This window comes from Streptomyces sp. NPDC042371 (assembly GCF_056437465.1).
In genome coordinates, this window is the sequence record NZ_JBWKAP010000006.1 from 114,631 (window position 1) to 573,607 (window position 458,977).

The 458,977-nt window shown below is 71.0% G+C and carries 395 protein-coding genes and 15 pseudogenes (1 of these 410 cut by a window edge); 226 read left to right on the forward strand and 184 right to left on the reverse strand.

The window, feature by feature from the left end:
• Both AC068B_RS19570 and AC068B_RS19575 read left to right on the forward strand, forming a co-directional pair.
• Window positions 1–329 carry the 3' end of an SDR family NAD(P)-dependent oxidoreductase gene (locus AC068B_RS19570; RefSeq protein WP_478672847.1) on the forward strand. It extends 466 nt beyond the left edge of the window, so 329 of the gene's 795 nt are visible here — the last part of the coding sequence; its start codon lies beyond the left edge, outside the window; the stop codon is at window positions 327–329.
• Between the two features lie 142 nt (window positions 330–471).
• Entirely contained in the window at window positions 472–1,479 is a 1,008-nt protein-coding gene (locus AC068B_RS19575; protein ID WP_478672848.1) for an alpha/beta fold hydrolase, read from the forward strand.
• Window positions 1,480–1,488: 9 nt separating this feature from the next.
• Here the strand turns inward: AC068B_RS19575 and AC068B_RS19580 are convergent, their stop codons facing one another.
• A complete protein-coding gene (locus AC068B_RS19580; RefSeq protein ID WP_468561606.1) occupies window positions 1,489–2,283 on the reverse strand; it encodes a helix-turn-helix domain-containing protein in 795 nt (264 codons plus the stop codon).
• Window positions 2,284–2,583: 300 nt separating this feature from the next.
• Here AC068B_RS19580 and AC068B_RS19585 point away from each other — a divergent pair.
• The 12 genes and pseudogenes from AC068B_RS19585 to AC068B_RS19640 form a co-directional block, all read left to right on the forward strand.
• Window positions 2,584–3,558, forward strand: a pseudogene (locus AC068B_RS19585) (dihydroxyacetone kinase subunit DhaK); the annotation flags it as partial.
• A 48-nt stretch (window positions 3,559–3,606) separates the two neighbouring features.
• Window positions 3,607–4,299: a DAK2 domain-containing protein gene (locus AC068B_RS19590; protein WP_478673277.1), complete on the forward strand. Its 693-nt coding sequence runs from the start codon at window positions 3,607–3,609 to the stop codon at window positions 4,297–4,299.
• Window positions 4,300–4,350: 51 nt separating this feature from the next.
• Window positions 4,351–5,241 (forward strand): GNAT family N-acetyltransferase, encoded by an 891-nt coding sequence (locus tag AC068B_RS19595; protein WP_478672850.1) that lies wholly within the window; start codon window positions 4,351–4,353, stop codon window positions 5,239–5,241.
• A 69-nt stretch (window positions 5,242–5,310) separates the two neighbouring features.
• Window positions 5,311–5,886 carry a TetR/AcrR family transcriptional regulator gene (locus AC068B_RS19600; RefSeq protein WP_478672851.1) on the forward strand — a complete coding sequence of 192 codons (576 nt, stop codon included), beginning with the start codon at window positions 5,311–5,313 and terminating at the stop codon, window positions 5,884–5,886.
• Window positions 5,887–5,939: 53 nt separating this feature from the next.
• A complete protein-coding gene (locus AC068B_RS19605) occupies window positions 5,940–7,133 on the forward strand; it encodes a GDSL-type esterase/lipase family protein (protein ID WP_478672853.1) in 1,194 nt (397 codons plus the stop codon).
• 110 nt (window positions 7,134–7,243) lie between these two features.
• Window positions 7,244–8,380 (forward strand): LLM class flavin-dependent oxidoreductase, encoded by a 1,137-nt coding sequence (locus AC068B_RS19610; protein WP_478672854.1) that lies wholly within the window; start codon window positions 7,244–7,246, stop codon window positions 8,378–8,380.
• Entirely contained in the window at window positions 8,380–9,423 is a 1,044-nt protein-coding gene (locus tag AC068B_RS19615; protein WP_478672856.1) for an alpha/beta hydrolase, read from the forward strand. Before AC068B_RS19610 ends, AC068B_RS19615 begins: the two co-directional genes overlap by 1 nt.
• An 81-nt stretch (window positions 9,424–9,504) precedes the next feature.
• Window positions 9,505–10,908 (forward strand): DUF6421 family protein, encoded by a 1,404-nt coding sequence (locus AC068B_RS19620; RefSeq protein ID WP_478672857.1) that lies wholly within the window; start codon window positions 9,505–9,507, stop codon window positions 10,906–10,908.
• Between the two features lie 26 nt (window positions 10,909–10,934).
• Window positions 10,935–11,675 carry an SDR family NAD(P)-dependent oxidoreductase gene (locus AC068B_RS19625; protein ID WP_478672858.1) on the forward strand — a complete coding sequence of 247 codons (741 nt, stop codon included), beginning with the start codon at window positions 10,935–10,937 and terminating at the stop codon, window positions 11,673–11,675.
• A gap of 35 nt (window positions 11,676–11,710) precedes the next feature.
• On the forward strand, window positions 11,711–12,781 hold the full coding sequence (locus tag AC068B_RS19630) for a threonine aldolase family protein (RefSeq protein ID WP_478673278.1): 1,071 nt from the start codon (window positions 11,711–11,713) through the stop codon (window positions 12,779–12,781).
• Between the two features lie 76 nt (window positions 12,782–12,857).
• A complete protein-coding gene (locus tag AC068B_RS19635) occupies window positions 12,858–13,454 on the forward strand; it encodes a transglutaminase-like domain-containing protein (protein ID WP_478672860.1) in 597 nt (198 codons plus the stop codon).
• Between the two features lie 13 nt (window positions 13,455–13,467).
• Window positions 13,468–14,145: a B3/B4 domain-containing protein gene (locus tag AC068B_RS19640; RefSeq protein ID WP_478672861.1), complete on the forward strand. Its 678-nt coding sequence runs from the start codon at window positions 13,468–13,470 to the stop codon at window positions 14,143–14,145.
• A gap of 12 nt (window positions 14,146–14,157) precedes the next feature.
• Here the strand turns inward: AC068B_RS19640 and AC068B_RS19645 are convergent, their stop codons facing one another.
• A complete protein-coding gene (locus tag AC068B_RS19645) occupies window positions 14,158–14,886 on the reverse strand; it encodes a lysophospholipid acyltransferase family protein (protein ID WP_478672862.1) in 729 nt (242 codons plus the stop codon).
• Window positions 14,887–15,109: 223 nt separating this feature from the next.
• Between AC068B_RS19645 and AC068B_RS19650 the strand changes: the two genes are divergently transcribed.
• The 4 genes from AC068B_RS19650 to AC068B_RS19665 all read left to right on the forward strand — a co-directional run bounded on the left by AC068B_RS19650 (window position 15,110) and on the right by AC068B_RS19665 (window position 18,228).
• The gene (locus tag AC068B_RS19650; RefSeq protein ID WP_478672863.1) at window positions 15,110–15,436 is read left to right on the forward strand and encodes a thioredoxin family protein; all 327 of its coding nucleotides are present in this window, start codon (window positions 15,110–15,112) and stop codon (window positions 15,434–15,436) included.
• Window positions 15,437–15,680: 244 nt separating this feature from the next.
• Complete coding sequence (locus AC068B_RS19655) at window positions 15,681–16,190, forward strand: flavin reductase family protein (RefSeq protein WP_478672865.1); 510 nt, start codon at window positions 15,681–15,683, stop codon at window positions 16,188–16,190.
• Between the two features lie 232 nt (window positions 16,191–16,422).
• Complete coding sequence (locus AC068B_RS19660) at window positions 16,423–17,208, forward strand: electron transfer flavoprotein subunit beta/FixA family protein (RefSeq protein ID WP_356253978.1); 786 nt, start codon at window positions 16,423–16,425, stop codon at window positions 17,206–17,208.
• A 57-nt stretch (window positions 17,209–17,265) separates the two neighbouring features.
• A complete protein-coding gene (locus AC068B_RS19665) occupies window positions 17,266–18,228 on the forward strand; it encodes an electron transfer flavoprotein subunit alpha/FixB family protein (protein WP_478672866.1) in 963 nt (320 codons plus the stop codon).
• Between the two features lie 57 nt (window positions 18,229–18,285).
• On the opposite strand, the gene AC068B_RS19670 is transcribed toward AC068B_RS19665, so the two are convergent.
• Complete coding sequence (locus tag AC068B_RS19670) at window positions 18,286–19,185, reverse strand: endonuclease/exonuclease/phosphatase family protein (RefSeq protein ID WP_478672867.1); 900 nt, start codon at window positions 19,183–19,185, stop codon at window positions 18,286–18,288.
• A gap of 243 nt (window positions 19,186–19,428) precedes the next feature.
• On the opposite strand from AC068B_RS19670, the gene AC068B_RS19675 reads away from it, so the two are divergent.
• The 3 genes from AC068B_RS19675 (at window position 19,429) to AC068B_RS19685 (ending at window position 23,121) form a co-directional block, all read left to right on the forward strand.
• The gene (locus AC068B_RS19675; RefSeq protein ID WP_478672869.1) at window positions 19,429–20,721 is read left to right on the forward strand and encodes a DUF6986 family protein; all 1,293 of its coding nucleotides are present in this window, start codon (window positions 19,429–19,431) and stop codon (window positions 20,719–20,721) included.
• 197 nt (window positions 20,722–20,918) lie between these two features.
• Window positions 20,919–22,610, forward strand: a complete 1,692-nt coding sequence (locus AC068B_RS19680; RefSeq protein ID WP_478673279.1) for a serine/threonine-protein kinase — start codon at window positions 20,919–20,921, stop codon at window positions 22,608–22,610.
• A 25-nt stretch (window positions 22,611–22,635) separates the two neighbouring features.
• The gene (locus AC068B_RS19685) at window positions 22,636–23,121 is read left to right on the forward strand and encodes a hypothetical protein (protein ID WP_478672870.1); all 486 of its coding nucleotides are present in this window, start codon (window positions 22,636–22,638) and stop codon (window positions 23,119–23,121) included.
• A 12-nt stretch (window positions 23,122–23,133) separates the two neighbouring features.
• Here AC068B_RS19685 and AC068B_RS19690 read toward each other — a convergent pair whose 3' ends face one another.
• Window positions 23,134–24,201, reverse strand: a complete 1,068-nt coding sequence (locus AC068B_RS19690; RefSeq protein ID WP_356254309.1) for a LacI family DNA-binding transcriptional regulator — start codon at window positions 24,199–24,201, stop codon at window positions 23,134–23,136.
• Between the two features lie 116 nt (window positions 24,202–24,317).
• Between AC068B_RS19690 and AC068B_RS19695 the strand changes: the two genes are divergently transcribed.
• A complete protein-coding gene (locus AC068B_RS19695; RefSeq protein WP_478672871.1) occupies window positions 24,318–25,304 on the forward strand; it encodes an ROK family protein in 987 nt (328 codons plus the stop codon).
• Window positions 25,305–25,359: 55 nt separating this feature from the next.
• Here the strand turns inward: AC068B_RS19695 and AC068B_RS19700 are convergent, their stop codons facing one another.
• The 3 genes from AC068B_RS19700 to AC068B_RS19710 all read right to left on the reverse strand — a co-directional run bounded on the left by AC068B_RS19700 (window position 25,360) and on the right by AC068B_RS19710 (window position 29,561).
• The gene (locus tag AC068B_RS19700; protein WP_478672873.1) at window positions 25,360–27,402 is read right to left on the reverse strand and encodes an NPCBM/NEW2 domain-containing protein; all 2,043 of its coding nucleotides are present in this window, start codon (window positions 27,400–27,402) and stop codon (window positions 25,360–25,362) included.
• Window positions 27,403–27,630: 228 nt separating this feature from the next.
• The gene (locus AC068B_RS19705; RefSeq protein WP_478672874.1) at window positions 27,631–28,383 is read right to left on the reverse strand and encodes a response regulator transcription factor; all 753 of its coding nucleotides are present in this window, start codon (window positions 28,381–28,383) and stop codon (window positions 27,631–27,633) included.
• A complete protein-coding gene (locus AC068B_RS19710; protein WP_478672875.1) occupies window positions 28,380–29,561 on the reverse strand; it encodes a sensor histidine kinase in 1,182 nt (393 codons plus the stop codon). Before AC068B_RS19710 ends, AC068B_RS19705 begins: the two co-directional genes overlap by 4 nt.
• Before the next feature lie 455 nt (window positions 29,562–30,016).
• Here AC068B_RS19710 and AC068B_RS19715 point away from each other — a divergent pair, with 455 nt between their 5' ends.
• The 4 genes from AC068B_RS19715 (at window position 30,017) to AC068B_RS19730 (ending at window position 34,630) form a co-directional block, all read left to right on the forward strand.
• On the forward strand, window positions 30,017–30,304 hold the full coding sequence (locus AC068B_RS19715; RefSeq protein ID WP_478672876.1) for a DUF4190 domain-containing protein: 288 nt from the start codon (window positions 30,017–30,019) through the stop codon (window positions 30,302–30,304).
• A 79-nt stretch (window positions 30,305–30,383) separates the two neighbouring features.
• Window positions 30,384–31,982 carry an alpha/beta hydrolase gene (locus tag AC068B_RS19720; protein WP_478672877.1) on the forward strand — a complete coding sequence of 533 codons (1,599 nt, stop codon included), beginning with the start codon at window positions 30,384–30,386 and terminating at the stop codon, window positions 31,980–31,982.
• 63 nt (window positions 31,983–32,045) lie between these two features.
• A complete protein-coding gene (locus AC068B_RS19725) occupies window positions 32,046–32,543 on the forward strand; it encodes a hypothetical protein (RefSeq protein ID WP_478672879.1) in 498 nt (165 codons plus the stop codon).
• 191 nt (window positions 32,544–32,734) lie between these two features.
• Window positions 32,735–34,630: a DUF6461 domain-containing protein gene (locus AC068B_RS19730; RefSeq protein WP_478672880.1), complete on the forward strand. Its 1,896-nt coding sequence runs from the start codon at window positions 32,735–32,737 to the stop codon at window positions 34,628–34,630.
• 372 nt (window positions 34,631–35,002) lie between these two features.
• Here the strand turns inward: AC068B_RS19730 and AC068B_RS19735 are convergent, their stop codons facing one another.
• Window positions 35,003–36,466, reverse strand: a complete 1,464-nt coding sequence (locus tag AC068B_RS19735; RefSeq protein ID WP_478672881.1) for an MFS transporter — start codon at window positions 36,464–36,466, stop codon at window positions 35,003–35,005.
• 65 nt (window positions 36,467–36,531) lie between these two features.
• Between AC068B_RS19735 and AC068B_RS19740 the strand changes: the two genes are divergently transcribed.
• The gene (locus AC068B_RS19740; protein ID WP_478672882.1) at window positions 36,532–37,263 is read left to right on the forward strand and encodes a TetR/AcrR family transcriptional regulator; all 732 of its coding nucleotides are present in this window, start codon (window positions 36,532–36,534) and stop codon (window positions 37,261–37,263) included.
• Here the strand turns inward: AC068B_RS19740 and AC068B_RS19745 are convergent.
• Window positions 37,217–37,615 carry an STAS domain-containing protein gene (locus tag AC068B_RS19745; RefSeq protein ID WP_478672883.1) on the reverse strand — a complete coding sequence of 133 codons (399 nt, stop codon included), beginning with the start codon at window positions 37,613–37,615 and terminating at the stop codon, window positions 37,217–37,219. The genes AC068B_RS19740 and AC068B_RS19745 overlap by 47 nt on opposite strands.
• Window positions 37,616–37,964: 349 nt before the next feature.
• Between AC068B_RS19745 and AC068B_RS19750 the strand changes: the two genes are divergently transcribed.
• On the forward strand, window positions 37,965–39,005 hold the full coding sequence (locus AC068B_RS19750) for an NUDIX hydrolase (RefSeq protein ID WP_478672885.1): 1,041 nt from the start codon (window positions 37,965–37,967) through the stop codon (window positions 39,003–39,005).
• A gap of 97 nt (window positions 39,006–39,102) precedes the next feature.
• Here the strand turns inward: AC068B_RS19750 and AC068B_RS19755 are convergent, their stop codons facing one another.
• Entirely contained in the window at window positions 39,103–40,458 is a 1,356-nt protein-coding gene (locus tag AC068B_RS19755; protein WP_478672886.1) for a M20/M25/M40 family metallo-hydrolase, read from the reverse strand.
• A gap of 135 nt (window positions 40,459–40,593) precedes the next feature.
• Between AC068B_RS19755 and AC068B_RS19760 the strand changes: the two genes are divergently transcribed.
• The gene (locus AC068B_RS19760; protein WP_478672887.1) at window positions 40,594–41,799 is read left to right on the forward strand and encodes a geranylgeranyl reductase family protein; all 1,206 of its coding nucleotides are present in this window, start codon (window positions 40,594–40,596) and stop codon (window positions 41,797–41,799) included.
• Window positions 41,800–41,820: 21 nt separating this feature from the next.
• On the opposite strand, the gene AC068B_RS19765 is transcribed toward AC068B_RS19760, so the two are convergent.
• A complete protein-coding gene (locus tag AC068B_RS19765) occupies window positions 41,821–42,291 on the reverse strand; it encodes a nitroreductase family deazaflavin-dependent oxidoreductase (protein WP_478672889.1) in 471 nt (156 codons plus the stop codon).
• Window positions 42,292–42,459: 168 nt separating this feature from the next.
• On the opposite strand from AC068B_RS19765, the gene AC068B_RS19770 reads away from it, so the two are divergent.
• From AC068B_RS19770 to AC068B_RS19790, 5 genes are all read left to right on the forward strand, one after another.
• Window positions 42,460–43,167, forward strand: a complete 708-nt coding sequence (locus AC068B_RS19770) for a TetR/AcrR family transcriptional regulator (RefSeq protein WP_478672890.1) — start codon at window positions 42,460–42,462, stop codon at window positions 43,165–43,167.
• 466 nt (window positions 43,168–43,633) lie between these two features.
• Window positions 43,634–44,914, forward strand: coding sequence for a sensor histidine kinase (locus AC068B_RS19775; RefSeq protein WP_478672891.1), 1,281 nt, complete (start codon window positions 43,634–43,636; stop codon window positions 44,912–44,914).
• Complete coding sequence (locus tag AC068B_RS19780) at window positions 44,911–45,576, forward strand: response regulator transcription factor (protein WP_356253901.1); 666 nt, start codon at window positions 44,911–44,913, stop codon at window positions 45,574–45,576. Before AC068B_RS19775 ends, AC068B_RS19780 begins: the two co-directional genes overlap by 4 nt.
• Before the next feature lie 289 nt (window positions 45,577–45,865).
• The gene (locus tag AC068B_RS19785) at window positions 45,866–47,119 is read left to right on the forward strand and encodes a hypothetical protein (RefSeq protein WP_478672893.1); all 1,254 of its coding nucleotides are present in this window, start codon (window positions 45,866–45,868) and stop codon (window positions 47,117–47,119) included.
• 101 nt (window positions 47,120–47,220) lie between these two features.
• A complete protein-coding gene (locus tag AC068B_RS19790; protein WP_356253892.1) occupies window positions 47,221–47,622 on the forward strand; it encodes a MarR family winged helix-turn-helix transcriptional regulator in 402 nt (133 codons plus the stop codon).
• Window positions 47,623–47,625: 3 nt separating this feature from the next.
• Here AC068B_RS19790 and AC068B_RS19795 read toward each other — a convergent pair whose 3' ends face one another.
• Window positions 47,626–48,366, reverse strand: a complete 741-nt coding sequence (locus AC068B_RS19795; protein ID WP_478672894.1) for a maleylpyruvate isomerase family mycothiol-dependent enzyme — start codon at window positions 48,364–48,366, stop codon at window positions 47,626–47,628.
• 171 nt (window positions 48,367–48,537) lie between these two features.
• Between AC068B_RS19795 and AC068B_RS19800 the strand changes: the two genes are divergently transcribed.
• Together AC068B_RS19800 and AC068B_RS19805 are read left to right on the forward strand one after the other, a co-directional pair.
• Window positions 48,538–49,374, forward strand: coding sequence for an LLM class flavin-dependent oxidoreductase (locus AC068B_RS19800; protein ID WP_478672896.1), 837 nt, complete (start codon window positions 48,538–48,540; stop codon window positions 49,372–49,374).
• Between the two features lie 158 nt (window positions 49,375–49,532).
• On the forward strand, window positions 49,533–50,024 hold the full coding sequence (locus AC068B_RS19805) for a nucleoside deaminase (RefSeq protein WP_478673280.1): 492 nt from the start codon (window positions 49,533–49,535) through the stop codon (window positions 50,022–50,024).
• Here the strand turns inward: AC068B_RS19805 and AC068B_RS19810 are convergent.
• The 8 genes and pseudogenes from AC068B_RS19810 to AC068B_RS19845 all read right to left on the reverse strand — a co-directional run bounded on the left by AC068B_RS19810 (window position 50,014) and on the right by AC068B_RS19845 (window position 63,514).
• The gene (locus tag AC068B_RS19810; RefSeq protein ID WP_356253883.1) at window positions 50,014–50,466 is read right to left on the reverse strand and encodes a cupin domain-containing protein; all 453 of its coding nucleotides are present in this window, start codon (window positions 50,464–50,466) and stop codon (window positions 50,014–50,016) included. The genes AC068B_RS19805 and AC068B_RS19810 overlap by 11 nt on opposite strands.
• A gap of 56 nt (window positions 50,467–50,522) precedes the next feature.
• The gene (locus tag AC068B_RS19815; RefSeq protein ID WP_478672897.1) at window positions 50,523–51,710 is read right to left on the reverse strand and encodes an MFS transporter; all 1,188 of its coding nucleotides are present in this window, start codon (window positions 51,708–51,710) and stop codon (window positions 50,523–50,525) included.
• An 86-nt stretch (window positions 51,711–51,796) separates the two neighbouring features.
• Complete coding sequence (locus AC068B_RS19820) at window positions 51,797–54,361, reverse strand: ATP-grasp domain-containing protein (protein WP_478672899.1); 2,565 nt, start codon at window positions 54,359–54,361, stop codon at window positions 51,797–51,799.
• Entirely contained in the window at window positions 54,358–55,629 is a 1,272-nt protein-coding gene (locus AC068B_RS19825) for a pyridoxal-phosphate dependent enzyme (RefSeq protein ID WP_478673281.1), read from the reverse strand. The genes AC068B_RS19820 and AC068B_RS19825 overlap by 4 nt, the downstream gene beginning before the upstream one ends.
• Window positions 55,630–55,635: 6 nt before the next feature.
• A pseudogene (locus tag AC068B_RS19830) lies at window positions 55,636–56,706 on the reverse strand (ATP-grasp domain-containing protein); the annotation flags it as partial.
• 17 nt (window positions 56,707–56,723) lie between these two features.
• Window positions 56,724–57,332, reverse strand: a complete 609-nt coding sequence (epsC, locus tag AC068B_RS19835) for a serine O-acetyltransferase EpsC (protein ID WP_478672900.1) — start codon at window positions 57,330–57,332, stop codon at window positions 56,724–56,726.
• A gap of 13 nt (window positions 57,333–57,345) precedes the next feature.
• The gene (locus AC068B_RS19840) at window positions 57,346–61,440 is read right to left on the reverse strand and encodes an amino acid adenylation domain-containing protein (RefSeq protein WP_478672901.1); all 4,095 of its coding nucleotides are present in this window, start codon (window positions 61,438–61,440) and stop codon (window positions 57,346–57,348) included.
• Window positions 61,441–62,296: 856 nt separating this feature from the next.
• A complete protein-coding gene (locus AC068B_RS19845; RefSeq protein WP_478672902.1) occupies window positions 62,297–63,514 on the reverse strand; it encodes an MFS transporter in 1,218 nt (405 codons plus the stop codon).
• A 247-nt stretch (window positions 63,515–63,761) separates the two neighbouring features.
• Between AC068B_RS19845 and AC068B_RS19850 the strand changes: the two genes are divergently transcribed.
• The gene (locus AC068B_RS19850) at window positions 63,762–64,994 is read left to right on the forward strand and encodes an ROK family protein (RefSeq protein WP_478672903.1); all 1,233 of its coding nucleotides are present in this window, start codon (window positions 63,762–63,764) and stop codon (window positions 64,992–64,994) included.
• A 175-nt stretch (window positions 64,995–65,169) separates the two neighbouring features.
• On the opposite strand, the gene AC068B_RS19855 is transcribed toward AC068B_RS19850, so the two are convergent.
• Entirely contained in the window at window positions 65,170–65,418 is a 249-nt protein-coding gene (locus tag AC068B_RS19855; RefSeq protein ID WP_478672905.1) for a GNAT family N-acetyltransferase, read from the reverse strand.
• Window positions 65,419–65,509: 91 nt separating this feature from the next.
• On the opposite strand from AC068B_RS19855, the gene AC068B_RS19860 reads away from it, so the two are divergent.
• Window positions 65,510–65,989, forward strand: a complete 480-nt coding sequence (locus AC068B_RS19860) for a hypothetical protein (RefSeq protein WP_478672906.1) — start codon at window positions 65,510–65,512, stop codon at window positions 65,987–65,989.
• A gap of 71 nt (window positions 65,990–66,060) precedes the next feature.
• On the opposite strand, the gene AC068B_RS19865 is transcribed toward AC068B_RS19860, so the two are convergent.
• From AC068B_RS19865 to AC068B_RS19890, 6 genes are all read right to left on the reverse strand, one after another.
• The gene (locus AC068B_RS19865) at window positions 66,061–67,269 is read right to left on the reverse strand and encodes an MFS transporter (protein WP_478672907.1); all 1,209 of its coding nucleotides are present in this window, start codon (window positions 67,267–67,269) and stop codon (window positions 66,061–66,063) included.
• A gap of 122 nt (window positions 67,270–67,391) precedes the next feature.
• On the reverse strand, window positions 67,392–67,994 hold the full coding sequence (locus AC068B_RS19870; protein WP_478672908.1) for a TetR/AcrR family transcriptional regulator: 603 nt from the start codon (window positions 67,992–67,994) through the stop codon (window positions 67,392–67,394).
• Window positions 67,995–68,021: 27 nt separating this feature from the next.
• Window positions 68,022–68,954 (reverse strand): phosphotriesterase family protein, encoded by a 933-nt coding sequence (locus AC068B_RS19875; protein ID WP_478672909.1) that lies wholly within the window; start codon window positions 68,952–68,954, stop codon window positions 68,022–68,024.
• Window positions 68,955–68,971: 17 nt separating this feature from the next.
• Entirely contained in the window at window positions 68,972–69,556 is a 585-nt protein-coding gene (locus AC068B_RS19880) for a DUF4865 family protein (protein WP_478672911.1), read from the reverse strand.
• 23 nt (window positions 69,557–69,579) lie between these two features.
• Entirely contained in the window at window positions 69,580–69,975 is a 396-nt protein-coding gene (locus AC068B_RS19885) for a (R)-mandelonitrile lyase (protein ID WP_478672912.1), read from the reverse strand.
• Between the two features lie 11 nt (window positions 69,976–69,986).
• Window positions 69,987–70,586: a TetR/AcrR family transcriptional regulator gene (locus AC068B_RS19890; protein WP_478672913.1), complete on the reverse strand. Its 600-nt coding sequence runs from the start codon at window positions 70,584–70,586 to the stop codon at window positions 69,987–69,989.
• A gap of 184 nt (window positions 70,587–70,770) precedes the next feature.
• Between AC068B_RS19890 and AC068B_RS19895 the strand changes: the two genes are divergently transcribed.
• From AC068B_RS19895 to AC068B_RS19905, 3 genes are read left to right on the forward strand one after another with little or no spacing between them, the layout of a single operon-like run.
• Window positions 70,771–71,082, forward strand: a complete 312-nt coding sequence (locus AC068B_RS19895) for an SHOCT domain-containing protein (RefSeq protein ID WP_468561497.1) — start codon at window positions 70,771–70,773, stop codon at window positions 71,080–71,082.
• Window positions 71,079–71,951 (forward strand): ABC transporter ATP-binding protein, encoded by an 873-nt coding sequence (locus AC068B_RS19900; RefSeq protein ID WP_478672915.1) that lies wholly within the window; start codon window positions 71,079–71,081, stop codon window positions 71,949–71,951. The genes AC068B_RS19895 and AC068B_RS19900 overlap by 4 nt, the downstream gene beginning before the upstream one ends.
• 23 nt (window positions 71,952–71,974) lie before the next feature.
• Window positions 71,975–74,536: an ABC transporter permease gene (locus AC068B_RS19905; RefSeq protein WP_478673282.1), complete on the forward strand. Its 2,562-nt coding sequence runs from the start codon at window positions 71,975–71,977 to the stop codon at window positions 74,534–74,536.
• 92 nt (window positions 74,537–74,628) lie between these two features.
• On the opposite strand, the gene AC068B_RS19910 is transcribed toward AC068B_RS19905, so the two are convergent.
• Together AC068B_RS19910 and AC068B_RS19915 are read right to left on the reverse strand one after the other, a co-directional pair.
• Entirely contained in the window at window positions 74,629–75,102 is a 474-nt protein-coding gene (locus tag AC068B_RS19910; protein WP_478672916.1) for an ATP-binding protein, read from the reverse strand.
• 194 nt (window positions 75,103–75,296) lie between these two features.
• Entirely contained in the window at window positions 75,297–75,629 is a 333-nt protein-coding gene (locus tag AC068B_RS19915; protein WP_478672917.1) for a hypothetical protein, read from the reverse strand.
• 333 nt (window positions 75,630–75,962) lie between these two features.
• Between AC068B_RS19915 and cds1 the strand changes: the two genes are divergently transcribed.
• Window positions 75,963–77,060: an L-cysteine desulfhydrase Cds1 gene (gene cds1, locus AC068B_RS19920; protein WP_478673283.1), complete on the forward strand. Its 1,098-nt coding sequence runs from the start codon at window positions 75,963–75,965 to the stop codon at window positions 77,058–77,060.
• Between the two features lie 42 nt (window positions 77,061–77,102).
• On the opposite strand, the gene AC068B_RS19925 is transcribed toward cds1, so the two are convergent.
• On the reverse strand, window positions 77,103–77,588 hold the full coding sequence (locus AC068B_RS19925) for an SRPBCC family protein (protein ID WP_478672918.1): 486 nt from the start codon (window positions 77,586–77,588) through the stop codon (window positions 77,103–77,105).
• A 64-nt stretch (window positions 77,589–77,652) separates the two neighbouring features.
• Window positions 77,653–78,549: a DeoR/GlpR family DNA-binding transcription regulator gene (locus AC068B_RS19930; protein WP_356253829.1), complete on the reverse strand. Its 897-nt coding sequence runs from the start codon at window positions 78,547–78,549 to the stop codon at window positions 77,653–77,655.
• Between the two features lie 217 nt (window positions 78,550–78,766).
• On the opposite strand from AC068B_RS19930, the gene AC068B_RS19935 reads away from it, so the two are divergent.
• Window positions 78,767–81,136, forward strand: a complete 2,370-nt coding sequence (locus AC068B_RS19935) for a hypothetical protein (protein ID WP_478672920.1) — start codon at window positions 78,767–78,769, stop codon at window positions 81,134–81,136.
• Here AC068B_RS19935 and AC068B_RS19940 read toward each other — a convergent pair.
• The 4 genes from AC068B_RS19940 to AC068B_RS19955 all read right to left on the reverse strand — a co-directional run bounded on the left by AC068B_RS19940 (window position 81,096) and on the right by AC068B_RS19955 (window position 85,739).
• Complete coding sequence (locus tag AC068B_RS19940) at window positions 81,096–83,510, reverse strand: right-handed parallel beta-helix repeat-containing protein (protein ID WP_478672921.1); 2,415 nt, start codon at window positions 83,508–83,510, stop codon at window positions 81,096–81,098. The genes AC068B_RS19935 and AC068B_RS19940 overlap by 41 nt on opposite strands.
• 157 nt (window positions 83,511–83,667) lie before the next feature.
• Window positions 83,668–84,273: an Rv1733c family protein gene (locus AC068B_RS19945; protein ID WP_478672922.1), complete on the reverse strand. Its 606-nt coding sequence runs from the start codon at window positions 84,271–84,273 to the stop codon at window positions 83,668–83,670.
• 169 nt (window positions 84,274–84,442) lie between these two features.
• A complete protein-coding gene (locus AC068B_RS19950; RefSeq protein WP_478672924.1) occupies window positions 84,443–85,267 on the reverse strand; it encodes an MOSC domain-containing protein in 825 nt (274 codons plus the stop codon).
• Between the two features lie 46 nt (window positions 85,268–85,313).
• Complete coding sequence (locus AC068B_RS19955) at window positions 85,314–85,739, reverse strand: DUF6643 family protein (protein ID WP_356253817.1); 426 nt, start codon at window positions 85,737–85,739, stop codon at window positions 85,314–85,316.
• Window positions 85,740–86,009: 270 nt separating this feature from the next.
• Between AC068B_RS19955 and AC068B_RS19960 the strand changes: the two genes are divergently transcribed.
• The gene (locus AC068B_RS19960) at window positions 86,010–87,341 is read left to right on the forward strand and encodes a TerD family protein (protein ID WP_478672925.1); all 1,332 of its coding nucleotides are present in this window, start codon (window positions 86,010–86,012) and stop codon (window positions 87,339–87,341) included.
• Between the two features lie 4 nt (window positions 87,342–87,345).
• Here the strand turns inward: AC068B_RS19960 and AC068B_RS19965 are convergent, their stop codons facing one another.
• Window positions 87,346–88,536 (reverse strand): glycosyltransferase, encoded by a 1,191-nt coding sequence (locus AC068B_RS19965; protein WP_478672926.1) that lies wholly within the window; start codon window positions 88,534–88,536, stop codon window positions 87,346–87,348.
• A 58-nt stretch (window positions 88,537–88,594) separates the two neighbouring features.
• Here AC068B_RS19965 and AC068B_RS19970 point away from each other — a divergent pair, with 58 nt between their 5' ends.
• Window positions 88,595–89,377, forward strand: coding sequence for a glutamate racemase (locus AC068B_RS19970; protein ID WP_478672928.1), 783 nt, complete (start codon window positions 88,595–88,597; stop codon window positions 89,375–89,377).
• 61 nt (window positions 89,378–89,438) lie between these two features.
• The gene (locus AC068B_RS19975; protein WP_356253587.1) at window positions 89,439–89,987 is read left to right on the forward strand and encodes a hypothetical protein; all 549 of its coding nucleotides are present in this window, start codon (window positions 89,439–89,441) and stop codon (window positions 89,985–89,987) included.
• On the opposite strand, the gene AC068B_RS19980 is transcribed toward AC068B_RS19975, so the two are convergent.
• Complete coding sequence (locus AC068B_RS19980) at window positions 89,968–91,026, reverse strand: O-antigen ligase family protein (RefSeq protein WP_478672929.1); 1,059 nt, start codon at window positions 91,024–91,026, stop codon at window positions 89,968–89,970. The two genes, AC068B_RS19975 and AC068B_RS19980, sit on opposite strands and share 20 nt — an antisense overlap.
• A 252-nt stretch (window positions 91,027–91,278) precedes the next feature.
• Between AC068B_RS19980 and lnt the strand changes: the two genes are divergently transcribed.
• The 5 genes from lnt (at window position 91,279) to AC068B_RS20005 (ending at window position 97,988) form a co-directional block, all read left to right on the forward strand.
• On the forward strand, window positions 91,279–92,892 hold the full coding sequence (gene lnt, locus AC068B_RS19985; RefSeq protein ID WP_478672930.1) for an apolipoprotein N-acyltransferase: 1,614 nt from the start codon (window positions 91,279–91,281) through the stop codon (window positions 92,890–92,892).
• A gap of 116 nt (window positions 92,893–93,008) precedes the next feature.
• Window positions 93,009–93,491 (forward strand): NUDIX hydrolase, encoded by a 483-nt coding sequence (locus AC068B_RS19990; protein WP_478672932.1) that lies wholly within the window; start codon window positions 93,009–93,011, stop codon window positions 93,489–93,491.
• Window positions 93,492–93,553: 62 nt separating this feature from the next.
• The gene (locus AC068B_RS19995) at window positions 93,554–94,741 is read left to right on the forward strand and encodes a methyltransferase (protein WP_478672933.1); all 1,188 of its coding nucleotides are present in this window, start codon (window positions 93,554–93,556) and stop codon (window positions 94,739–94,741) included.
• 236 nt (window positions 94,742–94,977) lie between these two features.
• Window positions 94,978–97,341, forward strand: coding sequence for a phosphoketolase family protein (locus AC068B_RS20000; protein ID WP_478672934.1), 2,364 nt, complete (start codon window positions 94,978–94,980; stop codon window positions 97,339–97,341).
• Window positions 97,329–97,988 (forward strand): alpha-ketoglutarate-dependent dioxygenase AlkB family protein, encoded by a 660-nt coding sequence (locus AC068B_RS20005; protein ID WP_478672935.1) that lies wholly within the window; start codon window positions 97,329–97,331, stop codon window positions 97,986–97,988. Before AC068B_RS20000 ends, AC068B_RS20005 begins: the two co-directional genes overlap by 13 nt.
• 17 nt (window positions 97,989–98,005) lie before the next feature.
• Here AC068B_RS20005 and AC068B_RS20010 read toward each other — a convergent pair whose 3' ends face one another.
• Window positions 98,006–98,728, reverse strand: coding sequence for a 2OG-Fe(II) oxygenase (locus AC068B_RS20010; protein ID WP_478672936.1), 723 nt, complete (start codon window positions 98,726–98,728; stop codon window positions 98,006–98,008).
• Window positions 98,725–99,222: a methylated-DNA--[protein]-cysteine S-methyltransferase gene (locus tag AC068B_RS20015; protein ID WP_478672938.1), complete on the reverse strand. Its 498-nt coding sequence runs from the start codon at window positions 99,220–99,222 to the stop codon at window positions 98,725–98,727. Before AC068B_RS20015 ends, AC068B_RS20010 begins: the two co-directional genes overlap by 4 nt.
• A 200-nt stretch (window positions 99,223–99,422) precedes the next feature.
• Here AC068B_RS20015 and AC068B_RS20020 point away from each other — a divergent pair, with 200 nt between their 5' ends.
• Window positions 99,423–101,444 (forward strand): oxidoreductase, encoded by a 2,022-nt coding sequence (locus AC068B_RS20020; RefSeq protein ID WP_478672939.1) that lies wholly within the window; start codon window positions 99,423–99,425, stop codon window positions 101,442–101,444.
• 41 nt (window positions 101,445–101,485) lie between these two features.
• Complete coding sequence (locus tag AC068B_RS20025; protein WP_356253560.1) at window positions 101,486–102,019, forward strand: PadR family transcriptional regulator; 534 nt, start codon at window positions 101,486–101,488, stop codon at window positions 102,017–102,019.
• Between the two features lie 185 nt (window positions 102,020–102,204).
• Here the strand turns inward: AC068B_RS20025 and AC068B_RS20030 are convergent, their stop codons facing one another.
• The 4 genes from AC068B_RS20030 to AC068B_RS20045 form a co-directional block, all read right to left on the reverse strand.
• A complete protein-coding gene (locus AC068B_RS20030) occupies window positions 102,205–103,344 on the reverse strand; it encodes a Gfo/Idh/MocA family protein (protein WP_478672940.1) in 1,140 nt (379 codons plus the stop codon).
• Complete coding sequence (locus AC068B_RS20035; RefSeq protein ID WP_478672942.1) at window positions 103,341–104,126, reverse strand: sugar phosphate isomerase/epimerase family protein; 786 nt, start codon at window positions 104,124–104,126, stop codon at window positions 103,341–103,343. The genes AC068B_RS20030 and AC068B_RS20035 overlap by 4 nt, the downstream gene beginning before the upstream one ends.
• Before the next feature lie 141 nt (window positions 104,127–104,267).
• Window positions 104,268–104,774, reverse strand: a complete 507-nt coding sequence (locus AC068B_RS20040) for a hypothetical protein (RefSeq protein ID WP_478672943.1) — start codon at window positions 104,772–104,774, stop codon at window positions 104,268–104,270.
• 203 nt (window positions 104,775–104,977) lie between these two features.
• The gene (locus AC068B_RS20045; protein ID WP_356253546.1) at window positions 104,978–105,409 is read right to left on the reverse strand and encodes a nuclear transport factor 2 family protein; all 432 of its coding nucleotides are present in this window, start codon (window positions 105,407–105,409) and stop codon (window positions 104,978–104,980) included.
• 93 nt (window positions 105,410–105,502) lie between these two features.
• Here AC068B_RS20045 and AC068B_RS20050 point away from each other — a divergent pair, with 93 nt between their 5' ends.
• A complete protein-coding gene (locus AC068B_RS20050) occupies window positions 105,503–106,075 on the forward strand; it encodes a PadR family transcriptional regulator (RefSeq protein ID WP_478672944.1) in 573 nt (190 codons plus the stop codon).
• Between the two features lie 28 nt (window positions 106,076–106,103).
• On the opposite strand, the gene AC068B_RS20055 is transcribed toward AC068B_RS20050, so the two are convergent.
• Window positions 106,104–107,045 (reverse strand): fibronectin type III domain-containing protein, encoded by a 942-nt coding sequence (locus AC068B_RS20055; RefSeq protein ID WP_478673284.1) that lies wholly within the window; start codon window positions 107,043–107,045, stop codon window positions 106,104–106,106.
• Between the two features lie 238 nt (window positions 107,046–107,283).
• Here AC068B_RS20055 and AC068B_RS20060 point away from each other — a divergent pair, with 238 nt between their 5' ends.
• A complete protein-coding gene (locus tag AC068B_RS20060; protein WP_478672945.1) occupies window positions 107,284–108,036 on the forward strand; it encodes a glycoside hydrolase family 75 protein in 753 nt (250 codons plus the stop codon).
• A gap of 35 nt (window positions 108,037–108,071) precedes the next feature.
• On the opposite strand, the gene AC068B_RS20065 is transcribed toward AC068B_RS20060, so the two are convergent.
• From AC068B_RS20065 to dhaK, 3 genes are read right to left on the reverse strand one after another with little or no spacing between them, the layout of a single operon-like run.
• Complete coding sequence (locus AC068B_RS20065; protein WP_478672947.1) at window positions 108,072–108,482, reverse strand: PTS-dependent dihydroxyacetone kinase phosphotransferase subunit DhaM; 411 nt, start codon at window positions 108,480–108,482, stop codon at window positions 108,072–108,074.
• Window positions 108,475–109,113 carry a dihydroxyacetone kinase subunit DhaL gene (dhaL, locus tag AC068B_RS20070; RefSeq protein WP_478672948.1) on the reverse strand — a complete coding sequence of 213 codons (639 nt, stop codon included), beginning with the start codon at window positions 109,111–109,113 and terminating at the stop codon, window positions 108,475–108,477. The genes AC068B_RS20065 and dhaL overlap by 8 nt, the downstream gene beginning before the upstream one ends.
• 4 nt (window positions 109,114–109,117) lie before the next feature.
• Complete coding sequence (dhaK, locus tag AC068B_RS20075; protein ID WP_478672949.1) at window positions 109,118–110,110, reverse strand: dihydroxyacetone kinase subunit DhaK; 993 nt, start codon at window positions 110,108–110,110, stop codon at window positions 109,118–109,120.
• Window positions 110,111–110,974: 864 nt separating this feature from the next.
• Between dhaK and AC068B_RS20080 the strand changes: the two genes are divergently transcribed.
• Window positions 110,975–111,100 (forward strand): hypothetical protein, encoded by a 126-nt coding sequence (locus tag AC068B_RS20080; protein WP_478672950.1) that lies wholly within the window; start codon window positions 110,975–110,977, stop codon window positions 111,098–111,100.
• On the opposite strand, the gene AC068B_RS20085 is transcribed toward AC068B_RS20080, so the two are convergent.
• The gene (locus AC068B_RS20085; protein ID WP_478672951.1) at window positions 111,097–111,360 is read right to left on the reverse strand and encodes a hypothetical protein; all 264 of its coding nucleotides are present in this window, start codon (window positions 111,358–111,360) and stop codon (window positions 111,097–111,099) included. The two genes, AC068B_RS20080 and AC068B_RS20085, sit on opposite strands and share 4 nt — an antisense overlap.
• 101 nt (window positions 111,361–111,461) lie before the next feature.
• On the opposite strand from AC068B_RS20085, the gene htpG reads away from it, so the two are divergent.
• Window positions 111,462–113,291 (forward strand): molecular chaperone HtpG, encoded by a 1,830-nt coding sequence (gene htpG / locus AC068B_RS20090; RefSeq protein ID WP_478672952.1) that lies wholly within the window; start codon window positions 111,462–111,464, stop codon window positions 113,289–113,291.
• Window positions 113,292–113,437: 146 nt separating this feature from the next.
• Here the strand turns inward: htpG and gdhA are convergent, their stop codons facing one another.
• On the reverse strand, window positions 113,438–114,805 hold the full coding sequence (gene gdhA / locus AC068B_RS20095; RefSeq protein ID WP_478672953.1) for an NADP-specific glutamate dehydrogenase: 1,368 nt from the start codon (window positions 114,803–114,805) through the stop codon (window positions 113,438–113,440).
• A 172-nt stretch (window positions 114,806–114,977) separates the two neighbouring features.
• Complete coding sequence (locus AC068B_RS20100) at window positions 114,978–115,874, reverse strand: dihydrodipicolinate synthase family protein (RefSeq protein WP_478672954.1); 897 nt, start codon at window positions 115,872–115,874, stop codon at window positions 114,978–114,980.
• A gap of 71 nt (window positions 115,875–115,945) precedes the next feature.
• On the opposite strand from AC068B_RS20100, the gene AC068B_RS20105 reads away from it, so the two are divergent.
• The 3 genes from AC068B_RS20105 to AC068B_RS20115 are packed head-to-tail and all read left to right on the forward strand — an operon-like array spanning window position 115,946 to window position 117,151.
• Window positions 115,946–116,179 (forward strand): LysR family transcriptional regulator, encoded by a 234-nt coding sequence (locus tag AC068B_RS20105; protein WP_478672956.1) that lies wholly within the window; start codon window positions 115,946–115,948, stop codon window positions 116,177–116,179.
• A gap of 33 nt (window positions 116,180–116,212) precedes the next feature.
• Window positions 116,213–116,899 (forward strand): LysR substrate-binding domain-containing protein, encoded by a 687-nt coding sequence (locus AC068B_RS20110; RefSeq protein ID WP_478673285.1) that lies wholly within the window; start codon window positions 116,213–116,215, stop codon window positions 116,897–116,899.
• A 21-nt stretch (window positions 116,900–116,920) separates the two neighbouring features.
• Window positions 116,921–117,151 carry a DUF6003 family protein gene (locus AC068B_RS20115; protein ID WP_478673286.1) on the forward strand — a complete coding sequence of 77 codons (231 nt, stop codon included), beginning with the start codon at window positions 116,921–116,923 and terminating at the stop codon, window positions 117,149–117,151.
• A 468-nt stretch (window positions 117,152–117,619) separates the two neighbouring features.
• On the opposite strand, the gene AC068B_RS20120 is transcribed toward AC068B_RS20115, so the two are convergent.
• Both AC068B_RS20120 and AC068B_RS20125 read right to left on the reverse strand, forming a co-directional pair.
• A complete protein-coding gene (locus tag AC068B_RS20120) occupies window positions 117,620–117,853 on the reverse strand; it encodes a hypothetical protein (RefSeq protein WP_478672957.1) in 234 nt (77 codons plus the stop codon).
• Window positions 117,854–117,985: 132 nt separating this feature from the next.
• The gene (locus tag AC068B_RS20125) at window positions 117,986–118,705 is read right to left on the reverse strand and encodes a nitroreductase (protein WP_478672958.1); all 720 of its coding nucleotides are present in this window, start codon (window positions 118,703–118,705) and stop codon (window positions 117,986–117,988) included.
• A 102-nt stretch (window positions 118,706–118,807) separates the two neighbouring features.
• On the opposite strand from AC068B_RS20125, the gene AC068B_RS20130 reads away from it, so the two are divergent.
• From AC068B_RS20130 to AC068B_RS20150, 5 genes are all read left to right on the forward strand, one after another.
• Window positions 118,808–119,401, forward strand: coding sequence for a TetR/AcrR family transcriptional regulator (locus AC068B_RS20130; protein ID WP_478672959.1), 594 nt, complete (start codon window positions 118,808–118,810; stop codon window positions 119,399–119,401).
• 160 nt (window positions 119,402–119,561) lie between these two features.
• Window positions 119,562–120,002 carry a hypothetical protein gene (locus AC068B_RS20135; protein ID WP_478672961.1) on the forward strand — a complete coding sequence of 147 codons (441 nt, stop codon included), beginning with the start codon at window positions 119,562–119,564 and terminating at the stop codon, window positions 120,000–120,002.
• Between the two features lie 104 nt (window positions 120,003–120,106).
• The gene (locus tag AC068B_RS20140; protein WP_478672962.1) at window positions 120,107–120,460 is read left to right on the forward strand and encodes a hypothetical protein; all 354 of its coding nucleotides are present in this window, start codon (window positions 120,107–120,109) and stop codon (window positions 120,458–120,460) included.
• Window positions 120,461–120,522: 62 nt separating this feature from the next.
• Window positions 120,523–121,689, forward strand: coding sequence for a PLP-dependent cysteine synthase family protein (locus AC068B_RS20145; protein WP_478672963.1), 1,167 nt, complete (start codon window positions 120,523–120,525; stop codon window positions 121,687–121,689).
• Window positions 121,686–122,987 carry an MDR family MFS transporter gene (locus AC068B_RS20150; protein ID WP_478672964.1) on the forward strand — a complete coding sequence of 434 codons (1,302 nt, stop codon included), beginning with the start codon at window positions 121,686–121,688 and terminating at the stop codon, window positions 122,985–122,987. Before AC068B_RS20145 ends, AC068B_RS20150 begins: the two co-directional genes overlap by 4 nt.
• A gap of 63 nt (window positions 122,988–123,050) precedes the next feature.
• On the opposite strand, the gene AC068B_RS20155 is transcribed toward AC068B_RS20150, so the two are convergent.
• From AC068B_RS20155 to AC068B_RS20165, 3 genes are all read right to left on the reverse strand, one after another.
• On the reverse strand, window positions 123,051–123,731 hold the full coding sequence (locus tag AC068B_RS20155; protein ID WP_478672965.1) for a DUF3105 domain-containing protein: 681 nt from the start codon (window positions 123,729–123,731) through the stop codon (window positions 123,051–123,053).
• A gap of 114 nt (window positions 123,732–123,845) precedes the next feature.
• Entirely contained in the window at window positions 123,846–124,250 is a 405-nt protein-coding gene (locus AC068B_RS20160) for a hypothetical protein (protein ID WP_478672967.1), read from the reverse strand.
• A gap of 106 nt (window positions 124,251–124,356) precedes the next feature.
• Window positions 124,357–125,232 carry a class I SAM-dependent methyltransferase gene (locus tag AC068B_RS20165; RefSeq protein ID WP_478672968.1) on the reverse strand — a complete coding sequence of 292 codons (876 nt, stop codon included), beginning with the start codon at window positions 125,230–125,232 and terminating at the stop codon, window positions 124,357–124,359.
• 136 nt (window positions 125,233–125,368) lie between these two features.
• Here AC068B_RS20165 and AC068B_RS20170 point away from each other — a divergent pair, with 136 nt between their 5' ends.
• Window positions 125,369–125,956, forward strand: a complete 588-nt coding sequence (locus AC068B_RS20170; protein WP_478672970.1) for a TetR/AcrR family transcriptional regulator — start codon at window positions 125,369–125,371, stop codon at window positions 125,954–125,956.
• 28 nt (window positions 125,957–125,984) lie between these two features.
• On the opposite strand, the gene AC068B_RS20175 is transcribed toward AC068B_RS20170, so the two are convergent.
• The 3 genes from AC068B_RS20175 to AC068B_RS20185 form a co-directional block, all read right to left on the reverse strand.
• Entirely contained in the window at window positions 125,985–127,181 is a 1,197-nt protein-coding gene (locus AC068B_RS20175) for an NAD(P)-binding domain-containing protein (RefSeq protein WP_478672971.1), read from the reverse strand.
• Window positions 127,182–127,335: 154 nt separating this feature from the next.
• The gene (locus AC068B_RS20180; RefSeq protein WP_478672972.1) at window positions 127,336–127,947 is read right to left on the reverse strand and encodes a hypothetical protein; all 612 of its coding nucleotides are present in this window, start codon (window positions 127,945–127,947) and stop codon (window positions 127,336–127,338) included.
• Window positions 127,948–128,096: 149 nt separating this feature from the next.
• Complete coding sequence (locus AC068B_RS20185) at window positions 128,097–129,569, reverse strand: peptidoglycan D,D-transpeptidase FtsI family protein (protein ID WP_478672973.1); 1,473 nt, start codon at window positions 129,567–129,569, stop codon at window positions 128,097–128,099.
• Between the two features lie 85 nt (window positions 129,570–129,654).
• Between AC068B_RS20185 and AC068B_RS20190 the strand changes: the two genes are divergently transcribed.
• From AC068B_RS20190 to AC068B_RS20210, 5 genes are all read left to right on the forward strand, one after another.
• Complete coding sequence (locus tag AC068B_RS20190) at window positions 129,655–130,623, forward strand: LysR family transcriptional regulator (protein WP_478672974.1); 969 nt, start codon at window positions 129,655–129,657, stop codon at window positions 130,621–130,623.
• A complete protein-coding gene (locus AC068B_RS20195; RefSeq protein WP_478672975.1) occupies window positions 130,620–131,516 on the forward strand; it encodes a serine hydrolase in 897 nt (298 codons plus the stop codon). The genes AC068B_RS20190 and AC068B_RS20195 overlap by 4 nt, the downstream gene beginning before the upstream one ends.
• A gap of 115 nt (window positions 131,517–131,631) precedes the next feature.
• Window positions 131,632–132,321 carry an ABC transporter permease gene (locus AC068B_RS20200; RefSeq protein ID WP_356253453.1) on the forward strand — a complete coding sequence of 230 codons (690 nt, stop codon included), beginning with the start codon at window positions 131,632–131,634 and terminating at the stop codon, window positions 132,319–132,321.
• Window positions 132,318–132,998 carry an ABC transporter permease gene (locus AC068B_RS20205; protein ID WP_478672976.1) on the forward strand — a complete coding sequence of 227 codons (681 nt, stop codon included), beginning with the start codon at window positions 132,318–132,320 and terminating at the stop codon, window positions 132,996–132,998. Before AC068B_RS20200 ends, AC068B_RS20205 begins: the two co-directional genes overlap by 4 nt.
• Window positions 132,995–133,933 carry an ABC transporter substrate-binding protein gene (locus AC068B_RS20210; protein ID WP_478672978.1) on the forward strand — a complete coding sequence of 313 codons (939 nt, stop codon included), beginning with the start codon at window positions 132,995–132,997 and terminating at the stop codon, window positions 133,931–133,933. Before AC068B_RS20205 ends, AC068B_RS20210 begins: the two co-directional genes overlap by 4 nt.
• A gap of 43 nt (window positions 133,934–133,976) precedes the next feature.
• On the opposite strand, the gene AC068B_RS20215 is transcribed toward AC068B_RS20210, so the two are convergent.
• From AC068B_RS20215 to AC068B_RS20235, 5 genes and pseudogenes are all read right to left on the reverse strand, one after another.
• Entirely contained in the window at window positions 133,977–135,140 is a 1,164-nt protein-coding gene (locus AC068B_RS20215) for an ABC transporter ATP-binding protein (RefSeq protein WP_478672979.1), read from the reverse strand.
• Window positions 135,141–135,162: 22 nt separating this feature from the next.
• Window positions 135,163–135,810, reverse strand: coding sequence for a LutC/YkgG family protein (locus AC068B_RS20220; RefSeq protein ID WP_478672980.1), 648 nt, complete (start codon window positions 135,808–135,810; stop codon window positions 135,163–135,165).
• Window positions 135,807–137,303, reverse strand: coding sequence for a LutB/LldF family L-lactate oxidation iron-sulfur protein (locus tag AC068B_RS20225; protein WP_478672982.1), 1,497 nt, complete (start codon window positions 137,301–137,303; stop codon window positions 135,807–135,809). Before AC068B_RS20225 ends, AC068B_RS20220 begins: the two co-directional genes overlap by 4 nt.
• Window positions 137,300–138,061, reverse strand: coding sequence for a (Fe-S)-binding protein (locus AC068B_RS20230; RefSeq protein WP_478672983.1), 762 nt, complete (start codon window positions 138,059–138,061; stop codon window positions 137,300–137,302). The genes AC068B_RS20225 and AC068B_RS20230 overlap by 4 nt, the downstream gene beginning before the upstream one ends.
• Before the next feature lie 67 nt (window positions 138,062–138,128).
• Window positions 138,129–138,797: pseudogene (locus AC068B_RS20235) on the reverse strand (FGGY-family carbohydrate kinase); the annotation flags it as partial.
• Between the two features lies 1 nt (window position 138,798).
• On the opposite strand from AC068B_RS20235, the pseudogene AC068B_RS20240 reads away from it, so the two are divergent.
• From AC068B_RS20240 to AC068B_RS20255, 4 genes and pseudogenes are all read left to right on the forward strand, one after another.
• Window positions 138,799–138,939, forward strand: a pseudogene (locus AC068B_RS20240) (LacI family transcriptional regulator); the annotation flags it as partial.
• Between the two features lie 90 nt (window positions 138,940–139,029).
• Entirely contained in the window at window positions 139,030–140,331 is a 1,302-nt protein-coding gene (locus AC068B_RS20245) for an alpha/beta fold hydrolase (protein WP_478672984.1), read from the forward strand.
• Between the two features lie 75 nt (window positions 140,332–140,406).
• Window positions 140,407–141,168, forward strand: a complete 762-nt coding sequence (locus AC068B_RS20250) for a PIG-L deacetylase family protein (RefSeq protein WP_468561312.1) — start codon at window positions 140,407–140,409, stop codon at window positions 141,166–141,168.
• A gap of 68 nt (window positions 141,169–141,236) precedes the next feature.
• Window positions 141,237–142,070 (forward strand): enoyl-CoA hydratase/isomerase family protein, encoded by an 834-nt coding sequence (locus AC068B_RS20255; protein ID WP_478672985.1) that lies wholly within the window; start codon window positions 141,237–141,239, stop codon window positions 142,068–142,070.
• Here AC068B_RS20255 and AC068B_RS20260 read toward each other — a convergent pair.
• Window positions 141,997–143,010 (reverse strand): SDR family oxidoreductase, encoded by a 1,014-nt coding sequence (locus AC068B_RS20260; RefSeq protein WP_478672986.1) that lies wholly within the window; start codon window positions 143,008–143,010, stop codon window positions 141,997–141,999. The two genes, AC068B_RS20255 and AC068B_RS20260, sit on opposite strands and share 74 nt — an antisense overlap.
• A gap of 60 nt (window positions 143,011–143,070) precedes the next feature.
• Here AC068B_RS20260 and AC068B_RS20265 point away from each other — a divergent pair, with 60 nt between their 5' ends.
• Window positions 143,071–143,835: an NAD(P)-binding domain-containing protein gene (locus AC068B_RS20265; protein WP_478672988.1), complete on the forward strand. Its 765-nt coding sequence runs from the start codon at window positions 143,071–143,073 to the stop codon at window positions 143,833–143,835.
• 24 nt (window positions 143,836–143,859) lie between these two features.
• On the opposite strand, the gene AC068B_RS20270 is transcribed toward AC068B_RS20265, so the two are convergent.
• From AC068B_RS20270 to AC068B_RS20285, 4 genes are all read right to left on the reverse strand, one after another.
• The gene (locus tag AC068B_RS20270) at window positions 143,860–145,335 is read right to left on the reverse strand and encodes an APC family permease (protein WP_478672989.1); all 1,476 of its coding nucleotides are present in this window, start codon (window positions 145,333–145,335) and stop codon (window positions 143,860–143,862) included.
• A complete protein-coding gene (locus tag AC068B_RS20275; protein WP_478672990.1) occupies window positions 145,332–146,900 on the reverse strand; it encodes a GMC family oxidoreductase in 1,569 nt (522 codons plus the stop codon). The genes AC068B_RS20270 and AC068B_RS20275 overlap by 4 nt, the downstream gene beginning before the upstream one ends.
• A 49-nt stretch (window positions 146,901–146,949) precedes the next feature.
• Complete coding sequence (locus AC068B_RS20280) at window positions 146,950–148,416, reverse strand: aldehyde dehydrogenase family protein (RefSeq protein ID WP_478672992.1); 1,467 nt, start codon at window positions 148,414–148,416, stop codon at window positions 146,950–146,952.
• Window positions 148,417–148,602: 186 nt separating this feature from the next.
• Complete coding sequence (locus tag AC068B_RS20285) at window positions 148,603–149,196, reverse strand: MBL fold metallo-hydrolase (RefSeq protein ID WP_478672993.1); 594 nt, start codon at window positions 149,194–149,196, stop codon at window positions 148,603–148,605.
• A 103-nt stretch (window positions 149,197–149,299) separates the two neighbouring features.
• Here AC068B_RS20285 and AC068B_RS20290 point away from each other — a divergent pair, with 103 nt between their 5' ends.
• On the forward strand, window positions 149,300–150,244 hold the full coding sequence (locus AC068B_RS20290) for a GlxA family transcriptional regulator (RefSeq protein WP_478672994.1): 945 nt from the start codon (window positions 149,300–149,302) through the stop codon (window positions 150,242–150,244).
• A 37-nt stretch (window positions 150,245–150,281) separates the two neighbouring features.
• Window positions 150,282–150,806, forward strand: a complete 525-nt coding sequence (locus AC068B_RS20295; protein WP_478672995.1) for a GNAT family N-acetyltransferase — start codon at window positions 150,282–150,284, stop codon at window positions 150,804–150,806.
• On the opposite strand, the gene AC068B_RS20300 is transcribed toward AC068B_RS20295, so the two are convergent.
• On the reverse strand, window positions 150,803–151,825 hold the full coding sequence (locus tag AC068B_RS20300; RefSeq protein WP_478673287.1) for an NAD(P)/FAD-dependent oxidoreductase: 1,023 nt from the start codon (window positions 151,823–151,825) through the stop codon (window positions 150,803–150,805). The two genes, AC068B_RS20295 and AC068B_RS20300, sit on opposite strands and share 4 nt — an antisense overlap.
• Before the next feature lie 218 nt (window positions 151,826–152,043).
• Here AC068B_RS20300 and AC068B_RS20305 point away from each other — a divergent pair, with 218 nt between their 5' ends.
• The 12 genes from AC068B_RS20305 to AC068B_RS20360 all read left to right on the forward strand — a co-directional run bounded on the left by AC068B_RS20305 (window position 152,044) and on the right by AC068B_RS20360 (window position 164,314).
• A complete protein-coding gene (locus tag AC068B_RS20305; protein WP_478673288.1) occupies window positions 152,044–152,625 on the forward strand; it encodes a helix-turn-helix domain-containing protein in 582 nt (193 codons plus the stop codon).
• Between the two features lie 97 nt (window positions 152,626–152,722).
• Window positions 152,723–153,691 (forward strand): NADPH:quinone oxidoreductase family protein, encoded by a 969-nt coding sequence (locus AC068B_RS20310; RefSeq protein WP_478672996.1) that lies wholly within the window; start codon window positions 152,723–152,725, stop codon window positions 153,689–153,691.
• Window positions 153,688–154,875 (forward strand): acyl-CoA dehydrogenase family protein, encoded by a 1,188-nt coding sequence (locus AC068B_RS20315; RefSeq protein WP_478672997.1) that lies wholly within the window; start codon window positions 153,688–153,690, stop codon window positions 154,873–154,875. Before AC068B_RS20310 ends, AC068B_RS20315 begins: the two co-directional genes overlap by 4 nt.
• Window positions 154,872–155,972, forward strand: coding sequence for an acyl-CoA dehydrogenase family protein (locus AC068B_RS20320; protein ID WP_478672998.1), 1,101 nt, complete (start codon window positions 154,872–154,874; stop codon window positions 155,970–155,972). Before AC068B_RS20315 ends, AC068B_RS20320 begins: the two co-directional genes overlap by 4 nt.
• Before the next feature lie 161 nt (window positions 155,973–156,133).
• Window positions 156,134–157,723: an ABC transporter substrate-binding protein gene (locus AC068B_RS20325; protein WP_478672999.1), complete on the forward strand. Its 1,590-nt coding sequence runs from the start codon at window positions 156,134–156,136 to the stop codon at window positions 157,721–157,723.
• 59 nt (window positions 157,724–157,782) lie between these two features.
• Window positions 157,783–158,748, forward strand: a complete 966-nt coding sequence (locus AC068B_RS20330) for an ABC transporter permease (protein ID WP_356254281.1) — start codon at window positions 157,783–157,785, stop codon at window positions 158,746–158,748.
• Window positions 158,741–159,625: an ABC transporter permease gene (locus tag AC068B_RS20335; RefSeq protein WP_478673000.1), complete on the forward strand. Its 885-nt coding sequence runs from the start codon at window positions 158,741–158,743 to the stop codon at window positions 159,623–159,625. Before AC068B_RS20330 ends, AC068B_RS20335 begins: the two co-directional genes overlap by 8 nt.
• A gap of 44 nt (window positions 159,626–159,669) precedes the next feature.
• Window positions 159,670–160,599: an ABC transporter ATP-binding protein gene (locus tag AC068B_RS20340; RefSeq protein WP_478673289.1), complete on the forward strand. Its 930-nt coding sequence runs from the start codon at window positions 159,670–159,672 to the stop codon at window positions 160,597–160,599.
• Window positions 160,592–161,251 carry an ABC transporter ATP-binding protein gene (locus AC068B_RS20345; protein ID WP_478673001.1) on the forward strand — a complete coding sequence of 220 codons (660 nt, stop codon included), beginning with the start codon at window positions 160,592–160,594 and terminating at the stop codon, window positions 161,249–161,251. Before AC068B_RS20340 ends, AC068B_RS20345 begins: the two co-directional genes overlap by 8 nt.
• 212 nt (window positions 161,252–161,463) lie before the next feature.
• Entirely contained in the window at window positions 161,464–162,324 is an 861-nt protein-coding gene (locus AC068B_RS20350) for a phosphatidylinositol-specific phospholipase C/glycerophosphodiester phosphodiesterase family protein (protein ID WP_478673002.1), read from the forward strand.
• A 129-nt stretch (window positions 162,325–162,453) separates the two neighbouring features.
• Window positions 162,454–162,648, forward strand: coding sequence for a hypothetical protein (locus AC068B_RS20355; RefSeq protein ID WP_468561266.1), 195 nt, complete (start codon window positions 162,454–162,456; stop codon window positions 162,646–162,648).
• 97 nt (window positions 162,649–162,745) lie between these two features.
• Window positions 162,746–164,314 (forward strand): hypothetical protein, encoded by a 1,569-nt coding sequence (locus AC068B_RS20360; RefSeq protein WP_478673003.1) that lies wholly within the window; start codon window positions 162,746–162,748, stop codon window positions 164,312–164,314.
• A 10-nt stretch (window positions 164,315–164,324) separates the two neighbouring features.
• Here the strand turns inward: AC068B_RS20360 and AC068B_RS20365 are convergent, their stop codons facing one another.
• Together AC068B_RS20365 and AC068B_RS20370 are read right to left on the reverse strand one after the other, a co-directional pair.
• Window positions 164,325–165,533 (reverse strand): phosphodiester glycosidase family protein, encoded by a 1,209-nt coding sequence (locus tag AC068B_RS20365; protein WP_468562013.1) that lies wholly within the window; start codon window positions 165,531–165,533, stop codon window positions 164,325–164,327.
• Window positions 165,534–165,672: 139 nt separating this feature from the next.
• On the reverse strand, window positions 165,673–166,056 hold the full coding sequence (locus tag AC068B_RS20370; protein WP_478673004.1) for a DUF779 domain-containing protein: 384 nt from the start codon (window positions 166,054–166,056) through the stop codon (window positions 165,673–165,675).
• A gap of 138 nt (window positions 166,057–166,194) precedes the next feature.
• Here AC068B_RS20370 and AC068B_RS20375 point away from each other — a divergent pair, with 138 nt between their 5' ends.
• Window positions 166,195–166,893, forward strand: coding sequence for a L,D-transpeptidase (locus tag AC068B_RS20375; protein ID WP_478673005.1), 699 nt, complete (start codon window positions 166,195–166,197; stop codon window positions 166,891–166,893).
• A 33-nt stretch (window positions 166,894–166,926) separates the two neighbouring features.
• Here AC068B_RS20375 and AC068B_RS20380 read toward each other — a convergent pair whose 3' ends face one another.
• Complete coding sequence (locus tag AC068B_RS20380) at window positions 166,927–169,032, reverse strand: choice-of-anchor A family protein (RefSeq protein WP_478673006.1); 2,106 nt, start codon at window positions 169,030–169,032, stop codon at window positions 166,927–166,929.
• A gap of 454 nt (window positions 169,033–169,486) precedes the next feature.
• Between AC068B_RS20380 and AC068B_RS20385 the strand changes: the two genes are divergently transcribed.
• The 16 genes from AC068B_RS20385 to AC068B_RS20460 all read left to right on the forward strand — a co-directional run bounded on the left by AC068B_RS20385 (window position 169,487) and on the right by AC068B_RS20460 (window position 189,284).
• Window positions 169,487–170,446, forward strand: coding sequence for an ABC transporter permease (locus tag AC068B_RS20385; RefSeq protein ID WP_478673008.1), 960 nt, complete (start codon window positions 169,487–169,489; stop codon window positions 170,444–170,446).
• Window positions 170,447–170,500: 54 nt separating this feature from the next.
• Window positions 170,501–172,279: an ABC transporter substrate-binding protein gene (locus AC068B_RS20390; protein WP_478673009.1), complete on the forward strand. Its 1,779-nt coding sequence runs from the start codon at window positions 170,501–170,503 to the stop codon at window positions 172,277–172,279.
• 3 nt (window positions 172,280–172,282) lie between these two features.
• Window positions 172,283–173,275, forward strand: a complete 993-nt coding sequence (locus AC068B_RS20395) for an ABC transporter permease (protein ID WP_478673011.1) — start codon at window positions 172,283–172,285, stop codon at window positions 173,273–173,275.
• On the forward strand, window positions 173,272–174,930 hold the full coding sequence (locus tag AC068B_RS20400) for an ABC transporter ATP-binding protein (RefSeq protein ID WP_478673012.1): 1,659 nt from the start codon (window positions 173,272–173,274) through the stop codon (window positions 174,928–174,930). The genes AC068B_RS20395 and AC068B_RS20400 overlap by 4 nt, the downstream gene beginning before the upstream one ends.
• Window positions 174,931–174,996: 66 nt before the next feature.
• A complete protein-coding gene (locus AC068B_RS20405; protein WP_478673013.1) occupies window positions 174,997–175,908 on the forward strand; it encodes a glycoside hydrolase family 16 protein in 912 nt (303 codons plus the stop codon).
• A 275-nt stretch (window positions 175,909–176,183) separates the two neighbouring features.
• On the forward strand, window positions 176,184–177,662 hold the full coding sequence (locus AC068B_RS20410; protein WP_478673015.1) for an esterase: 1,479 nt from the start codon (window positions 176,184–176,186) through the stop codon (window positions 177,660–177,662).
• Window positions 177,663–178,075: 413 nt separating this feature from the next.
• A complete protein-coding gene (locus AC068B_RS20415; protein WP_478673016.1) occupies window positions 178,076–179,116 on the forward strand; it encodes a phytanoyl-CoA dioxygenase family protein in 1,041 nt (346 codons plus the stop codon).
• Window positions 179,098–180,417, forward strand: coding sequence for a DUF6271 family protein (locus AC068B_RS20420; RefSeq protein ID WP_478673017.1), 1,320 nt, complete (start codon window positions 179,098–179,100; stop codon window positions 180,415–180,417). Before AC068B_RS20415 ends, AC068B_RS20420 begins: the two co-directional genes overlap by 19 nt.
• Entirely contained in the window at window positions 180,414–181,610 is a 1,197-nt protein-coding gene (locus tag AC068B_RS20425) for a type III PLP-dependent enzyme (protein ID WP_478673019.1), read from the forward strand. The genes AC068B_RS20420 and AC068B_RS20425 overlap by 4 nt, the downstream gene beginning before the upstream one ends.
• The gene (locus AC068B_RS20430; protein ID WP_478673020.1) at window positions 181,607–182,212 is read left to right on the forward strand and encodes a GNAT family N-acetyltransferase; all 606 of its coding nucleotides are present in this window, start codon (window positions 181,607–181,609) and stop codon (window positions 182,210–182,212) included. The genes AC068B_RS20425 and AC068B_RS20430 overlap by 4 nt, the downstream gene beginning before the upstream one ends.
• Complete coding sequence (locus AC068B_RS20435; RefSeq protein ID WP_478673021.1) at window positions 182,190–183,380, forward strand: MFS transporter; 1,191 nt, start codon at window positions 182,190–182,192, stop codon at window positions 183,378–183,380. The genes AC068B_RS20430 and AC068B_RS20435 overlap by 23 nt, the downstream gene beginning before the upstream one ends.
• Window positions 183,381–183,565: 185 nt before the next feature.
• Window positions 183,566–184,480, forward strand: a complete 915-nt coding sequence (locus tag AC068B_RS20440; RefSeq protein WP_478673022.1) for an AurF N-oxygenase family protein — start codon at window positions 183,566–183,568, stop codon at window positions 184,478–184,480.
• Between the two features lie 45 nt (window positions 184,481–184,525).
• A complete protein-coding gene (locus AC068B_RS20445; protein WP_478673023.1) occupies window positions 184,526–186,187 on the forward strand; it encodes an FAD-dependent oxidoreductase in 1,662 nt (553 codons plus the stop codon).
• A gap of 376 nt (window positions 186,188–186,563) precedes the next feature.
• Window positions 186,564–187,427 carry a calcium-binding protein gene (locus AC068B_RS20450; RefSeq protein WP_478673025.1) on the forward strand — a complete coding sequence of 288 codons (864 nt, stop codon included), beginning with the start codon at window positions 186,564–186,566 and terminating at the stop codon, window positions 187,425–187,427.
• 42 nt (window positions 187,428–187,469) lie between these two features.
• A complete protein-coding gene (locus AC068B_RS20455; protein WP_478673027.1) occupies window positions 187,470–188,459 on the forward strand; it encodes an ArsR/SmtB family transcription factor in 990 nt (329 codons plus the stop codon).
• Window positions 188,460–188,567: 108 nt separating this feature from the next.
• Window positions 188,568–189,284 (forward strand): C39 family peptidase, encoded by a 717-nt coding sequence (locus tag AC068B_RS20460; protein WP_478673029.1) that lies wholly within the window; start codon window positions 188,568–188,570, stop codon window positions 189,282–189,284.
• On the opposite strand, the gene AC068B_RS20465 is transcribed toward AC068B_RS20460, so the two are convergent.
• From AC068B_RS20465 to AC068B_RS20490, 6 genes are all read right to left on the reverse strand, one after another.
• Window positions 189,272–190,648 (reverse strand): aminopeptidase P family protein, encoded by a 1,377-nt coding sequence (locus AC068B_RS20465; RefSeq protein WP_478673290.1) that lies wholly within the window; start codon window positions 190,646–190,648, stop codon window positions 189,272–189,274. The two genes, AC068B_RS20460 and AC068B_RS20465, sit on opposite strands and share 13 nt — an antisense overlap.
• Window positions 190,649–190,784: 136 nt before the next feature.
• On the reverse strand, window positions 190,785–191,318 hold the full coding sequence (locus AC068B_RS20470) for a glycine-rich domain-containing protein (RefSeq protein WP_478673031.1): 534 nt from the start codon (window positions 191,316–191,318) through the stop codon (window positions 190,785–190,787).
• Between the two features lie 42 nt (window positions 191,319–191,360).
• Window positions 191,361–192,578: a hypothetical protein gene (locus tag AC068B_RS20475; RefSeq protein WP_478673032.1), complete on the reverse strand. Its 1,218-nt coding sequence runs from the start codon at window positions 192,576–192,578 to the stop codon at window positions 191,361–191,363.
• Between the two features lie 94 nt (window positions 192,579–192,672).
• Complete coding sequence (locus AC068B_RS20480; protein ID WP_478673034.1) at window positions 192,673–192,831, reverse strand: hypothetical protein; 159 nt, start codon at window positions 192,829–192,831, stop codon at window positions 192,673–192,675.
• A gap of 125 nt (window positions 192,832–192,956) precedes the next feature.
• Entirely contained in the window at window positions 192,957–194,474 is a 1,518-nt protein-coding gene (locus AC068B_RS20485) for a SulP family inorganic anion transporter (RefSeq protein WP_478673036.1), read from the reverse strand.
• A gap of 53 nt (window positions 194,475–194,527) precedes the next feature.
• Window positions 194,528–195,169 carry a carbonic anhydrase gene (locus tag AC068B_RS20490; RefSeq protein ID WP_478673038.1) on the reverse strand — a complete coding sequence of 214 codons (642 nt, stop codon included), beginning with the start codon at window positions 195,167–195,169 and terminating at the stop codon, window positions 194,528–194,530.
• A 391-nt stretch (window positions 195,170–195,560) separates the two neighbouring features.
• Here AC068B_RS20490 and AC068B_RS20495 point away from each other — a divergent pair, with 391 nt between their 5' ends.
• The 3 genes from AC068B_RS20495 (at window position 195,561) to AC068B_RS20505 (ending at window position 197,894) form a co-directional block, all read left to right on the forward strand.
• On the forward strand, window positions 195,561–196,112 hold the full coding sequence (locus tag AC068B_RS20495) for an AAA family ATPase (RefSeq protein WP_478673039.1): 552 nt from the start codon (window positions 195,561–195,563) through the stop codon (window positions 196,110–196,112).
• 43 nt (window positions 196,113–196,155) lie between these two features.
• Window positions 196,156–197,343 carry a 4-hydroxybenzoate 3-monooxygenase gene (locus AC068B_RS20500; protein WP_478673041.1) on the forward strand — a complete coding sequence of 396 codons (1,188 nt, stop codon included), beginning with the start codon at window positions 196,156–196,158 and terminating at the stop codon, window positions 197,341–197,343.
• Between the two features lie 113 nt (window positions 197,344–197,456).
• The gene (locus AC068B_RS20505) at window positions 197,457–197,894 is read left to right on the forward strand and encodes a DUF4190 domain-containing protein (RefSeq protein WP_478673043.1); all 438 of its coding nucleotides are present in this window, start codon (window positions 197,457–197,459) and stop codon (window positions 197,892–197,894) included.
• Between the two features lie 50 nt (window positions 197,895–197,944).
• Here the strand turns inward: AC068B_RS20505 and AC068B_RS20510 are convergent, their stop codons facing one another.
• Window positions 197,945–199,720 (reverse strand): coagulation factor 5/8 type domain-containing protein, encoded by a 1,776-nt coding sequence (locus AC068B_RS20510; protein WP_478673044.1) that lies wholly within the window; start codon window positions 199,718–199,720, stop codon window positions 197,945–197,947.
• A gap of 401 nt (window positions 199,721–200,121) precedes the next feature.
• Here AC068B_RS20510 and AC068B_RS20515 point away from each other — a divergent pair, with 401 nt between their 5' ends.
• From AC068B_RS20515 to AC068B_RS20525, 3 genes are all read left to right on the forward strand, one after another.
• Entirely contained in the window at window positions 200,122–201,216 is a 1,095-nt protein-coding gene (locus tag AC068B_RS20515; RefSeq protein WP_478673046.1) for a DUF1996 domain-containing protein, read from the forward strand.
• A 98-nt stretch (window positions 201,217–201,314) separates the two neighbouring features.
• Window positions 201,315–203,075: a discoidin domain-containing protein gene (locus tag AC068B_RS20520; protein WP_478673047.1), complete on the forward strand. Its 1,761-nt coding sequence runs from the start codon at window positions 201,315–201,317 to the stop codon at window positions 203,073–203,075.
• 82 nt (window positions 203,076–203,157) lie between these two features.
• The gene (locus AC068B_RS20525) at window positions 203,158–204,243 is read left to right on the forward strand and encodes a LacI family DNA-binding transcriptional regulator (protein ID WP_478673048.1); all 1,086 of its coding nucleotides are present in this window, start codon (window positions 203,158–203,160) and stop codon (window positions 204,241–204,243) included.
• A gap of 205 nt (window positions 204,244–204,448) precedes the next feature.
• Here AC068B_RS20525 and AC068B_RS20530 read toward each other — a convergent pair whose 3' ends face one another.
• The 3 genes from AC068B_RS20530 to AC068B_RS20540 all read right to left on the reverse strand — a co-directional run bounded on the left by AC068B_RS20530 (window position 204,449) and on the right by AC068B_RS20540 (window position 206,335).
• Complete coding sequence (locus tag AC068B_RS20530) at window positions 204,449–205,453, reverse strand: YdcF family protein (protein ID WP_356253263.1); 1,005 nt, start codon at window positions 205,451–205,453, stop codon at window positions 204,449–204,451.
• Window positions 205,454–205,481: 28 nt separating this feature from the next.
• Complete coding sequence (locus AC068B_RS20535) at window positions 205,482–206,054, reverse strand: dihydrofolate reductase family protein (protein ID WP_478673050.1); 573 nt, start codon at window positions 206,052–206,054, stop codon at window positions 205,482–205,484.
• Window positions 206,055–206,185: 131 nt separating this feature from the next.
• The gene (locus AC068B_RS20540) at window positions 206,186–206,335 is read right to left on the reverse strand and encodes a hypothetical protein (RefSeq protein WP_478673052.1); all 150 of its coding nucleotides are present in this window, start codon (window positions 206,333–206,335) and stop codon (window positions 206,186–206,188) included.
• Window positions 206,336–206,457: 122 nt separating this feature from the next.
• Here AC068B_RS20540 and AC068B_RS20545 point away from each other — a divergent pair, with 122 nt between their 5' ends.
• The 10 genes from AC068B_RS20545 to AC068B_RS20590 all read left to right on the forward strand — a co-directional run bounded on the left by AC068B_RS20545 (window position 206,458) and on the right by AC068B_RS20590 (window position 224,823).
• Window positions 206,458–207,024 carry a DoxX family protein gene (locus tag AC068B_RS20545; protein ID WP_478673054.1) on the forward strand — a complete coding sequence of 189 codons (567 nt, stop codon included), beginning with the start codon at window positions 206,458–206,460 and terminating at the stop codon, window positions 207,022–207,024.
• 162 nt (window positions 207,025–207,186) lie between these two features.
• A complete protein-coding gene (locus tag AC068B_RS20550) occupies window positions 207,187–208,020 on the forward strand; it encodes a heparin lyase I family protein (protein ID WP_478673056.1) in 834 nt (277 codons plus the stop codon).
• A 394-nt stretch (window positions 208,021–208,414) separates the two neighbouring features.
• On the forward strand, window positions 208,415–208,654 hold the full coding sequence (locus AC068B_RS20555; RefSeq protein ID WP_356253250.1) for a phosphopantetheine-binding protein: 240 nt from the start codon (window positions 208,415–208,417) through the stop codon (window positions 208,652–208,654).
• The gene (locus AC068B_RS20560) at window positions 208,651–209,502 is read left to right on the forward strand and encodes a siderophore-interacting protein (protein WP_478673058.1); all 852 of its coding nucleotides are present in this window, start codon (window positions 208,651–208,653) and stop codon (window positions 209,500–209,502) included. The genes AC068B_RS20555 and AC068B_RS20560 overlap by 4 nt, the downstream gene beginning before the upstream one ends.
• Window positions 209,503–209,604: 102 nt before the next feature.
• Entirely contained in the window at window positions 209,605–210,600 is a 996-nt protein-coding gene (locus AC068B_RS20565; RefSeq protein ID WP_478673060.1) for an ABC transporter substrate-binding protein, read from the forward strand.
• Window positions 210,597–211,622: a FecCD family ABC transporter permease gene (locus AC068B_RS20570; protein WP_478673061.1), complete on the forward strand. Its 1,026-nt coding sequence runs from the start codon at window positions 210,597–210,599 to the stop codon at window positions 211,620–211,622. The genes AC068B_RS20565 and AC068B_RS20570 overlap by 4 nt, the downstream gene beginning before the upstream one ends.
• 65 nt (window positions 211,623–211,687) lie before the next feature.
• Window positions 211,688–212,629, forward strand: coding sequence for a FecCD family ABC transporter permease (locus AC068B_RS20575; protein WP_356254266.1), 942 nt, complete (start codon window positions 211,688–211,690; stop codon window positions 212,627–212,629).
• Entirely contained in the window at window positions 212,626–213,411 is a 786-nt protein-coding gene (locus tag AC068B_RS20580; RefSeq protein WP_478673062.1) for an ABC transporter ATP-binding protein, read from the forward strand. The genes AC068B_RS20575 and AC068B_RS20580 overlap by 4 nt, the downstream gene beginning before the upstream one ends.
• A 1-nt stretch (window position 213,412) precedes the next feature.
• Window positions 213,413–223,405, forward strand: a complete 9,993-nt coding sequence (locus AC068B_RS20585) for an amino acid adenylation domain-containing protein (protein WP_478673063.1) — start codon at window positions 213,413–213,415, stop codon at window positions 223,403–223,405.
• Window positions 223,402–224,823 carry an MDR family MFS transporter gene (locus AC068B_RS20590; RefSeq protein WP_478673064.1) on the forward strand — a complete coding sequence of 474 codons (1,422 nt, stop codon included), beginning with the start codon at window positions 223,402–223,404 and terminating at the stop codon, window positions 224,821–224,823. The genes AC068B_RS20585 and AC068B_RS20590 overlap by 4 nt, the downstream gene beginning before the upstream one ends.
• A gap of 13 nt (window positions 224,824–224,836) precedes the next feature.
• Here the strand turns inward: AC068B_RS20590 and AC068B_RS20595 are convergent, their stop codons facing one another.
• Both AC068B_RS20595 and AC068B_RS20600 read right to left on the reverse strand, forming a co-directional pair.
• Complete coding sequence (locus tag AC068B_RS20595) at window positions 224,837–226,360, reverse strand: catalase (protein WP_478673066.1); 1,524 nt, start codon at window positions 226,358–226,360, stop codon at window positions 224,837–224,839.
• 178 nt (window positions 226,361–226,538) lie between these two features.
• Window positions 226,539–228,122 (reverse strand): FMN-binding glutamate synthase family protein, encoded by a 1,584-nt coding sequence (locus AC068B_RS20600; protein ID WP_478673067.1) that lies wholly within the window; start codon window positions 228,120–228,122, stop codon window positions 226,539–226,541.
• 269 nt (window positions 228,123–228,391) lie between these two features.
• Here AC068B_RS20600 and AC068B_RS20605 point away from each other — a divergent pair, with 269 nt between their 5' ends.
• A complete protein-coding gene (locus tag AC068B_RS20605) occupies window positions 228,392–229,801 on the forward strand; it encodes an FAD-dependent oxidoreductase (protein WP_478673068.1) in 1,410 nt (469 codons plus the stop codon).
• Window positions 229,802–229,848: 47 nt separating this feature from the next.
• On the opposite strand, the gene AC068B_RS20610 is transcribed toward AC068B_RS20605, so the two are convergent.
• Complete coding sequence (locus AC068B_RS20610) at window positions 229,849–230,115, reverse strand: hypothetical protein (protein ID WP_478673069.1); 267 nt, start codon at window positions 230,113–230,115, stop codon at window positions 229,849–229,851.
• Window position 230,116: 1 nt separating this feature from the next.
• Here AC068B_RS20610 and AC068B_RS20615 point away from each other — a divergent pair, with 1 nt between their 5' ends.
• On the forward strand, window positions 230,117–230,470 hold the full coding sequence (locus AC068B_RS20615; RefSeq protein ID WP_478673070.1) for an ATP-binding cassette domain-containing protein: 354 nt from the start codon (window positions 230,117–230,119) through the stop codon (window positions 230,468–230,470).
• A gap of 33 nt (window positions 230,471–230,503) precedes the next feature.
• Here AC068B_RS20615 and AC068B_RS20620 read toward each other — a convergent pair whose 3' ends face one another.
• Together AC068B_RS20620 and AC068B_RS20625 are read right to left on the reverse strand one after the other, a co-directional pair.
• Window positions 230,504–231,559 (reverse strand): prevent-host-death family protein, encoded by a 1,056-nt coding sequence (locus AC068B_RS20620; RefSeq protein WP_478673071.1) that lies wholly within the window; start codon window positions 231,557–231,559, stop codon window positions 230,504–230,506.
• A gap of 145 nt (window positions 231,560–231,704) precedes the next feature.
• Complete coding sequence (locus AC068B_RS20625; protein WP_478673073.1) at window positions 231,705–231,965, reverse strand: hypothetical protein; 261 nt, start codon at window positions 231,963–231,965, stop codon at window positions 231,705–231,707.
• Window positions 231,966–232,310: 345 nt separating this feature from the next.
• Here AC068B_RS20625 and AC068B_RS20630 point away from each other — a divergent pair, with 345 nt between their 5' ends.
• Window positions 232,311–233,660 carry a helix-turn-helix domain-containing protein gene (locus AC068B_RS20630; RefSeq protein ID WP_478673075.1) on the forward strand — a complete coding sequence of 450 codons (1,350 nt, stop codon included), beginning with the start codon at window positions 232,311–232,313 and terminating at the stop codon, window positions 233,658–233,660.
• A gap of 32 nt (window positions 233,661–233,692) precedes the next feature.
• Here AC068B_RS20630 and AC068B_RS20635 read toward each other — a convergent pair.
• Together AC068B_RS20635 and AC068B_RS20640 are read right to left on the reverse strand one after the other, a co-directional pair.
• A pseudogene (locus AC068B_RS20635) lies at window positions 233,693–234,323 on the reverse strand (alpha-ketoglutarate-dependent dioxygenase AlkB).
• Between the two features lie 127 nt (window positions 234,324–234,450).
• Window positions 234,451–234,711 carry a GlsB/YeaQ/YmgE family stress response membrane protein gene (locus AC068B_RS20640; RefSeq protein WP_466140259.1) on the reverse strand — a complete coding sequence of 87 codons (261 nt, stop codon included), beginning with the start codon at window positions 234,709–234,711 and terminating at the stop codon, window positions 234,451–234,453.
• 188 nt (window positions 234,712–234,899) lie between these two features.
• On the opposite strand from AC068B_RS20640, the gene AC068B_RS20645 reads away from it, so the two are divergent.
• Together AC068B_RS20645 and AC068B_RS20650 are read left to right on the forward strand one after the other, a co-directional pair.
• Window positions 234,900–236,948: a SpoIIE family protein phosphatase gene (locus AC068B_RS20645; RefSeq protein WP_478673076.1), complete on the forward strand. Its 2,049-nt coding sequence runs from the start codon at window positions 234,900–234,902 to the stop codon at window positions 236,946–236,948.
• A gap of 125 nt (window positions 236,949–237,073) precedes the next feature.
• Window positions 237,074–237,514, forward strand: coding sequence for an OsmC family protein (locus AC068B_RS20650; RefSeq protein WP_362720184.1), 441 nt, complete (start codon window positions 237,074–237,076; stop codon window positions 237,512–237,514).
• 48 nt (window positions 237,515–237,562) lie between these two features.
• Here the strand turns inward: AC068B_RS20650 and AC068B_RS20655 are convergent, their stop codons facing one another.
• Window positions 237,563–240,580: a 3-keto-alpha-glucoside-1,2-lyase-like domain-containing protein gene (locus AC068B_RS20655; protein ID WP_478673077.1), complete on the reverse strand. Its 3,018-nt coding sequence runs from the start codon at window positions 240,578–240,580 to the stop codon at window positions 237,563–237,565.
• Between the two features lie 240 nt (window positions 240,581–240,820).
• On the opposite strand from AC068B_RS20655, the gene AC068B_RS20660 reads away from it, so the two are divergent.
• A complete protein-coding gene (locus AC068B_RS20660; RefSeq protein ID WP_478673079.1) occupies window positions 240,821–241,492 on the forward strand; it encodes a M15 family metallopeptidase in 672 nt (223 codons plus the stop codon).
• A gap of 84 nt (window positions 241,493–241,576) precedes the next feature.
• Here AC068B_RS20660 and AC068B_RS20665 read toward each other — a convergent pair whose 3' ends face one another.
• A complete protein-coding gene (locus AC068B_RS20665) occupies window positions 241,577–242,716 on the reverse strand; it encodes a PQQ-dependent sugar dehydrogenase (RefSeq protein WP_478673080.1) in 1,140 nt (379 codons plus the stop codon).
• A 178-nt stretch (window positions 242,717–242,894) separates the two neighbouring features.
• Between AC068B_RS20665 and AC068B_RS20670 the strand changes: the two genes are divergently transcribed.
• The gene (locus tag AC068B_RS20670) at window positions 242,895–244,085 is read left to right on the forward strand and encodes a serine hydrolase domain-containing protein (protein WP_478673082.1); all 1,191 of its coding nucleotides are present in this window, start codon (window positions 242,895–242,897) and stop codon (window positions 244,083–244,085) included.
• 29 nt (window positions 244,086–244,114) lie between these two features.
• On the opposite strand, the gene AC068B_RS20675 is transcribed toward AC068B_RS20670, so the two are convergent.
• Entirely contained in the window at window positions 244,115–244,897 is a 783-nt protein-coding gene (locus AC068B_RS20675) for a TetR/AcrR family transcriptional regulator (protein ID WP_478673083.1), read from the reverse strand.
• A gap of 216 nt (window positions 244,898–245,113) precedes the next feature.
• Here AC068B_RS20675 and AC068B_RS20680 point away from each other — a divergent pair, with 216 nt between their 5' ends.
• The 9 genes from AC068B_RS20680 (at window position 245,114) to AC068B_RS20720 (ending at window position 254,188) form a co-directional block, all read left to right on the forward strand.
• Window positions 245,114–247,348 (forward strand): MMPL family transporter, encoded by a 2,235-nt coding sequence (locus AC068B_RS20680; protein WP_478673085.1) that lies wholly within the window; start codon window positions 245,114–245,116, stop codon window positions 247,346–247,348.
• Window positions 247,349–247,714: 366 nt separating this feature from the next.
• Window positions 247,715–248,284, forward strand: coding sequence for a sigma-70 family RNA polymerase sigma factor (locus tag AC068B_RS20685; RefSeq protein ID WP_478673086.1), 570 nt, complete (start codon window positions 247,715–247,717; stop codon window positions 248,282–248,284).
• Window positions 248,284–248,985: a hypothetical protein gene (locus AC068B_RS20690; protein WP_478673087.1), complete on the forward strand. Its 702-nt coding sequence runs from the start codon at window positions 248,284–248,286 to the stop codon at window positions 248,983–248,985. Before AC068B_RS20685 ends, AC068B_RS20690 begins: the two co-directional genes overlap by 1 nt.
• A gap of 297 nt (window positions 248,986–249,282) precedes the next feature.
• Window positions 249,283–249,555 carry a hypothetical protein gene (locus AC068B_RS20695; protein ID WP_478673089.1) on the forward strand — a complete coding sequence of 91 codons (273 nt, stop codon included), beginning with the start codon at window positions 249,283–249,285 and terminating at the stop codon, window positions 249,553–249,555.
• Between the two features lie 167 nt (window positions 249,556–249,722).
• Complete coding sequence (locus AC068B_RS20700; protein WP_478673090.1) at window positions 249,723–250,961, forward strand: helix-turn-helix domain-containing protein; 1,239 nt, start codon at window positions 249,723–249,725, stop codon at window positions 250,959–250,961.
• A 31-nt stretch (window positions 250,962–250,992) separates the two neighbouring features.
• Window positions 250,993–251,664: a hypothetical protein gene (locus AC068B_RS20705; RefSeq protein ID WP_478673091.1), complete on the forward strand. Its 672-nt coding sequence runs from the start codon at window positions 250,993–250,995 to the stop codon at window positions 251,662–251,664.
• A gap of 165 nt (window positions 251,665–251,829) precedes the next feature.
• On the forward strand, window positions 251,830–252,918 hold the full coding sequence (locus AC068B_RS20710; RefSeq protein ID WP_478673092.1) for an FUSC family protein: 1,089 nt from the start codon (window positions 251,830–251,832) through the stop codon (window positions 252,916–252,918).
• Between the two features lie 69 nt (window positions 252,919–252,987).
• Window positions 252,988–253,887 carry a Sir2 family NAD-dependent protein deacetylase gene (locus AC068B_RS20715; RefSeq protein ID WP_478673093.1) on the forward strand — a complete coding sequence of 300 codons (900 nt, stop codon included), beginning with the start codon at window positions 252,988–252,990 and terminating at the stop codon, window positions 253,885–253,887.
• 97 nt (window positions 253,888–253,984) lie between these two features.
• Window positions 253,985–254,188, forward strand: coding sequence for a hypothetical protein (locus AC068B_RS20720; RefSeq protein ID WP_356253147.1), 204 nt, complete (start codon window positions 253,985–253,987; stop codon window positions 254,186–254,188).
• 10 nt (window positions 254,189–254,198) lie between these two features.
• On the opposite strand, the gene AC068B_RS20725 is transcribed toward AC068B_RS20720, so the two are convergent.
• The 4 genes from AC068B_RS20725 to AC068B_RS20740 form a co-directional block, all read right to left on the reverse strand.
• Entirely contained in the window at window positions 254,199–254,807 is a 609-nt protein-coding gene (locus tag AC068B_RS20725) for a class I SAM-dependent methyltransferase (RefSeq protein ID WP_478673094.1), read from the reverse strand.
• A 140-nt stretch (window positions 254,808–254,947) separates the two neighbouring features.
• A complete protein-coding gene (locus AC068B_RS20730) occupies window positions 254,948–255,331 on the reverse strand; it encodes a hypothetical protein (protein WP_478673095.1) in 384 nt (127 codons plus the stop codon).
• Window positions 255,332–255,653: 322 nt separating this feature from the next.
• The gene (locus tag AC068B_RS20735) at window positions 255,654–256,127 is read right to left on the reverse strand and encodes an MSMEG_6728 family protein (protein ID WP_478673096.1); all 474 of its coding nucleotides are present in this window, start codon (window positions 256,125–256,127) and stop codon (window positions 255,654–255,656) included.
• A gap of 72 nt (window positions 256,128–256,199) precedes the next feature.
• A complete protein-coding gene (locus tag AC068B_RS20740) occupies window positions 256,200–257,144 on the reverse strand; it encodes an aldo/keto reductase (protein WP_478673097.1) in 945 nt (314 codons plus the stop codon).
• A gap of 269 nt (window positions 257,145–257,413) precedes the next feature.
• Between AC068B_RS20740 and AC068B_RS20745 the strand changes: the two genes are divergently transcribed.
• Window positions 257,414–257,638 (forward strand): STAS domain-containing protein, encoded by a 225-nt coding sequence (locus tag AC068B_RS20745; protein ID WP_478673098.1) that lies wholly within the window; start codon window positions 257,414–257,416, stop codon window positions 257,636–257,638.
• A gap of 111 nt (window positions 257,639–257,749) precedes the next feature.
• Here the strand turns inward: AC068B_RS20745 and AC068B_RS20750 are convergent, their stop codons facing one another.
• Genes AC068B_RS20750 through AC068B_RS20760 form a run of 3 tightly spaced genes read right to left on the reverse strand, consistent with a single transcriptional unit; the run spans window position 257,750 to window position 263,122 of the window.
• The gene (locus tag AC068B_RS20750) at window positions 257,750–259,324 is read right to left on the reverse strand and encodes a class I adenylate-forming enzyme family protein (protein WP_478673099.1); all 1,575 of its coding nucleotides are present in this window, start codon (window positions 259,322–259,324) and stop codon (window positions 257,750–257,752) included.
• A complete protein-coding gene (locus AC068B_RS20755) occupies window positions 259,308–261,245 on the reverse strand; it encodes an ABC transporter ATP-binding protein (RefSeq protein WP_478673100.1) in 1,938 nt (645 codons plus the stop codon). Before AC068B_RS20755 ends, AC068B_RS20750 begins: the two co-directional genes overlap by 17 nt.
• Window positions 261,245–263,122, reverse strand: a complete 1,878-nt coding sequence (locus AC068B_RS20760; protein WP_478673101.1) for an ABC transporter ATP-binding protein — start codon at window positions 263,120–263,122, stop codon at window positions 261,245–261,247. The genes AC068B_RS20755 and AC068B_RS20760 overlap by 1 nt, the downstream gene beginning before the upstream one ends.
• 816 nt (window positions 263,123–263,938) lie before the next feature.
• Between AC068B_RS20760 and AC068B_RS20765 the strand changes: the two genes are divergently transcribed.
• The 17 genes from AC068B_RS20765 (at window position 263,939) to AC068B_RS20845 (ending at window position 282,425) form a co-directional block, all read left to right on the forward strand.
• Window positions 263,939–264,565 (forward strand): response regulator transcription factor, encoded by a 627-nt coding sequence (locus AC068B_RS20765; RefSeq protein WP_478673102.1) that lies wholly within the window; start codon window positions 263,939–263,941, stop codon window positions 264,563–264,565.
• A 465-nt stretch (window positions 264,566–265,030) separates the two neighbouring features.
• Window positions 265,031–266,551 carry a condensation domain-containing protein gene (locus tag AC068B_RS20770; RefSeq protein WP_478673103.1) on the forward strand — a complete coding sequence of 507 codons (1,521 nt, stop codon included), beginning with the start codon at window positions 265,031–265,033 and terminating at the stop codon, window positions 266,549–266,551.
• 440 nt (window positions 266,552–266,991) lie between these two features.
• Entirely contained in the window at window positions 266,992–268,416 is a 1,425-nt protein-coding gene (locus tag AC068B_RS20775) for an aldehyde dehydrogenase family protein (protein WP_478673104.1), read from the forward strand.
• Window positions 268,413–268,958: a nucleoside 2-deoxyribosyltransferase gene (locus tag AC068B_RS20780; protein ID WP_478673105.1), complete on the forward strand. Its 546-nt coding sequence runs from the start codon at window positions 268,413–268,415 to the stop codon at window positions 268,956–268,958. The genes AC068B_RS20775 and AC068B_RS20780 overlap by 4 nt, the downstream gene beginning before the upstream one ends.
• On the forward strand, window positions 268,955–269,890 hold the full coding sequence (locus AC068B_RS20785) for a beta/alpha barrel domain-containing protein (RefSeq protein ID WP_468561091.1): 936 nt from the start codon (window positions 268,955–268,957) through the stop codon (window positions 269,888–269,890). The genes AC068B_RS20780 and AC068B_RS20785 overlap by 4 nt, the downstream gene beginning before the upstream one ends.
• Window positions 269,891–269,900: 10 nt before the next feature.
• Window positions 269,901–270,683, forward strand: coding sequence for a creatininase family protein (locus AC068B_RS20790; protein ID WP_478673106.1), 783 nt, complete (start codon window positions 269,901–269,903; stop codon window positions 270,681–270,683).
• A 38-nt stretch (window positions 270,684–270,721) separates the two neighbouring features.
• A complete protein-coding gene (locus AC068B_RS20795; protein WP_478673107.1) occupies window positions 270,722–272,026 on the forward strand; it encodes a nucleotide sugar dehydrogenase in 1,305 nt (434 codons plus the stop codon).
• Window positions 272,019–273,011 (forward strand): NAD-dependent epimerase/dehydratase family protein, encoded by a 993-nt coding sequence (locus AC068B_RS20800; protein ID WP_478673108.1) that lies wholly within the window; start codon window positions 272,019–272,021, stop codon window positions 273,009–273,011. The genes AC068B_RS20795 and AC068B_RS20800 overlap by 8 nt, the downstream gene beginning before the upstream one ends.
• 5 nt (window positions 273,012–273,016) lie before the next feature.
• Window positions 273,017–274,090 (forward strand): glycosyltransferase family 4 protein, encoded by a 1,074-nt coding sequence (locus tag AC068B_RS20805; RefSeq protein ID WP_478673109.1) that lies wholly within the window; start codon window positions 273,017–273,019, stop codon window positions 274,088–274,090.
• Window positions 274,087–274,851, forward strand: a complete 765-nt coding sequence (locus tag AC068B_RS20810; RefSeq protein WP_478673110.1) for a sugar phosphate nucleotidyltransferase — start codon at window positions 274,087–274,089, stop codon at window positions 274,849–274,851. The genes AC068B_RS20805 and AC068B_RS20810 overlap by 4 nt, the downstream gene beginning before the upstream one ends.
• A complete protein-coding gene (locus AC068B_RS20815) occupies window positions 274,848–275,999 on the forward strand; it encodes a DegT/DnrJ/EryC1/StrS family aminotransferase (RefSeq protein ID WP_478673112.1) in 1,152 nt (383 codons plus the stop codon). Before AC068B_RS20810 ends, AC068B_RS20815 begins: the two co-directional genes overlap by 4 nt.
• A complete protein-coding gene (locus AC068B_RS20820; RefSeq protein WP_478673113.1) occupies window positions 275,981–277,870 on the forward strand; it encodes a beta-galactosidase trimerization domain-containing protein in 1,890 nt (629 codons plus the stop codon). Before AC068B_RS20815 ends, AC068B_RS20820 begins: the two co-directional genes overlap by 19 nt.
• Entirely contained in the window at window positions 277,867–278,802 is a 936-nt protein-coding gene (locus tag AC068B_RS20825; protein WP_478673115.1) for an amidohydrolase family protein, read from the forward strand. Before AC068B_RS20820 ends, AC068B_RS20825 begins: the two co-directional genes overlap by 4 nt.
• Window positions 278,799–279,605, forward strand: a complete 807-nt coding sequence (locus AC068B_RS20830; protein ID WP_478673116.1) for a class I SAM-dependent methyltransferase — start codon at window positions 278,799–278,801, stop codon at window positions 279,603–279,605. The genes AC068B_RS20825 and AC068B_RS20830 overlap by 4 nt, the downstream gene beginning before the upstream one ends.
• The gene (locus AC068B_RS20835) at window positions 279,578–280,930 is read left to right on the forward strand and encodes a condensation domain-containing protein (RefSeq protein ID WP_478673117.1); all 1,353 of its coding nucleotides are present in this window, start codon (window positions 279,578–279,580) and stop codon (window positions 280,928–280,930) included. The genes AC068B_RS20830 and AC068B_RS20835 overlap by 28 nt, the downstream gene beginning before the upstream one ends.
• A complete protein-coding gene (locus AC068B_RS20840; RefSeq protein ID WP_478673119.1) occupies window positions 280,927–281,973 on the forward strand; it encodes an alcohol dehydrogenase family protein in 1,047 nt (348 codons plus the stop codon). Before AC068B_RS20835 ends, AC068B_RS20840 begins: the two co-directional genes overlap by 4 nt.
• A 98-nt stretch (window positions 281,974–282,071) precedes the next feature.
• Window positions 282,072–282,425 (forward strand): acyl carrier protein, encoded by a 354-nt coding sequence (locus tag AC068B_RS20845; RefSeq protein ID WP_478673120.1) that lies wholly within the window; start codon window positions 282,072–282,074, stop codon window positions 282,423–282,425.
• Window positions 282,426–282,488: 63 nt separating this feature from the next.
• On the opposite strand, the gene AC068B_RS20850 is transcribed toward AC068B_RS20845, so the two are convergent.
• Both AC068B_RS20850 and AC068B_RS20855 read right to left on the reverse strand, forming a co-directional pair.
• Complete coding sequence (locus AC068B_RS20850; protein WP_478673121.1) at window positions 282,489–283,796, reverse strand: ATP-grasp domain-containing protein; 1,308 nt, start codon at window positions 283,794–283,796, stop codon at window positions 282,489–282,491.
• Between the two features lie 153 nt (window positions 283,797–283,949).
• Window positions 283,950–284,327, reverse strand: coding sequence for an ectoine synthase (locus AC068B_RS20855; RefSeq protein ID WP_356253070.1), 378 nt, complete (start codon window positions 284,325–284,327; stop codon window positions 283,950–283,952).
• 223 nt (window positions 284,328–284,550) lie between these two features.
• Between AC068B_RS20855 and AC068B_RS20860 the strand changes: the two genes are divergently transcribed.
• The gene (locus tag AC068B_RS20860) at window positions 284,551–285,546 is read left to right on the forward strand and encodes a fatty acid desaturase family protein (RefSeq protein ID WP_478673122.1); all 996 of its coding nucleotides are present in this window, start codon (window positions 284,551–284,553) and stop codon (window positions 285,544–285,546) included.
• On the opposite strand, the gene AC068B_RS20865 is transcribed toward AC068B_RS20860, so the two are convergent.
• Both AC068B_RS20865 and AC068B_RS20870 read right to left on the reverse strand, forming a co-directional pair.
• Window positions 285,518–286,762, reverse strand: a complete 1,245-nt coding sequence (locus tag AC068B_RS20865) for an FAD-dependent monooxygenase (RefSeq protein WP_478673123.1) — start codon at window positions 286,760–286,762, stop codon at window positions 285,518–285,520. The two genes, AC068B_RS20860 and AC068B_RS20865, sit on opposite strands and share 29 nt — an antisense overlap.
• Window positions 286,759–288,159, reverse strand: a complete 1,401-nt coding sequence (locus tag AC068B_RS20870) for an MFS transporter (protein WP_478673124.1) — start codon at window positions 288,157–288,159, stop codon at window positions 286,759–286,761. The genes AC068B_RS20865 and AC068B_RS20870 overlap by 4 nt, the downstream gene beginning before the upstream one ends.
• Window positions 288,160–288,256: 97 nt before the next feature.
• On the opposite strand from AC068B_RS20870, the gene AC068B_RS20875 reads away from it, so the two are divergent.
• Window positions 288,257–288,898 (forward strand): TetR/AcrR family transcriptional regulator, encoded by a 642-nt coding sequence (locus AC068B_RS20875; protein ID WP_478673125.1) that lies wholly within the window; start codon window positions 288,257–288,259, stop codon window positions 288,896–288,898.
• Between the two features lie 113 nt (window positions 288,899–289,011).
• Here the strand turns inward: AC068B_RS20875 and AC068B_RS20880 are convergent, their stop codons facing one another.
• Window positions 289,012–289,461, reverse strand: coding sequence for a carboxymuconolactone decarboxylase family protein (locus AC068B_RS20880; protein WP_478673127.1), 450 nt, complete (start codon window positions 289,459–289,461; stop codon window positions 289,012–289,014).
• An 82-nt stretch (window positions 289,462–289,543) separates the two neighbouring features.
• On the opposite strand from AC068B_RS20880, the gene AC068B_RS20885 reads away from it, so the two are divergent.
• Window positions 289,544–290,422 carry a sigma-70 family RNA polymerase sigma factor gene (locus AC068B_RS20885; protein ID WP_478673128.1) on the forward strand — a complete coding sequence of 293 codons (879 nt, stop codon included), beginning with the start codon at window positions 289,544–289,546 and terminating at the stop codon, window positions 290,420–290,422.
• A gap of 32 nt (window positions 290,423–290,454) precedes the next feature.
• Here the strand turns inward: AC068B_RS20885 and AC068B_RS20890 are convergent, their stop codons facing one another.
• Window positions 290,455–291,003, reverse strand: a complete 549-nt coding sequence (locus AC068B_RS20890; protein WP_478673129.1) for a sugar O-acetyltransferase — start codon at window positions 291,001–291,003, stop codon at window positions 290,455–290,457.
• 157 nt (window positions 291,004–291,160) lie between these two features.
• Here AC068B_RS20890 and AC068B_RS20895 point away from each other — a divergent pair, with 157 nt between their 5' ends.
• Window positions 291,161–292,135, forward strand: a complete 975-nt coding sequence (locus AC068B_RS20895; protein ID WP_478673131.1) for a LysR family transcriptional regulator — start codon at window positions 291,161–291,163, stop codon at window positions 292,133–292,135.
• Here AC068B_RS20895 and AC068B_RS20900 read toward each other — a convergent pair.
• From AC068B_RS20900 to AC068B_RS20915, 4 genes are read right to left on the reverse strand one after another with little or no spacing between them, the layout of a single operon-like run.
• A complete protein-coding gene (locus AC068B_RS20900) occupies window positions 292,096–293,775 on the reverse strand; it encodes an ABC transporter family substrate-binding protein (RefSeq protein ID WP_478673132.1) in 1,680 nt (559 codons plus the stop codon). The two genes, AC068B_RS20895 and AC068B_RS20900, sit on opposite strands and share 40 nt — an antisense overlap.
• A 52-nt stretch (window positions 293,776–293,827) precedes the next feature.
• Window positions 293,828–295,942 carry a dipeptide ABC transporter ATP-binding protein gene (locus AC068B_RS20905; RefSeq protein ID WP_478673133.1) on the reverse strand — a complete coding sequence of 705 codons (2,115 nt, stop codon included), beginning with the start codon at window positions 295,940–295,942 and terminating at the stop codon, window positions 293,828–293,830.
• Window positions 295,939–296,838, reverse strand: a complete 900-nt coding sequence (locus AC068B_RS20910; protein WP_478673134.1) for an ABC transporter permease — start codon at window positions 296,836–296,838, stop codon at window positions 295,939–295,941. Before AC068B_RS20910 ends, AC068B_RS20905 begins: the two co-directional genes overlap by 4 nt.
• Before the next feature lies 1 nt (window position 296,839).
• Window positions 296,840–297,808 (reverse strand): ABC transporter permease, encoded by a 969-nt coding sequence (locus tag AC068B_RS20915; protein WP_478673291.1) that lies wholly within the window; start codon window positions 297,806–297,808, stop codon window positions 296,840–296,842.
• Between the two features lie 666 nt (window positions 297,809–298,474).
• Between AC068B_RS20915 and AC068B_RS20920 the strand changes: the two genes are divergently transcribed.
• Together AC068B_RS20920 and AC068B_RS20925 are read left to right on the forward strand one after the other, a co-directional pair.
• A complete protein-coding gene (locus AC068B_RS20920; RefSeq protein WP_478673135.1) occupies window positions 298,475–300,790 on the forward strand; it encodes a glycosyl hydrolase family 18 protein in 2,316 nt (771 codons plus the stop codon).
• Between the two features lie 296 nt (window positions 300,791–301,086).
• Window positions 301,087–301,494, forward strand: coding sequence for a hypothetical protein (locus tag AC068B_RS20925; protein WP_478673137.1), 408 nt, complete (start codon window positions 301,087–301,089; stop codon window positions 301,492–301,494).
• 343 nt (window positions 301,495–301,837) lie between these two features.
• Here the strand turns inward: AC068B_RS20925 and AC068B_RS20930 are convergent, their stop codons facing one another.
• Window positions 301,838–302,419, reverse strand: coding sequence for a TetR/AcrR family transcriptional regulator (locus tag AC068B_RS20930; RefSeq protein ID WP_478673138.1), 582 nt, complete (start codon window positions 302,417–302,419; stop codon window positions 301,838–301,840).
• 293 nt (window positions 302,420–302,712) lie between these two features.
• On the opposite strand from AC068B_RS20930, the gene AC068B_RS20935 reads away from it, so the two are divergent.
• Both AC068B_RS20935 and AC068B_RS20940 read left to right on the forward strand, forming a co-directional pair.
• On the forward strand, window positions 302,713–303,861 hold the full coding sequence (locus AC068B_RS20935; protein ID WP_478673139.1) for an agmatine deiminase family protein: 1,149 nt from the start codon (window positions 302,713–302,715) through the stop codon (window positions 303,859–303,861).
• A 15-nt stretch (window positions 303,862–303,876) separates the two neighbouring features.
• Window positions 303,877–304,541: pseudogene (locus tag AC068B_RS20940) on the forward strand (DUF4436 family protein).
• On the opposite strand, the gene AC068B_RS20945 reads toward AC068B_RS20940, so the two are convergent.
• Window positions 304,527–305,636 (reverse strand): substrate-binding domain-containing protein, encoded by a 1,110-nt coding sequence (locus AC068B_RS20945; RefSeq protein ID WP_478673141.1) that lies wholly within the window; start codon window positions 305,634–305,636, stop codon window positions 304,527–304,529. The pseudogene AC068B_RS20940 and the gene AC068B_RS20945 sit on opposite strands and share 15 nt — an antisense overlap.
• Before the next feature lie 293 nt (window positions 305,637–305,929).
• Here AC068B_RS20945 and AC068B_RS20950 point away from each other — a divergent pair, with 293 nt between their 5' ends.
• The 9 genes from AC068B_RS20950 to AC068B_RS20990 all read left to right on the forward strand — a co-directional run bounded on the left by AC068B_RS20950 (window position 305,930) and on the right by AC068B_RS20990 (window position 315,723).
• Window positions 305,930–307,279, forward strand: a complete 1,350-nt coding sequence (locus AC068B_RS20950; protein ID WP_478673142.1) for an extracellular solute-binding protein — start codon at window positions 305,930–305,932, stop codon at window positions 307,277–307,279.
• Window positions 307,276–308,193, forward strand: coding sequence for a carbohydrate ABC transporter permease (locus AC068B_RS20955; RefSeq protein ID WP_478673143.1), 918 nt, complete (start codon window positions 307,276–307,278; stop codon window positions 308,191–308,193). Before AC068B_RS20950 ends, AC068B_RS20955 begins: the two co-directional genes overlap by 4 nt.
• Window positions 308,190–309,119 (forward strand): carbohydrate ABC transporter permease, encoded by a 930-nt coding sequence (locus AC068B_RS20960; RefSeq protein ID WP_478673145.1) that lies wholly within the window; start codon window positions 308,190–308,192, stop codon window positions 309,117–309,119. The genes AC068B_RS20955 and AC068B_RS20960 overlap by 4 nt, the downstream gene beginning before the upstream one ends.
• Window positions 309,120–309,172: 53 nt before the next feature.
• Entirely contained in the window at window positions 309,173–310,153 is a 981-nt protein-coding gene (locus tag AC068B_RS20965; protein ID WP_478673292.1) for a hydroxyacid dehydrogenase, read from the forward strand.
• A gap of 84 nt (window positions 310,154–310,237) precedes the next feature.
• A complete protein-coding gene (locus AC068B_RS20970) occupies window positions 310,238–312,280 on the forward strand; it encodes an outer membrane protein assembly factor BamB family protein (RefSeq protein WP_478673146.1) in 2,043 nt (680 codons plus the stop codon).
• A 51-nt stretch (window positions 312,281–312,331) separates the two neighbouring features.
• Window positions 312,332–313,267: a heparin lyase I family protein gene (locus AC068B_RS20975; protein ID WP_478673147.1), complete on the forward strand. Its 936-nt coding sequence runs from the start codon at window positions 312,332–312,334 to the stop codon at window positions 313,265–313,267.
• 94 nt (window positions 313,268–313,361) lie between these two features.
• On the forward strand, window positions 313,362–314,096 hold the full coding sequence (locus AC068B_RS20980) for a S1 family peptidase (RefSeq protein WP_478673149.1): 735 nt from the start codon (window positions 313,362–313,364) through the stop codon (window positions 314,094–314,096).
• 627 nt (window positions 314,097–314,723) lie between these two features.
• Window positions 314,724–314,945, forward strand: coding sequence for a CbtB domain-containing protein (locus tag AC068B_RS20985; RefSeq protein WP_356252961.1), 222 nt, complete (start codon window positions 314,724–314,726; stop codon window positions 314,943–314,945).
• 19 nt (window positions 314,946–314,964) lie between these two features.
• A complete protein-coding gene (locus AC068B_RS20990; RefSeq protein ID WP_478673150.1) occupies window positions 314,965–315,723 on the forward strand; it encodes a CbtA family protein in 759 nt (252 codons plus the stop codon).
• Between the two features lie 481 nt (window positions 315,724–316,204).
• Here AC068B_RS20990 and AC068B_RS20995 read toward each other — a convergent pair whose 3' ends face one another.
• Window positions 316,205–316,777, reverse strand: a complete 573-nt coding sequence (locus AC068B_RS20995; RefSeq protein ID WP_478673152.1) for a histidine phosphatase family protein — start codon at window positions 316,775–316,777, stop codon at window positions 316,205–316,207.
• A 216-nt stretch (window positions 316,778–316,993) separates the two neighbouring features.
• On the opposite strand from AC068B_RS20995, the gene AC068B_RS21000 reads away from it, so the two are divergent.
• The gene (locus AC068B_RS21000; RefSeq protein WP_478673153.1) at window positions 316,994–318,370 is read left to right on the forward strand and encodes a S41 family peptidase; all 1,377 of its coding nucleotides are present in this window, start codon (window positions 316,994–316,996) and stop codon (window positions 318,368–318,370) included.
• A gap of 81 nt (window positions 318,371–318,451) precedes the next feature.
• On the opposite strand, the gene AC068B_RS21005 is transcribed toward AC068B_RS21000, so the two are convergent.
• Entirely contained in the window at window positions 318,452–319,030 is a 579-nt protein-coding gene (locus AC068B_RS21005) for a Dps family protein (protein ID WP_478673154.1), read from the reverse strand.
• Window positions 319,031–319,297: 267 nt separating this feature from the next.
• Here AC068B_RS21005 and AC068B_RS21010 point away from each other — a divergent pair, with 267 nt between their 5' ends.
• Window positions 319,298–320,668 (forward strand): dihydrolipoyl dehydrogenase family protein, encoded by a 1,371-nt coding sequence (locus AC068B_RS21010; protein WP_478673155.1) that lies wholly within the window; start codon window positions 319,298–319,300, stop codon window positions 320,666–320,668.
• A 50-nt stretch (window positions 320,669–320,718) separates the two neighbouring features.
• Entirely contained in the window at window positions 320,719–321,846 is a 1,128-nt protein-coding gene (locus AC068B_RS21015; protein ID WP_478673156.1) for a low temperature requirement protein A, read from the forward strand.
• Window positions 321,847–321,937: 91 nt separating this feature from the next.
• Here AC068B_RS21015 and AC068B_RS21020 read toward each other — a convergent pair whose 3' ends face one another.
• Window positions 321,938–322,663: an alpha/beta fold hydrolase gene (locus tag AC068B_RS21020; protein WP_478673157.1), complete on the reverse strand. Its 726-nt coding sequence runs from the start codon at window positions 322,661–322,663 to the stop codon at window positions 321,938–321,940.
• 82 nt (window positions 322,664–322,745) lie between these two features.
• Complete coding sequence (locus AC068B_RS21025) at window positions 322,746–323,708, reverse strand: alpha/beta hydrolase (RefSeq protein WP_478673159.1); 963 nt, start codon at window positions 323,706–323,708, stop codon at window positions 322,746–322,748.
• Between the two features lie 269 nt (window positions 323,709–323,977).
• On the opposite strand from AC068B_RS21025, the pseudogene AC068B_RS21030 reads away from it, so the two are divergent.
• The 3 genes and pseudogenes from AC068B_RS21030 to AC068B_RS21040 all read left to right on the forward strand — a co-directional run.
• Window positions 323,978–324,379: pseudogene (locus AC068B_RS21030) on the forward strand (isochorismatase family protein); the annotation flags it as partial.
• Window positions 324,380–324,427: 48 nt separating this feature from the next.
• Window positions 324,428–324,949, forward strand: coding sequence for a DoxX family protein (locus tag AC068B_RS21035; protein WP_478673160.1), 522 nt, complete (start codon window positions 324,428–324,430; stop codon window positions 324,947–324,949).
• The gene (locus tag AC068B_RS21040; protein WP_478673161.1) at window positions 324,930–325,667 is read left to right on the forward strand and encodes a YoaK family protein; all 738 of its coding nucleotides are present in this window, start codon (window positions 324,930–324,932) and stop codon (window positions 325,665–325,667) included. The genes AC068B_RS21035 and AC068B_RS21040 overlap by 20 nt, the downstream gene beginning before the upstream one ends.
• Window positions 325,668–325,691: 24 nt before the next feature.
• Here AC068B_RS21040 and AC068B_RS21045 read toward each other — a convergent pair whose 3' ends face one another.
• Window positions 325,692–326,177: a carboxymuconolactone decarboxylase family protein gene (locus AC068B_RS21045; RefSeq protein WP_478673162.1), complete on the reverse strand. Its 486-nt coding sequence runs from the start codon at window positions 326,175–326,177 to the stop codon at window positions 325,692–325,694.
• Between the two features lie 123 nt (window positions 326,178–326,300).
• Here AC068B_RS21045 and AC068B_RS21050 point away from each other — a divergent pair, with 123 nt between their 5' ends.
• The 3 genes from AC068B_RS21050 to AC068B_RS21060 are packed head-to-tail and all read left to right on the forward strand — an operon-like array spanning window position 326,301 to window position 330,579.
• Window positions 326,301–327,218 (forward strand): pirin family protein, encoded by a 918-nt coding sequence (locus AC068B_RS21050; protein ID WP_478673163.1) that lies wholly within the window; start codon window positions 326,301–326,303, stop codon window positions 327,216–327,218.
• A 49-nt stretch (window positions 327,219–327,267) separates the two neighbouring features.
• The gene (locus AC068B_RS21055; protein ID WP_478673165.1) at window positions 327,268–327,609 is read left to right on the forward strand and encodes a GNAT family N-acetyltransferase; all 342 of its coding nucleotides are present in this window, start codon (window positions 327,268–327,270) and stop codon (window positions 327,607–327,609) included.
• 30 nt (window positions 327,610–327,639) lie between these two features.
• On the forward strand, window positions 327,640–330,579 hold the full coding sequence (locus tag AC068B_RS21060; protein WP_478673166.1) for a helix-turn-helix transcriptional regulator: 2,940 nt from the start codon (window positions 327,640–327,642) through the stop codon (window positions 330,577–330,579).
• A gap of 49 nt (window positions 330,580–330,628) precedes the next feature.
• Here the strand turns inward: AC068B_RS21060 and AC068B_RS21065 are convergent, their stop codons facing one another.
• The 3 genes from AC068B_RS21065 to AC068B_RS21075 all read right to left on the reverse strand — a co-directional run bounded on the left by AC068B_RS21065 (window position 330,629) and on the right by AC068B_RS21075 (window position 335,500).
• Window positions 330,629–331,546, reverse strand: coding sequence for an AraC family transcriptional regulator (locus AC068B_RS21065; protein WP_478673168.1), 918 nt, complete (start codon window positions 331,544–331,546; stop codon window positions 330,629–330,631).
• 70 nt (window positions 331,547–331,616) lie between these two features.
• Window positions 331,617–332,525 (reverse strand): zinc-binding dehydrogenase, encoded by a 909-nt coding sequence (locus AC068B_RS21070; protein ID WP_478673169.1) that lies wholly within the window; start codon window positions 332,523–332,525, stop codon window positions 331,617–331,619.
• 236 nt (window positions 332,526–332,761) lie between these two features.
• On the reverse strand, window positions 332,762–335,500 hold the full coding sequence (locus AC068B_RS21075; RefSeq protein ID WP_478673170.1) for an AAA family ATPase: 2,739 nt from the start codon (window positions 335,498–335,500) through the stop codon (window positions 332,762–332,764).
• 130 nt (window positions 335,501–335,630) lie between these two features.
• Between AC068B_RS21075 and AC068B_RS21080 the strand changes: the two genes are divergently transcribed.
• The gene (locus AC068B_RS21080) at window positions 335,631–336,527 is read left to right on the forward strand and encodes a helix-turn-helix transcriptional regulator (protein WP_478673172.1); all 897 of its coding nucleotides are present in this window, start codon (window positions 335,631–335,633) and stop codon (window positions 336,525–336,527) included.
• 8 nt (window positions 336,528–336,535) lie between these two features.
• On the opposite strand, the gene AC068B_RS21085 is transcribed toward AC068B_RS21080, so the two are convergent.
• Window positions 336,536–337,501 (reverse strand): helix-turn-helix domain-containing protein, encoded by a 966-nt coding sequence (locus AC068B_RS21085; protein ID WP_478673173.1) that lies wholly within the window; start codon window positions 337,499–337,501, stop codon window positions 336,536–336,538.
• 304 nt (window positions 337,502–337,805) lie between these two features.
• Here AC068B_RS21085 and AC068B_RS21090 point away from each other — a divergent pair, with 304 nt between their 5' ends.
• Entirely contained in the window at window positions 337,806–338,840 is a 1,035-nt protein-coding gene (locus AC068B_RS21090) for an alpha/beta hydrolase (RefSeq protein ID WP_478673175.1), read from the forward strand.
• A 24-nt stretch (window positions 338,841–338,864) separates the two neighbouring features.
• Here the strand turns inward: AC068B_RS21090 and AC068B_RS21095 are convergent, their stop codons facing one another.
• Window positions 338,865–339,779 carry an AraC-like ligand-binding domain-containing protein gene (locus tag AC068B_RS21095; RefSeq protein ID WP_478673176.1) on the reverse strand — a complete coding sequence of 305 codons (915 nt, stop codon included), beginning with the start codon at window positions 339,777–339,779 and terminating at the stop codon, window positions 338,865–338,867.
• 182 nt (window positions 339,780–339,961) lie between these two features.
• Window positions 339,962–340,345, reverse strand: a complete 384-nt coding sequence (locus tag AC068B_RS21100) for a nuclear transport factor 2 family protein (protein ID WP_478673177.1) — start codon at window positions 340,343–340,345, stop codon at window positions 339,962–339,964.
• Window positions 340,346–340,637: 292 nt separating this feature from the next.
• Here AC068B_RS21100 and AC068B_RS21105 point away from each other — a divergent pair.
• From AC068B_RS21105 to AC068B_RS21115, 3 genes and pseudogenes are all read left to right on the forward strand, one after another.
• Window positions 340,638–340,754: pseudogene (locus AC068B_RS21105) on the forward strand (IS5/IS1182 family transposase); the annotation flags it as partial.
• Window positions 340,721–340,888 carry a hypothetical protein gene (locus AC068B_RS21110; protein ID WP_478673296.1) on the forward strand — a complete coding sequence of 56 codons (168 nt, stop codon included), beginning with the start codon at window positions 340,721–340,723 and terminating at the stop codon, window positions 340,886–340,888. The pseudogene AC068B_RS21105 and the gene AC068B_RS21110, both read left to right, overlap by 34 nt.
• A 24-nt stretch (window positions 340,889–340,912) precedes the next feature.
• Entirely contained in the window at window positions 340,913–341,632 is a 720-nt protein-coding gene (locus tag AC068B_RS21115; protein ID WP_478673179.1) for a cytidylate kinase family protein, read from the forward strand.
• Between the two features lie 44 nt (window positions 341,633–341,676).
• On the opposite strand, the gene AC068B_RS21120 is transcribed toward AC068B_RS21115, so the two are convergent.
• Both AC068B_RS21120 and AC068B_RS21125 read right to left on the reverse strand, forming a co-directional pair.
• Window positions 341,677–341,835, reverse strand: coding sequence for a hypothetical protein (locus tag AC068B_RS21120; protein WP_478673180.1), 159 nt, complete (start codon window positions 341,833–341,835; stop codon window positions 341,677–341,679).
• Window positions 341,836–341,922: 87 nt separating this feature from the next.
• Window positions 341,923–343,434 carry an FG-GAP and VCBS repeat-containing protein gene (locus AC068B_RS21125; protein ID WP_478673181.1) on the reverse strand — a complete coding sequence of 504 codons (1,512 nt, stop codon included), beginning with the start codon at window positions 343,432–343,434 and terminating at the stop codon, window positions 341,923–341,925.
• A gap of 723 nt (window positions 343,435–344,157) precedes the next feature.
• On the opposite strand from AC068B_RS21125, the gene AC068B_RS21130 reads away from it, so the two are divergent.
• Complete coding sequence (locus AC068B_RS21130) at window positions 344,158–345,204, forward strand: methyltransferase (protein WP_478673182.1); 1,047 nt, start codon at window positions 344,158–344,160, stop codon at window positions 345,202–345,204.
• Here AC068B_RS21130 and AC068B_RS21135 read toward each other — a convergent pair.
• The 7 genes and pseudogenes from AC068B_RS21135 to AC068B_RS21165 all read right to left on the reverse strand — a co-directional run bounded on the left by AC068B_RS21135 (window position 345,168) and on the right by AC068B_RS21165 (window position 366,900).
• Window positions 345,168–345,377 (reverse strand): hypothetical protein, encoded by a 210-nt coding sequence (locus AC068B_RS21135; RefSeq protein WP_478673184.1) that lies wholly within the window; start codon window positions 345,375–345,377, stop codon window positions 345,168–345,170. The genes AC068B_RS21130 and AC068B_RS21135 overlap by 37 nt on opposite strands.
• A gap of 296 nt (window positions 345,378–345,673) precedes the next feature.
• Window positions 345,674–346,153: pseudogene (locus tag AC068B_RS21140) on the reverse strand (transposase family protein); the annotation flags it as partial.
• Between the two features lie 53 nt (window positions 346,154–346,206).
• Complete coding sequence (locus tag AC068B_RS21145) at window positions 346,207–346,788, reverse strand: hypothetical protein (protein ID WP_478673185.1); 582 nt, start codon at window positions 346,786–346,788, stop codon at window positions 346,207–346,209.
• Window positions 346,789–347,059: 271 nt separating this feature from the next.
• Window positions 347,060–348,877 (reverse strand): hypothetical protein, encoded by a 1,818-nt coding sequence (locus AC068B_RS21150; protein ID WP_478673186.1) that lies wholly within the window; start codon window positions 348,875–348,877, stop codon window positions 347,060–347,062.
• Window positions 348,878–348,885: 8 nt separating this feature from the next.
• Entirely contained in the window at window positions 348,886–355,125 is a 6,240-nt protein-coding gene (locus AC068B_RS21155) for a hypothetical protein (RefSeq protein ID WP_478673188.1), read from the reverse strand.
• A 14-nt stretch (window positions 355,126–355,139) separates the two neighbouring features.
• Window positions 355,140–358,154 (reverse strand): hypothetical protein, encoded by a 3,015-nt coding sequence (locus tag AC068B_RS21160; protein WP_478673189.1) that lies wholly within the window; start codon window positions 358,152–358,154, stop codon window positions 355,140–355,142.
• A gap of 112 nt (window positions 358,155–358,266) precedes the next feature.
• Entirely contained in the window at window positions 358,267–366,900 is an 8,634-nt protein-coding gene (locus AC068B_RS21165; protein ID WP_478673190.1) for a DUF6603 domain-containing protein, read from the reverse strand.
• 284 nt (window positions 366,901–367,184) lie between these two features.
• Here AC068B_RS21165 and AC068B_RS21170 point away from each other — a divergent pair, with 284 nt between their 5' ends.
• The 3 genes and pseudogenes from AC068B_RS21170 to AC068B_RS21180 all read left to right on the forward strand — a co-directional run.
• Entirely contained in the window at window positions 367,185–369,305 is a 2,121-nt protein-coding gene (locus tag AC068B_RS21170) for a hypothetical protein (protein WP_478673192.1), read from the forward strand.
• A 100-nt stretch (window positions 369,306–369,405) separates the two neighbouring features.
• Window positions 369,406–369,640: pseudogene (locus AC068B_RS21175) on the forward strand (IS5/IS1182 family transposase); the annotation flags it as partial.
• A gap of 156 nt (window positions 369,641–369,796) precedes the next feature.
• Window positions 369,797–369,946: pseudogene (locus AC068B_RS21180) on the forward strand (pirin family protein); the annotation flags it as partial.
• Here the strand turns inward: AC068B_RS21180 and AC068B_RS21185 are convergent.
• Window positions 369,892–370,053 (reverse strand): hypothetical protein, encoded by a 162-nt coding sequence (locus AC068B_RS21185; protein WP_478673297.1) that lies wholly within the window; start codon window positions 370,051–370,053, stop codon window positions 369,892–369,894. The pseudogene AC068B_RS21180 and the gene AC068B_RS21185 sit on opposite strands and share 55 nt — an antisense overlap.
• Before the next feature lie 215 nt (window positions 370,054–370,268).
• Here AC068B_RS21185 and AC068B_RS21190 point away from each other — a divergent pair, with 215 nt between their 5' ends.
• On the forward strand, window positions 370,269–370,586 hold the full coding sequence (locus AC068B_RS21190; RefSeq protein ID WP_478673298.1) for a hypothetical protein: 318 nt from the start codon (window positions 370,269–370,271) through the stop codon (window positions 370,584–370,586).
• 546 nt (window positions 370,587–371,132) lie between these two features.
• On the opposite strand, the gene AC068B_RS21195 is transcribed toward AC068B_RS21190, so the two are convergent.
• The 16 genes and pseudogenes from AC068B_RS21195 to AC068B_RS21270 all read right to left on the reverse strand — a co-directional run.
• Window positions 371,133–371,876 carry a DUF4386 domain-containing protein gene (locus tag AC068B_RS21195; protein WP_478673193.1) on the reverse strand — a complete coding sequence of 248 codons (744 nt, stop codon included), beginning with the start codon at window positions 371,874–371,876 and terminating at the stop codon, window positions 371,133–371,135.
• Complete coding sequence (locus tag AC068B_RS21200) at window positions 371,873–372,508, reverse strand: DUF4386 domain-containing protein (RefSeq protein WP_478673194.1); 636 nt, start codon at window positions 372,506–372,508, stop codon at window positions 371,873–371,875. Before AC068B_RS21200 ends, AC068B_RS21195 begins: the two co-directional genes overlap by 4 nt.
• Window positions 372,509–372,749: 241 nt before the next feature.
• Window positions 372,750–372,899, reverse strand: a complete 150-nt coding sequence (locus AC068B_RS21205; protein ID WP_478673195.1) for a hypothetical protein — start codon at window positions 372,897–372,899, stop codon at window positions 372,750–372,752.
• 70 nt (window positions 372,900–372,969) lie between these two features.
• Window positions 372,970–373,254, reverse strand: a complete 285-nt coding sequence (locus AC068B_RS21210) for a hypothetical protein (RefSeq protein ID WP_478673196.1) — start codon at window positions 373,252–373,254, stop codon at window positions 372,970–372,972.
• A gap of 122 nt (window positions 373,255–373,376) precedes the next feature.
• On the reverse strand, window positions 373,377–374,096 hold the full coding sequence (locus AC068B_RS21215; RefSeq protein ID WP_478673197.1) for a hypothetical protein: 720 nt from the start codon (window positions 374,094–374,096) through the stop codon (window positions 373,377–373,379).
• 13 nt (window positions 374,097–374,109) lie between these two features.
• On the reverse strand, window positions 374,110–374,685 hold the full coding sequence (locus AC068B_RS21220; protein ID WP_478673198.1) for a hypothetical protein: 576 nt from the start codon (window positions 374,683–374,685) through the stop codon (window positions 374,110–374,112).
• A gap of 18 nt (window positions 374,686–374,703) precedes the next feature.
• Window positions 374,704–375,666, reverse strand: a complete 963-nt coding sequence (locus AC068B_RS21225) for a transglutaminase-like domain-containing protein (protein ID WP_478673199.1) — start codon at window positions 375,664–375,666, stop codon at window positions 374,704–374,706.
• Between the two features lie 65 nt (window positions 375,667–375,731).
• On the reverse strand, window positions 375,732–376,067 hold the full coding sequence (locus tag AC068B_RS21230) for a hypothetical protein (RefSeq protein WP_478673200.1): 336 nt from the start codon (window positions 376,065–376,067) through the stop codon (window positions 375,732–375,734).
• Window positions 376,068–376,222: 155 nt separating this feature from the next.
• On the reverse strand, window positions 376,223–376,849 hold the full coding sequence (locus tag AC068B_RS21235; protein WP_478673201.1) for a LuxR C-terminal-related transcriptional regulator: 627 nt from the start codon (window positions 376,847–376,849) through the stop codon (window positions 376,223–376,225).
• A 119-nt stretch (window positions 376,850–376,968) separates the two neighbouring features.
• Window positions 376,969–377,169, reverse strand: coding sequence for a LuxR C-terminal-related transcriptional regulator (locus AC068B_RS21240; RefSeq protein WP_478673202.1), 201 nt, complete (start codon window positions 377,167–377,169; stop codon window positions 376,969–376,971).
• Between the two features lie 412 nt (window positions 377,170–377,581).
• Window positions 377,582–378,313, reverse strand: a complete 732-nt coding sequence (locus AC068B_RS21245) for a hypothetical protein (protein ID WP_478673203.1) — start codon at window positions 378,311–378,313, stop codon at window positions 377,582–377,584.
• 698 nt (window positions 378,314–379,011) lie between these two features.
• The gene (locus AC068B_RS21250; RefSeq protein WP_478673204.1) at window positions 379,012–379,563 is read right to left on the reverse strand and encodes a 3'-5' exonuclease; all 552 of its coding nucleotides are present in this window, start codon (window positions 379,561–379,563) and stop codon (window positions 379,012–379,014) included.
• 289 nt (window positions 379,564–379,852) lie between these two features.
• Window positions 379,853–381,079 (reverse strand): cytochrome P450, encoded by a 1,227-nt coding sequence (locus AC068B_RS21255; RefSeq protein WP_478673205.1) that lies wholly within the window; start codon window positions 381,077–381,079, stop codon window positions 379,853–379,855.
• Between the two features lie 63 nt (window positions 381,080–381,142).
• A complete protein-coding gene (locus tag AC068B_RS21260) occupies window positions 381,143–381,235 on the reverse strand; it encodes a hyalucidin A family RiPP precursor (protein WP_478673206.1) in 93 nt (30 codons plus the stop codon).
• Between the two features lie 5 nt (window positions 381,236–381,240).
• Window positions 381,241–382,419 carry a cytochrome P450 gene (locus tag AC068B_RS21265; protein ID WP_478673207.1) on the reverse strand — a complete coding sequence of 393 codons (1,179 nt, stop codon included), beginning with the start codon at window positions 382,417–382,419 and terminating at the stop codon, window positions 381,241–381,243.
• Window positions 382,420–382,987: 568 nt separating this feature from the next.
• A pseudogene (locus tag AC068B_RS21270) lies at window positions 382,988–383,167 on the reverse strand (helix-turn-helix domain-containing protein); the annotation flags it as partial.
• A gap of 431 nt (window positions 383,168–383,598) precedes the next feature.
• Here AC068B_RS21270 and AC068B_RS21275 point away from each other — a divergent pair.
• Together AC068B_RS21275 and AC068B_RS21280 are read left to right on the forward strand one after the other, a co-directional pair.
• Window positions 383,599–384,063: a hypothetical protein gene (locus AC068B_RS21275; protein WP_478673208.1), complete on the forward strand. Its 465-nt coding sequence runs from the start codon at window positions 383,599–383,601 to the stop codon at window positions 384,061–384,063.
• The gene (locus AC068B_RS21280) at window positions 384,060–384,671 is read left to right on the forward strand and encodes a hypothetical protein (RefSeq protein ID WP_478673209.1); all 612 of its coding nucleotides are present in this window, start codon (window positions 384,060–384,062) and stop codon (window positions 384,669–384,671) included. The genes AC068B_RS21275 and AC068B_RS21280 overlap by 4 nt, the downstream gene beginning before the upstream one ends.
• 75 nt (window positions 384,672–384,746) lie before the next feature.
• Here the strand turns inward: AC068B_RS21280 and AC068B_RS21285 are convergent, their stop codons facing one another.
• The 4 genes from AC068B_RS21285 to AC068B_RS21300 all read right to left on the reverse strand — a co-directional run bounded on the left by AC068B_RS21285 (window position 384,747) and on the right by AC068B_RS21300 (window position 387,154).
• On the reverse strand, window positions 384,747–385,718 hold the full coding sequence (locus AC068B_RS21285) for a hypothetical protein (RefSeq protein WP_478673210.1): 972 nt from the start codon (window positions 385,716–385,718) through the stop codon (window positions 384,747–384,749).
• A 70-nt stretch (window positions 385,719–385,788) separates the two neighbouring features.
• Window positions 385,789–386,106: a hypothetical protein gene (locus tag AC068B_RS21290; RefSeq protein WP_478673211.1), complete on the reverse strand. Its 318-nt coding sequence runs from the start codon at window positions 386,104–386,106 to the stop codon at window positions 385,789–385,791.
• On the reverse strand, window positions 386,103–386,558 hold the full coding sequence (locus AC068B_RS21295) for an IS5 family transposase (RefSeq protein ID WP_478673212.1): 456 nt from the start codon (window positions 386,556–386,558) through the stop codon (window positions 386,103–386,105). The genes AC068B_RS21290 and AC068B_RS21295 overlap by 4 nt, the downstream gene beginning before the upstream one ends.
• A gap of 161 nt (window positions 386,559–386,719) precedes the next feature.
• On the reverse strand, window positions 386,720–387,154 hold the full coding sequence (locus tag AC068B_RS21300) for an Rrf2 family transcriptional regulator (RefSeq protein ID WP_467193166.1): 435 nt from the start codon (window positions 387,152–387,154) through the stop codon (window positions 386,720–386,722).
• Between the two features lie 123 nt (window positions 387,155–387,277).
• Between AC068B_RS21300 and AC068B_RS21305 the strand changes: the two genes are divergently transcribed.
• Window positions 387,278–388,033 (forward strand): SDR family NAD(P)-dependent oxidoreductase, encoded by a 756-nt coding sequence (locus AC068B_RS21305; protein WP_478673213.1) that lies wholly within the window; start codon window positions 387,278–387,280, stop codon window positions 388,031–388,033.
• 219 nt (window positions 388,034–388,252) lie between these two features.
• On the opposite strand, the gene AC068B_RS21310 is transcribed toward AC068B_RS21305, so the two are convergent.
• Together AC068B_RS21310 and AC068B_RS21315 are read right to left on the reverse strand one after the other, a co-directional pair.
• Window positions 388,253–388,867 (reverse strand): TetR/AcrR family transcriptional regulator, encoded by a 615-nt coding sequence (locus tag AC068B_RS21310; RefSeq protein ID WP_478673214.1) that lies wholly within the window; start codon window positions 388,865–388,867, stop codon window positions 388,253–388,255.
• A pseudogene (locus AC068B_RS21315) lies at window positions 388,867–389,608 on the reverse strand (SDR family NAD(P)-dependent oxidoreductase). Before AC068B_RS21315 ends, AC068B_RS21310 begins: the two are co-directional and overlap by 1 nt.
• 23 nt (window positions 389,609–389,631) lie before the next feature.
• On the opposite strand from AC068B_RS21315, the pseudogene AC068B_RS21320 reads away from it, so the two are divergent.
• The 6 genes and pseudogenes from AC068B_RS21320 to AC068B_RS21345 all read left to right on the forward strand — a co-directional run bounded on the left by AC068B_RS21320 (window position 389,632) and on the right by AC068B_RS21345 (window position 395,389).
• A pseudogene (locus AC068B_RS21320) lies at window positions 389,632–390,046 on the forward strand (pyridoxamine 5'-phosphate oxidase family protein).
• 495 nt (window positions 390,047–390,541) lie between these two features.
• Entirely contained in the window at window positions 390,542–391,747 is a 1,206-nt protein-coding gene (locus tag AC068B_RS21325; RefSeq protein WP_478673215.1) for an NAD(P)/FAD-dependent oxidoreductase, read from the forward strand.
• 91 nt (window positions 391,748–391,838) lie between these two features.
• Window positions 391,839–392,735: an RNA polymerase sigma-70 factor gene (locus AC068B_RS21330; RefSeq protein ID WP_478673216.1), complete on the forward strand. Its 897-nt coding sequence runs from the start codon at window positions 391,839–391,841 to the stop codon at window positions 392,733–392,735.
• 168 nt (window positions 392,736–392,903) lie between these two features.
• Window positions 392,904–393,938 carry an NADP-dependent oxidoreductase gene (locus tag AC068B_RS21335; RefSeq protein ID WP_478673217.1) on the forward strand — a complete coding sequence of 345 codons (1,035 nt, stop codon included), beginning with the start codon at window positions 392,904–392,906 and terminating at the stop codon, window positions 393,936–393,938.
• A gap of 303 nt (window positions 393,939–394,241) precedes the next feature.
• Window positions 394,242–394,571, forward strand: coding sequence for a type II toxin-antitoxin system PemK/MazF family toxin (locus AC068B_RS21340; protein ID WP_478673218.1), 330 nt, complete (start codon window positions 394,242–394,244; stop codon window positions 394,569–394,571).
• Between the two features lie 89 nt (window positions 394,572–394,660).
• Complete coding sequence (locus AC068B_RS21345) at window positions 394,661–395,389, forward strand: SDR family oxidoreductase (RefSeq protein ID WP_478673219.1); 729 nt, start codon at window positions 394,661–394,663, stop codon at window positions 395,387–395,389.
• On the opposite strand, the gene AC068B_RS21350 is transcribed toward AC068B_RS21345, so the two are convergent.
• Together AC068B_RS21350 and AC068B_RS21355 are read right to left on the reverse strand one after the other, a co-directional pair.
• Entirely contained in the window at window positions 395,358–395,891 is a 534-nt protein-coding gene (locus AC068B_RS21350) for a hypothetical protein (protein WP_478673220.1), read from the reverse strand. The two genes, AC068B_RS21345 and AC068B_RS21350, sit on opposite strands and share 32 nt — an antisense overlap.
• A 38-nt stretch (window positions 395,892–395,929) precedes the next feature.
• Window positions 395,930–396,070 (reverse strand): hypothetical protein, encoded by a 141-nt coding sequence (locus AC068B_RS21355; protein WP_478673221.1) that lies wholly within the window; start codon window positions 396,068–396,070, stop codon window positions 395,930–395,932.
• A 310-nt stretch (window positions 396,071–396,380) separates the two neighbouring features.
• Between AC068B_RS21355 and AC068B_RS21360 the strand changes: the two genes are divergently transcribed.
• From AC068B_RS21360 to AC068B_RS21375, 4 genes are all read left to right on the forward strand, one after another.
• Window positions 396,381–396,569: a hypothetical protein gene (locus tag AC068B_RS21360; protein WP_478673222.1), complete on the forward strand. Its 189-nt coding sequence runs from the start codon at window positions 396,381–396,383 to the stop codon at window positions 396,567–396,569.
• A gap of 65 nt (window positions 396,570–396,634) precedes the next feature.
• On the forward strand, window positions 396,635–397,480 hold the full coding sequence (locus tag AC068B_RS21365) for a hypothetical protein (protein WP_478673223.1): 846 nt from the start codon (window positions 396,635–396,637) through the stop codon (window positions 397,478–397,480).
• A 30-nt stretch (window positions 397,481–397,510) separates the two neighbouring features.
• Complete coding sequence (locus AC068B_RS21370) at window positions 397,511–398,251, forward strand: bestrophin-like domain (RefSeq protein WP_478673224.1); 741 nt, start codon at window positions 397,511–397,513, stop codon at window positions 398,249–398,251.
• Window positions 398,252–398,783: 532 nt separating this feature from the next.
• Entirely contained in the window at window positions 398,784–400,724 is a 1,941-nt protein-coding gene (locus tag AC068B_RS21375) for a CASTOR/POLLUX-related putative ion channel (RefSeq protein WP_478673225.1), read from the forward strand.
• Between the two features lie 14 nt (window positions 400,725–400,738).
• Here AC068B_RS21375 and AC068B_RS21380 read toward each other — a convergent pair whose 3' ends face one another.
• The 8 genes and pseudogenes from AC068B_RS21380 to xylB all read right to left on the reverse strand — a co-directional run bounded on the left by AC068B_RS21380 (window position 400,739) and on the right by xylB (window position 410,646).
• Complete coding sequence (locus AC068B_RS21380) at window positions 400,739–402,685, reverse strand: flavin monoamine oxidase family protein (RefSeq protein WP_478673226.1); 1,947 nt, start codon at window positions 402,683–402,685, stop codon at window positions 400,739–400,741.
• Between the two features lie 476 nt (window positions 402,686–403,161).
• Window positions 403,162–403,428, reverse strand: a complete 267-nt coding sequence (locus AC068B_RS21385) for a hypothetical protein (protein WP_478673227.1) — start codon at window positions 403,426–403,428, stop codon at window positions 403,162–403,164.
• A gap of 160 nt (window positions 403,429–403,588) precedes the next feature.
• Window positions 403,589–405,112 (reverse strand): acetaldehyde dehydrogenase ExaC, encoded by a 1,524-nt coding sequence (gene exaC / locus AC068B_RS21390; RefSeq protein ID WP_478673228.1) that lies wholly within the window; start codon window positions 405,110–405,112, stop codon window positions 403,589–403,591.
• A gap of 163 nt (window positions 405,113–405,275) precedes the next feature.
• A complete protein-coding gene (locus AC068B_RS21395) occupies window positions 405,276–406,526 on the reverse strand; it encodes a winged helix-turn-helix domain-containing protein (protein WP_478673229.1) in 1,251 nt (416 codons plus the stop codon).
• Between the two features lie 76 nt (window positions 406,527–406,602).
• Window positions 406,603–407,202 (reverse strand): N-acetylmuramoyl-L-alanine amidase, encoded by a 600-nt coding sequence (locus AC068B_RS21400; protein WP_478673230.1) that lies wholly within the window; start codon window positions 407,200–407,202, stop codon window positions 406,603–406,605.
• 290 nt (window positions 407,203–407,492) lie between these two features.
• Window positions 407,493–407,699, reverse strand: a pseudogene (locus tag AC068B_RS21405) (acetamidase/formamidase family protein); the annotation flags it as partial.
• A 254-nt stretch (window positions 407,700–407,953) separates the two neighbouring features.
• The gene (locus tag AC068B_RS21410) at window positions 407,954–409,177 is read right to left on the reverse strand and encodes an ROK family protein (protein WP_478673231.1); all 1,224 of its coding nucleotides are present in this window, start codon (window positions 409,175–409,177) and stop codon (window positions 407,954–407,956) included.
• A gap of 14 nt (window positions 409,178–409,191) precedes the next feature.
• Entirely contained in the window at window positions 409,192–410,646 is a 1,455-nt protein-coding gene (gene xylB / locus AC068B_RS21415) for a xylulokinase (protein WP_478673232.1), read from the reverse strand.
• A 123-nt stretch (window positions 410,647–410,769) separates the two neighbouring features.
• Between xylB and xylA the strand changes: the two genes are divergently transcribed.
• Both xylA and AC068B_RS21425 read left to right on the forward strand, forming a co-directional pair.
• Window positions 410,770–411,936 carry a xylose isomerase gene (gene xylA / locus AC068B_RS21420; protein ID WP_478673233.1) on the forward strand — a complete coding sequence of 389 codons (1,167 nt, stop codon included), beginning with the start codon at window positions 410,770–410,772 and terminating at the stop codon, window positions 411,934–411,936.
• Between the two features lie 270 nt (window positions 411,937–412,206).
• Window positions 412,207–412,827: a hypothetical protein gene (locus tag AC068B_RS21425; RefSeq protein WP_478673234.1), complete on the forward strand. Its 621-nt coding sequence runs from the start codon at window positions 412,207–412,209 to the stop codon at window positions 412,825–412,827.
• 19 nt (window positions 412,828–412,846) lie between these two features.
• Here AC068B_RS21425 and AC068B_RS21430 read toward each other — a convergent pair whose 3' ends face one another.
• The 3 genes from AC068B_RS21430 to AC068B_RS21440 all read right to left on the reverse strand — a co-directional run bounded on the left by AC068B_RS21430 (window position 412,847) and on the right by AC068B_RS21440 (window position 418,895).
• On the reverse strand, window positions 412,847–414,196 hold the full coding sequence (locus tag AC068B_RS21430; RefSeq protein ID WP_478673235.1) for an esterase-like activity of phytase family protein: 1,350 nt from the start codon (window positions 414,194–414,196) through the stop codon (window positions 412,847–412,849).
• A 506-nt stretch (window positions 414,197–414,702) separates the two neighbouring features.
• Entirely contained in the window at window positions 414,703–416,022 is a 1,320-nt protein-coding gene (locus AC068B_RS21435) for an SWIM zinc finger family protein (RefSeq protein ID WP_478673236.1), read from the reverse strand.
• Window positions 416,019–418,895, reverse strand: coding sequence for a DEAD/DEAH box helicase (locus AC068B_RS21440; RefSeq protein ID WP_478673237.1), 2,877 nt, complete (start codon window positions 418,893–418,895; stop codon window positions 416,019–416,021). The genes AC068B_RS21435 and AC068B_RS21440 overlap by 4 nt, the downstream gene beginning before the upstream one ends.
• 247 nt (window positions 418,896–419,142) lie before the next feature.
• Between AC068B_RS21440 and AC068B_RS21445 the strand changes: the two genes are divergently transcribed.
• Window positions 419,143–420,195 carry a fatty acid desaturase family protein gene (locus AC068B_RS21445; RefSeq protein WP_478673238.1) on the forward strand — a complete coding sequence of 351 codons (1,053 nt, stop codon included), beginning with the start codon at window positions 419,143–419,145 and terminating at the stop codon, window positions 420,193–420,195.
• A gap of 166 nt (window positions 420,196–420,361) precedes the next feature.
• On the forward strand, window positions 420,362–420,544 hold the full coding sequence (locus AC068B_RS21450) for a hypothetical protein (protein WP_356252850.1): 183 nt from the start codon (window positions 420,362–420,364) through the stop codon (window positions 420,542–420,544).
• Window positions 420,545–420,606: 62 nt separating this feature from the next.
• Here AC068B_RS21450 and AC068B_RS21455 read toward each other — a convergent pair whose 3' ends face one another.
• Both AC068B_RS21455 and AC068B_RS21460 read right to left on the reverse strand, forming a co-directional pair.
• Entirely contained in the window at window positions 420,607–421,425 is an 819-nt protein-coding gene (locus AC068B_RS21455) for a hypothetical protein (protein ID WP_478673239.1), read from the reverse strand.
• A gap of 128 nt (window positions 421,426–421,553) precedes the next feature.
• A complete protein-coding gene (locus AC068B_RS21460; RefSeq protein ID WP_478673240.1) occupies window positions 421,554–421,859 on the reverse strand; it encodes a hypothetical protein in 306 nt (101 codons plus the stop codon).
• A gap of 103 nt (window positions 421,860–421,962) precedes the next feature.
• Here AC068B_RS21460 and AC068B_RS21465 point away from each other — a divergent pair, with 103 nt between their 5' ends.
• The gene (locus AC068B_RS21465; protein WP_478673241.1) at window positions 421,963–422,868 is read left to right on the forward strand and encodes an oxygenase MpaB family protein; all 906 of its coding nucleotides are present in this window, start codon (window positions 421,963–421,965) and stop codon (window positions 422,866–422,868) included.
• On the opposite strand, the gene AC068B_RS21470 is transcribed toward AC068B_RS21465, so the two are convergent.
• Window positions 422,845–423,378 carry a PadR family transcriptional regulator gene (locus tag AC068B_RS21470; RefSeq protein ID WP_478673242.1) on the reverse strand — a complete coding sequence of 178 codons (534 nt, stop codon included), beginning with the start codon at window positions 423,376–423,378 and terminating at the stop codon, window positions 422,845–422,847. The two genes, AC068B_RS21465 and AC068B_RS21470, sit on opposite strands and share 24 nt — an antisense overlap.
• Before the next feature lie 135 nt (window positions 423,379–423,513).
• Between AC068B_RS21470 and AC068B_RS21475 the strand changes: the two genes are divergently transcribed.
• Window positions 423,514–424,269 (forward strand): alpha/beta fold hydrolase, encoded by a 756-nt coding sequence (locus tag AC068B_RS21475; protein WP_478673243.1) that lies wholly within the window; start codon window positions 423,514–423,516, stop codon window positions 424,267–424,269.
• A gap of 49 nt (window positions 424,270–424,318) precedes the next feature.
• On the opposite strand, the gene AC068B_RS21480 is transcribed toward AC068B_RS21475, so the two are convergent.
• The gene (locus AC068B_RS21480; RefSeq protein ID WP_478673244.1) at window positions 424,319–424,918 is read right to left on the reverse strand and encodes a class I SAM-dependent methyltransferase; all 600 of its coding nucleotides are present in this window, start codon (window positions 424,916–424,918) and stop codon (window positions 424,319–424,321) included.
• A 152-nt stretch (window positions 424,919–425,070) separates the two neighbouring features.
• Between AC068B_RS21480 and AC068B_RS21485 the strand changes: the two genes are divergently transcribed.
• From AC068B_RS21485 to AC068B_RS21505, 5 genes are all read left to right on the forward strand, one after another.
• Window positions 425,071–425,844: an MHYT domain-containing protein gene (locus tag AC068B_RS21485; RefSeq protein WP_478673245.1), complete on the forward strand. Its 774-nt coding sequence runs from the start codon at window positions 425,071–425,073 to the stop codon at window positions 425,842–425,844.
• 61 nt (window positions 425,845–425,905) lie between these two features.
• Window positions 425,906–428,542 (forward strand): sensor histidine kinase, encoded by a 2,637-nt coding sequence (locus AC068B_RS21490; RefSeq protein WP_478673246.1) that lies wholly within the window; start codon window positions 425,906–425,908, stop codon window positions 428,540–428,542.
• Window positions 428,539–428,970, forward strand: a complete 432-nt coding sequence (locus AC068B_RS21495) for a roadblock/LC7 domain-containing protein (RefSeq protein WP_478673247.1) — start codon at window positions 428,539–428,541, stop codon at window positions 428,968–428,970. Before AC068B_RS21490 ends, AC068B_RS21495 begins: the two co-directional genes overlap by 4 nt.
• Before the next feature lie 19 nt (window positions 428,971–428,989).
• Window positions 428,990–429,403, forward strand: a complete 414-nt coding sequence (locus tag AC068B_RS21500) for a DUF742 domain-containing protein (protein WP_478673248.1) — start codon at window positions 428,990–428,992, stop codon at window positions 429,401–429,403.
• Window positions 429,384–429,989, forward strand: a complete 606-nt coding sequence (locus AC068B_RS21505; protein WP_478673249.1) for a GTP-binding protein — start codon at window positions 429,384–429,386, stop codon at window positions 429,987–429,989. Before AC068B_RS21500 ends, AC068B_RS21505 begins: the two co-directional genes overlap by 20 nt.
• Window positions 429,990–430,053: 64 nt before the next feature.
• Here AC068B_RS21505 and AC068B_RS21510 read toward each other — a convergent pair whose 3' ends face one another.
• Entirely contained in the window at window positions 430,054–430,482 is a 429-nt protein-coding gene (locus tag AC068B_RS21510) for a PPOX class F420-dependent oxidoreductase (protein ID WP_478673250.1), read from the reverse strand.
• Window positions 430,483–430,574: 92 nt separating this feature from the next.
• On the opposite strand from AC068B_RS21510, the gene AC068B_RS21515 reads away from it, so the two are divergent.
• Window positions 430,575–430,988, forward strand: coding sequence for a roadblock/LC7 domain-containing protein (locus AC068B_RS21515; RefSeq protein ID WP_356252812.1), 414 nt, complete (start codon window positions 430,575–430,577; stop codon window positions 430,986–430,988).
• 110 nt (window positions 430,989–431,098) lie between these two features.
• Window positions 431,099–432,085 (forward strand): DUF6397 family protein, encoded by a 987-nt coding sequence (locus tag AC068B_RS21520; protein ID WP_478673251.1) that lies wholly within the window; start codon window positions 431,099–431,101, stop codon window positions 432,083–432,085.
• A gap of 34 nt (window positions 432,086–432,119) precedes the next feature.
• Here AC068B_RS21520 and AC068B_RS21525 read toward each other — a convergent pair whose 3' ends face one another.
• The 4 genes from AC068B_RS21525 to AC068B_RS21540 all read right to left on the reverse strand — a co-directional run bounded on the left by AC068B_RS21525 (window position 432,120) and on the right by AC068B_RS21540 (window position 437,518).
• Entirely contained in the window at window positions 432,120–432,629 is a 510-nt protein-coding gene (locus AC068B_RS21525) for a tetratricopeptide repeat protein (RefSeq protein ID WP_478673252.1), read from the reverse strand.
• A gap of 147 nt (window positions 432,630–432,776) precedes the next feature.
• Window positions 432,777–433,967, reverse strand: a complete 1,191-nt coding sequence (locus AC068B_RS21530; protein WP_478673253.1) for a winged helix DNA-binding domain-containing protein — start codon at window positions 433,965–433,967, stop codon at window positions 432,777–432,779.
• A gap of 28 nt (window positions 433,968–433,995) precedes the next feature.
• Window positions 433,996–434,898, reverse strand: coding sequence for an acyl-CoA thioesterase (locus tag AC068B_RS21535; RefSeq protein ID WP_478673254.1), 903 nt, complete (start codon window positions 434,896–434,898; stop codon window positions 433,996–433,998).
• A 46-nt stretch (window positions 434,899–434,944) separates the two neighbouring features.
• On the reverse strand, window positions 434,945–437,518 hold the full coding sequence (locus AC068B_RS21540) for a DEAD/DEAH box helicase (protein ID WP_478673255.1): 2,574 nt from the start codon (window positions 437,516–437,518) through the stop codon (window positions 434,945–434,947).
• 61 nt (window positions 437,519–437,579) lie between these two features.
• Between AC068B_RS21540 and AC068B_RS21545 the strand changes: the two genes are divergently transcribed.
• Window positions 437,580–438,374 carry a metal-dependent hydrolase gene (locus AC068B_RS21545; RefSeq protein WP_478673256.1) on the forward strand — a complete coding sequence of 265 codons (795 nt, stop codon included), beginning with the start codon at window positions 437,580–437,582 and terminating at the stop codon, window positions 438,372–438,374.
• Window positions 438,375–438,433: 59 nt separating this feature from the next.
• Here AC068B_RS21545 and AC068B_RS21550 read toward each other — a convergent pair whose 3' ends face one another.
• From AC068B_RS21550 to AC068B_RS21565, 4 genes are all read right to left on the reverse strand, one after another.
• Complete coding sequence (locus AC068B_RS21550) at window positions 438,434–440,257, reverse strand: ABC transporter ATP-binding protein (RefSeq protein WP_478673257.1); 1,824 nt, start codon at window positions 440,255–440,257, stop codon at window positions 438,434–438,436.
• A complete protein-coding gene (locus tag AC068B_RS21555) occupies window positions 440,254–442,053 on the reverse strand; it encodes an ABC transporter transmembrane domain-containing protein (protein WP_478673258.1) in 1,800 nt (599 codons plus the stop codon). Before AC068B_RS21555 ends, AC068B_RS21550 begins: the two co-directional genes overlap by 4 nt.
• Before the next feature lie 84 nt (window positions 442,054–442,137).
• Window positions 442,138–443,919, reverse strand: a complete 1,782-nt coding sequence (locus AC068B_RS21560) for an ABC transporter ATP-binding protein (protein ID WP_478673259.1) — start codon at window positions 443,917–443,919, stop codon at window positions 442,138–442,140.
• Window positions 443,916–445,766, reverse strand: a complete 1,851-nt coding sequence (locus AC068B_RS21565; RefSeq protein ID WP_478673260.1) for an ABC transporter transmembrane domain-containing protein — start codon at window positions 445,764–445,766, stop codon at window positions 443,916–443,918. The genes AC068B_RS21560 and AC068B_RS21565 overlap by 4 nt, the downstream gene beginning before the upstream one ends.
• A 203-nt stretch (window positions 445,767–445,969) precedes the next feature.
• Here AC068B_RS21565 and AC068B_RS21570 point away from each other — a divergent pair, with 203 nt between their 5' ends.
• Entirely contained in the window at window positions 445,970–446,710 is a 741-nt protein-coding gene (locus AC068B_RS21570) for a L,D-transpeptidase family protein (protein ID WP_478673261.1), read from the forward strand.
• 67 nt (window positions 446,711–446,777) lie between these two features.
• Window positions 446,778–448,466, forward strand: a complete 1,689-nt coding sequence (locus AC068B_RS21575) for a peptide-N4-asparagine amidase (protein WP_478673262.1) — start codon at window positions 446,778–446,780, stop codon at window positions 448,464–448,466.
• Window positions 448,467–448,525: 59 nt separating this feature from the next.
• Here AC068B_RS21575 and AC068B_RS21580 read toward each other — a convergent pair whose 3' ends face one another.
• From AC068B_RS21580 to AC068B_RS21590, 3 genes are all read right to left on the reverse strand, one after another.
• Window positions 448,526–450,004, reverse strand: coding sequence for a Gfo/Idh/MocA family protein (locus AC068B_RS21580; protein WP_478673263.1), 1,479 nt, complete (start codon window positions 450,002–450,004; stop codon window positions 448,526–448,528).
• A gap of 145 nt (window positions 450,005–450,149) precedes the next feature.
• Complete coding sequence (locus AC068B_RS21585; protein ID WP_478673264.1) at window positions 450,150–453,074, reverse strand: FAD-binding and (Fe-S)-binding domain-containing protein; 2,925 nt, start codon at window positions 453,072–453,074, stop codon at window positions 450,150–450,152.
• Between the two features lie 9 nt (window positions 453,075–453,083).
• Window positions 453,084–453,527: a MarR family winged helix-turn-helix transcriptional regulator gene (locus AC068B_RS21590; protein ID WP_478673265.1), complete on the reverse strand. Its 444-nt coding sequence runs from the start codon at window positions 453,525–453,527 to the stop codon at window positions 453,084–453,086.
• 94 nt (window positions 453,528–453,621) lie between these two features.
• Between AC068B_RS21590 and AC068B_RS21595 the strand changes: the two genes are divergently transcribed.
• From AC068B_RS21595 to AC068B_RS21610, 4 genes are all read left to right on the forward strand, one after another.
• Window positions 453,622–455,430, forward strand: a complete 1,809-nt coding sequence (locus AC068B_RS21595) for an ABC transporter ATP-binding protein (RefSeq protein WP_478673266.1) — start codon at window positions 453,622–453,624, stop codon at window positions 455,428–455,430.
• A gap of 43 nt (window positions 455,431–455,473) precedes the next feature.
• Entirely contained in the window at window positions 455,474–456,286 is an 813-nt protein-coding gene (gene mltG, locus AC068B_RS21600; protein ID WP_478673267.1) for an endolytic transglycosylase MltG, read from the forward strand.
• Between the two features lie 133 nt (window positions 456,287–456,419).
• On the forward strand, window positions 456,420–457,121 hold the full coding sequence (locus tag AC068B_RS21605; RefSeq protein WP_478673268.1) for an antibiotic biosynthesis monooxygenase: 702 nt from the start codon (window positions 456,420–456,422) through the stop codon (window positions 457,119–457,121).
• Between the two features lie 231 nt (window positions 457,122–457,352).
• On the forward strand, window positions 457,353–458,618 hold the full coding sequence (locus AC068B_RS21610) for a S8 family peptidase (protein ID WP_478673293.1): 1,266 nt from the start codon (window positions 457,353–457,355) through the stop codon (window positions 458,616–458,618).
• A 32-nt stretch (window positions 458,619–458,650) separates the two neighbouring features.
• On the opposite strand, the gene AC068B_RS21615 is transcribed toward AC068B_RS21610, so the two are convergent.
• On the reverse strand, window positions 458,651–458,977 hold a 327-nt coding region (locus AC068B_RS21615), incomplete at its 5' end, for an integrase core domain-containing protein (protein WP_478673269.1).

Genomic DNA, 458,977 nt, shown 5'->3' on the forward strand with positions numbered 1-458,977 from the left:
TGTCGAAGACCGCGTTGCTCGCGGTGTCGCGGGGCTTCGCGAAGGAGGCGGCGGGGACCGGCGTCACCGTCAACTCCGTGATCGCCGGGCCGACGCACACCGGTGGCGTGGAGGACTTCGTCTACGAACTGGTCGACCGCGCGCTGCCGTGGGACGAGGCGCAGCGGAAGTTCATGACGGAGCACCGCCCCCAGTCGCTGATCCAGCGGCTCATCGAGCCGGAGGAGATCGCGCACATGGTCGTCTACCTCAGCTCCCCGCTGGCGTCCGCGACGACGGGCGGCGCGGTGCGGGTGGACGGCGGATACGTGGACTCGATCGTTCCGTAGTCGACCTCACCGGCTTTCACCGGCTGTCACCAGCAGTCCTGGTGGCGCGCATTTGCCGGAACGGCAACGAACGTCGTCCTGCCGCGGACGCGCGTCGCATGCTCGGGACCGAGTCGCCGCAGCCGGAGCCCCAGGAGGGTCCATGCCCCAGCCCCAGCCCCAGTCCCAGAGTTCGTCCCCCGGAGACCTCACCCACCGCCTGGTCCCCTCGCCCGCAGGCCGCATCCACCTCGTGGAGCAGGGCACCGGACCCCTCGTCCTGCTGGTGCACGGCTTCCCCGAGTCCTGGTACTCCTGGCGCCACCAACTGCCCGCCCTGGCCGCGGCCGGGTACCGCGCGGTCGCCGTCGACGTGCGCGGCTACGGGCGTTCGTCGCGGCCCGCGGACACCGCCGCGTACCGGATGCTCGACCTGGTCGAGGACGGCGTCGCCGTGGTGCGGGAACTCGGCGAGGAGAGCGCGGTCATCGTGGGGCACGACTGGGGCGCGAACGTCGCCGCGCACTCCGCGCTCGTCAGGCCCGACGTCTTCCGCGCGGTCGGCCTGCTGAGCGTCCCGTACACACCGCCGGGCGGTCCGCGGCCCGGTGAGGTGTTCGCCGGGATGGGCGGGGACGAGGAGTTCTACGTCTCGTACTTCCAGGAGCCAGGCCGCGCCGAGGCCGAGATCGAACCGGACGTCCGGGTCTGGCTCGCGGGCTTCTACGCCGCGCTCTCCGCCGACACGATGCCGGGCCCCGGCGCGCCGGACCCGCACTTCGTGAGCCGTGGCGGGCGGCTGCGTGACCGGTTCCCCGCGGGGCGGCTGCCCGGCTGGCTCGACGAGCGGGATCTCGACGTCTACGCCGCGGAGTTCGAGCGGACCGGACTGACCGGCGCGCTCAACCGCTACCGGAACATGGACCGCGACTGGGAGGACCTCACCCCCCGCTTCGCCGGAGCGCCGATCCGCCAGCCGTCCCTGTTCATCGGCGGCGGCCTGGACGCCTCGACCATGTGGCTGGCGGACGCGATCAAGGCGTACCCCGACACCCTGCCGGGCCTGCACGCCTCGCACGTCCTCGACGGCTGCGGCCACTGGGTCCAGCAGGAACGCCCCGCCGAGGTCAACGGACTCCTGACGGAGTGGCTCGGCACCCTGGCCGACTGACGGAGGGGCTCAGGGGAACGTGACCGTCGGGTCCACCGGCGTGAGGACCAGCCAGCGCAGCGCCGTGTCGCCGAAGCGCCCGTACGCCGAGACGTGCACGTCGAACGGGTCGGGCGCCACCAGCGGGAAGTACATGGGGAGCGCCGCGTCGTCGAGCGGCGCCCGGACGTCTGCCGTGCGGTCCCAGAGCGCGGCGACGCCCGGCTCGCGCCGCACCGTCCGCACCACGTCGTCCAGACGTTCGTTGTCCGGCCAGCGCTGCCAGGCCAGGCGCAGCCGTCCGAGCAGCGGGGCCGCCCACTTCGTGTCCCAGTCGCGCAGCTGGTACCGGGCCTCGGTGGAGAACGCCCAGGTCATGACGTTCGCGTCCGCGCGGGCCAGCCAGGGGCAGTGCCGCGCCGCCACGGCGTTGACGGCGACCACGTCCCAGGCCTGGTCGCAGATCCAGCTCACCCGGCGCTGCTGGTGCAGCAGGTCGAGCATCGCGTCGTCCGGCCGGGCGCCCTCGGTCCGGTGGCGGGGCGGCGGGTGGCCGGTGCCGCGGTGGAGGGCGGTCGACTGACGGGGGGAGAGGTCGAGGATCCGTGCGACCCCGGCGATCATCTCGCGGGCGTACTTGCGGTCCTCGCCCCGCTCCAGCGCGCGGTACCAGCGTTCGGAGACCCCGAGCAGCAGGGCCATGTCGAGCTGGGTGAGGTACTTCCGGTGGCCGCGGAAGGGGACGGGGCCCGGCAGCAGGGCGGGGTCCCGCGCCATCCGCCAGGCGCGCAGCATCCGTCCCAGGTCCTCACGTCGCGCGTCCACCAACAGTAAAGACCTCGCAAAAATGGTGCTGTCGTACGGAGAGTGCCGCGTGCCCCGCGCGGATCCCGGCCGGTCCGGGGCACGGTGTCAGCCTCGCACACGGCGCCGGTGACCGGAACGCGAGAGTGCCGGTATCCGGGCGTGCCGACCTTGGTGCGGTGCGGGCGGCCATGGTGGGCGTCTCGCCACCCGGCACGGTCGGAACTCCGGGGTTCCGGGTGCGGGACCGTTGTTCCGCGGCGCGGTCGGCCCGTCCGTCGGCCGCCGCGCGCCCCTCGCACACCTACGGAGAGTTCACCGATGAGCCACTTCCTTCCGGAGACCGATGCCGTGCTGACCGCCGCCCGTGGGCTGGCCCTGGCGCACGCCGGGATGATCGAGGTGAACAGCAGCCCGCTCTACCTGCGGGCGCGGGACGCGGACCCGGCCCGCACGGTCGCCCTGGTCTCGGGCGGCGGCTCCGGCCACGAGCCGCTGCACACCGGGCTCCTGGGCAGGGGAGGCCTGGACGCCGTCTGTCCCGGCGAGGTCTTCGCCTCCCCGCACAACCGGCAGATCTACGAGGCGAGCGCGGCGGCCGCGAAGAGCGGCGGCGTCCTGCACATCGTCAAGAACTACACCGGCGACGTGATCAACTTCCAGATCGCGGCCGAGCGCCTGCGGCACGACGGCATCCCCGTCGCCACCGTCCTGATCGACGACGACCTGGCCACGGACAGCGCGGAGAGCGCCACCGGCCGCAGGGGCACCGCCGCGACGGTCGTCGTCGAGAAGCTCCTCGGCGCCGCCGCCGACCGGGGCGCGACGCTGGAGGAGCTCGCCGAGCTGGGGCAGCGGATCGTCGGCCACTCCCGCAGCATCGCCGTCGCGGCCCGCGCCCAGACCTCGCCCACCACCCTGAAGCCCGCGTTCGAGCTGGACGAGGGCACCCTCGACTACGGCGTCGGCATCCACGGCGAGCGCGGCACCCGCACCATCGCCAGGCCCGCGACCGGCGACCTCGTCCGCCGCATGACCGACGACCTCCTGGACGCGCTGCCCGAGGGGCCCGACGAGGTGCTCGCCCTCGTCAACGGCCTCGGTGCCACCACCGAGCTGGAGCTCAACGCCATCGCCGTGCTCCTGAACGACGAGCTCACCGCCCGCGGCCTCCGTCCGGTCCTGGTCGTCCCCGGCACCTTCACGGCCGCCCTCGACATGGCCGGGTTCTCCCTCACCCTCACGCGCCTCGAGGAAGGCTGGGCCGAGCTGTGGACCGCCCCCACCCGGACCCCGCTCGTCCTGCCGCGCCCCTCCCTCACCCCCGAGAGCCCCGCGGCGCCGGTGCCGACGCCCGCGAGCACCCCGGCCGCCGCGCCGCGCGAGGGCGGCGACCGCGCCCTGCTCGACCATTACGCGCTCACCGTCACGCAGGTCCGCGACAACCTCACCAAGCTCGATCAGCTCGTCGGCGACGGCGACTTCGGCGACAACCTCGCCGGTGGTGTGCGCCGCGCGGTGAAGCTGGCCGACGAGACGGGCCTCGACGGCACGGCGGCTCTCGCCGAGGCCTTCCTCAACGACGTCGGAGGCACCAGCGGCCCCCTGTTCGGCCTCCTCTTCCAGCACCTGGCCACCGCCTCGCCCGCGGACGGCGGCGCCCCGACGGTGGCCGCGCTCGCGGAGGCCGCCGCGGCCGGACACGCCGCCATCCACCGGGTGGGCGGCGCGGTCCCCGGCGACTGCACGCTGGTCGACGCCCTCGCGCCCGCCGCCGAGTCCCTGGCCGCCGCCCGGGACACCGACGCCCCCGAGGCCCCGCTGACCGAGGCCGCGCAGGCGGCCATCCGCGGCGCCCTCGCCACCGCATCGCTGCGCCCCCGCCGCGGCCGCGCCAGCTACGTGGGGGACCACGCGCTCGGCGTGCCGGACCCCGGCGCCCTGGCCGTCGCGCTGCTCTTCATGGCGCTCGCGGACATCCACGAGCCCGCCACGGCTCCGCGCCTGCCCGCTCCCGGGCACATCACCGTCCTCTGACCGGACACTGATCGACTCGTCCCGCAGTCATTCTCTGACTAAGGTCAGAGAATGACTGCGGGACAGATCGATCAAGTACGCCGCTTCAACCGCACGGTCACCGAGCGCGTGGGCGTGCTGCACGACCACTACCTGGGCCGCGACCGGCCCATCGGCGAGGCCCGGCTCCTCTGGGAGATCGGCGAGCAGGGGCAGGACGTGCGCATGCTGCGCGAGCGCCTCGGCCTCGACTCCGGCTACGTCAGCCGTCTGCTGCGCGCCTTGGAGGGCGACGGCCTGGTGGTCGTGGAGCCGCACCTCCGGGACCGCAGGGTCCGCACGGTCCGCCTGACCGCGACCGGCCGCGCCGAACGCGACCTCCTCGACGAGCGGAGCGACGATCTCGCGGGCTCCCTCCTGGAGCCGCTGAACACCGCGCAGCGCGCCCGGCTCGTCGCCGCCATGGCCGAGGTCGACCGGCTGCTCACCGCAGGGACGGTCACCCTCGACGCCGTCGACCCCGACCATCCCGATGCCCAGGGCTGTCTGCGGTCCTACTTCACCGAACTGCAGGAGCGCTTCGACACCGGCTTCGATCCCGCGCAGAGCCTGCTGCCGGACGCGGGCGGGCTGCGGCCGCCGGACGGCCTGTTCCTGGTGGCGAGGTCGCAGGGCGAGCCCATCGGCTGCGCCGGGCTCAAGCTGCCGCCCGGTTCCGCGGCCGAGATCAAGCGCATGTGGGTCGCGCCCGCGGCGCGGGGACTCGGCCTCGGCCGCCGCTTCCTCACGGAACTGGAGGCACTGGCCGCCCGCGAGGGCCGCACCCTCCTGCGTCTGGATACCAACAGGGCGCTCGACGCGGCGATCGGCCTCTACCACTCCTGCGGCTTCCGCGAGGTGCCCGCGTTCAACGACGAGCCGTACGCGCACCACTGGTTCGAGAAGCGCATCGAGGTTCCCTAACGTCAATACCGATTTGCCTAAAGGTATTAGGCAACTGCATAATCGGTTATGCCGAGAGAGGGGAACGTCATGGTGCGCGTAGGGCTGACCACGGAACGTCTGGTCCGGGCGGGGGCGGAGCTCGCGGACGAGGTCGGCTTCGACCAAGTGACCGTCTCGGCGCTCGCCCGCCGCTTCGACGTCAAGGTGGCGAGCCTCTACTCGCACGTGAAGAACTCCCAGGACCTCAAGACGGGAATCGCCCTGCTCGCCCTTGCGGAACTCGCCGACCGGGGTGCCGACGCCCTTGCGGGGCGTGCGGGCAAGGACGCGCTGGCCGCGCTGGCGAACGTCTACCGCGACTACGCGCAGGAGCACCCCGGCCGGTACGCCGCGGCCCAACTCCGGCTCACCCCCGAAGCGGCCGCCGCCAGCGCGGGCGGCAGGCACGCGGAGATGTCGCGGGCGATCCTGCGCGGGTACGACCTGACGGAACCGGACCAGACCCACGCGGTCCGCCTCCTCGGCAGCGTCTTCCACGGCTACGTGAGCCTGGAGCTCGCGGGCGGGTTCGGTCACAGCGCGCCCGACTCGCAGGAGACGTGGACGCGCGTCATCGACGCCCTCGACACCCTGCTGCGCAACTGGCCCGAGCCGACCGCCTAGAGCTCCAGAGCTCCAGCGCCCGAATCCACACACTTGATCAACAGGTTGAGGCAATGCACACCGAAGACACCCACCACTCCTGGATCAACACGGCCATCACCGCGGAGCTCCTGCGCGGCGCCCTCGACGTGGAGCACACCGAGCGCGGCGTCCTGCCGCACCGGCTCCCCGCTCGGGCCCGCGTCCAGAACACCGACGGGCAGCTCGCCATGGCCGAGTCCCAGCCCTCCGGCGTACGCCTGGCGTTCCGTACCCGCGCCACCGCGATCGAGCTCGACACGCTGCCCACCAAGCGGTCCTACGTGGGTGCCCCGCCCCGCCCCGACGGCGTCTACGACCTGCTCGTGGACGGCCGCCCGGCCGGTGCGGCGACCGTCCAGGGCGGCAACGTCCTGACCATCGACATGAGCGCGGGGACCGCCGAGCACACCGCGGGGGAGCCCGGCACCGTGCGCTTCGACGGTCTGCCCGACGGCATGAAGGACGTCGAGATCTGGCTGCCGCACAACGAGACCACCGAGCTGCTCGCCCTGCGCGCCGACGCTCCCGTGGAGCCCGCGCGCGACCCGGGCCGCAAGGTGTGGCTGCACCACGGCAGTTCGATCAGCCACGGCTCCGACGCCGCGAGCCCCACCACCATCTGGCCCGCGCTCGCCGCCTCGCTCGGCGGTGTGGAGCTGATCAACCTGGGGCTGGCGGGCAGCGCCCTGCTCGACCCGTTCACCGCCCGAACCTTGCGGGACACCCCCGCCGACCTGATCAGCGTCAAGCTCGGCATCAATGTGGTCAATGCCGACCTGATGCGGCTGCGCGCCTTCGGCCCGGCCGTGCACGGCTTCCTCGACACCATCCGCGAGGGGCACCCCGACACGCCCCTCCTGGTCGTCTCGCCCATCCTGTGCCCCGTCCACGAGGACACCCCCGGCCCCAGCGCGCCGGACTTCAGTGAATTCTCGGAGGGGCGCATCCGGTTCAAGGCGATGGGCGACCCGGCGGAGCGGGCGATGGGAAAGCTCACCCTCAACGTCATCCGCGACGAACTGGCACGCATCGTGAAGCAGCGCTCGGCCGACGACCCGCACCTCCACTACCTCGACGGTCGCGACCTCTACGGCTCCGCGGACGCCGCCGAGCTGCCCCTTCCCGACGACCTCCACCCCGACGCCGCCACCCACCACCGCATCGGCGAACGCTTCGCCGCCAAGGCCTTCACGGCGGGAGGCCCCTTCGCGGACGGCGCGGCCTGACGGAATGCCTGTGCGGCACCCCTTGCGACTTCACGACCTGACGACTAGTCATATGGCTGTTCGTCATACGCAAGGGCCATGCCGCACGGGCACAACTCCCGGGAGGGCACGTGAAGTTCTCCGTCATATTCGAGGCTCAGCTCGCCGATCCGACCGTCGAGCGCGAGCACCAGGTGATCCACGACAGCGTCGAACAGGCCGTGCTCGCCGAGCAGATGGGGTTCGACCGCGTCTGGGCGGTCGAGCACCACTCCCTCAAGTGGTACGCGCACATGAGCGCGCCGGAAATCTTCCTCACCTGGGTCGCCGCGCGCACGAGCACCATCAGGATCGGCCACGGCGTCGTCTGCATGCCGTTCCACTTCAACCACCCGGCGAGGGTCGCCGAGCGCGCGGCCATGCTGGACCTGCTCTCCGGCGGGCGTCTCGACCTGGGCGCGGGGCGCGGCGGCACGGAGCAGGAGACGTCGCTCTGCGGGGTCGACAGGGAACGTACGACCCAAGAGGTCGAAGAGGCGCTGCGGATCATCGGGAAGGCCTGGGAGAAGGAGGAGTTCGAGCACCACGGCGAGCTCCTCGACATCGGCCCGCACCCGATCCTGCCGCGGCCGAAGCAGACCCCGCACCCGCCGCTCTTCCTCGCCTGCAGCAGGACCGAGACCCTGACACAGGCGGCCGAACTCGGCATCGGCGCCCTGGTGATGGGCTTCGCCGGGCCCGAGTCGATCGCCGCGATGCGGCAGGCGTACGACGCGGCCATCGCGGCCCGCACCGACGCGCGCTTCGTGTCGAGCGCCGTCAACGACCACTTCTCCGTGCTCTGCCCGACCATCGTGCTCGACGACCGGGAGACCGCGCGGCGCGTCGGCACCCGTGGCCAGCGGTTCTTCGCGCAGTCCATCGGGCACTGGTACGGCGGCGCGGGCATCCCCGACGAGGCGGTCGTGGAGGGCAGCGACGAGGCCGCCGCGATGCGTCAGGCCGCCGAGCAGGTCGTCGCGCGCCTGCACGAGCACAACATTCCGGTACGGCCCAACTCGACCGCCACGTTCAACGCCGACCACGCGTACGGCACCGCGGACGACGCCATCGCCTACGTAGAGCGCCTGCGCGACGCGGGGGCCGACGAGATCATGTGCCTCATCCAGATGGGCACCGTCCCGCAGGAGGCCTGCCTGGAGACGCTGCGGCAGTGGGGCGAGAAGGTCATCCCGTACTTCCGCGCCCAGGAGGCGGGCGCGAGCTAATGCGGTCCGCGCCCCGAAAGGCCGGGGAGCCCCGAGAGTCGCCGCGGCCCGTCCCCGACCGTCTCGACCCCCTCGCCCGCCCCCTCGTCGACGCCCTGGCCGACGCCTTCCCCGACCTCGGCGGCACCGTCACCGACGCCGCCGAGGCCCGCCGCATCCTCGCCGCCGCGCCCACCTCGGGGAAGGCGCCGCCCGCCGTCGGGTCCGTCGTCAACCGGAGCGTTCCGGGGCCGCCGGGCGCCCCGGAGATTCCCGTACGCATCTACCTGCCGGACCCGGAGCGGCATCTCGGCCCCCGCCCGACCGTCGTCTTCTTCCACGGCGGCGGCTACACCGTCTGCGGCCTCGACTCCCACGACGCCACGGCACGCGCCCTGGCCGCCCGCTCCGGGGCCGCCGTGGTCTCCGTCGCCTACCGGCTCGCGCCCGAGCACCGCTTCCCCGCGGCCGTCGACGACGCGTACGCGGCGCTCTGCTGGGCCGCCGCCGAGAGCGCCGCGCTCGGCGGCGACCCGGGCGCCGTCGTCACCGCGGGGGACAGCAGCGGCGGCGGTCTCGCCACCGCGGTGACGCTCCGGGCCAGGGACGCGGGCGGCCCCGCCGTCGCGCTGCAGGTGCTGCTCTACCCCGTCCTGGACGCCGCCCAGGACACCCGCTCCTACCGCGAGAACGCACAGGGGTACCTCCTGACCGCCGCACACATGCGCTGGTTCTGGCAGCAATACCTCGGCCCCGACGGCGACGGCACGCACCCCCTCGCCTCACCGCTGCGCGCCGCCGACCTCGGCGGCCTGCCGCCCACCCACCTCGTCACCGCGGGCTGCGACCCGCTGCGCGACGAGGGCCTGGCCTACGCGGAACGCCTGCGGGCGGCCGGTGTGAACGTCACCACCGCGCACTACCCGCGGATGTTCCACGGCTTCCTCGGCTTCCCCGGCCTGCTCCCCGACGCGGGGCAGGCGATGGCAGATGCGGCAGAAGCGATCGAGTCAACAGGCAGCCGCAGGAAAAACGGCGGTAGAAGTGGGGGTAGCGCAGGATAATTTCCCGAGCCCCCTCTTGTCCCGGAGAACCTAGCCCGCTTACGGTGTTCTCACGCGAGGTTCTCCCGTGGAGGATGGGACATGACGGAAATTCTTGTGCAGTCGGGTATCGAGGGTGCGGTTCCTTCCGCTGCTGGGCGGGTGGTGGACCACCCCGCGTGGCCGGTGCTCAAGGACGCCGTGGAGGACATCCGGCCCTGGCAGTCGGCGGACGGGTCCATCGACTTCGAGGCGGATGGCGCCCCGGCGAGGAGCATCGCCGAACTCGCCGTGGACCGCGTGATATCCGCGGTCGAGGAGCTCTCCCCGCTCCTCCCGCACGACACCGCGTACCACCGCGCGCTCGTCGCGGACCTGCGCCGCTGGGTCGAGGCGGGCTTCCAGGTGCCCGACTTCCTGGACTCGCTGCTCGCCTTCCAGCCCGCCGCGCACCGCGAGGACGGCCTGCAGCACCTGGTCGTCTTCCCGATGTACACGCAGAACGGCAACCCCGACCGCAACCTCGAAGCGGTCGTGCTGCGCATGGTCTGGCCCGACTGGCTGGCCGAGCTGGAGCGCACGCGCTACGACAACCCGCTGTTCTGCGGCATCACCTTCGAGGACTTCACTGCCGGGTACGACACGAACTCCGCGGTCCTCTTCCCCGAGACCATCGCCGTGCGCGAGGCCCCCGAGCGCTTCTCCTGGGGCGGCATCTTCTGCGACCGCGAGGCGGCCCGCTTCCGCCGTGTCACCGAGGCCTCCGTGGACCTCCTCGGGCTCGAACTGCCCGACGACATCCGCGCGATGATCGGCGACCAGGACCGCTGCCAGCAGGCGTTCGTCCTCTGGGACATGGTCCACGACCGCACCCACAGCCACGGCGACCTGCCGTTCGACCCCTTCATGATCAAGCAGCGCCAGCCGTTCTGGATGTACGGCCTGGAGGAGCTGCGCTGCGACCTCACCGCCTTCAAGGAGGCCGTGAAGCTGGAGGCCGAGGGCATCCCGCAGGCGCGCGACGTGCAGTACGCCGTCCTCTTCGACCGGATGTTCCGCTTCCCGGTCACCGGTGACCGCGTCAAGAACTACGACGGACTCGGCGGCCAGCTCCTCTTCGCCTACCTCCACAAGCACGACGTGCTCCGCTGGACCGACAACCAGCTCAGGATCGACTGGGAGCGCGCCCCGGAGATCACCAACCAGCTGTGCGGCGAGATCGAGGACCTCTACCGCGCGGGCATCGACCGCCCGAAGCTGGTCCACTGGTTCGCCGCGTACGACCTGGTGTCCCGCTATCTCTCGCCGCACCCCGGATCGCGCTGGGCCAAGGGCCCCGACGCCCTGGACACCTCGCTGCCGCCGCGCAAACTCGTCGACGAGGTGCTTCCCGACGAGTTTCCGCTCAGCATGTTCTATGAGGCGCTCTCCAAGAAGCTGAAGCACGTGATCGCCTCCACCAAGGGGATCACCGCTGCCTCGGGCGCCGAGAAGGCCGCCGCGTGAGCGGCCGCCAGGAGGAGGCGAGGACCATGTCCGCACTCGATGGAGCCGTCATCGCGGTGGCCGGAGCGGCCGGGCCCGCAGGACGCGCCACCCTGCTCAGGCTGGCCGAGGCCGGGGCCACCGTCGTGGCATCGGACGCCGATGCCACGCGCCTGGCCGAAGCGGTGGACGCCGCCCGGTATGCGCACGGCGGGGCCACCGTCATCGGCGACACGGTCGATCTCCTCGACCTGGACGCCACCCGGGAGTGGGCGACGCGCACCGAGAAGGAGTTCGGCCGGATCGACGGCCTGGTCCACCTCGTGGGCGGCTGGCGCGGCAGCAAGAACTTCGCCGAGACCGACCTCGCCGACTGGGACCTCCTCGAAAAGCTCCTGATCCGCACCGTGCAGCACACCTCCCTCGCCTTCGAGGGCGGCCTGCAGCGCAGCGACCGCGGGCGCTACCTGCTCATCAGCGCCGCGGGTGCCTCCAAGCCGACCGCGGGCAACGCGGCGTACTCGGCGTCGAAGGCGGCGGCCGAGGCCTGGACGCTCGCCCTCGCCGACGCCTTCCGCAAGGCGGGGGGCGACGACGGTCCGCGTGCGGCGGCTGCGATCCTGGTGGTCAAGGCGCTGGTGCACGACGCGATGCGCGCGGAGCGGCCCAACGCGAAGTTCGCGGGCTTCACGGACGTCAAGGATCTGGCCGAGGCCGTGGCCGGCGTCTGGGAGAAGTCCGCCGGGGAAGTGAACGGAAACCGCCTGTGGCTGACCGAGAAGCCGTGACCGGACGCGACACGACCGGTCGTGACCGGGAAGCAGTGAACCCGCCGAGGACCGACGCGCGCCGCCATCACGACCCGGACGTGCGCGGCTTCGCCAGCGACAACTACGCGGGCGCCCACCCCGAGGTCATGGCAGCCCTCGCGCTCGCCAACGGCGGTCACCAGATCGCGTACGGCGAGGACGACTACACGGCCAACCTCCAGCAGATGATCCGCGGACACTTCGGCCCGACCGCCGAGGCGTTCCCGGTGTTCAACGGCACGGGCGCCAACGTCGTCGCGCTCCAGGCGGTCGCCGACCGCTGGGGCGCGGTGATCTGCGCCGAGTCCGCGCACATCAACGTGGACGAGGGCGGTGCGCCCGAGCGCATGGCGGGCCTCAAGCTGCTCACCGTGCCCACGCCGGACGGCAAGCTCACCCCTGAGCTGATCGACAAGCAGGCGTTCGGCTGGGACGACGAGCACCGGGCCATGCCGCAGGTCGTCTCGATCGCGCAGAACACCGAACTGGGCACGCTCTACACGCCCGACGAGATCCGCGACATCTGCGACCACGCGCACCAGCTCGGCATGAAGGTGCACCTCGACGGCTCCCGGATATCCAACGCCGCGGCCGCGCTCGACGTCCCCATGCGGACGTTCACGAACGCCGTCGGCGTCGACATCCTGTCGCTGGGCGGCACGAAGAACGGTGCGCTGTTCGGTGAGGCCGTCGTGGTCATCAACCAGGACGCCGTCCGGCACATGAAGCACCTGCGCAAGATGTCGATGCAGCTCGCCTCCAAGATGCGCTTCGTTTCGGTGCAGTTGGAGGCCCTGCTCGCCAAGGACCTGTGGCTGCGCAACGCCCGCCACGCGAACGAGATGGCGCAGCGCCTCGCGGAGGGCGTCCGCTCGGTGCACGGCGTGGAGATCCTCTACCCCGTGCAGGCCAACGCGGTCTTCGCCCGACTGCCGCACGACGTGAGCGAGCGCCTGCAGAAGCGATACCGCTTCTACTTCTGGGACGAGGCGGCGGGCGACGTCCGCTGGATGTGCGCGTTCGACACCCGCGAAGAGGACGTCGACGGGTTCCTCGCGGCGCTCAAGGAAGAGATGGCACGCTAAGGCAACTCCGCATAGGTATGCGCTCGACCGTAAAGTCATTGACGTACGGTCGGGCGCGTTCCTATGCTCCCGTGGCATGCAGCTGACCCAGGAAAACCCCGACCTGTCTGCGTACTTGGCCGCGGACGAGGTCGTCGACCATCACCATCCGCTGGTCCGCGAGACGGCAGTCGGCCTCGCAAAAGCATCCGTCGACACGTACGCATACGCACGTGCCGCCTTCGAATTCGTGCGCGACGCCATTCCGCACTCGCAGGACACGGGCCGCATGGAGGTCACCTGGCGTGCCTCCGACGTCCTGCGCGAACGCACCGGCATCTGCACCGCCAAGTCCCACGCCCTGGCCGCCCTGCTGCGCGCCGAGGACATCCCCACGGCGTTCTGCTATCAGCGCCTGCGGGACGACAACACCAGCGGCTACTCCCTGCACGGCCTGGTCGCCGTACGGCTCGACGGCGCCTGGCACCGGCAGGACCCGCGCGGCAACATCCCGGCCGGTGTCGACGCGCAGTTCCGTCTCGGTGAGGAGCGGCTGGCCTGGCCGGTGGATGCGGAGTCCAGCGAAGTGGACTATCCGGTCCTATATGCTGAACCGAGTCCCGTGGCGCTCCGCGTGCTCAGAGAAGCCAGGGACCGGCAGCACCTCTGGCAGATCTACCCCTCGAAACTGTGAGGCACGACGGACCATGACCATCGACCTGACCGTCTCCGACGAGGTCCGCGCCCTTGCGCCCGGCTTCAGCCACGTCGTCATCGAGGCCCGCGGGCTCGTCAACGGCCCCAGCACCGACGCCACCGGGGCCCTCCTCGACGACGCGGCCCGCCGCCTCGCCGTACGCCTCGACGGCCGGGCCCCGCACGAGGACCCGCACATGGCCGCCTGGCGCGCCGCGTACACGGCCTTCGGCGCCAAGCCCTCGCGTACCCGCAACTCAGCGGAGGCGCTCGCCAAGCGCGCCCTCGCGGACGGCGGCCTGCCGCGGATCAATGCTCTCGTCGATCTCTACAACGCCATCAGCGTGGCGCACCTGATCCCGGTCGGCGGTGAGGACCTCGACCTGATCAAGGGCGGCATGCGGCTGGTGCGGGCGACCGGCGACGAGGACTTCGTGACCGCCGCCGCGGGGGAGCGGACCGTGGAGCACCCGGACGCGGGCGAGGTCGTCTGGTGCGACGACGAGGGGGTCACCTGCCGCCGCTGGAACTGGCGCCAGGGCCCGCGCACCCGCCTCACCGAGGAGTCGGTGAACGCGATCTTCCTGCTGGAAGGCATGGGGCCGGACGCGGGCCTCGAAACGGCGGGCGCGGAACTGGCCGAGCTGCTCGAAAAGTTCAGCCCCGGCGCGCACGTCGCCGTCCGCTGAAGGGCGTGGCGGTCAGCCCGCCTCGGAGGCCTTGACCTCGGCGGGGGTCGGCGCGGTGCCGCCCAGGTGCGCCGGCATCCACCAGGTGTCGTCCGGGCCCTTGGGGCGCACCGGGTAGGCACGCTGGGCGGCCTCGAGGAGCTCCTGGCAGCGCTCGCGCAGCCGCCGGGTGATCGCGCCCGCGTACTGGTCCTTCGGCGCCTCCACCGGCTCGCCCACGCGGATCGTGATCGGCATGTGGCTGCGCTTGAAGTTGCGGGGGTGTCCCTTGGTCCACAGCCGCTGCGTGCCCCACAGGGCCATCGGGATGAGCGGCACCCCGGCCTCCTGGGCCATGCGCGCGGCGCCCGACTTGAACTGCTTCAGGGTGAACGACTGCGAGATCGTCGCCTCGGGGAAGACGCCGACGATCTCCCCGGAGCGCAGCGAGTCGAGAGCGTGCGCATACGCCGTCTCGCCCTGCTTGCGGTCGACGGGGATGTGCTTCATTCCGCGCATCAGCGGCCCGGAGATCTTGTGCCGGAACACCGACTCCTTCGCCATGAACCGCACCATGCGCTTCTGGGGCAGGGCGGCGAGACCGTCGAAGATGAAGTCGAGATAGCTGATGTGATTGCTGACCAGGACCGCGCCGCCGGAGCGTGGGATGTTCTCCGAACCCTTGCAGTCGATCTTCAGGTCCCATGCCTTGAACAGGGTTTTCGCGGCACCGATGACGGGACGGTAGACAAGCTCTGCCATGGGTGGGAAGGGCCCTTCGTTTCTGCCTGGGGAGGGGGTCCCGGCGTGAAAGTTACGCAGCCGTAGGTTTTTCGGCGTTGCGCAGATCGTGCCCCATCAACGGACGGCTGACCAGCCTTGGTGCCGCGGATACGGGAGATTCTCGTCACGTCGGAATCATTCGGGGCGCGCGAACGCTGTACTTCGGAGCGCATTGGTGCAGGGCTGACGGGCGGAGGCGGAAGTGCGGGGACGGGAGGCCGGGCGGCGGCTCGGCGTGTCGGACATCGGGGAGCCGCTGGGGGAGCGGGCGACCCTCGTGCAGTTCTCCAGCGCCTTCTGTCAGCCCTGTCGAGCGACGCGCAGGGTGCTCGCGGACGTGGCAGGGATGGTCCCGGGCGTGACCCACGTGGAGATCGACGCCGAGGCGCAGCTCGAACTCGTACGGGAGCTGCGCGTCCTCAAGACCCCCACCGTCCTCGTCCTGGACGCGGGCGGGCGCGTGGTCCGGCGCGCCGTCGGGCAGCCCCGCAAGGTCGATGTGATCGCCGCGCTGGGGGAGGCCGTGTGACGGTGCGCCGCGCAGGTCACGGCGGGTCGTGCGGGCCCGCGACCGTGATCCTTCTTTCATATTCCGAAACAGGCTTGACTGCATGCGGCATCTATCGCGAGCCTGCCTGCATGCCCCGGGACCTCCTTCTGTACGAGCGCGTCCACGTGGACCTCGGCCGCCACGCCAGCGCCCGCTGTCCGCAGTGCTGAGCAACGACGCCTCCGCTCGTACCTCCGGCAATCTCCGGCAGAAGGACAACTCCATGACGACATCGCCTGCCCTCAGCACGCCCCGGCTCGCCACCCCCGACCTGCTGCGCTCGGTCTTCCGGCAGCACGCCGCGGGGGTCGCCGTGATCACCGCCGCACAGGACTCCCGCCCCGTCGGCTTCACCGCCACCTCGCTCGCCTCGGTCTCCGCCGAGCCCCCGATGCTCTCGTTCGGCATCGGCACCGGCTCCTCCTGCTGGCCCGTGGTCGCCGAGACCGAGCACGTCGGCGTCCACATACTCGGCGAGCACCAGCGGGAACTCGCCGCGACGTTCGCCCGCAGCGGAGCCGACCGGTTCGGCCCGCCCACGAGCTGGCGCGAGGGCCCCGAGGGGGTCCCCGTGCTCGACGGCGCGCTCGCCTGGCTGGTCTGCCGGATCGTGGCGCGCGTGCCCGTCGGTGACCACCGCATCGTGCTCGCGGAGGCCGTCGTCGGCGACCGCGCGGACGAGGGCCGCCCGCTCCTTTACCACCACGGGCGCTTCAACGCGTTGCGCGACTGAAAGTTCCCGTCGGACGGCAGCGCGGTCCGATTACGGAGCGTTGGGAACGTCACAGTTCAAAGCGCTTGCTCAGGGGGAATGAACTGGGTGTACTCATGAGTAATATTCCAGTCGGAGCGCGGGCCGCCCCGACCGGGATCCGCCGCTTCAGGCGCCTATGCTGCCTGCAAGAAGGCAGTAGCCATAAGCCAAGGCAGCAGCCCAGTAAAGACGATGCAGTAGGAGAGCCGGCGTGAGCTTGAGGATCGTTGTCTGTGTGAAGTACGTGCCCGACGCCACCGGCGACCGGCACTTCGCCGATGACCTGACCGTCGACCGCGACGACGTCGACGGCCTGCTGTCGGAGCTCGACGAGTACGCGGTCGAGCAGGCGCTGCAGATCGCCGACGAGGCGGACGACGCGGAGATCACCGTGCTGACCGTCGGCCCCGAGGACGCCAAGGACGCGCTGCGCAAGGCGCTCTCCATGGGCGCCGACAAGGCCGTCCACGTCGAGGACGACGACCTGCACGGCTCCGACGTGATGGGCACCTCGCTGGTGCTCGCCAAGGCCATCGAGAAGACCGGTTACGACCTGGTCATCGCCGGTATGGCCTCGACCGACGGCACCATGGGCGTGCTGCCTGCGATCCTCGCGGAGCGCCTCGGCGTCCCGCAGGTCACGCTGCTCTCCGAGGTCTCCGTCGACGGCGGCGTCGTCAAGGGCCGCCGTGACGGCGACACCGCCAGCGAGCAGCTGGAGGCGTCCCTGCCGGCCGTCGTGTCCGTGACGGACCAGTCGGGCGAGGCCCGTTACCCGTCCTTCAAGGGCATCATGGCCGCCAAGAAGAAGCCGGTGGAGTCGCTCGACCTGGACGACCTGGACATCGACGCCGAAGAGGTCGGCCTCGAGGGCTCCTGGACCAAGGTCGACTCCGCCGCCGAGCGTCCGGCCCGCACGGCCGGCACGATCGTCAAGGACGAGGGCGAGGGCGGCAAGCAGCTGGCTGAGTTCCTCGCGGGCCAGAAGTTCATCTGAGCTTCAGTCACCCCTCAACCGCCCAACTTCTTCGTAACTGCAGGAGATTGAAGTCCCATGGCTGAAGTTCTCGTCTACGTCGACCACGTGGACGGCGCCGTCCGCAAGCCCACCCTGGAGCTGCTGACCCTGGCCCGCCGCGTCGGCGAGCCCGTCGCCGTCGCCCTCGGCTCCGGCGCCGAGGCCACCGCCGCCACGCTCGCCGAGCACGGCGCCGTGAAGGTCCTCACCGCCGACGCCCCCGAGTTCGCCGACTACCTCGTCGTACCGAAGGTGGACGCGCTGCAGGCCGCGTACGAGGCCGTCTCCCCGGCCGCCGTGCTCGTCCCGTCGTCCGCCGAGGGCAAGGAGATCGCGGCCCGCCTCGCGGTCCGCATCAAGTCCGGCATCATCACGGACGCCGTCGACCTTGAGGCCGGCGACGAGGGCCCGGTGGCCACGCAGTCCGCGTTCGCCGCCTCGTACACCACCAAGTCCCGTGTCTCCAACGGCACGCCGGTCATCACGGTCAAGCCGAACTCGGCCGCCGTGGAGGCCGCCCCGGCCGCGGGCACCGTCGAGGCCCTCGCGGTCTCCTTCTCCGAGAAGGCCACCGGCACCAAGGTCGTCTCGCGCACCCCGCGCGAGTCGACGGGCCGCCCCGACCTGACCGAGGCCGCGATCGTGGTCTCCGGCGGCCGCGGCGTCAACGGCGCTGAGAACTTCTCGATCATCGAGGCCCTCGCCGACTCGCTCGGTGCCGCCGTGGGCGCCTCGCGTGCCGCGGTCGACGCCGGCTGGTACCCGCACTCCAACCAGGTGGGCCAGACCGGCAAGTCGGTCTCCCCGCAGCTGTACATCGCGTCCGGCATCTCCGGCGCGATCCAGCACCGGGCCGGCATGCAGACCTCGAAGACCATCGTGGCCATCAACAAGGACGCCGAGGCCCCGATCTTCGACCTGGTGGACTACGGAGTGGTCGGCGACCTCTTCGACGTCGTCCCGGCGCTCACCGACGAGGTCAACACCCGCAAGGGCTGAGCTCATCGACCCACGAGGCCCTCGCTCCGCGGCATGCGGTGCGAGGGCCTCGGTGCGTCACAGCGTCAGGCTCGCCTGCACCGGCAGATGGTCGCTCGGGAACTGCCCGTCCAGCGCGAACGTGTTGATCGTCGCCTCGTGGACGCGCACTCCGGGTGTCGCCAGGATCCAGTCGATGCGGTCGCCGTCGGGGGTGAGGGGCTTGTAGCCGTGGAACGTGGCGTACGCCTTGCTCCGCCGGTCCGCCGCGTCCCAGCTGTCGACGAGCCCGGCGTCCAAGAGCGTGTCGTACACCGGGTTCTTGTGCGCGGCCACGTTGAAGTCGCCCGTCACGAGCAGCGGCAGTGACCGGTCGAGGCGGGCGAGGCGCTCGACGATGAGCTGGGCGGCACGCGCGCGTGCGAACTGGGACGCGTTGTCGAGGTGCGTGTTGAGCACGTAGAGCTCGCCGCCAGTGCGCAGGTCGTGGAAGCGGACCCAGGTGACCATCCGGATGGACCCGCCGCCCCAGGTGTTGGAGCCGATCACGTCCGGGGTGTCCGAGAGCCAGTAGTGGTCGTACTCGACCGGGGCCAGCCTGCGCGTGTCGTAGAAGACGGTCATGAACTCGTCGCGGCTGCCGCCCGCGCGGCCGGTGCCGAGCCAGTCGTAGTGCGGGCCGAGGTCGGCCGCGATGTCCCGTACCTGCTGGTAGAGGCCTTCCTGGGTGCCGATGACGTGCGGCCTGGCGCGGCGCAGGAGCTCCTGGGTGACCGGGCGGCGGTCGGCCCAGGTGTTCGGCGGCGTGGTGCTCGCGTAGCGGAGGTTGAACGACATGACCTCCAGGCGGCGGCCGGGGCGCTGCACGGCGTGCGCGGGAGCGGCGGCCAGTGCGGTGCTGAGCAGGGGGAGCGCGGCGGCTGCGGTGAACACCGTCCGCAGGCCGGAACGGCGCGTGACGCGGGAGTCGGTCGGCACACGGTCTCCTTCGGTTCGGGACGCGCGGTCAGGATGGGGTGCGCGCGTACTGGTGCGGAAGCAGGATCTGAGACAGCGGCTGAAGAATGCGGGACCGGCGTGAACTCCTGTGGTCGGCGACGGGTCCAGGACGCGAGAGGGTGTTGACCAGCACGAAGGTCACGGATAACTTCGCTATACGGATTGTTGATTCCGTGAAGCGGAAATGTCGGGCGCGGCATCGAGTGTGTGGAGGATGCAGGAATGGGTCAGCAAGAGAAGGTGGCGACGAGCCTCGCCGGCGCGATCAGCGACGGCATCAGCGCTTCCCTCGCCCCGGTGGACGCGGAGCTGGAGCGCCGCTACCCCGGAGACCCAGGAACCCGCCAGCCCGTCCACACTGTGTACGTCCCCGGGGAGCAGTTCACCGCCGACTCGATCCGCACCTGGGGCGACAAGGCCCTGGAGATGCTCGACGAGCACGCCCCGGACGCAGCCTCCTTCGCCGCCGTCCTCGGCCTGAGCGACGACCTCGCAGAGGCCGTCTACACGCGCGTACGCACCAAGCTGGAGCGCGAGCCCGTCGAAGACCTGCGCATCGACTTCGAGGACGGCTACAAGGGCACCGACGAGGACCAGGACGCCGCCCGCGCGGCCCGCCTGGTGGCCGAGGCCTACAAGAACGGCACCGCCGCCCCGTACATGGGCATCCGCATGAAGTGCATGGAGGAGGCGGTCCGCGACCGCGGCATCCGCACCCTCGACATCTTCCTGTCCGGCCTCATGGAGGCGGGCGGCCTCCCCGACGGACTCGTCCTGACCCTGCCCAAGGTGACGTACCCCGAGCAGGTCACCGCGATGGTGCGCCTCCTGGAGGAGTTCGAGAAGGCACGCGGCATCGAGCGCGGCCGCATCGGCTTCGAGATCCAGATCGAGACCAGCCAGTCCATCCTCGCCACCGACGGCACCGCCGCCGTGGCCCGCATGATCCAGGCCGCCGAGGGCCGCGCCACCGGCCTGCACTACGGCACCTTCGACTACAGCGCCTGCCTCCACGTGAGCGCCGCCTACCAGGCCAGCGACCACCCGGCCGCCGACCACGCCAAGGCCGTCATGCAGGTCGCCGCCGCGGGCACCGGAGTGCGCGTCTCCGACGGCTCCACCAACGTCCTGCCCGTCGGCACCACCGAGCAGGTCCACGACGCCTGGCGGCTGCACTACGGCCTCACCCGGCGCGCCCTGGCCCGCGCCTACTACCAGGGATGGGACATGCACCCCGGCCACATCCCGACGCGCTACGCCGCCGTGTTCGCGTTCTACCGCGAGGGCTTCGAGGCGGCCGCCGCGCGTCTCGCCGCCTACGCAGGACACCACGAGGGCGGCGGCGTGGCCGACGAGCCCGCCACCGCCAAGGCGCTCGCCGGGTACCTGCTGCGCGGCCTGGACTGCGGCGCCCTCGACGCGGGCGAGGTCACCCGGCTCACCGGCCTCACGCTGGCCCGGCTGCAGGGCTTCTCGGGTCCCCGCCGCGGCGACCTCACCGTGTCAAGCAAGTAACAGAAGCGAATGACTGTCACTGCTGCCCCGTAGTCTGTACGCCACGCAAAGTGGCATCACAGAACGGGGCAGCAGTGTTTTCGGGGGATGGGACACAGCCCGGCGATCAGGACCAGCCGGGGGACCAGAGTCGGGCCGACGTCGGCAGACTTCTCGCCGGGCGCTATCGCGTCGTGGCACAGCTCGGCCGGGGCGGCATGGGCGTCGTGTGGCGCGCCGTCGACGAGGTCCTGCACCGCGAGGTCGCGGTCAAGGAACTGCGCACGTACACGGACGCGGCCGGTCCTGAACTGGCCGATCTGCGCCTGCGCATGCAGCGCGAGGCCCGGGCGGCCGCCCGCGTGCGCCACCCCGGAGTGGTCGCCGTGCACGACGTGACGGAGGTCGAAGGACGGCCCCTCATCGTCATGGAGCTCGTCGACGGCCCCTCCCTGGACGACGTGCTGCGCGACCGCGGCACCCTCGATCCGCGCGAGGCCGCCGACATCGGCGCCAAGGTCATGGAGGCCCTGGCCGCGGCCCACCGCGTCGGCGTCCTGCACCGCGACGTGAAGCCCGGCAACATCCTCCTGGAGACCGGCGGCCGCGTCGTCCTCACCGACTTCGGCATCGCCACGATGGACGACCCCGGCGACGGCTCGGCCACCCACCTCACCCGCAGCGGCGAACTCATCGGCTCGCTGGACTACCTGGCGCCCGAGCGCGCCCAGGGCCACGACCCCGGCCCCGCCTCCGACGTCTGGGCCCTCGGCGCCACGCTGTACGCCGCGGTGGAGGGCGCCTCGCCCTTCCGTCGTACGTCGACGTGGTCCACGCTCACCGCGATCGTGGTCGACCCGCTGCCCGACCCCGGACGCTCCGGGCCACTGACCCCCGTACTGCGGCAGCTGATGCACAAGGACCCGCAGGCGCGCCCCGACGCGGACGCGGCGCGGCTGCTGCTCACCGGCGTGGCAGCCGCGACGCCAGGAAACACGGGCCCGGCCGCCCAGGCGCCCTACGGAACCACGGAGCGCAGCATCCCGAGCGCGCCGCCCCCGGGCTTCGGACCACCGCCCGCCGCGGCGCCGCAGGGCCCGGCGCCCGCTCCGGTGCCGCAGCACGTGGCCCAGCACTCCCCGGCCCTCGCCCCCTTCGTGGGCCACCAGGGACCCGTCCCCCCGAGCCGGGCCGAGACCCGCGCGCAGACCCGCGCCGCGCAGCGCCCGAAGCGTGGCCGCGCCCTGCTGGCCGCCGTCGCCGTGGCCGTCGTCCTCGCGGCGACCGGAGCCACCGTGGCCGTCCTCAACGGCAAGGAGGACAAGACCAGTCAGGCGCGGGAGGAGACGGATCCAGGAGGCGCCGGGTCGAACGACGACGACGGCAGCCGCGGTCCGCTCGGCGGTGAGTCGAAGCGGCCCAAGCCGTCGGGGCAGGGCGACGAGAAGCGCCGCAAGCCGCACACGAAGCCTTCCGGCGACACCGAGGACGCCGACAAGGGGGACGACGGAGGCAAGGGCGACAAGGACTCGTCCGACCGGGACGGGGACAAGAGCAAGGACGGCGGCAAGACCCCCACCCGTCCCGACCCCACCACCAAGCCGACCGAGGGCGGCTCGGCGCCGGACCCGGTCTGTCATCCGGCGGGTGGCGGAAAGTACAACTGCCAGGTGTGGCGCAGCGCGAGCTCGTACACGGCGGGCGGCGCACAGGTGGGCACGTTGAACGCGGGCACCAACTACTTCTACTGCCAGCAGAACCTGGGCCGCCGCGAGACGTCCGGGAAGTGGACGAACGTCTGGTGGGCCAAGACGGATGACGACAGCGGCAACACCAACGTGTTCGTCAGTGACGTCTACCTGAAGGGCGGCGAGAACGACAAGCCGCTGCCCGGCCTGCCGGTCTGCTGACGCCAGAAGAGACGGAGACCAACCGATGGCCGACCCGCTCGGCACAGGCAGCACCGGATCGCTGTACGCCCGCGTCGAGACCGCCACGGAAGGCACGGCGTACCGGCTGCGCCGCACCGGGCGCGGCTTCGACATGACGGTGGACGTTCCACATCAGAGCCGAGGCGCCACAAAGGTGCACACCTACCGCGTCGAACTGCATCCGCGCGACCGGACCTTCACCATGACGGACATCGTCCGCACCCACGAACGCGGCGCGTTCGGCACATCGAGCCGCACGGTGGAGCACGGCCGCGCCAGATACCGGACCTGGGGCCGCTCCCCGGACGGCAGCGAGCGGACCAGCTTCTCCTCCGCCGACGGCCACCGGCTGATCCGGGGAGCGGCCGAGGGACTGGGCTGGCGGGAGCTCAGGCCCGGCAGCGAGAGGATCGGCCTCGTCTTCGGGGCCATCGGCGGGGTGATCGCCCTCGGCACGCTGATCGCGCTCGGCGTCGTCTTCTTGTTCTGAGGGCGCGGGTGCTCAGCCTGCGGGCGGTAGTTCACCCGATCCGCGCTTGATGAGCCGCGTCGGCAGCTCGACCCGCTCCGGGGCCTCCGACGCGCCGTCGAGCTGCCGGAACAGCCGCTCCGCCGCCGTCCTGCCGAGCTGCGCCGCGTCCTGCGCGACGACGGTCACGCCCGGCTCCAGCAGATCCGCGAGCTCGATGTCGTCGAAGCCGACCAGTGCCACGGGACGGTCGAGCGAGGCCAGGACACGGACGACGGTCACCGTCACACGGTTGTTGCCCGCGAACACCGCCGTGACCGGATCGGGGCCGCTCAGCATCGTCTCGGCCGCCGTGCGGACCCGCTCCGGATCGGTGCCGCCGAGCGACACCCACGCCTCGTCGACGGGGATGTCCGCGTCCTCCATCGCCGCGCGGTAGCCGCGCAGGCGCTCTATGGCGGTGTGGATGCGCGGCTGGTCGCCGATGAAGCCGATACGGCGGTGACCGTGGGCGATGAGATGCGCGACGCCGTCCCGCGCGCCGCCGAAGCTGTCGGAGAGCACCACGTCGGCATCGATCTTCCCGGCGGGCCGGTCGACGAAGACGGTGGCGACACCGGCGGCGATCTCCGGCTCCAGATAGCGGTGGTCGTCCCCGGCCGGAATCACCACGAGACCGTCGACACGCCGCGCGCAGAGCGCAAGCACCAACTCCTGCTCGCGGTCCGGGTCCTCGGCGCTCGACCCGTTGATGAGCAGGGCGCCGTGCGCCCGCGCGACCTCCTCCACGGCGCGGCTCAGCGGGCCGTAGAAGGGGTCGGCCAGGTCCTCGAGGACGAGGCCGATGCTGGCGGTGCGCCCCTTGCGCAGCACGCGCGCGCTGTCGTTGCGGCGGAAGCCAAGGGCCTCGATGGCCTCCTGTACGCGTCGTTCGGTGTCGGGGGTGACGCCCGGCTCACCGTTCACGACGCGCGAGACGGTCTTCAGGCCGACTCCCGCGCGCGCGGCGACGTCCTTCATGGTCGGCCGGTTGCCGTAACGGTTCTCGGGTCGTCGGGCGGCGGTCTCGGCCACGGTGCGCTGTCCTGTCCTGTCGTCCATGAGGTGGTCCATGAGCATGTGGCGTCGAGCATAGGGCCTGGACAACGTTGTCAGATGCAAGGGAGACTGACCTTCGCACTCTCCGGCCTGCCGATACACCAGGAGACCCGACACAGATGCACATGGACCTCGTCGCCGCACTCGACATCGGCGGCACCAAGATCGCCGGAGCCCTCGTGGACGGGCGCGGCCGAATCCTCCTGCGCGCGCAGCGTCCCACGCCCGCGCGCGAGGACGGCGACACGGTGATGCGGGCGGTCGAGGAGGTACTCGGCGAGCTCACCTCCAGTGACCTGTGGGGCCGTGCGACGGCCGTGGGCATCGGCAGCGCGGGCCCCGTGGACGCGTCGGCGGGCACGGTCAGCCCGGTCAACGTCCCCGGCTGGCGCGGCTATCCGCTGGTCGACCGCGTCCGCGCGGCGACCGGCGGCCTCCCCGTCGCCCTGGTCGGCGACGGCGTCGCGATGACCGCCGCCGAACACTGGCAGGGCGCGGCGCGCGGCCACGACAACGCGCTCTGCATGGTCGTGTCGACGGGTGTCGGCGGCGGCCTCGTCCTCGGCGGCAAGCTGCACCCCGGCCCCACCGGCAACGCGGGACACATCGGTCACATCAGCGTGGACCTCGACGGCGACGCCTGCCCGTGCGGTGCGCGGGGCTGTGTCGAGCGGATAGCCAGTGGCCCCAACATCGCGCGCCGCGCCCTGGAGGGCGGCTGGCTCCCGGGTCCCGACGGCGACACGTCGGCGGCCGCGGTGGCGACCGCCGCCCGCGCCGGGGACGCGGTCGCGCTCGCCTCCTTCGAACGGGCGGCCCAGGCGCTGGCCGCGGGGATCGCCGCCACGGCCACGCTCGTCGAGATCGACATCGCGGTGATCGGCGGGGGAGTGGCGAAGGCGGGCGACGTGCTCTTCACGCCCCTGCGCCGCGCCCTGCGGGACTACGCCACGCTCTCCTTCGTACGCCTACTGACCGTGGCGCCCGCGCTGATGGGCACGGACGCGGGACTCGTGGGTGCGGCGGCGGCCGCGCTCGACAGGGGGCCGAGCGCGGCCGGTGGGTCGGGTGCGGTGGTGCGGTTGGGGAGTGCGGTGGGGGGCTGATGCCGGGTCTGAGGTCATGGCCAGGGGCTGAGGCAGCCGCCAACCGCCGTCCGCCTCAGCAGCTCAGCGTGGCCTCCGCCCAGTCGCCGTGGTCGGAGTCGACGCCGTCCCCGCCGTCCGTGACGACGAGGCGTACGACCTGGGCGCCGCTCACGTCCGCGGACAGTTCCTGCGCGGGCATGGCGTTGGTGAGCACTCCGGTCGATGCGGCCTTCTTGCCGTCCGCCCAGATCTCGAAGGCGACCGTGCCCTTCACGATCGTCTCGTCGTCGACGCCGACCTGCGCGGTGACCTTCTCGCAGGCCGCTCCGGCGTAGTACTCGACGGCGCTCTCGGCATGTACGCCGAGGCCCTTCGCGTACACCTTCCCGCCGATGGTGATCGGCCTGCCGTCGCCGAGGCCGCTCTCGCCGTTGCTGGTGTTGCGCTCCACGGGGCCCCAGCCGTTGGTGGCCGACAGCCACGGCAGGTCGCCGAGCAGCGAGTTGCCCGCCGGGGGCGCCGTGACCACCTGGGCTGTGAGCGGCAGCACCTTCTCGGCGCGGGCGCCCTGCGGTGAGCGGTAGGTGGCCGTGAGCCGCACGTCGTACGATCCCGGCTTCGTGCCCGTCGGCGCGGTGACCGTCCACGACGTGGCGAGCGACTTTCCGGTCCCCAGCGAACGCGCCGTGCTCGGCGAGGTGGCCTTCACGGCCCACCCTGAAGGTGCGCCGAGCGCCACGGAGACCCGCTGGGCGGGGGTGCGGCCCAGGTTGGTGATCTCGGAGGTGACCTGGGCGGGCTTGTCGGCCTCCACGAACAGGCCGCCCTTCAGGCCGAGTTCGGCGGCGGGCGGGTGGTGGGCCCACTTGCCGTCGGCGGACACGCGCAGCAGTACGGTGCCGTGCGCCGGGACGGTGGCCGCGATCCGGCCCGCCGTGTTGTAGCTCTTGTGCTGCCACAGATCGCGCAGCGTGTACGCGTCGGCGTCGGGGAGCCCGACCGCCTTCGCCGTCGTGGACACGGACTGCGGGGTGCCGGACTCGTTGAAGAGGGCGACGGCGCGGCTGCCGTCCTTCATCTCCTTGGCGACGACCCAGCGTCCGCCCTGTGACGAGACGACCTCGCCCTGCTTGCCCAGGGGGTCCTGGTCGACGGCGATGACTTCCTTGTTGCCGAGGATCTCGAACGTCTCGGGGGTGGCCTTGCGCAGGTCGGAGCCGATGAGGAGGGGCGAGGCCATGATCGACCACATCGAGAAGTGCGTGCGGTACTCGGTGTCCGTCATGCCGCCGTTGCCGACTTCCAGCATGTCGGGGTCGTTCCACCGGCCGGGACCCGCGTGCTTCGCGAGCGGCAGGTTCCTCTTCATGATCGACAACATGGAGCCCCAGTTGTCGCTGATGTCACCGGTGGTGCGCCAGAGATGGCCGACGTCCGCGGCCCATTCCCACGGCTTGTTCTCACCCCATTCGCAGATGCTGTAGACGATGGGCCTGCCGGTGCTCTCGGAGGCGGCCTTCAGCGCGTCGCGCATGGCGATGTACCGCTGCTTGGCGTCGACACCCTGGTTGTTGCAGTTGTCGTACTTGAGATAGTCGACGCCCCACTCGGCGAACTGCTGGGCATCGCTGCGCTCATGGCCGAGCGCGCCGGGGAAGCCCGCGGAATTGCAGGTCTTGGTGCCCGCGCTCGTATAGATGCCGAGCTTGAGGCCTTTGGAGTGGACGTAGTCGGCAACGGCCTTGATCCCCTGGGGGAATCGCGCGGGGTCCGGCACCAGCTTGCCGTTCGCGTCACGCTGGGGCAGCGCCCAGCAGTCATCGAGATTGACGTACTCGTACCCGGCGTCCTTGAGCCCCTTCTCGACGAAGATGTCCGCGATCCCCTTGACCATCGCCTCGTCGAACTCGGCCCTGCAATGGGTGGAGTTCCAGTTGTTGAAGCCCATGGGCGGGGTGAGCGCGAGACCGCCGGGGAGTTCTACGGCGGGGCGGGCGGCCGGGGTGGCGGTGTCACGTGCCGCGGCGGGCGTGGCGAGCCCGGCGGCGCACAGCAGGGCGGCGGTCAGCGATCCGACCGCTCTCAGGCGGGTGGTGCGGGCTGGAAGATGACGCATCGTTACGTTCCTCCGTACTCGCGAAAGATGGGGGGGTTTGCATGTGCGTGGAACGTGCGCGCTTACGGTAGAGCTTGTTGGACTCTGTTGGAAGGGGGGGTGGTGCCGGTTCGGTCGTCCGGCGCCAGAACCCTTGAAGGCGGTGCCGCCCGGGAGCGAGATCCACCTGGCGCGTTCGGTTGTGTTCGGTTGAACCCGACAGGCCGGGTCGGCCCGCCTGATGTCGCGTCAGCCGGTCACCCCAGGCACGACCAGGCCGGTTTCGTACGCGATGACCACCGCGTGGGTCCGGTTCTGCGCGCCGAGTTTGGTCAGCACGTTCCCGACGTGTGTCTTCACCGTCTCCAGGCTCACCCTGCACGACTCCGCGATGTCCGGGTTGGACCGGCCGGTGGCCATCAGGCGCAGCACCTCCTCCTCCCGGCCCGTCAGCGCCGCCTGCGGCAGCGCCTCGGCGGATTCCAGCGGGCGGGCGGTGACCATCCGGCGCAGGGCCGCCGGGAAGAGGATCGCCTCGCCCGCCGCGACCACCCGCACCGCCTCCGCGATCTTGGGGACGGGAAGCCGCTTGAGCACGAAGCCGCTGGCCCCGGCGCTGAGTGCGGCGGTGACGTAGTCGTCGTTCTCGAAGGTGGTGATCACCACGACCTTCGGCGGTTCGGCCGGTCCGGCGAGGAGCTGCCGGGTGGCCTCGATGCCGTTGCGGCGCGGCATTCGTACGTCCATCAGGACCACGTCCGGCCGCAACTGCCGCGCCTGCTCGACCGCTTCGACGCCGTCGGCGGCCTCCCCGACGACGGCGATCCCCGGCTGCATCGCGAGCAGCATGCGCAGACCGCTGCGGGTCACCTCGTCGTCGTCCGCGATCAGGAGGGTGGTGCGACTGGCGGCGCTGTCTGCGCTGGCTGCGGGGGCAGTCGTGACGGCTGCGCTCGCGTCGGGGCCGGTCGCGACCGCTGCGCTCGCCTGTGAGCCGATCATGCGGGCAAGCGTACGGGCAGCCGGACCGTGAGCCGCCAGTGGTCCGGTCCGTCCGGACCGGCCTCGATCTCGCCGTGCAGGAGCCGCACACGCTCGACGAGGCCGGGCAGGCCGTGCCCGGACGTCGGGAAGGCACCCGGGCTCGTTCCGCTCCCGGCTCCGGTCCGGTTGACCACGTCGAGCTCCAGCGAGTCCGGCGCGGCCGCCACCTCGACCCGGATCGGGCCGCCCGCTCCGTGCCGCAGCGCGTTCGTCAGTCCTTCTTGCAGGATCCTGTACGCCGCCCGGGAGAGCGTCCCCTGCACCTGCGCCAGGTCGCCCGAAAGATCCGGCTCCACCACCGCGCCCGCGTGCCGCAGCCGGTCGAGCAGCTCGGGCAGGTCGGCCAGGGTGCGGGCCGGTGCCGTTCCCGCCTTCTCCTCGCGCAGCATGCCCAGCACATAGTCGAGGTCCTCCAGGGCGGCCCGGGTCGACTCCTCGATGCTGCGCAGGGCGGCCCGCGCCGCCACCGGGTCGGCACAGAGCACCTCGCCCGCCACCGCCGCCTGGATCGTGGCGGCCGTCAGCGTGTGCCCGATCGAGTCGTGCAACTCGTGGGCCAGCCGGTTGCGTTCGGCCAGTACGCGCTCCCGTTCGGCCAGTACACGCTCCCGCTCGGCCGCCAGCGCGAGCCGCTCGGCCGACGACGGACCGAGCAGCCTGGGCGCCAGCCACCGCAGGGCGTACGTCACCGCCGGACACAGGGCCGCCGCAAGAAGCAGACAGCAGAGCGCCGCTGCCCAGCTCTGCCAGCCGCCCTCCGCCCGCAGTGTCCAGCCGTTCACACTCACCCCGGCCTCGGCACCGGCCCAACCGCCGGGAAGGAGCAGGCCCGCGACGAACAGCAGGACGCTCAGCTGCGCCCCCGCCCACCCCAGCGCCACGTGCGAGAGGAGCCAGAGCGGGGTCCGCAGGCGGTCGGTGCCCGATGCCGTGGAGGAAGCCGCCCCGTCACCGGGCGAGCCCGCACGCCGACGCTCGTCCACGGGATCCGGCAATGGCACCCCCAGTATCCGCCGGGCGCAGGCGATCAGCACCCGCCGCGTGGGACGGGCCAGCCCGATCACACCGATCAGTACGGACCAGACCAGCAGGGTCAGGGTGAACTGCACTCCTACGGAGGCGGATGGCCACGCCACCGCCGGTAGTGCGGCGAAAGGCAGCAAGGGAAGGCTCGCCAACGCGCCGCAATAGGCGAATAGCGCACCCGAATACGTGGAGCCGCGCAGCAGCGGCCGGATTCCTCTGAACATGGCCAGGTAAGTATGACCGGACGGCCCCCCGGCGCCCTCCCCCGATCGGGGGAGGGAATTCTCCCGCCTTCCCGCGATGTGTTCGTGGTCCCCCGAAACCAGAATCGGGGTCTCACCAGTCGACGGGACGGAAGGACGGGCCGATGAACGCTCAGGTACGGACGCGGACGGCACAGAACGGAAGGGAACCGAACGGAAGGGAAACGAACGGGAGGGAAACGAACGGGAGGGAAACGAACGGGAGGGAAACGAACGGGAGGGAAACGAACGGGAGGGCACCGGGCCTTACATCACCGCCGGGTGGCCTGACCTCGCCGAGGAACAGCCTGGCCACGGCCGCCATGGCACTGGGCATCACCGGCTTGTGCACCTCGGTCGTCCTCATCGGCGGCCCGCTCGCCGTGCTCGGCCTGATCCTGGGCATCGCGGCGCTGATGACGGCCAAGCGGACCGGTGTGGGCCGGGGCAAAGCCGTTACCGCCGTGGTGACGTCGGCCCTCGCGATCGTGGTGTCCGGGCTGGTCGCTGTCCTCATGGTCTGGTACGCGAACAAGACGCAGGAGTGCTACCAGCCCGACAGTTTCCATCAGTACACGCAATGCGTCCGCGAGCACCTGAACGGAAACTGACCGGCCTTCCCTTTTCCCCCCCGCCTTCCCTCACCGGTGAATCGGCTGCCCACTCTCCTCGACAAGGACGAGCATCATCGTGCGAAGCAGAAACACCCGCAAGGCCCGGCTGTTCGCCGCCGGCCTCGCGGCGGCCGCCCTTTCGGTGCTGACGCCCGCGACGGCGTCCACGGCACCCACGGCGTTCACCGCGTCCACGGTCTTCACCGCGTCCACGGCATCCGGCGCCACAACCGCCAAGGACCCCCTGCGGAAGTACACGCAGCAGAAGCTCCATTGGAAACGCTGCGACGCCAAGAGTCCCGCCACTTTCCGGTGCGCGACGCTCAAGGTGCCACTGGACTACAGCGACCCCGGCGGCAGGACGATCGGCCTCGCGATATCCCGGCTGAAGGCGGGCAGTGCGAAGGCACGTCACGGCGTTCTGCTGCTCAATCCCGGCGGCCCCGGCGCACCGGGCCTGCGGCTGCCTGCCGACCCGCTCCTCGAGTTCCCCGCGGAAGTGAAGCGGCGGTACGACCTCGTCGGCTTCGACCCGAGGGGCGTCGGGCGGAGCTCTCCCGTCAGCTGCGGGCTGACCGCCGAGGAACAGGCCGACCATCCGTACAAGGCGGAGACGTTCGCGAAGGACGTGGACCGGGTCCGCACCTTCGCCGGGAAGTGCAGGGCCAAAGCCGGTGACATGCTGCCGCACCTCACCACCCGCAACAGCGCCCGTGACATGGACGTCATCCGCGCCGCGCTGGGCGAGCAGACGATCTCCTACCTGGGGATGTCCTACGGCACTTACCTCGGCGCCGTCTACATGCAGCTGTTCCCCCAGCGGGCCGACCGGATCGTGCTGGACAGTGCAACCGATCCGACCCGGATCTACCGGGGGATGTTCCGGGACATGGCGAAGGCGGCCGAGCAGGCTTTCACGCGCTGGACCGCATGGACCGCCCGTCGGCACACGGCCTACGGCCTCGGCGACACTCCGGCCGAGGTACGCAAGACCTACTGGGACCTGATCGCGCGGGCGAACCGCAAGCCCATCCTCTTTGAGGGACAGCTCCTCACGGGCGACGGCATCCGTGCCGACAACGGCACGTTCTTCCACGTCCAGAAGGCCGCGGAACGGATCGCCGGACTGAAGAAGGCGGCCAAGGCCAAGCACCCGGCCGCGCCTGCCACGCCCGCCCCGTCCGGCACGTCCGGCACGTCCGGCACTCCGGGCACCCCCGGTCAGGTCCAGGATCCCGACGACAACTACCTCTCCATCGCCTGGTCCTACATGTGCGCCGACACCCGCACCTGGTCGCACGACCCTGCGCAGTACCGCCGCGAGGCGATCCGCGACAAGGCCCGGTATCCGCTGTACGGCGACTTCGCGGCCGCCATCACACCCTGTGCCTTCTGGGAACGGGGCAGCGAACCGCAGACCAGGATCGACAACAAGGCCGGCGCGCTGATCACGCAGAACGAGTGGGACTCTCAGACGCCCCTCTTCGCCGGTCAGGCCATGCACCGGGCCCTGCGCGGCTCCCGGATGCTCACCGTCGCAGGCGGTGAGGGACACGGTGTCCTCTACGCGCCGGACAGCAGCCCCTGCGCGGACCGGGCCGCCACGGCCTACCTGACCACGGGCAAACTCCCCGCCAAGGACCTGACCTGCCGGGCTCCGGCCGGGCAGAAGTAGCTGACAGATCACTCTTGCGTAACTCACCCACGGCATCGGCTCGCGAAGGCGAAGATCCCGCTCATGAAGATGACCGAATCATTCGCCACAACTGCCGCCGCAGTCGCCCCTGTTGTCCTCCTCGCCGCAGCAGTGGAGGTGGCCGTCTACCAGAAGGCTGTCGAGACACAGATCAAGAGCATCGTCAGAACAGCCACTGAGAGAGCCCTGGAGAGTGGGTCCAGACGCGTCGGGCTCGAATACTTGAACAGTGCCAGTGCCGGGTTGAAGAGGACGGCACTGCAGACGATCGCCGGAACGCTCTGGGGATTCATCATGCTGGGGCAGGCTCTCGCGACCATCGGATGCCTCGCCTGGCTCGCGGACCATGAAGACCCGACTCCCTGGGCAAACCCCGAGGTCACCACGCTCATTGTGGGACTGGGAGTGCTGGCGGTCGCCTTGGTGCCCATGCTGAAGCTCACCCTGGCGCCCATCACCGCCATAAGGGCGGCCCGTGCCGAACTCCGAGCGGCCGCCGAGGAGGAGAGGGAACGAGTTGAGGTCACCGGGAGCGCATGAACCCCGTGCCGAAAAAGTCGGACCGGCGACGCATCCGTAATCGCCCCTGCCTACGAAGTACTTGATGCAGGGTCGTGCCCGGTACCCCCGACCGGGCACGACCCTGTGCCACGGTGCCGCCGCTGGCGTCGGGCGCCCAGACACCCCGACGCCAGCGGCAATTGTCAGTGGTGGCTGCCACGATGGCCCGTATGGAGATCTTCGAGTGGGGGCCGCTGCTCAGGCGGTGGAGCGAGGAGTGGCTGGACGCGCTGGCCGCGAGTGAGCCGGAGGAGTTCGAGGAGCTGGACGAGGACATCCTGCGGGATCGCTGGCTGGGGTTCGGTCCGGCCGGTCCGGCACGGATCGCGGCTCTGGAGGAGCGGTTGCGCGGGCTGGGCGTCGAGGCGCCGCTGCCGCCGTCTCTCCGCTCCTTCCTAGAGACGACGGATGGTTGGCGGTATGCGGGTGGCCCCGTCCAACTGCTGGCGGGGGCGGACGACATCGCGTCGTACGGGGATCCGTACGGCTTGCAGGAGGTGTTCGAGGAGAATCTGGGCGACAACCCGGCAGAGCATGAGGTGCTGCGGGCCGGTATGTGGGGCCGGGCGTTGCAGCTCGCGCTCGACTCGGACATGACGGACGTGCTGCTGGACCCGGGAGACGTGGGCGCCGACGGGGAGTGGGCGGTCTACGTACACCGTGGGTGGAGCGGTGACGAGCCCGAGCGGCACGAGTCGTTCCGCGCGTTCATGGAAGGCATGTACAAGGGGTTCTACCGCTCGGGCGGCGCCGACGCCGACTTCGAGAACGCGGTGACGCGCACGCTCGACGCCAATGTGGAAGATGCCAGGCTCGCGTGTCTGAGAGGCGAGGTGGACGAGGCGCTCGCCGTCTTCGACGAGGCGGACGACTTCGGCAGACCGCGGGCGCGGCTGCTGGCCACCCAACTCCGGGCACTCCTCGACGGGTACGGCTGGGTGCCGGTCGACCCGCGCATGGACGATCCGCTGTACGCGGGCGAGGTGCTGCCCTTGAAGGTCAAGGGTCACCTGCGCGAGGGGCGGACGTACGACACCTTCGTGCTTGGCCCTGTGACCGATGACTACGCGTCGGACAGGGAGCGCGCCGAAGTCGTCCTGGAGCAGATCAGACGGCGTACGTACGAGTACGCGTCGCCGGGCGCCTTCGGACGTGCCGTCAAGGAGGCCAGGGAGCTGGCGCGCTGGGGCGACACGGACGGCGCCTGGCGGGTGCTCGTGGCGGCGGTCCCGCAGTGGGAGCCGTACGGGGTGGACCACGTGGCCCCGTTCGGACTGCTCGGCGACCCGCTGCTCGGCCCGGTGATCACACCGGAGCGGGGGCGGGAACTGCTGGTCACGCCCCGGGCCGGGCACGGGCACGCGGTGTCTGTGCCCGACGTTGTGGCCGAGAGCGTGCCCGACGGGCTCGGGTGGCTCACGGACCTGGTCCTCATGGGTGGGCTCCGGGACGCGTACCGGTTCGTCCTGGTGGAGGGCATGCGTCCCGAGGAGCTGGTGGAGCGGTTCGGGACAGGACCGTTGGAGCCGGTGGCGAGCGAGGCCGAGCTCATGACTCTCCAGTACGCGTCGCACCAGGAGCGGCGTGGCGCGATGACTCGCATAGGCTCCACGGTCCGCTCAGGCGCCGGGGGCGGCTGGAGCTTCGCCTTCGACTCGCACCGCCTGCTCGGCTTCAACGCCGACCGCCTCACCCACCCCGGCACCGAACTGTCGCGCGGCACGCGCGCCCTCACGGTCTGGCGGCAGGAGGGGCTGTTCCACTTCACCTGCGCCGAGGACGGCAAGGAGCGTTACGGATTCACGGTGCACAAGGCAGAGCGACACCAGTGGGGCGACCTCCCCGCGGAGCTCTCTCCCGACCACCTGTTCCCGCACCCCACCGGACCCGCCACCGACCGCTCCGACGAGCGCCGTGCCCTGCACGCGATAGCGGCGACGTTCGGGGTGTCGCTACCGCAATTCGCCCTCACCAAGGGCAGGTTGCCGACGCTCCCGACCCGTCCGTGGACCGGGCCCGCGGGGCCGGGGGAGTGGCACGTGAAGCTCACGACCACCCTCGGCTAGCCCGTGCCGCGCCGCCCGGCAACCGTCTGACCGGTGCACCGTCAGCGGCGCCTGCCATGGGTTGTGCTGATTGTGCCGATGCGGGACCCGCCGTGAACCCGAGTGCGCCGAGCACGGTACCGGCAAGCACCGCACCAGTAATTGCCCTGCGCATGATTCCCCCGAACCGTTCGATTGCAGAACACCTCGACGGTAGAACCGCGCCTGCTGCCACCGAATCCCGCAGCGGATTGAATCCCGCCAACCGCACGGAGTTGACGCCGCCGACGCGTACAACCAGCGCGGTAGCGGCTAACGGCTAACGGCTAGCGGGTGGCTGGGCGAAGCCGAAGGCGGGACGAAGAGACCGACCCGACCTGACCGGGTCACGCGTCACTCCACCCCCGCCCTGATCCGCCGCGCCATGAAGCCACCCGCCGCCGCCAGCACCGCCGTCAGCGCGAACGTTGCCGCCAGCGCGGCCGACACCGACGAGCCGTGCGCGCTCGACAGGGCCACCGCCGCGCCGCCGAGGCCGCTGAGGACCGCGACCGCCAGGGTCTGCGCGAGCTGCATCGCGCCGCTCGCCTCGCCCTGCCGGTCGGCCGGGGCCTGTTCCATGGTGTCGGTGGTCGCGGCGTTGAAGGCGACACCCATGCCCGCCCCGCCGATCGCCCAGCCCGCCACGGCGGTCAAGGCGGGCGTCGCGTCGACCAGGACGCCCAGGGCCATCACCACGATGCCGACGAGCAGCACCGCGAACCCCGCGGTGATCGGCACGGCCCGCGACCGGCCGCTCCAGCGGCTGTCGGCCCGGCCCTGCCAGGCCGCGCCGAGTACCCACGTGATCGCGCCCGCCGACAGCCCGAGACCGGCCTCCGTCGCGCTCAGTCCGCGCAGCTCGACCAGGCCGAGCGGCAGGAACGCCTCGCTGCCGAAATAGGCGCCGCAGAGCAGGAATCGCAGCACGACACCCGTCGGCACGCCGCGTCGCGCGCTGAGCGTGCCCGCCGGAGTGACCGAGCGCAGCGCGCCGAAGGACGCGGCGCCGCCCGCCAGCACCAGCACGGCAAGCAGGACGGGTTGGCGCAGTTCGAGTCCGGCGAGGAGGATTCCGGTGCCCGCGGCGAGCAGGACGCTGCGCGCCACCGGTGTGGCCCACCACGGACCGCCGTCCGGGGCGGGCGCCCGGTCGGGTCCGCCCAGGCGGCGCAGCGGTGGCAGCGCGAGCGCGGCGGCCAGCGCCACCAGCGGCAGCAGGAGTACGAACACGCCCCGCCAGGACACGTGGTCGGAGATCAGCGCGGCGATCGTCGGGCCGACCAGCGAGGGAACGGTCCAGCCGCCCGAGACGAGGGCGAACATCCGGGCGCGCAGCCGCTGCGGGTAGGCCAGCGAGATGGCCGTGTACGCGAGGGCCATGACGGCGCCGACGCCGAGCCCTTGCAGGAAGCGCCCGGTGAGGAACAGCGGCCAGTCGGGCGCCGATCCCGCCACCGCGCAGCCGACGGCGAAGACGGCGAGGCCGAGGGTCAACGGGCGCGCGGGGCCATGCCGGTCGGCGGCGCGGCTCGCGGCAACGGTGCCGATGAGGTTGGCGAGCATCAGCGCGGACAGGCCCCAGCCGTAGGCGCCGAGGCCGCCGAGTCTCCCGGCGATCTCGGGCAGAACGGTGGCCACGCCCATCGACTCGAAGGCGACCAGGGCGACCGAGAGCACGATGCCCCAGGTCAGCGCCGCGTAGGGGGCGCGGAACACGCTCTCGCGCGGGGGATCAGCGATATCCGTGGGCGTGGTTGCGCTGGGTGCCGTGGGCTCCGTAAGCGCACGGCCGGCGGCCGACTCCTGCTCGGGCAAGACAGCCCCTCCTTATATTTCGATCCGGAACGGAACGAAATGACATGCTACCTATACTGAATCCCATGGCAACCCCCGACCCCTCGCTCTACGCAGGCGGCGCAGGCGACGCGGACCGCTCGTCCCACGCCGCCCGCCCCGCGGGACGCCCTCGCGACACCCGGCTCGACGAGGCGATCCTGACGGCGACTCAGGAGCTGCTCGAGGAGGGGGGCTATCCCGGCCTGACCATGGAGGCGGTGGCGCGGCGCGCGGGCACGACCAAGCCCGCCATCAGGCGCCGGTGGCCGTCCAGGCAGCACCTCGTCATCGCGGCCCTGGCCGACACGATGGGGACGGCGCCCACGCCGGACACGGGATGCACGCACTGCGATCTGATCGAAGGCATCGACACCCTCAGCCGCGCCTTCGGCGGCAGCCTCGGGCGGCGTACGCTCCCGGCGCTGATGGCCGAACTCGCCGACGACCCCGCGCTGGACCGCGTCTTCGCCGAGACGATCTTCCATCCCAGGAGGGCCACCACGGAGGCGGCCCTACGGCGCGGCATCGAGCGCGGCGACATCCGTCCCGACGCCGACATCGACCTGCTCCTGGACATGCTCGGCGCCACCACCTACCACCGGGTCCTCTTCGGCCACCTGCGCGTCACGGATTCGCTCGCCCACGACGTCGTGATGACCGTCATGGGCGGCGCGGCGACGCCGAGTTGGCGCGCGCACTATCAGCTCCACCACGAACCGGCGAAGCCCCTCAGGGCGTCTCGCGGTCGGGCGGATCGAGGAGCAGCGCCGCGCTGAGCGTCGCCACCGGTGACAGGGCGGCGGTGAGCGCCGTGACGCGCAGCATGCGCAGTGTCAGCGGGTGCGTGCAGACGATGCACAGACGCCCGCCCCTCGCCGTCACCCGCCGGTGGGCCCGCATCAGCAGGGAGAGTCCCGAGCAGTCGATGAACGTGATCTGACTCAGGTCGATGATCACGACCGGGTCCGGCCCCGCGGTCACGGCGTCCACCAGCGGCGCCGACCGCTGGTAGGCCACGACATCGACCTCTCCGTGCAGTTCGATCACTATCGCGTGGTCGAGTCCGTACACCCGCGGAGGCTGATCGGATTCCTCGTGCGCGTATGCCTTCAGTTCGTCTTGCCGCATCCATCCCCCCAGCGCCGGCGCCGACGGGCTCGCGAAGGAGCGTGGCGCAACGGGAGTGCCAGTAGTGAGAGGCCACCGGGGACTGGGGTGCCTACCGGGAAAACGCTAGCGGGGGCGGACGCGCCCTGGAGTGCGGGAACGATTCACGGAAGGGCAGTGCCACACGTTGGAGTGAAGATGCGTCAATCCCCTTGACGTGGAGTCTCGCGTTGTCGGGGAGGGAGTGCGGAGCGTCGCGGGGGTGCCGCGGAATCGACGCGCCGCGGGCGGTTCCGCTCCCATCAGCGCCGGGTTTCCATGGCAGGGTGTTGCGGGCAAGCCACAGGGGGCCAACAGAAGAGGGGGAACCGTGATCGTCTGGATCAACGGTGCGTTCGGCGCGGGAAAGACCAGCGCCGCACGGGAACTGATCGAGCTGATCCCGAACAGCACACTCTTCGACCCCGAGGTCATCGGCGGCGCACTGCCCTACCTCCTGCCGCCCAAGCGCCTCGACGAGGTGAGCGACTATCAGGATCTGCCGATCTGGCGCCGCCTCGTCATCGACACAGCGGCCGCACTGCACGCCGAGGTTGGAGGCGTCCTCGTGGTGCCGATGACATTGCTGCGGCAGGAGTACCGCGACGAGATCTTCGGCGGTCTCGCGGCGCGCAGAATCACCGTGCACCACGTCCTGCTCGCCCCCGATGAAACGATCCTGCGCGAGCGAATATCCGGCCGTCCCGTGCCGTCGGACCTGCCCGACGGCGACATGCGGGTGCGGCAGTGGGCCTTCGACCACATCGAGCCGTACCGCGCCGCCCGTGCCGACTGGATCGACGGCGACGCCCACCGGGTCGACACCGGCCTCCTCACGCCCTTCGAGACCGCCGAACGCATCGCCGAGGCCGTCCGCAGCGGTGCCGCGCCCGGCTGCGACATCGTGCAGACACCGGAGCCCACCGCGGAGACCCTCGCCGCCGGAGTGCTGCTCTTCGACGAGCAGGACCGGGTGCTGCTCGTCGACCCCACGTACAAGGCGGGCTGGGAGTTCCCCGGCGGTGTCGTCGAGCCCGGCGAGGCGCCCGCACGCGCGGGCGTGCGCGAAGTCGCCGAGGAGACCGGCATCGAGCTCACCGAGACGCCGCACCTGCTGGTCGCCGACTGGGAGCCGCCCAATCCGCCCGGCTACGGCGGAATGCGGTTCCTCTTCGACGGCGGGCGGCTCGACAGCGGCGCGGTCCGCATGCTGCTGCCGGGGCCCGAACTGCGCGACTGGCGCTTCGTCACCGAACAGGAAGCAGCCGACCTGCTGCCCGCCGTGCGCTACGAACGGCTGCGCTGGGCGCTGCGCGCGCGGGAACGCGGAGTCACGCTCTATCTGGAGGCCGGAGTCCCGCTCGGCGCATAGCCGTCCGCCGAGGCGCGCCGCCTCCCGTCAGAGAAGGAGCCCCGCCCGAAGGCGAGGCTCCTCAACTCCCGGCAGAGCGTGGCAGGACCGGCGGTCCTCAGCTCGCCGCGTACTTCTGCAGGAACAGCGCCTCGGCCACCGAGAGCCGCTCCAGCTCCTCGGGCGACACGCTCTCGTTGACCGCGTGGATCTGCGCCTCCGGCTCGCTCAGGCCGATCAGCAGGATCTCCGCGCGCGGGTACAGCGACGAGAGGGTGTTGCACAGGGGGATCGAGCCGCCCTGACCCGCGTACTGCATCTCCTCGCCCGGGTAGGCCTCACCCATCGCCTCGGCCATCGCCGCGTACGCCGGGCTCGTCGTGTCCGCACGGAACGGCTGTCCCTGCCCGATCTGCTCCGTCCGCACCTGCGCGCCCCACGGGGTGTGCGCCTCCAGGTGCGCCTGGAGCAGCTTCGTGGCCTCGGCCGCGTCCACGCCCGGCGGCACCCGCAGGCTGATCAGCGCCCGTGCGGCCGCCTGCACCGAAGGCGTCGCGCCGATCACCGGCGGGCAGTCGATGCCGAGGACCGTGACGGCCGGGCGCGCCCAGATGCGGTCGGCGACCGTGCCCTCGCCGATCAGCTCCACACCGTCGAGGACCTTGGCGTCCCTGCGGAAGTCGCTCTCCTCGTACTGCAGCCCGTCCCAGGCGGCGTCGCTCGTCAGACCGTCGACCGTCGTCGAACCGTCCGCGGCACGCAGCGAGTCCAGCGTGCGCACCAGCGCGGCGAGGGCATCCGGGGCCGCACCGCCGAACTGGCCGGAGTGCAGGTTGCCTTCGAGGGTGTCGACACTGACGCGTACGAGCGTCATGCCGCGCAGCGTCGACGTCACCGTCGGCAGACCGACCCGGAAGTTGCCCGCGTCACCGATGACGATCGTGTCGGCCGTCAGCAGGTCGGGGTGGTTCTCCGCATACCGCTCCAGGCCGCCGGTGCCCTGCTCCTCCGAGCCCTCCGCGATCACCTTCACGCTCACGGGGACGCCGCCGTTGGCCTTGAGGGCGCGCAGCGCGAGCAGGTGCATGATGACGCCGCCCTTGCAGTCGGCGCTGCCCCGGCCGTACCAGCGGCCGTCGCGCTCGGTCAGCTCGAACGGCGGGGTGGCCCATGCGGCCTCGTCGAGCGGCGGCTGGACGTCGTAGTGCGCGTAGAGCAGGACCGTCGGCGCGCCCTCGGGGCCCGGCAGGAAGCCGTACACCGACTGCGTGCCGTCCGGGGTGTCGAGCAGCGCCACGTCCTGGAAGCCCTCGGCGCGCAGCGCGTCGGCCACCCAGCCCGCGGCGGCCTCGCTCTCGCTCTTCGGGAACTGATCGAAGTCCGCCACCGATTTGAAGGCCACCAGTTCGGTGAGCTCCGCCTTCGCCTTCGGCATCAGTGAGGCGACGGTCTCGGCGATCGGATTCGGCGACATGGGCACGCTCCTCGTAGGTGCGACGTTGTACATGTGGGTACGTGTGATCCTCCCACAGGAGGGGCCCACGAGGCTCCGCCGTAGGATGCCTGGGGAAAGCGCGGCCAACAGCGGGATCAGGAGCGGTAGACCAACGTGAGCAGCGAGAACTCAGCGGACGACACCCGGTACGTGTGGGACGTCGTCGTGGTCGGAGCCGGCCCTGCCGGGGCCTCGGCGGCCTACGCGGCAGCGGTCGCGGGACGCAGCGTCCTCCTCTTGGAGAAAGCCGACATCCCTCGCTACAAGACGTGTGGCGGCGGCATCATCGGCCCCTCGCGGGACTCCCTGCCGCCCGGCTTCGAGCTGCCCTTCCGCGACCGGGTGCATGCGGTGACGTTCACCCTCGACGGCAAGTTCACCCGCACCCGCCGCTCCCGGCAGATGCTCTTCGGGCTGATCAACCGCGCCGAGTTCGACCAGCAGCTCGTCGAGCACGCGCAGAAGGCGGGCGCCGAGCTGCGCACCGGCGTCACCGTCGCCCGCGTCGAGCAGCACGGCGCCGAGGTGCCGGACCGGCGCACCGTCGCCGTGGTGCTGCAGGGCGGTGAGACGGTCCTGGCCCGTGCCGTGGTCGGCGCCGACGGCAGTGCCAGCCGCATAGGGGCGCACGTCGGCGTGAAGCTCGACCAGGTCGACCTCGGCCTCGAGGCCGAGATCCCGGTGCCCGAGACCGTCGCCGAGGACTGGGCGGGCCGGGTCCTCATCGACTGGGGCCCCATGCCGGGGAGTTACGGCTGGGTGTTCCCCAAGGGCGACACCCTCACCGTCGGCGTGATCTCCGCCCGTGGCGAAGGCGCCGCTACCAAGCGGTATTTGGAGGACTTCATCGCCCGGCTCGGCCTTGCCGGGTTCGAGCCCAGCGTCTCCTCGGGGCACCTCACGCGGTGCCGCAGCGACGACTCGCCGCTCTCCCGCGGCCGGGTCCTGGTCTGCGGTGACGCCGCGGGGCTCCTGGAGCCGTGGACCCGTGAGGGCATCTCCTTCGCGCTGCGCTCCGGTCGTCTCGCGGGGGAGTGGGCGGTGCGAGTCGCCGAGTCGCACGACGCGGTGGACGCCCGCCGCCAGGCCCTCAACTACGCCTTCGCCATCAAGGCGGGGCTCGGCGTGGAGATGAGCGTCGGACGCCGCATGCTCAAGGCCTTCGAGCGCCGCCCCGGCATGCTGCACACGGCGATCACGGGCTTCCGGCCCGCGTGGAACGCCTTCGCGAGGATCACGCGCGGCTCCACGACGCTGGGCGAGCTGGTGCGTACGCACCCGATGGTGGGCCGTGTTCTCCAGGCGCGGGACGACCGCTAGTTCTTACAGCTCCTACGGTTCCTACCGCTTCTTCTGCACGGTGATGCGGAAGACGGGGTGGTCGGGCGCGGCCGCAATGATCTCCTCGTCGGAGGAGCTTGCGGTCACGCCCTGGAAGTACTGGTTGACCTCCCAGCCCCACTTCTCCAGGTAACCGCGCAGCAGGGGCAGCTTCTCGGCGTCGGGCACCTCCACGGCGGTGAACTCCCGCACCTTGCGCCCCAGTCGCAGCTCACCGCCACCGGCGACACGCATGTTGCGCACCCACTGGGAGTGCCCGCGCGCCGACACGAGGTACTGGCACTGGTCTCCGTCGTACGTATACGGGTTGACGGGGATCCGCTGCATCTTGCCGCTCTTGCGGCCCCGGACGGAGAGTTCCGCGCTGCCCATCAGGCTGACTCCGTGCCGCGCCAGCCATCCGATGACGCTGTTCAGACGGACATTGAGGCGGCTGCCCTTGAGGTAGTACGACGAGGTGTTCGTGGACATGGTGCCCTCCTGGGGGTGACGCAGGTGATGGCGGTGAACCTGGCGCGGAACCAGCTTCCGAGAGCACTGCTCTCGCTTGAGAGCAGTGTGCCCGAGGTCGGTGCTCCAAAGCAAGAGCAGTGCTCTCGAATATGTGCACTGCTCCGATCGCGTGGCACACTGGCTTGCATGAGCAGCACCACCAGCGCCACCCAAGGAGCCCGGGCCCGTGCCCGCGAAGAAGTGACCGCGGCGATCAAGGACGAGGCGCGCAAGCAGCTGGCGGGCGACGGCGCCGCCAAGCTCTCCCTGCGCGCGGTCGCCCGCGAGCTCGGCATGGTCTCCTCCGCCCTCTACCGCTACTTCCCCAGCCGGGACGACCTCCTGACCGCCCTGATCATCGACGCGTACGACTCGCTCGGCGCCGCCGCCGAGGCCGCGCATGCGGAGGCGGCCGGGCAGGAGCCCGTCCGGCGGTGGACGGCGGTGTGTGAGTCGGTCCGTTCCTGGGCGCTGGAGCATCCGCACGAGTACGCGCTCATCTACGGCTCGCCCGTCCCCGGGTACAGCGCACCGGACACGACCGTCCGGGCCGCCGCGCGCGTCGGCCTGGTCCTCATCGGCATCGTGCGCGACGCACACCAGGGGCGGGGCGTCGCCTTCGGGCCGCTGCCCGGCGAACTGCGCACCGAGGGGGAACGGCTCGCGGCGGACCTCGCCCCCGATCTGCCGCCCGCGACGATCACGGCGATGGTCGCGGCGTGGGCGCAGCTCTTCGGGCTCGTGGGGTTCGAGGTGTTCGGGCAGTTCAACCGGATCGTCGAGGACCGCCCGGCGTTCTTCTCGCACGCGGTGACGCAGCTCGCGCACGGGGTGGGCCTGCTGCGGCAGAGCTGACGCCCCGGATTCTTCGCCAACGGCCCGGCGTTTTCACCTACTTGAGGCTTCCGTACCCACAACTTCTGTCATGCGGAGCACACTGCTGAAAGGCAGCGGGGGTCGCCCATAGAGTGGCCCGTGAGTCATCGAGCAGCAGCCTCCGACCTTTTCCGAGGACGTCCCGGAAGAGAGAGGAGGGGGCAATGCGCGAGCTCGATGAGTCGTCAGACTGGACGTACTGGACGTACTGGACGTACTGGAGTCTGGTGGTCATGTCGATCCAGATGACGCTGGATCTGACCGTACAGATCAGCCGTCTGAATCGAAGATCGCTTCGGTCTGACCCCTTGTTTGTCGGACAGACGAGGTTCAGTGGTGCCACTATGCCCCGCCAGGCCCCGCGGCTCCTACTCCCGTGGGAGTACGTGTGATCACCACGCCCGTCGGACGCCCGCGCAACCCGCTCCGGTCTAGCGTGACCGACATGGAAGAGCAGCGTGAAGGCAGGCCGGGTGGTCCGCCCCCGAAGTGGGGCGGACCACCGATGTGGCGGCACGGGCCGCCCTGGTGGAACTCCGGGTCCCAGGGGCCGAGGGCCCGCCGCCTGCCGTGGCTGACGACGGCCGCGCTCACCCTGTTCGTGCAGGTCGGATCGAGGTTCGCCGAGCACGGTCAAGCCGACCGGGTGGACATCGGCCTCTTCGCCCGGGTGTTGCTGTTCCTTGCCACGTCGGTTCTCCTGCTGCGCCACCGGTATCCCGTGCCCGTCCTGTACGCCACCGCAGGGCTCACGCTCGTCTACATCGGGGCCGGTTTCCCCTACGGTCCGATCTTCCTGGCCGTCGCCGTGGGCTGCTTCGCCGCGATCGTCGCGGGGCACCGGCGTGCGGTCTGGGGGGCCGTCGGCGGTCTCTGGTTGGGGCATCTGCTGATCGCGCACTGGCTCTACCGGTGGCTGCCGCCCGGCGACGACGGCGCCCGCCCCTGGAGCGAGGAGGTGGCGGCAGCCGTCTGGGTCGTCGCGATCATCGCGGTCTCCGAACTCGCCCGCGTACGCCGTGAACAGTGGGCCAAGGAGCGTGCCGAGCGCGCACAGGCCACGAAGCGGCGGGCGGACGAGGAGCGGCTGCGGATGGCGCGCGAGCTGCACGACGTCCTCGCCCACAGCATCTCCGTCATCAACGTGCAGGCGGGCATGGGCCTCGCGCTGCTCGACTCCGACCCCGAACAGGCCCGCACCGCGCTGACCACCATCAAGGCCGCAAGCAAGGAGGCGCTGGGGGAGGTGCGTCAGGTCCTTGACACCCTGCGCGCCCCCGGCGCCGCGCCGCGCGCCCCGGCGCCCGGCCTCGACCGCCTCCCCGAACTCGTCGAGCAGGCAGGGAGCGCGGGACTGACCGTCGAAGTCACCACGGAAGGCACCCTGGTGCCGCTGCCGCCGGGCGCGGACCTCGCCGCGTTCCGCATCGTCCAGGAGGCGTTGACGAACGTCGTACGTCACTCGGGTTCGCGCCGCGCACGCGTGTTGGTGCACCACGAGGCGGCGTCGCTCACCCTGCGGATCGACGACGACGGGCCCGCCACCGGCGCCGATGCGGGCGGCAGCGGCAACGGACTTGCCGGAATGCGGGAGCGTGCCGCCGCCCTCGATGGCACGATCGAGGCGGGCCCGCGCCCTGACGGCGGCTTCCGCGTGACCGCCGTACTGCCCCTGGCGGCGGACGAGGATGCCAAGGCCCGCACCGCACCTCGGGAGGACCAGTGATCCGCGTACTGCTCGCCGACGACCAGTCCCTGGTCAGAGCAGGTTTCAAGGCGCTCCTCGACGCACAGCCTGACATCGGCGTCGTCGGGGAGGCCGCCGACGGCGACGAGGCGGTGCGGATGGTGCGGGAACTGCGCCCCGACGTCGTCCTGATGGACATCCGCATGCCGCTGCTCGACGGGCTTGCCGCCACCCGCCGGATCACCGACGAGCCCTCTCTGGGCGACGTGAAGGTGGTCATGCTCACCACCTTCGAGCTCGACGAGTACGTCTTCGAGGCGATCCGCTCCGGAGCGTCGGGCTTCCTGGTGAAGGACACCGAACCGGAGGAATTGCTGCGCGCGGTAAGGGCGGTGGTCGAGGGCGACGCGCTGTTGTCGCCGGGTGTGACGCGCCGCCTCATCGCCGAGTTCGCGGCGCGTTCCAAGGAGCCCGCGGCCGCCGGTGCTCTCGACGGACTGACCGAACGGGAGCGGGAGGTGATGGCCCTGGTCGGCATCGGCCTCTCGAACGAGGAGATCGCCCGCCGTCTGGTGGTCAGTCCGCTCACGGCCAAGACGCACGTCAGCAGGACCATGGTGAAGCTGAACGCCCGGGACCGCGCTCAACTCGTCGTCCTGGCCTACGAGTCGGGCCTGGTCCGCCCCGGCTGGCTGGGCTGAGGCGGCACGCGCCGGTCCCGGTCCGGTGCCCGTCCCGGTGCCGGTCCCGATTCCGGCCCGGTGCCCGTCCCCGTTCCGGTGCCCGTTCCGGTGCCGTAGAGGATCGTCGCCAGCACCGCGAAGAAGATCACGGCCCCGGTGGTCTCGACCGTGTCCGCGTCGCGCTCGGCCTGCGTCCGTCGACCCGTCCTCCGGGCCCGCTCCAGTGGCGGGCCGAATGAAGCGTGCATAGAACGGGAGACACGTACATGTGCGGGGCGAGGATGCCCCGCTGAAATGGAGAGACGAGATGGCCGCTGAGTCATTCTCCGCCGCAGGGGAAACATCCGGAACCGGCGATCCGCTGGTGTCCACATCGGTCCACTGGGGCACCGCACAGCTCGGCGGCCCGCTCCGCGAGGACACCGCCCCGCGGCCGCAGGCAGCAGGCCACGTCACCGACGAGATGTCCCCGGCAGGGGCCGTGGCCGTCGCCGACGGCAGAACCCCGGAACCGACCGTGGCCGAGGCAGGCGATCGACCCCCGGAGCAGGCGGCGCCCGGCACCGACGACGACGCGGTGCAGGAGCTCATACGCGTCGCCGTGCTGTCGCGGCCCCTGGACGACGTGGTCGACCTGGTCACCCTCCTGGAGCAGTCGCCCGACGGCTCGCCGACCGCCGCCTCGGTACTCCGCCTGGCCGCCGTGGCCCGCTCCGTCGACGACGTCACCCGGCTGGTGGAACTCCTCGGCCCGCCCGAACACCCCGCCGACCACATGGACGAGGCCATCCGGCACGCCGCCGAGGAGCGGCCCATCCCGGATGTGACCCGCCTCGTACGCCTCCTGTCCCGTCCCCCGCACGATCCGCACAGCGGCGCCGAGGTGGTGCACGCCGCGGGCACGACCAGGTCGGTCGAGGACCTGATGCAGCTGATCGACAGCCTGCGGGAACAGCAGGACACAGTCGGCGCGGACAGCACCGGAGACAGGGGAGACGCCGACAGCAACAGAGGCACCCAAGGCACCCCAGGAACCAAGAGCGCCGACAACGCCAAGGGCAGCGACAGCGTCCGGGCAAAGACCACGGCCGCCCCGCTCGCGGCATCCGTCGCCGCCGCCCGCCCCACTTCCACCCCGGACGCCGCCGCCACCCAGGTGCGGAGCACGACCTCCCTGGTGTGGCTGCGGCGCGTGGCAGGCGTACTCCTGCTGCTCTGCGCGGCGGCTCACGCTCCGCTGAACTGGTCGGACGCGCCCGCCTTCGGTCTCCCCGCCGCGCTCGGCGTCTCCGTCGTCTGCGCCGCGGCGGGTGCGGCCCTGTGTCTGAGCGGGTCGCCGTTCGTGGCCGTGGCGAGCACCTTGGTGGCCGGTGCGCTGACCGTCAGCCACCTCGTGGACGACCGGATCGACTCGACGACGCTCGCCTACGTCCTGCGACCCGACCGGGTGACGGCACCGCTCCCGACCCTGTCCGCGGCGATCGCCACGCTCGCCTCGCTGCTGGTCGTGGCGCTCACGGTCGCCGCCCTGAGGGCCTCGGCCAACCGGGACCGCCCCTGATCCGCCCCTGACCGCCCCCGGCCGGGACGCAGGCGCATTAAATGCGCGTGCATTTAATGACGATGCAATGAAGTGGCGAATCTCTGCTAGCGTGCGGTCCCATGGCGGTGAAATCGGCCGAGCAGGGGCTCGTGGACCAATGGCGCGGCATCCTCGCGGTGCATGCGCGCACGCTGTGCGAGCTGGACCGGGAGCTGCACCCGCACGGCCTGGGCGCGAGTGACTTCGAGGTGCTCGACGTACTGGCCGAGGGATCGTCGGACGACGGTGGCTGTACGTTCCGCGTGCAGGAGATTTCCGCGCAGGTGCATCTGAGCCAGAGCGCGCTCTCCCGCCTCATCGGGAGGCTGGAGAAGGACGGCCTCGTGGAGCGCGGCATGTGCAGCGAGGACCGTCGCGGCGTGCGCGTCTCCCTCACCGACAAGGGTCGAGCACTCCACCAGGAGGTGCGGCCGCTGCAGCGGGCCGTCCTCGGGCGGATGCTCGACGCCTCCACCGGCTGACGGTCACATGACGATGGCGGACTTCTCCCGCCACAGTGCCGCCAGCGCGCGCTCCCCGGTCACCTGCGGGAACGGCAGCCGGTTCCACAGCGCCAGATAGAGCCGCGCCGCGGAACCCGACACCTCGCAGTCGGCGGGCGCCGTCGTGCCGTGCTCCGCGACCGGGGGCCCGTCCGAGAGGCGTACGGTCCACGTCCGCTCGTCCCGCGGGTCCGTGGTCCGCACCCGCAGCACGGACGGGACGGCGCTGCGCACCTGGCTCCTCTCGCGGGCGTGGAAGCCGAACAGCAGCTCCTCGATCCCGTCCACGGCGAAGGCGACGTCCATCGGGGACGGGGAGCCCCCGCGCGCTGACTCGGCGTCCACCCGGTGGACGGTCGTCTCGTTCGCCTGCCGCCGGGCCCAGAAGGCCAGGGGGGAGGGGGCGGGCAGGAAGGTCCAGCAGTCGATGTCGGGCGGCGTCACCGTGAGCGTGGCGACGAGTGCGGCGTGCCCCTCCCGGAACCACTCGACGAGGGCTTCGCCGTCCAGGTCGGGGAGTTCGCCGCCGAGCCGGTACGAGGTGCGCGGCTCGGTGAGGAACGCGGCCGCCCAGCGGTGGACCATTCCCGTGTGCCGCAGCAGGTCCCGCACCTGCCAGTCGGGGCAGGTGGGCACCTTGGCTTCGGTGCCCGCCTCGGCCGCGGCACGGGCCAGTAACTGGCCCTCCTTGTCGACCACGTGAATGTGCTCGGAAATCTCCATGCGGCAGATTGTGTCGGACGCGGCGCGCTGGAACCGGAACCTCCGGGTGATGTCGGACCAATGGCGTACGTCCCGTGGTCACCTGCAATCCCGAGAAGCAATACCGGGGAGCCGCTCAACTGCCTTGCTGTAAAGGCGCGTTGAGGGCGGCTCGTTGCTAGGGTGACGCCCATGCGGATAGGTGTGAACGTCCCCAACTTCGGGCCAGGGGCGCACCCGGATCACCTCGCCCGTTGGGCCGAAACCGTGGAGGGTCTCGGCTTTGATCTGCTGATGATGTCCGATCACGTGGCGATCACGTCGGACGTGGCCGAGCGGTATCCCGCGCCGTTCTACGAGCCCTTCACCACGCTCGCCTGGATGGCGGGAATCACGACCGGGATACAGCTGGGGACGACCGTTCTCATCACCCCCTACCGGCATCCTCTGCTGGTCGCCCGCATGGCCGCCAACCTGCATCAACTCAGCGGTGGCCGACTGATTCTGGGCGTCGGCGTCGGCTGGGCCCGAGGGGAGTTCGAGGCGCTCGGCATCCCCTTCGAGCGACGCGGCGCACTGACCGACGAACATCTGCGGACGATGCGGGCCGCGTGGCAGGACGACGCCGACTATCGCTCGGGGCAGATCCCGATCTGGATCGGCGGGAACAGTGACGCGGCCATGCGCCGGGCCGTGCGTTTCGACGCTCCATGGCACCCGCTGAGTTTCACGATGCCCTGGTTCAGGGGGGCGCTGGCGCGACTGAGGGGAACGGCCGCCCAGCTCGGCAGGCCCGTGCCGGGGCTCGCGCCACGGATCCGGCTCCGGCTCGCGGAAAAGCCGGTCGACCACCCGACGCGCCGAGCCGGAGAAGGCACTGTCGAGCAGTTCTTCGAGGACGTCGAGGAACTGCGCCTGGCCGGTGCCGACGCCGTGCTGCTCGACCCTTACCACGGTGACCCCGAAGAGACCCTGCGGCCCGAGGAGGCCTGGCAGGCGCTGGCCGTCGTGGCCGCACACCGGACGTAGCCGTACATCGGACGCAGCCCCCCATCGGACGCAGGCGCCTCTACAGGGACGGAGTCACAGTGACACCCCACGACCGCGACCTTCCCGACCGCGACCTTCCCGACCATGACCTCTCCGGAACCGACGCCACCGACGCAACCGCCGTCACCGGAACCGATCTGCCCTACCTGCGCCGCTGCGTGGCACTCGCGGCCGAGGCGCTCGACGCGGGCGACCTGCCGTTCGGGTCCGTGCTCGTCGACGCGGACGGCGAGATCAGGGCCGAGGACCGCAACCGCGAGTCCACCACCGGAGATCCGACGGCCCACCCGGAGTTCGCGCTCGCCCGGTGGGCCGCACTCCACCTGACCGCCGGGGAACGGGCCGCGGCGACCGTGTACACCTCGGGGGAGCACTGCCCGATGTGCGCGGCCGCGCACGGCTGGGTCGGCCTTGGCCGCATCGTGTACGCGAGCTCGTCCCGGCAGGCCAGAGAGTGGAAGGCCGAGTGGGGCGTGCCCCTCGCCTCGCCCTTGAGTCCGCTGGCCGTCCGGGACGTCGTGCCCGGTCTCGAGGTCGCCGGTCCGGTGCCCGAACTGGCGGATCAGATACGTGAGTTGCAGTGGCGCTTCCGTACGGGGAAGCGTGGGGGCGGCGACGTCAGACCATGAACTGGTCGTACTTCGCCATGTGCTCCCGCAGCTCCTCCATGCTGGGATTGCGCCCGTTGGCCGTCAGACGGCCCAGGCCGCGGAAGTAGTCCTCGCGGTCGTAGATCGGGTAGAACATGATCAGCAGGGTGGCGTCCTCGGTGCCCCGGTTCGTGAAGCCGTGCGGCTCCCCCTTGGGGACGTACGCGAACGCGCCCGGCTCACCGACCACCTTGCGGTCGCCGATGGTGAACTCGATCTCGCCCTTGACCACGTAGAACATCTCGGTGGACTGCTTGTGGATGTGCGGGGCCGCGCCCTTCGCCTCCGGAGCCATGTGATGCTCGAAGAAGCCGAACTCCCCGTTGGAGTCGGGCGTGGTCAGCTTCAGATACGTCCTCTTCGTGTCGCGGATGTCGACGTACTCGCCTTCACCGGCGGGGACGTACAGCGGAACGGACATTTTTCCTCCTGAGTGATGTGCGAGTTGAGGCCTGCCGGTCCGGCGGGCGGGGGCGATCACGTGGCCTCGGCCAGGGTCTGGGGCTGCTGCGGTCGGCGGTCCGCCTGGGCCTGGGCCCAGCGGCCGATGACCGGCGCGGCGAGACCACAGACGGCGAACAGCGCGGCCAGGACGACCCACCCGGTGGACCCGGCCGTGATGACCACGCCGACCACGATCGGTGCCGCGATCTGTTGGACGGCCACGCCGAGCCAGAAGACCGAGAGATAGACGCCCTCCTGACCGGGCGCCGCGAGCAGATACGAACCGCCCCAGCCGCCCGCGGACTGGAACAGCTCCCCGGCGGTCAGCGCGATCATGGCGAGGAGCAGCACGCCGACCCCGACTACGACGGGCGGCTTCGGCGCCGCGACGAGCAGCAGGCAACAGACCGCGAGGGCGACACCGGCCCGCACCAGCCCGCGTGCGGAGCCCGCGATGGTCTCGGTGCCCCGGCTGGCGCGTACCTGCAAGGCAACCGCGAGCACGGTGTTGACCGCCACCAGGGGCGAGATCACCGCGGCCGGGGCGTCGGTGTGTTCGACGATCCACAGCGGGATGCCGATGCTCAGCAGGGTCATGTGCATGGTGAGCACGGCATTGATCCCCGTGAACGACAGGAACGGCCTGTCCCGCAGCGCGTCGACCGAGAAGCGGCGCCGCAGGCTCTTCGCCGGTGTGCTGAGCACCGGCAGCCGGTGGGCCAGGGTCGCGAGCACGGCGAACGAGACGGCGTTGAGCAGCAGGATCGCGCCGTAACCGGCCCGGGTGTCGATCAGCAGTCCGACACCGCCGAGCAGGGCGCCGACGGTGAAGCCGACATTGCGCAGCGACCGCAGCACCGCGACCACCCTGACCCGGTCGTCGGTCGCCGTCACCTGCCCGACCAGGGCCTGTTCCATCGGCGCCGCCGCCTTGTCGACCAGACCGAGCAGACACACCACCGTCAGGAACTGCCACAGGTTCTGTACGAACGGGTACAGGACGAAGCACGCGCAGCGCCACAGGCTCACCCCGACCAGCACCTTCTTCGGGCCGATCCGGTCGGCGAGGATGCCGATGGGGACGGCCGTGGTCAGCGCGATCGCGGCGGACAGGGCCAGACCGAGGCTGAGCTGGCCCACGGAGAGACCGACGGACCGGGTGATGAACGGCACGGAGACGGCCAGGAAGGCGCCGGTCCCGACGGCGTCGATCATCGCCATCACGGACAGCCTGAGGCCGACCCGCCCTCCGGGTATGCTCCGGGGCCACCCCCGGACGCGCTGCCAAAGAACAGACATCTGCTTCCTCAATCCGTGGTCGTACGGGTCGTGGTGCGGCGGGGCTCCGTGGTGATGCGGATGGCGGCGTCCGCGTCGAGGACGCGTCGGCGCGTGCTGTCCGCGTCGGGGCCGGTCGCGATGACGTGTCCGGCGCGGTCCCAGGAGGACGCCCACGGCCGGACCTCCTGGCCGGGCTCGACGTCGACCTCCACGGTCCTCACCCCGGGCAGGGCCTGTGCCGCCTCCGTCCCCGCGACCTCCGTGACGGTGCCGGGCTCGGCGGCCAGGAACCGGATCGCCGAGGTCAGTCGCGCGGTACGGGGGAGGGTGACCGGACGCCCGGCCAGCAGGTCGATGAGGGCCACCCTGATCCGTGTGCCGTAGGCCAGGTCGTTCAGGTCGATCAAGTAGTCGCCGGGGCAGCGTCCCGCGCACTCCACCAGCGCGGGACCGGACGCGGTCAGGATCCACTCGGCGTGCAGGATCCCGGTGCGATAGCCGGTCGCCACGACGAGCGCCCGCATGGCCTCCTCGAACGCGCCCTGGGTGTCCGGGTCGAGCGGGGCGGGCAGCAGATGACCGAGCTCCACGGGGTAAGGACCCGGGATCACCGTCTTGGCCGTGATGTTGTGGAAGACGATCTCGCCCTGCCGCACCAGCGCCTCGACGCTGTACTCGGGCCCGCGCAGCCGTTCCTCGGCCAGGAAGCGCCACTTCAGGTGCCGGTCGGGCACCTGCTCGTACTCGGCGGCGGAGGAGGTGCGCTCCCACGCCCGCGCCGCGGTGGCCGCGTCGACCGAGTCGAGGAGCTGTACGCCGACGCTGGCCTGCCGGTTGGCCGGTTTGACCACCACGGGGCCTTCGGCGGCGAAGTCGAGGATGTCGTCGGGCCCGTGCACCTCGCGCCAGCGCGGACCGCGGACACCGCCCGCGTCGCAGACCTCGCGCAGTCGGACCTTGTCCCGCAGCGCCTGTGCGGCGGGCTCGGTCGCGCCCGGCAGCCCCAGCTTCTCGGCCAGCGCGGCCGCCGCGGGCACCGCGTACTCCAGGCCGGGGACGACCGCGGCCACCGGGCGCTCGGCCTCCAGGTCGGCCACCAGGTCGAGGGCCCCCGCCGACTGCTGGTAGTGCGCGGGAACGATCCGGTCCAGGCAGCCGAAGCGCGTCGCCGCGTCCCCCAGTTCCCGTTTGCGGATGATGTCGGGCTCTTCGAGGACCACGACGGAACCGTCGGGGACACTTCCGTCGATGGCGCGCAGGTACGCCGCGTTGTAGCCGACGAACACCACCTGTCCTTCGTCGTCCGGGACGGCCCGCGGCTCCCCGGTCCGGCCGTCCGCCCGAACCGGCGTCCCGTCGATGACCAGCTCGATGGCGGCGAGCACCTCCGCGCACCGGCTCCGGGCCTCCCCGGGCGTGGCACCGGAGACGATGACGTGCCCTTGGCGGCCCTTGGAGTCACGGACCTCCGCCACGGTGTCCCCGGTGCGCAGCCGCAAGGTCAACTCGTCGACGTACGACAGCGCTTGAACCCTCTGCAGGCCGCGGATCGCGTCGACACGGCCGGGCGGGAAGGTGAAGAACCGCACGGCCGCCGTCGCCGTCGGCTCCGGCACCTCGGCCGGTGTGCCCGCCAGACCGGTGAAGATCGCCTGCTCGATGTCGAGGCCACCGGCCAGCTCGACGAGCCGCGGGATCCGGTCGCCGCCGAGCCTGGCCTGCGACTCGACGATGCGCGGGCCGCGCGCCGTCCAGATCACCTCGGTGTGCGCGGGACCGAACCGGTACCCGCACACGGTGAGGAAGCGGACCGCCAGTTCCTCGACGGCCTGCCTGCGGTCCGGGGGCAGCGGCGCCGGATGGACGTGCCCCACCTCCACGAACAGCGGCGGAGCGCCCAGCAACTTCTCTGTGGTGCCGACGACTTGGTGCCTGCCGTCGTGGCTGAGCGTCTCCACGCTGTACTCGGGCCCGCTCAGGTACTCCTCGACCAGGAACGGGCCGTCATAGCCGTACGTGTCCACCAGCGTGGTCCAGTCCGCCAGGTCCCGCGGCTCGCGCCACAGGAACACGCCGCGGCTGCCCGCGAGCGCGACCGGCTTGACGACCGCGGGCAGGCCGATCCGCTCGACCGCGGCCGGGACTTCGTGCCGGGTCGGCGCCGACTCGTAGGCCACGGGGGAGAGTTGGTGCCTCGCGAGCAGGTCCCGCATCGCGTGTTTGTCGGCGAGGAAGCGGATCGCCGTGGCCGGATTGACCTCGGCGCGCAGCTCCTCGGCCACCTCGTGGGCGGCGACCATCGTCTCCTCCCTGCCGAGGTGGTGGACGATCGAGACACGGTGTTCCGTGGCCACTTCGCGGAGGGTGCGGCGAAGGAGATCCTCGTCCCGGAAGTCCACCGTCACGAACAGGTCCGCAAGGGCGCGCACGTCGTCGAGATAGGCGGGCGTCTCCAGCCGTGGGTCCCAGATCGCGCCGACCCAGAACCCCGCGGCCTGTGCCTTGCGCACGAACTGGCGGTAGGGCATCACCATCAGCAGCCGCGGCCGGTCGTCGTGCGCCAGGGCATGCGCGGGCAGGGGTGTCGTCATCGGGCACCGCCCCGGTCGGCCGCCGTCACCGTGGATGCCACGGGCGCCGGGGCCTTCTCGTGGGCGAGCAGGCTGAGATACCGCTCGCCGGTGTCGGGCAGCAGCGTCACGATGCGTCGGCCCCGGTACTCGGGACGGGCCGCCAGGACGCCGGACGCATGGACGACCGCGCCGCCCGACACACCGGCCAGCAGACCGGCGTGCAGTGCGAGCCGCCGGGTGGTGTCCATGGCGTCCGCGTCGGACACCGTGATCACCTCGTCGATGAGGCTCTGTTGCGTGGTCGGCGCGATGAAGCCGCCGTTGAAGCCCGGGATGCCGTGCGTGCCGGGCCTGCCGCCGGACAGCAGCGGCGAGCCCGCCGGCTCCACCGCCACGATCCGCACCGCGGGGTGGCTCTCGCGCAGATAGCGCCCCGCGCCGCTGAGCGTACCGCCGGTGCCCACTCCGCAGACGAACACGTCGATGCGCCCGCCGACGTCGCTCCAGATCTCGGGGCCGGTCGTCTCGTAGTGCGCCCGTGTGTTGTCCGGGTTGTCGTGCTGGCGGCAGAACCACGACCCGGGTGTCTGCAGGTGGAGTTCCTCGGCCTTGTCGACCGCCGCCTGATAGCCGCCGCTGTACGGGGTCCGCACCACTTCGGCACCGAGCGAGCGCAGCATGGCCACCCGTTCCCGGGTCGCGTTGTCCGGCAGCACGATGACACAGCGGTAGCCGCGGGGCGCCGCCAACGCGGCCAGCGAGATGCCGGTGTTGCCCGAGGTCGCCTCGATCACGGTGCCGGAGCCCGGGACGAGCAGTCCCTGCTTCTCGGCGCCGCGCAGCATCGTCAGGGCGGCCCGGTCCTTGCTGCTTGACCAGGGGTTGAACGACTCCAGCTTCGCCAGCACCTCGGCATCGGCGGGCGCCCCGTCCACGATCCGGTCAACGGGTAGCCTCAGTAAGGGAGTTCCGCCGACGAGGTCGGTCAGGGAGTCCGCGACCGGGCGCCGGGAGACCGGCTCGGTGCGGATGCCGATCTCCTGGACGGCGGCCTCCGCGGTGCGCGCCGCCAACTCGGCCGTCCCGGCCACCACCAGCACATGTCCGGCACGGTCCCCGTTGCGACGCAACTCCCGTACGACAGAACCCGGCTTGGGCTTGACGACGACCTCCTCCACGCCGGGCAGCGCGGCGGCCCGCTCCCGGCCGGTGACCGACACCACCCGGCCGGGCTGCGCCGTCAGATAGCGGATGGCGGCGCCGCCGACCGGATGCCTGGGCAGCACCGGGTCGGGCAGCGGCTGACCGAGGTACTGGCGGGCCACCAGCTCCAGGGACTTGATGCCAAGCGCGCGGTCGACGAGGTAGGTGATCTTTCCACCGGCGGGCCGCGGGTTGATCTCGATGAGCTTGGGTCCTGACGCGGTCAGCTTGACCTCGACGTGGGCCATGCCCAGGTCGAAGCCGACCGCGCGCAGCGCCTCCACGGCCAGCTCGCCGCAGGCGCGCACGAGCGGCTCGGGCAGGCAGGAGGGGAAGGTGTGCGCCAGCTCGACGAAGTAGCCGAGACCGACGACCGACTTGTCGGTCACCCCGAACACCTCGTACCGGTCGCCGTCGGCCAGCACCTCCACACTGACCTCGGGTCCGGTCAGATACTCCTCGACCATCAGCTCGTGGTGGCGGGCCTGGCCGCGGGTGTTCTCCGCGCGGGAGCGGATCAGGGCGACGTGCTCGGCGGCCTGCTCCGCGGTGTCCACCAGGCGCACGTCGGCGCTGCTGGTCTCGTCGGCGGGCTTCACCACACAGGGCAGACCGATCTCCGCCGCGGCCGTCGCCGCCTCCTCGGGCGTGCCCACCGTGCGGAACGCCGGTATGGGCACGCCGAGTTCGGCACAGCGGCGGCGCATCAGCGCCTTGTTGCGTGCGGTGGCGACGCCGTCGACACTGACGGTGGGGAGCCCGAGGTGGACCGCCACCTCCGCGGCCACGACCACGTCGTACTCGGCGAGGGTGAGGAACGCGTCGAAGGGGTGCTCGGCCCCGGCCGCGTGCACGTGCGGCAGAAGGTCCTCGAAGACGTTCGTCTCGCAGCGGACGATGTCGTCGACGTAGCGGTCGAAGTAGGCGGGCCCGCCCGGGACGGCGAGGTAGCGTTCCAGGTCGCGGGTGAAGAAGGTGACGCGGCAGTCGAGTTCCTTGATGATCTGCAGGCCCTCGAAGCCGGAACCGGAGAGGTTGCTCTCCAGGACTCCGACGTGAATCATCTGTGCCTCCGTTGACAGACCGGCCCGTGGCCGGGTCGTGCTTCGGTGAATGTCCGTGCCTCGGCACGTGCCGTGCCGTGGTGAATGTCCGTGCATCAGGGAGCAGCGGGCCGTTACCAGCACCCGGCGGTGGCCAGGGTGCGCAGCAGGTGGTCGGACTCGGCGCGCTCCGCGGGCGACAGCGGTACGACGACCCCGGCCACGGGAGCCGTCACCCGGGCCCGGGGCGGCACATCGCCGAGAACCAGCGATCCCGCGCCGATCAGCGCGTCGTCGCCGACGGTGACGGGGCCGAGCACGATCGCGTTGGTGCCGAGCACCACCCGGTCGCCGACGACCGGGTGCCGTCGGGCCCCCGGCTCGCGCCGCTCGTCCCGCCACCAGCCGACCGCGCCCAGCGTGACCTGGTGGAAGATCGTGACGTCGTCGCCGATCTCGACGGTCTCCCCGATGACGACGGCGGCCCCGTGGTCGATGAACACGCGGCGGCCGAGCCGCGCGCCGGGGTGGATCTCGATGCCGCCGGTCACCGAGCGCGCCAAGTAGGCGATCAGCCGGGCGAGTTGACGGTGTCCGCGGGTGTAGAGGACGTGTGCCGTCCGGTGGGCCCACAGGGCCGGGAGCGCGGGGTGCAGCAGCGCCTCCGCGCGGGTGTGGATCGACGGGTCCCGGGCCACGATCATGGCGAGGTCCTGCCGCATCCTGGTGATGGTCCTGCGCATGTGCTCAGCCGCCTCAGTAGTCCGGACTCTTGACCAGATGGCCGGGATCTTCGACGATCTCCGGTATGTAGACCCGCTCGTTCCACGCGTCCTGGGCGACAGGTTCCAGGGCGATGGACACCACGCCCTCGTCGACCGAGAAGGCGGTCCTGACCGCGCTGGTGATCGCGTCCACCAGGGCCGATATCTGCGTGTCCTCAAGGTTGTTCGGGAAGTGCTTGATGGTGACGTGGGGCATGGGGATGACCTTTCTGGGGAGCCGTGCGGTCCGCACGGCGGTGACGAGTTCGTCCACTCCGCGCGCACGCAGCAGCGCGTAGTGGTCGGCCTGCAGCCGGTTGATCCTGGGAGGCGTGCTCGACAGCGCGTGGCCCAGGTCGATGAAGGAGTCCTGGTCGCCCGCGGCCCGGAACACCGTGACCGGTGCCGTGACCCGGTGCCCGGCCATGTCCTCGGGGGCGTACTCGAACAGGAAGGTCAGCCGGACCACGCCGACGATCCTGCGCACCAGCTCGCGGTCCAGATGCTCGAACCGGGAGCAGAGGCACGCGATGAACGATTCCTCGTCGTGGGTCGATGCCAGGCATTCGGCGATCGCCGCCCGCTGGATGTTCCCGGCGAACACGGAGTAGAGGATCGAGACGAAGGCGGGGTCGGTGAAGTCGACCGTCGCCCCGGTGGGCGCGCCGTCCCCGACCTCCACGGGCGGCTTCCCGGGCGCAAGGAGCATCACCTCGTCGACGCGCTCCCCGGCCCGCTCGAGCTCGCGGGCGACCGCGAAGGCGACCCGGGCCCCGAAGGAATAACCCCACAGCGTGTACGGACCGGTCGGCTGCACCTGCCGGATGAGCTCGATGTCCTTGGCGACCATCTCGTCGAACGTCGGGTACGCGGTCTCGCCCGGGTTGATCCCGTACGCCTGGACGCCGAGGAACGGCCGCGAGAGATTGAGCCGCCCGGCCAGCAGCCGCAGGCTCATGGGGTAGCCGCCGAGGCCGGGCCAGCAGAACACCGGCCGCCCGCCGTCCGTGCCGCCGAGCCGCACCGTCCGCGACAGCGCGGCCGCGGGCGTGCGGTCGACGAGCCGGGCCAGACCGGCGACGGTCGGCGCGTCGAACAGCACCTGGAGCGGCAGGGAACTGCCCAGCTCCCGGTTGATCCGGCCGACCAGGTTGACCGCGGTCAGCGAATGGCCGCCGACGGCGAAGAAGTTGTCCCGGATCGAGACCCGGTCCTGGCGCAGCACCTCGCGCCACAGCGCGGCGACGGCCTCCTCGGTGGGCGTGCGCGGCGGGACGACCGGCGCGTCGGCGTCGTCGACGGCGGCCTTGTCCAGCTCGCGCAGGGCCTGGTGGTCGATCTTGCCGTTCGGGGTGAGCGGGAAGGAGTCGAGGACGGTGACCCGATTGGGCACCATGTAGGGCGGCAGGGTCTCGGCGAGGTTGTCCTTGACGATCTCGGCAGGCCCCCGCATGTGGACGGAGTCCTCCTTCATGCCCTCACTGAGCCGTTGCTCGGCGCTGACGCGGCCGCCGACGGCGAAGTAGGAGGCGGTGTCCGGACGGGCGGCGGGGTCCGGACGGGCGGCGGTCTCCGGTCGAGCGGCCGTCTCCGGTCCGGCCCCGAGGAGATCCGTGATGCGCCGGGCCGACCCCAGGGGGTTGCCGGTCTCCGAGCTGTAGCCGGAGGACATCAGCCCCAGGCCGACGTCGTTCAGCTGGAGGCGCTGCAGCTCCCGGCCGAGGTCGACGTAGCGCTGCCACGGCGCAGCCGCGCCGCCGATCATGCTGATCCCGAAGCTCGACCGTGCGTACACCTCCTGGTTGATGGCGATGACGTCCTGCTTGCGGACAAGACCGTCGGACACCCGCACCAGATCCCCGTCTCGGTACCGGTACTGGCCCTCGGCCAGATCGGCGACGCGGCCGGGGTGGGCCTGTACGTACAGGTCGACCGGGCCGGGCGCGACCGCCGCGGCGGCCGTCTCCACTTCGTACGTGGCCAGGTAGAAGTCCTCGTCCGGGCAGCGGAGCACGTCCTTGACGCCCGGCTCGTCCGCGCGGGCGCCGACGCGCAGCCCGTACTCGGGGAGCACGTGGTCGAACAGGCCGACCATGTGGCCCGCCTCGAACCGGAGGACTTCCTCGATGTTGTTCTGGTAGACCGGCTCGATGGCCGCCCGGTGCCCGATGAAGTGGACCCGCAGCCCGGGCCTGCCCACGGGCGCGGGGCCGATCAGGGTGAGGCGGTGGTCGACCGGGTGGTAGTAGTAGTGGCCCGCCTCCAGACCGGCGATGCCGGACAGCTCCACGTACAGCTGGGTGGCGTACAGGGAGCCGGGTGAGGCGTACCCGTACTTGGGAAGCAGCCGTTCGCCGCTGGGGAACTGGCCGAAGTAGCGCAGCAGGGAGCCCAGTTCGGCCAGGGTGAGGGTGTCCGGGGCGCGGGGCGCGGTGGTTTGCTGCGCCGGGCGGGCGAGCAGAGCAAGGATGTCGTCCCGGGTGACCTGGCCGCCTTCGTAGAACCGGTAGGTCTTGCGGGCGAACACCGTGCGCCGCTGCCGGGCCGTCGCCGTCTGTCCTGGCAGGTCGACGACGGGCAGTCCGTCGTCCTGACGGGCCCCCAGATTGCCCAACTGGGCCTTGAGTTGCAGCTTGCTCTGCTTGGACTGGTGGTGGGCGCCGTGGTTGCCCTGGTCCATCAGCGCGGCCCGGTCGGGGTCGAGTTCGACGAAGGCGACGAGGTTGGCGCCGGTCCGCGGATCGTCCCGGACCAGCACGGCGGCGGACTTCACCCAGTCGTGCTTCTCGACGGACACCTTGATCTCGTCCAGCTCGACCCGGAAGCCGCGCAGTTTGACCTGGCTGTCGGTGCGGCCGAGGAACTGCACGGTCCCGTCGTCGTTCAGCCGGGCCAGGTCTCCGGTGCGGTAGAGGCGGGTGGGGCGGGACGCGCCGGTGCCGGTGAACGCGCCGGTGACGAACCGGTCGGCGGTCAGCTCGGGATTGTTCAGGTAGCCGCGGGCCAACTGCGGCCCGGATATGTACAGCTCACCGGAGTCGCCGGGCGCGACCGGCTGCCGGGCGGTGTCGAGGATGTGGAATCCCGTGCCGCGCACCGGGCGTCCGATGGGTAAGTGGTCCGGGCCGTGCTGGACGGCCTGCCGGTCCACGCGGTGGGACGACGCGTTGATGGTGCACTCGCTGGGGCCGTACAGGTTGGTCAGTTCGCACTCCGGCAGCGCGTCGAGGAGCTCGGTCGCCAGACTCTTGGTGAGCGCCTCGCCGCCGCTGAAGACCTGGGCGAGCGAGGTGCAGTCGGACAGCCGTCCGGTGTCGGCGAGCGCCTGCAGCAGGGTCGGCACGCCCTGCAAGGTGGTCACCCCGTTCGCCTGGATCAGGTCGACGAGTCCGCCGGGGTCGGCGTAGACCCCCGGTTCGCTCATCACCACGCTCGCGCCGCAGGCCGGTGCGAGGATCTCCCACTGCGCCGCGTCGAAGCTCAGCGGTGTCTTCTGCAGCACCGTCTTCGTCCGGTCCAGGCCCTGTTCGTCGGCCAGCCAGCGCATCTGGTGGACGATGCTGTGGTGTTCGATGCCGATGCCCTTGGGGTTGCCCGTGCTCCCGGAGGTGTAGATGACGTACGCGAGGTCGTCGCCCTTTACGGGCGCGGGGGTCGGCTCGCCGGTGGCCCCGCCCCGGGCCACGGTGACGATCTTCGTTTCCGGGGGAGTCATCGCGGCCAGCCTGGAGACCAGGGACTCCTCCGTCAGGATGACCTCGGTGCGTGAGTCCGCCACCATGTAGCGCACCCGCTCGTCCGGATACTCGGGCGACAGCGGCAGATAGGCCGCCCCCGCGCGCAGGACACCCCAGACGCTCACCATGAGGTCGATGGAGGGCTGCAGGAAAATGCCGACCCGTGCATCCGCGGTGGCGCCGAGATGTCGCAGACGGTCCGCCAGTTCCCCGCTCCGCTCGCCGAGCTGCTGAAAAGTCAGTCTTTCCGCGCCGCAGGAGACGGCGGTCCGGTCGGGCTGGGCGAGTACGACCGCGCGCAGCATGTCTGGCAGGGACAATTCCTTGGGCCCCGTGGGGTTCGTCATCATTGTCTTACCTGGAATCCGTAGACTTTTTGGATGTGTCATGGCAAAGCTTTGCCGAAGCATGCGGAAATTCGGTGAAGCGGTCGTGCCGAAGTGGCAGCCGGAATCGACCTTCGGTGGTCGACCTTCACGCGAAAACAGCCGAGGTGGGCTGGAAATGGAAATGTGAATGGGAATGGCGCGACGGAATCAGTGCCTTGTGGTACTTGGATTTCGTCTCAACCGGAAAGCGCTCAGGCGCGCATGGGGTGCGTGTCATGCATGTCAGGCATAGTGGGGTACGACATGCGGACGCGCAGGCGCCTGTCATGAAGGGGAGTTTCGCGACCCAGCGCGAAGCTCTGTCAGCGCTCGGAAGGCCTCAGCAGCGTGAACCGATGCGCCGAGTCGCCTCAAGGAATTTCACGTACATGCCTTTACACTCTCCCCGTTTTGACCGGCCGGGTTGCGATCAAGCATATGGATCAGAAGAACGGTGCGGATCAAAGGAACGGTACGGATCAAAGGGTCCGACCTTGAATTCCCGATCCCGGCGGGTCATCTCTAGTTGAGCGCTCACCTTAATTCCTGGGAACGCCGCTTGTAAAACATTATTTTTGTTGCATAACTCAGGGGTTGGCCTGACTGCACGAGTTGTGAACGCTCGATCGACATCCGGTTGCGTCGTGGGGCGCCATGCGGGCGCGCGCGTGCTGGCGAAACGGACGTCCGCTTTACAGAGTCCAGGTTCCGGCAACCTCCGGCCAATTGGCCGGAAAAGGGGGTTGACGTGACGGGCGGTGGGGTTCGCTCCGGTCACTCTTCACTCAGGGCACGCAGACGCGCCGCCCGTTTCTCGCCACGTCCCCTCGCTGTTCCCTCAGTCGCGGGTCGTGTAGCCGATGACGGCGGCGAGGCCCGCAAGCACGGCCACGCTGGTGAGGGCGGTGGGCAGGGTGAACCAGTCGGCCATGAAGCCGATGGCGGGCGGGCCGAGCAGCATGCCGCCGTAGCCGAGCGTGGAGGCGGTGGCGACGCCGCCGGGCCCGGCCAGCGCGCCCGCGCGTTCGACGGCGACGGGGAAGATGTTGGCCAGTCCGAGGCCGGTGACGGCGAAGCCTAGGAGCGCGAGCCAGGCGGTGGGCGCGAGCGCGCCGAGCAGCATGCCTGCGGCCGCCGTGGCGCCGCCGGCGACGAGTATCGGGGTCTGGCCGAGCCGTTCGAGCAGGGTGGTTCCGCTGAGTCGGCCGAGGGTCATGGCGAGGGCGAAGCACGAGTAGCCCGCGGCTGCGACGCCCGGGTGGGCGGCCAGGTCCTGTTCGAGGTGGAGGGCGCCCCAGTCGGCGAGTGCTCCCTCGCCGAAGGCGGTGCAGAGCGCGATGAGGCCGAAGACGACGACCATGCGGCGGGTGCGGCCGTCGAGGCGCCGGGGGCTGCTGTCGCTGTCCGGGGCCGGGTCCAGGTTCAGTGCCGGGCGGTCGGCGGGCGCCGGGGGATCGAGGCGCAGGAGAGCGCGTCCTGCGACGGCGGTGATGAGCAGGCCGATCACGGTGAGGCCGACCAGATGGCGCGTGGGGGACAGGGAACCGGCGATCAGCCCGCCGAGCCCGGCACCGGCCATGCCGCCGAGGCTGAAGGCCGCGTGGAAGCTGGGCATGATCGGGCGGCGCAGGGCGGCCACGAGGTCGACGGCGGCGCTGTTGAAGGCGACGTTGATGCCCCCGTACGCCGCTCCGAAGATCAGCAGCACTGCGCCCAAGGCCGCCGCCGAGTGCGTCAGGGGAGGCAGCGCGACGCTCAGCGAGAGCAGCACGCCGCAGACGACGGTCACCGGATGGGTGCCGAAGCGGCGGCAGAGCCGTCCGGTCAGCGTCATCGTGATGACGGCGCCGACGGAGACGCCGAGCAGCGCGAGCCCGAGATCACTGGCCGACGCGCCGGTCTGTTCCTTGATCGCGGGGATGCGGACGACCCACCCGGCGAAGATGAAGCCGTCCAGGGCGAAGAAGACCGTCAGGACGACGCGGAGGCGGCGGAGGTCGGGGGCGGCGACGGCGGGCCGCGACGCTGCGGTCCCGATTTTGTTCAGTGGCGGCACAAAGTCAGAGTAGAGGTGCGCATGGGGCGCGGACAAGACGGTTCCGTGGCGGTGTGCGCGACGACGAGAGCCGACGGGCGCGGCGACGAGATGGCGACGTACGCGATGACGAGATGCCGACGTGTGCGGCGACGAGATGCCGACGTGTGCGACGGCGAGTGCCGGAGTGCGCGACGGTTCCGGGGAGGAACGGGCGGATGACGACTGAACAGCGGGAGCGTGTACGGATCATGGGAGACTCGCCCTCATGAACGGCAAGGCTGCCCCCCGTGCCGAGGGGGAAGTGACCACGCGTACCCGCCTGGAGCGAGGGCGGGGCGCGCTGGGCCCCGCGCTCGAACTGGTCCACACCGGGCGTGCCCCCACCCGTGCCGTGCTCACCGCGGAGCTGGGCGTCACCCGCGCCACGGCGGGCGCCGTCGCCGCCGAGCTGGAGGCGCTCGGGCTGATCCGGATCGACGCGAAGCCCAGCGCGGCCGCGGGATCACAGGGCAGGCCGTCGCACCGGCTCGCCGTCGCGGAGGCAGGACCTGTCGCGCTCGCCGCGCAGGTGCACGCCGACGGGTTCAGGGCCGCGCTGGTCGGGCTCGGCGGGAGCATCGTGGCGACCGCGCCGGGCTGCGAGACCGTCGACGCCGATCCCGCGCGGGTCCTCGGATCGGTCGTCGAAGCGGGCGCGGGCCTGCTGCGGGAGACCGGCAGGCGCTGCGTGGGCGCGGGTCTCGCCGTGCCGTCCGCGGTCGCCCAGCCGGAGGGCACCGCTCTCAATCCGCTGCACGTGGCGTGGCCCGCGGGGGCGCGGGTCAGTGAGATCTTCGCCGACTGCGTACGGGACGCGGGCATCGCCGGACCGGCCTTCGCGGGCAACGACGTCAACCTCGCGGCACTCGCCGAGCACCGCCACGGCGCGGGGCGCGGCGCCCGGGACCTGCTGTGCGTGGCGACCGGCCACCGGGGTGTCGGCGGCGCCCTCGTCCTCGACGGCCGCCTGCACACCGGGAGTTCGGGCCTCGCCCTGGAGGTGGGGCACCTCACCGTGAACTCCGAGGGGCGCCCCTGCTACTGCGGCAGCCGGGGCTGTCTGGACGTCGAGACGGACCCCCTGGCCTTCCTGACGGAGGCGGGCCGCGAGCCGGGACCCGAGGGCCTGCTCGTGCAGGCCCGCGAACTGCTCGGCGGCTCCTACGACGACCCGTCCGTACGCTCCGCGGCCGAGGCCCTGATCGACCGCCTGGGCCTCGGACTGGCGGGCCTGGTCAACATCCTCAACCCCGACCGCATCATCCTCGGCGGACTGCACCGCGCCCTCCTGGAGGCGGACCCGGAACGCCTGCGCGCGGTCGTCGCGGACCGGAGCCTGTGGGGGCGCAGCGGTGGGGTACCGATCCTGGCGTGCACGTTGGACCACAACAGCCTGGTGGGGGCGGCGGAGTTGGCTTGGCAGCCGGTGCTCGACGACCCGTTGGGGGCGCTGGGGTAGGAGGAGACGGCGAGGGCCAGTCCGCTCCGGTCCGGTCGCGCCCGGTCCGGTCCGGCCGACCGGGCGGACCGCCCCGAACCGGGCGACTCTGACTTCCACGACGGTCGGCCCGACCTGCAGCACGACGCCACACTCGGTCCGACCGTCACCTCAACTGCCTTTGCGAGGAAGGACTTCAGCCATGAGCCCGGGTGTCGAGCGGCAGCTCCAACAGTTCTTCCGGGGGCCGGAAGCCGGACCGCTGCCAGAGCGGACCGCTGCGCTCTGAGGGCCAGGCGATCAGAGTGTTGAAGTCGGCGCTGCGCGCGTGCTGTTCGAGCGCTTCGAGGAGTGCCGATCCCGCTCCCTTGCCGCGTTGTGGTGGCGTGACGTAGAAGTTCGTGACGTAACCGATCGGGCTGTTGTCGCCGTATGGGTCCGGCACCCTCTCCACCGGGCACGGATGAGCTGTTCGAGCTGGTGCGAGTTCCTGTACGCGCAGGTCAGCGACGCACGCCGGAACCGGAGGAACCCCGATGATGTCACCGCCCGTGCCGACCCCCGCCGCCGGAGAGGCCGCGTTCATGGCCGAACTGCGCCGCCTCAAGGCCTGGTCGGGGCTCAGCTACCGGGAGCTGGAGCGTGCGGCGGCCGCGGCGGGCGAGGTGCTGCCGTACTCGACGGCGGCGACCATGCTCCGCCGCGACCGCCTGCCCCGCGAGGCCGTCCTCGTCGCCTTCGTCGTCGCGTGCGGCCTGGACGCCGGAGACATCCGGCAGTGGGTGGCGGCCCGCCGGGACATCGCGGTGGGCGCACGGCCGTCCGCCGTATCCATCAGGGAGCAGCCCGAGCCGCGAAGGGACCGCCGAGGGCGGCGACGCCCGCCGCGCTTGCGCCTCGCGGTCGTCGGCGCGGCGGCGGCCGCCGTGGTCTTCGTCGGCGCGGGCACCGCGGCGCTCGGCGTGACGGGCTTGTCCGTGCAGGAGGAGCGGACGGTGGAGCAGACCACTCCCTGACGTCGGGTGACCGTCCCGGCCCCGCCCCAACCACCGTGCGGAACCCTGGGGCCATCCTGTCGACTTGGGTCTCACACCCCCTGCGGGACCTTGTCTGCGGCCTCCTCCACTGACGTGGCAGTCGGGGTCGGGGCCGGGTCCAGGAGGCGGCGCCGCACGTCAGGTACCAGGGAGGCGAGGCCGAGCACGGCCAGACCGGCGCCGATCCACAGCGGGGCCCGCAGCCCGTACGTGTCGATGGCGGGGCCGCCGACGGACGTGGCGATGATGATGCCGAGCGTGATGAAGGACGTGTGCACGGTGTTCACCAGGGAGCGGGCGTTGCCGACGCGCTGGACGCGGGTCACCAGCGCGGGGTTCATGGTGACGCCGACCAGGCCGATGCCCAGCATGAACACCACGGCGGGAACGGTCAGTTCGGCGAAGAGCGCGAACCCGACGAGGAACGTCAGGTTCAGCGCCAGACCGACGACGAGTACGGGGATGGTGCGGCGGTCCGCCAGCCTGCCGACGACGGTGTTCCCGATGACGGTGGCAGCGCCGTACGCGATGAGGAGCAGCGGGACGGTCCCGGTGGAGAAGCCCGTGAGCTCGGTGAGGATCGGGTTGAGGTAGCTGAAGGCGGAGAAGGTCGCGCCGATCACGAAGGTGCTTGTGGTGAGGGTGAGCCACAGCCGGGGCTTGCGGAAGGCGCCCAGCTCCTGTCGGAGGCTGCCGGTCTCCTCGCCCTCGCCGTCGGCGCTCGGCACGCCGACGAACGTGGCCGCCGCGGCGAGCACGGTCAGTACGGTGATCGCCCAGAACGCGGCGCGCCAGCCGAGGTGTTCACCGACGACCGTGGCGAACGGGAGCCCGAGGAGCGTGCCCAGCATCAGACCGTTGAGGGCCACCGCCACGGCACGGCCGCGGACTTCGGGCCGGGTGATGCGGGAGGCCAGGGATATGGAGACGCCGAAGAACGCCTGCGAGGCGATGCCGGTGAGGACGCGGGCGACCAGCATGGTGCGGTAGTCGGGCGCGAGGGCCGCGAGCATGTTGCCCGCGAGGAAGATGCCGAACAGCAGCATCAGGGCCGACTTCTGACGCATTTTCAGGACCGCGACGGTGAGGAAGGGGCCGCCGAGCGCCATCGCGGCGGCGAAGGCGGTGATGAGATAGCCGATCTCGGGGATCGTGGCGTCCAGCCCGTCCGCCATCTGCGGCATCAGTCCTGCGACCACGAATTCGCTGGTCACCATGGCGAAGATGCCGAGGGCCAGTACGTATACGGCGCGGGGCATGGTGGGGTGCTCCTGTCGGGCAAGTTTTGGATGGATCAGTACAAAAAAAGGGCGTGCGAGGGTGCGGAAGGTCGAAGAGGAGGGTCGGCGGCCGGGAGGTGGTCGTGTTGCGTCGCGCGCCGCTACCGGTCCGTCGCGAGCGCGTCCATCGCGGTCTCGGTGATGGCCTGCAAGGTGGCACGGTCGGCGCCGCCCTGCGCGGAGACCCGCATGCCGCCGATCACCGCGTTGACGTATCGGGCCAGCGTGTCCGCGTCGCGCCGGGACGTGATGTCGCCGTCCTGCTGTCCGGCGCGGATCGTGACGCGCAGCGCGGTGAGCCGCGTGTCGAGGTCCCGCTCCAGCATCCTGGCGGCCTCGGGGTCGCGCCCGGCGAGCTCGACCGTGGTGTTGACGGTGAGGCAGCCGATGCTGTGGCCGTTCCGGCGCTGCTCGAACTCCCCGTCGATGACCCGGTCGAACAGCGCGCGCAGGCGCTCCGTGGCCGACCGCTCCACGTCTTCGAGGATCGTGAGCTGACCGGCGTTCATGCCGTCCATGTACCGGGTCAGGGCTCGCCGGAACAGGTCGTGCTTGCTGGTGAACGTGTTGTAGATGCTGCTGCGGCCCAGGCCGGTGGCGTCGCACAGGTCCTGGGTCGAGGTGGCTTCGTAGCCGTTCGCCCAGAAGGCATGCATCGCCGCGTCCAGGGCCCGCTCCTCGTCGAAGCTTCTCGGTCGGGCCATGTCGGAACCGTACAGGTTCTGGAACGGTCAGTGCAATACGTGGCGGGGCGCTGCAGGTTCCCAGTCCACGCCGAACGCCCGCCCCGGATTCACCGTCAGGATCTGCTCCACCAGCTCCTCGCCCACGGCGAGCCCGAGTCGGGGGCGCACCCGTCGCAGCAGGTGGGGCATGCCGGGGCCGCCGTGCACCGACTGCGCTCCCGCCGTCGTCGTGTCGCCGCCCAGGAGGAGGCGGTCGCCGAAGCCCGCGTCGGCCAGGGAGCGCATCGCGTCCGGCATGCGCCAGTCCGTGGCGTGATGGGTGCGGGAGGGGCCGTCGAGGGCCAGATAGGCGCCGGATTCGGCGGCCTGGAGGTGGCCTGTGAGGTCGGGGGAGCGGTTCAGATGGCCGAGGATGACGCTCTGCGGCGGCACCTCGCACTCGCCGCAGAGCAGGTCGAGTACGTCGAGCGCGCCGGTGCCTAGCTCCAGGTGGACGGCGATGGGCGCGCCCGTCGCGTGATGCGCCTCGGCCGCCGCCGTCATCGTCCAGCGTGCGTGCGCGTCGAGGCCGTGGAAGCCGCCCGCGACTTTGATGAGTCCGGCCCGTACGCCGGACTCGCCGATGCCCTCGGTGAGTTCACGGACGAAGAGGGCCGCGAGGCCGTCCATGCGGAGTCGGTCGAGCAACTCCTGCTGGTAGTGGACCGCTTGGTGCAACCCCGTAGCGGCGACGAGACGCACACCCGTCGACCTCGAAAGCTCCGGCAGCAGTCCGGCGTGCCGCCCCATCCCGTGCGGCGTCCACTGCACGACGCTCTGTCCGCCCACCTTGCGGAACGCCTCCAGTTCCCCCGCCGCGGCAGCGGGTGAATCCAGCTCCTGGCCCGGGAGTTGAGGGCTGCTGAGGAAGAGGTGGTCGTGGGCGTCGCAGACGCCGAGGTCCGCCGGGGCGATGTCCCCGAGAACGGTCCGGACCATGCGGGTGCCGCCCCCGGTCACCACTGCCGCCCCCGCCCCAGTTTCGCCCGCTCCGGCGCCGACACGTGCAGCACCTGGAAGACGTCGCCGACGCCCTGCGGCGCCTCGCTCTCCCAGAGCGAGAAGTGCACGGCCTCCCAGGTCCGCGGATCGACCGCGGTCAGCGCGCTCACCGCGCCGTCCCGCCGCGCTAGACGCCCGGCCTCCGCGGCGAGTTCGACCGCCGTCCCAGGGAGATGCATCGGTGCCGGAATGCGCTGTCGGCGGCGGATCGCCGTCCTCGGTACGGCTCCGGACGCGGGCCCCTCCTCGTACGCAAGGGCCGTCCAGTGCTCCACCACCGGCCGCCCGAAGTCCTCGGCGAGGCCTTGGAAGCCGGGTCCCCAGAGGAAGGAGTTCATGCCCTCGGCCGTGTTCCAGAGGTAGAACGGTGCGTACTGGTTCACGGGCGAGTCGTCCTTGCCGCGCTCGCGCATCAGGTACGCCTTGAAGCCGAGGCCGGGAAGTTCGTCCATCAGGTGGCCCTTCGACTCCACCCGGTGGCGGATGATGCCCATGTCGTAGTCGGCGGGCAGGGTGATCTCGTACTGCATCGCGTGCATCGCGTACTCCTGTGGCAGCAGGCTCAGTTGGGGTAGGTGCAGGCGTCGACCAGGTCGCCCCAGTCGACCGTGGTGCCGTCCGTCGTGGCCTCGACCACGGCCAGGTGCGTCATGAACGTGCGCGGCCCCGCGCCGTGCCAGTGCGACTCGCCGGGCTCGATCCAGACCGTGTCTCCGGCCCTGATCGGCTCGACCGGACCCCCTTCGCGCTGCACGAACCCCTCGCCCTCGGTCACGTGCAGGACCTGGCCGTGCGGATGGCGGTGCCACGCCGTGTGGCCGCCGGGGGCGAAGTGGACGCTGAACATGCGCAGGCGGGACGGGGCGTCGGGCGCGGCGATCTCGTCCAGCCAGACGGTGCCGGTGAAGTGCTCGGCGGGTCCCTGGCGGCTGTCGGGCCGGTTCCGGGTGATGTGCAACGTACGCATCCTCACTGAGTGGTGGTGTCGTCCGGGGTGCGGGCGGCGGTGAGCAGGGCGAGCAGGCCGCGTACCGCCGTGTCGAACGCGGCGGGCGACCCCGACGACCGGGCCAGGACATAGCCGCCCTGCACCGTCGCGACGACCGCCGACGCGATGTCCCGGGGATCGAACGCGGCCGCGAATTCGCCCTGGACGCACCCCTCTTCGACGATCCCGGCGATCCGGTCGCGCAGCCAGTCGAGGGTCTCGGTGACGGGTGCACGCAGCTCGTCGCTGGCGATGACGTCCGGGTCCATCGTGAGCCGCCCGACCGGGCAGCCCTTCAGCACGTCGCGTTCGCGCAGCAGATAGGACTCGATGCGCGCGTACGCCGATCCTTCGCCGCTCAGGACCGCCTCGGCGGTGGCGCGCATCTCCTCGGCGGTGCGCCGGATCGCGGCGAGCGCGAGGTCGGGCTTCCCTGCGAAGTGGTGGTACATGCTGCCCTGGCCCGCGCCCGCGTGCTGCTGGATGGCCTTGGGGCTCGTGCCGACGTACCCCCGCTCCCACAGCAGCTCGCGGGTGGACTCGATCAGGCGCTCCGGAGTGCTCATGAAGGCACTGTACATACTAGTAGGTACAGAGATCCAGTAGTCGGAGCAGTAGCTGGGGCAGCAGGCGGGCGTAGCGGCGGCCGCCGTGCGTACTCCCTCGGTGGTACGCACGGTGCCGCTGGCCGTACGACGACGCGGGGGCACCCCCGGGGCGAGTTTGGAGGCAGTACAGAAACCGCTTCGGAGGAGATGAGTTCAGATGCAGACCCTGGCGCACTGGGACGGCGGGCCCGGCCCGTGGATCCTGTTCTTCCCGCTGATCTGGGCGGCCGTCGTCATCGGCGCCGTCACCCTGCTCCGCCGCACCGTGTGGCGCGGCCGCCGCGGCCCGTTCCGGGGCGCGCTCGGCGCCGCCGGACCCACCGGGCACACCGGCGTCGAAGAGAACTCGCCCATCGCGGTGCTCGGCCGTCGGTTCGCCTCCGGTGAGATCGACGAGGACGAGTACTGGCGTCGGCTGACCGTCCTCAACGAGGAGTTCGGCCGTACCTCCAAGGGCGGTGCGGCATGAGCACCGCCACCGGACGGGTCACCAGGCCCGTGGGCGTCGGCGCCGCTCGCGTCGCCGACGCCGTGAAGGTCTACGGCAGCGGGGACACCGCCGTACGGGCCCTGGACGGGGTGAGCGTCGAGTTTCCTGCCGGACGCTTCACCGCGATCATGGGCCCGTCCGGGTCCGGCAAGTCCACCCTGATGCACTGCGCGGCGGGCCTGGACACCCTCACCTCGGGCGCCGCCTTCATCGGCGACACCGAGCTGGGGAAGCTGGACGACCGGCGCCTGACCCTGCTGCGGCGCGACCGCATCGGGTTCGTCTTCCAGGCCTTCAACCTGGTCCCGACGCTGACCGTCGCCGAGAACATCACCCTGCCCATGGACCTTGCCGGGGTCCGCGGCGACCGTGCATGGGCGGACGCCCTGATCGACGTCGTCGGGCTGCGCGACCGGCTGCACCACCGGCCCGCCGAACTCTCCGGCGGCCAGCAGCAACGCGTCGCCGTGGCACGGGCGTTCGCGGGCCGACCCGACGTCGTCTTCGCCGACGAACCGACCGGCAACCTCGACTCGCGCTCCGGCGAAGAGGTGCTCAACCTGCTCGGCAGGGCGGTGCACCAGATGGGCCGCACCGTCGTCATGGTCACCCACGACCCGGTGGCCGCCGCCCACGCCGACGAGGTCGTCTTCCTCGCCGACGGGCGCCTCGTGGACCGCATGGAGTCCCCGACGGCCGACCGGGTCCTGGACCGGATGAAGGCCTTCGACACGCGACCGCCCACGACGGGATCCGCGGCGCTATCCGACGCACACTCCGCCACGCACGCCGCCGCCACGCCCCACGCGCCCGGCGCCCGGCCCGTCAGGAAGGAGACGTCATCATGAGCTCCCCGAAGCCCCTGGGCTCCCTGAACGCCTCCGTCCGCCTCAGCATGTCGTCACTGCGCGGCCACAGGCGCCGTTTCGCCGGTACGTTCCTCGCCGTCATGCTCGGCGTCGCCTTCCTGGCGGGCACCCTCGTCATGGGCGACACCCTGCGCGCCAGCTTCGACACGATGTTCGGCAACGCCACGAGCGGCACCGACGCCGTCGTCCGCAGCGCCGACACCATCACCACCCCCGACGACACCCGGGGCACCCGCAGGCCGGTCGACACCGGCCTCGTGAAGACGATCGAGAAGAACGGGCAAGTGGCCGCCGCCGCGCCCGACATCGAGGGCGCGGGCCAGCTGCTCGGCAAGAACGGCGAACCCATCGGCGGCAAGGGCCCGCCCACCCTCGCGGGCAACTGGATCGACGACACCGAGCTGAACGCGTACCAACTCGCCGAGGGACGCGCCCCGTCCCGGCCCGGCGAGGTCGTGGTCAACCGCGGCGCCGCGGAGACCGGCGACCTGAAGATCGGCGACACGACGACGCTGCGCGCCCCCGACCCCGTGCAGGTGAAGATCGTGGGCCTCGCGACCTTCGGCGGCGAGGACGGCATGGCGCAGACCACCTTCACCGGCATGACACTGGCCGACGCCGAGAAGTACCTCACCCCGAAGCCCGGCGAAGCCTCGGCCATCCGGGTGCGGGCCGGACCCGGCGTGAGCGAGCAGGGGCTCGTCGACGCGCTGACTCCCGTACTGCCCAAGGGCGTTGAGGCCATCACCGGTGAGGCGTCGGCCGCGGAGAACACCGACAACATCTCCGGCCAGTTCCTCACCGTCTTCACCAGCTTCCTGCTGGTCTTCTCCGGAGTGGCCCTGCTGGTCGCCACCTTCAGCATCCACAACACCTTCGCCATCGTCGTCGCCCAGCGCACCCGCGAGAACGCGCTCCTTCGCGCGCTCGGCGCCTCGCGCCGACAGGTCACCGTCTCGACCCTCGTCGAGGCGAGCGCCGTCGCCGTCATCGCGTCGGCCGCGGGGCTGGCGGGCGGCATCGGCGTCGCGGCAGGACTGCAGGCGCTCTTCCCGGCCATCGGATTTCCCTTCCCTGAGGGCGACTTGGTGATCAGCGTGCTCTCCATGCTGCTGCCGCTCGCCGTCGGCGTCGTGGTCTGCCTGGGCTCCGCGCTGCTGCCCGCCGTACGGGCCGGGCGCACCGCTCCGCTCGCCGCGCTGCGCGAGACGGCCGTCGACCACTCCGGCGCCTCGCGTCGTCGTGCCGTCGCCGGCACCGGCCTCGCCCTGGCCGCCGTGGGCCTCGCCCTCACCGGGGTCCTGGTCGATCCCTCCATCTGGCTGGCGGGCGCGGGGGCGGTGCTGGCCCTCGTCTCCTTCGTGGTGCTCGGGCCCGTCGCCTCCTCGCGAGCGGTACGCGTCCTCGGCGGGCCCCTCGACCGGCTGCGCGGCGTCACCGGAGGCCTCGCCCGGCGCAACGCCCTGCGCAGCCCCAGGCGGACCGCGGCCACCGCGAGCGCGCTGATGATCGGCGTCGCCGTCGTCTCCCTCTTCACCGTCTTCGGCGCCTCGCTGAAGGCCACGATGGACCAGACCGTGAACCGTTCCTTCGCCGGAGACATCGCGGTCAGCACCCCCGCCTTCGGCGCGGGCGGCAGCGGGCTGAGCCCGAAGCTGGCCCCCGCGCTCGCGAAGCAGCCCGAGGTCGAGACCGCCGTCGGCCTCGGCAAGGGCGCCGCGGAGGTCAACGGTGAGGGCCGCGTCCTGACCGTCACCGACCCGGGGCCCTTCGCGAACTCCTTCGACCTCGGCGATGTCGACGGATCGCTGGGAGCGCTCGGCGACCGCGGCATCGCGATCACCAGGTCGGAGGCGGACAAGCAGGACCTGAAGGTCGGCTCCCGGGCCGGTCTTGCCTTCGCCGACGGCAAGAAGGAGACCTTCACGGTCCGTGCCGTCTTCGGCAGGTCGGAGCTCGCCGGTGACTACGTCATCAGCCGCGAGGCCTGGGCGCCGCACCGCATGCAGGACTCCGACAGCGTCGTCTCCGTCACGTTCAAGGACGGGGTGAGCCCGGCCGAAGGCAAGGCCGCGGTCGCCGCGACGGCGAAGGGCTACGGCAATCCGGATGTGCAGACCCGCTCCGAGTACGCGGAGGCCTCCGCGAGCGGCATCGACATGATGCTCACCCTCGTCTACGCCCTGCTCGCCCTCGCGGTGCTCATCGCCCTGCTCGGCATCGCCAACACGCTGACCCTCGCGATCCACGAACGCACCCGTGAGCTGGGCCTGTTGCGCGCGGTCGGCCAGACCAGGGCCCAACTGCGCGCCATGGTCCGCTGGGAGTCGGTGCTCGTCGCCGCCTTCGGCACGGCGGGCGGGCTCGTGCTGGGCGGCTTCCTCGGCTGGGTGCTCGTCAAGGCGTCGGACAGTACGACCGAGAGCGCCTTCGCGTTCGCCGTGCCACCGGTGCAGCTGGTGGTGGTCGCCCTGGTCGGGCTGGCGGCGGGCGCCTTGGCGGGCCTGCGTCCGGCTCGGCGGGCGGCGCGCCTCGATGTGCTGCGGGCCATCGCCACCGAGTGACGCCCGGGCGCCGGGCGACGCCCTCCCCGCCCGCGTACACGAAGGGACTTGCACGCAGGGGAGCGCACCCGGAACGGACGATCACCGCCCGGTCAGCCGACAACGGCCGACCGGGCGGGAGTCTTCTCTGCCGCCCCGTATACGGGATACGAGGACATGGCCACCGTGGGGGAGGGTGCGGGGAGCGTGAACCACACGACTTTTCCCGCGTCGCCCTGCGGGCGCACGCCCCAGCTCTCGCTCACCGCCGCGACCATCGCGAGCCCCCTGCCACAGGTGGCGAAGGGCTCCGCGTCATGAAGCTGGGGGAGGCGTGGATCGTGGTCGTGGACGGAGACCGTGAGGCGGTCGAGCAGCAGCTCGATCTCCACGGTGCACATCTTGTCCGGCTCGGCATGCCGGTGGACGTTGGTAAGAAGTTCCGTCACACCGAGGGCTGCCTGGTCTATCAATGGATCGAGATGCCAGTAGCGCAACTGCGCAGATACGATTCTGCGGACCTGGCCGATCCGCGACGGCAGGGCTTGCAGCTCTACCGTGCAATGCCTGCTTGGCTGGCTGATCACGGCTGCGACTCCCCGAATTGAGGTCCGGAAGAAGGCGACGATCGGATCCAGCAGGGGCCGCGGGGTCTGCCGCCTGCTGTGCGGCCGGCGGGGCTGGTTCGCAGCGTCATCGCCGGTAAACCCAGAGTGATGTGAGACCAGAGTGACTCAGGGGGTGCGGGCATGCAACTCGCGCGTCGCGTCGAGCGGCCCTGTCAGCTACTGGGAAGGCGGTGCTCCGTGGCGCTGCGCACCGCCTCGATGAACCTGCGCACCGTCGGCGGACCGGCTTCCCCGGGGCGTGGTTCGTGCTCGCCGAGCGTGAGCCGATAGCGGGTGCCGTTCACCTCGGCGAGAGCCCGGTCGTCCGATGCGAACCACGGCTTGCCCGTGCGCACCGCCTGCACCGGGGCACTGTCGATCTCCGTGCCGTAGCTGGTCAGCAACTCCAGCCTGCCGTCGGTGATGCGGACCTCGCCGGCCCGGGTGAGGGAGCGCAAGCGCCGCCCGATCCGCACACCCGTGGCCGTGAACTCCGGCTCCGCCATGGCACTCCGCCCCCTAGTGCGTTGTGGGTGAACCGCTCCGGGATGAGACAGCTGCCCCGTGCGGTGAAGTCTGCACGTCCCAGGCGTCGAGCACCAGTACGCATGGAGACGTCGGCCAGGGGCTTTTGTGACGCCCGCGACGGCGCGCCGTCAAGCTTTCCCCAAGGCTGTGACAGCTGCTCCTTTGAGGGTCTCAAAGGTGTGTTTATGCAGGTGAGGCCGGTGTTGGGGGTGTTTAAGATCGAGGTGTACGGCCGCGTCGAAATCGCGTCCGGCACGACGCGAAGGAGCCCCGCCGTGAGCACCCCACAGCAGTTTCGAGCCGACGAGCCCATGCCGACGCTCGACGTCGACCACAGCGACGAAACGTACCGGGCATGGCTCAAAGAGGCCGTCCGCAAGGTCCAGGCCGACGCCAACCGCTCGGCCGACACACACCTGCTGCGCTTCCCGCTGCCCGAGCACTGGGGCATCGACCTGTACCTCAAGGACGAGTCGACCCACCCGACCGGCAGCCTCAAGCACCGCCTCGCCCGCTCACTGTTCCTCTACGGCCTGTGCAACGGCTGGATCAGGCCAGACCGTCCGGTCATCGAGGCGTCCAGCGGGTCCACGGCCGTCTCCGAGGCGTACTTCGCGAAGCTGATCGGGGTGCCCTTCATCGCGGTGATGCCCCGCACGACCAGCGCGGAGAAGATCCGCCTCATCGAGTTCCACGGGGGCCGGTGCCACTTCGTGGACGACTCGCGCACGATGTACGCGGAGTCCGCTGCCCTCGCCGTCCAGACGGGCGGGCACTACATGGACCAGTTCACCTACGCGGAGCGCGCCACCGACTGGCGGGGCAACAACAACATCGCCGAGTCGATCTACCAGCAGCTGCGGCTGGAGCGCTACCCCGAACCCACCTGGATCGTCGCCACGGCGGGCACCGGCGGCACCTCGGCGACCATCGCGCGCTACGTCCACTACATGCAGCACGACACCCGCCTCTGCGTCGCCGACCCGGAGAACTCCTGTTTCTTCGACGGATGGACGAAGAACGACCCGGACGCGTCGAGCGACTGCGGCTCCCGCATCGAGGGCATCGGCAGGCCCCGCATGGAGCCGAGCTTCGTGCCCGGCGCCATCGACCGCATGATGAAGGTGCCGGACGCGGCGTCCGTGGCCGCCGTACGCGCCCTGGAGCAGGCCATCGGCCGCAAGGCGGGCGGCTCGACCGGCACGGGCCTGTGGAGCGCGCTGCGGATCGTCGCCGAGATGGTGGCCGCGGGGCGCACGGGCAGCGTCGTCACGCTGCTCTGCGACCCCGGTGACCGTTATCTGGACAAGTACTACTCGGACGCGTGGCTGGCCGAACAGGGCCTGGACATCGCGCCCTACGCGCAGGCGATCGACACCCTGCTGGCCACGGGGGCGTGGCCCGAGTAACCGGCTCGGGCGCGGCTGTGCCTCCCCGGCTGGTGGAAGTGGCTACGCCTTGGCCGAGGCGAGCCGCTTGTCCAAGGTCGTGACGGCGTCCCGGAACGCCCGGCCGAGGCCCGCGCGGCCGAGCTTCAGGGCGACGCGCAGCGGGGCGGGGCCGTCCACGGCGAACGTCCACTGGACACGGGTGCCGGTGCCGCCGCTGCCCGGGGAGAGCCGCCACTCCTCGACGAGGGCACGCAGGCCGGGCGCGTTCGTCTCGTCGATGCGGTAGGCGTACCGCTCAGGGCCCTCGGCCGCCAGGACCGACTCCTGGAAGCGCGTGCCGCCCTTGAGCCGGACCTCGCGGCCCGCGCCGCCCCCGGTCGGCCGGCACAGGGTCACCGCGGTGAACCACTGGGGCCAGCCGGTCACGTCGTCGGCCAGGGCGCGGTACACCGCATCGGGAGGTGAGCCGATCTCACGGGCGAAGACCAGACGCACCGGAGCGGTCTGAACGAAGTCGAGCCCAACAGGGCTCAGTCGGCGTGCCATTGAACGCTGCCCCCCAGCGGAACGGGACGGTTGACCGGGCACCGTCACCATAGCTGGCGGTCCGTCAGATGTCTGCGCGGGCACCGGAGTCGTCGACGTCCACGGCGTCGTCGTCAGCAGCCGCCACGCCGTCGCCCTCATGGGGCGTCGCGAGCTCGCCCGTCACCACGATCCGGTTCACATGCTCGGAGATCTCCACACGCGCCTCCGCCGCAAGCCCCCCGTCCGTCACCAGCGTGTCGACCTGCGAGAGCGAGGCGAACGAACTCAGGCCCACCGTCCCCCACTTGGTGTGGTCCGCGACGACCACCACGCGCCGCGCCGACTGCACCAGGCGCCGATTGGTCTCCGCCTCGGCCAGGTTCGGCGTCGAAAGACCGGCCTCCAGCGATATGCCGTGCACACCGAGGAAGAGCACGTCGAAGTGGAGCGCCCTGATCGCCTGGTCCGCGACGGGACCGACCAGCGAGTCCGACGGGGTCCGCACGCCGCCGGTCAGCACCACCGTCGCCGCGCCCTGCCGCTGACCCGAGGTGCGCTGCGCGGAGTGGAAGACGTCCGCAACCCGCACCGAGTTCGTCACCACCGTCAGGTCCGGCACGTCCAGGAGGTGGTGTGCCAGCGCATACGTCGTCGTACCACCGGACAGGGCGATCGCCGTGCCGGGGGCCACCAGGGACGCCGCGGTCCGCGCGATGTCCTCCTTGGCCGTCAGCTCCAGGCCCGACTTGGCCTCGAACCCCGGCTCGTGCGTGCTCGCCTCCATCACCGGGACCGCGCCGCCGTGCACCTTCTCCAGCACGCCCTGGCGGGCCAGCGCGTCGAGATCGCGGCGGACCGTCATGTCGGACACCCCGAGCTTGCGGGTGAGTTCGTTGACCCGGACGCCGCCGCGGCGGCGCACCTCGTCCAGGATCAGGGCGCGGCGCTGCTCGGCCAGGAGGTTCTGATTGTCGCTCACGCCCGGTCCGGCCCTTCTGCCCCGTCATGCCCGGCGCGCCCGCCCGGCGCGCTGCCTCATCCTCGCACGGGCCACCGACAGCCGTGCCACCGACCGGGTGAGCCGCCCGCGGCTGGGAACAATCAGGAGGGGGAGATTGCGTGACGAGGGGTGCGCAGGGGGCCCCGAGTCGAGATCCTTGTCCCCTCACCAGGCGCATCTCGGGGGAAGCGGAACAGTGGAGCGTGCCAAGCAGGACGAGACGGCCCTCGAACTCCTGGTCCACGGAGTCGGGGGGACCACACCGGAAGAGATGCTGGGCGACCCGCGCACCGTGCGGGTCTCCGGCGACGACACGGCGGCGGTGTTCCGCCGCACCGAGGACGCCGACGCGGAGCGGCGCCCCGACGACTACCGCGGCAAACCGGTGCCCGAGGCGTACGTCTGGTGCAATCTGACCTCCGGCAACGGCTCCCGGGCCCTGTGGCTCCTGCTGCTGCCCTTCATGGTGGTCAACCTCGCCCACTGGATGCGGCCCACCTCCCGCCACCGCAAACGACTCGTGCGTACGTACGGCCTGCTGGTGCGGCTCGTCGGGCTCACCCTCACCGTGCTGCTCGTCGCCGCCGCCTGCGAGATCGCGCTCGACCTCACCGCCTGGCAGTGCGCGGGCACCCCCGAGTGCGCAGGCGACCGCGCCTGGCTCGGCTTCCTCGCCACCGACGGCTCCGGCAACGGCGGCTGGTGGTCCCAGCCCGGCCGCCGCCTCGCCCTCGCCGCGCTCCTGCCCGTCGCCCTGACCGGCCTCCTCTGGTACCTGTCCCACCGAACGTGGAGCGCGTACGAATCCCAGCAGCCGCTGCCCCAGCAGCCCGATCCGGAGGAGGAGACCAGCCGCACCGCACTCGGCAGGCCCGGGTTCTGGTACGGACGCAGGCTGGTGGCCCGGCTGCGCGCCGCCCACACGGCGGCGGGCCTGCTCACCGTCGCCGCGGCCGTCGGCACCTCGGCGGCGCGGTACGACCGGCGTCCCAGCGGCCCAGGACCGCTCGACTTGATCGGCTGGGCACTCGACGCGACGCTCGTGCTGGGCGGGGCAGTCGTGGTGTGGGTGGTCTGCCGCAGGGGGCGTTCGGAGAACAGGCTGGACAAGGCGCTGGACAAGACGCTGGTCCGCTGGCTGCCGCTGGGCGCGCTCGTCCTGCTCGCCCTCGTCCTGCTGTACGCGGGCTGGTCGCGCCCCGGCTGGCGCTCAGAGGGCAGGCTGCCGGGCGACGCGACGTTCGGCGGCATCGCGCTCGTCCAGGGCCTCCTGATCCTCTGCCTCGCGGTGATCGCCCACCTGCTCTACCGAACCTCTCCCGACACCCGCACCGCCATCCGCGGCTTCGGCGGTCCCGCCGTCGCCATGCTGTCCTGCGCCCTCGGCGGCGTCATGACCGGCGGCGGGGCGCAGCGCGTCTCGGACTGGCTGGACGGCACCCAGGGCTCGATCGACGGGCCCGCCCTGGTGCTCACCTGGCAGGCCTCGGTAATCCCGCCGCTCCTCGTGGTCGTCGCGGTGCTGTGCGGCTGGTTCGGCTTCCGCACGGTCCAGCGCAAGCGCAGGGAGATGGCGCGGATGGCGGTGGACTATCCCGACGAGCGCAAGGACTCCACCCGCACCCGCCGCATCGCGGGCACCCGCGCGCGTGCCGCCCTCACCGACCGCGCGCCCCTGCTCGTCGGCATCATCTCGACCGTGACACTGCTCCTCGGCGCCGCCGCGCTCACGGGCGCATGGATGTCGAACGAGGTGCCGGGGCAGGCCGCGGACGGCATGCCCGACGTCCTGGAGGGAGCGGCGCAGACCTCCCAGGCGCTCGGCTCCTGGCTGATCGGCTTCGGCTTCATACTCTTCGTCACCTGGGGCCGCCGCGCCTACAAGGACCCCTCGGCCCGCCGCACCATCGGCATCCTCTGGGACGTCGGCACCTTCTGGCCGCGCGCCGCCCACCCCTTCGCCCCGCCCTGCTACGCCGAGCGCGCGGTGCCCGACCTGACCTGGCGGATGGCCAGTTGGACGCGGGCCACCAGCGCCACCGGCGGTCGGCTCGTCCTCTCCGGACACTCCCAGGGCAGTGTCCTCGCGGCGGCCGCCGCCTGGCAGCTGCGTCCTTCGGTCCGCAGGCGCGTCGCCCTGCTCACCTACGGCTCGCCCCTGGAGCGGCTGTACGGCAGGTGGTTCCCGGCCCACTTCGGCCCGGCGGCCCTGACCTCCCTGCACCGCGAGGTCGACTGCTGGCGCAACCTGTACCGCACCACCGACCCGATCGGCGGCCCCATCCAGCTGCACGGCGACTGCGGCCCGCAGGTCGACCGCGCCGCCCTCAAGGACCCCCTCGCCTACGGCCGCACCGAGGAACACCCGCTGCCCGCACCGATCCTCGGCCACGGCGACTACCAGGCGGACCCCGCGTTCGCGGAGGAACGGGCGCGGCTCCTGGCCCGCCTCAAGCCGGACGTACCGGCGCCGAGGCCCTCGGCGTTCCCGGCAAAGGCCCCGGCGTCCGCCGCGGCGGAAGACGTCACACCGGCTCCGGCAGATCCTCCGGATACAGCAGCGTGAGGTCGTCCGTGCTCGGCTCGCCGAACTGGGCGACCCGGCCCGCGTGCCGCTCCACCATCGCCTCGAAGGTCTGACGCGCGGTACGGCCGTTGCCGAACGCGGGACCCTTGGGGAGCACCGTGAAGTACTTGAGCAGCGCCTCGGACGTGCCCGTGCCCAGGCGGTACTCGTGCTCGTCGGCCTGTTGCTCCACGATCCGCAGCAGCTCCTCGGGCGCGTAGTCGCTGAAGGTGATGGTCCGTGAGAAGCGGGACGCCACTCCGGGGTTCACGGAGAGGAACCGCTTCATCTCCGCGGTGTATCCCGCGACGATCACCACGACGGCCTCGCGATGGTCCTCCATCAGCTTCACCAGCGTGTCGATGGCCTCGCGGCCGAAGTCGCGCCCGGAGTCCTCGGGCGAGAGCGCGTACGCCTCGTCGATGAACAGCACGCCGCCGCGCGCCCGGTCGAAGGCCTCCTGGGTGCGGATCGCCGTCGAGCCGATGTGCTCGCCGACCAGGTCGACGCGGGACACCTCGACGAGGTGGCCGCTCTCCAGGACACCCAGCGAGGCGAGGATCTCTCCGTAGAGACGGGCGACCGTCGTCTTGCCGGTGCCGGGGGAGCCGGTGAAGACCAGGTGACGGCGGACGGAGGCGGCCTTGAGACCGGCCTGCTGCCTGCGGCGGCCCACCTCGATCATGTCGGTGAGGGCGCGCACCTCGCGCTTGACGCTGTCCAGGCCGACCAGGGCGTCGAGTTCACCGAGGACCTCCGTGGAGGCCCGGGAGCTCTTCTCCTCGGCGGGGGGCGCCGTCGGCTGCTGGGTCTGCTGGGCGGGCAGGGCGCCGAGCAGGCCCACGGTCTGGGTGGCCGTCTGCACGGTGGGTGCCGACTGTGCCGGTGCCCCGGGGGAGCGCAGGCCGCCGCTCTCGTCGCTCGCGCAGTCCTCGACGAGCGGGCCCTCCTCCGCGAACTCGAAGCCGCCGCGCGCGCACCGCTCGGTGCGGCACTTCTTCAGCGTCGTACGACAGCCGTCTATGACGTGGAAGCCATAGCCGCCGCTGTCGCTGACCCGGCAGCCGTGGAAGCTGCCGCGGCCGCCCGCCGACACATAGAAACCGGCCTCGGCGGGTGCCGTGACCGTGCAGCGCTCGATGGTCGGGTCCGCGCCCTTGGTGACGATCACACCCGTCTGGACGTTGTCGACCGTGCAGTTGGCGAGGGTGCCGCCGCTGCCGTGATCGCGGAACCAGGCGCCCGTCGCGGCCTCGCGGATGCGGCAGTCGTCGAGCTGCGCGGTCGCACCGTCGCTCACCGACACCGCGGTGTTGCGCACTTGGGAGAGGTCGCTGTCGACGACGTCGGTGCGCGAGCCGCGGTCCAGGACGAACAGCGCGTCCGGCACGTCGTGCACCCGGCACGACTCCAGGACGGCCGTCGCGCCGTCGCTGACCCAGACCGCCGGATAGTCGCCGGTGCTGTCGTGGATCTCGCACTGGTTGGCGTCTACGCGTGTGCCCGGGTCCCAGACCGACAGGCCGTTGCGCCCGAACCGGCTCACCGTGGACCGGGTGAGGGTGAGCACGGAGCGCGAGCGCAGATCGATCGCGTTCTCCGGGATGTCGTGGATGCGGCAGTCGGCCAAAGTGAGCACGGCGTCCGTGTCGAGCGTGATGCCGTCGGAGGTGGTGCGGTGCACGTCGCAGTCGGTCAGGTGCGCCGCGGCCCGCCCGGTGACCTGCACGCCCGAGCCCTTGACCTCGTACACCTCGCAGCCGATCGCCTCAAGACCCGTGTGCTCCCCGGTCACCGAGAGGCCCGCGCCCGAGGCGTGGTGCACCCGGCACCGCTCCAGACGGGGGTGGGCGCCCCCGCGCACCGCGACGCCGGACTGGCCCGCCGCGACGATCTCGCACTCCTCGAAGACACCGCCGCCGCCGTCGAGCACCGCGATGCCGATGCCGCCGGGGTTGTCGACGGTGCAGCGGCGCACCGTCGGACGCGCCCCGCCGCGCACTTCGAGCCCGGCCGCGGACCGGGTGACCACCCGGATGCCGATGAGCTCCGGTGCCCCCTCCTCGACGAGCAGCGCGGGCGCGGACGAGTCCTGGCCCTCGACGTGCAGGTCCTGTATGACCGCGGAGGCGCGGACGGTCAGCGGCACCCCGTCGGACGGCGCGATGCGCACCGAGCCGGGGGAGCTCTCGGGGCCGCGCAGCGTCACCGCGCGCTGGACGACGAGGTTCTCGCGGTACGTGCCGGCGGCGACGGTCAGTACGTCCCCGTCGCTCGCGGCCTCCAAGGCAGCGGCGAGCGATGCGTACTCGCCGGTGCGGCGCCGCCACCGCGACGTGCCGGTGTGCGTCACCTGGACCGTGCCCTGTGCCATGGAGTTGCTCTGCCCCCACCTTGTCGTACGCGGGACCTTGCGGCGTTGTGGTGTGTCACTGCATGTCGTGGCACTGCGCAAGGAGCCGAGGAGTTCGGCCGGTCCACCGTAGCGCGCGCGAGCAGGCGGAGTTGACCCGATCGCCGGGGTGGGTCCGTCAGGAGCCGGTGCCGGTCCGCCCCCAGTCGGGTCCGGCCTTCTCCCACGCCCGGTCAAGCCGTGCGTGACGCGCGCGCACCATGCGCCAGAGGATCAGCCTGCGGGTGCCCTCGATGAGCCCCGCGCTCGCCGTGGCGGCGCCGAATCCGGCAAGCACCGCGTGGGTCGTCGCCGTGGCGCCGTCCAGCGGGCGGCCGACGACGCGGCCGTGCTCGTCCGTCCAGAGCCTGAAGTGGTCGCCGGGGTCGGGGGATTTGAGGTCGGACAGCACCACGCCGTAGTGATCGGTGTGGTCCGGGGCCTGCCAGCGGGCCAGGACGCGGCTGTGCGCGTCGCGTGCCGATGAGGTCTCGGGGTCGGGGTCGATCGGGGACGAGCCGACCTTGCGCAGGACGGTGCCGGTGATCGCGTGGCGGTCCTCGTGCTGCTGGTGCACCGAGGCGAGGAGGGCGTCCCGCGACAGGCTCGCGGTGAACGCTCCGACGACCGGGACGCCGACGATGATCAGCAGCAGGGCGGCCAGGGCCAGCCAGGCCTCGACCAGGTCGGTGCCACGGCGCAGCGGATTGCGCCGCCACCGCCACAGGCCGACGATTGCTCGCACTGCCCTGCACCCCCTTCCGCGTCCGTCCTAACCGGAAACGGCACGGCCTACGTGCGAGTGGCGAGAAGAGAGAGCGAAATCACTCTCTGCAGCCGCCTCCCTCCGCTGCGCTTCATGCCCACGATCCCAACGTCCGTGCCCCGGCGTCGAGTTCCCATTCGGGCAGCGGTCATTCGAGGATCGTGAACGCGTCACCGACGCGGATCTTTCCGGTGGATTCAGGCACCAGATTCTGCCCGAAGACGAGTTGGTCGCCGAAGCGGCGGTGCCGGGCCAGTGTCCGCAGGGGCTCCTTGCCGCGCTCCGCGGTGTGCTGGTCGGTGGTCGTCACGACGCAGCGCCCGCACTTCTTGACGACGCGGAAGGTGGCGTCGCCGATGGCGACGCGCCGCCAGTCGTCCTCGGCCCAGGGCGGGGTGCCCGCCACGACGACATTGGGCCGGAAGCGGTTCATGGGCAGCGGGCCCTCGTCGGAGTGGTCGCCCTGGGCGATGAGGGAGTTGAGCGCGTCGAGTGAGGAGAGGGCGGTGAGCAGCAGCGGAAAGCCGTCCGCGAAGCCGACCGTCTCCCCGGCCCTGCCGTACGCCGGGTCCACGGGGCGGCGGGTCGCCGGGTCGTCGAGGTGGACGAGCCGGACGTCCGTGTCCAGGTGGGCGCTGAACCAGGCGTGCGCCGCGTCCTCGGCGGGCACCGCCTCGATCTTGTCGCGCCAGATCTCCACCGGCACGGTCCTGCCGGGCTCGGGCACGCCGACGGTGAGGGCCTCGCGGCCGGGCGCGGACACACGGATGCCGCCGCCGGGCTGTGGCTCGGCGGCGACCAACGCCATGCGCGGATGCGGTCGTTGCGACACGAACCGTCCGTCGCCGTCGACCAGCATCCATCGACGGTCACCCGCGGGCCCCCAGGGCTCGACGACGGCCTCACGCGGAGCGTGCCCCCTGGCCGCCTTGAGCGGGTGAACGTGGATGGACCTCAGTGCTGGGTACGGCATGCGGCCATCCTGCCAGCAGCCGCTGACAGCGGACGGCCGCCGACGATCAGTACCCGCGGTAGGGGCGGTTGTACGGATCCTCGTACGACGCGGGGGCCGGGCGGGGCGCCGCGGGGCGCATCGCCTCGTACCCCGTGCCGGGGGCGGGCCGCTGGGGCTGGGCTCCCGGATAGCCGCGCGGTCCCGCGGTCTGCTGCGGGATGTACGGCGCGGGCGCCTGCTGCAGCGGTGCGTGCTGCTGGGCCTGCTGGTAGCCGTACGCCTGGTTGGGATGGGAAGGGGCGGCCGGCAGCGCGGGCAGTGCGGGCGGCAGCGCGGGCAGGTGACTGCCCGTGTCGTACGCGGAGGGGACCCGGATCGGGGCGATCTGAGGAGTGCCCCGCTCTGCAACGAGGGAGTCGTAGATCGGAGTGTCCGGGAAGGACGGCGCGGAGTAGTAACCGCCGCCATAGGTGGAGCGGGGGGAGGTCATGCTCCATAAGTTAAGCCCTTGATGTGCTGGTTGGGGAGACCGATAAGAGGGTTGTTTTACGTGTCGGCTGTGACTGTGGATCCCCAATGCGAGCGAACTTGGGAAAATCGGTCGCCGAACGATGTTCGGATCGTGTAAAGGCCGAGCTCCTGAGGGGTTACCTGGGGTTGGCCGTGGGGCCCGCGCGACACGGTCGTGGGCCTCCGCATGGTCCGGGTAATAGGTTGGTCATGAACGGAAACGGCGGGCCCAGCCGGATGGCGACTTACGATGGGGGCGGACATGACAATGTCTAAAGGATCGAATGTTCCCGTACCGGCACCCGCGGTACGGATCGAATTGGGCTGGGGTTCCGGAGCCGGAGTGCCGGACGCCGACGCGTCCGCGCTGTTGCTGTCACCTTCCGGAAAGGTGCGCTCGGACGCCGACTTCGTCTTTTACAACCAGCCCGGGCACTCCTCCGGCGCGGTGCGCCACGAGGGCAAGCAGCGCTCCGGCAACGGCGTGAGCGACGTGCTGAGCGTCGACCTCGCGCGCGTGGAGCCCGGGATCGAGTCCGTGGTGCTCGCCGCGTCGGCCGACGGCGGCACTTTCGGCCAGGTCCCCGGCCTGTACATCCGCGTCCTCGACGCGGCGAGCGGCGCCGAGATCGCGCGCTACGACAGCGCGGACGCGACCGTGGAGACCGCCTTCGTCCTCGGCGAGCTCTACCGTCGGCAGGGTGCCTGGAAGTTCCGCGCCGTCGGCCAGGGGTACGGCAGCGGCCTCGAAGGGCTCGCCACGGACTACGGCATTTCGGTGGACGAGCCGCAGCAGGCCGCCCCCGCTCCGGCGGCCCCGCCCGCGCCCGTCGCCGCGCCTCCCGCTCCCGCGGCGCCTCCGGCCCCTCCCGCGGCCCCTCCCGCCCCGGTCACCCAGCCCCCGGCCGCCCCCGCGCCGCCGCCCGCCGCGGCCCCCGCGCCCGTGCGCCTGACCAAGGTCACGCTGACGAAGGACGCGCCGTCCGTCTCCCTGACGAAGCAGGGCGGCACCTCGGGCGGCATGCGCGTGAACCTCAACTGGGAGGTGCGCAAGCAGTTCAAGGGCTGGGGCGCCAAGCTCGGCAGGGCCGTCGCCATGCACGCCGACCTCGACCTCGACCTCTGCGCCCTCTACGAACTCACCGACGGCCGCAAGGGAGTCGTCCAGGCGCTCGGCAACGCCTTCGGTTCGCTGAACCAGCCGCCGTACATCCTGCTCGACGGCGACGACCGCACCGGCGCCGTCGCCACCGGTGAGAACCTCACCATCAACCTCGACCACATCAAGGACTTCCGGCGCATCGTCATCTTCGTGACCATCTACGAAGGCGCGCGCAGCTTCGCCGACCTGAATGCCACGGTCACCCTCCAGCCGCAGCACGGCGCCCCCGTCGACTTCTCCCTCGACGAGTGCACGGTCCCCTCGACCGTCTGTGCGCTGGCCCTGATCACCAACAACGGCGGCGACCTCGTCGTCCAGCGGGAGGCCCGCTATCTGGTGCCGGACCGCGGCGTGAGCCCGCAGCGCACCATGGACCACACCTACGGGTGGGGCATGAACTGGACGCCCGGCAGGAAGTAGCAGGTCAGTGCTGCTCGGGCGAGGGCTCCGGAGACGCGGTGTCGGGGCGTGCGTACGTACGCCCCTTCCACGCGGCACCACGCCCCCTGTAGTGCTGCACCGCCGAGTCCACCGTCATCAGGAGGTAGAGGAACGCGGTGCCGGGCAGCAGCAGCGCGAGCGGGAGCGGCTGGCGGTAGTAGCGGACCATCGGCAGATACGTCGCCGTCATCACCAGCCAGGCGAGGCCACCGGCGACCGCCGCTGCCCGGCTGCCCGTGGCGAGTCCCGCGAACAGCGCCACCGGAGGGGCGAGATACAGCACGGCGAGACCGGCGACCGTGCCGATGAGCAGCAGGACGTTGTGCCGCAGCTGGGCGTACGCGCTGCGCGAGACCATCCGCCACAGGTCGCCGAGGCGGGGATAAGGCCGCACGCTGTCCACGCCCTCGGCGAGCCCGAGCCAGATGTGGCCGCCCGAGCGCTTCACCGCCCGCGCGAGCGCCACGTCGTCGATCACCGCCTGCCGGATGGCATCGGGGATCCGGGCGCGCTCGGCGGCGTCCGTGCGCAGCAGCACACAGCCGCCCGCCGCGGCGGCCGTCCGCGACCCCTTCCCGGCGATCCACCGGAAGGGATAGAGCTGCGCGAAGAAGTACACGAAGGCCGGGACCACCAGACGCTCCCACAGGCTCTCCACCCGCAGTCTGGCCATCTGTGACACGAGGTCGTAGCCCCCGCTGCCCGCCGCGGCCACCAACTGGCGCAGGCTGTCCGGTTCATGGGCGATGTCCGCGTCGGTGAGCAGCAGATACTCGGGGTCCCGCGCGCGGGCCAGACCGATGCCATGACGTACCGCCCAGAGCTTGCCCGTCCAGCCCGCGGGCGGCTCGCCAGGGGAGCCGACGGTCAGCGGCAGCCCGCCGTGGCGCTCGGCCAGCGCCCGCGCCAGCTCGCCCGTGCCGTCCGAACTCCCGTCGTCGACAAGGAAGACCTCGGCCCGCCCCGGATAGTCCTGCGCGAGCAGCGAGGGCAGGCTCAGCGGCAGCACCGCCGCCTCGTCCCGCGCGGGCACGACGACACCGACCGAAGGCCAGTCGGCGGGATCCCGGCGTGGCGGCAGACGCATGTCCGTACGCCAGAAGAAGCCCTGCCCCAACAGCAGCCACAGCCACGCGGCAAGCGATCCGGTGGCGATCCACGCAACGGCGCTCATCCGCCGAAGTCTGCCCCACGGGACGGTGCCTGTGGGGCCCATCGACTATGGTGACCGGGTGAAGATCGCGCTCATGGACTCCGGCATCGGACTGCTCGCCGCGGCGGCCGCGGTGCGTCGCCTTCGGCCCGACGCCGATCTCGTCCTCTCCTCGGACCCGGACGGCATGCCCTGGGGACCGCGCACTCCGGAGGACCTCACCGAGCGCGCCGTCGCCGTCGCCGAAGCCGCCGCCGCACACCGTCCCGACGCGCTGATCGTGGCCTGCAACACCGCCTCCGTGCACGCGCTGCCCACCGTGCGGGCCCGCCTTGAGCCCGGCATCCCGGTCATCGGGACCGTTCCGGCGATCAAGCCCGCGGCCGCGGGCGGCGGACCCGTGGCCATCTGGGCCACGCCCGCCACCACCGGCAGCCCCTATCAGCGCGGGCTCATCGACGACTTCGCGAACGGGGTCGAGGTCACCGAGGTGCCCTGCCCCGGCCTCGCCGACGCCGTGCAGTACGCGGACGAGGCGGCCATCGACGAGACGATCGCAGCCGCCGCGGCCCTCACGCCGCGCGATGTAAGGGCCGTCGTCCTGGGCTGCACCCATTACGAGCTGGTTGCCGAGCGTATTCGTGCCGCCGTCCAGCAGCCCGGTCGGCCGCCGCTGGTCCTGCACGGTTCGGCCGGTGCGGTGGCGGCCCAGGCGCTGCGCAGGGCCGACGCCGCCGTGGGCGCCTCGGCCGTCACGCCAGGCCTCACCGTCCTGCTCAGCGGGCGCGAGGAGCAGCTGCCCCTGGCGGCACTCACGTACGCCGAGGGGCGCATGCTCGCGGAGACCAGCCCGGCGCTCTGACGCGGCTGTCACGCTCCGTCACGCGGTGGCTTCGCGGCGGAATCTGAGTAGTCTCGACTGCATGAAGGACCACGCCCCCGAAGAGCGGGCCGCATCCGACAGCCCGCACGAAGTCTGGACCGGACGCGCGACCAACCGCGTCCAGTGGCTGCTCGCGTGCGCCGGTGCCGCCTGCATGGCGCTCGGCATCGAGCTCGCGGTCGATTCCATGTGGACCTCGGGCGTCGCACCGCTGGCCATGTCCGTCGTGGGATGCATCGCCGTCGGACTCCTGATGCTCTTCGGGACGCTCGCCTTCGTCCATGTGGCCGTGAAGGTCGAGAAGGACTACCTGGAGGTGCGCTGCGGCCACCTGGGCCTGCCGCGCCGCCACATTCCGCTCTCGCACGTCGTCGGCGCGGACTTCGCGCCCGCCGTGACGCCCCGGCAGTGGGGCGGCTGGGGATACCGCTGGCGCCCCGAGAAGGGCACCGCCGTGGTGGTCCGGCGCGGTGAGGCGCTGGTGCTGAGCCTGGGCGACGGCCACAAGTTCACGGTGACGGTCGACAACGCCGAGTCGGCGGTGCGCGCGATCAGGGCCCGCCTGGGCCTCACCGGTACCCCGAGCTGACCGCGGCGCCTTCCTGCGGCTCGTCGGCCAGCGGCCGGGCCGTTGCGATGCCCGCGAGGATCCCCGCCCCGGTCGTCACCGTCGTCACGCTCAGCGCGTTGCCCACCGCCGCCACGGCCGTCAGTGCCGTGAGCGCCGCGCCCGCCGACAGGACGACCTGGGTCGAGCCGGGGGAGAGCCACAGCGCGTACAGGAGCCAGCAGAACACCGCGGCCAGCAGCGCCACCCCGACGAGCCCCTGCTCCGACGCCTGCTGGAGCGCGGCCGAGTGCGGCTTGTCGTCCGCCAGGAAGTCGCCGGAGTCGCCGGAGTCGCCGGTGGCCACCGGGCTGACGTCGCCGAACCTGCCGGGGCCGACCCCCATGGCGGGCTCCCGCTCCGCGAGGCCCAGCGCGTCCTGCCACAGCAGCACGCGGTGGTGGCCGACGCTGCCCTCCAGCGGTGCCGTCAGACCCTCGGGGAGCGAGTCGTCGGCCAGGGCCAGCGAAGCGCCGGTGACCAGCACCGACGCGACGGCAAGTCCGATGATGCCCAGGGCCCGGTGCCGCAGCCGGGCCGCCGCGAGCGAGCAGAGCAGCACCACGACGGATCCGGCGCAGCCGACCGGCGAGCCGAGGGCCGCCGCGGCACCGGCGATCCCCGCGGCGAGCAGCCGCAGCGCCAGACGTGCCGAAGGGACCCGGGCCGCCCAGGCCGCGCAGCAGGCCGCCCCGGCCGAGAGGATCAGCAGTGCCGCGGTCGCACCGGTGTGGCCCAGGGGAGAGGAGGGGCTGAGCGTGAGGCGCGGCGCCGCCACGGCGAGACCGAGCCCCGCGACAGCTCCCGCACCCGGCGCGGCGACCGGCAGCAGCGCCCCGCAGATCCGTCCGCCCGCATAACCCGCGGCCACGGCGAGCACCGCGAGGAGCATCCCCTCGGGGCTGCCGCCGTGCACACCCGCGGTGATCAGTGCCCAGGCGGCGCAGGCGCCGAGCAGCGCGCCGCCTGTCGCGTCGGACGCGCTCCGCCGCTCGTGCGCCGCTGCCGGACCGGCCGGCACGGCCGTACCCGTTGACCCCACCCCGTCGCCCCCCGGTATGTGACGGGTCCCCACCGGCACGGACCGCTCCACGGTGACGTGGACCGGACGGCCTCGGGGACTCGGCCACACGCTAATGGGTGACGCCCCACTTTGGGACCAGTTGTGCAGGAACGATTCGTCGAACATCCGCGCGCCGGGTTCCCCGTCGCCCGGCGGAGCCCTCCCCGCCCGAGCTGTCGGCGCCCAGGTGAGGCGCCGTACACTCCCCGAGTGACCGCCACCACCACTCCCGTGGACGAGCCCGGCCGGCTCGATCCGCAGCCCCCGCAGGCCTCCCGTGCCGTGCGCCTCCTGCGCCGATCGGTGCCCGCCGCCGTGGCGGCCCTCTCCGGAGTGCTGCTCTACGTCAGCTTCCCGCCCCGCACCCTGTGGTGGCTGGCGCTCCCGGCCTTCGGCGCCCTCGCCTGGTGTCTGCACGGCCGCACCTGGAAGGCGGGCCTCGGCCTCGGCTACCTCTTCGGCCTCGGCTTCCTGCTGCCGCTCCTCGTGTGGACCGGCGTCGAGGTCGGCCCGGGCCCGTGGCTGGCGCTCGCCGCGGTCGAGGCTGTCTTCGTCGCCCTCGTGGGCGCGGGCATCGCGGCCGTCTCCCGGCTGCCCGGATATCCGCTCTGGGCGGCGGCCCTGTGGATCGCGGGAGAGGCGGCACGCGCGCGCGTGCCGTTCAACGGATTCCCCTGGGGGAAGATCGCCTTCGGCCAGGCGGACGGCGTGTTCCTGCCGCTCGCCGCACTCGGCGGCACCCCCGTGCTCGGCTTCGCGGTCGTCCTGTGCGGCTTCGGGCTGTACGAAGTCGTGCGCCAGGTCGTCGACGTACGCGGCACCCGCGTCGTGCGCCGGGGCGCGGCGGCCGTCGCCGCGCTCAGCGTGCTCGTCCCCGTCGTCGGCGCCTTCGCGGCGCGCCCGCTCGTCAGCGACGAGGCGGAGGACGGCACGGCGACCATCGCCGCGATCCAGGGCAACGTCCCGCGCGCGGGACTCGGCTTCAACGCACAGCGCCGCGCGGTCCTCGACCACCACGTGCTCGAGACCGAGCGCCTCGCCGCCGAGGTGAAGGCGGGCAAGGCCAAGCGCCCGGACCTCGTCCTGTGGCCGGAGAACTCCTCCGACATCGACCCGTTCACCAACCCCGACGCGCGCCTCGCGATCGAGGGCGCGGTCAAGGCCATCGGCGTGCCGGTCTCCGTCGGCGGCGTCGTCGAGAACAAGGACGGCAAGCTCTACAACGAGCAGATCCTCTGGGACCCCGAGAAGGGCCCCACGCACACGTACGACAAGCGGCAGATCCAGCCGTTCGGTGAGTACATCCCGCTGCGCTCGCTGATCAGCGCGTTCAGCAGCGACGTCGACAAGGTGCGCCGGGACTTCAGCCGCGGCACCAAGCCCGGCGTCTTCACGATGGCCGGAACGAAGGTGGGCATCGCCACCTGCTACGAGGCGGCCTTCGACTGGGCGGTGCGCGACACCGTCACCCACGGCGCGCAGATCATCTCGGTGCCCAGCAACAACGCCACCTTCGACCGCAGCGAGATGACCTACCAGCAGCTCGCCATGTCCCGGATCCGCGCGGTCGAGCACAGCCGCGCCGTCGCGGTTCCCGTGACCAGCGGCGTCAGCGCCGTGATCATGCCCGACGGCAAGGTCAGGGCGAAGACGAAGTGGTACACCGCCGACTCGCTCGTCGAGGAGGTCCCGCTGCGCTCGTCGCAGACCCCCGCCACCCGGCTCGGCGTGCTGCCCGAGGGCATCCTGGTCCTGATCGCCGCGGGCGGTCTCGGCTGGGCCGTGACGTCGGCGGCGCGGGCCCGGCGGAGCGCGGAGAAGTAGCCGCGGAGAAGTAACGCAGAGAAGCAACGCGGAGAAGTAACTGCCGCTCGCGGGGCCCTGATCGGTGATCCCGGGCCCCGGACCGGGCGGTGGCGCGGCGCAGTTAGGGTCGGACCATGGCTACTCCTGATTTCATCCGCACCATTCGGGCCGACGCGGGCCGGCAGCTCCTCTGGCTCCCCGGAGTCACCGCCATCGTCTTCGACGACGAGGGAAGGGTGCTGCTCGGGCGGCGCTCCGACAACGGCAGGTGGTCGGCGATCGGCGGCATCCCGGAGCCGGGTGAGCAGCCCGCGGAGTGCGCGGTGCGCGAGGTGTACGAGGAGACGGCCGTGCACTGCGTGCCCGAGCGCGTGGTCCTGGTGCAGGCCCTCGAAAAGGTGACGTACGACAACGGCGACATCTGCCAGTACATGGACACCACCCTGCGCTGCCGTGCCGTCGGCGGCGAGGCGCGGGTCAACGACGACGAGTCGCTCGAAGTGGCGTGGTTCGACGTGGACGCGCTGCCCGAACTGCACGACTTCTCCCTGTCCCGGATCAAGCGGGCACTGGCGGACGAGCCCACCTGGTTCGAGCCCGCCCAGCCCGCACAGTGAGCCACGGAGCCCCCGCACCTACCCTGCGGGGGCTCGCCGCTCTCCGTTAGCCTGAGGGCACGATGAACCGTTTGAGCACGTCATGGGGCGCGTACGACCTCACCCGCTTCCCGGAGGATCCCCGCGACCAGCTGCGCGCCTGGTCGGCGGCCGACGCCTATCTGCTGCGGCAGTTGACGGGCGAGGAGGAGGCGGCGCCCGACGGCTTCTCCGACACGGTCGACCTCTCGGGGACGGTGGCCGTCCTCGGCGACCGATGGGGCGCACTGACCACCGCCCTCGCCGGGCACGCGCGCGTGCCGGTCCAGATCACCGACTCCTTCCTCGCCCAGCAGGCGACCCGCGCCAACCTCGCGCGGGCGGGCCACGCGCCGGACGCGGCACGGCTCCTGACGACCGGGGACGCTCCGCCCGCCCGCGTCGACGTGCTCCTCGTCCGCGTACCGAAGAGCCTCGCGCTCCTGGAGGACCAGCTCCACCGGCTCGCGCCCGCCCTGCACGAAGGCACGGTCGTCATCGGCACCGGCATGGTCACCGAGATCCACACGTCGACGCTGGACCTCTTCGAGCGGATTATCGGCCCGACCAGGACCTCGCTCGCCCGGCAGAAGGCGCGGCTCGTCTTCTGTGCCCCGGACCCGGCGCGCGCCGCCGGAGCCAACCCCTGGCCCGGCAGTTATGTGCTGCCCGCCGACTCCGGGGCGGGCGCGGGCCTCACCGTCGTCAACCACGCGGGCATCTTCTGCGCCGACCGCCTCGACATCGGCACCCGCTTCTTCCTCAAGCACCTGCCGCGCGCCCGCGGCGGCGCCCACGTCGTCGACCTGGGCTGCGGCAACGGAGTGCTCGGCACCGCCGCCTCCGTCGCCGACCCCGACGCCACGGTCACCTTCATCGACGAGTCCTTCCAGGCCGTCGCCTCCGCCGAGGCCACCTTCCGCGCCAACGCCGCGGACGACGCCAAGGCCCACTTCGTGGCCGGTGACGCCCTTGCCGCCGTACCGCCGGGGACGGTGGACGTCGTCCTGAACAACCCGCCGTTCCACAGCCACCAGGCCACGACCGACGCGACCGCCCGCCGCATGTTCACCGGCGCCCGCGCCGCGCTGCGCCCCGGCGGCGAGCTGTGGGTCATCGGCAACCGCCACCTCGGCTACCACGTGCAGCTCCGCAAGCTCTTCGGCAACGCGGAAGTGGTCGCGAGCGACCCGAAGTTCGTGCTGCTGCGGGCGGTCAAGGGCGAGCGCTGACTCCTCGCGGCAGGGGGCTGTTCCGGTCGGGGCCCGTGCGGCCCTCCCACGGACGGCCGCACGGTGGCAGTGTCATGGTCGGCCCCGGCCCGGTGGCGGCCGTCCCGTACGGCTGATGTGCTGGGACGCGGAGCCGACTGTGCCGTAGCCCCGCACGACTGACCGGCCGTTCCCGTGGAACCCGCGGGGCACCCCCGACATCAGCCGTACGCACCGAACCCCGCGAGGAGGACCTAGTGGCACCCGTGGTGAAGGACCGGCTGGCCGCACTGGACGCCCACTGGCGCGCCGCCAACTATCTGGCCGTCGGCCAGATCTACCTGATGAGCAACCCCCTGCTGGCCGAGCCCTTGCGGCCCGAGCACATCAAGCCGCGTCTGCTCGGACACTGGGGCACCTCGCCCGGCCTCAACCTGGTCCACACCCACCTCAACCGCGTCATCCAGGAGCGGGACCTGGACGCGCTGTGCGTGTGGGGTCCGGGCCACGGCGGTCCCGCCGTCCTCGCCAACTCCTGGCTGGAGGGCAGCTACACACAGACGTACCCGGACGTCACGCGGGACGCGCAGGGCATGGCACGGCTGTTCCGGCAGTTCTCGTTCCCCGGCGGCGTGCCCAGCCACGTGGCCCCCGAGACGCCCGGTTCGATCCACGAGGGCGGCGAGCTCGGCTACTCGCTCGCGCACGCCTACGGAGCCGCCCTGGACAACCCTGACCTCCTGGTCGCCTGCGTGATCGGCGACGGCGAGGCCGAGACCGGGCCGCTGGCCGCATCCTGGCACTGCAACAAGTTCCAGGACCCCGTGCACGACGGCGCGGTCCTGCCGATCCTCCACCTCAACGGCTACAAGATCGCCAACCCGACGGTGCTGGCCCGGCTGCCCGAGTACGAACTCGACGCGCTCCTCAAGGGGTACGGACACGAGCCGCTGTACGTCGCCGGTGACGAGCCCCACGAGGTGCACCAGGCGCTGGCCGCGGCGATGGACCAGGCACTCGACCGCATCGGCGCCATCCAGCAGGCCGCCCGGAGCGGCGGCGGCGCGCACGGCCGCGCCCCCTGGCCGATGATCGTGCTGCGCACGCCCAAGGGCTGGACCGGCCCGGCCACCGTGGACGGTGAGCCCGTCGAGAACACCTGGCGGGCGCACCAGGTGCCGCTGTCCGGAGTCCGCGAGAACCCGGAGCATCTGCGGCAGTTGGAGGAGTGGCTGCGTTCGTACCGCCCCGAGGAGCTCTTCGACGGGGACGGCCGCCCCACCGAGCAGGTCGTGTCCTGCGTTCCGCAGGGCGAGCGCCGACTCGGTGCCACCCCGCACGCCGACGGCGGCAGGCTCACCCGACGGCTGCCCGTCCCGCCGCTCGAGCGGTTCGCCGTCACCGTCGACAAGCCGGGCACGACGCTGCACGAGCCGACCCGGGTCACGGGCGGCCTGCTCGCGCAGGTCATGGCGGACACCGCGGAGCGCCGCGACTTCCGGGTCGTCGGCCCGGACGAGACCGAGTCCAACCGGCTCGGCGCGCTGTACGACGTCACGGGCAAGGCCTGGCAGGACCGGACCCTCGGCACGGACGAGCACCTCGCCAGCGACGGCCGCGTCATGGAGGTCCTCTCCGAGCACCTCTGCCAGGGCTGGCTGGAGGGATACACGCTCACCGGCCGCCACGGCCTGTTCTCCTGCTACGAAGCGTTCGTCCACATCGTCGACTCGATGGTCAACCAGCACATCAAGTGGCTGAAGACCTCGCGCGCGCTGCCCTGGCGGGCGCCCGTGCCTTCGTTGAACTACCTGCTCACCTCGCACGTCTGGCGGCAGGACCACAACGGCTTCTCGCACCAGGACCCGGGCTTCGTGGACCACGTCCTGAACAAGAGCCCCCATGTCGTACGCGTCTACCTCCCGCCGGACGCGAACACCCTGCTCTGCGTGACCGAGCACGTCCTGCACAGCCGCGACTACGTCAACGTCGTCGTCGCCGGCAAGCAGCCCTGCTTCGACTGGCTCTCCCTCGACGACGCCCGCGCCCACTGCGCGCGCGGGGCGGGCGTCTGGGCGTGGGCCGGGACGGAGGACGGGACGCGGGAACCGGACGTGGTCCTCGCCTGCGCCGGTGACGTGCCCACGCAGGAGGTGCTCGCCGCGGCGGCGCTGCTCCGCTCCCACCTGCCCGAGCTCACCGTGCGCGTCGTCAACGTCGTCGACATCGCCCGCCTGATGCCCAGCGGGGAGCACCCGCACGGGATGGCCGACTCCGAGTTCGACGCGCTCTTCACCCGCGACAAGCCGGTGATATTCGCGTACCACGGCTATCCGTGGCTGATCCACCGCCTCGCCTACCGCCGCACCGGCCACGCCAACCTGCACGTGCGCGGCTACACGGAGGCGGGCACGACCACCACACCCTTCGACATGGTCGTCCGCAACGACCTCGACCGGTACCGCCTCGTCATGGACGTCATCGACCGCGTCCCCGGCCTGGGCGTGCGCGCGACGGGCGTGCGTCAGGCGATGACCGACGCCCGCACCCGCCACCACGCCTGGATCCGCGAGCACGGCACGGACCTCCCCGAGGTGGCCGACTGGACGTGGCCGTACTGAACGAGCTGTTTCCGAGGAGCCGCACCGCCCTCGGCCCGGGGGCGGTGCACGTGCCGGACTGGCTGGCACCGGAGGCGCAGCTGAGGCTTCTGGCGGCCTGCCGGGAGTGGGCGGGGCCGCCCGCCGGGCTGCGGGTGGTCAGGACGCCCGGCGGCGGCTCGATGACGGCGCGGCAGGTCTGCCTGGGCTGGCACTGGTATCCGTACGGGTACGCGCGCACCGTGGTCGACGGGGACGGCGCCCCGGTGAAGCCGATGCCGCCGTGGCTCGCCGGTCTTGGCCGCCGGGCGGCCGAAGTGGCCGGTCACGACGTCGAGGACCCGTACGACATCGCCCTCGTCAACTTCTATGACGCCGACGCGCGGATGGGCATGCACCGCGACAGCGACGAGGAGTCGGACGCCGCGGTGGTGTCACTGAGCCTCGGGGACACGGGCGTCTTCCGCTTCGGCAACACGCAGACGCGCACGAAGCCCTACACGGACATCGAGCTGCGCAGCGGTGACCTGGTGGTCTTCGGCGGTGCCTCACGGCTCGCCTACCACGGGGTGCCGCGCGTGCTCCCCGGCACGGCGCCGCCGGAGCTGGGGCTGGCCGGGCGGCTGAACATCACGCTGCGCGTCAGCGGGTTCTCGGAGCGGGGCTGAGCGCGTCCGAGCCGCGTCTACGCCGCGTCGTGGAAGACGAGCCCCAGCGACCTGCGCAGCCCCGACCGCACCGTGCTCACCCCGTGCCTCACCGGCCCCGCGGACCAGCCGCGCGCGGAGCGGACCGGGCGGTCGCGCGTGGTGAAGACCAGGCCGTGGCCCTGCTTCAGGACCGTCGACGTGCCCCGGGACTGGGCCCGCGGCCGCTGTTCGACGAGCAGGAACTCGCCGCCCGTGTAGTCGCTGCCCTGCTCGTCCAGGCCGATGACGACCTGGAGCGGGAAGACCATGTCCCCGAACAGGTCGCGGTGCAGGGCGTTCCAGTCGCCCTCCTCGTAGCGCAGCAGGATCTGGGAGGACTTGGTCTGGCCCGCCGCGTGGCACCGGTCGAGCCACTCCTCCAGGGAGTCGGGCCAGGGGGCCGGGCGGCCGAGGCGGTCCGCCCAGTCGCGGGCGACGGCGAGCAGGTGCGGATAGAGCGCCGACCGCAGCTCGGCGACGGGGCCCGGAAGGTCGTGGGTGAAGTAGCGGTACTGCCCGGAGCCGAAGCGGTGCCTTGCCATGTCGACGGTGGAGCGGAACAGGGTGAGGTCGTCGTAGAGCTCGGCGATGCGGCGGCACCCGGCCGGGTCGATCAGCCGGGGCGTGAGTGCGCAGCCGTGCGCGTCGAGCTCGGTGGCGAGCGCCGCCCAGTCCGCCGAGTCGACCGCCGCGTCGGGCGTGCGTGCGGTGGTGGTCACGTCGCCTCCAGGTCGAGGAGCTGCTGCTTGCGCTCCAGGCCGCCCGCGTATCCGGTGAGGGAGTCGTCGGCGCCGATGACCCGGTGGCAGGGGCGCACGACGAGGAGCGGATTGCGTCCGATGGCGGTGCCGAGGGCGCGGACCGCGGCGCGGGAGAGGCCGAGCTGTTCGGCGAGCCGCCCGTAGGTGGTCGTGGTGCCGTAGGGGACCGAGTCCACCGCCGCCCAGACCTTGCGCTGGAATTCGGTGCCCGCCCCGGTGGCGTACTCGATGTCGAAGTGCGTCAGACCGCCGGAGAAGTACGAGCGCAGCTGCGCGGTGATCGCGTCGAAGGCCGCGTCGTCGCGCACCCAGTCCGCCAGGACGGCGGCACCGCCCTTCTGGCCGGGCACGGACAGCGAGACCAGCGCGGTGCCGCCCTTGGCGGTGGCCGACTCCTCGCCCACCAGCAGCAGCTCGCCCAGCGGGCTGTCGGTCGTCGTGTAGACGGTCATCGGACTCTCCTCGGTGGTGCCTGGTTCTCTGAGCTTGACGTGGTCGAGTCTGGCTCGCGCGCGCGAGCCGGGCTGGCGGGATTCGGACATCGCCCTGAGGCACCGGGAACGAGACTCCGCTCACGCTTTATGCAACTAGTTGCATAACGGTAGTGGCTGGTCTACAACTGTCCTGTAGACACCGCGTACGGAGGGGCCGCATGAGCCGTTACCCGAACCTGCTGAACCCGCTCGACCTGGGCTTCACCACCCTGCCCAACCGGGTCCTCATGGGCTCCATGCACGTGGGCCTGGAAGAGGCGCCGAACGGCTTCGAGCGGATGGCGGAGTTCTACGCGACCCGCGCGCGCGGCGGCGTCGGCCTCATCGTCACCGGCGGCATCGCCCCGAACGAGCTGGGCCGCCCTTGGGACGGCGGCGCCAAGCTGACCACCGAGGACGAGGCGAAGGAGCACGAGGCGATCACCGCCGCCGTGCACGCCGAGGGCGGGAAGATCGCGATGCAGATCCTCCACTTCGGGCGGTACGCCTACCACGACAAGCTGGTGGCCCCCAGCGCGCTCCAGGCGCCGATCAGCCCCTTCGTGCCCCGCGAACTCACCGACGACGAGGTCGAGCAGACCGTCGAGGACTTCGTGCGCGCCGCCGAGCTCGCCAAGTCCGCGGGCTACGACGGCGTCGAAGTCATGGGCTCCGAGGGCTACTTGATCAACGAGTTCATCGCGGCCCCCACCAACCAGCGCACCGACCGCTGGGGCGGCTCCTACGAGAACCGCATCCGCTTCCCCGTCGAGATCGTCCGCCGCACCCGCGAGCGCGTCGGCGCCGATTTCATCATCATCTACCGCCTCTCCATGCTGGACCTCGTCCCCGGCGGCTCGACGCTCGACGAGGTCGTCCAGCTCGCCAAGGAGATCGAGACGGCGGGCGCGACCATCATCAACACCGGCATCGGCTGGCACGAGGCGCGCATCCCCACCATCGCGACGTCGGTGCCCCGCGGCGCGTACAGCTTCGTGACGAAGAAGCTCATGGGCGAGGTCTCCGTGCCGCTCGTGACCGTCAACCGCATCAACACCCCCGAGATCGCCGAGCAGTTGCTGGCGGACGGCGCCGCCGACATGGTGTCGCTGGCCCGCCCGCTGCTCGCCGACCCCGACTTCGTCAACAAGGCGAAGGACGAGCGGCCCGAGGCCATCAACACCTGTATCGGCTGCAACCAGGCCTGCCTGGACCACACCTTCAACCTGCAGATCACCTCCTGCCTGGTGAACCCCCGCGCCTGCCACGAGACCGAGCTCGTGCTCGCGCCCACCCGCACCAAGAAGCGCCTCGCCGTCGTCGGCGCGGGCCCCGCCGGTCTCGCCTTCGCCGTCTCGGCGGCCGAGCGCGGCCACGACGTCACCCTCTTCGACGCCGCCGACGAGATCGGCGGCCAGCTCAACGTCGCCCGCAAGATCCCCGGCAAGGAGGAGTTCGACGAGACCCTGCGGTACTTCCGCACCCAGCTCGACCTGCGCGGCGTGGACGTCAGGCTGAACACCGTCGTCACCGCGGACGAGCTCGCAGGGGATGCCTTCGACGAGGTGGTCGTCGCCGCCGGTGTCACCCCCCGTACCCCCGAGATCCCCGGCATCGACCACCCCAGCGTCGTCGGCTACCTCGACGTGCTGCGCGACGAGGCCCCCGTGGGGGAGCGGGTCGCGATCATCGGCGCGGGCGGCATCGGCTTCGACGTCGCCGAGTTCCTCACCGACGGCGGCGAAAAGGCGAGCCTGGACCCGGCGACGTACTTCCGGCAGTGGGGCGTCGACATGGACTACCGCGAGCGCGGCGGCCTGACGAAGCCCGAGCGGCCGACGCCGCCGCGCACCGTCCACCTGCTGCAGCGCAAGACGTCCAAGGTCGGCAAGGGCCTCGGCAAGACCACGGGCTGGATCCACCGCACCGAACTGCGCCACCGCGGCGTCGCGATGGTGGCGGGCGTGAGCTACGACCTGATCGACGACGCGGGCCTGCACATCACCGTCGAGGGCGAGTCCTCCGTGATCCCGGTCGACACGGTCGTGCTCTGCTCCGGCCAGGAGCCGCGCCGCGACCTGTACGAGGAGCTCGTCGCCGCAGGCGCCCCGGTGCACCTCATCGGCGGCGCGGACGTGGCCGCCGAGCTGGACGCCAAGCGCGCCATCAAGCAGGGCACGGAGCTGGCCGCCGCGCTGTGAGGCGGCCCCGCCTCCGGCGGCGCCGTCCCTAGGATTGCCCCATGTCACTCCCGCACGCGATCCTCACCGCGCTCCTGGAGAAGCCCTCGTCGGGCCTCGAACTGACGCGCAGGTTCGACAAGTCGATCGGCTACTTCTGGTCGGCGACGCACCAGCAGATCTACCGCGAGCTGGGCAGGCTGGAGCGGGACGGCGCCATCCGGGCGCTGCCGCGGCAGGGGGCGACGCGTGGGCAGAAGAAGGAGTACGAGGTGCTTCCGGCGGGCCGCGACGAACTGGCCCGCTGGACGGCCGCGAGCCAGGACCCCAAGCCCCTGCGCGACACGCTCCTGCTGCGCCTGCGCGCCGCCGCGGTCGTGGGCACGGCGGGCGTCCAGGAGGACCTGCACCGTCATCTCGCCCTCCACCGGCGGCAGTTGGCCGAGTACGAGGAGATCGAGAAGCGGGACTTCCCGCCCGGCAAGGACGCGGTCGAGGACCGGCTCCGCCATGTCGTGCTGCGCGCGGGCATCGACCTGGAGACGTTCTGGACGCAGTGGCTCACGCGGACGATCGAGGAACTGGAGGCGCCGTGACGGATACGGCGCCCCGATTCCACCAGTGGCCGACGACGCGCCGCTAGCTGATGTTGATGTGGGTGTTGAAGCGGATGTTACTCCTTCGTCATGGCGACTCTCCCTCCCCGGTGCCGTGGGTGCGGCGCTGTGTGGGTCCGGGCGCGCGGCCCGGATGCGCAACGTCCCACCGGGCCGGGAGGCCGTCATCGGGTGGCGCGTCCTCCGCTCCCCAGGGTCGGCTCCTCGGGGTCCCAGCCCTCCGGCAGCGGCTGCGGCGGCACGATCTGGGTGCCGATCGGGAGGAACTCGGCATGCTCCGCGGAGTGCGTGATCGCGCTCATCGTCTGCAGGACGTGCAGCGCGAGCGCGCCGGACGCCCGGTGGGCCCCGCCGCCGCGCACGGCACGGGCCATGTCGACCACGCCGAGTCCACGGCCGTCGGTCCGCCCCCGCACGGGCAGTTCGCGCCAGCCGTCGGAGCCGTTCGGGAGCAGCTTCAGCGGCCCGCCGAACGTGTTCGGGTCGGGCACGGAGAGGGTGCCCTCGGTGCCGGTGATCTCGAAGCGGATGCGGGGCAGCGCCGAGTCGAAGCTGAACGTCGAGTCGGCCCGCACCCCCGAGGCGAACCGGATGAGCGACGACACGTGCGTCGGTACGTCGACGGGGAAGACCTGGCCCGCCTTGGGCCCCGACCCGACGACCCGTTCCTCGCGGGCGCGCGCCCCCGTCGCGGCCACCTGCTCCACGCTGCCGAACAGGGCGACGAGCGAGGTCAGGTAGTACGGCCCGAGGTCGAAGAGCGGGCCCGCGCCCGGCTGGTAGAAGAACGCGGGATCGGGGTGCCAGGCCTCAGGGCCGAGGCCCTGCGTCACCGTCGTCGCCGCCACCGGAGCGCCGATGTGCCCGGCCGCGACGGCCCGCAGCGCCGACTGCAAGCCCGCGCCGAGGAACGTGTCCGGCGCGTTGCCGACGAGGAGCCCCCGCTCCGACGCCTCGGCGAGCAGCTTCTCCGCCTCCGCGGGCGCGAGGGTGATGGGCTTCTCGCCGTAGACGTGCTTCCCGGCGCGCAGGGCGGCCGTCGCCACCTGCGCGTGGGCGGCGGGCACGGTGAGATTGACGACCAGCTCGACCTCGGGCAGGGCAAGCACCTCGGCCGGGCCGCCCGACACGGGTATGCCGTAGGTGCGGGCCACGGCTGCGGCCCGCACCTCGTCGAGGTCGGCGACGGCCACGACCCGGACGTCAGGGAAGCGGCTCAGCGTACGCAGGTACTGGGCGCTGATGACGCCCGCGCCGACGACGGCGACGCCGACGGGGCCCGAGCCGACGGGGGCCGAGGTCATGCCGCCTCCAGCGAGCCGAGGTACGTACGGCTGGCCGCGAGCTCGTCGAAGAGGGTGTCGGCGTCGCCCGCGCAGGAGTCGAACTCGACGATCCGCCAGGCGTCGGGCGCGGCGGCGAGGATCTCCGGCACGGGCATGGTGCCGCCGCCGACCGCCACGTTCGGGTCCTCCTTCGTGCCGGGCCCGTCCTTGAGGTGCAGGGCCCGCACACGGTCGCCGAGGCGGCGCAGGAGCTCGGGGACCTCGGCGCCGCCGACCGCCGCCCAGTAGGTGTCGATCTCCAGGAACACGGCGGGGTCGAGGAGTTCGGCGAGCACGTCGACGGCGTGCGGGAGCAGTGCTTGTCCGTTGCCTCCGTCGCCTTCGTCGTCGAAGCGGGGCTCGATCTCCCACCAGTGGTTGTGGTAGCCGATGCGTATGCCGTGCCGACGGGCCACCTCGGCAAGGGAGTTGAGACGGTCGGCGGTCCGTGCGAGGCCGTCGCGCGAGGCGAACTCCTCGGGCGGGATGCCCGCCGGGACGATCGCCAGGTCGGTGCCGAGCACCGCCACCGCGTCGAGGACGGGGTCCGGGTCGGGGCCGAGCAGTTGCACGGCGTGCGTGCCGGACACGGTGAGCCCGAGGTCGTCGACGATCCGCCGCAGCCCCTTCGGGTCGCCGAGCACGTCGTACGCCTCCACCGCGCCGTACCCGAGACCGGCGAGGCGGCGCAGCGTCCCCTCCCGGTCGGCGACGAGCTGATCGCGCACGGAGTAGAGCTGAACGCTGAGCGGTCGTGGCATGAACGCGCCCTCCCTGTCGGCTGGGAGGACGGTATGTCGGTTCGGTGGGGCGGGCAAGGGTGCCTCGGCATGCGACTGCCGCCCCTCCTCGGTGGTGACGGAGGGGCGGCAGCCGGTGGTGCCGTGCCGGTCGTGGTCCGATCAGGTACGCCCGGCAGCGCCGCGACGGCGCAGGTACCAGACGCCGCCGACCGCCGCCGCGGCCACCAGCGTCCCGCCGCCGACGAGCGTCAGCGTGCCCCGGTCCTCGGAACCGCCGCCGAGCCCGCCGCGGACGCCGCGCGCGGGCGCGGTCGTCGAGGAGGTCGTCGGCGTACTGCCGACGGTGACAGTCTGCGGCCCGACGGACGTGCCGTCCTTGCAGGAGACGAGCACGGTGTAGGAGCCGGAGCTGACGTTCTGCCAAGAAGCGCTGCCGTTGACCAGCTCCGCCTGTTGTCCTCCGGCGAAGCTGGCATTGGCGGCGCCCATCAGCGACGCCGTGCCGCCGTCGGTGCATGCGGCGGTGGTGGCCCGCACGGTGGAACCGGTGGCGGTGACGGTGAGGTCGCCGCCGCCCGCGAACGCCGAAGGAGCGGTCAGGAGAAGCGGCAGCGCGCCGGCGGCGGCGATCAGGCCGGTACGGACGCATATCTGACGGGTACGCATGAGTCTGCCCTCCGGTGACACGGGAGGCGGTACAACCCATGCGCCGCCGCAGTCGGGGAAGGGCCCGTGCTACCTGACGAAGAGCCAACGTGCCGCGAGCGGGGAGCGCATGCGGACGGCCGCCGGGCAGGTGACGGAATCCATCGTCCGGCGCAGACGCGTCGTGGCAGACGTGTCACGGGGGACGTGTCATGGGGGACGTGTCACTGCGGAGCGGGGACCAGGCCGTCCGCGACGAGTCCCTCGTACACCGCCTGACCGAGCGTCTGGACCGCGGACTGCGGGCGCACCATCACGGTGAACTCCTTGATCCGCCCCTCCTCGTCGAAGTGCAGCAGGTCGATGCCGTGGATCTCCTTGCCGTTCACGGTGGTGCGGAAGAGCAGCACGTCCGACTCGGCCTCGGTGCCGTCGGCGCTGGTCTGCGCCTCGCCCGCGTACGCACCCACGTACCGGAAGTCCTCGAACGTGCGCAGCAGCACGCCGAAGAGCCCGAGTACCATCGGGCGGCCTTCGAAGGGCGTGAACTTCACCGGGCTGTAGAAGCGGACGTCCGGAGTGAAGAGCTCTTCGAGGGCGTCGAGGTCGCGCTGCTCCACGATGGTGCGGAAGCGCGCGGCGGTGGGGTGGGTCATGTCTGCTCCAGAGCTCCATAGTCAAGAATCTGAGTAGTCACATTGATGACTATGATGAGGGTGCTGGACGACGAAAGGGAAGGGGCCCGGGAGATGGCTCTGCGGCACGCGGTGCTCGCGGCACTGCTGGACGGCGAGTACAGCGGCTACCAACTGGCCAAGGGTTTTGACATCGGCGTGGCCAACTTCTGGCACGCGCTGCCCCAGCAGCTCTACGCCGAGCTGGCCAAGCTGGAGACGGAGGGCCTGGTCGCCGGGCGGGAGGTCGTCCAGGAGGGGCGGCCCAACAAGCGGCTCTTCCACGTCACCGACGAGGGCCTCGCCGAGATGGAGCGGTTCGCCGCCCGGGCCGCGAAGCCGTCCTTCATCCGCGACGACCTGCTGGTCAAGGTGCAGGCCGTCGACGGTGTGGCCGCCGCGCCCGTCATCGAGCAGCTCACCGAGCGTGCGGCGGTCGCCGACGCGAAGATCGAGGTCCTGGAGAAGCTCCTCGTACGGCTGCGGGGCGGCGCCGACGAGGACGACTTCCTGCGCACCGGCGAGCGCGTCGGCCCCTATCTGACCTGCCTGCGCGGCCTCGCCTTCGAGCGGGAGTCCCGCGACTGGTGCCGACGCGCGGCGGCGCTCCTGGATGAGCGGGCCGCCGCCGCGCGCGGACGGTCATGACGCATCACGCGCCGACCGCGGTCCGGGGTCAGCCGGTGGTGACGGTCCGTTCGGGGGAGTAGCCGCCCCAGGTCCCGTCCGGCAGCTTGGGACGGATGCGCACCCGGTGCCGCTCCCCGTCCTTCTTGCCGATGTAGAAGCTGTGCTCTGCCTTGTCCCGCGGGGCCGTCCCGCCGAAGACGAGCGAGGTGGCGGTGCGGCCGTCCAGCTGGATCTGGTACTCCGCCACGGCGCCGCCGGTGCGCGGCGGTGTCCACGTCAGGTCGATGTAGTACGCCCCGTCGGCCCGGTGCGTGCCCGCCCGGAACCCGGTCGGCGCGGTGCCGCGCCCCGAGTCCTTGCCCGCCGCGGTGGTGACGCTGACCTCGCGGCTGGCGGGCGAGAAGTTGTCGGCGGCGTCCCGCGCCTTGACCGTGAAGGTGTAGTGGGTGCCGGGCCGCAGCCCGGTGACGAGCGTCGCGGTCTGGTTGCCGCCCACGCTGTGGATCTTCGAGCCGCCCTGGAAGATCTCGTACGAGGCCACCTTCTTGTCGTCCGACGACTTGCCCCACGCGAGCATCGCCGCCCTGCTCCCCTCGGCCTCGCCCTTCAGGTCCGCGGGCCGGGACGGGGGCTTGCGGTCGGCGGCGGCCGCGGCGGGCATCGTGACCGACAGCTTCCTGCTGTCCTCGCTGACGTTGCCCTCGGCGTCGCGGGCGCGGACGGTGAAGCTGTAGGTGGTGGTCGGCTTCAGGCCGACGACATCCACCATGGTCTCCTGCCCCGACACCTCCTTCACCTTCTTGGTGCCGCGGTACACCTCGTACGCGGTGACCTTGGTGTCGTCGGTGGCCTGGTTCCACATGACGTGGGCGGTGGTGGAGCTGCCTGCCTGCACGGTGAGGCCGCGGGGCGCCGCCGGGGGGTTGGTGTCCCCGGCGTCGTCGCCGCCCCAGGCGCAGCCGCCCAGCGCGGCCGCGGTCGCGGCCATGACGGTCAGCAGGGCCAGCGGGGCCGGATGGGCGGACGGGCGGGGGATCCGTCGCACGGTGCTGCCTTCCACTCGACGGCATTGGTACGGACCTATTTGACACAGGTGACGAGGGCACATCAAGGGGTGGGGCGTCCGCCGTACGGACCGTGATCGGCGGAAGGGGCATACGACGGTGCACAAATTGGGATATCTGGCCTTCGAGCCGTCAGTTGTCCCCAACGAAAGGTCTCTTCTCGTGCGTAACAGAACGACGGCCCTGGTCGTCGCTGCCGGAGTCGCCCTGCTCGCCCCCGCCTGGTACTCCGCCGCGGCACAGCAGTCGCTGTCGGAACCGGACGCCAAGTCGCCGCGCGGAGCGCCGGGTTCGGCGGCTGCCCCTGCCCGAGAGGGAACGGTCCGTGAGGGAACGGTGGGCGCCGCCGACCTGCTGGCCGCGACCCGGAAGTGCAAGCAGATCTCGCACGGCAAGTACCGCACCGACGACGGCGCCCGCGCGGACGTCCCCGTGTGCGCCACCCGAGGCGCGGTCTTCTGGAAGGCCGACATGGACATCGACTGCGACGGTCGGCGCAGCAAGGCGTGCAACCGTCGCACCGACCCGCTGTTCCAGCCCACCACGGCCTTCCAGCAGTCCGACGGCCGCCATCTGAACGCGGCACGCCTGCCCTACGTCGTCGTGCCCGGCGCGAGCCACCGCTGGAAGCACGCCAAGCACGGCATCACGGGCGGCACCGTCGCCGCCGTCGTCCACCGAGGCCGGGTCCAGTACGCCGTCGTCGGCGACACCGGCCCCACCGACCTCATCGGCGAGGCGTCGTACGCGACGGCCCGGGCCCTCGGCATCCGCCCCGACCCGCGCACGGGCGGCACGGGCGAAGACGTCACGTACGTCCTCTTCAAGGGCTCCAGGGCGCAGCCGATCGAGAGCCACGGGGCCGCGGTCGCCCGGGGCGACGCGCTGGCGCGGGAGTTCGTGCGGCGGAACTGACGGGGCATCGCAGGGCTCGCCCACGGGTTCCCGGCTCACACCTTCCGATACGTGTACGCCTCCGCTGCCGCCGCCTCGACCGCGGCGAGGTCGCCACCGGCCGACGAGGTCACCACCGCCGCCACCGCGCCCTCCACGAACGGGGCGTCCACCAGACGTGTGCCGTCCGGGAGTTCGTCGCCCTCGGTGATCAGGGCCTTCACGGTGAGGACCGCGCTGCCGAGATCGGTGAGAACGGCGACCCCCGCGCCGCGGTCCACCCGCGAGGCCGCCGCCGAGATCAGCTCCGCGCTGGTGCCGAGCCCGCCGTCGGCCGTGCCCCCGGCGGCGGCCACGGGCGCGGTGGCGCCGCCGCCCGCGAGCCCGGTGGCGAGCGCGGCGACCGCCTCGGCGACGGGCCCGCTGTGCGACACGAGGACGACGCCGACCAGCCGCTCGTCAGCCACGGCCGCCCTCCCGCACGTCGCCGGTGCCCTCAGCGGCCTCCGCGGCCTCAGCGAGGGCCGCGAAGAGCAGGGCCGAGGACGTGGCGCCCGGATCCTGGTGCCCGATGCTGCGCTCGCCGAGGTAGCTCGCGCGGCCCTTGCGCGCCTGCAGCGGCGTCGTCGACAGGGCGCCCTGGAGCGCGGCCTCGCGTGCCGCGCCGAAGGAGTCCTCCAACGCGTCGATGCCGGGCACGAGCGCGTCCAGCATCGTCTTGTCGCCGGGCGCGGCACCGCCGAGCGCGGCCACCGCGTCGACGCCGGTGCGCAGCGCCTCGGCGAACCGTGCCTCGTCGACCTCGGGGGCGTCACCGAGCGCCTTGCCGGTGCGGCGCAGCAGCGTGCCGTAGAGCGGCCCCGACGCGCCGCCGACCGTCGAGATCAACTGCCGTCCCGCCAGCGTGAGGACGGCGCCCGGGGTGTCCGGTGCCTCCTTCTCCAGGACGGCGGCGACGGCCGTGAAGCCGCGCTTCAGGTTGCTGCCGTGGTCGGCGTCACCGATGGGCGAGTCCAGTTCCGTGAGCCGTTCCGCCTCACGGTCGACGGCTGAGGCAGTCACCGTCAGCCAGCGGCGGAAGAAGAGTGCGTCGAGCACGGCGTCAGCACCCCCAGCGCAGCGCGGGAGTCCGCACCGGAGCGTCCCACAACCGGAGTATCTCCTCATCGATCTGACACAACGTCACCGAGGCGCCCGCCATGTCCAGGGAGGTGACGTAGTTGCCGACGAGCGTGCGCGCCACGGGGACGCCGCGCTCGACGAGCACGCGCTGGACCTCGGCGTTGAAGCCGTAGAGCTCCAACAGGGGAGTGGCTCCCATGCCGTTGACGAGCAGAAGCACAGGATTGTGCGGTTCGAGGTCTTCGAGTACGGCGTTGACGGCGAAGTCGGCGATCTCGCGGGACGTCATCATCGCCCGCCGCTCGCGCCCCGGCTCGCCGTGGATCCCCACCCCCAACTCCAGCTCGCCGGGCGGCAGATCGAAGGTGGGGCTGCCCTTGGCGGGCGTACTGCACGCACTGAGCGCGACACCGAAGCTGCGCGTGTTCGCGTTCACCTGCCGGGCCATCGCCTCGACCCGCTCCAACGGCATGCCCGCGTCGGCGGCGGCCCCCGCCAGCTTCTCCACGAAGAGCGTGGCGCCGGTGCCGCGCCGCCCCGCGGTGTAGAGGCTGTCGGTGACCGCGACGTCGTCGTTGACGAGCACCTTCGCCACCTGGATGCCCTCGTCCTCGGCGAGTTCGGCGGCCATGTCGAAGTTGAGGACGTCACCCGTGTAGTTCTTCACGATGAAGAGCACGCCCGCGCCGCTGTCCACGGCGGCCGCGGCCCGCACCATCTGGTCCGGCACGGGCGAGGTGAACACCTCTCCCGGACAGGCCGCCGACAGCATCCCCGGACCCACGAACCCACCGTGCAACGGCTCGTGCCCGGACCCGCCGCCCGAGACGAGGGCGACCTTCCCCTCGACGGGAGCGTCCCCGCGCACGATCACCCGGTTCTCGACGTCGACGGTCAGCTCGGGATGAGCGGCGGCCATCCCGCGCAGCGCGTCGGCGACCACGGTCTCCGCGACGTTGATCAGCATCCTCATGAGTGTCTCCTAGGAAGGTTGGCAGGCAGGACCTTCACGTGCGTTTTTGCTGGTCATGGCAGGTATGGCCAGTGTGCGGTCTTGGCGGTGCGTAGCGATCCGAAGCGGCTTCTGACGGTAGTGTTGTTGCCCCATTGCTGCCCCATTGCTGACCTATTGCTGACTTTGGTGACGGCATGTCAGGTGGCTCGTGTCTCGGCCGGGGCGCGGCTGGGGTACCGCTGTCGGCAGTATCGACCTCGCGGCAGCGAAGGTCACGCGTGAGGACGGGCAGAGTGAACGCGAGCCCCGAATCGAACGATCTCTTGCGGCTGGGTGCCGGTGTCTCTTTCCCTGCACCGTGTCACTCTGCGTGCGGCGTGCGGCGTGCGGCGTGCGGCGAACGTGCCGGTCATCGTCGGGTTGGAGGTGCCCGTGCACGTGAGCACGGGTCCCACATGGCACGAGCTCGGGGCTTCGGGCTTCAGCCGGTCGGCGATCTGGAACGAGTCCAGGCGCAACAAGTGGACGTCGTGGATCAGGCCGCGCCAGGGCTCGAACGAGGTGTCCACCCGGAGACCGGACAGCTCCAGGCGCGCGACGGCCAGGCCACGTGGACCAGAGGGAGCACGCTCGGCACTTCGGATGCGGAGGCGAGATCGGAACGCCGGTCGAAGCCGTCATCGACCGATGTGATGAACGCGCCCCAACAGGACGGCACTTCAAGCCCCGCCGGACAGGGCGTGAGCGATCCTTGTACTTCGACTGGATACGTGGCTCCGGGGAACAGGCGGTGCCGTTCTCGCGGTCACGGGATGTCGAGCAGGACCTTTCCGACCAGGCCCCGCTCGAGTGCGGTGTGGTCAAGTACAGAGCTGGACCATCGTGGGCTGGAAGACGGTTGTCGCCCGCGATCCCGAGACCATGGTGATCAGCGAGTTCCTCAAGTCCTGCAAGCCGCTCGTGAACGTCTCCGCGGTCGAGAACGACCTGATCGTCGTTCGCCGTTAGGTGCTGAACAGCAGGCCCAGCCACCGGGCGGCGGCTTCCTGGGCCGAGGCCCCTTCGACGAACACGGCCAGGGCGGCGCGGTGACCTTTCTCGCCTCCCCGCTCCAGCGGGAGATGGTGGATGGCGTTGCGGAGGACGTCCACCGGGACCCGGCAGGCCCCGGAAGAATTGCCGTCGGCATTATCGACCTCGCGGCAGCGAAGGTCACGCGCGAGGACTTCCGGGGTGCGCAACTCACCCCGTGCCACGTGCCCGCACACCGCCCCACCACCTCCCGGATGCACGCCCCCCCGTACCAGCCCGCGAAACCCTTGTCGGAAAATGTTGGCGTCGCACAGACCAATCGCCCAGAAGGGAAGCCATGAGTACCGAGACGCTGGAGTTCCAGGCCGAGGCGCGGCAGTTGCTGGATCTGATGGTCCATTCGATCTACTCGAACAAGGACATCTTCCTTCGCGAACTCATCTCCAACGCCTCTGACGCCCTGGACAAGCGGCGCCTGGCCGGGCTGAAGGACGACGGCCTCAAGACGGACGACCTGCACATCGATATCGAGGCCGACAATGAGGCCCGCACGCTGACCGTGCGGGACAACGGCATCGGCATGACACGCGACGAGGTCGTGGGGCTGATCGGCACCATCGCCAGGTCCGGCACGGCCGAGACGCTGCGTCGGCTCAAGGAGAACAAGGAGTCGGCGGAGCTGATCGGTCAGTTCGGCGTCGGCTTCTACTCCGTGTTCATGGTCGCCGACAAGGTCACCCTGCTCACCCGCAAGGCGGGCGAGCCGACGGGGGTGCGCTGGGAATCGGGCGGGGACGGCACGTACACGATCGAGACCGTCGAGGACGCCCCCGAGGGCACGTCGGTCCGCGTGCACCTGCGGCCCGCCGACGAGGAGGACGCCCTCTACGACTACACGGACGAAGGGAAGATCCGGGAGATCGTCAAGCGGTACTCGGACTTCATCTCGTTCCCCGTCCGGATGGGGGAGAGCACCCTCAACTCGATGAAGGCGCTCTGGGCCCGCCCGCGCTCCGAGGTGAGCGAGGAGGAGTACCGGGAGTTCTACCGGCACATCAGCCATGACTGGACGGACCCGCTCGACATCATCCAGATGCGGGCCGAGGGCACCTTCGAGTACGAGGCGCTGCTTTTCCTGCCGTCGCGGGCCCCGCACGACCTCTACCAGCGGGACGCACGCCACGGTCTCCAGCTGTACGTCAAGCGTGTGTTCATCCTGGACGACAGCCGTGAGCTCCTGCCCGACCACCTGCGCTTCGTCAAGGGCGTCGTGGACGCCGCCGACCTGTCGCTGAACATCTCCCGCGAGATCCTCCAGCAGGACCGGCACATCCAGCTCATCCGCCGCCGCCTGGCGAAGAAGATCCTGGCGTCCATCAAGGACCTGATGAACAAGGACGCCGAGAAGTACCGCACGTTCTGGCGCGAGTTCGGGCCCGCCGTCAAGGAGGGGCTCCTCGACGGATCGGAGGACCACAAGGCGATCCTCGACATCGCCTCCTTCGCCTCCACCGCCGGTGAGGAGCCCACCACTCTGGCCGACTACCTCGCCCGGAAGCCGGAGGACCAGGACAAGATCTACTTCATGACCGGCGACACCCGCGCCCAGATCGAGAACTCCCCGCACATGGAGGCGTTCCGGGCCAAGGGGTACGAGGTCCTGCTCCTCACCGACCGGGTGGACGAGATCTGGGTCGAGGCGGTCCGCGACTACGTGGGTACGGAGTTCCAGTCCATCGCCCGCGGCGCGGTGGACCTGCCCTCCGAGGAGGAGTCGTCGCCGGAGGAGGCCGACGCGTACGCGGCAGTGCTGACCTGGCTCAACGAAACGCTCGACGACGTCAAGGAGGTGCGCCTGACGACCCGGCTCACCAGCTCCCCGGCGTGCCTGGTCAGTGACACCGACGGCCTCACGCCGGCCCTGGAGAAGATGTACAAGGCGATGGGCCAGGAGCTCCCGTCGGTCAAGCGCATCCTTGAGCTGAACCCGAAGCACCCTCTGGTCAGCGCGGTCAAGTCGGCACATGACCAGCGGCCCGACGACCCGGAACTGAGCGAGACGGCCGAGCTGCTGTACGGCACCGCCCTGCTCGCCGAGGGCGGCGACCTCACCGACCCGGCACGCTTCGCCTCCCTGCTGGCCGACCGTCTCAGCAAGACGATCTGAGCGCTGGGGCTGCTGCCCGACGTTCGATGACGACGATTGCCGCGCGTACCTATATACGCGCGGCAATCGTGTGCCTGGCCCGATCCGGACGGCTCGCCCACCCATACCCGCGACCAGGCGCGACGCGGGCTGCTCGCCGCGTGGGGTCAGATGACACCCTGGGCGGACATCGCGTCCGCCACCCGCTCGAACCCGGCGATGTTCGCACCCGTCACGTAGTCCCCGGGGGCGCCATAGCGCTCGGCGGTCTCGTGGCACGTGCTGTGGATGTCGTTCATGATGCGCGTCAGCTCCTCCTCGACGCGCTCCGCCGACCACGACGTACGTGCGTGGTTCTGGGCCATCTCCAGAGCGCTGACCGCGACACCGCCCGCGTTGGCCGCCTTGCCGGGCCCGAAAGCGACCCTCGCCTGCTGGAAGAGGCGCACGGCCTCGGGGGTCGTGGGCATGTTGGCGCCCTCCGAGACGGCCTTCACACCGCCGCGGATCAGAGCGGCGGCATCATCGGCGTCCAGCTCGTTCTGCGTGGCCGACGGCAGTGCGATGTCGGCCGGTACCTCCCAGACGCGTCGGCCCGGCACGAAGCGGGCCGAGGCGCCGCGGCGTTGCGCGTAGGTGTCGACCCGGGCGCGCTCGACCTCCTTGACCTGCTTGAGGAGGTCGAGGTCGATGCCCTTCTCGTCGACCACGTAGCCGGAGGAGTCCGAACACGTCACGGCGTTGGCGCCCAGGGCGGCCAGCTTCTGGATGGTGTAGATGGCGACGTTCCCGGAGCCGGACACGACCGCCGTCCGGCCTTCGAGGGTCTCGCCGCGCTCACGCAGCATCGCCGCCGTGAAGAGGACATTGCCGTAGCCGGTCGCCTCCGGACGGATCAGGGAGCCGCCCCAGTTCCGGCCCTTGCCGGTGAGGACGCCCGCCTCCCAGCGGTTGGTGATGCGCCGGTACTGACCGAAAAGGTAGCCGATCTCCCGGCCGCCGACACCGATGTCTCCCGCGGGTACGTCCGTGTGCTCGCCGATGTGCCGGTACAGCTCCGTCATGAACGACTGGCAGAAACGCATGACTTCCGCGTCGCTGCGGCCGCGCGGGTCGAAGTCGCTGCCGCCCTTGCCACCGCCGATGCCGAGGCCCGTCAGCGCGTTCTTGAATATCTGCTCGAAGCCCAGGAACTTGATGACGCCGAGGTTCACCGACGGGTGGAAGCGCAGGCCGCCCTTGTACGGGCCGAGTGCGCTGTTGAACTCCACCCGGTAGCCGCGGTTGACCCGCACGTGACCGCGGTCGTCCTGCCACGGCACCCGGAAGACGATCTGTCGCTCCGGTTCACACAGGCGCTCGATCAGCCCGGCCTCGGCGTACTCGGGGCGAGCCGCGATGACCGGCGCCAGCGTCTCCAGCACCTCGCGGGCGGCCTGGTTGAACTCCGGCTGGGCCGGGTTGCGGTGTTCGATCTCGGTGAGCAGCTGCGAGAGCACCGGCTGCGCTGTCTTCGTATCGGGTCGCGTGGTCAAAGGAGCCCTTTCTGGCACGGCCGGGACAGTATTACGCGCATGTAAACACAGCGACCGGGCGCCGGGTCCAGAGAGTGACCACTATGCGAGACCCGGGACCCGAGACCCGAGACCCGAGACCCGGGACGCGAGACCTGAGACCCGGCCACCGGGCCGACATGCGGCCCCCGTGTCATGCGCGGCCCACGGCCAGAAGTGCCGCCCGGCGGACCGAATCGGTGGAGGCGGCCAGTAGCGGCATGCGCACGGCCGGGCTGGGGATGCGGTTCTGGGCGTACAGGACCCCCTTGGTGACCGTCGGGTTCGGTTCGGTGAAGAGAGCGGCGGACAGCCGGGCCAGCTCGGCTCCGAGGCTGCGGGCGGGGGCGGCGGAGCCTCTTCGCCACAGCGCGATCATCTCGGCGAAGTCGGCCGTCCGCAGATTGGCCGACGCGATGATTCCGCCGTGGGCGCCCGCCGCTAGGAGCGGCGAGAGGACGATGTCGTCTCCGCCGAGCAGCGCGAAACCGGGCAGGGGCGAGCCGAGCAATTCGATGGTGGTCGCGTCGATCACGCCGGTCGCATGCTTGATGCCGACGACCCCCGGCAGGCGGCCGAGCGCGGCGATCGTGTCGGCGCTCAGCGTCTGTGCGGTGCGGTACGGAATGTCGTACACGATCAGCGGGAGGCCGCCGTGCTCGGCCAGCGCGGTGAAGTGCGCCAGGGTCCCCGCTTCGCCGGGGCGGATGTAGGGCGGTGCGGGCACCAGCGCCGCGGCGACGTTCCCCTCGGCCGCCAGCTCTCGCAAGGACGTGATGGCGGCGGCCGTGTCGTTGGTGCCGACCCCGACGATGAGCGGCGCCCCGTGCGCCCGGCAGGCGGCCGAGCAGATGCGGACCACCGTCTCTCTCTCCTCGGCGGTCAACGTGGCGGTCTCGGCGGTCGTACCGAGAGCGACAAGACCGGAGGCGCCGGCCGACAGGGCCTCGTCGGCGAGTCGGGCCAGCGCGTCGGGGGCCAGGCGCAGATCGGCGGTGAACGGAGTGATCAGGGGGACGTACAGGCCTGTGAAGGTCGGTTCGGGGTTCATGTCTCCCACCCTGGCCCACCCCACTCAGTAGATCCATTTCAGATTTCCGCCGTCACGCCTAAGCTGAACTTATGCTCGATGTCCGTCGTCTTCATCTGCTCCGCGAACTGGACCGGCGGGGCACCATCGCCGCCGTGGCCGAAGCACTGACCTTCACCGCGTCCGCCGTCTCCCAGCAGCTCGGGGTGCTGGAGCGGGAGGCGGGCGTGCCCCTGTTGGAACGCAGCGGCAGACGCGTGATCCTGACGCCCGCGGGCCGCTCCCTCGTCGCGCACGCCGACGCGGTGCTGAACCGCCTCGAATAGGCGGTCGCCGAGCTGGCGGGCGCGCGGGACGGCATCGGCGGGCCACTGCGTATCGGCACGTACCCTTCCGGTGGCCACACCATCGTTCCCCACACGCTGGCCGAACTGACGAGCAGGCACCCCTTGTTGGAGCCGATGGTGCGGGAGATCGACTCCGCGCGCGTGTCCGACGGTCTGCGGGCCGGTGAGCTGGACGTGGCCCTGGTCCACGACTACGACTTCGTACCCGCGACGCCGGACACGACCGTGGACGAGGAGCCTCTGCTCGAGGAACCCATGTACTTGGTCACCCATGCCGGGAGCGAGGCCACGCGAGCCGGGAGCGGGGCCGCGAACCCCGGCCACGGGAAGACACTGGCGGCATTGCTCGGGCCCTGCGCCGAGGTTCCGTGGATCACCGCGCGCGACGGCACGACCGGTCACGCGATGGCCGTACGCGCCTGCCAGGCCGCCGGATTCCAGCCCAGGATCCGCCACCAGGTCAACGACTTCCGCACCGTGCTGGCCCTGGTCGCCGCCGGGCAGGGAGCCGGGTGCGTGCCGGAGATGGCCGCCGTGCCGAGCCCCGCGGGCGTGGTGCTCACGGAACTGCCGTTGTTCCGCCGCTCGAAGGTGGCGTTCCGTGCGGGCGGTGGCGCCCATCCTGCGATCGCCGCCTTCGTGGCCGCGGCGACGACGGCGGTCGATCGCATGGCGGGCTCATGTCGTACGGCGGGTTGATGTCGTACGGGGGGGGAAGCCCTGGAACGCACGGAACCCCCTGCGGTGCACGGCTGGTTGCAGGCCCAGGAGACCTCCGCGTCCTCGGAGCAGGTCAGGATCCTGCCCGCCGAGGCCGAGACGCTCATCCCCGAGACGACCCAGGACTGGCAGGCCCTCGTGCACCGCGCCCTGAACGCGGGGATTCCCGCACAGCGCATCGCCCGACTGACCGGCCTCGACCCACAGGAAATCGGCCGCCTGTCAGTCTGACCTGCTCCGACGCCGACAGCGCGGCAGGCATGCTGATCGGCATTCCGGCTGGGCTCGTGCTCGGTCCGATTGTTTCGACCCCGTGGCGATGGGCGGGCGGTCACGGAGAGGGCCAGGTGCGCCGTCGCGTGCGCGCGGCCGCCGTAAGCCGCCTGGTTCAGCACCATGGCGCGGCCGCTCCGTCCGCGAGGGTGGCCGGTTGCACCACGTCGTCACCGAGCGCGCCACGCTGAGGGAGACCACCACGTTCCACGGTACTGGCCATGATCGTCGCCTTCGGCCTCCCGCGGGAGTCGACGAATGCCACGCCCGCCTCGTCCACCAGCTGACTGCGCACCCCCTCCAGCAGCCCCATCCGCGCCACCGCGTCGATTCCGGCGACTAGAGATCATTAATGGCGGGGGCGCGAGGGTGCGCGGTCGCGTGCCATCCGCCTGATCAGCCCCGACGACCAGACCCGACGAAGCACTACTGGTGCGGCCGATCGCAGAGGAAGCAGCCGTCCCAGAGCGGGAGTGCACTGAGGACGCGGTGGCGCACGCACGAGGCCGTCGCGGCCCAGTCGAACTCCGCCAGGTCGAATCCGACGGCACCGCGCCCCATGACGTTCTGGTCCTGCCGGGTCAGCAGCGCCGCGAAGCGGAAGTCCCGGTCCTCGGGCGCGAGATCGGACACGGCGAGCATCAGCGCGTCGATGAACACCGCGGTGGCGCCATTGGACAGGTCCAGGTCGTGGCTGCCGCCGGAGAAGATGTTGCTAGCCGACCTATGATGCGGGCCCTACCCGCGCGTGGCACCACCTCGTGCCGACCGACAAGGTCCGCCGGGCAGGCCCTAGTCGTGGAAGGCCGTGGTCGCGTCCAGCGCGGCGCGCCCGGTCGTCACCCTGTTCACTGGCGCGCTCTCGTCGGCGTAACCGAACGAGATGCCCACGAGCAGCTTTCCTCCGGTGACGCCCAGTTCGTCCCGGACGGTGTCGGCGTAGAAGCTCAGCAGTCCCTGCGGGCAGCTGTCCACGCCGTACGCGGTCATCGCCAGGAGCAAGGTCTGCATGTACGCGCCGACGTCGGCGGCGGGCCGTGCCGCGCCGTCACCGTCGACGAAGAGGAACGCGGCGTGCGGTGCGCCGTAGAAGCGCAGGCTCTCCGCGTCGTAGGCCGCACGTGCCCCGTGGTCGTCGGGAGCGATGCCCAGCGCTCCGTACAGCTCGGCGCCGAACGCGGCCCGGCGCGCCCGGTGCACCTGCGCGTACATGTCCTCGGAGTACGGAAGGTCCACCGAGGTGTGCCGCTCGGCGTGGGCCGCCCGCAGAGCCGTCGCCAGGCGCTCGCGCGCCGCGCCGCTCACCACCTCCACCTGCCACGGCTGCGTATTGGAGTTGGACGGCGCGGCGCCCGCCAGCGAGAAGATCGCGCGCATCGTGTCCGCGGGCACGGCCTCCGGGCGGAACGCGCGGGTCGCGTGACGGCCGCGTATCAGCTTCTCGGCGGAGCCGCTCAGTTCGGTGGTGGGTCCGGTGGGCTCGGTGGGCTCGGTGGGGGTTCGGCTTGGCATGGCGCACTCCTCAGCGACGACAGAAGTAAACGGTGGCGTTTACTTGGAAGTGATCGTAGCGAGCCGACCCCTCTGAAGTAAACGCAGGCGTATACTTTCGCCATGGCCACGACGACGACCGCACCTCAGCAACGGGGACGTGGGGGCCGGGAGCGCATCCTGGCCGCCGCCGCCCAGCTGTTCGCGGCCCAGGGGATCAACGCGACCGGCATGGAACAGGTCGCGGACCAGGCGCCGGTGTCCAAGCGGACGCTCTACGCGCACTTCCGGACCAAGAACGATCTGGTCCTCGCGCACCTGGCGAACCTCGCGTCGTCCGGCGCCACCCTCGAAAGCGTGCTGACCCGCGAGGACAGCCCCCCACGGGAGCGGATCCTGCGCCTGTTCGACCAGCCCACAGTGGACGCGGCACCGGTGCGGGGGTGCCCCTTCATCGATGCCGCCGCCGAGTTTCCCGACCCGAAGAGCGCGGTCCACTCCTACGCCCGGGAACAGAAGCTGCGGATGGTTGAGCTGGTCACCGCGCTGGTGGCGGAGATGGGCTGCCGGGAACCCGCCGCCCTCGCCGAACAGCTGGTCACCCTCGCGGACGGGGCGGCCAGTCGCGCCATGGTGCTGGACGACGCGGGGTACGGGCGGTACGCGCGAGCGGCGGCGGAGGTCCTCCTCGAACGGGCCCTACCGGGCGCGGGCTGACGGGAGTGTGGCCTCTCGTAGGACCCGTCTCGCGTGCGGCGATCGAGCCCGCCCCGACGGGGTGCCCTTCGAGACTTCGAGACCCAAGACCCTCGATCTTCAGCCGTGTTGGACGTCGGAAGCCGCGAGCGCCTTGTCGCCGGGCTACGATCACGGGGTGATGACGGCCTGGTCTCCTTTCGGTACGCGCGGGAGCCGCTCGACAGCGGCTCTGTTGCGGGTCCTGGGGCTGGGCCTCTTCCTTTTCGGGCTGGTGTTCGCGCATGCGGCCAGCCCCGAGGCGACGAGTCGTCACATCGAGGCCGTTGGCGGTGTCGTGGCGGCGGATCCCGTGGTCGGCGTGGCCCATGTGGCCGAAGCGCCCGCCGTCGCCGAGGCGCCAGGGGGCCATCCGCACGATCACCCCCAGTCGCACACCGTCGAGGAGTGTGCCCTGGGGCAGCCCCCGCAGGGGCCCGACGTCGACCAGCCCTGCCTCTCGCCGCTGGGTTCGGCGTGGCTGGACGGTGTGTCCGTGGCTGCGGGCACCCAGCGCGTCGCGGGCCGCGACTTCGTCGTGCCGATAGCGCACGCGGCCGACACCACGATCCTGCGCGTCTAGACCGACCGGTTCCCCGACCGGTCTGTCCTCGTCCCGGCCGTAGGTGTCAGCGCTGCGCGTCCCGTACGCGTGCCGCCGCCGGGCAGTTGTCGCGCGGAGGATCTGTGCTGCCTCGGCTCCTTGTCCGCAATCTGTTGTACGTCCTGCTGCTCGCCGCGGTGCTCATGTGCTCCGGCGGACATCACCACGGCCAGGAAGGGCCGCACGCGCCGTCGACACTCCAGGTGGCCGACGCGCCCACTTCTCCCGATCACTGCCACGAGCTCGATTCAGGACCCGGTTCCGGGTCCGGCTCCGTCGCGCAGTCGTCCGTACGTCTCCTCGCGCCCGTGCCCACCACCGCACCGGCCGTGCATGCGGTGCGTGCCTCGGCGGCGCGACCCCTGGGCGTCGCGCGAGGCAGGGACCCGTGCGGTGGCAGGGCCGCCCTCAACTCGCTCTGCAGATGGCGCATATAGGGGCCCGTCGCGATCCCCGTACGCGTCCACCCCCCCCCGAACGAGAGCGAAGAAGCGAAGAGATGCATTCTCCGATCGCGCACGACTCCGCCCACTTCACGCATACCGCCCCTGCCGGATCCACCCGCCCCACCCTCCCAGGCCTCTCCGGCCTCGTCGGCAACACTCCCGTCCTCCACGTCTCCCACCCCCTCACCCCGCCCGGCCGCGGCTTCTGGGCCAAGCTGGAGGGCTTCAACCCCGGTGGCATCAAGGACCGCCCGGGGCTGCACATGGTCGAACGCGCCCGTGCGCGGGGCGAGTTGCGGCCCGGGCGCCGCATCGTCGAGTCGACCAGCGGCACCCTCGGCCTCGGCCTCGCGCTGGCCGGTACGGTCCACGGGCACCCGGTCACCCTGGTCACCGACCCGGGCCTGGAGCCGTCCATGACCCGGCTGCTCGCCGCCCACGGCGCGACCGTCGACATGGTGCCCGAGCCCGACCCGGCCGGAGGCTGGCAGCAGGCCCGCCGCGACCGCGTCGCCGAACTCCTCGCGGCGCACCCCGGCTCGTGGTGCCCCGACCAGTACGGCAACCCCGACAACGTCGCCGCCTACACCCCGCTGGCCCTCGAACTCGCCAGGCAGCTGGGCCACATCGACGTCCTGGTGTGCAGCGTCGGCACCGGCGGTCACTCGGCGGGCATCTCCCGCGTCCTGCGTCAGCTCTACCCCGGGCTGCGCCTCGTCGGCGTGGACACCGTCGGCTCGACCATCTTCGGCCAGCCCGCCCGGCCCAGGCTCATGCGCGGCCTGGGATCGAGCATCTACCCGCGCAACGTCGCGTACGAGAACTTCAGCGAGGTCCACTGGGTGTCACCGGCCGAATCGGTGTGGGCCTGCAGGCAGTTGGCGACCTCGCACTACGCGACAGGCGGCTGGAGCGTCGGCTCGGTCGCACTGGTGGCGGGCTGGCTCGCCCGGACGCTCCCGCGCGACACCCGCATCGTCGCCGTATTCCCCGACGGCCCGCAGCGCTATCTGGAGACCGTCTACGACGACGCGTACTGCGCCCGGCACGGACTCCTCGGCGGGTCCCCGGCCTCCGAACCCGACGTGGTCGACCGCCCCGACGAGAAGGAGGTCACCCGCTGGACCCGCTGCACCACCGTCCACGATCCCCTGGGTAACTCCGCCCCCGACTACGCCGACACCACCCATTCAGCCCGGCCCGAAGGCGAGACGCGGTGAAGACGACCCTCACGCAGTTCCGTTCCTACGACCGCAGTGTCCAACTGCTCCTGGCCAACCAGTTCACCATCAACCTCGGCTTCTACATGCTGATGCCGTACCTCGCCCAGCACCTGTCCGGCACGCTCGGCCTCGCGGGCTGGCTCGTCGGACTCGTCCTCGGCGTACGCAACTTCAGCCAGCAGGGCATGTTCCTCGTCGGCGGCACTCTCGCCGACCGGTTCGGCTACAAGCCGCTGATCGTCGCGGGGTGCGTCCTGCGCACCATCGGATTCGCCACCCTCGGGCTCGTCGACTCGGTACCGGCGCTGCTCGTCGCCTCCGCGGCCACCGGATTCGCGGGCGCGCTGTTCAACCCCGCGGTGCGGGCCTACCTCGCCGCCGACGCGGGGGAGCGCCGGGTCGAGGCCTTCGCGCTGTTCAACGTCTTCTACCAGGCGGGCATCCTGCTGGGCCCGCTCGTGGGCATGCTGCTCACCGGCGTCGACTTCCGGATCACCTGTCTCGTCTCGGCGGTGATCTTCGCGCTCCTGAGTGTCGTACAGATCCGCTCGTTGCCCGCGCGAAGGGGAGCGGACGCGCAGGGCGGCACGGACGACGGTTCCGGCGAAGGAGTGCTCGCCCAGTGGCGGAGCATCATCCGCAACCGTGCCTTCCTGCTCTTCTCGACCGCCATGATCGGCTCGTACGTCCTGACCTTCCAGGTCTATCTGGCACTGCCCCTGGAGGTGCGGCGCCTGGGCGGTGACGGCGACTTCGGCACCGTCGCCGTCGCGCTGCTCTTCGCGGTGTCCGGGCTCACGACCATCCTCGGGCAGACCCGGGTGACCGCCTGGTGCAAGGAGCGGCTGGCGCCGGGACGGGCCCTGGCCTGGGGCCTGTTGAGCATGGGGCTGGCCTTCGTGCCGCTCATCGCGGCGACGGCCCTGCCGGTGCCGGGCGGGGGAGCCGGGCGGTGGCTGCTCGCCGCCGTCCCGCCGACGCTGGCCGCGCTGCTGCTCGCGCTGGGCACGATGATCGCGTACCCCTTCGAGATGGACACCATCGTCCGGCTGGCGGGGGACCGGCTGGTCGCCACCCACTACGGCCTCTACAACACCATCTGCGGTGTCGGCATCACCCTCGGCAACCTGCTGACGGGAGTCGCCCTGGACGCGGCGCGCGAGGCCGGGATGTCGGCGCTGCCCTGGCTCGCGCTGCTCCTCCTCGGCCTCGGCTGCTCGGGGGCCCTGTACGGGCTGCACCGCGCGGGACGGCTGACTCCCGCGTCGCCGGAGGTCGAACCGGCAGCGGCCTGACCTGACGGCGTCCCCGGTCCGGTCGGCGCGCGGCACTCGGCCCGCGCGCCGACCGGGCCCGGATCACGCGGACTCGATCCCTCCGGCGCATGCGGCGCCCGGCTCCGGAGTCTGCGGGCCCTGCACGTACTTGCTGAAGAACTCCGCGACCCGCGGGTCGGCGGCGCTGTCGACGGTCAGCTGGTGTCCCCAGGCCGACAGCATGATCGGGCTCCGCTGCTGCTCGACCGGGCTCATCAGGCTGTACGAGGTCTTGGAGACCTTGTCACTCAGCTTCTTGATGTCGGCGGCGGGGGCCTTCTTGTTGTACGTGACCCAGACCGCACCGTGTTCGAGGGAGTGCACGGCGTTCTCGTTCGGTATGGCCTTCTTGTAGACCTTGGCCTCGCACGTCATCCAGGCCTGGTTGTGGTCGCCGCCGACCGGCGGCGTCATCGGGTAGTCGACCGCCTTCTCGACGTGGTCGCGGCCCAGCTTCTTGGCGTCCCACGTCTTCTCGCCCCGCACGGGCTTCTTCGCGGCCGCGGTGTTCTGCTCCTCCTTGTCGTTGGCCCGGTTGATGGCGTACGCGCCGAAACCGATGAGTGAGGCCACGATCACCGTGCTCACCGAGACGGTGATGATGCGGTTGCGCCGCTCGCGGGCCTGCTCCGCGCGCTGCATCGCCTCGACTCGGGCCTTGCGCGCGGCGGCGACCGCCTTCTTGCTCGGCTTCTTCGGATTGCCGGACTTGGCCTTGGCCATGGGTGTTCCTGTCCCCGCCGCACGGGGGCGCGGCGGTGGTGGCGGTGTCTGTGTCGGTGGACGCCGGGTGCGCGGGGCAGGCCGCATCCGCGGGCCCGCCCTGCCGGGGTCCGCCTAGGTCCGCTGCACCTGGAGCATGTGGAGGTCGGGAGAGCCGCGGGTCGAGGGCTGCTCGACCGCGGGGCCGGGCGCCGACAGCGCCTGGGGGTAGGGCACTTGGTGGTGGAAGGCCGACAGGGACGGTCCGGCCGGGCCGGGCACCGCTCGTACGCCGTGGGCGGAGGGTGCGCAACACTCCTCGTCGGGCGGGCAGTCGGAGCCTTCCACAGGTGACGCGTGGTCGTCCGAGGACAGTGTCAGGGCGACGGCCGCCGCGTGCCCGGCGCCTTCGTGGCCGCCGTCGGGCGCGATGGGGCCGAGACACATGAACAGCGTGGTGACGAGGGCGACGAGCGCAGCTGCCGACGCGGCGCGGCACAAGGCGTGCCGGGAGGCGCGGGTCCACTGCGACTGTCTCATCGCAGCGCATCGTAGCGATCGTCGGCGCCGGGGTGTTCGGGTACCCCGGCCGTATCCCGGCCGTATCCCGGTCCTGCCCTGGTCTGCCGCTCCCCGTGCCGCGGGCTCAAGCCGTCCCGGCGCTGCTCCCCGTCCCTGGACCCCGCACCGTCGCCGTCACCAAGAGCGCCGTGCTGCGCAGCCGCAGCGCGCCGTCGGCCTCGTGGGTGCGCAGGATCTCCGTCAGCCGTTCGCGTGCCCGGTCCCGGACCTCGGGGGTGACCTGGCTCGTTAGATGGCGTCCGGGACCGGAGCCGAGGAGGAACCCGGCGGCGTCGGCCGCGTCCCTGCCCCATGTCCCGTACGTCTCCACGCGCGTGGCCCCGACGTCCTCGAACCCGGCGGCCGACAGCACCTCGCAGGTCCTGTCGGCGTCCGCCAGGGAGAACATGCCCGGCCCGCCGGGCGCACCGAAGCCGCCGATGGGGAGCAGGTCGCGCAGCGCGGCGAAGGCCCGCAGCCACTCGTTGTCCTCGGGGTACGCGCCGCAGACGAACGCCGCGCGCCCGCCGGGGCGCAGCGCACGCGCGATGTTGCCGAACCCGGCCACGGGATCCGCGAAGAACAGCACGCCGTAGCGGCTGATCGCGACGTCGTACGCGCCCGGGTCGAAGGGGTGGACCTGGGCATCGCCCTGCGTGAAGTCGACGTTGTCCGGGCCTTCCCGGCGGGCGGCGCGGCGCGCCTGGGCCAGCATGGGCGCCGACAGGTCGAGGCCCAGCGCATGGCCGTTGCCCGCCCGGCGCGCGGCCAGCCTGGTCGTCTGCCCCGCGCCGCAGCCGATGTCCAGGACGCGGTCGTTCGGCCCGACCGAAGCGGCGTCCAGGAGCGGGGAGTTGAATCCGGCGTTCACGGCGTCCCAGCGGTCCTGGTTGCGGGCCCAGTGCTCTCCCTCGTAACCGTTCCACGCCTGCGCTTGTTCGGTGTTGATGACGTCCTGCACTTCGTGCCCCCTGACGCATGGCGAATGGAGCGCCCGTCACCGTTAGTATGGGCGCTCGCCCAAACAGTATGGGCGAGCGCCCATACGTGCAATGGGTCAGCCCAGATGCCTTGTTGTCGATGTCGAGGAGAAAGTCATGTCACCGCGCGGAGTCGCGATCCCCGATCTTCGTGAGCGGCTGTTCGACGCCGCCGAGCGGATCGTCGCCCGTGAGGGCGCCGCGGCCCTCACCAGCAGGGCCGTCACCAGTGAGGCGGGCTGCGCCAAGGGGGTGCTGCACACGCACTTCGGGGGCGTGGACGCATTCGTCGCCGAGCTCGTGCTCGACCGGCTCGCGCGCACCGCGGCCCACGCCAAGGGGCTCCCCGGGCGGGCGGGTCAGGACACCGTGGCGGCGAACCTGACCGGCGTCGCGCTCGGGCTCCTGGACTCCCTCGACCCCAGGGTCGTCGGCCTCGCCGTGACCAGCAACGCCACCTCCCAGCAGATCCGCGACGCGATGGCGGAGGGATCCCCCGGCTTCGGCGCGATCCAGGACGCGCTCACCGACTACCTCGACGCCGAACTGCGGCTCGGCCGGGTGCCGGACGGCACCGACACCGCCACGACGGCGCTCGCCCTGGTCGGCACCGTCCACCACCTCCTGATGACCGGGGGCTGGGCCGGTGCGCCCGACCCCCGTGCACAGACCGAGCGGCTCGTCGCCCTGCTCGTACCGAGGTGAGAGCGGACCGCACGGTGCCGCGGCGCGTTCACTCGTCGCAGCACGCGGCCACGGACTTGGTCAGCCGGGGCCCCGCGAACCGGGTGCCGCTGACCAGCCGCATGGCGGGGCCGTAGGTCGCGACCGCCGAAGGGCCGGTGAAGTACAGCCCCGGCACGCTGGAGGAGAACCCCTTGTCCAGGACGGGGAATCCGCCGATGCGTATCAGGTCCGCGCGGAGCTCGGGGGAGAGGAAGTCCAGGGCCTCGAGCTGGATGCGGTAGCCCGTGGCGGCCAGGACGTGCTCGGACTCGACGGTGTGGGTACGTCCGTCCGGCGTCGTCGTCCGCAGGGTGATCCCGCCGCCGTACGTCTCCGCCGCCGTGATCTGCTGCTGTGCGAGGACGGGCACTCTGCCCTCGAACCGTTCCTTCAGCCACCATGCCCCGCCGGGGCGCAACGCCCGCTCGGCGAGGCGGAGCCGGGCCGCCGCGGGCAGCCGCCGGAACGCGGCGGGCTGGCGGGTGAGGCCGTACATGGCCCAGGAGCGGCCCGCCGGGGTCTCGGGCCGCCAGTGCGGCCCCGAAGACGGCGGCGCGTCGAACCGGACCCGTGAACCGCGCGTCACCACCTGTACGTCGGCGCCCGCCTCATGGAGCAGAGCGGCACTCTCCAGCGCGGACTGACCGGCTCCGACGACGGTCACGGTGCGCCCGGCGAAGCTGCTCGGATCGGTCTGCTGCGAGCTGTGCGAGATCAGGCCGAGCGCCGATGGTCCGCCGGACGCCGCCGCCGCGAGGGGCTCGGGCAGATGCGCGAAGCCGGTGAGCCCGGTGGCCACGACGACGGCCCCGGCCCTGAGCACCTCGCCCGACGACAGCTTGACGCGGAAGCCGTCCGGACCCCGGTCCACCGCGGCCACCCGCTCGTCCTCGACGCGGGGCACCAGCCGGTCCCGGAACCACCTTCCGTACCGGAGGAACAGCCCGACGGGCACCTGGTCGTGGGTGTCGAGCCTGCGCTCCCCGGCGTCGCGGCAGTAGTCGTGGAGCGTGAAGCCCTCGCGCGGGGTCGCAAGCTCGGTGGCGGCGGGCGGCGTCCGCAGGAGCATCCCCGCGGGCATGCGCCGGGCCCAGCTCGCCACGGGGGCACCGAAGACGCGCACGGGGATGCCGCGCGCCCGCAGGTGTGCGGCGGCGGACAGGCCGTACGGGCCAGCGCCGATGACGACGACGGTCTTGGACATGGAGGTCCCTCCTGGCGCCGCACGCGCGCGAGGTGTCAGGGGTACGGACACGGCTCGGGGCGGCACCGAAATCAGCAGCGGAACGTGCGGAGTCGGCAGGCCGGAGCTGCTCCCGTCCGTCTCGGCCCGCGCGGTGGACGCGCTGCGGTCCGGGTCAGACGGTGAGCTGCGGGTGGGCCGGGGGACCCCGCCGTACGACCGCGTCCGCGAGGAGGAGGGGGAGCGAAGGCGCGTGGGCCGGACCCCCGGGGCGGCGCGCTGAAACCGGGCCGGGCGGTGCGAGGGGCAGCGGCGTGCGGAACGGGCGCAGCAGCCGGGTGAGGAACGCCCGGAGAAGGCGCAGCAGCCGTGCCAGGGAGCCGCCGAGCGGGTTCGGCGGCCGGGATGCGGGAGTCGGGGCGGGGCTCCGGTTGCCGCGGAGGGTGGCCCACCGGGTGGAGGCCCACTGCGTGGCGTTCCACCCGGTGCGGCCGCCGTCCTGCGGCAGGGCGAGGCGGAGTGACAGCGCGGTGTGGAACAGGACCGCGGCAGCGGCCGTCCTGGCGTCCCACGAGGGTGTCGGGCCGAGCATGGGGCCGAACACGAAGTGGTACGTGGCGACGGCGAAGAGGGTGCTCGCCAGGGAGAGGACGACGGGCCGTGACGCCTGACGCGCCGTCGCGCCCGGCCGCACCGCCGTCGTCGGCCATGCCGACGCTCCCGGGCGCGCGGCGGCCGTGTGCGGGCCGCGCGGCCGGGAGCGAAGCACCGGTCCCGAAGTCTTCATGACGCACCCATCATGGTGCGTCAGACCGCGACTGTCACCCGGGGCGGCCCGGCCACGGCCCTTCCGTGGTCGAGAACACGGCCCGCCCGAGGGGGAGTTGAGGTTCCGACGGGACTGGCGCGGACCGGACCGGACCCGTCGGCCCGCCCTCAGCGCTTCAGCACCGCCTCCATGACCGCCTTCGCGATCGGCGCCCCCAGACGGCCGCCCGCGATCTCGGAGCGGGAGATGTTCATGTCCTCGGGGTCGACGAGCACCGCGACCGCCACCGGTGAAGTGCCGTCCTGCTGCTTGGCGTACGAGACGAACCAGGCGTACGGGCGCTCGTCCCGGACGTTCGCGCCGTGCTGCGCGGTGCCCGGCTTGCCGCCCACCGTGACGCCCTCCATCCGCACCTTGTCCGCCGTGCCTTCGGTCACCGTGTGCTCCATCATGGCCTGCACCTTCTTGGCGGTGTCCACGGAGACGGCCCGGTCGAGCACCTCGGGCTCGGCCTTCTCGATCAGCGCCAGGTCGGGGCCGCGCAGCTCGTCCACCATGTACGGCTTCATCACCTTGCCGTCGTTGGCGAGCCCGGCGACGGTCATGGCCATCTGCAGGGGCGTGCTGGTCACGCTGCCCTGGCCCATGCCGGTCAGCGCGGTCTGCGGCTTGTCCAGCCGCTCGGGGTAGGCGCTCGCCGCCGAGCGCACGGGCGTGAACTGCTCCTTGTTGAAGCCGAACTTCTCCGCCGTCTCCCGCATCTTGTCCTTGCCCGTCTTCAGCGCCGCGTCGAGGAAGACGTTGTTGCACGACCACTGCATGCCGGTCTTCATCGACACCTTGTCGCACTGCGCGTCGGGCACGACGTTGCCGATCTCCGTGCTGCTGAGCGGCAGCCGGTAGGGGGCCGGGGCGCCGGACGGGGCGTCGATGTCGGTCACGGTGCCGTGCTCCAGGGCGGCGGCCGCGGTGAGGATCTTGAACGTCGAGCCGGGTGGGTAGGTCTCGCGCGTCGCCCGGTTGTTCAGCGGCTTGTCCTTGCGCTCGTCGAGCTCCTTGAACGCCTTGCTCTCCTTCCCGGAGATACCGGCGAAGACGGAGGGGTCGTACGAGGGGGTGCTCGCCATCGCGAGGATCTTGCCGGTGCGCGGATCGAGGGCGACCACCGCGCCCTTGGCGTCGAGATCCGTCAGCCCCTTGTAGGCGGCCTTCTGCGCCTTGGGGTCGATGGTGGTGACGACGTCGCCGGGGCGCGGCTTCTCCCTGGTCAGCGCGGACAGGGGGTTGCCGAGCAGCCTGCTGTCCTTGCCGCTCAGCACGTCGTTCTCGACGCCTTCGAGGAACGTCGCGCCCTGGGCCTGGGAGAAGTACCCGGTGACCGGCGCGTACATCGGTCCTTCCTTGAACGTGCGTTTGTACTTGAGGTCCGAACCCGGCGTCGCCACGGACCCGGTGATCGCCTTCCCGCCGACGACGATGTCGCCGCGCGGACTGCTGAACGTGTCGATCTGCACCCGCCGGTTCTTCGCGTGGTCGGCGAGGCTGTCGCCCCGGGCGAACTGCACCCACGTGGCCCGCACCAGCAAGGACAGCACGAGGACCCCGCAGAAGACGGCTATGTGCCGCAATGTCCTGTTCATTGCCAGAGGAGAGCAGCTCCGTGCTGCATATGTCCAAGATGGATATGGAGTGCGTAATGATGCATCTGGGATATCGTTGCTGCTCGTGGACCTGATACTGCATCTCCGGTGCTTTGTGGCTGTTGCAGAAGAGTCACATTTCGGCCGTGCCGCCGCCCGCCTCGGCACGGCCCAGCCACCGCTGTCGCAGCGCATCCAGCGGCTTGAGCGCGAGCTCGGGGTCCGGCTCTTCGAGCGCAACAGCCGCCAGGTGACGATCACCAAGGGCGGTCTGCTCCTTCTCGACGAGGCCCGCGAGCTCCTGGCCCGCTCCGAGGCCCTGATGGCCACCAGCCGCCGCATCAGGGACGGCGACGCCGGACTGCTGCGCGCCGCACTGCCGCCCGACATCGCGGGCGAGACCGTCGCCGAGATCCTGGCCGACTTCCAGCGGCGCCACGCGGACGTGGAGCTGGAGCTGCACGAACTGTCCACCTCGGAGCAGCTCGCCCGGTTTGCCTCGCACGACCTGGACGTCGGGCTCATCCACCACCCCTGCGACGTCACGGGCCTGGGCCTCGGTCCGGTCCTCCGGCGCGAGCTGGGCGTGCTGCTGCCGCGCGACGCGCCCGCCGCCGCCTTCGACGAGGTGCCGCTCGGCTCCCTCGGCGACCACGACCTGATCCTCTTCCCGCGCGCCAACGCCCCCGCCCTGCACGACGACCTGCTCACCACCTGCGCCCGCAACGGCTACACGCCCGCCAACATCCGGCACGGCCAGGGCCCCAGCTTCATCCGCGGCCTCATCCGCTCCGCCAACTCCGTGGCCTTCCGGCCGCGCGAGGCCCGCTCCGCCGAGACGGCCGGCGACGACCCGGAGATCGTCTGGCGCCCGCTCGCGGGAGCGCCCCTGGCCCTGCGCCACTCGGTGGCCTGGCCACAGGGGCACAGCGACGCCGCCGTCACCGCCTTCGCCGACGCCACCACCCATGCCATGTGGAAAACTGCCGCGGTGACCACCGACCTGCCCTCGCGCCCCGTCCATCTGCGCCCGGCAGCGGAGTACTACCTGTGAGCAACACTCTCGGCCTCCTGCGCGGAGCCTTCGCCGAAGCCGGTGTCACGGGCCGTCTGCACGCCGTCGACATCGACTCGGGGGCGGAGGTCGACGCCGGTGCCGACCAGCCGGTCGTCACCGCCAGCGTGCACAAGCTGTGCCTGCTCCTCACCCTCCACCAGCGGGCCGCGGCCGGGGAGTTGGACCTCACCGAACAGGTCGAGTGCCCGGCCGACCTGCGCACGCCCGGGCCCACCGGGCTCTCCGCGATGCTCGACCCCGTCCGGATGTCCCTGCGCGACATCGCCTTCCTCATGATGGCCGTCAGCGACAACACCGCCGCCGACCTTCTCCTGGCACGCGTCGGCCTGGACGCCGTCAACGCCACCACCGCCGCGCTCGGCCTGGACCGCACGCACGCCAGGCACACCTTCAGCGAACTCCTCGCCACGATGAAGGAGGACGCGGGCCCCGGCGGCGCGCAGGCGCTGACCGATCCCCACGTCATCGCACGGCTGCGGGCGCTCGACCCCGCCCGCAGCAACCGCAGCACCCCGCGCGACATGACCCGGCTGCTCGCCGCCGTCTGGCGTGACGAAGCCTGCGCCCCCGAGCACGGCGCCGCGCTCCGCCGCCTCCTCGGCCTGCAGGTCTGGCCGCACCGGATGGCGTCGGGCTTCCCCTTCGACGACGTCCACGTCGCGGGCAAGACCGGCAGCCTGCCCACGCTGCGCAACGAGGTGGGCGTCGTCGAATACCCCGACGGCGGGCGCTACGCCGTGGCCGTCTTCACTCGCGCCGCAGGCACCGCGGCGATCCTGCCCGCGGCCGACGCCGTGATCGGCACGGCCGCCCGCATCGCCGTCGACGCGCTGCGGGCGCAACCGGCGCGGGACGGGACGGCGCGGTAGGAGACCGGCTGACGCCGCAGCCCCCGGCCCCCGATGGGGAACATCCCGGGGGGGGCGGACCCGTACGGGTCACCAGAACGCGCCGTCCCCCCGCCTTCCCGCCTTGAATGAACGGGTGACCGCGCCCCCCGACGACTGCCTCGCGCGCAACGAATGGATCTGCGGTGAGTATCTGAGCACCCGCCGCCAGATCCTGCTCGACGCGGTCGTCCAGCACCTGCAGCTGACGTCGCTCTCCGTCGTGATCGCGCTCGTCGTCGCGGTGCCGCTCGCCGTGCTCGCCCGCCGCTGGGGATGGGCCGCGGGGCCGGTCCTCGCGCTCACCACCGTCCTGTACACCATCCCCTCGCTCGCGATGTTCTCGCTGCTGCTCCCGGTGTACGGACTCTCCGCCTCGCTCGTCGTCGCGGGCCTCGTCCTCTACTCACTCACCCTGCTCGTGCGGAACATCCTCGCCGGGCTGCGCGCCGTCCCCGAAGACACCCGGCAGGCCGCCCGCGGCATGGGTTACGGCCCCATCCGCCTCCTGCTCACGGTGGAGCTGCCGCTCGCGCTGCCCGCGGCCATGGCCGGGCTGCGCATCGCCACGGTCTCCGCCGTCTCCCTCGTCACCATCGGCGCGATCGTCGGCTTCGGCGGGCTCGGCAACCTCATCTACACCGGCATGAACACCTACTTCAAGGCGCAGGTGCTCACCGCATCCGTGCTGTGCGTCGTCATCGCCATCGCGGCGGACCTGCTGCTGCTCGGCGTACAACGCATCCTCACCCCCTGGGAACGAGCGGCGAGGGCGGTACGCCCATGAACACACTCGGCGACGCCTGGGCGTGGCTCACCGACTTGGCGCACTGGGCCGGTGACGACGGCATCTGGCACCGGCTCACCCAGCACCTCGTCCTCACCGTCGTCTGTCTGCTGCTCAGCTGCCTCATCGCCCTGCCGATCGCCCTCGTCCTCGGCCACCTCGGCAGGGGCGGCGCGCTCGCCGTGAACATCTCCAACGTCGGACGTGCCGTGCCGACCTTCGCGGTCCTCGTCCTGCTGCTCCTCACCCCGCTCGGCACCTGGGGCGAAGGGCCGACCGTCGTCGCGCTCGTGCTGTTCGCCGTCCCGCCGCTGCTCACCAACGCGTACGTGGGCATGCGCGGCGTCGACCGCAGCATCGTCCAGGCGGCGCGCGGCATGGGGATGACCGGGCGGCAGATGCTGTGGCGGGTCGAACTGCCGCTCGCGCTGCCGCTGGTGCTCAGCGGCATCCGCATCGCCGCCGTGCAGCTCGTCGCCACCGCCACCATCGCCGCGCTCGCGGGCGGCGGCGGACTCGGCCGGATCATCACCGCGGGCTTCAACCTGGCGAGCACCCCGCAGGTCGTGGCCGGTGCCGTCCTCGTCGCTGTGTTCGCGCTGCTCGTCGAGGGCGTCTTCGAGGTGGCCGAACGGTGCGCGCCCGGCTGGGCGCGGGGGCGGGGGAGTGCCGGATGAAGCGGCGCACAGGGCTCGCGGCCGCCGCCCTCGTCCTGGTGAGCGGCTGCGCGACCGGCCCCTCACTGGAGACCCAGGGCGAGGTCACCGCGCCGCCGGGCGACAGCAAGAGCCTCGTCGTCGGCTCCGCGGGCTTCACCGAGTCGGACCTGCTCGCCCAGATGTACACGCTGCTCCTGAACAAGGCGGGCTACAGCACGCGCATCCTGTCCGTCGCCAACCGCGAGCTGTACGAGCCCGCTCTGGAGTCCGGCCAGATCGACGTCGTCCCCGAGTACGCGGCGACCTTCGCGGACTGGCTCAACGCCAAGAAGAACGGCGCCGACGCGCGGCCCGTCGGCTCGCCCGACCTCGACGCGACCATGAAGGCCCTGCGCCGCCTCGCCACCCCACGCGGCCTCACCGTCCTCGACCCCGGCAAGGCCGTCGACCAGAACGCGTTCGCCGTCGCCGCCTCCTACGCCGAGCAGCACAACCTCAAGACCCTCAGCGACCTCGGCAGATCGGGCCTGAAGGTGCGGCTCGCCGCGGGCGACGAATGCGTGCAACGCCCCTACTGCGCCCCGGGGCTGAAGAAGGTGTACGGCATCGACATCACCGGAGTCGACCCCAAGGGCGTCGGCACGACCCAGGCCAAGAAGGCCGTCCAGGGCGGCCAGGACCAGATGGTGCTCACCACGTCGACGGACGCGACCCTCGACGACTTCGGCCTGGTGCTCCTCAAGGACGACAAGAAGCTGCAGAACGCCGACTACCTCGTGCCCGTGGTCAACCGCTCCCGGGCGGGCAGCAAGGGCGTCGCCGCCGCGTTGGGCCGCCTCAGCCCCGTCCTGACGACGGCGGACCTGGCGTCCCTGAACGAACAGGTGGACAGCTGGCGCCGCCTCCCGCAGGACGTGGCACGGGCCTACTTGGAGAAGAAGGGCCTGCTGTAGAGCCCCGTCAGGGCCACGGGGAACCGCCCGACCGGCGGAGCGCTCACGCGTCGGCCACCGAGTCGAACTCCACCTGGTCCCGCGCCACGCCCTGCGCATCCGCGTCCACCGAGCGGCGCAGCGCCTCGTGCAGCTTCGCCGGGGTCAGGACGCCGAGGAAACGCGCCCCGTCGAGCACCGCGACCCACCCCGCGTCGTGCTGCAGCATCACGCCGAAGGCCTGCTTGAGCGGGGCGCCGATCGGCACCCAGGACTTCATCCGGTGCGCCAGGTCGCCGACCGTGCCGCCGGAACCGGCCAGCGACAGCTCGTCGAGGCCCACCCAGCCGTGCAGATCGCCGTCCGTGTCAAGGACGACGGCCCACCGCGCCTCCTCCTCGCGCAGCCGGGCCGCGGCCTGGGCGGCGGGCTCGTCGAGCCGGGCGATCGGCGGCTCCTCCAGGTCGTCGGTCTGGATCTCGGTGACGGAGAGCCGCTTCAGTCCGCGGTCGGCGCCCACGAACTCGGCGACGTACGGCGTCTCGGGCGCCCCGAGCACCGCCCCCGGAGTGTCGAACTGCTCGATGCGCCCCTGCCCGTACACCGCGATGCGGTCACCGAGCCGGACCGCCTCCTCGATGTCGTGCGTGACCAGGAGCACCGTCTTGCGGACGGCGGCCTGCATCCGCAGGAACTCGTCCTGCAACTGCTCGCGCACCACCGGGTCCACGGCGCCGAACGGCTCGTCCATCAGGAGCACCGGCGGGTCGGCGGCCAGCGCCCTGGCCACGCCCACGCGCTGGCGCTGACCACCCGAGAGCTGCTCGGGGTAGCGCGCGCCGTACGTCTTCGGGTCGAGGCCCACCAGCTCGAGCAGCTCCGCCGCCCGCGCCCGCGCCTTGGCCTTCTTCCAGCCGATCAGGGCAGGGACGGTCGCCGTGTTGTCGAGGATCGTGCGGTGCGGGAAGAGGCCGACCTGCTGGATGACGTAGCCGATCCGGCGGCGCAGGCGCACCGGGTCGACGTCGGCGATGTTCTCCCCGTTCACGAAGATGCGACCCGACGTCGGCTCGATGAGCCGGTTCACCATCATCATCGTGGTGGTCTTGCCGCAGCCGGAGGGGCCGACGAGCGTGACCAGTTCGCCCTCGCCGACCTCGAAGGAGAGGTCGTCCACGGCCGTCGTGCCGTCCGGATAGCGCTTGGTCACCTGCTCGAACCGGATCATGCCCTCACGCTAGCCGCGCCCGTCACTCACCGCTCATCAGCACCACCTCCAGGGTGCGCGGGCCGTGCACTCCCTCGACCCGGTCCAGCTCGATGTCGCTGGTCGCGGACGGTCCCGAGATCCAGGTCAGCGGCCGCACCGGGTCGAGCCGTTCGAGGGCCAACGGCACCGAAGCGACCACCTGGTCGGGTACCCGTACGACACAGACGTGGTGGTCCGGCACCAGGGTGATGCGGCGGCGGCCCTGGTCCGGGGAGCCGTCGAGCACGATCGTGCCGGTCTCGGCGATGGCCAGGGCGCAGCCCGTGATGACGCTGTCGACCCGGTCGAGCTCGTGCGCGGTGCTCACCGCCCGGTCGTGGATCCGCACGGGGTCGGCCGCCGCCAGCCAGTGCGGCGGGAGCCCCGGCGGCACGAGAACGGTCTCGGCACCGCGCTCCGCGTACAGGCGCATCAGCAGGTCCGACACCTCGTCCTCCGTGCAGCGGTGCACGATCGCGCGGTAGTCCGCGAGGTTCTCCGCGAGCAGGTCAACGGTCTCCTCCACGGTGCGCCCGCCGTGCTCGCGTGCGTACCCGCGCTCCACCGCCGCCTCGTACGCGGGGTCGTCGGCGGGCACGTCGGCGAGCGCCCGCCGCACCCGGCCCAGGATCCGGTCCCTGCCGCTCACCGGCCGCTCCCCTCCGTCGTACCGCCGCTGTCGCCTTGTGTGCGCTGCCACCAGTCGCGGAACGACTCCGCGGGCACCTTCGGCAGATCCCTGGTCGTACTCCACGCCCTGCCGGGCCCGGGGAGCGTGCGCGGATGAAGCCGCCGGGTCCGCGACGCCAGGCGCTGGCCCGCGCGGAGCGCACCCGGACGGGCGAACGCCAGACCCGCCGCGCGCATCGCCGCCCGCTCCGCCGCATGCCCCTTCGCGGGCTTCAGCGTCACCCTGTTGCCGTCCCGCACCGCCTCGCCGCCCTGCACGACCCGCTCCCGCAGGTGCACCAGGACCTCGGGGATGTCGATGGCGACCGGGCACACCTCGTAGCAGGCCCCGCAGAGCGAGGACGCGTACGGCAGGGAGGCGTCGATCTCGCTGCCGGTGCCGCGGAGCTGGGGGCTGAGGATCGCGCCGATCGGCCCCGGATACACCGAGCCGTACGCATGCCCGCCCGCCCGCTCGTACACCGGGCAGACATTGAGACACGCCGAGCAGCGGATGCAGCGCAGGGCCTGGCGGCCCACCTCGTCGGCGAGGGTGTCGGTGCGGCCGTTGTCGAGCAGGACGAGGTGGAAGTCGCTCGGGCCGTCCTCGTCGGTCGTGCCGGTCCACATCGACGTGTACGGGTTCATGCGCTCGGCCGTCGAGGAGCGGGGGAGCGTCTGCAGGAAGACCTCCAGGTCGCGCCAGCCGGGCACGATCTTCTCGATGCCGACGACGGAGATCAGCGTCTCGGGGAGCGTGAGGCACATCCGGCCGTTGCCCTCCGACTCCACGACGACCAGCGTGCCGGTCTCGGCCACCATGAAGTTCGCCCCGGAGATGCCGACCTTGGCGCGCAGGAACTTCTCCCGCAGGTGCAGCCGCGCAGCCTCGGCGAGCTCGGCCGGAGTGTCGGTCAGCCCCTCCGGTGCCGGGCGGCCCCAACCGGCCATCTCCTTGCGGAAGATGTCACGGATCTCGCCGCGGTTGCGGTGGATGGCGGGCACCAGGATGTGCGAGGGGCGGTCCCGGCCGAGCTGCACGATGAGCTCGGCGAGGTCGGTCTCGTAGGCACGGATGCCTTCCGCCTCAAGGGCTTCGTTGAGGCCGATCTCCTGTGTGGCCATCGACTTGACCTTGACGACCTCCGACTCGCCGGTGGCCTTGACCAGCTCCGCGACGATGCGGTTCGCCTCGTCGGCGTCGGCCGCCCAGTGCACGGTGCCGCCCGCCCGCTCGACGGACTCCTCCAACTGCACGAGGTAGCGGTCGAGGTGGCGCAGTGTGTGGTCCTTGATGCGCTTGCCCGCCTCGCGCAGCCCGTCCCAGTCGGACAGCTCGGCGACGGCCCGCGCACGCTTGTCGCGGATGGTGCGGGTGGCATGCCGCAGGTTGGCCCGCAGGGTCGTGTCGCCTACCGCCTCCCGAGCCGCCGTGGGGAACGCGGGCATGCCGACGAAGGTCCCGCCGCTCATGAAAGGGGCTCCTCTTCCGTACTGGCCAGGATCTCCGCGATGTGCACGGGGCGCACTGCCGTGCGCAACCGCGTCATCGTGCCGCCGATGTGCATCAGACAGGAGTTGTCCGCCGCGCACAGCACGTCGGCCCCTGTCGACTCGGCGTGGCGCACCTTGTCGGCGCCCATCGCCGCCGAGACATCGGAGTTCTTCACGGCGAAGGTGCCGCCGAAACCGCAGCACTCCTCGGCGCCCGGCAACTCGACGAGCTCCAGCCCCTTGACCGCCCGGAGGAGCCGGGTGGGCCGGTCGGCGAGCCCCAGGGCACGCAGACCGTGGCAGGTCGGGTGGTACGTCACCTTGTGCGGGTAGTACGCGCCCACATCGGTGACACCGAGGACGTCCACCAGGAACTCCGTGAGTTCGTACGTCTTCGGGACCACCGGGGCGAGCGTGCGCGCAAGGCCGTCGCCGCGGCCCTCGGCACGGGCCCGCTCACCCATGCGCGGGTACAGCTCCCGCACCATCGCCCCGCACGACCCCGACGGCGTCACGACCGCGTCGTACGCGTCCGACCCGAATACATCGGAGAAATGCCGCGCCAGTGGCTCGGCCTGATGGCGGTAACCGGTGTTGTAGTGCGCCTGCCCGCAACAGGTCTGCGCCATCGGGAAGTCGACGTCAACTCCCAGCCTGGTCAGCAGTTTCACCACTGCCCGACCCGTCTCCGGATACAGCGTGTCGTTGACACACGTCAGGAACAGGGCGACACGCATCGCGGGTTCCTCCTACTCGGTCATCGGATGGATGCAGCGTACGCGGGCACGGACCGCGGGGGAATCATCAGCGGTCACGTCGTATGAGGCGCTCCTCGGCGGCCTGCCACCGGGCGGCGCCACCACGCGGCTCGTACCGCCTCGGCGGCTGGGCGCGGGCCACCAGCGCACGTGCCTCCGCCCGGTAGGCGAGGAGGCCGTGGGCGCGGGCCTGCACCAGGACGTTGCCGAGCGCCGAGGCCTCCGCAGGGCCCGCCAGGAGCGGCAGCCCGCAGGCGTCCGCGGTCAGTTGGCACAGCAGTGCGTTGCGGGCACCGCCGCCGACCAGGTGCACCACGTCGACCGTGCGTCCGGCAAGCCGCTGGGCGTCCTCGACGGCCCGGCGGTGCGCGAGCGCCAGGGAGTCAAGGACACAGCGCGTCGTCTCGGCGGGCGTGCTCGGCACGGGCTGCCCGGAGTCGCGGCAGGCTTCGGCTATCCGGTCCGGCATCCGGCCGGGCGCCAGGAACTCGGGCGAGCCCGCGTCCACGACGGAGCGCAGCGGTTCGGCGTCGGCGGCCGCGGCGAGCAGGTCGGCCGGGTCGGGTCGGCGCCAGGCGCGCAGACACTCCTGCAGCAGCCACAGGCCCATGATGTTGCGCAGGTACCGGACGGTGCCGTCGATGCCCAGCTCATTGGTGAAGTTGGCCCGCCTGCTCTCCTCCGTCAGGACGGGGGCGTCCAGTTCGAGTCCGGCGCCCGCCGTCACCACGGGCGCGATGGCGGCGGAGCTCCTCCTGGAGGAGACGGACGAGCGGCCCGCCGGGGCGCACGAGCACCGGCGCGTGGTGCTCGTGCCCGAACTGGTGGTGCGCCGCTCCAGCCTGCCCCCGCGTTGAGCTGCGACAGCCCCCGAAGCCCTCCGACGCGACGCGTGTGCTGGACTGGGTCCACGAAGACACCCGCCCGCCACCTCGCCAGGAGCCGCTGTGACCCTCTCGTACCGCCAGCCCGGAGTCGTCCTCGCCGACCGCCGCTTCAGCGTGCCGCTCGACCACGACGACCCGGCGGGGGAACGGATCGAGGTCTTCGCGCGAGAAGCGGTCTCGGCCTCCCGAGGGGGCGCGGACCGGCCCTGGCTGGTCTATCTGCAGGGCGGCCCGGGCTTCGGGGCGACCCGCTTCAACGGCTCCGAGTCCTGGCTCGACCGCGCCCTCCAGGACTTCCGGGTCCTCCTCGTCGACCAGCGCGGCACCGGAAGCTCCACGCCCGCCAACCGCCAGACGCTCCCGCTGCGCGGCGGACCCCGCGAACAGGCCGACTACCTCGCCCACTTCCGCGCCGACTCGATCGTCCGCGACTGCGAGGCGATCCGCCCCGAGGTGACGGGCGGCGCCCCCTGGACCGTCCTCGGCCAGAGCTTCGGCGGCTTCTGCGCCACGCACTACCTGTCGGCGGCGCCCGAGGGGCTCGCCACCGCGCTGATCACCGGCGGCCTGCCCACGCTCGACGGCCACGCCGACGACGTGTACCGCGCGGCCTACCCGCGCATGGAGCGCAAGACCGCCGCGCACTACGCCCGCTACCCGCAGGACGTCGAGCGGGCCCGCCGCATCGCCGCCCACCTCGCCGAGCACGAGCCCGTCCTGAACGGCGGCTACAAGCTGACCGTCCAGGCCTTCCAGTCCCTCGGGATACTCCTCGGCACGGGTGACGGCAGCCACCGCCTGCACTACCTCCTGGAGGACGCCTTCGTGCGGACACCGGCAGGGCCCGCGCTCTCCGACGCCTTCCAGGAGAACGTGCAGGCCGCCCTCTCCTACGCGGGCAACCCGCTCTTCGCCGTCCTGCACGAGGCGATCTACGGCCAGGGCGAGCGGCCCACCGCCTGGTCGGCCGAGCGGATGCGCACCGAGTTCCCGCGGTTCGACGCCGAGAAGACCCTGGCGGGCGACGCGCCGCTGCTGTTCACCGGGGAGGCCGTGCAGCGCTGGATGTTCGACAGCGACCCCGCGCTGCGCCCCCTGCGCGACACCGCCGACCTCCTCGCCGAGCGCACCGACTGGCCGCGCCTGTACGACACCGAGCGCCTCGCCGCGAACGAGGTGCCGGTGGCCGCGGCGGTCTACCACGACGACATGTACGTCGACACGGAGCACTCCCTGCGCACCGCCCGCGCCATCCGGGGCCTGCGCACCTGGGTCACCGACGAGTTCGAGCACGACGGGCTGCGCGTGGGCGGCCCGCGGGTGCTCGACCGGCTGCTCGCGCTGGCACGCGGCGAGGCCTGAGGGCTCCGCGGCCCGCTTCGGCAGCCCGCCGCCGGGGCCAACTCATTGTCGGACCCCGGCGATAGGCTGAGAATCATGACCGAGCAGCAGAGTTCAGCCGCCCCCGCCGACCAGCTCACGCCCATGCCCGAGGACTGGCGGCGCGCACTCGCCGTCGTCGCCCACCCGGACGACCTGGAGTACGGGTGCGCGGCGGCCATCGCGGGCTGGACGGACGGCGGCCGTGAGGTCACGTACCTCCTGGCCACCCGGGGCGAGGCGGGCATAGACACGATCGACCCCGCCACCTGCGGGCCGCTGCGCGAGCGGGAGCAGCGCGCGAGCGCGGCCGTCGTCGGCGTCGAGGCCGTGGAGTTCCTCGACCACAAGGACGGCGTCGTCGAGTACGGCACGGCGCTGCGCCGCGACATCGCCGCCGCGATCCGCAGGCACCGCCCCGAGCTGGTCATCACGCTCAACCACCGCGACACATGGGGCGGCGTCGCCTGGAACACGCCGGACCACGTGGCCGTCGGCCGTGCCACGCTGGACGCCGCGGCGGACGCGGGCAACCGCTGGATCTTCCCGGAGCTGATCGAGGAGCAGGGCCTGGAGCCCTGGAACGGCGTGCGGTGGGTCGCCGTCGCCGGTTCGTCGACGCCCACCCATGCCGCGGACGCCTCGGCGGGCCTGGAGCGCTCGGTGGCCTCGCTCCTCGAACACCGCACGTACATCGAGGCGTTGACGGACGAAGACCCCGAGAAGTACTGCCGTACGTTCCTGACGGGCAACGCGCAATCGCTGGCGTCGCGCTTCGGCGGGAAGCCCGCGGTGGCGTTCGAGGTCTTCAGTCGTTGAGCCCGCGCCCCTAGTCTGCTTGACCTGACGACCCATCAGGAATGCGGGCAGAGGGGAGCGGGGCGCGGATGATCGACACCATCGGCACGGACATCCCGGAGGGCGAGGAGCGGCTGCGCCTCGACGTCGAGGACGGTCTCGGCATCCTCACCCTCTGCCGCCCGCGCAAGCTCAACGCATGGAGCTGGGAAGCCACCCGGCAGCTGGGCCTGTTCGCCGACCGGATCCGCTTCGACGACTCCATCAGGGCGGTGCTGCTGCGCGCCGAGGGCCGGGCGTTCTGCGCGGGCATCGACATCACGGCGCCGGGCGGCGCGATCACGGGCCGCTCCGGAGCCGAGCGCACCAGCGGCTACTACGAGGGGCTGCGCTGGGCCCACGAGCGCTTCAGCGCCTTCGCACGGCTCCCGCAGCCGGTCGTCGCGGCCGTCCAGGGGTACTGCCTGGGCTTCGGCTTCGAGCTGGCGCTCATGGCGGACGTGCGGATCGCGGCGGACGACGCGGTCTTCGCGCTGCCCGAGGCGCAGCTCGGCGTCGCCGTGGACGCGGGCGGCGATCTGCGCATCGCGCGCGAGGCCGGTGCGGGCTGGGCCAAGCTGCTCGCACTCACCGGCCGCCGGATCGACGCGTCCACGGCGGAGCGCCTCCGCCTCCTCCAACAGGTGGTGCCGGTGGCGGAGTTGGGGAAGGTGTCCCGGGCCCTGGCGGCCGAGATCGCGGCGAACGGGCCGCTTGCGGTGCAGGGCATCAAGCGCGGCATCGACGCGTACGCGGACTCGGGGATGGCGACGGCGCTCGACGGCGTCGCCATGAACGCGGCGATCACGCTCACCTCGGAGGACTCCCGGGAGGGGTACGGGGCGAAGGCGGCGGGCCGGGCGGCGGTGTTCGAGGGGAAGTAGGGCGCCGGTCGGAGGCGGGCTGCTTGTCCGCGGTGGAGCGGCCGTCGAACGCCGGTCTCCCCATCTGCTCCCGCAGCGTCACCACCGGCGGGCTCACCAGCCCCCGACGCTGCCAGTTCGCGCCGTCGACGACCAGCGTGTGCCCCGTGATGAAGCGGGCGTACGGGGAGGCCAGGAACGTGGCGGCCCAGCCCAGTTCGCGGGGCAGGCCCACGCGGAGGGCGGGCTGGCGGGAGTCCTTGTCCCGGGCCGGGTCCAGGTTGCCGCGGATGTCGGCCGTCATGTCGTCGTGCGGCATCAGCCCCGGCACCAGACCGTTGACCTGGATGCCGTACGGCCCCCACTCCACCGCGAGGGTCTCCACCAGGCTCTTCACCCCCGCCTTGGCCGCCGCACTGTGCGCGAAGCCGGGGCCGCCCGTCCAGGCGTACGAGGCGCCGATGTCGATGACCGAGCCGGGGGTGCCCGCGGCCAGGTGACGGCGGCCGAACTCGCGCGTCATCAGGAACGTGCCGGTCAGCGTGATGTCCACGACCGAGCGCCAGGCGTTGGGGGACATGTCCTCGGCGGGCACGGGGAAGTTGGCAGCCGCGTTGTTCACCAGGACCCCGGGCAGTCCGTACGCCTCCTGCGCCGCGTCGAACACCTCGGCCACGCGCTCGGCGTCCCGGATGTCGCAGACCGCCGCGGTCACGCGCCCGCCCAGCGCGGCCAGTTCGTCCCGCGCCGCCCCGAGACGGTCCTCCTTGCGGCTCGCGATCACCAGGTCGGCGCCGAGCCGCGCGAACTCGGCGGCGACGGCCTTGCCGAGACCTGTGCCGCCACCCGTGACGAGGACGACCGTGCCGTCGTACGTGCCCGGTGGCAGTGCGGTGGCGCCCAGCGGGGGTGGCGCGGGCAGCCCGGGGAGTGCCCCGTCCTCCGTGTCGTGGTTCGTCATGCGCGCATGGATACTCCGTGCGGGGCAAAACCTCCATCGACACGACAGGGGCCAACAGTGGTGAACCGCATCGGGATCATAGGCGTGGGCGAGATCGGCCGGGCCATGGTGGACGGCTTGTGCGACGGCGCGCAGGAGCCACCGGAGATCCACCTCTCGCCACGAGGAGCCCGCACGGCCGCCGAGCTGTCCGAGCGCCATCCGAACGTGGGGGTGTGCGCGGACAACCAGGAGGTCGCGGACCGCTCCGAGTTGGTGATCCTCGCCGTCCGACCCCAGGACCGCGCCGAGGCCCTCGACGGGCTGCGGGTCGGCGGCGACAAGGTCGTGCTCAGCGTCATGGCCGGTGTCGGCATCGACGAGCTGCGCGACATGCTCGGCACCACCGCTCCCGTGGTGCGTGCCATCCCGCTGCCCGCCGTGCGCGAGCGCCGGTGCGTCACCGTGACGTACCCGGCCCACCCGGTGGTCGACGCCTTCTTCGACGGACTCGGCGGCTCGCTCCCCGTCGCGGACGAGGCGGCCTTCGGCGTCTTCTCCACGCTGACGGGGACGCTGAGCGCCCACTACGCGTACCTGGCGACGCTCACCGATTGGGCCGCCCGGCAGGGCATCCCCGGCGAGGCCGCGGACCGTTACGTACGCAGCCTCTTCCAGGCCGTCGGGCGGGCGCTCGGCGACGAGACGCGGTCGCCCGCACAGCTCGCGGGCGACCACGAGACACCCGGCGGGAGCAATGAACGCATCCGCACCACGTGGTTCGACGCGCCCAACGCCGCATCCCTCACCAAGGCGCTCGACGCGCTCCTGGCCGACCTCACCTAGCCGCTCGCCCGCCCGTCCACGGAGTCACGCGGTGTCCGCCTCCTCGGGCACCGCGTTCCCCGATGGCGCGTCGCCTCGTCCGTAGTGGTGCGTCGTGAACATGTACACCAGGCCCACGCCCACCACGACGCCGCCGCTGAGCAGCACGATCCAGTTGTCGTACCAGGGGGCTTCCGGCGTGCGGGGCCAGGCGATGTTGACGATGGCGAAGATCCCGTACGCGAGCGCCCCGAGGTTGACCAGCAGCCCCCAACGGCCGAGCTTGTACTCGCCGCTCGGCTTCCACCCCTTGAGGCGGGCCCGCAGCGCGGCAAGGACGACCATCTGGAACGCGGCGTAGATGCCGAGGATCGCGAAGGACACGATCTTCGTCAGGGCGTCCTCCGAGATGAGCGAGCCGACGGCGATCAGCGCGGGCAGGACCGCCGAGATGAGCAGCGCGTACGGCGGGACGGCGCGCGCCGACGAGAACTTCCGCAGCAGCCGGTGACCGATGATCATCTCGTCGCGGGCGTAGGAGTAGATCAGCCGCCCGGCCGCGGCCTGCAGACTGATCGTGCAGGACAGGAAGGAGATGAGCACGACGGCCATCACCGTCCGGGCGCCCGCCTCGCCGAGGGCGTCGAAGAGGACCCTGACCACCGGGTCGCTGTCCTTCCCCGAGATCACGTCCCGGTAGTCGACGACCGCGAGGAGCAGCGTCAGACAGGTGAACGTCGCCGCCGCCCCGCCCACGTAGATGGTGCGGCGCATCGCCTTGGGGATGACCTTGCCGGGGTGCTTGACCTCTTCGGCGACGTCCCCGCAGGCCTCGAACCCGTAGTACTGGTAGAAGCCGATGATCGCGGCGCCGAGGAAGACGGGCAGATAGGAGCCGTCACCGGACGCGCCGAAGTCGTCGAAGAGGACGCCGAGGCCGTGGAAGCGGTGCGTGGTCAGCAGGATGATGCCGACGACCAGCGCGCCGAGCAGCTCCGCGCTGAAGCCGATCAGCGCCGCCATCGAAAGTGCCTTCGTGCCCGCGTAGTTGATGAGCACGGAGATGACGATCAGCGCGATCGTGCACAGCACGGTGGTGTGCACGGTGGGGCGGAAACCGAGCAGGATCGCGATGTAGGGTCCCGCGCCGTACGCGACGCTGGTGATGGTGACGAGCAGCGCCCACATGTAGATCCAGCCGGTCATCCACGCCCAGCGCTTGCCCCACAGGCGCCGCGCCCACGGATAGACGCCGCCCGCGACCGGGTACTGCGCGACGACCTCGCCGAAGACCAGCGCGACGAGGAACTGCCCGCACCCCGCCATGACGAACGCCCAGATCATCGGGGGTCCGCCGTCGGCGAGGGCCGTGCCGAAGAGGGTGTACGTGCTCACCACGGGGGAGAGATAGGTGAACCCGAGGGCGAAGTTCGCCCACGGTCCCATCTCCTTGCGGAACTCCGACTTCTCTTCCCCGGGGACCGCGTCCGCGGTGCTGTCCGGTGTGCCGGGAGTGGTCACTGGTCTACCCCTTGCGAATCCGCGGCCCCGGGGGCTGGCCGGGCCATGATGAGATCGGCGGCGCGTTCGGCGGCGAGCAGCACCGTGACCATCGGGTTGATGGTCGGCATGGTCGGGAAGATGGACGCGTCCACGATGCGCAGCCCGTCGTGCCCGCGCAGCCGCAACTGTGGATCGACCACGGCCATCGGATCGTCCTCGGCGCCCATCCGGCAGGTCCCCGCCGGGTGGTAGACGGTGTGCGCGGCGCGGCGCCCGTACTCCGAGAGGTCCGCGTCCGACTGCACGTCAGGACCCGGGGCGACCTCGCGCAGCAGCCAGTCGCTGAGCGGGGCGGTGGCGGCCACCTCACGGGCGATGCGCAGGCCGTCGACGATGGTGCGTTCGTCGTGGCCCTCCGGATCGGTGAAGTAGCGGAAGTCCAGGGCCGGTTTGACGGACGGGTCGGCGCTGCGCAGCCACATGCGGCCGACGGAGCGCGCCCGTGGCACGTTCGGGGTCATGCAGACCCCGTGCTCGGGGACGGGATAGCCGAGGCGTTCGGTGTTGACGGTGAACGGCACTTGGTAGAAGTGGAACATCAGGTCGGGGCGCGGGCCGCCCGCCGCGTCGCGGCGCAGGAAGAGACCTGCGTCGGAGTCCATCGCCGAGTTGGGCGGCAGCGGCCCGCTGGTCTCCCACACCATCACCGACTCGGGGTGGTCGAGGAGGTTCTCCCCGATTCCCGGCAGATCCGCCTGCACCTCGATGCCGAGGTCGCGCAGCTGGTCGGCGGGCCCGATCCCGGAGAGCATCAGCAGCCGGGGCGTGTCGATGGCCCCGGCGCACAGCAGGACCTCCGCCTCGGCCTCCAGCGTCGACACCGAGCCGTCGGGGTTGCGGACCTGTACGCGGGTGAAGCGGCCCTCGTCGTCGGGCAGCAGCCGGTACGCCCAGGTCTCCAGACGGAGCGTCAGGTTGGGGCGGTCCATGACGGGATGGAGATACGCGACCGACGCGGAGGAGCGGTTGTTGGTCGCCGGGTCGTAGGCGAGGGAGAAGAATCCGGCGCCGTCGGTGAAGGGGCGGGCGTTGAAGTCCTCGACGACCGGGACGCCGAGCCGGGTGGTCGCCGCCGTGACGAAGTCCTGGGCGATGGCGTTGCGGTCGGCGGCGCCGACGGGAACGATCGTGTTCTGCAGCCGTGACCGGTACGGCAGGATCGTCTCGGGACCCCAGCCCTCGCAGCCGCTCGCCACCCACTCGTCGAGGTCCTGCGGGAACGGCAGGAAGCTGATCAGGGTGTTGTGCGAGGAGCAGCCGCCGAGCACACGGGCCCGGGAGTGCAGGATGTGGGAGTTGCCGCGCGGCTGCTCCTCGGTGGTGTAGCCGTAGTCGAACTCGGAGCCGAGCAGATTGATCCAGTTGCGGAGCTTCAGGATCCGGTCGTCGCCGACGTCGCTGGGCCCGCCCTCCACCACACAGACCCGGCACGCCGGATCCTCACTCAGCCGGGCGGCCAGTACGGACCCCGCCGTACCGCCGCCGATGATCAGGTAGTCGTAAGTCGTCGTCTCGTCGGCCATGCCGCCGCCTTCCGTCGCGCCCTGCCTCGCCCTGCCGAGCTCTGTCCGTTCAGCCCTTGAACCAGCCGGAGGGGCCCGGCCTGAGGTTCTGGTAGATGTGCTTGGCCTCCTGGTACTCGCGCAGCCCGGTCGGCCCGAGTTCCCTGCCGAAACCGGAGAGGCCGAAGCCGCCCCACTCCGCCTGCGGCACATAGGGGTGGAAGTCGTTGATCCAGACCGTGCCGTGCCGCAGCCGGGCGGCGACCCGCTGGGCGCGGCTCGCGTCGTTCGTCCAGATGCCGCCCGCCAGGCCGTAGTGCGTGTCGTTGGCCAGCTCCACGGCCTCGTCCTCGGAGCGGAAACGCTCCACCGTGACCACCGGGCCGAAGACCTCCTCCCGCACGATCCGCATGGAGCGGTCACAGTCCGCGTAGACCGTCGGCAGCAGGAAGAAGCCGCGCGACAGCTCGGGATCGTCCGGCCGGCGGCCGCCGCACACCAGGCGGGCGCCCTCCTGCCGGGCGACGTCCAGATAGCCCTCGACCTTCTCCCGGTGCTCCGCCGAGCTCAGCGGGCCGCTCTCGGTCTCCGGGTCGAGGCCGTTGCCCAGGCGGATGGCTCCGGCGCGGGCGGCGAGCCGCTCCACGAACCGGTCGTGCAGCGAGTCCTCCACGAGGAGCCGGGAACCCGCCGAGCAGACCTGCCCCGAGTGCAGGAACGATGCTTCCAGGGCGTGGTCGACGGCCGCCTCGAAGTCGCAGTCGGCGAACACCACGTTGGGGTTCTTGCCGCCGAGCTCCAGGGCGAGGTTCTTCACGCCCGGCGCGCACGCCTCCATGATCCGCCGCCCGGTGGCCAGACCGCCGGTGAAGGAGACCAGGTCCACATCGGGGTGCGAGGACATCGCCGCGCCCACGGTGCTGCCCGGGCCGAGCACCAGGTTCGCGACCCCGGCAGGAGCGCCCGCCTCGGCGATCAGCCGGATCATGTGGAGGGTGGAGAGCGGTGTGACCTCACTGGGCTTGAGCACGAAGGTGTTGCCCGCGGCGAGGGCGGGGGCGACCTTCCAGGATGCCTGGAGGAGTGGGTAGTTCCAGGGTGCGATGAGAGCGCAGACCCCGATGGGGTGGTAGGTGACGCGGCTGAGCACGTCGGGGCCGACGTCCACGACCCGGCCGCCGTCCTTGTCGGCGATCTCGGCGAAGTAGCGGAACGCGTTCGAGACGTCCTCGACGTCGATCCGCGCCTCGGCGAGCGTCTTGCCCGTGTCGAGTGATTCGACGTGGGCGATGTCCTCCTGGTCCCGCAGCAGGAACCGCGCCACCCTCAGCAGCACGTCGGCCCGCTCCCGGGTGGGCGCCGCCGACCAGTCGCCGCGGTCGAAGGCGCGCCGGGCGGCCCCCACGGCGAGGTCGACGTCCGCCGCAGAGGCGTCGTCGACCTGCTGCACGACGGACGCGTCGAACGGATTGACCACGTCCCGCCGCGCACCTTCGACGGCCCCTGTCCACTGCCCGTCGACGAACAGTTCCGGCATCGTGGGCTCCCTCGCTCCGACTTCCTGTCCGGTGCCAAAACCGCCACCGGCACGCACACCGGCACCAACATCGTCCGAGCGGCGCGCACCGGTCATGGGGACGCACCGACGGGGGGAGGGTTGGGCGCAGATGTGACCTGGTTGGGCTAGGGAGCGGCCGAGGTGCCGGGTCGGGCCGCCAGGGCTTCAGCGCGGCGTGGTCGCGTCCGGCCTGAAGGGGGCGCCGTGGCCAGGGACGATCAGGTCTGCTGCTGCTATCACCCGGAGCCGGGAGTCGCGCAGCACCGCGCGGTCGGGGGCCACCGGGTCGTCCGCGGGGCCGTTCGCGTGCCACCACAGGTCACCGGCGAAGGCGACGACGCCCGAGTCCGTGCCCGCGAGCAGGGTGATGTCCTCCGTGCTGTGGCCCGGTGTCCGGATCAGCCGCAGCGACGGGGTGAGTCCGTACCCCTCCGCGTCCCGGTTCCGCCACTGGTTGCCGCGGTACTCCACCTTGTGGTCGTGCACCGTGGCCTGCCCGAACAGGCCCACGTTCATGGTGTTGTCCGGGTGGTGGTGGCTGAGCACCACATCGGTGATGTCGTCGGGGCCGAGCCCCAACTCCGCGAGCGGCGCGAGGATGCGGTCGCGGCTCGCCACCATGCCCGGGTCGAAGACCACGTGCCGGTCACCGTCGGCGACGTAGGAGACGGTGGCGGCGACTCCGGGGCCGGTGGAGCCGACGTAACCGGTGGTCAGGATCGTGTATGCGGCGCTGCGGCCGAGCGGTGCGTTCGTCATGGCCGTAATCCTTCCGGGCGGGCGGACCACCCACGAGTGGCACGTGTGCCACTGATCGCAGGATTGCTGCCACCCGTGCCACACTGCGCGCGTGCCTCCCTTCATGACAGTCGCCGCCTACACCCCGCCCGGGGTCGGCATGCTCGCCGTCGGCATCGTCACCGAGGTCTTCGGGCCGCATGGCGATGCGGTGCCCGGCTTCGACTTCGCCCTGTGCACCGACCGGCCGGGGCCGGTCCCCACCGACGTCGGCGTGCCGCTCACCCTCACCCACGGCCTGGACCGGCTGGCCCGCGCCGACCTGGTGATCGCCCTGCCCTGGACCGACTTCCGCACGCCGCCCGCCCCCGCCGTGCTGGACGCGCTGTCGGCGGCGCACGAGCGCGGCGCCCTCGTCGCGGCCCACTGCGTGGGCGCCTTCGCGCTCGCCGCCGCCGGACTGCTCGACGGCAGGCGGGCCACCACCCACTGGCGGTTCGCCGGACTGCTCGCCGACCGCCACCCGGACGTCACCGTCGAGCCCGACGCCCTCTACATCGACGAAGGGCGCGTCATCACGGGCGCGGGCGCCGCGGCGGGCTTCGACCTCTGCCTGCACCTGCTGCGGCGGGAGCACGGCGCCGCGATGGCCAACGCCGTCGCCCGGGACGTCGTGCTGCCCTCGCACCGCGACGGCGGGCAGGCGCAGTACCTGGCCGCGCCCGTGCCCGAGGACTGTCACGACGACCGGCTGTCCGACGTGCTCGCCTGGGCCCGCGAGAACCTCCACGAGCCGCTGCCCGTCGCGGAACTGGCCCGGCGCGCCATGATGAGCAAACGCTCCTTCGCCCGCCGCTTCACCGCCGCGACCGGCACCACGCCGCACGCCTGGCTGCGGAGCCTGCGGCTGAGCGGCGCGGAGGAACTCCTGGAGACCACGGACCTGCCGGTCGAGGAGATCGCCCGCCGCGTCGGCTATGGCAGCGCCGCCGTCCTGCGCGAACAGTTCGTGCGCCGCCGCGGGGTGCCGCCGCGCTCGTACCGCCGCTCCTTCACGAACGCGCCCTGACGGGTAAGCAGTTCGGGTGCGGTGCGAGAATCCCCGGATGATCAGCGCAGAGGAACCCGCACGAACCCTTCTCCGCCCCGCCGATGCCGAACTCCGGCCCGTGATCGAGCGATTGGCCCAGCTCTACCGGCACGACATGTCGGAGTTCCTCGGTCACCTCCCGGCGGCCGACGGGACGTTCGGGTTCGGCAAGCTGCCGCTGTTCTTCGACGAGCCGGGGCGGTCGGCACTGCTGATCGAGTACGGCTCGGCGCCCGTCGGCTTCGTGCTGACCCGCCCGATGGCCGAGGGCGCGACCTCGATCTCCGCCTTCTTCGTCGTACGGGCGCTGCGCAGACGCGGTGTCGGCCGTGCTGCCGCCCTCCAGTTGCTGCGCTCCCGGCCCGGTGCCTGGGCGATCGCGTTCCAGCCCGCCAATGCGGGTGCGGCCCGGTTCTGGCGCGGCGTCGCCACGGCGGCCGTGGGTTCCGACTGGCGCGAGGAGTCGCGCCCGGTCTCCGCTTCCGTGGCCGTGGACGCGCCGGACGACCAGTGGATCCTGCTGGACACGGACAGGTTTTAGTCCGTAACGAGTTCGTGGGTGCGGGAGCCCGCTGCCACGCGTGCCGCCTCCGCCTCCGCCCGGGGTGTGAAGACCCCGGCCCGGCGCCGGGCCACCTCCGCCTCGATGTCCGCCATGACGAGCTCGGCGTTGATCGTCGAACCGGCCCGGTAGCCCGCGCTCGCCGCGTTGATCACCTGCTCCATGGGGCTCGCCGCGTTGCCCACGGCCCACACGCCCGGGACGCTGGTGCGGCCCGCCTCGTCGACCTTCGGGTACGCCCCGAAAGGGGTGTCCCTGAACTCGGCGCCGAGCCCGGTCAGAAGACCGCCGCGAGGCACCGGCTTCGCGGCGACGAACAGCACCGAGCGGGGGAAGACCCGGCCGTCGGCGAGACGTACGCCCGTCAGCCGGTCGTCCTCGACCGACAGACCCGCGACCTCACCCTCCACGACCTGGACCCCGGCGGCCGCGAGGCGCTCCCACTCCGCGTCCGGCAGGTCCCGCACGGTGTGCAGGAACAGGGTCACGTCCTTCGACCACTGGGTGACGAGCAGCGCCTGGTGACTGTTGAAGGGCTCGCCCGCGAGCACGCCGAAGGACTCGTCCCGGACCTCCCAGCCGTGGCAGTACGGGCAGTGCAGCACGTCACGGCCCCAGCGCTCGGCGAGGCCCGGCACGGCGGGCAGCTCGTCCACGAGGCCCGTCGCCATGACGATCCGGCGCGCGTGCACCTCCCCGCCGTCCGCCAGCGCGACCCCGAACTCCCCGGCAGCGTCCGGCGTCACGGCCGACACGCGGTCACGTACGACCTCCACGCCGTACCGCTCCAGCTCCCGCCGTCCCTCGGCGAGGAACTCGGCGGGCGGCATGCCGTCCCGCGACAGGTAGCCCTGCATGTGTGCGGCGGGCGCGTTGCGCGGCTCGCCCGCGTCGACGACGAGGACCCGTCGGCGTGAGCGGCCGAGCACGAGCCCCGCGCTCAGCCCCGCCGTGCCTCCGCCGACGACCACCACGTCGTACGCCGTTCCGTTGCCCATGCCGCTGCCCGTCCCGTTGCTCATTCCGTTGCCCATCACATTCCGCCTCTCGTCCGCGCTCCCGTTCATGGGGATCACCTCCACTCGCACCATGCCCCCGACGATGCGGTATCGACAAGCTCCTTTGCCGATACCGCAACAACTGGCATGATGGAGGAATGAGAGAAGAGACGGCCGGAAGAGAAGGTGGCGCAGGCGGCGGCGCGGAGCCGGAGGAGATGGATCAGGTCCTCACCGAGGTCGGGCCCCGGCTGCGCCGCATCCGCAAGGAGCGCGGCGCCACCCTGGCGGGCCTCTCCGCGGCGACCGGCATCTCGGTCAGCACCCTGTCCCGCCTGGAGTCCGGGCACCGCAAGCCCAGCCTGGAACTGCTCCTGCCGATCGCCCGCGCCCACCAGGTTCCCCTGGACGAGCTGGTCGGCGCGCCACCGGTGGGTGATCCGCGGGTCCGTGCCAAGCCCATCGTCCGGCACGGGCGCACCATGCTGCCGCTCACCCGCCAGCCCGGCGGCCTCCAGGCGTACAAGGTCGTCGAGCCCGCCCGCACGTCGCCCGCCCCCGACCCGCAGACGCACGAGGGGTACGAGTGGCTGTACGTGCTCTCCGGCAGGCTGCGCCTGATCCTCGGCGACCACGACGTGGTGCTCGGCCCGGGGGAGGCCGCGGAGTTCGACACCCGGGTTCCGCACTGGTTCGGGGCCACGAGTGAGGGCGGCGCGGAGTTCATCAGCCTCTTCGGGCCACAGGGGGAGCGCATGCATGTGCGGGCGCGGCCGACTCGCAAGGGTGACGGGGACTGACGGCTCCCGGGGCTGTTCCCGGAACGGTTCCCTTAGGGCAAGCGACCGCTTAGTATGCGGGTGAGCACGGTCTACGACAGCCCCGTGGAGGCCCCGCATGCAGGCATGGCAAGTGCACGAGAACGGCGAGCCGGGCGAGGTGATGCGCCTCGCGGAGGTGGCACGCCCCGCGCTCGACGAGGGGCAGGTGCTGCTGAAGGTCCGTGCCGCGAACATCAACTTCCCGGACGCGCTGCTCTGCCGCGGGCAGTACCAGGTGCGGCCCCCGCTGCCGTTCACGCCTGGCGTGGAGATCTGCGGCGAGACGGAGGACGGGCGGCGCGTGATCGCCAACTCCGTGCTGCCGCACGGAGGTCTCGCCGAGTACGCCGTCGCGGAGACCGCCGGGCTGCTGCCCGCGCCCGACGCGCTCGACGACGCGGAGGCCGCCGCGCTCCACATCGGCTATCAGACCGGCTGGTTCGCCCTGCACCGCCGCGCGCACCTCCAGGCGGGCGAGACGCTCCTGGTGCACGCGGCCGCCGGTGGGGTGGGCAGCGCCGCGGTGCAGCTCGGCAAGGCGGCGGGCGCCAAGGTCATCGGTGTCGTCGGCGGCGCGGACAAGGTGCGGGTCGCGCGCGAGCTCGGCTGCGACCTGGTCCTCGACCGGCGCTCGGACGACGTGATCGGTGCCGTCAAGGAGGCGACCGGCGGACGCGGTGCCGACGTGATCTACGACTCCGTGGGCGGTGACGCGTACGCCAAGTCCGCGAAGTGCGTGGCCTTCGAGGGCCGGATCATCGTCATCGGCTTCGCCAGTGGCGCCATCCCCACCCCCGCGCTCAACCACGCGCTCGTGAAGAACTACTCGATCATGGGCCTGCACTGGGGCCTCTACAAGACCAAGGACCCGCGCTCCATCCTGCGCTGCCACGAGGAGCTGACCGAGCTCGCCGCCAAGGGCGCCATCAAGCCGCTGGTGAGCGAGCGCGTGCCGATGGACGGCGCCGCTTCCGCCGTGCAGCGCGTCGCCGACGGCGTCACGACCGGCCGCGTGGTCGTCCTGCCGCACGGAGGTGCCGCATGACCGACGCCGACGAACTGCGCACCCGCACCCGCGCGTTGCTCGCCGAGCACCCGCCCGCCACGGCGGACCGCGGAGCCTTCCTCCAGGCCCGCTTCGACGCCGGTCTCGCCTGGGTGCACTACCCCGAGGGTCTCGGCGGCCTGGGCGCGCCACGCTCCCTGCAGGCCGTCGTGGACGCCGAGCTGGAGGCCGCGGGCGCGCCGGACAACGACCCGCGCCGCATCGGCATCGGCCTCGGCATGGCGGCGCCCACCGTCCTCGGCTTCGGCACCGAGGAGCAGAAGCGCCGCTTCCTGCGCCCGCTGTGGACCGGCGATGAGGTGTGGTGCCAGCTCTTCAGCGAACCGGGCGCGGGCTCCGACCTCGCGGCGCTCGGCACGCGCGCCGTCCGCGACGGGGAGAGCGGCGACTGGGTGGTGAACGGCCAGAAGGTGTGGACGTCCAGCGCCCACAACGCGCGCTGGGCCATCCTCATCGCCCGCACCGACCCGGACGCGCCCAAGCACCGGGGCATCACGTACTTCGTGTGCGACATGACCGACCCCGGCGTCGAGGTGCGTCCGCTGCGCCAGATCACCGGCGAGGCCGAGTTCAACGAGGTGTTCCTGACCGATGTGCGCATCCCCGACGCGCACCGCCTCGGCGAGGTCGGCGACGGCTGGAAGGTCGCCCAGACCACGCTCATGAACGAGCGCGTCTCCATCGGCGGCATGCGCATCCCGCGCGAGGGCGGCATGATCGGCCCGGTCGCCGCGGCCTGGCGCGACCGCCCCGATCTGCGCACCCACGACCTCCACCAGCGCCTGCTGAAGCTCTGGGTCGAGGCGGAGGTGGCCCGGCTCACCGGGGAGCGGCTGCGCCAGCAGCTCGTCGCCGGACAGCCGGGCCCCGAGGGTTCCGGGATGAAGCTCGGCTTCGCCCGCCTCAACCAGGAGATCAGCGGCCTGGAGGTGGAACTCCTCGGCGAGGAGGGCCTGTTGTACGACGACTGGACGATGCGCAGGCCCGAGCTCGTCGACTTCGTGGGCCGTGACGCGGGCTACCGCTATCTGCGCTCCAAGGGCAACAGCATCGAGGGCGGGACCAGCGAGGTCCTGCTGAACATCGTCGCCGAGCGCGTCCTCGGCCTGCCCGCCGAGCCGCGCACCGACAAGGACGTCGCCTGGAAGGACCTCGCGCGATGAGTGACCTGCTCTACTCCGAAGAGGAAGAGGCGCTGCGCTCGGCCGTGCGGGGCCTGCTCGCCGACCGGTGCGATGCCGCCACCGTCCTCGCCCGCGCCGAATCCCCCGGGGCCGACGGGCCGCACGACCGCGAACTGTGGAAGGCGCTCACCGAAGGCATGGGTCTCGCCGGGCTCCTCGTGCCCGAGGACCTGGGCGGGCAGGGCGCCACGCACCGCGAAGCGGCCGTCGTCCTGGAGGAGTTGGGCCGCTCGGTCGCGCCCGTGCCCTATCTCACCAGCGCCGTCGTCGCCACGGAGACGCTGCTGGGCTGTGGGGGAAGCGAGGCCACCGATTTGCTGGGCGCGCTCGCCGCCGGGCGCACGGTGGGGGCGCTCGCGGTGGGCCTCGCGGTTGCCCCTGGCGCTCCCTTCCAGGGCGTACGCCATGAAGCGGGCGCGCTGCACGGCGAGTTGACCGGCATCGCGGACGCGGCAGGCGCCGATGTGCTGCTCGTTCCCGCCGACGGCGGGCTGTTCGCGGTCCACACGGCGCAGGACGGCGTCACCGTCACCCCGCAGACCTCCCTCGACCTCACCCGGCCGCTCGCCACGGTGACCTTCGACGCGGCCGCGGCGCGCGAGCTCACGCGGGACGCCGACGCGGCGGTACGGCGGGGCCTGCGGGCCGGTGCCGCCCTGCTCGCGTCGGAGCAGCTCGGTGTCGCCGAGTGGTGCCTGACGGAGACCGTCCGGTACACCAAGGAGCGCCACCAGTTCAACCGGCCCGTGGGCTCCTTCCAGGCGCTCAAGCACCGGCTCGCGCAGCTGTGGCTGGAGGTCGTGAACACCCGCGCCGCGGCGCGCAACGCGGCCGACGCCCTCGCGACGGACAGCGCCGACGCGGACGTGGCAGCAGCCCTCGCCCAGGCCTACGCCGCCTCCGTCACGGTGCACGCCGCCGAGGAGGCGCTGCAGCTTCACGGCGGCATCGGTATGACCTGGGAGCACCCCGTCCACCTCTATCTGAAGCGCGCCAAGGCGGACTCGATCGCCTACGGCACGGCGGGCAGGCACCGTGAGGCGCTGGCGGCACTGGTCGACCTCCAGGCCCCCTGAGGCTCGCCGGGCCACCCTGACGCTCCCCGGACACCCCACCCCCGTATTTTCCTGCAGCCCACACCTACCAGGTGTGGGCTGCGCGTTTTACGCCACCATTACGTACGGCATAATTGCGATCTGTTCGCAATAACAGCTGATCTTCAGTAGGGGTGTGGAGCATGAGGGCCCGATCGATACGGGGCGCAGGCGCGGTGGCGATGGCGGCCGCGACAGCTGTCGCCGCCTCCGCGTGCTCGGCGCCGGGCGACGGCGACAGCGGCGCGAAGGACTCCGCGGTCGTCGGCATCGCGTACGAGCCCGAGACCCTCAGCCCGCTCCTCGGCTACGGCAAGGACGGCAACTCGAAGATCTTCGACGGGCTGCTCACGCACGACGCCGACATGAAGCTCAAGCCCGCCCTCGCGGCCGAGCTGCCCAAGGTCGCCGACGACGGCAAGACCTACACGTACAAGCTCCGCGAGGGCGTCAAGTTCAGCGACGGCAAGCCCTTCTCCGCCAAGGACGTCGTCTTCACGTACGAGACGATCCTCGACAAGAAGACCAACAACGCGTCCAAGACCGAGCTGGACGCCGTCAAGAGCGTCGAGGCGAAGGGCGAGGGCACCGTCGTCTTCCACCTCAAGTACCCCTACGCGCCGTTCGCCGAGCGCACCGTCCTGCCCATCGCGCCCGAGCACGTCGCGGGCAAGCAGGACGTGAACACCGGCACCTTCACCACCAAGCCGGTCGGCACGGGACCGTACGAGCTGGTCAAGTGGTCCAAGGGCGAGAAGCTGACCTTCAAGGCCAACCCCGGCTACTGGGGCGGCGCGCCGAAGGTCAAGAACTTCACCATGGCGATCATCAAGGACGACGACATCCGCGCGACCCGGCTCGACGCCGGTGAGCTCGACGGCGCGATCCTGCCGCCCAACCTCGCCAAGAAGTACAAGAGCGACAGCGGCAGGAACACCTACGCCGCCAAGACCTTCGACTACCGCGTCGTGACCCTGCCCACCGGCAACAAGGTCGCCGGTGACACCGACATCCGGCGCGCCCTCGACGTCGGCGTGAACCGCAAGGCCATGGTCGACTCGATCCTGTACGGCGAGGGCAAGGAGGCCTACGGGCCCGTCCCGACCGACAGCCCGTGGTTCACCAAGGGCACCGAGCGCAAGTTCGACGCCGCCAAGGCGAAGAAGATCCTCGACGACGCCGGATGGAAGCCGGGCAAGGACGGCATCCGCGAGAAGGACGGCGTCCAGGCGAAGTTCCCGCTCTGGTACCTCTCCGGCGACAAGCTCCGCCAGGACCACGCCCTCGCCTACGCCTCCGACGCCAAGAAGATCGGCGTCAAGGTGGAGGTGCAGTCCGGCACGTGGGAGGTCATCGAGCCCCGCATGCCCAAGGACGCGGTCCTCGCGGGCGGCGGCTCCCCGGCCGACCCGGACTTCGACCAGTACACGCTCCTGAAGTCCTCCCTCGCCGGTGACGGCTTCAACAACATGGCGCACTACGACAACCCCAAGGTCGACAAGGCCCTGGAGGACGCCCGCAAGAGCGGCGACCACGCCGAGCGCCAGGCCGCCTACGACACGATCCAGCGCGAGCTCGTGAAGAACCCGGGCTACACGTTCCTCACGCACATCGACCACCTCTACGTCGTCGACAAGAAGTTCGGCGACCTGAGCACCCAGGTCGAGCCGCACGACCACGGCCTGGCCTCCGGTCCCTGGTGGAACGTCGAGGACTGGCAGCCGAAGAAGTGACGTCTGCGACAACCAAGGCTCCGGGGGAGGCGACGCGCCGTCGCCTCCCCTGGGGGCCGATGGCCCGGCTCGTCGCCCGGCGGGCGCTGTTCGCCGTACCCGTGCTGCTGCTCGTCACCTTCGGGGTCTTCGCCATCGCCGCCGCGTCGCCCTTCGACCCCGTCAAGGCGTACGCGGGCACGGCCGGACTCACCGCATCCCAGGAGAACCTCGACCAGCTGCGCGCCAACCTCGGCGTCGACCGGCCGCTGACCGCCCGCTGGTGGGACTGGCTGACCTCGGCGCTCTCCGGCGACTTCGGGGACTCCAGCACGCTCAGGCAGCCCGTCGCGGACGCCATCGGCGAACGCATCGGCTGGTCCGTGCTGCTCGCCGCGACCGCGTTCGTCGTCGCCATCCTCCTCGGCACCGCCCTCGGCGTGCTCGCCGCCCGCAGGCCCGGCGGCTGGCTCGACCGTGCCGTCACGTCCCTCGCGTACACCCTCGAAGCCGCGCCGCCGTTCTGGCTCGGCCTCCTCGCCGTCTGGTTCTTCGCGCTGAAGCTCGGCGTGCTGCCCTCCGGCGGACTCACCGACACGGCCAGCTCGACCGTGACGGCCGGACAGGTCGCGAGCCACCTGGTGCTGCCCGCCGGTGTGCTCGCCGTCTCCCAGCTGCCCTGGTTCGTGCTGTACGTGCGTCAGGGGGTCGGCGACGCCCTGGGCGACGACCCCGTGCGCGGGGCACGCGCGCGTGGCCTCGCCGAGCGGACCGTGCTCCTCGGCCACGCGCTGCGCTCCGGCATGCTGCCCGTCCTGACGCTCATCGGCTCGCGCGTACCCGAACTGATCACCGGAGCGCTCCTGGTGGAGACCGTCTTCAGCTGGCCGGGCATCGCCGCGGCCACCGTGCAGGCCGCGACCTCCGTGGACTTCCCGCTGCTCGCCGCGCTGACCGCGCTCGCCACGGTCGCGGTGCTGCTCGGCAACCTCGTGGCCGACCTCCTGTACGGCCTCGCCGATCCGAGGGTGGGATTCGATGGCTGAGAAGGCCGAGATGGCTGACATCGTGTGGCGCGACCGGGGCGGCGTGCGCCGCTCCACGCGCGCGTGGCGGGTGCGCACCGCCGCGGTGCTCGTCGCCGCGGTCGTCCTCGCCGTCCTCCTCGTACCGCCCCTCGTCCACCTCGACGAGCAGGCCGTCGACCTGGCGGCGAAGCTCCAGCCGCCGTCGCTGGCCCACCCCTTCGGCACCGACGACGTCGGCCGCGACCTGCTGCTGCGCTGCGTGTACGGGCTGCGGGTCTCGCTGTTGGTGGGTGTCGTCGCGGCCGTCGTCGCCACCGTCATCGGCACGGCGGTGGGCGCCATCGCCGCCGCGTCGGGCGGCTGGGTGGACCGGCTCGTGATGCGCCTCGTGGACGTCTTCGCCGCCGTGCCGCATCTGCTGCTCGGCATCTTCATCGTCGCGATGTTCCGGCCAGGCGTCTGGCCGGTCGTCGTCTCCGTGGCGCTCACGCACTGGCTGTCCACCGCCCGCATCGTGCGCGCCGAGGTCCTCTCGCTGCGCTCACGGCCCTACGTCGACGCGGCGATCTCCGGCGGCGCCTCGCGGACGCGCGTCGCGGTGCGGCACCTGCTGCCCGGCGTCCTGCCGCAGGCCGGACTCGCCGCCGTCCTGATGGTGCCGCACGCCATCTGGCACGAGTCCGCACTGTCCTTCCTCGGCCTCGGACTCCCCTCCCACCAGGCCAGCCTCGGCACGCTCGTGCAGAGCGCGCGCGGCTCCCTCCTCGCGGGCGACTGGTGGCCCACGCTGTTCCCCGGCCTGTTCATCATCGTGCCCACCCTGGCGATCGCGGGCCTCGCGGGCGCCTGGCGGGAACGGATCAATCCCCGGCGCCGATCGGAGCTCATGCTGTGACGGTCCCCGTCCTCTCCGTCAACGGACTCTCCGTACGGTTCCGCATGCGCGGCGGCACCCACGTGTCCGCCGTCACCGACGCCACCTTCGACCTCGCGGCGGGGGAGTGCCTCGCCCTGGTCGGCGAGAGCGGCTGCGGCAAGTCCGTGCTCGCCTCCGCGCTGCTCGGGCTGCTCCCGCAGAACGCGGAGACCGCCGGATCCGCGCTGATCGGCGACGCCGAAGGCACGGGCCGCGTCGACCTCCTCACCGCCGACGAGCGCACGCTGGCCCGCACCGTACGAGGGCGCCGCGTCGGCCTCGTACCGCAGAGCCCCGCCGCCCATCTCACCCCGGTCCGCACCGTCCGCTCCCAGCTGGAGGAGACCCTGCGCGAGCTGGCGGGCGTACGGAAGCCGCAGCTCAGGGCCGCGGCTGAAGCGGCCGCCGAGCGCGCCGCGTTCCCCATGGGACACCTCGACCGCTACCCCCACGAGCTGTCCGGCGGCCTCGCCCAGCGCGCCGCCACCGCGCTCGCCCTGATCGGCGACGCGCCGCTGCTCCTCGCCGACGAGCCCACCACCGGCCTCGACCGGGACCTGGTGGACCGCACCGTCGACGAGCTGCGGAGGCACGTCGGCGACGACCGCGCGCTGCTCCTGATCACCCACGACCTCGCCGCCGCCGAGCGCATCGCCGACCGGGTCGCCGTGATGTACGCGAGCCGCGTCGTCGAACTCGCCGACGCGGCCGACTTCTTCGGCACGCCGGGACCCCGGCACCCCTATGCCCGCGGGCTCCTGAACGCCCTTCCGGAGCGCGCCTTCACTCCGGTCCCCGGCATGCCGCCCGAACTGTCCGCGCTCCCCGCGGGCTGCGCCTTCGCGGCGCGCTGCGAGCGGGCCGACCGGGCGTGCGGGACGCTGCCCGCGCTCACCGACGGCATGGCCTGCCACCACCCCCACGCGGACGTGCTGGAGGCGCCCCGTGCTTGAACTGCGCTCCATCACCGCCGGGTACGACCGCCGTGCCCCCGTCGTCAGGGACGTCGGCCTCACCCTCGCGCCCGGCGAGTCCGTGGGGCTGCTCGGCCCCAGCGGCTGCGGCAAGTCCACCCTGGCGCGGGTCGCCGCCCTCCTGCACCGGCCCGACGCGGGGCAGGTCGTCATCGACGGCGAGACCGCATGCGGCTGGCGGCACCGGGCGCCCCGCGAACTGCGCACCGCCTTCGGCGTCGTCTTCCAGCAGCCACGGCTCTCCGCGGACCCCCGCCTGACCCTCACCGCGCTGATCGCGGAACCGCTGCGGGCCGTCGGACGCGGCGCCGAAGCGGCCGCCACGGTCCCTGAGCTGGCCGCCCGGGTCGGCCTCGGCACGGACCTCCTGGGCCGCCGCCCGCACGAGGTGAGCGACGGCCAGCTGCAACGGGCCTGCCTGGCCCGCGCCCTGGTGCTCCGCCCCCGCTGGCTGATCTGCGACGAGATGACGGCGATGCTCGACGCCTCGACGACGGCGGCGCTCGTCCACGTCGTCGAGGAGTACCGGGCCGAGCGCGGCGCCGGACTCCTCGCCGTCGGCCACGACCGCGTACTCCTGGAGCGGTGGTGCGACCGGACGGTGCACTGGGACGAACTGGCGGGCCGGTGACATCCTCACCCGCTGGGAACACGAGGGCGTCCTCGACGAGGCCTTCCGCCGCAACGGCTCCCTCATCTGCAGCGGCATGCCCAACGCCATCTTCAAAGCGCCAACTCCCGGACAGGGCAGGTTTCCTGGCGCGGGCGGAGCCTCATACTCATTTCGGCTCAGCCCGTCGCAGTACCCCACCCCCTGATTCCACTCGCCCCCGGGAGGCAGACATGGCCCTCACCACCCGTCGCAGAGCCCTCACCACCTTCGGAGCCGCCGTCGCGGGCAGCGTCGCGATACCCGCCTACGCGCATGCGAGCGGCGGCGGCCACCACCCCAGGCCCCTGATCCGCGCCCACGCCCACAACGACTACGAACACCCCCGGCCCCTCTTCGACGCGCTCGACCACCGCTTCGGCAGCGTCGAGGCCGACATCTATCTCGTCGACGGGCAGCTCCTCGTCGCCCACGACCCGGTGGACCTCGACCCCACCCGCACCCTGGAGTCGCTCTACCTGGAGCCCCTGGCCGCCCGGGTGCGCGCCAACCACGGTTCCGTGTACCGGGGTTACCACCGCGTCCCCTTCCAGCTGCTCATCGACATCAAGACCGAGGGCGCGTCGACGTACGCCGAGCTGCACCGGCATCTGCGGCCCTACCGGCGCCTCTTCACGTCGTACACCTACGGGAAGGTGCGCCGCGGCGCGGTCACGGCCGTCGTGTCCGGTGACCGTGCGGCGCGTGCCCCGATGGAGGCGCAGCGGGTCCGGTACGCCTTCTACGACGGTCGCCTCGCCGATCTGGGGACCGCCGCGCCCGCCTCGCTGATCCCGCTGATCAGCGACAACTGGGCGCTGAACTTCAGCTGGCAGGGCGTGGGGCCGATACCGGCGGCGGAGCGGGAGAAGCTGCGCGGCATCGTCTCCGCGGCCCACGCGCACGGTCAGCGCGTCCGTTTCTGGGCGACGCCCGACCTGCCGGGGCCGCAGCGCGACGCGGTCTGGGGCGAACTGCTCGCCGCCGGTGTCGACCATCTCAACACCGACGACCTCGCGGGTCTCGAGGCCTTCCTCGACGCGCACCGCGGATGATCTTCGACGATCAACCCGCTCGGAAGTAGCACCCGTTCGGAGCACAGGTCAGACGCCCGGATGCCCCCTCCGTTACGCCAGACTGACGGCCGGAAGCCGCGGTTCCACGTGGCGGAGGAGGTACTTCCCATGGCCGTTTCGATCTCTGTCGTGCTGCTGCTCGTGGTCCTTGCGGTGGTCTTTCTGCGCAACGGAGCGCTGAAGGTGTCGCACGCCGTCGTCTGCGGGCTCCTCGGGTTCTATCTGGCGAGCACGAGCATGGCGCCGACCATTCACAACGGACTCACGGCCACCGCGGAGATCGTCAGTTCCATTCGGCCATGAGCCTTCGCAGGCCATTCGGTCCTGCCAGTCTTGCGAGTTCATGAACAACTGACTCTGCGTCATGGACAGTTGGGCGGGTGCGCTCTAGCTTCGGCGCATGTTTTGCAGACTGCGCCGCATCGTTCCCGCCGGTGTCGTGGCCCTGACCGTCTCCCTGGCGGTGCCCGCGTACGCCGACGAGATACCCAACGCCCCCGGGCACCGGCTCGTCGAGCAGTACGAGGGCGCGCCCGCCGAGGCCCGCCCCCTGCCCGGCACCCCGCCGCCCCAGCACCCGTACCTCGCCGCCAACGGCCGCAGCGGCATGCACGCCGACGCGGCGGGCAGCGGGACCTACCCCTGGAGCGGACCGCTCGGGAAACGGCCCGCCGCCGACAGCGAGAAGATGGCGGCGCTGGGCGGCGAGTGCGCGACCGTCACCTTCGACCGCGACGGGCGCATCGTCACCGTGTGCGGCACGTTCACCGGGTTCCTGGTCAAGCTGCTGGATCCCAGGACACTGGACACGCTCGCCGAGTACAAGCTGCCGCAGCGGCCCTCGACCGTCGAGGCCATCACGCGTCTCGACTTCTCCAAGATCTTCAAGGACACGTCGGGCGGGGCCTATTCGTACCTCGACAACGAGGACCGGCTCGTCCTCGCCGACTCACGCCAGCACATCGTGCGGCTCGCGCACGAGCGGACGGCGGGCGGCGGCTGGCGGTTCGTCGTCGACAAGGAGTGGGACCTGACGGACCACGTCCCGCACGACTGCGTGAGCTGGACCAACCTCTACCCGAGCGGCGAGTGCGACCCGGTGACGTCGGTGATGCCGGACTGGGACGGGCGCATCTGGTGGGTGACCCGGCAGGGCCGCATCGGCACCGTCGACCCCAAGTCCGGCGACATCCGCTCCGTCCGCCTCGACGGCGAGGAGATCCAGAACTCGTTCTCCGTCGCCGACGACGGCGTCTCGATCGTCTCCGACCACGCCCTGTACAGCTTCCGGGCCACCGCCGACGGCACCCCGAAGGTCCTCTGGCGCCAGACGTACGACCGCGGCACCGGCACCAAGCCCGGCTCGGTGAACCAGGGTTCCGGCACCACCCCGGATCTCTTCGGCGAGCACGACGACTATGTGGCCATCACCGACAACGCCGACGACCGCATGAACGTCCTCGTCTACCGGCGCGGCGCCGACGTGCCCGACGACGAGCGGCTCGTCTGCAAGGTCCCCGTCTTCGGCTCCGGCGCCTCCACCACCGACAACTCGCTGATCACCTGGGGCAACAGCCTCGTCGTCGAGAACAACTACGGCTACGAGAACATCACCTCGCTCACCCTCGGCCGCAGCGTCGTCGGCGGCGTCAGCCGGATCGACGTGCGCAAGGACGGCACCGGCTGCGACACGGCCTGGGAGAGCGGGGTGCGCTCCCCGTCGACCGTGCCCAAACTGTCCACCGCCAACGGCCTGTTGTACTTCTACACGAAGGAGCCCAACCGCCTCGGCATCGATGCGTGGTACCTGACCGCCGTCGACTTCCGTACCGGCGACACCCGCTGGAAGCGGCTCGCCGGTACGGGCATCGCCTACGACAACAACTGGGCGCCCGTGACGCTCGGACCCGACGGTACGGCCTATGTGGGCGCCTTCAACGGGCTCGTGGCGGTGCGCGACACGGAGTGAGGGAACCGGCTCAGGACCGGGAGAACACGCCGATGCCGTTCGGCACCGGCCGCTCGATCCCCCCGCTGGGGTTGTTGCGGACCGTCACGGCATCGGCGCCCGGGGGCCGCGCGACCAGCGTGGACGTGGCCGAGACCAGCGTGGACGAGCCGCCGCCGTCCAGGCTGAAGCCGTCCCGCGCACCCAGCTCCTGCAGCGTCCGCGCCACTTCGGCGATCGTCAGGCCCGCACGGAACTCCGGCGACCCGTCCAGCGACAGCAGGAGCAGGCGTCGCCCGTCGTCGGAGATCCCCGCGGCGGTCCGCACCGCCGACGTGACGCCGTCCAGGCCGGGCAGCGGCACACCGCGGCGGAGCACCGGATAGCCGCCGAGGGCGAAGCGGAGCGGCATGCGCGACTCGGCGGCCACCAGGCGGTGCTTGACGTACACCCAGTCACCCGCCGACAGCTTGCGCAGCTCCTGCGCGCCCGCCTCGCGTCCGACCAGGACTGTGCTGCCCGGGGCGATCGGGCCCGCGCCCGGCGTGTCGGACGAGGCCACGACGCGACCGCCGCGGACCGTCACCTCGTGGGTGTCCGTGCTGCAGGGCGCGCCGCGGCTCGTGTCGGTGCCGCAGGTCGACCGCAGCCGCGACACGGAGCCCCAGTCGCTGGTGAACGCGCCGACGGAACCCACCGGCAGCGCGTACTGGTTCAGGCCGCCCAGCGGGAGGCGGGCACCCCGCGTGCGGATCTCCCCGTCCAGGGCGAGGCTGTCCAGGCGGGCCCTGCGGTCGTACCCCACGCCGAGGACGGCCTCGGTGGTCACGCCCGGCGGCATCGCGGGCCCGAAGCGCTGCCCGTCCGGCACGGCGCCCTTGAGCACACGGCCGCTCGCGATCGCCGGTCCGACGGGCGCGCCCGTCGCCTCGACGCCGGGGTGCTGCGTCTCGGTGATGTTGAAGAAGTCACCGTTGATGCCGCCGACGGCACCGGCCCCGTCCGCGAGCGCGGAGACGGGCGAGCGCGCGGCGACCTTGCCCGGATACAGCAGGCCGACGCTCGTGCGCGGGTCGCGCAGATCCACGTCGAGCACGTGCACACGGGCCGCGCCGTGCGAGCCCTGCACATCGAAGTACCGATACTCCACGCCCGGCGCCACCGGTCCTGAGGCCCGCGCACCACCCCCGGCAGCGGCGCTGGCCGGGGCCGCTCCCGTGAGAGCCGCCCCGGCCAGCATGCCGAGCGTCGTGACGAGGGTCAGGGCCGTTCTGAACCGTCCACCGCGTTGTTTCTGGCGAGTCACAGATCCCCCAGGAGTCGACCGGTCAGCGAAGCAACTGTCGCAGCAGCCAGAGGAGTTCACCAGAGCCCGGTGGCTACGTTCCGACCAGGCGGGAACGGATGAGGAAACGCACGCCCTCCGGGGCCTCCAGCGAGAAGCCGCTGCCCCGTCCCGGCACGACGTCCACGATCAGCCGGGTGTGGCTCCACAGCTCGTACTGGCTCTTCGACATCCAGAACGCTACGGGCTCGGCCACCCCATCGACCGTCAGCGACGCGAGGTGGACGTCGGATTGGCCGGTACGGAACTCGCCGTCCGGGTAGCACATGGGGGCACTGCCGTCGCAGCAGCCGCCCGACTGGTGGAACATCAGCGGCCCGTGCGTCTCCCTCAGCTGCCGCAGGAGCAGCGCGGCGGCGGGGGTGAGCTCCACCCGGGGGACGTCGCCCCCGGCGTCCTTCGTCTCATGACGGTCCATGGCAGGACTCTGCCCCTCGGCACGTTGCAACAGGGTTGCGAGGGAGGCCCCGGTCCGCGCGACCCCCGTTCGGACCAATTGTGGGATTGTCGGGTCGTGTCGCGCCGAGTGCGGCGGCGCGCGGGTGAAGCTGGTGCGATGCGTTGGCTCCCCTCGGCGATCGCCGCACTGTCGTTGGCCGTTCCCGTGTCGCACGTGGCGGCTTCCGGACCCGCTCATGCCGCTCCGTACGCCGCCTCCCGCGCACCGGCGTGCCGCGCGGGCACCGCTCCATACCAGCGGGAACTGGAGCGTGAGCTGCGGCTGCCCGTCGACGGGCGCCAGTCCGCCGCCGACTGCGCGGCCATCCGGCGGCTCCAGGAGCGGCTCGGCATCCGCCCCGCGGACGGCAGCGCCACCCTGCGGACGTACCGCTTCCTGGTCGCGGACAAGATCCGGCGCGACCCCGCGGAACGACGGGCCTGCCCCGTGAAGCCGTACCGGGTCACCTGCGTGGACCTGACCCGGCAGATCCTGTGGGCGCAGAGCGGAGGCAGGCTGGTCTTCGACCCGGTGCCGATCCGCAGTGGCAGGGACGGTCTGGAGACCCGCCGCGGCTGGCAGCGGATCTACTGGAAGAACCGCGACCACTACTCGACGATCTACCACGTCCCCATGCCGTACGCGCAGTTCTTCAACGGCGGACAGGCCCTGCACGGCACCCGCACGGATCTCTTCTCGTCCGGCTCGGGCGGCTGCGTCAACCTGGCCGTGGACGACGCCAGGCGGCTCTACGACCTGCTGCAGAAGGGCGACCGCCTCTACCTCTGGGGAACGAAGCCGGGCACGGGCGGCTGACGCCACCCGTGCCCCGCGGAGGACCGCCGGGGATCACTTCCCCTTCTTGCCTCCGCCGCGCTGGTTGGTGAGCGTCACCGTGATGTCCTTGGCGGGCTTGTGGCCGGTGACCTTGTGGGGGCCGTTGACGTTCTTGGCGGGCAGGACGTAGCCGTCGGGAACGGCGGTCTCCTTGAGGTAGTACGAGCCGGGCGCGAGGCCCTGGAACGCGCACCGGCCGCGGCCGTCCGTGGCACAGCCACCGTCGGTGAGGGTGTCCCGGCCCGCGCCCGTCGACTGGAGGCCGGGCCTGCCGTTGCTCTCGCGCCACAGCTGGAAGACGGCACCGGACAGGGGCTTGCCCGTCTTCTTGTCCTTCTTGACGACGGTGATCGAACCCGGGGTGCCCGGGTGCCGCTGCGCGTGGTTCAGCGCCTCGACGGAGGCTCCGACCGCGACATCGGCGTCGGTGAGGACGAGGGGCCCGAAGACCGCCGGGTCGGGCAGCTCGTATCCGTTCGGGGCCTTGGTCTCGACCCAGTAGTACGTGCCGACGGCGACCGTCCTGCGGCAGGTCCCGGCGCCGTTCGTCGTGCAGGGCGAACCCTTGGCGGTGTCCGGGTCCGCGCCGCTCTGCTGCAGGCCGGGGGTGCCGTTGGTCTCGCGCCAGAGCTGGAAGACGGCGCCCGGCAGGGGCTTCCCGGTCTCCTGGTCCTTCTTGACGACGGTGACAGGCCCCTCCTTGACGGTCGGCTCGTCCTTCTTCTTGTTGGTGGCCGGGACCGACACGCCCGCATCGGCGTTGGCCGCGGTCAGCTCCAGCGGTCCGAAGACGTTCGGCGAAGGGAGTTCGTAGTCCTTCGGGGCCTTGGTCTCGCGCCAGTAGTACGTGCCGAGCGGCACGGTCTGCGCGCACTCGCCCTGCGCCTCGGTGACGCAGGGGCTGCCGATCTTCTTGTCCGGGTCGGCGCCGCCGGTCTGCAGTCCGTCGACGCCGTTGGACTCCTGCCACAGCTCGAACTCGGCGCCCGCGAGCGGCTTGCCGCCGTCCTCGTCGGTCTTGACGACCTTGACCTCGCCGGAGGTGGGCGCGGTGGCGCAGTCCGGCAGGTCACCGTCGAAGGGGTAGTTGTGGAACTCCTGGCCGCCCCCGCCCGACGCCCCGCTGGTGTGGGTGAGCGAGCCCGTGGTGAAGAAGCGGCCGTTCATGCCCGGCACGCTGACCGTGGTCATCGAGCCCTGGTTGCCGACCAGGACACTGCCCTGGAACTGCCCGGTGCCCTTGACCTCCACCGAGGTGGCGTCGGGGAAGTTCCACAGCAGGCGGCTGCGCATCTTGTTCAGCTGACTGCTGTCGTCGATGGTGCCGCTGTAGGTGTTGATGGTGCGGTTCGTGCCGAGGATGTTGACCAGGACGGTGGCGCCGTCCGGGATCCCCTCGAAGCGGATGCCCTCCTGGCCGCCGCTGCCGCCCATCAGGTCGAAGTCGACGTTGAAGACCTGCAGCATGGAGGTGTTGTCGCCGCTGAACAGAGTCTCGCCGCCCGCGTGGACGGCCCGGCCGGTGGGCGTGCGTGTGCCGCCCTCGGGGTGCGCGTAGCACTGGCTGGCTGCGGTCAGCTCGTCGCGCAGCGGGATGTAGGGCTTGGCGGCGTCGGGGTCCTGGCGCTTGGTGGCCACGATCGTGCCGGTGGCGTCCTTGGCGTACCGCACCACGCCCTCCTCGGCGATGAGCCGCTCTCCGGCGGCGACCGTGACGTTGCCTCCCGTGGTGAGCCAGTCCGACCCCACGGGAGGCGCCACCCGGGAGCCGACGCCCGCCTCGCCGACGTTGTAGATGCCGCTGACGCCGTCAGCCTTGTCCTGGTCGAAGTCGCCGAGGACGACGACCCGGCCTTCGGCCTCCGCGGCCTTCTCGCGGACGAGGAAGTCCCCGCCCACGTAGACGTTGATGCCGTTGTCGCGGTACTTGATCCCGTCGTTGTTGATGGGCGGGTATCCACCGCTCGGGCAGTTGCCCGGCACGCACGGGCCGAGGCCGCCCGGCAGGGGCTTCGCCACGGCGGCCTCGGCGGGCAGGGCCGACAGGCTGGTTCCCGCCACGACGCCGAGGAGACAGAGGTACCTCATTCCGGTCTGGATGAGGGAAGGAAAGGTCACGCGCACATCAGCTCCTCACAGGGTCAAGGGACGTGGAGGAGGCTCGCACGATTGACGTCCCGGACCATTGAACCTATCCGCGCTTCATAAGAAGAGCACTGCAAAGGATGAGTGTTGGTCCATTCGCGTGACATCGGCTCACGACCTTCGGAACGTCGTGATTTACCGTGTAACGCCTTATGAATGAAGGTATGTGGGGGAGCTCACAAGGTAACGCGAGGTCTGACAGCCTTCGGATGAACGTCCCGGTATGGCGTGAATAATTCCTGCTTCTGTTGCGGCGTCATGAACAATTCACGGCCTCCGGAAAGGCTCCTGAAACGTGCTGATCATGAACGCCGTGAAGGCCTTCCGGGCGTGTGGCAGGGCCCGTTCCAGCGGTGTTGTAATTCTCCGCAACCCGGCACGGAAACCCGGTACGGACCAACCTTTTTCACCAGGAGCACGGCAGCGCATGGCCGACGTACAGAAACAGTCACCCCCACACGGCCCGTTCGCCGTGGCCGTCGGGGCCTTCCGCAGGGACCGGCTCGGCCTCGCCTCGTTGGGCGTCGTCCTGCTGTTCGCCGTGCTCGCGCTCGCCGCCCCGCTGCTCGCCGTCCTCTACGACAAGAACCCGACCGAGCACTACGGCCAGAACGAGCCGGGACTGCTCAGCGAGGAAGGGCTGCCGGTCCTGCCGGGCGGTGGGATGTCCGGCGACTTCTGGTTCGGCGTCGAGCCAGGACTCGGCCGTGACGTCCTCACCCAGCTGCTGTACGGGATCCGCACCTCGCTGCTCGTCGCCGTCGCGTCGATCGCCCTCATCGCCGTCGTCGGCGTGGTCCTCGGGGTGACCGTCGGCTATCTGAGCGGACTCGCCGACCGCGTCTTCACCTTCGTCTGCAACGTGCTCCTCGCCTTCCCGACCCTGCTGCTCCTCCTCGCCCTCAGCCCGATCATCCAGACGCGCTTCGTCCCGCCCGGCGAGAACGAGCCCGCGTGGATGCAGTTCACCGTCCTCGTCCTCGTCTTCGCCGCCTTCGGCTGGGTGCCGCTCGCCATGATGCTGCGGACCACCGTGCGGTCCCTGCGCGAGCGGGAGTTCATCGACGCGGCACGGGCGGTGGGGGCGAGCCGACGGCACATCGTGTTCCGCGAGCTGCTGCCCAACGTGTGGGCGCCCGTCCTGGTGCACATCACCATCGCGCTGCCGGGCATCGTCACCGCCGAGGCCGCGCTCTCCTTCCTCGGCGTGGGCATCAGCGAACCCATCCCCGACTGGGGCCGGATGATCGCCCGCGGCGCCGAGGTCTTCTACGACGACCCGACGTACATGCTCTTCCCCGGCGTCACGATCCTCGTCTTCGTCGTCGCCTTCAACCTGCTCGGCGACTCGGTGCGGGACGCGCTCGATCCCCGTACGCGCCGCTGAGCGACCCGCTCTTCCTCCTCGCATCAACCCTGCACGCTCTCAAGGGAGTTCGTCATGCCCAGAATCAGCCCGCGCGGCGCCGCCGTGCCTGCCGTCGCCGCCGTCTCCGCCATGCTCGTGCTCTGCTCGTGCTCCTCGGGCGCGGGGGCGAACGGCGACGGCGCGCCGTCGGTGGCGCAGGAGCCGCGGCTCGTCGCGGGCATCGGGACCGCCGAGGACAGCGCGGGCCCGGCGCCCGCCGTCGAGGGTGCGCGGCGCGGCGGCACCCTCCGCGTCGCCAACCTCCGCGACGCCTCGCACCTCGACCCGCAGAAGATCTACGCGGGCGAGACCTACAACACCTCGCTGCTCTGGGGCCGTCAGCTCACGCAGTACCAGGTCGTCGACGGCAAGGCGAAGCTCGTCGGGGACCTCGCCACCGACACCGGCAAGCCATCCGACGGCAGCCGCACCTGGACGTACCGGCTGAAGGACGGCATCGCCTGGGAGGACGGGAAGCCGATCACCGCGCAGCACGTCAAGTACGGCATCGAGCGCACCTTCGCGCCCGGCTTCGAACTCGGCCCGCCCTACTGGCCGCAGTGGCTCACCGGCAAGCAGGACCTCGCAGAGGCCCGGAAGACCTATGGCGGCCCGAAGAAGGACGGCGCCTTCAAGGGCATCGAGACGCCGGACGACAAGACCATCGTCTTCCACTTCGCGAAGCCGCAGTCCGACGTGCCGTTCATGGCCGCGCAGTCGTCCTCCTCGCCCGTGCGCCCGGACAAGGACACCGGCACCAAGTACGACGTCAAGCCCTTCGCCACCGGCCCGTACCGCATCGTCGAGCACCAGCAGAACCGCAGCATGACCCTGGAGCGGAACCCGCACTGGAAGGCGGCGACCGACCCGATACGCCACCAGTACGCCGACAAGTTCGAGTTCACCTTCGAGAAGAAGGAGCTCAACACCGCCCAGGAGATCCTCAACGGGCGGGGCGACGGCGCGGACACCGTCACCACCAAGAACGAACTGCCGCCCGAGCTGTACGGCGAGGCCACCCGCGACCCGGCGAAGAAGCAACTCGTCGTCGACGGGCGGCGCGGCGCGTTCACGTACCACCTGGTCGTCAGGAACGACCGGGTCCCCGACCCCGAGGTCCGCAAGGCCGTCCACTACCTCTTCCCGCGTCAGCAGGCACGGCAGGCGCTCGGCGGCCCGCGCGTCGGCGACATCGCCACCACGTACTCCTCGCCCGCGATCGTCGGCTACCAGAAGTACGACACGTACCCGGTCGCCCCGACCGGCGACATCAAGAAGGCCAAGGAGCACCTCGCCAAGGCCGGGAAGCCGGTCAAGAGCCTGACCTACGCCTACGAGTCCAACGCCGCCAACGACCGTGTCGCACAGGTCCTCGTCGAGGCCTTCGCCAAGGCAGGCATCACCCTGGTCACCAAGCCGATGCCGCTGCCCGCCTACACCAACGAAGTCCTGCGCAGCCCGGATCCGCAGTACGACCTGTGGATGTCCGGCAGCTCCGTGGACTGGCCGACGCCCGCCACCGGAGTGCCCTACCGCTTCGACAGCCGCCGCGACAGCCTCGACAACGACCCGCGCTACAAGAACCCGGCCGTCGACAAGGAGCTCGACCGCATCGCGAAGCTCGGCGACGCGACCGAGAAGGCGAAGGCCCTCGTCGCCCTGGAGAAGAACACGATCATGAAGGACGTGCCGCTCGTGCCGTTCCTGCACCAGCGCGTCCAGCAGCCCCGCGGCGCGAACGTCGGCGGCGCCTTCATCCACCCCATCTACGGCACCATCAGCCCCGCCTGGCTGTACCTGAAGAAGTCCTGACCCATGCTCACCTATCTGACCAGACGGGGGCTGCAGGCGGTGGTGGTGCTCCTCGCCATCTCCGCCACCGCCTTCGCCCTCTTCTATGCCGCGCCCTCCGACCCCGCGACCATCGCCTGCGGCCCCAAGTGCGACGCCGCGCAGGTCACGGCCGTCCGCCACAGCATGGGCCTGGACCAGCCGATCCTCACCCAGTACGCCGACTACCTGCGCGGACTGGTCGCGGGCCGCACCATCAGCGACGTCGACGGCACCGCCATCGCCTGCCCCGCGCCCTGCCTCGGCTACTCGTACACCCTGCACGAACCGGTGCTCTCCGCGATCACAGGACGCTTCCCCGTCACCCTCTCGCTGGCCGGTGGGGCGCTCGCCGTGATCGTGGTGGTGGGCATCGGTGCGGGCTTCGTCTCCGCGCTGCGCCGCGGCTCCGTCGGTGACCGGCTCCTGTCCGGCTTCACCCTGCTCGGCGCCAGCGTGCAGATCTATTTCCTCGGATACGCGCTGCAGTACCTGCTCGTGTACTCCACCGGCTGGCTGCCGCTGCCCGGCTACACGCCGCCGGGCGAGGACCCCGCAGCCTGGGTGTCCGGACTGCTGCTGCCCTGCCTGGTGCTCGGCTTCGTCAACGCCGCGGTCTTCGCCCGGCTGTCCCGCGCCCAGCTCCTGGAGGTGATGCACGAGGGGTACGTGCGCACGGCGCGCGGCAAGGGGCTCGGCACCCTGCGCACCCATCTGAAGTACACCGCGCGAGGGGCCGCCGCACCGATCGTGCAGCTCCTCGGCCTGGAGGTGGGGGCGCTGCTCGGCGGCGCGTTCATCACCGAGACGGTCTTCGGGCTCAGCGGCGTCGGCAAGCTCGCCGTCGACGCCGTCACCCAGAACGACCTGCCGACCGTCGTCGGCACCGTACTGATCGCCGCGTTCTTCGTGGTGGTGTTCGTGGCCGTCGCCGACCTGGTCGTGGCCTGGCTCGATCCGAGGGCGAGGGTGGCATGACGGAACGCGAAGCGGTGTTGCGCGTACGCGATCTGACGGTGGAGTTCACCGGACCGCGCGGCACCGTCACCGCCGCCGAGGACGTCTCCTTCGACCTGGCACCCGGTGAAGTCCTCGGTCTGGTGGGGGAGTCGGGGTCGGGGAAGTCCACGGTCGGGCTCGCCGCGATGGGGCTGCACGATCCCGCGCGGACGACCGTGCGGGGCAGCGTCGAGGTCGGCGGCACCGACGTGGTGACCGCGGGCGAGGACCGCCTGAAGGCGCTGCGCGGCGGACGCATCGCCATGGTGTTCCAGGACGCCCTCGCCTCGCTCTCGCCCTTCCACGGCGTGGGCGCCCAGCTCGCCGAGGCCTACCGGCTGCACCACAAGGACGCGGGCCGGGAGCAGGCGCGGGCCAGGGCCGTGGAGATGCTGGAGCGGGTCGGCATCGCGGCCTCCCGGGTCCGTGACTACCCGCACCAGTTCTCCGGCGGGATGCGCCAGCGCGTGATGATCGCCATGGCGCTGATCAACCGCCCCGACGTGCTGATCGCCGACGAGCCGACCACCGCGCTCGACGTCCGCGTCCAGCGCCAAGTACTCGATCTGCTCGGCGAGTTGCAGCAGGAGTTCGGCACGGCCGTCCTGCTGGTGACGCACGACGTCGACATGGTCGCCGCGGTGACCGACCGCATGCTCGTCATGCGGGGCGGGCGCACGGTGGAGACGGGACCCACGCGCCGCGTGCTCAGTGCCCCGTCCCACCCCTACACCCGCGCGCTCGTGGGTGCGGCGCCCTCCCTGGACACCGTTCCCGGGAGCAGGCTGCCGACCGTGGACGTCCCGGAACCACCCGTCCGTACGGAGCCACGGACGCGGCCGCAAGGCGGCGTCCCCCTCGCCGAAGTCACCGACCTGCGGGTGGAGTTCGGTGGCGGACGCACGCTCCTCGGCAGACGCCGCGAGCCCACGCATGCCGTGCGGGGCGTCAGCCTGAGCCTCGCCGAGGGTGAGACCCTCGGACTGGTCGGCGAGTCGGGGTCCGGCAAGTCCACGACCGCCCGCGTCCTTGCCGGGCTGCAGAGACCGTCCGGCGGCACGGTCCGCTTCGACGGCCGTGACATCGGGCGCGCCGCCGAGGACGCCGCGCTGCGCCGTGCGCTCAGCCGCGAGGTCCAACTGGTCTTCCAGGACCCGTACGCCTCGCTCAACCCGCGCCGCACCGTCGAGGAGATCGTCACCACGCCGCTGCGGGTCCACACCCGCATGACCCGCGAGGAGCGCCGCGACCGCGCCGCCGAACTCCTGGCGCAGGTCGGCCTGGACGCCGCCCACCTCCCGCGGTACCCGCACGAGTTCTCGGGCGGCCAGCGCCAGCGCATCGGCATCGCCAGGGCCCTCGCACCGCGGCCGCGCCTGATCATCGCCGACGAACCGGTCTCCGCACTGGACGTCTCGGTGCAGGCCCAGGTCCTGAACCTCCTGATGGACCTGCGGGAAGAGCTCGGCCTCTCCCTCCTGTTCGTCTCGCACGACCTCGCCGTCGTCCGCCACCTCTGCGACCGCATCGCGGTGATGCGCCACGGCGCGATCGTCGAGACCGGCACGCGGGAGGACATCTTCGACGGGCCGCGGGAGCCGTACACCAAGGAACTGCTGGCGGCGCGGCTGTAGCGGGGCGGTCCGCGCTCCACGAGGATGGCCCCTCCTGTGGGGCGTCCGTGGAGCGGAGGCGGCACGATGGGATCACATGCGGCGGCGGGACGGCGGCGCGGGCGGCCGGTCGTGGCCGGTGCGCTCGGGGTGACGCTGGCGGCGGCCCTGCTGTGCATCCCGAGCGCGGGGGGAGCGCCGCTGTCGGCGGACGCCTGCCGGACCGCGGGCAGCACGCTGCCGCTCGGGGACTGCGGGCCGTTCTGGCAGGTCCTGGCCGAGGACTTCAACGGCGACCGGGTGCCGCTGGGCGCGTTCGCCGACTGCGACCACCACGCCGACACGTCCGCCGCGTACTGCGCGGGGCTCGACGGCGCCTATCGCGACAACTGGTGGGCCTACCCCACCGGTTGGCGCGACACGGCCAACGACAGGAACCGCGATGTCGTCGGCGTCTACCACCCGGAGGACACCGTGAGCGTGGGACCTGCGGCCGACGGTGACGGCCGCATGCGCATCCGCATGTGGCGGCCCGCCGACGGAGGGCCCGTCCACGCGTCGGCGGTCGTACCGCGCGCCGTCATGCAGATGAAGTACGGCAAGTACAGCGCCCGCATCAAGGTGACCAAGCAGGCGCCCGGCTACAAGTCGGCGTGGCTGCACTACGGCGGCGGCTGCGAGATGGACCACCCCGAAGGCGAGTGGACCGGCTCCCTGACCGCCTTCCACCACCCCTGCGGCGGAGGCGAACAGGGCTCCTACCCGGGCGCGGACGACTGGACCGAGTGGCACACCGTCTCCACCGAGTGGACCCCCGGCCACGTGCGGTTCTTCGTCGACGGACGCGAGACGGGACACGACACGCGGGGCGTGCCCGACCGGCCGCTCTCCTGGGTCCTGCAGAACGAGAGCGCCCTGGAAGGACCGGGCGCAGAACCCGGCAGCAGCGCCCAGCTGGAGATCACCTGGGTGGCCGCGTACGCGTACGGCTGGAAGTGACGCACGGGGCCTGCGGTAAGTGACGCCACGGGGCCTGCGCGTAGCGGCCCCGGGAGCCTGGCCGGGATGGCGTCCGGATGCCCGCCGCGGGCGACGTCCCGGGGTCGTCCCGAAGTGCCCCTCAGGACCTGCGACTTCGCGTCCCAGTAGCGGAATGAGGGCCTCGTACAACCCTTGCGCCCCATGCCGTGTCGAACAGGGCGCCGGACAAGGAACGGGCCCTTTCCGGACACCCCCCGCGCCTGCCCGGCCACCTTCCTTCACAGGAGCCGCTCGTGCGCAAGAACCGTTCGGCCGCCCTCGCCGCGGCATCGTTCCTTCTGCTCACCGGGGCCGGTATCGCCGCCGCCCCCGCCGCCTTCGCCGGCACCCCTGGGGGTACCCGCGCCGACGACCGCAACAGTGACTTCAACGGCGACGGATACGAGGACGTCCTGGTCGGCGCCCCCGGCGCCACGGTGAGCGGGGCCAAGGGAGCAGGCCTCGTCACGGTCCAGTACGGCTCCACCAGAGGCATCGGCACGTCCGACGTCGCCAGATTCAGCCAGTCGACGGCCGGTGTGTCCGGCGCCGCGGAAGCGGGCGACGGCTTCGGCAAGGCCGTCGCCACCGGCGACCTGGACGGCGACGGCTACGACGACGCGGTCATCGGCATCCCCGGCGAGGACCTCGACGCGGGGGCGGACGCCGGTGGCGTCGCCGTCCTGTGGGGTTCGAAGTCGGGGCTCACTGGGTCCGCAAGCAGCTGGCTGCAGAGCCAGGACGCCGCCGCGGGCCAGCAGTTCGGCCTCGGTCTCGCCGCGGCGCACTTCACCGCGGACACTCCCGGCGACCTCCTCGCCGTGCTCGACCGGGACAACGTGGACCTGTTCGTGTACGACCCCGCGCCGCAGGCCCGGGGCGAGGCGCCGCTGCGCCGTCAGGTCCACGAGCGGCTCGGCAGGTCGGCCGCCGCGAGCACGATCGTGTCCAAGTCGCTGACCACCGGTGACTACGACAAGAACGGGTACGCCGACCTCGTCGCCTCCGGCACGACCGAGGGCGACGAACCCGGTCACGGCTGGTCCGTGCAGTTCGCGGGCGGCGCCGACGGCCTCACGTACAAGAACGATCTGCGGGGCGGCCCGGCGGCGGCCTCCGGTGACATCAACAACGACGGTTACGACGACCTGGTGACCGGCGAGCCCGCCTCCCCGGACGACGGCGGCGAGACCATGACCGGCGGTCTGGTCGGCGTGCGCTACGGAACCGAGGACGGTCTCGTGAGCGAGGCCAAGTGGTGGACGCAGGACGCCGAGGGCGTGCCCGGCGTCGCCGAGCGCGGTGACGGCTGGGGCGCCGACCTGTCGGTCGCGGACACCAACGGCGACGGCTATGCCGACGTCGCGATTGGCGCTCCGGGCGAGGACATCGGGACGGTCGCCGACGCGGGCGCCGTCTGGGTGTTGCGCGGCTCGGAGAACGGGATGACGGCGAGCGGCGCGAAGTCCTTCGACCAGAACTCCGCGGACATTCCCGGCGAGGCGGAGAAGGGCGACAAGTGGGGCGCGCAGGTCCGGCTCACGGACCCGAACCGCGACGGCCGCTTCGGGCTCCTCGCGGCCGCGCCCGGTGAGAACGCGGGGGACGGCGTGGTGTGGGTGCTGTCGGCGGGCTCGGGCGGCGTCACCGGCACCGGGTCCTGGACGTACGGCGCGGGCTCGCTCGGCGCGCCCGCCACGGGAGCGGCGTTCGGCGCGGCGATCGACGAGTAGCATGACCACCTGCGGCGGCAGCGGCATCGGGGCCCGGCCCCGGAGCGGTCGCCGCAGCGCTCCGACACTCTGAACCCGCCTCGGCGGGGGTACCAAGAGGCGCCACCGTACGCGGTGGCGCCTCTTCGTTTTGGTATGGACCAACTACCCCCCAGTAGAACCGAGTTGAGCTGCGGGATCTTTGCCGAATCCACATATGGCGGGCGAGTGAACTGGGGGTAAATGTCAGCTTTTTGGACCTCAAGGCACCCAATTCAATTGTTGACACATGGAGTTGGTCTAGTCCATTTTAGGTGGGACGCAAGTTCGACAGGGGGCGGGTGTGAACGTGCTGCCCCGGCGGGCCGGCACGACCCGGCCCATCCGGCGTGGAGACCTGCCGCCGGACGAAAAACCGATCCTTGGAGCACCACATGTCAGCGAATGACCGCTACCTCCATCGAGCCCCCTCCGACGTTCCGTACTTCAGCTCGGACGCCGACACGTACCTGGTCCAGACCCAGCTGCGCGACCTCGAGAAGACCCGCCCCCTGCGCGTCCTCTCCGAGGAGGACTTCGCCCACTGGCAGACGTACGGCTACGTCGTCGTGAAGCAGGCGATCCCCAGGGAGTCCGCCAAGGACCTCCTCGACTTCGCCTGGGAGTTCCAGGGCCTGGACCGCGGCCGCCCCGAGACCTGGTACGAGGACCGTGAGTTCCGCTCCGACCTGGACCGTGAGCTGCACGTCTACGGCTTCGTCGAGGCCTACCACCACCAGCTGATCTGGGACAGCCGCCAGACGCAGCGGGTCTACGACGCGTTCGTCGACGTCTGGGACTGCGAAGAGCTCTGGGTGACCCTGGACCGCCTCAACCTCAACCCGCCCAACGTCAAGAACCGCTCCCGCTCCCTGATCGCGCCCACGGACCGCGGCTTCGACATCAACCTCCACTGGGACGTCGACACCACCCTCGGCGTACTGCCCCAGCGCGTGCAGGGCATCATCGCCCTGGACGACACCCGCGAGGACCACGGCGGCTTCCAGTGCTGCCCCGAGCTGTTCCGACAGTTCGACCGGTGGAAGGCCCTCCAGCCGGACGGCCGCGACCCCATACGCCCGGCGATCGACCGCGACGAGATGCCCGTCGTCCGGCCCGAGCTGGAAGCCGGTGACCTGCTGATCTGGAACGGCCTGCTGGCGCACGGCGTCGCCCCCAACACCTCGAAGGACGGCGTCCGCGCGGTCCAGTACCTCTCGATGATGCCCGCGCTCGAGTCCCACGAGGAGCTCCGCCGCTCCCGCGTCGACTCCTGGAGCAACCTCAGCACGCCGGAGTGGAACGCCACGCTGCTCGGGGACGCCGACAAGCACGAGTCCCTGCGCTACGGCACCGCCGCGCTCAACGACCTGGGAGCCAAACTCCTTGGCCTCAAGTCCTGGAACGGGGAAGCCGCATGCGACGCATCTGCCTGACGCTTCCCACCAACCGGTCCTGCCCGCAGACCATCGCCGCGATCGGGCAGGAGGCGGCGTACGCCACCGCGCACTTCGACGTCGAGGCGCACCTGCTGATCCTCGACTCCTCCGACGCCGCCACGTTCGCCGAGCACACCCGGGCCGTGGCCGCGCTGCCCGACGTGCCGCGCGTCGTCGTGCACCACCTCGACGAGCAGGCCCAGCGCGACTTCCTGCGCCGGGTGATCGCCGAGGCCGAGGTCGCCAAGCCCGAGCTGATGCTCGACCTGATGCTCCCCGACCGCCTCTCCTACGGCGCCTGCACCAACCGCGCCTTCCTCATCGCCGGGGCCCTGGGCTGCGAGTCCGTGCACCGCAGGGACTCCGACAGCCGCTACCAGAGTGCCAAGGGCGAGCCCGTCTTCCCGGTCCACCACGAGCTCATGTCGCTCGGCAGGACCGCGCGGGAGGCGGCGCAGGGCGTCACCGAGAGCGCTCTCGACCCGCGCCACGACGACAAGCGCGTGGCGATGGTGGGCAGCTCCTTCGTCGGGGAGCTCTCCGTGGACATCGGCGAGATCCAGCGCATCGACCCGGACGTCTACTACGACGTGGTCAGCCTCTGGGCGCCCGACCACTGGTCCGACGCAGAGAAGCGGGCGCTCGTCGACGACTCCTTCCGGGGCGCGGGCTCCGACACCTTCGAGCGCGACCACGCGCTGCTTGCCCTGGTCGACCCGATGCGCGTCGACATGTGCAACATCAGCTTCCACGACGTGCACGAGCGCGTCCCGCTGCCGCCCGCGACCGACACCATCGGCAGCGACTACTTCCTCATCCACCTGGTCCACGACGCCGCCCTGCCCGGCGTCCTGCACAACCGCAACATCGTCAACTACTACACCGGGGAGCGCAGGACCGACGCCGGTTTCCTCGCGTACCAGACGCGCTTCGCCAAGTTCTTCCTGTCGATGCTCTACTTCAACCACATCTACGACCGCATGGCAGAGGCGGGCGAGGAGCTCCTCGACGAGCAGGGGCACGTGCGCGCGTCCGCCGTCGCCGAGTTCGCCCGTCAGAGCACCGGCCTCGACCAGGCGGAGAACGTCCGTCGGCTCGACCGCCTGGACGCCGCCTACCGCACGCTCGGCGGCCGGTACGCGGAGTGCGCCGACCACCTGGCCACGCACCGCGAACGCCTGCTGGACGAGGCGCGCAGCGACATCGAGGAGTTCGCCCTGCTGACCGAGGCATGGCAGCCGCTGATGCGCGCGGGCAAGGACATCGGACCGCTCCTGGCGACGGGAACCCCCGCGTGAGCACCACGACGACATACGGGCCCGACAGCGCCTCGCTCCTGGACGCGCTGGAGGCCGCGGCCGAGGACCAGATCGTCTTCGACCTCCCCGGCATCGAGGAGGGCTACGACACGCTCGTGCGTGAACTCCCCGGAGTGGCCGTCCGCTTCGCCATGAAGGCCTGCCCGGTCGACGAGGTCCTCGCCCTCCTCGCGCGGCGCGGCTCCGGCGTGGACGCGGCAAGCCCCATCGAGGTGGAGCAGGCGCTGCGGGCGGGCGTGCCGCTCGGCCGGGTGCACTACGGCAACACCGTCAAGTCCGACCGGAACATCGCCGACGCGTTCCGGCTCGGCATCAGGGACTTCGCGACCGACAGCCTGGAGGACGTGCGGGCGGTCGCGGCGAACGCGCCGGGCAGCCGCGTGTTCTGCAGGCTCGCCACCACCGGCGAGGGCGCGCTCTGGGGACTCAGCAACAAATACGGCTGCTCGCCCGACGACGCCCTCCTGATCATGGAGACGGCACGCGACCTGGGGCTCACGCCCGCGGGCCTCTCCGTGCACGTCGGCTCGCAGCAGATGACGTCCGACGCCTGGAACGGCGCGTTCGACCGGATCGCCGACGTGCTGACCGCGCTCGGTGGCCGGGGCATCTTCCTCGACCACGTCAACCTCGGCGGGGGCCTGCCCGCGCTCGGCTACCGCGACAAGCACGGCAGGACCCTCGAACCGCCGATGGAGAAGATCTTCACCGTCATCCGGGAGGGCATGGCACGCCTGAGCGCGCTGCCCGGGCACGACCTGGGCTTCATCGTGGAGCCGGGGCGCTACCTCATCGCGGACCACGGCGCGATCCGCGCACACGTGTCGCGGCTGTCGGCGCGCCGTCGGCCGGACGGCGAGCGCCAGTACTGGCTGTACCTGAGCTGCGGCAAGTTCAACGGCCTGTACGAGATGGACCAGCTGCAGTACCGGCTCGTCTTCCCCTCGCACCGCGGCGCCGAGTCCGTCCCCGCCGTGGTCGCGGGCCCCACCTGCGACAGCGACGACGCCTTCTCGCACGAGGACGGTCTCGTGCCGGTGCCCAAGGGGCTCGCCTCGGGCGACCCGGTCTGGGTGATGTCCAGCGGCGCGTACGCGACCAGCTACATGACGCAGGGCTTCAACGGCTTCAGCCCGCTTCCGTACACCTGGATCGACGGCGAGGCGGCATGACCGAGGCCATACGCATACGCCGCATCGCCGACGGCGACTGGGACGGCATCGTGGAGCTGGAGGCCCGCGCCTACACGCCCCTCGGCCTCTCCGAGGGGCGGGCCGCGCTGGAGTCCCGGATGCGTGCGGCGCCGGAGACCTGCTTCGCGCTGGACCTGGGGCAGCATCTCGCGGGCTACCTGCTCGCCCTGCCGTACCCGGAGTCCCAGTACCCCGAGCTGAGCGGGACCGAGCCGGGCGCGGCGCTCCCGTCGCGCAATCTCCACCTGCACGACATCGTCGTCGCGGAGCAACTGCGGCACCGGGGCCTCGGCCGACACCTGCTGCGCCACCTCATGACGACGGCCCGCGCGCACGGGTACGAGCAGATCTCCCTGGTCGCCGTCGGCGGGAGCGACACGTTCTGGGCGGGCCGCGGATTCGCCGCCCGCCGAGGAGGCCCGCCGCCGGTCGGCTACGGCCCGACCGCGGTCTACATGTCCCGGGCGGTGCCCGGCGGCCCGCTGCCGCACATCGAGACGGAACTCGTGTCGTCGCACAGCGGAACAGAACTATCGAGCGCTACAGAGAAGTGGGCTGATGCGGGTGCTCCGCGTACGTGATCCTTTCCATCGGAGCCAGTTGGCGATCGCGGCGCTGTTCTGCTCGCTCGGCTTCCAGTACGCGACCTGGGCATCGCGCATCCCGGCCATCAAGTCCGACCTCGACCTGACCGCGGCCGAGGTCGGCGTGCTCCTGATGGCCGCGGGTATCGGCGCGGCCGTGTCGTTCCCGCTCGTGGCCGTGCTGATGCGGCGCCTCGGCTCGCAGCGCCTCGCGCTCCTGTCGGCGCTCTGTCTCGCCCTGCTGCTCCTGGCCCTGGCCGCGGCGCCCAACTATCCCGTGGCCCTGCTCGTCATGTGCGTCGACGGCGTCCTCGTGGGCTGTCTCAACGTCGCCATGAACGCGCAGGGTGCCGAGCTGGAGAGCCGGTACGAGCGCAATGCCATGGCCAGGCTGCACGCGACGTTCAGCGGCGGTTCGCTGCTCGCCGCGCTGCTCGCCTCCGGGATGCACACGGTGACCTCGACGGTCGCCGCGCACTTCGCGGCGGCCGCGCTGTTCTTGCTCCTGCTGGTGGCGCTCGCGCGCACGGGTCTGCTGACGGAGCAGTCGGCGGCAGCGGAGAAGGCTGAGGAGGGGGAGAAAGCGGAGGAGGCGGAGAAGAAGAGCGCCAAGTGGACCCGGCCGTCCAGCGTCACGCTGTGGATGTGCGTCGCCATGGCGTTCGGCACCGTCACCGAAGGTGCCATGAACGACTGGTCGGCGCTCTATCTGGAGGACGTGGCCGACGCCTCCGCCGAACTGGCGCCGCTCGGCATCGCCGTCGTCTCCGGCATGATGCTCGTCGCCCGCCTCTTCGCCGACGGCTGGCGCAGCCGCTGGGGCGACGGCCGCATCGTGCTGACCGGCAGTGTGCTGGCCGGTGCGGGTCTGGCGCTCGCCCTGCTCAGCGGGGGTCTGGTGCCCGCGCTGCTCGGCTTCGCCTGTGTCGGCCTCGGCATCGCGGCCGTCACCCCCTGCGTCTATGTGGCCGCGGCCGGGCAGGGCTCGGACTCGCTGACCCTGGTGGCGGCCATGGGGACGACGGGCCTGCTCGCCGGGCCGCCGCTCATCGGCTTCATCGCGAACGCCAGCAGTCTGGTGTGGGGTCTGGCCGCCGTGGCCGCCTCCGCGCTGGTCGTCTCCGCGTGCAGTACGCGCATCAGCTGGCCCGCCACGACCGGCTGACCTGCGCGGGTTTCCCGCCGTACCGGCTCCGCCCCATCTCTTGCTTACTCGAGGGTAGGCGCACCCGACCTCCTTGTTATACGTTCTGTCTAACAAGGGGGTCGCGGCCTGCCGTGTGCGAGACGCCGCGCCCGCTGCCTGGACATCGTCCGAGTCGACGAGTCATTGAGCCAAGGAGCCGCAGCATGGCAAGCAGCACTGTTCGGCCGAGCACACAGGGCAGTTCCCCGGAGGGCGATGTCGCGCGGCGGCTGCTGGACTCCGCCGCCGTCCTGGCGTACGACCCGGCCACCGAGGTCGACTGGGAGACGCCGCTCGACCTGAACTGTCACGGCGCCAGCCCGGAGTGGAGCACGCTCTACGGCACCGCCTACTGGCGCGAGATGACCGAGGCGCAGCGCAAGGCGCTGACCCGGCAGGAGGCCGCCTCGGTGGCCAGCACGGGCATCTGGTTCGAGATGATCCTGCAGCAGATGGTGCTGCGCGACGTCTACGCCAAGGACCCGACGAGCACCGAGGTCCAGTGGGCGCTGACCGAGATCGCCGAGGAGTGCCGCCACTCCATCATGTTCGCCCGCGGCGCCGAGAAGCTCGGCGCTCCCGCCTACCGACCGCGCCGCTGGGCGACCGAACTCGGCAGGGTCTTCAAGTCCGTCGCCTTCGGCGAGGCCGCGTACGCCGCGATCCTCGTGGCCGAGGAAGTCCTCGACGTGATGCAGCGCGACTGGATGCGCGACGAGCGCGTCGTGCCCTTCGTCCGCACCATCAACAACATTCATGTCGTCGAGGAGTCGCGGCACATGAAGTTCGCCCGCGACCAGACGCGCAAGCAGCTCGCGGGCGCGGGCCGGATGCGCCGCGAGCTCAACTCCCTCGTCATCGCCATCGCGTCGTACGTCATCGTCACGAGCATGGTGAACCGCAAGGTGTACGCGAACGCCGGACTCGACGAGGAGCGCGCGCTCGCCGAGGCGAAGGCGAACGAGCACCACAAGTCCATGATGCGGTCCAGCTGTTCGGGCCTCATGGAGTTCCTCGCCTCGTGCGGCCTGCTGACCAAGCCGGCCCTGGTGTTCTACAAGCGCGCCAACCTCATCTGAGCCGATCCGAGCCGAGCCGATCCGACGCGAGCTGAGCCGACGAACATGACCTACGCCATCACCCAGACCTGCTGCAACGACGCCACCTGCGTGGCCGTGTGCCCGGTCAACTGCATCCACCCCACGCCGGAGGAACGGGCGTTCGGCAGCACGGAGATGCTGCACATCGACCCCAGGACGTGCATCTCCTGCGGCGCCTGCGCCGACGCGTGCCCCGTCGACGCGATCTTTCCGGCGGACAGCCTCCCCGTCGCGCAGCAGGAGTACGCCGCGATCAACGCCGCCTACTTCGAGGGCGCGACGGCGGACGAGGCGCCGGAGCCTGACCCGGAGGGGCCCAACTTCCATGCCTGGGGCGAGCCGACCTTCCCCCGCGTCCTGCCCGCGGACTTCGCACCGCTGAAGATCGCCGTCGTCGGCACGGGACCCGCCGGGATGTACGCCGTGCAGGACCTGCTCCTGCACACCAGCGCCGAGGTCACCCTGATCGACCGGCTCCCGGTGGCGGGCGGACTCGTGCGCTACGGCGTCGCCCCCGACCACCCCGCGACCAAGAAGGTCGGCGAGACCTTCGCCCGCTTCCACGCGCACCCGCGGGTGCGGATGCACCTCGGCCTCGACGTGGGCACCGACGTCACCCCTGAGGAGATCGCGGCCCACCACGACGCGGTCATCTACGCCGTGGGCGCCTCGGCCGACCGGCGCCTGGCGATCCCGGGGGAGGAGCTGCCCGGCAGCATCTCCGCGACCGCGTTCGTCGCCTGGTACAACGCCCACCCGGACGCGGCGCCCGACGGCGTCGACCTGTCGGCGGAGCGCGCGATCGTCGTCGGCAACGGCAACGTGGCCCTGGACGTCGCGAGGGTCCTGCTCGCCGAACCCGACGCCCTCGCCCGCACCGACATCGCCGACCACGCGCTGCGCGCCCTGCGCGACAGCAAGGTCCGCGAAGTGGTCCTGCTCGCCCGGCGCGGCCCCGAGCACGCCGCGTACACCAGGTCCGAACTCCTGGCCCTCAAGCACCTGCCGGGCGTCGACCTGGTCGTCGACGACCACGACCCGCAGATCGCGGACGCCGTCGACGCCGCCGGTGCGCAGGACAAGGCCGCGGTCCTGCAAGGCGTCACGCGCGCCCGGCAGGACTGGGACGGGCCGCCGGAGCCCGGCCGCAGGATCGTGCTGCGCTTCCACTGCGAACCCGTCGAAGTCCTCGGCGCGGAGCGGGTCGACGCGGTGCGCGTGGCGGCGGACGCGGGGGAGCGGACGGTACCGGCGGGCCTGCTCCTGCGCGCCATCGGCTACCGCGGCGTGCCCGTCGCCGGACTGCCCTTCGACGAGACCGGCGGCACCGTGCCCCACGCGGGCGGCCGGGTCGAAGGACAGCCGGGCACCTACGTCGTGGGCTGGATCAAGCGCGGCCCCAGCGGTGGCATCGGCGCCAACCGCACCTGCGCCGCCGAGACGGTCTCCACCCTCCTGGCCGACGCGGTCGCGGGTGCGCTGCCCGCCCCGCTCCACGCCACGAAAGCCTTCCACCGGCTGGTGCGCCGCCGGAACCGCCAGGTGGTCGACGCGCGCGGTCTTGCCGCCATCGAGCGGGCCGAGGTGAACCGGGGCGCGAGCGCGGGCCGTCCGCGCGTCAAGCTCGCCACCGTCGCCGAACTCGTCTCCACGGCGAGGGCGGGCCGGGGCGGCCTGCTGCGCTGACCGGCTCCGGGCACAGCAGAAGGCCCCGGTCTCCATCACGGAGACCGGGGCCTTCACTCAAGAGCGCTGGGCAGGCCTTGCACCTGCATCTCCCCACAGGAAGTGGGGCGCCTTTCCTTGGACCACCAACGCCGGGCCCTGCGCCGTCGTTCCGGCGTCGAGCACATGATCGACAGTACCCCATGGACCCGCCGGGAGTGAAATGCGCGGTTGCCGCCGTATGACGCGCTTTCGTACGGCAATGAACCCCCGGTGAACAAGTGGTGCCCGCGCACAACGGCGGCGCCGACGGACCGTCTGACCTGGGTGAGGTGGGAACGCCACCGACGGCACACGACGTGCCGACCGCACCACTGAACTCCATGGAGACACACGCATGTTCGCTCAACCGTTAGGGTCCCGTCGCCTCCGTCCGATCGGCGTCGCCGCCGCGCTGGCCTGCTCCGCCGCGGTCGTCGGCCTCACCGGCGCGCCGTCATCCGCCGCCGCCCCCGCCGCGACCGTGGAGGCCGTCTCCGGGTCGCGGCTGCAGTACGAGGCCGCCGCGGGCCAGGCCAACGACGTGACCGTGTCGGTCCGTTACCGCCCCGACGGCGAGAACGACGGAATCTACGACGTGACCATCGACGACCGCGTCGCCATCACCGCCGCCCGCGACTCCGGCTGCAGCCACCCGGACGCCGCCGACCGCACGGTGGTGCTGTGCTCGATCTCCACGCCCGGCGACCGGGCGTCCGACCTGTTCACCCTCGGCGCGTACCTCGGGGACAAGGACGACAGCATCACGGTGGCCCCCGGGAACACGGCCTACCTGCAGTTCCACGGCGGCGCGGGCAACGACACCCTCAAGGGCGACGACTCGACGGCCCTGTACGGCGAGGACGGCGACGACCGCATGCAGCACGGCGGCGGCGTGTACGGCGAGGGCCTCTTCGGTGGCGCGGGCAACGACACGCTGACCGACTGCAGTTCCGACTGCGACGGCGGCACCGGCAACGACACCGTGCGCGGGGTCCGCGGCAGCGGTGACTACACCTTGACCGGCGGCGACGGCAACGACACCGTGTACGGCTCCGGGGACGGGGACAAGATCCTGGGCGGCCGCGGCAACGACAAGCTGTACGGCAACGCGGGCAACGACACCATCTACGGCAACAGCGGCGACGATTTGCTGCACGGCGGCGCGGGCAACGACACCTTGTCCGGCGGTCCCGGGACCGACCGGGTGTACCAGGACTAGGGCCCCAGCCGGCGGGCCCGGGACGCGGGGGAGGGGCAGGCCATGTTGCGGGTGCACTTCACACCGGAGGACCTGGCGCGGGTGCGTGTCGCGCCGGGGCCGGACTATCTGTGGGAGATCAGCAACAGTGTCCAGACCCTGCAACGCCGGGACGGGGCGCGGGAGTTCGGCGCCTGGCGGCGTTGGGCGGGACCACGGCTGCCCGACAGCTGCCGGATTCTGCCGCCCCTCCTGCCGCCCCGGGGGGACTCCCCGGACTTCCTCACGCCCACCCACGGTGACTGCGAGACGCTGCAGGCGGCGGTCGACACCCTCGTCCGCACGCCCCGGCCGCGTCTGCACACCGACCTGACGAGGGTCGCCGCCGTACGGCAACTGCCGTCCTGGACACGGTCCTTGGCGGTCGGTGACGGCACCGCCCTCCGGGAGCTGGGGCGAGCCCTCCACGCGTACCACGTGGAGGTGCTCGCCCCCTTCTGGCAGCGCATCCGCGCACACGTCGACGCCGACCGCATCGTGCGGCTGCACAGCCTCCTCGACGGCGGCACCGAGGGGCTGCTCGGCGGGCTCGGGCCCCGGTTCCGCTGGCGGGCGCCGGTGCTTGAGGCCGACTATCCGGTGGACCACACGCTGCGGCTCGACGGCCGCGGACTGATCCTGCAGCCCTCGTTCTTCTGCTGGCCCACGCCCATCACGCTCGCCGACGGCACGCTGCCTCCCGTCCTGGTGTATCCCATCGACCACGCGCCCGACTGGACCGGCGCCACGGCGCCCGCCCGTACGGAAGGCGGCGCCCTGGGACCGCTGTTGGGGCACACGCGCGCCGCGGTCCTCCGGGCGGCCCGCACCGGAGCATCCACCGTCGAGCTGGCTCGTCTCCTCGCGGTCACCCACCCGGCCGTCAGCCAGCACGTGAAGGTGCTGCGCGCGGCGGGTCTGGTGACCACGGTCCGCAGGGCCGGACGCTCCTTCCACGTGGCGACCGCGGAGGGGCGTGCGCTGCTGCGCAGTGCCGAGCGCGGGATGCCGTAAGTCTGGGCTTTCATTCGTTGCGGATGTCATGGGCATGCCCGCAAGCTGGCCGGGCTGTCGCACGCGCATCCCCCCACACCCCCCACGCATCCCACCCCAGGAGCCCGCATGCGTAAGAGACTTGTCGCCACAGCGATCGCCGTGGCCGCCGTCGGTGCCCTCGTCGCACCGGCCTCGGCCTCCGCCTCGTCGGAACCGGCGCCCGCCCCGGGCATCTCCGTCCTCGCGCACGGCTCGGAGGCCGGGACCGCCGTCGTCAGCGGCCGGAACGAGCCGGGCACGCGACTGAGCGTGGCAGGCGCGCGGACCGTGAGCGCGCACACGCTACCGGTCGACTACCAGGTCCAGGAGACCGGTTACTGGTGCGGCCCCGCCGCGACACGCATCGCCCTGTCCGCCCGCGTCGCACCGCCCAGCCAGGGCGACCTGGCCGGACAGCTCGGCACCACCGAGGCGGGCACCGACCACATCGGCCAGGTGACGCGCGTGCTCAACGCCAACCTCGGCACCGGCTGGTACGAGACCAAGGAGATGCCGAACGATCCGCCCACCCAGGCCCAGAAGGACCTGCTGTGGCGCGACATCGTGCTGGACATCGACAACAACTATCCGCTGGTGGCCAACATCGTCGCCCCGCCCGGCAACCAGCCGCCCGGCTACCCGTCGGACCAGACGATCTACCACTACTTCACGGTCATCGGGTACGACGACGCGAACGGCACGGTCCTCATCGCCGACCCGGCCTCCTTCGGCGGGAACCAGATCTACTGGCTCTCCTTCGACCAGCTCGCCAGCCTGATCCCGCCGAAGGGCTACGCTGCCTGACCGTCCAGCAGCGTGCCCATCCACTCCTCGACGCCCTCGACCGTGCGCGGGAGGGCGCCCGACATCAGGCGGGCGCCCTCCGCCGTGACGACCAGGTCGTCCTCGATCCGGACGCCGATGCCGCGCAGTTCGGCGGGGAGCGTCTCGTCGTCGGGCTGGAGGTAGAGACCGGGCTCCACGGTGAGGACCTGCCCCTCCTCCAGCACGCCGTCCAGGTAGGTCCCGGCCCGCGCCTTGGCGCAGTCGTGCACGTCGAGCCCGAGCATGTGGCCGCTGCCGCAGAGGGTGTAGCGGCGGTGCAGGTCGCCCCGCGGGTCCTTGAGCACGCCCCATTCGGCAAGCCCCTCCGCGACGACCCGCATGGCGGCCCGGTGGAAGTCCCGGAAGCGGGCCCCGGGGCGCAGGGCCGCGATGCCCGCGTCCTGGGCGGCGAGCACCAGCTCGTACACCTGGCGCTGGACGGGGGAGAAGCGGCCGGAGAGCGGCAGGGTGCGGGTGATGTCGGCGGTGTAGAGGCTGTCCGTCTCCACGCCCGCGTCCAGGAGCAGGAGGTCGTCGCGGTTCAGGCGCCCGTCGTTGCGGATCCAGTGGAGGACGCAGGCGTGGGCTCCTGAGGCCGCGATGGTCTCGTAGCCGGTGCCGTTGCCCTCGGCGCGGGCGCGCAGGCCGAACACCCCCTCGATCCAGCGCTCGCCGCGCGGGTGCGCGAGCGCGCGCGGCAGGGCACGGACCACGTCCTCGAACCCCGCGGTGGTGTGGTCGACGGCCAGCTGCAGCTGCTCGACCTCCCAGGCGTCCTTGACGAGGCGCAACTCCGATAGCGCTGCGGACAGTTCGGGGTCGGTGGCGGCGTTGCGCCCCGGCGGGGACCCCAGGGAGTCCAGGTGGGCGCAGCGGAGGCCGGTGAGCCGTTCCGCCTCGGCCAGGTCGGGGCGGCGGCCGACCCAGAACTCGCCGTAGCGCCGGTCCCGGTAGAACTCCTCGTCCCCGTCGACGCGCGGGGACCGCGGCCGCAGATGAAGCACGGCCTCGTGCCCGTGCGCTCCCGAGGGCTCCATGACCAGCACGCCGCCTGCCTGGTCCTCGCCGGTCAGTCCGGTCAGCCAGGCGTACGCGCTGTGCGGACGGAAGCGGTGGTCGCAGTCGTTCGAGCGAACGGTGAGCTCACCCGCAGGGACGATCAGCCGCTCCCCGGGGAAGCGGGCGGACAGCCGGGCCCGGCGCGCCGGGGTGACGGCGTGCGCGGGGACGCGGGCGGAGTCGGGGAGGGCGGAAGGGGCCCAGGACTCCGCCATGAAGCGGGACAGTTCTGCGGAGGCGGCCAGGTCGTGGCTGCCGGTGTGGAGCGGAGTGGCGGGGTGCATGCCGGATGCGGTCACGAGGACTCCCTGGAGGCGACGCGAACGGGACAGTAAAATGTCACATTACTATGGCGCGGCCTCTTCGGGATCGGTCGAGCGGCGGCAAATACCGCTCACATCAGGCGAGTTGGCCGGTCCTTCAGCCCTCCGAACCGTCGGCCAGCGAAGCGATCTCCGTCAGGGACAGCTCGAGCACCTCATGGAGGAACCGCACGACCGTCCAGTGCGGCAGGGCGTCCTCGTCGTACGGGCCGAACGCGGCGGTGTACAGGGGGATCCACCGCAGCGCCTCCTCCGCGGCCGTCTCACGCCCCGGCTCCTGCTGGTACGCGTCGTACGAAACGCTCCTGTGGTGGATGAAGTGGCCGCCGGGCAGCCGCTGTTCGCACAGTTCCCGGTACTCCCGGGTCTGCAGGATGAGGTAGTGCCAGACCTCGTCGATGTCCTGCTCGACGGGGAGGAAGAGCCCGGCGAGGCGGTCCGGGTGGCGGGAGACCAGGTAGAGGTAGCGGAGGCACTCGCGGACCTGGTGGGTGATGTACGGGAGGTCCGGGGCGCCGGGCTTCGCCGCGAAGTGCCGTACCACCTCGGCGTGCAGGTCGGTGCCGAGCAGCTCCTCGGCGGTGGGGGCCGGTCCTGTCGTGGCGGGCGGGTGCGGTGCGGAGGTCTGCATGGCGGTTCCTGTCGGTGGTGGTCGTCGCTGGCGTTGCTGTCGTCAGGGGGTGGTCAGCCAGGCGTACTTGCCGGAGCGCCCGATCGGTACGTGGGTGCGGTGCTCCACGAGGCAGGTGCGCCCGGTCAACGCCCCTACGGCCGCGGCCAGTTCGGACGTCTCCGCGGTCGTGAGCGGCTGACCGTCGAAGGTCGTGCACCACAGCGCGCACCGGCCCTCGCCGGTGAGGCGCAGCTGGTGCAGGAAGACCCGGGGCGCGACGGCGGTGACCCGGGCGTCGAGGTCGGCCTGGGCGACGGGGCCTCCGGGCGTGGCAAGCAGCTCCTTCTCGCGGCCGCAGAAGGAGACGATCCGCTCCGGGTCGGGGCTGCCGTCGGCGGTGCGGACGCAGTCGCCTGACCGGTAGCGGACCAGCGGCATGTACGGATTGCGGATGCTGGTGACGATGAGGCTGTGGATGCCGCTGCCCGGCTCCACCGGAATCAGCTCCACGCTCATGTCGTGCAGATAGGGGCGGTAGCGGCCGTCCTCTTCGCTGTAGAAGAGATAGCCCAGTTCCGTGCTGCCGAAGAGGTCGACGATGGGGCAGTCGAAGTGGGTGCGCAGATACGCGCGGACGTTCAGCGGCGTGTACTCGTAGGCGTGGATGATCCCGGCCGGGCGCGGGAAGCGGTCCCACAGGTCCCACTCGGTGACCTTCCTCGCCAGGTGCGCCAGGTGGTAGCCGGAGCAGTCCAGGAGGTACGAGCCCGTGGGGTGCGCGGCGCTCACCTCACGGATTTCGGCGAGCATCCGCCCGACCTCGGCACGGTCCCAGTCGTCCGGGTCAAGGCGGCGGTTGAGGTACAGGGTCCGGTCGTCCAGCCAGCGCTCACCGGGCGTCGTGTCCGGCTTGCGGGCGTTGACGCGGGCGACGTGCTCGGTGGCGAGGACGGTGGTCAGCGAGACCCGCCGCGCCCCCGCGTGCCAGAGCGCGCCGAGCTCGGGGTGCTCGCTCCACAGGCGGTAGTAGGAGCGGAGCAGGAAGTACGGCGGTCGGATGATCTGCATACGGGCGTGGTTGGTCCCGGTGGACAGGACGAACTCGGCATCGCCCGTCTCCAGGGCCTTTTCCAGGCCGGGCGTCATCCAGTTGGCGGGGAAGCCCTCGGCGATCTCGGGCTTCTCCAGGATCGGGAAGTCGCCGCGTTCGACGGAGGCGCGGTAGAGGGGGATGTCCCGGACCTGGTCCAGGACGTCGGCGCTCGGCAGGCGGTTCAAGGGGGGCTCCGGGGCTGGGCGGGACGGGGCAGGGGGCCGGGGCGGGGCGGTGGCCGAGGCTGCTGCCGCCGCCACCGCCCGCCGGGTCAACGGGTCAGGAGATACAGCCGGTCTTGCCGGTGGCGCTGATGCAGCCGCTCTTCGGCGTGGCGCTGATGCAGCCGTCCTTCGCGCCCGCGCCCTGGGCCGAGTTGGCGGCGACCCACTTCTGCCACACGGACTCCTGCGTCATGCGCTTGATGAGCTTCTCCACGGTGAAACCTCCATGGTTGGTCGGCACGCTGTGCCGAGGGGGGTGGGGACACCGGGGGCCGGGCGTCGATGCCCGGTCCCCGGAGCAGGGGGAAACGGTAAGCGGCGGGTGGCGCGAGAGGGCCGTCAGGCCTTGGCCACCGGAAGCGTTTTCATCCGTACGGCTTCCGTGCCGCTGTCGTTGTGCCGCAGCGCCCAGTTCTCCAGCGTCGTGCGGCAGGCGTGGTCCAGGTGGCGGACCTCCGTCAGGTCCAGCTCGATGGGCCGGTCCTGAGGCATGGCTTCCAACGTCTCCAGGATGCGGGGGAGCCGCAGGAACGTGGCGTTCCCGGTGAGGGTCACCACCATCCTGCCGTCGGTCAACTCCCTTACGTCCAGCTGGACATGGGAGGTGTCCCAGGCGGACTTGGCCACCGCGAGCACCAGGCCGAGGACCACGCCCTCGAACATGTTGGTCACCACGATGGCGATCGCCGTGACGGCGAGGACGATCGCCTCGCCGCGGTGGGCGCGGGCCAGCGGGACGATCTCCTTGACGGGGATCAGTTTGCAGCCCGCGTGCACCAGGACACCGGCGAGCGCCGCCAGCGGGATGATGCCGAGCGCGGCGGGCAGGAGCACCGCGAACAGCAGGAGCCACACGCCGTGCAGGATCCGGGAGAGCGGGGTGCGGGCACCGGCCTGGACGTTGGCGGAGCTGCGGACGATGACCGCGGTCATCGGCAGGGCGCCGAGCACGCCGCACACCGTGTTGCCGACGCCCTGAGCGACGAGCTCCTTGTCGTAGTGCGTGCGGGGCCCGTCGTGCATGCGGTCCACGGCAGCCGCGCTGAACAGCGACTCGGCCGACGCGATCAGCGTGAAGGCCAGCACGGTGCCGAGCACGGCCACGCTGCCGAGGTCCGCGAGATCGCCCAGTCCCGGCGGCTGGACGGCGTCCACCATGCCGCGCACCGAGACGTTCGCCACGTCGAGGCCGAAACCGGCGGTCACGGCCGTGGCGAGGGCCACGGCGGCCAGGGGGGCGGGCACGACACGAGCCGCGGAGGGCAGCTTCGGCCACAGCACGAGGACGGCGATCGTGCCGAGTCCGACGGCCGCGGCGGTCAGCGACGTGGTGTCCCCGACGGTGTCGGCGAGCAGCCCTGGCAGGCCGGTGATCTTGTCGACGCCGGAGAGCGGCTGCTTCGCCCCTGCCATGGTGTAGAGCTGGCCGAAGATCAGCACGAGGCCGATGCCCGCCAGCATGCCCTGGACGACGGAGACCGATATCGCGCGGAACCAACGGCCGCAGCGGAGCAGGCCGAGGGCGATCTGGAGCGCGCCGGTGAGCAGCACGATCGCGCCGAGCATGCTGAGCCCGAACTCGCGCACGGCCTCGAAGACGAGCACGGTCAGCCCGGCGGCAGGACCGCTCACCTGCAAGGCGCTGCCCGGCAGACAGCCGACGACCAGGCCGCCGACGATGCCGGTGACCAGGCCCAGTTCGGCCGGTACGCCGGAGGCGACGGCCACACCGACGCAGAGCGGCAGGGCGACGAGGAAGACGACGAGCGAGGCGAGGACGTCCCGGCGCAGCACGCCCGGTTCGCGCAGGGCGCGGAAGGGCTCGCGGAGAGGGGAGAGAGGGGAGGGAATGGACATGAGGGTGGGGGTCCTGTCGTGGGAACGGGCCGGTCAGAGGAGCGCGGCGGCGTTCACAGGGGACTGAACGAGGGGCGGCCGGTGTCCGGCGGCCGGTGGGCGGAGACGGTGCCCGTGTGTACTTCGTAGTACCAGGCGTGCAGGGTGAGGGAGCCGTCGGCGACCCGCTCGCGCACACAGGGGTACGCCCGCAACCTCTCCACCTGCGCAAGCACGTGGGTCTGCACGGCCTCCGACACGTCGGGCGAGGTCGTAGCCAGTGAGCGCAGGGCGTCGTCCGGGGCGACGGAGTGCTCAAGCCAGTCGCGCACGGCCGGGACCGCCGACAGGTCTTCGCGCCGGACCAGCGCGCCCACCGCGCCGCAGTGCGAGTGTCCGCAGACGACGATGTCGCGGACTCCCAGCACGCACACGGCGTACTCGATGGTGGCTGCCTCGCTCATGGGGCCGTCCACGCGGCCGCCGAGTCCGGCCGCGGGGTAGGGCGGGACGACATTGCCCGCCGTGCGGAGTTCGAAGAGCTCGCCGGGGCGTGCTCCGGTGATCAGGGCCGGGACGACACGCGAGTCGGAACACGTGACGAACAGGGCTTCGGGTGACTGTCCGGCTTCGAGGGCCTGGAAGGCCGCTGCGTTCCGGGGGTCCGCCACGTGTGTCGTGGCGAACGAACGGGCGTTGTCGATCAGCGATTTCAAGGTGGCCTGCCTCCTGCGTCGCTCCGGCGGGCCGGGACGCGGTGTGGTCGGGTCGATGGTGACGGCGGGGCGGCACTGGCCCGCCGTGACGGTGGGCGCCTGTCGCCCCGGTGACAGCCTGGAGGGCCGTCGTGACCATCACTTTGCCATCGCATTACCGATGGATGACAGAGCAAAATCTTGCCAAAGAATGAGTAATTACAGCCCCTGAGCTGGGAATTGGTCCATCAATCAACCGTTGGGTAAAGATCGCGGTGCAGATTGTGTGCACGATGTGAAGCAGTTCCGTTCACGATGCGTTGCAGATGCACCGACCCGGCAGCGGGCGCCCGACCGCCCCACCTAGGCTGGCGACGCAGATCAGTCGTGAGCGGTCGGAGAGTGGGGAAGCATGCCGGACACTTCGTTCCAGGGGCAGGTCGTCGACACGGAACCGGCGCCGCACGTGTTCCTCGTCGTCGGCATTCCGGGCTCGGGGAAGAGTTCCGTGTCGGACGGTCTCGCCCGCAGGTTCCCCCTCGGCGCGCACATCGAAGGTGACCACCTCCAGGACCTGATCGTCTCGGGAAACCACCTGCCCAAGCCCGAGGAAGACCTCGAGGCGGACCGCCAACTCCTCCTGCGCGCACGCAACGGAGCCGTCCTCGCCCGCAGCTTCCACGCCGCCGGGGTCGTCCCGGTCATCGACGACGTGGTCGTCCGGCGCGCGCACCTGGAGTTCTACCGGGAGCAGCTGAAGGACCTGCCGCTGCGCCTGATCGTCCTTGCCCCGTCGATCGACGTCGTCTCGCGGCGGCTCACCGCACGGGACAAGGTCCTCGCCGACGACTGGTCGTTCCTCGACGAGGCGATGCGCGGCGAACTCGGGGGAGAGGGCGAGTGGTTCGACAGCTCCGAGCTGTCCCTGGACGAGACGGTCGACGCCATCCTGGCGAACGGCTGACGCATCCGTCCGGCGGCGGACGGAATCCCTGAAGGGACGAGCCATGGCCCCAGAGCTCACGCGCACCACGGTCGGCATCGTCGGCGCGGGCCCGGCGGGCCTCATGCTCTCCCACCTGCTGGCGCGCGGCGGCATCGCATCGGTCGTGGTCGACAACCGCACCCGGGCGCGGATCGAGGGCACCGGCCGGGCGGGAATCCTGGAGGCCGACAGCGTCCGGCTGCTGACCGACACCGGAGTCTCCGACCGCGTGCTGCGCGACGGGCAACGGCACGATGGGATCGAGCTGCGCTTCGAGGGCGCCGGTCACCGGATCGACTTCCGGGGGCTGGTCGGCGAGAGCGTCTGGCTCTACCCGCAGACCGACGTGTTCACCGACCTCGCCGACGCCCGCGAGCGCGACGGCGCGGACGTCCGCTTCGGCATCACGGGAACCCGGGTCGTCGACCTGACGACGGAGCGCCCCGGCATCCTCTTCGACGACGCCGCCGGGCGGCCCCACGAGGTGCGGTGCGACATCCTGGTCGGCGCCGACGGGGCGCACGGCGTGTGCCGGTCCGCGGTGCCCGAGGCATCCCGTACGCACTACTTCCGCGCCTACCCGTTCGCCTGGTTCGGCGTCCTCGTCCAGGCGCCGCCCAGCGCCGCCGAACTCGTCTACACCCACTCCCCGCGGGGCTTCGCGCTCATCAGCCAACGCACCGATTCCGTGCAGCGCATGTACTTCCAGTGCGACCCGGACGAGGATCCGGCGGACTGGTCCGACGACCGGATCTGGGCGGAACTCCAGGCCAGGGTGGAAGGACCGGACGGCTTCTCCCTCAAGGAGGGGCCCGTCACGGACCGCTCGGTGCTGCGGTTCCGCAGCCTGGTGTGCGAGCCGATGCGGTACGGCAGCATGCTCCTGGCCGGGGACGCCGCCCACACCGTCCCGCCCACCGGGGCGAAAGGGCTCAACCTCGCACTGGCCGACGTGCGGGTGCTCGCCGAAGCGGTGGAGAGCGCCGTCCGCGGGCATGACCGCACCGCCCTCGACGCGTACGGCCCCCGGGCCCTGCGCCGCATATGGCGGGCCCAGCACTTCTCCTACTGGATGACGTCGATGCTGCACCGGCTGCCCGACGCCACCGACTTCGACGTGCGCCGCCAGCTCGGCGAGCTGGCCGCCGTGGTGGACTCCGCCGCCGGATCGACGTATCTCGCCGAGGCCTACACGGGATGGCCCGGCTGACCCGGACAGAGCACAGACCGGGCCTCCTCGGCTGCGGCGCCCCGTCCCCTCTGTGAGGATGTCCGAAGATGCTGATCTTCGGCTCGGGGACCAGGAAAGGCGAGGTCAGAGGTATGGCCGCAGAGTACGGCTCCCAACCCCAGGGCTGGCGGCAACCGCCGCAGCCCCCGCCCGGTGCGTCACAGGGCCGGGGCCTCGCCATCGCGGCGCTGGTCCTGGGCATCCTCGCGTGCCTGCTGTTCTGGACGGTCGTGGGCGGCGTCGTGCTGGGGCTGCTCGCCGTGATCCTGGGCATCGTCGCCGCGGTGCGGGCGCGCCGCGGCCGGACCGGCGGCCGGGGAATGGCCGTCGCGGGCGCGATCCTCGGACTGCTCGGACTGCTCGCGTCGGCACTGATCATCGCCCTGGGCGTGTCGATCCTGAACTCGGACTCGGCGCAGACCTTCAAGGAGTGCGTGAAGGACGCCAAATCGAAGGACGACGAGCGTGCCTGCGAGAAGAAGTTCAAGAAGGACTTCGAGAAGGACTGGGACCGGGAAATCGGGAACTAGCCGTTCCGTCCTTCCCGGCCCATGCCGCACCGTGGATCAGGGACAGCGGATCAGGGGTAGGAGACCACCGTCGAAGGCACGGTCGAGCTGCCCGACGTGGCGGCGCCGGTGTCGTTGATGACGTGCTCGTACTGCCCCTTGCCCCCGAGTGACACGACCAGGAGGTTGTGGAACTTGACCCCGGACGTCTTCGGGGCGGCGAAGCCGTGGTCCTGGCGGATCGAGGGGTCCGAGGTGTAGTTGCAGTAGCTGCCCATGCCCCAGCCCTCGTGGGACGTCACGGAGCTGTCGACCTTGTAGGCGGCGAAGCCCTTGACGTTCCCGTCCTGGATCGCCGCCTGGTTGGGCGCGTCGTACGCCTTCTCGTTCTGGTAGAAGATCGTGCGCCCCCGCTGGCCGGACCACCGCACGTCGTACTTGTTGAAGTGCTCCACGAACAGGCCGGTCGCCAGGACGTCGTCACCGCGGACATGCACGCCGATGTCCGCGCGGTTGGTCTCCCAGCCCACTCCGGCGCCGTGGTCGGCGCGCCACACCCAGGTGTGGTCGATGATGGTGTGGCGGCTGTTGACCTCCATGCTGAGCGTGGCCTTGCCGGGTCCTGCGCCGCCGATCCTGATGAAGACGTCCTGGACGGTGATCGGGTTGGCGGAGTGGTCCCTGTTGGAACCCTGCGGCCCGACCTGGAGCAGCACGGGGGAGTTGACCGGCCCGGCGTCGATGAGGAATCCGGCGAGCCGCACCCCGTCCACGTCGGCGACCTTCATGGCGGATGCGCCGCCGTCGGGCACGATCGTGGCGTAGCCGAGCCCGAGCACGACGGTGTTGGCGCGGTTCACCTCGATGGCGCGGTCGACGTGGTAGATGCCGGGCGTCAGCAGGAGGTGGAGACCCTGGGCGAGGGCCGCGTTCATCGTGGCGGCGCTGGTGCCGGGCTTGGCGACGTAGAACTGGGTGAGCGGCAGCGACGTACCGCGAGGAGTGCCGTTGCCCCAGGTCGTGCCGCGCGCGTTGGTCCGCTTCTCCGGCAGAAAGACCCGGTAGTCCGCGCCGTCGAGGTACAGGAAGGGCTTCTCGCGCGAGATCGGTGTGGTCTCCAGAGTGGTGTACGGGGGGTTCGGGAAGCTCTGCCCCGGCGCGCCCTGGACTCCGGAGAACACCATGTTCCAGACGGCGTTGAGCCAGCCGCCCACGGAGCTGTCGCGGGTGTACCACTGCTGCTGCGAGTACGGGCCGACGCTGCCGTCGATCCTGCTGTCCGCGATGTAGCCGCCGCTGGCCCAGCCGTAGCCGTTGGGCGCCAGGTTGAGCCCGCCCCTGATGTGCATCCGGCGGAAGGGGGCCGCCTGCGCCACGGCCCACCGGTTGGTGCCGTTGACCGGGGTGAGGGCCAGATTTTCCGCCGAACGCCAGAAGTTCTGCGTGGCGTTGCCGTTGAACCAGCCCGCGTCGACGGTCACGTCACCGTTGATCGACGTGTCGTCGGGGGAGAGGCCGAGGCCCGCGATCGAGGTGTAGAAGCCGAGTTGGGCGTTGAGCCCGTGGTACGTGCCCGGCTTGAACAGCAGCGCGTAGCGCCCGGTGCCGAACTGGGCGCTCTCCTGCTGCTTGAAGATCTCGTCGAGTCTGGCCTGGATGCCGGATGTGGAGGGCGAGAAGACGATCACGTTGGGCCCGAGGTCGCCGCCGCCGGGCAGGGCGGCGGAAGTCCGTGCCGTTGCTGTTGCCGTTGCCGTTGCCGGGGTGGCGGTGGCGGCGAGGCCTGCACCGGCGGCCGACGCGGCGATGGCGCCCAGAACGGTGCGGCGTGTGGGGGTGGTTGGCATGGGGCTCTCCTGTTTCAGGAAGTGAACGATCAGGGGCCGAGGGAGCGCTCTCTTGACCGGGAATAGTTCATCCGAGTGAGGGGCGCGTCAAGAGGTAGCTCTGTAGTTGCCGGTGTTGTCCCTGATGGCACATCAAAAAACTGCTGCACAGACCCAGTTGTCGCACGGGTTCCACGGCGTGCGGTGCCTGCGAGGGGTGAGTGGTGCCGTGGTGCGGGGGTGGCTCGGAAGCGTTCACTTTCTATTGACACGCTCGCGCCAGGGCCGCAACACTCCGAATCGGGAGAGCGCTCTCCCGCTCTCTCTCCATCCCTCTCAACCCCTCTCAACCCCTCTCAACCCCTCTCAACCCCTCTCAACCCCTCCCGATCCATTCCCGACCGACTCGGCAGGAGGTCTCCATGGCACGGAGATCGAAGATCGTTTCAGGGTTACTGATATCCGGCGCGCTCCTGGTCACCTCGCTGGGGGTGGGCGGCATGGCGGCGGGTGCGGACTCCGCCTCAACCCCCGTCTCCGCCCCGGCCCCCGTCTCCGCCCACCACCAGGGCCACACGATGGCGCCCTCCACAGTCGCCGCCGCGGAGGACCGCGACGGCGACGGCACCATCCCGGCGACGTCGCCGGTCACCGGGGCGCGGCCGTCGGTGAAGGCGCCGCCCCACCGCTACTTCCACGAGTTCCAGGCCAACTGCTCGGTGACGCATAGCAGGCCGGACGACCCGATCGTCTATCCGGGCCAGCCGGGCAAGTCCCACGACCACACGTTCATGGGCAACAGGACGACGGACGCGCACAGCACCACGGACTCCCTGAAGCGGGGGAACACCGCGTGCAAGGCTCCCGGTGACAAGTCGGCGTACTGGATGCCCACCCTCCTGAAGAACGGGGGGCCGGTCCTTCCGGTGGGCCCGCAGGTCATCTACTACAAGTCGGGCGTCACCGACTACACCAGCGTCCGCCCGTTCCCGGAGGGGCTGCGTTACGTCGTCGGCAGCCCGATGCAGAGCGCCGAGGAGTTCCGGCGCCACCCGGGCTTCGTCGAGGGCTGGGAGTGCGGCGAGAGCTACTTCAACGTCGACATCCCCAAGAACTGCCCGACCTCGGCGGACACCCAGCTCAACATCCGCTTCCAGGCGCCCAGTTGCTGGGACGGCAAGAACCTCGACACGCCGGACCACCAGAGCCACATGTCGTACCCGACGGTGAAGGCGGGGACGAACGACAACGTCTGCCCGACGTCCCACCCGGTGGCGCTGCCGATGATCGAGTTCAAGATGGCGTTCCCCGTCAACGGTGATCTGTCGAAGGTGAAACTGGCGAGCGGTGAGGGCCACTCGTTCCACTACGACTTCTTCAACGCCTGGGACCCGGCGACCCTCAAGGCCCTCGTCGATCACTGTGTCGTCGGCGGGCTGCAGTGCAACGCCCGCGGATACGACGAGACCCACCCCGAGGCGGGCGCCGCGCTCGACGAGAACTACGAACTGCCCTGACCGCCCCTCCCTTCCGAGGCATCCGGCCCGGCGCGGTGAGCGCCGGGCCCATCCCCCCTCCTGTACGACCCCACCCCCAGCCCCACAGGAGATCCCGCATGCCCACAGTCCGCACACCCCGTCCGCCGACGAGACGGCGCCTGGCCGTACCGCTCACGGTCGCCCTGCTCGCCTCCGGCGCCCTCGCCCTGCCCGCCCAGCAGGCCACCGCCGCCGGGAACGTGGTGAAGGTGACCGGCTCGCAGGGCAACTGGCAGCTGTCGGTGAACGGTTCCCCCTACCAGATCAAGGGCCTGACCTGGGGGCCGAGCGTCGCCGACGCCGACAAGTACATGCCCGACGTCAAGTCCATGGGCGTCAACACCATCCGGACCTGGGGCACCGACGCATCCAGCAAGCCGCTGTTCGACTCGGCCGCCGCCCACGGCGTCAAGGTCATCGCGGGCTTCTGGCTGCAGCCGGGCGGCGGCCCCGGCAGCGGCGGCTGCGTCAACTACCTGACCGACAGCACGTACAAGAACCAGATGCTCGAAGAGTTCCCCAAGTGGGTGCAGACCTACAAGGACCATCCCGGCGTCCTGATGTGGAACGTCGGCAACGAGTCGGTGCTCGGGCTGCAGAACTGCTACACCGGCGCGGAGCTCGAGCGCCAGCGCGACGCCTACACCACCTTCGTCAACGACATCACGAAGAAGATCCACGCCGTCGACCCCGGCCACCCCGTCACCTCGACCGACGCGTGGACCGGCGCGTGGCCGTACTACAAGAAGAACGCCCCCGACCTCGACCTGTACGCCGTGAACTCCTACAACGCGGTGTGCGACATCAAGTCCACCTGGGAGCAGGGCGGTTACACCAAGCCGTACATCGTCACCGAGACCGGCCCCGCAGGGGAGTGGGAGGTGCCGGACGACGCCAACGGCGTACCGGAAGAGCCGACCGACCGGGCCAAGGCCGAGGGGTACACCAAGGCCTGGAACTGCGTCACCGGCCACAAGGGCGTCGCGCTGGGCGCCACGATGTTCCACTACGGGACCGAGTACGACTTCGGCGGCATCTGGTTCAACCTCCTGCCCGCGGGCCAGAAGCGGCTCGCGTACCACGCCGTGAAGAAGGCGTACGGCGCGGACACCTCCCGGGACAACACCCCGCCCGTCATCTCCGGGATGACCGTCGAGGGCGACGCGTCCAAGGTCCCTGCGGGCGGCGCGCTCACCCTGACCACGAAGGCGGCAGACCCCGACGGGGACGCGCTGAGCTACGAAGTCCTCGCCAACAGCATGTACATCGACAAGGACAAGAACCTCACGCCCCTGCGCCACACCGACGAGGGCAACGGCCGTCTGAAGGTCACCGCGCCGGACCGTACGGGCGTGTGGAAGATCTACGTCAAGGTCACCGACGGCAAGGGCAACGTGGGCGTCGAGACGCGCTCGGTGCGTGTGGTGGCCCCGCCGGTCGGCGGCACGAACATCGCCCTCGGCAGGACGGCGAAGGCCTCCTCACAGCAGGCCGGGGGCGGTGACTGCCCCTGCACCGCCGCGGGCGCCGTCGACGGAAAGGTCACCACCCGCTGGGCCAGTGACTGGAGCGACCCCCAGTGGCTGCAGGTCGACCTCGGCTCCGGCCAGTCGTTCAAGCACGTGCAGCTCAACTGGGAGACGTCGTACGCGAAGGTCTACACGATCCAGACCTCCGACGACGGACAGAACTGGCGGACCGTCCACGAGGTGAAGGACGGCAACGGCGGCATCGACGACTTCGACGTCAACGGCACCGGCCGCTACGTCCGCGTCCACGGCACCGCCCGCGGCACCGGATGGGGCTACTCGCTCTACGAGTTCGGCGTCTACCGGTGAATCCGGTGTCCACCGCCGACGGCGGCCGCGTGACGGGAGAGCGCTCTATCACCTTGCTGTGCAGGGAAGTTAGAGTGCACGCATGGAGAGACAGTCGCTGACGCTCGAGGACGTGGCACGGGAGGCGGGGGTCTCCCGTGCCACGGTGTCCCGGGTGATCAACGGAGTGCGCAACGTAGACCCGGCCATCCGGGACGTGGTGCGCGAGGCGATCGAACGCACCGGATACGCACCCAACCGCGCGGCACGCTCCCTGGTCACCCGGCGCACGGAAACCATCGCCCTGGTCATCTCGGGCGCGGGCGAGGAGAGCGACGACGGCCGAACCGATGGCCGCGATGACGAAGGCCGTCCCGGCGACGGCGTGCAGAACGCCTTCGCGGCCCGGGTGTTCGCCGACCCGTTCTTCGGCAGGGTGATCAGCGGCGTGGTCGGATTCCTGCGGCCGCGGTCGATGCACCCGGTCCTGATGGTCGCCGAGAGCGCGGCGGCCAGGAAACAGGTGACGGAGTTCCTGAGGCAGGGCAGCGCCGACGGAGCCCTCGTGGTCTCCACGCACGCGGAGGATCCGCTGCCGTCGCAGCTCGTCGCCGAGGGGCTGCCCGCCGTGTGCTTCGCACGGCCCGCGCTGCCCGTCCCGATCAGTTACGTCGACCTGGCCCACCGCGAGGGCGGACGGCTGGCCGCGGAGCATCTCCTCGCGCGCGGCCGACGGCGCCTTGCGACCGTCACGGGACCACTGGACCTGCCCGCAGGACAGGAGCGGCTCGCCGGTTTCCGGGAGGCGCTGGAGCGTGCCGGGACGGCGTACGTGCCGATGGCGGAGGGGGCCTTCACCCGGGAGAGCGGCGCCGGTGCGATGGCCGGGCTGCTGGCCGACCACCCCGATCTGGACGGGGTGTTCGTGGCCAACGACCTCATGGCGCAGGGCGTGTGCGAGCTGCTGCGCGAGCGGGGCGGGCAGGTGCCGCAGCAGGTGGCGGTGGTCGGCTTCGACGACTCCAGCGTGGCGCTCACCTGCCGTCCGCCGCTCACCACCGTCCGCCAGCCGGTGGAGGAGATGGCGGCGGCCATGGCGCGGCTGCTCCAGGAACACGTCCAGGGCGTCCGGACGGAGCCGACGTCGCTGATCTTCGAGCCGGAGCTTGTGGTGCGGGATTCGACATGAATCCCGGGTGTGTATCCCTCTTGGAGGTGGGCAGGCGATCAGTGCAGGGGTGACATCCTGCGGGAGTCGCTGACCGGTCAGTGGGCGGCTCCACCTCCGAGCTGAGCGGCCGCGCACCTTCGTGGGACAGGGAGGCGCGGCCGCTCACGCGTTCCGCTCGCGGTGCGGGCGGAACGGTGGAGCGGGCCGGTGATGACACAGGCTCTCAGCGCGTCGCCCACGCCAGAACGCCGCCGAGGACGAACAGCAGACACATGGCGATGTTGGTCCGCTTGTAGGCGACGAGGACGGCCACGAACTCGCGGATCGTCGCGTTGGGCCAGAAGTACGCCGCCGTGGTCGAGCCGACCACCTGCCCCTTGACCCCGGCCCGGCGGGCCATGAGCGCCGCGCGGAAGGCGTGGTAGTTGTTCGTGACGACGACACACCGGTAGCCGGAACCGGTCTTCTCCATGATCGCCTTGCTGAACCGCAGGTTCTCGTCCGTCGTCGTCGACCGGTCCTCCCGCTCGATCAGATCCGCGGGGAAGCCGCGCTCCACCAGGTAGTCGGCCATCGCGTGGGATTCCGGCACGTCCTCGTCCGGCCCCTGCCCGCCGGAGGCGATGAGCAGCGGGGACCCGCCGTTCCTGCTGAGCTGCGCGTGCACCTCCCGGGCCCGCTCGAGGCGGCTGGCGAGCAGCGGCGGCACCGTGGACCCGCCGAGGAGACCGGAGCCCAGGACGACCACGTAGTCGGCCTTGCGGCGAATGCGCATGCGGCCGTAGAGGAACGCGTACACGACGAAGCTCAGGAACAGGAACGAGAGGTAGCAGGCGAGGCCGAGCGCCGCCGTGCCCACTCCGATCAGCACCGGCGTCCGCAGCACGGCCGCCGTGACCGCCAGGGCCACGACGCCGATGATGCACAACGCGCCCATCAGCGACAGCAGGTTGGAGGGGCTCCTGCCCTCCTTCCGCACCATCTGCAGTCCGTTGAGGAAGAGCAGCCCCACGAGGACGAGGATGCCCACGGCTCCCAGCGCGAGCAGCGTGGCGGCGATGACGAGCCCGGTCGTGGAGCCGGACGAGATCAGTTGGTACATCCAGGCCGCGAGGCCGCAGAGCGCGGCGAGGCCGAGGATGACCGCGTTGCCGAACCGGCGGCGCTCGCGCACCATCCGCCAACAGAAGACGAGGAAGAGGAGGGCCGCCGGGGCGTAGAGCAACATCCGCCCAGATTAGGGGGCGGTGCAGAGGTCAGCGGACGACGTCGAACACGTTCTTCTGCAGGCCGTTGGCGTAGGCCTCGTGTTCGACGAGCCGCAGCTTCTGCATGTCCTTGTCGGTGTCGCTGAACAGGCGTTTGCCCGCGCCGAGAAGCAGGGGGAAGACGAGCAGGTGGTAGCGGTCGATCAGCCCGGCGTCCGAGAGGCTCCGGTTGAGGGAGGCACTGCCGTGGACGATGATCGGGCCGCCCGCGGTCTCCTTCAGCGCGGCGACGTCGTCGAGCGAGCGCAGGATCGTGGTCTCGCCCCAGTTGTCGACGAGGTCGCCCTCGCCGAGGGTGGTGGAGACGACGTACTTCGGCATCACCTTGTAGCCCGCGAAGTCCGCCATGTCCGGCCAGACGGGGCTGAACGCCTCGTAACTGACGCGGCCCATCATCAGCGCGGCGGCCTCCTGCTGCTCCCGGCCCTTGATCTCGAACGCCTCCGGGAGGAACTCGATGTCCTTGAAGGTCCACCCGGAGTTCCGGTAGCCGGGTTCACCGCCCGGGGCCTCCACGACTCCGTCGAGCGACACGAAGGCGGTGCTGATCAGGGTGCGCATCTGAGTTCTCCCGAAGGTCTTCTTGGGCGTGCGTGACTGCGGCAACTATCGCTGAGGACCGCGTCACCGCAGCCCGCACCACTGAAGACCGGACGATGCGGCAGAACTCATCGGTCGTACGGCTGTCGGATTCAGCGGTGGCCGCCGCGCAGCCGGGAGAGGAGGGAGCGGGCCTGCGCGCGCTTGCGCGGGTCGGCCGCGGCCCGGCGCGCCGACTCGACGGTCCTTCGGCCCTGTGGTGTGCGGCTGTAGGCCCTGATGCGTGCGAGCAGTCCGGCCATGGGTTCCTCCTGAGGTCGCACCGCCGTCGCGGCGGGTGAGCTGTCCGTTGCTGTTCCCGTACCCGGCGCGGCCCCGGTGATGCGGCTTGACTGACCTCGTACTTTACGGGCAGTCGAAGGGCATGGCTGTTCTCAGGAAATGTGCACGCCCCATGCTCGCCTCCGTCTTCGTCACGGGCGGTCTTGGGACCCTTCGTGACCCGCAGCGCGTGGCGCCCGCCGCCGAGCCCCTGGTCGCTCCCGTCGCCTCCCGGATTCCCTGGCTCACGGAGGATCCCGAGCGGCTGGTGCGCATCAACGGCGCGGTGCAGCTCGGCGCGGGTCTGATGCTGGCGACCGGACGCGTGCCGCGCGTCGCCGCCCTCGCGCTCGCCGGGACGCTGGTGCCGACGACCCTTGCCGGGCACGCCTGGTGGAAGGAGAAGGACCCGGAGCGGCGGGCTGCCCAGCGCACTCAGTTCATCAAGAACGTCTCGCTGCTGGGCGGACTCCTGATAGCGGCGGCCGACACCCACGGCAAGCCGTCCGTCGCCTACCGCACCCGTACCGCGGCCGCGTCCGGCCGACGGGCGGCCAGGCGCACCAGGCGCGACGCCACGCGCGCGTTGAACGGAGTGGCGGAGGATGCGGCGGGGGCGGTCCGCTCGATGTCCGACAGTGCGCAGCACGCTGTCGCACGGCATCTGTGAGGCTTGGGGTAGGGGGTTGAGGTATTCGGCGCGGGGGCGAACGCGTTGAGGTCGTGAAAGGTTCAGACCTCTGTTGTGCAAGCGCTTGCTGTAGTCGCGGGCCGGTGGCACCCTCGTGGCGGCTCCCCCCCCTAGCCGCCCCCCACCTCGCAGGAGCAAGCCGTGAACCGGACCGGGAAGACCCTCACCTCAGCAGGCGGCATCATCGTGGCCGTCCTTGCGGCCTGGGCCGTCGCCGCCCCTGAATCCATCGGCGTCTCGGCGGCCCCCGCCGGTCGGACGGACGCCAAGGGCGCAAAGAGTGCTGAGAGCGCAAAGGGTGGCGAGAGCGCCAAGGGTGCCAAAGGTGCCGACAGTGCCAAGAGCGTGCTGTGGGACGGAGACGCGTCGAACGGCCTCGACGTCTTCGGGACCACGCTGTGCGACGCGCCCGGAAGCGTCACCGTCGACAACTGGGGCACGGCCCGCGGCGACTTCTTCAAGTTCAACAAGCCCATCGGCGTGCCGCGCTGCGAGGCGCACAACGTGCGGACCGGGAGCGGTGAGTACGCCTTCCGCAACGACAGCACGTACTGGTTCGGCTGGGACTCGATGACCAAGACGGGCGACGCGCAGACCGTCTTCCAGTGGAAGTCGAACGGCACCAACGACCAGCACAGCCAGAACTACCCCGTGATCATGAAGGTGGAGGACGGCAAGCTGAAGGTCTGGTACGTCGCTCCCGGCGAGGAGTGGATACCCATCGGCTCGGCCGCGTGGTCGTCCGGCGCCTGGCACTCGGTCCAACTCGGCATCACCACGAGCTCCGGCAGCTCCGGGAAGCTCTCGGTCTATATGGACGGCCAGGAGATCGCCTCCCGCTCGGGCGCCCGCACCTGGGACGACCTCGGCAACAAGCCGCGGTGGGGCACCTATTGGGGCACCGACGCGAGCACGGCATCCATCAACTGGATCGACGGCCTGGCCATGGGGGAGTCCCGGGCCGACGTCGACTGACCCCGCGGTGGCCGCGCCGGTGCGCGGCGCGGAAATCTACGGGAGGCCTTCTAGGAGGCCTCCCGTTTTCACGCGATGACCATGATTAAGTTAGGTTAGCCTTTCCTGAGTAACGCTGGGGGGAGGGGAGTCCATGCTGCCTGGGAACGGGGAGCCGTGGGCCCGACCGCCCTGGCCTTCCGGGCTACCGGGGTGGTCGGCGAGGCCGCCGTGCCCCACGGACCGATCGCCTCGGCCCGCCTCCAACTGCTGCCCGTGAACGTCGGATTCGCCCGCTTTCGGCGAACGCCCCGACGACGCGCGCATCCATGCCGACCGGCGCCACGGCCCCCGTCGCAACCACCGCCCCCGCGTCGACCACGCGGTCGGCGCTCATCCCAGAAGGAGCCATCCCATGGACCAGACCTTGTCGCCCGAGCGCGTCCGCGCCGACATCGCGGAGCTGCTCGACTGCGACCCCAGTGAGATCGCTCCCGACGAGGACCTGTTCGACCTCGGCCTCGACTCGGTGCGGATCATGACCCTGGTCCAGCGCTGGCGCGCCGCGGGGGCGACCACGCTGGAGTTCCCCGACCTGGCCGAGCAGCCCGAACTGGGGCACTGGACGGCACTTCTGACGGAGCGTGCCGCATGACCCGGGTCGACCACCGGCACCGCCACCTGGACCGGATCACCGAGGTTCGCCAGGGCCTGCACGCCGAGAAGGTGGGCTACCCGATCGGCATCAGGGAGGTCGAGGTCGTACGCACGGTCAAGGTCGGCGCCGGACTGCTGCGGCTGACCCTGGGCGGGCCCGGCACCGAGGGGTTCGAGGCGCACGCGCCGGACGAGCACGTGAAGCTCATCTTCCCGGAGCCGGACGGCTCGCTGCGGCTGCCCGAGCGGAACGGGGCGATGCTGCGCTGGCCGCGGCCCGCGCCCACCTCGCGCGAGTACACGGTGCGCCGCTACGACCCCGTCACGGGCGAGATCGACATCGACATCGTCCCGCACGACGGTGGCCTCGCGTCGGACTGGGCGCACGAGGTCGAGCCGGGTGCCGTCGTGCACCTCGCGGGGCCGCCCGGCGGGCTGATCGTCCCGCACACCTACGACCGCTATCTCCTCGCGGGCGACATCACGGCGCTGCCCGCCGTCGCGCGCTGGCTGGAGGAGCTGCCCCGGACCGCGAAGGGCTGGGCGTTCGTCGAAGTGGCCGACGCCGACGAGGAGATCGAGCTCTCCGCGCCCGAGGGCGTGGAGGTGCACTGGCTGCATCGGGGCGGTCTGCCCGCGGGGACGGGCGGCGCGCTGGTGCGGGCCGTGACCGCGGTGACCGTGCCCGAGGGGGAGCGCGTCTACGTCTGGGTCGCCGGTGAGGCCGGGCAGATCAAGCCCCTGCGCCGCTGGGTCCGTGACGAGTTGGGGCTCGGCAAGGCCGACCACGACATCACCGGGTACTGGAAGCGCGGCGTCGCCGACTTCGACGAGGACGACCACTGAACAGCCGGCCGGAAGGGCGCGCGAAATCTTTGCGCGCCCGATTGTCCTGCCGACAAGGTCATCTACTAAGGTGAGCCTTACCTAAGTAACAAGGAGCGAAACATGTCCATACGCAGATCGTCGGGCCTGGTCGGTGCCGTGGCGCTGGCGGTGTTGGTGACCGGGTGCGGATCGTCGGACGGCGGGGCGGACGACTCGGGCAAGGGCAAGAAGCGGGTGTTCGCCGCCGACAACGGCAAGATCACCATCCCGTCCGACCCCAAGCGTGTGGTGGCCACCGGCTACGCCGTCCCGGCCATGATCGAGGGTGGCGCGCCCCTCGTCGGGATCTCCTCGTGGAAGCGGGGCGAGCCGATGATGAGCAAGCAGGACCTCGCCACGTACAAGAAGACGCCCAAGGTGGCGGGCGAGCTGGCGACCGAGACCAACTACGAGGCCATCGCCGAGGCCGAGCCCGACCTGATCGTCATCGGCGTCCCGGCGCCGGTGCTCGGCGACATCGACGTCAAGCGGCTCGAAGGCATCGCCCCGGTCGTCGCCCTCGGCCCCACCGTGCCCGCCGCCTGGCGCAAGCTGACCCACAAGCAGTCCGACGCGGCAGGCGCGCTGAAGAAGTACGACGTCGCGAAGGACAAGTACGAGGCCGAGGCCGCCAAGCTGGCCAAGAAGTACGAGGACGTGCTGCCGAAGCTCAAGCTCGGTCACGTCGGCGCGTACGGCGAGACCGCGAAGGGCACCTTCCAGCGCGAGTTCGGCGATTCGTGGGGCACCAACATCGCCCAGGACATCGGCGCCAAGTACTACGGCAAGGTCAAGAAGCCCGGCCCCGGCTCGAAGTCCGTCAGTGAGTACCCCTCCATCGAGGAGCTCCCGGACGCGCTCGGCAAGGCCGACGCCATCACCTACTCGGTCAACCCCGACGGCAGCATCCCCAAGCCCGTCAAGTACGTCATGGACTCGAAGCTGTGGAAGAACCTGCCCGCCGTCAAGGCAGGCAAGACCTTCCCGCTGCGCTACACCGAGGCCGCGACCTACGGGCAGGCCATGCAGACCCTCGACGCGATCGACACGTCGTTCGCGCCCCTGCTGAAGCGGTGACCGTCGCGGGCCGCGCCTCCGAGGCGGCCGGAACCAGAAAGGCCGTCCCGCAGATCGGCCTGCTCGTCGGCGGCCTCGTGCTGCTTGCCGTCGTCGCCGTGCTCAGCATCGGCATCGGCGCCCGCCCGGTCGCGCCCGGCGAGGTCGTGCGGGCCCTGTTCGACTATCAGGGCACCAACGACGACCACGTGATCGTGCGGGACGTCCGCGCACCGCGTGCGCTGCTCGCCGTCGCGGTGGGCGCCGCCCTCGCGGTGGCGGGCGCCCTCATCCAGACGCTGGCCCGCAATCCCCTCGCGGAACCCGGCATCCTCGGGGTCACCGCGGGCGCCGGGTTCTCCATCACCATCGGCTCGGCGCTCGGGCTGACCGCCCATCAGGCCGGTGAGCTGGGCTTCGCGGTCATCGGATCCGTCGCCGCCGCGCTCCTCGTCGTCGCGGTCGGACGGCACTCGCCGCTGCGCCTGGTGCTCGCGGGCGTCGCCCTGACCGCCGTCCTGAGCGGCGTCGCACTGGGGCTTCGGCTGATGCTCCCCGACACCTTCGACGCGTACCGGTTCTGGTCGGTCGGCTCCCTCGCGGCCCGCGAACAGGCGCCGATGGCCCTGCCGTTGACGGTGATCGCCGTGGCCCTGGCCGGCGCGCTGCTGCTGAGCCGGGCGCTCAACGCCCTGTCGCTCGGCGAGACCGTGGCGCACACGCTGGGCGCGAACGTCGGACGGGTACGGCTCGCCGCACTCGTGCTGATCACCGTGCTCAGCGGGGCGGCGACAGCGGTGGCAGGACCGATCCTGTTCGTAGGTCTCATCGTGCCGCACCTGGTCCGCAGGCCCGCCGGAGGCTCGGTGCCGTGGCTGGTCCTCTACACGATGGTGCTCGGCCCGATCCTGCTCCTCGTCGCCGACATCGGATCGCGCGTGCTACTGCCCACCGGCGAGGTGCCGGTGGCCATCGTGACCGCGTTCCTCGGCGGCCCCATGCTGATCTGGGCCGTGCGCCGCTACGGGGCGGGGTCGCTGTGAACACACTCGTACTGAAAACGCTCGTACCGAAGACCGAACGCCGCACGGTGGTCCTCGTCGTCGTGATGGTCTCCCTGATGCTGGCCCTCGGCCTGCTCGGGCTCTGCTACGGCGCGTCCTGGTCCACCCCCGGCGAGGTGTTCGCCTCGCTGACCGGCACCGACCGCTCCGTGGTCATCTCCGACTGGCGGCTGCCGCGGGTCCTCGCCGGTCTCGTCTTCGGCGCCGCCCTCGGCGTGGCCGGGGCCATCTTCCAGAACCTCACGCGCAACCCGCTGGGCAGCCCGGACGTGATCGGCCTCGACGCGGGCGCCTACACCGGCGCCCTCTTCGCCCTCACCGTCCTGTCGGGCACGTCCGCCCAACTGGCCACCGGCTCGGTGCTCGGCGGACTGATCGTCGCCGGAGTCATCTACCTGCTCTCGTTCGACCGGGGCTTCTCCGGGCTGCGACTCGTGGTGATCGGCATCGCCGTCAACGCGATGGTCACCGCGTTCAACTCGTGGATCGTGCTCCGCGCCGACCTGGAGGTGGCGATCGCCGCGGTCGGCTGGAGCGCGGGCTCGCTCGCCGGAGTCGGCTGGGAGGACCTGGGGATCCCGTTCGCGGTGATCGCCGTGCTCCTCGCCCTGATGGCGTCGCGGGCCCACGCCATGCACCAGGCGTCACTCGGCGACGCGATCGCGGTGACCACCGGCGTCGGTCTCGGCCGACTGCGGCTGCTCATGGTGCTCGTCGGCGTCGGCTGCACCGCCACGGTCACCGCCGTGGCAGGACCCATCGCGTTCATCGCGCTCGCCGCCCCGCAGATCGGCCGCAGGCTCGCGGGCGCGGCCGGTGTGCCGCTGCTCCCTGCCGCACTGACCGGAGCGGTGCTGCTCCAGGGCGCCGATCTGATCGCCCAGATGCTCCTCGCACCCGTCGCCCTGCCGGTCGGCGTGGTGAGCACCGCGATCGGCGGTTGCTACTTGATTTGGCTGCTGACCAAGGAGGTGGGGCGCGCGTGACCGCACGCCTGACCGCGCGGGACATCACCCTGCGCTACGGAGACCGGGTGGTCTCCACACGGCTGAGCCTGGACGTCCCCGACGGCGCGTTCACCGCCATCGTGGGCCCCAACGCCTGTGGAAAATCCACCCTGTTGCGCGCCTTCGTCCGGCTCCTTCGCCCCCACGAAGGACACGTGGAGTTCGACGGCCGCGAGGTCACCGGATATCCGGCGAAGGCCCTGGCCAAGCAGCTCGGCTTCCTGCCGCAGGACCCCCTGGCCCCCGAGGACATCAAGGTCCGCCAACTCGTGGCCAGGGGCCGCTTCCCGCACCAGTCGCTGCTGGCCCTGCGCTCCCCGGACGACGAGGAGGCCATCACCGAGGCGATGGTGGCCGCTGGAGTCGAGGACCTCGGCGACCGCCCGGCGCAGGAGCTGTCCGGCGGCCAGCGGCAGCGCGTGTGGATGGCCATGGTGCTCGCCCAGGAGACGCCCTACCTCCTGCTCGACGAGCCGACGTCCTTCCTTGACATCACCCACCAGTACCAACTGCTCGGCCTGCTCGCCAGGTTGCGCAACGAGGGCCGCACGGTCATCGCCGTCCTGCACGACATCAACCAGGCCTGCCGCTTCGCCGACCACCTCGTCGCCATGAAGGACGGCAGGGTCGTCGCCGAGGGCGACCCCGGGGACATCGTCGACGCCGCGCTGATCAAGGACGTCTTCGACCTGCCGAGCGTCATCGTCCCCGACCCGGTCACCGATACGCCGATGGTCGTCCCCACCCTGCAAGGAGAGTAAGTTGAGCACCGCAAGCGTCTCCTCGGACGGCCTGCTCCACCTGACCAGCGCCCAGCTGGGCATCTGGAACGCGCAGCGCCTCGAACCGGGCTCGCCGTACTACGTGGTCGGCGACGTGGTGGAGATATCCGGCAGCGAACCGGTCGACGTCGACGCGCTCGTCGAGGCCGTCCGGGCGACCACCGAGGAAGCCGAGACGCTGCGGCTGCGCGTGTACGACACCCCGGAAGGGCCGCGCCAGAAGGTCGGTCAGGAGCCGGTCGCCGCACCCGAGGTGGTCGACGTCAGCGGTGACCCCGACCCCGTGGCCGCCGCCCACGCGCTCGTCGACGCCGAACGGGCGCGGACGGGCGCGGCCTGCCGGGGGATGGTGGACCGGCCGCTGTACGCACGGACCGTCATCCGGCTCTCCGACCGCGAGGTCTGGTACACCCAGCTCGGCCACCACCTGGTCTTCGACGGCTACACCGCGGCGATGCTCGCCCGCCGCACCGCCGCCCGCTACACCGCCCTGGTGAACGGCACCGAGCCGCGCAAGTCGACGTTCGGCGGGTTCGCCGCCCTCGTCGCGGCCGACCGGGCCTACCGGGAGAGCGACCGCTTCACCGACGACCGGGCGTACTGGGTCGAGCGGTTCACCCCGCTCCCCGACCTCGGCCGGCTCCCCGACGCGGCGGACGCCGCAGGCGCACCCGACGGCACGCTGACCGCCCGCGCCGCCATCACCCCCGAGGAGACGGCCGCACTCCGCGCGTTCGCCGACGCCGAGGGCGTCACCTGGGGCGAGGCGCTGATCGCCTGCTACGCCGCCTTCCTGCACCGCATGCTGGGCCGCACCGACGTCGTCTTCGCGCTGCCGCTCATGTGCCGGGCGGGCTCGGTCGAGCTGCGCACCCCCGCCATGGCCGTCAACGTGCTGCCGCTGCGGGTCAGCGTGCGACCGGGCGACGGGCTCGGCGAGTTGAGCCGCCGGGTCGCCACCGCCATGAAGGAGATGCGCGACCACCAGCGCTACCGCGGCGAGGACCTGCCGCGCGACCTCGGCGTGCCCGGCGCGGGCGCGCTGCTGCACGGCCGAGGCATCAACCTCAAGGCCTTCGACCTCGCGATCGACTTCGCGGGCGCCAGTGGCGTGATGCGCAACGTCGCGGGCGGCCCGCCGGAGGACATGGGCCTGAGCGTCCTGCCGGCCCGCGACGGCGGGCTGCTGTTCGGTTTCGAGGTCGACGCCAGGTCCAACGACCAGGCGTCCGTGGACGGTCTGCTGTCCGGCCTGCGCGCCCTGCTCGCCGGGCTGATCGGGGGAGTGCCCGTCGGACGGATCCCGCTCGCCGGGAGCACCGAGTACACGGAGCGCCTCCTCGCGTCCTGGTGCCCGCCCGCCCTGCCCGGCGCGCCGGTCGACGTACCCACCGCGTTCGACGCGATGGTCGCCGCCGACCCCGGGCACACGGCCCTGGTGTGCGGCGACGACCGGCTCTCCGCGGCCGACCTGGCCGAACGGGTGCACCGCGTCGCCCGCGCCCTGCGGGCCCGCGGCATCGGCACCGACGACGTCGTGGCGCTTGCGCTGCCCCGCTCCGCCGACTCGGTGGCCGCCCTCCTCGCCGTGCTCGACGCGGGCGCCGCCTTCCTGCCCCTGGACACCGCCCACCCGCCCGAGCGGCTGCGCGGCCTGCTCGACGACACCCGCCCCGCGCTGGTGCTCACCGCCGCCGACGAGGTCGACGGAGTGCCGTGGAGCACGCTGCTCGACGAGGCCGCCGCGCTGTCTGGCGCCCCCCTGACCGCCGACGAACTGGCCGCGCCCCGCCACCCCGAGCACCTCGCCTACGTGATCCACACCTCCGGATCGACCGGCCGCCCCAAGGGCGTGCTCGGCAGGACCGGCGGCCTGGCCGCGCTCCTGCACCACCAGCGCTCGACGGTCGTCGCCGAGGCCGAGGGCGCCGCGGGACGGCAGCTGCACGTCTCCCACACCTACTCGTTCGCCTTCGACTCCGCGTTCGACCACCTGATCTGGCTGCTCTGCGGGCACCAACTGCACGTCTACGACAATGAGACGGCCCGCGACGCCGACGCCCTGCTCGACGCGTACGCCCGCGACGCCATCGACATCGTCGACACCACGCCGTCGATGGCGGCGCCGCTCGTCGACGGCGGCCTCCTCGACCGCAGGCCGACGCTCCTCGTCCTCGGCGGCGAAGCCACCCCGCCCGCGCTGTGGCGGCGGGTCGCCGCGTCCGGCATCACCGCACGCAACATGTACGGCCCGACCGAGGCCACCGTGGACGCCACCACCGCCCGGATCGACGGCGGCGCCCCGACGATCGGCCACCCGCTCGCGGGCACCCGCAGCTACGTCCTGGACAGCGCGCTGCAGCCCGTGTCGCACGGCAGGACGGGCGAGCTGTACCTGGCGGGGCCGCACCTGGCCCGCGGCTACCTCGACAGGCCGGGGGCGACCGCGGACCGGTTCGTCGCCGACCCCTTCGGCCCGGCGGGCGCGCGCATGTACCGCACCGGCGACCTGGCCCGCTGGGTGCCGGGCCGCGGCCTGGAGTACCTGGGCCGCGGCGACGGACAGGTCAAGATCCGTGGCCACCGCGTGGAGACGGGCGAGGTCGAGGCCGCGCTCGGCGCGGTGCCCGGCGTCACCACGGCCGCCGCCACCGTGCGCTCGAACCGGCTCATCGGCTACGTCGTGGCCACCTCCGTCACCGGCGAGGAGGTGCGCGCCCAGCTCGCCGCGCGGCTGCCCGAGCACATGGTGCCCGCGGCCGTCGTCGTCCTCGACGAGCTGCCCGTCACGACCAACGGCAAGCTCGACCGCGCCGCCCTGCCCGCGCCCGCCTCCTCCGGCGGCGGCCGCGAGCCGCGCACGGAGCACGAGCGGCTGCTGTGCGCGGTCCTCGCCGACGTGTTCGAGGTCGAACGGGTCGGTGTCGACGACGACTTCTTCTCCCTCGGCGGCGACAGCATCACCGCGATCACCATCAGCAGCCGTCTGCGGGCGAAGGGCCTCGAACTGCGGCCGCGGGACCTCCTCGCCCGCCGCAGCTTCGCCGCGCTCGCCGCCTCCGCCACCCTCGTGGCGGACGTCGCGGGTCCGGTGGACGAGCCGACCGGGTCCGTGCCCGCTCCGCCGATCGTGCGCGGCCTCCTCGACCCGCACCCGGACGTGGACGTCGTCGCCGGGTACGCCCAGTGGACCGCGCTGCACGTCGAAGAGCTCACCCACGGCGACCTGGTGGCGGGCGTCCAGGCGGTGCTCGACCACCACGACGCGCTGCGGCTGCGCGCGGACGACGGCCTGGAGGTGCTGCCCCGCGGCGCGGTACGGGCCGTGGTCGACGAGGCCCACGGCGAGGACGTCACCGCACTCGCCGAGCGCCTCGCCGGACAACTCGACCCGAGCTCCGGCGACTTGGTGCGCGCCGCCCTGCTCCGTACCGGCGACGACACCTCGGACCGGCTGGTCGTCGTCGTACACCACCTCGCCATGGACGGCGTGTCCTGGCGCATCCTCCTGCCCGACCTGCACGCCGCCTGCACCGGCGCCGCCCTCGAACCGGCCGGGGCGTCCTGGCGCCGCCACGCGACGCTCCTCGCCGAACAGGGCGCATCGGGCGCCCGCCGCGGCGAACTCGACCACTGGCGCACCGCGCTCGGCTCCGCGTCCCGGCTCGGCGCCCGCCCCCTCGACCAGCGACGGGACACGGTCTCCACCGCCCGCCGGTCCGTCACCGTGGCCTCGCCCGAGGTCACCGATGCGCTGCTGACCACGCTGCCCGCGGCTTACCGCGCGGGCGTCGACGAGGTGCTGCTCGCCGCCCTGGTGCTCACCCTGCGCGCCTGGGGTCCGGTGGACGACGCGGTGACCGTCACGATGGAGGGCCACGGCCGCGAACACCTCGACCTGTCCCGTACGGTCGGCTGGTTCACCAGCGAGTACCCGGTCCGCGTTCCCCTGGCCGACGGCGTGGGACCGGTGCTGCGCGCGGCTAAGGAGGCCAGGCGCGGGGTCCCCGACGGCGGTGTCGGATACGGCGTCCTGCGCCACCTCGACCCGGAGACACGCCCCGAGTTGGGCGCCGCCCCGCCCCCGGACGTCCTGCTGAACTACCTGGGCCGCTTCTCCTCGCTGCCCGGCACCGGCTGGCGCCTGCCCGAGCGTGACGCCTTCTCCGTGATCGAGCCCGGCGCCAAGGCGCTCGAACAGGTCCTCGCCCTCAACTGCTTCGTCCACGAGGAGGGCGCGCCCCGGCTCGCCGTCGAGTGGACGGCCGCGTCCGAGGTGCTCGGCGCCGAGGCGGTCGCGGGGCTGCAGCAGGCCTGGGCCGCCGCGCTGGACGCGCTGGCCGAGCACGCGCTCCACACCCCCGGCGGGCTCACCCCGTCCGACCTGCCGCTCGTCGACCTGGACCAGAGCGCCATCGACGTACTCGAACGCACCGGCCGCATCGCCGACGTGCTGCCCGCCACGCCGCTGCAGGTCGGCCTCTCCTTCCACACGCTGGTCCGCGACGACCAGGACGCCGACGTCTACGTCGTGCAGGCCGTGACGACGCTGGTCGGCGAGGTGCGCCCGGAGCGGATGGCCGAGGCCGCACGCGAACTGCTGCGCCGCCACCCCGCGTTGCGCGTGTACCTCGGCACGGCGGGCGACGACGTGGTGCAGGTGATCCCCGCCGACGTATCCCTGGACTGGCGGGAGGACGACCGGTTCCCCGAGGCCGCCCGCGCCGATCTGGAGCGCCCCTTCGACCCGGCCCGGCCACCGCTGATCCGCTTCCTGCTGTCCCGCGTCGGGCCCGACGAGCACAAGCTGGTGATCACGAACCACCACGCGCTGCTCGACGGCTGGTCGATGCCGCTGGTCGGCCGCACCCTCCTCGCGCTCTATGCCGAGCTGGGCGGCGGCCCCGCCGCGCCCGTCGCCCCGCCGCTGTCGGAGTACTTCCGGTGGCTCGCGGACCGCGACCACGAGGTGTCGGTCGGCGCCTGGCGGGACGCGCTCGCCGGAGTCGACGACGCCACGCGCCTCGCTCCCGCGAGCACCGAGACCGGCGTCGAGCGGCCGGGACGCGAAACCGTCACGCTGGGCCGCGAGTTCAGCGACCGGCTCCGCGGATTCGCCCGCGAACAGGGCGTCACCCTGACCACGGTCCTCCAGACCGCGTGGGGCCTGCTCCTGGGCAAGCTCACCGGGCGCCGCGACGTCGTGTTCGGCTGCCCCGTGTCCGGGCGGCCCGCCGAGGTCGACGGCGTGGAGTCGATGATCGGCCAGCTCGGCACCACCATCCCGGTGCGCGTGCGGCACACCCAGGACCAGACCGCACGCGACCTCATGGCCCACGTGCACGCCGAAAGCGTCGCGCTCGCCGAGCACCACCACGTCGGCCTGCCCGAGATCCAGCGGGCGGTCGGCGTCGGCGAACTCTTCGACACCATGCTGGTGATGGAGAACTTCCCGCTGTCCAGCAGGAAGCGCACCCCGCTCGCCCCCGGGCTCGACCTGACCGGCGTGGACATCACCGACGCCACGCACTACGCGCTGACCGTCATCGTCATCCCCGACGAAGAGATCACCATCGGCCTCGGCTACCAGCCGCGCGCCTTCGACGAGAACACCGTGCGCGACTACGGCCGTTGGCTGCACAACCTCCTGAGGGAGATCGTCGCCGACCCGGCACGCCCCGCACTGGGGCTGCCCGCGCTCGACCCCGACGAGCGCGAGCGGATCCTGCGCACCGGCACCCGGATCGTCCCCGCCAAGGCCCGCGGCCACTGGCTCGACGAGTTCGCCGCCTGGGTGGACCGCAAGCCCGACGCAGAGGCCCTGGTCTGCCGCGACCGCAGCCTCAGTTACGCCGATCTCGACCGGGAGGCCAACCGCCTCGCCCACGCGCTGATCGCGCGCGGCGTCCGGCCGCAGGACCCGGTCGCGGTGCTGCTCGGACGTGACATCGAGATGACCGTGGCGCTGTTCGGCGTGGTCAAGGCGGGCGCGGTGTACGTGCCGATGGACGCGAGCTACCCGCGCGAGCGGCTCGCGTACATGTTCGACGACATCGCTCCGGCCGCCGTCGTGTCGACCGGCGCCGACCTGCCCGTCGACCGCGACGTCCCCGTCCTGCGCCTCGACGACCCGGCCACGCTCGCCGCCGCATCTGACACCGACCCGACCGTGGCCCGCGCCCGGCTCACCGAGGACGCCCTCGCGTACGTCATCTACACCTCGGGAACCACCGGCCGCCCCAAGGGCGTCGGCGTGACCCACCGCGGCGTGCCCGACCTGATCGCGCTGCAGGAGGAGGTCGTCGGCGTCACCGAGCACGACCGGTACCTGCACTTCGCGTCGACCGGCTTCGACGTCGCGTTCTGGCAGACCATGGTGCCGCTGCTGTCCGGCGGCACCTCCGTGATCGCGCCCGAGGAGGTGCGCGTCCCCGGCGACGAACTGCTCGACTACATCGTCGAGCACCGGGTGACGGGCGTGAACCTGCTGCCGTCGTTCCTCGCCGCGATGCCCGACGACCGCACCGTCCACCCCGACGTGTTCTTCGTCGTCGGCGCCGAGCGCCTCGACCCCGAACTGGCGCGGCGCTGGGGCCGGGGCCGCCGGGCGCTCTTCAACGCCTACGGTCCGACCGAGGTCACCATCAACTCCGTGACCTGGCACTACGACCCGGACGACGAAGGTCCGCTGCCGATCGGCCTGCCCGACCCCAACGTCCGGGCCTACGTCCTCGACGGCGGACTCCAGCCGACCGGCGTCGGCGTGACCGGCGAGCTGTACCTCGGGGGACCGAGCCTGGCCCGCGGCTACCTGGGCCGCCCAGGCCTCACCTCCGAGCGGTTCGTCGCCGACCCGTTCGGCCCGCCCGGCGAGCGCATGTACCGTACCGGCGACCTGGTGCGGTGGCGGTCCGACGGCCAGTTGGTGTTCCTGGGTCGCGTCGACCACCAGGTCAAGGTCCGCGGCTTCCGGGTCGAGCTCGGCGAGATCGAGTCCACCCTGACCGGCCACCCCGACGTCCGCGCCTGCGCCGTGATCGTGCGCGAAGGACGCCTCGTCGCCTATGTCATCCCGAGCGACGACGCCGACCTGGACACCACGCGCGTACGGGAGTTCCTGGCCGGGGAGCTGCCCGACCACATGGTGCCGACCGCGCTCGTGCCCATCGACCGGCTGCCGCTGAGCCCCAGCGGCAAGCTCGACCCCACCGCGCTGCCCGCCCCCGAGACCGTGGCCGCCGCACGGCGCGAACCCGCCACCGAGGCCGAAGCCGTGCTCCTCGGCGTCTTCCGGGACGTCCTCGGCACCGACGCCATCGGCCCCGACGACGACTTCTTCGCCATCGGCGGAGACAGCATCGTGTCGCTGCAGGTCGTCTCACGGGCCCGGCGCCAGGGCCTCTGCCTCACCGCACGGGACGTGTTCGAGGGAGCGACGGTCGCGGGCATCGCGGCCCGCGCCCGCGCCCTCGGCGGTGACGAGGCACCCGCGACCGGCGACGCGCCGCTCACCCCGATCATGCGCGACCTGCTGCGCCGCGCGGGCACCGCCGCCGACGGCTTCTGCCAGTGGGTGGAGATCTGCGTCCCGCCGGGCGGCGACGCGGCGGCCTGGCAGGCCGTGCTCGACGCGCTCCTGGCCCGGCACGACGTGCTGCGGGCCCGCCTGGGCGACGACGTGCTGCGCATCCCGCCGGTCGGCGCGGTCACCGGCGCCGAGATCCTGACCGTCGTCCGCGCGACGGACGACGACCTGCGGCCCCTGATCGACTCCCTCGTCGCCGGGATCCGCGACGCCATGGACCCGCGCACCGGCCCGCTGCTGCGCGCCGTGTGGGTGGACGCAGGGCCCGAACGGCCGGGCAGGCTCGTCCTGATCGCCCACCACCTGGTTGTCGACGGCGTCTCCTGGCGCGTCCTCCTTGACGACGTGGAACACGCCCACTCCGGCGGCGACCTCGCCCGCCACGGCCAGTCCTTCCTCGGCTGGGCGCAGTCGCTGCGCGAGGCCGACCGGCGGGCCGAACTCCCGCACTGGCAGCGGACGATCACCCCCACCCCGGCACTCGCCGCACCGCTCGACCCCACAAGGGACACCGTGGCCACCGCGCGGCACCACGAGATCCACCTCGACCCCGACACGACCCGCGCCCTCATCACCACCCTGCCCGCCGCCTACCGCAGCACCCCGGACGCCGTGCTGCTCACGGCGCTCGCCCGGGCCGTACAGGCCTGGCGCGGGGCCCAGGCGGTGCTGGTCGCGCTGGAGAGCCACGGCCGCCCGCAGCACGTGGACCTCTCCCAGACCGTCGGCTGGTGCACCGCCGTGCACCCCGTGCGACTCGACGCGGGCGACGACGTACAGGCGGTCAGGGAGCGGCTGCGCGCCCAGGGCGACGGCCTCGGACACGGCATCCTCACCTCGGCCGGTCTCCTCGACCCCGTGACACCGGAGATCGCCTGGAACTACCTCGGCCAGTTCCCCGGCGCCCCCACCGACGAGACGCCGTGGCAGCCGTCCCCGGACGCCGACCCGCTCGGCTCGGGCGGCACCGACACCCTGCCCCTGCCGCACAGCCTGATGGTCAACGCCCTGGTACGCGACGACGCGCTCGGCGTGCGGATCACCTGGCCCGCCGCCCTGTTCACCGCAGCAGAGGCGGCGGAGCTGGCCGAGTGCCTGCGCACCGCACTGCTGCAACTCGCCGCCGCGCCGGAGATCAGCGCGCTCGACAGCGGCAGGCCGACCGCCGAGATCCAGCCGCTGACCCCGCTGCAGGAAGTGATGCTGCGGCACTCGCGCACCGAGCGGCCCGACCCGTACACCGTGCAGTCGACGTTCACCCTCGAAGGACCGCTGGACACCGACGCCCTGCGCGCCGCGGGCGCCGACCTGATGGCCAGGCACCCCAACCTCGGCGCCGTGTTCCCCGCCGACCTGGCGGTGCTCCCCAAGTCGCCCCGGCCGGAGTTCCGGGTGGTCGAGGGACCGGCCGACGAGGCCCTCGCGGCCGACCTGGCCGAGCCGTTCGACCTCGCGGAAGGGCCGCTCCTGCGCCTGACCGTGATCCGTGATGGCGCGGAGCGGTGTCACCTGGTCATGACCAGCCACCACGTGCTCTCCGACGGCTGGTCGGCACCGCGCATCCTCACCGAACTGTTCGACCTCTACACGGCCCGCACCCGCGGCGTCGCCCCCGACCTGCCCGCCCCCGTCCCGTTCGGCGACTACCTGCGCTGGCGCGCCGACCACGAACCGGACCTCGACCTCTGGGCCACCGAACTGGACGGCCTGCCCGAGGGCGACTACCTGAGCGGCGGCGAACCCGGCCCGGCCTGGCAGGAACCCACCCTCATCACCTTCGACGCGGAGCTGGTGGCCGGACTCACCCGCCTCGCCGCGCGCCGCGGCCTGACCCGCAACACGCTGGTGCAGGGTGCGTGGTCGGTGCTGCTCGCGCGGCGCTCCGGCCGCGCGGACGTCTGCTTCGGCGCCATGGTCGCCTGCCGCCCACCGGAGCTGGAAGGCGTCGAGGAGATCGTCGGCCTCCTCGCCAACACGGTTCCGGTGCGCGCACGGCTCGCGGGCACGCTCGCCGACACGCTCGCCGCTCTGCAGGCCGGGCAGCGGGCGCTGGTCGAGCACCACCACATCGCCCTCTCCGACCTGGAAAGGGCGACCGGGCGGCGCTGGCTCTTCGACAGCCTGGTGGTCTTCGAGAACTACCCGGTCGACCCGGACCGCCTGCGCGAACCGGCCCCCGGGCTCACGGTCGTCGGCACCCGCTTCCGCGAGTCCACGCACCACCCGGTGACCCTGACGGTCATGCCGGACGGCGACGGCTGGACCGGCGTGCTCGCGCACCGCGCCGGAGTGCGCGCCGACGGTCTCGCCGAGGAACTGCTCGACCTGCTCCGCACCCTGGACGCGCACCTCGACCACGACGTCCGCGATCTCCTGGAGGGCCGATGACACGCGCTCCCGAAGAACCGACGACCGAGACGGCCGCGCCACCCGAGGACCGGGTGGACGGAAACCTGCTGCGCATCGCGTTCATCCTGGTCCTCGGCACCTTCATGGCCACGCTGGACGCCACGATCGTCAGCGTCGGCATCGACCGCCTCGCCGGTGAGTTCGACGCGTCCGTCGCCGACATCCAGTGGGTCAGCACCGCCTATCTGCTGGCCGTCGTCGCGGCCGTCCCCGCGTCCGGCTGGCTGGCCGACCGCTTCGGCGGGCGGCGCACCTGGCTCGCCGCCGTGGGTGTGTTCCTGCTCGGCTCGATCCTGTGCGCGCTGGCCTGGTCGGCGACCAGCCTGATCGTGTTCCGGGTGGTCCAGGGGCTCGGCGGCGGGCTGCTGCCCGCGACCGGGCAGGCGCTGCTCGCCCGCATCGCGGGACGCAACCGCACCGGCCGGGTGATCAGCGTCGTCGCCGTGGTCCCGCTGCTTTCGCCGGTGTTCGGGCCGCTGCTCGGCGGCACCATCCTCAGCGTGGCGTCCTGGCCGTGGCTGTTCCTGGTCAACCTGCCGATCGGCGCGGTCGCGGCCCTGCTCGCCCGCCGCTACGTGCCCGCGGTGCCGCCCGCGGCCCGGCGCACGGCATTCGACCTGCGGGGAGCCGTGCTGCTCTCGCCCGGTCTCGCCGTGCTGGTGTACGGGCTGACCGAGGTCGCCCACGGCCGCACCCTCCCCGCGGCGCTCGGCGTGACGGCGGGCCTCGCGATGCTGGTGGGGTTCACCGTGCACGGGCTGCGCACCCGCGGCACCCCGCTGGTCGACCCGAGGCTGTTCACCCGGCCGCCCTTCGGGGCCGCGGCCCTCGCGCTGCTCGTCCTCGGCGCGTCGGTCTTCGGCACGACGTTCCTGCTGCCGCTGTACTTCCAGACCGGCCGCGGCCTCTCGGCCTGGGAGGCCGGGCTGCTGCTCGCCCCCCAGGGCCTCGGCGCGGCGGCCGGATCGGTGCTGGTCAACCGCACCATCGACAAGATCGCGCCACGGACGCTGGTGGTCGCGGGCATCGTGCTGATCCTCGCGGGCACGGTCCCGTTCACCCAGCTGGGCCACGAACCTCCGGACGCGGTGATCATCGCGGCGCTCGCGGTCCGCGGCATCGGGATGGCGATGATCGGCGCGCCCGTGATGAACATCGTCTACAGCCGCATCGAGCCCGAACACCTCCCGCGCGCGTCGGGGGCGCTCAACCTGCTCAACACCGTGGGCGGTTCGGTCGGCACGGCCGCCCTCGCGGTCGTCCTGGAGAACCGGCTCTCGGCCCGGGGCACGGACATCTCCTCGGCGTTCGCCGACACCTTCTGGTGGGTCCTCGGCTTCTGTCTGCTCGCGGCCGCGGGGGCGACGAGGCTGCCGAGGACCCAGGTCAGAAGGTGAACAGGGGCAGCGGTCAGGCCTTGTCCTGCATGCTGCTGCGCGCCGGGTTGGCCTGCTTCGCGGCCTTCGGGTCCTTCTCGCCCGCCTTGGCGCGCACGCCCTGCTCGATGCGCTCGCCGATCGACTTGTCGATGTTGGACCAGTACGCGAAGGCCCTGACGAGCACGGGTTCCGTCACGCCGTTGAGCAGGTGCCCGACGACGTTGTCCACGAGACGGTCGCGCTGGGCGTCGTTCAGGACCTCGCGCACCATGGTGCCCGCCTGGCCCCAGTCGTCGTCCTCCGCGTGGTCGACGTAGGCGGCACGGGTGATGTCGCCGTCGGCGTACCAGCTGGGCGGGGAGCCGTAGCGGTCCGTGTCGGCGGCGGGGCCGCCCTTGGAGTTCGGTGCGTAGACCGGGTCCTCCGTCTTGCGGAAGGCCATGGCCCCGTCCTTGGAGTACGTGCGCAGGGGCGCGACGGGGGCGTTGACCGGCAGCTGCTGGTAGTTGCCGCCGATCCGGTGGCGGTGCGCGTCGGCGTAGGAGAACAGCCTGCCCAGCAGCATCCGGTCGGGGCTCGGTCCGATGCCCGGGACCAGGTTGTTGGGCTGGAACGCGGCCTGCTCGATCTCGGCGTGGTTGTCCGTGGGGTTGCGGTCCAGGGTCATCTTGCCGACCTCGATCAGCGGGTAGTCGCCGTGCGGCCACACCTTGGTCAGGTCGAAGGGGTTGAAGCGGTAGGTCGCCGCGTCGTCGTACGGCATGACCTGCACGTGCAGGGTCCAGCTGGGGTACTCGCCGTCCCGGATGTGCTCGAAGAGGTCACGGGTGTGGTAATCCGTGTCCGCCGCGGCCATCTGGTCGCCCTCGTCCTGGGTGAAGCACTCGACGCCCTGGTCGGTCTTGAAGTGGTACTTCACCCAGAACCGCTCGCCCTGCGCGTTGATCCACATGTAGGTGTGCGAGGTGTAGCCGTTCATGTGGCGCCAGCTGCGCGGGATGCCGCGGTCACCCATCAGCCAGGTGACCTGGTGGGCGGACTCGGGCGAGAGGGTCCAGAAGTCCCACTGCATGTCGTGGTCGCGCAGGTTGTTGTCCGCGCGGCGCTTCTGCGACCGGATGAAGTGCTGGAACTTCATCGGGTCCTTCACGAAGAAGACCGGGGTGTTGTTCCCGACCATGTCGTAGTTGCCCTCGCTGGTGTAGAACTTCACCGCGAAGCCGCGCGGGTCGCGCCAGGTGTCCGGGCTCCCGCGCTCACCGGCCACGGTCGAGAACCGGGCGACCAGATCGGTGCGGGTGCCGGGCTGGAAGAGGGCCGCCTTCGTGTAGGCGCTGACGTCCGCGGTGACCTCGAAGTGGCCGAAGGCGCCGCTGCCCTTGGCGTGCGGCTGCCGCTCGGGGATCCGCTCCCGGTTGAACTGCGCCATCTGCTCGATCAGATAGGAGTCCTGGAGGAGGATCGGGCCACCGGCGCCAACGGTGAGCGAGTGTTCGTCGCTCTCGACCGGAACGCCGGCGTCGGTGGTGGTCGCCTTGCCTGTGACGTCGTTCATGAGCTGCGTGTGCCCTTCAGTAGGTGGCGTTCCGGTTTGAGGCATTAAGGCCATCTTGCTGGTTTTTGTCGAATGCGGCTATTTGTTCGTCGCCGTGCACGGTCCGGGTGCCCGACTTGGCGCGGGCGATACGTGGCGACCCTCCTGTTTCCGGGCGCACGTGATCCGGACCCGGCCGTCAGGGGGCGAAACTGTCCGGATCCGCCGCCCGCCAGTCGGGTGCCCAGCTCTCGGGCGGCGCGGCGAGCAGCTCGCCGGGGGAGAGCCACTCGTACAGCTCGGCATAGGAACGGAACCTGCCGCGGTCCTCGCGGCGCCGCAGGAGCTGCGGGCCCAGGTCCGCGGCGTCGCGCACGCCCATCGCGGCCATGATCTGCAGCGCGCTTTCGACCGTGGCCTTCTGGTACCGCGTGACGCGTGCGGCCTTGTCCACGACGTCGAGGGCGCGGGCCCGGTGCGGGTCCTGGGTGGTGACGCCGGTCGGGCAGCGGTTGGTGTGGCAGCGCTGGGCCTGGATGCAGCCGACGGCGAACATCATCGCGCGGGCCGCGTTGGTGTAGTCGGCGCCCATGGCGAGGCGCTTGACGATGTCGGAGCCCGTCGCCACCTTGCCGCTGGCACCGATGCGGATGCGGTCCCGCAGCCCCGTGCCCGTCAGGGCGCTGTGCACGGTGATGAGGCCGTCGGTGAGCGGCATGCCGAGGTGGTCGGCGAACTCCAGTGGCGCCGCGCCCGTGCCGCCCTCCGCGCCGTCGACGACGATGAAGTCCGGGGTGACCCCCTCCGCCGCCATGGCCTTGCACACGGCGAGGAACTGGACCCGGGACCCGGGGCACAGCTTGAAGCCGACCGGCTTGCCGTGCGTCAGCTCCCGCAGCCGGGCGAGGAACCTGACGAGCTCGCGGGGCGTGGAGAAGACACGGTGGTACGGCGGTGAGACGACGGTCTCACCCTGCGGTACGCCGCGTACCGAGGCGATCTCCGCGTTGACCTTGCTGCCGGGCAGGACACCGCCTATCCCCGGCTTCGCGCCCTGCGACAGCTTGAGCGACACACAGCGCACGGCCGGATGGGCCGCCTGCTCGGCGAACTGCCGGGGGTCGAAGTCGCCGTCCCGGGTGCGGCAGCCGAAGTACCCGGTCCCGATCTCCCAGACGAGGTCGCCGCCGGGCCGCAGATGGTGGTCGGACAGGCCGCCCTCCCCGGTGTCGTGCGCGAATCCGCCCCGCGCCGCCCCGGTGTTCAGCGCCAGGACCGCGTTGGCGGAGAGGGAACCGAAACTCATCGCCGAGACGTTGAGCAGGGCCATGTCGTACGGCTGTGCGCAGTCGGGGCCGCCGATGCGGACGCGCGGCGGGTCCTCCGGTACCGGAGCCGGGGCCATGGACGGCACCAGGAACTCGTAGCCGCGCTGGTCCATGTCGAGCTCGCTGCCGAACGGCTCCTCGGCGGCGACACCCTTCGCCCGTTCGTAGACGATGCTGCGGGTGTCGCGGTCGAAGGGCCTGCCGTCGTAGTTGCGCTCCACGAAGTACTGCTGAAGCTCAGGCCGCAGCGCCTCCATGAGGAAGCGCAGATGGCCCAGGACGGGATAGTTCCGCAGCACGGAGTGCCGTCGCTGGACGAGGTCGTACACCCCGGTCAGCCCCACGGCCGCGAGAGGTGCCGCGGCCGACCACCACCAGGGCGAGACCAGCAGGGCGAGCACCGCACCGCCTGCCGCACAGGCCAGCAGCGCGCCCACCGTCGCGTAACGCGTCATCGGCGATTCGCCCCTCCGATCATGGTGCGCTCCCTTGGTCGGCTCGCGGCCGGACGGTGTGGGCCCCTCCCACGGTGCCCACACCGTCCGCCGGTCCGCCACACGGGCGGCGACGGCGTGACCGCCAGAACCGCGTACCCAAGATCCCCGGCGTGAGACGCGAGGGACGGAAGGGAAAATGCTCCAGTGCGCTCCCCGGACGGTCTTGAGAACCCCGGCACCCCACGGTGGAGTGGTGGGACGTTGAGCTGAGAGGGAGGGGCCCGGCCATGCCGGAGAATCAGCACAGCCCGTCGCACGCCGCCCGCTGGGAGCGGGCCGTCGTCGTCGGAGGGGGGTACGCCGGGCTCGTGACCGCGCGGGTCCTGGCCGATCACTTCGCCGAGGTCCTGGTCCTTGAGCGCGACCCGGTGCTGCCGGACACCGGCGTGCACCCCCACGTCCCGCAGGGCTACCACGCGCACGCGCTGCTCGCCCGGGGCGGCGAGGTGCTCGAAGGCCTCTTCCCCGGGCTGCGGTCGGAGCTCGCGGACCAGGGCGCGCCCGTCTTCGACTACGGAGAGCGGATCAGCTTCCTGCTGCCGACGGGATTCGCGCCGACCGACCCGGTCGGTGTCCGCATCCAGACCTTCACGCGTGACGAGCTCGAACGGCGCCTTCGGCGGCGGGTGTCGGCGATCCCCGCGGTGCGACTGCTTCCCGCGGCCCGGTGCGAGACGGTGACCGCGAGCGCACCCGGCCGCCTGGACCGGGTCCGGTACCGCACAGAGGACGACGGAACCACCGAAGGTGAAGGAACCACCGGGGACGACGCCACCGAGGTCACCGCCGACCTGGTCGTCGATGCCTCGGGCCGCTCCACCTCCGTCGACCGCTGGCTCACCGAGGCGCACCTGCCCGCCTCCGCCAAGACCGTCATCAAGGCGAAGATCACCTACACCTCCGCGTGCTACGTACGCCCGCCGCAGGACCGGCAGGAGTTCGACGTCGCCTACCAGATGGCCTTCGCCCCCGACGTGCCGCGCGGCGGAGTGGTCCTCGCCGTGGAGCGCGACCGCTGGATGTGCTCGCTGTTCGGCATCGACGAGCACGTGCCGCCCACCGACGACGAGGGCTATCTCGACTTCGCCCAGAGCCTGGGCAACCCCCGCCTCGCCGAACAGATCAAGCGCGGCACCCGCGAAGGCGAGATCCGCCGCTACACCAACAACGGCAACGAATGGCGCCTGCACCACAAGAACGCCCGCTGGCCCGAGCGCCTGGTCGCGGTCGGCGACGCGCTCTGCGTGTTCAACCCGGTCTATGGGCAGGGCCTCACGGTCGCCGCGCTCGAAGCGGAGCTGCTCGGCCGCCTGTTGAGCGGAATTGACGGCCGCGGCGGGCCCGCCGGTCTGGATGGACTGAGCCGCGCCTACCAGCGCGCCGCCGCCCGGGTCATCCAGGTCCCGTGGACCATGGCCACCAGCTCGGACCTCATGTGGGCACCCACCAAGCACCCGCTGCCCGCGCGCTTCGCCCACTGGTACAACCAGCAGGTCTTCGCGCTCGCCGTGCGCGACCCGAGCGTATGGGCGCGGTTCGTGCGCGTGCTGAACATGACGGCCCCGCCCGCGCTGCTCTTCCGTCCGGCCGTGCTCGCCAAGGTGGTACGGCACGCGCTCACGCGCCGCAGGAGCTGACACCGCTCAGGACCGCGACCGGCAGTGTCCGGCCGCGCCCGGGACCGTCACAGGAGTGGGCGGCAGCCGTGCGGCTGTTGTGGCGGGCCGGACCGCGGCACACGGTCGCACTCACCGCGACCGTGGTCTGCGGGGCGCTCACCGGCCCGTTCGTCGTGATCGCCACCGGGCGGCTCGTGGGCGACCTGCCCGGAGCCGTCGAGGCGGGCCCCGGTTCGGCAGAGGCCCGCCTCGTCCTGGTCGCACTCACCGTGTTCGGCGCGCTGGTCCTCGTACGCAGGGGGCTGCGCGCCCTGGAGGGCGGGCTGGGACACCGTGCTCTCCCGGCAGTTCGCGGGCGGCGCCGACCTGTCCGCCGGTCAGTGGCAGCGGGTCGCCCTCGCCCGCGCGCTCCTCGCCGCGCGGTCGGGGGCCGTACTCGTCCTCGACGAGCCCACCGCGCACCTCGACGCGCAGGCGGAGGCGGCCTTCTTCGACCGATTCCTGACGGTGAGCGGGGGCGCCACCACGCTCCTGGTCTCGCACCGCTTCTCCACCGAGCGCGGCGCCGACCTGATCGTGGTCCTTGACCAGGGCCGGGTCGCGGAGACGGGCAGCCACGACGAACTGCTGGCACGGCGCGGTCTCTACGCGCAGATGTACGCGCTGCAGGCACGCGCCTACCGGTGAGCTCGTCCTGCCCGGACGACATGCCCCGGATCTTCAGCGGCGGGCCGGACGGGCGCAGCGCACGTTCCCCGAGGTGATCGCGTCCCGGGGCAGGGCGAGGCCGAAGGCCCGTTCCAGGCCTTCGAAGAACAGCGAGATGTTGTCCGCCCAGTTGCCTGCCTTCTCCGCGATGCGGAGGTGCAGGTTGAGGAAGGACAGTGGCGCTTCCGGGGCGAACGGTGCCTCCCCCGGCGTGTACCAGATGAGCTCGTACATGTCCCGCCGGTCTTCGGCGCCGTCCTCGAGCGGGAAGGGGTTCTGGTACACCCCGTCCTCGAAGTAGCTGAAGGAGTAGATGGCCTTGGCCATGGTCGCGATGAGCGTGATCTGCTGCTCGGGAGGCGGGTCGAGGGAGCGCGAGAAGGCATGGTCGAAGTCGTGGTAGCCCAGCCACGTCCAGCCGTTCTCCTCCCCGAAGACCAGCACGCGGGTGAGGTCGTCGGTGCCCTCCCGCGCGTCCCGCTCCTCGACCTGGTGGAGCAGCAGCCCGTCGGCGATGTCCTGCGCGTCGGCCCCGTAGGCGAGGGCGACGTCCTCGGCGCTCGGTCCCTTGACGAATACAAGTTCCGTGAAGGGCTCTTGGTTCCGCCAACTGCCCGCGAGCCACGCCACGCCGTCGCCCACCGGGCCCTGGCGGGCGAGGAACTCCTCGAACGCGGCCGCCTGCTTCGGAGGCATGTAACTCTGGCGGGCCGTGCTCGCCCTGTCCTCCAGCCAGTCGAGCTCGGCGACGGACCTCAGTTCGGCCACGACCACCCGGTCCCGCACGAAGGTCATCCGCCCTCCGTCAGCGTGCACGTACCGGATGTACGGGCCCTGCTCGTCCGGGCCGAACGGGTGCCCCTGCCCCGATCCGGATCTGGGCCGGTGCCGCGCGCCGTCTCCGGCCCGTTGGGCGAAGTGTTCCAGCTCGGCGAGTTCCGCCGCAGGGAGGAGCACACTCGTCGGCTCGCCGCCGTCGACGACACCCACCCGCTCGCCGCTCTCCTCGACACGACCGACGAGACCCGCGAAGTCCGCAATGGCGGCGCTCAGTTCAACGTTTTCCATGCGAGGGGACATTACTGTCGGCGATGCGGCGGCCGGGCCGGTGGGTAGGACGAGCTCACGGGAACGACGGCAACACGGAAGGGGCGCCGCCCCGGGTCGGCGCTCCTTCGTTGTTCGTGCTGCTGCTGCTGCTGCGTACGGACGCCTACGCGACCGAGTCCAGCGGCGTCAGCCACGCCGGGTCACGCGGCTCCATCTTGTTGGCGAAGGCCACGAACTGGGCGGACGCGGCCAGGTCGGCCATCGCGGACAGGATGCGGAGCGGCGCGCCGTCCGCCGCGAAGCCGTCGAGCTCCGCCGCGAAGCCGGTCAGTTCCGTCACGAAGTGGCCGAAGGCCGCCTCGTCGCCGCCCGCTTCGTAGCGCAGCGCGATGGTCTCGACGGCGACGTCGTCCAGCTGGACCATGTCCGCCTCCCGGGGGGGGGCGTCGAGCGTCTCGCGCACCGGGGCGGTGGTTGTCCGATGTCGGTTGTCCGATGTGTTTTCCGATGTCGGTCGTGCCGCACCAAACCGGCCGACGGCATTCCACGAATGCCGTAGTGACAGCCGGTGCGGTGCCCGCTCGCCGGAAAGCGGGAGCCGAGCGGTAGAGGGATGCTCGCAACGCGTCCCTGGGGCAGGGCGGCCCGGATATCGGGCACCACCGGACAGATCCGGATGCGCGGAGTGTCGGGGGCGGCAGGGGCAATGGGGGCGACGGGGGCGGCGGGACACGTGCCGGACGGGGGATCACGGGAGGCGCCCGCGGGCGTGGGCCCGATCGAATGCGTGGACACGGCCGACGCGCTGGCCGCGCTGCTGCGGCAGTTGCGCAGACGCGCCGCGCGCAGGGACGGGGGCGCACAGCTCACCTACCGTCAGCTCTCGGCGCGCACGGGCTGGGCGCACGGGGTGATCGGCGACTACTTCGCGGGCAAGACGCTGCCGCCGACGGACCGCTTCGACACGCTCGTCCAACTCCTCGGCGCCACCGGCCGTGAGCTGCGGTTGCTCGCGACGGCCCGCGACCGGGTGGAGGAGGCACGCCGTTCGCGTACGGCGCCGGGCGGCGGCCGCCCGGGACCGCCCGGCACCGACGACGCCGGACCGCGGCCTGCCGTGCCCCGGCAACTGCCTCCTGGAATTCATGAACTCCCGGGAAGGGAAGGGGAGTTGGAGGAACTCGATGTGCTGCGGCCCGGGGTGCGGGGCGGTGGTCCCGTCGTGGTCGCGCTCGACGGCCCCGGCGGTGTCGGCAAGTCGGCGCTCGCCGTGCACGCCGCCCACCGGCTGGCGGAGAGGTTTCCCGACGGCCAGCTCTACGCCGACTTGCGGGGCTCACATCGCGACGATCGTCCCGTCCCGCCCGCCGTCGTCCTCAGGCGCTTCCTCGGCGCGCTGGGTGCGCCGAGGCCGTACGCGGGCAGCACGGAGGACGCGGCCGCCGCCTACCGCACGCTGCTCACCGAGCGCCGGGTGCTGATCGTCCTCGACAACGCCCTGGACGCGGCCCAGGTGCGCCCCCTGCTGCCCGCGGCGCACGGCTGCGCGGTCCTCGTCACCAGCCTCGGCGTCCTCGCCACCCTGAACGGCGCCGCGCACCTGCACCTGGCGCCGCTGCCGCCTCCCGCGTCCATCGCGGTCCTCGGGCTCTGGGCGGGGCCGGGGCGGCTGACCGCCGAACACGGTGCCGCCGAGGTCATCGCGCGGCACTGCGGTCACCTCCCCCTGGCCCTGCGCATCGCGGGCGCCCGCCTCGCGGCACGGCCCCGCTGGCCGGTACGGGAACTCGCCGACCGGCTCGCGGACCCCGCACGCCGTCTGGCCGAACTGTCCTTCGCGGATCTGGACATGCACGCGGCCCTGGCGGCCGGTCACCGGGAGCTGCAGGCCCGCGGCCCCACCGGCCGGGCGGCGGCCCTCGCTCTGCCCCTGCTGGCGGCGGAGCAGGGCGAGCTGACGGTGGCGGAGGCGGCAGTGACGACCGGCGGGGCGCTGTCGGCGACGGAGGCGCTCCTGGAGCAGCTGGTCGACGTACAGCTCCTGGAGTCCCGGGCCCCGGGACGCTACCGCTTCCACCCGCTCACCCGGCTGTTCGCGCTACGGGGCCCGGCGCGGTGAGCACTCACTGTCCGCCGGGCACCGCTCGCCGGTCACCGCACGCCGTTCGGCCGGAACTGGATGCTGATGCGTCCCCCGGTGGCCCGGGCGGACTTGGGGATCGCGTGCTCCCAGGTGCGCTGGCAGGTGCCGCCCATGACGATCAGGTCGCCGTGTCCGAGCGGCTGCCGGACGGTCGCGCCGCCACGGAGCGGGCGGAGCAGCAGGTCGCGGGGGGGTGCCCACGGAGAGGATGGCGACCATCGTGTTCTCGCGGGCGCCCCGGCCGATCCGGTCGCCGTGCCAGGCCACGCTGTCGCGTCCGTCGCGGTAGTGGCACAGCCCTGCCGTCGTGAACGGCTCGCCGAGCTCGGCGGCGTAGTGCTCGGAGAGGGCCTGCCGGGCCTCGTCGAGGACGGCGTGGGGGAGTGGTTCACCGGCGCCGTAGAAGGCGAGCAGGCGTGGCACGTCCACGACCCGTTCGTACATCTGGCGACGCTCGGCCTGCCACGGGACGTCCGTGGCCAGCCGTTCGAACAGGGCGTCAGCGCCGCCGACCCAGCCCGGCAGCAGGTCGATCCACGCGCCGTCGCCGAGGACCGTCCTGCGGACTCCGTCCAGAGCGCCCAGACGCACGTCGTCGCTCTGGTCGAAGAGCGATCCCTGGAGCTGGTGCGTTGCCATGGGGTCAGTGTAACCGTGAATCGAACAAGTGAGCTAATAGGAAAAAGGGGCCGGTCCGAAAACAGCGCGGGGGCGTGCACCCGGCCCGGTGCACGCCCCCGCGGGGACCGTCGGGTCGGGGCTACCGCTACCGCTTCCCCGTGAACAGCCGGTACGCGAACAGCACGATCACGGAGCCCACGATGGCGGCGATCCAGGTCGAGAGGTGGAAGAACCCGTTGATCGAGTGCACACCGAAGATCACCTTGCCCAGCCAGCCGCCGAGCAGCCCGCCCACGATGCCGATGACCATGGTCACCAGGCAGCCTCCCGGGTCCTTGCCGGGGGTGAGGGCCTTGGCGATGGCCCCCGCGATGAGACCGATCAGGATCCAGGCGATGATGCCCACGAGAACGTTCCTCTCTTTGTGCTCGGGTCGGCGCTGGATCTCCAGGCCGACACAGAGCGAATGTCCGCTCGATGACGACTCACACAGGACCAAGGTCACGTTTGCCGGGACCAATGGCACGCCGGACTCCGGCGGGCGGGTGATGCGCGGGGCGCTTATGGTGGCCGAGCGGCATACCGGAGACAGCCATGACGTCAGCGAAGAAGAGACCCGTCGATGTACAACAGTGCCTGCTCCGCACCGGCGTGGGCGGCTTCGACTGGGACCTGAAGACCGGCGAGCTCGGGCTCGACGCAGGGTCCCTCGCGGTCCTCGACCTGCGCCCCGACGAATTCAACGGCCTGGTGACCTCGCTGCAGGGGCGCATTCCCCCTGAGGAGGTCGTACGCATCAACTACGCCGTGACCGAGGCCGTCGCCTCCGGCGACGACATGTACGGCGTCTACTTCCGGGCCAGGCGCCGGGACGGCTCGATCCACCTCGGCCATGCGCGCGGACACATCGTGCGCGACGACGCAGGCCGGGCCGTGCGCGTGCTCGGGGTCCTGCGGACGGCCGCGGACGACGCGGCGGAACTCGCCGCCATCGATCCCAGGGAGGAGCGCCGCCAGGGCATCGCCCTGATGGTGCAGGGCACCACCGAGGCCCTCTCGCGGGCCGTCACGGTCGACGACGTGGTCGCTGTCCTGTCCGGCGCGAGCGGCCTCGACCGGTTCGCCGCCGACGGCCTCGTCCTGGGGCTCGTCGAGGGGGAGAACCTGAAGCTGATCGCCCTGGTGGGCCAGACGATGCAGGCCCTCGACGAACTCAAGCTGCACAAGGCCGATCAGTCGCTGCCGCTGGCCGAGGCCGTCATGACCCGGCAGCCCCGCTTCGTCGGCTCGCTGCCCGATCTCGCGAGCCGTTTCACCCGCCTGGGCCCCTACATCAGGCAGATGCGACTGGACTCGGCGGCGTTCCTGCCGCTCGTCGCCCAGGACCGCGCCATCGGCGGACTCGCGCTCTTCTTCCGCGGCCGCAAGGACTTCACCGACGCCGACCGCAACCTCTGCGTCGGGCTCTCCGGCATCGTCGCCCAGTCGCTGCAGCGCGCCATGCTCTTCGACGAGGAGCGGGACCTCGCCAAGAGCCTGCAGGCCACGATGTTGCCGCGCGGGGTGCCGGACGTCGCGGACTCCGAGGTCGCCGTGCGCTACCACGCGGCCTGGGGCGGCCGTGACGTCGGCGGAGACTTCTACGACGTCATCTCGCTGCCCCGCGACCGCATCGGCCTGGTCGTCGGCGACGTACAGGGACACGACACCCACGCCGCGGCCATCATGGGCCAGTTGCGCATCGCCCTGCGGGCCTTCGCCGGTGAGGGCCACCCGCCGGGGACGGTCCTCTCCCGCGCCTCGCGCTTCCTGGCCGAGCTCGACACCGAACGGTTCGCCACCTGCACCTACGCCCAGTTCGACCCCGCCACCGGCATCGTGCGCGCCGTCCGCGCCGGACATCTGCCGCCCCTGGTGCGCCATGTCGACGGCCGGGTGGGCGTGCCACGGGTCCCCGGCGGGCTGCCCCTCGGCCTGGCCACCGAATTCGGCATGGAGGACTACCCCGAGGTGCGCCTCGACCTGGTGCCCGGCGAGACCATGGTGCTCTGCACCGACGGACTCGTGGAGGACGCCGCCCTCGACCTCGACACCGGCATGCGCAACCTCGCCCAGGTGATGAGCCAGGGCCCCGAGTCGGCCGAGGACCTCGCGGACCATCTCTCCCGCGCACTGTGGGAGAGATGGGGTACGAGCGACGACGTGGCGCTCCTTGTCCTGCGCAGGCTGCCCGACCCGGGGACGCTCCAGGAACCGCGAATCCACCGGTACGTCCATCAGGCCGACCCCGAAGGGCTCGCCGACGCACGGGCCGCCCTGCGCGAACACCTCGCTTCGTGGGGGTTCGGCACGGTCGTCGACGACGTGGAGGTGGCCGCCGGAGAACTCCTCGTCAACGCCCTGGTCCACACCGACGGAGGCGCCATCCTCACCCTCGAAGTGCTCTCAGGACCGCCGCGCCGCGTCCGGCTGTGGGTGAAGGACCGCTCCAGCGCCCGCCCCCGCAGGCGGTCCCCCGCGGAGACCGCCACCTCCGGCCGCGGGCTGCTCCTGGTGGAGGCGGTCGCGGCCAACTGGGGGGTCGAGCCGCGGGGCGAGGGCAAGGCCGTGTGGTGCGACTTCGCCGTGCCCGACGACGACTGACCGGCAGGCGGAAGGCACCGTGTCCTCGAACGCCGTGCCCACCCGGGGCGACGTCCAGCAGGCCCCCTGACACGCATCGGAGCGGCCTGCGCCGCGCCGGGCCCGACCGTGGTTACCGTTCCGCCATGGCCGACTACCGCATCGAGACCGTACGCAATGGCGAACGCGACTGGACAGCCCGCAACGACCGCGGCGCCGAGGTCCGCATCGCCGCCGCCGACAACCCCGACGCCCAGCCCTCCTTCACCCCCGTGGAGCTCCTCCTCGCCGCCCTCGGCGGCTGCGGCGGGCTCGTCGTGGACCGCACGGCACGCACCGTCGACCACGACGCGCTGCGCGTCGTGGTGGATTCGGTGTCCCGGCCCGAGGACGACGGCCGCGTCGGCGTCGTCCGGGTCTCCTACGAACTCGACCTGCCCGAGGGCGACACCCGCGCCGCCGAGGCTCTGGAACGGGCCATCCGGCTGACCCACGAGAAGTACTGCACGGTCAGCCGCACCGTCGAACACGGCGCGCGCGTCGAGGCACTCGGACCCGACGGCACCACCCTCTTCGCCGGGGGATGACCGGACGAGCCCCTGCCGAAGGACCGGAAGCCGTCGACAGGGGACCGGTCAGGACAGCGGCTCCACCCACACATTGCGGAACCGCACCTTGTTTCCGTGATCCTGCAGCCGGATGGCACCGGCCGCCGCCGACTCGGCGTCACCCGCACCGGTCGGACCGTCCACGGCCACGTCGTCGTGGACCTTCTCGCCGTTCCACACCACGGTGACCCGGGCGTCCGACGTCTTCTTCCCGTCCGCGTCGAAGCGGGCGGCACGGAAGGTGATGTCGTACGTCTGCCACGTCTCCGGCGCCTTCGACGCGTTACGGTCGGCGGCCTTCTTCTGGTAGATCGCCCCCGCCTCGTTGTTCGCGAGCTTCTCCACGCCGTACGAGTCCAGGATCTGCACCTCGTAACGCTCCTGGAGGTAGACCCCGCTGTTCCCGCGGTCCTGCCCGGTGACGTCGTCAGGCAGCTTCGGCACCCGGAACTCGGCATGCAGCTTGAAGTCCTCGAAGGCCTGCTTGGTGCGCAGGTCGCCGCAGCAGACCTCCATGGACTTCTCGGCCTTGTGCGGCCAGGCGGCGCTGCGGCCGTCGGTGTGCTGCCAGGCGGTGGAGACGCTGCCGCCGGAGAACAGATCGATCCTGGTGCCCGGTCGGCGTACGTCAAGCGCGTCGAGGTTCACATGACCGCTGTCCTCGGCGCCGACGGCGTACGTGACCGTGTTGTGGCCCTTGCGCAGGGTGATCCGTTCGGTCTTCGTGGACCAGCGGTTCCACTCGCCCGTGGACGGCAGCCTCGTCTGCTTCGCCGCGCCGCCGTTGACGCCGACCCCGACCGTCTTGGTGCCGGGGGCCGGATGGGGGCCGTTCGCGTACCGCAGGCCCACGTCGTACGCGCCCGCCTTGTCGACCACGACGTCGAAGCTCGCCTTCGCCCCCTTGTCGCCGAAGCCGTCGACGAAGCCGCCGCCGGTGAAGCCCGCGTGCTCGTTGTCGATGTCGGCGCTGCCGGACAGCTTCGCGGACTCGGCGTCGTACGTGGTGACCGGCTCCTGCGGACCCGGCTTGGCGTTCAGGGTGTACCAGGCCTCGGTGGACCACAGCTGCTCGCCCTCGGCGGACGAGAACGGGCGGGGCGAACGCACGTGCACCACACGGTCCGGCTTCAGACCGGGGACGGTGAGCCGCACGGTGCGGCGGTCGTCCGAGAGCTTCGCCGACGCGACCGGCAGCGACTCCTCGTCGACCTTCGGGCCGCCGTAGTCCGGAGTGGGCACGTAACGCCACTGCTCGACCGCGTACGCCCCCTCGGTCAGCTTGGCCGCGGTCTCCTCGGACAGGGGCTTGGTGTAGGTGAGGTCGAAGCCGTCACGCGTGGCGCGCATCGTCTTGATGTCGAAGGCGGTCTTCCCGTTCGGCGTCAGCTTCTGCAGACCGAAGCGGAGCTTGCCCTCCTGGCCCCAGTTGCCGTCCGCGCCCAGGCCGCCGGTGTAGATCGCGCCGTCCGGACCCTCGCTGATCCGCGAGATACCGGCTTCGAGCCCCTGCGTGTGCCGGAACACCGCACCCTGGTACTCGCCGCCGACCTTCTCCAGATCCGCGCGCTGCAGCCCGCCGTACGTGACGTCACCGAAGACCATCTGTCCGGCGAACGGGCCCTTCTTCAACTGCATGGGCGTGCTCGGCGAGTTGGCGATCTCGTTCTGCGGGAGCCAGAGCACCGGCTTGGTGACGGGCTTGTCGTCGTAGGGCCCGTCGGGGTTCATGTAGTGGTTGAAGAACCGGTCCTGCTTGATGTGCACCAGCTTGGAGGCGGGCAGCCAGCCGCCCTGGTTGTCCGTGACGAACAGGTCGCCGCCGGGGCCGCGCCCGATGCCGTTCGGGGTGCGCAGGCCTCCGGCGAGGTAACTCACCTTGCCGGTCGCCTTGTTGACCTTGATGGTCGTGCCGCGGTTCGGTGCGGGTTGCGGGTCGGTCGTCGCGCCGCCGTAGTTGATGGCGACGGAGAGGTTCAGATAGAAGTCGCCCTTCTCGTAGAGCAGTCCGAAGGCGAACTCGTGGAAGTTCTTGCCGTACGGCCACTCGGCGATCTTCCGTTTCTCGTCGGTGACGTCGTCGCCGTTCGTGTCGTTCAACTCGGTCAGCTGGTGCTTCTCCGACACATACAGCTTCCCGTCCACGTACTTGATGCCCATCGGCTCCCTGAGCCCGTCGGCGATCTTCTTGTACGTGACCTTCTCCGGGCCGGTGTCACCGGTGACGTGGTCGAGCAGATACACCTCGCCCTTCGTCTCGGTGCTGCCGCCCCACGTGGAGATCGCGAGCCTGCCGTCGGGCAGCCAGTCCATCGCGGACACCTGCGGCTCGAAGCCCTTGGGGCGCAGCTCGGTCAGCTTGTAGCCGGGGTTGACCTCGGTGAGCGGAAGGCCGTCACCAGGGGTGTCGTACGTTCCCTCGCACTCCTTGCGGCCGGGCGCGGTGACTCGTACGACTCCTGCGTCCGTGCTGAGCACGGAGTTCGGCACGACCTTGAACTCGCTCGCACCCGGCGGCTTCCACTGCAGAGTGACCTGCTGGTCGCCGCCCGCGTCGAAGTGGTCGATGCGCAGCGACTGGTAGCCCGCGTTGAGCGTGATCTTCCCGTCCTTGGGCTCGGCGCCGTGCAGTCCGTCGTGGTCGATGACCTGCTGGTTGCCGAGGAAGAGCCGTGAGCCGTCGTCGCTGATCAGCCGGAAGTCGTACGCGCCCGCTTCCGGCACGTCGAGGTAGCCGATGATCTGCGACACGAAGTTGTTGCTGAAGCCGAATCCTTCGGTCGAGGTCCAGTCGGCCGTCGGGATCAGCTTGTCGACGTTGGGGGTCTGTGCGGGCTTGAGGTCGCACAGCTTGGCCAGCGGGGTCTGCACGTCGAACACCCGGAGGGTGACGCCGGGTTCCTGGGGCGGCAGGTCCGCGAACGGCCGCGGTTCGTCGTCCGCGGCCGCGGCGGGCGTGAGCAGACCGCCGCCGAGCAGGGCGGCGAGCAGCAGACCCGTGGATCTTCGGGCCCTGCGGCGGGGATGGCGGGGTCGGCCGGTCATCGGCCTGGGGCGTGGCTTCACTCTTCCTCCTGCGTGGTTCCGGCATGGGTTACGCAGATCTCTGTGGCAGAGCGACGCTCAGCGTAGGGATGGCGCCGGAGGACGTCCACACTTTGTCCAGAGAAAGGAAAAACCGGCGGGAGGAAGGTGCCGGGTGCGGGCCGCCCAATCGGGCGAATGGCGGCCGATGGTCGGCTGTTCGGACCGGGCGGGCCCGTGGGGCCGCGTTATGTCTGTGGAGTGATCACGCTTCGAGCCCGTGCGTTCCTCGCACTCAGCACCCCGGCCGCCGTTCTCCTCGCCGCCCTCGGCCCGGCGCCGCCCGCCGCGGGCGCCCAGCGGGCACCCTCCCTGGACGCGCGGGTCACCGCCGTCTCCGCGCGTGAGCTGGGCCGCAGCTGGCATCCGGGGTGCCCGGTCGCGCCCGCGGGCCTCCGGCTCATCCGGATGAACCACTGGGGCTTCGACGGCCGTGTCCACGCCGGTGAACTCGTCGTGCGCAAGCAGGCCGTGCGGCCGCTGCTGTATGTCTTCGGTCGGGCCTTCGACGCCCGGTTCCCCCTCCGCCGGATGCGGCCGATGGCGGCGTACGGCGGCAGCGACACGGCGGCCATGAAGGCCGACAACACCTCGGCGTTCAACTGCCGTGCCGTCACGGGCGATGCGTCCAGGCTCTCGCAGCATGCGTACGGGGACGCCGTGGACATCAACACGCTGGAGAACCCGTACGTGGACAGGAACGGCCGCGTCTACCCCGCCGCGGGAGCCGCCTTCCTGGACCGGCGCCGCACCGCGAAGGGCATGATCAAGGCGGGCGACGTCATCACGAAGGCGATGCGCAGGGTGGGCTGGCAGTGGGGCGGGCGCTGGCGGTCCCCGGACTACCAGCACTTCTCGGCCAACGGACGCTGACAGTCCCTTCGGGCCACCGGGGCGTGGGGGGCCGAAGGGACTGATCCGGCTGGGTCCGGGCCGGATTGAGCGTGTCCGTCGGTGTTACGCCGCCGGGTCGATGCGGGACACGGGGCCGCCGAGGTCGAGCACGTACAGCTCGCGGTTGCCGCCCTGCACGAACGAGACGACCTCGCCGCCGTTGACGCCCAGGTCGCTCACCCCGGTCACCTTGCCGTCCTTCATCTGCAGGGCGCGGACGGTGCCGTCGCAGTAGTCGCTGAACAGGTACTGGCCCTTGAGGGCGGGGATCGCCTTGCCCCGGTACACGAAGCCACCGGTCACGGAGCAGCCCAGGCCGTTGCGGTCGTACTCGTGGACCGGCGGCACGTGGTTCGCGGGCTCGGTGCCCTCGCGGAAGGGGTGGGTGCCCTCCATCTGCGACCAGCCGTAGTTCTCGCCGCCCTTGCTGGCCGCCGGGGCCCGGTCGATCTCCTCCCAGGCGCTCTGGCCGACGTCGCCGATGAACACGTCGCCGCTGCCCGCGTCGAACGAGAACCGCCACGGATTGCGCAGTCCGTACGACCAGATCTCGTCCTTCGCCTTCGGGTCGCCGACGAACGGGTTGTCGGCCGGGATCGCGTACGGCTTGCCGCCGCGCGGGTCGATCCGCAGCAGCTTGCCGAGGAGCGTGTCGAGGTTCTGGCCGTTGCCGTGCGGGTCGCCGCCCGAGCCGCCGTCGCCGAACGCGATGTAGAGGTAGCCGTCGGGGCCGAACTTGATGTCGCCGCCGTTGTGGTTCTCGTAGGGCTGCGTCTGGGTGAGGACGGTGCGCCGGGTGTCCGGCTGGAGCTTGCCCTTGCGCACGGCGAACTCGTCGATGGTGCTGGTGCCTTCGAGGTTCGTGAACGAGATGTAGAAGTGCTTGAAGTCCTTGTCGAACGCGATGCCGAGCAGCCCCCGCTCGCCGTCGGTGGTGGTCTCCGAGGAGATGTCGAGGACGGGCTTGCTGAGCCCCTGCCCGGTCAATGTCCGTACGGTTCCCGCGCGTTCGGCGATCCAGACCTTGCCGCCGGGCCCGGCCGTACCGGCGGACGGGTTCTTGGCCGTGGCCACCTTGGTGAGCGCGACCTTCGCGGCCTCGCGCGGGGCGGCGCGTTCGTCGGCGGATGCCGTGGTCAGGGCGAGGGATGCAATGAGGCAGATGGAGCCGATGACCGCCGTACTTCTGGTGCGAACTTTCACCGTGATCCTCCTGGAGGCCGTGTGCAACCGGGGTGGGGGGTTGGTGCGGTGTGCCACTGGCCACGGTGAGAATACTGGGGCAGGAGTTCTTGGTATAGACCATGAACTCGTTGTTCTCCGCCTCGTGCACTGCCTCCGTCAAATGATCATGCTTCACCAGATGGGGGAGGGGAAACGCATGTCCATTCGCATCGCTCGACGGAAGCGCATATTCCGCAGGGGTGGCGCCGTGGCGCTCGGCGTCGCGGTGGCCCTGGCGGGAGCCACCGGCACGGGCGCCGCGGCCGAGGGCTCCGACAGGCCCGGGTCCACCGGCGAGCACGCCGCCACCCAGCGGGCCATCGACGCGCTGGAGCAGGCCGGAATGCCGGGAGTCGCCGCCGAGGTGAAGGACCCGCAGGGCAAGTGGTTCGGATCCGCGGGCTACGCCGACACCGCGACGCAGCGCGAACGCACCGCGGCCGACCACCTGCGTGCGGGAAGCAACACCAAGTCCCTCATCGCGGTGGTGCTGCTGCAGCTGGAGGCCGAGGGGAAGCTGAGCCTGGACGACTCCGTGGAGCGCTGGCTGCCCGGCGTCCTGCAGGGCAACGGCTACGACGGCACCAAGATCACGGTGCGCCAGCTCCTCAACCACACCAGCGGCGTGCACGACATGGTGTCCACGCCGGAGTGGCGGGAGTACATCAACGGCCCGGGCTTCCTGCTCCACCGCTACGAGACGTGGAGCCCCGAGCGGATCGTCGGTCTGGCGCTCAAGTACAAGCCCGACTTCGAGCCCGGCACGAGCTGGAACTACTCCAACACCAACTTCGTGCTCGCGGGCATGCTCATCGAGAAGGTCACGGGCCACACGTACGCCGACGAGGCCGAACGGCGCATCATCAAGCGCCTGAAGCTGCGCGAGACGTCGTTCCCCGGCACCGACCCGAAGCTGCCCGCTCCTTACGCGAAGGGTTACTCCAAGCTGTACGCGGAGAACCCCGGCCCCGAGATCCACGACGCCACGGAGTACAACCCGGCGTGGTCCGGCGCGACCGGCGAGGTCATCAGCACCACGGGCGACCTCAACCGCTACTACAGCGCCCTGATGAAGGGTGACCTGCTGCCGCCCGCGCAGCAACGGGAGTTGCTGAACACCGTCGAGACCGGCACCTTCTTCAAGTACGGTGCCGGTCTGATCGTCCGCACCCTGTCGTGCGGAGTGAAGGTCTACGGCCATGACGGCATCGTCTGGGGCTCGCTGACCAGCACGGCGACCACGGCCGACGGCAAGCACACGCTGACGTTCCACCTCAACGGTGACTGGCTGGAGGACGGCCGACCCTACGAGAACGTCTTCGAAGCGGAGTTCTGCGGCAAGGAGTAGCCCGGAGCGGCGCGGCCCGGCATGCCGCGTCAGGGGATGAGCGCCGGTATCCGTCGGCGCACATCCTCGTACAGGTTCCGCATCGCCATGCGGTAGAGCTCGGACTGGTGGGCGCCGAGGAAGCCGGTGTGCCCGAACACCTCCAGGACCACCATGCCGTGCACATAGCCCCACACGCTCAGCAGCAGGGCGGTCGCGGGCGGCGGCAGCGGCCCGCCGCCCGGCGACGCCTCGTCCGCCGGGGGCCACAGGTGGCCCAGATGCCCCAGGAACGCGGGTGAGAGCAACCGGACGTCGGCGGCCGCCAGTTGCTCCGGCGTGAACCCGCGGAACAGCTCTCGCTCGAAGACCGCGCTCATCCTTCGGTTGGCCTCCGTGGTGGGGCCGTCGACGGGCGCGTGGTAGCCCCGCAGCGGTGCTCCGTAGAGGAGTTGGAACCGCTCGGGGTTGGCGATGGCCCATCGACGGTAACCCTCAGCCGCCACGATCATGCCCGGCAGGTCCGGCTCGTCCGCCTTGCCCGCCTCATCTGCCTTGTCCGGCGCGGTTTCCGTCGCGGCCTGCACGGCGTCGGCCAGGTCGTCGTACGCCTTGGTGATGAGCGCAGTGACGAGGTCGTCCCGGCTCGGGAAGTAGTGGTACAGCGCCTGCACGGTCATGCCGAGGCTCCGGGCCACCGCGCGCAACGACAGCGCGTGCGGGCCGTGTTCGACGATGTGCGACTCGGCGGCGCTCACGATCTCGTGGACGGCGACGGCCCGCCGCCGCTCGCGCAACGACAGCCTGATCGCAGGGGCTTCGTGGGTGGACATACAGCGACCGTACGTCGGTCTCCCTCGTCATGGAACCGAAATCGGGCATCCCGTGAAGAAAATCTAACACTGCTCAATTTTGTTGTGCCCCGCTAGCGTCGGCAACGGCGGCGAGGAGCGCTACACCGCGTGATCGCCCCGCCCGTCGCATGCCGTGTGCACCGCTTGCCGTGTTCATCGCATGCCCATGCACCGCAAGCCCGAAGGAGAAAGCGCGTGTTCGAACGCATAGCCGAGCTGGCGATCCGCCGGTCCCGGCTGGTACTCATCGTCGCCGCAGTGGTCGTGGCCCTCATGGGCGCCTTGGGAGCCGGTGCGTTCGGGAAGTTGCTGGGGGGCGGCTTCGACGACCCGGCCTCCCAGTCCTCCCGGGCCAGGGACGTCATCGACGAGAAGCTCGGCGGGGAGACGAACCTGGTCTTCCTCGTCCGCGCCGCCGACGGCCGCATCGACGCCCCCGCGGCCAAGCAGCGCGGCCGGGCCCTGGTCTCCGACCTCAAGAAGGAGGCGGACCTGCAGAACGTGGTCTCGTACTGGGACACGAACAGCCCCGATCTCCGCTCCAAGGACGGCCGCGAGGCCATCGTGCTCGCCCGGGTGAAGGGCCACGACGCGGAGCAGCAGGAGAACGCGAAGGGCGTCATCGACGACTACGCGGGAACGTACGAGGACACGCTCACGGTCAAGGCCGGAGGCAGCGCGGGCGTGAGCTACGAGATGGGGCCGCAGACCGAGGAGGACCTCGTCCTGGCCGAGACCATCGCCGTGCCGCTCATCCTCCTGCTGCTCCTGGTCGTGTTCGGCACCCTGGTCTCCGCGCTGCTGCCGCTCGCCATCGCGCTCATCGCCATCGTGGGCGTGTTCGCGGAGCTCTACGTGGTCGGCAGCGTCACCGACGTCTCCATCTTCGCCATCAACCTGACCACGGCCCTCGGCCTCGGACTCGGCGTCGACTACGCCCTGTTGATGATCAGCCGGTTCCGTGAGCAGCTCGCGGCGGGGACGGGCGTGGAGGACGCCGTCCGCAAGACGATGAGCACGGCGGGCCGCACGGTCGCGTTCTCCGCGGCGACCGTGGCGGCCGCGCTCGCGGCGCTCATGGTGTTCCCGCAGTACTTCCTGCGCTCGTTCGGCTACTCCGGTGTCGGTGTCGTCGTCATCGCGGCCCTGGCCTCCCTGTTCGTGATGCCCGCGCTGCTCAACGTGCTGGGGCACCGGGTGAACAGCGGGCGGATGCCGTGGGCGAGGCGGGCGCGCTCCGGAGGCCGGGAGTCGGGATGGGGACGTCTCGCCCGCACCGCCATGCGGCGCCCGGCGCTCACCGCGCTGCCCGTGCTCGCGGTGCTGCTCCTCGCGGCGAGCCCGCTCCTCGGCATCACCTTCGGCACGGCGGACGAACGCGTCCTGCCCGAGGACGCCAAGAGCCGTGAGGTCTCGGTGTCGCTGCGGGAGAACTTCGACGGCAACGACGCGGCGGCCCTGCACGTCGTCATCGATCAGGCGGTGGACAAGGCCCCGTTGGCGGCGTACGCGGCGAAGCTGTCCGGTCTCGAGGGTGTCGCCCGCGTCGAGACGAGTGCGGGCGCCTACGCCGACGGGCAGCCGAAGTCGACCGGCCCCGGCAACCCGGCGCTCGGCCGTCCCGCCGCGCAGCAGCTCAACGTGGTGAGCACCCTGACGCCGAAGTCCGACGCGGCGAAGGGCCTCGTGGACGAGGTGCGGGCGGCCGCACCGCCGTCGGGGACGCACCCGCTGGTGGGCGGTGGTGACGCCGAACTGGTCGACTCCAACGCGTCCATCGCAGACCGGCTGCCGCTCGCCGTGGGCCTCATCGTCGTCACCACCTTCCTGCTGCTCTTCCTCTTCACCGGCAGCGTCGTGCAGCCGCTGCGGGCGCTGGTCCTCAACGTGGTCAGCCTGGGCGCGACCGTCGGCGTGATGACGTGGATCTTCCAGGACGGCCATCTCTCCGGGGTGCTCGGCTTCACCGCGCAGCCGATGGAGACGTCGATGACCGTGCTGATGTTCTGCGTCGCCTTCGGTCTCTCGATGGACTACGAAGTGTTCGTCACCAGTCGGATCAAGGAACTGCACGAGCTGGGCGAGGACAACGAGTCCGCGGTGGTGGGCGGCCTCGGGCACACCGGACGCATCGTCAGCGCGGCGGCTGCCCTGATCGCGGTCAGCTTCTTCGCCTTCGGCACGGCGGAGATCAGCTTCATGCAACTCTTCGGCCTGGGCAGCGGGTTGGCCATCCTCATCGACGCCATCGCCGTGCGCGGCATCCTCGTCCCGGCCGCGATGCGCCTGCTCGGCCGCTCCGCCTGGTACGCACCCGGGCCGCTGCGCAGGTTCCACGACCGGTTCGGCCTGAGCGAGGACGGGCCCGCGCCCGCGCCGCGGCGGCCTGTGGCGGTGAACCCGCGGGAGAAGGACTCGGCGGGCATCTGATCCGTACGCCGGGACGCCGGGACGCCGGGACGCCGGGACGCCGGGACGCGACACGGGGCAGGGCCGCCCGTGTCGCGTCCCGGCGTCTGCTGTTTCCCCTCACGTCTCCCTCGTGTCCCCCTCGTGACTTCCGTCACAACGCTCTCGGTATGTGCAGGTGGCACAGTCCGTGGCGTTCGGAATCTCCTGTTCCGCAAAGAAGTTGGGCCGCACGGTTAACCCCGCGCGCGCGACGGCGCGATGTAGGGGCGAGGACGATGTCCTCCCGGGCGCGCAACGGGGCGCCCCGGCCGGCCATGTGAAGCGAAAAGGAGCAGTCCGTGAGGCCTCAATGGGCCGGGCATCCTGCCGAAGGGGGTGCGGGGGGTGACTGAACCGTCTGAGCAGGAGCACCCTCTGGTTGACCCTGCCGAGCTGACAGCCGACTTCGAGACGTTCTTCCGGGACCACAAGAAGGAGTTCCTGAAGTCGGCCGGTTCGCGGGTGCGCAATGTGCACGACGCCGAGGAGATCGTCCTCAGTGCAGGCGAGCGCATCTACTTCAAGTGGGAGCGGATTCAGGCTCATGCGAATCCGGTTGCGTATGCCCACCAGATCCTCAACTGGGAGATAGCCACCTTCTTCCGGAAGCAGGCCCGAATATCCGGCAGGGAGACGCCCTACGGGGAGCTGCCCTTCGCCGATGTACCGGCCGCCGACGACCTGCTCGCCCTCAAGGACTACGAGGAACTGGACCAGGCTCTGGAGCGCCTGGAGGAACGTGCACCCATGCGGGCGGCCTGCGTACGGCTGCGTTTCCTGTGCGGACTGACCAATCGCGAAGTCGGGGAACGGCTGGAGATCAGCCCGGACTGTGTGAAGGTGCACGTGTGCAGAGGCCTCAAAGACCTTCAATCCCTCATGGATCTCCCCACTCGGGGAAAAGGAGATTCCTGATGCTGGAAGACATCCTGCGCAACAGCGCGCAGGAACTGGATCTACAATTCGAAGCCCACGACAGCGACGCCTTCATGCACCGCCTCGCCGTCCGGATCACCCAGGACGCCGCCCTGCCGCCGCGTGTCCAGAGCGGCACCGCTGCCAAGGAGGCCGCCGCGGCCAAGGAGGCCCCGGGGCCCGCACGGCGTACGGGCGCCTCGCGGCCCCGCTCGCGCCGCGGTGTGCGCCGCAGCCCCACGCCGCTCTGCCCACCCGACCCCGCGGCCGCGCCGGACGCGGTCCTTGAGCACGTGCGGGGGCTGTGCAGACAGGTGGTGAGCTCCGCCCACATCGGCTCCCTGGCCGACTTCGCCGACGACTACGACGAGGCCGGGGCGCGGACGTTCGCCTGTCTGCTGTACGTGCTCGACCGGCGCGAGGGCGCGCTCTTCTGGTGGCGGTTCGCGGCCGGTGCGGGCGATCCGCTGGCCGCCTATCTGCTGGCGGCGCACCACGCGGCCGTGGGGACGGTTCCGGAGGCGCGTGTGTGGCGGGCTTTCTCCCGGCTGCTTGGCTTCGCCGAGCGCCACCTCCCCCGCCTGGGGCGGGGTGCCGTGCCCTGCGACGACTCCGGGGCGCGGGAGTTGCTCGGGGGCAACGACACGGTCCTGTGGGCCTTCATGAAGACGGACGACGTGGCGCTCGCGGTGAGTCGGTGAACCACCGCCGGACCGGCCTGCGTACGCGAGCGGGCCGTCCGGCGTACGCCGTCGCGCTCGTCTATAGCAGAAGCAATTCGCGGGTGCGGGATTGTTCGGCGTAGTGGATGCAAAGAGGCCGCAGGGGGTCGACGAAAGTGTCCGATCGGCCCGAAAATGCACTGCAGTTGGGGGCAAATGTCCGAATAGCTTTGCGCATACCGTGTCACTACGCTCACCGAGCGCGAGCCCGTTCTCTTAGCGGGGTCCCGGGCTCGCGCTCTTGATGAATGCAAACCAAGAAAGAGGACGTTACGCATGCCCCATTTCCCTGGCCGCTTCCGGTTCGAGCGCGCTCGGCGCCGAACCGGTCCCGACCATAACAGCGCACCGGTCGCCCCGTATATGACGGGCAACACTGAACACGCGGCAGGCAACAAAACTGGCAACCCGCTGGTCACGGCCTTGCAGGCGCCGCCCCTGATCGTGTTCCACGGCGAGCCGAGCCTCTCCGAAACCGCAGCGTCCCTCGTCATTGCTGCTGTGTGGATGGGCGGGGTGTATCTGCTCGGCCGCACCGGACAGAACTGACGGACCACCGGAGGTCGGCCTGTCCGGCTGGCCTCCGGTGCCACGCCGGTGCCCAAGTTCCCGACGAAAAGGGGATTGGATCACCGGCTCCTGTCACGGAATTCACGGCCGGAGCAGTGCGGTGGTCCGAGGCTTTGGCCACCACTTTTGCCAGGAAGGGACCCATCATGAATCAGCCGAATATGCGAGAAAGGGTGTGCCCGCAGTGCGGCAACACCTGGATTTCGCAGGGAGCCGGACGCCCCGGCACCTACTGCGGCACCAAGTGCCGCCAGGCGGCCAACCGCGAGAGCAGGAAGAGCCGTCCGGAGCCGCCCGACACCCGGCTCGTCGACGAGCAGCTCCTCCAGGACTTCCACGCCATCCAGGACGAGGTCGAGGAACTGCTCGGCTCCCTCGACTACTCCGGTGCGCCGCCCGAAGACCCCCTGCGCATCCTGGTGCGCATCCAGCAGCGGCTGGACGCCGTCACCATCGGCCTGGTCGGCCGCGCCCGGGCCCGCGACGCCAGTTGGACCAATGTCGGCGCGGCCATGAACCTGACCCCGGACACGGTCCGCCACAAATACGCCACTGCGATGGAGCGCTACCAGCGCAAGCGGGCACCCCGTTCGCAGCGTCCGGCGGGGCCCACGCCGCGCAGACCGGCGGCGCCCGACGACGGACCGGGCCCCGGTCCCGTCCGCTACATGATCACCGGCACCTTCGGTCAGCACGCCGACGAGGAGGGCGCCGATGTCGTCGTCTGCGCCGAAGAGCTGGCCCCCGCCCTGGCCTCCCTGCACCGCGCCAGCGGCCGCACGCTGCGTTCGGTCGCCGAGCAGGCCCGCCTCTCGCCGGGCTATGTCTCGCGCATCATCGCCGGTGAACGCCTGCCCTCCTGGTCCGTCGTCTGCCGCCTGGCGCGTGCCTGTGGTGCGTCCCCTGGCCAGCTGCGGCCGTTGTGGGAGAGCGCCCTGACCCGCCGCGGCGCGAAGAGGAACGCGACGCCCTCCCTACATGCGGCGCTGCGCTATCTGTACCGCCGAGCCGGACGCCCCGATCCGGCCCAACTGGCAGCGGAAAACGGTCATCTGACGGCCCAGCAGATCACTGCCATGCTGGAGAGCGCCGCGGTGCTGGAGTGGGAGACCGTCCAGGAGCTCGTCTTCGCCCTGGACGGTGAAGCCGCCTACTTCGAGCCGCTCTGGCACACCGCCGTGCAGAACGGCCTGTCGCTGACCGGCCGAGCCCTGCCGCTGCCCCCACTCGCGTACCCGAGTCGCGGCACGACGGGCCCCGTCGCGGTCTTCCGGCTGCTGACCCAGTTCAACGGCGTCCTCAAGAGCAACCCGCTGCTCACTGAGAACATGCGGATGCAGGTGCGCCGCACCATTGCCCGACGGGCGAGAGCCGCGGCCATCTGAGGGCGCGGGGGCGCGGGGGTGGCTGGGGCAGATGACGACCAGACGGCTGGACGCAGCCTCCCTGCTGGACGCAGCCTCCCTGCTGGAAGCGGCTTCCCTGCTGGTCCCGGAAGACGTGGCCACGGGTAGCGACATCACGGTTAACGACGTCTGGGAGTACCTCGCCCACGACGACTGGGAAGTGGCCCTGGCCCTGCTGGAGGAACTCGGCGGCGACACCGACTCGCTCCCGCTCGACTTCTGGGAGTCCCTCGCCACCGCCGCCGAGCAGGCGCGGCTGGCGCGGAGCGCGGCCTGGTGCCGCTGGCGCTGTCACGAGACACGCCAGGGCATCGTCATCCGAGCCGACCTCACTCTCACCCCTGCCGACGAGGGCCGCCGAAAGACACCGTTCCCGGGGGCAGGCGTCCTTCGGCCCCTGTGGAACATCGGGCGCCGCACGGCAACAGGCGAACTCGACCTCTGCGTCGCCGCTCTCTGGGCGGAATTCGCACCCTTCGTGGACCCCGGCGGACAAGCATCGGTACGCCTCGCCCCACTCACCCCGGTGCAGTGGCAGCACCTGCGACCCGGTCAAGTGATCACCATGCGCGAGGACCGGACCGTCGCAGGGACGGCGGTGGTCCGCTCGCTTCGTCCTGTCCACGGACACGTCGGGGAGACCACGATGGTCCAGACGGAGCAGGGAGGCTGCAAGAAGTAGAGCGCTCACGCTTCAAGCGACCGACGCGGGTTACACAGTGTCTGAAGTCCCTGATGGCCGGGACTGGGCACAAAAGGGTGGTCGGAGCGCGTGGTGGAGCGGTTGCGTAGAGGTGGAGCCTGGGTGGGGCGGGTGTGGGGTTCGTCCGGGCACGAGCGTCGTACGGTGCTTCTCGTCGCGAAGTGCATGCTGGCGGCGACGCTGTCGTGGTGGATCGCGCACGACCTGCTGGCCGCCACGTCACCGGCGTTCGCACCGTTCTCCGCGGTGCTGACCATGAACGTCACGCTCCAGAGGTCGGTGTGGGAGACGCTGCGCTACATCGCGGCGGTCGTCGTCGGCGTGGCGGTTCAGGCGGCGATCGGCTTCACGGCAGGGCCCGAGCTGTTCGCCTTCGCCGTGGTCGCCGTCATCGCGCTGAGCCTGGGCCAGTGGACGGCGCTGGGGGAGCAGCGCTCCCAGGTCGCCACCGCGGCGTTCTTCGCCTTCTCCACGTACACCGCCGCCGACACGAACGCCGACAGGGCCCAGCAGCTCGGGCAGATCGTCCTCCTCGTCCTCATCGGCTGCGGCGTCGGGCTGATCGTCAACCTCTGTATCGCGCCGCCACTGCGCTACCGCAGCGCCGAGCAGGGCCTGCACGCCCTTGCCGCCGAGATGGAATCCCTGCTCGACGACATGGCCGACGGCCTGTGCAGTGGTGACGTGGCCGCCGAGCGCGCCGAGCAGTGGCGCAAGGCCGGCGAGCGCGTGCAGGCGGCGGTGGGCCAGGCACGGGCCGGGCTGAGCGCGGCGGAGAACAGTCTGCCCTTCAACCCCCGCCGCCTGCTGCCCGCCCACCGCGGCTACCTCTCCTTCGGCCGCTACCGGCAGGTGCTTGGCGCCATGGAACGCGCGGTCTACCAGCTGGCCTCGCTCACCCGCAGCCTCGGCCGCTGGCGCGAGACCGAGGACACCTACACGTACGCCCCCGCCCTGGAGGTCTACGCCGACTTCGCCGCGAGCCTGCGCGACATCGTGCACGTCATCGCCGAACTCGACACCGACACGCTGGCCGACCAGGCCGAGGAGATGTGCGCCCTCGCCACGACCGCCCAGGAGGCGCTCCAGAAGGTCCTCGACGTCGCGCTGAAGTACGGGCTGCCGCTGGCCGACGCGACCCGCCCGTACGGCGTCCTGATCGTCGAGGCCACCCGGCTGATGGAGGAGTTCCAGAACACCTGCGACGTACTCCAGGACACCGCGGACGCCTGAGCGGCACGCGACTCCGGCCGTCCGCCCGGTTCTGGATCACTGTCCGGACTCGGTCATAAGCTGGGCGGCATGAGGACGCGACCCACGTTGACCTGGGAGCCGCAGGGCGACCTGCCGCCCGCCTCGACCGACCTGTCGGCGGTCGTCGCCGCGGTGCGGGCGGGAGGCGTTGTGGTGCTGAGCGGAGCGGGCCTGTCGACGGAGTCCGGCATCCCGGACTACCGCGGCGAGCACGGCGCGTTCCGCCGCAACCACGTGCCCATGACGTTCCAGGAATTCACCGGCAGCGACCACGCACGCCGACGGTACTGGGCCCGCAGCCAGCTCGGCCTGCGGTCGATGGCGGGAGCCAGCCCGAACAGCGGCCACCGGGCCGTCGCGGCGCTGGCAGGAGCGGGCCTCGTCACCGGTGTGATCACCCAGAACGTCGACGGGCTGCAGCAGGCCGCCGGAACGCCGGACGTGGTGGAGCTGCACGGCAGCCTGAGCCGGGTGATCTGCCTGGACTGCGGCGCGGCCAGTGACCGCTCGACGCTCCACGACCGGCTGCGAAAGGCCAACCCCGGGTTCGAGGCGGTCGCCGAGCGGCACCGCGCCGCGCAGGTCAATCCGGACGGTGACGTGGACCTGCCCGAAGATGCGGTCGACGGGTTCCGGACGGTGGCGTGCACGGTCTGCGGCACCGGGATCCTCAAGCCGGACGTGGTGTTCTTCGGCGAGAACGTCCCGCCCGAGCGGGTGGCGGCCTGCCGGAGCCTCGTCGACGGAGCGACCACCGTGCTGGTCCTTGGCTCCTCCCTCACGGTCATGTCCGGCCTGCGCTTCGTGCGCCAGGCGGCACAGTCCGGGACCCCGGTCCTGATCGTGAACCAGGGCCCCACCCGCGGCGACCGCTGGGCCACCCGCATCGACCTCCCCCTGGGCCGAGCCCTGACCGACGTGGTGGCCCAGGCGCTCCCGGCGGCATGACGCGACCCCGAGAGCGGCGGGTTGGACATCCCGGGGCCACCTCTGGCAACGTCGCCCGTCCGTTCCCGGACCCGAGGGGAGAGACACGATGATCGAAGTGAGCACGCGCAGCGTCAAGGAAGCCGTGGCCGCCGAGCAACTGCGTGCCGACACCACGACGCTCGACATTCCAAAGGGTTTCGACCTCTGGACACCCGAGGAGATCGCGGAGTGGCTCGACGGCGTCGAGGACGACCCACGAGTCTCCGACGCCGACTTCTATGCGGCGCAGCAGGCGGTGCAGCGGGTGCTGGACGCCTGACCTCCGCCCTTCACGGCAGGCGTACCGCTCGCAGGACCGTGTCCTGGGTGTGGTGCGTGTCGGCCGGGGCCGGGGTCGTGCGGGGGCGGGTCTCGTCGATCAGGACGGTCCAGGCGGGGCCGAGGAGCGGGACGATGTCGTCCGACTGGTAGTAGTCGGTGGGGTCGAACTCCTCCGAGCGGTGGTGGACCAGGTCCGCGAGGGCGTGGCTGCCGAAGAGCAGGGTGCCGCCGGGCGCGACGGCGTCCAGCAGGCCGTGCAGCGCCGCGTGGCCCTCCTGGCGGCGGAGCGGGAAGTACTGGAGGGACACCAGGTCGAAGGGGCCTGCCGGAGGTGGCGTGGTGCTGAGGTCGACCTGGGTCCACGTCACTCGGTCCTGGGCGTCGTCGACGGCGGCGGTCTTGGCGGCGCGTTGCAGGGCGACCTCGGAGACGTCGGCCGCGGTGACCTGCCAGCCGCGCCGGGCCAGCCAGAGCGCGTCGGCGCCCTCGCCGCATCCGACGTCGAGTGCCCGGCCGGGCGGCAGGTCGCCGACCTCGGCGATGAGCACGCCGTTGGGGTTGCCGCTGAAGATCTGGTCGCGGCTGCGGTACATGTCGTCCCAGCGTTCGGCGTCCATGCCACCCGGTCCTCTCGTCGTTCTTCGGTGAGGGAGCGGTCCGTGTCGCCGTCGCCATCGCCTTCACCGCCTCCGACGACAAAGTGCCCCCCTGTGGGCCAGGGGGCAAAGTTCTTTGCGAAAAGCGCAAAGGGGCGAGTTCAGCTGGAGACGGGCGGGGCCTGCGGATCCACCTCGCAGTGGTCCAACGAGTCGACGAGACCCCCGCCACCGATCTCCACCCGGGCGGTCGCCTTGCCCTTCCCGGGGACCTTGACCTTCTCGCTCTGCTCGATGATGGTGAGGCCCTTGGCGTCCACGAAAGTGACCGAGACCCAGAAGCGGCCCGCCTTGGCGTTGTTGTTCGTGACCTTCACGGTCGCGTACGGCGCCGCCTTGGTCGCGCAGCGCACCAGCTTGGCCTTCCCGTCCTCCGTGCGTCCGTCGCCCCCGGGTGAACTGGAGGCGGTGGAACGGTCGTTCGGCAGCCGCCTGCGGGTGCCGCCGCTGCCCCCGTCCGTGCTCCCGCCGCTGCTGCCGTACATGTCGTCATCGTCGTCGTAGCCCGAACCGGATGTCGTCGAGCCGGACGATCCCGAGCCGGAAGAGCCCGAGCTGCTCGACGACGACGAACTGTCGTGGTCCTGGCTCGAGTTGCTGCAGCCGCCTCCGCCGCCGCCCCCGCCACCGTGACGACTGCCGCCACCATGACCGCGTCCCGTCGTGAAACCCGTCAGCGCGAGCGACGACAGTGTCAGTACGGCTGTGACCTTGAGTATGCGCCCCCTGTTTGCCATCCGATCATTGTCGTGAACCGGTCACCTCTCTGGCAAATGGGCGCGGCAGGAAGTGCCGCGGCAGGAGGTGTTACGCCGCGGGGTCGCGGTCGGACGTCGGCCAGAGGTACGGCAGGTCGTCGGGGACGTCGGGGAAGAGCGGGACGTAGATCTCCGGTGCTTTGCGTGCCAGCGCGGACCGGTGGCTGCGGTGGAAGGCCGGGTCGCCGAGCCAGGGAGGCAACTCGTCCTCGTCGGCGAGCTGCTCCTGGGCGCGTACGTCGGCGCCGGGGCTGTGCCGGGCGAAGTCGGTGAGCATCGTGGCGGCGCACGTGTCGGGGTGTCCGTCCGCCACCCACACCGCGCACACGTCGAGGCCGTAGCGGACCAGGGCCTCCTCGTAGCCGGTCCACATGCGGACCGCGGGGTGGTGGCGCCATCCATAGCCGGGCACGGTCAGGCCGCGCAGCACCTGGAGGGCCTCGACCCGCTGCTTGCCCAGGCGGGCCCGGTCCAGGACCGTGGCGGATCGGGTGAAGTCGGAGTACGGGAGGAACGTCTGCACGCAGCATCCCTACCGCGACACACCTGTTCCCACCCGTTTCCTGCGCCCATCGGGTACGGCTCGCGGTGCCGGTCACGGCAAGGGGCCGCCGCGGGCGGTGACCCACAGGTCGTACCACTCCTCGTGGGTGAGCTCGGGCTCGCGGCTCACGGCGTCGTGGCAGGCGAGGATGCGTTCGGGGCGGCTGGTGCCGATGACGGGGGCGATGCGGGCCGGGTGGCGCTGGAGCCACCACAGCAGGATCGTCTCCGGCGTCGTCCGTTTGCGTTCGGCGAGGTCGGCGACGAGCTGCGCGGCCGGTGAATCGAGCGCGCCGGTGTAGCGGCCCTGGGCGAGGGCGCCCCAGGCCTGGACCTGGATCTCGCGGGCGGTGCAGTACTCGACGGTTCCGTGCGGGAAGCCGTTCGCGGCCGCGGCCGGGGTGTTCACGAGGACGCCCGCCTCGACCCAGTCCCTGCTGCTCAGGCTCATCTCCAGCTGGTTGGCCACCAGCGGGAGATCGAGGTGGGCCTGGAGGTGCTGGATCTGCGCGGCGCTCATGTTGGACACGCCGAAGCGGCGCACGAGCCCCTGGCCGTGCAACGAGGTGAGGGCCTTCGCGATGTCCTGCGGGTCCGCCAGCGGATCGGGGCGGTGCAGCAGCAGTACGTCGATCACGTCGGTACGCAGCCGGGTGAGGCTCTCCTCGACGCTGCGGACGATGTGCGGCGCCCGCAGGTCGTACATGCCGGGGTGCCGCCCGTCGGCCTGCCGGATGCCGCACTTGGTCTGCAGGACGATCCGCTCCCGCAAGTCGGGCGCCCGGGCGAGGAGTTCGCCGAAGACCGCCTCCGCCTTGCCGCGCCGGTAGATGTCGGCATGGTCGAACGCCGTGATGCCGATGGCCAGCGCGGCCTCGACGGCGGCCTCGGCGTGGGCGATGTCCGCGGTGGTGTACGGGTCGCTGTCCCAGGTGCCGCCGAGCCCCATGCACCCGTACAGCGGTCGCCCGGCGGGTACGTCGGTCTGTGCAGTCATGCGTCGCCTTCCCTCGTGTCGCCCTTCCCGGGGCACGGCTCCGCGGCTCTTCCGCTCACGTCGTCGCTCCTGTCGCTCACGTCATGCCCGGGAACCGCACCGTCACGCGTGGCCGTCCGCCCCATGGCCCGGAATCAGTCCTGCTGCCGACGGCCTTGGGGCAGAATCGGTGGGGCACGACCCACCCCGGAACGAGGAACGACCCAGGCACCGTAAAGGAGACCGTGGCCGATACTCCGAAACCCGGCCGACACGGCAGGCTTTCCGTCATGCGCTCCGCGGTCGACGGTGTCCGCATCGTCGCGCTGCACGGCGAAATCGACCACGCCGTCAAGGACGAGCTCAGCCGGACCCTGATCCCCACGGACGGCGCGACGCCGCCGCGCACCGTGGTCGATCTCAGCGACGTCACCTTCATGGACTCCAGCGGCATCAACGTCTTCATCGACGCGCAGCACGCCGTCACGGACGCCCAGGGGTGGCTGCGCCCATGAGCCCGTACTGCGCGTCATCCGGCTCATCGGCCTGGACGCCGTGATCCCCTGCCACCCCACCCTCGAACAGGCCAGGACCGCCTGACGGCCAGGGACTTGTGGCACAGGCTCTCAGGGAGCCTCGCCGGACGCCCCGGCGCCTTCGACCGCGGCGCGCCTGATCTTGCCCATGGAGCTCTTCGGCAGCGAGGCGACGAAGTCGACCGCGGCGGGGACCTGGTGGGGCAGGAGCCTGGTGCGGCAGTGGGCCGCCAGCTCCGTCGCCCGCAGCGGCGCCCCGGCCACGACGGTGGCCCGTACGCGCTCGCCGGTGCCGTCGATCGTCTCGCCCCAGACCACCGCCTCGACGACCGAGGGGTGGGCCAGCAGGACCTGCTCCACTTCGACGGGGTTCACCTTCTTGCCGCCCACGTTGATGAAGGAGTCCTTGCGCCCGACCAGGTGCAGATGGCCCTCGGGGCCGAGGCGGGCCACGTCGCCGGTCCGGTACCAGCCGTCGTGGAAGGCGCGCCGGGTGGCGTCGGGGTGGCCGAGGTACTGCAGGAACATCGCGGGTGTCCGTACCAGCAGCGCCCCTTCCTCGCCGCGCGGCACCTCGTCCCCCCGCTCGTCGACGATGCGAAGCCGTACGCCGGGCATGGGACGGCCCACGCCGAGATCCGCCCCTGAGCCGTCCTCGGGTCGCCGCGCGGCGATGACCCCGGCCTCCGTGCAGCCGTAGACCTGCTGGATGTCCAGGCCGAGCCGCTCCCTGGCCCGCTGTGCCACGGCGGGCGGCAGCGCGGCCCCCGAGGAGAGGCACAGCCGGAGGGCGTCGGGCGGCCGCGGCGCAGCCGATCCCGCACCGGCCGCCCGGGTCGTCAGGTCGTAGGCCATGGGGGCGGCGACCAGCACCGTGCAGGCGTGCTCGTCCAGGGCCCGCAGGAGGCGTGCGGGGGTGAAGCGGCCGAGGAGGACGAGCTCTGCCCCGGCCCGCAGGGCGGTGACCAGTCCGGCCACCAGGCCGAAGGAATGCAGCAGCGGGACGGCGGCCAGGATGCGGTCGTCCTCGGTGATCCCGTAGGAACGGGCGTAGCTGTCGCCGCCGTTGACGAGGTTGCGCTGGGTGTGGACGGCCGCCTTGGGCTCTCCGGTCGAGCCGGAGGTGTACTGGTGGAGGAAGGGGGCGTCGGGCGCGGCAGCTGTCGGCGGCTCCTCGACGTCGGGCTCCCGTGGGGGGGCGTCGCCCGGGTCCTCCACGGGGATGAGGGCGCAGTCGAGGGGACCCGGGTCCTTGGCACCGTCGAGCGCGGTGAGCCGCGCCGCGTGCCCCACGACGGACAAGGGGCCCAACGTATCCCGCACGGACATGAGTTGGGACCGGGGAGTGCCGGGTTCGAGGGGGACCAGGCGCAGCCCGAGACGGGCTGCGGCGAGGAGGGCGACGACGGATTCCGGGGTGTTCTCGACGAGCAGCCCCGCCGTGCCGTGCTCCGTGACACCGAGAGAGCAGAAGCGGCGCGCGGTGGACCGCACCTTCTCGTGCAGCTCACCGTAGGTCAGGACGGCGTCCTCACCGCGCACGGCGACAGCGTCGGGGCGGGCCCGGCAGGCGCTGTCGAGCAGGTCTTTGAGGGTGGTGGGCTGCGGGGTGGACCGGTCAAGCGGGGTGAGCCGGTTCGCTTCGCTGTCAGACGCGGTGGCCATCGATCACGCTCTCCTCTCCGTTCGCGGCGGGCGGGGCACCCTGCCCGTCCCGCTCCGGGTGTCCGTTCGCCGACGCCGCCGCCCGCGCGTACGGCGCGGCTGCGGACGGCCGTGCGCCCGGGTCGTCCGCGGGGTCCTCGTCGGGCTGCTGGTGGCGGAAGTAGCGGTCGTAGAGGCGGCTGTAGGCACCGCCGCGCGCCAGCAGCGTCGTGTGGTCGCCCTCTTCGATGAACCGGCCGTCGTCGACGACGACGATCGTGTCCGCCTTGCGGACGGTCGGCAGGCGGTGCGCGACGACGATGGTCGTGCGGTCCGCGGCGAGCGTCTCGAGACCCTCCTGGATCTGCGCCTCCGTCAGCGGGTCGATGCTGGCGGTGGCTTCGTCGAGAATCAGCACGGGGGCGTCCTGGAGGAAGACCCGGGCCAGGGAGACGATCTGCCGCTGGCCGGTGGAGAGGTTCCGCCCGCCCTCGTCGGTGGGGGTGTCCAGGCCGTCCGTGAGCTGTTCCAGCCAGTCGCCGCCCGCCACCGCACGCGCGGCGGCCTCGATCTCGTCCCGCCCGGCACCCGGTCGCCCCCGGGCGATGTTGTCCGCCACCGTCCCGGAGAAGAGGAACGGCGTCTGCGTCACCACGCCGAGGCAGCGCCGGTACTGGTCGAGGTCCAGGGTGCGCACATCGAGACCGTCGACCTCGATGCTGCCCTTCTGGAACTCGTACGCGCGCATGATCAGCCGCACCACGCTGGACTTGCCCGCCCCGGTGTGCCCGACCAGGGCCACGGTGCGGCCCGCCGGGATGGTGAGGCTCACGTTGTCGAGTACGGGATGCTCGGCGTCGTAGCCGAAGTGGACGTCGCGCAGGGTGATCTCGCCGCGCAGGCGCGGCACCGGGATCCGGTCGCGCTGCCCCACCGTCGACTCGCGGTCGACCAGGGCGAAGACCCGCTCGCCCGCGGCCAGGCCCTGCTGGAGCTGGCTCCAGAAGGAGGCGATGCTGGTGAGCGGCGACCAGAACAGGGCCAGGGCCTCCAGGAACAGCACCCACTCGCCCGCCGACACCGAGCCCGAGTCGACGCCGTGGCCGCCCACCAGGACCACGGCGACCGTGCCCAGCCCGGTGAGGGAGATCAGCAGTGGGAAGATGCCGCTGAACAGCCGGTTCAGCCGCACACTGGCCCGGAACCACTGCCGGTTGACCTCGTGCAGCCCGGCCTGCGCGGACTGCTGGTGGCTGTGGTTGCGCGCCACGGCGATGCCCCGCAGCGTCTCCTGCACATATCCGTTGACCTCGGCCAGCGCCTGCTGCTGCCGCAGCGATGCGCTGCGCGCCGCGCGCCGGAAGGCGAGGCTGACGGCGACGATGACCGCGGCCACGAAAGCCGTCACCAGGGCCAGCGGCACATTGATCACGAAGAGCGCGGTCAGCAGGATCACGATCATCAGCACTTGGCCGAGGAGGCTGAGCATCAAGGTGATCAGCGTCGCGAACGCCTGTGTGTCGTTCGTGACGCGGCTGACCACCACGCCGGTGGGGTGGGCGTCGTGGAACGCCATGTCCTGGCGCATCGCCGCCGCGAACGCATGCTCCCTCAGCTTGAGCACCACGTCCCCGGCCATCGCTCCGGCTGCGCGCTCCTGGAGCACGTTCAGCAGCCAGGCGCCGATGCCCGCGACGAGGATCGCCGCGATCAGCAGCACGAGACGCCCGTCGCTGTCCTCCTCCAGGGCCGAGTCCACGGTCCGGGCCAGCAGCAGGGGAACGGCGCTGCCCGCCGTGGCGGCGACGATCACCGCGATGGTCACGAAGGCCAGCGCCGGGCCCTTGCCGCGGAAGTACGGGGCGATACGGCGGGTCAGCTCGCGGTCGCCGTAACGGCGGTCGTAGCCCTCCGGGTCGAGGCCCTCCAGCAGATGCGCCATCAGTGGCTCTCCTCCTTGGCGCCCGCGGAGTCCGGACCCTCGGGTGCCGGCTTGCTCAGGTAGGGCGCGAAGATCCTGCGGTACAGAGAACAGTCCCGCAGGAGCTGTTCGTGGCTGCCCTGGTCGACGATCCGGCCGGCGTCCAGGACGAGGATGTGGTCGGCCGCCCGGATGCGGGACAGCCTGGGCGTGACCAGGAACGTGGTGCGCCCGTCCGAGGCCTGACGCATGGCGCGCTGCACCTCGTACTCGGTGGCGCTGTCGACGGCGCTGGTCGCGTCGTCCACGGCGAGGATGCGGGGGTCGGCGATCAACGCGCGCGCGATGGCGACGCGTTGGCGCTGTCCGCCGGAGAGGGTGGCGCCGCGTTCGCCGACGACGGTGTCGTAGCCGTGCTCGGTCGCCATGATGAAGTCGTGTGCCTGCGCGATGCGGGCCGCGGCCTCGATGCGGGACCGGTCGGTGCCGTTGTCCGAGCCGAGGCTGAGGTTCTCCGCGATGCTGCGGGAGAAGAGCATCACGTCCTGCTCGATGACCGAGGTGCACGAGCGCAGTGCCCCGATGTCCCAGTCGGTGGTGGGGACGTCGTCGATCAGGACGCGTCCCTCGTCGGGTGAGTAGGTGCGGTTCAGCAGGTGCAGCAGGGTGGACTTGCCGCTGCCCGTGGCGCCGACGACGGCCACGGTGGTGCCGGGGGCCACGCGGAAGGAGACGTCGCGCAGGACCGGCTTGCCGGGTTCGTAGCCGAAGGTGACGCCTTCCATGGCGACTTCGCCGGTGATGGGCGCGACATGGCGGCCGCTGCGCTCGTCCTCGCCCTCGGGGTCGTCGACGACCTCCTTGATGCGCTGCGCTCCCGCCATGCCCAGATAGATGAGCCCGAGGCTGAAGGACGCCAGCTGGGTGGGGGCGCGCAGGGTGCCCATCAGGCCCAGTACGGCGACGAGTTCGCCGATGCTCAGTGAACCGTCGCGCAGCAGGATCACGGAGTGCACCAGGGCGCCGACGGTGGCGAGGGTCAGCAGCAGCGGGGACAGGGCCAGCGCCTGGGTGCGGATCTGGTGTACGGAGGCGTCCCGGTAGGCCCGCGCCAGCTCGGAGAACCGGGAGCGCTCCTCGTCGGCCCCGCCGGTCGACCCCACGACCTCGATGCCCGCGATGCTCTCCGAGGCCTGGGCCGTCATATCGCCGAAGCGCTCCCGCGCGACGTCGGACACGGGCTCGAGGCGCCGCCCGTGCTCGGCGAGGGCCAGCGCGAACAGCACGACGAAGACGACGGGGGAGAGCAGCAGCCGCGGGTCCACCAGGGCGATGAAGACGATCGGCATCAGGATGTTCAGCGCGAGGTCGACGGCCAGGTCGAAGCCGGGCGACACCATCAGGTTCAGCGATTCCGCGTCGCCGGTGGCACGGGCGGACAGGTCGCCGACGCGTCGCCGGTTGAAGTAGCCCTGGCTCTTGCGCAGCAGACTGGCGAAGACCTGGGCGCGCGCGTTGCGTTCGAGCCCGCTGGCGAAGGATTCCAGACAGTACGTGGACATGATGCCGCCCAGCGCCCGGACGACCACGAGCACGAGCAGCCCTACGGCGATGGCGTGGAAGGTGCCGAAGTCGGGCGATCCGTCGTCCTGGTCGAGGATGGCGTCGAAGGCGAGGCCGGTGACGAGGGGGATCGCCGCGGTCAGGGCCTGCCAGGCCAGACTGCCCAGCAGGAACAGGGCGATGTACGGCCTGAAGGGCCGCATCTGCGCCAGCAGCCAGCGGGGGACGCTGCTTTGCACGCCGGGGGCCGCGTCTGCGGAGGCCCCGGCGTCTGTGTGCGTGTGCGTGTCCGTGCCCGTGGCTGCCTCCCCGCCCGGTTTGGTCTCGGCGGTCATCGGCGCTCCTTCTCCGTGTCGGGGGCCGTAGCGTCCCCGGGCCCGGAGAGGTCCGGAAAAGGCAATCGACGCATGGTTTTCGGCCATCATTTAGCGAATTGCTGGGTGTGTGGCTCACAGGGCTTTCCGGCCGCCAATGTGAATTCGATGTGGCCGGAAGTGGAGTGCCTGTGGAGTTGGTCGTCGCCCGCGGTCGCCTTCCCGCGCAGGTCATGGGCGTGCAGGTCGCGCACAAAGATCCGCGCGCGGGCGGGGGCGGTCACGAGTGGCTCCCCCGGCGCGCAGTGAGGTGGCGTGATCGAAGCCGTCTGCGATCAGGGGAAGTTGAGGGTCGTCCCTGCTCAGGGGTGTCTTGCTGGGGTTGAGGGTCGGATCTGCGGCGGCGTGGATTGCCCTGGCGTGCAAACGGGCCGGTCCTGGTCGTGCCGTGGCATGGAAGCTACTTGTTTTCACCCGAAAAAGAAAGTCCGCTCCGAGTCTGTGCGAATAGCCCCGAGTTGAAAATTAAATCACCAGGTGAGGAGGTGTTCGGCCGCCCTTTTCGGGCCGCCCGGCCTGATCGTGGCGCGTCAAGTCGAATGGTTGAAGTCGCTTGAATCGTCTGGGTACTGTGATGAGTGTCCAGTGCTGAAAAGCGCTTGCTACTGCGTGCCTATTGCAGGTGTGCGCGGTAGTAGGCCTGCCACGGCCTGCCAGTGGACGGCGCGGGGCGGCGTCAACTCCCCACGTCGGATACGGCCGGGCGAGTGGCGACAGTGAGGAGGAATGCGAGTGAGCCAGACGCTGTGCCACCCCCCGTATCCAGGAGAGCAGCTCGTGGTGACCACTCTCGTGCGCAACGGATTCCTGCAGCTCGGGCTGCGCGCCGCGCTGTCGACGACCCCCTTGGTCAGGGACGTCAGACACTGCGGCGACTGGGGCGAGGTGGAGGAGACTTTAGGCAAGAGCCAGGTCGATGTGCTGTTCCTGCACGAGAAGGACTACAGCCCCGGTCGAGACGTACTCATGGATGCCAGGCGTCGGCGACCGAAGGTGCTGCTTCTGCTCACGAGTACGGACGTCCCCGAGGAAATACTCGCGGCTCCCTCGGTTCCCGATGGATTCCTGGTCGAGAATGAGTTGACCGCCACCGCGGTCGAGGACGCGCTGCAGGGAATAGTGGCGGGAGAGGTGCCCATGCCCACCTCCGTCACCCGGGCGCTGCTGCACCGCGTCCGGGAGCCGGAACAGCAGCGTTGGCGCCGCGTCGGCAATCTGACCGGCCGGGAGAACGAGGTGCTGCCGCTGCTCGCCGAAGGGCTGAGCAACAAACAGATAGCCCGGCGCCTCGGCATCTCGAGCCACGGCGTCAAACGCATCGTCGCCAGCCTCCTGCTCAAGCTGGGCGCACCCAACCGGACGGCCGCGGTGGTCACCGCCATACAGAACGGTCTCATCGCCTGACGGTCCTGCCCGCTCGGCGGCCGGTGCTGCCGGCGCCGCCAGTGCTGTCTGTGCTGTGCGCGCCGACCGCGCCCGCCGTGCTGTGGAGCGCGTGTCACCGGGCGGGCAGGACCCGCCTCTTTTCCGGAAGCCCGGCCGGTAGTCCGGAAGTCCGTACGTCGTGCGTTACTGCTTTTTCAAATATCGGGAAATCCGGATGCCGCCTGGCTCGGGGCATGCGGATTTCCCGCATGCATCCGATACTCGTGGTGCCCGAATGATGTGGCAAGCCCCCAGTGGGCGCCCGTTCGGTGCGCCAGATCGGGCAGCCCCACACGGTGAATTGTGCCCGAACGGTCAGCCCCGAAAGCGCGGGTGCCGTTCGTGCGGAGCCGGCGCTACGGTGAATCCGGGCGGGCAGCCCGCGGGTACTCGACTCGCCGAACGTTCGGGCGCGAATCCCGATGCGGTTCTCCGCGGGGCGTCATGCCGCGCCGGACTCCCGCATCCACCCCCTCCCGCAGCACGCCTCGACGTGCTGGAAAGGACCGCGCCGTGGCCGAATTCGTCCGGCACCGCATCCCCTTCGCTGGACGACGGGCCGTCACCGCGCCCGCCACCTGTGCCCAGCGGCACATATGGAACTTGATGCAGCGTCAATTACCCGACGCCGCCTTCTACGACGTGTGCTTCCCGGTGCCCCTGCCCGGCCACGGCACCACCGAGGACCTCCTCGACGTCTTCGCCGAACTGCTCGCACGCCACGAGTCGCTTCGCACCGGGTTCCACCGGGACGTGGACGGCGCTCTGGTCCAACAGGTCGTGGATGCCGCGGAGTTCGAGGCCGAGGTCTGGACCCTGCCCCCCGACGGGGACCCGGACAGCGTGCTGCAGGCCTGGGAGCGCAGGATGCGGCACACCGCCTTCGACCCCGCGCAGGCCCCGCTGATCCGGTTCATGGTCACCGTCGTCGACGGCGCTCCGGTGCTCGCCGCGTTCTGCGTCTCCCACCTCGCCGTGGACCTGACGTCGGTACGGCTGCTGGCCGATGAGATGACGCGGCTGCTCGACGCGCGTGCGGCGGGTCGCCCCTTGCCGCCCGCCGTACCGTCACGACAGCCCGTAGAGCAGGCGCAGTGGGAGAACTCCCCGCGCGGCCGGGCCCTCCAGGCACGGGCGCGTGCCTACTGGTGCCGTCAGCTGGAGAGCGCGCCCCCGACCCTGTTCCCGCCGCGGAACGGATCCGTCGGCGGCGCGGGCGGCCTGGTGGCCCCGGTCCGTTACAGCGCGGGCATGGAGTCCCGCGCGGTGGCGCTCGCGGTGCCGATGGTGGCCAGGCGCTGGCGGGTGAGCAGCTCCGTCGTACTCCTGACCGTCGTCGCGCAACTCCTCGGCCGCCGCGCCGGGCTGCCGTCGTGCACCTTGCGCCTGCTCACAGCCAACCGGTCGGACCCGGAACTGCGGGGCACCATCGCGAATCTGCACGCGGAGGTGCCGGTGACGATCGACCTGGAAGGCGACCGTGTAGAGGACGTCGCACGCCGCGCCCTCGCCGCCTGCACCGCCGCGTACGCGAACGGGCTCTACGACCCCGACGACGCGGAGGTCCTGATCGCCTCCGCCCGGGAGAGCGGGGCTCCGGTCGACCTCTCGTACTGCTTCAACGACGTCCGTGAGGAGCAGTCCCTGCCCGACGCGGCCGAGGGCCGTGCCACGGAGTCCGGCGCCGACCTGCGGGCCGCGATGGCCGAAACCGTCGTCGGTCCCGACGAGTTCGAGGAGGGCGAGACCTTCTTCATCGTGATCGACGACGAGACGCCGGGCCTGATCCGGCTGGTGCTCAACGCCGACCACCGGGCGCTCACGCCGTCCGAAGTCCACGGATTCCTCTACGACATCGAGCGGTTGCTCGTCGAGTACGCCGAGGGGGCCGAGGACACCGAGTCCACCGGGGACACGGAGCCGCGGGCCGTCGTGGGCGGGACCGGGCGGGTCGCCAGCACGTAGGGGCGCCACAGGCAGCCGTATCGAGGTGCGCCGACCGTCAGGGTTCTGCCCGTCGGTCGGCGCTGCGGCATGCCGTGTTGCTCAGGCACAGGCACAGGCATTGGCGCAGGTGCAGGCGTGCAGAGTGGGGTGCCACTCCCGTGCGCACGATGATTCCCGGACCTCACCGTGCCCGCCATGCGCATCGGACCGGGCTTTCGGAGTAGCCGGATGACCATAGCCCAAAGTGGGGGTGTTCGATCACTTGGGTCCCGGCAAGACTGTTCTCCGGGCCGCCCGGATCGATCACGGTTCCGGCAGCGGGATGCCGGACAGTGACCCACGAGGTCCGCCTTCCGGGGACGGCCCGTCCGCGGCTGTTGCACCGCTCTCCCCTCAGCCCTCTCCCCTTTTCAGCAGTCGACAACCGCCCCTACGCGACCCCCTCGTGACGGGAACCCATGTCCTCATCTGTTGATCAACGCGCCCTCTGCGATGCGCGGTACGGACCGACGCCGGTCGAGAATCCGGCGCTCGGCGAGATCTTCGCCGAGGCCCCGGGGTGCACACCCGAACAGCTCGACACCGTGCTGGACGACGCGGCCCGTGCCTTCCCCGGCTGGGCGGCGACCCCCTTGGCGGAACGCCGCGAGCGGCTCCAGTCGTGTCACCGCGCCCTGCTGGCCGCGGTGGGTCCGATGGCCGAACTGCTCACCAGGGAGCAGGGCAAGCCCCTGCGGCACGCCCGGGCCGAAGTCCGCCTGGCGGCGGACTGGTTCGCCAGCACCGCGCGGCTGGGGCTCGCGCCGGAGCGGCTGGTCGACGAGCCCACCGCCCGCGTCGGTCTGGAACGCGTGCCGCACGGCGTGGTGGCCGCGATCGCGCCGTCCAACTACCCCGTCCTGCTGGCCGTCTGCAAGATCGCCCCCGCGCTCCTCGCCGGGAACACCGTGGTCCTGAAGCCGTCGCCGGACACGCCGATGTCCAGCCTGATGATGGGCCGCATCCTGGGCAAGGTCCTGCCCACCGGCACGTTCGCGGTCGTGGACGGCGACGTCGAGCTCGGTGCGCGGCTGACCGCCCACCCGGCGGTCCGGATGGTCTCCTTCACCGGCTCGGTCGGCGCAGGGCGGGCCATCGCCCGCCAGGCCGCGGCCGACCTCAAACGGGTCGTCCTGGAACTCGGCGGCAACGACCCGGCCGTCGTCCTGCCCGGCACGGACGTCCGGTCCGTCGCCCACGACCTGTTCACCAGGTCCATGACCAACAGCGGGCAGTTCTGTGCCGCGGTCAAGCGCGTCTACGCGCCCCGCGCCCAGTACCGCGGGCTCGCCGAAGCCATGGCGGAGGCGGCGAACGCGGCCGTCGTGGGGGAAGGCCTCGATCCGGCCACCGAGTACGGCCCGCTCGTCAGCCGTGCCCAGCTGGAACGGGTCGCGGGCATCGTCGACGAAGCCGTGGGGGCGGGGGCCGAAGTCCTGGCCGGGGGCCGGGCCCTCGACAGGGCCGGAAACTTCTATCCCCCCACCGTCGTCACCGAACTGCCGCCCGGCAGCCGCCTCGAAGAGGAAGAGCAGTTCGGCCCGGTGGTCCCCGTCATCCCCTACGACGACCTGGAGCAGGTGATCGACCGGGTCAATGCCTCGCCCTACGGCCTCGGCTGCTCCTTCTGGGGCGACGAGGACCGGGCACGGGACCTGGCCGGGCGGCCGGAGTGCGGAACCGTGTGGATCAACACCCACGGCGACCTGCGGCACGACGTGCCGTTCGGCGGTCACCGGCACTCCGGGATCGGTGTCGAGTACGGCGCATGGGGTCTGAACGAGTACACGCAGCTCAAGGTGCATCACATCGCGCTTCGCCAAGCAGATCGGGAGATGTCATGAGTGACAGCACGGTGGTCCGCGTCGACGGTACGGACGGCATAGACCTGACGGGAGTCAAGGTGTTCGTCGGCGGTCCCATCCAGCACGCGATCCGTGAAGACGGCTTCCATCAGCCGTTGCAGCATGCGATCGGCGACATCATCGATGCCGTAGCGGCCGCGCACGGCACGGTCTTCTCCGCCCACGTCGCCGAGAAGTTCGGCGTGGACACACCCAACTTCTCGCCGGACCAGGTCAGTGTGCGCGACATCGGCTGGATGCGCCGCTGCGACGTGTTCGTGCCGGTGCTCCCCGTCGACGCGGTCGGTGAACTGATGCGCACCGACGGCACCCATGTCGAACTCGGCTGGGCCTCCGCGCTGGGCAAGCCCATCGTCGTCGTCACCCCGATGCCGATGGCGGTCAACGCGAGCCACCTGCTGCGCGGCCTGCCCTCCGTCGCCGACGTCACCGTCTTCGACCTGGCTCAGGCGCAGGCCCACCCCGTCGAACTGCTCCGGCTGCTCGAGAAGCTGGGCCAGGAAGCCGTGATGGCGCAGTGACGGCTGCCAAGGGCGGGGGCGGCGCCAGCACCTCCGCGCCCGCACCGGTCGAGGTCCTCGGGCTGCGCCTGAAATCCCCCGTCGTCGTGGGCTCCGGTCTGCTCACCGACCAGGAACGCAACATCCGCCGACTCCTCGAGGGCGGGGCGGGAGCCGTGGTCACCAAGACCATCCACCCCACCCCCGGCCCGCCGGGCAACGAACGCCTGCTCCGCCTGCCCACCGGCATGCTCAACAGCACCACGTACTCACGTCGTTCCGTGGACGACTGGTGCACGATGCTGCGCCGGTTCGCCGACGACGACCTGCCGGTGATCACCTCCGTGCACGCGGACTCCCCGGCCGAACTCGCCGATCTGGCCGAGCGCGTGACCGAAGCGGGCAGCAGCGCCCTGGAGCTCGGCATCTCGTGCCTGAACGAGGACGAGGGCGGTCTGACGGACACTCCCGAGCGCGTCGCCGCGTACACCGAGGCGGTGCGGCGCCGCACCCCGGTGCCGTTCAGCGTCAAGCTGGCGATCGGGGAGCGGGTGCGCGAGCGCATCGACGCCGCCACTGCCTCCGGCGCGGACGCGCTCACCCTGAGCGACACCATCTCCGGGCTTGCCGTCGACGCGGACACCGGTGAGGTGCGGCTCGGCGGAGCCTTCGGCTACTCGGGGCCCGGCATCAAGCCCCTCGTACTCGCCGAGATCTTCGGCCTGCGCCGCGACGGGGTGACCGTGCCCGTGATGGCGAGCGGCGGAGTGAAGGACGCCACGGACGTGGCGGAGTACCTGAGCGTGGGAGCCGAGGCCGTACAGGTCTACACGGTGCTGCACCGCAACATGCACGCCACGCTCCGCGACATCCGCCAGGGCTTCGACGACTGGCTGGCCTCGCGCGGCGGCACGGTGGCCGACCTGGTGGGACGCAGCATCAAGGGGGCATGAGGTGAAGGCGATGCGGCAACGCACCACGAACGTACCCCGCTACGGCGACCTGACCAGCGCGCAGGTGCGGCAGGCCGTGCACGACGCCGGAGCCACCCTGGTGTGGCCGGTGGGAGGGCTTGAGCAGCACGGCCCCCATCTCCCGCTCTCCGTCGACATGGACATCCCGGACGCCCTGGCCCGGCAGGTGACCGCGGAGCTCGGCGGTCTGCTGCTGCCAGGACAGCCCTTCTCCGCCAGGTCGCTGCCGCAGAGCGGCGGCGGACTGCACTTCCCGGGCACCGTGCACATCGGCGGCGCCCCCTTCATCGACTACCTCACGGAGTGTCTGACCTCCCTCGCCCGCCTCGGCCCTGCCCGGCTCCTTGTGATCAACGGGCACTACGAGAACGAGGGCCTGCTCTTCGAGGCGATCGACGGCTGCGCCCAGAACACCCTGTTCCCCGACACCGAGGTGCTCGCGTTCAGCTGGTGGAGCCTGGTCTCCGACGACTGGCTCGGCGAGCACATCCCGCACTTCCCGGGCTGGCACGCGGAGCACGCGGGCCTGACCGAGACCAGCCTGATGATGTACCTCCGCCCGGACGTCGTCGGGGCGGCGCGCCCCAGCCACGAATCGCCGCCGGCCGCCGGGGTGTACCGGCACCCCGTCGACGTCGACGAGATCTCCAACCAGGGGGTGCTTTCCTCCGCCGTCGGAGCCTCCGCGGAACTGGGGGAGCGCCTGTTCTGGCACCTGGTCGACGGCGTCGTGGAACTCCTCGGCAAGCCGCCACGGGACGCCTCTCCATGAGCACCACCTTCCCCCGCCACCTCCAGGGAGCTATGTCAATGCCATCGACCAGGCCGTACGAGGAATACGACGTGTGTGTCGTCGGGCAGGGCTACGTCGGCGTCACACTCACCGCCGCGCTGCTGACCACGGGCAGAAGCGTGCTCGGCTACGAGACCAACCCCAAGGTGGCGGACGAACTCGCCCGGGGCGTACTCGAACTGGCCGAGCCGGGCGTCGAGGAGGAGATCAGGAGCGCGGCCGCGAGCGGTGCCTTCGGTGTCACCACCGACGTCGGCGGGCAGAAGCTGCCCCCCGTCGTGATCATCTGCGTCGGCACACCGATCGAGGCGGGCGGCACCACACCCGACCTCAGCCATCTGCGGGCCGCCACCGAGGCGATCGCGCCGGGCATCGACGAGACCACCCTGGTCATCGTGCGCAGCACGGTGCCGGTGGGCACCTCGCGGAGCCTGGTGCTGCCCATCCTGAGCGAGCGGATCCCCGAACCGCTGCTCGCGTACTGCCCGGAGCGCACCATCCAGGGCCAGGCGCTGGCGGAGCTGCTGTCCCTGCCGCAGATCGTCGGCGGCCTGAGCGACGACGCGGGCAAGCGGGCCGCGGAGGTCTTCGGCACCCTCTCCGACCAGGTGGTGCCCGTCTCCTCGCTGGAGTGCGCCGAACTGATCAAGCTGGTGTGCAACTGCCACACCGACCTGATCTACGGCTTCGGCAACGAGGTCGCCCTCATCACCGAGAAGCTCGGCCTGGACGCGCGGGAGGTCATCGACTCCGCCAACCTCGACTACCCCAGGCCCACCCTGCACAAGCCCGGCTTCGTCGGCGGCAGTTGCCTGACCAAGGACCCGTACCTGCTGGCGTACTCGGTCGCCGCGTACGACCACACCCCCCAGGTGATCACCGCGGCGCGCACGCTCAACGAGTCGATGCCGCGCAGGGTCGGCGAACGCGTCCTGGCCGCGCTGTGGGAGCAGGGCAAGGACCCGGCCGACGCCACGGTCCTGATCTCCGGCTTCGCCTACAAGGGCCGCCCCGAGACCGACGACCTGCGCGGAGCACCGTACGAACGGCTGCTGCCGTTCCTCAAGGGCCGGGTCAAGGAGATCGCCGGCCACGACTTCGTGGTGCCCCCGGCCCGCATCGAGTCGCTGGGCGTCCGGCCGGTCGGCCTGACCGAGGGCTTCACCGGCGCGCACGCGGCCATCCTCCTGAACGACCATGCGGGCTACGGCGAGGTGGACGCCGCCGACCTGGTGTCGCGCATGGCGGACCCGGCCCTGGTCTACGACACCTGGCGGGTCCTCCCGTCCTCGACGAAGGCGATGAGGCTCGGCCGTGCGTAAGAAGATCCTGATCACCGGAGGGGCGGGCTTCATCGGCCTGCACCTGGCCCGCCGCCTGGCCGCCACCTGCGACGTCACACTGCTCGACGACTTCAGCAGGGGCCGGTCCGACGGGGAGCTGTCCGAACTGCTCGGTTCCGTCGAGCTCGTCGAGCACGACCTGACCACCCCCGTGCCCGACGGGCTGCTCGGGGACGACTACGCCGAGGTCTACCACCTGGCGGCCGTCGTCGGTGTCGCGGAGTCCAACGACAACCCCCGGCGGGTGCTGCGCACCAACCTGCTCACCACCGTCCACCTCCTCGACTGGTTCTCCGGGCTGACCGGGGCCACCCTCTGCTTCGCCTCGTCCAGCGAGGCCTACGCGGGCAGCGTCGAGGCCGGTGTCGCGGCCGTCCCCACGGGGGAGGACGTGCCGCTGATGGTCCCCGACCTCACGGTGCCCCGCTCCTCGTACGGCTTCAGCAAGATCACCGGCGAGCTGCTGTGCCGCACCTACGCGCGCACCCACGGCTTCGCCCTGCGCATGGTGCGCTTCCACAACGTCTACGGGCCCCGGATGGGTTACGACCATGTGATCCCGCAGTTCGTCGAGCGGCTCCTCAGCGGCGCGGACCCCTTCGAGATCCACGGCGCCGACCAGACGCGCGCGTTCTGCTACGTCGACGACGCCGTCGACGCCATCACCGCGCTGACGGCCCTGCCCACCAAGGAGCCCCTGCTGGTCAACGTCGGCAACGACCAGGAGGAGATCCTCATCGAGGACCTGGCCGGGAAGGTCTTCGACGCCCTGGACCGGCACCCCGCCGTCGACGTCCACCCCGCGCCCCCGCTGTCCCCGGCCCGGCGCCTCCCGGACATCTCCCTGCTGCGCGAACTGACCGACTACCGCCCCGCCGTACCGCTGAACGAGGGGCTGCGCCGCACCTGCGAGTGGTACGCCCGGCACCCCCGGGAGACGGCGGCACGCGGAAGCGGAGCGTGAGCGGCGTGCGCGTACGGTACGTCCACCGCGGCTACTTCCCGGCACGGGCCGGGGCCGAACTGATGACGCAGTACCTCGCCGCGTCGATGAGCAAGCTCGGCTGGGAGGCCGGGGTGTACTCGAACCCGGTCGACGAGGACACCGCGACGTTCATGCGCAGTGCGGGCGTGAGCATCCAGCCGCTGCCCGCCACCCCCGACGACACCGACCGGGCGGATCTGGTCCACGCCATCGACGCGTTCCACCCGCAGGACATCGCGGCCGGACTGGACTTCGCCCGCGCCTGGGGCGTGCCGTTCGCGGTCACCCCCGCCTCCGCCCCCGACCTCTGGCCGGACCGCGAGACCGTACTCGAGGGATGCCTGCACGCGGACGCCGTCTTCGCCCTGTCCGCGGCGGAGCGCGACATGCTCCGCGACGCCGGTGTCGACGGACGCCGACTGCACATCATCGGCCAGGGACCGCACCTGCCCGGCACCCCAGACCCGGACCGGTTCCGCAGGGAGAACGGCATCGAAGGGCCGGTGGTGCTCTTCCTGGGCCGCAAGATGCGGTCCAAGGGCTACGTCACGCTCCTGGAGGCGACCGAGCAGATCTGGGCGGAGCACCCGGACACGTCCTTCGTGTTCGTGGGGCCGCGCTGGGACGACGACTGCGCGGAGCAGTTCGCCCGGCACGCCGACCCGCGCGTCATCGAGCTCGGCATGGTCGACGAGGACGTCAAGCACAGCGCGCTCGCCGCCTGCGAGCTGCTGTGCGTGCCCTCCACCGTCGACCTCTTCCCCCTCGTGTACGTGGAGGCGTGGGCCTGTGCCAGACCCGTCGTCGCGTCCACCTTCCTCGGCAGCGGGGAGATCGTCGCCCACGGACGTGACGGCCTGCTCGTCCGCCCCACCGCCCCGACCGTCGCCGAGGCGGTCAACCGGCTCCTCGCCGATCCGTCCGAACGCCGCGCCATGGGAGAGCGCGGCCTCGACAAGGTGCGCAGTGAACTCGGCTGGGACGCGGTCGCCGACCGGGTCCACACCGTCTACCGCACGCTGATCGCCGCCCGGAAGCAAACGGAGAAGGCCCGATGAGAGCAGTGGTACTGGCCGGAGGTGTGGGCCGTCGGTTACGGCCCCACACCCTGACCATCCCCAAACCCCTCGTACCCATCGACGGCATACCGATCCTGCACATCATCCTGGCGCAGCTGCAGAGTGCCGGCTTCACCCATGTGTCGCTCTCGCTCGGCCACCAGGCCCACATGATCGAGGCGAGCTTCGGCGGCAACCGCTGGGCCGACCTGGAACTCGACTTCTTCCTGGAGGAGGAGCCGCTGGGCACTGCGGGGCCGCTCGCGCTGCTGCCGCCCTTCGAGGACTCCACCCTCGTGATGAACGCGGACCTGCTCACCGACATCGACTTCGCCGACCTGATCACGCGTCACAAGAAGTCGCAGGCCGCCGCCACGGTCGCGCTCAGCCGCCAGCACATCGACATCGCGCACGGCGTGGTGGAACTCGACGAGGACCAGCAGGTGACCGACTTCCGCGAGAAGCCCCGGCTCAGCTACCTCGTCAGCGGAGGCATCTATGTACTCGAACCCTCCCTGCGGCGGCTGCTGCCGTCCCGCGGCCGGGACGACATGCCCGCCCTGCTCGACCGCGCGAGGGACGAGGGCGAACGCATCGAGGGCCATGTCATCGAGGGCGACTGGCACGACATCGGCACGCCCGAGCAGCTGACCAGGGCCACCACGGCCTTCCGCGCCGATCGCGCCCGCTACCTGGGCAGCCTCGCCGCGGCCGAACTGCGCGCGGGCACCGGCGCGTTCCAGGAGGTGGGCTCCGGATGACGGCCTTCGACATCGCGCTGTACCGCCCGCAGATCGGGCAGGACGAGATCGACGCGGTCACCCAGGTCCTGCGCTCCGGATGGCTCTCGTCCGGGCCCGTCACCGAGGACTTCGAGGGCAAGTTCGCGGCCGCGCTTGGCGTTGGCTCCGCGGTCGCCGTCAGCAGCGGCACCGCCGCCCTGCACCTGGCCGTCCTGAGCCTGGGCCTCGGCCCCGGCGACGAGGTCGTGCTGCCCTCGCTGAACTTCGTCTCCGCCGCCGCGACCGTCGCCCTGTCCGGCGCCACCCCGGTGTTCGCCGACGTCAAGGGCCCGCACGACCTGTGCATCGACCCCGAGGACGCCGCCCGCAGAATCACCCCGCGCACCCGGGCGATCGTCGCCATGCACTACGGCGGTTACCCGGCCGACCTCACCGCCCTCGCCCGGCTGGCCCGCGAACACGGCCTCGCCCTCATCGAGGACTGCGCCCACGCCCCCGTCACCGACTCGGTCCACGGGATGCTCGGCACGGTCGGCGACATCGGCTGCTTCAGCTTCTTCGCCACGAAGAACCTGGCGATGGGCGAGGGCGGCATGGTCGTCGCCCGCGACCCCGCCCTGGCCGACCGCATCCGGCGGCTGCGCTCCCACGCCCTGACCGTCAACGCCCAGCAGCGCCACCGCGGCGGGCCCTCCCTGTACGACGTCGACACCCTGGGCCTCAACTACCGGCCCACCGAGATCGGCTGCGCCCTCGGACGCGTCCAGCTCGACGCCCTGCCCGCCGGACAGCTGCGCCGCCAGGACGCGGTCCGCATGTACCGCGAGCAGTTGGCGCCGTTGCCCGGGATCACCGTGCCGTACGCCGACCGGCCGGTGGAGGAGAGCGCCCACCACCTATTCGCGGTGGTGCTGCCCGAGGGCACCGACCGCGAGGCGCTGCAGGACCGGCTGCGCGCGGCCCGGATCCAGAGCGGCGTGCACTACCCGCCCACCCACCTGTTCACCGCCTACCAGGAGCGCGACGGGGGAGGGCCGTGCCGACTGCCGGTCACCGAGGACGTCATGGCGCGTCAACTCTCCCTGCCGCTGCACCCGGGCATCGGCAAGAACGAGGTCCAGCAGGTCGCAGAGGCGGTGAGCGCCGCATGGCCGACGACACCGTGAGCCGCGGACGCGTCACGTTCGCCGACGGCGCCCTGCAGCGCGACGGGCACCCCTTCGTCAGCGCGGGCGTCAACTACCACCCCTCGCCGACAGGGTGCGACTACTGGCGGGAGTGGGACGGCGCCCGCATCGACGACGACTTCCGCCGGATGGCCGAGGCGGGCCTGAACACCGTGCGGTTCTTCGTCTTCTGGGCCGACTTCGAGCCCAAGGAAGGCGTCTACGACCCCACGATGACCGACCGGCTGCGGGAGCTGGCAAGGACCGCCGACCGGCACGGACTGCTGTGCCTCCCCTCGCTGCTGACGATCTGGATGAACGGCCAGCGGTTCGACCTGCCGTGGCGCGACGGCAGGGACCTGTGGCGCGACGCGGACCTGCGCGAACGGCAGCGGGCCTTCGTCCACCACATCGCCGCCGAGCTGCGGGACGAGCCGAACGTCCTCGCCTACGACCTGGGCGACGAGGTGATCCACGTCGACTCCAGGTCGTCCGCGTCGCTCGGCGCCGACGAGGTGCGCGCGTGGTGGGGGATGCTCGCGGCAGCCGTGCGCGACGCCGACCCGGACGCGCTGGTCCTCCAGGCCAACGAGCCCTCCGCGGTGCTCGGCGGCCATGCCTTCCGGCCGGAGAACGCCGAACGCCTCGACCTGGTGGGGCTGCACGGATTCCCGGTGTGGACGCCGTTCCACATCGAGTCCGTCGCGGCCCGCAAGGCCACCGCCTTCCTGCCCTATCTCGTGCGGCGCGGCAGCGCCCACCGTCCCGTGTACGTCGACGAGTTGGGCAGCTACGGCTGCGACGAGGCCACCGCCGCGCAGTATCTGCGGGCCGCCGCCCACTCCGCCTTCGCGGCCGGTGCGGTCGGCACCGCCGTCTGGTGCTGGCAGGACTTCACCACCGAGCGCAAGCCGTACGCGCTGCGGCCCAACGAACGGCGGGTCGGCCTGCTGGCCGAGGACGGCAGGGAGAAGGCCGCGCTGACCGAGTACCGGGCGTTCACCCGGCTCGTGACCGGCGATCTTGCCGGGTTCAGGCCGCTGCCCGCCCCGGTGGGCGTCTTCGTCCCCGAGGCCGAGCCGCAGGACGATGCGGGCTACCTGGCGCCCTCGGGCAGCGACGCCCCCGCCGCCTTCTACGCCCACCTACTGCTCCAACAGGCGCACCTGCCCTACGAGTTCACAGGCGGGAATGCGGAGCTTGAACGCCACGCGCTGGTGATCTGTCCCTCGGCTCGGCAGCTGTCGCTGCCCGATCGCCACCGCCTGGCGCGGTACGTCAGGTCCGGGGGAGTGCTGCTGTACTCCACCGGCAGCCTGCTGGACGCCGCCGGGGACGAGGAGCTGTTCGGCATCCGCGTGCGGGACTTCACCCGGGCCGACGACACGCACGCCGGGTTCAACTGGGCAGGCGTACGGTTCCCGCTGCGCTGGGAGTCCGGCCCGATCCCGGTGATCGACACGGCGGGCGCCGAGACACTGGCCGCGTTCGCCGACGGCTCGCCCGCCCTGACCCGCCACCGCCTCGGCGAGGGGAGCGTCTACTACCTCAACGCGCCCCTGGAGGCTCAACTCAACGCCCCCTACCGCTTGCGGGAGGCCGACTGGCACCGGTTGTACGAGGCGGTCGCCGCGGAGGCGGGCGTACGCGTGCCGCTGACCGCGGACGACCCGTCGGTGGAGACCACGGTCATCGGGCGCGGTGACGAGCGCTGCGGCGTGGTGATCAACCACGCTCCCGAACCGGTGGACACGGTGCTGCGGCGCCCGACGGCGGACGGCGCTCCGGAGACCGAGAAGCTGCTGCGACTGGAGCCCAAGGGAGTGCGCCTGCTGTTCTGGGACGCCCGTGGTGCGGAGTGGCGGCCATGATCATCGACACGCATGTGCACGCGGGGGAGTACTACCGCCACTACTCGGCCCGCTTCGCCCAGCAGATGACGGCCACCACCGACCTGGCGCCCGAGGACCTGTCCGCGCCCGAGGCGAAACTGCTCGCCGAGATGGACGCCGCCGGGGTCGACCGCGTCTTCCTGCTCGCCTTCGACGTGCGCCGCGTCGAGGGGTTCTCGGTGCCGAACGAGTTCGTCGCCGACCTCTGCGCCCGCCACCCCGACCGCCTGACCGGCTTCGCCTCCGTCGACGCGGGCACCCCCGGCGCGGCCGAGCGCCTGCGCGAGGCCGTGACCGACCTCGGCCTGCGCGGACTCAAGACGGCCCCCTGCTATCTGCGCATGTCACCCGCCGACCGCCGGTGGTACGACGTGTACGAGACCGCGTCGGACCTGGGCATCCCCGTACTCATCCACACCGGGTACACGCCCTCGCGCCAGGCGGATCCCCGCTTCTTCTCCCCGCTTCTCGTGGAGCAGGTGGCCAAGGACTTCCCCGACCTGACGGTGATCCTCGCCCACCTCGGCACCCCCTGGACCGGGCCGTGCGTCGAACTGCTCGCCCGGCACGCCAACCTGTACGCGGACCTGTCCATCTTCGGCTCCTACCAGCCGCCCCCGACGGTGGCCAAGGCCCTGGCCCACGCCCGCCGCAGCGGCGTTCTCGACCGGATCCTGTGGGGCACCGACTTCCCCTTCGCCTCCATGGCCGGGTCCGTGACCCGCATGGCCGAACTGGCCCGGGACCCCGGGCCGTGGCCGGACGGCAGCGCCCCGCTGTCGCCGATCGAGTACGAGGCCCTCATGGGAGGCACAGCGGCGCGGCTGCTCGCCTCCGCCGCACCCCACGCCGCGCCGGCTCCCCGCCCGACCCGCCCGACCCTCCCGAATCGACGTCTTGAGGTGTCATGACCTTCGTCCACGGATACGAGTTCGACGCCATGTCGCGGCGCCCGCTGTACGGCGACGTGACCCAGCGCCTGGTCGACATCTGCGAGGCGCCCGACGGCGGCGCCGTCGCCGACGTCGGCTGCGGCTCGGGCCTCGCCACCCAACTGCTCCTGGAGCGCACCGCACACGTGGGTGCCATCATCGGCATCGACCCCTCGGAGCACGAACTGGCCATCGCACGAAGCAGGTTGACCGACCCCAAGGTGCGCTTCGTGCAGGGCCGCGCCCAGGACGTCGAGTCCCTGACCGGTCCGGTGGACGTCGCCGTCCTGAGCAACGTGATGCACCAGATACCGGCCGCCGAGCGCGGTTCCGTGATCGCGGGCTGCCACCGGCTGCTCGCACCGGGCGGGCGCTGCGCGCTGAACACCCTGTTCTACGAGGGTGCCGTCCTCCCCGAGACCCGGCCCTTCTACACCCACTGGCTGCGCGCCACCCGCGACCTCCTGCGGGAACGGGGCACGGACCTCGTTCTCGTACGCGAGAAGCCGGTCGCCCTCCAGACGCTCACACCGCTCCAGCACGAAGAGCTGTTCGCCGAGGCGGGGTTCTCCCAGACCAAGTCCGAGGAGGCCGTGTACACGTGGACCCTCCAGGACTGGGAGGCCCTGTGCACGTACTCGGTGTTCGTGGAAGGCGCCACCGGGATCGACGACCTCGCCCTGGGCTCCGACGCGCTGATCCGGGGCCTGCGGACCACCTTCGAGCGACTGGAGCTGAGCGGGGTGCCGCGGCGGTGGCTCTTCACCTGGGGCGTCAAGTGACGGGGGACGGCGGGGCGTTCCCAGCCGGTCCCGGTGACGACATCCCCCTGTCGTACGCCCAGCAGGGCCTGTGGTTCCTGGAACGGCGTTCCGGTCATGCACGGCACGCCGACCCCGTGACGTTCCGCCTCGTCGGCGACCTGGACGCGGCGGCCCTGCGGGCGGCCGTCGAGGAGATCGTCGGCCGCCACGAGGCGCTGCGCACCTGCTTCCCCGTCGTGGCGGGGCTGCCCGTCCAGCGCGTCTCCCCGCGGGCCGAGGTGCCCCTGCCCCTCACCGACCTCACGGCGCTCCCCGCGGCGGAACGCGATGAGGCAGCCACCCGGCTCCTCACCGAGGACCTGCGGCGCCCGTTCGACCTGGGCCACGGGCCCGTGGTGCGCGCGGCACTGATCAGGCTCGGGCCGCGCGAGCACATCGTGCGCATCACCCTGCACCACCTGGTCTCCGACGCCTGGTCGTGGTGGTCGGTGATCCTGCGGGAACTGGAGCAGCTCTACACCGCGCACCTGCACGGTCGGCCCTCACCCCTGCCGCCCCCGCCCGCCCAGTACCGGGACTTCGTGCGCCGACAGCACGAATGGCTCAGCAGCCCCGTCTACGCGAAACAGCTCACCCACTGGAAGGAGACCCTGGCGAACGCGACCGTACTGCCGCCGCTCACCCTGGCCTCCTCCGCACCGGCACCGCCCGGACAGTCCCCGCGGACACGGTGGATGACCTTGCCCCAACCCCTGAGCGACCGGTTGCGCGCGGCCGCCCGCAACGAGCACGCCTCCCTCTTCATGGTGCTGCTCGCCGCCGCCAAGCGCCTGCTGCGCCGCTACGTCGACACCGACGACATCCTCGTCGGCACACGCGGCGGATTCCGCACCCGGGCCGACTTCGAGAAGGCCGTCGGGCTCTTCGTGAACCTGCTGCCCGTGCGGACCCGGGTGCCCGTGGACGCGGACTTCCGCGACCTGCTGCGCCTGGTCCGCCGGAACCTGATCGACGTCTACACCCACCGGAACCTGCCGTTCGAGCGCCTCGCCCACGACATCGGGCTGTGGGGGCCCGGGTTCCGTCCGGCGATCGGCGTATGCGTCTCCTTTCAGACCACACCGGAGGTGCCGCCCGCCCTCGAAGGCCTCGACACGACCCTGATCAACCACGATCCCTTCTCGCCGTACCCCTTGGACCTCGGCTTCTACGAGGACGCGGGCGCGCTGCGCGTCCTGCTGGTGCACGACCCCGGCCAGTACGACGACGCGGCCGCCGCACGCCTCCTCGACGACCTGCACCAGGAGCTCGAGGCGGGCTGCCGTGCACTGGAGGACACATGAGAGCGCTGCAATGGCACGGCGCACGCCGGGCGGCGGTCGCGGACGACATCGCCATGCCCCGCGTCGAGGAACCGCGGGACGCCGTCGTCCGGGTCGTCCGCAGCGCGATCTGCGGCACCGACCTCCACCCGTACCGCGGCGAGATCGACGGGTTCGGGGCGGGGACGGTCACCGGCCACGAGTTCACCGGCGTGATCGAGGAGGTCGGGCCCGAAGTGCGGGGTCTGCGCCCCGGCGACCGGGTCGTCGCCTCGGACATCATCGCGTGCGGGCACTGCAGGTCCTGCCGCAGGGGCTGGCACTACCAGTGCGACCGGGTGGGCCTGTTCGGCTACGCCACCGTCGTGGGCACGCAGGCCTACGCCGGGGGACACGCCGAGTTCGTGCGGGTGCCGTTCGCCGACACGGTGCTGTTCCCGATCCCCGGCGACGTCGGCGACGAGAGTGCCCTGTTCGTCGGCGACGTCCTCGCCACGGGGTACGCCTGCGCCGTGGGCGCCCAGGTGCGTCCCGGGGACACGGTGGCGGTGGTGGGGTGCGGGCCCGTGGGCCTGCTGGCCCTGGAGGCCGCCTGGCTGCTCGGCGCGGCCCGGGTGCTCGCCATCGACCCGCTGGAGAGCCGACGGAAACTGGCCGCCGAACGCGGTGCATGCCCGGTGCCGACCGCACCCGACGTCGAACAGCAGGTCGCCGACCTGACCGAGGGGCGCGGCGTGGACGCCGTCCTGGAGGCGGTGGGCACCGACGCCTCGCTCCTGACCGCGCTGAACGTCGTCCGGCCGCGCGGGGTCGTGTGCGCGGTGGGTGCCCATGCCTCCGAGACCATGCCCATGCCGACCCGGCTCGCCTTCGCCAAGGAGGTCACGCTGCGCTTCGCGGTCGGCGACCCCATCAGCGACTTCGAGCCGCTGATGAACCTGATACGCGGTGGTCGCGTGGACCCCACCTTCCTCATCTCGCACCGGATGCCCCTGTCCGAGGCCGCGGAGGGGTTCCGCCTCTTCGACTCCGGCGAGGCCAGCAAGGTGGTGCTGATTCCTTGACACCACCGCCGACGAGACCGCCACCACTCCGGACCGCAACAGAGCTGCACATTCCTGTCCCCGGCGATCAGCCGCACACCGATACACATGGAGGAACCGTGACGGACAACCTGGCCGCCCAACTCCCCGGCCAGCCGGGCGACGCGGCAGCGGCGGCGGAAGTCGTGCGCAAGGTCTGGGCGCAAGTACTCGAGGTGAGCCCCGACTCCGTCGACGTCCACCGCAGCGACTTCTTCGAGATGGGCGGCTACTCGCTGCTCGCCCTCCAGGCCATCGGCCGGATCCTGACCGAGTACGGGGTCGACGAGGTCGAAGCGGTGGAGTGGGAGGGAGAGCTCCTCAACCGCCTCTTCGAGAACGCCACGCCCATGACCCAGGCGGAGTTCCTCGCGGAGAAGGGGTGCGGCACCCCGAACACGGCCGACAACGCGGCCAACTCCGCGCACGCGTAAGCAGAAAAAGGGCGCCTGGCCGGGATGGATACCGCGGCCAGGCGCCCTTCTGCGCCCGTCAGTTCACCCTGCCACGGCGGCGTTGACCGCTCGGTGGGCCTCCTCCGCGATGCGCTCGCCGTCCTCCGCGCTCTTGGCGCAGACGACGATGCCGAGCGAGGGCCGGTGCCCCGTGAGCGCACGGACAGTCGACGGGTAGGCGCGGATGCCGCGGGCCCACAGCTCGTCGAAGACGGGGCGGATGTGCGCCGTGTACGACACCGTGCCCGTGAGCCGCATCGGCAGCGCGTCATGGGTGTAGGCGATCGGGAGTTCGTCGGCCCACCGCTCCGCGAGCGCGACCGCGTGCATGGCGCCGGAGCGCCGGGCGTTGATCTCGGTGACGTAGAGCTCCCCGTCGAGGGCACGGAGGCAGTCGATGGTCATCCAGCCCCGGTAGCCGAGGGACCGGGCGAACGCGTGGACGGCCCTGCCCAGTGCGGAGAGCCGTTCCTCCAGACCGGGTTCGAGGACCCCGGGGCCGAGGGCGAGGCTGCGGTACCGCAGCCCGTCGACGCCGAGCATGCTGTGTTCCATCCGCGGCTCCGCGCCGTCGTCCACGAGGACGTCCACGGCCGGACAGTCGGTGCCGTGCTCGATGTAGTCCTGCACGGTGAGCGGGAACGTACCGAAGAAGGGCTCGCGCCGCAGGGTCTGCCAGAACCGCCGGACGGTGCCGTCGGCCTCGCTCTGCGCGACGGCAGAGCCGTACCCGCCGACCCCGTACATGCTCTTGACCACGGCCCGGCCACCGCCGTCCACGATCGCCGTGACCGCGCCCTTCAGCTGCTCCCAGCTGGTGACCGAGATGCCCCGCGGCACGCGGAACCCGGGGATGTGCGAGGCGAGGTCGACACAGCTCAGCTTCGATTCGAGGTACTCGCACGACCAGTAGTGCTCCGGTTCGGCGACGTCCAGCCGCACGTCCCGCCCCTGACTGCGGAGCACCGAGGCCAAGGAGTACAGGTCGGGCGAGGCCCCGAAGGACAGGAACCGCACCTCCCGCGCCCCGCTGGTCGCGGCGAGCAGCGCGGCGAGCGCCCGGTCGTCGTTGAGCAGGTCGTGGACCAGGCGGCCGGTGCGCGGGACCGGCGACACGACGGGTGGGACGGGGACGCCGAGGCCCGCGTGGACGTGGGTCAGCCACTCCTGGGAGTAACCGGCCGGGAGCACGAGCACGCGAGGGGCGGCGCTCCAGAAGACACACTGATCGGTGAACCCCGTGCCGTGTTCGACCAGGTCGTGTTCCACGCCCGGGTCGAAATCCAGCAGTTCGCGTTTCAGGTTGAACTCGACGATGTTCGGGATCACCAGGTCAATGGTGTCGGGCATGCTCTCCTGCCTTCCCTGTTCGCAAACAGAGGCTCGACCAACCGGAGTTCGGGATGGTGCCGACGGACGGCGGAGAGGGGCGCCGCGAGGTACTCACCGAGTCGAAGTGCAGTTCCTCGTCGACGCCCGACGCGTCACCACCCGCTGTCGCTCCTAGTAACTCGAGTGCACACCAGGCGTGAGCAGATGCTTCTCCGGACCGTTCAACGCCGGTGTGAAGACGCACATCAGCGTCATGCCGTGGGTGGAGCGGAGCACGTGCGGTTCGCCCATGCCCGGGGCGTACAGCATCCCCGGTTTGATGTCGAACAAGCCGTCCGCCGTCTCCACCGAACCGGAACCGGACACGCAGTAGCAGACCTCTTGGTGGTTGTCGTACCGCAGGTACGACTCGCTGCCCGGCTGCACATACGTCTCGGTCAGGCTGAAACCCAATTCGTCGGCCTGAACGAGCAGCCTTCGGCTCGTCCCGTTACCCCAGTCCACGTCGCATTCGCTTCCCACGACCTCTTCAACCGCGCGAACCAGCAAGGTACACCTGCCCAGGAGTCAGTATTTCCGTCAGGGTCGGGTATCGAGTCTATGGAATGGTGGATCGGTATTCCACGGGAAGTACGGGTATGCCCAACTGGCTATGCCCGGCAGGCCCGTCCGGTGCGCGCCAGGGGTGTTGTTTCAGCATCGAAATCTGTAGCTTGCGAGTGGGGCCGCGCCGGCTCCCTTTGCGCTGTTTCGACGCTCTTGGAGTTCAGGAATGACACAGTCACAGGAGAACGTCCACCTCGACCGCAACGACCTCTTCTCCTCGGCCGAACTGCGCAAGCTGACCCGCCGTTCCAGCGGGCAGGCCCTGCGCCGCGCCGCGACGCACGCCCTGCTCTACGCGATCCCGGTGACCGGGGCCCTGGTCGTCGACACCTGGTGGGCCATCGGCATCGGTTGGGTGCTGGCCGCCGTCGTGATCGCCTCACTGCACAACCTGCTGCACTGCGCGTCGCACGGCACCTTTATGAACACCTACCGCGGGAACCGGGTCGCCGGACAAGTCGCCGGTACGCTCATTCTCGTCAACAGCGCCTTATACCGGGTGTTCCACATGCACCATCACCGCAACACCCATACCGCGGAAGACCCGGAACCCGACGGCATCATCACTAATTTGCGTGAATACGCGACGGCGATGATCAACTGGGACTATTTCATCGGGTTCCTGCGAATGTCGGTGGCCTCGCTTGGAAATCGCTACCCCTACTTCGTCAAGACCGACCGGGCCCGCTCCGCGATCCGCCGCGACACCTGGATCCTGTTCGGCTGGATCGCCGTCGTCATCGCCCTGACCGTTCTCTGGCCCATGGTGATGCTCACCGTATACATCATGCCTGCCTGCATCGCCTGGGTGCTGAACAACTTCTCCATCATGCCCGAGCACTACTACGCGGAGCGGAGCGACAACCCTTGGCGTAACACGAATTCGGTCTACACCAAGAGCAAGTGGTTCAGCTTCCTCAACTGGAACACGAACTACCACGCCGAGCACCACCTCTACCCCGGGGTCCCGGCCTGGAACCTGCACGAGGTGTCGACGCAGGTCCGTCAGCACCTCGCCTGCACCGAGACCTCGTACATCCGCTTCCACATCCGGATGCTGTCCGACATCGTCAGCGGCCGCGCCAAGGAGCAGGACGAGGCGTTCGTACTGCAGGAAGGCCGGGCGACGAGCTTCATCTACCCGCTGCGGAAGGCCGAGTGACGGCGAATTCGGGCAGGGCCAGCGCCGAATGGGCCGGTCGCTCCGCCGCGGCGGGCAGGACGCTGAGTCTGCGCAGCATGGCATTGCGCTGTTCCAGGGCACGGGCGGTCGTCGGGAAGAGCGCGGCATCGCCCTTGCCGACCTGGTCCTGGTTGACGGTCACGAACCCACGGGTGTCGTGCTCGTAGGCGGCGAAGCCCGTGGCGTGGTCCCGGTCGGCCAGGGAACCGGCGAGCATGTACGCGCCGACGAGCGCGAGGCTCGATCCCTGTCCGGTCAGGAACGAGGGTGCGTACGCGGCGTCGCCCACCAGCGCGACCCTGCCGCTGGACCAGCGGGGCATGCGGATCTGGCTGACCGCGTCGAAGAACAGGTCGTCCGCGTCGCGCAGGGCGGCGAGCATGCCGGGGACCTCCCATCCCGCGTCGGCGAAGACCGCGGCAACCAGGTCGCGTTGGGCCTGCGGATTCCGGAACGCGTCGAACGGCGGTTCCGGGTGGGCGAAGTTCAGGAAGCCGTGCACTTCGTCGTGGTCCCCGGTGGCGTAGAGAGCCGCGGCTCTGCCCGGGGTGTTCCACATCATGACCTCGTGGGAGAGACCGAACGTGTTGCGCATGGTGAATCCGGCGAAGCAGTAGCCGAGATAGCGGTGGAACTGTTCTTCGGGGCCGAACAGGAACTCGCGGGTGCGCGAGTGCACGCCGTCCGCGCCGAACACCACGTCGAACGTACGCCTGCTGCCCCCGCGGAAGGTGACGTCGACCCCGTGGCCGGACTGCTCGAAGGTGTCGATGCAGTCGCCGAACAGGAACTCGACGTCGTCACGGACCGCCGTGTAGAGGGCATCGGTCAGGTCCCCGCGCCGCACCTCCAGGTCCCGTCCAGCGGCGCCGCCGGTGAGGCTGTGCGGGGCGACCGAGGCCACCTCGCCGCCGTCCGCGTCGAGGAAGGTCAGGCGGCGCAGCTCGATGTGCGCTTCCCGCAGCCGCGGCAGGATCCCCATCCTGCGGACGACCTCAAGTGCGGTGCCGCGTACGTCGATGGGGTAGCCGCCGCCACGCAGCGCACTGGCCTTCTCGACCACCGTGACCGCGTAGCCGTGGCGGTTCAGCCAGAACGCGAGGGCGGGCCCCGCGATGCTGGCCCCGGATATCAGGGCCGTGCGCCTCGGCGAGGTACGGGCGGCGCTCAGCTGTTCGGTGCGGGCGAGGGTCATTCCTTGACTCCTTTGTTCATGGTGCGGGTGACCAGCAGGGCGAGCGCCGTGACGGCGCCCGCTATCGCGAAGCCGATGACGAAGGACGATTCGGCGGGGACCTCCGAACCGGAAGGGGTGCCCGCGGTGAGGATCGCACCGCTGACCTGCGCACCCACGGCAAAGCCGAGCACGCGGGTCACCAGGACCAGGCTCGTGGCGATGCCGGTGTCGCCCTGGTCGACGGAGGTGGCGGTGCTGGTCACCATCGCCGTGACGCAGAGGCCGTTGGCCAGCGCGACCATGACCTTGCCGACGACGAGGTGCCAGACCTCGCTGTGCGCGGCGGCAAGGCCGACCAGGGCGGCGACCATGATGACGATCCCGGCGGTCGCGACGGCACGCGAGCCGTAACGCCGCGCCCCGATCCCGCTGAGCGGCCCGGCCAGCGAGGCGGCCAGGGTGCCCGGCAGCAGGAAGAAGCCGATCTCGGTGGCGCTCGCCCCGAAGCCGTACTCGTCGGCGGGGACCGCGAACAGCTGTGGCAGGAGATAGACCGGCACCGAGGTCCCGGCGCAGATCACGAACGTCAGTACGCACGACTTCCACACCGCGGGCCGTGCCAGCATGCGCAGATCGACCATCGGCGATGCCGCACGGCGCTCCACGGCCGTCCACCCCGTCGCGAAGGCGGCAAGCACCACGATGAGGGCGCCGAGCACGAAGGGCTGCGAGCCGATGTCGGGCGCCAGCGCAAGGACGAGCATGAGGGTGACGAGCGTCCCGCTCAGGAGGAGCAGGCCGGGCCAGTCGACCCCCACGTCGTCCGACCTGCGCGGCGGATCCTGCGGCATCAGCCTGCTCACCAGCACGGTGGCGAAGACGACCGCGATCGTCGGCAGCGCGAACATCCAGTGCCGGGAGAGCCCTTCGGCCACGGGCCCGGCCGACAGCGTGCCCGTCATCCCGCCCGCCACGAACAAGCCGCTGACCAACCCGATGGCCACCTTCGACTCTCCCGCGGGGAGGTGCTCGCGCACCAGGATGAACGACAGTGGCAGCGCGCCCACCATCGCACCCTGCAGCAACTGACCAAGCAGCAGCACCGGCAGGTTCGGCGCCAGCGAGGACACCAGGCCTCCGACGCAGACCACCGCCATCAGCCGGATCAGCACCTGTTTTCCGCCGTAGCGGTCGCCGAACTTGCCTGCCACCGGCGTGATGAGCGCGCCGGTGATCAGGAGCACGATGCTGAGTAACGCCCCTTCGGCCGGGCTCATGTCCAGTTCGCGCTGCAGCAGCGGGAGCGTCGGTGTCACCACCGACTCCAGGGCGCCGGTGGCGACGGCCAGCAGGCCGAGGGCTCCGACAGCGGCCTTCCCGATGCGGACCGGGGGAGCCAGGGTCGTTGCGGTCATGGATGTCCTTTCCGTTCTTTGCCGGGTCCGTTCCATCACTGCGCCAGTATTACACTACACCGTGCAGTGTAGGAGAAGGGGCGGCTAGGATATGGCCATGCCGACCACGAAGACACTCCGCGAGGGGTCCACGCAGAAGCGGACCGCGATCCTCTCGGCGGCCCGGGAACTGTTCCTCGCCGACGGCTTCGACCGATCCAGCGTCGACGCGGTCGCCGCCCGGGCGCAGGTCTCCAAGCGGACGGTCTACGACTACTTCGGTGACAAGCAGACGCTGCTTCAGGCAGTCGTCGACGACATCGGCCAGTCGATGATCACGACGATCCGGCGCACCCTGGACGACACCCTCACCGACCTCGGCGGCCACACCGAGGCCGCCGACCTTGAGGACGCCCTGGTCACGTTCTCGATGCGCATCTCGACCGACATGCTCGGCTCGGCGGAGTACGCGACGCTGCAGCGACTGGTCCGCGCGGAATCCGGCAACCTGCCGCACCGGGGCTACAACACCATGGCCGACACCCCCGACGAGGCACTTGCCGAGCGGTTCGCCGCCCTCGCCGATGCCGGTCTGCTGCACGTCCCCGACTCCCGGCTCGCGGCCGACCAGTTCATCGCGCTGACCTTCGGCGTCGCGCTGGACAGGCTCGGTTCCGCGAACGCCGTGGAGGACACCCGGGTCAGGCCACTCGTCGTCGAAGGCGTGCGGACCTTCCTCCGGGCGTACCGAGCCGCATAACGCACACGGAAAGCCCACGCACACGGAAAACACCGGCGGCGGTGAGGAGCCTCCCTCACCGCCGCCGGTGTTCTCCGTGCCGTCAGCCGGATCCACCCCACCTCACAGGCGACTCACCAGGTCTTCCCGGCCTGCTCCCGCACCGCGCGGTTGATCCGGTTGAAGAAGTTGGTCAGAGCGCCCTCCAGGACGATCGCGCCCAACTGCTCCTCGCTGAAGTGCTCGGCGGCGGCCTCCCAGATCTCGTCGGTCACGCCCGGCGCGCCGTCCTGGACCCGGGTCGACGCCTCGGCCAGGGCGAGGCCCGCCCGCTCCGCCTCGGTGTAGAACGGCGCCTCGCGCCACGCGGCCACGTTGTGCAGTCGCTCGTCGCTCTCACCGGCCTTCCGCGCCCCCTCGACCGAGGCGTGGACGCACGGGCTGCAGCTGTTGATCTGGCTGATGCGCAGATGGACGAGCGACAGCAGGCGCGGGTCGACGCCCCCCGCGTGAATCGCCTTGTAGAGGTGCTGGACCGCCGTGATCACATCGGGGTTCGGCGCGCCGTTCAAGCGTGCTTCCATCGGTGGTGCTCCTTCATCGGTTACCTGTGCCCCTCCGGGCCCGTCATCCCCATGACGGAGCAGTCCCGAGGAAGGTAACCAGATGTCCGACACCCGCCCGGCAGACCCGATCACCGAGGCGTTCGAGGCCCAGCGGGACCGGCTGCGCGCGGTCGCCCACCGCATGCTCGGATCGCACGCCGACGCCGAAGACGTGGTGCAGGAGGCCTGGTTGCGGCTCTCCCGCCAGGACGCGGCGAGCATCCACAACCTCTCCGGCTGGCTGACCACGGTGGTCGGACGGATCAGCCTCGACGTCCTGCGCTCACGCCAGGCCCGTGCGGAGGCGTCCTACGACGACGGTCTGTCCGAGTTCGTCGTCACGCTCGACGACGGTCCGGTTCCGGAGGACGACGCAGTGCTCGCCGACTCGGTCGGGGTCGCGCTGCTCGTCGTCCTGGAGTCGCTGGGTCCGAGCGAGCGGCTGGCGTTCGTGCTGCATGACCTGTTCGCGGTGCCGTTCGGCGAGATCGGCCGGATCCTCGGCAAGTCCACCGCCGCCGCCAAGATGCTGGCCAGCCGCGCCCGCAGGAAGGTGCAGCGGATCGAGCGGCCGACCGGCGTCGGACGGGAACAGCGGGAAGTGGTGCGGGCGTTCCTTGCGGCGACTCGGCACGGCGACTTCGATGAGCTGCTGCGGGTGCTCGACCCCGAGGTGAAGCTGACCGTCGACACTCCCACCGGCACGGTCGTCGCGCTCGGTGCCACCAGGGTCGCGACCGGTGCGCGACTGTCCGCCTCGGCGGCCGCTCAAGGTCGGGACGTACGCGTCAACGGCCTGCCGGGGTTCGTCGCGTGGAGCGAGGACGGCACCCCGCTGTCGCTCCTGGCGTTCACCGTCGTCGACGGCCGGATCACCGACATCAGGATCGTGACCGACCCCGCCGCACTCGGGCGGATGGACCTGCCCGAGCCGACGTGAGCCTCCCCCGGACCAGTCCGCCTCAGCCCACCTCAGTCCTCCCAGCTCTTGCGCTCGAAGGCCGCGGGCCCGGTCACCAGGGTGTCCGGGGGAACGTCCTTGGTGACCACGGCGCCGGAGCCGACGACGGCCCCCCGGCCGATGGTGACACCGGGCAGCACGGTCACCCCCACCCCGAGCCATGCGTGCGCCTCGATGGTGATGGGCGCCCGCGTGATGAACGCGCTCCGCTCCGACGCCCGGACCGGATGGTCGGAGGAGATGAGGTTGACCCTCGGGCCGATGAGTACGCCGTCGCCCAGTCGAATGCCGCCCTGGTCGTAGAAGGTGCAGCTGTGATTGACGAAGACGCGCTCACCGAATTCGATGCCGAATCCGTGGTCCGTGTAGAAGGGCGGATAGAGGGTCACGGAGTCGGGAACGGGCTTGCCGAAAATCTCGGCCAACAGGGCCGCACGCGCCGCCTTGTCGTCGAACGGCAGGACATTGAGCCGTGAGGTGAGGGCGGTGACGTGCTCGATCCGCTCGGCCGTGCGCGCCCACTCGGGAGTGTCGATATAGAGACGGTTCTGATCAGGCATGGCTGTTCCTCACGGCAGGGGCGCTGAGGCCCTTCGGGTATGACGCAGGCCAACCAGAAGTTGGCCTGCGTCATCAAACCGACCGCCCTGCACGGGGATCAAACAACGATCAGGGCGAGAAAGAACAACGTTTGGTTGTCTCCCTAGGATGGGCGGCATGGACGTCACCGCCGTACGCACCTTCGTAGCCGTCGTGGAAGCGGAGCAGTTCCAGGACGCCGCCGCCGACCTTTCGGTCACTCCGCAGGCGGTGTCCAAGCGCGTCGCCGCACTGGAAAAGGAACTCGGCGTCCAGCTCTTCACCCGTGACGCGCGCGGCGCGAGGCCGACCATCGACGGGCAGGCGTTCCTTCCCCACGCCCGTACCTTTCTCCGCGCCGCCGAACGGGCCGTCGCCTCCGTGCAGCCCGGACACCGGGCGCTGCGCGTCGACGTGATCGGCCGCCAGCTCTCCCTGGCCGGTCTGCTGCGCGGCTTCCACCGCGCACACCCCGAGACCGAACTGGACGTCGTGACGCTGTTCGACTCCGACACGGCCCTCGCGGCCGTACGGGACGGAGTCATCGACGCGACCTTCCGCGCCGTGACGATGCCGGGCCGACAACTCCCGCGCGGCCTCGACGCCACCCCTGTCTTCGACGAACCGCTGCACCTGTTCACCGGGCCGGACCACGAGTTCGCCGACGCCCCCGCGATCCGTCCCGGCCAACTCGCGGGCCACCGGATCTGGATGCCCGGCAACATGCCGGGGACCGAGTGGGCCGCCTACTACGACGAGTTGGCCGCCACCTTCGGCTTCACCATCGACCCGGTCGGCCCCGACTTCGGCATCGAGCCCCTGCTCGACACCATCGCCAACTCCACGACGCTGGGCACCTTCGTCAGCGAACAGACCCCCCTGGTCTGGCCCACCGGCCACGACCTGCGCCGCATCCCCCTCAAGGACCCGACCCCGGTCTACCCCCACTCCTTGATCCGGCAGACCGCCAACCCCCACCCCGCCCTGGCAGCCCTGCGCGCTCACCTCATGGCCGCCTATCCGGGCCGCCCCCAAGACGGCATCTGGACACCGTCCTGGACGCGGCCCGCGCGCTACTTCTCCCAGCCCACCGTCTCAGGCAACGGGCTGTAGAAGATGGTCGCGCCCACGTTGGCCAGGCCCTTCTTGACGCTGTACGTCGACGGGCCGCTGAACATCGGGAGCCGGGCGTAGTCCTGGAGGGCCTTCTGCTCCACCTTGTTCGCCGCCGCTGCCTGCTTGTCCTGGTCGGCGATGTCCGACGTGGCGCGGATCTCCTTGTCCAGCGCCGGGGACCCGGCCCCCGTCAGGTTGGAGTCACGGTCCGAGCAGTACATCTCGCACAGGTAGCGGGCCCCGAAGGGATCCCCGGAGCGGTTGCCCGACAGGAACAGGTCGAACTTCCGCTCGCTCAGGATGCTGGAGAAGTCCGCGTCGTCGGCCTTCTTGACGGTGAGGCGCACGCCGACCGGCTTCAGCATCGCGGCGAGCGCGCCCGCGGTGGCCTTGCCCAGCGGGTCGTCGCCCATCAGCGTGTAGCCGATCTCCAGCTTCTTGCCGCCCTTCTCCCGGATCCCGTCGCCCCCGGCCTTCCAGCCCGCCGCGTCGAGCTCCTTCTTCGCCTGGTCGGGCCCGTACTTGAGGACGGACGAGACGTTGTCCTCGTACTCCTTCTGGAAGCTGTAGAAGAGGCCCGAGCCGGGCAGCGGCTCCTGGTAGTCCAGGCCCTGGAACTGGATCTTCGCGATCTGGCTGCGGTCGATGCTCTCCTGAATGGCCTTGCGCACCGCCTTGTCCCCGAGGACCGCCGACTTCGTGTTGAAGTAGAGCGAGTACACGAAGGGGCTGCCGCCGCTGCGGATCTCGGTGCCCTTGAGCCCCTTCACCTGCTTCAGGCTCTCGGCGTCGACCGCCGAGACGTAGTCGAGCTGACCGTTCTTGAAGGCGTTGATCCCCGCGGTCGACTCCAGGTTCACGTAGACGCGCTTGTCGAGCTTGCCCTTCTTGCCCCACCACTTCGGGTTGCGGACGAAGGTGATGTTGCCCGAGTGGGAGTCCCACTTGCCGACCGTGTACGGGCCCGCGCCCCACTCGGGGTGCGCCTTCTTCACGTACGCCTTGTTGAAGTTGTCGACCTTGGCGGCCTTCGGGTGCAGGAACGTGAAGAACAGGCTCGGCCAGGCGGGGTAGACGCCCTTGAAGGTGATGACGGCCTGCTTGTCGTCCTTGCCCCGCGCGACGTCGGTGATCTGCTCGTAGCCGTCCGTGGTCGAGGCCGCGTACTCCTTGTCGGAACCGTTGTTGGCCTTCCAGGTGGCCTTGATCGCGGTCCAGTCGATCGGCGTTCCGTCGTTGAAGGCGGCCTTCTTGTTGATCGACAGGACGACCTTCTGGTTGCCGCCCTTGACGGACACCTTCACATCACTGAAGTAGTCGGGGTTGTACTGCACTTCACCGGTCGGCGAGAAGGTGATCGCGTTCGCGTTGTACCAGGCCCACACCCGGGTCGCCGTGAGAGTGCCGTTGACGTTGAACGGGTTGCCCTGCTCGTCGAACGTCCCCACCGTCGTGTAGGTCCCGCCGTCCTTGAGCTTGTCGTACGCCGTCGGGTTGTAGTCGGCGGCGCCCGAAGCGGATGACGGGGCGTTCTTTCCGGCCGAGCCCGAGGAGTCACCGGACGAGGACTGGCACGCGGTGGCGGTGACGGAGATGGCTGCTATGAGGGCGACGGGCAGGGCCAGTCTTGCGCGCATGGGAGAGCGTCCTTGTGTTGGAGTGGGGTGGGAGATGGGATGGCAGTAGGGGTTACGCGGCGTGGCAGGCGTACTTGTGGCCCGACTGGCCCGGCACCGGCCTGGGCGCGGGGCGCTCGGTGCGGCAGCGCTCCCGGACGTCGGTGTCGGCGAGGCGGTACAGGGGGCAGCGGTCGATGAACACACAGCCGCGCGGCAGGTTCGTGGCGCCCGGCTGCTCGCCCTTCAGGACGATCCGTTCGCGGGTGCGTTCGCGCTCCGGGTCGGGGATGGGGATCGCCGACAGCAGCGCCCGGGTGTAGGGGTGCTTCGGGTTGGAGAACAGTGTCTCCGTGTCGCCGGTCTCCACGATGTGCCCGAGGTACATCACCGCGATGCGGTCGCAGATGTAGCGGACCACGGCGAGATCGTGGGCGACCATGAGATAGGCGAGCCCCAGCTCGCGCTTGAGCCGGCCGAGCAGATTGATCACCCCGGCCTGCACCGAGACGTCCAGGGCGGAGAGCGGCTCGTCGAGGGCGAGCAGTTTCGGGTCCGTGGCCAGGGCGCGGGCGATGCCGATGCGTTGGCGCTGGCCGCCCGAGAGCGCGGCCGGGAAGCGGTCGCTCACCGAGGGGTCGAGGCCGACGAGCGTCAGCAGTTCATGGACGCGGGAGCGGATCGCCTCGCGGTCACGGCCAACGGCCCGCAGGGGTTCGGCGAGCAGGTGGTGGACGGTGAGGCGCGGGTCCAGGGCGCCCAGCGGGTCCTGCATGACGATCTGCACGTCGTGCCGCAGGGTGCGCCCGCGCCCGCCGGAACCGGCGGCACCGACGCCCGCACCGATCTCGCTGCCCGCGACCTCGATCCGGCCGCCCTCCGGCTTTCTGAGCCGCAGGATCTCCATCAGCGTCGTCGTCTTGCCGCTGCCCGACTCGCCCACCAGGCCCAGCGTCTCTCCGGCCCGCAGCTCGAAGTTGACCCCGTTGACCGCGTGCAGCGTGCCGACCCTGCGCTTGATGAACGCGCCCTTGGTGACGGGGAAGGTCTTGACGAGGTCCTCGACACGCAGCACCACATCGCCGCCCGCGGCGCGATCCGTGCCCGCGCCCGTCGCCCCCGCCGTCCGTTCGACGGACGTGACACCCCCGGTGGGGTCCAGCGTGCCGTCGGCGATCTCGGCCGCGCGCAGGCAGGCCACGTCCCCGTGCCCCGTGACCTCGCGCAGCTCCGGTTCTTCGGAGCCGCATGCGTCGAGTGCGACGGCGCACCGGTTCGCGAAGGGGCAGCCGTCGGGCAGGCCAGAGAGGGCCGGAGGCTCTCCGCCGATCGGGACGAGGGGGCGGCGGACCCCGCCGTCCACGGTCGGCACCGCGGCCAGGAGCCGCGCGGTGTACGGCATCGTGGGCCGCCGGAACAGTGCGTGCACGTCCGTCTTCTCCACGAAGCGGCCCGCGTACATGACGGCGACGTCGTCCGCGTGGCCTGCCACGACGCCGAGGTCGTGGGTGATGAGGACGAGCCCCGCGCCGGTCTCCCGCTGGGCGAGGCGCAGTACGTCGAGGATCTGCGCCTGCACGGTGACGTCGAGCGCGGTGGTGGGTTCGTCGGCCACCAGCACTTTCGGCCGGTTGGCGATCGCCATGGCGATGACCACGCGCTGGCGCATGCCGCCCGAGAACTCGTGGGGGAAGGCCGAGGCCCGGTTGCGGGGGTCGGGGATGCCGACGAGGTCGAGCAGTTCGACGGCCTTCTCCCAGGCCGCCTTCTTGGACAGGTCCTGGTGGACCCGCAGCGCGTCGGAGAGCAGCCTGCCCACGGAGAAGATGGGGGTGAGCGCGGACAGGGGGTCCTGGAAGACCATGCCGATGGACTTGCCCCGTACCCGCGCAAGGGCACGGTCGTCGAGGCCGATCAGGTCCTGACCGCCGAGTAGGACCTGGCCGCTCAGATCGGCGGTGGGCGGCAGCAGTCCCATGACGCCCATCGCGGTGGCCGACTTGCCCGAGCCGGACTCGCCGACGATGCCGAGGGTCCGGCCCGGCAGCAGATCGAAGCTGACGCCGCGCACCGCCTCGACGGGTCCGGCCTCGGAGGGGAAGGAGATCCGCAGGTCCCGTACGGAGAGCACGGGGGCGGCGCCGGTGGGGGAGACCGGGTCGTCGCGCAGGGGGGTGGTCAGTGTCATCGTCGGCCTCCCGCCGCGCCGGTCACAGAGGTGGGGTCGAGGGCGTCGCGCAGCCCGTCGCCGATGAACGTCATCGACACGGTGAGCAGGACGACGAGGCCCGCCGGAAAGGCGAAGAGCCAGGGCGCGCTGGTCACGGTGGCCGTCCCGTCGGCGAGCATGGTGCCGAGGGAGACGTCCGGGGTCTGGACGCCGAACCCGAGGAACGACAGCGCGGTCTCGCTGAGCACGGTGGCGACGACGCCGAGCGTCAGGTTGACGATGAGCAGGGAGCCGAGGTTGGGAATGATGTGGCGCAGGATGATGCGCAGCGGGCGGACGCCCATGAACTCCGCCGCCGTCACGTAGTCCCGTTCGCGCAGCGAGGTGGAGACGGACCAGATGACCCGGGCGGTGGACATCCAGCCGAACAGGGTGAGCACGAGGATGAGGGCCCGCCAGTCACCTGCCAGCCGGTTGGAGACCAGGGCGAGGATGAGGAACGACGGGACGATCAGCAGGAAGTGGATGACGGCGAGCGTCAGCCTCTCCACCCGCCCGCCGAAGTACGCGGCGCTCGAACCGATGACCGCGGCGACGACGATCGTCAGGACGGACACGCTCACGGCGATCACCAGCGAGCGCTGCAGCCCGTGCACCGCACTGGCGTAGATGTCGTTGCCGCCCTGGTTGGTGCCGAACCAGTGCGCGCCGCTCGGCGGCTGGGTGAGGGCGGTGAAGTCGGCGTCGGTGTGGGTGTAGGACGTGAACAGGCCCCCGAAGACGCTGAACAGCACGAGCAGCGCGAAGATCACGACACCGGTGACGGCGAGGCGGTTGCGCAGGAAGCGACGCAGGTAGAGACGGCCGCGGCCGAGTTCCCTGCGCGGCGGGGCGGTGGCGGTTGCTGTCGCCATGTCAGTTCACCCGCACTCTCGGGTCGAGGAAGACCGTGGCGATGTCCGCGAGGATCGCGCCGATCGCGGTGAGCACCGCGGCGAACGCGGCCGTCGCGACCGTGCCGTGCACGTCGTTCTTGCTGATGGTCTGGATGAAGTAGCGGCCCATGCCGTTCCAGCCGAAGATCGTCTCGGTGATGACGGCTCCGGTGAAGACGGCGGGCACGCTGAACGCCACCGAGGCCGCCGTCGGGATCAGCGCGGCGCGCAGGGCGTGCCTGCGGACGGCCTGACTGCGGGTGAGGCCGGTGGCCTGGGCCGTGCGCACGAAGTCGGCGTTGATCGTGTCGAGCAGCAGCGAACGCTGTGTCAGGTGGTAGCCCACGTAACCCATCAGCGTCAGCGTGAGGGTCGGCAGGATCAGATGGAGGAGGCGGTCACCGATCGTCGGGAGCAGCCCCTCCACATTGGGGGAGTTCTCCCCGGCAACGTAGAGGAAGTCGAACCCGGCGTGCTGATTGAGCCAGATGGCGACGAAGACCACGGCGAGCGCCGCGACCGGCGTCGGGACGTTGAACATCGCGATGGATATCGCCTGCGAGACACGGTCGGCAGCGCCGTACTGGCGGGCGGCGGTGTAGACGGCGAGCGCGACACCGATCACGACGGACAGAACGGTCGCCGTGACGACCAACTCGGCGCTGACCAGGGCGCGGTAGCCCACCTCGCCGTTGACGGAGACGCCGGTCGGCGACTTGCCCCAGTCGAAGTCGAGGGCCACCGAGGTGAGCCAGTGCCACCACCGTTGCACCAGTGGCATGCCGGGGTCGAGGTTGTACGGGGCGAGGGCGCGGGATATCTGCGCCTCGGTGCGGACGGGCCGCAGCTCCTTGAAGTTCGATCGCGGGTCGAGGAAGTAACTGGCCAGGAAGTACGTCGCGTTGGTCGCGACCACGATCATCAGGAGCCAGCCGCCCGCCTTGCGCATCACATAGCGCACGGTGCGGACCGCCCCCTCACCACACAGGTGGAATGCGCCGGAAGGGCGCCGGACAGACAGGTCGAGTACATGTGTGGTGGAGCTTTCTGAGGGCGTACGAGTACGGAACGGTGCCGCGAAGGGGCGAATGTCAGCTTGGTCCGTACTAAGCGGTCGCACCAGGTTTTGGCTGGTCTGGCCACGAGGCCGCAATGTTGCCGCAGGGGTCGCAACGTTGCCGTAAAGATCGCAATGCTGCCGTAGCAAAACGATCTCTGATGTGGCGCAAACCGGTCCACCGGCGGCAGGGCAGCGCGATCCGCCGACCAGCGGCCGACCACGTCAAGGCGAGGCAAAATCTCTCCGAGTTGGTCCAGTCCTTTGCGGGACTCGGGAGCGAGGCAGAGGGGCCCGGCGCCGTGAATTGGTACGCCCGGGAGCCCTCCCACCCGCGTTGACATGCTCACGAGGGGTGGTTCCCTGAGAGGTCTGTACCGCAGGAAGCGCGTCCGGCCCCTGTCCCATCGGACCGTTCCCGCATCCGCCGCTGCCCTCGTACGCCCCGGCAGCGGCGGACACACGGACGCGAACCGAAGGAGAGCCTCCCGACAAGCCCCTGCACCCCGGCCTCGGCAGGCCCGGCACGGACGGACGCCACCTCCCCCAAGGAGAGCCGTGTCCCCACACAGACCCCCAGCCAGACCCCGCGAGGTCCTGGCCCACCCCCGACGCCTCATCGCCGTCCTCGCCGTGCTCGCACTGGCGCTGGCCGGACTCACCGCACTCGCGGCCCCCGCCGTCGCGGCCGCCAAGCTCACCGCCACCTTCGTCAGCGAGGGCAGCGGATCGTCCTGGACCGGCAAGTTCGTCGTGAAGAACAGCGGCGACACCGCCGTGGACACCTGGTCCCTGGAGTTCGACCTGCCCGACGGCGTCACCATCAGCGACCACACGCACGGCACCGCCGAGATCAAGGGCAAGCACGTCACCGTGACGCCCGCCTACTACAACGCCCGCGTCCCCGCGAGCCGTGACACCGAGCCGTACAGCTACACCTTCCGGGGCAGCGGCCAGCTCAAGCCCCCCACCGGCTGCCTCATCAACGGCGACAAGTGCGACGGCACCGCGGCCGTGCCGCCGAAGGCGCCCACCGGGGTGGGCGTCGCCGACGCCACCGCCCGCACGGTCAGCCTGAAGTGGACGGCGGCCGCACAGGGCGACTTCCCCGTCGCCTCGTACGAGGTCCTTCGCGGCACCACCGTCGTGGCGGCCAGTGCCACCACCCAGGCCACGGTGCGCGGCCTGGAACCGGCGACCGCCTACCAGTTCAGCGTCCGGGCCAAGGACTCGCGCGGCAACACCGGCGAGGCCAGCGCCCCCGTCACCGCGACCACCGTGGACCCGGCGACCGACACGGTCCCGCCGACCGCGCCCCGCAACCTCCGCTCCACCGACGTCACGTCGAGCACCGTGAAGCTCGCCTGGGACGCGGCCACCGACAACCAGCGCGTCGCCGCCTACGACGTCTACCGCGGCACGACCCTCGTGGAGAGCCTGCCCGCCGACACCCTCACCAGTACGGTCACCGGACTCCAGCCCGACACGGAGTACGCCTTCACCGTCAAGGCACGGGACCCCGCCGACAACGCGTCGCCCGCGAGCAACACCCTCTCCGTCACCACCAAGGAGCCCGTCGGCCAGGGCGGCTACGCCAAGGTCGGCTACTTCGTGCAGTGGGGCATCTACGGCCGTCAGTACTTCGTGCGGGACCTGGAGACGTCCGGCGCCGCGGGCAAGCTCGACGTCATCAACTACGCCTTCGCCAACATCGACCCCAAGAACCTCACCTGCCTCAACGGCGTCACCAAGGGCACCACGCAGAACCCCCAGGACCCCAACCAGGGTGACGGGGCCGGGGACGCCGAGGCCGACTACGGCAGGGCCTTCCCCGCGGGACAGTCCGTGGACGGCGTCGCCGACGACGGCTGGGGCAAGCTGCGCGGCAACTTCAACCAGCTGAAGAAGCTCAAGGCCAAGCACCCGAACCTCAAGGTGGTCGTCTCGCTCGGCGGCTGGACCTACTCCAAGTACTTCTCCGACGTCGCCAAGACGGACGACTCGCGGAAGAAGTTCGTCAAGTCCTGCATCGACATGTACATCAAGGGCAACCTGCCCGCGTACAACGGCGCGGGCGGTGACGGCGTCGCCGCGGGCATCTTCGACGGCTTCGACCTGGACTGGGAGTGGCCGGGATCGCCCGACGGCCACCCCGGCAACCACTGGAGCGCGGACGACAAGGCCAACAACACCGCCCTGATCGCCGAGTTCCGTAAGCAGCTCGACGCGCTCGGCGGCAGCCACCGGCTGCTCACCGCCTTCACCCCGGCCGATGCCAAGAAGATCAACGACGGCTGGGACCTCAAGGAGGTCTTCAAGTACCTGGACTTCGGCAACGTCCAGGGCTACGACTTCCACGGCGCGGGCAGCGACAACTCCTGGGAACCCAACCGCACCGGCCACCAGGCCAACCTGTACAAGGACGCACAGAGCCCGTACCCCACCGACTTCAGCATCGACGACGCGGTGAAGGCGTACACCGATCAGGGCATCAAGCCGCGCAAGCTGACCATCGGCTTCCCGTTCTACGGGCGCGGCTGGCAGCAGGTCGCCGAAGGCGGCGCGCACGGCGAGTGGCAGAGCGCCAACGGCGCCGCGCCGGGCCAGTTCCAGGAGGAGGCGGGCACCCGCGGCTACGACAACCTCGTCGCCGCCTTCCCGAACCTGACCGTCTACCACGACGAGCAGTCCATCTCCACGTACGGCTACACCGGGGCCAACGGCCAGTGGTGGTCCTTCGACGACGCCTGGTCCATCGAGAAGAAGACCCAGTACATCAAGTCCAAGGGTCTGCTCGGCGGAATGATCTGGGAGATGTCCGGAGACACCTCGAACAACGTCCTGTTCAACGCCCTGGACCGCGGGTTGAAGTAACCACCGCGGACATCAGCCGGGGCCGGGCCGCGTCGGAGCCCCCTCCGAAGCGGCCCGGCTCGCGCCTGCTTCTCAGCCCCGTGCCGGTTCGTCCACGCCTTCAAGCAGAGGCGGTTGCCGCTTCTGGCGGGCAGGGATACCACTTCTTCGGCCCGCGCGTTGTTGGCCGACACCCCTTCTGGAACCGTGAGCAGGACCTCGGACCATCCGGTTTCCGGCGCGAGGGGTGATCATGGCAGGCTCCGCGGCCCACCCGGTGCTCTCGCTCCCTCAGGGGGGGCGGCGCGGTCCGCGGCATGGGGGAGACCTTCCTGACGGACCTGCACACCGGGACCCGCTTCACCGTCGACTACACGGCCCTGCACGACGACACTTACCGCGCGCAGGTCGTCGAGCGTCCCCACCACGACAGGTTCGGCGGCGGCGACCGTGCGTTCAGCCTGCTGCGGGACCTTCCCGACCAGTGGTACGACCTCCACAACCCGCAGGTGCCCGAGGGTGACCGGCAGGTGCGCTTCACGCTCACCGAGGACGATCTCCCTGCTGGGCTCCAGCAGGTGAAGGCGGCCCACATCGCCGTACTCCTCGTCACGGACCCCGCCCCCGAGCCCTTCGACATCACGGTGCGCCACGCCGACCGAGGCGGCCCCGCAAGGCCCGTCGACGGCCTGGTCAGCACCCGTCGCGGCAACGCCCCGACCTGAACGTCGATCAGCGGGTCCACTCCGCTCGGCGAGTGGACCCTGACTCTGGCGAAGGAGGCGGCCGAGCTGATCGACGGCGACGCCTTGGACGACGTGCTCTTCGTGGTCGGCTATGAGGGAGTGGCGCCTCTGTGGACCTGGCGCACCCGCGGCTCGCCGCCTTGGCGGTGCTGCGCGATGGTGTCCCCTGGCGTACGCGTCGTCGTCCCAAGGCCGTGCCGGGACCGCGCGAGCTCGGCAGCTTCACTGGCATTGACTGAATACTCAGTCAGTGACTTGGAGGTGACGCATCCACCGGACCGGTGCCGGAGCCGCTACCGAGGTCGGTGTGGGGCGAGAGGGGTTACTTCTCCCGCAGCAGCGCTAGCTCGGCGTCGATGGCGCCGCGCATCAGGTCACGGGCGTGATCGATCTGGAGTCCGCCGCTGAGCCAGCGCATGCTGAGCCCCTCCAGGAGGGCGGTGAGCCGCTCGCCGGCCGCCGCGAGCACGGGAGCCGGGGTCATCGGCCGCACCTGGCCGAGAAGGGCCGCCACCTCCTGCACCCACACCAGGGTCGCCCTGGCGAGGTCCTCGCGCAGCACCTCGTCGAAGACGGCGCTCGCCCGCAACTCGCCCCAGGCGGAGCTGTTCTCCCTGACCTCCGGAGTGTCCTGCAGTTCGAGCAGGAGGATCTCGTCCAGTTCCTCGCGGGGAGCGAGCGGCTCGGCGTCGGGGGCGCGGCCGATGGTGTAGCGCTCGGCGCGGTCGTTGATGAACTCAAGGGTGTGGCGCAGGATCCCGGTGCGGTCCTTGAAGTGGTAGTAGATCAGCCCGGTCGAGACGCCCGCTTCGGCGGCGAGCTCCTCGACGCGCAGTCCGCGGACACCGCGTCGGGCGATCAGCCGTGCGGCCGCTTCGAGGATCTGAGTAGTGCGAGGCGCCATGGATCCAAACCCTACCGGGCCGCCAAGGGTCCGGTGATCTCGGCCGACCGCCGGGCGTGCGGGGCCGGACAGCGCACCGCGGGGGCCTCAACCGCTTCGCCGCCACTGCCGTCGCCGCTGTCAGGCTTTGACTGAATTTTCAGTCCGTGCGACAGTGAAGGAACAGCGTGACGGCGCGACCACCCCATCCCCACCCCGGCTGCCTCCGCTGCCCCACCGCCCGCGCCCCGCTCGGCGCGCGGCCCGCCGTACCGGCGGCTAGCTTGTCCGCATCACGATGATCGGAGTTCACCGTGTCCGCATTCCTCCCCTCCCGCCGCTCGGCTCTGCGTGCGATCGCCGGAATCGGCGCCGTCGTGCTCGGCGCGTCGGCCTGCGGCCCCGGCGACTCCGACGTCGCGAGCGCCGCCGACCAGGACACGGACACGAAGGGCCGCCGCATGGGCGCCGAGTGGGAGAGCCACGCGCGCACCTTCATGTCGTGGCCCGCCCTGGAGTCGGTGTGGGAGGACGACCTGCGCTACGTCCGCGAGGACATCGCCCGCGTCGCCCGCGCCATCGCGGAGTACGAGTACGTCGTGATGATGGCGAGGCCCGACCAGCTGAAGGCGGCGCAGAAGGCGTGCGGGCGCGACGTCGAGGTCATCCCGCTGCCCGTCGACGACCTGTGGGCCCGCGACACCGTGCCCGTGTTCGTGGAGGACGACGGCAAGGTCACCGGCATCGACTTCAACTTCAACGGGTGGGGCAACAAGCAGGAGCACACCAACGACGGCCGGGTGGGCCAGACCCTGCTCGCCAAGTACGACATCCCCCGCAAGAAGGCCCCGCTGGTCGCCGAGGGCGGCTCGTTCGAGACCGACGGCGAGGGGACGCTCCTGATCACCGAGAGCTCGATCGTCAACGACAACCGCAACCGCGACAAGAGCCGGGACGAGATCGAGGCCGAGCTCAAGCGGACCCTGGGCATCAAGAAGGTGATCTGGCTGGCCGGGGTGCGCGGCAAGGACATCACCGACGCGCACGTGGACAGCCTGGTGCGCTTCACCGAGCCGGGCGTGGTGCTCCTGGACAGGGCGCACCCCGACACCCCGGCCGACTCGTGGTCGCGCGCGGCGGACCAGGCCAAGGCGGTGCTCAGCAAGGCCACCGACGCGAAGGGCCGCCCCTTCGAGATCGTGGACCTGTCGCAGCCGGACCTGTACGAGATCACGGGCGAGGGCGACGACTTCGTGTCGACGTACGCGAACTTCTACGTGGCCAACGACTCCGTGTTCATGCCCCGCTTCGGCGACCGGAAGGCCGACAAGCGGGCCAAGAGCATCCTCCAGGAGCACTTCCCCAAGCGGGACATCGTGCAGGTGGAGATCGACACCATCGCCTCCGGTGGCGGCGGCATCCACTGCTCCACGCACGACGAGCCCGGCAAGCCGGTCGACTGACGAACCCCGGAGCGGCTGTGGTCACGATGCGAGTCCCCTCCCGGCCCCGCGGCCGACTGCTCGCCGCGGGCCTGGTGCTCCGTATCCCCCCCCCCGCGCGGCAGCCTCGCCGAGCCCGGCGGCGTCTCTCCCGCGGAGCGCCTGACGCTCCAGACGTCCGCCTCCGTGCGGGGAGACCTCACCTTCCCCGCGCACCGCAGGATCTCGACCGTGGACGTGCCGGTCACGCTGTCGGCGGGCTCGATCACGGACTACCCGTTCGACGCGTACGAGACGAAGCTGGAGCTCGGCGCCGCGGTGTTCGACGTCGGCATCGCGCGCTCCACCAGCGTCCTGATCTTCGTGGTGTTCATGAGGGCCGCGATGTGGGCGCTGGCCATCGCGGTCCTGATCGGCGCGTGGTTCCTGCTCACCCGCCGCAAGGGAGTGACCTGGCCCTCCCTCGGCTGGAGGCCGCGACCCTCTTCGCCCTGGCGGCCTTCCGCAACACGGCTTCCGGCGCCCCGCCCACCGGCTCCCTCCTCGACTACGTCGCGTTCCTCTGGGCGGAGACAGTGGTCGCGTTCTGTGTGATCACGGTGGTGGTGATGGCGATGCGGGCGGAGTCCCATCCGTCGGACCCGCAGGATCAGCCGGAGCCGAGCACGGGGGTCGGCGAGCGGCCGTCACACGTCGGATGAGTGCACCGCACGGTCCTCGCCGCCGCAGGACGCGCGGACCACGAGGGTGGGCCACAACTGCAGCCGGTGGATGGGGCGTTCGGTCGGATCGGCCATGCGGGCCAAGGCCATTTCGGCGGCCAGCGCGCCGAGTCGGCGCTTCTGCGGGCGCACCGCGGTCAGCGGCGGGTCGGACGCCGCGGCGACTTCGTCGTCGTACGACACGACGGCCAGGTCCCCGGGAACGGTGAGTCCGAGGTCCCGTGCCCGCTCCACCAGACCGATGGCCTCGCTGTCGGAGTGGACGAACAGGGCCGTCGCGCCCGCCTCCTGGCAGCGTCGCAGCACGGTGTCGTAGGCGTCGGCCCAGCCCGCCGATCCGTACGGAGGGACCTCGAACCGGAGACTGTCACAGGCGGTGAGGGACAGGGAGGTGCTCGTCTCCTGCCACCCTTCGCGCAGCGCCTGCGTGGTCGGGCTGAAGCGCGCGGTGACGAACGCGATGCGGCGGTGCCCGAGCGTGACCAGGTGGCGTATCGCCAGCCCCGCGCCCAGGCTGTGGGCGGTGGTGACCGCGTCGAGCGCCAGGGTGGGCAGCGCGGGCGGCGGCACTCGCTCCACGAGGACGACGGGGACGGACAGCGAGCCGAGCCAGCGCAGCAGGTCGAGGCCCGCGTCCGAGGTGGTGGTGGGGGCGACGAGCAGCGTGCGTACGCCGCGGTCGAGGAGGGCGGCCACTTGGCGCCGGTCCTCCTGCGGGTCGTACGCGGACGCGCGCAACGCCAGCCTGCCGTCGGCGGCGGCCACGGCGGACTGGGCGCCCTGGATGACGGCGGGCCAGTAGAACTCGACGGTGGGCACGACCATGCCGACCAGGGCCTGCCCCTGCGGGCGGCCGAACGGGGTGGCCCGGTGGTCGGGCTGCGGGCCGCGGTAGGGGAGTGTGACGCCACCGTGCACCCGCTGCACCAGGCCGCGGTCGGCCAGGAGGGTGACGTCCCGCCGTACGGTCACCGCCGTCACGCCCAGCCGCTCGACGAGGTCGGCGAGACGGACGGTGCCCTGCTTCCGCACGGCGGCGAGGATGAGCTCCTGTCGCTCCGAGGCGAGTGCCACCCGGTGCTCCTCCGACGGCCGTTTGATCGGTTCAGTTCGTTCAGCTGTTCCGTGTGCTGGCCAGTTCTATCGCATCGGATGACACGAGGGAAAGGCCCGCAGCGGGTCTCATGCCTGCACCTGCCGGTGGAGTGCGCGCACTCGGCGTCTGGTTGACCGCGACGCCCGGCGGGTTCCGGCCAAGCCGGGCTTTCCTTCTCTATCGATTCTGATCGCTTTGTTTTGTTGTCGTTGACCGGGCGCCGTGCAGGCGGCTGAAGTGTGCGAACACCTCGCTGCGTGAAAGGAAATTCATGGTGCTCGGTACCCCATCCGACGCCGACGGCGGCAGATCTCGGACACTCCGGTCGAGGAGGTCGCTGCTGCGGGCCTCGACCGGACTCGGCGCCGCGGCCCTCGTGGGCGGCGCGCTCACCGGCTGCTCCCGGCGTGCCTCCGGCGCCACCCGCGTACGGCTCTGGTCCTGGCTGACCGGCATGGACCAGTACGTCGCCGCGTTCAACGCGACCCGGCGCGACATCCACGTCGAGCTCAGCGTCATCGCCGCCGGTACGTCCGGCGGTTACGCCCAGCAGACCAACGCGATCCGCGCGCACAACGCCCCCGACATCCTGCACGTCGAGTACCAGGCGCTGCCGCAGATCGTGACCACCGGAGGCCTGCGCGAGCTGACCGACGACGTGGCCGACCTCGCCGACGGATTCCTGCCCGCCGCCTGGCGCAGCGTCCGCCCCGACGGCCGGACCTGGGCGCTGCCGATGGACTTCTGCCCGATGGCGTTCTTCTACCGCAAGGACCTGTTCGACGACGCGGGCATTCACGTACCGCGTACCTGGGAGGAGTTCAGGCGGGCCGCCACGGCCGTGCGGCGGGCCGACGCGGGCGCGCGGATCGCCACCTTCCCCCTGAACGACGGTGCGTTCTTCGCCGGGATGGCCTGGCAGGCGGGGAGCCCGTGGTGGCGGATCTCGTCCGATGCCTGGCGGGTCGGCATCGACGGCGCGGGCACCTTGCGGATGGCCGACTACTGGCAGGACATGATCTCCTCCGGCCGGGTCGCCCACACCGCCACCGGCACGCAGAGCTGGATCTCCGCGATGCACCACGGCAGGCTCTGGGGGATGCTCGGCGCCACCTGGGGCGTGGGAATGGTGAAGAAGTCCCTGCCCGCGGACAAGGGACGCTGGGCCATCGCCCCCATGCCCACCTGGGGCGACACCTCGGCCACCGGCGTATGGGGAGGCTCCGCGTTCGGGGTCTCCGCGGAGAGCGAGGTCCCCGAGGCGGCACTGACGTTCCTGCGCTGGCTGAGCACCGACCCCGCGGTGCCCCGGATCGGCGCGCAGGTCACCTTCCCCTCGCCCGCCCACCTCCCGGGCCGACAGGTGGCCCGCAAGGCGTACGACGACGACTACTTCGTCGGCGACCCCGTCTTCGACGTACTGGACGAGGCCGCGACACGCGTCCCCGAGTGGACGTGGGGACCCACCTCGCTGAGCGTGTTCTCGACGGCCGCCGACGCGCTCGCCCCCGTGCCCACCGGAGGCATCACGATCCCGGGGGCGGTGCGCAGGCTCCAGGCCTCGGCCGTCGACGGTATGCGCGAGCGCGGCCTCGCCGTCACCAGCGGGAGCCGGACATGACCCACGTGCCGTCCACCCGGCCGACAGGGCCGACGAAGCCGACGAAGCCGACGAGGCGCCACCGTCTCACCGGCGCCGCACTGGCCGCCCCGTTCGCCGTACTGCTGCTCTGCACCGTGCTCGTGCCGATCGGATACGCCTGCTACCTCAGCCTGTTCGACGACCGTCTCTCCGGGCTCGGCTTCGAGGGGTACCGCCAGGTCTTCACCGGCTTCGGCAACTACGCCGACGTCCTCGGCGACCCCGCGGCCCGCGACGGCGTGGCCAACGTCGCCGTCTACGCCCTGATCCACATCCCGGTGATGTTCGCCGGAGCCCTCCTCATCGCCCTGCTGCTCAACTCGGCCACCGTGCGGCTGCGCCAGCTCTGGTCGCTCGCGGCCTTCCTGCCGTACGCCGTCCCCGGCGTGATCGCTGGCCTCATCTGGGGCTACCTCTACAGCCCCGGCATCGGCCCGCTCAACGGCGCCCTGCCGTTCGACCCGCTCAGCGACACCGGAGTGCTGCCCTCCATCGTCAACATGGCCACCTGGCAGTGGATGGGCTACAACACGATCATCTTCTACACCGCGCTCCAGACGGTGCCGCGCGACGTCCTCGAAGCCGCCCGCGCCGACGGCGCGGGACCGGTCCGTACCGCGCTGTCCATCAAGCTCCCCATGATCCGGCCGACGGTCTTCGTCGCGCTCGTCTTCACCACCATCGGCTCCCTGCAGCTGTTCACCGAACCGATGGTGCTGCGCACCTTCACCGGCACGGTCACCAGCACCTGGACGCCGAGCCTCTACATCTACGAAGCGGCCTTCATCAGCAACGACTACGGGCGCGCCGCGGCCGCTTCCATCCTGCTCGCCGCCGCCTCGGCCCTGCTCTCGGCGCTGGTCATGCGCCTGTCCGCCCGGAGGTCACGATGAGCGCGCCCACCACCACGCGACAGTCCGCGGACACACCCCGGCGTCCCGCCCGCGCCCCCGCGCCGCACCGTTCGGCGGCCCGCTCGCGCGCATCCCGCTGGACCACCCGCGGCGCCGTCCACGGCGTACTCCTCCTCGTCACCCTCTACAGCCTGTTGCCCCTGGTGTGGCTGCTGACGTCGGCCACCAAATCCGTCGGCGACTTCTCCGCCACCAGCGCCTTCGAATTCGCCGACTTCAACCTGTGGCACAACCTGCGGGACCTGTTCGCCCGCGAGAACGGCGTCTTCTGGCACTGGATCGGCAACTCCCTCCTCTACGCGGGCCTCGGTGCCGTACTCGGCGCCCTGATCTGCACCGCCTGCGGCTACGCCGTCGCCAAACTGGACTTCCCCGGACGGCGTGCCCTGTTCGCGGTGACCCTGACCGGCGTCCTCGTGCCGCCCACCGCACTCGCCCTGCCGCTGTACCTGCTCGCCTCGCACCTGCACCTCGTGAACACGTTCTGGGCGGTGTTCCTGCCGCTGCTGACCAACCCGTTCGGCGTCTATCTCGCCCGGACGTTCGCCGACGCGTCCGTGCCCGACGAGGTCCTGGAGGCGGCTCGCCTCGACGGGGCCGGTGAGCTGCGGATCTTCCTGACCATCGTGCTGCCGATGATGATGCCCGGCTTCGTCACCATCCTGCTGTTCCAGTTCGTCGCCATCTGGAACAACTTCTTCCTGCCGCTGGTGATGCTCACCGACCCCGAGCTCTTCCCCATGACCCTCGGGATCTACCAATGGAGCACCCGCGCCCCGCAGTTCCCCGACTACAACCCCCTCGTCATCACCGGATCCCTGCTCGCCGTCGTACCGCTGATCACCGCCTTCGTGGTGCTCCAGCGCCAGTGGCGCAGCGGCCTGTCCGCCGGGAGCGTGAAGTGACCTCCACCGTCCGAGGGCCGGGTGCCGCCCGCAGGCCCGAAACCCTCCTGCTGATGAACGAGCAGTCCCAGCAAACCCAGTTCGGGCCACGGGAAAGGGAGCGGCTCCGCGCCGTCGCCGCCCTCGGGCAGCCGCTCGCCGCCGCGCGCCTGGACACCGAAGCCGTCCGGGCCCGGCTCGCCGAAGTGGAGGTGCTTGTCACGTCGTGGGGCTGCCCGGTTCTCGACGAGGACGTACTGGCCGCCGCGCCCCGGTTGCGAGCCGTCCTGCACGCCGCCGGGTCGGTACGCCACCACGTGCCGCACGCGGCGTTCGACCGTGGCCTGCTCGTCACCACGGCGGCCGACGCCAACGCCGAGCCCGTCGCCCATTTCACCCTGGGCGCGATCCTGTGGGCGTTCAAGAAGGTGCCCTTCCTCGCCGCGGACGCGCGCCGCTTCCGCGAGGACTGGAGCTACCGGGAGAACCACGGTGAGTTGAGCGGTCGCGACCGCACGGTCGTCCTCGTCGGCTTCTCCCGCATCGGCCGACGCGTCGCCCGGCTGCTGCACCGCCTGGACCTGGCCCGCGTCCTCGTCGTCGACCCCGTGGCCGAGCGGGCCGACATCGTCGCGGCGGGCGCACACCCTGCGGAACTGGCGGAGGCGCTGCCGCAGGCCGACGTACTCAGCCTGCACGCACCGGCCCTGCCCGAGACCCACCACATGATCGGCGCCGCGCAACTGGCCGCGCTGCCGCCCGGCGCCGTCCTGGTCAACACCGCGCGGGGCGCGCTGGTCGACACCGTGGCCCTGGAGGACGCCTGCCGAGCCGGTCTGCACGCCGTCCTCGACGTGACCGACCCGGAACCGCTCCCGTCGTCCAGTCCCCTCTACGACCTGCCCAACGTCGTCCTCACCCCGCACATCGCCGGATCCCTCGGCTCGGAGACCCGCACGATGGCCGACGCCGCACTGACCGAACTCGAGCGCTACGCCGCGGGGCTGCCTCCGCTGGCACCGGTGACACGGCAGTCCCTCGCGGTTCAGGCGTAGGCACGTACACGGTTCAGACGTGGGCTCATCCACGGTTCATACGCAGACACGTCACCAAATGTCGCTCAGCACAGGAGGAATGTCATGCCACAACAGCACATCAGCAGGCGGTCCGTACTCCGCGCCGGTGGCGCGGTCGGCCTGGTGACGGCAGCGGGCCTCGCCACGGCCGGACCGGGGCAGGCGGCGCAGCCCACCGGAGGGAGTGGGGGAGCGAGGGTCGTCGACCTCGGCCCCGCGGTGGTCCGCTTCTCGCTCATGAGCGCGGTGCTGGTCGGCGACACGCTGTACATCGGTTCGCGCAACCTGGATCCCGTGAAGATCATCGCCCTGCACATGCCGACCGGCAAGGTCGTGGCGCAGACCCCGCTGGGCACCGGGCACTCCATCCAGGCCCTCGCGGCCGACCCGACCGGCCGGTACCTGTACGCCGGTGTGCTCCAGAAGTCGGTGAGCCCGGCGAACCTCTACCGCTGGGACCTCAAGACGCCCGGCAAGCCCGCCGAGGCCCTCGGCCACATCGGGGACCGCGACATACGGGACCTGACCGTGGCACCGGACGGGGCCGTGTTCGCGGTGGGCAGCGGAGGCGCGGGCGGGGCCGCACCCGCACTGTGGGAGTACGACGCGGCGAAGGGCGAGATCGTCTCGCTCGGGGTCCCGAGCGCGGACGCGACCACCGCGCAGGCCGTCGCGGCAACGGCCTCGACCGTCTTCTTCGGCGCCGGGAGCATCCTGCACGGCGGTGGCGGGAAGAGTAAGGCGGCCCTGTTCGCCTGCGACCGTGCGTCGCGTGAGTTCACCCAGGTCACGCCCCGGGAACTGCAGCGCGACGCATCCATCAGGGAACTGGCCGTCTTCGACGACAAGTTGGTCGTCGGCACCGCGGGCCACGCCGCCCCCGCACAGGTGGCTGTCATGGACCTGGCTGACCTGGGGACGTACGCGGTGGCCGAGTCGCGGGGCACGACCGCGAAGAAGTTCGCGGCCCTGGACGGCAGTGTGTACTTCGCCGGTGAATCCGGGCTGCTCGCCTACGAGAGGGCCACCGACTCGATCGGGCCCGTCGAGTTCCGCGGACCGGACCTCGGCGAGATCTGGGGCGTGGACCGCCACGGGGACAAGATCCTGGTGACCTCCGCCTTCGGGTTCGTGGCCGAGATCGACCCCGCGGCCAAGACCTCGAAGGTCATCGAACTGGCGGACGCGGGCGCGCCTGCGGCTCCCCAGACCGTCATGGGCATCGCGGCGGGCGGCGGCCATGTGTACGTCAGCGGCACGGGCACGATCGCCCGCCACACGCTCGGCGGGGACGGAGCCATCGGCCGGGACGGAACCGTCTACCTGCGCACTCCCGGCGAGGCCAAGGACGCCGTAGTCGTCGACCGGGTCCTCTACACCGGCCAGTACAGCTCGCAGGGGATCTGGACGCACGACCCCCGCAAGGGCGACACCGCCCACCAGGCCGCCGCCTTCCCGCCCGCGCAGAACCGACCCGCCGACGTGGTCTGGGACGGTGTGAACCGGCGCGTCCTCGTCGGCGTCGAGTCGGACACGGCGGGCGGCGGTTCGCTGTGGACCTACGACCCCCGCACCGGGCGCTCCCGGTGCCACGTCAACCCGATCGACGACGGGCAGTGCGTCCGCGGCGTCGCCACCCAGGACGGCGTGGCCTATCTCGGCGGTGACAACAACACCGGCACCGAGCCCCGCGCCACGGTCGTCGCCTTCGACCCGGTGGCGGGCAAGGAGCTCTGGCGCGTCGACCCGCAGCAGTCTGCGGGCGTCGCCGCGCTCGCGATCCGCGGCCGTCACCTCTACGGGCTCTCCCGCAAGGGCGGCTTCTTCGTCATCGACATCCGTCGGCACAAGCTGATCCACCGGGCGGACGTCAGCTCGGTCAGCAACGGCTACGCGGCCATGGTGACCAATCGGGGCGTGGTCTACGGCGTATCCGATACGACCGTCTTCCGCTTCCACCCCAAGAGCTTCGCCGTCTCCACCGTCGTCCCCGACATCAACGGCGGCTGGTACAGCGGCTCCCACCTCACCAACGACGAGTCCGGCCACCTCTACACCATGCGCGGCCGCAACCTCGTCCAGATCACCGACCACCCCAACGCCTGATCCCAGCCTCCCCCCCCACATCCCCCCACACCCCCCACTCAAGGAGGAACCATGCGTAAGCCACTGGTCCGCCTAACGGCCGCACTCACCCTGGGCGGCTCGCTGCTGACAACCGGATGCCTCGCGGAGGACCTCGCCGACGCACAGTCCCGCGACACACAGCCCAGGGCCGCACAGCCCACCAAGAACGCACAGCCCCAGGCCACGCAGTCCCAGCAGCAGCCCCCGCAGACCGCACAGCCCGCGCAACAGGCCCGCACCGACCGCAAGAACTCCAAGCCCCTGCTCGACGTCGACTACGAGAGCGGCACGCTCGACTCCGGAATCCCGGACCTGACCACCACCCATGCCACGGCGCCGGACGCCTCCGCCGTCGTGGGCCCCGGCCACACCGGCGGCCACGGAGTCATGCACAAGGTGACGCTGGACGACGAAGGCTACGTATCGGACGGTGCGCCGCGCAGCGAAAGCGCCACCGACAAGGTGACGGCGTCCCGGTTCCGCGTGGGCGACGAGCGCCGCTACGAGTTCAGCGTGCTGCTCAAGGACTGGAAGACGTACGAGGAGGGCGACGCCACCACGGGCGACATCCTCTTCCAGGGCAAGCCCGCCAACTCCAACCCGCCCTCCTTCTACCTCGGCGCCAAGCGCAACCAGATCATCTTCCGTTCACCGGGTCCCGATCTCCAATGGCCGGTCGTCGACGACTACCGCCCGTACGTCAACAAGTGGCTGCGGTTCCGCGTCGACGTGCGTTGGGCGGACGACGACACCGGCTCCTACAAGATCTCCGCGAAGCTCCCGGGGCAGCAGGACTTCGAGCTGAAGAAGGTGTACGAGGACACGCGGACCTGGCACCCGAAGAACCCCTCCGACTTCGGGTACGTCAAGTGGGGCCTGTACCGGCCCGACTCGACCACGGAGAAGGGCAGCGTGAAGACGCGCATCGCCTACCACGACGACATCCGCGTCAGCACGCTCCCGTAGCCCAGACGTGACGGCTTCCGACGGAACCTTCCGGGCCGGTGAGGTATCTCATCACGTGGAGGCACGGTGCCTCCGTCGAGAGGAGCTGTAACGCATGGTGCGTCGAGTCCAGGTGCTGCTGTTGGCCGCCCTGCTGTTGGTGGTGGGCTCGGTGATGTCGGGCGCGCCTGCCTCCGCCGTCATCGGCGGGTCGAAGAGCACCTACGGTCCGTGGGCGGTACGCATGCTCGTCGACGGCAAACCGGCGTGCACCGGCACCGCGGTCACGACCCGGTGGATCCTCACCGCGTCGCACTGCTTCTACGAGCAGGCGCAGCCGGTCGCCGACAAGCGGATCTCGTTCCGGGTGGGCAACCTCGACATGCGGAAGGGCACCAAGGTCCGCCCGGTGCCCGGCAAGCGGGTGGGCAGCGCGCACGCCGACATGATGCTCATCAAGGTGGCGCGCATGGACGTCAAGCCCGCGCGCCTGGCCACGGCCCCCGTCCGCGTCGGCCAGAACGTACGGCAGTACGGGTGGGGCGCCACCTGCACCGGGGATGAGAACTCCTGCCAGTCCAACGTACTCAAGCAGTCGAAACTGCAGGTCGTGAAGGCGGACACGCCCCGGTGCAAGGGGTACGTCACGCCGAACGGCCCGGACTTCTGCATGAAGAAGGTGTCCGGGATTCCCGCCGGAGGTGACTCCGGAGGCCCGATCATGAGCGTCGCCCCCCGCGGCACCGAAACCCTCGTCGGCGTCTTCAACGGCTCCGACCGGGAGAAGGTCGCCCAGGCCGGAAAGATCTCCCAGCAACTCGCCTGGATCCGCTCCGTGACCCGGCGATAGCTCAGAAAGGAAACAGGACCGGCCGACCGCGAGACGGCCGCACCGAAATGGCGCCTGCCGGGTGAAGCCCCGGCCAGGCGCCATTTCTGCTGTGAGGCGGCTGGTTCATCGCCGCGGCCGTCGGATCGTTGGGCGGCGCCAGCCCCGCCGCGTCAGATCAGCATGGCTCGTCAACAACGCGGACGACAAGATCGACGACGAGCAACTCGCCAACGGCGACATCGTCGTCATGCACGACGCGCACGAGTCGTTCACCAGGTCGAGGGGGAGGACGCCTGGATCTACTGGGGCGCCTACTTGGGCACGGCTGGATCATGGACACGTATCTGCTGCGGATCGCCGAGGGACCTTCGGATCAACCGCGTCAGTGATGCCGACTCCGCGAACGCACCAACCGGTGAAGGACGAGCGGAGCGGCGGCCAAGCGGTCTTGGCCCGGTGCCCGACACGCGGTACGGTCTGGGCGTTATCGACGACGGCAGGGCGGAAGCCGGTGGAACTCCGGCACGGTCGCGCCACTGTGAACGGCGACGGGCCCCCGCGAGGGGGAACGTCACGGAAGTCAGACCCGCAGCTGTCGTCCTGTGCACCACCGAATGGGACGCGAGTTCCCGAGGAGGTCCTGCCATGGCGCAGACCGTCGCCCAGCCGACACCCACCAGCTCAGCTTCTCCCGGCAAGCTCCCGATCGGCGCGATCGTCCCCTGGGCGGTCTTCTTCGGCATCCTGATGCTGGTCCTGCTGTACTTCGTCGGCGCCGAACAGGGAGCCACCTCCGTGGTCAACGGCGCAGACGTCCACGAATGGGTCCACGACGCCCGCCACCTGCTCGGCTTCCCCTGCCACTGACGAGGAAGTCCGCGCAACCATGAACTCCACAACGGTCAGAAACCTCCTCGTGCGGGGCATGCTCGCAGGCCTCGGCGCCGGTGTGCTCGCTCTCCTCGTCGCCTATTTCCTGGGCGAGCCCGGCGTCGACGACGCCATCGGCTTCGAGGAGTCCCACGCACCGGCGCACGAACACGAGGTCGAACTCGTCAGCCGCGGCATGCAGTCCACCGGCGGCCTCGCCACCGGCGTCCTGATCTACGGTGTGGCCTTCGGCGGCATCGCCGCCCTGGCCTACTGCTTCGCCCTCGGCCGCGTCGGTCGCTTCACCCCGCGGGCCACCGCACTGCTGCTCTCGGGCACGGCCCTGCTCGCCGTGTACGTGGTGCCGTTCCTGAAGTACCCGGCGAACCCGCCGTCCGTCGGCGACCCCGACACCATCGGCAAGCGCACGACTCTCTACCTCCTGATGATGGTGCTCAGCGTGCTCCTGTCGGTGGGCGCGGTGATCCTCGGCAAGCGGCTCGCACTCAAGTGGGGCAACTGGTACGCCACCGTGGCGGCGGTTGCCGCCTTCGTCCTGGTGATCGGTCTCGCGTGCGCGTTCCTGCCCGTCATCAACGAGGTCCCGAAGGATTTCCCGGCCACGCTGCTCTGGCGGTTCCGTACCTCGGCGCTGGCCATCCAGCTCACCTTGTGGGCCGGATTCGGCCTGATCTTCGGAGAGTTGGCGCAGCGGCTGCTCGCCCCGCGAGCCGAGGCGGCGGTGCCTTCGCAGGCCGACCCCGTGGCGCGCTGAGGCATTCATGCCGAGCCGGTGACTGAAACACCGGCAGCCAGTCGCTCACAGAGGGCCCACCGGAACCATCCGGGGGCCCTCTCGCGTTCTTCCGACACCGATGGACTCGGCAGGAGGGACCCGAGTGACCAGACCACCACAACCGCGGCACATCACCCTCGGCGGCCACGAGGCCGTGGCACTGACCCCGCAGGAGTACGAGCGGCTGATCGTCAGCAGGCGGCAGGTCGGCGGCCAGAGCGCCCGGGTCAGGGTGCTGGCGCAGCGTGTGAAGCAGAGTGAGGAATTGCTGCGGGAGATCGAGGCACTGATCGGGCGGTCGGAGGACGCCTGCCCAGGTCCGCACATGTCCGCGGGACGAGGAGTCGGATCGTGCCTGCGGTGTGAGCTCACCATATTGCTCGAACGCCATCGGGACGGACGCGGGGCGGATGCGCCAAGTGGCCGTCCCGCGCCGAGGGGTGCATAGCCGACGGGCGGTTCATCGTGTGTCGAGCGCCTGGCCGAGCCGCAGATTCCAGCGCCCGGAACGCCCACTGAGGCGGGTCGCGGTCAAGGGTGGGACGTCGAGACGCCAGAAGGCCGAATGCGGTGCGTCGAGGGCTGTGATCGCCACGGCCCGCATGATCTCAGGCTCGACCACGGCCACGGTGCGGCCCTCGACCTCCGCAATCGCATCCAGCCATGCGGTGACACGCTCGCACAGGGACCGCACGGACTCCCCGCCGTGCGGTGCCGCGGCCGGGTCCGACAGCCAGCGAGACACCGCGTCGGGCTCTTCCGTACTGACGTCGTCGAGGGTGCGGCCCCGCCACCGCCCCATGGCCAGACCCGTCAACTCAGGGGAGTCCAGGGCGTCCAGACCGAGCGCCGAGGCCGTTTCCCGGCAGCGCACGGTGGGGGAGACCAGCACCCGTTCGGCTGCCGGAAGGGTTCCGGCGGCTGCCTGGGCCCGGGCCGTGCCCTGGGCGTCGAGGGGACTGCCGTCGTCGAAGCGGGCTTCCCGCAGCGATCGGCTTGTCGCCGGTGAGATCAAGGTGACACGGCTGGTCACACCTTCGCTCCCATCTCTTCTGTGAGGGTCGCCGTCGAGTAAGAAGTCTCCACCATCCGGTCCGGTAAGTGCGCGCCTCCCGGCGCGGGCAGGGGCGAATGCGGACTTTCGAAAGAAGCGGGATGAGGTGGCGTCAAGTGGTGGGTCGGATGGACCTGGCGTGCGGGCGTGAGGCACTGTCGGGGCGACGCACGCTGACGAACACTGGGGGGAATCTTGCGTATCACCGTGTCTGCCGTCCTCGCCCTCGCCCTCACCGCGGGAGTCACTCAGGCCGCTTCCGCGTCCGCTTCCGCCGCCCACGTACCGCCCCGCACGGACGGCGTGTGGCGCATGGACGGCTACGGGACCGTCCTGGCCCTGCGGGACGGACAGCTCCAGGAGTACCAGACCACGGCCGTGAGCTGCCTGAAGGGCTTCGCCGCCCGGCAGACGCGCCCCGGCGTCTACACCACCCCGGACAACGTCGTCCTCACCGTACGCACCGGACACGACCGCGACCGCGCCACGCTGGCCATCGACGGTGCGGCGGGGCACCGGAAGCTGAAGCGGATACCGGCGCTGCCCGACGACTGCACCCGGCCCGCCCCCAGTGGCCCTCTCGCCAGCTTCGACGTGTTCTGGCACTCCTTCGCGGAGAACTACCCCTTCTTCGCCGCCAAGGGCATCGACTGGGAGGCCATGCGCACCCGCTACCGCGCCAAGGTGCACCCCGACACTACGCGCGATGAACTCTTCGCCGTCTTCCGCGACATGGTGACTCCGCTCTACGACGCGCATGTCGCCGTCGGTGACGGCGACACGTACTTCGCGCAGGTCCGCCCCGGCACCGAAATGCCCACCGAGGAACTCGACGAGAAGGTCAAGAAGTACATCGTGCGGCGCGACCTCGCCAAGGCGCGCAATGTGCAGAACTTCGCCAACGGCCGCATCACGTACGCCGATCTGCCCGGCGGGCGCGGCTACCTGCGAATCTCCGGCTTCGGTGGGTACGCGGCCGAAGGCGCCCCCTACTCCGCCGAACAGGCCGTGCTCGACGAAGCCCTGGACACCGTCCTCACCTCGAAGCGCGCCAAACGGCTCAAGGGCCTCATCATCGACCTGCGCATCAACGGCGGCGGGGCCGACCCTCTGGGTCTGCGCATCGCGGAGCGCCTCACCGACTCGCCCTACGTCGCCTATCGCAAGCGCGCCCGCAACGACCCCGCCGACCCCACCAAGTACACCCGCCCCGAGCCGATCCCCGTCACCCCCGCCCAAGCACCCCACTACACCGGCCCCATCGCCGTGCTGACCGGCGGGTCGACGGTGAGCGCGGGTGAGACGTTCACCCAGTCCCTCATCGACCGGCCCGCGGGCCGCGTCGTACGCATCGGCCAGCCCACCCAGGGCGTCTTCTCGGACATCATGGGCCGCGTGCTGCCCAACGGCATGGGGGCCGTACTGCCCAACGAGCAGTTCCTGACCCGCACCGGCGACACCTTCGACGGCCCCGGCATTCCGCCGCACCTGAAGGAACCGGTCTTCACCGAGGAGGAGTTCGCCAAGAAGCGGGACTCGGCCTTCGACCGCGCCCTGAACGTGCTGCGGTGACCGCCCGCCGCCGTCGTCACGGCGCGCGGACCTAGGGCCTGTTCGTCGGAGAGGGGGCGGCTCCCGGCCTCACCGGACGGGTCAGGCGCGGACCAGCGGGGTGTCGACCAAGTGCTCGGCCAGGAACCACGTCTGCAGCTCACCCGTCCTGATCACCTGTGAGACCAGCAGGTCGTTCGTGCCGTCGTCGCCCAGTTCGGCGGTCCTGGCCGCCGCGTCGTGCGCCTCGACGAGGATCGTCTCGTGGGCCTCCAGGAGCCGCGACAGCATCGCCGGGACTTCCTCGACACCGTCCGGCGGGCGCGGGATCGTCGTGAGTTCCGCGACGTGCCGGGGGTCGCCCACCGCGACGCCGCCCAGGGTCTGGACGCGCTCGGCGAGGGTGTCGACGATGCCGAGCTGTTCACCGGCGTGCTTGTCCAGGACCAGGTGCAGTTGGTAGAAGGTCGCGCCGCGCATCAGCCAGTGGTGCTTCTTGTAGAGGCCGTACAGGATCTGGGTGTCCGCGAGGACCCGGTTGAGGCGCTGGCAGGCGTACATCCTCGCCTCGTACGACAGGCCGAGCGGGAATTGCTTCACCGTGCCGTACTCCTGGATCACCTCGCCCTTCTGGTGCAGCCGCGGCTGACTGCCGTTCACGGGAAGGGACTTGCTGGTCATCGCTGCCTCCTGGGGCGCCGAACGGGCCGAACGGGCCGAACTGTGCGTACCGCAGGACGCTAAGCGTCCTTGCCGCTCCCTTCTTGTCCGGCAGCGCACGCGCTGCTGTCGGTCCGTGCACGGCGCTGAGCTCCCGCTTCAGTCTCGTTCGCTCTCGTGCCAGCACCCGTGCACTGACCGGCGGGACGGCGCGGCAGGCCGACCTAGCCTCGGCCGGGCCGCTCCGACCGCGGGGCGCAGGTGGACAGCCGAGAAGGAGTGGACGGGATGAGTGTGGACGGACATGCAGACGTCGTGGTCGTCGGGCTCGGGCCCGGCGGCGAATACGCCGCGGGCGCCCTCGCCGAAGCGGGGCTTGACGTCGTCGGGGTCGAGGCGGAGCTCGTCGGCGGCGAGTGCCCGTACTGGGGATGCGTGCCCAGCAAGATGATGATCCGGGCCGGGGATCTGCTCGCCGAGGCGGGCCGGGTGCCCGCCCTGGCCGGTACGGCGGTCGTGACCCCGGACTGGGGGAGAGTCGCCGGGCGCATCCGCGACGAGGCCACCGACGGCTGGAACGACCGGGGGGCCGCAGACCGGCTCACGTCGAAGGGCGCTCGTCTCGTACGAGGAAGGGGCCGACTCGCCGGACCGCGTCGCGTCACCGTCGGCGACCGCACGATCGAGGCCCGGCGCGGAGTCGTCCTCGCCACCGGCACCCGCCCCCGGATTCCGGCGGTCCCCGGGCTGCGGGAAACCCCCTACTGGACGAACCGCGACGCGATGGCGGCCAAGGAGCTGCCCGCGTCGATGATCGTGCTCGGCGGCGGCGCCATCGGGGTCGAACTCGCCCAGGTCTTCGCCCGCTTCGGCTGCGCGGTCACGGTGATCGAAGGTCAGGACCGGCTCCTTTCGCAGGAGGAACCGGAGGCCGGGGAGCTCGCGGCCGCGACACTGGAGGCCGACGGCGTCACCGTGCTCACCGGCGCCCGCGCGCTCGACGTCGGCCACGACGGCACCCTGTTCAGCGTCCGGACGACGGAGCACGACAGCAGACCGCTGCGTGCCGAGCGGCTCCTCGTCGCCGCGGGCCGCCTTGCCGACCCGGGTGCGCTCGGCGTCGAGACGGCAGGACTCGACCCGGACGCGCGAGCCGTGGCCACGGACGGGCAGATGCGGGCGGCGGACGGGCTGTGGGCGGTCGGCGACCTCACAGGGCGCGGCGCTTTCACCCATGTGTCCATGTACCAGGCGCAGATAGCCGTGCGCGACATCCTCGGCGAGCCGGGACCCGACGCCGACTACCGGGCCCTGCCCCGGGTCACCTTCACCGATCCGGAGATCGGCGCCGTCGGCCTGACGGAGCGACAGGCGCGTGAGCGGGGACTGCGGGTGCGCACCGGTGTGCTCCCGCTCGACTCCTCCACCCGCGGCTGGATCCACGGGCCGGGCAACGCGGGCTTCGTGAAGCTCGTCGAGGACGCCGACCGGGGCGTACTCGTCGGTGCCACCTCCGCGGGTCCGGCCGGTGGAGAGGTGCTCTACGGACTGAACGTGGCCGTCCACGCCGAAGTGCCCGTGCACCGGCTCCGGCACATGATCTACACGTACCCCACCTTCCACCGTACGGTCGAAGCCGCGCTCGGAGCGCTCCGCTGAGCCCGCACGCCGCCGCCACCGGGTCCCGGGCGACCCGGTGGCGGCACGCCATGCCGGGGCGTGACCCCGGGGAGCGGCACCGGACCGCGACCTCGCTGGAACTCCTCTTCGACCTGTGCTTCGTCATCGCCGTGGCGCAGGCCTCGGAGAGCCTGCACGAGGCACTGGCCGAGGGCGCGGCCGCCACCGGGGCCCTGCGCTTCACGCTGGTCTTCTTCACCGTGTGGTGGGCGTGGATGAACTTCACCTGGTTCGCGTCCGCCTACGACCCGGACGACATCCCGTACCGGCTCACCGTCCTGGTCCAGATCACGGGGTCGCTCATCCTCGCCGCCGGGGTGCCGCACGCGTTCGCCGACGGGGACCTGCGGACCATCACCATCGGCTACGTCGCCCTGCGCACCGCGCTGGCCGCCCTGTGGCTGCGGGCGGCCCGCTCGGACCCCGCACGCCGGAGGACCGCGCTGCGCTTCGCCACCGGGGTGACGCTCTGTCAGGTCGGCTGGGTGGGCCTGCTCGCCGCGCCGGAGGCGGCGCGCCTGCCGGGCGTCGCCGCGCTGGTCCTCGCCGAGGTCGCCGTGCCGGTGTGGGCCCAGTCCGCCGGGATGACCCCGTGGCACCCGCGGCACATCGCCGAGCGCTACGAGCTCTTCACCCTCATCGTCCTGGGCGAGTCCGTGGCGGCCGCCACCGTCGCGGTGCGCGGCGCCTTCGACCGGCACCAGAACACGGGATCGCTCTGCGCGACAGCGGCGGGCGGCCTCCTGACGGCCTTCGCGCTGTGGTGGCTGTACTTCTCCCGGCCCGCGCACACCCTGCTCGCCACCACGCACCGGGCACACCGCCGCCGCTTCGGCTGGGCCTACGGCCACTACCTGATCTTCGCCTCGGCGGCGGCCGAAGGAGCGGGCCTCGCCGCGTACGCCGATCACCTCACCGGACACGCGCACACCTCGCAGCTCGCCGCGGGTGCCGCGGTCACCGTCCCGGCGGCCGTCTTCCTGATCACCGTGTGGGCCGTGCATCTGCGGCCGCATTTCACCACGGCGGTCGAACGAGCTCCGTATCCGGTCGCCGTGTTCGGCCTCCTTGCGGCGACCTTCACCCCGTGGCCCGCACTCGCCGCCGGTGCGGTCCTTGTGGTGCTCGTCGTGGTGGTCACGGCGCCGCGGAGGTGACGAGGCCACGGCCGCACGCATACGAGAACTCCCCGGCGGTGTCCGCGAAGACACCGTCGGGGAGTTCTCGTTCGAGGAGCGGGACCGACCGTCAGGCGGCGGTGCCGCGCACCGCGTCATGGATCACGTCGGCGACCTCCTTGGGACGCGACACGGCGACGGCGTGCGAGGCGCCCTCGACCTCGACCGTCGTCGCACCGGCCCGCTGCGCACCGAACCGCTGGACATCCGGGTTGATCGCCTGGTCCGCGTCGGCGACGAGTGCCCACGACGGCTTGGTCCGCCACGCGGCGGCCGACGCCTGCTCCGTGAAAGCGGCGGCGGCCAGCGGGCGTTGTGCGACGGCGAGCACCTTGGTGACGGCGGCCGGGACGTCGGCGGCGAAGATCTCGGGGAACGCCTGCGCCTCGATGGTGAACTCGACGGCGGGCTCGGCGCCTTCGACGGGGTACGTCGACTCCACCAGGTTGTCGCCGAGCGGCGAGAGCGGGTAGCGGTCCTGCAACGCGGAGAGGCTCTCGCCCTCTTCGGTGACGTAGGCCGCGACGTAGACAAGGCCGGTCACGTTCTCGGTGGTCCCGGCCACGGAGATGACCGCGCCGCCGTAGGAGTGGCCGACCAGGACGACGGGGCCGTCGATCCGGGCTGCCACGGAGGCGATGTACGCGGCGTCGGACGCCAGGCCGCGCAGCGGGTTGGGCGGGGCGATCACCGAGATGCCGTCGTTCTGGAGTTCCGTGATGACGCCGGTCCAGCTGGCGGCGTCGGCGAAGGCGCCGTGCACGAGCAGGACGGTCGGGGTGGGGGAGGTGCTCATGGCGGGGTGGGTCTCCTCGTGGGGAAGCACGTGTCGTGTGCCGTGGTGCGGGTGGAAGGTGTGTGTCGTCGTGCGGGGCCGGTCAGTCGCGGTGGAGCGCGGCGTGCAGGGTGCAGGTGGCCAGGGTGATGGCGGCCTCGGCGGCGTGCGTCTCGCGCAGGGCGTCGAGCATGACGAAGTCGTGGATGACGCCCTGGAAGCGGACGGCGGTCACCGGGACGCCCGCCTCGCGCAGCTTGTTGGCGTAGGCCTCGCCCTCGTCGCGCAGCACGTCGGCCTCACCGGTGATGACCAGAGCAGGCGGCAGTCCGGCGAGCTGCTCGGTGGAGGCCCTCAGCGGGGACGCGGTGATCTGCGCGCGCTCGGCCTCGTCCGTCGTGTACTGGTCCCAGAACCACCGCATGCCGTCGCGGCGCAGGAAGTATCCCGTGGCGAACTGCCGGTACGAGCCGGTGTCGAAGCGCGCGTCGGTGACCGGGTAGAACAGCACCTGCTGGACCAGCGGCACGTCACCGCGCTGCTTCGCCATCAGCGTCAGCGCGGCCGTCATGTTGCCGCCGACGGAGTCACCGGCCACGGCGAGACGGGTCCCGTCCAGGTCCTTGGACGCGCCCTCCTGGACGATCCACCGGGCGACCGTGTAGTTCTGCTCGATGGCCACCGGATAGCGGGCCTCGGGGGAGAGGTCGTACTCGGGGAAGACCACCGCGGCCCGGGCGCCCACGGCGAGCTCACGGACCAGCCGGTCGTGCGTGTGGGCGTTGCCGAAGACCCAGCCCGCACCGTGGATGTACAGGATCACCGGCAGCTTCCCCCGGACACCGGCCGGACGGACGACACGGGTCCGGACCCCGCCGGTCGGGCCGCCGGGAACGGTGATCCACTCCTCGTCGATCTCCGGCTTCGCGGTGTCACCGGACTGCACCTCGTCGACCGCCTTGCGGCCTTCGGCAGGGGCAAGCTCGAAGAGGAAGGGCGGCTGGGCGGTCGCTTCGGCGAATGCGGCGGCCGCCGGTTCCAGGACCGGCTCGACGACGTCTGACATGTGGTTCTCCTGGGTGTCATGTGAGGGGTGGCCGGTTCTTCCGGCGAGATCACGCTAAGAGGCGTCCGGCCGCCCCGATTGACCCTCAGCGCACCGGCATTGAACCCACAGCGCACGGCGGGAATCGCAGTGCACTGTCGGACCGCGGGCAGTGCACTGAGGGAAGGCCCGGCGGAATTCGTCCGGCATAGCGTGGCGGCGAAGCGATCGAGCGGTGCCGACATATCTGGAGGTTGTCGAAAGGTGTCCACTATGCCGGTCGGTGGACGGAGGCCATCGACCGCACCTCGATGAACGCCTGGGAGGACGCCGCCTTCGTCGAGGCGGTCAAGGCCACCGGCCGCACGAAGCTCGTCGTCGCCGGGCTGTGGACCGAGGTCTGCGTCGTCCTGCCCACGCTCTCCGCCCTCTCCCAGGGATACGAGGTGTACGTGGTCACGGACGCCTCCGGCGGCGTCAGCCCGCAGGCGCACGAGCACGCCGTCCAGTGCATGGTCCAGGCCGGGGCGGTGCCCGTGACCTGGGTCCAGGTCCTCCTCGAGCTCCAGCGCGACTGGGCACGGACGGAGACGTACGCCCCGGTCACCGAGGTGGTGAAGGAGCACGCCGGTGCCTACGGCCTCGGCGTGGTCTACGCCCAGGCGGTCATCGGCGCCCACGCGGCGGGCTGACCGGCACCTCCGAGCATTGACGGATCGTCAGGAACAGGCAGGAACACGATGGACACCGGACTGTTGGTCCTCCGCTGGGTGGTGGGTCTGCTCATCGCGGGACACGGAGTGCAGAAGGTGAGTTTCCGGCTGGGCGGCAACGGCCTGGCGGGCGGGACGGAGGAGTTCCGCAGCGACGGCTTCCGCGGCGGCCGACTGACCGCGCTCGTCGCGGGCGGCAGTCAGGTCGGGGCAGGCCTGTTCCTGGCGGCCGGGCTGCTCACCCCGCTGGCGGCGATGGCCGCCATGGGAGTGATGACGGTCGCGGGCACCGTGAAGCGGCACAACGGGCTCTGGGTGCAGAACGACGGATACGAGTACCCCTTGGTCCTCGTCGGGACCGCCGCCGTGCTGGTGCTGACCGGGCCGGGCCGCTGGTCGGCCGACCACGCCATGGGGCTGACCCCGTGGCCCTCCTGGGTCCAGGCCGCGGCCCTCGTGGCGGGACCGGCGAGCGGACTGCTCACGCGCGCGGTGCTGCACCGCCCGTACGCCGCGGGGAGGAGCGACCATGCGCGCACTGCTGGCTGACGCGGCCCGCACGCTGGTGCCGCCGAAGGACGACCGGCACGGTCCGCTGCCGCCGCTCCTACTGGGACTGACCTTGGTGACCGGCCTGGTGGACGCCGTGAGTTTCCTGGCGCTTGGGCACGTCTTCGTGGCCAACATGACCGGCAACGTCGTCTTCCTCGCGTTCGCCCTGGCGGGCGCCGAGGGGCTGTCCGCGACGGCCTCCGTCGTCTCGATGGCCGCGTTCCTCGCGGGCGCGCTTGCGGGCGGCCGGTTCGGCACCCGCTTCGCGGCGCACCGCGGACGGCTGCTGGCTCTCGGCACGGCGGTGCAGGCGGTCCTGGTCGCCGCGGCCCTCGGCGCGACGGTCGTCGCGCACGGCCGGGTGACGACGCCCGTCCAGTACGCCCTGATCGTGCTGCTCGGCCTCGCCATGGGGCTGCAGAACGCGGTCGCCCGGCGGCTCGGCGTCCCCGACCTGACCACGACCGTGCTGACCCTGACCCTCACGGGTCTTGCCGCCGACTCCACACCCGCAGGGGGTGCGGCGCCCTGGCCCGGACGGCGGATCCTCTCCGTCCTGGTCATCTTCCTGGGAGCGTTCGTCGGAGCCTGGCTCCTGTCGAAGGGCGAACTCGCTCTCCTCTTGGGGCTGATGCTCGCCGCGCTGACGGTGACGGCGCTGGTCGCCCGGCGCCTGGCAGCCTCCGAGGCCGCTTGGACGAGGCCGCCGGGGTGACCGGCGCCGCGACGGCCTCTCGTGTCACCGCGCGGGGGCCTCGCGCACGGGGTGCTTGCTCAGGATCGAGACGCGGTTGAACGCGTTGATGGTGATCGCCACCCAGACCACCGCTGAGATCTCGTCGTCGGTGAACTGCCGACGGGCGGCGTCGTAGGCGCTCTCTTGCGCCCAGGCGTCGGCGGGATGGGTGGTCGCCTCCGCCAGAGCGAGTGCCGCGCGCTCGCGCTCCGTGAACAACTCGGTGTCGCGCCAGGCGGCCAGGGTGCCCAGGCGCCGCGTGGTCTCGCCCGCGCGCAGGGCGGCCCTGGTGTGCACGTCGAGGCAGTAGGCGCAGCCGTTGAGCTGGGAGACGCGCAGGTTGACCAGTTCGACGAGGACGCGGTCGAGGCCCGCTTCGGCCGCGGTCGCGCGGACCGCCTCGGACGTCTCGACCAGTGCGCGGTACGCCGTGGGGCTCTGCTTGTCGACGTAGACGCGACGATCCGTGCCTGCTGTCGTGTCGCTCACCCTGGACTCCCTCGCGGGCCGCTCGGGGCCCTGACTCGTGCCGGTACGCACCCGGCCGGGCGCAGGGCTTATCATCGGACACAGTTGTTGAAAGTCAAAATATCTTGGTGGGAGGAGCCCGCGATGAGCGAGGCCGACATCCTGTCCGCGCGTGACGTTCCGCTCGGCGGCCCGCGGTCGATGACGGTGCGCCGCACCCTGCCGCAGCGGGCCCGCACCCTGATCGGCGCCTGGTGCTTCGTCGACCACTACGGCCCCGACGACGTCGCCGCGACTGGCGGCATGGACGTGGCGCCGCATCCGCACACCGGACTGCAGACCGTGAGCTGGCTGTTCAGCGGGGAGATCGAGCACCGGGACAGCCTCGGCAGCCACGCCCTCGTACGGCCCGGCGAGCTGAACCTCATGACGGGCGGGCACGGCATCAGCCACACGGAGGTGTCCACCCCGAACACCACCGTGCTCCACGGCGTGCAGCTGTGGGTGGCGCTCCCCGACGAACACCGGCACGCCGCCCGCGACTTCCAGCACCACGCCCCCGCCCCGGTCCACCTGGACGGCGCCCGCGCCAGGGTCTTCCTCGGCACCCTGGCGGGGGAGACCTCACCGGTGCGGACCTTCACACCGCTGCTCGGCGCCGAACTCGTCCTCGACCCGCACGCGACCGTCACGTTCGCCGTGGACGCCGCGTTCGAGCACGGGCTGCTCGTCGACCAGGGGCGGGTCCGCATGGCCGACACCCTCCTCGACCGGGCGGACCTTGGCTACCTCGGCCCCGGCCGCACCGCCCTGACACTGACGAACGAGACGGACACCGCGGCGCGCGTGATCCTTCTCGGCGGCACGCCGTTCGAGGAGGAGATCGTCATGTGGTGGAACTTCATCGGCCGCAGCCACGAGGACATCGTCGAGGCCAGGCAGGCGTGGGAAGCGGCCTCCGACCGCTTCGGCGAGGTCGAGGGCTACCCCGGCACCCGCCTCCCCGCGCCCGCCCTCCCCAACGCCACCATCGCACCGCGCAAGAACCCGGCACGTATCTGACGCGTTCCTCCGACGCTTTCCCGACGTAAGCCTGAAAGGCAGTACGACGATGACGCAGTCCCAAACGACCCCGACCGTCCGGCGCGTGGACACCAGGCACCGCTACGAGATCCTCGTCGACGGCGAGAGCGCGGGCTTCACCGCGTACCGCGACCGCGACGACCGGCGCGTGTTCTTCCACACCGAGATCGACGATGCCCACGCCGGGCAGGGCCTGGCCTCGATCCTCGTACGGGAGGCACTGGAGGACGTGCGGAGCGCGGGCCTGCGCGCCGTGCCCGTCTGCCCCTACGTGGCTAAGTTCCTCAAGAAGCACGAGGAGTTCGCCGACCTCACCGAGCCGGTGACGCCCGAGGTCCTGGAGTGGCTGGACGGCGTCCTGAAGCGCTGAGCGCTGAGCGCCGACGGCAGGGGCGAAGCCATGAGCGAGGGGAGTACGACCGGGAACGGGGACGGGGGCGGGGCCGGGCTCGGCGCACCGGAGTTGACCGGGCGCGAAACGCAACGCGCGGTCATCGACGCGGCCCTGGCCGACATCGCCACCACCGGGGCGTCCTTCATCCTGCGCGGCGACCCCGGCACGGGGCGGACGGCCCTGCTGGGAGCGGCCGAGGCGACGGCCCGCCGGGACGGTCTGCGGGTGCTGCGGATGACCGGCGCGGAGGCCGAGTCGGAGCTGCCGTTCGCCGCCCTCCACCAGGTCCTGTGGCCCCTCCTCGACGACTCCGACGGTCTCTCCGAACACCAGCGGCACGCCCTGGAAAGCGCGTTGGGCGTCCGCGAGGGCGCCCCGCCCGGAGGGTTCACGGTGGCGGGCGCCGCCCTCACCCTGCTCGCCCACGCCGCCGCACGCCGCCCCCTGGTCGTCCTCCTGGACGATCTGCAGTGGGCCGACCCGTCCAGCGTCGCCGTGTTCGGATACGTACAACGGCACTTGGCCCCGCTGCCCCTGGTCGCGATCGCGACGACCCGGCGCACCGGGACCGCGACCGGCTGCGCCCCGCCCGCCGACCACGAGGAGCACGACACCGGCGCCTGCCTGGCGGGAGAGGTTATCGACCTGCCGCCGCTGGACGCGCCCCAGGCCGAGCTGCTGCTGCGCACCCACCACCCGTCCCTGCCCGAGGAGGTGCGCCGCAGGGTGCTGCGGGCGGCCGCGGGCAACCCGCTCGCCCTGCGCGAACTCCCGGAGCAGGTGCGGCGACTGGCCGCCGACCGTGCCGAATCCCTCGCGTGCCCCGTGCCGCCGGAGATGCCCGAGCCGTTCGACGCACTGCCCTTGGGTGAACGCCTCGGGCGGCTGTACGAGGACAGGCTGCGCGCCCTGCCCACCGCCGCCCGCGGCCTCCTGCTCGTCGCGGCCCTCGGCGGCGCCTCCACCCGGCACCGCACGGTGCTGCGGAACCTCGCGGAGCACGCCGCGGGGCCGCCCTGGCACCGGCTCGAAGAGCACATCGAACGCTCCGGGCTCGCGCACCTCGACCCGGAGCGGGAACTCCTGGAGTTCCACCACCCCCTGGTGCGCGCCTCCCTGACGCACCTCGCCTCCCCGGCCGAACTCCGCGCCGCCCACCGGCAGCTCGCCGACGCCCTGCCCGCCGAGGACCCGCGGCGCACCCTGCACCTCGCGGCCGCCGCGCTCGGCCCCGATGCCGGACTCGCCGTACGGCTGCACGCCGAGGCCGACCGCATGTCCGCCCAGGGCGGAGACGCCGAGGCGACGGTACTGATGGCGCGCGCGGCCGGACTCAGCCCCGACCGGACGAGCAGGACCGCCCGTCTCGTCGCCGCCGCGGCCCTGGCCGTACGTGCCGGTCGCCCGCACCTGGCGGCGGAACACCTCGCCGAGGCCGAGGCCGCGGCACACCCCGGCAGGCCCGAACCCGCCGTCCCGTACGGCTTCGCCGTCGCCTGCACCCGGCTCCAGCTCGACGCCGACCCTCGTCCCGCCATCGAGCTGCTGCCCGTCGTCCTGGACGCACCGGTCCCGCCGGACGCCGCGGACCGGCACGCCGCACTCATCGGCCCGATCCTCTTCCTCCTCCTCGTCGCGGCAGCCCTCACCGGGGACGAGCGGGCGTGGGGCGCCGTCGACCGGCACGCGGCGCACCCCGACGCCCCCGCCGGGGCGGAGCTCTGCCGACAGGCCTGGTCCGGCCCCCGCCCGGCCGTCCATGCCGTCCGCGCCGTCCACGCCGTCCGCGCCGTCCGCGCCGTCCATGAGCTGCCGCGGCGGCTGCGCGAGACGATCGCGGCCCTGCCCGCGGACCGCGAGACCACCGATGCCTGGCTGCTGCTCTGGACGGCCGCGGCCGTCGACTCCCTCGGTGAGCACTGCGCGCTCTGGAGCGCGTTCGCCCGCGGGCACGCGTACGCCACCCAGACGTTCACCGACAGCCTCCGGGCCCACGACGACTTCCTGCACGGGAACTGGGACACCGCCCTGGCCGCCGCCCGCGCCGGTGCGCGAACTGCCGCGGAACACGGCTACGCGCTGGCCGAGACGCTCTTCCTGCAGACCACGGGCCAGATCCTCGCCGCCCGCGGGGACCGGGCGGGGCTCGCCGCACTGGAACCGGTGCTCGGCACCCGGGCAGGCGAACGCCGTCTGCGCCTGGTCACCGACCAGCTGAGCGGGATGCGGACGCTGTGCGCGCTCGGCCACGGGCAGGCCGAGGAGGCATGGCTGCACGCCTGTGACCTCATTCCGCCCGGTGCGGTCGCGGACCGCAGCCCATGGACGCACCTCTCGCTAGTCGACCGGGTGCAGGCCGCGGTCGACAGCGGGCGGACCGATGAGGCCCGACGCCATCTGCGGGCGGTCCGCTCGTCCGGCCTCGCCCGCATCTCGGCGCACCACACCTTTCTGGTGACCGTCGCCGAGGCCATCGCCGCCGCCGACGACGAGGCGGACGAGCGGTACGCGGCCGTGTACGCCCAGCGCGACGCGGAGCACTGGCCCTTCCCGCTCGCCAGGGCCCACCTGGCGCACGCCGTACGGCTGCGCAGACAGCACCGGCCCGAGGAGGCGAGCGCACACAGCCGTGCCGCGCTCACCGTCTTCACCCGCCTGGACGCCACGCCCTGGGCCGCGCGGGCCTCCCGTGAACTCGCCGCGGCCGACACGGACATCGAGGCGGCAGGTGGGACGGCCGGGCACCACCCGCTGCTCACGGCCCAGGAGACACGGATAGCCCGGCTCGCGGCCCGAGGCCTCACCAACCGGCAGATCGGCGCACGGCTCTCGCTCTCCCCACGGACGATCGGCGCCCACCTCTACCGGATCTTTCCCAAGCTCGACATCACCACCAGGGCAGGAATCGCACGGGCCCTGGAAGCCTCTCTCAGGAACCGTGCTTGAACCCCTGCGGTGGGCGTGGCACGCCGGGCCCACCGGTCCCGAGCCCGGATCACTTGCGAAGTCGAGAACGGTACTCGCCAGGGGCCGTGCCTCGGGCACGTCTGAAGGCACGGCTGAAAGCGTGCGGAGAGCCGTATCCGACCGCGCCGGAGATCGACTCGACGGGCTCATCGGTATCGCGGAGCCGGACGGACGCCAGGTCGATGCGCCACTGCGTCACGTACGCGCCCGGCGTCTGTCCGAGGGCGGACCGGAAACGCCTGGACAGCGTCGCCCGGGAGACACGCGTCGCGGCGGCCAGGGTCTCCGTGGTCCAGGGGTGACCCGGTCGGGCGTGGACACACGCCAGAGCGTCGCGCACGACCGGGTCACGCATCGCTCCCAGCCATGAGCCGTACTGCTCCTGCGGGTTGCGTGCCAGCCAGGCGCGTACGAACTGGACGAGCAGAAGGTCGACGATGCTGTTGATGGCGGCGGTGGTGCCGATCTGTGGCTGTGCGAGCTCAGCAGCGAGAAGTTCGACGGTCCTTCTGAGCTGCGCGTTCTCCCGAGCTGTGACGTGCATCGGCCGGGTGAGGGAGGCGAACACCGGCGTGCGCATCTCGGGGTCCTGCTCGTAGCGCAGGACAATCACTTCCGTCTGCACCGGCGCCGAGCCCAGGCGCAGGGATCGGCCGTCGTCAAAAGACCGGGCCGCTGCCTCACGGTCGCAGGAACCCATCGTCACGCCGGCGCCGCCGCCTATCCCGTGTGCGGTGCCCGGCGGCACCAGGACGGCGTCTCCGGCCTGCACCTGAAGAGGTTTCTCGCCCGCGATGTGGAGCCACACGGTGCCGCGGGACACCACGTGCAGTGCCGCTCCTGGAGAGGGGTCCAGATACAGGCCCCAGGTTCCTCCGGCCTTCAGCATGACCCCCAGCGCCCCACGCGCACCCGAAACACGCAAGATCTCCGCCAGCACATCCATGGGTCCATCCTCATCCACCGCCGCGAACCGTGAACCGGCGGGCGAGGCACATGTGTCCTGGTCCACAGCTTCAGGCCACGTCAAGAACGGCCTTTCCGTGCACCTTCCGCGCGAACAGCGCCCGGACGGCGTCGTCCACGTCCTGCCAGTCGCCTCGCAGTCCGACCGGCGCCGAGAGCCTCCCGGCGGCCATGAGGCCCAGCAGGTCCGTCAACTCCCCGCCGGTCGGAGTCATGTCGCCGTAGGTGGCGATGCTGCGGGGTTCGCCGAAGCCGAACAAGTCACCAGACGGGAACGTGGTTTCCTGCCCCGAGGAGTAACCGACCAGGTGGATGGTGCCGCCCTCGGCGAGGGCGCTCCACGCCTGGGCCACCAGGGGTCCGCCGACCGTGTCCAGGACGAGGTCGAACCGGTCCCCGGTCCCGGCCAGGCCGGTCAGGACCTTGTCGGCTCCGAGTTCACTGAGTCCTGCTGCCCGCTCCGGCGAACCGACGAGTGCCGTCACCCGGGCGCCCGCCAGCGCTGCCAGTTGGACGGCGAAGCGCCCCACGCCCCCGCTGGCGCCGGTGACCAGAACGCTGCGCGCCAGCAGGGAACGTGTGCGCAGCACCCGCAGTGGTGTGACGCCGGCGATCCCCAGCGCGGCGGCGTCGGCCAGGTCCACGCCCTCGGGGACGGTGCCGAGCGAGGCGGGGCTGACTGCCACCCGCTCCGCCCACGCGTGGGGAGCCATTCCCACTGCGACGCGCGTACCTGCGGGCGGCCCCGAGCCGTCGGATGCGGCGCGCACCACGATGCCGGCCGCGTCGTGACCGTGCACAGCGCCGGTCGGCCACTGGTGCACGTAATTCAGCTCTCCGAAGTTGAGACCGATGTGCCGTATCTCCACCAACGCCTCGCTGGTGGAGGGTACGGGCTCATCGACATCGGCGAACCGGACGGGTCCGGCCTCACTGTGATCGACCACAAGGGCGCGCATAAGGGGTGTGTTTCCTTCTCTCGTGGGTGCGCCTGAACACTCGGCGCGGCAGCAGATCGAGTGCGCGAATGCCGCACCGCCGCCTTCTTGGAACCCTACGCAGGACCGGGACAGCGACCAGATCCGTGAGAATCAATCAGTTGACGATCTGTGGCAGTGCGACACGCGGCGCGTCGAGTCCTGAACCCTGTCGACTCCCGGGCGGACGTTCCGTAACAGGGAGAGGACGGAGAAGCTCAGGAATCCGGCAGCGCCCCCGCAAGAGCCGCCCGCGACGTGACCCCCAACTTCGGGAAGATCCGGTAGAGATGAGCCCCGATCGTGCGGGGCGACAGCTGGAGCGCGGCGCCGACCTCCTTGTTCGTGAGCCCCGTGGACACGAGGCGGGCGACGCGCAACTCCTGCGCGGTCAGCTCGTCGGCCGGGACGGTCGTGCCGTTCGACGGGCGGTCCACGGCCCGCAGCTCGGCCCGGCACTGCTCCACCCACGGATCCGCACGCAGCCCCTGGAAGGCACGCAGGGCGGCGTGCAGCGTGACGACCGCCTCGGCGCGGCGTCCCCGACGGCGCAGCCCCGCCCCGTGCAGCAGCCGAAGGCGCGCCATGTCGAAGACCCACTCACCGGCTCCCGGCACCGCGCAGGCCGCCGCGTACGCCGCGTCCGACTCCGCATCGCCCGCCGTGACAGCCGTGGCGGCCGCCAGCAGGAAGGCGTGGTGCGCGGAGACGGAGTCCATCCGCGCGGCCCGCCCCGCCGCGACGTGGGCCAGCGCCTCCGCCCGGCGGCCGCAGCGCAGGCTCGCCACGACGAAGTCGAAGAACGGCAGGTGGAACCACGCGAGGCCGCGCGGCAGCCGACCCGGCGGCATGATGCGGCGCAGCAGGAGGTACGCCTCCTCGTGCCGCCCGTGCGCCAGTGCGGCGAGCGCGTCGAGACGGTCCAGGTGGTCCGTGACGAACCGCATCCGTGCTGACGCCGCCACCGGCCCGATCCGCGCCCGCACTTCGCGCAGCCCCCGCTCGTCGCCCCGGCCCGCCAGGAAGTGCGCGTAATAGTGCCGGAAGAGCAGGGCGTTGCAGTGGTACCCGAGCTCCTCCGCGGTGTCGGCCTCGCGCAGACACTCCTCGGCGACGTCCCAACGGCCCCGCAGGAACGCCTGATGGCAGCGTGCCTTCGCGACGGACCCCTGGGTGGCGTACGTGTGCTCGTCGGCGAAGAGCCGCCGCAGTTCCTCGTCGGCCGCGTCCACCGCCGACGCCGCCCACAGCAGCAGCCACGCGGCCGCGGTCTCCCGCCGGGCCGCGACGCGGGCTACCAGGGACCGCAGTTCCGTCTCCGCGCCGTGCGCCGTGCGCGGCGGGTCAGCCCACGCGCGGTGGCACAGGCGTACGGCGGGGGAGAGGCGCCCGCGATGCCGCTCGAGCACGTCCCAGCCGCGCGAGTCACCCGTGTAGGCCGACGCGAGCAGCAGCTTGAACGCCATCTGCTCGACGAGATCGCCGCAGGACGGCGCGCCGGGCGCCGTCAGCGCCTCCAGCGCCCCGGGCAGCAGCTCGAAGGACGAGGCGAAGTCCACGTGGTGGCTCTGGTCGACGTAGACGACCGCGTAGGCGAAGAGCGGGGCGATGTCCTCCGGCACGGGACCGCGGCGGATCTCCCTCAGGAGTTCCGCCGCGTACGCGAGCCGCCCGCCCCGAGCCGACATCACGGCGGCCCGCGTCAGACGGCGGGCGCGGTCGCCGGGACCGGTCCCGAGAGCGGCCGCGCGGTCAAGCAGCATGGCCCCCTCCGTGTCACCGCCGCGCAGCGCGATGCGGGTGCCCGCCTCCTGGAGCCGGGCGGCGAGCCGTTCGTCCGGGCCCTCGGCGGCGGACGCCTCGTGCAGGAGCCGACGCGGGTCGTCCTCGCGCAGCCGCTCCGCCAACGACCGGTGCGCGGACCGCAGTTCGGCGTCCGAGGCGGCGGCGATCACGGCGCTCCGCACCAGGGGATGCCGGAAGGCCAGCCGTCCCGCGGCGTCCCAGCGGGCGAGACCGCTCGCCTCGATCGCGTCCAGAACCCCTTCGGTGCCGCCCGGTCCTCCCGAGCGCACGGCGTCGCCTCCGACGGCCGCCGCGTCGTCCAGCGCGGCGAGCAGCAGGACGCGCGCCGCGCTCCCGGGCAGCGAGCGCGCCCGCCGCGCGAACACCTCCTCCAGACGGCTGCCCAACGGCAGCCGGTCCGGCAACTGGTCCGGGAGCGGTACGACGCCCCTGCGGTGCTCGTCCGTCGGTCGGCCTGGCAACTCGGCCAGGGCGAGGGGGTTGCCCGCGGCCGCCGCGAGCACCCGCCGCACGGCACCGGCGGCGAGCCCCGGGTGCCGACGCCGCAGCAGCGTCCGTGCCTCCTCGCCCGACAGCGCCTCGACGTCCACCGGGTGGGCGGGCCAGCCCTCCAGTGCGGACCCGTCGGACCGGCTCGCGCACACCATGACCACGGGCAGAGAGACGATCCGCTGGTGGAGAAAGACGAAGACGGCGGCACTGGAGGGGTCCACCCACTGGAGGTCGTCGACGACGATCAGCACCGGGCCGCGGCGAGCCTGTTCGGCGAGCAGTGCCAGCGCGGCCGCGCCCACCATGAATCCCTTCGGCGGCAGCCCGTCGCGCAGCCCCAGGGCCCGTTCCAGGGCGAGCCGCTGATGCGGGGGCAGCGCGCGCGAGTTCTCCCGCAGCGGCAGCAGCACACGGTGCAGCGCGCCGAAGGCGATGCCGGACTCCGACTCGCTGCCCACCACGCGCAGGACGGTGAAACCGTCGCGCGTCGCGCGCGTGGCCGTCCACTCCAACAGCGCCGTCTTCCCGATGCCCGCTTCGCCGCGCAGCACCGTCGCCGAACCGCACGCCCCGACGCGCGCCTCATCGAGGGACCGCTCAAGCAGCGCCTGTTCGCGCCGACGGCCGACGAGTGTCCTGTCACCCTGTCCGCTGCCCATGACTCTCCCCTGGTCGCCTCCGACCACCGTGGCAGCACCGCGATGCCTGTGCGTGCACGGCTCGTGCCCCTGCCCGCAGGGCAGGCCGAACGCGCTCGTCAGCCGGGTCCGACGGCAGCAGGCTGATCACGTGACGACGACCATGCTCACCCCCACCGCCACCACGGGGGACACCTTCGCCGACCGCACGCTCGGCTTCCTCCGTATCCGCACGTTCCGGGGAGCGGCGCGCCCGGTCCTGCACGTTCCCGATGCGGACGCCGTGACCGACCCGTACGTCCTGCTGGGCTTCCACACCGAGGGGCGGGCCACGCTCGGCGGTCCTGGCAGCACCGAGGTCTGCCTGCCCGGAGACGTCTTCCTCCGCGACGGGGCGCGTCCCCTCACCCTGGAGGAGACGGAGGAATTCGAACTGCACCTGGTGCGCGTCCCTTACCGCGCCCTGGCCCTCACCGACCGGCAGGCGCGTGACCTGGTCGCACGGGCGCCGTTCGCCGACGCAACCGTGGCGCCGCTGCTGGGCCCGCTCCTGAGCGGGATCGCCGCGGCGGAACCCGGGCCCCCGTCACGGGCCGCGCTCCGCTCGGCCGGGGCGGTCGCCGACCTCGTCGCGCTGCTCGCCGTCGAGGACGCAGGCCCCGGCTCCCCCGAGGACGGCCAGGACCGCGAGGCCCTCGTCCGCAGTCTGCGCGCGTACGTCGACGCGAACCTGCGGGACCGGAACCTGACACCGGCCACCGTCGCCGAGGCCCAGCACATCTCGATCCGCTATCTGCACAAGCTCTTCGAGGGGCGGGGCAGCACGGTCGGCCGGTGGATCCAGCACCGCCGCCTGGAGGAGGCCCGCCGCGAGCTGGCCCGTCCGGCACGCGACGACATCACGGTGGCGGCGGTCGCCAGACGCTGGGGATTCGCCAGCGCCACCCACTTCAGCCGCAGCTTCCGTACGGCATACGGCATGTCGCCCAGCGACTGGCGCGACGGCCGGACCAGACCCGCCGAAGGACCTGACACCGGCCGCCGCTGACGGCACCGTCAGACACGCACCCCCGGCGCTTCGGCCGCCCCGGCCATGGCCATCCGCCGCCACTGCTGCGGCGGGTGGCCGTAGACGGACTTGAAGGCGCGGCTGAAGTGCGCCGGACTGCGAAAGCCCCAGCGGGCGGCGACCACGGCGATGGACGGACTGCTCCGGCCGCGCCGCGCGAGCTCCCCGGCGCACCGCTCGACGCGCTGACGCTGGATCAGCCTGCCGACGGTGATGCCCTCGGCCTCGAACAGGCGGTGCAGATAGCGGACCGAGATGAGGTGCGCCGCGGCGATGAGTTCCGCGGACAGTGCCGGGTCGCCGAGGTGACGGTCGATGTACTGGCGGATGGTGACGGCCAAGGGGTGCCTGTCGTCCTCGGGCGGCCCCGCCGTGTTCTCGGCGAGGTCCTCGACGAGCCCGGCGACCAGATCCGTCACGAGACCGCCGAGTCGTTCGCCCAGCGGGGCGGACACCCGTGAGGCCGAGGTCTCCAAGTGCCGGAGCAGGGCGGGGAGTACCGCCGCGGAGCCCGCGGGCGGCAGGAGCGCGCGGGCCGTGAGGGACCGCAGGGGGACCGAGGGAACGTGCAGCGCGTGCAGGGGCAGCCGCAGGAAGAGCGTGCGGGCCGTGCCCTCGTGCTCGACGGTGAAGGCGCGGCGCAGGTCGATGAGCGCCGACTCGCCCGGCACCACGGACACGTCGCGTCCGTCCTGGACCAGCCGCACCGTCCCCTCGCGCGGGACGAGCAGCGCGACCGCTTCCGCCGTTCCCGGCGCGACCAGCCGGAGCGGCCCTGAGACGCAGGTGAGCATGCGGACGTAGCCGAACTCCCGGAGCGACACGGACCCGTCGGCCCGCCCGTCGGTGTCGCCGGGTGTCACGAGGGGAGTGAGCCAGCGCGCGAAGGCGGACTCCACGTCGGTCGAGGTCTCGGCGCCCGGCGACACGGCCGTTCCGGATCGAGCGCTCACGGAGGGCTCCCTTCAACCGTCCCCGGGCCGATGCCCTGTGCGTGGCAGCGGGGGACGGTCACCCCTGGTCCACGGCCCATGACCGTGAGTCTGGGCCGACAACCGTGGGAGGCGTTAGGTCATATGACTGCCTTTCGCGTGCCTATCGCGTCCGCGTCAGGCGCTGCGCCCGAAGTGTGCACGCAGCGGCATGGATCAGTGGCAGCGCTGGTCCCCTGTCCGGCCGATGGCGTCCTAGGGTGAGTACTCCGAGTCGGCGGAGCCGCGAACGGCCCCGCGATCCGCCCCCTGCGCAGGAGTCCCCGTGGAAGCAGACGTTCCAGTCGTCGGGGAGAGACCTGTGCTCGAACGGCACACGAGGGCCTTCGCCGAAACGTACGCCTGCCCCTCCTGGCCCGAGTCCGAGTCCGAGTCCGAGCCCGGGGCTGAGCGGGGGTCCGAGTCCGATCCCGGGTCCGACGACCCCGCCGTATCCAGGTCCCGCATGGCCGCCCTGTGGGACGGCGGCGGCGCGAACGACCCGGACATCGAGGAGGAGTGGCTGGCGCTGCCGGGGAGCGACGGGAAGCGCATCAGGGTACGGATCCTGCGCCCGGCCGGTACCGACGAGCCGCTGCCGGTCGTGCTGTATCTGCATGGCCTCGGCTGGATGCTGACCGACGCGTACGCGCACCGGCGGCTGCTTGCCGACCTCGTGCTCGGCGCCGATGCCGCCGTGGTCGTCCCCGAGTACGACACCCCGCGCGACGCCCGCCATCCGCACGCAGTGGAGCGCGCCTACACGGTGGCCCGCTGGGTCGCGGGGCACGGCGCGGTGTGCCGCCTGGACGGGGCCAGGATGGCGGTCGTCGGCGCCAGCGCGGGCGCCCAGCTGGCGGCGGCCCTCACACTCGTGGCGCGCGAGCGCGGCGGGCCGGACTTCCGGCACCAGGTGCTTGTCTGCCCGGTGACGGACTCGGCGATGGACACCCCGTCCTACCGGCGGTTCGCGGACGGGTACTTCCTCAGCCGCGCCGCCATGCACGGCTACTGGCAGCAGTACGCGCCGGACCGCGAGAGCCGAGCACACGGGGCAGTCGCGCCGCTGCGCGCGCCGGTGAGTCTGCTGCGCGGTCTACCGGCGGCGCTCGTCCTGACGGCCGAGGCCGATGTGCTCCGCGACGAGGGCGAGGCGTACGCGGCCCGGCTGAGGGAGGCGGACGTGCCCGTCGTGTCGATCCGCTACCAGGGCACGATCCACGGCTTCGTGCTCTTCGACCTGCTCCGCGGGACCGAGGCGTCCCGGGCGGCCCGCATCCAGGTGACGGACACCCTGCACGCCGCCCTGCACTCGGCCTGAACGCCGCTCCGTACCGGCGGCCCCTCAACCGCCGTCGGAGCTTGCGACGTCGCGGTGCCGACGCCACTCGCTGGGGGACGTGCCGTACGCCGCCTGGAAGCGGCGGCTGAAGTGACTCGGGCTGGTGAACCCGCACCGCGCGGCCACCGCCGCGACGGTGAGCCGGTCGTAGCGGGGCGCGGTCAGCATCCCGCGCGCCTTGGCCAGGCGCTCGGTGATGAGCCACTGCTCCAGGCTGATGTCCGCGTCGTTGAGCAGGGCGTAGAGCTTGCGCACCGAGACGGCGTGCTCCCGCGCGATCCGCTCCGGCGTCAGGTCGCGGTCGGCGAGGTGGCGGCGGGCGTACGCCAGGACCCGCGTAAGCAGCGTCTCGTCCATCGCCGAGCGGACGGCAAGGGACTCCTCGGCGTGCGCGGCGGAGACGAGCAGCGCGCGGACGAGCTCGGTGGTGGCCGTGGCGAGGGCTCCGGCGCCGGGGTCGCTCTCAAGACGTCCCGGATCGCGCCAGACACCGCGCAGATGGTTCAGGACCAGGTCGTACATGGGGCTGGCGCGCAGCTGCAGCGAGGCCTTCACCACGGCGTCCACCGGCATGTCCAGGCGGTCCACGTCGAACATCATGGACTGGGACGCGCCGTCGCCCGACCAGCCGTAGACCCGGGGGGAGAGCTCGTGGAACACGCAGATGTCGTCCGGCCCGAGGACCTGCTGCCTGCCCGCGATATCGGCCCGGTGGATGCCTTCGGGCTGGAGCGAGACCGAGATCACGGGCCGACTGCGGTGATGGCGCACGTGCCGGTCGTTGCGGCGCACCTCGAAGCCCGAATTGCGGGTGGAGAAGAGCCCGAGCCCGCCCACCTGCCACAGCTCCATGCGCGCGTGGATGCCCGTCTCCGGCTCCTCGTGGACCACTTCATTGGGCACCAGCGAGTCGGTCAACGCATGATGAAACGCGTCCGCCCGCTCGCGTGGCGCCACGGTGGACAGATCGACTAGCAGCACACAACCCCCAAGACGACTACCCCCATGAAGCAGACATTCTGCCTCACGGGGGAGCGGTACTCCGCCGACCGCCGTGGTGCGCGGCCCGCCACCGGCAGGCCCAGGAGTCGCGCGTACGTTCAGGCTGTGGGCACGCGGTCGAGGAATCCGTGTACGGCACGGATCCGGCCGTCGTCGGCCAGCGTGATGACGTCGGACCCGGCAACGGGTGCGGTCCCGTCCGCGGTCGACACGAGCTCCCAGGTGAAGCGGGCGATGCCGTGGTGCCCGTCGACCGTGCCGGTCCGGCGGAACTCGAAGCCGGGGAACTGCTCGTGGGCCCCGTTGATCACGGCGGCGAGGCCCTCGTGCCCGGAGACGTCGGCCAGCGGGTCCGTGTAGCTGCCGCCCTCGGTCCAGGCAGCGGCCACGGCCTTGACGATGTCCTCGTCGCCCTCCGCGTTCCAGGCCTCGAAGTAGCGGGCGACGGCGGTCTCGTACGCGGCGGTGTCGTGTGCGGTCATGGCGGGTCAGCCTCCTGTGAGGTGGTTGTCGTCCTGCGGGGTGATGCCTCAAGACTGCCGCTCGGCCGCAGGGGGGTCGATTACCTCTCAGGTCATGAGGGGCGACGCCCTCACGACGGTCGACCTCGCCCAACCACAGCCGGGGCGCCCCGTCCCTGTCCATGCCGCCCCCTTACCAACACGAGACCGATCACGTCACCCGGCCCACGAGCACGGAGACCGGACCTTTTCGAGATACGGGCCGGACGGGAGCGACCGGTGAGGTACTGATCGGTTGGTCAGCTGATCGGACGTGTCTGTTCGGCTAGTGATCACTGATGCGACGTGGGACCGGATTGAGCCGCTGGTGTCGGCCGCTCCGGTCCGAGGACGACGGTGGGCCGACCATCGCCGCACGCTGGAGGCCATCCCGCGGCAAAGAAGGCGGCCATCCAGGACATCTACAACGCCGAGGACCGTGAGCATCCGGCCGCCGCGGTCAAGGGAGTTCACCAAGCAGTACGAGGCGACGTCGTCGAACGCGAGCGGTCGACCGCAGCCTGACGTTCGGTGCTAGACATAGACGCCGTGAGAGAGACAGCAACGGACCAAGGCACCCGCGGCGAGCTCATCAGTCGGCTGGCCGAGGCGATCAGCTCCGTCACAACTGCGCACCCGCTGAGGGTCGCCATCGACGGGCCGCCCGCCTCCGGCAAGACCACGCTGGCCGACGAGCTCGCCGTCGTCCTGCGCGCGCAGAACCGCGACGTCATCCGCGCGACCGTCGACGACTTCCTCGTCCCCCGTGCACAGCGCTACCGACGCGGCCAGTACTCGGCCGAAGGCTGCTACTTCGACGCCCACGACCACGCCGCGCTGTGCCGGGTCCTGCTCGACCCGCTAGGCCCGGACGGACACCGAAGGTTCCAACACGCGGTCTACGACGCAGACACCGACACCCCATCGTCCCCGCCGGACACGACCGCCCCCGCAGACGCCGTGCTGCTCTTCGACGGCGTCTTCCTCCTGCGCCCAGAACTCATCCACCGGTGGGACCTGCGCATCTTCGTGTCCGTCCCATTTGAGCAGACGGTAGAGCGCGCCCGTGACCGCAGCGCGGCACTGGCCGGATCCACCACCGACACCACCGAAATCGAACGGTCCTGGCGCAACCGCTATATCCCCTCCCAACGGCTCTACTTCGCCACAGCCCGCCCAACCGACCACGCCGACATCATCGTGTACAACGACCAGCTCCAACGGCCTGCCTGGGAAGTCCGACCACACTCATCGATCCACAGGATTTGAGAACTACTCGTGAGACGCAAGGTCGGGTTGGGGCTGGGCAGTCATCAGCTGAGGCGCGCGTTCAGGCCCGCGCCGAAGCCGCGGCCGTGCAGTCGGCCGACGACGTCGTGGTCGAGCCTGTGGCCCCGGGGGTTCGTCGCCCAGGTGCAACGCCTGAAGCGAAGTCGGCACGGGGTGCTGGCGCCGTCGGCGACGAGTTGCATCAACTCACCCGAACCAGGACGCCGTTCGCACACTCACCGGCCACACGAGCGGACAGAGAACGGCCGGTCACGCGTGGTGGCCCCAGGTCACTCGCCGAAGGATTGGCCGAAGCCCTGGCGAGCGCCATCGGTGAGGCCGATCGCCGAGGCGGTGTACTCCGTCGCGCCGATCGCGGTGATCGCGCCTTTCGCGGCGGGCAGGATGTCGATGCGGCCGTTGTGGGACTCGTCGTCGCCGCCGGAGCCCACGACGAGGTCGGCGCGGTTGTCGCCGTTCAGGTCGGTCAGCTTCACGGCGGAGCCGAAGAAGTCGTATGAGGAGGGCTTGCCCGGCATGCCGTCGGTGCCCTTGAAGTAGGACGTCGCGCCCTTGCCGGAGACACCGCCCTTGCCGCCGAGGAGGGTGGTCACCTGGCCGGTGTGCTCCAGCTCGCCGAGGCTCTCGACGGAGGAGCCGACGGCGAGGTCCGCGTAGCCGTCGCCGCTGATGTCCCCGACGGAGACCGAGACGCCGAAGTAGTCGTCCTTCTCGCTTGAGTCCGGGACGCCGTCGGTCTCCTGGGTGATCACCTGGACGGGACGGGTCGACTGACCGGTTTTTCCGCCATAGACGACGCTGACCTGACCGGAGTAGATCGGCTCCTCGTAGGTCCACTCCTTGCCGACGACGATGTCCGCGTGACCGTCCTTGTCGAGGTCGCCGACGGCGACATGGCCGTCGGTGGCGGACCGGTTCACCAGGAGCTTGCCGTCGGCACCGGTCAGGTTGCCGGTGCGGAGCAGGCCATTCTTCGTGCCCCGAAGCAGTTCGATCCGGTCGACGGGTCCCGTGCGCCCCGCGGAGACCTGGATGACGAGATCGGTGATGCCGTCGCCTGTCACATCGCCCGAGTCGAGGGCGGTGTGGACGTACGTCTGACCGTCCTTGAGGCCGAGGCTGATCACGGACTTGGCCTTGCCGGTGGTGCGGCTGATCGGCCCGTACAGCACCTCGCCGCCCCGCCCGGTGCTGTAGTCGCCGGTCGCCAGGTCGGTCTTGCCGTCGCCGTTGAAGTCACCGGTCGCCAGCGACGAGCCCCGGCGGACATCGGGGCCCTTGGGCTGGGTCTGCTTCACGGTCACGGCGCCGTGTTTCGTCAGCCCGTTCTTCCCGCCCCAGACGATGAAGGTCTGACCGGCGTTACGGCGGTACGTGGTGCCGAAGGTGATGTCCTCACCGCTCGCCGAGATCGCGAGGTCGGTGAAACCGTCGCCGTCGTAGTCGCCCGCGACGGACTGGGAACCGAAGCGGTCATAGCCCTCGGTGACGCCGGGGACGCCCGGGGTGTCCTGCGTGATGACCTGACGCTTGGCCGTGTTCACACCCGTCTTGGAGCCGTACAGCACCGCCACGGCGCCGCCCTCCGCCTTCTCCCCGGAGCTGCCGTGCTGGTTGACGACGAGGTCCCGGTAGCCATCGCCGTTGAAGTCGGAGACGGCCTGCGCGGCCTTGGTCGCCTTGACGGCCTGCGCCGGTGCGGCGACGGCGGCGGGCGCGAGGCCGCCCACCAGGCATGTGGAGACCACGGAAATGGCGGTGTACAGGGTGCGCTGACGCACGATCTTCTCCCACGGTGGTTTCTGCTGTTGCTTCTGTGACTCGCCGAGGAGACCAGCGACCCGGCCCGGAGGTTGTACGAGACGGCGAAGGACTTGGAGCTCCTCACGAAGTGATCTTGGTGGTGGTTGGATCACTAGAGGGCTGGTGATCCGGGGGGGCGTGGGGCGGGGTGGTGGCTGTGGCGGTTCTGGCAACAGGCGCGTACTCAGTCACCGCGCGAGCGGAGAGCCAAGCAGTGGAACGCCCGGGAAGCCGCCGCAGTGGCGGCCGAGCCGACGCCGTCGGCCACGGGAGAGCGGAAGGCCCTTAACAACGGATTAGCTGTGTCACCTCCTCTCTTCGCAGGTCACGGCGATCCGAAGCCGGTAGTGATCCCGCGGCCGCGAGGGTGGTCGGTAGCGCCTCGGTCTGGCGGCGAGGTCGGGCCAGGTGGTGGGCCATGGGGGTGATGAAGGCCCACTGGATGTGGGCTTCGGCGTGGGACATCAGCCGCTCGTAGCCCCGTGCGTTGCGCCGAGCCCGCATCGTCCACGAATTCGACCGCTCCACCACCCACCTTTACGGCGCGAGGATGTACCCGACTGGCGGGCCATATCCGGCTGCTGTTTGTGCCCGAATATCCCACTGTGGCGGGTGAGTCGGACGGTTAGCCTGACTCCACTCGCGCGGCCGGCCGGTGAGAGCCGGTCGCGCGCCGGCCGGGAAGCGGAAGGGGAGCACCTGTGGCGAACGAGGACACCCGGGAAGCCGAGCAGGCGGCCCGAGGGCACGTGGCCCAGCTGGCCTTCGGGAACATGGTGGTCCAGACCCTGCGCGCCGCGACGCGGCTGGAGGTGTTCGACCTGATCGGCGACGAGGAACGTACGGCCGCCGAGGTGGCCGGGGCGGCCGGGGCCCAGCCGCAGGCGATGAACCGGCTGCTGCGGGCCCTGGCCGGCCTCGGCCTCCTCACCGAGCGGGCCCCGGGTTCCTTCGTGGCCACGCCTGCGGGCACCCTGCTCGGCACGGGCCGCCCCGACTCCATGGCGGCCCTGGTGGGCATGCTCACCGACCCCGAGATCCTGCGCCCCTGGGAACTCCTGGAGCAGGGCATACGGACCGGTGCCAGTACGTTCGAGACGGTCTTCGGCAAGGACTTCTTCTCCTACATCAAGGAACGCCCGGAGCTGTCCGCGCAGTTCAACGCCGCGATGAGCCAGGGCACCGCGGCGACCGCCGCCGCGCTGCCGCACGCCTTCGACTTCGGTCGGTTCACGAAGGTCACCGACGTCGGCGGTGGCGACGGCACACTGCTGACCGCGGTGCTCCGCGCGCATCCGGCCCTGAGCGGAGTCGTCTACGACTCGGAGGAGGGGCTCGCCCAGGCCCCCGAGAAGCTGCGGGAGCACGACCTCACGAGCCGGTGCACCCTGGTGGCCGGGGACTTCTTCAAGTCGGTGCCCGAGGGGGCCGACGTCTATCTGATCAAGAGCGTGCTGCACGACTGGTCCGACGACCTGGCGGCGAACATCCTGAGCAACTGCCGCGCGGTGCTGCCTCCCGACGGTCGGGTACTGATCGTGGATCCCGTGCTGCCCGAGGTCGTCGACCCGCGGACCGCGGGCCTCACCTACCTGAGCGATCTCCACATGCTCGTGGGCGCGGGTGGCCGGGAACGCACGCGCAAGGACTTCGAGGAACTGTGCGGCCGGGCAGGCCTCACGATCTTGTCGGTGCGCCCGATCGACGAGGCCTACGGATTCGGCCTCATCGAGGCGAAGGCGGCGTAGCCGGGTCCGCCCCGGGCCGACCGGGTCCGGGACGTCTCTCTTGACCACCGGCCGTACCCGGCCTGCGGGAACTGGGCGCGGGCGACCTGGGCGATCAGTTCCATGACCGGGGAGACGAGCTGTTCGTAACGCTGCCGGGTGACGTTGCCGACCCGGTCCTTCACCTCGGTCATGACGACCACCGCCTCACCGGGGCCCGGCCGCCCATAACGCGACCGGTCACAGGGGCACCGGCCCCGGTCACCGACCACCCTCGCGCGGACCCGACCGGCGCAGACAAAGCGCGAGCCGGGAGCACTGGAAGCTTCCGCACGGAAATCTGAACACCCGTACAGAAGCAGGGGCGTTGAGGCTGGGTGCGAGGCGTTCGGCTACGGTGTTTCCGCAACACCGGAACGCGACGGCCGCCGCTGCCGACAGGCCCGCACCCGGCACCGGTCCGAGCAGTACACCGCCGACCTCGCCCGACCGGGGCACCACGGCAGGCCCGTTCCACGCCGGACTCGGTGAACGCCCGACAGCCGTTGCGGCTGTCGGGCAACGGGAGGCTGATCGCCACGGCCAGACGGCTGTTGGCATCGATGACGACCTGCAGGTTGGTCGGGAAGCGGTAGTTCTTGCTCGAGGACGCCACGTTGCGGTCGCGGGTCGGTACCAGGGCGCCATCGACGATATAGACGGCGTCCTTGCGCGGCCGCCGGACCGGCGCAACGGCCAGCGGCGGCGCGAGGTGATCGAGGATGAACAGCGGCGCCACCTGCCGCAACGTGGGATTCGTGCGCCAATAGGTGGCCACCAGTAATACCCGGTCCTCCAGCGGAAGCCGCCAGGGACGGGCGCGCTGGACATCACCACCACGACGCCGCACGAACGCCACCAACCTGGCGAACTGTTCCGCGGTCAGCCCGGAGAACGGTTCGATCCACTTCGGATCATCTGCTGGGGACAACCTCTAGCAGCGTGTGGTTGACGCCCATCAGTGACGGTCGCTCCGATGACCGCTCACGAGACGAACACATGCGCTGGCACCATGGTCCTGGTGTCGCGATTCGCACGCAATCGGTACCCCTCGTCGAAGTACGTGAGAAGGGTGCGGATAGCCGCTTCGGGGTGCCCGGCGTGGAAGTGGCTGATCACGCGATCGGTGCGCGGATTGCCCAGGCGGCGACGCATGCGCTGGGTCGCGGCGATCAGTGCGGCGGGGTCGCCACGGCCATACGTCCGAGTGAGTCGCTCGACCCGACCCTCGAGACTCGCCAGCACCGGAAGCGTTTGTGCGCTGTCGAGCTCTGCTTTGAGACGAAGTGGCAGCCACAGCGGCCCGAGGTTGCGGCCCTCGTCCTCGACCCAGACCGGGCGGTCCGGGTCGAGGAGGGCAAGCTCCCGTGTAATGAGCGCGTCGAACTCGCGCTGCTCCGGCTGGGGCCGAGACAGGCCGATTCGGCCGAACGCAGAGCCGCGGTGCGCGGCAAGTCCTTCGAGGTCGAGGACTTGTTCGTGGGCCGCCGCCAGCCGTGCCAGCAGGTCCGTCTTGCCGCTGCCAGCCAGCCCGGTCAGGACGACCAGACGCACCAGGCCCACCATCCCGCGGTAGCTATGAGTCAAGTGCCCCCTGGAAGGTCAAAGCCAGAACGCATCCCGCATCCGCGGGAGAGAACATGACGCCTTCCACCCAGGAGGACTCCCAACGGCTCAGAAATTCTTCCGATCACCCGGTTCAAATTCGAGCGTGCACTGCACTACCGATGGTCTGCTCATGGTTCTGCGGACCCTGAAGGGTGTCAAGGTTGCTCCCCGAACGCCTTCGCTCACGCGAGTGGTGCGACGTTGTTGCTGGACTCGGCGGTTGTTGCCGCTAGCGGACCAGACTGTCGAAGATGAGCCCGGAGCGGGTGGTGCCGCGTCCGCTGGTCACCCGGCGGGCATGCCACACCACGGGCGTCCCGTCGTAGCGTCGGGCCCTTCGAAGCAGGCCCTGGACCTGGACCCCGACGCGGGAGACCGCCTCTTCATGCACGTAGTAGGGCGCCAGCCGGGTGTCATCCGCATCGATTCCCTCGCGCAGGATCGACGTAACCGGACGGATCAACGTGTCCTCCGGGCCGATCGTCCGGCGCATCGCACCACGCTGCAGTTGAATCGCCCGCTGCTGGCCCTGCAGGCGAATCGGGATGAAAGGGATCCAGTTCTCGGCAACCTCGGTCTGCAGCACGTAGTGCATGAGGGTGCCATTCGCCTCGTCGCCCGCAGGCGGCATGGAGGTGTCCACGGTGTGGGAGAGGCGTTCGCGCAGGCGGCGTGAGGCCTCAGTGGCATCGCGGGAGCCACCTGTGCCGTCGGGGATCCGCTGCTCGATGGCCCACACCATGTCCGCGGTCTCGTCGCGCACGAACACCACCTGCTCGAGCGGCTCGCCGTCGGCGATGTGCGGGAGCGTACGGGGCAGGTAGAAGTGCTGGGCGAGGGGAGCACGCGTCGGACCGGCCGACTTGGGGGACAGGCTGAACGCGTCCCACCCCGTCCAGGCCGAGGCGGTTGCCGGGATGGTCGGCCGTACCAGCGTGCGCCATCCGAACGTATCCGTGACGATGACACCCTGGAGCTCGGCGACGCTGCCCACCGGCTGTCGGCACACGAGGGTGAACCAGTCGTTGCTGTAGAGCAGCGCGAACTCGCTGACCACGATTCGGGCCGCGTCCGTCGCGTCCGCGCTCAGCCCTCCGAGGTCCACCGCGGCGTCCTCGAACTGCCACCAACGCGGCTTCGGCATCCCCGGGTACTCCGAGGGGACCGGGATGACCGTCCGCACGTCCAGCGTGGCCTCGGCGCTCTCCTCCGGGGTGGCGAGCCTCGTCGCACCCTGGTCGAAGGAGTACCAGTCCAGGTGCCCGCCCTGGTGTTCTGTCGCGTCCAGCAGCGTGCTGGAGGCAGCCCCGCCGGCCACCGCGTCCGCGGTGTACTCGAGTTGGTCGCCCTGCCACCGGCCCTTGGTGTGTCCGCCCGTTCCCGGCTGGAGGTAAGTGGACTCGAACCAAACCCGGTAGGCGAGCAGGACGTCGCGGACCAGGTCGGCCGTACCGGGTGGGATCGCCGCGGCGAGGTCGGCCGGGAACATCGACACGGTGAGGTCGGGGCGGGTCCACCGGTAGACGCGCAGGCCGTCCACGCAGCGACCCAGCAGTGCGTTCCGGGCGCGGGCCGCACGCGGGTTGCCGCGATCCCTGGCCGCAGCTATCGGGGTGCTCGGCTCGGCGTCCTGCGGACCGAAGAAGCGGTACAAGAGCTCGCGGTATATCTGCGGGTCGTGCGGAGCGCCGCCGGCTGCGGTGTCCGCCGCGAGAGCAGAGTCGAGCCGGCTCAGCAGGGTGCGGCCGAGCCGTGCCCGCACGATCAGCGGGAAGTCGATGGGCAGTTGCTCGGCGATCGCGTCCACCCCGTCGTCCGGACCGGCGCCGGGAACCCGGACCGGGCTGATCGCGCGGGCCATGGTGGCGAAGATGGCGGACCCTGCGTCAGTTCCGGTGAACTCGCCGAACTGCCACTGGCGGCCGAGCAGGAACATCGGATCGGCGATCCGCGCGGCCAGCGCCCCGGCGAAGTCGACCTCTCTGGCCCGCGGTTCCAGCCGCGACCAGATGCGCAACGGCTCGCAGGTCGCAGAGACGTAGGCCATGATTCCCCCTACGGGTTGTTCTGGTGGAAGTCGAGGGTGACCCGGTCCCCGGCGACATCGCTCAGCGCGGCGTCCGGGACGACCTCGCCGACCAGCAACGGCAACCACTGCCCGTAGCGGCCGGTACCGATCTGCTCGACCTCCACCATCCGGTTCCGGGCGATCTCCAACGTGTCGTGCAGCGTCGCGGCGAGGTCGGAGAGCGTCCAGCGCTGATCCGCGACCGGAGGGACGGCGAGTAGGACCGCCTGCGGTGCGGTGGCATCCGGCTGGTCGTAGTGCAGGGCCACCCCGGTCATTTCCTCGCGGAACGGCACGAGCTCACTCCACTGGTCGACCAGCAGGGCTGTCCCGCTCTCGCCGGGGGCAGGCAGATGCTCGGCGCCGAGGACCGCTACGCTCACACGGCCGGCCAGTTCCGACGGGTCGGCCAGCCGATCGCCGAGCCACGGCTCGCCCGCCACCACGGGGAGTTGGGCGACCGCCGCGTGGAGTGCGGGGCGGCCGAGCGCCTCGGCAAGCACCTGCACGTCGGCCAGGTGGGCGGCCCCCGGCCGCACCGCTGCCGCGCCTTCGAGCCAGGCGTCCAGTTCGGCCGGGCCGATCAGCGACGCGTCGAGCCCGGCGTGCAGGTCGGTGAGTACGGGGTCCAGACGCACGCGTGGTACGAGCGTGACCGCGTTGCCGAGCAGGTCCTGGGCTACCTGGACCCATACGTGCGTGGGTACCGGGACCGCTGCGTCGGAGGACGCGGCCGGCAGGGTGGCTGCGGCGGTGCGGCACCGGGTCGACAGTTCGAGGAACGCTGACTCCGCGCACTGGAGCAGTTCGGTGCTGACCTGGGTGCGCGACAGGAAGCGCCGGGGCAGCGGCACCCGGATCCCGTACGCCTGGGCAGCGCGTGCTGCGCCGCGCCACTGTTCACGCCGGGCCCAGAAGTCGTCGAGCGCGGCGATCTGTTCCGGTGTCGCGATGCTCAGATCCAGTCCCGCGAGCCAGGCGCTGGGGTGCTGTTCCGAGTCGGGCACCGTCGTGTCGCGCAGTTTGGACAGCCACTCTCCGGGGTCCTGGTCGAGTACCGTCGCGTCGATGCCGGGGTCCTCCGCGAGCAGTCGGGCCAGGGCAACGGCGTCCTCGCGCGCGCCGTCGAGCAGCCGTTGGGCGCGGGTGGCCAGGTCGGCCTGATCGACACCCTGCCCGGCGATCGCGGCGGCCTCGGGTGATGCGTAATCTGCAGCGACGGCGGGTGAAGCGGTCCGGAGCAGATCCGCGCAGGCTGCCACCAAGGGTGCGACGTCGGTGATGCTGTGGATGCCCGGATGCCACGCCGGGGCCCGGACCGGGTCGATGTGCCAGGCATCGGTCGCCGTGCTCGCCGGCCCGTCCGACGTCACCACTCCGATCTGGTCGGGTGGCAGGTCGGCCGGGCGCAGCCGGTCCAGTACCCGCGCGGTGAGGGTTCCCACCGCGGCGTCGAAACCGTCGGCCAGCAGCGCTATCAGGTCTACCGGTTGCAGACCCAGATCGGCGATCGAGGCTTCGGGCGGTGGTGTCCCCGGAGCCGGCGCTGGAGAGGTGAGGCGGACGCGGATCGCCGACGGGTCGCCGAGTAGCGCGGCGAGCCAGGCGTTGACGGCGGGTTCCAGCATGGCACGAGGGCTCATCCCGACCGCCTCCCAACCGGTCGGCGCCTGGACCGATTCGGCGGCGACGGCCGGGAGCTGCAGGATCACCCGATGGCTGACCGGGAGCCCGGTACGCGGCGTGTCGGTCACCTCGGGGTGCGGTAGCGCGCTGCCCTCGTTGAGTGCGGACAGCACTGCCGCGGCGCGGGTGTGGTTGCCGCGGGCGAGCTGATGCACCGTCTCGCTGGTGGCTACGTCGCCGAGCGCGTCCAGAGCATCAGCGATCGCGTCGATACCTCGTAACACCCCGAGCAGGGCATCCGGATCTGTCTTCGCAGGCAACGCTCCTGGCACGGTGCCCCACGGATACCCGGCCTGGTCGGCCCACAGGATCTGCGGGAGCGGACCGTGCACGCCGGGGTGGTGCACCTGGACCCAGTCCAGTATGACGCGCACCAGGGCCAGCCCGTCGACGACGTACCGGGTCGGCTCCGTCACGACGCCCGCCGTCGGGTGGGTGGCTGCAACCGTGGGGTAGGCCCGGCGCAGCGAGTAGATGGCCGCATCGAGCTCGATGGCAGGGGTGTCCGGCCGCGCGTAGTACTCGTGCAGGAACCGCTCCAGCCGGTAGCCCAGCAGCGCCCCAAGGTCGTTGCCGGCGCGTACCCCGTCGATCAGTCCGAGGGCGATCCGAACCCGCTCGGAGGAGAGGTTGACCGACATCTCGTTGCCGAACGAGCCCTCGGCCTGCCGGGACCGGAAGGCAGCTCGGAGGATTGCCGTGGTCACCGCGTGTGTCGGCGACGGGGTCTGGACGAACCCCTCACCGCTCGGGTCGGACACCAGCGCCCTGCCCGGCAGCCCGGCCAGAGCCGCCGGGACGTCGACGGCCGGATCCGACGAAGCAGGGCGCAGATCCAACACCCAGCCGTATGCGCCGACGTTGGCCCCGGTGGGTCGCCCGGCCCGCATCGCCGCGAGTCGGCGCTGTGCCAGTCCGGTCAACCAGGCATCCAGCCGGTAGCTGCCCAGGTCCAGGTGTTCACGGGTGAGCGCAGCCATCCGCTCGGCGGGCAGCCCAGCGAACGCGGTCACCGCGCCGCGGTGCTCCACCAGTTCGGGGAGTTTGGGGGAGGCGAGGTACTGGGCCATTGTCCGGCCGACAAGGTCGCCGGGCACGGTGGCCCCGCCGGCGGCGACCGCGACCAAGTGGTCCACGGTGGCGAACAACAGGCCCCACGACGAGGTGCGCGACAGGGTTCCGGCCGACCAGGTCCGGTACAGGTTCGAACTGCCGATGACCGCGAGTGCGTCCTCGTCGAGCACTCCACGGGAGAGCAACACCTGGGCCCCGACCCGGCGTTCCTCGGCGAGCAGGGCGTGCCGCACCAGCAGCTCGGCCAGCCCGAGGTCCGACGGGTCCTGCTCGGTGCGGGAGCGCAGTTCCTCCATCGTGGTGTCGAGCAGGTTGAGGAGCGACGGCCCCGTACCGGCTCCCGCAACCGAGCCGAGCAGCGGGTGCAAGCCGGTGAGCAGGCGCAGTCCGTAGGCGCGCGTCGTCTCGATGCGCTCCAGGATCGGGGCCCACTCGCTGGAGACGGACCCGGTGGCCGGGTCCCGTGGCACCGACCCGGCCGGAGGGGCGAACGCCGTCCTGAACACCGGCGCGAGGTGTTCCATCAAGGCGAAGGGGCCGAGCTCCGCGCTCGCGTCGCCGCTGTGTCCGGCGACCGGCGGGATGCCGAACCCGAGGTCGAGATCCGGCTCGCCGCGGACTCCGCCACGGTCGGCGACGTTGACCGCGAACCTGTACGCGGACCCCACGGAGAAGGGTTCGAGCCCCAGCATCGCCAGGAAGTGCTGTTGGGCGTCAAAACCCACGTGGCCGATCTCGGGGCTACTGGCGTGCTTGACCGCGTCGGCGCCGTCGGCGCCGACACGGATCCGTGACCAGTCCCTGTGCAGCAGGCGGAGCAATTCGAGCAGGACTTGTTCGAACCGCTGCTGCCGGGCTCGCTCAGTAGGCCCAGCACGGTCCGCACCACTGTCCCTCAGGTCCGGTGCGAGGCGACTCAGGGCCACCGTGGGGAGCAGTCCGTACGGTTGGTCGGCGACCCGGATCGTGGGCAGCTGGCCACGCGCGGTCACATGGCCCAGGGCGTACGCCCGTAACCTCTCGCGGGCGTCGCGGCTGATCAGCCCTGCGGCCAACTCGTCGAGGGCGTGACCTATCGTGCCCGGGTAGAGCACCCGGTTGGCGAGCTGCGCCTCGGCAGCAGCCCTGCCGCCCGCCCCCGCGACGTGGGCGAGGATCTGAGGTGCGACACCCAGCGCCGCGGCCAGCCGGCCACCGTCGGTATCAGCCCCGGCGGTCACGAGGGGATCGCCGCGCTCGATCGGGTAGGCCCGGTCCGGACGGTCGGTGCTGGACATGCCGGCCTGGTCGTCCTCGGTGTTGTTGGTCGGCGTGCCGACCGGCACGAGGGACAGCCCGTCCCCGGTGTAGTGGTGTGCCTCCAGCATCGCGGTGAGCCGGTCGCCACCGTCTGCCGGGCCGCCGTCCGACAGGCCGACAACGAGCAGCTCGTCAAAGCCATGCTCGGCTTCCCGCACGGTGATGGCCAGGCGCAGCGCCATCCCTTGGGCCTCGGCCTCGTCGAAGTCGACCATCCAGCGCATCGAGTCCGGTACCACCAGCGAGCCGTCGTCGCCCGGGCTGAAGGTGCCGCCCGACGGGTCGAGCCCGAGCTTGAGGTCGGCCGGGATCGGGCTGCCGGCCGCGACATGGCCGGCAACCCCGTCGGTCACGGTGAGGACCGCGAAACGTCGGGGCAGCACCGTGGAGGATGCGGCCCGGGTCCAGGTGCCGCCGCGCGTGCCGACCGTGGGTGTCCGTGGGGCGGGGGCGTCCTCGACCGGGATCGCGGCGACCCGGTCGCTCAAAGAGTCGAGTCGGCTCTGCCATGTCTCCGGCACGTTGCGATAGCGCCCGAGGAGCGCCTCCACGCCTGCTCCGGTGGTCGTCAGCCGTGACATCAGGGCAGGACCGGCCCGCGACGGCAGGGCCTCGGCGGCGTCGACCGCCCGCGTGATGCCGTCCAGGGCGCGGTCCAGAGCAGCGATCTGTCGGGTCGTGAGGTCGGGCTGCGGACCGGGGCGCCGACGCGGTAGAGGACCTGCGTCGCGCCGTGTCAGGTCGGCCAGCCGCTTCTCAAGGATGGTCAACGCCCCGGAGATCCGGGTGGCAGAGGCGGCCCCTGGGGTCGGCCCGGTCGCGATCGGTTCTGTGACCCGCGCGATCCATGCCGCGCGTCGGGTGCTCCGGCCGATGCACAGCGCACGCCAGGCACCTTTGCGCAACTCCTCTTCGGCGCCCGCGGCTTCCGTCTCGGACCAGAATGTCGTCCCGTCGACCCGCTCGGTGTCGGTGAGGTCCTCCTCGTGGGTGTCGATCGCCAAAGCCTCGGGATAGATCCGGACCAGGAGCTGGTGGACTGTACGTGTGCGCCCCGGCAGCGCGAAGACCGTGCCGGCGATGCGCTCGGGGACCGTGACGTCCAGGTCGGCACGGTCGCTCGGTATGGCGGCTATCCCGGCCCGCAGTTCTGCTGTGCCGAGCCGGTGTGGTGCGGCGTCGAGCCGGGCCAGCAGGCTCGACTTGAGCGCGCCGGGGAGCACAGCGATGTTCGCTGCCGCGGCGCGCAGGTCCGCCCCGAGCTCCGCATGGGGATCAGCCAGCCGCGCGGCGACGAGGTCGACGGCCTCCGCGGAGGCGACGAGCTGTGCGTGGTCCATTCGCACGATGCGCTGCACGCCGAGCGCCTCGGCGCCGGTGCCGTCGTCAACGATGATTCGGGGGGCCCCTTGCGCGGCCGACCGCAGTCGGCGTGTTTCTGCCGCGTCCCGCCTCAACTCGGGTCGCAAGGGTCGACCAGTCGGTGCCCGCCCGGCCGCACGGGCAGCCTCGGCGCCGGGTCGCGGACCGAACTCCGCCGAGAGGGCCAGAGTGGCCTGCACACGCCGCCTGATCACCGCGAGTTGCCGGTTCAGAACGGCTCGCTGCACGTCAAGGAGCCTGGTCAAACGCGCTCGCTGGTAGGCGGAGCGCAAGGTCGACATCGCGGCCCGCGTGACGCTGACTACCTCCGGCACGTCCGCAACCAACGCCGTCAGTCGTCTCTGCTGCTCTGCGGTGCCGGAGGTGATCGGCTGCTGCAGGGTGAGCCCGAGGTGGGCCACGGCGTCGGTCAGGCCGGACAGATCGTCCTCCGTCGCCCGGTACAGCGGCACCTCCACGGTCTCCTTGAGCACTCTCTGCGCGCGCACGGTCCCCGTCAGCGTCGTCGCGTATCGGCGCTCGGCGAGGCGGCGCAGGACAGCTCGCACCGCGGCGAGGTCTGCGAGTAGTTCGTCGAGGTGGTCGACCGTGTCAGACACCTCGAGGCTGGTGAAGCGGGTCTCCACGCGCACCGGCAGCAGCACGGCAGGGACCTGTGGGTCGAGGCCGTCGGCGAGCGCGGCGAGGTCCGCCACCGCGTCCGCGGTCGCCGGGTCGGTGGCGAGGACGGACCAGTCGACGTCGCTGGGCCCGGCCCGGTCGGCGGCGGTGGTGTTCTGACTCATCGCGCCTCGCCCTCTCAACCCGCGTCCGTGCGGAGCATGTCGGTCGCGTGCCTGGCGAGCCACACCGGGTTCTGGGCCAGGATCGAGGCCAGGTGCGCCGACGTCAGGCCCCAGGCGGGCAGGCCCGGGGCGGTCGGCGAAAGGGCGCTGTTCGCGGCCACCAGCACCTGTGGCGGCGGACCGCCGGCGACCGGCTGCAGGTGCTTCCAGTTCAGGTCGTCCCAGGTACTCAGCGCGGGGGCGGGCGCGGCCGGGTCCTCATCCAGGTCGAGCCCGAAACGTAGTTGGCCGGGACGCTCCATGAAGCAGAAGAAGAACCCGGCATCCGTGTCCGTGCCGACCGCGTCCTCGGGAGTCATCTCGAAGCCGAACAGCGACACGTCCGGGTCCAGTCGTCCATGGATCACCGGGTAGCGAGCCTCGCCGTCCTCAACCAGAGTGCGGCGGCGGTCCGCGTCCGCCCCGGTCCACGCGCCTCGCTGGGCGAACACGATCGTGTCCGGGAACTTGACCAGCAGCTCGCCCCTCACGACGAGCACGAGCAGCCCGGACAACTGTGGGGTGTTCGAGCCGAGGTCGTCCGCCCATCGATGCAGTTCGGAGATGTCAGGTGGGCGATCCTCGCCGGCGTCCGTGGCGTCGAAGAAGCGTGCGAAGTAGGTCCCGCACTCGTCCGTCGGGTACTCGTTCCACAGCAACTCGCGGGCGAACTCGGTGTTGACCCCGGCCAGCAGCGACTCCACGAAGCGGGTGTTGGGCACCATGAGTGAGATCGACTCGTCGGGCAGGCCATCCAGGTTCGGGATGATGTAGTCCTGCGACAGTCTGCGCAGAGGATCGAACAGTGCGTCGTCGAATGTCGGATAGGCCAGCACGGAGCGGAGTCGGCGGGTCTCGGCCAGACTGGTGGCAAGGTGGCCGACGCCACTGAGTACGTGCGACAGCCGGGCGGGCATCGACACTGTCGGCAGTAGCTGCGCCACTACCTCTTTGGCCAGTGCTGTCGGCTCGGTCAGCACCGCGGCCGCCGGAGGGGCGGGGCGTGCGGCGGCCAATGCCGTGAAGCCGGTGAGAGCGGAGACGAAGGCGGCTCCGGTGTCCAGCCCCGCGGTCGGCGCCAGAGCGGTCAGGCCGACCGCTGTCGTCGGTGCGATCACGACGTCCTGGTAGACCTTGCCATCGGTGGTCGTTCCGTAGTGCTCGGTGTAGGTCGCGGAGTCCATTCGCACCACTGTGGGGTTGGTGCCGAGCCCGATGGTCAGCGTGGTCAGCGAGGCGCTGAGGGCGAGTGCCTCCGTGCGTGTCTCTGCGGTCGTCGAGTCGCCCGGCGGAGGCAAGAGCGCGTCCAACCGCTGACTGATCCCGTCCCGAAGGCCGCTGAGGGTCAGGGCTTCCAGCGTGCCGGCCTGCCGCTGCGCCTCGATCTCGTCGCCGGTCAGGATCGGCAGCACGTCGCGGCCACGCGGCACCTGCGCGGCGACGGCCTCGGCCGCGGCGAGCACGAGGCCTGCTCCGATGCCGAGGACAGGGTCGAGGGCCGGCGGCGCGGTGGAGACCGCCTTGCCGGGGTCGAGGTTCAGCCGGTCCAGCAGCCCGGACCGGAACTGCGCCCCGTTGGCCGCGAGGGCATGTATCAGCGGACGGCCCGGCCGGGTGATCCGCCGGAAGGCGGGCGCCTGCGCCGCCGCGGGGACACGGCTGGCGTCGACCTCGCCGCGGACCGTCGTGTCCGATGACCCGGCCCGCAGCGCTGACTGGGCGGCCGCAGTCAGAGCTAGCACCCGGTCTGGGCCCGAGCCGAGAACGTGCTTGGCGAAGACCCGCTCGTTGGTGATCAGCGCGAGCTCGGCCTCGCGCAGCCGTTGGTTGACCGCGTTGAGCTGCTCGACCTGGGCCCACGCGCGTTCCATGTACTCCTCGTCCCGGTCGCGGACGATCTGGGCCCCGAGGCCAGCTGCCGCTCGGTTGCGCGGGTCCAGGTTCAGCTCGGCCAGCCAGCGGTTCGAGGGCGTGGTTGCGTTGGCTACCCGGGCCAGCCCGGCGTGCCGGCGTGCGTAGGCGGGGGGAGTGACGACCGGGTCCTCGTCGCCGTCGGCGCCCGAGTCGCGGTACGCGGCTGCCAGGTCGACGACCTCGCGGAGCTGGTCGACCACGGCCGGGCCGGGAGACGCCGGGTATGCGGTCCGGGTGGTGAAGTCGACGGGCGCGAGGGCGCCCTCGAAGCCGACGGTGGACCCGGCCGGCACCTCGACCCCGGCTCCGGGGGCGGAGATGTCCAGGTTCTGGGTGCCGAAGCCGGAAGCTTCGATCAGAAAGGCCTTCGGGCGCCTGGCCAGTACCTCGAAGTCGGCCAGCTCTCCGGTACGGAAGGCCCAGTCGTACAGCACCGGGAACCGGCGGGGTTGCCCCTGGCCCCAGGACGGCTGCTGGGCAGGGACGGTCCCGGCGGCCGCAGGGGTGCCCAGGCCGGCCAGGCGGCCGGCTTCGAACCCCGGCACGAGGAAGGCGTGGTAGCCGGTAAGCGGTTCGAGTCGCCTGGGCGAGACCAGGCGGGACAGCGCCAGGTCGGGGTGGGCGCCGACGTGGCCGTCGAGGCGATCCCCTGGGTCACCGGTCCGCAGGTCGCCGAGGGCCTGGACGTGTGCCCAGGCCCACGTCTCCGTGACGGGCGGCAGCGGGGCTCTGTCGTCGACCCCGAGGACGGTCAGCTCGCCAGGTACCGGGGTGAGAGCGTATTCGCCGTCGGCCAGGACAAGGAGCAGAAGCCATGGCCTCAGCCGGTGGTCGATGGTGGCTCGGGCCGGTGTGTACCTCCAGGGCAGGTCCTCGTCGTAGAACTCGACGTAGGCCAGCTCGCCAGGACTGGCGTTGACGCTGTCCCGGACCGGAACCGTGCGGACCACGGTGTCGGTCCGCAGACTCTTGATGTCGCCGGGGCCGATCAGTGACACCACTTGGCCCACCGCTGTCGGCGCCGGCGCCGGGGCACCGGCCGCCGGCACGCACTCCACGACGACCGACGCGGTCATGGTGGCACGATCCTTCGGTCCGGTGTCCGGTGCGGCGCCCAGATGATCCACCTGGTCGACTCGCACTGCGATGCCTCGCCGTGACCACGGCAGGAAACTGTACTCAAGCAGTTCAGTGGGCAACTTGTGCCTCCGGAACGATCTGCAGCCTGCGTCCGTCCCTCGGTACCTGGCTGAGCAACTGCTGGGCCTCGGTCCGTGACAGGAACGCCGTCCCGCTCGGCGCCGGCGTGCCGTCGGCGCCGAGCGGAACCAGGGAGTCCTTGGTAGTGACCGCGTAACGTGGCTCGTCGGCGGTGGCCGACAAGACGGTGCCGCGCTCGGCCAGCCTCTGCTGCGCACGGGCGGGAGCGCCGGCCCCGATCGCTCCGCCTGAGACCAGACGGGAGAAGGCCAGCCTCGGGACGGCCGACACCGGCGGTGGGGTGGGCGCGGACGGGTCAGGATCGTCGATGACGATCCGCTCATAGCTCTGGGGGCGGTACAGCACGGTGTCTGCCTGGAGGGTCTGCCCGGAGGCTGCTTGCACACCGTTCGGCCGTTCCTCGTACGCGGGGGCCCTGAGCAAGTCGTCGTTCGTGGAGGACGCTCCGGCGAACGTGGACGGCGCGAACGATGCCGTGACGTCACCGAACGGGACGCTGTCCGTGTCGATGCTCAAGGCGGTGATGGTGACCTGTGAGACGTCGCTCGGCGGTGTCTTGCCGACGAAACTGATGCTGGTCGCCAGCGGGATGAGGTTCTGCCGTGCCGACAGCAGCCCTGCGCTGTCGACCACCAGCGCACCGGTGGGCAGGGGCAGTAGCGCGACGCCTGCGGAGGCCGCCGAGGACAGCTCTGCTGCCCAGTTGAGCGGGTCGCGCAGCGCGGCGAGCACCTTGGGCAGGACCGGCTCGGACGGCAGGGTCGCCTCGTGCGCCTCTCCGAAGCTCGCCTCGACTTCGACGCTGATGGAGAAGAAGAGGATCCTGAAGCTTGCCCTGCCGTGTGCGAGCCATGGAGTGGGTCCGCGCAGCGAGAGGTCCAGGCTGAGCGAGCAGATGTCCGTACCGCCCGCAGTGACTGCGAGCCTGCCCCACATGTGCGCGTCGATGAGGAATGGCGCGAACTGCACCAGTACGTCAAAGCCGAGTTCGCCGCTGATCGAGAAGCCGTCGGTCCCGACGAAGAGGTCGAGCTGGGCGCCGAACTGGATGGTGTTGCTGGTGATCGCGAAATACAGCCGAAGGGTGAGCCGTGGGTTGTCCTTGAGCAAGGACAGGGTGAGTCGGCGCAGTACGGGCAGCTTGAGGTGGGCGGCAGGGGTGTAGCCGGGGTGGAATCCACCGATGGACGCCACGAGGTCAGGCTTCGCGCCCCAGCAGAGCCGGATCGCGAAGTCGCCTTCGACGCTGAGCTTGAAGTCGCCGTAACCGATGAACGAGTCGTAGATCGTGGCGTCGAAGTAGAGCAGGCTTGCCGCGATGTCGATCCCGCCGAGGAAGGCGACCTTGAGGTCGACCACTGCCTCCTCGGCGGTCGGCAGGGCCAGCCGCAGCACGCCGAGCAGGGCGATGTTCGGCTGGGGTGCGATCTCCAGCAGGAGCCCGAGCTTGAGCGTGACCAGCGCCGGGTTCATCCACTGGATCATCCCCACAGGGGCGATCAGGAAGTGCCCCTCGGCCTGGGGGAAGCTCTCTTCCAGGTCGCGGACTATGACGTCGATCCGGTTGACGATGTCGGTCGGGAACAGGAGCGAGTCGGCGGTTCCCGTCCGCAGCCCGTCTCGGATCCGGTCGACGTCCATCCCGCGGTTGAGACCGAGCAGGCCGCCCGCTCCGGAGAAGAAGAAGCCGTAGCCCAGCGGGATCGGCACCGGAAGCGTGACGGTCACCAGCATGAGCAGGGAGAAGCCTCGGGATCCATCGGGCCGCTTTGTGGTGACGACACCGATCGCCGTGAGCTCGAACTTGTTCAGCACCGAGATCTCGAGCGCGCCGACGTACCGGCCGCGAGCCTCGTCGACCAGCAGGAAGCCACCGAGCCGGATCGAGGAGGCGTCCAGGGACAAGCCGAAGCCGTCGGGAGGCTTGAAGCCGAGTACCGTGCCCGAGTCACCGATCGTCACCCGCAGGCCGACGCGGGTGACGGCGACCGCGATGGGACCCAGTTCGGCGCTGCCGGAGAGTGCGGCAACGACGTCGGTGGGCCGACCGAACACGGCGGCGACGTACAGCTCGCGCAGGAAGATCACGTCGAGGATGTCGAGGTTCAACGGGAAGGTCAGCGCGATCCCGTTGTCCAGGTCGCCCGGCCCGCCGTGCACCTCCAGCCGGTCGTTCCGGTAGGCGATCGCTGTGCTGAACCCGGCGGCGAGCTCCTCTGGGATGACCTTCGCGACGAACGAGTCTCCGTCCGAGCCGGCGATACGGACCGCGGCGTCGGTCAGCTCCACCGCCGCGCCGAGGGAGTCGACGACGAACCTCGGGCGACCGGCGGCGGCGTCCCAGAAGTCGAACGTGCCGAAGAACATCGCCCCGATGCCGCCGAGCTGGATCGCGCTGTCCGTTTCCCCACCGAGCAGTGGGTGCGCGGCATCAGGGCCGGCGATCCGCAGCCCGACGCCGACCACGTCTAGGCCCGGCGCGGGAGCAGCCGGAATCGCGGGGACAGCGCCCGGGCCGACCACCCATGCGGTGACGCCCCGATGGGGGCCGATCCAGCCCTGCTCGCCCACCATCACCGTGACCGTCGGGTCACCGGGGATCGTGACGAAGCCCTGGAGCCTGATGCCGAGCCGCCCGGCGTCCTCGGCGATGGACAGTGTCAGGCAGTCGGTGAGGTTGATGGTCGCCCCGGACAGAGCGGACTTGAGCGCACCCATCGCGATCACCGGTGGTGCGGGCAGGTCGGTGGGGATCTCCAGTGGCCCGCTCGCCTCGGTGACCAGGCTGGCTCCGTGCAGCACACTGCGGATACTCGGGTCGTTGAGCCACAGCGACTGCTTGAGCAGGTCGCCCACCTGTGGCAGGGCGTAGCGGGTGAGCAGCGGCAGCAGCCACGAGCCGGCGACCTGCAGGCCGCCCTCGGCCGTGATGGTGACGGCCGGCGTCGGCAGCAGGACGATCTCCAGGTTGCCGCTTGCTGCTTCTCCCAACGGAAGGACTCGGGAGGTGAGTCGGCCGCCTGCCACCCCGATCTCGAGCTCCGGGGCAAACCAGGCGAGCGGGTCGCCGACGTCGAGCCGTAGCCGAAGCAGCCCCTCGAGCTCGTCCAGATAGCCCAGCCGCGCCTCCACGACCTTGGCCGGGCCGGTGTCCAGCCCGGTCAGGGTGATCCTGACCTGGGGGTGGCCGGCGGATGCCCAGCCGAGCTCGGCGCCGAGCACACAGCCTGGCCGGAGGTCCATCTGCCAGCGGAGCCGGTCCTCGATCCGGTCGATCCGGTGGCCGGCGGGCAGCACGATGACGCCCGGCGACGTGGTGCTCGGGAACAGACTCCGGATGGCCCCGGTGATCGCCGCCGGATCGGTGACCTGGGATTGCAGCCAGCCTGGGTTGAGCATGGCGCGCAACCGCTGCATCTGCTCTCGACCGTTGAAGCCCTGCGCCGGGTCATAGATGCCGAGCTCCTCGGCCACCCGAAGGGCAACGTCGAGTAGCGGGTGGGACGATGCGGCCCCCAGCGCGTCGGTGATCTCCTGGAGCACTTTCGGCACCAGCATGCCGACCGCGCTGCCGAGCAGGTCGCCGAGCCCGGAGACGGTGGGTAGCAGTCGGATCGGGTTGACGTTCTCCGGCGTGACGACGAGTCGTACGCCGGTGGGGTCACGGCCGAAGTCGACGGTGAGGTCACCCCACTCCCCGGGCAGGGCGAGCCGGATGCTGACCGACCCCGCCCCGCTGACCTGCGTGTCTGTGGGCAGTGGCCCCGGGGGACGGATCTCGACGCCGAGAGTGACCGTGGCGTCGACCGGATCGGTGGTGCCACCGAACGCTCCGGAGAGGTCGATCCGCAACGGGTTACTGCCCGAGCTGCGGAGCAGGAAGCCGCCGGGGAGTGTGAGGCCCGGGCCGGTGCCCAGATCGAGCGCTCCGGAGACGAGCGTCAGCAGGTGGTCGAGTCGGTCGCCGTCCAGCAGTCCTGCCGCGGTGCCGAATGCGTCCGGTCGGCGCAGCCACGCCCCGGGGTCACGCACGAGCGCGCTGACCGGCGGCACGGTGATCCCGCCACCCGCCCGAGCACTGAGGAGCGCGCTCACCACCGCCGAGACCGAAAGGTCCGGGATCAGGTCGACGAGCCGGGCGCGGAACGGGGCCCGGTCCAGAGGCCGGAGGACCAGCGGCGTGGTGAGCCAGGGCTCGGCGGCCAGCGTGATCGTCGCGTCCGACGCCCGGCGCAGGACGACCGGTCCGGCCCAGAGCGACACGTCCAGCGTGGCGGCCAGGGTGCGGGTGTCCAGGTCGAGCCGGCCACCCAGGCGGAGCGGCCCTCCGAGGGCGATGTCAGTCGTGGTGGCCAGGCGCAGGACCATCGTTGTGTCGTCCATGGCCAGCAGCAGGGGCAGCTCGGGCAACGTCAGCACCAGCGAGCCGGCATCCAGGCCAGCCAGGTCCAGGCCTTGCGGGTCCGGGTTGCCGACAAGGTCCCGCAGCGCTGCGAGGAGCGCGGTGCGGCGCGTGACCAGGGTGCGGCTCGGCACGGTGGCCAGCTCCTCCAAGCCCTGGATCGAGGCACGCCGACCCTCGGAGGTGCCGCCCACGACACCGAGCGCGTCGAGCAGGCTCAAGGCCGCAGTGGCGGCCGGATCGGCCGATGCCGCCTCGAGCTCTGCGAGTACCGCGTCCAGACCGGACCGCAGGTCCGAATCCCCGAGATCGACCGTTGTTCGGGCGGCAGTGGCGTCTACGGCCGCTTCGACGAGTCGAAGCCACGGCTCGACCTGCAGCCCATCGGCCACGCCTGCTTCCGGTGTGCCGACGCCCGACGTGAAGGACCGGTGCGCGGCCACCCTTACGCCTGCCTCGACGCGCCGGACGCGGGCAGTGACTTCCCCGGCAGGCGCCGTACCGTGGCCGATCAGCCATCCATCCGGCCGGGACAGCGAGGTGCGGACCGTGACGGCGACGGGAGAGCGGGTCGGCTCGGCGGCCGAGTCGACCAGACGCAGCCGGGCCAAGTCCACCCGGACCGACGCGGAGAGCTCGACCCCTCCGGCCACTGTGTCCGGCGTGGACAGCCCCAGCCGCAGGCCCACGCCGAGGTGGGTCGGCGGGTCACCGCCTGCGCTCAGGCCGGCGATCGTGGCGCCGGACAGCAGGCCGAGCAGGTCGCCGGTGAGCTGGGAGCCGATCGCCAACCCTGGAGTGGGGTCAACCAGACCCGAGGGGGCCGCGGCGAACCAGTTCGACCGGACGCTGCCGCCCAGCTCGCCGCCCACGCCGTCCAAGAGGCCGGCGAGCCAGCGGGTGGTGGCTCCGAGCACGCTGTCGGCGACAGGCACAGCCACCGACGCGGCGACTCGCAGGGCATCGGCCAGGTCGTCCTCGACCAGCGGGCGCAGGTCGGAGCCCGCGTGAGGGCTGCCCAGCGTGACCAAGTCGGCGACGAGTTCCGGGTGTTCTGCTGCCACGGCCCTGGCGACCACGCCTGCGCTCGAGTGGCCGACCACCCGGACCGGCTGCCCGGCCAACGCCACGACGCGCTCGAGGACGCGGCGCAGCTGGTCGACCTCACTCACCGCGCTGTCCGGGAGCAGGTCCGCGGTGTACACCCCGCCGAGCGCCACGACCTGGGTCAGGTCCACCTCGGACGGATCGGGCAGCGCCCGCAGGTCGAAGTGCCGACCGGTCGCCGGCGGCGCACCGGTGATCGCGGCGATGAGGTCGTCGTAGATCGAGTGATTCGCGAACGGCGCCGCGACCAGCAGCACCGGGCCGGCGGCCGATTCGAGCCGTGCGGTCACCTGGCCGATCACCGCGGGATCGGTGGGCAGCAGGCCGTGCGGGGTGGTGACCGTCGTGCCGTGGGTCCAGCCGTCCGGCAGCTGGGAAGCCAGTGGAACCAGCCCGTCGCCGGCTCCGAGCCAATCCGCGAGGTCACCGAGTGCGGTGCCCAGGGCGTCCAGGTTGCGTCCGGCGAGCAGGGTGGCGAGCTCCGGACGGAAGGCCGAACCGGAGAGCAGCAGTTGGGCGAGTGACTGGCCGTCACCGACCTCATCGGCAAGGTCCGCGACCGTGGCGATCCATTGCGCGGGCGGTCCAGCCGGGTCGAGCCAGGCAAGGACGTCGACGCTGGTCGCCCCGTGGGTGGGATCGGTGGTCTCGTCGATCACCGGGACGACCCACGGGTCGTCGTAGCGGCCCGCGCCGCTGATGGACCGGAACGCCCCGAGGTCGGGCGAGGCGGCCGCGGTGAGCCCGCTCACGTCGGGTGGTCGGCCGTCCGGCAGGATCCGCCCGAGCAACCGCAACAGCTCGATGGCGAGCGGCGATCCGGTGACCGAGATCCCGGTGAGTACCTGGTCGAGGTGACCACGGAGCGCCCCGGCCGGGTCGTCGAGCAGCTGTTGGAGCTGGTCGACGCCGGTGATCAGGTCGGCAAGCACCGGCCAATCCGGCGGTAGATCGGGACGATCCCGGTGCAGGCCCAGTGCTGCGGCGATCACGTGCGCGGCTTCGCCGCCCCAGTCGCGTACCGCAGTGCCGACCAAGTGGCCGAGCAGCCGCAGAGCGTCGGCCCCCAGCCCCAGATCGGGCTGGAGGCCCGGCAGCGTCCAGTGGAACGGGCCGTACGCCGTCCCGTCCAGGGTCAGTGTCACACCGGTCAGGCCGACGTCGGCGGAAGGCGGCTCCCCCGGTCGCCAGCCGGCGCGCAGCCGGGCATTGGCGCAGCTCACCTGGAGCCCGCCAAGGGTGAACGGCTGGTCGGGGCTGAGGCCGACGGTGAGTTGGGACATGCCGATCAACGAGACTGACCCGTTGCCGGTGGCCGGCAGGTCCATCGCGAGTACTTCGATCAGCAGGGCACCGGCGAAGACACCGTCCGCCGCGCCCGCTCGCACGCCCAGTCGCAGGCGTTCCAAGCCTGTCGGGTCAGTGATGGCGCGGGCGTTCCACGCCGCCAGTGACAGCACAGCCGACCCGCCGACGGCGATCGGCGTGACCCACGGGTCGTCGACGGTTCCGGACCCACTGACATCCGGGGTCAGCCCGAGCAGGGCAGCCACCTCGGCGAGCAGGTGCGACCACGGGTGTGCGGCATCCGCGAGGATCTCGCGATGCAGCGTGCCCAGGGCAGCGGTCGGGCCACGGCCGAGTGCGGCGGGATCGAGCAGGTGCGGCGTGGTGGGGTCGGTGTCCGGCCGGCGCAGACCCAGTAGGGCGAGGAGGGCGCGGGCGAGGGACGAATCGCCGAACGCGTCCTCGAGTACGGTGCGGGCGACGTCGGCAACCACGCCGATGACCGCGTCCGCGTCGGTGAGATCGACCGTGCCGTGGTCTTGACGGTCCAGGACCACATCGGTGAGCGCAAGCCAGGGCTGGACTTGCCGGTCGGCAAGCCGGAACCCGGCCCGGACCGTACCGACCTGCACTCGAGGGGCGTCGTCCACGAGAGCCCCGCTGGTCGGACCGAGCAGGCTGACCGTGACGTCGGGGACGACCTCGGTCGACCGAGGCGGTGCTGTCGGGTCGACCGTCGTACCAGGCAGTGCGGGCAGCGGAATCCGCAGCACAGTGGCCGCCGCGGACAGGGCGACCGGCCCGGCCGCGACCTGTGCGTCCAGACCGATCACGAGCTCGCGGTCCGAGCCGACCGCGACGAGCAGGTCGAGGTCGACAACCGTGGAGTCCAGCAGGCTCGCACGGAACGGCTCGTCCGGCGTCCCTGCCCCGCAGACCGGCAGATCGTCGCCGATCAGCCCCGCGAGGTGGGTAACCCACGCTGTCAGGCTCTCTGGGCTGTCGACGATGTCGACCAGCCAGTCCGGCACGGCCTGCGGGTCGTCGAGCAGCTGCTCCAGCGGTAGCGGGGGAATCACGGCGGTGTCGTCGGCGTCCAGCCCCAGCAACTCGAAGAGGTGCGCGGCCAACCGGGACAGCCGCTCGTTACCCGCCGCGGCAGCCAGCGCCTCCACGCCCTCGCGCAGCAGCACCCGCAGAACGGTGACCAGGTCGGCGCCGATGCTTGCGGAATCCACGACGAGGTCGATCGGGTCGTCGGCCCCGAGCCGGAAGTCGTCGACGGTGACCCGTAACCCGGCCCGGACCCCGAGGGGAGCTGCCTCGTCCAGATGTACGGTGACAGCCGCCCCTATCGCGGTCATCGGCGAGTCGGGGTCGGTGAACGCCAGGGTCACGCCCACCTGGAGCGGCCCCGCGGCCGTGCCGGCGACCGCCTCCAGGCCGTCGGCGACGCTGACCAGTGGCAGCTCCACGCTCGCGCGTATCGGACCGATGTCATCGCTCAGGGCGCCGCTGTGCAGTGCTCCTGCGAGGCCGATCACGTCGTCCTCGACCGTGAGGTAGAGGTTGCCACCGACGGTGTCCAGCAGCGGGTACCGGCCCGGGGTCTGCGGGTCGGGTGGCAGAAGGTCGTCGAGCAGCCGCAGCAGCGCGGCTCGTTGGGTGGGGTTGGACAGGGTGTGCCGGACCGCGTCGAGCGGGTCGTCGAACCAGCGGGGCATGAACTGCCCGTCGCCGTCGGTCAGCCCGATCGCGCTCAGCAAAGAGGCGATCTGCGGGTTGACGGAGACAGCGAGACTCATCAGCGGCTCCCCTGAAGGGATGGGCCACGCACCGGTGCGGCGCTCTGATGCGCGACCCTTGGGCGGATGCTAGCGGCGGGCGCTTCGTCCGGTAAGGGTCGTATCCCATCCTGTGCCGGAACCGGCCGGAGTTGGTCTTCGCCGTCTGTGCGACGAGCGGCGAGAGGGGTGGTGCGCTCGCGGGCAGTTCGGGTGCAAGCTGGTTCCCGACCCGCCACGGGCCTGCCGTCCGAGCGGGCGCAGGCGGTGCGGCCGGCGCAGTCGCTCCCCAAGGAGGCGGGCGAATGAGCTCTATCGACGACATCCTGCTGGGGCTCGGACTGCTCGGCGTCCCCCCTCAGGCCCGCAACCTGCTGCGATGGCCGCCGCCCGCCCCCAGCCCGGTACGGCCACCGCCGCTGGTCGAGGGAGTCCTGGCCCACGCCAGGGGCGACCTGACCACCGATTCCTCGCTCAGGCCCCGCGCCAGTGCGATGCTCGGCCCGGGAGCGACCCTCGGTGGTCTCGCGGCCGAACTGACCGACCTCCTCACGACCATCAGCACACGCACCACGACCGCCGAGATCCCGGACCGGGCAACGGTCGCAGCAGCCATCGAGACCTACAGTTCGACCCACCTCACCGCCATGCCGGCGGACGTTCTGTACGTCGGCTTCCGGATGCCGCTCCCTGTCGAGATCGACCAGGCCACCGGCGACTGGGTCACCAACCTGGAGACCATCGCCCAGTGGGCCCAGGTCGGCGCGCCCGGTCGGCTCCACTGGCACGCCCCGGTGCTGCCCTTGGCGATCCCGGACCCTGACCGGCTGAGCACCGACGTGACCGCTGCTCTCGCGCCGCTCGCGGACGCCGCGGACCTCGGCGCCGAGCTCGCCACGCGCATGTTGCGCAACCCCTATGAGCCGGTGCTGTGGATCATCGAGGTGCTGCGCCAGGTGCACCGCACCCGTCCGGCTCAGCAGTTGGGGCTGGTCCTGGAGATCTGCGGAGGCATGGTGGATCACCAGGCCGAGCTGCTCGCCGGCACGACCGGCGGCAACGCGGTGCTGCGTCGGCTGTGGTTCGCGCTCGAGCCGGTCGACGCCACGACACTGGGAACTGCCCAGCGGGAGGCCGTGCTGCGCAGCCGCCGACTGCTCGCCCTCGCGCTGGGGCTGGCGGCCACCGTGCCGCCGGTGGCGGACACCTGGCAAGGGCCGCTGCACGCCGGGCCCAGCGTGCAGCCGCGTGAACCGGTGCTTCCGGAGGCCGCCCGCAGACTGGCCGCCCGTCTGGCACCGCCCGGCTCACTCGCCGCCGTCGAGTCCAGCAGAGGGGAGCAGGTGATCGTGCTCGGCCGACAGCTCAGCGCCGGCACGCGCGGTGACTACAAGGGATACACCGGCCCTATGCACGCGGGCCGGCTGCTGACCGCGTCGTTCGTCGCCGCACACCGCGCCGAGATCAACCCTGGCGGCGACCCGCGAATCGACGCCAGGGCCCACGTCGTGGGGGCGATCTCCCCGAACGAGGGCCTGCTGGACGCGGCGCGGCTGCGCGACCGGGGGATCCTGTCCACCGGGCTGCAACAGTGGACCGAGCATCAGAACGACGAGGCCACGGTGTTGTGGGATCACTTTCGCGGGCTCGCCCCCGACCACTTCGACCTGCACTTCGGCCTCTACCGGATGCTCACACGGATCTGGGGGCGCACCGAGACCGCGGTCTCCCCGGTGCCCTCGGCAGCCGTGCTCGCAGCCCACAATCCGTGGGCGGACCCAGCGGTGGTGGCCGACCCGCTCGGCTTGCCGGCCGCACCTGACGACCACTTCGCGACCTACGCCACGCTCTACCGGCTCGACCCTGGTACGAAGGTGCGGATGCAGCAGGCCAGCGCCGCCTCGATCGGTCCACGGTTCGAGTACTTCGGAGGCCATGGACCGGCCGGAGCCCGTGTGTTCGACAACGAGTGGGCCGCCCGGGCCAGACTGACCGCTCTCGTCTCCGTCCCCTACCGGGTCGCCGAAATGCAGGTCGCGTGCAGGAGGTTCGACCGGGTGCGGCGGGACGCCGGAACCTTCAGCGTGCCGGGTGCGCCTGCGCCGGTGGGAGGCGGTCCCGCGCCCAAACTTGGGGTCGACGCGCTGCTTACCACCCAGTACGGGGTCGCTCTGGTGCTGGACCACCACATCAACGCTCCGGGTAACGTCAGGGATGACCTGGAGACCGCCGTCGACACCACGTCGGGGCCGGCGTTCGACGCCGCAGGCGACCTTCGGGATACGTGGATCGTGAAGCTGGCCGCCCGATACCAGGTGGTCCGACGCTTCCCGGACCAGAAAACCAAAGTAGATCGTGACGAGTTCATCAATAAGCTTTCGGCTGCGGTCCTGTCCCGGGCGGCGGGATCGTTCACCAGCTGGTGACCATGACGCGAGCATGCGTAGCGCTCCGCTGCGACGGGGAACACTTGAAGTCAAGAGTCTCGGAGCCTCAGGTGCGGAGTCGGCGGCAGCAGATGTCTACGCTCTCGCCGAGACTGGCATCAAGTGCTGGGCAGACAGAGGGGCTACCGAGGAGCGGGAGGTTCCGTCCGTGTCCCCGTCTGGGGTCGCGGGGACAAGCTCTACGCAGGTCAGCAGGCCGCCAACCGGTCCCATGCGAGGATCGGTGCCCTTGTCGGACCCGCCAGCCCCGCGCTGAAAACGACCACCGCCTCACCCACCTCTTTCAGGCAGCCCTCACCCTCCGCCTAGGTAGTGTGCACCTCCGATCGCGACGAGGGCCGCCGCGCCACCCATCACGCCGAGCCCCGCCCACCAGGGTTCGTCTCCAGGCGAGGGGGACCTCGGCATCTTGAGAGGTTTCGGCTGAGGCGGCTCTGATCTGCGCAAAGGTGCGAAGCGCTCTCTCTACGTGGTGGAACTCCATCGGACGGTCGCGCGAAGATATCGCACAGGCGCGTTCAGGCTGGGTCTGGGTGACCGGGACCCGGTTCGGTGAGGTAAAGGGTTACGACGGTGATCCGCCGCCGCTCCAGAACTTCCCGTCCGTGCCCTTGCGACCCTGGACGCAGTGCACCAGGAACAGCAGGGACAGTATTCCGACGGTGAACAGTCCCTGGAAGCCGAGCCCGCAGCCCATGGACGCCAGGAGAACGTCATGCCAGGTCACCGGCCTCCGGGACCTGCGCCCCAGCCGCGAAGGCCGCCCGGGTCACCTGGCGTCCCACGCCCCGTGTTCCGACCTTCGGACTCCGGTTGTGTGGGTCTCCGGATACATCCCGCGAACGGATGCCACGCCTGCATCACAGGTTGCTAGCTTTGCGCGGTGGTCCGACCTCCCGCCGGACCAGGACCAGTTCGAAGTCCACCGATCTGGAGGGGTCCATGAACAAGGCGAAGAAGTGGCTCGGCACGTCAGGACTCGTGTTGGCCACGATGCTGGGAACGACCGTCACCCTGGCACCCCAGGCCCAGGCAGCGTCCAACTGCCGAGCCTGGACCGCGGACAACGGACACCGGGCCGTCGGCCTCTGCCAGAGCGGCAGCGGGGAGTTCCGGGTCCGCGGCGTCTGCGCCGCGCTCCAGGGCAGCGCACCGTTCGTCGGAACCAAGGGGTACCGCAACGGCACCACCGAGCAGGCGTCCATCTGGGACTGCGGCTCGGGCGGCTGGGCCGAGAACCTGTGGGTCGAGGCCCTCTGACCGGCAGCCCGCCGACTCCATGAGCGTGGGACCCCCTCACCGGGGGCCCCGCGCGCCGGACGGGGGCTGAGAGGCCGTATCACACTCCGCCTCATCGAGACGGGGCCCGTTGCCCGCACCGCCCTCCACCGCGACCGCCCCACAGCCCAACTACGGGCATCGCTCTAGTAATTGTCACAGCGAGGCGCCATTGGCGCGCACCTTACGGAGCAGGCTCTGAGTGGGGAGTGGAGGCCCTCGCGATGCGCGCCGGGTGCGGGTGGAGTCCACTCGGCGCGCTCCACCTGGTGGACGTGCGTTACCTCGTGCACGGCTCGACGCACCGTGCGCGCCGCGGACGCCGGTGAGGAACTGGTGGAACTGGTCGGCCTCCTGCATACACTCGATCATGGACCCGGACGTGATCTACGCGGTGTGCGCGCCGCCGCCCGCGAGCCACCACCGCGTGAGGTACCGGCTCGCCACTGTCACCAGCTGCCGCGGCGCGTACGCGGACTCTCAGCCAGCGTGCTCATCGGGCACGACGGTGTATGGGGCGTCCGCGCGTTACGCGTCAGGTTCCCCCTCAGGGGGCGCCGTATCGGCCTGGACGGGACGCCGTGAGCCGATGTTCCTGCCTTTGGTCAGGAGCCAGACCATGAGGATGAGTTCGCCTGCGCCGGTGAACACGGACGCCTCGGCCGAGTATCCGGAGGACAGGAATGCGCCGAGGCTGTCGACGAGGTAGCCGAGTCCGGCGAGGGCCAGCAGGACGCCCAGCACCCGGGGGACGTAGCCGGACCTGAAGGCGAGCCATCCCAGCAGCAGAAGGTGGACGCCGAAGAAGATGAGCCCGGCGTCCCACATGTCGTGGAAGGCGTCGATGCGCATGAGTGCTTCGGCGTCCAGTTGGTCGGCGCTGTACGCCCCCAGAGCCTCGGCGTCCTTGGCCGGGGGCAGCGCTCCGACGAGTTGGGTGACGGCGACGAGGAGCACTGCGGCGTAGGCAAGCCGGAACCAGGCCGCGAGCGTCGCGATTGCTTTGTGCGCCGGTCTGAAGAAGACACACAGTGCGCAGGCCACCACCACGTCCAGGACAGCGACGAGGAGAAGAGCGACGGCGCCGAAGCGGAACAGGGCCTCGGAACCGCGGATGTCTTTGGCGGTTCGTGCCGCGTCGCCCTCGGTGACGAGGTTTTCCAGCACCCCGAAATTGGCGAAGACCGCCAACAAGGCCATGGCCAGGATCCCCGCACCCGCGACCAGAGCGGCATCGCGGACCGCCCGCGAGGCCCCCTCGGGCGGGGTCATCCGCGGGCCCCCTCGGGCGTTGGCCGCTCATCACGATCGCCCGTGCCGGGCGTCGGCGCGATGAGACGGAATCCCTTGAAGATCAGCAGCAGCGGAAGCACGGCTTCGAACAAGCCGCCAGGAACGTAGAACGCCGCTCCAGCACCGGAGTTGATGTCCACGAGCCCCAACAGGTCACTTGCCACTCCCACCAGCAGCACGGCGTAGCCCACGAGTCCGAGTACCGAAAGCCACCACGCGACCAGCCCGGAACGCAGCAGGAGGTAGGACAGGACCAGACCACCAGCGCCGGAGAACGCGTAGACCAGCAGCTCATATTCCGTCAACTCGCTCTTGCTCACGAGGAAATAGCAGCCGCACGCAATGATGGCAGCGCATTCCGCGCATCTGAGCGTCAGATACCCGGCGGAGAGGCGCATTCCGTGCGGCTTCAGCACGGGGAACAGTGCGACGCCGATCCCGGCGACCGCAAGACCCGTATAACCCTCCAGCAGCACGCCCGCAAGGAGCCCACCCTCTCCGGAATCCGTGCCGGAGAAATAGTCCTCCAGGAGCGAGCTGCCGACAGCGAAGGTGAGCGTCGACGAGAGGAACAGCAACCCCACCAGCACAGCGGTCTTCCTGTACGGCATGCATCCGTCCTTCCGCCCCCACCTCACCCGGGGGCTGGAAAATGAGCTTTGCCGCGTCCAGGCCACAAGCCGACTACCGCCGAGCCATCGCGCGACGGTTTGCTACTCGAGGAGGGTGCTTCTGGGCACCAATTATCCTCCCTTTGCGGGCATAGGCGCCGCCCGCGCGCGAGGAATCACCTCGGATTCACGCCGACGTCACAGGGTGGACCAGGCGCGGACCAACTCGGCTCAGCTGGAGTCAGTTCCACCGTAGACATAGGTCATAGCTCATTTTGTAGCCGTGCAGCACGAAGAAGAGCTGTGCGTCCTGGAAGAGGGGGCCTTCGGACACCTCGTCCACGAGGATGCGGACGGTGGAGCGGGGCAGGAACAGCATCGGCTTGGCCATGGGCCTGAACGGCCGCTCGCCGTCGGCGCTGCCGAGCCCCGCGATGTTGTGGATCGCCCGGTTCTGCAGCTCACGCCCGCTGCCACTGTCGACGATGCTGTATGGGAAGTCGATGCCGCAGAAGCGTGCGAACAGACAACGGGACGCCGTCCGCCGGATCGTCGAACACGGCGCCCACCAACGCGTCCCAGGGCGGCGGCAGTGGGATCGCCTGGCCGTTGATGACCCCGCCGACGGGCCGCGAGGGGATGAAGCTGTAGCCGATGGAGGTGGCGACGAACGCGCCGTCGACACTGATGTTGATGGTCTCCTCGACCCGGTTGCCCGCCCGGCCGCGCAGCTTCAGGACCGCCACGTGGTCGAAGGGGGATCTCCTTCGTCGAGGGTTGCGCCCCCGCACCCCGCCCATTGCCCCGGACTGGGTAGCGGGCCGGGGCCTGCCCGTACTGCTGGTCCTCCTGCATCGTGACCTCCAGGTCACCAGAGCGGCCGCCAGAGCTCCGGGGCCTGGGCGGGGCGGCGGAACTGTCCCTTACGCGCACGTCGTTCGCGGACGTATCCCTCCATGCCGCCGTCGACGCCTCCCGTGGTGCGGCCCGGCTCCTCGTCGTCGGAGAGCAGTGCCTCGCCCGTGTCGGCTCCGTAGGCGCTCAGTTCGTCGCCCTCGTCGGCCTGGGTCGGCTGTGCAGGCGGCATGGGCATCATCTGCGGAGCGGGGGCGGCGTACGCCACTGGGCGCGGCCTGCTCTGGAAGGATCGCAGCACCTGCGGCAAATACTTGGCCGCCAGCGGCAGAACCGTCTTGGCGATGGCGGGCAACAGCGACCAGAACCCCACGGGGGATCCGAGCCCGTCGTACCCCTCCACCCACGCGTACAGCCGCCCGTCGCGCCCCTGACGCACCTCGCCCGGCACGCACGTCGCGGTGCGGGGAGCGTCCCGCCGGAAGGCGTGGCCGAGGTCGTCATACCCATTCATGTCCTCGTACGCGCTCATTTCCTCGTACTGGCCCAGTTCGTCGTCCTGGCCACGGCTCTCGGCGCCAAATCCGCAGTTCGGGCAGCCGAATCCGGCGTACGCGCCGTACCTCTCGTCCCCGCTGTCTGCCCCGTACCCGCCGTATCCGCCGAGGCCCTGCACGGTCATCAACTCCTCATCACCGAGGCTGTAGTCGTCGCCGAATCCGTCATGGAACATGCGATGCGCCTCCCTACTGGACGTCGCGCTCCAGGTAGCCGTCGAGGACCACCCAGAGGTGTCGGGGGCCCGTCTCGTCGGCGACGGACGCGGGCAGCCCGCGCGGGAAGAGCATCTCCACGCGGAAGTTCTGCTGCGGTTCGATGAACACAGGCTCGGCGAACCGGAAGGTGGCCATCGGGTCGGGCACCCCGTGGCTGAGCGGGGCGGAGCCGTTGCCCGAGACGACCCCGGCGCCGGAGGGGAACATGTACGTCGGCGCGGTGATCGCTTCCTTCTCGCCGACGAGCAGCGTCACCACGGAGCTGAACACCAGATCTGGGATGAAGGCGTCCGGATGCTCGTGGGCGGGCGCGGTGTCGCTGATCACCACGCGCATCGCCCGCGCCTCGAAGGTGTTCAGACTGGGCAGCACGCCGGACGCCTGCATGTTCGTCTCCAGGCGTGTCTTGTCCTGCACGTCGACGAAGAAGCGGATGACGCGCGGGTCGGTCATCCTGTCCTCGAAACGGTCCTGTGCGTCACGCAGGAAGAAGGCGTCGTACAGGGGACTGTGCAGCTGCTCCTTGACGCCGGTCACCCGAGCCATCGTCTGTTCTCCTCACGGTCAGCGCGTTCGTGCCACGTGGTAGCGCGGGTACGGGGTGGGCGGCCGGTAGAGGGCGGGCGGCTGACTCCAGTACGGGGGCCGGTAGCCGTACGGAGGGCGGTAGCCGTATCCGGGTCGTCGGTAGCGACGGCGGTCGGGCGGGACGTAGACGGATGCTCCCGGGTAGTACGCGGGCGCCACGGCGGGTCCCCACCAAGGGCCTGGGTAGCCCGGTGCGGAGCCTGCCGAGCGCCCCAGGCTCTGGAGCGCGGCCTCGAGGCGGGCCGCCGTGCGCGGCCGGTACCGCGGCGGGAGGCCCGACTGCCACACCCTGCGGAGCACTTGCCGCAGCCAGGGATCGGAGCCCAGCAGGCCCTGGGCGCGCAGTTGCTCCCAGACGGCCCGCACGCGCTGATCGCGTGCGGCCAGTCCCGATCGGTGCACGGCCTCGACCAGGTCCGCGGCCGGTCCCGTCGGCAGTTGGCCGAGGGTGTCCTCCGTATCCGCCGCGTTCATGGGACTTTCCCTTCGTGTCGTGTGGCGCGTGCGGAGCGGGACGATCTTCTTCACCGGGCTGTCGGGTGCCCAGCCCATGGGGTGCGGCATCGTGGCGTCCAGCGCGATCCAGCGGCCGCGGTACTCGGCCTCGGGATACACGTGGGACAACAGACCGGGGCGCGCCGCGTCGGGTCCCGCGAGGACGATGCGGACCTGGTGCCCGACGGACTGCAGCAGCGCGCCGAGCAGGATGGTCATGTCGTCGCAGTCACCCGCCCGCAGCTGGAGCATCCGGCGTGCGGAGTGCAGGAGTTCCACCCGGTACGGGTCACGGGTGTAGCGGACCGTCCGCCGTACCCCCTCGAACAGCGCCCTGATCTCTCCGAGGCAGTCCTTGGGACGCACTCCTTGCGCCTTCAGCAGACGCACCGCGCTGCGGCGCACGGTGATGTCCTTGGCGCCCTGGAGGATCAGGGACCTCATGTGCCCGACGGTCCGCGCGGTGCCCGCAGGCCCCGACGGAACGCGGTACGTAGTGATCCGCAGGCTCACCCCGACCCACCCCGCACGCTCTCGATGAGGGCTCGCGCACTCAGCGGCCGCGTGTAGCAGCCGCCCGACGCCGGGAACACCCGCATGTCGGTCCGGTGCGCGGAGCAGAGCACCACGGTCGTGCCCGGCGCCTCGGCCGCCAGCCGCATCGCCGAGGCGTCCCCACCCCGGACCCCACCCTCCAGGACCAGTACGTCGGGGCAGGTCACAGCCATCGCTTCGGTCATGGTGTCCGTCCCGCACTCGTCGACGAGGATCTGAGGGTGGCGCAGAATGGCCCGGATCCCATGTCCCGCGATGCCGCCGAAGCCCACCACCAGTACGCGCAGCACATGCCGCCTCCCCAGTAGCACCGTTCGCCAGTGGCGTCGTCCACCGCTGCCGTCGCCTTTGACGCTAGGCCGCTGCCGGGGGCCGGGACGAGAGTCCGGCGGGCAGCTCATGAAGCAGTCGACGGGGCAGCCGCGGGGCCGTCTGTTCGGCCTCCCTAAAGGGCACCTTGGCGCACTACGACCGCCACCGCGTGGGCTCGTGTGCGGCAGTTCAATTTGGCCAGGGTGTCGTGCACGATGTTCTTCACGGTGCGCTCCGAGTAGGACAGCGCGCCTGCGATCTCCCGCGTGCTGCTGCCTTCCGCGAGCAGACGCAGGACGTCGAGCTCGCGGCGGGCGAGGCACTCCGCTGCCGCCCGCAGCCTCAGCACGTCACCGCGGGCGCCGGAGAGTAGTCCGGCGAGGACGGCGGGCGGCAGCGAGCCGGTGCCCGACGCGACGGCGTCGACGGCGGCGATCAGGGAATCGGGGGTCATCTCGGCCCGCACGAGCAGCCCCGCGAAGCCGTGCTCCAGCGCGGACCGCACGAGCTCGGGGCGGGCCGTATCGAGTACGCCGAGCAGCGGAGCCGACCGCTTGGGCAGCAGGCGGGCGACATCTGCGAGTCCCGCCCCGTCCGCCTCGGTGACGAGGAGGGCGGCCACGCCGAGGTCGGGCTCCGGCCACAGATGCGCACTCTCCCCGACGACGTCGAAGCCGGCCAGGGTGAGACAGTCGGCCATGCCCCTACGGAAGATCACGTTCGACTCGTCCAGCCACAGCGGTACTTCTGCGCGCTTCATCCAGCAAGCAGAACAGCCCGCGGCGCCCGGGAGAAGCGGCCACGGGGGCCGACCTCGGGGTACGACGCGCCGTGTGCTGCCTCAAAGGGCAACCCTTCAGCCCCGGTGGTGGCGAGCCTTCAGATGAGCCCGCGCCGTATCCCCTCCACCAGCGCCTGGGCCCCGCTGCGGGCGCGGCGGCGGCGCCGCGCCCGCAGGACCACGCTCTTGACGGTGCGTTCCGAGAATGCCATCCGGTCGGCGATCTCCCGCGTCTCGTAGCAGACGGCGAGGAGCCGCAGTACGTCCTGCACGCGTTCGGGCGGTACGTCATGGTGCACTTCGAGAGCGGTAGACCGCGCAGAGCGACCGGGGCGGGGGCGGCCGCGATGCCGCTGAAGCGCATGTGGCCGACTCCGCCGACGCCTCAACGTGCCGAGTCCGGGCAATCCGCCGGGCACCACGCGGATGTTGCTCAACGAGTCATCGGGGACATGCCTCGGGGAGGCTGGAGCGGAGGGCGTCTTTGACCTTCTCAGTGGTGGCAGCACAAGTGGTTCGCCGTCCTGGGGCATGCCACCCCTCGCCCTGTCCCGTGCCCCGAGAACCCCAGGCGATCCGGGTGCGGCGGCAAGGCCTTTTACGAGCACTCAGGGACGTGAGAGCGGCGGGGTCACCCCGTACCAGCATCCAATGCCCCCCCATCGGCAAAGGATTCGTCGGCCACCCCCGGTCATCTACGTCGGTCGCCGGTCAAGAGGTGTGACGATGACGCCTGCGGGCGGCGGCGGCCAGCGCTGTGCCCAGGGCGATCGAGGCACCGCCGGCCCCGAGCATCCAGCCGGAGGCGGCATCGCTGCCGGTCTCGGCCAGGGCGGCACCCGGGCGGGCCCGGGCGGCGGAATCATCGGCTGCGCCGGGCCGCCCGGCGACCGGTCTGACGTCGCCGCCCCCGCTCCCGGTGGGCGTACCGGTGGTCGGAAGCTCCTTCAAGTCGTCTTGCGAAGCAGGCTTGTTGCTGTTGGCTGACAGGCCCTTGGCTGGCGGCACCCTGCCCGGCTCGTTGCCCGCAGCCACGATGTGGACGTCGTAGCCCGACGGCCTCACGTCGTGCCAGACGCCGTTCTCGTCGTAATACGATCCGATGATGCCGGCCGCGCCGAAGCTTTCCGGCATGCTGGCGTCGGCCTTCAGGCGCATCTGTGTGTCGACGTATTCACCGGGCGCCAGATTGGCGAAGCAGGCGTGGTAACGCCAGTAATACTCGTCAATCGTTTCCTTCCAGACGCCAGCGTGCTCGTCGTACCACTGCACAGTCAGCAGGCTCGAGTTGTCGCCGTTGAGGCCGCCGGAGTCTACGTGGAGATAGACCCAGACCGTCGTTATCGCCTTGTCAGAGGTGTTGGTGGCGCGGAGGGTGAAGTAGTGCCATCCGGAGCCGGCCACGATCTTGGTAGGCAGACCGAGCAGGGTGCGGGTCAGCACCTCGTTCGACGTGACATTGGAGGTCGGGTGCTCGTCGGGGCTGTGGGGCGGCTCAGCGGTCCCGGTCGGCCCGAGGGTTCCGCGCGGGTCGGCGGCAGGGGAGGCCGGCCTGGTCCCGCCGGCCGGCGTGGTGTCGCCCCCGGCGGCCGAAGCCCCGGGCGGAGAGGTGGGGACGCCGGTCTGCCTGGGTGCGGGGGTGCCTGGCGTCGGCTCAGCGGGACCGCTGGCGGTGGGCGCCGCCGGGCTCGTTCCTGCCTCAGGCGCCGCAGGAGCCTGGGACGATTCCGCAGCACCGGGGCTGGCCGGATCTCCGGCCGACGCCCCTCTTTCCTCTGTCGGGGGCTCCGGAGCAGGCTCTGGCATGGAGAGCGCCGACGGGCTGGCCTCTGCCGCCGCCGCGGGTGTAGCAGCCAACAGCGTCGGGGTGGCCACCGAGACAGCGGCCAGGACTGCCATACGTATGCACTTCAAGGTAACAACCAAATCGCTCGCTATGAGATTTGATCACCCATTCTTGATGCTTGTCCGACTTTCCACTACCTTGCATCAGCTTATGGACTCATAAGCGGTGTTTTGGACTTTCGAGGCAGAATGCGCCCCTGTCATCTCGCAGACGGTGGAGCCACGTGGCTGCCGGTGGAGTGGGTGCCGAGTACGGCGATCCGGATGGGCGGGGAGGTCACCACAAGGTGGGGTACCTATCTGGTTCGGGGGCGCTGGGAAGACCGGGCGGCACGGCCGCGGCGGCCAACTGGTGTCGTAGCGGCGGGCCATGGCGAGAAGGAGCTGCGCCGTGGTGAAGGCGTCGAACGGGGCGCGACGTCGGTGTCCGGGGCCTGGCTCAGGTCGGGCTGGATGTGCTCGATGAGCTTGTCGAGGCTGTACTTGCCGAGGTCGGGGTAGGCGGCCTTGGCGAGGCGGAGGGTGTCCAGGACGCCGGCGGGTGCCCAGTCGGGCAGGTGTGCGCGCAGGACGCGGTAGTCGGTGTGGGCGTTGTGCGCGCAGATCCACGCCGTGCCGAGGAAGGCGCGGACCTCGTCCGCGACGTCGGCCCACATCGGCTGCCCGGCAAGGTCGTCGTTGGTCAGCCCGTGGATCCGGGTCGCCAACGGGGTGACGGGAAGGTTGGGGCGGGTCAGCCACCAGCCCGCGGCGCTCTTGTCGGGACGGCCGTCGCGGAGCGGGAGCGCGGCCACTTCGACGAGGTCGGGCGGATTGGTGCCGTTGCGCCTCCCCGGCCGTGCACACAACAGCGGCCGGGGACGGTACCGTTCGGTAACGGGCGGCCCGGTCGCTGCCCGACCAGCGACAGTCGCACGAGACGGAGTGGCACCGGATGCAGCACGCAGTGGGGTCTCCGCTGCCGCCGCCCCACCAGCCGGGGCACGGACTCCCCCTACGGGCGCTCACCGGGCGTACACGGTCAGCGTCCCACTTTCAGCCGCGCGAGGAGTCAGAGGAACCGGAAGGCCTCACCGGCCGGGGCCTCCAGGCAACCGCGTGTTCACCGCTGTTGGCGGACGGCCTGGCGTGCCGCGGTCATGCTCGGATGAGGTGGCCTCGGAAGTGCTGCGGTACCGGGGCGAACCGGCAGGCCATGGTGATGGTGTCGGCGTTCGGGACGGTGAGGTGGTAGCGGGTGCACATCAGGTAGCAGAGTGCCATCAGTTGGGAGGTGGCGATGTCTGCGCCGATGCACTTCTTCGGTGCCCAGCCGAACGGTACGTAGCACGTCCGATCGGGCGGACCGTGCGGCGCGCCGGGCAGGAAGCGATCGGGGTCGAAGGTGTCGGCCTGCTGCCAGAACCGGTGGTCGCGGTGGATCATGTGCGGGCTGACCAGGTAGCTCTGCCCCTTCTCCAGCCGGGCGGCGCCGAGGTCGGAGGAGACCCGGGCACGCCGCACCAGCAGGAGCGGGGGGCTCCACATGCGCAGGACTTCCTTGACGAACCGATGGGTGACCGGTGCCGCCTTGCTCGGTGCGGCGCAGAACTCGACCGGGTCCACGCTCTCGAGTTCGAGGGTGAGCCGCTGTGCCCACTGCGGGTTGCGCACGAATTCGTAGAGCACGCTCGCGGCCGCGGAGCCGGGCGGTCCGCCGATCGCGGTGAGCACGGTGGTGACGACGTCGAGCGCACGGTCCATGCCGAGTTCGGGGAGCATGTCGACGATGGGGTCGGTGAGGTCCAGTTCGCGGGCACGGCGGCCCGAGGCTCGGCCGCGCAGGACCTTTCGTACGACGAGGCCGGCCCGGATCTGAACGGTGACGAAGCGTGCGTGATGCCGCAGTCCGCGACCGGGGTGGCGGTCGATCAGACGTAACAGTTTCTGATGCAAGTCCTGTGTGATGCGGGCTGATTCGCGGGCGGTGAGGCCGGACAACGCGACCGGCAGGATGGACTGCACGGCGATGTCCTGAGCGAGCAGGACGAGGTCGATGTCCTTGCCGAGCCGGGCGTCGATGATCCGTTCCATCCGTGTGATCATTTCGGCGGTGTGCTCGCTGGTGGTGAGCGTGTGCAGTTGGGTGAGCCAGGCGGTGCGTATGCGGGTCCACGGGACCTCTGTGCTGTGGCGGTGCCGGATCATGTCGACGAGCCGGTCGGTCATGACCAGGCCGTTCCAGTTCGCACGGCTCACCAGGCGTGCCGCGGCCGGTTCGAAGACGGCGAGCTGACCGTCGTCCAGCCAGAAGATGCCGCCCTCGGCCACGCTGCGCAGCCGCAGACCGTGCAGGAAGTCCTCGCCGTGGTGCGGTGTGGTCATGGCACTGCCTCTCACGGCCGGTGTGGGCAGCCGTTGGTCGGGCACTGCCCACACCGATTCCGATCAGATGTGGTGGTAGAGGTACCAGAAGTGGAGCCCGCCGTAACCGGACCGGATGTTGAGGACCGATTTGGCCGTGTGCATGAGCTTCCTCATGTCATTCACCTCCTCTCTTGGTCGACGGCTCGCTGGTGCAGCTCCGCGGTGAAACGAGGCGGAGCCAGCGCGGGCCCCACCTGGGGGCCGCCGCCGCTCGCGCTGATCGAGAGTTGCCAGTCGCGGTTGATGACGCGGATCAGGTCCTCCAGGAGCGTCATCGTCACGGTCGCCCCGGCGCAGGTGTGCGGGCCGAACCCGAACGGCATGTAGGCCGGTTCGTGTGGAGGCGCCGCCCAGCGACACGGCATGAACTCGTTTGGGTGCTCCCAGTGCTGAGGATGGCGGTGTACGAGATACAGGCACACGTTCACCTCGTCGTGCGGGCCATGCGTGACGCCGGCCAGCTCGTGTGTGCGGTTCGGCGTGCGGGCGAACAGCCAGGCCACCGGCCACAGTCGCAGCGCCTCCCGGACGATCCAGGCTGGTTCGTCGCCGGTGGTGGACGGGTGCGTGCCGGTGAGATAGACCGACCAGCCGAGGGCGAAGCCGATCGAGCCGACCGTGGCGAACAAGAACGACAGGTAGACCTCGGCCACCTGGCCGGGGTCCGCCGACAGCCCGGCGCCGATGACGGCGACGTCCAGCAGGTCGTGGGGTTCGAGGAGTCCGGCGCCGCGGCGTGCCTGGATGTTCCGGATCAGAAGGCGCATGGCCCTGCGGCGGAATCGCAGCCGGGACAGGGCCGCATGGCGCTCTCGCGCGCCGGCCAGCACTGCGCGGGCAATGATGCCGTCGACCACTGCGTGGAGTTCTGCGGGAGCGTCCGGGCGCAGGAGTACGTCCTGCAGGTGCTCGCGGATGAGCAGGTTGCCCGCATCCGGCCAGGTGCTGGTGGGTGTGAGCCGCGTGCCGACGAGGCGGGGCAGGTCCGCACGGCGGGCATCCAGGTGGCGGCGTATCAGATCACGTGCCGCACGCCCGATTTCGACTTGGGCTGTTCTGGGGCCGAAGACCCCGGAACGGGTGTGGTAGAAGTCGGACGTCTCCTTGAAAGCGCCCTGCCGATTGCCCAGCACGTCACGGGCCACCTGCGGGCTGGCGACGCAGAGTCGGCCAGACGCCGAGCGCCACACATCCTGGGTTCCTTCGAACTCTGCCGCCAGGAATTGCAGTGGATCGTGCTGATAGGCGGTTGCGCTGCGGTGCCGTCGAGCCGCTTTGCCGTCGGCCGACCAGGCCATGGCATCCCCCTCGATGGAGCTGGTGGCCCGGTCCGCCGAGACGGTTGGCCGAGCCCGGCTCACGGGGCCGTTCACACCCCGAAGACACCGGACCGCACAACAGACAGCCTCCTCCGCAGGGGGCGTCCTGTGAAGTCGTCCGTCATATGACGACGGCCGTAAGTGAGGTACTCACCGGAAGGGCAGGCCAGGCGGGTGGACGAGCTGAGCGACACAAGTACCCAGTTGGTGTCGCCGACGGCGATCGATTCTGGGGTGGCCGTGTACCCACCTGGCTTCAGTGGCCGTCTTGGCTACCGCCGCCGCCTGCAACCCCTCGGTGGCGATGAGCCTGCCCCGCCGCGGCGGCGACCTGCTGGCGGCGTTCTTCGTGGACTGCGCCCGGGAGAGGTCAGGCGCCTTTTCGCGTACCTCTAGAAGAAGCCGAGCTTCTTCGCCGAGTACGACACCAGAAGGTTCTTCGTCTGCTGGTGGTACACGCCTGACCTTGCTTCTGACCTGCGTCAAGGGGCGGAACCGTCTGGTGACAGGCTGAGTTGGTCCGCGCCTGGTCCGGATCTTGGTGCGTAGTTCGAGGCGGCGATGTGGCTGCGGACCGCGATCCGCTGGAGCGGTGGTACATGCCCCTCCATCCTTGGAGGCGGCAACGGTCGGCCCAGCGTTTGGCGGTGGTGTCACTGACCTGGAACCGTTCGGCGGCCCGCCGCAGCGGCCAGCCGTCCTCCACGATGCACCAGGCCAGGCGCATCCTGCCGGCAACGTGCCCGAACAGCACATCTAGCCACTGCTCTCAGGCGACTGCTTCTCCTGCCACCGGGCGAGGTTGGGACGGATGGCCAGAGTGGTCGGGACCCAGCACCCTCAGGTAGTCGTCCTTCAGCCGAGGGCTGACTGAGCTGGGCTTGTCGGTGGGCTGGTGGCGAGGGCTGGACACTTCTACCGTTTCGGGCAGGAAGCGAGGGGGCGGTCGTGGTGGCCTCGTGGGTTGAGGAGTGGGAGCAGCGTGAAGCGGCGGCCGGAGGCGGCTTGGCCCTGGTCATCACCGGCCCTCTCCAGCAGTAGCCGAAATCCGCCTACCCGCCCAATCCTTGACCGGACGGACTACCGTCAGGCCGGTATCTTGCGCGGGATCCCTAAAAGACAATGTGCACGGCATCGATCGCCTGTCATGATCAGGACATGAAGAAGATCACTGCGGTCGCAGCTACAGCCCTGACCACGGCGACCCTGCTGTCCGGCACCGTGAACACCGCCCAGGCCGCGTCGAGCGCAGACTGGAACAAGCATGTCCACTGCAAGGCCACCGACCCCGATGGACGCCACATCGTCACCCGAGTAGGTAACTCCCACCTCGGGTGGAACCACTTCACTCATCGCCACAACATCCGCGTCTGCAAGATCCTCACCGCCGCCATCCATGGCAACGTCGACCACAACGACCACCACGGTCGCCTGGAGTACAAGGGCGTTGCCATCAAGACCGGCCCCAGGCCCCAGCAGGTCCGCTTCACCGTCATCGTCCAGTACTCCCGCTACACCAAGGACAGGAAGTACGATGCCGGCCGGGGGCAGAAGGTCGGTGTCGTCAACGCCTTCTGTGCCAACCAGCCCCACAACAAGTGCCCCGCATGGATGAACCAGTGACCCATACCGAAGACCGCCAGGAGCAGGCAGCCATCAGCCGCTTGCTCCTGTACTACCTGAACGCGCCCATCGCCGAAGGCTGCCGCCTGCGCGGCGTCTTGCCCGCCCCTGGTGCCATCCGGATCGCCATCCGCGCCGGGGACGGCGAAGGCGCGGACACCTTCCTCTACGAGATCCCCCACGCCACGGTGGCTCCCGCCCACATCCCCGGGATCCTGCGCACCGTCCTGGTCGGGACCCAGCTCTACAGCAGCGACGACATCAGCGAGGCCATGGGGATGACCCTCATCCGCCTCCGGCCAGAAGACCTCATCCGTGACCCAGAGCCCGAACAGGGCCAGGCGCTCACCGTCCTGAGGGCCCTGTCCGACTCCGACGACGACGAGAACCCCTTCCTGGTCGGCTTCTTGATGCAGGGCGACGGCCTGATGCGCTTGTACGTCCAGCATCCAGGCGGCGTCGGCATCATCGGCGCCGACATCCACTTGACCGACACACCCACTGCGCTGATCTCTTCACTCCCCTCCCTCATCGAGGAAGAGAAGCGCCGCCAGCCGTCCCCGGACGACCCCCACTGCGATCTCCTCGTGGACCTGACCGACTGGTAGACCTACCGGACTTCGGATCACCGACTTGGGACGCCTGTCGCGGAAGAGAGCGGCTCCTTCCCCATGAGATCGGGGTCAAGCGGTGAGAACGTACTGTTCCTGGTCACAGGCTGGACAGAGACGTTGATATTCCCGGACGAGATGGTCTTTCCAGTAAGCGTCAAGATCACCATTGGCCGCGATGGCCCGGAGCTTCAGGACGGCTTCGGCGCCGTCGAGGCCCCAGCGGGCGCCGCCAATGTCGAGGCGGTCGGCCTCAAGGGCCTGGTGGTAGCGCAGGAACTCGGCCTGGCTGAACTGGGCTTGGATGGCATTGGCGACGTAGAGAGCGTCACCGTTCAGGACGGCGAGCACGTGGGCGGCGACCCAGTCCTCGGCGACCTTCTCGCCCGTGTGAGGAAAGCACCAGCTCGCCGTCCATGAATATTCGAGCACGTGGACGATGCCGATGACGATGTGCACGTCGACGCCACGGAGGCGGGCCTCGGCCAGGACCAGGTCGAGCTGGTGGCGGGCGCCGTCCACGAGGACGACCCAGCAGCGGCGATGGCCTGGGTCGCGGGCTTCGGCGTGGTCGAAGACCTGCCCAACGACGTGCTCGGCGTCGTGGACAACCGACGCGCACAGCCACTTGGGCCGGGCGATGGGGCCGGGCCGCGGAACGTAGTCGCCCCCGCGGCCACCAGGCGGAGCGATCACATCATGCGGGCGGCGGGGTACCGGTTCGGCGTCATAGACCGCACCGAGGGTGGCCATGCGCTTTTGGGCACTCTTCTCTCCGGCGGCCAGGCGGGTGCGGAAAGTGTGCTGCCGTTTCACGGCAGCCTCCCGGGCGGCCTCTCGTAGGGCCTCGGGCCTCATGACGATCCCCTTGCCGTCGACGGACAGCACCAACCCCGTGGAGGCGGTGCACGGCTCGACGACTCTCGTGTCAGAGGAAGCGTCGATGTCCTTGGCGCCCTCGACAAGCAGACCGGCGAGCCGACGCTTGCCGAGCACCGGACCGCACCGACGACAGATCGCCTCCAGCGAGGCGTCGTAGGACACGCGGACCGCCGCGTGGACCGCGAGGCGGGCCAAGCCGTGCGAGTGCCGGCCCCCGGGCAGGGACAAGACCTCATCGGCCGGATTGGCCGCCTCCAGGCGCCGCCACGTACCGCGGGACACGGTGGTTGTCCCGCTGGTCATCGGGCTGGGCGATGGTCACCTTGATGTGCCGTCCGTGCAGGTAGGCCCGTGTGTCGCGGCTGGAGCAGGCCTTGTCGCCACGCAGCCGGTCGGGCCGGGTGCGTGGGCGTCCGGGCCCGCGCCGCTGGATCCGCAGCCCGGCCAGTACGGGGATGAGCATGGGGTTGTCGCCCCGCTGGCCCGGCGAGGTGAGCCAGGTCAGCGGGCGGGCCCGGTCGTCGGCCAGGAGTCGGACCTTGGTGGTCAATCCGCCCCGCGAGCGCCCCAACGCCTCCCGCCCATCGGCCTCCACACGCGCCCCGCCTCCTTTTCCGGGAAGTCACGCGGCCGGTGCCGGGCCCCGGCCGCGTGCTGATGTGCCCGGCAGGAGGTGGAGTCGATGTTGACCGCCCACTTCCGCTCCAGCTCCTCGGCCAGGGCACCGTCGGGATCGCCCGCATCGGCCTCGATCTGCAGCCTCGCCAGGATCCGCTGCCACGTGCCGTCCGCCGACCAGCGCCGGTGCCGCTCATAGACGGTCTGCCAGGGTCCGTACCGCTCGGGCAGGTCCGGCCAGGGCACCCCGGTCCGGGCCCGGAACAGCACCCCGTTGACCACTGTCCGGTGATCGGACCACTGCCCGCCGGGCCTGCCGTTGGCCGACAGCAACGGCGCGATCTTCTCCCACTGCGCGTCCGTCAGCTCATGTCGTCGCACCATGCCCGACGCCTGCCCGTCCCCGAGCATGGTCCACCCACCCCAGCAAGAGCAATCAGAAACGACCTAGTACTGCAACGGTCTTCGGCGTGACTGGTTGCCAGGCTGTTCGCTGTCCTGGGCATAGATGGGGATCTTGGTGATGTCAGGGCGTAACGGAGAGGCTAACGAGGTGCCGCGAGTACGTCCCGGAGTACGTCCGCGAGCGTGACGCGGGCCAGCTCGTGTCTCACGGTCTCCTCGATGCCCTCGTAGATGCTCTGCATTGCCGGCTGGATGCCGTGACCCACCACGCATCCCTGGTCCGGGGTGGTGCGGTGCATTGCGAACAGCGGGCCGGGTTCCACTGCCTCGTACACGTCGAGGAGGGTCATCGACTCCAGCTCGCGTGCCAGCGACCAGCCCGCGCCCACTCCCCGCCGGGACTCCACGAGCCCGGCCCTGCGCAGCTCGCCGAGCAGTCGCCTGATCACCACGGGGTTGGTGTTCGCGCTGGTCGCGATCTGCTCGGAGGTGGCGACCTCATGGCCCTGACGCTGGTAGAGGCCGATCCAGGCCAGCGCGTGGGCGGCGATGGTCAGCCTGCTGTTGGCGCTCATGGGCTCCTCCTCTCGGCCACAACGCTTCATGTTACGGCAGTCGTAACAGTGAAGGTTGCAGCAGACTGTCGTAACAATTAATGTTGCGACTGTCGGGAAGGGTCAATCAACGAGGTGAGAAGAATGAGCAAGCCATTCACGGGCAAGGTCGCCCTGGTCACCGGGGGATCACGCGGACTGGGAGCCGCGACCGTACGGCTGCTGGCCGAGCAGGGCGCCGACGTCGCCTTCACCTACGTCAGCTCCGAGAAGCAGGCGCAGGCCGTCGTCGACGAGGTGCGCGGCAAGGGAGCCAAGGCCGTCGCCTTCAAGTCCGACCAGGCGGACACGAGCCGGGCGTCGGCGCTGATCGACGACGTGGTCGCGCACTTCGGCGGCCTGGACATCCTCGTCAACAACGCGGCGATCTCGGTGGAGCAGGGCCGCACGGTGGACGACCCGGAGGCCGACACCGCCGCACTGGACCGGATGCACGCCACCAACTACCTCGGCGTGATCTCCGTCATCCGGGCCGCCTCCCGAGTGCTGCGGACGGGCGGCCGCATCATCACGGTGAGTTCCGGACTGGGCTCCCGGGTCGGCGTCCCGGGCGTTGCCGACTACTCGGCGACCAAGTCGGGCATCGAGAGGTACACCATGGGGGTCGCACGGGATCTCGGGCCCCGCGACATCACGGCCAACGTCGTGGAAGCCGGGCTGATGGACAGCGGCATGCAACCGCCGGACCCCAACACCCTCAAGGCGCTGCTCAGCTCGCTGTCCCTGCAACGCATGGGGCACCCCGACGAAATCGCCGCGGCGATCTCCTTCCTGGCGAGCCCCGCCGCGTCGTACGTCACGGGCGCGGTGCTGGACGCCCACGGCGGCTACAACGCCTGAACCCGAACCCCTGCCGCGCGCCCCGAAGGACATCGCGTCTTCGGGGCGCGCACCGCCAACGACCCGCGCATGCGTGGACACGCCTCAAGAAGCCCGGATCGTGATCGTGTTACCAGCTCATAGGGCTATGCCTCGCGGGATTTCCGCTGGCGGAGTGCCTGGACGGTGGGCCTCGGACACGGGGTTCGGTTTCGCGCCTCACCGTCCACACGAGATGCATCAGGTGATGAGGCCGGCGCTGATCAGCCAGATGTGTTCGCAGGTTGAAGATGCCTTTTGCAACTCCTCGCGGGAGCCTTGTGAGGCGTGGTAGAAAGTCCGCTCGATCATCCAGCACAGGGCGCGTGCCCTGGCCGACGCTTGCTTTGGTTCGGTGCCGGCCTCAACACCGGCTCGTTCTAGGACGGCGGCGATGGCCGTGATGAACAAGTCAGCTGTGTGGCTCCACAACTCGCCGATCTCCGGCACGGTCAACGACAGGTCGATCGCCGTGCGCATGACCAGACCGTGTTCGTTCCACAGCTCGACCGTGCGTCGCATCGCTGCTGCGATGGCCTGGCGTGGCTCGTCGGTCTGCGCGGTGGCCCGGGACCGTTCCCACAGGTGCTCAACGGTCCGGGCCACGAGCACCGTGACCACTTCTTGCTTGGAGCCGAAGTAGAAGTACAGGGCACCACGGGTGATGCCGGCGCCCTGCGCGATGTCGCCAACGGTCATGGCGTCATAGCCCTGTTGCGCCAGCAGAGCTTCGCAGGTGTCGAGGATGGCCCGCTCCCGGACGTCACCCTTGCGTTCGGTGGCGCGTCGGTTCCGCGCGCGGTGGTGGCCGGGCATCAGAGCTGAGCGCCCTCGGCGAAGTCGGTGGTACGGGAGAGCGTCTCCCACGCGCGGATGTCCTCGTCCACGGCCGTGCGCGCGGCGGTGACCAGTCGCAGCGCGTCCGAGCCCAGAATGAGGTGGGCCGGCGGCTGGTCGACCGACGCGATGTGCGCGACGGCGTCCCCGGCCTTGGCCGGATTGCCCAGCTGGTTCCCGCTGGCCTCCTGCCGCGCTTCACGGATGGGGGTGAACAGCTCGTCGTAGTCGTCGACGGACCGCGCGATGCGTGTCATGGACCATCCGGCCCAGTCGGTGCGGAAGGACCCGGGCTCGATCGCCGTCACGTGGATCCCGAACTGTGCGACCTGTGTCCGCGGCGGCGCCGGCGCATGTGGGGCAGGGCCGCCTGCAGCGTGGCCACTGTCCCGAATACGTTGACTTCGAACTGCCGCCGCACGTCGGCCAGCGGCGTCTCCTCGAACGTGCCCTCGAGGCCGTAGCCCGCGTTGGCGACGACCACATCCAGAGGGCCGACGCTCTGCTCCACCTCCGTGATCACCCTCGAGACGGCGTCGTCGTCGGTCACATCCAGGATGCGGCCGTGAGCGTACCGGCTTTGAGCCCTTCGAAGGCCCGCAGGTCGTCCTCGGAGCGGACCGTGCCGACGACGGTGTGCCCGGCGGTCAGGGCGGCTTGGGCGAAGGCACGTCCAAGGCCCGTGCTGACGCCGGTGATCAGCCACTTCTGCTGATGCACTGCTCCTCCAGAAAGGTCTCGCGGTGGACACGTTCCTGCAGCAGCCGCTCACCGCTCGCCTAGCCACCAATGGGCCCACCGTGCGGTGTGGTTCTTGCGGGAGGACGGTGCATTCTGGGTGCTGACGGGCCCGTGGACCCGGTTGTTCGACCGGGTGAAGAACGATCCGAACGTCGCGCTCGTAGTGGATGAATGCGATCTCGTGCCGGACGTGTCCGGCAGGTGATCGCGAGGGGGCGGGCTGATCTCGTGCCGTTCTACGTGCCGAGAGGCCGACGCAAGCTGGTCCGCTATCTGGGGGTGGATGAGGCTCTCTGGGATGCGCGGTTCGTGGGCTATCTGTATGACAATCCGGGTGAACGAGGCACGATGTGGCTGCGTTTGAGGCCCGCCTCGCTCAAGGTCCAGGACCTCAGTTATGCCGTCGTTCCGTCCTGAGACTGATGTCGCTGGCTGGGGTGGGAGAGTCGCCAACGCCGACCAGGTCATCGACATGGGGGCGGGGCGGCGGCGTCGCAGGCGGAACCATCGTCGCCACTGGCACCCCCGACAGAGCCACCGGCCGCTACACCGCGACCATCTGAGCCCGGGGCGGACGGATTGACCGCAGCCGTCCGTGGTCAGGCGAGGGTGAGTCATTCCAGCTTCTTGGTGTCGACGCTGTCACGGCCGTCTTCGGCCGGGCACTGCTCGAGGGCGAGCGCGACGAGGGCATAGCCGCCCTGGCTGATGGCCTTGTTGACGGCCGCGAGTTGGGGGAGAGAACAGGCCGAGTCGCCGTGCCGCTCTCGAAACCGTGGCCTGACCCATCCTGTTGAGCCACTGCGGTCACAGCTCCGGGCGAGCTCAGTGAAGTGATCTGCTTCACAACCTGTCACAGAGACCGGCTATGCGGTGACTTAAGGCCGAACACCTGGAACCGAAGGAGGCGCCATGACTGGGAACACGCACGTGGTCGTGATCGGTGGCGGATATGCGGGCGTGATGGCCGCGAACCGGCTGACGCAGCGCGAGGACGTGACGGTGACGCTGATCAACCCGCGCCCGGATCTTGTCCATCGCGTCCGCCTGCACCAGTTGGTGGGCGGGTCCGACGACGCGGTCGTCGCGTACGAGGACGTCCTGGCCGGGTGTGTCCGGCTGGTGGTCGATTCCGTGGCGCGGATCGACGCGGCCGAGCGCAGCGTGACGCTGTCCGCTGGAGGCACGCTCGGCTATGACTACCTGATCTACGCCGTGGGCAGCGGCAGCGCGGAACCGACCGTGCCCGGCGCCGAGTTCGCGTACCCGATCGCCACCCTGGAGGAGGCACAGCGGCTGCGTGCCGTCCTCGAAGCCACGCCCGCGGCGGCCCCGGTGACGGTGGTCGGCGCCGGTCCCACCGGCATCGAGACCGCCGCCGAGCTGGCGGAGCAGGGCCGCCGGGTGACGTTGGTCTGCGGCGGCGTTCTCGGCCCGTACCTGCACACGCGGGGCCGGCGCTCGGTGGCGAAGCGGCTGGCCGCGCTCGGTGTGACGGTCATCGACGGCTCGGACACGAAGGTGACGGCGGTGACCCGCGACACCGTGCGGCTCGCCGACGGCCGTGAGCTGCCGAGCGAGATCACCGTCTGGACCGTCGGTTTCGGCGTTCCCGACCTGGCCGCGCGCAGCGGGCTGAGCACCGACGCCGTGGGCCGCCTGCTCACGGACGAGACGCTGACGAGCGTGGACGACGCGCGCATCGTCGCGGCCGGGGACTCGGCGGCACCCTCCGGCCTGCCGCTGCGGATGAGCTGCCTGAACGCGACGCCGCTGGGCGCGCGGGCCGCCGACACGGTGCTCAGCCTGCTCGCGGGTGAGCAGCCGGAGAACCTCCACCAGTCGATGTACGCCCAGTGCATCAGCCTGGGGCGAAGCGCGGGCATCTACCAGTTCGCCAACAGGTCCGACGTCGCGGTGCGGCTGTACATCGACGATGGCTTGGGCGCCCGGCTCAAGGAAATGGTCTGCAAGGGCATCCCCAAGCACCTGGCCGGGGAGGCGGACAAGCCCGGTTCGTTCAGGCTGCACCGCATGCCGGGAGGCGTCGCCAAGCGCAAGCAGATGCTGCGCGACCACCGCCCCGGGACACCGGCCGCAGCCGTCCGGGCAGCCTGATCGGGGGTGTTGGGAGGATCTTGCTGTGCACGCACGCGAACGCGGCCGGCCCCCACGGCCGACCGCGAAGGACGAGGAAACGGGACGAGAGATGAGCGACGACGCCACCGACCCGGCGACCGAGGTGTTCCTTGCCCACCGCAGCCTGCTCTTCACCGTCGCCTACGAGGTACTCGGCTCGGCGGCCGACGCCGAGGACGTCCTCCAGGAGACCTGGCTGCAATGGGTCAAGGCCGACCAGGGCCAGGTACGCGACCAGCGCGCCTTCCTCGTCCGGGTCACCACCCGCCAGGCGCTCAACCGGCTGCGCACCATCAAGCGCCAGCGGGAGGTGTACGTCGGCTCCTGGCTACCCGAACCGCTGCTCACCGCGCCGGACGTGGCCCAGGACATCGAGCTCGCTGAGAGCGTGTCGATGGCGCTCATGCTCGTCCTCGAGACGCTGTCACCGACCGAGCGTGCCGTCTTCGTGCTGCGCGAGGTCTTCGACATCGGCTACGACGAGATCGCCGAGGCCGTCGACAAGAGCCCCGCGGCCGTCCGCCAGATCGCCCACCGCGCCCGCCGGCATGTCGAAGCCCGCCGCCCCCGCCGGGTGGTCTCCTCGAACGAGGGCCAGGCGGTCCTGGAATCGTTCCACCGCGCGGTCGAAAGCGGGGACTCGCAGGCCCTCCTTGAGGTCCTCGCCCCTGAGGTCGTCCTGATGAGCGACGGCGGCGGCATCAAACACGCCGCGCTACGGCCGGTCACCGGCGCCGAGCAGGTGGCCCGGATGTTCGCCGGCGGCATCGGAAAGTTCGAAGACACGCTCACCTACGTACCGACCGTGGTCAACGGCAACCCGGCACTCCTCGTCCGCATGGACGGCGAGCTCGACGGCGTCATGGCGCTCAGTGTCCAGGACGCCCGCATCACCGGCCTCTACTACGTCCGCAACCCCGAGAAGCTGTCCCACCTCGCATCCGCGACCCCGCTCACCCTGCGCTGAACACCAACGGTCCCCGACCGCGGACGTCAAACTTTCCAAGCCCCAACCTGGCCTGCCTCGCCCCGGCCGCCTTCGTGGCGCGGGGCCGCTTCGGCCACGAGTCCTTCACCAGCTGACCCGCCAGGGGGATAACCGATGAGCCATGCAAGCGAGCGAACGGGAGAAATCATGAAGGCAGTGCGTTACCACTCCTACGGCGGCAGCGATGTCCTCGTCTACGAGGAGGCAGACCGGCCGGTGCCAGGTGTGGGCCAAGTAGTGGTGCAGGTGGCCGGCACCTCGTACAACGACGCGGACTCCGGCCTCCGGGCGGGATTGCGACAGGACATGCTCCCCCTGACCTTCCCGCACGTTCCCGGCCTCGACCTGGCCGGAGTCATCACCGAGGTCGGCGAGGGCGTGTCCGACTGGAGCGTGGGGGACGCGGTGGTCGCGCTGCTGCCGGCGGACGCGCCCGGCGCGGCCGCCGAATACGTCGCCGTGTCCGCCGAGGCGCTGGCCACCGCTCCCCGCACCGTCGAGCCGGCCGACGCCGCGGCCCTGCCCCTCGTCGGGCTGACGGCATGGCAGGCCCTGTTCGAACACGCCGACCTCAAGTCTGGGCAGAGCATCCTGATCAACGGCGCGGGCAGCGCAGTGGGCGGGTACGCCGTCCAGCTTGCCGCGCAGGCTGGTGCCATCGTGACCGCGACTGCCGGTGCGCGCAGCCGCGACCGTGTCCGCTCCTATGGCGCTGACCGGATCGTCGACTATGCCGTGACCCCCGTTGTGCGGGCGCTTGGCGGGCGGCAGTTCGACGTGGTGCTGCAGCTGGCTCCCGCCGACCCCGAGGAGAACGCGCAGTTGGTGGACCTGGTCGCCGACGGTGGAAGCTTCGTCAGTGTCACCACTCCCGGCCCGCAGAATGCCGGGCGCGGGGTGCGCGCGGTGCACGTGTTCGGGCGCAGCGACGCCGCCCAGCTCGCTGACCTGGTCGCCCGCGTCGATGCCGGAGAGCTGGCGATCGAGGTGGCCGAGCGGCTGCCACTGGCCGACCTGGCCACGGTCCACGCCCGTGCCGCCGGCCGGTTCGCCCGGATCGCAGAGTTGGCCGCCCGGGCCGAGGGCGGAGACCTGGCCGAGCGGCTGCGTGCCGACCCGGCCGCGGTCCGCGCCCCGGCTGCCGTCGGAGAGCTGGCCGGCAAGACCGTCCTGGCCCCCTGACCCGAGCGACGCTGGCGCCGACCCGGTGACGTGATGGCACCCTCTGAAACGGCCGGGTGAAGCTCGTATCCTGCCCAGACATGCTCAGTGGAGCGAGCCATCGGAAAACTGAAGCAGTTCAGAGCCGTGGCCACCCGCTGTGACAAGCGCGGATACGTCTACCTCGGCACTGTCACCGCCGCCGCTGGCGTTATCTGGCTCTGCTCATGATCGGCCGGAGCCCACACGGATGGGGCCGACGATGACGTGTTCGAACCGGGGCGCACCGCAGAGTACGCCCGCCGCTCTATGTCAGGAGGACCTGTGCAACGTGGCGAAGTCTGGTGGGCGGATGTCGACGAGCGGCGGCCGGTCGTACTGCTGTCGGAGGAAGCGTCCGAGTTCCGGGCGATGCAGGTCGTCGCTCCCGCTGGCACCGAGATCGGCGGGGTGGCCGCTGAGCTGGCAGTAGGTGCCTCCGAAGGACTACCTGTTGAAGGCGTCCTGCGAGTCGCGTTCCCCCGCCCCGGCCTCATTCCTTGCACGTGGCTGGTCACCTTGACTCGGAAGGATCTGGTCGAGCAGGCGGGAGTACTGTCGTCCGCGAAGCTTGGTGATCTTGAAGAACTCCTCCACCTTGGTGGACTTGAGTAGGAGCTTGCACCGTGACCGCCAACGCACTCCTCGTTTGGCTCCGATCGTGCTCGAAGAGACAGACCCTATGTAGAAGGAGGTGTGTGTTTGTGGATCTGACTGGGCGCACAGTGGTAGTTACCGGGGCCGGGCGTGGGTTCGGGCGAGCGTTGGCCCTACTGGCTGGTCGGCTGGGTGCGCGCGTGTTCGTGTCCGCACGTGCTCTGGCTGCGGCACAGAGGGTGGCCGATGAGGTGGCGACCGACAGCGGCGCGAGAGTCGCCGCGTTCGCCTGCGATCTGGCCGACCCGGCCTCCACCCGGGCCTTCACGGAGGGGATTGCCGCCCACGCCGACCGCGTGGATGTGCTGATCAACAATGGTGCCCGCTACCTGGAAGGCCCCGATCTGTGGGACGCCGACGACGACGCGATCACCGACACCATCGCCTCCGGAGCCACCGGCACACTGCTGACGGTCAAACACTTCCTGCCGCTGCTGCGCGCCTCTGTCGGTGCGGACGTGGTCAACGTGATCTCCTCCGCCGCAGAGGCCCGAGACCACCGCTCCCAGGCACACCCCGCGTTCTACGCGGCCAAGGCCGCCCAGGCCGGCTTCGCCGACATCCTCTCCCACCGGCTCCGACCCGAGGGTATCCGTGTCATCTCGCTCTATCCGCCGGACTTCACGGACGGTGACCCGCTCCACTCCACCTGGGATCACGCTTCCCGGACCGCAGACGGCCCACTGACCGCCCAATCCGTGCTCGACTGCGTCCTGTTCGCGATCGGCCAGCCGCGAGACTGCTTCATCCGGTCCTTTCACTTCGAGCAGATGTAGGCGCCCGCCCAGGGTAGCCAGTGGCTCGGGCGCCGGGCGGGCCCAGTCCCAGCGCCGGTTCGGTGGTGGGCACGCCTCCGGCGAGCGTCACCCACGCGAAGCTGTCGTTGGTCGGGTTCTCGTCCAAGAGCGCGAGGAGCGCGAGCAGTTCCGTGACCACGGGACTGATCGTGGTGAGGGTGCGCGTGATGCCGTGCACCTGCACCGGCTCCCTGACCGCACGCAGCACCGCCGTCCTGCGGCCGGCCACGGCCGCGTCGGTGAGCCGTCTGGCGGCTGGCGTGGCCAAGTTGGGATGCTCGGCGGCGGCCGCCTCGATGCGCAGGGCGAACGCGTCGACCGCCATCGTCACGGAGGCCGCTCTGCGACGCGTGACCGTACCCATGGAACGGACGACCTCGCCGACCGGGCCGCCGTTGACGGCGAACCCGAGGCCCGCGGAGTTCGTCACGGCACGCCCCGCGGCCAGGGCCGCGCCGAGCCCCCACAGAGGTCGGCGCACGGCCTGCATTCCGAGCCTCCAGCTGGAGCAGGCCGCGGTCAGTTCCGCTCCGGCTCTGCGGGCCGCCAGCGCGGCATCCGCAGAAAGGTCGAGGCCTCCACCAGCGCGTCGGCAGAAAGGGGCGGCTGAGTGCCGACGGGTATCCGGTCGGCTGCCTCGGCTCCTGTGTCGGCTGTCATCGTGCCCGCCTCGCTCGAAGGTGTGCGGAGGCAAGGGCCGGTCCACTCGGTGGCGCCGCCCCTCTCAGTACAACCGGCACACCAACTGACGGCAGGAGCGCGAGGGCCGTTCGGGTGCATTGCGCGGTGTGCGCGGTCGCGGTGGCCGGCTGTGCGTCCCGCGACCAGCATCCTGGTGTGATGATCGGTCCGCGCGTGGGGAAGGTGACGCGATGGTTGCTGACGGGCCTCCTGTTGGGAGCGGCCTGCTGGTCGGCGACCGGGCCCTCGGCCGCCGACGGCCCCCTCATCGGACGGGCTCGTACTGACGGTGACGGTCAACAACCGTCCGGGGCTGGGGGCGCAGCATCCGGGCATCCGCACCGGGACGCCGGTGCTGGCGTCGTACCGCCTGGTCAACCGCGGTAGCGCCGACCTGCACGATCTGCGTATCCAGGACCCCGGCATGGCGGGGCCCGCGTCCGCTGTCCCGGCGGCCGCGACGAGGTTCCCCTGCTGACGGGACTGCGTACGGTGCGGTGCACGGCGACAGGGATCGCCCGGCCCGGAGCCCGTGCCGGTGCGGTGCGGGCCATCGGATGGCAGCCGTACCTGCGGGCCAGGGGCGTGGCGACGGCGCACTCCGGGTACGCCGGGGTCGGTGCCGCGCTGGCCCTGCGGGAGGAGGTGTGGGTGACAGGACCCGACCGGGCGCGGATCCGCTACAGCGTCACCAACACCGGAAACCGCTCCGTGTGGGGTGCCCGTCTGACGGACCCGTTGCTGCGCCGGGACCGCACTGACTGCGGGGGCGGCCGCTCCGCGGTGCCACCGCTCGCCCCGCTGGGGACGGCGACGTGTACTGCCGAGGTGCGGCGCCCTCCCGGCACCTACCGCAGCCAAGTCCGCGTCGAGGGCACCGATCGGCTGCGCACCATCGACTCCGGGGGAGAGTGGCTGCCGCCTCCCCGGCTGACGGCACACGCGGCGGCGCGCTTTGAGCTGCCGGGCCAGGCGGCCCGGACCCCTCCAAAACGAAGACCGCCGGGCCACACCCCCAATCCGCCGGACCGGCCGCCCCGCGAGGCCGCCCCTCCCGACGCCCTGCCTCAGGCCGTCGCACCACTGGTCCCGCCACCCCCGCCACCGCCCCCACCAGGCATCGCCGCACCAGGCATCCCCGTACCCGGCGAAGCGGCGGCTCGGCCCAACGCCGTCGCACCGCCCCCACCGGTGGACCTGCGCCCGGCGAAACCGCAGCCGCCGAAGCCGCAGCCGCCGAAGACGGCCGAACGGCGCCCGCAGTCGCTGCTCAGCCGATTCGTCCGCGCGAACCACACTCCCACCGGGCTCGGTGTGGGTGCGGCGCTGTTCCTCATCCTGCTGCCCGCGGCTGTCGCGGCCGCCGTACTCGGCTCGCGCAGACGCTGATCATGCCACCGATCCACGACGGGGCTCCCGATGATCGAAAGCATTACCATCGTCCTTGGTGTCGCGCTGCTCGCCGCCATGGTCGTTCTCATCAAGCACCGCTTCCGTCCGATGGGGCCGGAGGACGAGCCCCGCGAAGACGTGGCCGAGTACATCTCGATGATGGTCGGCGTCCTGTACGCCCTCGTCCTCGGTCTGGCCCTCGTCACGGTATGGGACACGCATTCCGGTGCGGAGGACCACGTCGCGGCGGAGGCCAGCGCGGCGCACCAGATCCACCTCTTGGCCGCGGGCCTGCCCGCCACGCAGACCGACCGAATGCGCCAGGGGATCGAGGAGTACGTCCATCACGTCGCGGACGTCGAATGGCCGTCCATGGCCGAAGACGCGACACCGGATCCGCGGGGCTGGCGGCTGCTGGAGCAGGTGCGCGTGTCAGCACAGCTGCCCGACCACGCCACGCCCGCCCAGCAGGTCACGGGACAGGAGACGCTGGCGCAGCTCAGCGCCCTGGACGAGGCCAGACGCGGCCGCGAGTCCGACGCGGGGGAGCGGCTTTCGCCGGTGATCTGGTTCGGCCTGGTCGTCGGCGGTGTCCTCACCATTTCCTTCATGTTCATGTTCGGTGTACGCCGCAGCTTCACCCACGTCGTGATGGCGATGGGGTTGTCCGGCCTCATCGCCTTCACGGCGCTGCTCATCTACCAGTTGGATAGCCCCTTCGGCGGCCTGCTCGCCGTCGACCCGTCTCCGTTCGTTCGCAACTTCTGACCCTCTGCTCCAAGCTCTCTGCAACCGGGGCGATCGCCCAGCTCCCGGTCACCATGCGGACGGACCGAGGTGAATGCAGAGTAGGGACCGTCGTACCGACCAACGCCCGTGTGGTTGGAGGAAGGAGATACGTCTATGACGGAGCAGCGGCGTGAGGAGATCGTCGACGGGTGGGACCGTGGACGTGGATACGACTTCATCGTCCCCTTCGGTGCCACCGCAGCTGTATGCGTCGAGGCCTGGGCATGGGAAGGCACCCACGTGCTCTCCTCGGAGCAACACGTCTCCTCCCTCCTCCCCATCACCCAAGGGCCCCTTCAGGCCCGGAGCGTACGGCCCTGACGGAGGGCTGTTCCGCCACGGCGCGTCACTCGACTGGAGCACGGGGGGATCCTCGCCCGCAATGAGCTTGACCCACCACCTCCCACCCGACGTCAGCCGGGAGGCCCCCTGCGCCGCGGAGGGCTGACCAGCCGGCCACGCGGCGCCCGGTTCTGGCACGCGACGTGCCCCGTATCCCAGGAGGTGGCCCATGCTGCGACGTTTTCATTACCGGTTCGACAACGCCATGGCGCGCGGAACACCAGCGATGATCGGTGTCATCGCGGCCGCCATGCTGGCCCTCGCCCTCCTCAACACCATCACGCTCCTTGTGCTCGCGCCCGACCTCGTACGGAAGGAGGGAGGCGCCTCCGTCCTGTGGCGCAGCACCCTGCGGGTCCTCAACCCTCCCGGCATGTTGCAACGCGACTACGTCCCTTCGGACCCTCCCGTCGGCGTCGCTTACCGGATCGTCTCGACGGTCATCACCATCATCGGAATCTTGCTGCTCAGCACCCTCATCGCGGTCCTCGGAGCCGGGATCCAGCGCAAGCTCTCCAAGCTGCGCAAGGGACGCTCCGTGGTGGTCGAGAGCGACCACACCGTCATCCTCGGCTGGTCCGAGCAGGTCCACATGATCATCTCGGAGCTCGTCGAGGCCAACCGGAATCAGAAGTACGCCTGCGTGACCGTGCTCGCTCCCAAGGACAAGGTGCAGATGGAGGACGCGATCCGCGAACGGGTGGGTGACACCGCATCGACGCGGGTGGTCTGCCGCACCGGCGACCCGACACGCATCTCCGATATCGCCCTGGTCAACCCCAGGAAGGCACGGTCGATCCTCGTCCTGCCCCCGGAACAGAAGGACGCGGACATCTCCGTCATCAAGTCCCTGCTCGCGGTGGCCAGCGGAGCCCTCGCCGAGGCGGGTCACGAGGGGCGGCCGGTGCCGCACGTGGTGACCAGCATTGCGGACGACCACAATCTTCCGGCGGCCCTGATCGCCGGCGGTGCGCACACCCACGTCGTCAGCGCCCAGTGCTTCATCGCCCGCCTGCTCGTCCAGACCAGCCTCCAGTCCGGACTGTCCATCGTCTACACGGGACTCCTGGAGTTCGACGGCGACGAGATCTACATGTCCGCGCAACCCCAGTTGGCCGGGCAGACGTTCGGCGAGGCCGTGTACGCCTTCCGCACCTCCACCGTGATCGGACTCCGTCGCCTCGACGGACAGATCTTGCTCAACCCCCCGTCCGGCACCGGGATCCTGGCCACGGACCAGATCGTCGCCATCTCCCAGGACGACGACACCGTCGTCCCCACCGACGAGGTACCCACCATCACCTTCGAGGCGATCGTCACCGACGAGGCGTCGGATCCACGCCCTGAGCGCGTGCTGTTGCTGGGCTGGAACGCCCGGACACCCGAGGCCGTGAACCAGTTGGCGAAGCTGGCGCCCGAGGGCTCCCGGCTCGACATCGTCGCCGACGTCCCCGACCTCCACGACCGGGTGGAGGAGCTCCGCGCCAGGCTTCCGCAGCTCGAACTGGGGGTTGTCGCGGCCGACCCCGCCAACCGTGTCGTCCTGGAAGACGTGGACCTGGCTGCCTATCAGCACGTGATGGTGGTCGGTGACGGTGGAGGGTGCGACAAGTCCGCGACGGATTCGCGCACGCTCATGACCCTGCTGCACCTGCGCGACCTGGCCGTTCAGCACGGTCACGGCTTCTCGGTGGTGACCGAGATGGCCGACGACCGGAACCGCACACTGGCCCAGGCCGCGCACGCCGACGACTTCATCCTGAGCGACAACCTGCTCAGCCTGCGGATGGCCCAGACCTCGGAGAACCCCGAGCTGAACCGGCTCTTCCAGGAACTCTTCGATCCCGAGGGATGCCAGATCAGGCTCCGGCCCGCCCAGGAGTACGTACAGCCGCACGCCACCGTCGCCTTCTACACGGTGGTCGAAGCCGCCCTGCGCCGGGACCAGATAGCCATCGGCTACCGGCTCGCCCGCCACGCCCAGCGCAGGCCGGACTACGGCATCGTAGTCAACCCGGACAAGGCGACAATGCTGTCCCTGACGGGCGGTGACAAGGTGATCGTCCTCGATGGGCGGTGCTGCGACGCGGGCGGCCCATCACGACGATGACGACTGGCTGGGGCTCAGGCGCGGTGCACCTCGAGGGCGGTGCGCACGGCGGACTCGATTGCGCCCTCGATCCAGGCGGGTTTGAGCGAGGTGTGGTCCCCGGCGAAGTGCAGAGGGCCCTCGGGGTTGGTCAGGTGCGGCAGGAGCGCCGTGTGCTGGCCGGGCAGGAGCACGGAGGCCTCGCCGTACGCGTAAGGATCCCGTACCCAGCTCTGGGTGCGTCCGGCACCGGTGTAGAACACTTCGATCCGCTGGCCGTACACGTCCTGCAGGCCGCGCAGCGCGTGCGGGTAGCGGGCGTCGTCGTCCAGGCAGTCCCAGCGCAGGGCGTCGTCGGACCAGCTGTAGGAGGCGAGGATGACGCCGCCCTCGCTGCCTGGGACCGGGTGGGAGGGATGGAACATGAAGCGGTTGGAGTTGTCCGAGAGGGAGCCGCCGCCCACGGTCGCCGTCGCCTCGGGCTGGTCGCGCAGGGTGGATCGACGTGCGGCGTACTGCACGCGTTGCGTGTCCTTGAGCCATCCTTCGGGCACTGAGGGGTGGGCGCCCAGCAGGGAACCGTCGGTGGGTGCCTTGCCGTCGCGGTAGGCGGCGTACAAGCCGGGCCGGAACGCTTCCAGTTCGCGCTTCCACTCCGCTTCGGTCCACTCCCACCAACGCCGGGAGAACTCCAGGAGGACCTTGGTGGCGGCGTCGTAGTGCATCTCGATGATGGCCCGTCGCTTGCCGTAGGAGAGCGGGGGAGAGACGGGCAGCTGACGCATCCCCGAGAAGGGCACGGTGATGATCGCGACGTCGGCGGTGAACTCCTCGTGCTGCACGGGGCCGCCGCCGGACTCGGTGACGGTGTCGACCCACACTCCCTTGCCGGCCGGAGCCTCCGCGCCGTGCGCGATGCGGGTTGCCCGGCAGTTGAAGCGGACCAAGTGCCGCACCCGCGCCAGCAAGGCGTCGGCCAGGCGGGCGGTTCCCCCCTCGATCTCGAAGAAGCGCGTCTGAGGATGAATGAGCGAGGCGTCGGTGAAGCTGTGCAGGAAGGAGAGCGGCAGCCGGGAGGTGAGGTTCTCCAGGGTGCCCACCAGCTCGATCGTGCGGTGGTCCAAACCAGCGTGCTCGGACAGGAACCGGTACGTCGACCACGCGCCGAACTGCTCCACCACACGAGTCCAACCCGCCAGGAGCTCCGCCAGGGGCTTGTCGACACGTCGGCCGTCCGGCCCTACGACGGAGAACTCGTCGCGGACCGGGTCGAGGACCGAGTCGACGATGCGGGACGCGGGAACGTCCCACAAGTGCTGGGGGACGCCGAAGGACTGGTTGACCGCCTTGGGATTTTTCGCGTAGTCGGCGCGTCGTACCCGGAGGCCGTTCACATACAGCCAGGTCCGGCCCGTTCCCTTGGAATCGCGGCCCACATCCGCCAGGTGGAAGCGGCGCCGCTTCAGGCCGAGTTGATCGATGAGGCCGGTCACCAGGGGATGGACGTCCGGGATGCGCATCGCACCGGCTTCCGCGTACTGCTTCGGGTCGGCAAAGGGCTGCTCGGCCTTCTCGTGACCCCCGGTCCGGAAGGTCTTGATGCGGCCGCCGGCCCGGTTGCCGTTCGCTTCGATCACGGTCACCTCGTGGCCGGCCTTGTTGAGCAGGTGCGCCGCGGTGAGCCCTGCCGCTCCCGCCCCGACGACCAACACCTTCTTGGGAGCCCGACCGGCGCGTGGCAGCCCGCCGCCCAGCAGGATCTTCTTGTAGCCAGGGGTGAGTGGCTGATCGTTTCTGTCCAGGACCAGCAAGGCTCGTGCCACGTCCGCAGCTGCCTCCGTAGATGTCGGAGATGCGACGGGAACACTGCCGCTCGTGTCAGCGGCGTGGCTGGGAAACGATGCCGCGGTCGGTACGCCGACCGTGGCCAGACCGGCAACGGTTTTCGTGAAGGAACGACGGGAAGGGCGAGGTGTGGGCATCCATCCGGTGTAGCGCCTGGGTGGAACGCCCTTGAGATGGCACACAGAAGTGGGGTACTCGGATCACCCGACCGGCGGTCGTAGACGCTGTCCACCACTCGCCAGGGCTACGCACACTTGCGTCCGCCTTCTGAAGTCGCCGACGCCACGTGGACTTTCCCCTGATCCTGGGCGGTGGGTCATGGTGTCGTGATAGGTCGCCATGGACTGTCGGATAGTGACCACGCGAGCGCGTACACCGAGGCATCTTGGAACCACGACGCGTTCGGCGAACGCTGCAGAATGACTCTGCTCGCCCAGGCCGAGCCTGCAATCGCGCGGCTGACGACGTCCGCAGGACCTCCGAGTGGCTGTCGAACTGAGCCTTTGTCACTACAGCGCGTCATACAAGGCCGTGTTCATACAGGCCAGGGACCGTAATTGCGGTCTTCTGGTCATGATGCGGGGGCGAGGTGGGGCTATCTGCCCCGTCCCCTCTACCAGAATGGTGTCGTACGGCGGCTGCGGTCCCGGTCGACCATGTCCTGAATGGTGAACCAGACCTCGTCGCACAGCTTCCTGGCCGCCGCGGAACGCGCGGCGAACGACGGGGCGGGCCCAGGAGCGGGCACCGGTTTGCCGAGGCTGATCCGCCACTTCGCGGGAAGTGGCAGTGGCGTGGTGATGGGAAAGTACGGCAGACCAAACCGGTGGGCCAGCGAGCGGATCTCGCCCACTTTGGGCAACGTCTCTTCGGCCCCCACGATGGTAATGGGTACCACCGGCACGCCTGCCTGCACCGCGGTGGCTGCAAAACCAGGACCGAAGGGTCGTAGCTGGTATCGCTGCGAGAACGGCTTGAGCGGGCCGCATGGAAGGCGCCTGATGAGCAAAAGCCCAGGTCAGGCGCCTTTTTTCGTATCCCTAGAAGAAGCCGAGCTTCTTCGGCGAGTACGAGACCAGGAGGTTCTTCGTCTGCTGGTAATGCTCCAGCATCATCTTGTGCGTCTCGCGCCCGATCCCCGACTGCTTGTAGCCGCCGAACGCCGCGTGCGCCGGATACGCGTGGTAGCAGTTCGTCCAGACGCGGCCCGCCTGGATCGCACGGCCCGCCCGGTACGCCGTGTTGATGTCACGCGTCCACACCCCGGCCCCCAGACCGTAGAGCGAGTCGTTGGCGATCTTGATCGCGTCGTCGAAGTCGTTGAACGACGCGACCGAGACGACCGGACCGAAGATCTCCTCCTGGAAGATCCGCATGCGGTTGTCGCCCTCGAAGATCGTCGGTTGGACGTAGTACCCACCGGCCAGCTCACCGTCGTACTTGATGCGCTGACCGCCCGTCAGTATCTTTGCGCCCTCCTGCTGGCCGATGTCCAGGTAGGAGAGGATCTTCTCCAGCTGGTCGTTGGACGCCTGCGCGCCGATCATGGTGTCGGTGTCGAGCGGGTGCCCGGCCTTGATCTGCTCCGTGCGCGCGACGGCTGCTTCGAGGAACTCGTTGTACTGCCCGCGCTGCACGAGCGCCCTCGACGGACAGGTGCACACCTCGCCCTGGTTGAGCGCGAACATCGTGAAGCCTTCGAGCGCCTTGTCCCGGAAGTCGTCGTTGGCGGCCAACACGTCGTCGAAGAAGATGTTCGGCGACTTGCCGCCCAGCTCCAACGTCACCGGCTTGATGTTCTCCGAGGCGTACTGCATGATCAACCGCCCCGTGGTGGTCTCCCCGGTGAAGGCGACCTTGGCGACACGCGGACTCGACGCCAGGGGCTTGCCCGCCTCGGCGCCGTACCCGTTGACGATGTTGACGACCCCGGGCGGCAGCAGATCGGCGACCAGACTCATCCAGTAATGGATGGACGCCGGGGTCTGCTCGGCAGGCTTGAGGACGACCGTGTCGCCCGCGGCGAGCGCGGGCGCCAGCTTCCACGTGGCCATCAGAATCGGAAAGTTCCACGGAATGATCTGCGCGACGACACCGAGCGGCTCATGGAAGTGGTACGCGATGGTGTCCTCGTCGACCTCGCTCAGCGACCCCTCCTGCGCACGGATCACGCCCGCGAAGTACCGGAAGTGATCGATGGCGAGCGGGATGTCGGCGGCCAGCGTCTCGCGGATCGGCTTGCCGTTCTCCCAGCTCTCGGCGACCGCGAGCTGTTCGAGGTTCGCCTCCATCCGCTCGGCGATCTTCAGGAGCACGTCCGCTCGTCCGGTGACCGACGTACGCCCCCACCCGGGCGCCGCCGCGTGCGCCGCGTCGAGCGCGCGCTCGACGTCCTCCGCCGTGCCACGGGCGATCTCCGTGAAGGGCTGACCGTTGACCGGACTCGGGTTCTCGAAGTACTGGCCACGAGCGGGCGCCACATACTCGCCGCCGATGAAATGGTCGTAGCGCGACTGGTAGGAGACGATCGCGCCCTCGGTGCCGGGCGCTGCGTAACGGGTCATCTTGGCTGGCCTCCCGGGGAAGGCTGCCCGCCGTTGGGCAGCTCTCGCCCGGAGGCTAGACGCGAGGACGTTGCATCGACGTTGCGCTCCTTCCGCCGTACGTTGTGTCGCTTCCGTTGTACGTTGCCTGCACCCCCTTCGCCCCCTCGCCCGGGCCGTTTGACTACGAGGCGAGTTCGGCGTCGAGCTCGTCCAGACGGGCCCGGACGGACGCCGTCGGACGCAGCGCGGCCAGCGCGCGCCACACCGCCAGGTCGTCCTCACCCCACGGAGCATGCGCCCAGTTCGCCAGCAGATCCGGGTCATTGCGCTCGATGAGCGCCGCCCGGAGCTGATCCGCCAACCTGCGGCGGAGCCGGACAAGAGCGGGGGCCTGGGACTGCGGCAGCAACGGCCCGGCATACGCTGCCGCGGCCGCTGTCACCGCCCCCGCGCCCAGACGACGTTCCACCACGTCGACGTCGCACTCGACGGGCGCCGCCAGCCGATACGGCCGCGAGCGCAGAAGCTCCACACCCAGCACCCGCCGAAGCCGCGCCATCTCGGCCCGCAACGTCACCTGCGACACCGACTCGTCCTCGTACAACCCATACAGCAACTCGTCCCCCGACAGCCCCTCTGGATGCCGAGCCAGCAGCACGACGATCTCGCTGTGCCTGCGGCTGAGCCGCACCTTGCGCCCCGCCACGAGCAGCAACGCCTCGTCACGCCCCAACCCGGTCAGCTCGACCGTTTCCCCCGCGCCCACCGGCGGCGCGAGCAGGGCCAGTTGGGACTCCGCCGCCCGCGCGACCGCCTGCACGAAGGCGAGACTGTGCGGATGCGCGAGCCCGTCTCCGCCGGTGATGTCGACCGCGCCGAGGAGCCGTCCCGTCCGTGGATCGTGCACGGGAGCCGCCGCGCACGTCCACGGCTGCACTCTCCGCATGTAGTGCTCGGTCGCGAAGACCTGCACCGGCCGCCCCACGGCGACCGCGGTCCCCGGAGCGTTCGTCCCCATGGCGGACTCCGCCCACCGCGCGCCCGGCACGAAGTTCATCCGCCCCGCCCGCTGCCGCGCCACCGCATGGCCCTCGACCCACAACAGCCTGCCCTGCGCGTCGCACACGGCGAGCAGATGCTCCCCGTCCGCCGCAAAGGTGCCCATCAACTCCCGGAAGAGCGGCATCACCCGTGCCAGCGGATGCTCCGACCGGTACGCCCCGAGGTCGCCGTCGGTCAGCTCCACCGCCGCGACGGTGCCCTCGGGACTCACCCGCGCCCTCGCCGACCTCTGCCACGAGTCGGCCACCACCGAACGCACCGGACGGGAAATAGTCCCCTCGTCGGTGAACCTCTCGTGCGCCCGACGCAACACCCGCACCCGCTCGACGGGATCGACACCGGGCTCCAGGGCCAGCCATGGATCGGTCAACTCGGCCTCCTGGGACGGCGATGCGGTGGTGCCATCGTCGCCCCGGAGGCTGAAGCCGACAAGGACGCGCTGTGTTTCAGGCGAAGTTGACGAGGCGTAGGTAGCGCGACCAGTCCCAGTACGGGCCGGGATCCGTGTGGTCCGACCCGGGGACCTCATGGTGGCCGATGATGTGTTCACGGTCCTTCGGGATGTCGTACTTCGAGCAGATGGCGGCAGTCAGGGCGGCGGACTGCTCGTACATCGCGTCGGTGAAGTATTCGGGTTTGTCGACCCACCCTTCGTGCTCGATTCCGATGCTTCGCGTGTTGTAGGACCAGTTCCCGGCATGCCAGGCGACGTTCCGCTCGCGGACGCACTGGGCGATGTGACCGTCCTTGGAACGCACCACATAGTGGGCCGAGACCTGCTTTGCCGGATTCTTGAAGATGGCGAGCGTGTCCGCGTACGTCTCCTGCGTGACGTGGATGACCACGTAGTCGACGGAATAGGTGGTGGGGCGGTTGGCCGCCGTGTAGTTGGAGGTGCTGGCCGGTACCGATTCGGCCAGGGGATAGTCGACCGCACGAGCCTGTGCGGTCGCGTGGGTGGCGGGCAGAAGCGCCGCGGGGACAGCGGCGGCGATCGCGCCCTGCAGCAGCCGACGCCGACTGGGGAAGCGTCTCACTCGATCCATGACTGGCCTGCCTCTCGGTGGGGGGAACGGCTGGACTGGCGCTGTACCTGGGGGGCCACCGGAGTGGTGGGCCCACTGCTTCGCTGTGGTGGTGATGGCCGCTACGGCGTGGAAGACGCAGCGCCGGTCTCCGGACGGGGAGGGGCCGTCCTGGCGAGAGGCACTGAGCTCTAGGAGGCGCGGAGGTCCGGCCCGTGCGGGAGCGAGGCCGCCGTTTCGCGCAACCGCGCATGCAGTCCACGGTGCGTCTCGCGGGCGGGCAGCCACTCCTTGCGGATCTTTGCCACGCAGGGGCCGGTCTGCGGATTCAGGAACGGGAACTCGCAGACCTCGGAGACCAGGTCCTTCTCCGAGCGGACGTTCCCCGCGAAGCAGTCCTCCGTGAACAGGTCGAGGACCGTGCCCGGAGCGATGCGCGCCACGGGCGGCGCACCGCCGAACGTCCAGGCGTACTCGTCGGGTTCGGGCCGAAAGGTCAGGATCTGAACATCATTCATCGCTGCGCCGCTCCACTCTGGCCGGATGGGCCGTCGGTCCGACCGGGGTGGGCCGCACTGCTCGCTCGGGTCCCGATCCGCGTGGCCGCCGCTGTCGCTGTCACTCCGTCACGGCAGCGGAGCCTCGCGTGATTCACGGTACGGCGGCTGCCGGTTGAGGTGGAAGGGCGTGACCAGGATCTGTGCACGGCAGCGTGATTGTGGATATCCCGGCCACCCGATCGGGGGAGTGGCGCCCATCGAGACCGCCCTGCCTACGTGCGCTGCGCCGTCCTGCCCGCGCTTGCGCCGACCGGATCGTCCAGCACAGCCCGCGCCACCGAGTGCGCGGCCCCCAGCAGCGGCCCGTCGGGCCCCAGGCCGGACACCGTCACTCCACAGGCCCGGCCGACGGTGCGCTCCGTCAACTCCTGCTCGAGAGCGGGCAGGAGCCACGGCGCGAGGCGCGACAGCGCACCGCCGAGCACTACGGCTTGCGGATCCAGCAGGTTCACGGCGCCGGTCAGGGCGATGCCCAAGGCCGTCCCGGCGCCGCTGAGGGCTTGCCGCACTGTTTCGTCGCCCGCGGTGGCGCGCTCGGCAAGAGCTTCGCCCCGTTCCTCTCCGGGGCCCAGGCCCGCGGCGCGCAGGACCGCTTCCTCACCCGCGTACTGCTCCAGGCAGCCGCGACCTCCGCAGGGGCAGGCAGGGCCCTCGGGGCGGACGGGCACGTGCCCCAACTCGCCCGCGAATCCACGCGTTCCGCGCAGAAGCCGCCCGTCGACGACGAGCGCCGCGCCGATGCCGATCTCCGCCGAGACGTGGAGGAAGTCCTCGGGCGATTCCTCGCCGAGCCACAGTTCCGCGAGCGCCCCGAAGTTGGCCTCGTTGTCGACCGTCAGCGGCAGGTCGGTGCGGAGAAGTCGGTCCAGGTCGATGTCCTGCCAGCCGAGATTGGGGGCGCGGACGACCGTCCGGGTGTCGCGAGCGACGAGTCCGGGCACGGCGACCGCCAGGCCCGCGGGGGAGAGGCCCCCTTGTCGCGCCTCCGCACACACCTGCTCCACCAGGGCTGCGAGCTCTTCCAGCACGGGCTCGGGCGAGCGACCGCGGTTGACGGGCCGTCGCTCGGCGCGTGCCCTGACCTCACCACGCAGATCGACCGCGCACACCGCGAGATGGTCGACCCCCACCTCGGCACCGATGCCGACGGGCCCCAGCGCACTGACCGCGAGTGCTGACCCCGGCCGCCCCACCCGCCCCGGACGCTCCGGGCCCAGCTCGTCCAGCAGCCCCGAACGGATCAGCTCGTCCACCAGCGTGGAGACGGCAGCCCGCGTCAGCCCGATGCGGGCTGCCACCGCCGCACGGGACAGCGGGCCGTGCGTGGCCACGGCGTGCATCACCCTGGACAGATTGCGGCGCCGCATCCCCTGCTGGGTGTCGGGCAGCCGCGCGCCGGATGTTCCCCGTCGCTCGTCGTGCAGCGGTGCGGTCATGCCTCGGTCAGTCCTCACTCCCCATGGGGCGCCCTGTCCAGGAGCGGCGCCGCGTCGGAGAGTACCCCGGAGATCCGGGACAGCGCCGCCTCGTCGCGCTCCACGGGGTCGAGTACAGGCCCCCGAGCAGTGTCCCAACGCCCCGCGATGGCACTGGGGTCCTCCCCGGTCAGCAATCCGGCCGCCTGGGCCGCGGCGCCGAGCGCCACCAGCTCCTCGGCTTCGGGAACCTGCACGGGGCGTCCGGACAGCCGCCGCACCGTGTGCTGCCAGGCCTTGCCACGTGCCCCGCCTCCGATGAGCAACAGGGGGGAGGACCGGTCGGCGTCCGGATCCAGGACCATGTCGAGGGCACCGAGCAGCGAGTGGACGGCTCCGTCGTACGCGGCCTGCAGCAACTGTCCCGGCGTCGTGTCGTGCCGCAGGCCGTGCAGCACTCCGGAGGAGTGCGGCAGGTTCGGCGTTCGCTCGCCGTCGAGGTAGGGCAGGAGCGTGACCGAGCCGTCCGGGTCCACCGCCTCACGCTCCAGGTGGAGCAGTGCGGCCACTCGGTCGACGGCCTGTGTGCAGTTCAGGGTGCAGGCCAGCGGCAGCCATGCGCCGCGCGCGTCGGCGAAGCCCGCGACGGTTCCGGTCGGGTCCGCGGGGCGGCGCTCCGAGACGGCGTACACCGTGCCCGACGTGCCGAGGCTCAGCACCGGTGAGCCGGGTCGCAGCCCGAGCCCCAGGGCTGCCGCCGCGTTGTCGCCGGTGCCGGGGGCGACCAGCGTGCCCTTGGAGAAGGGCAGTTCGTCGCCGTCCCGGACCGTTCCGACGATCTCCCCGGGGCGCGCGACGCGGGGCAGCAGCGCCGGGTCGAGGCCCACCATGTCGAGGATTCCCTCGTCGTACTGTTCGGCTCCTGACGCCCACCAGCCCGTTCCGGAGACGTCGCCGCGGTCCGTCGTGCCGAGACCGGTCAGTCGTTCCGTGAGGTAGTCGTGGGGCAGACGCACGGCTGTGGTGGCGCGGGCCGAGGCGGGCTCGTTCTCGGCGAGCCAGGCCCACTTCGTCACGGTGAAGGAGGGCCCCGGGACGCTGCCGATCCGATCGGCCCACACCTTGGGGCCGCCGAGACGCTCCACGAGGCTCTGGGCCTGCGGGGCCGACCGCACGTCGTTCCAGAGCAGCGCCGGCCGCACCGGGCTGCCGTCCTTGCCGAGGGTGACGAGTCCGTGCTGTTGCCCGCCGATGGACACGGCGGCGGCCTCCCGGGCCGGTCGGCCGCACTGTTCGAGGGCCGCGCACAGGGCGCCCCACCACTCCTTGGGGTCGCTCTCGCGGAGCTCGCCGGTGCTGACGTGGTGCGAAGCCTGTCCCCGCGCGACAACCCGGCCGGTGGCCGAGTCGACGACCAGGACTTTGGTGGACTGAGTGGAGCTGTCCACCCCGACGACGAGGGGCCCTTGAGCAGTGGGCGCTGATGACATGACGGTCTCCGTTCCTGCGGCTGTCCCCGGGTGCGCTCCGGAGTTCACTCCTCGACCTTCCCAGCAGCGCCCTCGGATACTAATTTGTAAAGTGCCATGACGAAATAGGTGAGGGAGCCGCACATGAACTACCAGCCCACCCCTGAGGACAAGTTCAGCTTCGGCCTGTGGACCGTCGGCTGGCAGGGCCGGGACCCCTTCGGAGATGCCACCCGGGCCGCGATCGACCCGGCCGACTCGGTGCGGCACCTCGCCGAACTGGGCGCCTACGGAGTGACGTTCCACGACGACGACCTGATCCCCTTCGGATCCTCCGACTCGGAACGAGAGGGGCACATCAAGCGTTTCCGGCAGGCGCTGGACGCGACGGGCCTCGTCGTGCCGATGGCCACCACGAACCTCTTCACCCACCCCGTCTTCAAGGACGGCGGGTTCACCGCAAACGACCGGGACGTGCGCCGCTATGCGCTGAGGAAGACGATTCGCAACATCGACCTTGCGGCGGAACTGGGCGCCCGCACCTATGTGGCTTGGGGCGGCAGGGAGGGTGCGGAATCCGGCGCCGCGAAGGACGTGACGGATGCGCTCGACCGCATGAAGGAGGCCTTCGACCTGCTCGGCGAGTACGTGACCACACAGGGCTATGACCTGCGTTTCGCGATCGAGCCGAAGCCGAACGAGCCGCGCGGCGACATCCTGTTGCCCACGGTCGGCCACGCCCTTGCATTCATCGAGCGCCTGGAGCGTCCCGAGCTGTACGGCGTCAACCCCGAGGTGGGACACGAACAGATGGCGGGCCTGAACTTCCCGCACTCCATCGCGCAGGCGCTGTGGATGGGCAAGCTCTTCCACATCGACCTCAATGGCCAGACCGGCATCAAGTACGACCAGGATCTGCGGTTCGGGGCGGGGGATCTGCGCAGCGCCTTCTGGCTGGTGGACCTCCTGGAGAGGGGCGGTTACGAGGGCCCGAGGCACTTCGACTTCAAGCCGCCTCGCACCGAGGACTACGAGGGAGTGTGGGCGTCCGCTGCGGGATGCATGCGCAACTACCTGATCCTGCGCGAGCGGTCGGCCGCCTTCCGGGCCGACCCCGAGGTGCGTGAGGCGCTGCGTGCCGCGCGCCTGGACGAGCTCGCGGTTCCCACGGCAGATGACGGGCTCTCGGGCCTGCTCGCCGACAGGAGCGCCTATGAGGCGTTCGACGTGGCGGAGGCCGCAGCGCGAGGAATGGCCTTCGAGCGCCTCGACCAACTGGCCATGGATCACCTTCTGGCGGCTCGGGGCTGATCCGGCTTTCTGGCCGGGCTTCCGTCAACTTACGCACGGGGGTCGCTATATGACCGGTTCGAGGTGACTCTTGATGGTATGGCCATGCCGCCCGTACCGCCGCAGCCGCCTCCGCCGCCCAGCGGTCCCCCGCCCAGTGGTCCGCCGCCCGGCGGTGGTGGGTTCGGGCCCCCGCCGGGCGGCGGGTACGGGCCCCCTCCGGGGACCGGGGGCTGGCCGCCGCCTCAGCCCCCTGGCGGGCCTTCAAGGCGGCGTACCGGCCTGTACGTCGTGCTCGCGGTCGTCGTGGCCGCGGGTGCCATTGCCGCGGGGGTTCTTGTGGTCACCGGCGACGACGGCGACGGCAAGAAGGAACCAGTCGAGTCCAGCAGAAGCACGTCGCGTGCACCCACGCCCTCCTTGAGCATCCCGTCCCAGATCCCGAGTGAGCTGCCCACCGGCCTGCCGAGCGGTGTCCCGTCGCTGCCCACCGACTTCCCGACCCTGCCCACGGAATTCCCGACCGGCCTGGGCTCCGCCGCACCCTCGCCTGCCGATGAACAAGTCCCGTACTACCTGTTGAAGACAGGTGATTGCTTCAACGTCGACAGCAGCAGGCCGGGGCAGGCCGCGAAGACGTCGTGCAGCACACCGCACGACGCCGAAGTCGTCGAGTTCGCCGAACTGAAGGGCTCCTACACGACCGACGCCGCTCTGAAACGGGCGGCGGCCGCTCTCTGCGACCGGCCACTGGAACGCAAGGCGCGCAGCCAGCCGTCCGGAACAGTACGAGGAACCCTGGTGCAATACCCGGATGCCACGGGCTACAAGGTCGGTATCGACAACGTCGCCTGCAGCCTGGCGGGGGACAGCGGACCCGGCAAGCACAAGCTCACAAGGCCACTGTCCTGACCAATCGACCTCTCCGGAGTCAGTACTTTCGAGGAAGCCGTACGTACGTCACCGTGGTCTCCGTACCGCTGTCCACCAGGCGGCCGTCCTTGTCGAAGGCCTCAGGACCGTCGCTCATCCCGAAGTCGTTGTCGTTGATGAGGGCCAGAGTGCGACTGTCGACCCGGGCGACGCCTTCGATCTTGTCGGGCACGCCGTCGACGGTGTTCAGGTCGACCACCAGTCGCTTGTCGAGGACAGGCACTCCGGAGGCGGCGGGATCATCGAGCTCCTCCAAGGAGGGCCGTGTCGCGCTCTTGTCCCACTTGCCGCCCAGGATGTTCGCTTCACGATCCAGGGTGACGGCCTGGAGCCGAGCGGCCTTGTCGGTGCGTTCCTGGACGAGGAGCCGGTGGCGCCCGACGGCGACAACGGATGAGATCTTGAGTTCGGAGGTGTCGTCCTCGCCGGGGTCGACGATGTCCACGGGATCGAACCGGTAGGCGTACTCGGCGGTGACGGCCTGCTTCTTCGGCGAGAATCGCAGCAGCCGTGATGTGCGCGAGCCCTCGCCCGCGTCCTCGTCAGGCAGGGAGAGCGGGCTCTGCACAGCCATCACGAGTTCCCCGCCGGGGAGTTGGGTGAGCCCTTCGAAGCCGCGGTTCGTCTTGCGGTGCAGAAGGATGCCTGGCAGCGCCTCGACGACCGGGTAGTCGGCGCCGCGCAGCTTCAGCCCGCGCGGAACGTAGCGCTTGATGACCTTCCCGCGCGCGGAGACATGGATCAGGGACGGCCCGTACTCGTCGACCAGCCAGAAGGAGCCGTCCTGGGCACGCACGAGCCCCTCCGTGTCGAGCCCGTTCGGGTTGTACGAGAGGGAGGTCTTCGCGTCGTACGAGTACGGGGCCTCGTCGCGCCCTTCCTGGTTGGGCAGGCCGGTGACGGGCTTGCCGGACGAGGTCGTGAGCGGCAGCGCGGAGACAACCTTGACCTTGTCCCCACGGACCCGGATCTTCACGATCGCCGGATCGAAGCCGGGCGCTGGGAAGGTGCGGCGCTTCTTGCCGTCCACCTTGATCTGCCCGTTGGGCCCTCGGTCGGTCACCGTCCAGAACTCGCCCTTGCGACCCGCCGGGTAGAGGTCGCTGCCGATGCCGCCGAGATCGACCCCACGGTCGTTCTTCACCGTGCCCGGAAGCAGTGCGTTGCTGAAGGTGCCGAGCGGAATGTCGCCGAGAGTCGCGGTCGCGGTGACCCGCGTCTCGCCGTGCCCGCCGGTCGGGCGGCCTGTCGCGGTGCCTGCCACCGCAAGAGCGGCGACCAAGGCGAGCGGCAGACCGACGGCTGCAGAGCGGCGGACACGGCCCCTACGGGCGGCGTGCGGGGACATCGGGGCCTCCTGGTGCACGGGTGCGTTGACAGCGGTCAGACTTCGCCGCCGCCACGAACGCGAGGGGGCCTGCGGGTGAACTGCGGGAGACGTGCCGACGGCGCCTCCTGCGAGGGGCAGGAGGCGCCGCCGGCGACCACTGGTCCGATCATCAGTACTCGTGCGGGCGCAGTGCCCCGGTCAACCCCCTTCAGATCGGTCATGCGAGCAGAGCTGACGAACCCGATGTCCCCGCTGATGAGTCCGGGAAGGCCTGTGTCGGACCTCCCTGAACCGACGTGACCCACGATCGCGGACGGCTTGTCCGTGCTCAATCACCGGACTGGGGGAGTGCACGCGCCGGTGTTCCCGGCGCGCGCGGGTCCGGCCGGAAAGCGCCGGTGAGCGCCGCCCGGGTTCTCGGCCCAGCGTTCTCCTCGGCGCCGACGTGCTCGACGTTCGGCGATGACGGCCCGCGTCACGCTTCGGGAGGAGGGGCCACGTCACTCCGAAAGTGACGGGCAGTGTCACTCGCCGCCGCTCGCCACGGCCAGTGCCGTCGCAGGGTCGTGGGCCGCGGGGCCCGCAGGAACCCATCGGCCGCGTTCCCTCCGGTAGGGCCACCAACGGCCGTCGCGGCCGTGGCGCAGCTGTACGTCCCCGCCGACCACGGTCCAGCGGTTGTGGGCCGCCCGCAGCTGCGGCCGCTCGTCCTCGTCCCAGGCCGTTTCGAGCGCGGCACGCGCGCGTGCCAGCGCTTCCTCCTTCGGCGTCCACTCCTCTTCGAGGACGTGGAGCGCGGCCCGGCCCCCGTACCTCCAGGCCCGGACGGCTAGAGCGAGGCCGTCCCGACCACGCTCGGATGCCACCGCGAGCCGTGCCTCGACCGCGGTTCCGGGCTGTGCCGCCGCCAGACGCACGGCGTCCTCGCTGCCGGTCAACTCATCTTCGACGGGCAGGTGTTGGTGACCGGGGGCGAGAGCGTCGGCGAGTATCCGGTACGCCTCGACGGCGGCCTGCGCGGCCAGGAACTCGACCGCCGGCACGTCGAGCCCCGGAGCGGGCTCCGCCTCGGTGTCGAGCGTCGGCGGCAGACCGGGCTCCGCGGGCAGCGGAGGTAGGGCGGGCAGCGGCGGGAGGATGGCGCCGTCCGCGTACGCCTCCGCGGCGTCGACGCCCGCTGGACCGGCTTCCTGGGCGTCTTCCGGCGCCTCCGGTGTCTCGGCCCTCGAAGCGCTGCGCGCCTGCAACTCGTCGAGCAGCACCCGCTCCCCGCGCCCCCGCATCAACAGCAGCACGAACGGGTCCTCATCGAGAAGACGCGCCACCTGGTAGCAGAGTGCGGCCGTGTGCCCGCAGTGGTCCCATGCCTCACAGTCGCACTCGGGCTCCAGATCGCCGATGCCGGGCAGGAGTTCGACGCCCGCCGCCGCGGAATCCTCCACCAGGTGCGGCGGCATGTCCCGGTCCAGGAGCGCGGCGATGTGCCCGGCCCGCTCGATGGCCATCTCCAGGAAGCGGTCCCAGTCCTCCGGGCTCAACTCCTGGAGCAGGACATCGGAACGGTGCGGTGTGCCGTCCCGGTCCTTGACCACTGCCGTGATGCGGCCAGGGCGTACGGAAACCGCGCCCACCGCACCCGCGCGCGCGAGCCTGCGGCCGGACTTCAGCTGCTGCAGGTCCAGAGCGGTGTCCTCGAGTGCCTTCAACCAGGCCTGACCCCACCAGCTCTGAGCGAAGCCCCGTCCGTGGGCGGGAGGCAACGCCGCGAACGTGCGCTCCTGCTCCGGCGCGCCCCCGCGCTCGTCGTCCGCGTGATCGTACGTGTCGTCATGGATGTCACTCATCGTGTGCCCCCTCGCAGCTCCACCAGATCCGACAGTTCGGCATCGGTCAGCTCGGTGAGAGCGGCCTCGCCCGACCCGAGGACGGCGTCCGCCAACTCCTGCTTGCGCAGCAGCATGTCGGCGATGCGGTCCTCGATGGTCCCCTCCGCGATCAGCCGGTGCACCTGCACCGGCTGCGTCTGCCCGATGCGGTACGCGCGGTCGGTGGCCTGCGCCTCCACAGCGGGGTTCCACCAACGGTCGTAGTGCACCACATGCTCGGCACGGGTCAGGTTCAAGCCCGTTCCCGCAGCCTTCAGAGACAACAGGAAGACGGGCACGTCGCCGTCCTGGAAGCGCTGCACCATGGCTTCCCGCTGCGCCACAGGGGTACCCCCGTGCAGGAACTGCGAGGGAACTCCGCGCGCCGACAGATGCTGCTCGATGAGGCGCGCCATCTGCACGTACTGCGTGAAGACGAGCACGCTCGCGTCCTCGGCGAGGATCGTGTCGAGCAACTCGTCGAGCAGCTCCAGCTTTCCGGAGCGGCCCGGGATCCGGGGCTCGTCCTCCTTGAGGTACTGCGCGGGGTGGTTGCAGATCTGCTTGAGCCCGGTGAGGAGCTTGACGATCAGGCCCCTGCGCGCGATCCCGTCGGAGCCGGAGATATCTGCGAGCGTCTCCCGCACGACTGCTTCGTAGAGGCCCGTTTGTTCCGCGCTGAGCGAGACGGCACGGTCGGTCTCCGTTTTCGGCGGCAGCTCGGGCGCGATGCCCGGATCCGACTTGCGGCGACGCAAGAGGAACGGCCGCACGAGCTGTCCGAGCCGTTCGGCAGCGGCGGGATCGGTACCGCCCTCAACGGCCTGGGCATAGCGAGTACGGAAGGTGCCGAGCCTGCCGAGCAGGCCAGGCGTCGTCCAGTCGAGGATGGCCCACAGCTCGGAGAGGTTGTTCTCCACGGGCGTGCCGGTGAGTGCCACGCGCGCGCGTGCGGCGATGGTCCGCAGCTGCTTCGCTGTTGCCGAGTACGGATTCTTGACGTGCTGTGCTTCGTCGGCGACGACCATGCCCCAGGAGGTCTGTCCGAGTCTCTCCGCGTCGAGCCGCATGGTGCCGTAGGTGGTGAGGACGAACTCGCCGTTCACCAGGTCATCGAGGCTGCGCTGGGAACCGTGGAAGCGGCGTACGCGGGTGCCCGGCGCGAACTTCTCGATCTCGCGCTGCCAGTTGCCCATCAGTGACGTCGGGCAGACGACCAGCGTGGGCCCTGCGGACTCCTCCTGGGTCTGGCGGTGCAGATGCAAGGAGATCAGTGTGATCGTCTTGCCAAGTCCCATGTCGTCGGCAAGACAGCCACCGAGGCCGAGTGATGTCATCCGCGCCAACCAGTTCAGGCCGCGCAGCTGGTAGTCGCGCAACTCGGCAGCAAGCGCCTCGGGTTGCCCCACGGGCTCCATGCCCTCCGGGTCGGCGAGCCGCTCGCGCAAGGTGGCGAGCCAGCCCGTCGGCTGTACGTCGACTCGCTGACCCCCGACCTCGGCGGTGCCCGTCAGCGCGGCCCCTAGGGCATCGATGGGGGTGACCTTGTGGTCCTGCTGGTCGCGGGCGCGCCGGATCTCGGAAGGGTCGACCAGTACCCACTGGTCACGCAGGCGCACCACCGGGCGGTTGGACTCCGCGAGGGTGTCCAGCTCTGCCCGGGTGAGCTGCTGATCGCCCAATGCGAAACGCCAGTTGAAGGCGAGGAGGGCATCGGCCGAGAGGAAGGACGGCGTGTCCGAGGAGAGCTTGTGCGGGCCCTTGCGGTCGTCCTCGTCGTCGTCCGCCGGGCCGATGACCGCGTGTGCGGTGAGATTGCGCGCCAGCTCTTTGGGCCAGTGCACGTCGACGCCCGCGGCCGCCAGCATGCGGGCGCCCTCGCTGAGGAGCGCGGTGACGTCCTCGTCGGCCAGCTCGATCGCGTCGGGGACGGTGGCCGACAGCAGCGGGGCGAGCGGCGGCCACGCGCGCGTGGCACGACGCAGCGCGAGCAGTGCATCCATGCGCGCACGCGGCCCGAAGGCCTGGCCCGAGGCGCCGGACCCGGCCCACACCTCGGCGGCATCCGCGACGAGCGAGGGATCACTGACACTGTGCAACTGCAGCACGGCACGGAAGGGCAGCCGCGTGCCGTCTTCGGCGACCGTGGCGAGACCGGGAATCTCTAGGCGCAGCGAGATACGCACTCCGGCGTCGTGTCCGGCAGCGACGTCCAGCGCCCAGTCGCGCTGCTCCGGCACGTGCTGGGGTTCAGCGGAGGCGAAGACACGTCCGCCCGAGGCCAGTGGCGCGGCGGCGGAGCGGGGGAGCGTGTCGGCCACGGCGTCGAGGAATTGGCGCAGCAAATGCTCGGGCTCGGGCAGTCGCAGCGGCAGGGTGTCGCCTAGCGGCAGTGCGTGGGCGGCCGGTGGCATCGCCGCGGCCAACTCCCGCAGCCGCTCCAGGTCCTCGGAGCTCAGCGGGCCGGTACGCCACGCATCGTGATCGCTGACGGTCAGTCCCGGCAACAGCAGACCGCGAGCCGCCAGTTGAAGGGCCAGAACCCCTGCCGTCCCCCAGAACGCGCCCGTCGGATGCGTCTCCGTAGTGGCACGCCCGCGCGTGAGGACCGGTAGAGCGGCGCGGACGGGAACCAGCACTGCGGGCACGGTCGCGAGCTCGACGCCGTCATCCCCCGGCACGACGAGGGTCAGTGCTTCATGGTCACCGGCAGCCGTGGCAGGGGGCTCGGTGCCGTCGGTGCGCCAGAACGCAACGCGTCCGTCGCGAGGCGGGTCGGCAGGCACGAAGAGAACGGAACAGCGGGACAGTTCGGAGATCTCGGAGGGGGACACGACAGGGAGCCTGTGCACAGCGATGGCGCATTCCTCAAACTTGACTACTGAGACCGGAGCGGCTGAATGTACAGCACGTCGGGGCTTTCACGGGAGTGATTCGGTGGTGATTCAGGTCACTTCGTATCGGGGGGTGTAGCCAGCCCCCCTGTCGGGCGGTGCTGTCCCCCGGTGAGACACGGGTGGTGCCGCCATGGTTGCCCAAGGTCACCGATCCGTACGTTTTATCAGGTCAGCCCGTCGTCATGAAGACCGGAGACCCACCATGTCCCAGGCCGCCGCGGTAGCGGAACGCTCCCCAGCCAGCACTGGCAAAAAGAGTGCCGGAAGTGATTTCGCCCCTCTGCTGCGCACGGTCAAGGAACAGGGCCTCCTGGACCGGCGCATCGGTTGGTACACGCGAACCATCGCGATCAACGCCTTCGCGCTGGCGGCTGTGGGCGTGGGGATGTTCCTTCTAGGCGCCTCGTGGTGGGTGTTGCTGCTCGCCCCGGTGCTGTCCGTCCTGTGTGCACGGACGGCGTTCATTGGTCATGACGCGGGCCATTCGCAGGTATCGGCGAACCGGTCAGTCGGTCGCGCCATCGGCCTCGTGCACGGCAATCTCCTGCTCGGGATGAGCTCGGCCTGGTGGAACGACAAACACAACAGACACCACGCCAACCCCAACCACGTCGACAAGGACCCCGACGTCGCCGCGAACGTCCTCGTGTGGACCAGTAGGCAGGCCAAGGTCCGGGAAGGCTTCCAGCGTTGGCTCACTCGCAACCAGTCCTGGCTCTTCTTCCCGCTGACGCTCCTCCAGGGCGTCGCCATGAAGATCTACGGTTTCCAGGATCTGCGGCGCCAGGCCTCGCGTGAACGCGTGGTGGAAGGCCTTCTGCTGGTCGCGCACCTCGTGGGCTACACGACGCTGCTCCTCACCGCCATGCCCCTCGGTCACGCCATCGCCTTCGCCGCGGTCCACCAGGCACTGTTCGGCCTGCACCTCGGGCTGGCTTTCGCGCCCAACCACAAGGGCATGGAAATGCCGGACCCGAACGGCGAACGGTGGGGGCACCTGCAGCGCCAGGTGCTGACCTCCCGCAACGTCCGCGGTGGTCCGGTGACCGACTGGTTCCTCGGCGGCCTCAACTACCAGATCGAGCACCATCTGTTTCCGAGCATGCCGCGGCCCCACCTGCGCCTCGCCCAGCCTGTCGTGCGCGCCCACTGCGCCGCTGTGGGCATGCCCTATGCAGAGGCTGGATTCGTCGACTCCTACCGGCAGGTTCTGCGGCACATGTATGAAGTCGGCGAGCCGCTCCGGGTCGAGTAGGCCGGAGGGCGTCGATCGAGCAGCTCAACACTCGGGTCCGAGCAGGTCAGGGACCAGTAGGGGGTGAGTCTCAGGGGTCTCTCAGGGTCGCGACCAGGAACCGAAGGGGAGCGGTTCCCGTTCTCCAAGAAAGAGAGCGGCACACGCCGCGAAGGAGGCGACGCACATGTCGAAGAAGGCGAAGATCGCCGCAGGTGGTGTGGCGGCCGGAATCATTCTGCTGTTCTGGTTGCCCTGGTGGGCCACGCTCCTGCTCGTGCTCGGAGTCCCCGCGGCCGCCTATCTCACGCTCGACTCGGGCCAGCGGCGCCGACTGCGCCGTGTCACACGCAAGGAGATAGGCCACTGAGCTTTGGAGTCGGCGCCCGGCCGTTCGGGAGGGTGAGAGCGACGGGCCATCCGTCAGCCGACTCAGGAAGGGCGCACCGCCATCTTGTCGAGGGCCTCCAAGAGCGAGGGAAGCTCGGGCCCACGGCCCACCGGAAGCACCTCTCCCGGCTCCTCGTCCAGCAGCACGAACGCGATGTCGTCGGTCCTGGCGACCAGTGACCAGCCAGGCCCGTCGGCGCGCAAAGTACGTGCGTGACCCGAGGCGAAGGCCGACCGCACACGGCCCAGGGGCGGCGGCGTGTCCACATAGGCGCGCGCTTCTGCCAGGACATGCCTGACACCGGTAAGAGGTGCTGCCCCAGCGTCTGCTGGGGGTGTCTCCTGGGTGCCGTCCGTCGCGAAGTCGCCGTCGTCGATCTGCCCCCGCCAGGCCGCCCACTGCAGGGCTATCTCGTCCGCTCCGAGCCGCCGCTGGGCCGGACCCCAGGCCCCGGCTTCCGGTGGTGCGAGCGGAGGTCGGCCCGCGTCGTGGGGTTCCGGGTCGTGTGGAGCAGGCACTCCTGGAGCCGCCACCGCGACCGCGAGGGGCCAGCCGGGCAGCGCGGTGACCACGGTGCGTTCATCGGGGGACAGGTCGTACTCCATGCCGCAGTCCCACGAGGCGATCGCCACGGCCACGAGCGACACATCGTCGACGACGACCGTCCAGCGCGCGCCCTCGCCGTCCTGACCGAGCACCAGTCCGTACCCGGCGGCGAGCGGCGCCAGATCCAGCGTCGCGCAGGCCTCCGGATAGTCGTCGCCCAGCACGCTGGGGAACTTCGCGGGGGTCAGCAGTACCGCCGTGAGGACATACAGCGCGTCGTCATCGGCGGCGACAGCGTCGTCCGTCCCGGCCATGCCAGCCTCCCCATCGCTTCACCCGTCGGCGCACCCTAACCACTGGCCACAGAGATCGTCGAGAGGGGGATGACCTGGAAAATCACCAGCGGACCGCCTTGAACGACGTGCACGCGACGGAAGCGGGCTCAAGCGGCGGGCAGTCCGAGGAGCAAACGGGCCACATCCCGTGGTGACTCGTTACGTTCGCGCGCAAGGGCTATGACAGCCCGGCACGCGAGCTCATTGACACCGAAGGACAGCGCCTCCGGAGAGACCCATCCCCGTGCTTCGTCCATCTTGGGTTGATCGTCCTCGGCAGATGCCGCCACGTAGACGGCGGCCGCTTCGAAGAGGTTGTGGGGGCGCCCTTGCCTCTGAGGGCCGCGCACGGCCCCGTCCTCGACCGTTGGGGGCTTATCGGCTCGCCAGAACTTTCGGAGTGCGTCAAACATGTGGTCTACCTTCCCCCGGGAGCGTGCCCACCACCGTTGATCCCTGCATCTGCCGTTCGCCAACGTAGAGTTAGTGCTCCGGTGGCAGAAGGGGGACCGCGCGGTGAAGCGTTTCGAGCGACTCGAGCAGATCAGGCGCCTCGATCCGGAGCGGGACTTCCTCGAGATCTACCGGCTCACCACGACGTTCGAGTTTCCGTGGGACTATACGCGCGCACTAGAACTCGCGCTCTACCGCACGTACGCGGTGCCCAGCATCGGTCGACTGCTCGCGCAGACAGCAGAACTGACGGGTCGTACGCAGAAGCGGTACGACGACACTGCCCTTCTGCTCGACACCGTCGTGGAACACGGTTTCGCAAGCGATGAGGGCCGCACCGCCATCCGTCGCATCAACCAGATGCACCGCAGCTACGACATCAGCAACGACGACATGCGATACGTGCTGTGCACGTTCGTGGTGGTGCCGAAGCGGTGGATCGACACCTACGGATGGCGCAGGCTCTCACGTCACGAGTCGGCCGCCGCTGCCGTGTACTACCGCACCCTCGGGCGGCACATGGGCATCGCGGAGATTCCGGGCTCCTACGAAGAGTTCGAGAAGTGTCTCGATGACTACGAAGAGGCCAACTTTGGCTGGGACCAAGGGGCTCGTGGCGTGTCCGACGCGACCCTGGACCTGATGGCCTCGTGGTACCCGAGCCCGCTGGCGCCCATGCTGCGAAAGGCGACTGTCGCGCTGCTGGACGAGCCCTTGCTGCGGGCGTTCCGATACGAAGAGCCGGAACCTGTCACCCGCTCGCTGGTTCGGGGCGCGGTGCGGTTGCGGGGGCGCGTGGTGCGCCTCATGCCGCCGCGCCGGACGCCGCACTACGCACGGCAGAATCGGGAGATCAAGGGCTACCCCGACGGGTACGAGGTTGCCGAGCTCGGTTCGTTCCCCGTGCCGGGCGTTCGCGGGTGCCCGGTGCCGCACAAGGGTGGATCAGCGACGACTCCCGTCGAGTGACACCAAGGTGGCCCGCAGCCAGGTGAGTTCGGCCTGGCTCGTCGCGCGCGCGATCGTGAGGATCCCGCGCCGGAAGGGGTCGTCGAGCTCCTCCGCGCTCATGGGGCGGTCGCCGTCGTAGAAGAAGCTGGCCGGCTCCTCTAGGAAGGCTAGGCGCTGCCGCAGCACCCCCGCTTGTGCCCTTGCGTCGTCGAGGTGGCGCAGGAAGGCGAGCAGCGTGAACCAGCGGTTCTCGTCCGTGATGTCCCCCCGTGCCGGTTCCGCGAGCCGCTTGTGCAACTCCTGCCTTCCGGCCGAAGTGAGGGTCAGGACGTGGCGCGGCGCGGCCACGGCGCCGGGCTGAGTCTCCCTGGCCAGCAGGCCGGCCTTCTCGAGTCGTTTGATGGCGGGGTACAGCGTGCTCTCCGCGACAGGGCGCACGTGCCCGGTCAGTGCGGTGATGCGTTTGCGCAGTTCATAGCCGTGCAGGGCGGCGTCGTAGAGGAATCCGAGGATGGCCAGTTCGAGCATGGACTGCATTCTGCCGCATCCGGCCTTCTCGCCCGCTGTACCCCTGATGCGCAATACATCGTTACCGATGTATTGTCTCCGGAGTCCGCTCACGGCGGGCGAGGTGGACGACGTGACGAGGGAACGGGGTAGGCGATGAAGGAGGCGCGGTTCGATGTGCGAGGCAGCCGTGTGCGGTGGACCGAGGCGGACGGGGACGGACCGGCGCGGGTCTACGTTCACGGCCTCGGAGCGGCGTCGACGGTCTACCACGCGCACATAGCCGCCAGGCCCGAACTGGCAGGCAGGCGCTCACTGTTCGTGGATCTTCCCGGACACGGCCTCAGTGACCGGCCCGCCGACTTCGCCTACTCCTTGGAAAGCCACGCCGACGCATTGGCCGCCGTCCTCGACGAGGCTCGGGTGGTCGGGGCGGAGATCGTCGCGCACAGCATGGGCGGCTCCGTGGCCATCGTGCTCGCGCACCGGCGCCCCGAGCTGGTGACCAGGCTGGTCCTCACGGAGGCCAACCTCGATCCGAATCCTCCCGCCACGGCGGGCAGCAGCGGCATCGCCGCCTACACGGAGGAGGACTTCGTCGCCCGTGGGTACGAGCGCGTGCTCGAGGAGATCGGTGCCACCTGGGCGGCCACCATGCGCCTCGCGGACCCTCTGGCACTCCATCGCAGCGCTGCCGGACTCGTCGCGGGAACTCGCCCGACCATGCGTCGATTGCTCATGGAACTTCCCGTCGGCCGCGTCTACTTGCAGGGTGCTTCGAGCGGGGAACTCGCCGGGTACGACGAACTGACGGCTTCAGGAGTGCGCGTGGTGACCGTGCCGGGAGCGGGACACAACGTCATGTTCGACAACCCGGATGCTTTCGGCGCCGCGATCGCCGGTTGCCTCTGACAGGCCGGTCGGACCTGCCCGGCCTGTCGCCTGTCGCCGGGGAGTGGGTTCAGTCCTGGCGTACCGCCAGGGCGAGGAAGCGGGCGTCCTCGTCGACGTACGAGGTCATGCGCCAGCCGGACTCGGCAAGCAGCGGCCCGAGGTTGCCCTCCGCCCGCAGGTCGTCCGGAGTGATCTGCCGCCCCTGACGCGCCGCGAGCGCCGCCCTGCCGATGGGGTGGAAGAGCGCGAGCTGCCCTCCAGGGCGCACGACTCGCCGCAATTCCCTGAGGTTCTCCGCGGGATCGGGCAGATGCGAAATCAGCCCGGCGCCGAACACGGCGTCGACTGACTGCGCGCGCAGCGGCAGATGGGCCACGTCGGCGAGCAGGAGCTGCCCGTCGAAGCCCCTGCCCGCTTGTGTCGCGGCTTCCAGCATGGCCGGTGTCAGGTCGGCGCCGAGAACCACGCCCGAGGGGCCTACGGCCTCCCTGAGCGCCGGCAAAGCCCGCCCCGTCCCGCACCCGGCGTCGAGCACGGCGGAGCCGGCGCTGAGGGCGAGTTCGGCGACGGCGGCCCGGTAGGCGGGCCCGTCATCAGGGAAACGGGTGTCCCAGTCGGCCGCGCGGGCCGTGAAGAACTCTTGGACCTGCGTGTGGTCGTCGCTCATACGACCCATGATCCCGCAAAGTGCCGCACGTGCGTTGGGTGCACTCGTTCGAGCGTGACGCGATCGTTCAGGGTCGTCTCTCTGTCACATTGCAGCAGCTTTCGAAATGCGCCCCCGTCGTGCGCCCTGGGTCGGACTAGCGTCCCGGGGCCATGGGACACCTGGACCACGCCACCTTCGGCTGGCTGACCCCCGTGCTGTCGTACGCGATGGCCTGTATCGGCGCCGCACTCGGTCTGCGCTGCACCGTCCGTGCGCTGGGCACCTCAGGCCGGTCGCGGCGGAACTGGCTGATCACCGCCGCCTCCGCCATCGGCTCCGGAATCTGGACGATGCACTTCGTCGCCATGCTCGGCTTCGGCGTCACCGGCACGGAGATCCGCTACAACGTGCCCCTGACGTTCCTGAGTCTTCTGGTCGCGATGGCCGTCGTCGGCGCGGGCATCTTCGCCGTGGGATACGGCCGCGATCGAGGAAGCGCCCTGGCGCTGGGCGGGCTCACCACAGGGCTCGGCGTCGCAAGCATGCACTACCTCGGCATGGCTGCGCTGCGCCTGCACGGTGAAGTGCGGTACGACCCCGTACTCGTCGGGCTCTCCGTAGTCATCGCGGTCGTCGCGGCGACCGCAGCGCTGTGGGCCGGCCTCAACATCAAGTCACCACTCGCGGTCGTCGTGGCATCCCTGGTCATGGGCGGGGCGGTGACGAGCATGCACTACACCGGAATGCTCGCGGTGAGCGTGCGGGTGACGCCCTCCGATGCCGCCCTGCCCGGAGCCGCCACGATGCAGTTCATCTTTCCCCTCGCAGTCGGCCTCGGTTCCTACCTCTTCCTGACCTCGGCCTTCGTCGCGCTGTCCCCGACCAAGGGAGAGCGCGAGGCCTCCGTTTCGGCCCAGCGACCGGTGGACGGTGTCGCTTCTTAAAGAGGCCCCCGGATACGGCCGGGACACCCCACCCAACCCAACCCAACCGAGCGAGGAGGCCATGGACACCACCCGAAGCACCCCCGAGCCAGCCGCAGGCACCGCACCTTGGCCTCAACCTCCGGAGCAACCGACACGTGGCCGCCGCGCCCACGCGGGCCCGCCGGCCGAAGAACACCCGGACCAGGAGGACAGGTCCGTGGAACTCCCGACGAACAGGGCGTCCACGCACGCGGGGTGGTGGAGGCCCCGTCCACGTACGGTGCGAGCCAAGATCGTGTGTCTGCTGATGGTGCCCGTCGTCTCGCTGCTCGCCCTGTGGGGGTACGCGACCGTCACCACGGCGCAGGACGTGGCACGCCTTCGGCAGGTGCAGCGCGCCGACACCGACGTGCGCGGCCCGATCGAGACGGCCGTCACCGCGCTCCAAGCCGAACGCGCCGCCGCGGTACGCCAGGCGGCCGAACCCGGAGGCGACCGCAGGGATGCGCTGGAGCGGCAGGCGAGAAGGACCGACCGGGCCGTGGCCGCACTGCGTCTGGGTGACAAACAGACCGTCGCCGAAGGAGCAGGGTTCCCCGAAGGGGTGGCCGACCGGCTGGAAGCATTCGTGGCCGGAGCCGAAGAGCTGCGGTCCCTGCGGACCGAAGTGCTGGACCGTCGTACGGGCTGGGACACGGCGTACGGCCAGTACACGAGGACGATCTCCCAGGCCTTTGCAGTAGCTGGTGCCCTGACCGGCCTGCAGGAAGCCGGTCAGGGATCCCACGCGCGCGTGCTGCTCGAATTCTCCAGGGCGGGCGAAATGCTGGCCCGTGAGGACGCCGTGCTTGCCGCGGCCCGGCAGACCGGCGGCCTGGACGGCGAACGGCTCCGGCTGTTCACCGGCGCCGTCGACACCCGCAGGACCCTGACCGAAACAGCGGTCGCGGACTTGCGCGGCCCGGAGCGAGCGGCCTGGCGCGAACTTGAGGACGGAAGTGCATACGGGAACGTTCGCGCAGCCGAGGACAAGGTCCTCGTGGCCCAGCCCGGCCGGAAGGCCCTGGCCGCGGCTTCGGTGACGACCTGGGACGGGGCCTACGCAGCGGTGCGGGACGGCCTCCACGCGATCAAGAAGGGGGCGGACCGAGGCGCTGCGGACCGTGCCGACCCCTTCACGCACGGAGTGCTCACCCCAGCAGGTGCCGCGGTCCTCCTCGGACTGGTCGCCGTCGCCGGCTCACTCGTCATCTCCGTACGCATCGGGCGAGGCCTGGTCGTCGAACTCGTGTGCCTTCGCAACGGAGCCCTTGAAATCGCGCGCCGCAAACTCCCGCACGCCATGCGACGGCTGCGCGCGGGCGAAGAGATCGAGATCCGTGCCGAGGCGCCGCCGGGTCCACCTGCGGAGGACGAGATCGGGCAGGTCACCGAGGCCCTCGGCACGGTCCATCGCGCGGCTTTGCGCGCCGCGATCGAGCGTGCGGAGCTCGCAAGCGGCGTCTCCGGAGTGTTCGTCAATCTGGCGCGGAGGACCCAGGTACTCGTCCACCGTCAGCTCACCCTCCTCGACAGCATGGAGCGCAGGGCCGACGACCCGAACGAGCTCAGCGACCTCTTCCGGCTGGACCATCTGACCACCAGGATGAGGCGCCACGCGGAGAGCCTGATCATCCTCTCCGGAGCCGCGCCCGGCCGCGCCTGGCGGATGCCAGTCTCCCTGACGAATGTCGTGCGCGCGGCAGTCTCCGAAGTCGAGGACTACGCGCGCGTGGAGGTACGACAACTCCCCGCGGCATCGGTCCTGGGAACCGGGGTGGCCGACCTCACCCACCTCTTGGCCGAACTCGTCGAGAACGCCGCCCAGTTCTCGCCTCCACACACCAAAGTGCGGGTCAGCGGCGAGCCGGTGGGCAACGGCTATGCCTTGGAGATCGAGGACCGCGGGCTCGGCATGGGCAAGGAGATGCTCGTCGAGGCCAATCGTCGTGTCGAGCAGTCCGAGGCGCTCGACCTGTTCGACAGCGACCAACTCGGCCTCTTCGTGGTCAGCAGGCTCGCGGCGCACCACGACATCAAGGTGCATCTGCGTACGTCCCCCTATGGAGGGACCACTGCGGTCGTGCTGCTGCCCACAGCCCTCCTGCACAGTGGCACGGCGGAGAGCCAAGACGCCCACAACGGGGAGGCCCGCCCATTGGCGCGTGGTGCTGCCCTGGCCAAGGAGCACGCGCGCGTGCAGGGAGCAACAGGCCAACACATGAATGCCGACGCCATTCCGCACACCTCCTCCCGTCCCGTTCTGGCCGCCGCGGTCGAGCCCCCGCCACTGCCCGGCGTCACCACTTTGCGGTTGCACCACGGCCGGGACGCCGCCGACAATCCGGGCGCACCGCCCACGCACAACGATGCGCTCGACGTCGCGGGCGCCGATGTACAGGACACCTCGCAGGACGGTTCGAGTGCACTACCGCGCCGAGTGCGCCAGGCGAGCCTCGCCCCTCAGCTGCGCGAACCCCACCCCTCGAACGTCGGCGGCGAGGCAGCGGGCGCCGAGCGGGACGAGCGCAGCCCGGAGCAGGTGCGCGACCGGATGACGGCATACCGCAACGGCTGGGCGCGCGGGGGCGGCCGGCTCCCGGGCACCGGCGGCTCGGCCCCCACGCCTTCGGGACCCGTACCGGGCAGCGACAGCATCGAAGGAGACCCTGCATGATCCAGGACCAGAGCATCCCCACCGGACGGACCGGCGAACTCGACTGGCTGCTGGACGACTTGGTGCTGCGCGTCGGCGAGGTGCGGCACGCGGTGGTGCTGTCCAACGACGGACTCCCGGTCGGCGCGTCGACCGCCCTCAGCCGCGAGGACGCCGAGCACCTCGCTGCCGTCGCCTCGGGCTTCCACAGCCTGGCCAAGGGCGCAGGCCGACACTTCGGTGCGGGAGGCGTGCGCCAGACCATGGTCGAGATGGATGACGCCTTCCTGTTCGTGGCGGCCGCGGGCGACGGCTCCTGCCTCGCCGTCCTGACCGCCGTGACGGCCGACATCGGCCTAGTGGCGTACGAGATGGCCCGCATGGTCAAACGGGTGGGTGAGCACCTCAGCGCTCCGGCGCGCTTCGCTGAGCAACCACCGACCGGATGACCGGGGGTCGGTGGTACCCATGACCGAGGACACGAAAGGCGTCTCGGAGCAGCCGGGCAGCCAGTGGTACGACAACGAAGCCGGTCCGCTTGTCCGGCCCTACGCGATGACGGGTGGACGGACCAAGCCGGGACCCCGCGGAGTCCGCTTCGACCTGATCGCCCTCGTGACGCTGGACGACAGTGCTCCGGGGCCCGGTGACAGCACGGCACTCGGCCCCGAACACCGGGCGCTGATCGAACTGTGTCGCGCCGAGACGCAGTCCGTCGCCGAGCTCGCCGCGGGTGCGGATCTGCCCGTAGGCGTGGTCAGGGTGCTCCTCGGCGACCTCCTGGAAATGGGCTGCGTCAAAGTCAGCCGACCCGTGCCGCCCGCACAGCTTCCCGACGAAAAGATTCTCCGAGAGGTGATCGATGGGCTCCGAGCACTCTGACGCCGTGGAGGCCGAGACGACGGCCCTGACGCTGAAGATTCTGGTCGCGGGCGGCTTCGGGGTGGGCAAGACCACCCTGGTGGGCGCGGTGAGCGAGATCCGCCCGCTGCGCACCGAAGAACTGCTGAGCGAGGTGGGCCAGTCGGTGGACGACACCGAGGGGGTCGACCGGAAGACCACGACGACCGTGGCCATGGACTTCGGCCGTATCACCATCCGATCCGGCTTGTCGCTGTACTTGTTCGGCACTCCGGGCCAGGACCGGTTCTGGTTCCTGTGGGACGAGCTGTCACAAGGCGCCCTCGGTGCCGTGGTCCTCGCGGACACCCGGCGGCTCGAGGACTGCTTCCCCGCCGTGGACTACTTCGAGCACCGACGCATCCCGTTCGTCGTGGCGGTCAACTGCTTCGCGAACGCGCGTACGTACGGGGCGCAAGACGTGTCACGAGCCTTGGACCTCGACCGCGGAACGCCCGTGGTGCTGTGCGACGCCCGCGATCGCGATTCGGGGAAGGAGGTGCTGATACGGCTGGTCGAGTACGCCGGGCGGTTCCACACAGCCCGGCTGCTCGACTCCGTCGGATGAGCCATCAGGGGACGAGCAGCGGGCGCATCAGCCGTACCTTGGCGAAGCCGGTGGCCTGGGTTCGTCAGTCGGAGACCCCGGCATACGCCAGCACCTTGTCGATTCGCATGCGGACCAGGAGTTCTCCCGGGACGCCATTGCGTTTGCCGAACTCCTCGGCGCGGTCCTCGCCCATGTAGCGTGCGGCGATCCGACCGGCCCACTGCTGGACCTGGTCGATGTCCTCGCTCAGCTCAGCGTGCCCCTGCAGCACGACGAAGGCGAACGGCGGCTGATCGTCGTCGACGCAGAGGGCCACACGCCTGTCCCGAGCGAGGTTGCGGCCCTTGACGGTTGCACTGCCGGTGTTGAAGACCAGGTCGTCCCCGTCGAGGAGGAACCAGATCGGCGCGATGTGCGGGCTGCCGTCCGCCCGGACGGTCGAGAGCTTGCCGGTACGGGTGCCGTGTGAGACGAAAGCCCGCCATTGGTCATCGGTCATCTTCTGTGCCATGTCCTCATCATGCTTGCCGGGGCGCCGGTCGTGGGGAAGGCTGGCAGGTCAGGTCCTCCAGCCAGGGGGACAGGACACGGGGAGACAGGAACATGGGGCAGAGCATGGGGCTCGGCTGGCTGCTGGATGACCTGACCCAGCGGATGGAACACGTACGACACGCGTTGGTCCTGTCCAACGACGGCCTGGTGACCGGCGCGAGCTCGGACCTGAAGCGCGAGGACGCGGAACATCTGGCCGCGGTCTCGTCGGGGCTGCACAGCCTCGCCAAGGGGTCGGGCCGCCACTTCCACGCAGGGAACGTCCGCCAGACGATGATCGAGTTCGACGACGCGGTTCTCTTCGTCACCGCGGCGGGCGACGGTAGTTGTCTGTGCGTCCTGAGCTCGGCGGAGGCGGATATCGGCCAGGTCGCCTACGAGATGACGCTGCTCGTGAACCGCGTCGGAGAACACCTTGGCGTGGATGCCCGGCAGCCGGAGCGAACCCCGGTCGTGGACCTCTGACCTGCGCTGACGCTGTCACGTCAAGAGTTATCCACAGGCTCAGCGAGGATCGTGGTGGGCGGTCTACGGTTTTTCCCGAGAGCAATCACATCTCACGGGGGAGAACCACCATGACCGGTGACACCATCACGGATGACGTCGGGGCAATGACCGCCCGGCCGACCGTCACACCGAGCTGGGCAGCCAGAGAACTGGGTCTGAAGCGCGGGGAGTTCGACCTAGCCGTGATGCTCGGACGCATCCGCACGGTCGGGGAGACACCGGGCGGGCGGCGCCGCGTCACCCGAGAGGAGATCGACCGCCTGCGCGGGGGCGATGGCTGTGTCGAGGCCTTGCGCGAGGGCGTCAGAGCGGTGGGCACCGCGGAGGGCGCGGAGCTCATGCACATCACCTCGGCTCGCTTCACCCGCCTGGCCCGCGCCGGCTTCCTGACGCCCGTGAAGTTCTACCTCAACCGGTACCGGGCCGTCGTCTGGCTCTATCTCGCCGAGGAGCTGAAGCACTTCGCCGAATCCGAACTTCACGCCGCACTCCTCAAAGGACGCATGCCCGAGACGATGCGGGGGCGGCTCGAAGAAGGCCAGGACCTGCGAGCGCGCAACTGGCGGGGGCGGCACACCGGATTCCTGCTGCGCCAGTCGGAAGACGCATGGGAGCGAGCCGCGGCCATGGCTTCGCTGCTGGGCCCGGTCCAGATCGCGGAGATCGTCAGGGACCCCTACGAACGTGCGTATCTCAACCGGCTCAGGTCCGTGCCCCGCACTAGTCAGGGCGGACCGGACTCACCCGGGGCACACATCGTGGAGAGGATCATGACGGCGGACGATCCCGACGAAATCCGGTGGCTGCGCTCCAGCCTCCTGATCGGTCTCGTTCAGGCCCGCGCGGAACGCCCGGCGCCACGACCGACACCACGTGCCGCCCCTGAACCATCCGCCGCCACGACCGAATGGACGGCGCCAAGCGATGCCGCGGCGGCAGCCACAACCACAGCCCCATCCGCAGCCATGGGCAGGGCTCTGGCTTCCGCACCGGGTTCGGGTTCGGTGCAGGACTCGCGAGGCTTGATGAAGTGGCTGCGCCGACGGAGGACGTAGCCAGTCAGAGCCGCTCGATCCGCGACGGTGCCATTTACATCGTCGCGTCTAGATCCTTGGCGTACTCCTCGATGGCGGGACGGTAGCCCGCGATCTCCGGGTCTTTGGTCGTGGTGACGAGCAGCGTCAGGAGCAGTTCCATGGCGTCGTGTGTCCGGCCGGTGTTGTACAAGGCCATGGCCAGGAACGTCTTGAGCCCGCCGTCGTCGGGGAACTCGGCCGCCCCGTCCCTGAGGGTGGCGACGGCTTCCTCGTAGCGTCCCAGGATCCGGTAGGTGCTGCCCAGCCCCAGAAGTGCCCCGCGGCGGTCGTCGTCCGACAGCCCCGACCCGTCGAGCGCACGCTCGTAGTACGGCACCGCTTCGGCCTCCAGGCCCAGCGTGTCCTGGACCCACGCAGCCTGGTACGCCACCTCCGCATCCAGGGGAAGTTCCGAAGAGAGGGCGACGAGTCGCTCCCTGGCCTCCTCGCGCCGACCTGTCTCGCGAAGCCGCACGGCCTCCGACAACAGCCGATCCCTGTCCTGACCCGAAAGCCCGCTCAATTCCTCGTGCCCTTCAAAACCTGTACCCACACCTGACCCAGTGGCCACGCCTGTGTGCGCATCCGGAACCTTTCCCGAATCCGGAACTTATCCCGAACGGAGACACAGATGCCCGTCGAATACCGCTGTGCGCCTGCCCCGCGGTCGTCAGCCAGCCAGTTCGTCCTCGAGCCATGTACGTCCCCTGGTGCGAGCGGTGAGCCGCACGGTCCCCAGCCGCGAGGCGAGGCGCTCGGCCTCGGTGTGCACCGCGGCCCGCGCATCGGCGCCGACATCGTCGAGGAACCTGCACACGATCTCACCCGCGCTGTCCTGGGCCCAGCCGCCGACAATGCGGCCGTTCCACCAGAGGGACGGGCCGATGTTGCCGTTCCTGTCGAAGAGGCGCGGGCCGTGCTCCCCGAGAAACCAGCCACGGTGCTGCCAGCCCATCGGGGTGGAGTCGAGCGCCGGCAACAGGGCCGCCCAGGGAGCGGGAGGAGGCGTCTCCTCGATGTCGTCGGGAAGCAGCACCCCGGGGGCTCCGTCCAAGTCGACCTCAACGGGATGCAGTTCGGTGAGTGCCCGCTTCGTCTGGGTCTTGGTCCACCCGGCCCACCAGCGCAGATCATCCGCAGTAGCCGGACCAAACGCCCGAAGCCACCGTCGGGCAAGCTCCGTCTCGGCCGCCTGGGTGTTCCAGTCGGTGAGGCCGTCGGGAATCCAGTCCGTCAGCGGCGCCCAGCGGTACTGATGGGAAGTCCACGTGCCACGAGGCCTTGCACGCACCACACGTCCCTCGGCGGCGAGCAGCAGAAGGAGCCGACTGGCCAGCTTCTGCCGCCCCTCGTAGCTCTTGCCGCGCGACATGACCAGCTCGGTGGCCAACCGAGGGTCGTCGCTCGCAAGCTCGGCCGCCGTCGCCTCACCGCGCTTCTTGAGAGCCCGCAGTGCCACGTCCTCCGCCTGCGCGAGCCACGCCTCCACCCCGGCCGCGTCATCCGCCGCACCGGACTCGGCGAGCATCTTCAGGACGAGGCGGCGCTCCCGGGCGGCGACGGCACGAGAGCAGGCCGCTTGCAGCACCGGGGCCACATCCAGGGACGTCACGAAGACCGTGCGCCGCATCCCCATCAGACGGATAAGCGACCGGTCCTCGTACAGCGCGCGCTCCACATCCGCCACGCTGCCGTCCCGCATGCGCGCCCAGGCGCCGACGTAAACGGACGACGGATCCGTGCCGTGCAGTGCCAGCACAGACCGCGCCACCTCGACCGGATCATCCGACTTGGTGTCCGCCGTCAGCCGATGGCGCAGCGCCAGCCGGGCTCTCCGCTCCGCCACATCGATCCGTCGCATCGTGCTCCCCGTTCCGTGCCTGCGCCCGTCATGCTCCGGCTGTCGGACTGTCCATATGGCGCTCGCCGTACGGACGGAACAGCCCCTCCTGCACCACCGACACCAGGAGGCGTCCCTCGGTGTCGTAGATGCGGCCCCGGGCGAGGCCGCGGCCCCCCGTGACGATGGGGGATTCCTGGTCGTAGAGGAACCACTCGTCGGCGCGGAACGGACGGTGGAACCACATGGCGTGGTCGAGCGATGCCATGTCGAAGCCGCGGGGCCCCCAGAGCGGTTCGACCGGGATGCGGACAGCGTCCAGCAGCGTCATGTCGCTCGCGTAGGTCAGCGCGCAGGTGTGCACGAGCGGATCGTCGCCCAGGGGCCCCACGGCGCGCATCCACACCGCGCTGCGCGGCTCGGCGTCCTTGATCTCCTCGGCGGTCCAGCGCAGCCGGTCGACGTACCGGATGTCGAAGGGCTGGCGCCGTGCCATGCGTTCCAACTGCTCGGGGAGTGCGCCGAGGTGCTCCTTGATCTCCTCGGCGACCGTCGGCAGCGACTCCGGAGCGGGGGCCGCCAGACGCGGCGGCAGCTGGTGTTCGAAGGCGCCCTGTTCGGGCTGATGGAAGGAGGCGGTGAGGTTGAAGATGGTGCGGCCCTGCTGGACGGCGGTGACGCGGCGCGTGGTGAAGGAGCGCCCGTCCCTGACCCGTTCGACCTGGTACACGATCGGCACGCCCGGGCGGCCCGGGCGCAGGAAGTACGCGTGCAGCGAGTGCACCGGGCGGTCGCCCTCGGTGGTACGGCCCGCGGCCACCAGGGCCTGGCCTGCGACCTGCCCGCCGAACACGCGCTGCAAGGACTCGTTCGGGCTGCGGCCCCGGAAGATGTTGACCTCGATCTGCTCCAGGTCCAGCAGATCGACCAACTTGTCGGCGGGATTGTTCATGGCAGTTCCTCGACTCCTGTCCGGGGCACGCGGATCCTCGGGGCCCTCAGAGCTGGCCGACGTCCGTGACCCGGATGACGGCAAGGCCCTCCTCGTCGGAAGCGGCGAGATCGACCTCCGCGCTGATGCCCCAGTCATGGTCGCCGTTCGGGTCGGCGAAGGTCTGCCTGACGCGCCACAGACCGTGCTCGGGATCCTCCTCGATGAGCAGCAACTTGGGGCCGCGGGCGTCGGGACCGGTGCCGAGATCTTCGTACTCGTCCCAGTACTTGTCCATGGCCTCACCCCAGGCATCCGCGTCCCAGCCGGACTCCGCGTCCAGCGCGCCCAGCTCCTCGACGTGGTCGAGGGCGGCCAGCTCGACCCGGCGGAACAGCGCGTTGCGCACCAGGACGCGGAAGGCGCGCGCGTTGGCCGTGACTGGCTTGACCTGGTCGGCCTTCTCCTGGGCCTCCTCGGCCGTCATGACTTCGGGGTTGGCCAGCTGCTCCCACTCGTCGAGGAGGCTGGAGTCGACCTGCCGGACCATCTCGCCGAGCCAGGCGATCAGGTCTTCCAGGTCCTCGGACTTCAGATCGTCCGGGATGGTGTGTTCCAGGGCCTTGTACGCGCCTGCGAGGTAGCGCAGCACGATGCCCTCGGTGCGGGCGAGTTCGTAGAAGGACGTGAATTCCGTGAAGGTCATCGCCCGTTCGTACATGTCGCGGATGACCGACTTCGGGGACAGCGGATGGTCGCCGACCCACGGGTGGCTCGTGCGGTACGTGTTGTACGCGTGGAAGAGCAGCTCCTCCAGGGGCTTGGGGTACGTGATGTCCTGGAGCCGCTCCATGCGGTCCTCGTACTCGACGCCGTCCGCCTTCATCAGCGCCACGGCCTCGCCCCGCGCCTTGTTCTGCTGGGCCGCGAGGATCTGACGCGGGTCGTCGAGGGTGGACTCGACGACGGACACCATGTCAAGGGCGTAGGAGGGGGACTCGGGGTCGAGGACCTCGAAGGAGGCGAGGGCGAACGTCGACAGCGGCTGGTTGAGCGCGAAGTCCTGCTGCAGGTCGACGGTGAGGCGCACGATGCGGCCCGTGGAGTCCGGCTCGTCGAGCTTCTCCACGACACCGCCGTCGAGCAGGGAGCGGTAGATCGCGATGGCCCGACGAATGTGCCGGAGCTGCTGCTTGCGCGGCTCGTGGTTGTCTTCGAGGAGATGACGCATCGCTTCGAAGGCGTTGCCGGGCCGGGCGATCACGGACAGCAGCATGGTGTGCGTGACCCGGAAGCGGGAGTTCAGTGGCTCGGGCTCGGAGGCGATGAGCTTCTCGAAGGTGCTCTCGGACCAGGCGATGAAGCCGTCGGGCGCCTTCTTGCGGACCACCTTGCGGCGCTTCTTCGCGTCGTCGCCGGCCTTCGCCAGTGCCTTCTCGTTCTCGATGACGTGCTCGGGCGCCTGCGCGACCACGAAGCCCGCCGTGTCGAAGCCCGCTCGCCCTGCACGCCCGGCGATCTGATGGAACTCCCGCGCGCGCAGCGTGCGGACACGGGTGCCGTCGTACTTGGTGAGCGCGGTGAACAGCACGGTGCGGATTGGGACGTTGACGCCGACGCCCAGGGTGTCCGTGCCACAGATGACCTTGAGGAGACCGGCCTGTGCGAGCTTCTCCACCAGACGGCGGTACTTGGGCAGCATGCCCGCGTGGTGCACGCCGATGCCGTGCCGCACGTAGCGGGAGAGATTGCGGCCGAACTTGGTGGTGAAGCGGAAGTTGCCGATCAGGTCGGCGATCTTGTCCTTCTCCTCGCGCGTGCACATGTTGATGCTCATCAGCGACTGCGCACGTTCGACCGCCTGGGCCTGCGTGAAGTGCACGATGTAGACCGGCGCCTGCTTGGTTTCCAGGAGCTCGGTGAGCGTCTCGGTGATCGGCGTCAGACGGTACTCGTACGACAGCGGCACCGGGCGTGTCGCGGACCGCACGACCGAGGTGGGCCGGCCGGTGCGGCGCGTCAGGTCCTTCTCGAACATGGAGACGTCGCCGAGCGTCGCCGACATGAGGATGAACTGCGCCTGCGGAAGTTCGAGCAGCGGGATCTGCCAGGCCCAGCCGCGGTCCGGCTCGGCGTAGAAATGGAACTCGTCCATCACGACCTGGCCGATGTCGGCGTTCTTGCCGTCCCGCAAGGCAATGGAGGCGAGGACCTCGGCCGTGCAGCAGATGACGGGGGCGTCGGAGTTGACGGACGCGTCGCCCGTGAGCATGCCGACGTTCTCGGTGCCGAAGAGCTTGCACAGGTCGAAGAACTTCTCCGACACCAGAGCCTTGATGGGCGCCGTGTAGAAGGTGACCTTGTCCTGGGCGAGCGCCGTGAAGTGGGCCCCCGCCGCGACCAGACTCTTGCCGGAGCCGGTGGGCGTGGACAAGATCACGTTAGCCCCGGAGACCACCTCGATCAGCGCCTCCTCCTGGGCCGGGTAGAGAGTGATGCCCTGGTCCTCGGCCCACGACGAGAAGGCTTCGAAGAGGGCATCGGGGTCGGCGTCGGGCGGCAGCTGATCGATAAGGGTCACACCCCCATCTTGCCTTCCTTCCCACCCGATGAGGGAACCGGAGGTCCCTACGAAGATCATGAACGCTACGCTGTGTCGCCGACGGGGCGTCAGACCAATCGAAATGGGGCGGGCAACAACAATGATGGGACCGGCACACTCACTGTCGGGAGCGGCGGCCTGGCTAGGCGTCGGCGCTGCCGCAGCGGCCGCGGGGCACAGCATGCCTTGGCCGGTCCTTCTCGTAGGGGCGCTGATCTGCGCCGGAGCGGCGCTCGCGCCCGACCTCGACCACAAGTCGGCGACCATCTCCAGAGCTTTCGGGCCGCTTTCCCGCGGCCTGTGCGAGATCGTCGACAAGCTCTCGGCAGCCGTCTACAAGGCCACCCGCAAACAGGGGGACCCGCGTCGCTCGGGCGGGCACCGTACGCTCACGCACACCTGGCTGTGGGCGGTGCTGATCGGAGCGGGCGCCTCGGCTCTGGCGATCTTCGGCGGGCGCTGGGCGGTGCTGGCGATCCTCTTCGTCCACATGGTGCTCGCCATCGAAGGCCTGCTGTGGCGGGCCGCCCGCGGGTCGAGCAGCGATGTGCTCGTGTGGCTGCTCGCCGCGGCGAGCGCCTGGATCCTCGCCGGGATCCTGGACAAGCCGGGCAACGGCGCGGACTGGCTGTTCACCGAGCCCGGCCAGGAGTATCTGTGGCTGGGGCTGCCGATCGTGCTCGGCGCCCTGGTGCACGACATCGGGGACGCCCTGACCGTCTCCGGATGCCCGATCCTGTGGCCCATCCCCATCGGCCGCAAGCGCTGGTACCCGATCGGGCCGCCGAAGGTGCTGCGGTTCCGGGCCGGGAGCTGGATCGAGCTCAAGGTGCTGATGCCGGTGTTCATGCTGCTCGGGGGAGTGGGCGGCGCGGCCGCGCTCAACTTCATCTGAGGGGGCTCCCTCGCTGTAGGGAGCACCTTCGTCCGGAGGGCGGCCGCGTCGCTCGCGGCTCACGACGTGCCCGGCTGCTCACCGTGCCAGGAGTTCCAGAGCGCGGCGTAGGCGCCGTCGGCTTCGACGAGCTCCTCATGGGGACCCAGCTCGGTCACCAGGCCGTCCTGCATGACCGCCACGCGGTCCGCGTCGTGGGCCGTCTGCAGACGGTGGGCGATGGCGATGACGGTCCGTCCTTGGAGGACCGCGGCCAGAGCCCGCTCCGTGTGCCGTGCTGTCGTCGGGTCCAGCAGCGCGGTGGCTTCGTCGAGGATCAGTGTGTGCGGGTCGGCGAGCACGACTCGGGCCAGCGCCAATTGCTGGGCCTGCGCTCCGTGCAGCCGGTGGCCGCCGGGGCCAAGCTCCGTGTCGAGGCCGTCCGGCAGGCTCTCCGACCAGTCGGCGCCGACTGCGGTGAGGGCTGCTCCGAGCTCGGCGTCCGTGGCGGTCTCCGCCGCTATCAGGAGGTTGTCCCGGACGGTGCCGAGGAACACGTGGTGCTCCTGGGTGACGAGGACGACCTGCCTGCGCAGCCGGTCAGGGGGCAGATCGGCGATGGGCGCGCCACCGACGGTCACTGTTCCGCTGACGGGAGTGTCGATCCCTGCCAGGAGGCGGCTCAGGGTGCTCTTGCCCGCCCCCGAGGGCCCGACGATCGCGAGGCGCTCGCCGGGGCGCACGGAAAGGGTGACCCCGCGCAGGACATCGGCCCCGCGGTCGTAGGCGAAGCGCACTCCCTGAACCTCGAGGCGGTCGTTCTCGGGGGCGCCGACCAGGCCATCCGTGCTCGCGGCGATGGGCTCGGAGGGCTCGGACGGCCCCTTGGGGGCGGCTGCCAGGCCTTCGACGCGGGCGAAGGAGGCGCCGCTGCTCTGCAACTGTTCGACCTGCTGAAGGATCGTGTCCAAGGGCTGCGAGAGCTGCTGCAGGTACAGGGCCGCGGCGACCACCGTGCCGAGGCTCAGGGAACCCTGTTCGTGCAGCACTCCGCCGAGGAGCAGCACGGCGACGACGGGGATGGCGTACGAAATGTCGATGGAGGGGAACAGGACGCTGCGCAGGAACAGCGTCCGGTCGTGGGCGGTGACGCACCGCTCGATCTCGGCCTCGCTGTCCGCGACACGGCGCTCGCGCAGTTGCAGGGCCTCGACGGTGCGGGCTCCGGAAGCGGTGGCCGCGAGTACCTCCGCCAGTGCGGAGTGTGCCGCTCCCTGCTCGAGGTAGGCGGCGCGCGCACGCCGCAGGTACCAGCGCGTGGCGAACCAGATGCCGGTGAGGCCGAGCACACCGCAGACACCGAGCAGCGGGTCGAGGAGGAAGACCGCACCGAGGATGAACAGCGCCTGCACGGCCGCGACGAACACATCGGGGCCGGTGTCGCGCAGCATCTGTCCGGCGGTCGCCACGTCGGTGGTGCCGCGGGCCGTCAGATCGCCCGCACCGGCCCGTTCCACGACGGAGGCGGGGAGCGCCAGCGCCCGGTCGACGAACTGTTCACGAATGCGGGCGAGGGTCCGCTCGCCGAAGCGATGTGCGAGGTAGCGGGCGTGGCGTGCCAGGAGGAGCTGGGCGAGTGCGCCCGCCAGGATGCCCAGGGCGAGGCGGTCGACGGCATCGACGCCTCCGCCGTCCTTGACCGTATTGATGATGCGTCCGAGGAGCCAGGGACCCGTGAGGCCTGCCGCCGCCGCGAGCGCATTGAAGCCGATCATCGTGATGAAGGCACCGGTGTCCTGCCGGATCAGGTGGACGGCGGCGCGGCGGACCTGGCGGCGGTCGGCCACGGGCAGCTGCCCGGGGGCGGGGGATTCCGCGGCTGGGCCGCGGTGGGGCGACGTCATCGGAGGGCCTCATGAGTAGTCGGCTCGGCAGAAGGATGGGAGCGTGTCTGGCGTCGTGCTGTCTGCTGCTCCGCCGCGTGGTCGCCCTCGTCCGTGCCGCGCGACACCAGACGCCGGTAGTCCGGGTGATGCGCGAGGAGGTCGGCGTGACTGCCGACCGCGGCTACCCGGCCGTCGACCAGGTGGTAAACCGTGTCGGCCTGGTCGAGGACCAGAGGGGACGAGCTGGTGACGAGGGTGGTACGGCCGGTGCGGGCGGCGCGGAGGTGGGCCGCCATGTTCGCCTCGGTGTGGGCGTCGACCGCCGATGTGGGTTCGACGGCCAAGAGGACCTCGGGGTCGGCGAGGAGGGCCCGGGCCATGCGGACACGCTGACGCTGGCCGCCGGACAGGTTGCGGCCGTGGGAGTCCAGAGGGGCCTCGAGCCCGTCCGGCAGGCCGAGGACGACGTCCCGGGCCACGGCAGCGTCGACCGCACGGGCAATGGCCTCCTCATCCGGAGCGCATCGCCCGGAGATGGCCGCGCGCAACGTACCGGCGAAGAGATCGGCTTCGTTGTCCGCGACCAGGATCCGGGTGCGGACCTCGTCCAGGGCGATGGCGTCGAGGCGCACCGATCCCCAGGTGGCCAGGGAAGGAGCGAACCGGCCGAGGCGGTCGACGACGTCCGTGGCGTCGGAGGCACGCGTGCTGACGAGCGCGGTGAGGAGTCCGGGGGCGACCTCCACGCCGGACAGCGGGTCACGCAGCACGGACGGTTCCTTCGGTCCTGGCACCGGCTCCGTACGAGCGGCGGTCTCCCATTCCCCCGGTGCCAGGTTCAAGAAGCCCACGACCCGCCGCGCGGCGACCAGGCCCCGGCCGATGTCGTAGGCGCCTTCGATGAGGAACGTCACCGGCAGGACGAGCACGGCCACGTAGCCATAGACAGCCACCAGTTCGCCGACGGTGATGGTGCCCTCGGCGGCCATGCGTGCGGCGAGCCAGGTCACGGCGGCCAGGAACAGGGCGGGCAGGCCGAGGCCGAAGGCCTGGATCCAGCTCATGCTCGACCCGACCCGGTAGCCCTCGTCTCGCAGCCGACGCGAACCTTCGCGGTAGCGGGCCGCGAACACTCCCTTGCCGCCGAGGCCGTTGAGGACGCGGAGACCTCCGGCGAGGTCGCCGAGTATCGCGGCGAGTGTTCCCTGACGCTCCCGGTAGGCCGTCTCGGCCCCCTGCAGACGGCCGAGGAACGGACCGATCAGCACGGCGAGCAGGGGCACGCCGACGAGTACCACCACGGCGAGCAGCGCGGAGACGTACAGCAGCAGTGCCGCCACCACGAAGTAGGCGATCACCGCACCCACGCCCGGCCCCGTCACGGTGAGGGTCTGGCTGATGACGCCCACGTCGGAATGACCGATCGTGACGACCTCACCGGCCGAGACCCGGCGGGGCAGCGCCGCGCCGAGCCGGGTCGCGTGATCGACCACGACCCGCACGGTGCGGAAGTAGGCGTTGAGCCGGATCCGGGTCATGGTGCGGTGCCGCATGATCGCCAGCCAGGCGTTGAGGAGCCCGATGCCGAACAGGGCCGCACACCAGCCCAGCAGGACGGTGCGGTCGCCCGGCCGCAAGCCGTCGTCGATGGCGCGCGACAGGATGTACGGGGGGAGAGTCAGACTGACCATCCACGCGCTGCCCAACAGAGCACCGAGAGCGATGCGTTGCGGCTGGCTGACGATCACCCACCAGAGGTAGCGGGCAGGCCCGCGCTGGTCGGGGACGCCGGTATCCGTGGAGGGTGCAGCCATTCTCGTACCTTAACTACCCCCGTACGAGCGAATGCAGGACACCTCACACGCCCCGCCGTCCACCCGCACGCCCGGCGTCCCTTCCTACCCGTGCCAGGACCGCCACAGCGCCGCGTACGCACCGTCCGCCGCCACCAGTTCCTCGTGGCTGCCCAGTTCCGCGATCCGCCCGCTCTCGACCACCGCGATGACGTCCGCGTCGTGCGCGGTGTGCAGCCGGTGGGCGATCGCCACGACCGTGCGGCCGTCCAGCACGCGGGCCAGGGAGCGCTCCAGGTGCCGCGCCGCGCGGGGGTCGAGGAGCGATGTCGCCTCGTCGAGCACCAGCGTGTGCGGGTCGGCGAGGACGAGGCGCGCCAGGGCGATCTGCTGGGCTTGTGCGGGCGTCAGTGCGAACCCGCCCGAGCCGACCTCGGTGTCGAGGCCCTCGTCGAGGCCGCGTGCCCAGTCGGCCGCGTCGACCGCACCGAGCGCGGCCCACAGTTCGGCGTCCCGCGCCCCGGTCCTGGCCAGGAGGAGGTTGTCGCGCAGCGAGCCCACGAAGACGTGGTGTTCCTGGTTGACCAGGGCCACATGGGCACGCACCTGCTCGGCGGGCATCGCCGACAATGCGGCGCCGCCCAGGGTGACGTGACCGGTGCGCGGACCGTAGATCCCGGCGAGGAGCCTGCCCAAGGTCGACTTGCCCGCGCCCGACGGGCCGACCAGGGCGACACGCGAACCGGGTTCGACGGCGAGGGACACCTCGCGGAGCACGTCGACGCCCTCGCGGTAGCCGAAGTGCACGTCGTCGGCGCGGACGTGGCGCCCGTCGGGAGCCACGGAGGGGTCACCGGCGTCCGGCTCGATGTCACGCACGCCGACGAGCCGGGCCAGCGACACCTGGGCGACCTGAAGCTCGTCGTACCAGCGCAGGATGATGCCCAGCGGGTCGACGAGCATCTGGGCGATCAGGACGCCCGTGGTCAGCTGCCCCACCCCGATCCAGCCCTGGAGGACGAAGACACCGCCGATCATCAGTGTCGAGCACAACACGGCCGTATGCGTGAAGTTGATGACCGGGAAGAGGACCGACCGCAGATAGAGGGTGTACCGCTCCCAGGCGGTCCATTCCTTGATGCGGCGCTCCGAGAGCTCGATGCGGCGACGGCCGAGGCGGTGGGCCTCCACTGTGCGTCCCGCGTCGACGGTCTCGGTGAGGGCGGCGGCCACGGCAGCGTAACCGGCGGCCTCCGAACGGTAGGCGGCAGGCGCCCGCTTGAAGTACCAGCGGCAGCCCACGACGAGGAGCGGCACGGCGACGAGCACGGCGGGCGCCAGCGGCGGTGCCGTCACGACGAGCCCGCCGAGCAGCAGTGCCACCCACACCACACCGATGGCGAGCTGCGGCACGGCCTCGCGCATGGCGTTGGCGAGGCGGTCGATGTCCGTGGTGATGCGCGAGAGCAGGTCACCGGTGCCTGCCCGCTCCAGGACGCCGGGCGGCAGCCCGACGGACCGTACGAGGAAGTCCTCCCGCAGATCCGCCAGCATCCGCTCGCCGAGCATCGCGCCGCGCAGCCGCACCTCCCGTACGAAGAAGGCCTGCACGAGGAGCGCGGTCGTGAACAGGGCGATGGTGAGCCCCAGGTGGAGGTCGTGCGCGTCGTCCGCGACCTTCTCGACCAGGTCTCCGAGCAGATAGGGGCCGACCATCGAGGCGATGACGGCGAGCGTGTTCACCAGGATGAGGAGGAGGAAGGACCGGCGGTGTCGCTGGAAGAGTTCGCGGACGTAGGTGCGCACGGTCGCGGCCGAGCCGACGGGCAGGGTCTCCGCCGTCGTGGGGGCCGCCGGATCGTATGCCGGGGGCGCCAGGCCGATCATGCCGTCTCCTCGATGTCGAAATCGGTCAGGGTCTGTGTGTCTGCCCCGGGGGCCGCGGCCACACGCTCCGCGTCGGTCTCGCGGGTCACGACCGCGCGGTACCGCGGCTCGCTGTGCACCAGCTCGCGGTGCGCGCCCACCGCCGTGACCTCGCCGTCGGCCAGGAAGACGACGCGTTCGGCGCGGTCCAGGAGCAGTGGCGACGACGTGAGCACCACGGTGGTGCGTCCTGCGCGCAGGTGCCGGATGCCGTCGGCGACCCGGGCCTCGGTGTGCGAGTCCACGGCGGACGTCGGCTCGTCGAGTACGAGTGCCTCGGGGTCGGTGACCAGTGAGCGGGCCAGGGCGAGGCGTTGGCGTTGGCCTCCGGAGAGGGAGCGGCCGCGTTCCGTGAGGTGGGCGGCCATCGGGTCGTCGTCCACCGACGCCTGCGCGAGGGCGTCCAGGACATCGGAGCACTGCGCCGCGTCCAGCGCTTCCTCGGCGCCGACCGCTCCCGAGGCCGGTACGTCGAGGAGGTCACGGAGCGTTCCGGAGAGGAGGATGGGGTCCTTGTCCTGGACGAGGACGGCGGTTCGTGCGGTGGCCAGCGGCAGATCGTCCAGCGGTACGTCGCCGAGGAGTACGGACGGCAGGCCCGCGGCCTCGTCGAACGCGGGATGTCCCCCGAGCCGCTCGGCGAGGCGTCCTGCCTCGTCCGGGTCGCCGCAGACCACGGCGGTGAGCTGCCCGGCCGGTGCGAGCAGTCCTGTCGCCGGGTCGTACAGGTCACCCGTGGGCAGTTCCGCGGCCTCGGAGTCCGCGTCCCGCGCTACCCCAGAGTCCGCGTCCCGCGATCCCCCAGCCTCGGCCGTCCGCTGGAGGGAGAGCACACGGGCTGCCCGCTTCGCGGAGGGGCGCGAGAAGGAGTACGCCATGGCGATCTCTTCGAAGTGCCGCAGTGGGTAATTGAGCATCATGATGGCGCTGTAGACGGTCACGAGCTCACCCACCGTGACCCGGCCCTCGCGGGCGAGGTGCACGCCCTGCCAGACGACGGCGATGAGCAGCAGCCCCGGCATCAGGACCTGGATGGCCGAGATCACCGCCCACATCCTGGCGCTGCGCACGGCGGCCGTGCGGACCTCCTGGGATGCGCTGCGGTAGCGGTCGAGGAAGAGTTCCTCGCCGCCGATGCCGCGCAGCACCCGGAGTCCGGCGACGGTGTCCGACGCCAGTTCGGTGGCCCGGCCCGCCTTCTCGCGCTGGAAGTCCGCCCGGCGTGTGGCGCGGGGCAGCAGCGGAAGGACGGTGAGTGCGAGCGCCGGGATGCCCACGGCGACGATGACGCCGAGGGCGGGCTGGTACACGACGAGGCCGATGCAGACGAGGACGACGGTCAGTGCGGCTGCCGCGAACCGCGACAGGGCCTCCACGAACCAGCCGATCTTCTCGACGTCGCCGGTGGAGACGGCCACGACCTCACCGGCGGCGACCCGCCGCGTGAGCGCGGAGCCGAGCGCGGCGGTCTTGCGCGCGAGGAGCTGCTGCACGCGCGCCGCGGCCGTGATCCAGTTGGTGACCGCGGTGCGGTGCAGCATCGTGTCGCCCACCGCGATGGCGATGCCGAGGAGGCCGAGCAGCGCGCCCGAGAGGGCGAGCCGTCCGCCGGAACGGTCGAGCACGGCCTCGACGGCGACGCCGACCATGTAGGGCAGGCCCGCGATGGCGCCGAAGTGCAGCAGGCCCCAGGCGAGGGACTTGAGCTGTCCGCCGAGCTGGTTGCGGCCCAGCCACAGCAGGAAGCGTGGCCCCGACCGGGCATCGGGGACACCAGGGTCGGGAAACGGAAGGTCGCGAATCTGCATGACGTCCCAGGAATCGGTGCGGCGGCCGTCGCTCCGGCGAGGTGGCGGCGGGAGCGGACGGCGGTAACAAACCGTGAAAGGTTCGCCTCGCGCGGTGGTCCGAGGCAAACGATTTTCCGCCCTGAGGTAAAGAATCGGCCCTGTCCCGGCGTGTGCCGCGGTGCTTGGCGAGGGTTCCGCGGGCTGGGTGCGACCATGGGCGGATGCGAATAGCACGTGCGGCGCGAGTGGTGGTCGCGGCAGCGGCCTGCGGAGCCCTTCTGACGTCCTGCGCGAGCGGGAGTGACGACGGTTCGAAGAAGGACGACGCGGGTGCCGGCCCCGGCAAGAGCGCCCAGGCCGGGTCCGTCGACCTCCGACGCATCCCCGACGTGGGTGACCGGCTGCAGTCCAGGATCCCCAAGGAAGCCCGTCAGGTCGTTGCGGTCTACGGCGACGGTGAGGACTCGGCGACGTCGACCGTCGTGCTCTACACGAAGTCGGGGGCGAAGGGCGCCACCTGGGACAAGGCCCGCAGCTGGCCCGCGCACAACGGCAAGAAGGGCTGGACGACCGACCACCGCGAGAACGACAAGCGCAGCCCGGTCGGCGTGTTCACGCTCACCGACGCGGGGGGCGTCCTCGCGGACCCGGGTGCCAAGCTCCCGTACACGAAGTCGGCGTCCATCCAGGCCCCGCACTACTGGCCCAAGACGCACTGGCACGACTTCGACTACGTCGTCGCCATCGACTACAACCGCGCCAAGGGCACCCCGCCGAACGATCCGACGCGCCCGCAGGGCCAGTCCAAGGGCGGCAGCATCTGGCTGCACATGGACCACGGGAGCGGCACGTCGGGCTGTGTGAGCCTGGCCAAGCCGGGCATGGAGTACCTCTTGCGCACGCTCGACCCCAAGCAGCATCCGGTCGTGGTCATGGGCGACAAGGCGAATTTGGACGCGTGAGCCGCCGGGGAGCGCCGTTGTCATCGCCGCCATTGCGGTGATCGGCAACTGCCCATAGAAATCCCCCATGAGAAGACGCGTCATGTCCATGCTCGCCGGAGTGACCCTCGCGGCGAGCACCCTCCTCGGTACCGGACCGGCAACGGCCGACATCCGCTCCAATGCCGCCCTCGCCCATGGCACGGCCGCCGCCGAAACGCCCTCCGCCGCAACGCCCCCGGCGGAGTTCGGTGACGACTGGCACGACCCGGTCACCGCCGCGCCGCCCGTACCGAAACCGCACACCAAGTCCTGCGAAGTGACCGTCGCCGAAGCGCAGTTCAAGGACTTCACGCCGTACAAGGGCGACTACACGCCTCCGACGAAGTGCGGCAAGGGTCACTGGGGCAAGGTGGTCCTGCGCCTCGACGGAAAGGTCAAGGGACGGCAGTACGACCGTCTCGGATACCTCCGCATCGGCGGGGTCGAAGTCCTGCGCACATCGACCCCGGAGCCGTCGGTCGACGGCATCACCTGGTCCGTGGAGAAGGACGTCACCCGCTACCGCGAGACGCTGAGCCGCGGGCAGCAGGTCGAGATGCTCATCGGGAACGTCGTCAACGACACGTACACCGGCATCATCGACGTCAAGGCGACGCTGACGTTCTACGAGCCGCAGAAGCCCACGAACACGCCCGACCGTGTGATCCCCCTCGGGGACACCAGGGACACCAGGGGAACCGGAGACACCGCGGGCACCGTCACCCTCACGACCCCGCGCAACAGCGAACGCATCATCGCCGAGGTGTACGCCACCGGCTCCGGCGGCGGCTGCGAGGAGTACTGGTATCTGACCGTGCCGGACGCAGCGCCCTACTCCTGCAAGGCCGACCACGGCCCCTACCGTGAGGTGCAGGTCAAGGTCGACGGACAACTGGCGGGCATCGCCGCGCCGTTCCCGACCGTCTGGACCGGCGGCTGGTCCAATCCCTTCCTCTGGTACGTCATTCCGGGGCCCCGCGCCTTCGACATCAAGCCCATCGAGTACGACCTGACCCCCTTCGCGAGCGTCCTCAACGACGGCCGCCCGCATCAGGTGGAAGTCTCCGTAGTCGGTGTCCCCGAGGCGCAGGCAGGCTGGAGCACGCCGGTCAACGTGCTGGTCTGGCAGGACGAGAAGAGCGACCACGTCACGGGCAGGCTGACCGGCCACAAGGAGGGCACGCCCGCCAACACGTCCAAGTACACGCCAGGGACGGGGGATCAGGCGCACCGGCTGGACACGGAGGGCGGCCACCGGCTCAGCGTCTCGGGGTACGTGAACACCTCGCACGGCCGGGTCGCGACGACCGTGACCAGAAGCCTCCGGAACACGTCCGTCCACCGCTGGACCGAGGGCGAGTCGATGGACGCGCTCAAGGCCGGGTGGACGGACCGGGAGACGGTCACGACGGGCCACCGCGCCGTGCGCACCGACCGGACGTACACCATGGACGGCACCACGACCGTCGGCGCCGGTGACCGGCTGCGCACCGAGATCTCCCTCGGCGACCGCGCCGAGAGCGTCACGAAGAGCGGCGGTCGGCGCACTGGCTGGTCCGTGCTGGACGACCGTTACGACGGCGACGCGACGTACACGGCAAACGTCCCCCGCGATCAGCGGCACGCCGTGGGCACATCGCGTGAGCGCTACCGGCTGATCGGCGACACCGGCTGCTACGACCGGACGATCGCCACCGTGCAGGGAACCCTGACGGAGGACCGTCGGCGCTGCTGATCGGTAAGGGCGGGCTCGGTGGTGACGCGCAGGCCACAACCCAGCCCGCCCCAAGTCCCTTACGCCTTGGGCTTCTCCGAGTCCATTCCGGGCCGCTCCTTCTTCCACAGGCCACGGGTGAAGTCGGGGATCGCCTGCGGCGCGCCCTTCGCCTTGATCGACAGATGGCTCAGCGGCACGGGAGCCGTCCACGTGGCGGCGTCGTACACGTCGAAGTCGGGTACGAGGCCGAGCTGCATGGTCTGCATCAGACGGAAGATCATGATGTAGTCCATGCCGCCGTGCCCGCCGGGCGGGTTGGCGTGCTCCTTCCACAACCAGTGGTCGAAGTCCGCGTACTTGGCGAAGTCGCCCCACTCGTCGTTCGTGTGGTCCGGCTCTATGTAGATGCGCTCCGGATAGTCCTCGAAGACGCCCCGCGTGCCGCCCAGGCTGTTGATGCGGCTGTACGGGTGCGGAGTCGAGACGTCGTGTTCGAGGCGGATCACCCGGCCCTTCGCCGTCTGGACGAGGCTGATGGTGCGGTCGCTCTCGATGTACGTCTCCTTCCAGCTCGGGTCGCCCGCGGGCATGTGCTCCTTGCGGTACTCGGCGAGGCCGAGGGAGGGCGTGCCGAAGCTGGATATGTGCGTGGCGCGGTCACCACGGTTCACGTCCATGTAGTTGGCGACCGGACCGAAGCCGTGGTTGGGGTAGAGGTCGCCGCGCAGCCGGGTGTGCCACAGGCGCCGCCACGGACCCTCGTAGTAGTGGGGGTCGAACATCAGGCCGCGCAGATCGTGGTTGTACGCGCCCGCGCCGTGCAGCAGGTCACCGAACTTGCCCGCGTGCGCCATCCGCAGGACGCGCATCTCGTTCTTGCCGTAACAGCAGTTCTCCAGCTGCATGCAGTGCCTGCGGGTGCGCTCGGAGAGGTCGACCAGCTCCCACAGCTCTTCGAGGCGCAGCGCGATGGGACACTCCACGCCCACGTGCTTGCCGTTCAGCATCGCCGACTTCGCCATGGCGAAGTGGAAGTCCCAGGGCGTCGCCACGTACACGAAGTCGATGTCCCCGCGCTTGCACAGGTTCTCGTAATCGCTCTCGCCCTTGGTGTACGTCGCCGGGGCGGGCTGGCCCGCGGCCGTGACCTTCTTCGCGGCGGCCGCGGTCTTGTCCTTGACCGGGTCGCAGAGCGCGACGACGCGCACACCCGGGATGGCCAGGAACAGGTCGATCATGCTGCCGCCGCGGTTGCCGAGGCCGATGATCCCGACCCGGACCGTCGAGCGGCGCTGGAACGGCACGCCGATCATGGTGTCGCCCTTGCGCGCGGGCACCTTGGCCGTGTCGGTCGTGGCGGCGGCTCCGGTGGCCGCGGAGCCGGGGGCGTCGGCGTGCGCCGTGCCGCTCGCGAAGGCGCCGACTCCGAGCCCCGCGCCGGCGAGGCCCGCCGTGCGGAGCACCGTGCGACGCGAATGGCCGTCACCCGCCCTGTTCTCGGTGCCGTCGTCCGGGGTGGTGCCTTCAGGGTTCGGTGTGACGTTCTCGTCGTGCATCGGACCTCCGTAGCTGAATGGCGGCTGGTCTCTACCACTGGGGCGGAAGCCACCCTGGTCGGGGGTAGGACCGGGGCGCAAGAGACTGGAGGTGCCGAAGAGTTGGATTTATCGCTGGGTCCGGACCGTGGTGGAGAACGGGCCCTCACGGACGGGTCGCGCGCTCCAGTTCCAGGAGTACGGAGTAATAGCCGCGGCCCGTCGCGTGGTCCATGCCCACCTCGCACATGCGGTTCGCCGAGAGGTGCGCGTCGTAGGGGCGGGAGGTGACCTCCGCGGCCTCCTTGCGCGTGGCCGATTCCGTGAGCTCCTTGTGGAGCATGCCGCGGTCGCCCGCGAAGGCGCAGCACCCCGCGTCGTCCGGGACGACCACCTCGTCCGCGCACGCCTCGGCGACGGCGCGGAGCTGCGCCTCGTCGCCGAGGTGCTGCATGGAGCAGGTGGGGTGCAGGACGGCGGAGCCGATCGTGCGGTGCACCGTCAGGTGGGGGAGCAGGTCGTCGGCGGCCCAGACGATCGAATCGACGATCGTGAGCTCCCGGTGCAACTCGCGGTTGTCCGCGGTGAGATACGGCACGACCTCGTGGGCGATGCCGAGCGTGCAGGACGAGGCGTCGACGACCAGCGGCAGGCGGCCGCCCGCCGTCCAGCCCCAGACCGCTTCGACGATGCGATTGGCCATGACCCGGTTCCCGGCGTCGTACCCCTTGGAGTGCCAGATCGTCGCGCAGCACGTCCCCGTGACATCGTCCGGAATCCAGACCGGCTTCCCCGCGCGCGCGGAGACGGCGACCACGGCCTGCGCCAGGGAGCGGTCGCCCGGGCCGCCGAAGATGCGGTTGACGCATGCCGGGTAGTAGACGGCGGAGGCTCCCACGCGCGCGGTGCGCGGCAGCTTGCGCGCCGCGGCCCCGGGGATATGGGGCAGCCATTCCGGGACGAGGTCCGGGCGCACGGCCCTGCGGGCGGTGCGGGTGACCTTGGTGAGCAGCCGGTCGCTGATCCGGTCGGCGGCGGCCACCGCGAGCCGCGCCGACGCCTCGACGGCCTTGAAGTTCTTCGCGGCGAGAGCGGCCGCCTTCTCCTCGCGCGGCGAGTGCCGCGCGTGACGGAACTCCTTCATCAGGGCACCCGTGTCGATGCCCACCGGGCAGGCGATGCTGCACGTGGAGTCGCCTGCGCAGGTGTCCACGGCGTCGTAGCCGTACGCCTCTACGAGGCCGTCCTCCACCGGGGAGCCCGCGGGCTGGCGCATCATCTCGCGACGCAGCACGATGCGCTGGCGCGGCGTCGTGGTCAAGTCCTCGCTGGGGCAGGTCGGTTCGCAGAAGCCGCACTCGATGCATGGGTCGGCGATCGGCTCCACCCGGGGGATGGTCTTGAGCCCGCGCAGATGTGCCTTCGGGTCCCGGTCGAGGACGATCCGGGGTGCGAGCACGCCGTCCGGGTCGATGACCTGCTTCGTGCGCCACATCAGCTCGGTCGCCTTCGGGCCCCACTCCAGCTCCAGGAACGGCGCGATGTTGCGGCCCGTGGCGTGCTCGGCCTTCAGGGAGCCGTCGAAACGCTCCACGGTCTGGCGGCAGAAGTCGTCCATGAAGGCGGCGTAGCGCTCGACGTCGGCGGGGATCGCCGCGTCGAAGGCGAGCAGGAAGTGCAGGTTGCCGTGGGCCGCGTGGCCCGCGACGGCGGCGTCGAAGCCGTGCCGCGTCTGGAGGTCCAGGAGCGCTTCGCAGGCCTCAGCGAGGCGGCCGGGCGGGACCGCGAAGTCCTCGGTGATCAGCGTCGTCCCCGAGGGGCGGGAGCCGCCCACGGCGGTGACGAACGCCTTGCGCGCCTTCCAGTAGCCGCCGATCGTCTTGGCGTCGCGCGTGAACGCATTGGTCACCGACGGCACGGGCGCGATCAGCTCCAGCCCTTCGAGGGCCTTCGCCGCCGCCGCTTCGTACGCCTCCTGTGCCGCTTCGTCCGGGGCGCGGAACTCGACCAGGAGCGCGGCCGTCGACTTCGGCAGCTCCGCCCAGTCGGCGGGCACTCCCTGAACGCTGACCGAGGCTCGCAGGGTGTTGCCGTCCATCAACTCGACGGCGAGCGCGCCCGCGGTGTTGAACAGCGGCACCGCGGCGGCGGCCGCGGGCAGCGAGGGGAAGAAGAGCAGGGCGGTGGACGTGTGCCGGTCCAGCGGCAGCGTGTCGAAGACGACCTCCGAGATGAAGCCGAAGGTGCCCTCGGAGCCGACCATCAGGCCCCGCAGGATCTCCACGGGCGTCGCGCCGTCGAGGAAGGCGTCGAGGCGGTAGCCGTTGGTGTTCTTGATCTCGTACTTACCGCGGATGCGGGCCACCAGCTGCGGGTCCGCCTCGATCTCACGCTTGATCGCCAGCAGGCCTTCGCACAGGTCGGGCTGTGCGTGCGCCAGTTGCTCGTCCGCGTCAGGCTCGGCCGTGTCCACGACCGTCCCGGAGGGCAGGACGACGGTGAGCGAGGAAACCGTGCGGTAGGAGTTGCGGGTGGTGCCTGCCGTCATGCCCGACGCGTTGTTCGCGACGACGCCGCCGACCGTGCAGGCGATCGCGCTCGCCGGGTCGGGACCGAGCACCCGGCCGAACCGGGAGAGCGTCGCGTTGGCGCGCACGACCGTCGTGCCGGGGCCGATGCGGGCCCGCTCGCCGTCGCCGAGCACCTCCACGCCCGACCAGTGTTTGCGCACGTCGACGAGGATGTCCTCGCCCTGGGCCTGGCCGTTCAGTGACGTGCCCGCCGCGCGGAAGACGACTTCGCGGCCCTTGCCGTGCGCGTACGACAGGACGGCCGACACGTCGTCGATGTCCTCGGGGACGACCACGACCTGCGGCACGAAGCGGTAGGGGCTGGCGTCCGATGCGTACCGCACCAGGTCGGAGACCTTCGTCAGGACCTTGTCCGCACCGAGCAGCGCGGTCAGCTCCGAGCGGAGCGGCTCAGGGGTGCCGCCGCTCCGCCCGTCCGGCACGCGGTCGTGGGAAGGGCCGTCCGTGCGCGACGCGGCACCCGGGCGCAGGGCGTCCGGCTCGGGCTCCAGCAGTGGCATGAGCTCTCCTCAGCAGCGGCGGATGTCCGGCACGTCGAACAGTGCGTTCAGCAGGACGCCCAGCTGCGCGCGCTGCTCGGCGTCCAATGGAGCCAGGATGTCCTCTGCGGCGGCCCGGCGCGCGCCGCGCAGCTCGCCCAGGGCCTTCAGGCCCGCGTCGGTGAGCTCGATGCGGATCACCCGGCGATTGGTGGGGTCGGGCGCGCGGCGCACGAGATCGGCCGCCTCCAGGCCGTCGACCAGCGTGGTCACGGCGCGGGGCACGACCTCGAGGCGCTCGGCGAGGTCCGCCATGCGCGGCGGTGTCTCGTAGTGCGCGAGGGTGCGCAGGAGGCGGGACTGCGCGGGCGTGATGCCGATCGGCACCAGATGGCGCTTCTGGATCCGCTGCAGCCTGCGGGTCAGCCGCAGCAACTGTTCGGAGAGCAGGCCGTCGGGGTCCGGGGTGTTCATGCGGGAACATTACCAGGACCTTGTGCATTGTGAGTATAGGTAACAGTGAGCTATGCTCCCCGAGTCGTAGTCGTCCGAGAACCCGTAGGAGCCCATGCGTCACGACGAAACCACCTGGACGCCGCAGCCCCCTGCCCCCGGCGAGGAGCCCCAGCCGCGCCAGATGCGCCGCATCCTTCGCCTCTTCCGGCCGTACCGAGGCCGCCTCGCGATCGTGGGCCTGCTGGTCTGCGCCGCCTCGCTCGTCTCGGTCGCGACCCCTTTCCTGCTGAAGGAGATCCTCGACACCGCCCTGCCGCAGGGGCGCACCGGCCTGCTGAGCCTGCTCGCGCTCGGCATGATCCTCAGCGCGGTCGTCGCGAGTGTCTTCGGCGTCCTGCAGACCCTGATCAGCACATCCGTGGGCCAGCGCGTCATGCACGACCTGCGCACCGCGGTCTACGGCCGGTTGCAGAGCATGTCCCTGGCCTTCTTCACCCGCACCCGCACGGGCGAGGTCCAGTCCCGGATCGCCAACGACATCGGCGGCATGCAGGCGACGGTCACCTCCACCGCCACGTCCCTGGTCTCGAACCTCACCAGCGTCATCGCCACCGTCGTCGCCATGCTGGCCCTGGACTGGCGGCTCACCGTCGTCTCGCTGCTGCTGCTCCCGGTGTTCGTGTGGATCAGCCGCCGCGTCGGCCGTGAACGCAAGAAGATCGCCACGCAGCGCCAGAAGCAGATGGCCGTGATGGCCGCGACGGTCACCGAATCCCTCTCCGTGAGCGGCATCGTCCTCGGCCGCACGATGGGGCGCGCCGACTCCCTCACCAAGTCCTTCTCCGACGAGTCCGAGCAGCTGGTCGACCTGGAGATCAGGTCCAACATGGCGGGCCGCTGGCGCATGGCCGTCATCGGGATCGTGATGGCCGCCATGCCCGCCGTCATCTACTGGACCGCGGGGATCGCCTTCCAGATGGGCGGTCCGACCGTGTCGATCGGGACGCTCGTCGCCTTCGTCTCGCTCCAGCAGGGCCTCTTCCGGCCCACCGTGAGCCTGCTCTCGACCGGCGTGCAGATCCAGACCTCGCTCGCGCTCTTCCAGCGCATCTTCGAGTACCTCGACCTGCCCATCGACATCACCGAGCCCGAGCAGCCGGTGCACCTCGACAAGATCAAGGGCGAGGTCCGCTTCGAGGACGTCGAGTTCCGGTACGAGGAGAAGGCGGGTCTCACGCTCCAGGACATCTCCATCGAGATACCCGCGGGCGGCAGCCTCGCCGTGGTCGGGTCCACCGGGTCCGGCAAGTCGACGCTCAGCCATCTCGTGCCCCGCCTCTACGACGTCACGGGCGGCCGCGTCACCCTCGACGGGGTCGATGTGCGCGACCTCGACTTCGACACGCTCGCGCGCGCCGTCGGCGTGGTCTCCCAGGAGACGTATCTCTTCCATGCCTCGGTCGCGGAGAACCTTCGCTTCGCCAAGCCCGACGCCACCGACGAGGAGCTCGTCACCGCCGCCCGCGCCGCCCAGATCCACGACCACATCGCGTCGCTCGCCGACGGGTACGACACGGTCGTCGGTGAGCGCGGCCACCGCTTCTCCGGCGGCGAGAAGCAGCGTCTGGCCATCGCCCGCACCATCCTGCGCGATCCGCCGGTCCTCATCCTCGACGAGGCGACCAGCGCCCTGGACACCCGCACGGAGCGGGCCGTGCAGGAAGCGATCGACGCGCTGTCCGCGGGCCGGACCACCCTCACCATCGCCCACCGGCTCTCCACCGTCCGCGGCGCCGACCAGATCGTGGTCTTGGAGGCAGGGCGCACCGCGGAGCGCGGCACTCACGAGGAGCTCCTGGAGCGTGACGGCCGTTACGCCGCCCTCGTGCGCAGAGACGCCCAACTGGAGCCCGCGACATGAAGATATGCCAGGAATATGACCATTTGCGGGTTACCGTGCCCGCATGCAGACCAAGACTCCGAGACGGGGCACGATTCGACTGACGCGACGGGGCCGGATCGCCCTGATCGCGACCGGAGCCGCCGCCGTGGCCGCCGCCGTGGCGGTGCCGCTGCTGCTTCCCGACGACGACACGAGGGCCGAAACCCTGACCATCCCTGAGGGATGGCGTTCCGGCCAGGTGTACGAGGCCGTGGACAAGGCCCTGGATGTGCCCGCAGGCACCACGAAGAAGGCCCTCCCCAAGGCCGACCTCAAACTCCCCAAAGACGCGGGTGGCAACCCCGAGGGATACCTCTTCCCCGCGACGTATCCACTCAGCTCCCAGTCGACCCCTGCCTCCGTGCTGTCGTACATGGTGAACACGGCCAGCAAGAAGTTCGGTGTCGGCCAAGTCGCGGCGGGAGCGGACCGGAATGCCGTGAACGTCTACCAGAGCGTCACCATTGCGAGCATGATCGAGGCCGAAGCCGGTTCCAAGGAGGAAATGGGCAAGGTCGCCAGGGTCATCTACAACCGCCTCGACCAGGGCATGCCCCTGCAGATGGACTCCACCATCAACTACGCGCTCAACCGCTCCACGCTCGCCACCAGCGAGCGCGACACGAAGATCAACAGCCCGTACAACACCTATGCGCGTATGGGCCTGCCGCCCACGCCGATCGGCAACCCCGGGGAGGAAGCCATGCGGGCGGCGACCAACCCGACTCCGGGGGACTGGCTGTATTTCGTCACAGTGAAACCGGGGGACACGCGTTTCACATCCAGCTTTGAGGAACACCAGAAGAACGTGGGGGAGTTCAACAAGGCGAAGTAGCAGGTGACCGGAAGTGGCAATGGGCCAGGGGGGTCCGATCGGTCGCCATACCTGCTTCGCCTTGACCTCAACCGTGGTTCAGGTACAACGCTTTTCTCTGAACGTACCGCTCAGTATGCAGGAGGAGCCGACCATGGCCGCACCGATATCACATGCCTTTCCCGACGTCCGGCGGGCGGACGCCGGGACGATCCTCGTCAGCTCCTGGACCCTGCCGGCCCCGGGGGTCCAGAAGCAGGCCGCGGACCTGGTGATCGAGGAATGGGAACACCTGGAACGCCCGGCGGGCATGCTGTCGTTCACCACGTTCCTCAGCGAGAACGGCCGTGAGGTCCTCAACTACGCGCAGTGGACGGACGACGATTCCCACCGGGAGTGGGCGCGCGCGGCCCGCCGTTCCGAGGACATCAGCAGGGTCGACCGGATGGTCCTGGGCATTGAGCGGCCGGGTGAGGTGAGCTATTCGCTCTACCGGAGTTATGCGACCGACGAGGGAACGGAAAGCACCCCCGGGGCGCTCGTCACTCCCATGTTCGAGACCGAGGGACCGGACAGCCAGCGCGCGTTCATCGACGGCGTCGTGGCGATCCTGGAGCGGACCAGGCCGCCGGGGCTGCTCTCGGCCCACTTCCACACGAGCAAGGACGGCCGCAGGGTCCTCAACCACGCGGAGTGGAGGGACATGTCTGCCTGGCGGCGCTTCGCCGAGAGCGGCGGCACCGTCGAGCTGGGCATGATGATCGACGGTCTGGAGGGCGTCACTCCGGCTCCCACCCAGCCCAGCGTGCCGCGCTATTTCCCGTACCGGAGCCTGGTGAACGTCGCCGCGCCCTGAGCCGCGGCACGGCACTCCCGCAGGACCGGTCCGGCCTCTTGTGCCGCATTGAGCGGCGCGAGAGGCTGGCATGCGCTCGGCGCCGCACCACTGGTAACGACCGCACCGCGCACCGCACCACCAGTAACGGCCGCACCGCGCACCCCATCGCATGACACTGCACCGCACCGCACATGGCCCGACCCCACCCCTGGTCAGTCGATGAAAGGTTCAGGTGCACCGGGAATGAGAATGCCCTCCCGTCGGCGGCAGGCAGCGGTGCTGCTGTCCGCCGCACTGACGGCCACCGGCCTGCTCGGCGTCACCCCCGCCACCCACGCGGCGTCCGGCTCCTCCGCCGGGGCCCGGGCCGGGGACCTGCGGCTCGCGGGCGGCTTCGAGGCCGCCGTGCCGGACGGCTGGATCGTCGTTCTGAAAGAACCGGGTTCGGGAAGTGCGGGCCACGCAGTCGCCTCCTCCGCCGTCCCCGGAGTGGCGCGCGAACTCTTCAGCCGGGCCGAAGGAGCGCGGCTCGGGCACGTGTACCGGGCGGCGCTGCACGGCTTCTCCGCCCGGATGAGCCGGGCGCAGGCGGCCCGGCTCGCCGCCGACCCCCGTGTCGCGTACGTCCGCCAGGACACCCGGGTCCGGATCGACGCCCCGCAGGAGCAGACCCAGCCCAATGCGCCCTGGGGACTGGACCGCATCGACCAGCGGCGTCTCCCGCTGTCCACCACGTACACCTACCGCACCACCGCCCCCGGCGTGAGCATCTACATCATCGACACCGGACTGCGGACCACGCACGCGGAGTTCGGCGGCCGTGCCTCGGTCGGGACCGACACCGTGGGCGACGGCCGAAATGGCGACGACTGCAACGGCCACGGCACCCACGTGGGCGGCATCGCGGCGGGGAAGACGTACGGGGTCGCCAAGCAGGCCCGGCCGGTCGCGGTGCGCGTCCTCGACTGCCAGGGCTCGGGCACCACCTCGGGGGTCATCGCGGGCATCGACTGGGTGACGGTGAAGGCCGCCAAGCCGGCGGTCGCGAACATGAGCCTCGGCGGCTCGGCCAGCGACGTCCTCGACAGCGCGGTGCGGCGCTCCATCCGCTCCGGCGTCACTTACACGGTCGCGGCGGGCAGCTCGGGCCAGGCCGGTGGTGCCTGCACCACCTCGCCCTCCCGGGTGGCGGAGACCATCAGCGTCGGGGCCAGTGACCGCGGCGACCGCCGGGCGTCCTCCTCCAACCACGGCTCCTGCGTGTCCTTGTTCGCGCCGGGTGTGCAGATTCCCTCCGCGTGGAAGGACAGCGACACCGCGACGGCCACCCTCAGCGGCACGTCGATGGCCGCCGCGCACGCGGCCGGTGCCGCGGCGCTGCATCTCGGCTTGCGGCCCACGGACACTCCGGCGCAGGTGAAGAAGGGCCTTGTCGACAACGCCACCACGGGGGTGCTGCAGGGCAGCCCGCCCGTCACGCCGGACAAGCTGCTCTACACGCTCTACCTGTCCTAGGCGGGCGCTTGGGGCCGTAGGACTCCAGGGCCCTAGGTGTATTGACCCGCGGGGTTGTTGACGCGGGTGATGGGTGGGTGGCCGCCGAGTGCGGTGTGGCTGCGGTGGTGGTTGTAGGTGTGCAGGAAGTCTGTCAGGGCCGCTGTTCGTTCGGTGTTGCTGGTGTAGGGCCGCAGGTAGGCCCATTCGTCGAGCAGGGTGCGGTTGAAGCGTTCGACCTTGCCGTTGGTCTGCGGCCGGTAGGGGCGGGTCAGTTTGCGGCTCGCGCCGAGGTCGGCCAGGGCCTGCTGCCAGGCGAAGCTTTTGCGGTAGGGCCAGGCGTTGTCGGTCAGGACCCGTTCGATGCGGGTGATGCCGTG

Coding starts and splice junctions, on each gene's coding strand:
- AC068B_RS19575 (WP_478672848.1), top strand. CDS start 472: ATGCCCCAGCCCCAGCCCCAGTCCCAGAGTTCGTCCCCCGGAGACCTC.
- AC068B_RS19595 (WP_478672850.1), top strand. CDS start 4,351: ATGACTGCGGGACAGATCGATCAAGTACGCCGCTTCAACCGCACGGTC.
- AC068B_RS19600 (WP_478672851.1), top strand. CDS start 5,311: ATGGTGCGCGTAGGGCTGACCACGGAACGTCTGGTCCGGGCGGGGGCG.
- AC068B_RS19605 (WP_478672853.1), top strand. CDS start 5,940: ATGCACACCGAAGACACCCACCACTCCTGGATCAACACGGCCATCACC.
- AC068B_RS19615 (WP_478672856.1), top strand. CDS start 8,380: ATGCGGTCCGCGCCCCGAAAGGCCGGGGAGCCCCGAGAGTCGCCGCGG.
- AC068B_RS19620 (WP_478672857.1), top strand. CDS start 9,505: ATGACGGAAATTCTTGTGCAGTCGGGTATCGAGGGTGCGGTTCCTTCC.
- AC068B_RS19625 (WP_478672858.1), top strand. CDS start 10,935: ATGTCCGCACTCGATGGAGCCGTCATCGCGGTGGCCGGAGCGGCCGGG.
- AC068B_RS19635 (WP_478672860.1), top strand. CDS start 12,858: ATGCAGCTGACCCAGGAAAACCCCGACCTGTCTGCGTACTTGGCCGCG.
- AC068B_RS19640 (WP_478672861.1), top strand. CDS start 13,468: ATGACCATCGACCTGACCGTCTCCGACGAGGTCCGCGCCCTTGCGCCC.
- AC068B_RS19645 (WP_478672862.1), bottom strand. CDS start 14,886: ATGGCAGAGCTTGTCTACCGTCCCGTCATCGGTGCCGCGAAAACCCTG.
- AC068B_RS19655 (WP_478672865.1), top strand. CDS start 15,681: ATGACGACATCGCCTGCCCTCAGCACGCCCCGGCTCGCCACCCCCGAC.
- AC068B_RS19665 (WP_478672866.1), top strand. CDS start 17,266: ATGGCTGAAGTTCTCGTCTACGTCGACCACGTGGACGGCGCCGTCCGC.
- AC068B_RS19675 (WP_478672869.1), top strand. CDS start 19,429: ATGGGTCAGCAAGAGAAGGTGGCGACGAGCCTCGCCGGCGCGATCAGC.
- AC068B_RS19680 (WP_478673279.1), top strand. CDS start 20,919: ATGGGCGTCGTGTGGCGCGCCGTCGACGAGGTCCTGCACCGCGAGGTC.
- AC068B_RS19685 (WP_478672870.1), top strand. CDS start 22,636: ATGGCCGACCCGCTCGGCACAGGCAGCACCGGATCGCTGTACGCCCGC.
- AC068B_RS19690 (WP_356254309.1), bottom strand. CDS start 24,201: ATGGACGACAGGACAGGACAGCGCACCGTGGCCGAGACCGCCGCCCGA.
- AC068B_RS19695 (WP_478672871.1), top strand. CDS start 24,318: ATGCACATGGACCTCGTCGCCGCACTCGACATCGGCGGCACCAAGATC.
- AC068B_RS19700 (WP_478672873.1), bottom strand. CDS start 27,402: ATGCGTCATCTTCCAGCCCGCACCACCCGCCTGAGAGCGGTCGGATCG.
- AC068B_RS19705 (WP_478672874.1), bottom strand. CDS start 28,383: ATGATCGGCTCACAGGCGAGCGCAGCGGTCGCGACCGGCCCCGACGCG.
- AC068B_RS19715 (WP_478672876.1), top strand. CDS start 30,017: ATGGCACTGGGCATCACCGGCTTGTGCACCTCGGTCGTCCTCATCGGC.
- AC068B_RS19725 (WP_478672879.1), top strand. CDS start 32,046: ATGAAGATGACCGAATCATTCGCCACAACTGCCGCCGCAGTCGCCCCT.
- AC068B_RS19730 (WP_478672880.1), top strand. CDS start 32,735: ATGGAGATCTTCGAGTGGGGGCCGCTGCTCAGGCGGTGGAGCGAGGAG.
- AC068B_RS19740 (WP_478672882.1), top strand. CDS start 36,532: ATGGCAACCCCCGACCCCTCGCTCTACGCAGGCGGCGCAGGCGACGCG.
- AC068B_RS19745 (WP_478672883.1), bottom strand. CDS start 37,615: ATGCGGCAAGACGAACTGAAGGCATACGCGCACGAGGAATCCGATCAG.
- AC068B_RS19755 (WP_478672886.1), bottom strand. CDS start 40,458: ATGTCGCCGAATCCGATCGCCGAGACCGTCGCCTCACTGATGCCGAAG.
- AC068B_RS19765 (WP_478672889.1), bottom strand. CDS start 42,291: ATGTCCACGAACACCTCGTCGTACTACCTCAAGGGCAGCCGCCTCAAT.
- AC068B_RS19770 (WP_478672890.1), top strand. CDS start 42,460: ATGAGCAGCACCACCAGCGCCACCCAAGGAGCCCGGGCCCGTGCCCGC.
- AC068B_RS19775 (WP_478672891.1), top strand. CDS start 43,634: ATGGAAGAGCAGCGTGAAGGCAGGCCGGGTGGTCCGCCCCCGAAGTGG.
- AC068B_RS19785 (WP_478672893.1), top strand. CDS start 45,866: ATGGCCGCTGAGTCATTCTCCGCCGCAGGGGAAACATCCGGAACCGGC.
- AC068B_RS19790 (WP_356253892.1), top strand. CDS start 47,221: ATGGCGGTGAAATCGGCCGAGCAGGGGCTCGTGGACCAATGGCGCGGC.
- AC068B_RS19795 (WP_478672894.1), bottom strand. CDS start 48,366: ATGGAGATTTCCGAGCACATTCACGTGGTCGACAAGGAGGGCCAGTTA.
- AC068B_RS19800 (WP_478672896.1), top strand. CDS start 48,538: ATGCGGATAGGTGTGAACGTCCCCAACTTCGGGCCAGGGGCGCACCCG.
- AC068B_RS19810 (WP_356253883.1), bottom strand. CDS start 50,466: ATGTCCGTTCCGCTGTACGTCCCCGCCGGTGAAGGCGAGTACGTCGAC.
- AC068B_RS19815 (WP_478672897.1), bottom strand. CDS start 51,710: ATGGCGATGATCGACGCCGTCGGGACCGGCGCCTTCCTGGCCGTCTCC.
- AC068B_RS19820 (WP_478672899.1), bottom strand. CDS start 54,361: ATGACGACACCCCTGCCCGCGCATGCCCTGGCGCACGACGACCGGCCG.
- epsC (WP_478672900.1), bottom strand. CDS start 57,332: ATGCGCAGGACCATCACCAGGATGCGGCAGGACCTCGCCATGATCGTG.
- AC068B_RS19840 (WP_478672901.1), bottom strand. CDS start 61,440: ATGATGACGAACCCCACGGGGCCCAAGGAATTGTCCCTGCCAGACATG.
- AC068B_RS19850 (WP_478672903.1), top strand. CDS start 63,762: ATGAACGGCAAGGCTGCCCCCCGTGCCGAGGGGGAAGTGACCACGCGT.
- AC068B_RS19860 (WP_478672906.1), top strand. CDS start 65,510: ATGATGTCACCGCCCGTGCCGACCCCCGCCGCCGGAGAGGCCGCGTTC.
- AC068B_RS19865 (WP_478672907.1), bottom strand. CDS start 67,269: ATGCCCCGCGCCGTATACGTACTGGCCCTCGGCATCTTCGCCATGGTG.
- AC068B_RS19870 (WP_478672908.1), bottom strand. CDS start 67,994: ATGGCCCGACCGAGAAGCTTCGACGAGGAGCGGGCCCTGGACGCGGCG.
- AC068B_RS19875 (WP_478672909.1), bottom strand. CDS start 68,954: ATGGTCCGGACCGTTCTCGGGGACATCGCCCCGGCGGACCTCGGCGTC.
- AC068B_RS19880 (WP_478672911.1), bottom strand. CDS start 69,556: ATGCACGCGATGCAGTACGAGATCACCCTGCCCGCCGACTACGACATG.
- AC068B_RS19890 (WP_478672913.1), bottom strand. CDS start 70,586: ATGTACAGTGCCTTCATGAGCACTCCGGAGCGCCTGATCGAGTCCACC.
- AC068B_RS19895 (WP_468561497.1), top strand. CDS start 70,771: ATGCAGACCCTGGCGCACTGGGACGGCGGGCCCGGCCCGTGGATCCTG.
- AC068B_RS19900 (WP_478672915.1), top strand. CDS start 71,079: ATGAGCACCGCCACCGGACGGGTCACCAGGCCCGTGGGCGTCGGCGCC.
- AC068B_RS19915 (WP_478672917.1), bottom strand. CDS start 75,629: ATGGCGGAGCCGGAGTTCACGGCCACGGGTGTGCGGATCGGGCGGCGC.
- cds1 (WP_478673283.1), top strand. CDS start 75,963: ATGCCGACGCTCGACGTCGACCACAGCGACGAAACGTACCGGGCATGG.
- AC068B_RS19925 (WP_478672918.1), bottom strand. CDS start 77,588: ATGGCACGCCGACTGAGCCCTGTTGGGCTCGACTTCGTTCAGACCGCT.
- AC068B_RS19940 (WP_478672921.1), bottom strand. CDS start 83,510: ATGGCACAGGGCACGGTCCAGGTGACGCACACCGGCACGTCGCGGTGG.
- AC068B_RS19950 (WP_478672924.1), bottom strand. CDS start 85,267: ATGCCGTACCCAGCACTGAGGTCCATCCACGTTCACCCGCTCAAGGCG.
- AC068B_RS19955 (WP_356253817.1), bottom strand. CDS start 85,739: ATGACCTCCCCCCGCTCCACCTATGGCGGCGGTTACTACTCCGCGCCG.
- AC068B_RS19960 (WP_478672925.1), top strand. CDS start 86,010: ATGGGGGCGGACATGACAATGTCTAAAGGATCGAATGTTCCCGTACCG.
- AC068B_RS19965 (WP_478672926.1), bottom strand. CDS start 88,536: ATGAGCGCCGTTGCGTGGATCGCCACCGGATCGCTTGCCGCGTGGCTG.
- AC068B_RS19975 (WP_356253587.1), top strand. CDS start 89,439: ATGAAGGACCACGCCCCCGAAGAGCGGGCCGCATCCGACAGCCCGCAC.
- AC068B_RS19990 (WP_478672932.1), top strand. CDS start 93,009: ATGGCTACTCCTGATTTCATCCGCACCATTCGGGCCGACGCGGGCCGG.
- AC068B_RS19995 (WP_478672933.1), top strand. CDS start 93,554: ATGAACCGTTTGAGCACGTCATGGGGCGCGTACGACCTCACCCGCTTC.
- AC068B_RS20015 (WP_478672938.1), bottom strand. CDS start 99,222: ATGACCGTCTACACGACGACCGACAGCCCGCTGGGCGAGCTGCTGCTG.
- AC068B_RS20020 (WP_478672939.1), top strand. CDS start 99,423: ATGAGCCGTTACCCGAACCTGCTGAACCCGCTCGACCTGGGCTTCACC.
- AC068B_RS20025 (WP_356253560.1), top strand. CDS start 101,486: ATGTCACTCCCGCACGCGATCCTCACCGCGCTCCTGGAGAAGCCCTCG.
- AC068B_RS20030 (WP_478672940.1), bottom strand. CDS start 103,344: ATGACCTCGGCCCCCGTCGGCTCGGGCCCCGTCGGCGTCGCCGTCGTC.
- AC068B_RS20035 (WP_478672942.1), bottom strand. CDS start 104,126: ATGCCACGACCGCTCAGCGTTCAGCTCTACTCCGTGCGCGATCAGCTC.
- AC068B_RS20040 (WP_478672943.1), bottom strand. CDS start 104,774: ATGCGTACCCGTCAGATATGCGTCCGTACCGGCCTGATCGCCGCCGCC.
- AC068B_RS20045 (WP_356253546.1), bottom strand. CDS start 105,409: ATGACCCACCCCACCGCCGCGCGCTTCCGCACCATCGTGGAGCAGCGC.
- AC068B_RS20050 (WP_478672944.1), top strand. CDS start 105,503: ATGGCTCTGCGGCACGCGGTGCTCGCGGCACTGCTGGACGGCGAGTAC.
- AC068B_RS20055 (WP_478673284.1), bottom strand. CDS start 107,045: ATGGCCGCGACCGCGGCCGCGCTGGGCGGCTGCGCCTGGGGCGGCGAC.
- dhaK (WP_478672949.1), bottom strand. CDS start 110,110: ATGAGGATGCTGATCAACGTCGCGGAGACCGTGGTCGCCGACGCGCTG.
- htpG (WP_478672952.1), top strand. CDS start 111,462: ATGAGTACCGAGACGCTGGAGTTCCAGGCCGAGGCGCGGCAGTTGCTG.
- AC068B_RS20100 (WP_478672954.1), bottom strand. CDS start 115,874: ATGAACCCCGAACCGACCTTCACAGGCCTGTACGTCCCCCTGATCACT.
- AC068B_RS20105 (WP_478672956.1), top strand. CDS start 115,946: ATGCTCGATGTCCGTCGTCTTCATCTGCTCCGCGAACTGGACCGGCGG.
- AC068B_RS20125 (WP_478672958.1), bottom strand. CDS start 118,705: ATGCCAAGCCGAACCCCCACCGAGCCCACCGAGCCCACCGGACCCACC.
- AC068B_RS20130 (WP_478672959.1), top strand. CDS start 118,808: ATGGCCACGACGACGACCGCACCTCAGCAACGGGGACGTGGGGGCCGG.
- AC068B_RS20135 (WP_478672961.1), top strand. CDS start 119,562: ATGACGGCCTGGTCTCCTTTCGGTACGCGCGGGAGCCGCTCGACAGCG.
- AC068B_RS20145 (WP_478672963.1), top strand. CDS start 120,523: ATGCATTCTCCGATCGCGCACGACTCCGCCCACTTCACGCATACCGCC.
- AC068B_RS20155 (WP_478672965.1), bottom strand. CDS start 123,731: ATGGCCAAGGCCAAGTCCGGCAATCCGAAGAAGCCGAGCAAGAAGGCG.
- AC068B_RS20160 (WP_478672967.1), bottom strand. CDS start 124,250: ATGAGACAGTCGCAGTGGACCCGCGCCTCCCGGCACGCCTTGTGCCGC.
- AC068B_RS20170 (WP_478672970.1), top strand. CDS start 125,369: ATGTCACCGCGCGGAGTCGCGATCCCCGATCTTCGTGAGCGGCTGTTC.
- AC068B_RS20175 (WP_478672971.1), bottom strand. CDS start 127,181: ATGTCCAAGACCGTCGTCGTCATCGGCGCTGGCCCGTACGGCCTGTCC.
- AC068B_RS20180 (WP_478672972.1), bottom strand. CDS start 127,947: ATGAAGACTTCGGGACCGGTGCTTCGCTCCCGGCCGCGCGGCCCGCAC.
- AC068B_RS20185 (WP_478672973.1), bottom strand. CDS start 129,569: ATGAACAGGACATTGCGGCACATAGCCGTCTTCTGCGGGGTCCTCGTG.
- AC068B_RS20205 (WP_478672976.1), top strand. CDS start 132,318: ATGAACACACTCGGCGACGCCTGGGCGTGGCTCACCGACTTGGCGCAC.
- AC068B_RS20210 (WP_478672978.1), top strand. CDS start 132,995: ATGAAGCGGCGCACAGGGCTCGCGGCCGCCGCCCTCGTCCTGGTGAGC.
- AC068B_RS20215 (WP_478672979.1), bottom strand. CDS start 135,140: ATGATCCGGTTCGAGCAGGTGACCAAGCGCTATCCGGACGGCACGACG.
- AC068B_RS20225 (WP_478672982.1), bottom strand. CDS start 137,303: ATGAGCGGCGGGACCTTCGTCGGCATGCCCGCGTTCCCCACGGCGGCT.
- AC068B_RS20230 (WP_478672983.1), bottom strand. CDS start 138,061: ATGCGTGTCGCCCTGTTCCTGACGTGTGTCAACGACACGCTGTATCCG.
- AC068B_RS20250 (WP_468561312.1), top strand. CDS start 140,407: ATGACCGAGCAGCAGAGTTCAGCCGCCCCCGCCGACCAGCTCACGCCC.
- AC068B_RS20255 (WP_478672985.1), top strand. CDS start 141,237: ATGATCGACACCATCGGCACGGACATCCCGGAGGGCGAGGAGCGGCTG.
- AC068B_RS20260 (WP_478672986.1), bottom strand. CDS start 143,010: ATGACGAACCACGACACGGAGGACGGGGCACTCCCCGGGCTGCCCGCG.
- AC068B_RS20275 (WP_478672990.1), bottom strand. CDS start 146,900: ATGGCCGACGAGACGACGACTTACGACTACCTGATCATCGGCGGCGGT.
- AC068B_RS20280 (WP_478672992.1), bottom strand. CDS start 148,416: ATGCCGGAACTGTTCGTCGACGGGCAGTGGACAGGGGCCGTCGAAGGT.
- AC068B_RS20285 (WP_478672993.1), bottom strand. CDS start 149,196: ATGACGAACGCACCGCTCGGCCGCAGCGCCGCATACACGATCCTGACC.
- AC068B_RS20290 (WP_478672994.1), top strand. CDS start 149,300: ATGACAGTCGCCGCCTACACCCCGCCCGGGGTCGGCATGCTCGCCGTC.
- AC068B_RS20295 (WP_478672995.1), top strand. CDS start 150,282: ATGATCAGCGCAGAGGAACCCGCACGAACCCTTCTCCGCCCCGCCGAT.
- AC068B_RS20300 (WP_478673287.1), bottom strand. CDS start 151,825: ATGGGCAACGGAACGGCGTACGACGTGGTGGTCGTCGGCGGAGGCACG.
- AC068B_RS20305 (WP_478673288.1), top strand. CDS start 152,044: ATGGATCAGGTCCTCACCGAGGTCGGGCCCCGGCTGCGCCGCATCCGC.
- AC068B_RS20310 (WP_478672996.1), top strand. CDS start 152,723: ATGCAGGCATGGCAAGTGCACGAGAACGGCGAGCCGGGCGAGGTGATG.
- AC068B_RS20315 (WP_478672997.1), top strand. CDS start 153,688: ATGACCGACGCCGACGAACTGCGCACCCGCACCCGCGCGTTGCTCGCC.
- AC068B_RS20320 (WP_478672998.1), top strand. CDS start 154,872: ATGAGTGACCTGCTCTACTCCGAAGAGGAAGAGGCGCTGCGCTCGGCC.
- AC068B_RS20325 (WP_478672999.1), top strand. CDS start 156,134: ATGAGGGCCCGATCGATACGGGGCGCAGGCGCGGTGGCGATGGCGGCC.
- AC068B_RS20330 (WP_356254281.1), top strand. CDS start 157,783: ATGGCCCGGCTCGTCGCCCGGCGGGCGCTGTTCGCCGTACCCGTGCTG.
- AC068B_RS20335 (WP_478673000.1), top strand. CDS start 158,741: ATGGCTGAGAAGGCCGAGATGGCTGACATCGTGTGGCGCGACCGGGGC.
- AC068B_RS20340 (WP_478673289.1), top strand. CDS start 159,670: ATGCGCGGCGGCACCCACGTGTCCGCCGTCACCGACGCCACCTTCGAC.
- AC068B_RS20350 (WP_478673002.1), top strand. CDS start 161,464: ATGGCCCTCACCACCCGTCGCAGAGCCCTCACCACCTTCGGAGCCGCC.
- AC068B_RS20355 (WP_468561266.1), top strand. CDS start 162,454: ATGGCCGTTTCGATCTCTGTCGTGCTGCTGCTCGTGGTCCTTGCGGTG.
- AC068B_RS20360 (WP_478673003.1), top strand. CDS start 162,746: ATGTTTTGCAGACTGCGCCGCATCGTTCCCGCCGGTGTCGTGGCCCTG.
- AC068B_RS20365 (WP_468562013.1), bottom strand. CDS start 165,533: ATGCTGGCCGGGGCGGCTCTCACGGGAGCGGCCCCGGCCAGCGCCGCT.
- AC068B_RS20370 (WP_478673004.1), bottom strand. CDS start 166,056: ATGGACCGTCATGAGACGAAGGACGCCGGGGGCGACGTCCCCCGGGTG.
- AC068B_RS20375 (WP_478673005.1), top strand. CDS start 166,195: ATGCGTTGGCTCCCCTCGGCGATCGCCGCACTGTCGTTGGCCGTTCCC.
- AC068B_RS20385 (WP_478673008.1), top strand. CDS start 169,487: ATGGCCGACGTACAGAAACAGTCACCCCCACACGGCCCGTTCGCCGTG.
- AC068B_RS20390 (WP_478673009.1), top strand. CDS start 170,501: ATGCCCAGAATCAGCCCGCGCGGCGCCGCCGTGCCTGCCGTCGCCGCC.
- AC068B_RS20395 (WP_478673011.1), top strand. CDS start 172,283: ATGCTCACCTATCTGACCAGACGGGGGCTGCAGGCGGTGGTGGTGCTC.
- AC068B_RS20400 (WP_478673012.1), top strand. CDS start 173,272: ATGACGGAACGCGAAGCGGTGTTGCGCGTACGCGATCTGACGGTGGAG.
- AC068B_RS20405 (WP_478673013.1), top strand. CDS start 174,997: ATGGGATCACATGCGGCGGCGGGACGGCGGCGCGGGCGGCCGGTCGTG.
- AC068B_RS20415 (WP_478673016.1), top strand. CDS start 178,076: ATGTCAGCGAATGACCGCTACCTCCATCGAGCCCCCTCCGACGTTCCG.
- AC068B_RS20420 (WP_478673017.1), top strand. CDS start 179,098: ATGCGACGCATCTGCCTGACGCTTCCCACCAACCGGTCCTGCCCGCAG.
- AC068B_RS20430 (WP_478673020.1), top strand. CDS start 181,607: ATGACCGAGGCCATACGCATACGCCGCATCGCCGACGGCGACTGGGAC.
- AC068B_RS20435 (WP_478673021.1), top strand. CDS start 182,190: ATGCGGGTGCTCCGCGTACGTGATCCTTTCCATCGGAGCCAGTTGGCG.
- AC068B_RS20440 (WP_478673022.1), top strand. CDS start 183,566: ATGGCAAGCAGCACTGTTCGGCCGAGCACACAGGGCAGTTCCCCGGAG.
- AC068B_RS20445 (WP_478673023.1), top strand. CDS start 184,526: ATGACCTACGCCATCACCCAGACCTGCTGCAACGACGCCACCTGCGTG.
- AC068B_RS20450 (WP_478673025.1), top strand. CDS start 186,564: ATGTTCGCTCAACCGTTAGGGTCCCGTCGCCTCCGTCCGATCGGCGTC.
- AC068B_RS20455 (WP_478673027.1), top strand. CDS start 187,470: ATGTTGCGGGTGCACTTCACACCGGAGGACCTGGCGCGGGTGCGTGTC.
- AC068B_RS20460 (WP_478673029.1), top strand. CDS start 188,568: ATGCGTAAGAGACTTGTCGCCACAGCGATCGCCGTGGCCGCCGTCGGT.
- AC068B_RS20465 (WP_478673290.1), bottom strand. CDS start 190,648: ATGCACCCCGCCACTCCGCTCCACACCGGCAGCCACGACCTGGCCGCC.
- AC068B_RS20470 (WP_478673031.1), bottom strand. CDS start 191,318: ATGCAGACCTCCGCACCGCACCCGCCCGCCACGACAGGACCGGCCCCC.
- AC068B_RS20485 (WP_478673036.1), bottom strand. CDS start 194,474: ATGTCCATTCCCTCCCCTCTCTCCCCTCTCCGCGAGCCCTTCCGCGCC.
- AC068B_RS20495 (WP_478673039.1), top strand. CDS start 195,561: ATGCCGGACACTTCGTTCCAGGGGCAGGTCGTCGACACGGAACCGGCG.
- AC068B_RS20500 (WP_478673041.1), top strand. CDS start 196,156: ATGGCCCCAGAGCTCACGCGCACCACGGTCGGCATCGTCGGCGCGGGC.
- AC068B_RS20505 (WP_478673043.1), top strand. CDS start 197,457: ATGGCCGCAGAGTACGGCTCCCAACCCCAGGGCTGGCGGCAACCGCCG.
- AC068B_RS20510 (WP_478673044.1), bottom strand. CDS start 199,720: ATGCCAACCACCCCCACACGCCGCACCGTTCTGGGCGCCATCGCCGCG.
- AC068B_RS20515 (WP_478673046.1), top strand. CDS start 200,122: ATGGCACGGAGATCGAAGATCGTTTCAGGGTTACTGATATCCGGCGCG.
- AC068B_RS20520 (WP_478673047.1), top strand. CDS start 201,315: ATGCCCACAGTCCGCACACCCCGTCCGCCGACGAGACGGCGCCTGGCC.
- AC068B_RS20525 (WP_478673048.1), top strand. CDS start 203,158: ATGGAGAGACAGTCGCTGACGCTCGAGGACGTGGCACGGGAGGCGGGG.
- AC068B_RS20530 (WP_356253263.1), bottom strand. CDS start 205,453: ATGTTGCTCTACGCCCCGGCGGCCCTCCTCTTCCTCGTCTTCTGTTGG.
- AC068B_RS20535 (WP_478673050.1), bottom strand. CDS start 206,054: ATGCGCACCCTGATCAGCACCGCCTTCGTGTCGCTCGACGGAGTCGTG.
- AC068B_RS20540 (WP_478673052.1), bottom strand. CDS start 206,335: ATGGCCGGACTGCTCGCACGCATCAGGGCCTACAGCCGCACACCACAG.
- AC068B_RS20545 (WP_478673054.1), top strand. CDS start 206,458: ATGGCTGTTCTCAGGAAATGTGCACGCCCCATGCTCGCCTCCGTCTTC.
- AC068B_RS20555 (WP_356253250.1), top strand. CDS start 208,415: ATGGACCAGACCTTGTCGCCCGAGCGCGTCCGCGCCGACATCGCGGAG.
- AC068B_RS20560 (WP_478673058.1), top strand. CDS start 208,651: ATGACCCGGGTCGACCACCGGCACCGCCACCTGGACCGGATCACCGAG.
- AC068B_RS20565 (WP_478673060.1), top strand. CDS start 209,605: ATGTCCATACGCAGATCGTCGGGCCTGGTCGGTGCCGTGGCGCTGGCG.
- AC068B_RS20575 (WP_356254266.1), top strand. CDS start 211,688: ATGGTCTCCCTGATGCTGGCCCTCGGCCTGCTCGGGCTCTGCTACGGC.
- AC068B_RS20590 (WP_478673064.1), top strand. CDS start 223,402: ATGACACGCGCTCCCGAAGAACCGACGACCGAGACGGCCGCGCCACCC.
- AC068B_RS20595 (WP_478673066.1), bottom strand. CDS start 226,360: ATGAACGACGTCACAGGCAAGGCGACCACCACCGACGCCGGCGTTCCG.
- AC068B_RS20600 (WP_478673067.1), bottom strand. CDS start 228,122: ATGACGCGTTACGCGACGGTGGGCGCGCTGCTGGCCTGTGCGGCAGGC.
- AC068B_RS20605 (WP_478673068.1), top strand. CDS start 228,392: ATGCCGGAGAATCAGCACAGCCCGTCGCACGCCGCCCGCTGGGAGCGG.
- AC068B_RS20620 (WP_478673071.1), bottom strand. CDS start 231,559: ATGGAAAACGTTGAACTGAGCGCCGCCATTGCGGACTTCGCGGGTCTC.
- AC068B_RS20625 (WP_478673073.1), bottom strand. CDS start 231,965: ATGGTCCAGCTGGACGACGTCGCCGTCGAGACCATCGCGCTGCGCTAC.
- AC068B_RS20645 (WP_478673076.1), top strand. CDS start 234,900: ATGACGTCAGCGAAGAAGAGACCCGTCGATGTACAACAGTGCCTGCTC.
- AC068B_RS20650 (WP_362720184.1), top strand. CDS start 237,074: ATGGCCGACTACCGCATCGAGACCGTACGCAATGGCGAACGCGACTGG.
- AC068B_RS20655 (WP_478673077.1), bottom strand. CDS start 240,580: ATGACCGGCCGACCCCGCCATCCCCGCCGCAGGGCCCGAAGATCCACG.
- AC068B_RS20670 (WP_478673082.1), top strand. CDS start 242,895: ATGTCCATTCGCATCGCTCGACGGAAGCGCATATTCCGCAGGGGTGGC.
- AC068B_RS20675 (WP_478673083.1), bottom strand. CDS start 244,897: ATGTCCACCCACGAAGCCCCTGCGATCAGGCTGTCGTTGCGCGAGCGG.
- AC068B_RS20690 (WP_478673087.1), top strand. CDS start 248,284: ATGCTGGAAGACATCCTGCGCAACAGCGCGCAGGAACTGGATCTACAA.
- AC068B_RS20695 (WP_478673089.1), top strand. CDS start 249,283: ATGCCCCATTTCCCTGGCCGCTTCCGGTTCGAGCGCGCTCGGCGCCGA.
- AC068B_RS20700 (WP_478673090.1), top strand. CDS start 249,723: ATGAATCAGCCGAATATGCGAGAAAGGGTGTGCCCGCAGTGCGGCAAC.
- AC068B_RS20705 (WP_478673091.1), top strand. CDS start 250,993: ATGACGACCAGACGGCTGGACGCAGCCTCCCTGCTGGACGCAGCCTCC.
- AC068B_RS20715 (WP_478673093.1), top strand. CDS start 252,988: ATGAGGACGCGACCCACGTTGACCTGGGAGCCGCAGGGCGACCTGCCG.
- AC068B_RS20725 (WP_478673094.1), bottom strand. CDS start 254,807: ATGGACGCCGAACGCTGGGACGACATGTACCGCAGCCGCGACCAGATC.
- AC068B_RS20730 (WP_478673095.1), bottom strand. CDS start 255,331: ATGTACGGCAGCAGCGGCGGGAGCACGGACGGGGGCAGCGGCGGCACC.
- AC068B_RS20740 (WP_478673097.1), bottom strand. CDS start 257,144: ATGACTGCACAGACCGACGTACCCGCCGGGCGACCGCTGTACGGGTGC.
- AC068B_RS20745 (WP_478673098.1), top strand. CDS start 257,414: ATGCGCTCCGCGGTCGACGGTGTCCGCATCGTCGCGCTGCACGGCGAA.
- AC068B_RS20750 (WP_478673099.1), bottom strand. CDS start 259,324: ATGGCCACCGCGTCTGACAGCGAAGCGAACCGGCTCACCCCGCTTGAC.
- AC068B_RS20755 (WP_478673100.1), bottom strand. CDS start 261,245: ATGGCGCATCTGCTGGAGGGCCTCGACCCGGAGGGCTACGACCGCCGT.
- AC068B_RS20760 (WP_478673101.1), bottom strand. CDS start 263,122: ATGACCGCCGAGACCAAACCGGGCGGGGAGGCAGCCACGGGCACGGAC.
- AC068B_RS20770 (WP_478673103.1), top strand. CDS start 265,031: ATGCCGCGCCGGACTCCCGCATCCACCCCCTCCCGCAGCACGCCTCGA.
- AC068B_RS20775 (WP_478673104.1), top strand. CDS start 266,992: ATGTCCTCATCTGTTGATCAACGCGCCCTCTGCGATGCGCGGTACGGA.
- AC068B_RS20780 (WP_478673105.1), top strand. CDS start 268,413: ATGAGTGACAGCACGGTGGTCCGCGTCGACGGTACGGACGGCATAGAC.
- AC068B_RS20790 (WP_478673106.1), top strand. CDS start 269,901: ATGCGGCAACGCACCACGAACGTACCCCGCTACGGCGACCTGACCAGC.
- AC068B_RS20795 (WP_478673107.1), top strand. CDS start 270,722: ATGCCATCGACCAGGCCGTACGAGGAATACGACGTGTGTGTCGTCGGG.
- AC068B_RS20810 (WP_478673110.1), top strand. CDS start 274,087: ATGAGAGCAGTGGTACTGGCCGGAGGTGTGGGCCGTCGGTTACGGCCC.
- AC068B_RS20815 (WP_478673112.1), top strand. CDS start 274,848: ATGACGGCCTTCGACATCGCGCTGTACCGCCCGCAGATCGGGCAGGAC.
- AC068B_RS20820 (WP_478673113.1), top strand. CDS start 275,981: ATGGCCGACGACACCGTGAGCCGCGGACGCGTCACGTTCGCCGACGGC.
- AC068B_RS20825 (WP_478673115.1), top strand. CDS start 277,867: ATGATCATCGACACGCATGTGCACGCGGGGGAGTACTACCGCCACTAC.
- AC068B_RS20830 (WP_478673116.1), top strand. CDS start 278,799: ATGACCTTCGTCCACGGATACGAGTTCGACGCCATGTCGCGGCGCCCG.
- AC068B_RS20840 (WP_478673119.1), top strand. CDS start 280,927: ATGAGAGCGCTGCAATGGCACGGCGCACGCCGGGCGGCGGTCGCGGAC.
- AC068B_RS20850 (WP_478673121.1), bottom strand. CDS start 283,796: ATGCCCGACACCATTGACCTGGTGATCCCGAACATCGTCGAGTTCAAC.
- AC068B_RS20860 (WP_478673122.1), top strand. CDS start 284,551: ATGACACAGTCACAGGAGAACGTCCACCTCGACCGCAACGACCTCTTC.
- AC068B_RS20865 (WP_478673123.1), bottom strand. CDS start 286,762: ATGACCCTCGCCCGCACCGAACAGCTGAGCGCCGCCCGTACCTCGCCG.
- AC068B_RS20870 (WP_478673124.1), bottom strand. CDS start 288,159: ATGACCGCAACGACCCTGGCTCCCCCGGTCCGCATCGGGAAGGCCGCT.
- AC068B_RS20875 (WP_478673125.1), top strand. CDS start 288,257: ATGCCGACCACGAAGACACTCCGCGAGGGGTCCACGCAGAAGCGGACC.
- AC068B_RS20880 (WP_478673127.1), bottom strand. CDS start 289,461: ATGGAAGCACGCTTGAACGGCGCGCCGAACCCCGATGTGATCACGGCG.
- AC068B_RS20885 (WP_478673128.1), top strand. CDS start 289,544: ATGTCCGACACCCGCCCGGCAGACCCGATCACCGAGGCGTTCGAGGCC.
- AC068B_RS20890 (WP_478673129.1), bottom strand. CDS start 291,003: ATGCCTGATCAGAACCGTCTCTATATCGACACTCCCGAGTGGGCGCGC.
- AC068B_RS20895 (WP_478673131.1), top strand. CDS start 291,161: ATGGACGTCACCGCCGTACGCACCTTCGTAGCCGTCGTGGAAGCGGAG.
- AC068B_RS20900 (WP_478673132.1), bottom strand. CDS start 293,775: ATGCGCGCAAGACTGGCCCTGCCCGTCGCCCTCATAGCAGCCATCTCC.
- AC068B_RS20905 (WP_478673133.1), bottom strand. CDS start 295,942: ATGACACTGACCACCCCCCTGCGCGACGACCCGGTCTCCCCCACCGGC.
- AC068B_RS20910 (WP_478673134.1), bottom strand. CDS start 296,838: ATGGCGACAGCAACCGCCACCGCCCCGCCGCGCAGGGAACTCGGCCGC.
- AC068B_RS20915 (WP_478673291.1), bottom strand. CDS start 297,808: ATGCGCAAGGCGGGCGGCTGGCTCCTGATGATCGTGGTCGCGACCAAC.
- AC068B_RS20925 (WP_478673137.1), top strand. CDS start 301,087: ATGGGGGAGACCTTCCTGACGGACCTGCACACCGGGACCCGCTTCACC.
- AC068B_RS20930 (WP_478673138.1), bottom strand. CDS start 302,419: ATGGCGCCTCGCACTACTCAGATCCTCGAAGCGGCCGCACGGCTGATC.
- AC068B_RS20950 (WP_478673142.1), top strand. CDS start 305,930: ATGGTGCTCGGTACCCCATCCGACGCCGACGGCGGCAGATCTCGGACA.
- AC068B_RS20955 (WP_478673143.1), top strand. CDS start 307,276: ATGACCCACGTGCCGTCCACCCGGCCGACAGGGCCGACGAAGCCGACG.
- AC068B_RS20960 (WP_478673145.1), top strand. CDS start 308,190: ATGAGCGCGCCCACCACCACGCGACAGTCCGCGGACACACCCCGGCGT.
- AC068B_RS20965 (WP_478673292.1), top strand. CDS start 309,173: ATGAACGAGCAGTCCCAGCAAACCCAGTTCGGGCCACGGGAAAGGGAG.
- AC068B_RS20970 (WP_478673146.1), top strand. CDS start 310,238: ATGCCACAACAGCACATCAGCAGGCGGTCCGTACTCCGCGCCGGTGGC.
- AC068B_RS20975 (WP_478673147.1), top strand. CDS start 312,332: ATGCGTAAGCCACTGGTCCGCCTAACGGCCGCACTCACCCTGGGCGGC.
- AC068B_RS20980 (WP_478673149.1), top strand. CDS start 313,362: ATGGTGCGTCGAGTCCAGGTGCTGCTGTTGGCCGCCCTGCTGTTGGTG.
- AC068B_RS20985 (WP_356252961.1), top strand. CDS start 314,724: ATGGCGCAGACCGTCGCCCAGCCGACACCCACCAGCTCAGCTTCTCCC.
- AC068B_RS20990 (WP_478673150.1), top strand. CDS start 314,965: ATGAACTCCACAACGGTCAGAAACCTCCTCGTGCGGGGCATGCTCGCA.
- AC068B_RS21005 (WP_478673154.1), bottom strand. CDS start 319,030: ATGACCAGCAAGTCCCTTCCCGTGAACGGCAGTCAGCCGCGGCTGCAC.
- AC068B_RS21010 (WP_478673155.1), top strand. CDS start 319,298: ATGAGTGTGGACGGACATGCAGACGTCGTGGTCGTCGGGCTCGGGCCC.
- AC068B_RS21015 (WP_478673156.1), top strand. CDS start 320,719: ATGCCGGGGCGTGACCCCGGGGAGCGGCACCGGACCGCGACCTCGCTG.
- AC068B_RS21020 (WP_478673157.1), bottom strand. CDS start 322,663: ATGAGCACCTCCCCCACCCCGACCGTCCTGCTCGTGCACGGCGCCTTC.
- AC068B_RS21025 (WP_478673159.1), bottom strand. CDS start 323,708: ATGTCAGACGTCGTCGAGCCGGTCCTGGAACCGGCGGCCGCCGCATTC.
- AC068B_RS21035 (WP_478673160.1), top strand. CDS start 324,428: ATGGACACCGGACTGTTGGTCCTCCGCTGGGTGGTGGGTCTGCTCATC.
- AC068B_RS21040 (WP_478673161.1), top strand. CDS start 324,930: ATGCGCGCACTGCTGGCTGACGCGGCCCGCACGCTGGTGCCGCCGAAG.
- AC068B_RS21050 (WP_478673163.1), top strand. CDS start 326,301: ATGAGCGAGGCCGACATCCTGTCCGCGCGTGACGTTCCGCTCGGCGGC.
- AC068B_RS21055 (WP_478673165.1), top strand. CDS start 327,268: ATGACGCAGTCCCAAACGACCCCGACCGTCCGGCGCGTGGACACCAGG.
- AC068B_RS21060 (WP_478673166.1), top strand. CDS start 327,640: ATGAGCGAGGGGAGTACGACCGGGAACGGGGACGGGGGCGGGGCCGGG.
- AC068B_RS21065 (WP_478673168.1), bottom strand. CDS start 331,546: ATGGATGTGCTGGCGGAGATCTTGCGTGTTTCGGGTGCGCGTGGGGCG.
- AC068B_RS21070 (WP_478673169.1), bottom strand. CDS start 332,525: ATGCGCGCCCTTGTGGTCGATCACAGTGAGGCCGGACCCGTCCGGTTC.
- AC068B_RS21075 (WP_478673170.1), bottom strand. CDS start 335,500: ATGGGCAGCGGACAGGGTGACAGGACACTCGTCGGCCGTCGGCGCGAA.
- AC068B_RS21100 (WP_478673177.1), bottom strand. CDS start 340,345: ATGACCGCACACGACACCGCCGCGTACGAGACCGCCGTCGCCCGCTAC.
- AC068B_RS21120 (WP_478673180.1), bottom strand. CDS start 341,835: ATGCAACTCGTCGCCGACGGCGCCAGCACCCCGTGCCGACTTCGCTTC.
- AC068B_RS21135 (WP_478673184.1), bottom strand. CDS start 345,377: ATGACCGAGGTGAAGGACCGGGTCGGCAACGTCACCCGGCAGCGTTAC.
- AC068B_RS21145 (WP_478673185.1), bottom strand. CDS start 346,788: ATGGTGGGCCTGGTGCGTCTGGTCGTCCTGACCGGGCTGGCTGGCAGC.
- AC068B_RS21150 (WP_478673186.1), bottom strand. CDS start 348,877: ATGGCCTACGTCTCTGCGACCTGCGAGCCGTTGCGCATCTGGTCGCGG.
- AC068B_RS21155 (WP_478673188.1), bottom strand. CDS start 355,125: ATGAGTCAGAACACCACCGCCGCCGACCGGGCCGGGCCCAGCGACGTC.
- AC068B_RS21160 (WP_478673189.1), bottom strand. CDS start 358,154: ATGACCGCGTCGGTCGTCGTGGAGTGCGTGCCGGCGGCCGGTGCCCCG.
- AC068B_RS21165 (WP_478673190.1), bottom strand. CDS start 366,900: ATGAGTCTCGCTGTCTCCGTCAACCCGCAGATCGCCTCTTTGCTGAGC.
- AC068B_RS21170 (WP_478673192.1), top strand. CDS start 367,185: ATGAGCTCTATCGACGACATCCTGCTGGGGCTCGGACTGCTCGGCGTC.
- AC068B_RS21190 (WP_478673298.1), top strand. CDS start 370,269: ATGAACAAGGCGAAGAAGTGGCTCGGCACGTCAGGACTCGTGTTGGCC.
- AC068B_RS21195 (WP_478673193.1), bottom strand. CDS start 371,876: ATGACCCCGCCCGAGGGGGCCTCGCGGGCGGTCCGCGATGCCGCTCTG.
- AC068B_RS21200 (WP_478673194.1), bottom strand. CDS start 372,508: ATGCCGTACAGGAAGACCGCTGTGCTGGTGGGGTTGCTGTTCCTCTCG.
- AC068B_RS21205 (WP_478673195.1), bottom strand. CDS start 372,899: ATGGCCAAGCCGATGCTGTTCCTGCCCCGCTCCACCGTCCGCATCCTC.
- AC068B_RS21215 (WP_478673197.1), bottom strand. CDS start 374,096: ATGTTCCATGACGGATTCGGCGACGACTACAGCCTCGGTGATGAGGAG.
- AC068B_RS21220 (WP_478673198.1), bottom strand. CDS start 374,685: ATGGCTCGGGTGACCGGCGTCAAGGAGCAGCTGCACAGTCCCCTGTAC.
- AC068B_RS21225 (WP_478673199.1), bottom strand. CDS start 375,666: ATGAGGTCCCTGATCCTCCAGGGCGCCAAGGACATCACCGTGCGCCGC.
- AC068B_RS21235 (WP_478673201.1), bottom strand. CDS start 376,849: ATGAAGCGCGCAGAAGTACCGCTGTGGCTGGACGAGTCGAACGTGATC.
- AC068B_RS21255 (WP_478673205.1), bottom strand. CDS start 381,079: ATGACCACACCGCACCACGGCGAGGACTTCCTGCACGGTCTGCGGCTG.
- AC068B_RS21260 (WP_478673206.1), bottom strand. CDS start 381,235: ATGAGGAAGCTCATGCACACGGCCAAATCGGTCCTCAACATCCGGTCC.
- AC068B_RS21265 (WP_478673207.1), bottom strand. CDS start 382,419: ATGGCCTGGTCGGCCGACGGCAAAGCGGCTCGACGGCACCGCAGCGCA.
- AC068B_RS21275 (WP_478673208.1), top strand. CDS start 383,599: ATGAAGAAGATCACTGCGGTCGCAGCTACAGCCCTGACCACGGCGACC.
- AC068B_RS21295 (WP_478673212.1), bottom strand. CDS start 386,558: ATGGTGCGACGACATGAGCTGACGGACGCGCAGTGGGAGAAGATCGCG.
- AC068B_RS21300 (WP_467193166.1), bottom strand. CDS start 387,154: ATGAGCGCCAACAGCAGGCTGACCATCGCCGCCCACGCGCTGGCCTGG.
- AC068B_RS21305 (WP_478673213.1), top strand. CDS start 387,278: ATGAGCAAGCCATTCACGGGCAAGGTCGCCCTGGTCACCGGGGGATCA.
- AC068B_RS21310 (WP_478673214.1), bottom strand. CDS start 388,867: ATGCCCGGCCACCACCGCGCGCGGAACCGACGCGCCACCGAACGCAAG.
- AC068B_RS21325 (WP_478673215.1), top strand. CDS start 390,542: ATGACTGGGAACACGCACGTGGTCGTGATCGGTGGCGGATATGCGGGC.
- AC068B_RS21330 (WP_478673216.1), top strand. CDS start 391,839: ATGAGCGACGACGCCACCGACCCGGCGACCGAGGTGTTCCTTGCCCAC.
- AC068B_RS21335 (WP_478673217.1), top strand. CDS start 392,904: ATGAAGGCAGTGCGTTACCACTCCTACGGCGGCAGCGATGTCCTCGTC.
- AC068B_RS21355 (WP_478673221.1), bottom strand. CDS start 396,070: ATGACAGCCGACACAGGAGCCGAGGCAGCCGACCGGATACCCGTCGGC.
- AC068B_RS21370 (WP_478673224.1), top strand. CDS start 397,511: ATGATCGAAAGCATTACCATCGTCCTTGGTGTCGCGCTGCTCGCCGCC.
- AC068B_RS21375 (WP_478673225.1), top strand. CDS start 398,784: ATGCTGCGACGTTTTCATTACCGGTTCGACAACGCCATGGCGCGCGGA.
- AC068B_RS21380 (WP_478673226.1), bottom strand. CDS start 402,685: ATGCCCACACCTCGCCCTTCCCGTCGTTCCTTCACGAAAACCGTTGCC.
- exaC (WP_478673228.1), bottom strand. CDS start 405,112: ATGACCCGTTACGCAGCGCCCGGCACCGAGGGCGCGATCGTCTCCTAC.
- AC068B_RS21400 (WP_478673230.1), bottom strand. CDS start 407,202: ATGGATCGAGTGAGACGCTTCCCCAGTCGGCGTCGGCTGCTGCAGGGC.
- AC068B_RS21410 (WP_478673231.1), bottom strand. CDS start 409,177: ATGACCGCACCGCTGCACGACGAGCGACGGGGAACATCCGGCGCGCGG.
- xylB (WP_478673232.1), bottom strand. CDS start 410,646: ATGTCATCAGCGCCCACTGCTCAAGGGCCCCTCGTCGTCGGGGTGGAC.
- xylA (WP_478673233.1), top strand. CDS start 410,770: ATGAACTACCAGCCCACCCCTGAGGACAAGTTCAGCTTCGGCCTGTGG.
- AC068B_RS21430 (WP_478673235.1), bottom strand. CDS start 414,196: ATGTCCCCGCACGCCGCCCGTAGGGGCCGTGTCCGCCGCTCTGCAGCC.
- AC068B_RS21435 (WP_478673236.1), bottom strand. CDS start 416,022: ATGAGTGACATCCATGACGACACGTACGATCACGCGGACGACGAGCGC.
- AC068B_RS21445 (WP_478673238.1), top strand. CDS start 419,143: ATGTCCCAGGCCGCCGCGGTAGCGGAACGCTCCCCAGCCAGCACTGGC.
- AC068B_RS21450 (WP_356252850.1), top strand. CDS start 420,362: ATGTCGAAGAAGGCGAAGATCGCCGCAGGTGGTGTGGCGGCCGGAATC.
- AC068B_RS21455 (WP_478673239.1), bottom strand. CDS start 421,425: ATGGCCGGGACGGACGACGCTGTCGCCGCCGATGACGACGCGCTGTAT.
- AC068B_RS21460 (WP_478673240.1), bottom strand. CDS start 421,859: ATGTTTGACGCACTCCGAAAGTTCTGGCGAGCCGATAAGCCCCCAACG.
- AC068B_RS21470 (WP_478673242.1), bottom strand. CDS start 423,378: ATGCTCGAACTGGCCATCCTCGGATTCCTCTACGACGCCGCCCTGCAC.
- AC068B_RS21475 (WP_478673243.1), top strand. CDS start 423,514: ATGAAGGAGGCGCGGTTCGATGTGCGAGGCAGCCGTGTGCGGTGGACC.
- AC068B_RS21480 (WP_478673244.1), bottom strand. CDS start 424,918: ATGAGCGACGACCACACGCAGGTCCAAGAGTTCTTCACGGCCCGCGCG.
- AC068B_RS21485 (WP_478673245.1), top strand. CDS start 425,071: ATGGGACACCTGGACCACGCCACCTTCGGCTGGCTGACCCCCGTGCTG.
- AC068B_RS21490 (WP_478673246.1), top strand. CDS start 425,906: ATGGACACCACCCGAAGCACCCCCGAGCCAGCCGCAGGCACCGCACCT.
- AC068B_RS21495 (WP_478673247.1), top strand. CDS start 428,539: ATGATCCAGGACCAGAGCATCCCCACCGGACGGACCGGCGAACTCGAC.
- AC068B_RS21500 (WP_478673248.1), top strand. CDS start 428,990: ATGACCGAGGACACGAAAGGCGTCTCGGAGCAGCCGGGCAGCCAGTGG.
- AC068B_RS21505 (WP_478673249.1), top strand. CDS start 429,384: ATGGGCTCCGAGCACTCTGACGCCGTGGAGGCCGAGACGACGGCCCTG.
- AC068B_RS21510 (WP_478673250.1), bottom strand. CDS start 430,482: ATGGCACAGAAGATGACCGATGACCAATGGCGGGCTTTCGTCTCACAC.
- AC068B_RS21515 (WP_356252812.1), top strand. CDS start 430,575: ATGGGGCAGAGCATGGGGCTCGGCTGGCTGCTGGATGACCTGACCCAG.
- AC068B_RS21520 (WP_478673251.1), top strand. CDS start 431,099: ATGACCGGTGACACCATCACGGATGACGTCGGGGCAATGACCGCCCGG.
- AC068B_RS21530 (WP_478673253.1), bottom strand. CDS start 433,967: ATGCGACGGATCGATGTGGCGGAGCGGAGAGCCCGGCTGGCGCTGCGC.
- AC068B_RS21535 (WP_478673254.1), bottom strand. CDS start 434,898: ATGAACAATCCCGCCGACAAGTTGGTCGATCTGCTGGACCTGGAGCAG.
- AC068B_RS21540 (WP_478673255.1), bottom strand. CDS start 437,518: ATGATCTTCGTAGGGACCTCCGGTTCCCTCATCGGGTGGGAAGGAAGG.
- AC068B_RS21545 (WP_478673256.1), top strand. CDS start 437,580: ATGATGGGACCGGCACACTCACTGTCGGGAGCGGCGGCCTGGCTAGGC.
- AC068B_RS21550 (WP_478673257.1), bottom strand. CDS start 440,257: ATGACGTCGCCCCACCGCGGCCCAGCCGCGGAATCCCCCGCCCCCGGG.
- AC068B_RS21555 (WP_478673258.1), bottom strand. CDS start 442,053: ATGGCTGCACCCTCCACGGATACCGGCGTCCCCGACCAGCGCGGGCCT.
- AC068B_RS21560 (WP_478673259.1), bottom strand. CDS start 443,919: ATGATCGGCCTGGCGCCCCCGGCATACGATCCGGCGGCCCCCACGACG.
- AC068B_RS21565 (WP_478673260.1), bottom strand. CDS start 445,766: ATGCAGATTCGCGACCTTCCGTTTCCCGACCCTGGTGTCCCCGATGCC.
- AC068B_RS21570 (WP_478673261.1), top strand. CDS start 445,970: ATGCGAATAGCACGTGCGGCGCGAGTGGTGGTCGCGGCAGCGGCCTGC.
- AC068B_RS21575 (WP_478673262.1), top strand. CDS start 446,778: ATGAGAAGACGCGTCATGTCCATGCTCGCCGGAGTGACCCTCGCGGCG.
- AC068B_RS21580 (WP_478673263.1), bottom strand. CDS start 450,004: ATGCACGACGAGAACGTCACACCGAACCCTGAAGGCACCACCCCGGAC.
- AC068B_RS21585 (WP_478673264.1), bottom strand. CDS start 453,074: ATGCCACTGCTGGAGCCCGAGCCGGACGCCCTGCGCCCGGGTGCCGCG.
- AC068B_RS21590 (WP_478673265.1), bottom strand. CDS start 453,527: ATGAACACCCCGGACCCCGACGGCCTGCTCTCCGAACAGTTGCTGCGG.
- AC068B_RS21595 (WP_478673266.1), top strand. CDS start 453,622: ATGCGTCACGACGAAACCACCTGGACGCCGCAGCCCCCTGCCCCCGGC.
- mltG (WP_478673267.1), top strand. CDS start 455,474: ATGCAGACCAAGACTCCGAGACGGGGCACGATTCGACTGACGCGACGG.
- AC068B_RS21605 (WP_478673268.1), top strand. CDS start 456,420: ATGGCCGCACCGATATCACATGCCTTTCCCGACGTCCGGCGGGCGGAC.
- AC068B_RS21610 (WP_478673293.1), top strand. CDS start 457,353: ATGCCCTCCCGTCGGCGGCAGGCAGCGGTGCTGCTGTCCGCCGCACTG.